The 450,949-nt window shown below is 62.0% G+C and carries 413 protein-coding genes, 6 tRNA genes, 3 rRNA genes and 13 pseudogenes (2 of these 435 running past the window's edge); 231 read left to right on the top strand and 204 right to left on the bottom strand.

The window, feature by feature from the left end; all coding sequences use genetic code 11:
• From FPB55_RS18045 to FPB55_RS18025, 5 genes are all read right to left on the bottom strand, one after another.
• On the bottom strand, positions 1 to 633 hold the 5' portion of the coding sequence (locus FPB55_RS18045) for an HlyD family secretion protein (RefSeq protein ID WP_125854863.1). Its footprint begins 513 nt before the window's first position; 633 of the gene's 1,146 nt are visible here — the first part of the coding sequence; it begins with the start codon at positions 631 to 633; its stop codon lies beyond the left edge, outside the window.
• Positions 634 to 1,127: 494 nt separating this feature from the next.
• Positions 1,128 to 2,546 (bottom strand): TolC family protein, encoded by a 1,419-nt coding sequence (locus tag FPB55_RS18040; protein WP_225786016.1) that lies wholly within the window; start codon positions 2,544 to 2,546, stop codon positions 1,128 to 1,130.
• A 103-nt stretch (positions 2,547 to 2,649) separates the two neighbouring features.
• Positions 2,650 to 3,360: a helix-turn-helix transcriptional regulator gene (locus tag FPB55_RS18035; protein WP_125855032.1), complete on the bottom strand. Its 711-nt coding sequence runs from the start codon at positions 3,358 to 3,360 to the stop codon at positions 2,650 to 2,652.
• A 171-nt stretch (positions 3,361 to 3,531) separates the two neighbouring features.
• Positions 3,532 to 3,912: a cupin domain-containing protein gene (locus FPB55_RS18030; protein WP_009684033.1), complete on the bottom strand. Its 381-nt coding sequence runs from the start codon at positions 3,910 to 3,912 to the stop codon at positions 3,532 to 3,534.
• Positions 3,913 to 3,983: 71 nt separating this feature from the next.
• The gene (locus FPB55_RS18025) at positions 3,984 to 4,805 is read right to left on the bottom strand and encodes an AraC family transcriptional regulator (protein ID WP_125855033.1); all 822 of its coding nucleotides are present in this window, start codon (positions 4,803 to 4,805) and stop codon (positions 3,984 to 3,986) included.
• Positions 4,806 to 4,959: 154 nt separating this feature from the next.
• On the opposite strand from FPB55_RS18025, the gene FPB55_RS18020 reads away from it, so the two are divergent.
• The gene (locus FPB55_RS18020) at positions 4,960 to 5,913 is read left to right on the top strand and encodes a LysR substrate-binding domain-containing protein (protein WP_054905098.1); all 954 of its coding nucleotides are present in this window, start codon (positions 4,960 to 4,962) and stop codon (positions 5,911 to 5,913) included.
• Positions 5,914 to 5,928: 15 nt separating this feature from the next.
• On the opposite strand, the gene lysA is transcribed toward FPB55_RS18020, so the two are convergent.
• Complete coding sequence (lysA, locus tag FPB55_RS18015) at positions 5,929 to 7,161, bottom strand: diaminopimelate decarboxylase (protein ID WP_009684030.1); 1,233 nt, start codon at positions 7,159 to 7,161, stop codon at positions 5,929 to 5,931.
• A 132-nt stretch (positions 7,162 to 7,293) separates the two neighbouring features.
• Between lysA and FPB55_RS18010 the strand changes: the two genes are divergently transcribed.
• Positions 7,294 to 8,199 (top strand): LysR family transcriptional regulator, encoded by a 906-nt coding sequence (locus tag FPB55_RS18010; protein ID WP_125855035.1) that lies wholly within the window; start codon positions 7,294 to 7,296, stop codon positions 8,197 to 8,199.
• A gap of 28 nt (positions 8,200 to 8,227) precedes the next feature.
• Here FPB55_RS18010 and FPB55_RS18005 read toward each other — a convergent pair whose 3' ends face one another.
• Complete coding sequence (locus FPB55_RS18005; protein WP_009684028.1) at positions 8,228 to 8,581, bottom strand: hypothetical protein; 354 nt, start codon at positions 8,579 to 8,581, stop codon at positions 8,228 to 8,230.
• A gap of 273 nt (positions 8,582 to 8,854) precedes the next feature.
• Here FPB55_RS18005 and FPB55_RS18000 point away from each other — a divergent pair, with 273 nt between their 5' ends.
• Entirely contained in the window at positions 8,855 to 13,720 is a 4,866-nt protein-coding gene (locus tag FPB55_RS18000; protein ID WP_144188950.1) for an NAD-glutamate dehydrogenase, read from the top strand.
• A 142-nt stretch (positions 13,721 to 13,862) separates the two neighbouring features.
• On the opposite strand, the gene FPB55_RS17995 is transcribed toward FPB55_RS18000, so the two are convergent.
• On the bottom strand, positions 13,863 to 14,681 hold the full coding sequence (locus FPB55_RS17995) for a pyruvate, water dikinase regulatory protein (RefSeq protein ID WP_009684026.1): 819 nt from the start codon (positions 14,679 to 14,681) through the stop codon (positions 13,863 to 13,865).
• A 191-nt stretch (positions 14,682 to 14,872) separates the two neighbouring features.
• Here FPB55_RS17995 and ppsA point away from each other — a divergent pair, with 191 nt between their 5' ends.
• From ppsA to FPB55_RS17950, 8 genes are all read left to right on the top strand, one after another.
• Positions 14,873 to 17,248 (top strand): phosphoenolpyruvate synthase, encoded by a 2,376-nt coding sequence (gene ppsA / locus FPB55_RS17990; RefSeq protein WP_029887870.1) that lies wholly within the window; start codon positions 14,873 to 14,875, stop codon positions 17,246 to 17,248.
• A 101-nt stretch (positions 17,249 to 17,349) separates the two neighbouring features.
• Entirely contained in the window at positions 17,350 to 18,342 is a 993-nt protein-coding gene (locus tag FPB55_RS17985) for an alpha/beta fold hydrolase (protein WP_238706600.1), read from the top strand.
• Between the two features lie 219 nt (positions 18,343 to 18,561).
• Positions 18,562 to 19,053 carry a ribonuclease E activity regulator RraA gene (rraA, locus tag FPB55_RS17975; protein ID WP_009684023.1) on the top strand — a complete coding sequence of 164 codons (492 nt, stop codon included), beginning with the start codon at positions 18,562 to 18,564 and terminating at the stop codon, positions 19,051 to 19,053.
• 27 nt (positions 19,054 to 19,080) lie between these two features.
• Positions 19,081 to 20,076, top strand: a complete 996-nt coding sequence (locus tag FPB55_RS17970; RefSeq protein ID WP_054905094.1) for a zinc transporter ZntB — start codon at positions 19,081 to 19,083, stop codon at positions 20,074 to 20,076.
• Between the two features lie 112 nt (positions 20,077 to 20,188).
• The gene (locus FPB55_RS17965; protein WP_009684021.1) at positions 20,189 to 20,461 is read left to right on the top strand and encodes a hypothetical protein; all 273 of its coding nucleotides are present in this window, start codon (positions 20,189 to 20,191) and stop codon (positions 20,459 to 20,461) included.
• 2 nt (positions 20,462 to 20,463) lie between these two features.
• On the top strand, positions 20,464 to 21,288 hold the full coding sequence (locus tag FPB55_RS17960; RefSeq protein ID WP_009684020.1) for a mechanosensitive ion channel domain-containing protein: 825 nt from the start codon (positions 20,464 to 20,466) through the stop codon (positions 21,286 to 21,288).
• Positions 21,289 to 21,401: 113 nt separating this feature from the next.
• A complete protein-coding gene (gene sigX / locus FPB55_RS17955) occupies positions 21,402 to 21,968 on the top strand; it encodes an RNA polymerase sigma factor SigX (RefSeq protein ID WP_003248665.1) in 567 nt (188 codons plus the stop codon).
• 111 nt (positions 21,969 to 22,079) lie between these two features.
• Complete coding sequence (locus tag FPB55_RS17950; protein WP_009684019.1) at positions 22,080 to 23,117, top strand: OmpA family protein; 1,038 nt, start codon at positions 22,080 to 22,082, stop codon at positions 23,115 to 23,117.
• An 81-nt stretch (positions 23,118 to 23,198) separates the two neighbouring features.
• On the opposite strand, the gene cobA is transcribed toward FPB55_RS17950, so the two are convergent.
• The 5 genes from cobA to FPB55_RS17925 form a co-directional block, all read right to left on the bottom strand.
• Complete coding sequence (gene cobA, locus FPB55_RS17945; RefSeq protein ID WP_029887897.1) at positions 23,199 to 23,939, bottom strand: uroporphyrinogen-III C-methyltransferase; 741 nt, start codon at positions 23,937 to 23,939, stop codon at positions 23,199 to 23,201.
• Between the two features lie 27 nt (positions 23,940 to 23,966).
• Positions 23,967 to 25,637 (bottom strand): bifunctional protein-serine/threonine kinase/phosphatase, encoded by a 1,671-nt coding sequence (locus FPB55_RS17940; RefSeq protein ID WP_144188948.1) that lies wholly within the window; start codon positions 25,635 to 25,637, stop codon positions 23,967 to 23,969.
• Between the two features lie 9 nt (positions 25,638 to 25,646).
• Positions 25,647 to 26,858: a nitrate/nitrite transporter gene (locus FPB55_RS17935; RefSeq protein ID WP_029887899.1), complete on the bottom strand. Its 1,212-nt coding sequence runs from the start codon at positions 26,856 to 26,858 to the stop codon at positions 25,647 to 25,649.
• A 190-nt stretch (positions 26,859 to 27,048) separates the two neighbouring features.
• A complete protein-coding gene (locus FPB55_RS17930) occupies positions 27,049 to 27,624 on the bottom strand; it encodes an ANTAR domain-containing protein (protein ID WP_009684013.1) in 576 nt (191 codons plus the stop codon).
• A gap of 11 nt (positions 27,625 to 27,635) precedes the next feature.
• On the bottom strand, positions 27,636 to 28,850 hold the full coding sequence (locus FPB55_RS17925) for a CmpA/NrtA family ABC transporter substrate-binding protein (RefSeq protein WP_009684012.1): 1,215 nt from the start codon (positions 28,848 to 28,850) through the stop codon (positions 27,636 to 27,638).
• 158 nt (positions 28,851 to 29,008) lie between these two features.
• On the opposite strand from FPB55_RS17925, the gene FPB55_RS17920 reads away from it, so the two are divergent.
• Positions 29,009 to 30,031 (top strand): quinone-dependent dihydroorotate dehydrogenase, encoded by a 1,023-nt coding sequence (locus tag FPB55_RS17920; protein WP_009684011.1) that lies wholly within the window; start codon positions 29,009 to 29,011, stop codon positions 30,029 to 30,031.
• Between the two features lie 106 nt (positions 30,032 to 30,137).
• On the opposite strand, the gene FPB55_RS17915 is transcribed toward FPB55_RS17920, so the two are convergent.
• Positions 30,138 to 30,353, bottom strand: coding sequence for a ribosome modulation factor (locus FPB55_RS17915; protein WP_003248687.1), 216 nt, complete (start codon positions 30,351 to 30,353; stop codon positions 30,138 to 30,140).
• Between the two features lie 558 nt (positions 30,354 to 30,911).
• Here FPB55_RS17915 and rlmKL point away from each other — a divergent pair.
• Positions 30,912 to 33,104, top strand: coding sequence for a bifunctional 23S rRNA (guanine(2069)-N(7))-methyltransferase RlmK/23S rRNA (guanine(2445)-N(2))-methyltransferase RlmL (gene rlmKL / locus FPB55_RS17910; RefSeq protein ID WP_144188946.1), 2,193 nt, complete (start codon positions 30,912 to 30,914; stop codon positions 33,102 to 33,104).
• A 94-nt stretch (positions 33,105 to 33,198) separates the two neighbouring features.
• On the top strand, positions 33,199 to 35,589 hold the full coding sequence (locus tag FPB55_RS17905) for a GGDEF domain-containing protein (protein WP_144188944.1): 2,391 nt from the start codon (positions 33,199 to 33,201) through the stop codon (positions 35,587 to 35,589).
• Positions 35,590 to 35,664: 75 nt separating this feature from the next.
• Here the strand turns inward: FPB55_RS17905 and dacB are convergent, their stop codons facing one another.
• The 5 genes and pseudogenes from dacB to FPB55_RS17880 form a co-directional block, all read right to left on the bottom strand.
• Entirely contained in the window at positions 35,665 to 37,122 is a 1,458-nt protein-coding gene (gene dacB / locus FPB55_RS17900; protein ID WP_144188942.1) for a D-alanyl-D-alanine carboxypeptidase/D-alanyl-D-alanine-endopeptidase, read from the bottom strand.
• Positions 37,123 to 37,308: 186 nt separating this feature from the next.
• Positions 37,309 to 37,653, bottom strand: coding sequence for a YggL family protein (locus FPB55_RS17895; protein ID WP_009684007.1), 345 nt, complete (start codon positions 37,651 to 37,653; stop codon positions 37,309 to 37,311).
• A gap of 41 nt (positions 37,654 to 37,694) precedes the next feature.
• Entirely contained in the window at positions 37,695 to 41,327 is a 3,633-nt protein-coding gene (locus FPB55_RS17890; RefSeq protein ID WP_125855041.1) for a transporter substrate-binding domain-containing protein, read from the bottom strand.
• An 8-nt stretch (positions 41,328 to 41,335) separates the two neighbouring features.
• Positions 41,336 to 41,953: a response regulator transcription factor gene (locus FPB55_RS17885; protein ID WP_009684005.1), complete on the bottom strand. Its 618-nt coding sequence runs from the start codon at positions 41,951 to 41,953 to the stop codon at positions 41,336 to 41,338.
• Between the two features lie 284 nt (positions 41,954 to 42,237).
• Positions 42,238 to 42,982 (bottom strand): annotated as a pseudogene (locus tag FPB55_RS17880) (deoxyguanosinetriphosphate triphosphohydrolase); the annotation flags it as partial.
• Between the two features lie 282 nt (positions 42,983 to 43,264).
• Here FPB55_RS17880 and FPB55_RS17875 point away from each other — a divergent pair.
• The 3 genes from FPB55_RS17875 to FPB55_RS17865 all read left to right on the top strand — a co-directional run bounded on the left by FPB55_RS17875 (position 43,265) and on the right by FPB55_RS17865 (position 48,597).
• Positions 43,265 to 45,805, top strand: a complete 2,541-nt coding sequence (locus FPB55_RS17875) for an EAL domain-containing protein (RefSeq protein WP_042132490.1) — start codon at positions 43,265 to 43,267, stop codon at positions 45,803 to 45,805.
• 25 nt (positions 45,806 to 45,830) lie between these two features.
• Positions 45,831 to 47,153 carry a PAS domain-containing methyl-accepting chemotaxis protein gene (locus tag FPB55_RS17870; protein WP_016714864.1) on the top strand — a complete coding sequence of 441 codons (1,323 nt, stop codon included), beginning with the start codon at positions 45,831 to 45,833 and terminating at the stop codon, positions 47,151 to 47,153.
• A 79-nt stretch (positions 47,154 to 47,232) separates the two neighbouring features.
• Positions 47,233 to 48,597, top strand: coding sequence for a deoxyguanosinetriphosphate triphosphohydrolase (locus FPB55_RS17865; RefSeq protein ID WP_028699746.1), 1,365 nt, complete (start codon positions 47,233 to 47,235; stop codon positions 48,595 to 48,597).
• A gap of 162 nt (positions 48,598 to 48,759) precedes the next feature.
• On the opposite strand, the pseudogene dgt reads toward FPB55_RS17865, so the two are convergent.
• From dgt to FPB55_RS17845, 4 genes and pseudogenes are all read right to left on the bottom strand, one after another.
• Positions 48,760 to 49,383, bottom strand: a pseudogene (gene dgt, locus FPB55_RS17860) (dGTP triphosphohydrolase); the annotation flags it as partial.
• A gap of 156 nt (positions 49,384 to 49,539) precedes the next feature.
• Entirely contained in the window at positions 49,540 to 49,869 is a 330-nt protein-coding gene (locus tag FPB55_RS17855; protein WP_009684003.1) for a hypothetical protein, read from the bottom strand.
• On the bottom strand, positions 49,866 to 50,240 hold the full coding sequence (locus FPB55_RS17850; RefSeq protein ID WP_009684002.1) for a phage holin family protein: 375 nt from the start codon (positions 50,238 to 50,240) through the stop codon (positions 49,866 to 49,868). Before FPB55_RS17850 ends, FPB55_RS17855 begins: the two co-directional genes overlap by 4 nt.
• Before the next feature lie 9 nt (positions 50,241 to 50,249).
• Positions 50,250 to 50,564, bottom strand: a complete 315-nt coding sequence (locus tag FPB55_RS17845; RefSeq protein ID WP_009684001.1) for a YqjD family protein — start codon at positions 50,562 to 50,564, stop codon at positions 50,250 to 50,252.
• Between the two features lie 324 nt (positions 50,565 to 50,888).
• On the opposite strand from FPB55_RS17845, the gene FPB55_RS17840 reads away from it, so the two are divergent.
• The 5 genes from FPB55_RS17840 (at position 50,889) to FPB55_RS17820 (ending at position 54,252) form a co-directional block, all read left to right on the top strand.
• On the top strand, positions 50,889 to 52,097 hold the full coding sequence (locus FPB55_RS17840; protein WP_009684000.1) for an ammonium transporter: 1,209 nt from the start codon (positions 50,889 to 50,891) through the stop codon (positions 52,095 to 52,097).
• A 65-nt stretch (positions 52,098 to 52,162) separates the two neighbouring features.
• On the top strand, positions 52,163 to 52,402 hold the full coding sequence (locus FPB55_RS17835; RefSeq protein ID WP_115294482.1) for a glutaredoxin family protein: 240 nt from the start codon (positions 52,163 to 52,165) through the stop codon (positions 52,400 to 52,402).
• Positions 52,403 to 52,510: 108 nt separating this feature from the next.
• Positions 52,511 to 52,942: a D-Ala-D-Ala carboxypeptidase family metallohydrolase gene (locus FPB55_RS17830; RefSeq protein ID WP_009683998.1), complete on the top strand. Its 432-nt coding sequence runs from the start codon at positions 52,511 to 52,513 to the stop codon at positions 52,940 to 52,942.
• A 65-nt stretch (positions 52,943 to 53,007) separates the two neighbouring features.
• Positions 53,008 to 53,316 carry a hypothetical protein gene (locus FPB55_RS17825; protein WP_009683997.1) on the top strand — a complete coding sequence of 103 codons (309 nt, stop codon included), beginning with the start codon at positions 53,008 to 53,010 and terminating at the stop codon, positions 53,314 to 53,316.
• A 51-nt stretch (positions 53,317 to 53,367) separates the two neighbouring features.
• Positions 53,368 to 54,252, top strand: coding sequence for a pseudouridine synthase (locus FPB55_RS17820; RefSeq protein WP_029886186.1), 885 nt, complete (start codon positions 53,368 to 53,370; stop codon positions 54,250 to 54,252).
• 67 nt (positions 54,253 to 54,319) lie between these two features.
• On the opposite strand, the gene FPB55_RS17815 is transcribed toward FPB55_RS17820, so the two are convergent.
• Both FPB55_RS17815 and acnA read right to left on the bottom strand, forming a co-directional pair.
• Positions 54,320 to 55,885 carry a PAS domain-containing methyl-accepting chemotaxis protein gene (locus tag FPB55_RS17815; protein WP_047149678.1) on the bottom strand — a complete coding sequence of 522 codons (1,566 nt, stop codon included), beginning with the start codon at positions 55,883 to 55,885 and terminating at the stop codon, positions 54,320 to 54,322.
• A 180-nt stretch (positions 55,886 to 56,065) separates the two neighbouring features.
• Complete coding sequence (acnA, locus tag FPB55_RS17810; RefSeq protein WP_009683993.1) at positions 56,066 to 58,807, bottom strand: aconitate hydratase AcnA; 2,742 nt, start codon at positions 58,805 to 58,807, stop codon at positions 56,066 to 56,068.
• A gap of 224 nt (positions 58,808 to 59,031) precedes the next feature.
• Between acnA and rlmM the strand changes: the two genes are divergently transcribed.
• The 4 genes from rlmM to pdxB all read left to right on the top strand — a co-directional run bounded on the left by rlmM (position 59,032) and on the right by pdxB (position 63,036).
• Positions 59,032 to 60,096 (top strand): 23S rRNA (cytidine(2498)-2'-O)-methyltransferase RlmM, encoded by a 1,065-nt coding sequence (gene rlmM, locus FPB55_RS17805; protein WP_125855042.1) that lies wholly within the window; start codon positions 59,032 to 59,034, stop codon positions 60,094 to 60,096.
• A gap of 516 nt (positions 60,097 to 60,612) precedes the next feature.
• A complete protein-coding gene (locus FPB55_RS26410; RefSeq protein ID WP_165944157.1) occupies positions 60,613 to 60,786 on the top strand; it encodes a hypothetical protein in 174 nt (57 codons plus the stop codon).
• A gap of 804 nt (positions 60,787 to 61,590) precedes the next feature.
• Positions 61,591 to 61,833 (top strand): sulfurtransferase TusA, encoded by a 243-nt coding sequence (gene tusA, locus FPB55_RS17795; protein ID WP_009686255.1) that lies wholly within the window; start codon positions 61,591 to 61,593, stop codon positions 61,831 to 61,833.
• Positions 61,834 to 61,893: 60 nt separating this feature from the next.
• Positions 61,894 to 63,036 carry a 4-phosphoerythronate dehydrogenase PdxB gene (gene pdxB / locus FPB55_RS17790; RefSeq protein WP_029887248.1) on the top strand — a complete coding sequence of 381 codons (1,143 nt, stop codon included), beginning with the start codon at positions 61,894 to 61,896 and terminating at the stop codon, positions 63,034 to 63,036.
• 131 nt (positions 63,037 to 63,167) lie between these two features.
• On the opposite strand, the gene FPB55_RS26405 is transcribed toward pdxB, so the two are convergent.
• Positions 63,168 to 63,341, bottom strand: a complete 174-nt coding sequence (locus FPB55_RS26405) for a PA1571 family protein (protein ID WP_009686257.1) — start codon at positions 63,339 to 63,341, stop codon at positions 63,168 to 63,170.
• Positions 63,342 to 63,550: 209 nt separating this feature from the next.
• Here FPB55_RS26405 and FPB55_RS17785 point away from each other — a divergent pair, with 209 nt between their 5' ends.
• Entirely contained in the window at positions 63,551 to 65,314 is a 1,764-nt protein-coding gene (locus FPB55_RS17785; RefSeq protein WP_144188940.1) for an ABC transporter transmembrane domain-containing protein, read from the top strand.
• 108 nt (positions 65,315 to 65,422) lie between these two features.
• On the opposite strand, the gene FPB55_RS17780 is transcribed toward FPB55_RS17785, so the two are convergent.
• Both FPB55_RS17780 and FPB55_RS17775 read right to left on the bottom strand, forming a co-directional pair.
• Positions 65,423 to 65,499, bottom strand: a tRNA-Pro gene (locus FPB55_RS17780).
• A gap of 80 nt (positions 65,500 to 65,579) precedes the next feature.
• Positions 65,580 to 65,801 (bottom strand): YgdI/YgdR family lipoprotein, encoded by a 222-nt coding sequence (locus tag FPB55_RS17775; RefSeq protein WP_009686259.1) that lies wholly within the window; start codon positions 65,799 to 65,801, stop codon positions 65,580 to 65,582.
• A gap of 186 nt (positions 65,802 to 65,987) precedes the next feature.
• Here FPB55_RS17775 and moaB point away from each other — a divergent pair, with 186 nt between their 5' ends.
• Together moaB and glp are read left to right on the top strand one after the other, a co-directional pair.
• Positions 65,988 to 66,527: a molybdenum cofactor biosynthesis protein B gene (gene moaB / locus FPB55_RS17770; protein WP_009686260.1), complete on the top strand. Its 540-nt coding sequence runs from the start codon at positions 65,988 to 65,990 to the stop codon at positions 66,525 to 66,527.
• Positions 66,511 to 67,737, top strand: coding sequence for a gephyrin-like molybdotransferase Glp (gene glp, locus FPB55_RS17765; RefSeq protein WP_115294479.1), 1,227 nt, complete (start codon positions 66,511 to 66,513; stop codon positions 67,735 to 67,737). Before moaB ends, glp begins: the two co-directional genes overlap by 17 nt.
• Here the strand turns inward: glp and FPB55_RS17760 are convergent.
• Positions 67,726 to 68,970: a glycosyltransferase family 4 protein gene (locus tag FPB55_RS17760; RefSeq protein WP_115294478.1), complete on the bottom strand. Its 1,245-nt coding sequence runs from the start codon at positions 68,968 to 68,970 to the stop codon at positions 67,726 to 67,728. The two genes, glp and FPB55_RS17760, sit on opposite strands and share 12 nt — an antisense overlap.
• Positions 68,971 to 69,334: 364 nt before the next feature.
• On the opposite strand from FPB55_RS17760, the gene yegS reads away from it, so the two are divergent.
• Positions 69,335 to 70,222, top strand: a complete 888-nt coding sequence (gene yegS, locus FPB55_RS17755; protein ID WP_009686265.1) for a lipid kinase YegS — start codon at positions 69,335 to 69,337, stop codon at positions 70,220 to 70,222.
• On the opposite strand, the gene FPB55_RS17750 is transcribed toward yegS, so the two are convergent.
• The 3 genes from FPB55_RS17750 to FPB55_RS17740 form a co-directional block, all read right to left on the bottom strand.
• Positions 70,206 to 70,865 carry a response regulator transcription factor gene (locus FPB55_RS17750; RefSeq protein WP_009686266.1) on the bottom strand — a complete coding sequence of 220 codons (660 nt, stop codon included), beginning with the start codon at positions 70,863 to 70,865 and terminating at the stop codon, positions 70,206 to 70,208. The two genes, yegS and FPB55_RS17750, sit on opposite strands and share 17 nt — an antisense overlap.
• Positions 70,855 to 71,751 carry a histidine kinase gene (locus FPB55_RS17745; RefSeq protein ID WP_115294477.1) on the bottom strand — a complete coding sequence of 299 codons (897 nt, stop codon included), beginning with the start codon at positions 71,749 to 71,751 and terminating at the stop codon, positions 70,855 to 70,857. Before FPB55_RS17745 ends, FPB55_RS17750 begins: the two co-directional genes overlap by 11 nt.
• A 365-nt stretch (positions 71,752 to 72,116) precedes the next feature.
• On the bottom strand, positions 72,117 to 72,626 hold the full coding sequence (locus FPB55_RS17740) for a hypothetical protein (RefSeq protein WP_009686268.1): 510 nt from the start codon (positions 72,624 to 72,626) through the stop codon (positions 72,117 to 72,119).
• A gap of 326 nt (positions 72,627 to 72,952) precedes the next feature.
• Between FPB55_RS17740 and FPB55_RS17735 the strand changes: the two genes are divergently transcribed.
• Together FPB55_RS17735 and FPB55_RS17730 are read left to right on the top strand one after the other, a co-directional pair.
• Entirely contained in the window at positions 72,953 to 73,888 is a 936-nt protein-coding gene (locus tag FPB55_RS17735; protein WP_110679570.1) for a chemotaxis protein CheV, read from the top strand.
• A 55-nt stretch (positions 73,889 to 73,943) separates the two neighbouring features.
• Complete coding sequence (locus tag FPB55_RS17730) at positions 73,944 to 74,747, top strand: MOSC domain-containing protein (protein WP_144188938.1); 804 nt, start codon at positions 73,944 to 73,946, stop codon at positions 74,745 to 74,747.
• A gap of 66 nt (positions 74,748 to 74,813) precedes the next feature.
• Here FPB55_RS17730 and FPB55_RS17725 read toward each other — a convergent pair whose 3' ends face one another.
• Positions 74,814 to 76,739 carry a transglycosylase SLT domain-containing protein gene (locus FPB55_RS17725; RefSeq protein WP_054904161.1) on the bottom strand — a complete coding sequence of 642 codons (1,926 nt, stop codon included), beginning with the start codon at positions 76,737 to 76,739 and terminating at the stop codon, positions 74,814 to 74,816.
• A gap of 222 nt (positions 76,740 to 76,961) precedes the next feature.
• Between FPB55_RS17725 and FPB55_RS17720 the strand changes: the two genes are divergently transcribed.
• Positions 76,962 to 78,890 (top strand): ATP-binding cassette domain-containing protein, encoded by a 1,929-nt coding sequence (locus FPB55_RS17720; protein ID WP_115294475.1) that lies wholly within the window; start codon positions 76,962 to 76,964, stop codon positions 78,888 to 78,890.
• A gap of 125 nt (positions 78,891 to 79,015) precedes the next feature.
• Here the strand turns inward: FPB55_RS17720 and FPB55_RS17715 are convergent, their stop codons facing one another.
• On the bottom strand, positions 79,016 to 79,456 hold the full coding sequence (locus tag FPB55_RS17715; protein ID WP_009686273.1) for a universal stress protein: 441 nt from the start codon (positions 79,454 to 79,456) through the stop codon (positions 79,016 to 79,018).
• A gap of 110 nt (positions 79,457 to 79,566) precedes the next feature.
• Here FPB55_RS17715 and FPB55_RS17710 point away from each other — a divergent pair, with 110 nt between their 5' ends.
• The 7 genes from FPB55_RS17710 to FPB55_RS17680 all read left to right on the top strand — a co-directional run bounded on the left by FPB55_RS17710 (position 79,567) and on the right by FPB55_RS17680 (position 87,895).
• Positions 79,567 to 80,004, top strand: coding sequence for a hypothetical protein (locus FPB55_RS17710; RefSeq protein WP_144188936.1), 438 nt, complete (start codon positions 79,567 to 79,569; stop codon positions 80,002 to 80,004).
• A 608-nt stretch (positions 80,005 to 80,612) separates the two neighbouring features.
• Positions 80,613 to 82,760: a fatty acid oxidation complex subunit alpha FadB gene (fadB, locus tag FPB55_RS17705; protein WP_029887012.1), complete on the top strand. Its 2,148-nt coding sequence runs from the start codon at positions 80,613 to 80,615 to the stop codon at positions 82,758 to 82,760.
• 31 nt (positions 82,761 to 82,791) lie between these two features.
• On the top strand, positions 82,792 to 83,967 hold the full coding sequence (fadA, locus tag FPB55_RS17700) for an acetyl-CoA C-acyltransferase FadA (RefSeq protein WP_009686276.1): 1,176 nt from the start codon (positions 82,792 to 82,794) through the stop codon (positions 83,965 to 83,967).
• 76 nt (positions 83,968 to 84,043) lie between these two features.
• Positions 84,044 to 84,295, top strand: coding sequence for a DUF1653 domain-containing protein (locus FPB55_RS17695; RefSeq protein WP_009686277.1), 252 nt, complete (start codon positions 84,044 to 84,046; stop codon positions 84,293 to 84,295).
• 101 nt (positions 84,296 to 84,396) lie between these two features.
• Positions 84,397 to 87,006, top strand: coding sequence for a type I DNA topoisomerase (topA, locus tag FPB55_RS17690; RefSeq protein ID WP_144188934.1), 2,610 nt, complete (start codon positions 84,397 to 84,399; stop codon positions 87,004 to 87,006).
• Between the two features lie 89 nt (positions 87,007 to 87,095).
• Positions 87,096 to 87,611 carry a DUF6586 family protein gene (locus tag FPB55_RS17685; protein WP_144188931.1) on the top strand — a complete coding sequence of 172 codons (516 nt, stop codon included), beginning with the start codon at positions 87,096 to 87,098 and terminating at the stop codon, positions 87,609 to 87,611.
• A 50-nt stretch (positions 87,612 to 87,661) separates the two neighbouring features.
• Positions 87,662 to 87,895 carry a hypothetical protein gene (locus FPB55_RS17680; RefSeq protein WP_009686280.1) on the top strand — a complete coding sequence of 78 codons (234 nt, stop codon included), beginning with the start codon at positions 87,662 to 87,664 and terminating at the stop codon, positions 87,893 to 87,895.
• A gap of 56 nt (positions 87,896 to 87,951) precedes the next feature.
• Here FPB55_RS17680 and sulA read toward each other — a convergent pair whose 3' ends face one another.
• Together sulA and lexA are read right to left on the bottom strand one after the other, a co-directional pair.
• Positions 87,952 to 88,428 (bottom strand): SOS-induced cell division inhibitor SulA, encoded by a 477-nt coding sequence (gene sulA / locus FPB55_RS17675; RefSeq protein WP_009686281.1) that lies wholly within the window; start codon positions 88,426 to 88,428, stop codon positions 87,952 to 87,954.
• A gap of 13 nt (positions 88,429 to 88,441) precedes the next feature.
• Positions 88,442 to 89,050: a transcriptional repressor LexA gene (gene lexA, locus FPB55_RS17670; RefSeq protein ID WP_029887015.1), complete on the bottom strand. Its 609-nt coding sequence runs from the start codon at positions 89,048 to 89,050 to the stop codon at positions 88,442 to 88,444.
• A gap of 217 nt (positions 89,051 to 89,267) precedes the next feature.
• On the opposite strand from lexA, the gene FPB55_RS17665 reads away from it, so the two are divergent.
• Both FPB55_RS17665 and nagZ read left to right on the top strand, forming a co-directional pair.
• Positions 89,268 to 89,975 (top strand): TetR/AcrR family transcriptional regulator, encoded by a 708-nt coding sequence (locus FPB55_RS17665; RefSeq protein WP_009686283.1) that lies wholly within the window; start codon positions 89,268 to 89,270, stop codon positions 89,973 to 89,975.
• Between the two features lie 83 nt (positions 89,976 to 90,058).
• Entirely contained in the window at positions 90,059 to 91,057 is a 999-nt protein-coding gene (gene nagZ, locus FPB55_RS17660) for a beta-N-acetylhexosaminidase (protein WP_178097539.1), read from the top strand.
• A 100-nt stretch (positions 91,058 to 91,157) separates the two neighbouring features.
• On the opposite strand, the gene FPB55_RS17655 is transcribed toward nagZ, so the two are convergent.
• The 3 genes from FPB55_RS17655 to mfd are packed head-to-tail and all read right to left on the bottom strand — an operon-like array spanning position 91,158 to position 98,511.
• Entirely contained in the window at positions 91,158 to 94,475 is a 3,318-nt protein-coding gene (locus FPB55_RS17655) for a DEAD/DEAH box helicase (protein ID WP_144188927.1), read from the bottom strand.
• Positions 94,476 to 94,479: 4 nt separating this feature from the next.
• Positions 94,480 to 95,052 carry a CsiV family protein gene (locus FPB55_RS17650; protein WP_144188925.1) on the bottom strand — a complete coding sequence of 191 codons (573 nt, stop codon included), beginning with the start codon at positions 95,050 to 95,052 and terminating at the stop codon, positions 94,480 to 94,482.
• Positions 95,053 to 95,061: 9 nt separating this feature from the next.
• Positions 95,062 to 98,511, bottom strand: a complete 3,450-nt coding sequence (gene mfd, locus FPB55_RS17645; protein ID WP_144188923.1) for a transcription-repair coupling factor — start codon at positions 98,509 to 98,511, stop codon at positions 95,062 to 95,064.
• A gap of 167 nt (positions 98,512 to 98,678) precedes the next feature.
• Here mfd and FPB55_RS17640 point away from each other — a divergent pair, with 167 nt between their 5' ends.
• The 3 genes and pseudogenes from FPB55_RS17640 (at position 98,679) to sthA (ending at position 102,030) form a co-directional block, all read left to right on the top strand.
• Positions 98,679 to 100,142: a glyceraldehyde-3-phosphate dehydrogenase gene (locus tag FPB55_RS17640; protein ID WP_009686289.1), complete on the top strand. Its 1,464-nt coding sequence runs from the start codon at positions 98,679 to 98,681 to the stop codon at positions 100,140 to 100,142.
• A 112-nt stretch (positions 100,143 to 100,254) separates the two neighbouring features.
• A pseudogene (locus FPB55_RS26765) lies at positions 100,255 to 100,432 on the top strand (FAD:protein FMN transferase); the annotation flags it as partial.
• A 203-nt stretch (positions 100,433 to 100,635) separates the two neighbouring features.
• Complete coding sequence (gene sthA / locus FPB55_RS17630; protein ID WP_009686290.1) at positions 100,636 to 102,030, top strand: Si-specific NAD(P)(+) transhydrogenase; 1,395 nt, start codon at positions 100,636 to 100,638, stop codon at positions 102,028 to 102,030.
• A gap of 42 nt (positions 102,031 to 102,072) precedes the next feature.
• Here sthA and FPB55_RS17625 read toward each other — a convergent pair whose 3' ends face one another.
• Both FPB55_RS17625 and FPB55_RS17620 read right to left on the bottom strand, forming a co-directional pair.
• A complete protein-coding gene (locus FPB55_RS17625) occupies positions 102,073 to 102,795 on the bottom strand; it encodes a glycerophosphodiester phosphodiesterase (protein ID WP_009686291.1) in 723 nt (240 codons plus the stop codon).
• Positions 102,796 to 102,825: 30 nt separating this feature from the next.
• A complete protein-coding gene (locus FPB55_RS17620; RefSeq protein ID WP_029887019.1) occupies positions 102,826 to 103,410 on the bottom strand; it encodes a PilZ domain-containing protein in 585 nt (194 codons plus the stop codon).
• A 93-nt stretch (positions 103,411 to 103,503) separates the two neighbouring features.
• Between FPB55_RS17620 and FPB55_RS17615 the strand changes: the two genes are divergently transcribed.
• The 3 genes from FPB55_RS17615 to FPB55_RS17605 all read left to right on the top strand — a co-directional run bounded on the left by FPB55_RS17615 (position 103,504) and on the right by FPB55_RS17605 (position 106,748).
• Positions 103,504 to 104,754 carry a lipoprotein-releasing ABC transporter permease subunit gene (locus tag FPB55_RS17615; protein WP_047149820.1) on the top strand — a complete coding sequence of 417 codons (1,251 nt, stop codon included), beginning with the start codon at positions 103,504 to 103,506 and terminating at the stop codon, positions 104,752 to 104,754.
• 7 nt (positions 104,755 to 104,761) lie between these two features.
• Positions 104,762 to 105,445, top strand: a complete 684-nt coding sequence (lolD, locus tag FPB55_RS17610; protein ID WP_172828393.1) for a lipoprotein-releasing ABC transporter ATP-binding protein LolD — start codon at positions 104,762 to 104,764, stop codon at positions 105,443 to 105,445.
• A 61-nt stretch (positions 105,446 to 105,506) separates the two neighbouring features.
• The gene (locus FPB55_RS17605; protein ID WP_009686295.1) at positions 105,507 to 106,748 is read left to right on the top strand and encodes a lipoprotein-releasing ABC transporter permease subunit; all 1,242 of its coding nucleotides are present in this window, start codon (positions 105,507 to 105,509) and stop codon (positions 106,746 to 106,748) included.
• Between the two features lie 44 nt (positions 106,749 to 106,792).
• On the opposite strand, the gene FPB55_RS17600 is transcribed toward FPB55_RS17605, so the two are convergent.
• Both FPB55_RS17600 and cinR read right to left on the bottom strand, forming a co-directional pair.
• Complete coding sequence (locus FPB55_RS17600; protein ID WP_144188921.1) at positions 106,793 to 108,145, bottom strand: heavy metal sensor histidine kinase; 1,353 nt, start codon at positions 108,143 to 108,145, stop codon at positions 106,793 to 106,795.
• Complete coding sequence (gene cinR / locus FPB55_RS17595; protein WP_009686297.1) at positions 108,142 to 108,822, bottom strand: two-component system response regulator CinR; 681 nt, start codon at positions 108,820 to 108,822, stop codon at positions 108,142 to 108,144. The genes FPB55_RS17600 and cinR overlap by 4 nt, the downstream gene beginning before the upstream one ends.
• Before the next feature lie 199 nt (positions 108,823 to 109,021).
• Here cinR and FPB55_RS17590 point away from each other — a divergent pair, with 199 nt between their 5' ends.
• Both FPB55_RS17590 and queF read left to right on the top strand, forming a co-directional pair.
• Positions 109,022 to 109,567, top strand: a complete 546-nt coding sequence (locus FPB55_RS17590; protein ID WP_009686298.1) for a cupredoxin family protein — start codon at positions 109,022 to 109,024, stop codon at positions 109,565 to 109,567.
• Between the two features lie 68 nt (positions 109,568 to 109,635).
• Complete coding sequence (gene queF / locus FPB55_RS17585) at positions 109,636 to 110,466, top strand: NADPH-dependent 7-cyano-7-deazaguanine reductase QueF (RefSeq protein WP_009686299.1); 831 nt, start codon at positions 109,636 to 109,638, stop codon at positions 110,464 to 110,466.
• A 43-nt stretch (positions 110,467 to 110,509) separates the two neighbouring features.
• Here queF and FPB55_RS17580 read toward each other — a convergent pair whose 3' ends face one another.
• Positions 110,510 to 110,773 (bottom strand): DUF4404 family protein, encoded by a 264-nt coding sequence (locus tag FPB55_RS17580; RefSeq protein WP_009686300.1) that lies wholly within the window; start codon positions 110,771 to 110,773, stop codon positions 110,510 to 110,512.
• Between the two features lie 122 nt (positions 110,774 to 110,895).
• Positions 110,896 to 111,459: a hypothetical protein gene (locus FPB55_RS17575; RefSeq protein ID WP_009686301.1), complete on the bottom strand. Its 564-nt coding sequence runs from the start codon at positions 111,457 to 111,459 to the stop codon at positions 110,896 to 110,898.
• Positions 111,460 to 111,657: 198 nt separating this feature from the next.
• Here FPB55_RS17575 and FPB55_RS17570 point away from each other — a divergent pair, with 198 nt between their 5' ends.
• Positions 111,658 to 112,365: a VacJ family lipoprotein gene (locus FPB55_RS17570; RefSeq protein WP_009686302.1), complete on the top strand. Its 708-nt coding sequence runs from the start codon at positions 111,658 to 111,660 to the stop codon at positions 112,363 to 112,365.
• 60 nt (positions 112,366 to 112,425) lie between these two features.
• Here FPB55_RS17570 and FPB55_RS17565 read toward each other — a convergent pair whose 3' ends face one another.
• Complete coding sequence (locus tag FPB55_RS17565; protein WP_009686303.1) at positions 112,426 to 112,725, bottom strand: PilZ domain-containing protein; 300 nt, start codon at positions 112,723 to 112,725, stop codon at positions 112,426 to 112,428.
• A 279-nt stretch (positions 112,726 to 113,004) separates the two neighbouring features.
• Between FPB55_RS17565 and rssB the strand changes: the two genes are divergently transcribed.
• Both rssB and rssC read left to right on the top strand, forming a co-directional pair.
• Positions 113,005 to 114,186, top strand: coding sequence for a two-component system response regulator RssB (rssB, locus tag FPB55_RS17560; protein ID WP_029885859.1), 1,182 nt, complete (start codon positions 113,005 to 113,007; stop codon positions 114,184 to 114,186).
• The gene (rssC, locus tag FPB55_RS17555) at positions 114,183 to 114,665 is read left to right on the top strand and encodes an anti-sigma factor antagonist RssC (RefSeq protein ID WP_009686305.1); all 483 of its coding nucleotides are present in this window, start codon (positions 114,183 to 114,185) and stop codon (positions 114,663 to 114,665) included. Before rssB ends, rssC begins: the two co-directional genes overlap by 4 nt.
• Positions 114,666 to 114,747: 82 nt before the next feature.
• Here the strand turns inward: rssC and FPB55_RS17550 are convergent.
• Positions 114,748 to 115,437 (bottom strand): annotated as a pseudogene (locus FPB55_RS17550) (alkaline phosphatase family protein); the annotation flags it as partial.
• A gap of 780 nt (positions 115,438 to 116,217) precedes the next feature.
• Between FPB55_RS17550 and FPB55_RS17545 the strand changes: the two are divergent.
• Positions 116,218 to 118,311, top strand: coding sequence for a TonB-dependent siderophore receptor (locus FPB55_RS17545; protein WP_144188919.1), 2,094 nt, complete (start codon positions 116,218 to 116,220; stop codon positions 118,309 to 118,311).
• Between the two features lie 364 nt (positions 118,312 to 118,675).
• Here the strand turns inward: FPB55_RS17545 and FPB55_RS26860 are convergent, their stop codons facing one another.
• The 12 genes from FPB55_RS26860 to FPB55_RS17485 all read right to left on the bottom strand — a co-directional run bounded on the left by FPB55_RS26860 (position 118,676) and on the right by FPB55_RS17485 (position 135,524).
• Positions 118,676 to 119,320 (bottom strand): hypothetical protein, encoded by a 645-nt coding sequence (locus tag FPB55_RS26860; protein WP_275113698.1) that lies wholly within the window; start codon positions 119,318 to 119,320, stop codon positions 118,676 to 118,678.
• Positions 119,321 to 119,521: 201 nt separating this feature from the next.
• Complete coding sequence (locus tag FPB55_RS17535) at positions 119,522 to 120,622, bottom strand: caspase family protein (RefSeq protein ID WP_144188917.1); 1,101 nt, start codon at positions 120,620 to 120,622, stop codon at positions 119,522 to 119,524.
• Between the two features lie 27 nt (positions 120,623 to 120,649).
• Positions 120,650 to 123,133, bottom strand: a complete 2,484-nt coding sequence (locus FPB55_RS17530; RefSeq protein ID WP_144188915.1) for an effector-associated domain EAD1-containing protein — start codon at positions 123,131 to 123,133, stop codon at positions 120,650 to 120,652.
• Between the two features lie 4 nt (positions 123,134 to 123,137).
• Positions 123,138 to 123,974 (bottom strand): hypothetical protein, encoded by an 837-nt coding sequence (locus FPB55_RS17525; RefSeq protein ID WP_144188913.1) that lies wholly within the window; start codon positions 123,972 to 123,974, stop codon positions 123,138 to 123,140.
• Positions 123,975 to 123,977: 3 nt separating this feature from the next.
• Complete coding sequence (locus FPB55_RS17520; protein WP_144188911.1) at positions 123,978 to 124,763, bottom strand: hypothetical protein; 786 nt, start codon at positions 124,761 to 124,763, stop codon at positions 123,978 to 123,980.
• 172 nt (positions 124,764 to 124,935) lie between these two features.
• The gene (locus tag FPB55_RS17515; protein WP_144188909.1) at positions 124,936 to 126,249 is read right to left on the bottom strand and encodes a GTPase-associated system all-helical protein GASH; all 1,314 of its coding nucleotides are present in this window, start codon (positions 126,247 to 126,249) and stop codon (positions 124,936 to 124,938) included.
• A gap of 430 nt (positions 126,250 to 126,679) precedes the next feature.
• On the bottom strand, positions 126,680 to 128,323 hold the full coding sequence (locus FPB55_RS17510; RefSeq protein ID WP_144188907.1) for an acetolactate synthase large subunit: 1,644 nt from the start codon (positions 128,321 to 128,323) through the stop codon (positions 126,680 to 126,682).
• A 63-nt stretch (positions 128,324 to 128,386) separates the two neighbouring features.
• A complete protein-coding gene (locus FPB55_RS17505) occupies positions 128,387 to 129,112 on the bottom strand; it encodes a transporter substrate-binding domain-containing protein (protein ID WP_144188905.1) in 726 nt (241 codons plus the stop codon).
• A gap of 13 nt (positions 129,113 to 129,125) precedes the next feature.
• Entirely contained in the window at positions 129,126 to 130,382 is a 1,257-nt protein-coding gene (locus FPB55_RS17500) for an OprD family porin (protein WP_144188903.1), read from the bottom strand.
• Positions 130,383 to 130,456: 74 nt separating this feature from the next.
• The gene (locus FPB55_RS17495) at positions 130,457 to 131,677 is read right to left on the bottom strand and encodes a lactonase family protein (RefSeq protein WP_178097525.1); all 1,221 of its coding nucleotides are present in this window, start codon (positions 131,675 to 131,677) and stop codon (positions 130,457 to 130,459) included.
• A 71-nt stretch (positions 131,678 to 131,748) separates the two neighbouring features.
• Positions 131,749 to 132,897: a 2-methylaconitate cis-trans isomerase PrpF gene (prpF, locus tag FPB55_RS17490; RefSeq protein WP_144188901.1), complete on the bottom strand. Its 1,149-nt coding sequence runs from the start codon at positions 132,895 to 132,897 to the stop codon at positions 131,749 to 131,751.
• The gene (locus FPB55_RS17485; RefSeq protein WP_144188899.1) at positions 132,897 to 135,524 is read right to left on the bottom strand and encodes an aconitate hydratase; all 2,628 of its coding nucleotides are present in this window, start codon (positions 135,522 to 135,524) and stop codon (positions 132,897 to 132,899) included. The genes prpF and FPB55_RS17485 overlap by 1 nt, the downstream gene beginning before the upstream one ends.
• A 302-nt stretch (positions 135,525 to 135,826) precedes the next feature.
• On the opposite strand from FPB55_RS17485, the gene FPB55_RS17480 reads away from it, so the two are divergent.
• The 4 genes and pseudogenes from FPB55_RS17480 to fecB all read left to right on the top strand — a co-directional run.
• On the top strand, positions 135,827 to 137,149 hold the full coding sequence (locus tag FPB55_RS17480; RefSeq protein ID WP_144188897.1) for a CitMHS family transporter: 1,323 nt from the start codon (positions 135,827 to 135,829) through the stop codon (positions 137,147 to 137,149).
• Positions 137,150 to 137,237: 88 nt separating this feature from the next.
• Positions 137,238 to 138,545 carry an MFS transporter gene (locus FPB55_RS17475; protein ID WP_144188895.1) on the top strand — a complete coding sequence of 436 codons (1,308 nt, stop codon included), beginning with the start codon at positions 137,238 to 137,240 and terminating at the stop codon, positions 138,543 to 138,545.
• A 68-nt stretch (positions 138,546 to 138,613) separates the two neighbouring features.
• Positions 138,614 to 139,540: a GntR family transcriptional regulator gene (locus tag FPB55_RS17470; protein ID WP_144188893.1), complete on the top strand. Its 927-nt coding sequence runs from the start codon at positions 138,614 to 138,616 to the stop codon at positions 139,538 to 139,540.
• Positions 139,541 to 139,678: 138 nt separating this feature from the next.
• Positions 139,679 to 139,891 (top strand): annotated as a pseudogene (gene fecB / locus FPB55_RS17465) (Fe(3+)-dicitrate ABC transporter substrate-binding protein FecB); the annotation flags it as partial.
• A 222-nt stretch (positions 139,892 to 140,113) separates the two neighbouring features.
• Here fecB and FPB55_RS17460 read toward each other — a convergent pair.
• Together FPB55_RS17460 and FPB55_RS17455 are read right to left on the bottom strand one after the other, a co-directional pair.
• Positions 140,114 to 140,956, bottom strand: a complete 843-nt coding sequence (locus FPB55_RS17460; protein WP_144188891.1) for a DUF4062 domain-containing protein — start codon at positions 140,954 to 140,956, stop codon at positions 140,114 to 140,116.
• 425 nt (positions 140,957 to 141,381) lie between these two features.
• A complete protein-coding gene (locus FPB55_RS17455) occupies positions 141,382 to 141,714 on the bottom strand; it encodes a hypothetical protein (protein WP_144188889.1) in 333 nt (110 codons plus the stop codon).
• 71 nt (positions 141,715 to 141,785) lie between these two features.
• On the opposite strand from FPB55_RS17455, the gene FPB55_RS26755 reads away from it, so the two are divergent.
• Positions 141,786 to 142,145: a transposase gene (locus FPB55_RS26755; protein WP_009685034.1), complete on the top strand. Its 360-nt coding sequence runs from the start codon at positions 141,786 to 141,788 to the stop codon at positions 142,143 to 142,145.
• Positions 142,142 to 142,987 carry an IS3 family transposase gene (locus tag FPB55_RS17450; RefSeq protein WP_033690846.1) on the top strand — a complete coding sequence of 282 codons (846 nt, stop codon included), beginning with the start codon at positions 142,142 to 142,144 and terminating at the stop codon, positions 142,985 to 142,987. The genes FPB55_RS26755 and FPB55_RS17450 overlap by 4 nt, the downstream gene beginning before the upstream one ends.
• A 135-nt stretch (positions 142,988 to 143,122) precedes the next feature.
• Here FPB55_RS17450 and FPB55_RS17445 read toward each other — a convergent pair.
• Positions 143,123 to 143,248 (bottom strand): annotated as a pseudogene (locus FPB55_RS17445) (transposase); the annotation flags it as partial.
• A 144-nt stretch (positions 143,249 to 143,392) separates the two neighbouring features.
• On the opposite strand from FPB55_RS17445, the gene FPB55_RS17440 reads away from it, so the two are divergent.
• Together FPB55_RS17440 and FPB55_RS17435 are read left to right on the top strand one after the other, a co-directional pair.
• Positions 143,393 to 144,142, top strand: a complete 750-nt coding sequence (locus FPB55_RS17440; RefSeq protein WP_178097524.1) for a DUF2321 domain-containing protein — start codon at positions 143,393 to 143,395, stop codon at positions 144,140 to 144,142.
• A gap of 100 nt (positions 144,143 to 144,242) precedes the next feature.
• A complete protein-coding gene (locus FPB55_RS17435) occupies positions 144,243 to 144,932 on the top strand; it encodes a hypothetical protein (protein ID WP_144188887.1) in 690 nt (229 codons plus the stop codon).
• Between the two features lie 162 nt (positions 144,933 to 145,094).
• On the opposite strand, the gene FPB55_RS17430 is transcribed toward FPB55_RS17435, so the two are convergent.
• The gene (locus FPB55_RS17430; protein WP_144188885.1) at positions 145,095 to 145,901 is read right to left on the bottom strand and encodes a hypothetical protein; all 807 of its coding nucleotides are present in this window, start codon (positions 145,899 to 145,901) and stop codon (positions 145,095 to 145,097) included.
• A gap of 255 nt (positions 145,902 to 146,156) precedes the next feature.
• Here FPB55_RS17430 and FPB55_RS17425 point away from each other — a divergent pair, with 255 nt between their 5' ends.
• Positions 146,157 to 146,825, top strand: coding sequence for a hypothetical protein (locus tag FPB55_RS17425; RefSeq protein WP_144188883.1), 669 nt, complete (start codon positions 146,157 to 146,159; stop codon positions 146,823 to 146,825).
• On the opposite strand, the gene FPB55_RS17420 is transcribed toward FPB55_RS17425, so the two are convergent.
• Entirely contained in the window at positions 146,736 to 147,458 is a 723-nt protein-coding gene (locus FPB55_RS17420) for an AbrB family transcriptional regulator (RefSeq protein ID WP_238706599.1), read from the bottom strand. The two genes, FPB55_RS17425 and FPB55_RS17420, sit on opposite strands and share 90 nt — an antisense overlap.
• A 324-nt stretch (positions 147,459 to 147,782) precedes the next feature.
• On the opposite strand from FPB55_RS17420, the gene FPB55_RS17415 reads away from it, so the two are divergent.
• On the top strand, positions 147,783 to 148,094 hold the full coding sequence (locus FPB55_RS17415) for a hypothetical protein (RefSeq protein WP_144188880.1): 312 nt from the start codon (positions 147,783 to 147,785) through the stop codon (positions 148,092 to 148,094).
• Here the strand turns inward: FPB55_RS17415 and FPB55_RS26750 are convergent.
• The 4 genes and pseudogenes from FPB55_RS26750 to dusA all read right to left on the bottom strand — a co-directional run bounded on the left by FPB55_RS26750 (position 148,067) and on the right by dusA (position 152,041).
• Complete coding sequence (locus FPB55_RS26750; protein ID WP_275113714.1) at positions 148,067 to 148,261, bottom strand: transposase; 195 nt, start codon at positions 148,259 to 148,261, stop codon at positions 148,067 to 148,069. The two genes, FPB55_RS17415 and FPB55_RS26750, sit on opposite strands and share 28 nt — an antisense overlap.
• A gap of 682 nt (positions 148,262 to 148,943) precedes the next feature.
• Positions 148,944 to 149,873 (bottom strand): annotated as a pseudogene (locus FPB55_RS17400) (alkaline phosphatase family protein); the annotation flags it as partial.
• A 71-nt stretch (positions 149,874 to 149,944) separates the two neighbouring features.
• Positions 149,945 to 150,871, bottom strand: a complete 927-nt coding sequence (gene tal, locus FPB55_RS17395; protein WP_029885861.1) for a transaldolase — start codon at positions 150,869 to 150,871, stop codon at positions 149,945 to 149,947.
• Positions 150,872 to 151,066: 195 nt separating this feature from the next.
• Positions 151,067 to 152,041: a tRNA dihydrouridine(20/20a) synthase DusA gene (dusA, locus tag FPB55_RS17390; protein ID WP_144188876.1), complete on the bottom strand. Its 975-nt coding sequence runs from the start codon at positions 152,039 to 152,041 to the stop codon at positions 151,067 to 151,069.
• A gap of 133 nt (positions 152,042 to 152,174) precedes the next feature.
• Between dusA and FPB55_RS17385 the strand changes: the two genes are divergently transcribed.
• The gene (locus FPB55_RS17385; protein ID WP_144188874.1) at positions 152,175 to 153,317 is read left to right on the top strand and encodes a site-specific integrase; all 1,143 of its coding nucleotides are present in this window, start codon (positions 152,175 to 152,177) and stop codon (positions 153,315 to 153,317) included.
• Here FPB55_RS17385 and FPB55_RS17380 read toward each other — a convergent pair.
• The 22 genes from FPB55_RS17380 to FPB55_RS17295 form a co-directional block, all read right to left on the bottom strand.
• Positions 153,286 to 153,567 (bottom strand): pyocin activator PrtN family protein, encoded by a 282-nt coding sequence (locus FPB55_RS17380; protein WP_144188872.1) that lies wholly within the window; start codon positions 153,565 to 153,567, stop codon positions 153,286 to 153,288. The genes FPB55_RS17385 and FPB55_RS17380 overlap by 32 nt on opposite strands.
• A 10-nt stretch (positions 153,568 to 153,577) precedes the next feature.
• Positions 153,578 to 153,754 (bottom strand): hypothetical protein, encoded by a 177-nt coding sequence (locus FPB55_RS26395; RefSeq protein WP_178097521.1) that lies wholly within the window; start codon positions 153,752 to 153,754, stop codon positions 153,578 to 153,580.
• Between the two features lie 38 nt (positions 153,755 to 153,792).
• Positions 153,793 to 154,149: a hypothetical protein gene (locus tag FPB55_RS17375; protein WP_144188870.1), complete on the bottom strand. Its 357-nt coding sequence runs from the start codon at positions 154,147 to 154,149 to the stop codon at positions 153,793 to 153,795.
• Positions 154,150 to 154,201: 52 nt separating this feature from the next.
• Positions 154,202 to 154,486, bottom strand: a complete 285-nt coding sequence (locus FPB55_RS17370; protein ID WP_144188868.1) for a hypothetical protein — start codon at positions 154,484 to 154,486, stop codon at positions 154,202 to 154,204.
• Positions 154,487 to 154,529: 43 nt separating this feature from the next.
• Positions 154,530 to 155,054: a hypothetical protein gene (locus FPB55_RS17365; RefSeq protein WP_144188866.1), complete on the bottom strand. Its 525-nt coding sequence runs from the start codon at positions 155,052 to 155,054 to the stop codon at positions 154,530 to 154,532.
• Positions 155,051 to 155,320, bottom strand: coding sequence for a hypothetical protein (locus FPB55_RS17360; RefSeq protein ID WP_144188864.1), 270 nt, complete (start codon positions 155,318 to 155,320; stop codon positions 155,051 to 155,053). The genes FPB55_RS17365 and FPB55_RS17360 overlap by 4 nt, the downstream gene beginning before the upstream one ends.
• Positions 155,317 to 155,475 carry a hypothetical protein gene (locus FPB55_RS26390; RefSeq protein ID WP_178097487.1) on the bottom strand — a complete coding sequence of 53 codons (159 nt, stop codon included), beginning with the start codon at positions 155,473 to 155,475 and terminating at the stop codon, positions 155,317 to 155,319. The genes FPB55_RS17360 and FPB55_RS26390 overlap by 4 nt, the downstream gene beginning before the upstream one ends.
• Before the next feature lie 62 nt (positions 155,476 to 155,537).
• Complete coding sequence (locus FPB55_RS26385) at positions 155,538 to 156,986, bottom strand: hypothetical protein (RefSeq protein WP_178097520.1); 1,449 nt, start codon at positions 156,984 to 156,986, stop codon at positions 155,538 to 155,540.
• 14 nt (positions 156,987 to 157,000) lie between these two features.
• Positions 157,001 to 158,935, bottom strand: a complete 1,935-nt coding sequence (locus FPB55_RS17350) for a DNA cytosine methyltransferase (RefSeq protein ID WP_144188862.1) — start codon at positions 158,933 to 158,935, stop codon at positions 157,001 to 157,003.
• 63 nt (positions 158,936 to 158,998) lie between these two features.
• On the bottom strand, positions 158,999 to 159,361 hold the full coding sequence (locus FPB55_RS17345) for a hypothetical protein (protein ID WP_342782630.1): 363 nt from the start codon (positions 159,359 to 159,361) through the stop codon (positions 158,999 to 159,001).
• Positions 159,333 to 159,698 carry a hypothetical protein gene (locus tag FPB55_RS17340; RefSeq protein ID WP_144188860.1) on the bottom strand — a complete coding sequence of 122 codons (366 nt, stop codon included), beginning with the start codon at positions 159,696 to 159,698 and terminating at the stop codon, positions 159,333 to 159,335. Before FPB55_RS17340 ends, FPB55_RS17345 begins: the two co-directional genes overlap by 29 nt.
• 81 nt (positions 159,699 to 159,779) lie before the next feature.
• On the bottom strand, positions 159,780 to 159,968 hold the full coding sequence (locus FPB55_RS17335) for a hypothetical protein (RefSeq protein WP_144188858.1): 189 nt from the start codon (positions 159,966 to 159,968) through the stop codon (positions 159,780 to 159,782).
• A gap of 9 nt (positions 159,969 to 159,977) precedes the next feature.
• The gene (locus FPB55_RS17330; RefSeq protein WP_144188856.1) at positions 159,978 to 160,472 is read right to left on the bottom strand and encodes a single-stranded DNA-binding protein; all 495 of its coding nucleotides are present in this window, start codon (positions 160,470 to 160,472) and stop codon (positions 159,978 to 159,980) included.
• Positions 160,469 to 161,329, bottom strand: coding sequence for an ATP-binding protein (locus FPB55_RS17325; RefSeq protein WP_144188854.1), 861 nt, complete (start codon positions 161,327 to 161,329; stop codon positions 160,469 to 160,471). Before FPB55_RS17325 ends, FPB55_RS17330 begins: the two co-directional genes overlap by 4 nt.
• A 10-nt stretch (positions 161,330 to 161,339) precedes the next feature.
• Entirely contained in the window at positions 161,340 to 161,486 is a 147-nt protein-coding gene (locus FPB55_RS26380) for a hypothetical protein (protein ID WP_156357124.1), read from the bottom strand.
• A gap of 118 nt (positions 161,487 to 161,604) precedes the next feature.
• Positions 161,605 to 161,799 (bottom strand): hypothetical protein, encoded by a 195-nt coding sequence (locus FPB55_RS17320; RefSeq protein ID WP_144188853.1) that lies wholly within the window; start codon positions 161,797 to 161,799, stop codon positions 161,605 to 161,607.
• Entirely contained in the window at positions 161,796 to 162,041 is a 246-nt protein-coding gene (locus FPB55_RS17315) for a hypothetical protein (RefSeq protein WP_061550579.1), read from the bottom strand. The genes FPB55_RS17320 and FPB55_RS17315 overlap by 4 nt, the downstream gene beginning before the upstream one ends.
• A complete protein-coding gene (locus FPB55_RS17310) occupies positions 162,038 to 162,292 on the bottom strand; it encodes a hypothetical protein (RefSeq protein WP_144188851.1) in 255 nt (84 codons plus the stop codon). Before FPB55_RS17310 ends, FPB55_RS17315 begins: the two co-directional genes overlap by 4 nt.
• 12 nt (positions 162,293 to 162,304) lie before the next feature.
• Complete coding sequence (locus FPB55_RS26855; RefSeq protein WP_256206997.1) at positions 162,305 to 162,430, bottom strand: hypothetical protein; 126 nt, start codon at positions 162,428 to 162,430, stop codon at positions 162,305 to 162,307.
• Positions 162,431 to 162,450: 20 nt separating this feature from the next.
• Entirely contained in the window at positions 162,451 to 162,705 is a 255-nt protein-coding gene (locus tag FPB55_RS17305) for a DUF551 domain-containing protein (RefSeq protein WP_144188849.1), read from the bottom strand.
• Positions 162,702 to 163,034, bottom strand: coding sequence for a hypothetical protein (locus FPB55_RS17300; RefSeq protein WP_144188847.1), 333 nt, complete (start codon positions 163,032 to 163,034; stop codon positions 162,702 to 162,704). The genes FPB55_RS17305 and FPB55_RS17300 overlap by 4 nt, the downstream gene beginning before the upstream one ends.
• A gap of 275 nt (positions 163,035 to 163,309) precedes the next feature.
• The gene (locus FPB55_RS17295) at positions 163,310 to 163,954 is read right to left on the bottom strand and encodes a hypothetical protein (RefSeq protein ID WP_144188845.1); all 645 of its coding nucleotides are present in this window, start codon (positions 163,952 to 163,954) and stop codon (positions 163,310 to 163,312) included.
• A gap of 102 nt (positions 163,955 to 164,056) precedes the next feature.
• Between FPB55_RS17295 and FPB55_RS17290 the strand changes: the two genes are divergently transcribed.
• Both FPB55_RS17290 and FPB55_RS17285 read left to right on the top strand, forming a co-directional pair.
• Positions 164,057 to 164,257 carry a hypothetical protein gene (locus tag FPB55_RS17290; protein WP_144188843.1) on the top strand — a complete coding sequence of 67 codons (201 nt, stop codon included), beginning with the start codon at positions 164,057 to 164,059 and terminating at the stop codon, positions 164,255 to 164,257.
• Positions 164,258 to 164,596: 339 nt separating this feature from the next.
• The gene (locus FPB55_RS17285) at positions 164,597 to 164,914 is read left to right on the top strand and encodes a DUF1654 domain-containing protein (protein ID WP_144188841.1); all 318 of its coding nucleotides are present in this window, start codon (positions 164,597 to 164,599) and stop codon (positions 164,912 to 164,914) included.
• Between the two features lie 48 nt (positions 164,915 to 164,962).
• On the opposite strand, the gene FPB55_RS17280 is transcribed toward FPB55_RS17285, so the two are convergent.
• Both FPB55_RS17280 and FPB55_RS17275 read right to left on the bottom strand, forming a co-directional pair.
• Complete coding sequence (locus FPB55_RS17280; protein ID WP_178097519.1) at positions 164,963 to 165,325, bottom strand: hypothetical protein; 363 nt, start codon at positions 165,323 to 165,325, stop codon at positions 164,963 to 164,965.
• Positions 165,326 to 165,383: 58 nt separating this feature from the next.
• Positions 165,384 to 166,265 (bottom strand): LexA family transcriptional regulator, encoded by an 882-nt coding sequence (locus FPB55_RS17275; protein ID WP_144188837.1) that lies wholly within the window; start codon positions 166,263 to 166,265, stop codon positions 165,384 to 165,386.
• Positions 166,266 to 166,370: 105 nt separating this feature from the next.
• Here FPB55_RS17275 and FPB55_RS17270 point away from each other — a divergent pair, with 105 nt between their 5' ends.
• The 21 genes and pseudogenes from FPB55_RS17270 (at position 166,371) to FPB55_RS17185 (ending at position 175,749) form a co-directional block, all read left to right on the top strand.
• Entirely contained in the window at positions 166,371 to 166,565 is a 195-nt protein-coding gene (locus tag FPB55_RS17270; RefSeq protein ID WP_164524738.1) for a Cro/CI family transcriptional regulator, read from the top strand.
• Between the two features lie 32 nt (positions 166,566 to 166,597).
• Positions 166,598 to 166,786: a hypothetical protein gene (locus FPB55_RS17265; RefSeq protein ID WP_070086158.1), complete on the top strand. Its 189-nt coding sequence runs from the start codon at positions 166,598 to 166,600 to the stop codon at positions 166,784 to 166,786.
• A gap of 18 nt (positions 166,787 to 166,804) precedes the next feature.
• Positions 166,805 to 166,984 carry a hypothetical protein gene (locus FPB55_RS17260; RefSeq protein WP_033696979.1) on the top strand — a complete coding sequence of 60 codons (180 nt, stop codon included), beginning with the start codon at positions 166,805 to 166,807 and terminating at the stop codon, positions 166,982 to 166,984.
• Positions 166,985 to 167,069: 85 nt separating this feature from the next.
• Entirely contained in the window at positions 167,070 to 167,918 is an 849-nt protein-coding gene (locus FPB55_RS17255) for a transporter (protein ID WP_144188829.1), read from the top strand.
• Positions 167,915 to 168,538 (top strand): ead/Ea22-like family protein, encoded by a 624-nt coding sequence (locus FPB55_RS26745; RefSeq protein ID WP_238706598.1) that lies wholly within the window; start codon positions 167,915 to 167,917, stop codon positions 168,536 to 168,538. Before FPB55_RS17255 ends, FPB55_RS26745 begins: the two co-directional genes overlap by 4 nt.
• A 1-nt stretch (position 168,539) precedes the next feature.
• The gene (locus tag FPB55_RS17245; protein ID WP_144188827.1) at positions 168,540 to 169,523 is read left to right on the top strand and encodes a phage replication protein; all 984 of its coding nucleotides are present in this window, start codon (positions 168,540 to 168,542) and stop codon (positions 169,521 to 169,523) included.
• Positions 169,510 to 170,316 carry a hypothetical protein gene (locus FPB55_RS17240; protein WP_144188825.1) on the top strand — a complete coding sequence of 269 codons (807 nt, stop codon included), beginning with the start codon at positions 169,510 to 169,512 and terminating at the stop codon, positions 170,314 to 170,316. Before FPB55_RS17245 ends, FPB55_RS17240 begins: the two co-directional genes overlap by 14 nt.
• Positions 170,317 to 170,318: 2 nt before the next feature.
• Positions 170,319 to 170,675, top strand: a complete 357-nt coding sequence (locus FPB55_RS17235) for a hypothetical protein (RefSeq protein WP_144188823.1) — start codon at positions 170,319 to 170,321, stop codon at positions 170,673 to 170,675.
• Complete coding sequence (locus FPB55_RS26375; RefSeq protein ID WP_178097518.1) at positions 170,675 to 171,262, top strand: hypothetical protein; 588 nt, start codon at positions 170,675 to 170,677, stop codon at positions 171,260 to 171,262. The genes FPB55_RS17235 and FPB55_RS26375 overlap by 1 nt, the downstream gene beginning before the upstream one ends.
• Positions 171,255 to 171,725 carry a hypothetical protein gene (locus tag FPB55_RS17225; protein ID WP_144188821.1) on the top strand — a complete coding sequence of 157 codons (471 nt, stop codon included), beginning with the start codon at positions 171,255 to 171,257 and terminating at the stop codon, positions 171,723 to 171,725. Before FPB55_RS26375 ends, FPB55_RS17225 begins: the two co-directional genes overlap by 8 nt.
• A gap of 91 nt (positions 171,726 to 171,816) precedes the next feature.
• On the top strand, positions 171,817 to 172,419 hold the full coding sequence (locus FPB55_RS17220) for a recombination protein NinG (RefSeq protein WP_178097517.1): 603 nt from the start codon (positions 171,817 to 171,819) through the stop codon (positions 172,417 to 172,419).
• Complete coding sequence (locus FPB55_RS26370; RefSeq protein ID WP_178097516.1) at positions 172,412 to 173,044, top strand: hypothetical protein; 633 nt, start codon at positions 172,412 to 172,414, stop codon at positions 173,042 to 173,044. The genes FPB55_RS17220 and FPB55_RS26370 overlap by 8 nt, the downstream gene beginning before the upstream one ends.
• A 7-nt stretch (positions 173,045 to 173,051) precedes the next feature.
• Positions 173,052 to 173,135, top strand: a pseudogene (locus tag FPB55_RS26740) (ninG protein); the annotation flags it as partial.
• The gene (locus FPB55_RS26850; RefSeq protein ID WP_255248817.1) at positions 173,132 to 173,254 is read left to right on the top strand and encodes a hypothetical protein; all 123 of its coding nucleotides are present in this window, start codon (positions 173,132 to 173,134) and stop codon (positions 173,252 to 173,254) included. The pseudogene FPB55_RS26740 and the gene FPB55_RS26850, both read left to right, overlap by 4 nt.
• Positions 173,251 to 173,940 carry a hypothetical protein gene (locus FPB55_RS17210; protein WP_144188817.1) on the top strand — a complete coding sequence of 230 codons (690 nt, stop codon included), beginning with the start codon at positions 173,251 to 173,253 and terminating at the stop codon, positions 173,938 to 173,940. The genes FPB55_RS26850 and FPB55_RS17210 overlap by 4 nt, the downstream gene beginning before the upstream one ends.
• Before the next feature lie 133 nt (positions 173,941 to 174,073).
• A complete protein-coding gene (locus tag FPB55_RS17205) occupies positions 174,074 to 174,331 on the top strand; it encodes a hypothetical protein (protein ID WP_144188815.1) in 258 nt (85 codons plus the stop codon).
• 37 nt (positions 174,332 to 174,368) lie between these two features.
• Positions 174,369 to 174,770, top strand: a complete 402-nt coding sequence (locus FPB55_RS17200; protein WP_144188813.1) for a putative holin — start codon at positions 174,369 to 174,371, stop codon at positions 174,768 to 174,770.
• On the top strand, positions 174,760 to 175,134 hold the full coding sequence (locus tag FPB55_RS17195) for a phage holin family protein (RefSeq protein WP_144188811.1): 375 nt from the start codon (positions 174,760 to 174,762) through the stop codon (positions 175,132 to 175,134). Before FPB55_RS17200 ends, FPB55_RS17195 begins: the two co-directional genes overlap by 11 nt.
• 56 nt (positions 175,135 to 175,190) lie before the next feature.
• Complete coding sequence (locus tag FPB55_RS26845; protein WP_275113697.1) at positions 175,191 to 175,316, top strand: hypothetical protein; 126 nt, start codon at positions 175,191 to 175,193, stop codon at positions 175,314 to 175,316.
• Entirely contained in the window at positions 175,313 to 175,501 is a 189-nt protein-coding gene (locus tag FPB55_RS17190) for a hypothetical protein (protein WP_144188809.1), read from the top strand. Before FPB55_RS26845 ends, FPB55_RS17190 begins: the two co-directional genes overlap by 4 nt.
• On the top strand, positions 175,501 to 175,749 hold the full coding sequence (locus tag FPB55_RS17185) for a hypothetical protein (RefSeq protein WP_144188807.1): 249 nt from the start codon (positions 175,501 to 175,503) through the stop codon (positions 175,747 to 175,749). Before FPB55_RS17190 ends, FPB55_RS17185 begins: the two co-directional genes overlap by 1 nt.
• A 31-nt stretch (positions 175,750 to 175,780) precedes the next feature.
• On the opposite strand, the gene FPB55_RS17180 is transcribed toward FPB55_RS17185, so the two are convergent.
• Complete coding sequence (locus FPB55_RS17180) at positions 175,781 to 175,984, bottom strand: hypothetical protein (RefSeq protein WP_144188805.1); 204 nt, start codon at positions 175,982 to 175,984, stop codon at positions 175,781 to 175,783.
• A gap of 85 nt (positions 175,985 to 176,069) precedes the next feature.
• Here FPB55_RS17180 and FPB55_RS17175 point away from each other — a divergent pair, with 85 nt between their 5' ends.
• The 20 genes from FPB55_RS17175 to FPB55_RS17080 all read left to right on the top strand — a co-directional run bounded on the left by FPB55_RS17175 (position 176,070) and on the right by FPB55_RS17080 (position 192,177).
• A complete protein-coding gene (locus FPB55_RS17175; protein ID WP_144188803.1) occupies positions 176,070 to 176,666 on the top strand; it encodes a putative metallopeptidase in 597 nt (198 codons plus the stop codon).
• Positions 176,667 to 176,695: 29 nt separating this feature from the next.
• Positions 176,696 to 177,172 (top strand): DUF2280 domain-containing protein, encoded by a 477-nt coding sequence (locus tag FPB55_RS17170; RefSeq protein WP_144188801.1) that lies wholly within the window; start codon positions 176,696 to 176,698, stop codon positions 177,170 to 177,172.
• The gene (locus FPB55_RS17165; RefSeq protein ID WP_144188799.1) at positions 177,147 to 178,466 is read left to right on the top strand and encodes a terminase; all 1,320 of its coding nucleotides are present in this window, start codon (positions 177,147 to 177,149) and stop codon (positions 178,464 to 178,466) included. The genes FPB55_RS17170 and FPB55_RS17165 overlap by 26 nt, the downstream gene beginning before the upstream one ends.
• Before the next feature lie 2 nt (positions 178,467 to 178,468).
• The gene (locus FPB55_RS17160) at positions 178,469 to 179,875 is read left to right on the top strand and encodes a DUF4055 domain-containing protein (protein WP_178097515.1); all 1,407 of its coding nucleotides are present in this window, start codon (positions 178,469 to 178,471) and stop codon (positions 179,873 to 179,875) included.
• A complete protein-coding gene (locus FPB55_RS17155) occupies positions 179,875 to 180,954 on the top strand; it encodes a hypothetical protein (protein ID WP_144188796.1) in 1,080 nt (359 codons plus the stop codon). Before FPB55_RS17160 ends, FPB55_RS17155 begins: the two co-directional genes overlap by 1 nt.
• Positions 180,955 to 180,972: 18 nt before the next feature.
• A complete protein-coding gene (locus FPB55_RS17150; protein ID WP_144188794.1) occupies positions 180,973 to 181,401 on the top strand; it encodes a hypothetical protein in 429 nt (142 codons plus the stop codon).
• 152 nt (positions 181,402 to 181,553) lie between these two features.
• Positions 181,554 to 182,300, top strand: a complete 747-nt coding sequence (locus FPB55_RS17145) for a DUF6651 domain-containing protein (RefSeq protein WP_144188792.1) — start codon at positions 181,554 to 181,556, stop codon at positions 182,298 to 182,300.
• A 9-nt stretch (positions 182,301 to 182,309) separates the two neighbouring features.
• On the top strand, positions 182,310 to 183,278 hold the full coding sequence (locus FPB55_RS17140) for a major capsid protein (protein WP_144188790.1): 969 nt from the start codon (positions 182,310 to 182,312) through the stop codon (positions 183,276 to 183,278).
• Positions 183,279 to 183,320: 42 nt separating this feature from the next.
• A complete protein-coding gene (locus tag FPB55_RS17135; protein ID WP_144188788.1) occupies positions 183,321 to 183,617 on the top strand; it encodes a hypothetical protein in 297 nt (98 codons plus the stop codon).
• Positions 183,617 to 183,985, top strand: coding sequence for a hypothetical protein (locus FPB55_RS17130; RefSeq protein WP_144188786.1), 369 nt, complete (start codon positions 183,617 to 183,619; stop codon positions 183,983 to 183,985). Before FPB55_RS17135 ends, FPB55_RS17130 begins: the two co-directional genes overlap by 1 nt.
• Before the next feature lies 1 nt (position 183,986).
• Positions 183,987 to 184,373 carry a hypothetical protein gene (locus FPB55_RS17125; RefSeq protein ID WP_144188784.1) on the top strand — a complete coding sequence of 129 codons (387 nt, stop codon included), beginning with the start codon at positions 183,987 to 183,989 and terminating at the stop codon, positions 184,371 to 184,373.
• A 20-nt stretch (positions 184,374 to 184,393) separates the two neighbouring features.
• On the top strand, positions 184,394 to 185,047 hold the full coding sequence (locus FPB55_RS17120) for a hypothetical protein (RefSeq protein ID WP_238706597.1): 654 nt from the start codon (positions 184,394 to 184,396) through the stop codon (positions 185,045 to 185,047).
• Complete coding sequence (locus FPB55_RS17115; RefSeq protein ID WP_144188780.1) at positions 185,044 to 185,472, top strand: phage tail terminator-like protein; 429 nt, start codon at positions 185,044 to 185,046, stop codon at positions 185,470 to 185,472. Before FPB55_RS17120 ends, FPB55_RS17115 begins: the two co-directional genes overlap by 4 nt.
• A 39-nt stretch (positions 185,473 to 185,511) precedes the next feature.
• On the top strand, positions 185,512 to 186,171 hold the full coding sequence (locus tag FPB55_RS17110) for a phage tail protein (RefSeq protein WP_064314673.1): 660 nt from the start codon (positions 185,512 to 185,514) through the stop codon (positions 186,169 to 186,171).
• Between the two features lie 9 nt (positions 186,172 to 186,180).
• Positions 186,181 to 186,564 (top strand): phage tail assembly chaperone, encoded by a 384-nt coding sequence (locus FPB55_RS17105; RefSeq protein WP_144188779.1) that lies wholly within the window; start codon positions 186,181 to 186,183, stop codon positions 186,562 to 186,564.
• Between the two features lie 47 nt (positions 186,565 to 186,611).
• Positions 186,612 to 186,878, top strand: a complete 267-nt coding sequence (locus FPB55_RS17100; RefSeq protein ID WP_236232123.1) for a DUF1799 domain-containing protein — start codon at positions 186,612 to 186,614, stop codon at positions 186,876 to 186,878.
• Positions 186,879 to 186,881: 3 nt separating this feature from the next.
• Positions 186,882 to 190,322, top strand: a complete 3,441-nt coding sequence (locus tag FPB55_RS17095) for a phage tail tape measure protein (protein WP_144188777.1) — start codon at positions 186,882 to 186,884, stop codon at positions 190,320 to 190,322.
• A complete protein-coding gene (locus FPB55_RS17090) occupies positions 190,322 to 190,660 on the top strand; it encodes a phage tail protein (RefSeq protein ID WP_144188775.1) in 339 nt (112 codons plus the stop codon). The genes FPB55_RS17095 and FPB55_RS17090 overlap by 1 nt, the downstream gene beginning before the upstream one ends.
• A gap of 9 nt (positions 190,661 to 190,669) precedes the next feature.
• Positions 190,670 to 191,419: a phage minor tail protein L gene (locus FPB55_RS17085; RefSeq protein WP_144188773.1), complete on the top strand. Its 750-nt coding sequence runs from the start codon at positions 190,670 to 190,672 to the stop codon at positions 191,417 to 191,419.
• A gap of 2 nt (positions 191,420 to 191,421) precedes the next feature.
• On the top strand, positions 191,422 to 192,177 hold the full coding sequence (locus tag FPB55_RS17080; RefSeq protein ID WP_144188771.1) for a C40 family peptidase: 756 nt from the start codon (positions 191,422 to 191,424) through the stop codon (positions 192,175 to 192,177).
• 117 nt (positions 192,178 to 192,294) lie between these two features.
• Here the strand turns inward: FPB55_RS17080 and FPB55_RS17075 are convergent, their stop codons facing one another.
• Entirely contained in the window at positions 192,295 to 192,525 is a 231-nt protein-coding gene (locus FPB55_RS17075; protein ID WP_144188769.1) for a hypothetical protein, read from the bottom strand.
• Between the two features lie 341 nt (positions 192,526 to 192,866).
• Between FPB55_RS17075 and FPB55_RS17070 the strand changes: the two genes are divergently transcribed.
• The 12 genes from FPB55_RS17070 (at position 192,867) to FPB55_RS17015 (ending at position 206,040) form a co-directional block, all read left to right on the top strand.
• On the top strand, positions 192,867 to 193,517 hold the full coding sequence (locus FPB55_RS17070; protein ID WP_050492223.1) for an NYN domain-containing protein: 651 nt from the start codon (positions 192,867 to 192,869) through the stop codon (positions 193,515 to 193,517).
• A gap of 208 nt (positions 193,518 to 193,725) precedes the next feature.
• Positions 193,726 to 194,067, top strand: coding sequence for a hypothetical protein (locus tag FPB55_RS17065; protein WP_144188767.1), 342 nt, complete (start codon positions 193,726 to 193,728; stop codon positions 194,065 to 194,067).
• A gap of 192 nt (positions 194,068 to 194,259) precedes the next feature.
• Positions 194,260 to 194,439: a hypothetical protein gene (locus FPB55_RS26735; RefSeq protein WP_225785667.1), complete on the top strand. Its 180-nt coding sequence runs from the start codon at positions 194,260 to 194,262 to the stop codon at positions 194,437 to 194,439.
• Between the two features lie 57 nt (positions 194,440 to 194,496).
• Positions 194,497 to 195,075, top strand: a complete 579-nt coding sequence (locus FPB55_RS17055) for a MoaD/ThiS family protein (protein ID WP_144188765.1) — start codon at positions 194,497 to 194,499, stop codon at positions 195,073 to 195,075.
• 56 nt (positions 195,076 to 195,131) lie between these two features.
• Positions 195,132 to 202,793, top strand: a complete 7,662-nt coding sequence (locus FPB55_RS17050; protein ID WP_144188763.1) for a DUF1983 domain-containing protein — start codon at positions 195,132 to 195,134, stop codon at positions 202,791 to 202,793.
• Positions 202,790 to 203,149, top strand: a complete 360-nt coding sequence (locus FPB55_RS17045; protein WP_144188761.1) for a hypothetical protein — start codon at positions 202,790 to 202,792, stop codon at positions 203,147 to 203,149. The genes FPB55_RS17050 and FPB55_RS17045 overlap by 4 nt, the downstream gene beginning before the upstream one ends.
• A 60-nt stretch (positions 203,150 to 203,209) precedes the next feature.
• Positions 203,210 to 203,434, top strand: a complete 225-nt coding sequence (locus FPB55_RS17040) for a hypothetical protein (RefSeq protein WP_144188759.1) — start codon at positions 203,210 to 203,212, stop codon at positions 203,432 to 203,434.
• Between the two features lie 55 nt (positions 203,435 to 203,489).
• A complete protein-coding gene (locus FPB55_RS17035) occupies positions 203,490 to 203,978 on the top strand; it encodes a glycoside hydrolase family 104 protein (protein WP_144188757.1) in 489 nt (162 codons plus the stop codon).
• Positions 203,975 to 204,505, top strand: a complete 531-nt coding sequence (locus FPB55_RS17030; protein WP_144188755.1) for a DUF2514 family protein — start codon at positions 203,975 to 203,977, stop codon at positions 204,503 to 204,505. The genes FPB55_RS17035 and FPB55_RS17030 overlap by 4 nt, the downstream gene beginning before the upstream one ends.
• A 13-nt stretch (positions 204,506 to 204,518) precedes the next feature.
• Positions 204,519 to 204,743, top strand: a complete 225-nt coding sequence (locus FPB55_RS17025; protein ID WP_144188753.1) for a hypothetical protein — start codon at positions 204,519 to 204,521, stop codon at positions 204,741 to 204,743.
• Positions 204,744 to 204,818: 75 nt separating this feature from the next.
• Entirely contained in the window at positions 204,819 to 205,178 is a 360-nt protein-coding gene (locus FPB55_RS17020) for a S24 family peptidase (protein ID WP_238706596.1), read from the top strand.
• A 673-nt stretch (positions 205,179 to 205,851) separates the two neighbouring features.
• Positions 205,852 to 206,040 carry a DUF1737 domain-containing protein gene (locus tag FPB55_RS17015; protein WP_009686310.1) on the top strand — a complete coding sequence of 63 codons (189 nt, stop codon included), beginning with the start codon at positions 205,852 to 205,854 and terminating at the stop codon, positions 206,038 to 206,040.
• A gap of 24 nt (positions 206,041 to 206,064) precedes the next feature.
• On the opposite strand, the gene FPB55_RS17010 is transcribed toward FPB55_RS17015, so the two are convergent.
• The 5 genes from FPB55_RS17010 to FPB55_RS16990 form a co-directional block, all read right to left on the bottom strand.
• A complete protein-coding gene (locus FPB55_RS17010) occupies positions 206,065 to 206,367 on the bottom strand; it encodes a chorismate mutase (protein ID WP_054911638.1) in 303 nt (100 codons plus the stop codon).
• Between the two features lie 188 nt (positions 206,368 to 206,555).
• A complete protein-coding gene (locus FPB55_RS17005) occupies positions 206,556 to 207,254 on the bottom strand; it encodes an anti-sigma factor (protein ID WP_115294464.1) in 699 nt (232 codons plus the stop codon).
• A complete protein-coding gene (locus FPB55_RS17000) occupies positions 207,251 to 207,799 on the bottom strand; it encodes a sigma-70 family RNA polymerase sigma factor (protein ID WP_009686313.1) in 549 nt (182 codons plus the stop codon). The genes FPB55_RS17005 and FPB55_RS17000 overlap by 4 nt, the downstream gene beginning before the upstream one ends.
• A gap of 103 nt (positions 207,800 to 207,902) precedes the next feature.
• Positions 207,903 to 208,430: a DUF3455 domain-containing protein gene (locus FPB55_RS16995; RefSeq protein ID WP_009686314.1), complete on the bottom strand. Its 528-nt coding sequence runs from the start codon at positions 208,428 to 208,430 to the stop codon at positions 207,903 to 207,905.
• Positions 208,431 to 208,668: 238 nt separating this feature from the next.
• Positions 208,669 to 210,189 carry an NCS1 family nucleobase:cation symporter-1 gene (locus FPB55_RS16990; RefSeq protein ID WP_144188751.1) on the bottom strand — a complete coding sequence of 507 codons (1,521 nt, stop codon included), beginning with the start codon at positions 210,187 to 210,189 and terminating at the stop codon, positions 208,669 to 208,671.
• A gap of 335 nt (positions 210,190 to 210,524) precedes the next feature.
• On the opposite strand from FPB55_RS16990, the gene FPB55_RS16985 reads away from it, so the two are divergent.
• Complete coding sequence (locus FPB55_RS16985; protein ID WP_238706595.1) at positions 210,525 to 211,232, top strand: murein L,D-transpeptidase catalytic domain family protein; 708 nt, start codon at positions 210,525 to 210,527, stop codon at positions 211,230 to 211,232.
• Positions 211,233 to 211,259: 27 nt separating this feature from the next.
• Here the strand turns inward: FPB55_RS16985 and FPB55_RS16980 are convergent, their stop codons facing one another.
• Positions 211,260 to 211,964, bottom strand: coding sequence for an SDR family oxidoreductase (locus FPB55_RS16980; RefSeq protein WP_009686317.1), 705 nt, complete (start codon positions 211,962 to 211,964; stop codon positions 211,260 to 211,262).
• Between the two features lie 339 nt (positions 211,965 to 212,303).
• Between FPB55_RS16980 and FPB55_RS16975 the strand changes: the two genes are divergently transcribed.
• The 10 genes from FPB55_RS16975 to FPB55_RS16930 all read left to right on the top strand — a co-directional run bounded on the left by FPB55_RS16975 (position 212,304) and on the right by FPB55_RS16930 (position 221,165).
• Positions 212,304 to 213,650 (top strand): glutamine synthetase family protein, encoded by a 1,347-nt coding sequence (locus tag FPB55_RS16975; protein ID WP_115294462.1) that lies wholly within the window; start codon positions 212,304 to 212,306, stop codon positions 213,648 to 213,650.
• A gap of 67 nt (positions 213,651 to 213,717) precedes the next feature.
• The gene (locus FPB55_RS16970) at positions 213,718 to 214,512 is read left to right on the top strand and encodes a gamma-glutamyl-gamma-aminobutyrate hydrolase family protein (RefSeq protein WP_115294461.1); all 795 of its coding nucleotides are present in this window, start codon (positions 213,718 to 213,720) and stop codon (positions 214,510 to 214,512) included.
• Between the two features lie 13 nt (positions 214,513 to 214,525).
• Complete coding sequence (locus tag FPB55_RS16965; RefSeq protein ID WP_009686320.1) at positions 214,526 to 215,884, top strand: aspartate aminotransferase family protein; 1,359 nt, start codon at positions 214,526 to 214,528, stop codon at positions 215,882 to 215,884.
• A 144-nt stretch (positions 215,885 to 216,028) separates the two neighbouring features.
• Positions 216,029 to 216,583, top strand: a complete 555-nt coding sequence (locus tag FPB55_RS16960; RefSeq protein ID WP_009686321.1) for an XRE family transcriptional regulator — start codon at positions 216,029 to 216,031, stop codon at positions 216,581 to 216,583.
• Between the two features lie 83 nt (positions 216,584 to 216,666).
• Positions 216,667 to 217,176 (top strand): ProQ/FinO family protein, encoded by a 510-nt coding sequence (locus FPB55_RS16955; protein WP_009686322.1) that lies wholly within the window; start codon positions 216,667 to 216,669, stop codon positions 217,174 to 217,176.
• A 117-nt stretch (positions 217,177 to 217,293) separates the two neighbouring features.
• Positions 217,294 to 217,725, top strand: a complete 432-nt coding sequence (locus FPB55_RS16950; protein ID WP_009686323.1) for a GNAT family N-acetyltransferase — start codon at positions 217,294 to 217,296, stop codon at positions 217,723 to 217,725.
• Between the two features lie 239 nt (positions 217,726 to 217,964).
• Positions 217,965 to 218,603: a UvrY/SirA/GacA family response regulator transcription factor gene (gene uvrY / locus FPB55_RS16945; RefSeq protein ID WP_003251380.1), complete on the top strand. Its 639-nt coding sequence runs from the start codon at positions 217,965 to 217,967 to the stop codon at positions 218,601 to 218,603.
• 5 nt (positions 218,604 to 218,608) lie between these two features.
• Positions 218,609 to 220,432, top strand: coding sequence for an excinuclease ABC subunit UvrC (gene uvrC, locus FPB55_RS16940; protein WP_009686324.1), 1,824 nt, complete (start codon positions 218,609 to 218,611; stop codon positions 220,430 to 220,432).
• Positions 220,433 to 220,464: 32 nt separating this feature from the next.
• Positions 220,465 to 221,025, top strand: a complete 561-nt coding sequence (pgsA, locus tag FPB55_RS16935; RefSeq protein WP_144188749.1) for a CDP-diacylglycerol--glycerol-3-phosphate 3-phosphatidyltransferase — start codon at positions 220,465 to 220,467, stop codon at positions 221,023 to 221,025.
• Positions 221,026 to 221,089: 64 nt separating this feature from the next.
• A tRNA-Gly gene (locus FPB55_RS16930) sits at positions 221,090 to 221,165 on the top strand.
• A gap of 102 nt (positions 221,166 to 221,267) precedes the next feature.
• Here the strand turns inward: FPB55_RS16930 and FPB55_RS16925 are convergent.
• The gene (locus FPB55_RS16925) at positions 221,268 to 221,783 is read right to left on the bottom strand and encodes an autoinducer binding domain-containing protein (RefSeq protein WP_144188747.1); all 516 of its coding nucleotides are present in this window, start codon (positions 221,781 to 221,783) and stop codon (positions 221,268 to 221,270) included.
• Between the two features lie 310 nt (positions 221,784 to 222,093).
• Here FPB55_RS16925 and FPB55_RS16920 point away from each other — a divergent pair.
• Positions 222,094 to 222,262: pseudogene (locus FPB55_RS16920) on the top strand (IS66 family transposase); the annotation flags it as partial.
• A gap of 7 nt (positions 222,263 to 222,269) precedes the next feature.
• Here FPB55_RS16920 and FPB55_RS26730 read toward each other — a convergent pair.
• The 17 genes and pseudogenes from FPB55_RS26730 to tssB all read right to left on the bottom strand — a co-directional run.
• Positions 222,270 to 222,555: pseudogene (locus FPB55_RS26730) on the bottom strand (type VI secretion system tip protein VgrG); the annotation flags it as partial.
• A gap of 25 nt (positions 222,556 to 222,580) precedes the next feature.
• Positions 222,581 to 223,068 (bottom strand): annotated as a pseudogene (locus tag FPB55_RS16910) (ParA family protein); the annotation flags it as partial.
• A 677-nt stretch (positions 223,069 to 223,745) separates the two neighbouring features.
• A complete protein-coding gene (locus FPB55_RS16900) occupies positions 223,746 to 224,135 on the bottom strand; it encodes an SMI1/KNR4 family protein (protein WP_009686332.1) in 390 nt (129 codons plus the stop codon).
• Positions 224,132 to 225,256: a filamentous hemagglutinin gene (locus FPB55_RS16895; RefSeq protein WP_144188745.1), complete on the bottom strand. Its 1,125-nt coding sequence runs from the start codon at positions 225,254 to 225,256 to the stop codon at positions 224,132 to 224,134. The genes FPB55_RS16900 and FPB55_RS16895 overlap by 4 nt, the downstream gene beginning before the upstream one ends.
• 4 nt (positions 225,257 to 225,260) lie before the next feature.
• Positions 225,261 to 225,617: a DUF4150 domain-containing protein gene (locus FPB55_RS16890; RefSeq protein ID WP_009686334.1), complete on the bottom strand. Its 357-nt coding sequence runs from the start codon at positions 225,615 to 225,617 to the stop codon at positions 225,261 to 225,263.
• 1 nt (position 225,618) lies between these two features.
• Positions 225,619 to 226,974 carry a DUF2169 domain-containing protein gene (locus tag FPB55_RS16885; protein ID WP_144188743.1) on the bottom strand — a complete coding sequence of 452 codons (1,356 nt, stop codon included), beginning with the start codon at positions 226,972 to 226,974 and terminating at the stop codon, positions 225,619 to 225,621.
• Positions 226,975 to 226,988: 14 nt separating this feature from the next.
• On the bottom strand, positions 226,989 to 229,031 hold the full coding sequence (gene tssI / locus FPB55_RS16880) for a type VI secretion system tip protein TssI/VgrG (RefSeq protein WP_144188741.1): 2,043 nt from the start codon (positions 229,029 to 229,031) through the stop codon (positions 226,989 to 226,991).
• Positions 229,032 to 229,102: 71 nt separating this feature from the next.
• Positions 229,103 to 229,624, bottom strand: coding sequence for an Hcp family type VI secretion system effector (locus tag FPB55_RS16875; protein WP_144188739.1), 522 nt, complete (start codon positions 229,622 to 229,624; stop codon positions 229,103 to 229,105).
• A gap of 132 nt (positions 229,625 to 229,756) precedes the next feature.
• On the bottom strand, positions 229,757 to 230,548 hold the full coding sequence (gene icmH, locus FPB55_RS16870; protein ID WP_232961630.1) for a type IVB secretion system protein IcmH/DotU: 792 nt from the start codon (positions 230,546 to 230,548) through the stop codon (positions 229,757 to 229,759).
• A gap of 64 nt (positions 230,549 to 230,612) precedes the next feature.
• A complete protein-coding gene (tssK, locus tag FPB55_RS16865; protein WP_144188737.1) occupies positions 230,613 to 231,950 on the bottom strand; it encodes a type VI secretion system baseplate subunit TssK in 1,338 nt (445 codons plus the stop codon).
• A 52-nt stretch (positions 231,951 to 232,002) separates the two neighbouring features.
• Positions 232,003 to 232,797 (bottom strand): type VI secretion system lipoprotein TssJ, encoded by a 795-nt coding sequence (gene tssJ / locus FPB55_RS16860; protein WP_009686341.1) that lies wholly within the window; start codon positions 232,795 to 232,797, stop codon positions 232,003 to 232,005.
• Positions 232,794 to 233,348: an FHA domain-containing protein gene (locus FPB55_RS16855; protein WP_054905713.1), complete on the bottom strand. Its 555-nt coding sequence runs from the start codon at positions 233,346 to 233,348 to the stop codon at positions 232,794 to 232,796. The genes tssJ and FPB55_RS16855 overlap by 4 nt, the downstream gene beginning before the upstream one ends.
• Positions 233,345 to 234,361 (bottom strand): type VI secretion system baseplate subunit TssG, encoded by a 1,017-nt coding sequence (tssG, locus tag FPB55_RS16850; RefSeq protein WP_029887180.1) that lies wholly within the window; start codon positions 234,359 to 234,361, stop codon positions 233,345 to 233,347. The genes FPB55_RS16855 and tssG overlap by 4 nt, the downstream gene beginning before the upstream one ends.
• Positions 234,325 to 236,091, bottom strand: a complete 1,767-nt coding sequence (gene tssF, locus FPB55_RS16845; RefSeq protein ID WP_144188735.1) for a type VI secretion system baseplate subunit TssF — start codon at positions 236,089 to 236,091, stop codon at positions 234,325 to 234,327. Before tssF ends, tssG begins: the two co-directional genes overlap by 37 nt.
• A 3-nt stretch (positions 236,092 to 236,094) precedes the next feature.
• Complete coding sequence (gene tssE / locus FPB55_RS16840; RefSeq protein ID WP_009686345.1) at positions 236,095 to 236,505, bottom strand: type VI secretion system baseplate subunit TssE; 411 nt, start codon at positions 236,503 to 236,505, stop codon at positions 236,095 to 236,097.
• Positions 236,502 to 237,992, bottom strand: a complete 1,491-nt coding sequence (gene tssC / locus FPB55_RS16835) for a type VI secretion system contractile sheath large subunit (protein ID WP_144188733.1) — start codon at positions 237,990 to 237,992, stop codon at positions 236,502 to 236,504. The genes tssE and tssC overlap by 4 nt, the downstream gene beginning before the upstream one ends.
• A gap of 16 nt (positions 237,993 to 238,008) precedes the next feature.
• Entirely contained in the window at positions 238,009 to 238,512 is a 504-nt protein-coding gene (tssB, locus tag FPB55_RS16830; RefSeq protein WP_144188731.1) for a type VI secretion system contractile sheath small subunit, read from the bottom strand.
• A 369-nt stretch (positions 238,513 to 238,881) separates the two neighbouring features.
• On the opposite strand from tssB, the gene vasI reads away from it, so the two are divergent.
• The 9 genes from vasI (at position 238,882) to FPB55_RS16785 (ending at position 249,860) form a co-directional block, all read left to right on the top strand.
• The gene (vasI, locus tag FPB55_RS16825) at positions 238,882 to 239,463 is read left to right on the top strand and encodes a type VI secretion system-associated protein VasI (protein WP_009686348.1); all 582 of its coding nucleotides are present in this window, start codon (positions 238,882 to 238,884) and stop codon (positions 239,461 to 239,463) included.
• Positions 239,451 to 240,902 carry a type VI secretion system protein TssA gene (gene tssA, locus FPB55_RS16820; RefSeq protein WP_054881750.1) on the top strand — a complete coding sequence of 484 codons (1,452 nt, stop codon included), beginning with the start codon at positions 239,451 to 239,453 and terminating at the stop codon, positions 240,900 to 240,902. The genes vasI and tssA overlap by 13 nt, the downstream gene beginning before the upstream one ends.
• Before the next feature lie 8 nt (positions 240,903 to 240,910).
• The gene (gene tssM, locus FPB55_RS16815; protein ID WP_144188729.1) at positions 240,911 to 244,498 is read left to right on the top strand and encodes a type VI secretion system membrane subunit TssM; all 3,588 of its coding nucleotides are present in this window, start codon (positions 240,911 to 240,913) and stop codon (positions 244,496 to 244,498) included.
• A gap of 227 nt (positions 244,499 to 244,725) precedes the next feature.
• Complete coding sequence (locus FPB55_RS16810; RefSeq protein WP_115294448.1) at positions 244,726 to 245,304, top strand: GNAT family N-acetyltransferase; 579 nt, start codon at positions 244,726 to 244,728, stop codon at positions 245,302 to 245,304.
• Between the two features lie 71 nt (positions 245,305 to 245,375).
• A complete protein-coding gene (locus FPB55_RS16805; protein ID WP_009686353.1) occupies positions 245,376 to 246,098 on the top strand; it encodes an iron-containing redox enzyme family protein in 723 nt (240 codons plus the stop codon).
• Between the two features lie 22 nt (positions 246,099 to 246,120).
• Positions 246,121 to 247,350 carry an MFS transporter gene (locus FPB55_RS16800; protein WP_029887442.1) on the top strand — a complete coding sequence of 410 codons (1,230 nt, stop codon included), beginning with the start codon at positions 246,121 to 246,123 and terminating at the stop codon, positions 247,348 to 247,350.
• Positions 247,351 to 247,396: 46 nt separating this feature from the next.
• Positions 247,397 to 248,647: an aminotransferase class I/II-fold pyridoxal phosphate-dependent enzyme gene (locus tag FPB55_RS16795; RefSeq protein ID WP_047149823.1), complete on the top strand. Its 1,251-nt coding sequence runs from the start codon at positions 247,397 to 247,399 to the stop codon at positions 248,645 to 248,647.
• A complete protein-coding gene (locus FPB55_RS16790) occupies positions 248,640 to 248,867 on the top strand; it encodes a hypothetical protein (RefSeq protein ID WP_029887440.1) in 228 nt (75 codons plus the stop codon). Before FPB55_RS16795 ends, FPB55_RS16790 begins: the two co-directional genes overlap by 8 nt.
• A gap of 66 nt (positions 248,868 to 248,933) precedes the next feature.
• Positions 248,934 to 249,860: a dienelactone hydrolase family protein gene (locus tag FPB55_RS16785; RefSeq protein ID WP_009686357.1), complete on the top strand. Its 927-nt coding sequence runs from the start codon at positions 248,934 to 248,936 to the stop codon at positions 249,858 to 249,860.
• Positions 249,861 to 249,862: 2 nt separating this feature from the next.
• On the opposite strand, the gene FPB55_RS16780 is transcribed toward FPB55_RS16785, so the two are convergent.
• Positions 249,863 to 250,834: a helix-turn-helix domain-containing protein gene (locus FPB55_RS16780; protein ID WP_144188727.1), complete on the bottom strand. Its 972-nt coding sequence runs from the start codon at positions 250,832 to 250,834 to the stop codon at positions 249,863 to 249,865.
• A 327-nt stretch (positions 250,835 to 251,161) separates the two neighbouring features.
• Between FPB55_RS16780 and FPB55_RS16775 the strand changes: the two genes are divergently transcribed.
• From FPB55_RS16775 to FPB55_RS16765, 3 genes and pseudogenes are all read left to right on the top strand, one after another.
• Positions 251,162 to 253,078, top strand: a complete 1,917-nt coding sequence (locus tag FPB55_RS16775; protein ID WP_144188725.1) for a methyl-accepting chemotaxis protein — start codon at positions 251,162 to 251,164, stop codon at positions 253,076 to 253,078.
• 103 nt (positions 253,079 to 253,181) lie between these two features.
• The gene (hchA, locus tag FPB55_RS16770) at positions 253,182 to 254,054 is read left to right on the top strand and encodes a glyoxalase III HchA (RefSeq protein WP_144188723.1); all 873 of its coding nucleotides are present in this window, start codon (positions 253,182 to 253,184) and stop codon (positions 254,052 to 254,054) included.
• A 56-nt stretch (positions 254,055 to 254,110) separates the two neighbouring features.
• Positions 254,111 to 254,311, top strand: a pseudogene (locus tag FPB55_RS16765) (LuxR C-terminal-related transcriptional regulator); the annotation flags it as partial.
• A 15-nt stretch (positions 254,312 to 254,326) separates the two neighbouring features.
• Here FPB55_RS16765 and FPB55_RS16760 read toward each other — a convergent pair.
• Positions 254,327 to 255,019 carry a FadR/GntR family transcriptional regulator gene (locus tag FPB55_RS16760; RefSeq protein WP_029887434.1) on the bottom strand — a complete coding sequence of 231 codons (693 nt, stop codon included), beginning with the start codon at positions 255,017 to 255,019 and terminating at the stop codon, positions 254,327 to 254,329.
• Positions 255,020 to 255,278: 259 nt separating this feature from the next.
• On the opposite strand from FPB55_RS16760, the gene FPB55_RS16755 reads away from it, so the two are divergent.
• Genes FPB55_RS16755 through FPB55_RS16740 form a run of 4 tightly spaced genes read left to right on the top strand, consistent with a single transcriptional unit; the run spans position 255,279 to position 258,119 of the window.
• Positions 255,279 to 256,064 carry a transporter substrate-binding domain-containing protein gene (locus FPB55_RS16755; RefSeq protein ID WP_009686363.1) on the top strand — a complete coding sequence of 262 codons (786 nt, stop codon included), beginning with the start codon at positions 255,279 to 255,281 and terminating at the stop codon, positions 256,062 to 256,064.
• Positions 256,065 to 256,087: 23 nt separating this feature from the next.
• Positions 256,088 to 256,753 (top strand): amino acid ABC transporter permease, encoded by a 666-nt coding sequence (locus tag FPB55_RS16750; protein WP_009686364.1) that lies wholly within the window; start codon positions 256,088 to 256,090, stop codon positions 256,751 to 256,753.
• Positions 256,754 to 257,401 (top strand): amino acid ABC transporter permease, encoded by a 648-nt coding sequence (locus FPB55_RS16745; RefSeq protein ID WP_144188721.1) that lies wholly within the window; start codon positions 256,754 to 256,756, stop codon positions 257,399 to 257,401.
• Positions 257,388 to 258,119 (top strand): amino acid ABC transporter ATP-binding protein, encoded by a 732-nt coding sequence (locus tag FPB55_RS16740; RefSeq protein ID WP_009686366.1) that lies wholly within the window; start codon positions 257,388 to 257,390, stop codon positions 258,117 to 258,119. The genes FPB55_RS16745 and FPB55_RS16740 overlap by 14 nt, the downstream gene beginning before the upstream one ends.
• 57 nt (positions 258,120 to 258,176) lie before the next feature.
• On the opposite strand, the gene FPB55_RS16735 is transcribed toward FPB55_RS16740, so the two are convergent.
• Together FPB55_RS16735 and FPB55_RS16730 are read right to left on the bottom strand one after the other, a co-directional pair.
• On the bottom strand, positions 258,177 to 258,692 hold the full coding sequence (locus tag FPB55_RS16735; RefSeq protein WP_054911781.1) for a DUF4880 domain-containing protein: 516 nt from the start codon (positions 258,690 to 258,692) through the stop codon (positions 258,177 to 258,179).
• Between the two features lie 433 nt (positions 258,693 to 259,125).
• Positions 259,126 to 259,437, bottom strand: a complete 312-nt coding sequence (locus FPB55_RS16730; RefSeq protein WP_009686368.1) for a hypothetical protein — start codon at positions 259,435 to 259,437, stop codon at positions 259,126 to 259,128.
• A gap of 88 nt (positions 259,438 to 259,525) precedes the next feature.
• On the opposite strand from FPB55_RS16730, the gene FPB55_RS16725 reads away from it, so the two are divergent.
• Complete coding sequence (locus FPB55_RS16725; protein ID WP_009686369.1) at positions 259,526 to 260,233, top strand: LexA family transcriptional regulator; 708 nt, start codon at positions 259,526 to 259,528, stop codon at positions 260,231 to 260,233.
• A gap of 1,072 nt (positions 260,234 to 261,305) precedes the next feature.
• Here FPB55_RS16725 and FPB55_RS16720 read toward each other — a convergent pair.
• Genes FPB55_RS16720 through FPB55_RS16705 form a run of 4 tightly spaced genes read right to left on the bottom strand, consistent with a single transcriptional unit; the run spans position 261,306 to position 266,860 of the window.
• On the bottom strand, positions 261,306 to 263,258 hold the full coding sequence (locus FPB55_RS16720; protein WP_047149860.1) for an acetyl/propionyl/methylcrotonyl-CoA carboxylase subunit alpha: 1,953 nt from the start codon (positions 263,256 to 263,258) through the stop codon (positions 261,306 to 261,308).
• Positions 263,255 to 264,070 carry a gamma-carboxygeranoyl-CoA hydratase gene (locus FPB55_RS16715; protein ID WP_009686371.1) on the bottom strand — a complete coding sequence of 272 codons (816 nt, stop codon included), beginning with the start codon at positions 264,068 to 264,070 and terminating at the stop codon, positions 263,255 to 263,257. The genes FPB55_RS16720 and FPB55_RS16715 overlap by 4 nt, the downstream gene beginning before the upstream one ends.
• Before the next feature lie 3 nt (positions 264,071 to 264,073).
• Positions 264,074 to 265,681: a carboxyl transferase domain-containing protein gene (locus FPB55_RS16710; RefSeq protein WP_144188719.1), complete on the bottom strand. Its 1,608-nt coding sequence runs from the start codon at positions 265,679 to 265,681 to the stop codon at positions 264,074 to 264,076.
• Between the two features lie 15 nt (positions 265,682 to 265,696).
• Positions 265,697 to 266,860 carry an isovaleryl-CoA dehydrogenase gene (locus FPB55_RS16705; RefSeq protein WP_009686373.1) on the bottom strand — a complete coding sequence of 388 codons (1,164 nt, stop codon included), beginning with the start codon at positions 266,858 to 266,860 and terminating at the stop codon, positions 265,697 to 265,699.
• Between the two features lie 322 nt (positions 266,861 to 267,182).
• Between FPB55_RS16705 and FPB55_RS16700 the strand changes: the two genes are divergently transcribed.
• Positions 267,183 to 268,865 (top strand): AMP-binding protein, encoded by a 1,683-nt coding sequence (locus tag FPB55_RS16700; RefSeq protein ID WP_144188717.1) that lies wholly within the window; start codon positions 267,183 to 267,185, stop codon positions 268,863 to 268,865.
• A gap of 87 nt (positions 268,866 to 268,952) precedes the next feature.
• Here FPB55_RS16700 and FPB55_RS26365 read toward each other — a convergent pair whose 3' ends face one another.
• Positions 268,953 to 269,114: a hypothetical protein gene (locus tag FPB55_RS26365; protein ID WP_009686375.1), complete on the bottom strand. Its 162-nt coding sequence runs from the start codon at positions 269,112 to 269,114 to the stop codon at positions 268,953 to 268,955.
• Positions 269,115 to 269,256: 142 nt separating this feature from the next.
• Between FPB55_RS26365 and FPB55_RS16695 the strand changes: the two genes are divergently transcribed.
• The 3 genes from FPB55_RS16695 to glgB all read left to right on the top strand — a co-directional run bounded on the left by FPB55_RS16695 (position 269,257) and on the right by glgB (position 276,905).
• Entirely contained in the window at positions 269,257 to 271,275 is a 2,019-nt protein-coding gene (locus tag FPB55_RS16695) for an alpha-1,4-glucan--maltose-1-phosphate maltosyltransferase (protein ID WP_033691098.1), read from the top strand.
• A gap of 102 nt (positions 271,276 to 271,377) precedes the next feature.
• The gene (gene treS, locus FPB55_RS16690; RefSeq protein WP_054881812.1) at positions 271,378 to 274,698 is read left to right on the top strand and encodes a maltose alpha-D-glucosyltransferase; all 3,321 of its coding nucleotides are present in this window, start codon (positions 271,378 to 271,380) and stop codon (positions 274,696 to 274,698) included.
• On the top strand, positions 274,695 to 276,905 hold the full coding sequence (gene glgB / locus FPB55_RS16685) for a 1,4-alpha-glucan branching protein GlgB (protein ID WP_009686378.1): 2,211 nt from the start codon (positions 274,695 to 274,697) through the stop codon (positions 276,903 to 276,905). Before treS ends, glgB begins: the two co-directional genes overlap by 4 nt.
• Positions 276,906 to 276,960: 55 nt before the next feature.
• Here glgB and FPB55_RS16680 read toward each other — a convergent pair whose 3' ends face one another.
• The 8 genes from FPB55_RS16680 to FPB55_RS16645 form a co-directional block, all read right to left on the bottom strand.
• Positions 276,961 to 277,869 carry an autotransporter outer membrane beta-barrel domain-containing protein gene (locus FPB55_RS16680; protein ID WP_144188715.1) on the bottom strand — a complete coding sequence of 303 codons (909 nt, stop codon included), beginning with the start codon at positions 277,867 to 277,869 and terminating at the stop codon, positions 276,961 to 276,963.
• A gap of 405 nt (positions 277,870 to 278,274) precedes the next feature.
• Positions 278,275 to 280,428: a glycogen debranching protein GlgX gene (gene glgX, locus FPB55_RS16675; RefSeq protein WP_054904818.1), complete on the bottom strand. Its 2,154-nt coding sequence runs from the start codon at positions 280,426 to 280,428 to the stop codon at positions 278,275 to 278,277.
• A gap of 155 nt (positions 280,429 to 280,583) precedes the next feature.
• Positions 280,584 to 280,865, bottom strand: a complete 282-nt coding sequence (locus tag FPB55_RS16670) for a DUF2934 domain-containing protein (protein WP_029886657.1) — start codon at positions 280,863 to 280,865, stop codon at positions 280,584 to 280,586.
• 17 nt (positions 280,866 to 280,882) lie between these two features.
• The gene (locus FPB55_RS16665; RefSeq protein WP_144188713.1) at positions 280,883 to 283,657 is read right to left on the bottom strand and encodes a malto-oligosyltrehalose synthase; all 2,775 of its coding nucleotides are present in this window, start codon (positions 283,655 to 283,657) and stop codon (positions 280,883 to 280,885) included.
• The gene (gene malQ, locus FPB55_RS16660) at positions 283,654 to 285,735 is read right to left on the bottom strand and encodes a 4-alpha-glucanotransferase (RefSeq protein ID WP_144188711.1); all 2,082 of its coding nucleotides are present in this window, start codon (positions 285,733 to 285,735) and stop codon (positions 283,654 to 283,656) included. The genes FPB55_RS16665 and malQ overlap by 4 nt, the downstream gene beginning before the upstream one ends.
• A complete protein-coding gene (treZ, locus tag FPB55_RS16655; protein ID WP_144188709.1) occupies positions 285,732 to 287,474 on the bottom strand; it encodes a malto-oligosyltrehalose trehalohydrolase in 1,743 nt (580 codons plus the stop codon). The genes malQ and treZ overlap by 4 nt, the downstream gene beginning before the upstream one ends.
• Positions 287,475 to 287,488: 14 nt before the next feature.
• Positions 287,489 to 289,048: a glycogen synthase GlgA gene (gene glgA / locus FPB55_RS16650; RefSeq protein ID WP_029886653.1), complete on the bottom strand. Its 1,560-nt coding sequence runs from the start codon at positions 289,046 to 289,048 to the stop codon at positions 287,489 to 287,491.
• A gap of 558 nt (positions 289,049 to 289,606) precedes the next feature.
• Positions 289,607 to 292,534, bottom strand: a complete 2,928-nt coding sequence (locus FPB55_RS16645) for an aminotransferase (protein ID WP_144188707.1) — start codon at positions 292,532 to 292,534, stop codon at positions 289,607 to 289,609.
• A gap of 315 nt (positions 292,535 to 292,849) precedes the next feature.
• Here FPB55_RS16645 and FPB55_RS16640 point away from each other — a divergent pair, with 315 nt between their 5' ends.
• Positions 292,850 to 294,631, top strand: a complete 1,782-nt coding sequence (locus tag FPB55_RS16640) for an EAL domain-containing protein (protein ID WP_144188705.1) — start codon at positions 292,850 to 292,852, stop codon at positions 294,629 to 294,631.
• Between the two features lie 37 nt (positions 294,632 to 294,668).
• On the top strand, positions 294,669 to 295,778 hold the full coding sequence (locus FPB55_RS26840) for a methyl-accepting chemotaxis protein (protein WP_144188703.1): 1,110 nt from the start codon (positions 294,669 to 294,671) through the stop codon (positions 295,776 to 295,778).
• 63 nt (positions 295,779 to 295,841) lie between these two features.
• Here FPB55_RS26840 and FPB55_RS16630 read toward each other — a convergent pair whose 3' ends face one another.
• The 7 genes from FPB55_RS16630 to gloB form a co-directional block, all read right to left on the bottom strand.
• On the bottom strand, positions 295,842 to 297,449 hold the full coding sequence (locus FPB55_RS16630) for an ABC transporter ATP-binding protein (protein ID WP_029886649.1): 1,608 nt from the start codon (positions 297,447 to 297,449) through the stop codon (positions 295,842 to 295,844).
• Between the two features lies 1 nt (position 297,450).
• The gene (locus FPB55_RS16625; protein WP_029886648.1) at positions 297,451 to 298,470 is read right to left on the bottom strand and encodes an ABC transporter permease; all 1,020 of its coding nucleotides are present in this window, start codon (positions 298,468 to 298,470) and stop codon (positions 297,451 to 297,453) included.
• Between the two features lies 1 nt (position 298,471).
• Positions 298,472 to 299,545 (bottom strand): microcin C ABC transporter permease YejB, encoded by a 1,074-nt coding sequence (locus FPB55_RS16620; protein ID WP_009686399.1) that lies wholly within the window; start codon positions 299,543 to 299,545, stop codon positions 298,472 to 298,474.
• A 1-nt stretch (position 299,546) separates the two neighbouring features.
• Positions 299,547 to 301,382, bottom strand: coding sequence for an extracellular solute-binding protein (locus tag FPB55_RS16615; protein WP_047149855.1), 1,836 nt, complete (start codon positions 301,380 to 301,382; stop codon positions 299,547 to 299,549).
• Positions 301,379 to 303,208: an extracellular solute-binding protein gene (locus FPB55_RS16610; protein WP_202981961.1), complete on the bottom strand. Its 1,830-nt coding sequence runs from the start codon at positions 303,206 to 303,208 to the stop codon at positions 301,379 to 301,381. The genes FPB55_RS16615 and FPB55_RS16610 overlap by 4 nt, the downstream gene beginning before the upstream one ends.
• Before the next feature lie 158 nt (positions 303,209 to 303,366).
• A complete protein-coding gene (locus FPB55_RS16605; protein WP_115294426.1) occupies positions 303,367 to 304,797 on the bottom strand; it encodes a lytic transglycosylase domain-containing protein in 1,431 nt (476 codons plus the stop codon).
• 100 nt (positions 304,798 to 304,897) lie between these two features.
• Positions 304,898 to 305,680 carry a hydroxyacylglutathione hydrolase gene (gloB, locus tag FPB55_RS16600; RefSeq protein WP_115294425.1) on the bottom strand — a complete coding sequence of 261 codons (783 nt, stop codon included), beginning with the start codon at positions 305,678 to 305,680 and terminating at the stop codon, positions 304,898 to 304,900.
• Between the two features lie 85 nt (positions 305,681 to 305,765).
• Between gloB and FPB55_RS16595 the strand changes: the two genes are divergently transcribed.
• The 3 genes from FPB55_RS16595 to dnaQ are packed head-to-tail and all read left to right on the top strand — an operon-like array spanning position 305,766 to position 307,810.
• Positions 305,766 to 306,539: a methyltransferase domain-containing protein gene (locus FPB55_RS16595; protein WP_144188701.1), complete on the top strand. Its 774-nt coding sequence runs from the start codon at positions 305,766 to 305,768 to the stop codon at positions 306,537 to 306,539.
• A 15-nt stretch (positions 306,540 to 306,554) separates the two neighbouring features.
• On the top strand, positions 306,555 to 307,001 hold the full coding sequence (gene rnhA, locus FPB55_RS16590) for a ribonuclease HI (RefSeq protein ID WP_029886642.1): 447 nt from the start codon (positions 306,555 to 306,557) through the stop codon (positions 306,999 to 307,001).
• Between the two features lie 50 nt (positions 307,002 to 307,051).
• A complete protein-coding gene (gene dnaQ / locus FPB55_RS16585) occupies positions 307,052 to 307,810 on the top strand; it encodes a DNA polymerase III subunit epsilon (protein ID WP_009686407.1) in 759 nt (252 codons plus the stop codon).
• 61 nt (positions 307,811 to 307,871) lie between these two features.
• Here dnaQ and FPB55_RS16580 read toward each other — a convergent pair whose 3' ends face one another.
• Entirely contained in the window at positions 307,872 to 308,090 is a 219-nt protein-coding gene (locus FPB55_RS16580) for a hypothetical protein (RefSeq protein WP_009686408.1), read from the bottom strand.
• 156 nt (positions 308,091 to 308,246) lie between these two features.
• On the opposite strand from FPB55_RS16580, the gene FPB55_RS16575 reads away from it, so the two are divergent.
• Positions 308,247 to 308,807: an NADPH-dependent FMN reductase gene (locus FPB55_RS16575; RefSeq protein ID WP_144188699.1), complete on the top strand. Its 561-nt coding sequence runs from the start codon at positions 308,247 to 308,249 to the stop codon at positions 308,805 to 308,807.
• A gap of 70 nt (positions 308,808 to 308,877) precedes the next feature.
• On the opposite strand, the gene FPB55_RS16570 is transcribed toward FPB55_RS16575, so the two are convergent.
• A complete protein-coding gene (locus tag FPB55_RS16570) occupies positions 308,878 to 310,950 on the bottom strand; it encodes a TonB-dependent receptor (RefSeq protein WP_144188697.1) in 2,073 nt (690 codons plus the stop codon).
• A gap of 219 nt (positions 310,951 to 311,169) precedes the next feature.
• On the opposite strand from FPB55_RS16570, the gene FPB55_RS16565 reads away from it, so the two are divergent.
• Genes FPB55_RS16565 through FPB55_RS16555 form a run of 3 tightly spaced genes read left to right on the top strand, consistent with a single transcriptional unit; the run spans position 311,170 to position 312,129 of the window.
• Complete coding sequence (locus FPB55_RS16565) at positions 311,170 to 311,418, top strand: helix-turn-helix transcriptional regulator (RefSeq protein WP_029886638.1); 249 nt, start codon at positions 311,170 to 311,172, stop codon at positions 311,416 to 311,418.
• Between the two features lie 11 nt (positions 311,419 to 311,429).
• On the top strand, positions 311,430 to 311,774 hold the full coding sequence (locus FPB55_RS16560; protein WP_009686413.1) for a head completion/stabilization protein: 345 nt from the start codon (positions 311,430 to 311,432) through the stop codon (positions 311,772 to 311,774).
• A complete protein-coding gene (locus FPB55_RS16555) occupies positions 311,767 to 312,129 on the top strand; it encodes a hypothetical protein (RefSeq protein ID WP_009686414.1) in 363 nt (120 codons plus the stop codon). The genes FPB55_RS16560 and FPB55_RS16555 overlap by 8 nt, the downstream gene beginning before the upstream one ends.
• Here the strand turns inward: FPB55_RS16555 and FPB55_RS16550 are convergent.
• Positions 312,126 to 312,494 (bottom strand): helix-turn-helix domain-containing protein, encoded by a 369-nt coding sequence (locus FPB55_RS16550; RefSeq protein WP_115294423.1) that lies wholly within the window; start codon positions 312,492 to 312,494, stop codon positions 312,126 to 312,128. The genes FPB55_RS16555 and FPB55_RS16550 overlap by 4 nt on opposite strands.
• Before the next feature lie 200 nt (positions 312,495 to 312,694).
• Here FPB55_RS16550 and FPB55_RS16545 point away from each other — a divergent pair, with 200 nt between their 5' ends.
• Positions 312,695 to 312,958, top strand: coding sequence for an ogr/Delta-like zinc finger family protein (locus FPB55_RS16545; protein ID WP_110676793.1), 264 nt, complete (start codon positions 312,695 to 312,697; stop codon positions 312,956 to 312,958).
• Positions 312,959 to 313,036: 78 nt separating this feature from the next.
• Here the strand turns inward: FPB55_RS16545 and nuoN are convergent, their stop codons facing one another.
• From nuoN to FPB55_RS16460, 15 genes are all read right to left on the bottom strand, one after another.
• Positions 313,037 to 314,506, bottom strand: coding sequence for an NADH-quinone oxidoreductase subunit NuoN (gene nuoN, locus FPB55_RS16540; protein WP_009686417.1), 1,470 nt, complete (start codon positions 314,504 to 314,506; stop codon positions 313,037 to 313,039).
• Between the two features lie 7 nt (positions 314,507 to 314,513).
• Positions 314,514 to 316,046, bottom strand: a complete 1,533-nt coding sequence (nuoM, locus tag FPB55_RS16535; protein ID WP_029886633.1) for an NADH-quinone oxidoreductase subunit M — start codon at positions 316,044 to 316,046, stop codon at positions 314,514 to 314,516.
• A 49-nt stretch (positions 316,047 to 316,095) separates the two neighbouring features.
• Positions 316,096 to 317,949, bottom strand: coding sequence for an NADH-quinone oxidoreductase subunit L (gene nuoL / locus FPB55_RS16530; RefSeq protein ID WP_054904800.1), 1,854 nt, complete (start codon positions 317,947 to 317,949; stop codon positions 316,096 to 316,098).
• On the bottom strand, positions 317,946 to 318,254 hold the full coding sequence (gene nuoK / locus FPB55_RS16525) for an NADH-quinone oxidoreductase subunit NuoK (protein WP_003251446.1): 309 nt from the start codon (positions 318,252 to 318,254) through the stop codon (positions 317,946 to 317,948). Before nuoK ends, nuoL begins: the two co-directional genes overlap by 4 nt.
• Positions 318,255 to 318,257: 3 nt before the next feature.
• Positions 318,258 to 318,758, bottom strand: coding sequence for an NADH-quinone oxidoreductase subunit J (nuoJ, locus tag FPB55_RS16520; RefSeq protein WP_009686420.1), 501 nt, complete (start codon positions 318,756 to 318,758; stop codon positions 318,258 to 318,260).
• A gap of 10 nt (positions 318,759 to 318,768) precedes the next feature.
• Positions 318,769 to 319,317 carry an NADH-quinone oxidoreductase subunit NuoI gene (nuoI, locus tag FPB55_RS16515; protein WP_016488223.1) on the bottom strand — a complete coding sequence of 183 codons (549 nt, stop codon included), beginning with the start codon at positions 319,315 to 319,317 and terminating at the stop codon, positions 318,769 to 318,771.
• A gap of 11 nt (positions 319,318 to 319,328) precedes the next feature.
• Positions 319,329 to 320,336, bottom strand: coding sequence for an NADH-quinone oxidoreductase subunit NuoH (gene nuoH / locus FPB55_RS16510; protein WP_029886631.1), 1,008 nt, complete (start codon positions 320,334 to 320,336; stop codon positions 319,329 to 319,331).
• Positions 320,333 to 323,047, bottom strand: a complete 2,715-nt coding sequence (nuoG, locus tag FPB55_RS16505) for an NADH-quinone oxidoreductase subunit NuoG (RefSeq protein WP_029886630.1) — start codon at positions 323,045 to 323,047, stop codon at positions 320,333 to 320,335. Before nuoG ends, nuoH begins: the two co-directional genes overlap by 4 nt.
• Positions 323,048 to 323,179: 132 nt before the next feature.
• Positions 323,180 to 324,541 (bottom strand): NADH-quinone oxidoreductase subunit NuoF, encoded by a 1,362-nt coding sequence (gene nuoF / locus FPB55_RS16500; protein WP_009686424.1) that lies wholly within the window; start codon positions 324,539 to 324,541, stop codon positions 323,180 to 323,182.
• The gene (nuoE, locus tag FPB55_RS16495; protein WP_003251433.1) at positions 324,538 to 325,035 is read right to left on the bottom strand and encodes an NADH-quinone oxidoreductase subunit NuoE; all 498 of its coding nucleotides are present in this window, start codon (positions 325,033 to 325,035) and stop codon (positions 324,538 to 324,540) included. Before nuoE ends, nuoF begins: the two co-directional genes overlap by 4 nt.
• 2 nt (positions 325,036 to 325,037) lie before the next feature.
• Positions 325,038 to 326,819, bottom strand: coding sequence for an NADH-quinone oxidoreductase subunit C/D (gene nuoC / locus FPB55_RS16490; RefSeq protein WP_009686425.1), 1,782 nt, complete (start codon positions 326,817 to 326,819; stop codon positions 325,038 to 325,040).
• A gap of 79 nt (positions 326,820 to 326,898) precedes the next feature.
• Positions 326,899 to 327,576 carry an NADH-quinone oxidoreductase subunit B gene (locus tag FPB55_RS16485; protein WP_009686426.1) on the bottom strand — a complete coding sequence of 226 codons (678 nt, stop codon included), beginning with the start codon at positions 327,574 to 327,576 and terminating at the stop codon, positions 326,899 to 326,901.
• Positions 327,577 to 327,585: 9 nt separating this feature from the next.
• Complete coding sequence (locus tag FPB55_RS16480; protein WP_003251427.1) at positions 327,586 to 327,999, bottom strand: NADH-quinone oxidoreductase subunit A; 414 nt, start codon at positions 327,997 to 327,999, stop codon at positions 327,586 to 327,588.
• Positions 328,000 to 329,407: 1,408 nt separating this feature from the next.
• Entirely contained in the window at positions 329,408 to 330,733 is a 1,326-nt protein-coding gene (gene aceA / locus FPB55_RS16465; RefSeq protein WP_009684219.1) for an isocitrate lyase, read from the bottom strand.
• A 489-nt stretch (positions 330,734 to 331,222) separates the two neighbouring features.
• Positions 331,223 to 331,987 carry a secretin N-terminal domain-containing protein gene (locus tag FPB55_RS16460; protein ID WP_172828396.1) on the bottom strand — a complete coding sequence of 255 codons (765 nt, stop codon included), beginning with the start codon at positions 331,985 to 331,987 and terminating at the stop codon, positions 331,223 to 331,225.
• A gap of 268 nt (positions 331,988 to 332,255) precedes the next feature.
• On the opposite strand from FPB55_RS16460, the gene FPB55_RS16455 reads away from it, so the two are divergent.
• Positions 332,256 to 333,698 (top strand): SulP family inorganic anion transporter, encoded by a 1,443-nt coding sequence (locus FPB55_RS16455; RefSeq protein WP_009684217.1) that lies wholly within the window; start codon positions 332,256 to 332,258, stop codon positions 333,696 to 333,698.
• A 118-nt stretch (positions 333,699 to 333,816) separates the two neighbouring features.
• On the opposite strand, the gene fusA is transcribed toward FPB55_RS16455, so the two are convergent.
• Together fusA and FPB55_RS16445 are read right to left on the bottom strand one after the other, a co-directional pair.
• On the bottom strand, positions 333,817 to 335,928 hold the full coding sequence (gene fusA, locus FPB55_RS16450; protein ID WP_144188695.1) for an elongation factor G: 2,112 nt from the start codon (positions 335,926 to 335,928) through the stop codon (positions 333,817 to 333,819).
• 73 nt (positions 335,929 to 336,001) lie between these two features.
• Positions 336,002 to 336,427, bottom strand: a complete 426-nt coding sequence (locus tag FPB55_RS16445) for a hypothetical protein (RefSeq protein ID WP_009684215.1) — start codon at positions 336,425 to 336,427, stop codon at positions 336,002 to 336,004.
• 243 nt (positions 336,428 to 336,670) lie between these two features.
• Here FPB55_RS16445 and FPB55_RS16440 point away from each other — a divergent pair, with 243 nt between their 5' ends.
• Positions 336,671 to 336,973, top strand: a complete 303-nt coding sequence (locus FPB55_RS16440) for a hypothetical protein (protein WP_029885291.1) — start codon at positions 336,671 to 336,673, stop codon at positions 336,971 to 336,973.
• Between the two features lie 3 nt (positions 336,974 to 336,976).
• Here FPB55_RS16440 and FPB55_RS16435 read toward each other — a convergent pair whose 3' ends face one another.
• Together FPB55_RS16435 and gcvA are read right to left on the bottom strand one after the other, a co-directional pair.
• The gene (locus tag FPB55_RS16435; protein WP_029885290.1) at positions 336,977 to 338,227 is read right to left on the bottom strand and encodes an aspartate aminotransferase family protein; all 1,251 of its coding nucleotides are present in this window, start codon (positions 338,225 to 338,227) and stop codon (positions 336,977 to 336,979) included.
• A gap of 125 nt (positions 338,228 to 338,352) precedes the next feature.
• Positions 338,353 to 339,249, bottom strand: a complete 897-nt coding sequence (gene gcvA, locus FPB55_RS16430; RefSeq protein ID WP_029885289.1) for a transcriptional regulator GcvA — start codon at positions 339,247 to 339,249, stop codon at positions 338,353 to 338,355.
• 256 nt (positions 339,250 to 339,505) lie between these two features.
• Here gcvA and FPB55_RS16425 point away from each other — a divergent pair, with 256 nt between their 5' ends.
• The 6 genes from FPB55_RS16425 (at position 339,506) to FPB55_RS16400 (ending at position 346,774) form a co-directional block, all read left to right on the top strand.
• A complete protein-coding gene (locus tag FPB55_RS16425) occupies positions 339,506 to 340,888 on the top strand; it encodes an amino acid permease (RefSeq protein ID WP_144188693.1) in 1,383 nt (460 codons plus the stop codon).
• A 57-nt stretch (positions 340,889 to 340,945) separates the two neighbouring features.
• Positions 340,946 to 341,443, top strand: coding sequence for a PaaI family thioesterase (locus FPB55_RS16420; protein ID WP_144188691.1), 498 nt, complete (start codon positions 340,946 to 340,948; stop codon positions 341,441 to 341,443).
• A 228-nt stretch (positions 341,444 to 341,671) separates the two neighbouring features.
• A complete protein-coding gene (locus FPB55_RS16415) occupies positions 341,672 to 342,154 on the top strand; it encodes a formate dehydrogenase subunit gamma (protein ID WP_029885286.1) in 483 nt (160 codons plus the stop codon).
• A complete protein-coding gene (locus FPB55_RS16410) occupies positions 342,148 to 343,707 on the top strand; it encodes a formate dehydrogenase beta subunit (protein ID WP_144188689.1) in 1,560 nt (519 codons plus the stop codon). Before FPB55_RS16415 ends, FPB55_RS16410 begins: the two co-directional genes overlap by 7 nt.
• Complete coding sequence (fdhF, locus tag FPB55_RS16405) at positions 343,704 to 346,574, top strand: formate dehydrogenase subunit alpha (RefSeq protein WP_144188687.1); 2,871 nt, start codon at positions 343,704 to 343,706, stop codon at positions 346,572 to 346,574. The genes FPB55_RS16410 and fdhF overlap by 4 nt, the downstream gene beginning before the upstream one ends.
• The gene (locus FPB55_RS16400) at positions 346,571 to 346,774 is read left to right on the top strand and encodes a formate dehydrogenase subunit delta (RefSeq protein ID WP_009684206.1); all 204 of its coding nucleotides are present in this window, start codon (positions 346,571 to 346,573) and stop codon (positions 346,772 to 346,774) included. The genes fdhF and FPB55_RS16400 overlap by 4 nt, the downstream gene beginning before the upstream one ends.
• 54 nt (positions 346,775 to 346,828) lie before the next feature.
• On the opposite strand, the gene FPB55_RS16395 is transcribed toward FPB55_RS16400, so the two are convergent.
• A complete protein-coding gene (locus FPB55_RS16395) occupies positions 346,829 to 347,692 on the bottom strand; it encodes a universal stress protein (protein WP_144188685.1) in 864 nt (287 codons plus the stop codon).
• 154 nt (positions 347,693 to 347,846) lie between these two features.
• On the opposite strand from FPB55_RS16395, the gene FPB55_RS16390 reads away from it, so the two are divergent.
• Positions 347,847 to 348,464 carry a tRNA-(ms[2]io[6]A)-hydroxylase gene (locus FPB55_RS16390; protein WP_144188683.1) on the top strand — a complete coding sequence of 206 codons (618 nt, stop codon included), beginning with the start codon at positions 347,847 to 347,849 and terminating at the stop codon, positions 348,462 to 348,464.
• 26 nt (positions 348,465 to 348,490) lie between these two features.
• Here the strand turns inward: FPB55_RS16390 and FPB55_RS16385 are convergent, their stop codons facing one another.
• Positions 348,491 to 348,811, bottom strand: a complete 321-nt coding sequence (locus FPB55_RS16385) for a DUF883 family protein (protein WP_047149846.1) — start codon at positions 348,809 to 348,811, stop codon at positions 348,491 to 348,493.
• Between the two features lie 122 nt (positions 348,812 to 348,933).
• Between FPB55_RS16385 and FPB55_RS16380 the strand changes: the two genes are divergently transcribed.
• Positions 348,934 to 349,197, top strand: coding sequence for a hypothetical protein (locus FPB55_RS16380; protein ID WP_009684201.1), 264 nt, complete (start codon positions 348,934 to 348,936; stop codon positions 349,195 to 349,197).
• A gap of 11 nt (positions 349,198 to 349,208) precedes the next feature.
• Here FPB55_RS16380 and FPB55_RS16375 read toward each other — a convergent pair whose 3' ends face one another.
• The gene (locus tag FPB55_RS16375; protein ID WP_009684200.1) at positions 349,209 to 349,691 is read right to left on the bottom strand and encodes an LEA type 2 family protein; all 483 of its coding nucleotides are present in this window, start codon (positions 349,689 to 349,691) and stop codon (positions 349,209 to 349,211) included.
• Positions 349,692 to 349,825: 134 nt separating this feature from the next.
• Here FPB55_RS16375 and FPB55_RS16370 point away from each other — a divergent pair, with 134 nt between their 5' ends.
• Entirely contained in the window at positions 349,826 to 350,950 is a 1,125-nt protein-coding gene (locus tag FPB55_RS16370; RefSeq protein ID WP_054904911.1) for a sigma-70 family RNA polymerase sigma factor, read from the top strand.
• Between the two features lie 124 nt (positions 350,951 to 351,074).
• Positions 351,075 to 353,501 carry a TonB-dependent receptor gene (locus FPB55_RS16365; protein WP_009684198.1) on the top strand — a complete coding sequence of 809 codons (2,427 nt, stop codon included), beginning with the start codon at positions 351,075 to 351,077 and terminating at the stop codon, positions 353,499 to 353,501.
• Positions 353,502 to 353,622: 121 nt separating this feature from the next.
• Here the strand turns inward: FPB55_RS16365 and FPB55_RS16360 are convergent, their stop codons facing one another.
• Positions 353,623 to 354,513: a LysR family transcriptional regulator gene (locus FPB55_RS16360; RefSeq protein ID WP_144188681.1), complete on the bottom strand. Its 891-nt coding sequence runs from the start codon at positions 354,511 to 354,513 to the stop codon at positions 353,623 to 353,625.
• Between the two features lie 102 nt (positions 354,514 to 354,615).
• Between FPB55_RS16360 and FPB55_RS16355 the strand changes: the two genes are divergently transcribed.
• From FPB55_RS16355 to zapE, 5 genes are all read left to right on the top strand, one after another.
• Positions 354,616 to 355,695: an extracellular solute-binding protein gene (locus tag FPB55_RS16355; RefSeq protein ID WP_144188679.1), complete on the top strand. Its 1,080-nt coding sequence runs from the start codon at positions 354,616 to 354,618 to the stop codon at positions 355,693 to 355,695.
• A gap of 24 nt (positions 355,696 to 355,719) precedes the next feature.
• Entirely contained in the window at positions 355,720 to 356,685 is a 966-nt protein-coding gene (gene speB / locus FPB55_RS16350; protein ID WP_144188677.1) for an agmatinase, read from the top strand.
• Positions 356,686 to 356,829: 144 nt separating this feature from the next.
• On the top strand, positions 356,830 to 357,147 hold the full coding sequence (locus tag FPB55_RS16345) for a hypothetical protein (RefSeq protein WP_009684192.1): 318 nt from the start codon (positions 356,830 to 356,832) through the stop codon (positions 357,145 to 357,147).
• A gap of 22 nt (positions 357,148 to 357,169) precedes the next feature.
• Positions 357,170 to 358,315, top strand: a complete 1,146-nt coding sequence (locus FPB55_RS16340) for a PQQ-dependent sugar dehydrogenase (protein ID WP_144188675.1) — start codon at positions 357,170 to 357,172, stop codon at positions 358,313 to 358,315.
• Between the two features lie 39 nt (positions 358,316 to 358,354).
• On the top strand, positions 358,355 to 359,467 hold the full coding sequence (gene zapE, locus FPB55_RS16335; protein ID WP_144188673.1) for a cell division protein ZapE: 1,113 nt from the start codon (positions 358,355 to 358,357) through the stop codon (positions 359,465 to 359,467).
• Between the two features lie 20 nt (positions 359,468 to 359,487).
• On the opposite strand, the gene FPB55_RS16330 is transcribed toward zapE, so the two are convergent.
• The 4 genes from FPB55_RS16330 to yegQ all read right to left on the bottom strand — a co-directional run bounded on the left by FPB55_RS16330 (position 359,488) and on the right by yegQ (position 362,807).
• Positions 359,488 to 360,486: an alpha/beta hydrolase gene (locus FPB55_RS16330; RefSeq protein WP_009684189.1), complete on the bottom strand. Its 999-nt coding sequence runs from the start codon at positions 360,484 to 360,486 to the stop codon at positions 359,488 to 359,490.
• Positions 360,487 to 360,561: 75 nt separating this feature from the next.
• Entirely contained in the window at positions 360,562 to 360,999 is a 438-nt protein-coding gene (locus tag FPB55_RS16325) for a YqaA family protein (protein WP_009684188.1), read from the bottom strand.
• A complete protein-coding gene (locus FPB55_RS16320) occupies positions 360,999 to 361,427 on the bottom strand; it encodes a DUF411 domain-containing protein (RefSeq protein ID WP_009684187.1) in 429 nt (142 codons plus the stop codon). The genes FPB55_RS16325 and FPB55_RS16320 overlap by 1 nt, the downstream gene beginning before the upstream one ends.
• A gap of 45 nt (positions 361,428 to 361,472) precedes the next feature.
• A complete protein-coding gene (gene yegQ / locus FPB55_RS16315; RefSeq protein ID WP_115294405.1) occupies positions 361,473 to 362,807 on the bottom strand; it encodes a tRNA 5-hydroxyuridine modification protein YegQ in 1,335 nt (444 codons plus the stop codon).
• A 135-nt stretch (positions 362,808 to 362,942) separates the two neighbouring features.
• On the opposite strand from yegQ, the gene FPB55_RS16310 reads away from it, so the two are divergent.
• The 13 genes from FPB55_RS16310 to FPB55_RS16245 all read left to right on the top strand — a co-directional run bounded on the left by FPB55_RS16310 (position 362,943) and on the right by FPB55_RS16245 (position 382,069).
• Complete coding sequence (locus tag FPB55_RS16310; RefSeq protein WP_009684185.1) at positions 362,943 to 364,007, top strand: AI-2E family transporter; 1,065 nt, start codon at positions 362,943 to 362,945, stop codon at positions 364,005 to 364,007.
• 92 nt (positions 364,008 to 364,099) lie between these two features.
• Complete coding sequence (locus FPB55_RS16305; protein ID WP_009684184.1) at positions 364,100 to 365,122, top strand: AraC family transcriptional regulator; 1,023 nt, start codon at positions 364,100 to 364,102, stop codon at positions 365,120 to 365,122.
• Between the two features lie 67 nt (positions 365,123 to 365,189).
• A complete protein-coding gene (locus tag FPB55_RS16300; protein WP_178097513.1) occupies positions 365,190 to 369,689 on the top strand; it encodes an NEL-type E3 ubiquitin ligase domain-containing protein in 4,500 nt (1,499 codons plus the stop codon).
• Positions 369,690 to 369,787: 98 nt separating this feature from the next.
• Positions 369,788 to 374,281 (top strand): NEL-type E3 ubiquitin ligase domain-containing protein, encoded by a 4,494-nt coding sequence (locus FPB55_RS16295; RefSeq protein WP_144188669.1) that lies wholly within the window; start codon positions 369,788 to 369,790, stop codon positions 374,279 to 374,281.
• 157 nt (positions 374,282 to 374,438) lie between these two features.
• Complete coding sequence (locus FPB55_RS16290) at positions 374,439 to 376,085, top strand: acyl-CoA synthetase (protein WP_144188667.1); 1,647 nt, start codon at positions 374,439 to 374,441, stop codon at positions 376,083 to 376,085.
• 14 nt (positions 376,086 to 376,099) lie between these two features.
• Positions 376,100 to 376,867: an SDR family NAD(P)-dependent oxidoreductase gene (locus tag FPB55_RS16285; RefSeq protein WP_144188665.1), complete on the top strand. Its 768-nt coding sequence runs from the start codon at positions 376,100 to 376,102 to the stop codon at positions 376,865 to 376,867.
• An 11-nt stretch (positions 376,868 to 376,878) separates the two neighbouring features.
• Positions 376,879 to 378,072, top strand: a complete 1,194-nt coding sequence (locus FPB55_RS16280) for an acetyl-CoA C-acyltransferase (RefSeq protein WP_144188663.1) — start codon at positions 376,879 to 376,881, stop codon at positions 378,070 to 378,072.
• A gap of 8 nt (positions 378,073 to 378,080) precedes the next feature.
• Positions 378,081 to 379,208 carry an acyl-CoA dehydrogenase gene (locus FPB55_RS16275; RefSeq protein ID WP_144188661.1) on the top strand — a complete coding sequence of 376 codons (1,128 nt, stop codon included), beginning with the start codon at positions 378,081 to 378,083 and terminating at the stop codon, positions 379,206 to 379,208.
• A 13-nt stretch (positions 379,209 to 379,221) separates the two neighbouring features.
• On the top strand, positions 379,222 to 379,995 hold the full coding sequence (locus FPB55_RS16270; RefSeq protein WP_009684175.1) for an enoyl-CoA hydratase: 774 nt from the start codon (positions 379,222 to 379,224) through the stop codon (positions 379,993 to 379,995).
• A gap of 281 nt (positions 379,996 to 380,276) precedes the next feature.
• A complete protein-coding gene (locus tag FPB55_RS16260) occupies positions 380,277 to 380,681 on the top strand; it encodes a TraR/DksA family transcriptional regulator (protein ID WP_003250099.1) in 405 nt (134 codons plus the stop codon).
• A 177-nt stretch (positions 380,682 to 380,858) separates the two neighbouring features.
• Entirely contained in the window at positions 380,859 to 381,053 is a 195-nt protein-coding gene (locus tag FPB55_RS16255) for a hypothetical protein (RefSeq protein WP_054904896.1), read from the top strand.
• Positions 381,054 to 381,389: 336 nt separating this feature from the next.
• Entirely contained in the window at positions 381,390 to 381,860 is a 471-nt protein-coding gene (locus FPB55_RS16250) for a hypothetical protein (RefSeq protein WP_033744322.1), read from the top strand.
• Positions 381,857 to 382,069: a hypothetical protein gene (locus FPB55_RS16245; RefSeq protein ID WP_115294398.1), complete on the top strand. Its 213-nt coding sequence runs from the start codon at positions 381,857 to 381,859 to the stop codon at positions 382,067 to 382,069. Before FPB55_RS16250 ends, FPB55_RS16245 begins: the two co-directional genes overlap by 4 nt.
• 12 nt (positions 382,070 to 382,081) lie before the next feature.
• Here the strand turns inward: FPB55_RS16245 and FPB55_RS16240 are convergent, their stop codons facing one another.
• The 7 genes from FPB55_RS16240 to FPB55_RS16210 form a co-directional block, all read right to left on the bottom strand.
• Positions 382,082 to 382,447, bottom strand: coding sequence for a Na+/H+ antiporter subunit G (locus FPB55_RS16240; protein WP_009684171.1), 366 nt, complete (start codon positions 382,445 to 382,447; stop codon positions 382,082 to 382,084).
• Positions 382,444 to 382,722, bottom strand: a complete 279-nt coding sequence (locus tag FPB55_RS16235; protein WP_009684170.1) for a K+/H+ antiporter subunit F — start codon at positions 382,720 to 382,722, stop codon at positions 382,444 to 382,446. The genes FPB55_RS16240 and FPB55_RS16235 overlap by 4 nt, the downstream gene beginning before the upstream one ends.
• Complete coding sequence (locus FPB55_RS16230) at positions 382,719 to 383,207, bottom strand: Na+/H+ antiporter subunit E (protein WP_009684169.1); 489 nt, start codon at positions 383,205 to 383,207, stop codon at positions 382,719 to 382,721. The genes FPB55_RS16235 and FPB55_RS16230 overlap by 4 nt, the downstream gene beginning before the upstream one ends.
• The gene (locus FPB55_RS16225; RefSeq protein ID WP_115294397.1) at positions 383,204 to 384,883 is read right to left on the bottom strand and encodes a monovalent cation/H+ antiporter subunit D; all 1,680 of its coding nucleotides are present in this window, start codon (positions 384,881 to 384,883) and stop codon (positions 383,204 to 383,206) included. Before FPB55_RS16225 ends, FPB55_RS16230 begins: the two co-directional genes overlap by 4 nt.
• Complete coding sequence (locus tag FPB55_RS16220; protein WP_003250128.1) at positions 384,880 to 385,224, bottom strand: Na+/H+ antiporter subunit C; 345 nt, start codon at positions 385,222 to 385,224, stop codon at positions 384,880 to 384,882. The genes FPB55_RS16225 and FPB55_RS16220 overlap by 4 nt, the downstream gene beginning before the upstream one ends.
• Positions 385,224 to 388,139 (bottom strand): monovalent cation/H+ antiporter subunit A, encoded by a 2,916-nt coding sequence (locus tag FPB55_RS16215; RefSeq protein ID WP_029885260.1) that lies wholly within the window; start codon positions 388,137 to 388,139, stop codon positions 385,224 to 385,226. The genes FPB55_RS16220 and FPB55_RS16215 overlap by 1 nt, the downstream gene beginning before the upstream one ends.
• 149 nt (positions 388,140 to 388,288) lie before the next feature.
• A complete protein-coding gene (locus FPB55_RS16210) occupies positions 388,289 to 389,239 on the bottom strand; it encodes a DMT family transporter (protein WP_115294395.1) in 951 nt (316 codons plus the stop codon).
• An 84-nt stretch (positions 389,240 to 389,323) separates the two neighbouring features.
• Between FPB55_RS16210 and FPB55_RS16205 the strand changes: the two genes are divergently transcribed.
• The gene (locus FPB55_RS16205; RefSeq protein ID WP_144188659.1) at positions 389,324 to 389,887 is read left to right on the top strand and encodes an XRE family transcriptional regulator; all 564 of its coding nucleotides are present in this window, start codon (positions 389,324 to 389,326) and stop codon (positions 389,885 to 389,887) included.
• Between the two features lie 78 nt (positions 389,888 to 389,965).
• On the opposite strand, the pseudogene FPB55_RS16200 reads toward FPB55_RS16205, so the two are convergent.
• Positions 389,966 to 390,145, bottom strand: a pseudogene (locus FPB55_RS16200) (cysteine hydrolase); the annotation flags it as partial.
• Positions 390,146 to 390,228: 83 nt separating this feature from the next.
• On the opposite strand from FPB55_RS16200, the gene FPB55_RS16195 reads away from it, so the two are divergent.
• On the top strand, positions 390,229 to 390,609 hold the full coding sequence (locus FPB55_RS16195) for an antibiotic biosynthesis monooxygenase (RefSeq protein ID WP_009684162.1): 381 nt from the start codon (positions 390,229 to 390,231) through the stop codon (positions 390,607 to 390,609).
• Here FPB55_RS16195 and FPB55_RS16190 read toward each other — a convergent pair.
• Together FPB55_RS16190 and FPB55_RS16185 are read right to left on the bottom strand one after the other, a co-directional pair.
• A complete protein-coding gene (locus FPB55_RS16190; protein WP_054906204.1) occupies positions 390,588 to 391,358 on the bottom strand; it encodes an alpha/beta hydrolase in 771 nt (256 codons plus the stop codon). The two genes, FPB55_RS16195 and FPB55_RS16190, sit on opposite strands and share 22 nt — an antisense overlap.
• On the bottom strand, positions 391,342 to 392,454 hold the full coding sequence (locus tag FPB55_RS16185) for a DUF3182 family protein (RefSeq protein ID WP_144188657.1): 1,113 nt from the start codon (positions 392,452 to 392,454) through the stop codon (positions 391,342 to 391,344). The genes FPB55_RS16190 and FPB55_RS16185 overlap by 17 nt, the downstream gene beginning before the upstream one ends.
• A gap of 186 nt (positions 392,455 to 392,640) precedes the next feature.
• Here FPB55_RS16185 and FPB55_RS16180 point away from each other — a divergent pair, with 186 nt between their 5' ends.
• A complete protein-coding gene (locus FPB55_RS16180) occupies positions 392,641 to 394,449 on the top strand; it encodes an aminopeptidase P family protein (protein WP_144188655.1) in 1,809 nt (602 codons plus the stop codon).
• 40 nt (positions 394,450 to 394,489) lie between these two features.
• On the opposite strand, the gene FPB55_RS16175 is transcribed toward FPB55_RS16180, so the two are convergent.
• Both FPB55_RS16175 and rhtA read right to left on the bottom strand, forming a co-directional pair.
• Positions 394,490 to 394,771 carry a hypothetical protein gene (locus tag FPB55_RS16175; protein ID WP_009684158.1) on the bottom strand — a complete coding sequence of 94 codons (282 nt, stop codon included), beginning with the start codon at positions 394,769 to 394,771 and terminating at the stop codon, positions 394,490 to 394,492.
• Positions 394,772 to 394,960: 189 nt separating this feature from the next.
• Positions 394,961 to 395,848, bottom strand: coding sequence for a threonine/homoserine exporter RhtA (gene rhtA, locus FPB55_RS16170; protein WP_054911752.1), 888 nt, complete (start codon positions 395,846 to 395,848; stop codon positions 394,961 to 394,963).
• A gap of 539 nt (positions 395,849 to 396,387) precedes the next feature.
• Here rhtA and FPB55_RS16160 point away from each other — a divergent pair.
• From FPB55_RS16160 to FPB55_RS16140, 5 genes are all read left to right on the top strand, one after another.
• A 16S ribosomal RNA gene (locus FPB55_RS16160) occupies positions 396,388 to 397,924 on the top strand.
• A gap of 281 nt (positions 397,925 to 398,205) precedes the next feature.
• Positions 398,206 to 401,098 (top strand): 23S ribosomal RNA (locus FPB55_RS16155).
• 134 nt (positions 401,099 to 401,232) lie between these two features.
• Positions 401,233 to 401,348: ribosomal RNA gene (rrf, locus tag FPB55_RS16150) — 5S ribosomal RNA — on the top strand.
• The 16S, 23S and 5S rRNA genes sit together here, the layout of an rRNA operon.
• Before the next feature lie 214 nt (positions 401,349 to 401,562).
• Positions 401,563 to 403,371, top strand: coding sequence for an ABC transporter ATP-binding protein/permease (locus FPB55_RS16145; protein ID WP_115294388.1), 1,809 nt, complete (start codon positions 401,563 to 401,565; stop codon positions 403,369 to 403,371).
• 65 nt (positions 403,372 to 403,436) lie between these two features.
• Positions 403,437 to 403,997 (top strand): histidine phosphatase family protein, encoded by a 561-nt coding sequence (locus FPB55_RS16140; protein WP_009682649.1) that lies wholly within the window; start codon positions 403,437 to 403,439, stop codon positions 403,995 to 403,997.
• On the opposite strand, the gene FPB55_RS16135 is transcribed toward FPB55_RS16140, so the two are convergent.
• From FPB55_RS16135 to FPB55_RS16125, 3 genes are all read right to left on the bottom strand, one after another.
• Positions 403,979 to 404,764, bottom strand: a complete 786-nt coding sequence (locus tag FPB55_RS16135) for a sulfite exporter TauE/SafE family protein (RefSeq protein ID WP_009682648.1) — start codon at positions 404,762 to 404,764, stop codon at positions 403,979 to 403,981. The genes FPB55_RS16140 and FPB55_RS16135 overlap by 19 nt on opposite strands.
• 132 nt (positions 404,765 to 404,896) lie before the next feature.
• Complete coding sequence (gene mcpA / locus FPB55_RS16130) at positions 404,897 to 406,783, bottom strand: methyl-accepting chemotaxis protein McpA (protein ID WP_144188653.1); 1,887 nt, start codon at positions 406,781 to 406,783, stop codon at positions 404,897 to 404,899.
• A gap of 142 nt (positions 406,784 to 406,925) precedes the next feature.
• On the bottom strand, positions 406,926 to 407,804 hold the full coding sequence (locus FPB55_RS16125) for a LysR family transcriptional regulator (protein ID WP_009682646.1): 879 nt from the start codon (positions 407,802 to 407,804) through the stop codon (positions 406,926 to 406,928).
• A 101-nt stretch (positions 407,805 to 407,905) separates the two neighbouring features.
• Here FPB55_RS16125 and FPB55_RS16120 point away from each other — a divergent pair, with 101 nt between their 5' ends.
• Entirely contained in the window at positions 407,906 to 408,334 is a 429-nt protein-coding gene (locus FPB55_RS16120) for a PACE efflux transporter (RefSeq protein ID WP_009682645.1), read from the top strand.
• An 86-nt stretch (positions 408,335 to 408,420) separates the two neighbouring features.
• Here the strand turns inward: FPB55_RS16120 and FPB55_RS16115 are convergent, their stop codons facing one another.
• The 4 genes from FPB55_RS16115 to folD all read right to left on the bottom strand — a co-directional run bounded on the left by FPB55_RS16115 (position 408,421) and on the right by folD (position 412,446).
• The gene (locus tag FPB55_RS16115) at positions 408,421 to 409,089 is read right to left on the bottom strand and encodes a GntR family transcriptional regulator (RefSeq protein WP_064314576.1); all 669 of its coding nucleotides are present in this window, start codon (positions 409,087 to 409,089) and stop codon (positions 408,421 to 408,423) included.
• A gap of 16 nt (positions 409,090 to 409,105) precedes the next feature.
• On the bottom strand, positions 409,106 to 409,810 hold the full coding sequence (locus FPB55_RS16110; RefSeq protein ID WP_029884962.1) for an FCD domain-containing protein: 705 nt from the start codon (positions 409,808 to 409,810) through the stop codon (positions 409,106 to 409,108).
• Positions 409,811 to 409,854: 44 nt separating this feature from the next.
• Entirely contained in the window at positions 409,855 to 411,165 is a 1,311-nt protein-coding gene (locus FPB55_RS16105) for a C4-dicarboxylate transporter DctA (RefSeq protein WP_009682642.1), read from the bottom strand.
• A gap of 426 nt (positions 411,166 to 411,591) precedes the next feature.
• Complete coding sequence (gene folD, locus FPB55_RS16100; RefSeq protein WP_009682641.1) at positions 411,592 to 412,446, bottom strand: bifunctional methylenetetrahydrofolate dehydrogenase/methenyltetrahydrofolate cyclohydrolase FolD; 855 nt, start codon at positions 412,444 to 412,446, stop codon at positions 411,592 to 411,594.
• A gap of 270 nt (positions 412,447 to 412,716) precedes the next feature.
• Between folD and FPB55_RS16095 the strand changes: the two genes are divergently transcribed.
• From FPB55_RS16095 to FPB55_RS16045, 11 genes are all read left to right on the top strand, one after another.
• Positions 412,717 to 412,793: transfer RNA gene (locus FPB55_RS16095), tRNA-Arg, on the top strand.
• Positions 412,794 to 412,834: 41 nt separating this feature from the next.
• A tRNA-His gene (locus tag FPB55_RS16090) sits at positions 412,835 to 412,910 on the top strand.
• 51 nt (positions 412,911 to 412,961) lie between these two features.
• Positions 412,962 to 413,046, top strand: a tRNA-Leu gene (locus FPB55_RS16085).
• Between the two features lie 36 nt (positions 413,047 to 413,082).
• A tRNA-His gene (locus FPB55_RS16080) sits at positions 413,083 to 413,158 on the top strand.
• 196 nt (positions 413,159 to 413,354) lie between these two features.
• Positions 413,355 to 413,654, top strand: a complete 300-nt coding sequence (locus FPB55_RS16075; protein ID WP_009683823.1) for a DUF6388 family protein — start codon at positions 413,355 to 413,357, stop codon at positions 413,652 to 413,654.
• A gap of 247 nt (positions 413,655 to 413,901) precedes the next feature.
• Positions 413,902 to 415,215, top strand: coding sequence for a trigger factor (gene tig / locus FPB55_RS16070; RefSeq protein ID WP_029884960.1), 1,314 nt, complete (start codon positions 413,902 to 413,904; stop codon positions 415,213 to 415,215).
• Positions 415,216 to 415,307: 92 nt separating this feature from the next.
• A complete protein-coding gene (gene clpP, locus FPB55_RS16065; protein WP_009683825.1) occupies positions 415,308 to 415,949 on the top strand; it encodes an ATP-dependent Clp endopeptidase proteolytic subunit ClpP in 642 nt (213 codons plus the stop codon).
• Between the two features lie 108 nt (positions 415,950 to 416,057).
• Entirely contained in the window at positions 416,058 to 417,341 is a 1,284-nt protein-coding gene (gene clpX / locus FPB55_RS16060; RefSeq protein ID WP_009683826.1) for an ATP-dependent Clp protease ATP-binding subunit ClpX, read from the top strand.
• 163 nt (positions 417,342 to 417,504) lie between these two features.
• Positions 417,505 to 419,901 carry an endopeptidase La gene (gene lon, locus FPB55_RS16055; protein ID WP_009683827.1) on the top strand — a complete coding sequence of 799 codons (2,397 nt, stop codon included), beginning with the start codon at positions 417,505 to 417,507 and terminating at the stop codon, positions 419,899 to 419,901.
• A 152-nt stretch (positions 419,902 to 420,053) separates the two neighbouring features.
• Positions 420,054 to 420,326, top strand: a complete 273-nt coding sequence (gene hupB / locus FPB55_RS16050) for a nucleoid-associated protein HU-beta (protein WP_009683828.1) — start codon at positions 420,054 to 420,056, stop codon at positions 420,324 to 420,326.
• 180 nt (positions 420,327 to 420,506) lie between these two features.
• Positions 420,507 to 422,378, top strand: a complete 1,872-nt coding sequence (locus tag FPB55_RS16045; RefSeq protein WP_009683829.1) for a SurA N-terminal domain-containing protein — start codon at positions 420,507 to 420,509, stop codon at positions 422,376 to 422,378.
• A 66-nt stretch (positions 422,379 to 422,444) separates the two neighbouring features.
• Here FPB55_RS16045 and FPB55_RS16040 read toward each other — a convergent pair whose 3' ends face one another.
• Positions 422,445 to 423,485 (bottom strand): patatin-like phospholipase family protein, encoded by a 1,041-nt coding sequence (locus tag FPB55_RS16040; protein WP_009683830.1) that lies wholly within the window; start codon positions 423,483 to 423,485, stop codon positions 422,445 to 422,447.
• Positions 423,486 to 423,663: 178 nt separating this feature from the next.
• Between FPB55_RS16040 and FPB55_RS16035 the strand changes: the two genes are divergently transcribed.
• From FPB55_RS16035 to FPB55_RS16025, 3 genes are all read left to right on the top strand, one after another.
• Positions 423,664 to 423,942 (top strand): hypothetical protein, encoded by a 279-nt coding sequence (locus FPB55_RS16035; RefSeq protein ID WP_003259403.1) that lies wholly within the window; start codon positions 423,664 to 423,666, stop codon positions 423,940 to 423,942.
• 14 nt (positions 423,943 to 423,956) lie between these two features.
• Entirely contained in the window at positions 423,957 to 424,736 is a 780-nt protein-coding gene (locus tag FPB55_RS16030) for a CHAD domain-containing protein (protein WP_029884958.1), read from the top strand.
• A 77-nt stretch (positions 424,737 to 424,813) separates the two neighbouring features.
• Positions 424,814 to 425,611 carry a thioesterase family protein gene (locus FPB55_RS16025; protein ID WP_029884957.1) on the top strand — a complete coding sequence of 266 codons (798 nt, stop codon included), beginning with the start codon at positions 424,814 to 424,816 and terminating at the stop codon, positions 425,609 to 425,611.
• Positions 425,612 to 425,634: 23 nt separating this feature from the next.
• Here the strand turns inward: FPB55_RS16025 and FPB55_RS16020 are convergent, their stop codons facing one another.
• The 3 genes from FPB55_RS16020 to FPB55_RS16010 all read right to left on the bottom strand — a co-directional run bounded on the left by FPB55_RS16020 (position 425,635) and on the right by FPB55_RS16010 (position 428,489).
• Complete coding sequence (locus FPB55_RS16020; RefSeq protein WP_009683834.1) at positions 425,635 to 426,003, bottom strand: Mpo1-like protein; 369 nt, start codon at positions 426,001 to 426,003, stop codon at positions 425,635 to 425,637.
• 74 nt (positions 426,004 to 426,077) lie between these two features.
• Positions 426,078 to 427,556 (bottom strand): methyl-accepting chemotaxis protein, encoded by a 1,479-nt coding sequence (locus FPB55_RS16015; protein WP_144188652.1) that lies wholly within the window; start codon positions 427,554 to 427,556, stop codon positions 426,078 to 426,080.
• 138 nt (positions 427,557 to 427,694) lie between these two features.
• On the bottom strand, positions 427,695 to 428,489 hold the full coding sequence (locus tag FPB55_RS16010) for a TatD family hydrolase (RefSeq protein ID WP_144188650.1): 795 nt from the start codon (positions 428,487 to 428,489) through the stop codon (positions 427,695 to 427,697).
• 153 nt (positions 428,490 to 428,642) lie between these two features.
• Here FPB55_RS16010 and FPB55_RS16005 point away from each other — a divergent pair, with 153 nt between their 5' ends.
• From FPB55_RS16005 to greB, 4 genes are all read left to right on the top strand, one after another.
• On the top strand, positions 428,643 to 430,046 hold the full coding sequence (locus FPB55_RS16005; RefSeq protein WP_029884954.1) for a transglycosylase SLT domain-containing protein: 1,404 nt from the start codon (positions 428,643 to 428,645) through the stop codon (positions 430,044 to 430,046).
• A gap of 113 nt (positions 430,047 to 430,159) precedes the next feature.
• Positions 430,160 to 430,597, top strand: coding sequence for a DoxX family protein (locus tag FPB55_RS16000; RefSeq protein WP_144188648.1), 438 nt, complete (start codon positions 430,160 to 430,162; stop codon positions 430,595 to 430,597).
• A 248-nt stretch (positions 430,598 to 430,845) separates the two neighbouring features.
• On the top strand, positions 430,846 to 431,154 hold the full coding sequence (locus FPB55_RS15995; RefSeq protein ID WP_009683839.1) for a hypothetical protein: 309 nt from the start codon (positions 430,846 to 430,848) through the stop codon (positions 431,152 to 431,154).
• Positions 431,155 to 431,164: 10 nt separating this feature from the next.
• Positions 431,165 to 431,638, top strand: a complete 474-nt coding sequence (gene greB / locus FPB55_RS15990) for a transcription elongation factor GreB (RefSeq protein WP_144188646.1) — start codon at positions 431,165 to 431,167, stop codon at positions 431,636 to 431,638.
• A 48-nt stretch (positions 431,639 to 431,686) separates the two neighbouring features.
• On the opposite strand, the gene FPB55_RS15985 is transcribed toward greB, so the two are convergent.
• Together FPB55_RS15985 and FPB55_RS15980 are read right to left on the bottom strand one after the other, a co-directional pair.
• Positions 431,687 to 434,194: an FtsX-like permease family protein gene (locus FPB55_RS15985; RefSeq protein ID WP_144188644.1), complete on the bottom strand. Its 2,508-nt coding sequence runs from the start codon at positions 434,192 to 434,194 to the stop codon at positions 431,687 to 431,689.
• On the bottom strand, positions 434,194 to 434,877 hold the full coding sequence (locus FPB55_RS15980; protein WP_009683843.1) for an ABC transporter ATP-binding protein: 684 nt from the start codon (positions 434,875 to 434,877) through the stop codon (positions 434,194 to 434,196). The genes FPB55_RS15985 and FPB55_RS15980 overlap by 1 nt, the downstream gene beginning before the upstream one ends.
• Positions 434,878 to 434,887: 10 nt before the next feature.
• Here FPB55_RS15980 and FPB55_RS15975 point away from each other — a divergent pair, with 10 nt between their 5' ends.
• The 3 genes from FPB55_RS15975 (at position 434,888) to FPB55_RS15965 (ending at position 436,933) form a co-directional block, all read left to right on the top strand.
• Positions 434,888 to 435,493, top strand: a complete 606-nt coding sequence (locus FPB55_RS15975; protein WP_009683844.1) for an arylesterase — start codon at positions 434,888 to 434,890, stop codon at positions 435,491 to 435,493.
• Between the two features lie 58 nt (positions 435,494 to 435,551).
• A complete protein-coding gene (locus tag FPB55_RS15970) occupies positions 435,552 to 435,842 on the top strand; it encodes a hypothetical protein (RefSeq protein ID WP_009683845.1) in 291 nt (96 codons plus the stop codon).
• 113 nt (positions 435,843 to 435,955) lie between these two features.
• The gene (locus tag FPB55_RS15965; protein ID WP_054912008.1) at positions 435,956 to 436,933 is read left to right on the top strand and encodes a L,D-transpeptidase family protein; all 978 of its coding nucleotides are present in this window, start codon (positions 435,956 to 435,958) and stop codon (positions 436,931 to 436,933) included.
• Positions 436,934 to 437,062: 129 nt separating this feature from the next.
• Here FPB55_RS15965 and oprI read toward each other — a convergent pair whose 3' ends face one another.
• Entirely contained in the window at positions 437,063 to 437,314 is a 252-nt protein-coding gene (oprI, locus tag FPB55_RS15960) for an outer membrane lipoprotei OprI (RefSeq protein WP_003259780.1), read from the bottom strand.
• A gap of 508 nt (positions 437,315 to 437,822) precedes the next feature.
• On the opposite strand from oprI, the gene FPB55_RS15955 reads away from it, so the two are divergent.
• Positions 437,823 to 438,104: a GNAT family N-acetyltransferase gene (locus FPB55_RS15955; protein ID WP_009683847.1), complete on the top strand. Its 282-nt coding sequence runs from the start codon at positions 437,823 to 437,825 to the stop codon at positions 438,102 to 438,104.
• Positions 438,105 to 438,153: 49 nt separating this feature from the next.
• Here the strand turns inward: FPB55_RS15955 and FPB55_RS15950 are convergent, their stop codons facing one another.
• Positions 438,154 to 439,230: a 3-deoxy-7-phosphoheptulonate synthase gene (locus FPB55_RS15950; protein ID WP_009683848.1), complete on the bottom strand. Its 1,077-nt coding sequence runs from the start codon at positions 439,228 to 439,230 to the stop codon at positions 438,154 to 438,156.
• 232 nt (positions 439,231 to 439,462) lie between these two features.
• Here FPB55_RS15950 and FPB55_RS15945 point away from each other — a divergent pair, with 232 nt between their 5' ends.
• The 3 genes from FPB55_RS15945 (at position 439,463) to cysB (ending at position 442,136) form a co-directional block, all read left to right on the top strand.
• Complete coding sequence (locus FPB55_RS15945; protein ID WP_144188642.1) at positions 439,463 to 440,410, top strand: putative 2-dehydropantoate 2-reductase; 948 nt, start codon at positions 439,463 to 439,465, stop codon at positions 440,408 to 440,410.
• Between the two features lie 126 nt (positions 440,411 to 440,536).
• Positions 440,537 to 441,034 (top strand): universal stress protein, encoded by a 498-nt coding sequence (locus tag FPB55_RS15940; protein ID WP_009683850.1) that lies wholly within the window; start codon positions 440,537 to 440,539, stop codon positions 441,032 to 441,034.
• Between the two features lie 127 nt (positions 441,035 to 441,161).
• Positions 441,162 to 442,136 (top strand): HTH-type transcriptional regulator CysB, encoded by a 975-nt coding sequence (cysB, locus tag FPB55_RS15935; protein ID WP_009683851.1) that lies wholly within the window; start codon positions 441,162 to 441,164, stop codon positions 442,134 to 442,136.
• Positions 442,137 to 442,188: 52 nt separating this feature from the next.
• Here the strand turns inward: cysB and FPB55_RS15930 are convergent, their stop codons facing one another.
• The 5 genes from FPB55_RS15930 to FPB55_RS15910 all read right to left on the bottom strand — a co-directional run bounded on the left by FPB55_RS15930 (position 442,189) and on the right by FPB55_RS15910 (position 447,570).
• A complete protein-coding gene (locus tag FPB55_RS15930) occupies positions 442,189 to 442,923 on the bottom strand; it encodes a phosphoadenylyl-sulfate reductase (RefSeq protein ID WP_009683852.1) in 735 nt (244 codons plus the stop codon).
• Between the two features lie 86 nt (positions 442,924 to 443,009).
• Positions 443,010 to 444,353 carry an aminodeoxychorismate synthase component I gene (gene pabB, locus FPB55_RS15925; protein WP_144188640.1) on the bottom strand — a complete coding sequence of 448 codons (1,344 nt, stop codon included), beginning with the start codon at positions 444,351 to 444,353 and terminating at the stop codon, positions 443,010 to 443,012.
• Between the two features lie 159 nt (positions 444,354 to 444,512).
• Positions 444,513 to 445,493 carry an alpha-L-glutamate ligase-like protein gene (locus FPB55_RS15920; protein WP_009683854.1) on the bottom strand — a complete coding sequence of 327 codons (981 nt, stop codon included), beginning with the start codon at positions 445,491 to 445,493 and terminating at the stop codon, positions 444,513 to 444,515.
• A complete protein-coding gene (locus tag FPB55_RS15915; RefSeq protein WP_029884945.1) occupies positions 445,493 to 447,028 on the bottom strand; it encodes an inactive transglutaminase family protein in 1,536 nt (511 codons plus the stop codon). Before FPB55_RS15915 ends, FPB55_RS15920 begins: the two co-directional genes overlap by 1 nt.
• A 5-nt stretch (positions 447,029 to 447,033) precedes the next feature.
• The gene (locus FPB55_RS15910) at positions 447,034 to 447,570 is read right to left on the bottom strand and encodes an ATP-dependent zinc protease (RefSeq protein WP_029884944.1); all 537 of its coding nucleotides are present in this window, start codon (positions 447,568 to 447,570) and stop codon (positions 447,034 to 447,036) included.
• Between the two features lie 307 nt (positions 447,571 to 447,877).
• Here FPB55_RS15910 and FPB55_RS15905 point away from each other — a divergent pair, with 307 nt between their 5' ends.
• From FPB55_RS15905 to acnD, 4 genes are all read left to right on the top strand, one after another.
• Positions 447,878 to 448,594: a GntR family transcriptional regulator gene (locus FPB55_RS15905; protein ID WP_009683857.1), complete on the top strand. Its 717-nt coding sequence runs from the start codon at positions 447,878 to 447,880 to the stop codon at positions 448,592 to 448,594.
• On the top strand, positions 448,591 to 449,481 hold the full coding sequence (gene prpB / locus FPB55_RS15900; RefSeq protein ID WP_029884943.1) for a methylisocitrate lyase: 891 nt from the start codon (positions 448,591 to 448,593) through the stop codon (positions 449,479 to 449,481). The genes FPB55_RS15905 and prpB overlap by 4 nt, the downstream gene beginning before the upstream one ends.
• Positions 449,482 to 449,596: 115 nt before the next feature.
• A complete protein-coding gene (gene prpC / locus FPB55_RS15895; RefSeq protein ID WP_009683859.1) occupies positions 449,597 to 450,724 on the top strand; it encodes a 2-methylcitrate synthase in 1,128 nt (375 codons plus the stop codon).
• Positions 450,725 to 450,848: 124 nt separating this feature from the next.
• Positions 450,849 to 450,949: the 5' end (the start) of a Fe/S-dependent 2-methylisocitrate dehydratase AcnD gene (gene acnD, locus FPB55_RS15890; RefSeq protein WP_054881603.1), read on the top strand. 2,488 nt of this gene lie beyond the right edge of the window; only the first 101 of its 2,589 coding nucleotides appear in the window; its start codon is at positions 450,849 to 450,851; its stop codon lies off the right edge, out of view.

The following is a 450,949-nucleotide window of genomic DNA, read 5'->3' as shown; positions in this document are numbered from 1 at the left end:
GCGGGCCTTGGCCATGGCCAGTTGAGCGCGTTGTTCGCGCAGCGCGGCCTGGGCCCCTTGCAGCGCCGCTTGTGCCTGGGCCGCCTGGGCGTTGGCGCTTTCCAGGCGCTGCGCGGTGGCCGCTTGATCGCGTACCAGGCCGCGGTAGCGCTGCACGTCCAGGGCAGTGCGTTGGCGCTCGGCGGTGGCGCTGCGCACGGTCGCTTCAGCCTGCTGGATGGCGTGCTGGCGCTGGTTGATGCGCTCGGCCGCCAGCTGTTGGCCAGCCTGTGCGGCGGCCAGTGCGGCCTGGGCTTCGGCCACGCTGGCCTGGGCCTGCTCGACACGCGCGCGGTAGTCCTGGTCTTGCAGCCGTACCAGTACATCGCCGGCCTGGACTGGCTGGTCGTCCGCCACTTCCACCTTGGCAACATAGCCGGCAACGCGCGGGCTCAGTGCCACCCAATCGGCACGGACATAAGCATCGTCGGTGGTTTGCAGGTAGCGGCCGGTGGTGAGCCAGTAGCTGGCGAAGGCCAGCACCGTGACGGCCGCCAGGCTGCCGCCGGCGATCCAGGCCTGGCGGCGGCGGGGTCTGGTGCTGGCTTGCTGTGCTGCTTCGGCGGGGGCGTTCTGTTCTACGGCGGCATTCATTTTCGGTTTCCATTTCTGATGTTGGGGCTGCTGCGCAGCCCATCGCCGGCAAGCCCACAGGGATCGCCTTAGGGCTGAGAGGTGTTTGCCACAAGTTATGGCAGCGCCTGTTAGAGCGAGCGCCGCCCGCGCGGCGCGATCGCGAGCTGCGCTCGCTCCTACGTTTGTTTCGGGCCAATTATTCCTGTGGGATTCACGCGCGAACGCCTTGGTGCATGCCTCAATATCGCGCCGTACAAACAAGGCGGCCGCGCGCGCCTGTCACAGGCGTTACTGGCCCGAAACAAACGTAGGAGCGAGCGCAGCTCGCGATTGCGCCGCGCGGGCGGCGCTCGATCTCACAGGCGCTGAAGATGCTCCGGCTACCCTTGCCAGGAACCATAGAATCTCCCACAGGGACCGCGCTGGCCTTGGCGTTTGTTACAGGGCAGCGACTCCCTGATCATTGAAAAGGCTCTCGGCCCAGCGCGGTCCCTGTGGGTTGTTGCTGCGCGCTACCACCGACCACCCAGCGCGCGGAACAGGTTGACCTGTGCCTGCGCCAGGCGCCCTTGGGCCTCGACCTGGCTGGCGCGCAGGCGGATCAGTTCGCGTTCGCTGTCGAGCAATGCCAGGCCGTCAGCCGTGCCGGCGCGGTAGTTGTTCTGGGCCAGGGCAAAGCCCCGCTGGCTATGGCCAAGCGCTGCCTCCAGTGCCTGCAGGCGCTGCCGCTCACCGGCGTAACGCGCCAGCGCCTGGCGCACGTCCTTCAGCGCATTCAATGCAACGCCCTGGTAGCGGGCGACCTGCGCCTGCTGCAATGCTCGGGCCTTGCCAACGCGCGCGCGATTGGCCTTCAGGTTGGGGAACTGCCAGTGAATCAGCGGGCCGATCCCGAACATCACCGCGCGGCTGTCGCCGAGGTCGGCCAGGTGAGCGGCGGAGGAGGTCAACGAGGCGCCGAAGCTGACCTTCGGGTACAGGTCCGCCCGGGCGATTTCGGTCTCCAGCGCAGCAGCGCGCAGTTCCCGTTCTGCCTGGCGCAGATCCGGCCTTCGCTCGAGCAGGCGCCACCCATCTCCAAGCGGTAGCGGCACCGACACCGTGGGGATGGCGCTGCAGTCGCCTACCGGTGCTGCAGCCGCCTGGCCACTGAGCATGGCCAGTTCGTAGAGCGCCATTTGCCGCCTGGCAACGAGCATCGGCAGTTGCGCCCGCACCTGCTCACGCAAGCCCAGCAGGCGCTCGCTGTCGAGCGCCGTTGCCACGCCGGCCTGTTGCTGGCGTTCACTCAATTGCACGCTGCGCTCGAGGCTTTGCAACGACTGCCTGGCCTGGGCCAGGCGTGCGCCATACACGCATTGAGCCAGGTAGGCGCGGCTGGTCTGGGTGACCACCTGCAGGCGTACCAAGTCCCGTGCTGCAGCGCTGGCATCGGCTTGAGCGCGGGCACGCTCGATGGCCGCACGTACCTGACCCCAGACATCCACCTGGTAGGCCAGCTCGATGCCGGGGCTGAATTGCCATTGTGACGGCGCATGGCTGTCAGTGGCCTCGGCCAGGGTCTGGTCATCGGCGCTCTTGCCATAGGTTGCGCCAACCTCCACTGCAGTGGCGGGCCAGCGGCGCGCGTCGAATTCACCGATACCCGCCAGCATGGCCTGGACAGTGGCGTCTGCCTGGGCCAGGTCCTGGTTATGCGCCAGGGCCAGCTGTACCCAGTGGTTGAGTTGCGGGTCCTGGAACAGCGCCCACCATCGCGCGGGTAACGGCTGCTGGCTGACTCCCGCCGGCAGGTCTGCCAACGGGTTTGCCTGCAGCACGGGTGGCGGCGCGGCGGGGGCCGGCTGCCGCGTGCACGCCGTGAGGGCACCCAGCACGGCGAGCGTGGCGCCCAGCCGGGCAGTGAAGGGAGAAAAGTGCAGTAAAGGCATCACACAGGCCACTTGAAGAGGGTGATGCGAGGTTAACCAGGGATGGGGAAGCGGCGCTGTCGCAAGCAGGACAAGCCTGCGCGCAAGCGGGACAACCTGCTGTTCAGTGACCGCGTGTGAGGTTGTGCTGCCAGTCACTCGGCGCGTAGCCGAGGATGCGCTTGAACATGGCGGTGAACGCGCTTGCACTTTGGTAACCGTGCTCCAGCGCCACGTTGAGAATCGGCTGCCCCTGCGCCAGGCATTGCTGGCTGAGCATTACCCGTGCGCGGGCGCGCCACTCGCCATACGACATGCCCAGTTCGCGTTGAAACAGCCGCGCCACGCTGCGCGCACTCAGGTTCAACTGCGCGCCACACTGCGCCAGCGTCAGGTCCTGGGCCGGGTCCTGGAGAAAGCCCTCGCACCAAGCACGCAAGCGCGGGTGCGAGGGCGTGGGCACGAAGGCATGGATGCGCCGAGCGGCGGACAACTCGTTCAGGATCAATGCCCGTGCATGCTCGCCGTCACGCCGGTCGAGCATGCGTGACGCGGCCAGGATCAGTTCCCGCAGCAAGCTGGATACCACGATGACCTGGCAGCACGCGATGCCGGCGTCGAGCAGCAACGTGCGCATGCTCACCATGCCCTGCATGCGGATGGCGTGGCTGACCCCGGCAGGCACCCACAGTGCATGCCCGCCGGGGATCACCCAGTCGCCTCCCGCGCTGCTGACGCGCATTACCCCGCTGGCGGCATAGATCAGCTGGTCTTCAGCGTGGCAATGGCTGGCGACTTGGTCGCCGTGGCCATAGTCCATTTCCAGTGTTCGCATTCAAGGCATCCTCGATATTGGATCCAATTATACGGCGGTGGATTTTCATCGGGTTGCGATGGTAGGCATGGAAAAGGGGTGACCAAGACGCAAAATGGCTGTTTGGCAGTTGAACGTGGTGAATTATTGCCAAGCGAGTGCTACGCACAACAAGTAAAGCGGCTTCTGTTGTTAGATCCAGACATCATTGACGGCGGTGCGCTCGCCGCCCTCATGCCCGGTGTTCAGAATGCCGCGGGGCTCGATCATCATCAGTTTTGCTTCGCCCTCTGCGGCTGTCCTGTGTTCGATACCGCGCGGCACGACGTACAGCTCACCGGGGTTGACGTACACACAGCCATCGGGCAGATCGATGCGCAAAACACCCTCCAGCACCAGAAATGCTTCGTCGGTTTCCGGGTGTGCGTGCCAGATGAATTCGCCTTCAATGCGCACCACCTTGAATTGGTAGTCGTTCATTTCGGCAACGACCCTGGGGCTCCACTGCTGCTCGATCAGCGAGGCTTTGTGCAGCAGGTTGGCAGGCTGGGAGGGGATACGGGCTTCAGACATGACAATTCCTCGTTGAGTGGAGTGGCCAGCCTAACGGTCTGCAACAGGCGCATCTTGTACGATCCTGCAAGTCAGCGGGTGGGGCGCAGGCGCTCCAGCCAACGCAAGGGCGGCACCCCATAGCAACGGGTGAAATGCCGGGTCATGTGGCTCTGGTCATGAAAGCCGGCAGCAAGGGCCGCATCGACCAGGCTGAAGCCGTCGACCACCATGCGCCGCAAACAGTCGAGGCGGCGCAAGGTGACGAAGCGGTAGGGGCTGGTGCCGTACAGCGTGCGAAAATCACGCGACAGGCTCCAGCGCTCGCGGCCGCTGGCCTGTTCGAGCATGTCCAGGGTAATGCTCTGGTGCAGGTGCGCCATGATGAAAGCCCGGGCCCGCTCGGCGGCTTGGTAATCCAGGCGCTTGCGCCCGCGTGGTTTGCCGCCGACCGCCAACAAGGCCATGGCCAGGTCGTACAGGGCGTCCTGCTGCTCCAGCGGCTCCAACGGGTGGTCCACGGCCTGTACCAGTGCCTCGCTGGCCTGGTACAGCCGTGGGTCGCTGGACAGCCCGCCAGCGATGAAGGGCAGCGGCTGGCCACCCAGCATGTTCTGGATCAGGGCCGGGTCTACGTAAGCCATGCGGTAGCGAAAGCCTGCGTTGGTGCCGGCCATGCCGTCATGCAGCTCGTCCGGGTGCAGCACCAGGGTGTTGCCGGGTATGCCGTGGCGCAGCGAGCCCTTGTAATGGAAGCTTTGCACGCCGGCCAGGGTTCGCCCGACCGAGTAGGTATCGTGGCGATGCGGGTCGTAACCGTGGCTGCCGAACCAGGCTTCGATACGCTCGATGCCGCCCGGCTGGTCGCTGCGGATTACCCAGTCGGACGGTGGCGGGTCAGCTTTACGGTTCATCGCGGTGGGAGCCTGGGCGGAGCACGGCTGGGGCGGCCGTGAGGGGAGGAGAAGGAAGGGTAACCGGACTGTCCGCTGTCGGGCAATCGGGTCGCCGCCAAGGGCCGCCCTGCCAGGTTATCTACCAACGTTGACTCGACCAGGGTGCTTGTCAGTGCTGAAATCGAGCAAGCACAACCACAATGGGCCGGGAGCGCCAATGAACCGCAACGAACTGCGCAAAGCCGATATCAACCTGATGGTGGTGTTCGAAGCGCTGATGCAGGAGCGCAACCTTACCCGCGCCGCAGAAAAGCTGTTCGTCGCCCAACCTACGGTCAGCGCTGCGCTGGCGAGGTTGCGGGCGATGTTCAATGACCCGTTGCTGATCCGTGTGGGCAACCGCATGGAGCCATCGGCCCGCGCCCAGGAAGTGATCAAGCACCTCACCCCGGCCCTGGATGCGATGTCTGTGGCCCTTAGCCTGACCCACGACTTCGACCCACTTTCCAGCAAGATGACCTTTCGCATCGGTTTGTCCGATGACGTCGAGTCCGGGCTGTTGCCGCCGTTGTTGCGGGCGCTGCGGGTCGAGGCGCCGAACGTGGTGGTGGTCGTGCAGCACGTGGATTACTGGCGCATTCCCGACTTGCTGGCGGCGGGTGACGTCACGGTCGGCATCAGCCAGACCCGGGGCCTGCCGGCCAATGCCAAGCGCAAGGTATTGCGCAGCATGCAGGCCAGGGTGGTGCGCGCCGACAAATCCACCAGGGCGTTGACGTTGGATGAGTTCTGCGCCCGCCCGCACGTTCAGGTCTCGCCTACGGCCAATACCCACGGTGTAGTCGATGACTGGCTCAAGGAGTTGGGGCGCGAACGCCAGGTGGTGTTGTCGGTGCCGCAATTCAGTACGCTGCCGGCGATCCTGGCCGGTACCGAACTGCTGGCCTGCTGCCCCGATTACGCGGCCCAGGGGATGGAGCGCTGGGGCAACCTGCAGGCCGAGCAACTGCCGTTCGCCGCCACGGCGCTGGAGCTGGCCATGGTCTGGCTGAGCACTACCGACAATGACCCGGCCGAGCGCTGGCTGCGCGGCCGCCTGGAGCACTACATGGGCGGTATGGCCTAGCCGGCAGAAGAGTGCTTAAAGGCCCGCTTCCAAGTCCAGCAGGTCCTGCACGGTCTGCCGCCGGCGGATCATCCGCAGTGCACCGTTCTCGATCAGGAACTCTGGCAGCAGTGGCCGGCTGTTGTAGTTGGACGACATCGATGCGCCATAGGCCCCGGCATCGTGGATCACCAGCAGGTCGCCCACCTGTGCTTGCGGCAGGTCTTGCGGGGTGAGTTCCTGGTCGTCCTGGGTGAATACGTCACCCGACTCGCACAGCGGCCCGGCCACCACGGTTGGCTGGCGTGGGCGCTCCACCGGCTGGCCGTTGGCATCGAGCAGGGTCATGCCGTGGTAGGCGCCGTACATGGCCGGGCGCATCAGGTCATTGAAGCCGGCGTCGATCATCACGAAGGTATTGCGCCCCACCTGTTTCACCGCCCGCACCTCGGCCACCAGGTAGCCGCACTCGGCCACCAGGAAGCGGCCGGGTTCGATCTCCATACGCACCGGGTGGCCGAGCATCGCTTCGATTTCCTTGCGTGCCACTGCCCAGGTCTGGGCGTAGCGCTGCAGGTCGACCGGCTTGTCGCTGCTGCGGTAGGGGGTGGAAAGCCCGCCCCCGATGGAAAACGCCTCGATGTCCACCCCCAGGCGGCCGACCAGCTCGATCATCGAGCGGGCTACCTGTTCCAGGTGCTGGTAATCCACGCCCGAGCCAATGTGCATGTGCACGCCGACCAGGTGCAGGCCGTGTGCCTTGATCACGCCCAGCGCTTCGTCCAGCTGCTCATGCCAGATGCCGTGCTTGCTGTTTTCACCGCCGGTGTTGGTCTTGCGGCTATGGCCGTGGCCAAAGCCGGGGTTGATGCGGACCCACACGCGGTGGCCAGGGGAGCGCTCGCCCAGTTGGCGCAGCATGTCGATGGAGCCGGCGTTCACTTCGATCTTTTCTGCCACCACCCGCTCCAGGGTAGGCCGGTCCAGTGCATCGCAGGTCAGCACCACGCCGGCCGGGTCGCCCTGAACGCTGGCGCCGGCAGCGAAGGCCCGCTCCATCTCGCCCAGCGACACGGCGTCCAGCACCAGGCCGTGGCCGCGCATCAGGCGCAGCACGTGCAGGTTGGGGTTGGCTTTCTGGGCGAAGCGTACGGTGTCGAACACCTTCAGCTGTTCGACACGCTCGGCGATGGTGCCGGTGTCGTAGGCCCACAACGGCGAGCCATGTTGGCGCACTGCCTCGGCCAGGAGGGTGAAGGGTGTTGTCATGTTGGCGCTACTCGCTCAGGTGATACCAGGAAGGAAAGCAGGATGCGATAAAGCAGGAATTCAGAAAAATAGCTTTTTTTCTGTCGGCCATTCATATCTGATATAGCCACTGTCATTACGCAGGGCGTTGCCGTGAAATTGTCCGTTCGCCATATCGAAGTGTTCCGCGCCATCATGGCGGCGGGCAGCGTCACCGCCGCAGCTCGCCTGCTGTTCACTTCGCAGCCCACCGTCAGCCGCGAGCTGGCCCGGCTGGAGCAGGTCAGCGGGCTGAACCTGTTCCAGCGCGAAGGTGGGCGGCTGGTGCCGACAGCCCAGGCACTGCTGTTGATCGAGGAGGTGGAGCGCGCCTATGTCGGGCTGGAACGGATCGACCGCTTTGCCCAGGCCATTCGCAATTTCGAGCAAGGCCGGTTGGCCATCACCTGCCTGCCGCTGTTCTCGCAAACCCTGCTGCCCAAGGCCTGCCAGCGCTTTCACCAGCAGCACCGGGGGGTGAGTGTGAGCATTCTGGCCCAGGAATCGCCGTTGCTGGAGGAGTCACTGGTGGCCCAGCAGCACGACCTGGGCCTGACCGAGGTCGAGCAGATACCGCGCGGGGCGTATGGGGAGCGGCTGTTCAGCGCCAACATGGTGTGCGTGCTGCCCGAACACCACCCGTTGCAGGCCAAGGCCGAGCTGGCGTTGAGCGATTTTCACGAAGTCGATTTCATCAACCTGGCCAGCCTGGACACCTACCGCCAGCAACTGGACCAGCACTTTCGCGCGGCGGGTGTGAACCGCCGCACGGTGATCGAGACGACCAGTGCGGCTTCGGTCTGCGCCATGGTGCGCCAGGGCCTGGGGGTTGCCATCATCAACCCGCTGAGCGGCCTGGAGGCCGCGCAGGGCGGGCTGCCGATCCGGCCGTTGCGGGTATCGGTGCCATACCAGGTGATGCTGATCCGCCCGGATCATCGGCCGGCTTCGGCTGCGGTGGAGCCGTTTTGTGAGGCATTGCGGGCGCAGGCTAAAGCAATGCAACAAGCGCTGGCATGAGCAGGGGCGACGCGCGGCGTATGAAGCCCTAAAGCTCGCAGACGAAGGTGCCAGTGCCGGCCAGGATGTTCTCCAGGGTTTCCTTCACCTCATCCAGGTCACTGAGGTCGCTGGTCAGGTTGATTTCCAGCACCTCATCCCCCTTCAGCGCATCGCGGTCACCGGCGGCCACTTCGATCAGCAGGCGCTTGGCACTCAAGGTCACTTTCAGCCCGTCCAGCGTCGACGGCTCGTCATCCAGGGTCAGGTCGACGGTGTCTTCGTCCGGGTAGCGGGTAAGCAGGAACATCTGGCCCTTGTCGCTGTGGCAGCACAGGGTCGCCATGTTGTCTTCCTCGTCATCGCAAGGGGTGGCGAACAGCAGGGCGGTGTTGATTTGCATGAGCAGGCTCGGATCAAAGGAAACGGAAGGGAATTCTGACAGTCTTGGCTACATGCATAAACGTAAAGTTACCGCCCCTTGACCGAAATTGTCGCAGCGCTGCAAGCCTTGATGACCGATCAGTCGTTAAGCTTCGCCAAGCCCGGGCGTGCCTGCGCACGTTCCACCTCTGGTTTTTACCGTCCGCCTTGCCACGGGTTGGCTATCGTTGATCCGTAAATGGCGCACGCAGCGACGCTTCAACTATTACAAAGCCCAAGCGGAGTACCACAGATGGCGTTCTTCACCGCAGCCAGCAAAGCCGACTTCCAGCACCAACTGCAAGCGGCCCTGGCGCAGCACATCAGCGAACAGTCCCTGCCACAAGTGGCGCTGTTCGCCGATCAGTTCTTCGGCATCATCTCTCTGGACGAACTCACCCAGCGCAGGCTTTCCGACCTGGCCGGCTGCACCCTGTCGGCCTGGCGCATCATCGAGCGTTTCGACCCCGAGTCCCCGCAAGTACGCGTGTACAACCCCGATTACGAACGCAACGGCTGGCAGTCGACCCACACCGTGGTCGAGGTGCTGCACCACGACCTGCCGTTCCTCGTCGACTCGGTACGTACCGAGCTCAACCGCCGCGGCTATAGCATCCACACCCTGCAAACCACCGTGCTCAGCGTGCGCCGGGGCGCCAACGGCGAGCTGCTGGAGCTGCTGCCCAAGGGCAGCCGGGGCGAGGGGGTGCAGCACGAGTCGCTGATGTACCTGGAGATCGACCGCTGCGCCAACGCCGCCGAACTGGCCGTGTTGACCCGCGAGATCGAACAGGTGCTGGCTGAGGTTCGGGTGGCGGTTGCCGACTTCGAGCCGATGAAAGCCAAGCTGCAGGAAGTGCTCGCCAAGGTGGAGCAAACCGCGTTCGGCCCGGCGCAAAACGAGAAGGGCGAGGTCAAGGCCTTCCTCGAGTGGCTGCTGGACAACCACTTCACCTTCCTCGGCTATGAGGAATTCACCGTTGCCAGCACCGCCGATGGCGGCCAGATGGTCTACGACGAACAGTCGTTCCTCGGCCTGCCGCGCCGCCTGCGTGTGGGCCTGACGGCCGACGAGCTGCGCATCGAAGACTACGCCGTGGCTTACCTCAACGAGCCGCTGCTGCTGTCGTTCGCCAAGGCCGCGCTGCCCAGCCGCGTGCACCGCCCGGCCTACCCGGACTACGTCTCGATCCGCCAGCTGGACGCCGACGGCAAGGTCATCAAGGAGCACCGCTTCATGGGCCTGTACACCTCGTCGGTGTACGGCGAAAGCGTGCATGCCATACCGTACATCCGCGGCAAGGTCGCGGAAGTGGAGCGCCGTTCGGGCTTCGATCCCAAGGCTCACCTGGGCAAGGAGCTGGCCCAGGTGCTGGAGGTGCTGCCGCGCGACGACCTGTTCCAGACGCCGATCGACGAGCTGTTCACCACGGTCATGGCGATCGTGCAGATCCAGGAGCGCAACAAGATCCGCGTGTTCCTGCGCAAGGACCCGTACGGCCGCTTCTGCTACTGCCTGGCCTACGTGCCGCGGGAAATCTACTCCACCGAAGTGCGGCAGAAGATCCAGCAGGTATTGATGGAGCGCCTGAAGGCCAGCGACTGCGAGTTCTGGACGTTCTTCTCCGAGTCGGTGCTGGCCCGCGTGCAGTTGATTCTGCGGGTCGACCCGAAAAACCGCATCGACATCGACCCGCAGCAGCTGGAGCGCGAAGTGGTGCAGGCCTGCCGCTCGTGGCGCGACGACTATTCTGCGCTGGTCGTGGAGAACTTCGGCGAAGCCCAGGGCACCAACATCCTGGCCGACTTCCCCACCGGCTTCCCGGCGGGCTACCGCGAGCGTTTCGCCGCCCACTCGGCGGTGGTAGACCTGCAGCACGTGCTCAACCTGTCGGAAAGCAAGCCCTTGGCGATGAGCTTCTACCAGCCGTTGACCCAGGTCGGCGAGCGCATCCTGCACTGCAAGCTGTACCACGTGGACACGCCGCTGGCGCTGTCCGATGTGTTGCCGATTCTGGAAAACCTCGGCCTGCGCGTACTCGGCGAGTTCCCGTACCGGCTGCGCCATGCCAGTGGCCGTGAGTACTGGATCCACGACTTCGCCTTCACCTACAGCGAAGGCCTTAGCCTGGATATCCAGCAGCTCAATGACACCCTGCAGGACGCGTTCATCCATATCGTGCGCGGCGATGCCGAGAACGATGCCTTCAACCGCCTGGTACTGACCGCCGGCCTGCCTTGGCGCGACGTGGCACTGCTGCGTGCCTACGCCCGTTACCTCAAGCAGATCCGCCTGGGCTTCGACCTTGGCTACATCGCCAGCACCCTGAACAACCACACTGACATCGCCCGTGAGTTGACCCGGCTGTTCAAGACCCGCTTCTACCTGGCGCGCAAGCTGACCCAGGACGACCTGGACGACAAGCAGCAGCGCCTGGAACAGGCCATTCTGACCGCGCTGGACGAGGTGCAGGTACTCAACGAAGACCGCATCCTGCGCCGCTACCTGGACCTGATCAAGGCCACCCTGCGCACCAACTTCTACCAACCGGACGCCAACGGCCAGAACAAGTCGTATTTCAGCTTCAAGTTCAACCCGCGGCTGATTCCCGAGCTGCCCAAGCCGGTGCCCAAGTTCGAGATATTCGTCTATTCGCCGCGGGTCGAGGGCGTGCACCTGCGCTTTGGCAACGTGGCCCGTGGTGGCTTGCGCTGGTCCGACCGCGAAGAAGACTTCCGCACCGAAGTGCTCGGCCTGGTCAAGGCCCAGCAGGTGAAGAACTCGGTGATCGTGCCGGTGGGTGCCAAGGGCGGCTTCCTGCCGCGGCGCCTGCCGCTGGGCGGCAGCCGTGACGAGATCGCGGCCGAAGGCGTGGCGTGCTACCGCATCTTCATTTCCGGCCTGCTCGACATCACCGATAACCTCAAGGATGGCGGCGTGGTGCCGCCGGCCAACGTGGTGCGCCACGACGATGACGACCCGTACCTGGTGGTGGCGGCCGACAAGGGTACCGCGACCTTCTCCGACATCGCCAACGGCATTGCCATCGACTACGGTTTCTGGCTGGGCGACGCCTTCGCCTCGGGCGGTTCGGCCGGCTACGACCACAAGAAAATGGGCATTACCGCCCGCGGCGCCTGGGTCGGCGTGCAGCGGCACTTCCGTGAGCGCGGCATCAACGTGCAGGAAGACCCGATCACCGTCATCGGTGTGGGGGACATGGCCGGCGACGTATTCGGCAACGGCCTGCTGATGTCCGACAAGCTGCAATTGGTGGCCGCGTTCAACCACCTGCACATCTTCATCGACCCCAACCCCGAGCCGGCTTCCAGCTTCGCCGAGCGCAAGCGCCTGTTCGACCTGCCGCGCTCGGCCTGGACCGACTACGACACCAGCATCATGTCCGAAGGCGGTGGCATCTTCCCGCGCAGCGCCAAGAGCATTGCCATCAGCCCGCAGATGAAGGAACGCTTCGCCATCGAAGCCGACCGCCTGACCCCGACCGAGTTGCTGAACGCGTTGCTCAAGGCCCCGGTCGATCTGCTGTGGAATGGCGGGATCGGCACCTACGTCAAGGCCAGCAGCGAAAGCCACGCCGACGTCGGCGACAAGGCCAACGACGCGCTGCGGGTCAACGGCAACGAGCTGCGCTGCAAGGTGGTGGGCGAGGGTGGCAACCTGGGCATGACCCAGCTTGGCCGGGTGGAGTTCGGCCTGCACGGCGGGGCGACCAACACCGACTTCATCGACAACGCCGGCGGCGTGGACTGCTCTGACCACGAGGTCAATATCAAGATCCTGCTCAATGAAGTGGTGCAGAGTGGCGACATGACCGAGAAGCAGCGTAACCAGCTGCTCGGCAGCATGACCGATGAAGTCGCCAGCCTGGTGCTGGGCAACAACTACAAGCAGACCCAGGCGTTGTCGCTGGCCGCCCGCCGCGCCCGTGAACGCATTGCCGAGTACAAGCGCCTGATGGCTGACCTGGAGGCGCGGGGCAAACTGGACCGTGCCATCGAGTTCCTGCCGTCCGAGGAGCAACTGGCCGAACGCTTGGCCGCCGGCCATGGCCTTACCCGTGCCGAGCTGTCGGTGCTGATCTCGTACAGCAAGATCGACCTCAAGGAGCAGTTGCTGAAGTCGCAGGTGCCCGACGACGACTACCTGACGCGCGACATGGAAACCGCCTTCCCGCCGTCGCTGGTCAGCAAGTTCGCCGAATCCATGCGCCGCCACCGCCTGAAGCGTGAAATCGTCAGCACCCAGATCGCCAACGACCTGGTCAACAATATGGGCATCACCTTCGTCCAGCGCCTGAAGGAGTCGACTGGCATGAGCCCAGCCAACGTGGCCGGGGCTTACGTGATCGTGCGCGACATCTTCCACCTGCCGCACTGGTTCCGCCAGATCGAGGCCCTCGACTACCAGGTGCCGGCGGAGGTCCAGCTCACGTTGATGGATGAGCTGATGCGCCTGGGCCGCCGTGCAACCCGCTGGTTCCTGCGCAGCCGCCGCAACGAGCAGGACGCCGGGCGCGACACCGCGCACTTCGGGCCGAAAATCGCGCAACTCGGGCTCAAGCTGGATGAGTTGCTCGAAGGCCCGACCCGCGAACGCTGGATGGTGCGCTACCAGGGCTTCGTCGAGGCTGGCGTGCCGGAACTGCTGGCGCGCATGGTGGCCGGTACCAGCCACCTGTACACGTTGCTGCCGATCATCGAAGCGGCTGACGTTACCGGGCATGAGCCGGCGCAGGTGGCCAAGGCGTTCTTCGCCGTGGGCAGCGCGCTGGACCTGACCTGGTACCTGCAGGAAATCAGCAACCTGCCGGTGGAAAACAACTGGCAGGCGCTGGCCCGCGAGGCCTTCCGTGACGACATCGACTTGCAGCAGCGGGCGATCACCATTTCGGTCCTGCAAATGGCCGACGGGCCGCAAGACATGGACGCCCGTGTGGCGCTGTGGGCCGAGCAGCACCGGGTGATGGTAGAGCGCTGGCGCGCGATGCTCGATGACCTGCGCAATGCCAGCGGCAACGACTATGCGATGTATGCGGTGGCCAACCGCGAGCTGGTCGACCTGGCCATGAGCGGGCAGGCAGCGGTGGTGCCTTCTTAAGCTGCAAGCTGCAAGCTACAAGCTGCAAGCGGAGCTCACTGGTTTCGCTTGCAGCTTCTGGCTTTAGCACCGTTTAGATCGCGTACACAGCCCCCGCTTTTTCTTGAAGCTTGAAGCTTGAAGCTTGAAGCTTGAAGCTTTCCTACTTGAACCGCCGCTCCACGCCTTTCTCCACCAGGATCTTCGCCGAGATCTCTTCCACCGAAAAATGCGTGGAATTGATGTTGGGAATGTTCTCCCGGCGGAACAAACTCTCCACCTCGCGCACCTCGAACTCGCACTGGGCAAAGCTTGAGTAACGACTGTTGGGCTTGCGCTCGTGGCGGATGGCCGTGAGGCGGTCAGGGTCGATGGTCAGGCCGAACAGCTTGTTGTGGTGCTTTTTCAGCACTGCCGGCAACTGCAGGCGTTCCATGTCGTCTTCGGTCAGGGGGTAGTTGGCGGCGCGGATGCCAAACTGCATGGCCATGTACAGGCAGGTTGGGGTCTTGCCGCAGCGCGACACACCCACCAGGATCAGGTCGGCCTTGTCGTAGTAGTGCGTGCGCGCGCCGTCGTCGTTGTCCAGGGCGAAGTTCACCGCCTCGATGCGTTCCATGTAGTTGGAATTGCCGCCGATCGAATGGGACTTACCCACTGAATACGACGAATGGGCGGTCAATTCCTGCTCCAGTGGGGATAAAAACGACGAAAAGATGTCGATCATGAAGCCATTCGACGTGGCCAGGATCTCACGTATGTCCTGGTTGACGATGGTGTCGAAGATGATCGGGCGCACCCCGTCACGCTCGGCCGCGGCATTGATCTGCTGGACCATGGTCCGCGCCTTCTCGGGCGAATCGATGTACGGCCGGGTGAATTTGTTGAACGGGATGCTCTCGAATTGCGCGAGCAGACTCTGGCCCAAGGTTTCGGCTGTGATACCGGTGCCATCGGAGATGAAGAACGCGGTTCGTTTCATTTGCGACCTGGGCCTTAAGCTGATGAAGATTCTTGGATATGATAAGTTCGGTTTGCCGAATGCGGCTGTCGACATTCTGCCACATTTGCAAAGCCTATTTTCCAGGTACAGGCCACAAACGCCCGGCCAAGTCATAGCGGACAGGCGGGCGCCCTTTGAGCTTTTCCAACACAGTTAGTGGAGAGATCACCTTGGTAGAGTACGTAGTTTCCCTCGATAAGCTCGGCGTCCATGATGTGGAGCATGTGGGGGGCAAGAACGCATCCCTGGGCGAGATGATCAGCAACCTTGCCGGTGCTGGTGTATCGGTGCCGGGCGGCTTTGCCACTACGGCGCAGGCGTACCGCGATTTTCTCGAGCAGAGTGGCCTCAACGACCGAATCCATGCGGCGCTCGACGCCCTCGACGTGGATGACATCAACGCCCTGACCAAGACCGGCGCGCAAATCCGCCAGTGGGTCATGGAAGCCGACTTCCCGGCGCGTCTGGATTCGGAAATCCGTACGGCGTTTGCCGAAATGGCCGCTGGCAACGACAACATGGCCGTTGCCGTGCGCTCCTCTGCCACTGCTGAAGACTTGCCGGACGCCTCGTTCGCCGGCCAGCAGGAAACGTTCCTCAACATCCGCGGCGTGGACAACGTGATCCGCGCGGCCAAGGAAGTGTTCGCTTCGCTGTTCAACGACCGTGCCATTGCCTACCGCGTGCACCAGGGCTTCGATCACAAACTGGTCGCCCTGTCTGCCGGTGTGCAGCGCATGGTTCGTTCCGAAACCGGCACCGCCGGTGTCATGTTCACCCTCGATACCGAATCGGGCTTCCGCGACGTGGTGTTCATCACCGGCGCCTATGGCCTGGGTGAAACCGTGGTACAGGGTGCGGTCAACCCTGACGAATTCTACGTGCACAAGAACACCCTGCAGGCTGGCCGCCCGGCTATCCTGCGCCGCAACCTGGGCAGCAAGGCGATCAAGATGGTCTATGGCGACGAAGCCAAGGCCGGCCGTTCGGTGAAAACCGTGGAAGTCGACCGCGCCGAACGTGCGCGCTTCTGCCTGAGCGACGCCGAGGTCAGCGAACTGGCCAAGCAGGCGATGATCATCGAGCAGCACTACCAGCGCCCGATGGACATCGAATGGGCCAAGGACGGTGACGACGGCAAGCTGTACATTGTCCAGGCCCGCCCTGAAACCGTGAAAAGCCGCTCCAGCGCCAATGTCATGGAGCGCTACCTGCTGAAGGAAAAGGGCACGGTACTGGTCGAAGGCCGTGCCATCGGCCAGCGCATCGGCGCCGGCAAGGTCCGCGTGATCCACGATGTATCGGAAATGGACAAGGTGCAGCCAGGCGACGTGCTGGTTTCCGACATGACCGACCCGGACTGGGAACCGGTAATGAAGCGCGCCAGCGCCATTGTCACCAACCGCGGTGGGCGTACCTGCCACGCGGCGATCATTGCCCGTGAGCTGGGTATTCCGGCCGTGGTCGGTTGCGGCAACGCCACCCAGGTGCTCAAAGACGGCCAGGGCGTCACGGTTTCCTGCGCCGAAGGCGACACCGGCTTCATCTTCGAGGGTGAACTGGGCTTCGACGTCAAGCAGAACTCGGTCGATGCCATGCCCGAGCTGCCGTTCAAGATCATGATGAACGTCGGCAACCCGGACCGGGCCTTCGATTTTGCCCAGTTGCCCAACGCAGGCGTGGGCCTGGCGCGCCTGGAATTCATCATCAACCGCATGATCGGCGTGCACCCCAAGGCACTGCTGAACTACGCAGGCCTGCCTGCCGACCTCAAGGACAGTGTCGACAAGCGCATTGCCGGCTACAACGACCCGGTCGGCTTCTACGTCGAGAAACTGGTCGAGGGCATCAGCACCCTGGCCGCGGCCTTCTACCCGAAAAAGGTCATCGTGCGCCTGTCGGACTTCAAGTCCAACGAGTACGCCAACCTGATCGGCGGCAAGCTGTACGAGCCGGAAGAAGAGAACCCGATGCTGGGCTTCCGCGGTGCCTCGCGCTACATCAGCGAGTCGTTCCGTGACTGCTTCGAACTCGAGTGCCGCGCGCTCAAGCGCGTGCGCAACGAGATGGGCCTCACCAACGTTGAAATCATGGTGCCCTTCGTGCGTACCCTGGGCGAGGCCAGCCAGGTCGTCGACCTGCTGGCCGAGAACGGCCTGGCCCGTGGCGACAACGGCCTGCGCGTGATCATGATGTGCGAGCTGCCGTCCAACGCCATTCTCGCCGAGGAATTCCTGGAGTACTTCGACGGCTTCTCGATCGGCTCCAACGACCTGACCCAGCTTACCCTGGGCCTGGACCGTGACTCGGGCATCATCGCCCACCTGTTCGACGAGCGTAACCCGGCCGTGAAGAAGCTGCTGGCCAACGCCATTGCCGCGTGCAACAAGGCTGGCAAGTACATCGGCATCTGCGGCCAGGGCCCTTCGGACCACCCGGACCTGGCCAAGTGGCTGATGGAGCAGGGCATCGAAAGCGTGTCGCTGAACCCCGACTCGGTACTCGAAACCTGGTTCTTCCTCGCCGAAGGCCAGGGCGCAGCCTGACGCAATAAAACGCGGGGGGCGTCTGGCGTGCCCCCGCCTGGTTTTTTCCAGGGCGAGTTCCAGCAATGGATCCCGCCCTTTTTTGTGCACCAAGCAACCTTATGCAAAGCAGTAGCCGTTTATTTCCCGTGGCCTTGCTCAGTGCCGAGCGCCGCGGCGACCTCAGTGAAGACGTGTACCGGATCAAGGCCGGCAACAGCCCTGATCCCAGTGTGGAATTGGCCGTTACCCGCCTGGGGCTGGCCGACCAGGAGCACGCCCAGGGCGTGCCGGTGATTCTGCTGCATGGCAGTTTTTCCAACCGGCGTTTCTGGTATTCGCCCAAGGGCATCGGCCTGGGGGCCTATCTGGCTCGGGCCGGTTTCGACGTATGGATCCCGGAAATGCGTGGCCACGGCCTGTCGCCACGCAATACAGCCTGGCGCCACAATAGCGTAGCCGGCTATGCCCGGGACGACCTGCCAACCATCAACGCCTTCGTGCGCGAAAAAGCCGGCCAGGCGCCGCACTGGGTGGGCCACTCACTGGGTGGAACAACCTTGGTGGCAGCCTTGGGTGGCGGTTTTCTGACCGCCGACCAGGTCGCGAGCGTGGCCCTGTTCGGCACACAGGTCAGCCGTGTGTACTGGCCGTTGAAAGTCCCGCCAGTGGCCTGGGGCGCGAAGTGGCTGCTCAAGCGCTGGGGGCAGATTTCCGGGCCGCGCTTCAAGCGTGGGCCAGAGGACGAACCCCTGGGGCTGGCCCTGGAAAGCCTGCGCTGGCATGGCTTGTTCGGGCGTTTTGGCGACAAGAAGCAGGATTGGTGGGCAGGGCTGGCTGAGGTCGATGTGCCGCTGTTGGCAGTGGCCGGCGCCGGTGACTTCCAGGACCCGGTGTGGGCCTGCCGCAAGCTGTTCGAGCAGGTGGGGGGCGAGCGCAAGCAGTTCCTGCGGCTGGGGCGTGAAGAAGGTTTTGAAGCCTTCGGGCATGTCGACATGCTGGTGAGCAAGGCTGCGCAGGTGCAGGTGTGGCCGCTGGTAGAGCGCTGGCTGCGTAACCCGCTGTTGCCGGTGCATGCGTCTACAGTGGTTGCAGAGCCTGTGCCGGTCAGCTGAGTTTGCGTCGCCTGTGCTGGCCTCTTCGCGGGCGCGCCCGCTCCTACAGGTACTGCACAAGCCTGCGAACCTGTGACAATCCTGTGGGAGCCGGCTTGCCGGCGATAGGGCCGGCACAGGCAAACCACACATGACTACCTAGTCCCGGATGACTGCAATGGGCTCTACGGTGTAGCCTTGGCCGATACCCGCTTTCGTTGTGACTGACAGGAGCTTCCCATGCAGCATTACGTAACGCCCGACCTGTGTGACGCCTACCCGGACCTGGTTCAGGTGCTGGAACCGATGTTCAGCAACTTCGGTGGCCGTGATTCGTTTGGCGGCCAGATCGTCACCATCAAGTGCTTCGAGGACAACTCGCTGGTCAAGGAGCAGGTCGAACTCGACGGCAAAGGCAAGGTGCTGGTAGTCGATGGCGGTGGCTCGCTACGTCGCGCATTGCTGGGGGATATGCTTGCCGAAAAGGCTGCCAGGAACGGCTGGGAAGGCTTGTTGATCTACGGCTGCGTACGCGACGTCGATGTATTGATCCAGACCGACGTCGGCGTGCAGGCGCTGGCCAGCCACCCAATGAAGACCGACAAGCGCGGCATCGGCGACCTCAACGTGGCAGTGACCTTCGCCGGCGTGACGTTCCGCCCGGGCGAGTATGTGTACGCCGACAACAATGGCGTGCTGGTGTCGCCAAGCCCGCTGAAAATGCCGGAGTGATGCGCCGCACGCGCTGATGGAGCTTTGATGTTCGAGGAAGACAACGCGCAGTGGGGGCTGGTGCATGCCCTGGTGCTCGATGGCAAAGGCGGCGCGCGCTCGATTGCCCGTACCGAACTGGCTGACCTGCAATTGCAGCCCCAGCAGAGCCTGTGGCTGCACTGGGACCGCAGCCATCCGCAAACCCGTACCTGGCTGCTGAATGAAAGCGGCCTCAGCGAGTTCGCCTGCGAGCTGCTGCTGGAGGAAAACACCCGCCCGCGCTTGCTGCCCATGGCCGATGAACAGCTGCTGCTGTTCTTGCGTGGGGTCAACCTGAACCCGGGTGCCGAGCCGGAAGACATGGTCTCGGTGCGCATTTTCGCCGAGGCGCAGCGGGTCATCTCGCTGCGCTTGCGGCCCCTGCGCGCCAGCGACGAGGTGCTCCAGCTACTGGAACAGGGCAGGGGGCCCACATCCGCATCCGAGCTGCTGCTGCTGATGGGGGAACTGCTGACCGAAAAGGTGCAGGGCCTGGTCAGTGACCTCGCCGAGCTGGTCGACCTGGAAGAAGAAAAGGTTGAATCCGACGAACGGTATACCCCCGAACAAGGCAGCCTGCAGCAGATCCGTCGGCGGGCCGCCGGGTTGCGCCGATTCCTGGCCCCGCAACGGGAAATCTATGCCCAGTTATCACGCAGCAAGTGGAGCTGGTTCGCCTATGCCGATGCCGATTACTGGAACGAGCTGAACAACAGCCTGATCCGCTATCTGGAGGAGCTGGAGCTGACCCGCGAGCGCGCCGCGCTGGTGCTGGAGAGCGAAGACCGTCGCCGTAGCGAGCGGATGAACCGCACCATGTACCGCTTTGGCATCATCACCTGCATCTTTCTGCCGATGAGCTTCATCACCGGGTTGCTGGGCATCAACGTCGGTGGCATTCCGGGGGCGCAAAACCCCTACGGCTTCCTGTTCGCCTGCATTGTGGTGCTGGGGCTGGCGGTGGGGCAGTGGTGGTTGTTCCGCCGGTTGCGGTGGGTATGACGCGTGGGTGGGCTGCAGGCGAACATCACACCATTCGAAACATTCGTGCCAATCGGATGTGTGACCCATCGCCGGGCCATCTCGTCTCTAGGTGACACTGCGCGAGGTGCACATGCACGATCCGTTTGAAGAATCCCTGCGCGACCTGCTCAAGGCGTCACCCTCCGGCAACGACCGGGACGACCGGGATGACGCTGCCTGCTTGGGCCGCGTGCTGAAAACCGCCAACCGCCAGGTCGGTGCGGGTGATCTGTTCAGCTTGCTTGGCCGCTGGAGCCAGGCGCTGCTGATCGCCGTGAACAATGGCTCGGCGCATGTCGCGCCGGTGCGTCGACACACTTCCCGCAACGCTGCCACTGGCAGCAAAGCAGATAAGGCCGATTGAATATGGAACTCGATCTCTGGACCCAGAGCCTGGTCACCGCGATGACCGCCCTTTGGACCAAAGTGGCGAACTTCATCCCTAACCTGTTCGGCGCACTGGTCGTGGTGCTGCTCGGTTTCGTGGTAGCCAAGCTGCTCGATACACTGCTCTCCAAACTGCTGGCCAAATTCGGCCTGGACCGCCTCATGGCCGGTACCGGCCTGACCAAAATGCTGGGCCGGGTCGGCATACAAGTGCCCATTTCCACCCTCATCGGCAAGATCGTCTACTGGTTCGTTCTGCTCATCTTCCTGGTTTCCGCCGCTGAATCGCTGGGCCTGGAGCGGGTTTCGGCGACCCTCGACATGCTTGCCCTGTACTTGCCGAAGGTGTTCGGCGGGGCCCTGGTGTTGCTGGCCGGCGTGCTGCTGGCACAGGTGGCCAATGGCCTGGTGCGCGGTGCTGCAGAAGGCATTGGCCTGGAGTATTCGGCTGGCCTGGGGCGCATCGCGCAAGGGCTGGTCATCATCATCAGCATTTCGGTGGCCATCAGCCAGCTGGAGGTGAAAACCGACCTGCTCAACCATGTGATCGTCATCGGCCTGATTACCGTTGGTCTGGCGGTTGCCCTGGCCATGGGCCTGGGCAGCCGCGAAATTGCCGGGCAGATTCTGGCCGGCATTTATGTTCGCGAGTTGTACCAGGTAGGCCAGCAGGTGCGGATTGGAGAGGTCGAAGGGCTCATCGAGGAAATCGGCACGGTGAAAACCACCCTGCTGACCGATGGGGGGGAGCTGGTGTCGTTGTCCAACCGCGAGCTGCTGGAACAGCGAGTCAATAGCCGCTAACCGCGTGAAAGCTGTTAATGTATGCCGCCGCGAAATTCGACCCACGGGGTCGCGCGGCGACATTGACCTGACTGTCGGCCAGATCCGTTTTGAATAAAGTTCCTACGCCGCCCATGCGTTATGACCCTCGCGAGCTCACCGACGAAGAGTTGGTGGCGCGTTCGCATGAGGAGCTGTACCACGTCACCCGCGCCTATGAGGAGCTCATGCGGCGCTACCAGCGGACCCTGTTCAACGTTTGTGCACGTTATTTAGGGAACGACCGTGACGCGGACGATGTCTGTCAGGAAGTGATGCTGAAGGTGCTGTACGGCCTGAAGAACTTCGAGGGTAAATCCAAGTTCAAGACCTGGCTCTACAGCATCACCTACAACGAGTGCATTACCCAGTACCGCAAGGAGCGCCGCAAACGCCGGTTGATGGATGCCCTGAGCCTGGACCCTGTTGAAGAGGCGTCCGAGGACAAGGCACCGAAGCCGGAAGAAAAAGGCGGGCTGGACAAGTGGCTGGTGCATGTGAACCCGATCGACCGCGAGATCCTGGTGCTGCGTTTTGTCGCAGAGCTGGAGTTCCAGGAGATCGCCGACATCATGCACATGGGCCTGAGCGCGACGAAGATGCGATACAAGCGTGCGCTAGACAAGCTTCGTGAGAAATTTGCGGGCCTCGATGAAACTTAGTCGTCTGCAAATATCTCTAACGAATCGGCGAGTTCTGCTAGACTTGCCGTCGAGTTGTCCCCCTTGTTTATGGTGGGACTGCTTAACTATCACCAGATGGGGATTTAACGGATGAAATTGAAAAACACCTTGGGCTTGGCCATTGGTTCGCTCGTAGCCGCCACCTCGATTGGCGCTATGGCACAAGGTCAAGGCGCCGTCGAGACTGAAATCTTCTACAAGAAAGAATTCTTCGACAGCCAGCGCGACTTCAAGAACGACGGCAACCTGTTCGGCGGTTCGATCGGTTACTTCCTGACCGACGACGTTGAACTGCGTCTGGGCTACGACGAAGTGCACAACGCTCGTGGCGATGACGGCAAGAACATCAAGGGCTCGAACACCGCCCTGGACGCCGTTTACCACTTCAACAACCCGTACGACGCTATCCGTCCGTACGTTTCCGCTGGTTTCTCGCACCAGTCGCTGGGCCAGACCGGCCGTGGCGGTCGTGACCACTCCACCTTCGCCAACGTTGGCGCCGGTGCCAAGTGGTACATCACCGACATGTTCTACGCCCGTGCTGGCGTTGAAGCCCAGTACAACATCGACCAGGGCGACACCGAGTGGGCCCCAAGCGTTGGTGTTGGTCTGAACTTCGGCGGTAGCCCGAAGCAAACCGCAGCCCCTGCTCCAGCACCTGTTGCTGAAGTTTGCTCCGACTCCGACAACGACGGCGTGTGCGACAACGTCGACAAGTGCCCAGACACCCCGGCCAACGTTACCGTTGACGCCGACGGCTGCCCGGCTGTTGCCGAAGTCGTTCGTGTTGAGCTGGACGTGAAGTTCGACTTCGACAAGTCGGTCGTCAAGCCAAACAGCTACGGCGACATCAAGAACCTGGCTGACTTCATGAAGCAGTACCCACAAACCACCACCGTGGTTGAAGGTCACACTGACTCCGTGGGTCCAGACGCTTACAACCAGAAGCTGTCCGAGCGTCGTGCCAACGCTGTCAAGCAAGTCCTGACCCAGCAGTACGGCGTAGAATCCAGCCGTGTTGACTCGGTTGGCTACGGCGAAACCCGTCCGGTTGCTGACAACGCCACCGAAGAAGGCCGTGCTATCAACCGTCGCGTTGAAGCTCAGGTAGAAGCCCAGGCCAAGTAATTGGTTTGAAGCTTCACGAAAAACCCGGCCTCGGCCGGGTTTTTCTTTGGCTGGGTTTTACCGGCCGGCGGGCCGTGGCTGTCAGCCGGTAGCGGCCACCCACTGCTGAGCCACCTGCGCCCCAACCACCTCGCCAATCACCAGGATCGCCGGGCTACGCAAGGCGAACCCACGCGCATCCTCGACCATCCCCTGCACATCGCTCCTGCACTCGCGTTGCTCGGGCAGCGAGGCATTCTCGATCATGGCCACCGGCATGCCGGGTGCCATCCCCCCGTCCAGCAACCCTTGGCGGACCTGCTCCAGCCGGGCCACGCCCATGTACACCACCAACGTGGTGCCAGCCTGGGCCAATGCTGCCCAGTTCAGTGCGCTGTCATCCTGGGTATGCGCCGTCACCAGCGTTACCCCGCGGCTGACGCCCCGCGAGGTCAGGGAAATACCGCACTGCGTGGCGCCTGCCAGGCCTGCGGTGATGCCATTGACAATTTCCACCTCGATACCATGCCCCTGCAGCCACAGGGCCTCCTCGCCGCCGCGGCCGAAAATGCACGGGTCGCCACCCTTGAGCCGCACCACACAGCGCCCTTGGCGGGCGTGGCGCAACATCAGGCGCTGGATGAACGCCTGCGGCGTCGAGCGGCAGCCGCCACGCTTGCCCACTGCAATAACCCGCGCCTGCGGGCAATGCTCCAGCACTGCCGGGTTGACCAGGTCGTCGATCATCACCACTGCCGCTTCCTGCAAGGCGCGTACAGCCTTGAGGGTGAGCAGTTCCGGGTCACCCGGGCCGGCGCCAACCAGCCACACTTTTGCATTCATTCGTGTTTCCTCATTGGCAAGGTGCATTCAGCCCTTGAGCAGGGTGAGCAGCAATATCAGGTTGATCAGTAACGACAGCACGGCCAGGGTGCGCCAGACTTTCAATGGCTCGCGCTCCAGCAATGGCCGCGGGCGGCCGGGCAATTCCTGGCGGTCGCCCCGTTCGAGCAGCAGTAACCACTGTTCGGCGGTTTCGAAGCGCTGCGCCGGGTCGGCGGCCACGGCCTGCTGCAGGTTGTGCTGCAGCCACTCCGGCAGGTCGGGCCGGTAGCGCGCCGGGTTGACCGGTTGGCCGAAGCGCGGCCGCTGAAAGGCTTCCACTTCCCCATACGGGTAGTGCCCGGTCAGCAGGTGATACAGCGTCACGCCTGCGGCGTACAGGTCCTGGCGGGGGCTGGGCGGCTGGCCGTCGAAGGCTTCCGGGGCGATGTAGGACGGGGTGCCGGGCAAGGCATGTTGCGGGTCTTCGCAGAGCCCGGGGCAGTACGCCAGGCCGAAGTCCAGCAGGCGCAACTGGCCATCGCCGCCCAGGTGCAGGTTGTCGGGCTTGATGTCGCGGTGCAGCAGGTTGCGCCGGTGCAGCACCCCTACCGCCTGTAGCAACTGCCGGGCAAGCTCCAGCCACTGGGCCAACGGCAGTGGGCCATTTTCGGCCAGCAGTGCGGCCAGGCTCTGGCCCGGGTATTCGCGCATCACGTAGTACAACTGCTGGCGCTGGCTGCAGGCGTGCAGCTCGGGAAAGTGCCGGCCGGCGACCCTGCGCATGAACCATTCTTCGAGCAGCAGGCCCTGCGCCGCACCAGGCTCCTGCCGCCGCTCGGGCGGCAAGGTCTTGAGCAGCCACGCCTGGCCTTGGCCATCGCGCACCCGGTACAACAACGATTGACGGCTGTGTGCGCGCAGTTGTTCGACCTGCCAGCCATCGATCGACTGGCCTGCCCGTAACGGCTCGGGCACGGGCCAGTGCTGCAGTTGGGCCAAGGTGTCGCCAAGGTTCGCCGTGCCCGGTTGTTCGACCTGCACCAGCATGGCGCTGGCGTTATCCTGGCTACCGTTGAGGTGGGCGCTGGCAACCAACGTGTCCACGGCCAGCTGCAGGTCGGGTTGCTCGCGCAGCACCGCCTGGATGTGCTGGTCGCCCAGGCTGGCCCACACACCGTCGCTGACCAGCAGATAACATTCACCCGGCTGCAATTCGCCTTCCAGGTAATCCACCAGCAGATGCTGGTCCAGGCCCAGCGCGCGTTTGAGTACATGCTGCATGCCGGGCTGGTCCCAGACATGGTCTTCGCTCAGGCACTGCAGCTGGCCGGCGTGCCAGCGATACACCCGGCAGTCGCCTACGTGGGCCAGGGTGAAGCGCCGCCCGCGCAGCACCAGTGCGCTGAGGGTGGTCAGCAACGGCTGGCCATTCCCTTGGGCGCGCAGCCAGCGGTTCTGTGCCAGCAGCAGGCGGTCGAGGGCCTGGGCCACGCCCCAGGTGGCCGGCGTGGCGTAGTAGTCCAGGGCCAGCGCCTGCAGGCTGGCCCGCGCGGCAAGGCCGCCGTCGGCACATTGGCTGACCCCGTCGGCCAGGGCGAACAGGTAGCCTTTGCTGGCGGCCAGTTCGGGCGCCGGGGTAACCAGGCGCAAGGCATCCTGGTTTTCCGCGCGCGGCCCAGTGGCGCTGGCCTGGGCAAAGCTCAGTTGCAGGCTCATGGGTGTGCCTCAGACCCGCGCAGCGGTCACGGCCGCCGAGCCCCAGGTGGTGCGCCAGCGTTGTTTCACGCCGTGCAGGCCGAACCAGGCCAGCAGGCCCAGGCTTGCGAACAGCCACAACCCCAGTTGGTAGTCGCCAGTGTGCTGCTTGATGGTGCCCAGCCCCGCCGCCAGCAGGAAGCCACCCATACCACCGGCCATGCCGATCAGGCCGGTCATCACGCCGATTTCCTGGCGGAAGCGTTGCGGCACCAGTTGGAACACTGCGCCATTGCCGGCACCCAGGCCGAGCATGGCGCTGACGAACAGGGCCAGGGCGGCGGCCGCGGAGGGCAGGTTGAAGCCGACGGCAGCAATGCAGACGGCCGCTACGCTGTACATGCCCAGCAGCGTGCGGATGCCGCCAAAGCGGTCGGCCAGGGCGCCACCGAGCGGGCGCATCAGGCTGCCGGCGAACACGCAGGCCGCCGTGTAGTAGCCGGCGGTGACCGGGCTCAGGCCGTACTGATCGCTGAAGTAGCCGGGCAGGGCGCTGGCCAGGCCGATGAAACCACCGAACGTGACGCTGTAGAAGAACATGAACCACCAGCTGTCGCGGTCGCCCAGTGCCTTGAGGTAGTCGGCCATGGCTTTGGGCTTGGGCCGTTGTGGGGCGTTACGTGCCAGCAAGGCGAAGACCACCAGCGCCAGCGACAGTGGCAGCAGTGCAAAGCCGAAGACATTGTTCCAGCCAAAGCCGGCTGCCAGTGCCGGGGCGAGCAGGGCCGCGAACACCGTGCCCGAGTTGCCAGCCCCGGCGATGCCCATGGCCTTGCCTTGATGCTGTGGCGGGTACCACTGCGAAGCCAGTGGCAGCGACACGGCGAACGAGGCGCCGGCAAAACCGAGGAACACGCCCAGCAGCAGTGCCTGTTCATAGCTGTGCACGCCCAGGCGCCAGGCAGCGGCCAGCGCGACGATGACCACTACTTGGCCGATCAGGCCGGCGGTCTTGGGCGACAGGCGGTCCACCAGCACGCCCATGGCAAAGCGCAGGATGGCCCCGGCCAGGATCGGCACCGCCACCATCAAGCCCCGCTGTTGTGCGCTCAATTGCAGGTCGGCGGCAATCTGCACCGCCAGCGGGCCCAGCAGGTACCAGACCATGAAGCTGAGGTCGAAGTACAGGAACGCGGCGAACAGCGTGGGCACATGCCCGGATTTCCAGAAGCTGGTACTCATCGAACACCTCACTCGGTCATGCAACGGAACGAAAAAGACGCCGCCACCCGCTCCACGGCTGTGGAGGGGTGAGCGACGTCTTTGTCGGAATTTAAGTGGGGCAACCGCCGTTGGTTACCGGTGCGTTTTGTTCAGCAAGAGATGGGCCAACTGTGCCTGGGCAGGGTGGCCAGGCAGTGCACCTGCCCCCTCAGCCGAGCATCTCGTGCATGGCGATGATCTGCTCGGCCACCTGGATCAGCTTCTGTTGGCGGCTCATGGCCTGGCGGCGCATCAGGGTGTAGGCCTGTTCTTCGTTGCAGTCTTTCATTTTCATCAGCAGGCCCTTGGCTTGCTCGATACGCTTGCGTTCAGCCAGTTGCTGGTCGCGTGCCAGCAACTGGGCGCGCAGGGCCTGGTCGCTTTCGAAGCGAGCCATGGCCACGTCCAGAATCGGCTGCAACCGCGCCGCATGGATACCTTCCACGATATAGGCACTGACCCCTGCCTGGATCGCCTGGCGCATCACCCCGGGGTCGTGTTCGTCAGTGAACAGCACGATCGGTCGGGGTTGGTCACGGCTGACCAGCACCACATGCTCCATCACATCGCGGTCCGGTGAATCGGTATCGATCAGCACCACGTCCGGGCGCACCGTTTCGACGCAGGCGGGCAGGTCGATGGTCAGGCCTGGGGCTTCGGTGACGTCGAAGCCGGCCTCGGTCAAAGCGGCCTTGAGGCGGCCTAGTTTGCTCTGGGTGTCGTCGATCAGCAGGATGCGCAGCATGGTCGTTCCCCTTACCTGCCAACCTGGGCGTCGGGCAGCTCGCCCAACGCATGCAGGCTGAAGCTACGGGCATAGCCGTAGGGGTCGCTGCCGTCCCAGCGGCCACCGTCTATCAGCAGGCTGCTGCGCATGGGGTGCGCCGGGCATGCCACGCCCAGGCTCTGGGCGGCCTCGGTGTACAGCGCCAGGTGCTGGACCTGGCCCGCGACCTGGAGGTAATCCGGGTCTTCGCGCAGCAGGCCCCAGCGGCGAAACTGGGTCATGAACCACATTCCGTCGGACAGGTATGGGAAGTTGGCTCGGCCCTGGTCGAACAGGCGCAGGGCGTGCGGGTCTTGCCAGTGGTTGCCCAGGCCGTCCTGATAGTGGCCCAGCAGGCGTGGCTCGATGCTGGCCAGCGCGGTGTCCAGGTACGCGCTGCCACTGAGCAGTTGCGCGGCGCTGCGGCGGTTGTCCGGGTTTTGCTCGATGAACCGGCTGGCAGCGAGGATTGCCTTGATCAATGCGCGCGCGCTGTTGGGGTATTGTTCGGCGAAGGCCCGGGCACAGGCCAGGACCTTTTCCGGGTGGTCGGGCCAGATCGACTGGCTGGTGGCCAGAGTGAAGCCCTGGCCTTTGGCTACCGCGTCAGCGGCCCACGGCTCGCCGACGCAGAAGCCGTCGATGCGCCCGGCCTGGATGTGTGCGGCCATCTGCGCAGGCGGTACGACTACGCTGTCGACGTCACGCAAAGGGTGGATGCCCTGGCTGGCCAGCCAGTAATACAGCCACATGGCGTGAGTGCCCGTGGGGAAGGTCTGGGCAAAGGTCAGCCGCGGGCCATGTTGGTGCACCAGCCGCGCCAGTGCCTCAGGGTTGGTCACGCCTTTGCGTTGCAGGGTCGGGGACAGGTTGATGGCCTGGGCGTTCTGGTTCAGCCCCATGAGCACGGCCATGTCGCTGCCCGGCACACCACCGATGCCCAGGTGCACGGCGTAGACCAGCCCATACAGGCAGTGCGCGGCGTCCAGTTCGCCACTGACCAGTTTGTCCCGCAGGCCGGCCCACGAGCCCTGGCGCTTGAGGTTGAGGGTCAGGCCGTGCTGCTGGGCGAAGCCCTGGGTGGCGGCGACCACGACCGAGGCGCAGTCGGTGAGGCCCATGAAACCGATATTGAGGCTGGGTTTCTCCGGCGCGTCGCTGCCGTTGACCCAGGCCAGGGGCGTTGCTCGGGGTGCAGTGTTCACAAGGTTCCTCGCCCATACTGATAAGGCTGTGGGCAGTTGGGGTGCAACCGATGTGCCATTTACGCGACCACCTCGCCCCATGGCCCCACGATGTGCTGTCATGCCGGCGCCGCGCTGGCTATAATCGCCCCCTCACTCACCCTGAGCCTTGCCCGCCCATGTATACCCTGGCCCGCCAGCTGCTGTTCAAGCTTTCCCCGGAAACTTCCCACGACCTGTCCCTGGACCTGATCGGTGCCGGTGGCCGTCTTGGCCTAAACGGCATGCTGTGCAAGCAACCGGCGGCGTTGCCGGTTTCGGTCATGGGCTTGAACTTCGCCAACCCGGTCGGCCTGGCCGCCGGCCTGGACAAGAATGGCGCGGCCATCGACGGCTTTGCCCAGTTGGGCTTCGGTTTCGTCGAAATCGGCACCGTCACGCCGCGCCCGCAGCCGGGCAACCCCAAGCCTCGGCTGTTCCGCCTGCCGCAAGCCACCGCCATCATCAACCGCATGGGCTTCAACAACCTGGGGGTCGATCACCTGCTGGGTCGTGTTCGTGCGTCGCGCTACAGCGGTGTGCTGGGTATCAACATCGGCAAGAACTTCGACACCCCGGTCGAGCGCGCGGTCGACGACTACCTGATCTGCCTGGACAAGGTGTACACCGCTGCCAGCTATATCACGGTCAACGTCAGTTCGCCGAACACCCCGGGCCTGCGCAGCCTGCAGTTCGGCGATTCGCTCAAGCAACTGCTCGATGCCTTGGCCGAGCGCCGTGAGCAGCTGGCTGCTGAACATGGCAAGCGCGTGCCGCTGGCGATCAAGATCGCCCCGGACATGAGCGACGAAGAAACCGCCCTGGTGGCGGCTGCATTGATGGAGTCGGGCATGGATGCGGTGATTGCCACCAACACCACGCTGGGCCGTGAGGGTGTCGAAGCGCTGCCGTATGGGGGCGAGGCAGGTGGCCTGTCAGGCGCGCCGGTGCTGGAGAAGAGTACCCATATCGTCAAGGTGCTGGCGGGCGAACTGGGTGGCAAGTTGCCGATCATTGCCGCCGGTGGCATCACCGAAGGGCGCCACGCTGCCGAGAAGATCGCTGCTGGGGCGAGCCTGGTGCAGATCTATTCGGGCTTCATTTACAAGGGGCCGGCACTGATTCGCGAAGCGGTGGATGCGATCGCGGCGATGCCGCGCTAGTTTGGCGCTTTGCCAGCCCATTAAAAAGGGCCCCTTGAAGGGGCCCCTGGGCCTACGCCCGCCGCCCGATTGGGGCGTGCATGTAAATCGAATTCAGTGTCCTCGATCAGCCTACGGCGTGATTTTCGTTGAGTCTATGGATGCCAGCGGTGCCAGTCATTCCGTCCCAGTTATCGCCGCGACCTTCACGCCAGCCGTTGATCCAGGCTTGGCGAACAGAAGGAAGATTGAACGGGCAAAGTTCGCGGGATTTGCCGGTGACCCCGTATTGGTAGCCACGTGAATATGCTCTTTCCAACGGATCACGCTTAAGTCTTCTCATAGGGTGTTGCCCTCACTTGTTGACTGTAATGTCCCGTCGGCCTCTCCGAGGCCGGGCAGAGTCTTTCTGCCGGTTTGCGCTCGCTGCCGGCGTCGCGAGCTGAATGTGCCGCCTCGTTGCGAAGCGGCCTGAGACCAGTTCTATCGAATGCGAGTCACGGTGTGAATGATCGATTTGTCATAACGACGTAACGTTTGTGAGGGTGTGGGGATAAGTAAAGAAATGCGACTCAACCTTGTTTAGCGTTGAGCCCGCTACGATCGGGGTTTGCCGATCATTGACGTCATTTTGCCAGCGTCACTCAAGGAACAGAGAAATAATTTGAAATGCGACGAAGGGTCACATAGGGCTCTACGTCGCCAGAATTTTTCGTACTGCCTGATGATCTAAGCTGTCTTTGCCACCCGGCAAAGTGCAGATCTGTCAGGTGGCCCGGCCCGCTGCGGCACACGTTGTGCCCAACCGGCCACCTGCACGCCTGCTGGAAAGGCGTGCGGGCAAACATCGCGGGGCGATGCGTCGCCTCGTCAGTCAATAGCCCAAGGCTCTGGAATATTCATGTCGGACCGTTTCGAACTCTACCTCACCTGCCCCAAAGGCCTTGAAGGCCTGCTTGCCGAAGAGGCCAAAAGCCTTGGCCTGGACGAAGTGCGTGAGCACACCTCGGCCATCCGCGGCGCCGCCGACATGGAAACCGCCTACCGCCTGTGCATCTGGTCGCGTCTGGCCAACCGTGTGCTGCTGGTGCTCAAGCGTTTTTCCATGAAGAACGCCGACGACCTGTACGACGGCGTGCACGCCGTCGACTGGGCGGACCACCTGGCGGCCGATGGCACCCTGGCGGTCGAGTTCAGCGGCCATGGCTCGGGCATCGACAACACCCATTTCGGTGCGTTGAAGGTCAAGGATGCTATCGTCGACAAGCTGCGCAACCGCGAAGGCCTGCGCCCGTCGGTGGAAAAAATCGATCCTGACGTTCGCGTGCACCTGCGCCTGGAGCGCGGCGAGGCGATCCTGTCCCTCGACCTGTCCGGGCACAGCCTGCACCAGCGTGGCTATCGTCTGCAGCAGGGCGCCGCGCCGCTCAAGGAAAACCTGGCGGCCGCTGTGCTGATCCGCTCCGGCTGGCCGCGTATTGCCGCGCAAGGTGGCGCGCTGGCCGACCCGATGTGCGGTGTAGGTACGTTCCTTGTGGAAGCCGCCATGATTGCTGCCGACATTGCCCCCAACCTCAAGCGTGAACGCTGGGGTTTCAGCGCCTGGCTCGGCCATGTGCCGGCGCTCTGGCGCAAGGTGCATGAAGAAGCGCAGGCACGGGCCCAGGCTGGCCTGGCCAAACCCCCGCTGTGGATCCGTGGCTACGAGGCCGACCCGCGGCTGATTCAGCCGGGCCGTAACAACGTGGAGCGCGCAGGCCTGGGTGACTGGGTGAAAATCTACCAGGGCGAGGTCAGCACCTTCGAGCCGCGCCCGGACCAGAACCAGAAAGGCCTGGTCATCAGCAACCCGCCCTACGGTGAGCGCCTGGGCGACGAAGCCAGCCTGCTGTACCTCTACCAGAACCTGGGTGAGCGTCTGCGCCAGGCGTGCATGGGTTGGGAGGCTGCGGTATTCACCGGGGCGCCGCAATTGGGCAAGCGCATGGGCATTCGCAGCCACAAGCAGTACGCGTTCTGGAACGGCGCGTTGCCGTGCAAGCTGCTGTTGTTCAAGGTGCAGCCTGACCAGTTCGTCACCGGTGAGCGCCGCGAGGCACCGGCCGACACCCGTGAGGTCGGCCAGCAGGTGCCCGTCACCAGCGAGCCGGCACGCCTGTCGGAAGGGGCACAAATGTTTGCCAACCGCCTGCAGAAAAACCTCAGGCAACTGGGCAAATGGGCCCGACGCGAGCAGGTCGACTGCTATCGCCTGTACGATGCCGACATGCCTGAGTATGCCCTGGCAGTCGATCTGTACCACGACTGGGTACACGTGCAGGAATATGCCGCACCACGCTCGGTGGACCCGGACAAGGCCCAGGCGCGCCTGCTCGATGCCCTGGCGGCCATTCCGCAGGCATTGGGCATTGCCCCGCAGCGCGTGGTGCTCAAGCGCCGCGAGCGGCAAAGCGGTACCCGCCAGTACGAGCGTCAGGCTACCGAGGGCCGTTTCCAGGAAGTCAACGAAGGCGGCGTGAAGTTGTTGGTCAACCTCACCGATTACCTCGACACCGGCCTGTTCCTCGACCATCGCCCGATGCGCATGCGTATTCAGCGCGAAGCAGCCGGCAAGCGCTTCCTCAACCTGTTCTGCTACACCGCCACGGCCACCGTGCACGCGGCCAAGGGTGGGGCGCGCAGCACCACCAGCGTCGACCTGTCGAAAACCTACCTGGACTGGGCGCGACGCAACCTGGCGCTCAATGGCCATTCCGAACGCAATCGCCTGGAGCAGAGTGATGTCATGGCCTGGCTGGAGGGTAACCGCGACAGCTACGACCTGATCTTCATCGACCCGCCAACCTTCTCCAACTCCAAGCGGATGGAAGGTGTGTTCGACGTGCAGCGTGACCACGTGCAGTTGCTGGACTTGGCCATGGCCCGCCTGGCGCCCGGTGGCGTGCTGTATTTCTCCAACAACTTCCGTAAGTTCCAGCTGGACGAACACCTGATGGCGCGCTACGCCGTGGAGGAAATAACGGCCCAGACCCTGGACCCGGATTTCGCCCGCAACAATCGCATCCACCGCGCCTGGCGCTTGCAGCTGCGCTGAGCCGACGGGGTACATTGCGCGGGTAGTGGCCAATAGCTATAACTTGGTTCATGGCTGGATAATCCGCAGGACGCTGACGTGACGAGACGTGTGTATGTCAAAGTGTGGCGTGCTTGCGCGGGTGCCTGGCCTGCGCGCAGAGGCGATGTCCGCCTGGGTGATGGCCTTGATTGCGCTGCTGGCCGGCGGCCTGCTGACGGCCGCCCTGGCCCTGGCCACGCAGTCGTTGTACAACCAGCAGCTGCGCCAGCGCTTCGAGTTGCTGGCGGGCGAGCGCTTTGGCCGCATCGCCGAGCGTTTTGCCGAACAGCAGCAGCGCCTGGATGGGCTGCGCTGGTTTTTCAGCTATTCCGATGAAATAACCCCCCGGGAATTTGCCGGTTATGCCCGGCCGCTGCTGCACCGTACCCAGGCCTATGCCTGGGCCCCGCGTGTAGAGGCTGCGCAGCGCGCCATATTCGAACGCCAGGCCAGCACCCTTGCTGGCCCGGGCTTTATGATTCGCGATCAGGACCCGCAGGGGCAGTGGCGCCGCGCCCCCGCGCGCGACCTGTATTTTCCCGTGCTGTATAGCGCGTCAGGCACCTTGCCGGGGCTGCCATCTGGTCTCGACCTGGCTGCGCAGGATGCGGCCCGGGCAGTGCTTGCGCGGGCGCTGGTGCCGGGGAGCATGGCGGTGTCGCAGCCGCTGAAGTTGAATGCCAGCGAACCGGGCGTGCGCGGCCTGATGATGGTGGCCCCGGTATTCGCCGCTGCCACGCCCCACGGCGTGGCAGCGGGTTATGTGCTGGCCCTGTTGAGCATGCCTGAGCTGATCGGCGATGGCCGGCCAGTGGCGCCTGACGATAACCTGGTAACGCGCCTGGTTGACCCGTCCGGGCGGCAGGGCCCAGAAGTTCTGTACGACTCCAACAACCCCGTGGCGCCCCTGTCGCTGGTCAGCGATCAGGTGTTGCACCTGGCGGACCGCCAGCTGCTGCTGAGTATCCGCCCCAGCCTGGCATTCCTGCAGGCCAACCGTTCTTCGGCGGTGCTGGCAGTCGGTGCACTGGGCGGTTTGCTGAGCCTGCTGCTGAGCGTGCTGTTGTTCAACCTGTTCAGCCAGCGTCAACGGGCCTTGGCCCTGGTTGCACAGCGCACCGCAGCGCTGCAGGTCAGCGAACAGTCGCTGCGTGGCACCCACAACCAGCTGCGCAGCGTGCTGGATGCCGCGACCCAGGTTGCGATCATCGCCACCAACCTCAAAGGGGTGGTCAGCACCTTCAATGTCGGTGCCGAAAGCATGCTCGGTTACCCGGCCAGTGAAGCCATTGGCCGCCTGCGCCTTGAGCAACTGGTGCTGGCCGAGGAGCTGAGCCAGCGTGCGCATGCCTTGAGTTTGCGCTTTGGCCGCACCATTGCGGGGGGCCATGCACTGTTTGCCGAAACCGTATACGAACAGGGCGCCGAGCCAGGTGAGTGGACCTTGGTACGCGCCGACGGCAGCCAACTGGTAGCCAACATGTTGGTGACCGCCATGCTGGACGACCAGGGTTTATGGGTGGGTTACCTGGCCATCTGCATCGACGTCACTGAGCGGCGTCGGGTACATGAGGCATTGGCTGCGCGTGACCGGTTGCTGGAAAAACTCAGTGCCGAAGTACCGGGCGGCATCTACCAGTACAGGCTGGATGCAAACGGCCATTCGTGTTTCCCCTATGCCAGCAAGGGGCTGTACGACATTTATGAGCTTGACCTGCAGCAGCTGCGCGAAGATGCCGCCGCAGTGTACGAGCGCATTCACCCTGATGACCTGGAGCGGGTGAGCCGTTCGGTGCGCTACTCGGCCGAGCACCTGACGCCATGGCGCGAGGAGTACCGCGTGTGCCTGCCCCGGGCGGGCTTACGCTGGGTGCGTGGCGAGGCAACGCCGGAAGTGGGCGAGCAGGGCTGTACCTTGTGGCATGGCTACCTGACCGATATTTCCGATCTCAAGGGTGTGGAACACGAGTTGCGCAGGCTGTCGGTGACCGATTCGCTGACCGGCATCCATAACCGCCGTTACTTCCAGGAACGGCTGAAAAACGAGTTGGAGCGTGCCCAGCGAGATGGCCAGGCGCTGGCGGTGATCATGCTCGACATTGATCACTTCAAACGCATCAACGACCGTTTCGGCCATGCGGTCGGTGACCGGGTGCTGCGTAGCCTGTGCCAGCGCATCGGCCAGCGCTTGCGGCGGACCGATGTGTTCTGCAGGCTGGGCGGGGAGGAGTTCATGGTGCTGTGCCCGGGCACTGATGCCGAGCAGGCGCGTGTGCTGGCGCTGGAGCTTTGGCAGGGCGTGCGCAACGACCCGGTAGACGGCGTGGGCCAAGTCACCGCGAGTTTCGGCGTGGCCGGGTGGCGGCCGGGAGAGGGCGCCGACGCGTTGCTGTTGCGCGCCGATGCCGGGGTTTATGCGGCCAAGCAGGCCGGGCGGGACCGGGTAGAGGGGGAGTCTGCCTGACCGCGCTGCCAGGTGCTGGCCACTGCATCTTCAGCGCCTGTGAGATCGAGCGCCGCGCGGGCGGCGCTCGATGCATCAATTGGCAGCGGTGCTGCCGGCCAGCTTCGGCTGGCGGTACAGGTCCAGCAGCACCTGGTCCAGCACCTGCGAAGCACCCCAAGGTTTCGGGTCGTTGAGGATCGCCGCCACCGCCCAGGTGTGGCCGTTGCTGTCGCGGCTGAAACCGGCTATTGCGCGCACCGTGTTCAGGGTGCCGGTCTTGATGTGCCCTTCGCCGGCCATGGCGGTGCGCTTGAGGCGCTTGCGCATGGTGCCATCCATGCCCACCAGCGGCATCGAACTCATGTATTCGGCAGCGTAGGGGCTCTTCCAGGCTGCCTGCAGCATCTCGGCCATTTCCCGGGTGCTGACGCGCTCGGCTCGCGACAGGCCAGAACCGTTTTCCATCACCAGGTGCGGCGCGGTAATGCCTTTTTTCGCCAGCCACTGGCGTACCACGCGCTGTGCGGCACGCGCATCGTCGCCATCGGCATCGGTGCGGAACTGTGCGCCAAGGCTGAGGAACAACTGCTGGGCCATGGTGTTGTTGCTGTACTTGTTGATGTCGCGGATCACTTCGACCAGGTCTGGGGAGAAGGCACGTGCCAGCAGGCGGGCACTCTTGGGCACGTTCTCGACACGGTCGCCGCCCTGGATGGTGCCGCCCAGCTCTTTCCAGATGGCACGTACGGCACCGGCCGCGTAAGTCGGGTGGTCAAGCAGGGCCAGGTAAGTCTGCGAGTTACAACCGTCACCCAGTTGGCCGCTGACCGTCACACTGATGCCGTTGGCCTGAGGCACTGGGTTGTAGCGCACATCGCCACTGCATTGTTTCGAGGCCACAGGCTTGACCTGGTTGTCGATGCGGATGCTGGCAATCGGTGGCTCCACCGCAATGGTGACCTTGCCGCCATCGTTGCGGGCAACAAAGCGCAGGGCCTTGAGGTTGACCAGCAGCGAGTCGGGCTTGACCAGGAACGGCTTGTTTTCGTCACCGCCGTCGTCGTTGAACTGGGGCAGGTTGGGTTGCACGAAGTGGCTACGGTCCAATACCAGGTCACCGGTGACGGTGCGCACACCATTGGCGCGCAGGTCACGCATCAGCAGCCACAGCTTTTCCATGTTCAGCTTGGGGTCACCGCCGCCTTTGAGGTACAGGTTGCCGTTGAGCACCCCGTTGCTCAGGGTGCCGTCGGTGTAGAACTCGGTCTTCCACTGAAAGGTCGGGCCAAGCAGCTCGAGGGCTGCGTAGGTGGTAACCAGTTTCATGGTCGAGGCCGGGTTTACCGACACGTCGGCATTGAACACGGTGGGAACACCGGGGCCATCCAGGGGCAGCATGACCAGCGACAGTGCGGTGTCTTGCAGTTTGTTGGCTTTGAGCGCCTGCTGCACTTTGGCAGGCAAGGTGGTGTTGACGGCTGCGGCTTGGCTGGGCAAGGCGAAGGGCAATAGCAGGCCGGCGAGTACGAGGGGACGAAGCGTTTTGATCATGGTGAGCAAATACCCTGCAGCGAGGGAAAAGGACATTGGGGCTGTAAGCGATGATGGCCCCACGAGCTAAAGAAACCGCATTATGCCCCAAGCGTAGCGACGATGCGCCACGTTCGACGGAAAACCATCGCCAATAAAAAGGCCACCTCGAGAGGTGGCCTTTCTTCGATCGAACCGGGCTGAGGGTTACTCAGCCTTGTTGATCGGCTTTTCCGGGTACCAGGCGTCCAGCAACGGGCTGACTTCGATCTTGGTCAGTTCGCTGCGGCCTTTGAGCCAGGCTTCGACGGCGGCGCGTTGTTCTTCGCTGACCGAGCCGCGTTTGACCGAGCACACCAGGCCGTAATCGTCACCGCCTACATAATCCAGGCCGTTGGCGTCCATGGCTTCAGCCAGGAACGCGTCGAGGAAAGCATCGATTGCCTGGTCATCCAGATCTTCCTTGAATTCCAGGTTCAGCTCGAAGCCCAATTCCTGAAACTCGTCGACACACAGCTTCTTGCGCAGACGACGGGAGCGGTTTGTGGCCATGAAACAATCCTCTTAGGTAATAACGCCGCGCAGTCTACCAGTTAACACACGTGGCTGCCTGCCTGAGTGTCGGCGGGTGGCGCCAACTCCCTGGCCAGGGCGCGCTCCACCCGGCGCATGTGGCGTGCCAGTGCCTGGCGCTTCAAGCGTAGCTGGGCAGGGGGGAGGGTGCCGGCTTCCAGCGCTTCGCATGCCGCCATCAGGGCGGGTGCCTTGAGCATGCGTGCGGCGCTCAGCACCTTGTGGGCCTGGTCGGCGATGGCTGTGCTGTCGTGCTGCGGGTCCAGCGCCATCAAGCTGAGCAGGTCGGCCTGCAGGCTCTGCAGTAGCGCTTGCAGAAAACGCTGGCGGTCGTCGGGTGCTGGCCCGGTCACGGCCGCCAGGCCGTCCAGTTCGTACAACCTGCCCGGGGGGCATTGCTGGCGGCGCGGGTGAATGCCGGCCAGGCACTGGCTGAGCGTACTCAGGCTGATGGGCTTGAGCAGGCAGTCGTCCATGCCGGCGCTCAGGCACTTGCGACGGACCTCTGGCTGGGCGTTGGCGGTATAACCCAGGATGGTGCAGCGCGGCCGCTGGCCATGGCGTTCTTCGGTGCGCACGGCGGTTGCCAGCTGATAGCCGTTCATGTGCGGCATGTTGCAGTCCAGCACCAGCACGTCGAAATCACCGGCGCGCCAGGCGGCCAGGCCTTCCCGGCCATCCCGGGCGCTGGCATGCTGCAGGCCCAGATAACCGAGCTGCTGCGCCATCAGTTCCAGGTTGGCCGGGTGATCGTCGATCACCAGCACGCGCAGACCGGGGTCGGGAACGTCCAGGCATTCCGGCAACTGGGCGGGTTGCGCTGCAGCATCGACCCGTTGCAACGGCATCTTCAGGCGCACCTGGGTGCCGACATCCTCCAGGCTCTTGATGGTCAGGCTGCCCCCCATCATGTCGCACAGGTTGCGGCAGATGGCCAGACCGAGCCCGGTGCCCGCGCGGGCACCCTGGCTGTGCGGGTTGGCCTGGATGAACGGGTTGAACAGGCGTTCCAGGTCGTCGGGATGGATGCCGATACCACTGTCGCGCACCTCCAGGTCCAGCATTGCAGGCCTGCCAGGGGCTTCGTCCAGCAGGCTGACGCAGATGCGTACCTGGCCATGCTCGGTGAACTTGATGGCGTTGCTCACCAGGTTGGACAGCACTTGCTTGAAACGCAGGGGGTCGAGCAACGCGTGGCAACGTGCGGCCGGTTCGATGATCACTTCCAGCGCCAGGCCTTTTTGCCGTGCCTGGCCATCGAACATGCGCCCCACCGACTCGACCAACGCTGCCAGGTCGACCACCTCGGGGGCCAGAGAGAGATGCCCGGATTCGATGCGCACGATATCGAGAATGTCACCGATCAGGCCCAGCAGGTCTTTGGCCGAATGGTGCGCCAAGGCCAGCGCGCTGCGGTCCACCCACCCTTGATCGGCGCGTTTGACCGCCAGTTCGAGCATGCCGATGACGGCATTCATGGGGGTGCGGATTTCGTGGCTGATAGTGGCCAGGAAGGTGCTTTTGGCGCGGTTGGCATTGTCGGCCTGCTGCTTGGCCTGGCGCAGTTCCGTGACCAGCTGGCGGCGGTCGCTGATGTCGATCCAGCCGCCGATGATGCCCTGCACTTCACCCAGCGAATCACGGTAGGGCAGGATCCAGTGGTAGATGGTCATCTCCCGGCCCTTGATCCGCAACGGGCGGTCCATGATCAGGGGGGAGCCGGCAGCCATCACTTTGTGGTAATCCGCCTGGATCTGCCGGGTCTGTTCGGCGTCGGCGAACAGGCTGGCGCTCAGCTGTTTGCCGATAACCTGCTCGGAGCGGGCCTGCACCGCCTCCAGGTAGCTGTAGTTGCAGCTTTGCAGGCGGCCATCGCGGTCGCGCACGTACATGGGGTGAGGGGTGCCGTTGAGCAGTGCGCGCATGAATGCCAGTTGGTCGTTCAGCGCCCTTTCGGCGCGCTGGCGCTGACGGATCTGCAAGCGCAGGCGGGCGTTCCAGAGCAACGCCAGCAGAAGCAGCACCGCCGTGGCCAGTACCACCTGCAGCGCCAGCCGGCGGTAGCTCTGGCTCTTGCTGTCTTCGTGCGGGCCAAAGCTGCGCCAGCGGTTGTTGATGACACCCAGTTCCTCGGGCGAAATGCTCTGCAGGGCCTTGTCGAGAATCGAGGCCAAAGCCGGTGAAGACGCGTTGGTGGCCATGGCGTAGTTGGCGGGCTCGCCGCCGACCGAGGTGCGGATGACCAGGTCGGGGTTGCTGGCCAGGGCGTGGTTGGCATCGATCAGGGTGGTGATCACCGCATCGACGGCGCCGCTGTTGAGCAACGCCATGGAATAGAACGCGCTGGCGCTCTCGACCCAGCCAATGTGCGGATAATGCTGCGGCAACGTGGCATGCATGGCGCTGTGGCGGGTAAAGGCGATGCGGTGGCCCTGCAACTGCTCCAGGGACCCTGGGGCCGGTTTGTCCTTGCGGCTAACCAGAACATAGGCGCTTTCCAGGTACGGCCGGCTGATCTGCAGGTCCTTGTCGACCAACCCGGCGATGGCCAGGGCGGCGATCACGTCAGCGCGGCCATCCTTCAAGCGGGCGATCATGTCGGCAATGCCACTGGCCCGCTGTACCTCGAAGCGCAAGCCGGTGCGCAGGCGAATGAGCTCCAGCAGGTCAGCAGTGATGCCGCGAAAATGCCCCGAGCCATCGAAGTAGGACAAGGGCGCAGCGGTGTCGTCAATGGCCACACGCATCACGGGGTGCTGTTGCAGCCATTGTTGCTCTGTTGCGCTCAATTGCAGGTTGCGGTCGGTCAACAGCAGGTCGCTGCCGGCGCTCCAGCGTTTGAAGATACTGGCACGCATGGCGGGGGGCTGGCTATCGAGGATGGTATCGACCAGTTCCCTCAGTACGGTGTCCTGCTGGCGCAGGGCAAAGCCGAAGCCGATGGCTTCGTGCTTGCCGAAGTTGGCCATGCGCAGGCGTGGCAGGTGGCCGCGGTTGAGCTGGTAGTGGGTGGAAATGGTGTCGCCGATGAACACGTCGGCCTGGCCGAACGCTACGGCATTCAACGCCTGGCTGGAGGACTCGAACGTCAGCAGCTCGGCATCGGGGTAGGCGTTGAGCAGTTCTGCCTCGGGCAGGTAGTGATAGAGCATGCCCAGGCGCATGCCGGCCAGGCCCGTGTCCAGTGCCCGCGTTTCGTCTTCGCGTGTGACCAGCACCGGCTGGTCAACGGCATAGGGGTGCGACAAGGCCAGGCCGTCGCTGGCCGCTTCGTAGCCATTGGCGCTGCCCAGCAGGTCGATGTCGCCTTGCCGGAGTGCTTCCAAAGCGGCCTGCCGGCTGGGAAAACGCAGCACCCGGACCGGCAACTCCAGGGCCGTGCCGATCAGGTTTGCATATTCGGCGGTAAGCCCCTGGTAGTCACGGCCGCCACTGGTGATGTCGAACGGCGGGTAGTCAGGGGCCGATGTTCCCAGCACCAGTTCCTGGCGCCCTGCAAGCCATTGCCGTTGCTCGGCGTTGAGTTCCGGTGGCGCTGGCATAGCCGACGAACGCGGGAGGAGCGTGTACGATGCAGTTTCGTGGTGGGTGGCCACTGCCGCGCTGCTGAACAGCAGCAGCGCGAGCAGCAAGCGGGCGAAAGGGCGGGCCATGACCATGCTCAGACCAGTGCGTTGCGCTTGGCCATCTCGATCAGGTCGACCAACGTACTGACCTGCAGCTTTTGCATGAGGCGCTTCTTGTAGGTACTCACGGTCTTGCTGCTGAGGAACATGCCCTTGGCAATTTCCTTGTTGCTGCGCCCTTGGGCGAAGAGTTGCAGCACCATCAGTTCGCGATCATTTACCTGGCGGAAAAGTTGCAGGTCGCTCGTGGTTACCTGGTCATGCTTTATTGCCTGGCTGGGGAAATAGTTATAACCGGCCAGCACGGCCTTGATTGCACTCAGCAGTTCACCGAGGTCCTCCTGCTTGCACACATAACCGGCAGCACCCGAGTGCATGCAGCGCACGGCAAACAACGCCGGGGCCTGGGCAGTCAGCACCAGCACTTTCATGGGCAGCGCCATGGCCTGGAAGCGCGCAAGCACCTCCAGCCCGTCTAGCTTGGGGATGCTGATGTCGAGGATGACCAGGTCGGGGTGGCTCTCGCGGATCATCTGCATCGCGTCCACGCCATTGTCCGACTCACCGACAATCTTGTAATTCTGGTTTTCCAGCAGCATGCGGACGGCAAGGCGGATGACCGGATGATCGTCAACAATAAATATGGAATGCATGTTCAACTTGCCTGCGGTCAATTGTGGGTGACAGGCGGCACCTTATCGCAGTTGGAAGTCAACGGGCATGCAAGGAAGGGCTGTTTGCCCCATATGGGAAATGGCTTACAAGATAAAGCAAAACGGGCTACGAGATAATCGTGCGCGACCCAATGTCAAAGTGCATTTGGTAACTTTTCGTTGGCAAATTAAACGTGTTGTTTAATTTGCCCTCGGTATATGTAGGAAGTTTCCTGTAACCCAGGTGCAGCACCGGCACGCTGGCCGGTCTGCACCGCCATGGCTCAGCCCGGGCCCGAGCGCCCGGTCATTTCCCTGGCCATTTCGCTGGCGTAGCTGTCGGTCATGCCGGCGATGAAGTCGATCATGCGCAGGAACGCGTTGTACAGCGAGCCGTGTGGGTCTGGTGCACTGTTGCCGAGCAGGTCCATGACGCGCCGGCTCTTGAACGAGGGTGTGCGCCCGCCGTGTTGTTCGAGCGCCGCGCCGCAGAAGGTATTGAGCAGGATTTCCAGTGTGGTGTAGGCGCCGATTTCGTGCAGGGTCTTGCGCTTGTCCTGGAAGATCTTGTTGCGCGCCATGTCTTTGGCCTGCAGCACGCAGCGCTTGGCCGGGCCGTGCATGTGTTCGACCAGGTCGCCTGGCAGTTGCCCGGCCAGCAACGCGTGCTGCTGCTCGACAAAAGCCTGGGCGGCAGCGTTGGTCAAGTGCTCGATGGCCTTGCCACGCAGGATGGCCAGCTTGCGCCGGCGGGAGTCGCCGGGGCCCAGTTGGCGATAGGTTTCCGGCAGATCGTCGCCGACCAGGTCGAGCAACAAGGCTTCGACTTCGCCGTATTGCAGCAAGTCCATCTCCAGGCCGTCTTCCAGGTCGATCAGCGCGTAGCAGATGTCATCGGCCGCTTCCATCAGGTACACCAGCGGGTGGCGCGCCCAGCGCTGGTGCTCCAGCTGTGGCAGGCCGAGCTTGCGGGCGATCTGTTCCAGCAGTGGCAGCCCGCTTTTGGTAATTGAACAACCATTTCTTATATTGATGGCGGAGTACCTTCAAATAGGTGTTTTTCGGAAAAATTGTTCTTTAGATTCAGTATTTTAGGGTTCGATGCTTAAGTGGATAAAGTGCTGCTAAGTGTATTTTTCTGTTCATATGGTCAGGATTTTATGGCCGGGATTAGATGTTCGAGAGCACCTGATGACTTTTGATATTGATGGCCTTAAGCTATTGGTGTTTCGTGGGGCGGGTGATGCGGGCTAAGCCTGCTAGAACTCCGTTGGTAAGATGCCTTTTGAGTAGCTCGTCGGTAGTATCTAAATGCCTATTACACATAATCTTTCAAAAATATTCACTCAGACACTTGAGCAAGCTGTAGATGGTGTTGTTGTTATTGATGCTGAGAATAATGTTGTTCTTTTTAATCGTGCGGCGGAAGCTCTGTGGGGCTATAGCAGAGATGAAGTGCTAGGTCGTAATGTTAAGATGCTCGTTCCTTTAGGAATGCAGTCTAAGCACGATGACTATATAAATGAAAATCGCCGGACGGGTATCAATAAAATTGTAGGTACTACGCGAGAGGTCCCGATTCATAGAAAGGATAGCTCTCAGCGGTGGGGAGCTATGTCGATCTCTCGTGTCGAGAGTGAAGGGATGGTTGTTTATACTGCATTTGTGAAGGATATTACTGATAGGCGTAAAGAGCGTCAGCGTACCAAGCTTTTATCACTGGTTGCGAATGAGACAGATAATGCAATTGTTATTACCGACCATGAGTGGAAAATTGTCTTTGTAAATAAGGGTTTTGAGCGTATTTTTGGCTATTCTTCTGAAGAGGTTGAAGGGTTAAGGCCTGCTGCTCTAATAGTGCCGCATTTGAGTGATGAAAGAATTCAGGCGGTCCACTCTAGATTAAAGGCTGGTTTGTCTTTTAAGGTTGAAGAGTTAACGCGGCTTAAAGATGGCGAGCGTATATGGTCAAATATTGCTATTAGTCCAATTTTGAGTGCGAGTGGCGATCTTGTTAATACTGTTACTGTGCTTGCTGATGTGACAGGCTCAAAGATACATGAGGTTATTCAAAGTACTATATTGGATGCCATGGTGCGGGAGAATCCTCTAGAGGAGGTAATGGATCTGGTATGTAGGGAAATTGAATTTGTTGAGCCTGATATAAAGATAGCTGTTATACAGATTGATGAAGATGGGGTCATGCATCCGCTGGCGGCCCCCAGTCTTCCGGTTGAGTATGCAAGGCTATTAGAAGGGATGCAAGTGAAACATTGTGTCGGCTCTTCAAGCAAGGCTGCTTACTATGGTGAGCCTGTTGTTGCGGAGGATATTGAGCAAGATCCAGTATGGGAGGGCCTGTCAGAAGAGTTTTTGAGGTTTGGAATTAAAAGTTATTGGTCTACGCCTATCAAGAATACAAAGGGAAGTGTTGTCGGTGTACTTGTTTTTTATTACTCGGTGCGTAGGGTTCCTTCAAGCCTTCATGAAATGATGATGGAGGTTGCTTCGCCGCTTTGTGCTCTTGCGATAGAGCGTGAAGAAGATAGAGAGAACATACGGCAGTTAGCGTTTTATGATAGCCTTACCGAGCTTCCCAATCGCAGTCTATTGCATGCTAAAGCCGACCATGCTTTGGTTGATGCGAGGAGATCAAAAAGCTCAATGTCGGTCTTGTTTATTGATTTGGATCGATTTAAGCAAGTTAATGATTCACTTGGGCATCCGGCTGGTGATGAGTTGCTTAGGGCCGTTGCTGAAAGATTACTATTTAATCGCCGGGCGTCTGATATTGTAGGGCGGCTGTCTGGAGATGAATTCGTTGTGGCTCTACCAAACTGTGGTAGTGAACATGTCACTGAGATTGTTGAGGAAATAAGAAAGTCTATATCAAGGCCGATTAATATTGGTGGGGTTATTTTGTCTCCATCCGCCAGTATAGGGGTTAGTGTGTATCCTCAAGATGGTCATGATATGGGTACTTTGATACATCGTGCTGATATGGCTATGTACCAAGCGAAAGGAAGTGGGAGAGGCAGGTTTAGTTTCTTTAGTCCTGAGCTGAATCAATTGGCTCTAGAAAGGCAGGAGTTGGAAAGTGCATTGCGTTTGGCAATAGATGGTGGCGAGCTTAGGTTGCACTATCAGCCGCAAGTTAATGTAGATGATGGGACGCTCTATGGTGTTGAAGCTTTGGCTAGGTGGCGGCACTCAAAGTTTGGAGAAGTTTCTCCTTCGAGATTTATTCCTCTTGCTGAAGAGTGTGGGCTGATAGGGGATTTAGGTGCTTGGGCTGTAAGGGAGGCCTGTCGTCAGCTTGCAAGTTGGAGGCGGAAAGGGCTGAAAATACCTGCCGTTTCTGTGAATTTGTCGCCAAGTAATTTTCATAACTTAGATCTTGGTGGGATGATATTGAGGACTCTAGGGCAGCATGATTTAAAGGTCGGCGATTTGACATTGGAGCTTACGGAGAGTGTTTTGCTTGATACAAATCCTAATACTATGAAGGTGTTGGGTGATGTCAACTCAAAAGGGATTAAGTTGGCGATGGATGATTTTGGTACGGGCTACTCTAGTTTAAGCTATCTTAGGAAGCTTCCGATTCAAGAGCTAAAGCTAGATAAGAGCTTTGTTCTTGATTTGGAGAAAGATGAGATAAGTAGGGCACTTAGTGAGGCTGTGCTTAGGATAGGTGATAGTTTACATTTAAAGGTCGTCGCTGAAGGCGTTGAAGAGGCGGGGCAATATAAGGTTCTCAAGGAGCAGGGTTATCATGTTGCTCAAGGTTACTTTCTTTCAAAGCCGCTTGCTCCTAGAGAATTAGAAGAGTGGGTTTCCAATCTCTATAAATAATTTAATTTTTCGAGTGGGTGATGGTATGTTTTTCAAGGTTAGGGATTTAAAAGAAAAGCTTGCGGAAGTTAGTGAGAAGCTTTTTTCGTTGGAGCAGGTTAGGAAAAGTCTTGACGATGAGATGTTAGTGCTTCGATTAGATTCTCAAGGTGTTATTATGGAGGGTAATGATAATTTTTTACGTGAAATGATTTATTCGGTTGAAAAATTGGTTGGGAGGCCAATTTTTGACTTGGTTCCAGCTTTTGCTCGGAGTACAGATCATTTTAATCGTATGAAGAATGCGGTTCAGTCTGGGAGTCATTGGGTTGGTGCTCTTCAAGCTTGTAGGGGGAATGGGGAGGAGGCATGGTTGCGTGTGATTATTCAGCCAATTAGAAGTTCAATGGGGGTGCTTTCTCATCTCTCAGTGTATGCCACTGACCTTACTCGAACTATTGCAGAGTCCTGTGAACATGAGAATTTGATTGGGGCTTTGCAGCGTTCAACTGCAGTTATTGAATTTGATCTTGATGGGATAGTTTTAACTGCAAATGATAGATTTTTAAGTGCAATGGGTTACAGCTTGGAGCAAATAAAAGGAAAGCACCACAGGATTTTCTGTGAGTCTGCAGAGTCTTCCTCTCAAGGGTATGAGGATTTTTGGGAGAGACTTCGAAGGGGGGAGTTTGTGGCGGATCGCTTAAAACGTATAGATAGTTATGGTCGGGTTGTGTGGCTGGAGGCCTCGTATAATCCAGTTTCGGACTCTTATAAAAGATTGTATAAAGTGGTTAAGTTTGCAACTGTCATTACTGAGCAAGTTAACCGCGAGCAGGCAGTGTCTGAGGCGGCCGATATAGCTTATGGTACTTCGAGGAATACTGATGAAAGTGCACGGCGTGGTAGTGGAGTGGTTCAGGATACAGTGAGGGTAATGCAGGAGCTGGCTGCTCAAATGGAAGCGGCTGTAGAGGGTATTCGTGCACTGGATCAGCAGTCCCAACTGGTTGGTGGGATTGTAAAAAGTATTGGGGGAATTGCTGATCAGACTAATTTGCTTGCACTCAATGCGGCGATTGAAGCGGCAAGGGCTGGTGAACAAGGGCGGGGGTTTGCTGTAGTTGCTGATGAGGTAAGACAGCTTGCATCCAGAACTACGAAGGCGACGAAGGAAGTTGTCGAAGTGGTTTCTAAAAACCAAAAAATGGCGGAGGAGGCTCTTCGAATCATAGAGCAGGGTAAAATGCATGCAGTGCAAGGTCTTGAGCTTTCCGCTGAGGCAGGAAATGTTATATGTGAAATTCAGGAGGGGGCTCAAAAAGTGGTTGAGGCGGTAGGACGTTTTGCTAATAGGTTGGGTAACTGATTGGTCTTGTGAGTTTGTGTTTTGCTGATATCAATGGCTAATGATTTTTTTGTGTGTTGTTCCTTCGCCCGGAGGTGCTATGGACAGAATGAGTTGGGATAAGTTGTTGAATACTAGTCGATTAGGTGGACGCCCCCCGAAGTCGGAACTTGGTCGTTCACCCTTCCACTCAGACCATGATAAAGTCATTTTCTCCGGTGCGTTCAGACGCCTTGCAAGAAAAACTCAGGTACATCCTCTGGCGACCAATGACCATGTACATAATCGCCTTACCCATAGTTTAGAGGTGGCTTGCGTAGGTAGGACGCTCGGGGTCCGAGTTGGGCAGGAGCTTTTGAAGGAAAAACTAATTTCTGATTTCTATTCAGCTTCGGACATTGGCGATATCGTACAGACTGCATGTCTTGCTCACGATATTGGCAACCCGCCGTTTGGACACACAGGTGAAGAGGCCATACGTCATTGGTTCACTAATGATGTAGGTGCGAAGATGATTGAGCACTTGCCTTTCAATGAAGCTACTGACTTCCGTAGATTTGAAGGGAACGCCCAAGGGTTCCGGGTGTTAACAACCTCAGAGTATCATCCGTATGATGGGGGGATGCGTCTAACTTATGCATCTTTGGGTGCTTTTATAAAGTATCCATGGATGGCACGTGATGCAGTTAATCAGTTGCGACCTATTAAAAATAAATATGGTGTTTACTGCTCGGAACTTGGTTTTTTCGATGAGGTGGCGGATGCGACGGGGTTGTTAAAGCTTGGTGATGGCTGGCGTTGCCGCCATCCATTAGCTAACTTGATGGAGATTTCAGATGACTTTTGCTACGCCATCCTTGATCTGGAGGATGGTGTGGAGATGGGTATCCTCGAATGGGATAAGGTTTTTGATATTTTGTGCCTTGTTCTGGATGAGAAGCAACGGGACCAATTGGCCAAAGAAACGCAGGGAATGAAAGTTGGGCGTAGGTTATCGATGGCTCGCGGTAAGGTTATCTCTGCATTCGTAGATGCAGGGGTGGCTGCTTTTATGGGCAATTATGATGAAATTATGGCTGGGAAGGCTCTTGGTATATTTGAACTGTGTAGCAGTAATGTGCGTGATTGCGTAAATGCTGCCAAAATTCTTGCACGCGAGGAAATTTTCCAACATCCGCGTAAAGTTGAACTTGAAATAGGTGCGTACAGCACGATATCAACGTTGTTGCAAGTTAGCTGTTCGGCTGCTCTGAGTTTTGCTAGGAATGGCGGAGTCGCTGATTCAAAGACCAAGCGGGTAGTCGATTTAATGGGGCTTGACTTGGTTGCTATAAACGCCTGCGAAAATGTTTCAAAGGACTACTCCGCGATTATGCAGGTTCTGGACTACGTGAGTGGCATGACTGATAACTACGCCATGCATTTGGCTCGACAGTTTAGTGGTATGGGCGGTGAGCGAATTTAGGTGGATTGGCTCTCGCCAATGGTGGTATGCTCAAGTTCAGCAAAGCCCTCCTTATTCTTTTTTTGATTATCAAGTTTAGTTTTCATGCCAAAATAGTTGCACTTATAACTTTTTGGCTGTTGATTTTCAAAAAATGTCATTTTTGGCTGTTTACTATAGCCACAGCTCGCTCTGATAACTGCCGAACTTGTGCTTCTTGTAGCCCAGGGCGTCGGCATGGCGGGCGCTCCAGGGGTATTTGAGGTAGGTGCCGAGGGTGGCATAGGTCAACCGGGTGCCACCGTCGAACTGGTGGTACTCCAGTTGCGTAAGCACGCGGAAGCCCTGCGCATTGCCCTCGAAATTGAGGAAGTCGGCACGCTCGTCATCACCCATGTCGTCCAGCCACCCGCGCCCGGCCGCCTGCTGGAACCAGTGACGTATGGCGTCTTCGCCAGAATGGCCGAATGGCGGGTTGCCGATGTCGTGGGCCAGGCAGGCCGACTGCACGATCATCCCCAGGTCGCTGGGCGCGCACCAGTCTGGCAAGCTTTCGCGCAGGGTTTCACCCACGCGCATGCCCAGCGAACGCCCCACGCAACTGACTTCCAGCGAATGGGTCAGGCGCGTGTGAATGTGATCGTTACTGGTGACGGGGTGCACTTGGGTCTTGCGCCCCAGGCGGCGAAAGGCGCCCGAGAAAATGATGCGGTCGTGGTCTTTGTGGAAGGGGCTGCGCCCGAGTTCTTCGGCGCTATACAGGGCTTTGCCCAGACGTTCGCGGGTGAGCAGGGTGTGCCAGTCCAAGGCGCGGTCTCCAGGGGGTCAAAGGCTATAGCTTCTGGTGTGCTGTGCCTGCGCGCAAGTGGCAGGGGCAACGCTGGCCGCTGGCATGCATTACCCGCGAATGGCCGGTGGCGGCACCGACACATTCGCGGTCGAGCCTGCGCCCATGCACCGCCTTCAGCGGCGACGGCTACCTTGCAGGTACAGGCGCACCAGCGGCAGCAGGCTGGTGCCCAGGCGCACAAGCCTGCCCAGGTTGCCGCTGCGCACGCCCTTGCCGGTCATGAAGCCCAGGGCTACCACAGCGCCAATGCCCCACAGCGGCGCGTGTTTGATGCCCAAGCCGTCGTGCAGCGAGCTGCCCATGCCGCGCATGCGCTGCAAAGGTGCCAGCAGTTGCCCGGATTCGTGGCGGATCTCCTGGCGGTGCATTTCCATGCGCAGGCGCAGCAACGCCTTGCGCAGCTCGCGTGGGTTTCGTGTGTTCGGCAGTTGTGGCAGGTTCATGGCAACAAGCGCTCCCGGTCCTTGGCGAGTTCTTCGAGGGTGGCGTTGAAGGGAGATGACTCGTCGAACACCGCTGCCTTCAACCGTACACCGCAATACAGTGCAGCCAGGCTATAGAACACGCACAGGCCGATGATGCCGGCAAGGCGATAGCTGTCCCACAGCAGCACCAGTAGCAAGCCCGACAGTGCAGTGAGCAGCAGCAGGGCGAACACCAGTGCCAGGCCGGCGAACAACAGCAACCTCAGCGTGCGGCCTTTCTGCTCCTGCAGCTCGATACCGAACAGCTCGATATGGCTGTGCAGCAGCCCCAGCGCGGCTGCGCCCAGGCGCCTGCCCGATGCGCCGGCGCCGTTGGCTTCGTTCTCCATGGGAACCCCTTAACGCCGGTTGGCCAGCAGGCCGATCAACAGGCCGACGCCGGCAGCGATGCCGATGGCCTGCCATGGGTTTTCCTGTACGTACTGCTCGGCGCTGCCCAGCGCAGCCTGGCCGCGGTCGCGTACCGACTCCTGAGTCAACTGCAGGGTTTCGCGGGCCTGAGCCAGGCGCTCGTGAATCTGCCCGCGCAACTCCTCGGCCTGGTCGCCTGCCAGGTTGGCGGTGTCGGCCAGCAGCTTTTCGGTGTCGCGCACCAAAGCCTGGAAGTCAGCCATCAATATCTCTTGTGCAGTCTTTGCCGAATTGCTGGCCATGTGTCTCTCCCTGTCGATGAATGTTGGTAGTTCGAGTGATAGCAGGCGCGGAAGGTTCAAGTGACCGTACACCCGCGTGTGCTGGTATGCGCCTTGCTATGTGTTTGCCACGTTGCGGGGCACCTCAGGCTGTTCTTGCGCCGATTCGGGGCGCCCACGCGGCGAATATCGATAAACCTTAACGCAATCCTCGACAAACCCAAGAAAAAACCACGCAGGTCGCGCCCACGCAACTGAAACAGGGTGATGGCTGGCACCGATTCGGTGCAGGGATGCAGGTTCTTGAACTGTCCTGGTGCCTTTTTCAGCAGGTCTGCCTATTTCATGGATAACATGCACAGCGCGATGGACTCCCTGGTCCACGGTTCCAACACCCTGTTCCTTCTCATGGGCGCCATTCTGGTGCTGGCCATGCATGCCGGCTTCGCGTTTCTCGAAGTGGGCACCGTACGCCACAAGAACCAGGTCAATGCCTTGTCGAAGATCCTCAGCGACTTCGCCATTTCGGCGCTGGTGTATTTCTTTATAGGCTACTGGATCGCCTATGGGGTCAACTTCTTCCAGCCTGCTGCAACGCTGGCTGCCGACCATGGCTACGCGCTGGTCAAGTGCTTCTTCCTGTTGACCTTCGCTGCAGCCATTCCGGCGATCATTTCCGGGGGCATCGCCGAGCGTGCGCGTTTCGTGCCGCAATTGTGTGCCACCGCACTGATCGTGGCATTCGTCTACCCCTTCTTCGAGGGCGTGGTATGGAACGGCAACCTGGGCCTGCAAGCCTGGTTGCAGGACCGCTTTGGCGCGCCGTTCCATGACTTTGCCGGCTCGGTGGTGGTGCATGCCATGGGCGGCTGGCTGGCGCTGGCGGCGGTGCTGCTGCTCGGCCCGCGCCGCGGTCGCTATCGCGATGGTCGGCTGGTGGCTTTTGCGCCCTCGAGCATTCCCTTTCTCGCCCTGGGCTCGTGGATCCTGATCATTGGCTGGTTCGGTTTCAACGTGATGAGCGCCCAGACCTTGGAGGGGCTCAGTGGCCTGGTGGCGATCAACTCGTTGCTCGCCATGGTTGGCGGCACGTTGTCGGCGTTGCTGGCAGGGCGCAACGACCCTGGCTTCCTGCATAACGGGCCGTTGGCCGGGTTGGTGGCGGTTTGCGCCGGCTCAGACCTGATGCACCCGATCGGTGCGCTGGCTACCGGCCTGGTGGCGGGCGGGCTGTTCGTGTGGACGTTCACCGCGGCCCAGAACCGCTGGAAAATCGACGACGTGCTGGGTGTTTGGCCGTTGCATGGCCTGTGTGGCGTGTGGGGTGGGGTTGCCTGCGGCATCTTCGGCCAGACGGCACTGGGCGGCATGGGCGGCGTGAGCCTGGTCAGCCAGCTGCTGGGGAGCCTGATGGGGGTGGTGGTGGCACTCGCCGGTGGTTTTGCCGTGTATGGTGCGCTGCGCGCCGTGCATGGCCTGCGCCTGAGCCATGAACAGGAGTTCCAGGGCGCCGACCTGTCGCTGCACCGTATCGGCGCCACCAGCCAGGATTGAAGGTGCACGATGGCCGTGGTGGTCCTAGAATAGGTTTCTCTGCATGCTACATCGGGACCCGCCCCATGCTGCCTGAATGCCAACTGTTCGGCACCCTCGGCTGCCACCTGTGTGAAGTGGCCGAGTCGGTGCTGATGCCCTTCGTCGATCATGGCCTGCTGGTGGAGCTGGTCGATGTTGCCGAAAGCCAGCCTTTGTTCGAACGCTATGGGCTGGTCATTCCGATGCTCCGGCGCTGTGACAACGGTGCCGAGTTGCACTGGCCGTTCGATGCCGAGCAGGTGGTGGCGTTCCTGGGGCAATGACACCGACAGGGGAGGTACAACCCTGCTCCATGGCAGGTGATGCGCGCTGATTATCAGGCGCCGGCGCACCAGTGCCGGTGCCCCTAGCCATCATCGGAACCGCTTGCCATGTTGATCACACCACATTTCACCCTCGCTGAACTGACCGTTTCCCAGCTCGCGGCCAGGGATGGGTTCGACAACACCCCGCCACCTGAAGCCAGGGCCAACCTGCAACTGCTGTGTTGTGCCCTGGAGCAGGTGCGCGCGCTGTTCGGCGTGCCCATCATTGTCAGCAGTGGCTACCGTAGCGAGAAAGTCAACCGCTTGATTGGCGGTGCCGCCAACAGCCAGCATGTACAAGGGCTGGCGGCTGACTTCACGGTCATCGAGGTCAGCCCGCGCGAGACCGTGCAACGGATCAGCGAAAGTACGGTGCCCTTCGATCAACTCATCCTGGAATTCGACAAGTGGGTGCACCTGTCGGTGGCGCGGGGCACCCCGCGGCGCCAGGTGTTGACCATCCGCAAGGGCGGCGGCTATCTGGCGGGGCTGCAATGAAGCGCATTGACTGCGACGCGAGGATGTTCGTATGCTGTATATAAATACAGTATCGAGGTAAAGCCATGCTCAACGTCGAGCAACTCAAGTACAGCGTCAACCGCATGCCTGTGGAGCGGGTGGCCGACGCCGTTCTGGAACTGCGCCTCGAGGGCCTGGTGACCGATGACCGCACCCCCTTCGGCAAGGTGCACTTCAATACCTGCTTTGCCGAGATCGAAGCCTTGTTCCAGCGGGCCGGCTACCACCGTGGGCTCGATGTGGTCGGGTACCAAGGGGCGCTCTACGCACTTTACGACCCTGGCCGCTGGGAGCCTGTGCAGGTGCTGCGCTGGTTGAAGGAACGCAGCGAGGCGCTGGCCCAGGCTGGTTGATGGGGCGGGGTTGGGTGATAATGCGCGGCCGTTTCTGTTCCGAGCCCTGCCATGTCCACGCCTTTCGACCCCGCCCGCCAGCAAGCCAGCACCGTGTGCCTGCCACCCGGTCACTGGGCAACGGTGCTCGATTGCCTGTGTGACCATTTCAAGGCCATCGACCGTGCCCAGTGGCTCGACCGCTTTGCCAGGGGGCGGGTGCTGGACGCCCAGGGGCAGGCAGTGGCTGCCGAACTGCCTTACAAACCGGGCATGCGCTTGCACTATTTTCGCGAAGTGCCGAACGAGCGACCGATCCCGGTGCAGGAGCACGTGCTGCACGTGGACGAGCACCTGGTGGTGGCGGACAAGCCGCATTTCCTGCCGGTGACACCGACTGGCGAGTACGTTGAGCACACCTTGCTGCGCCGCCTGATCCGCAGGCTGGATAACCCTCACCTGGTGCCGTTGCATCGCATCGATCGGCATACCGCCGGGCTCGTGCTGTTCTCTGCCAACCCGCATACGCGTAGCGCTTATCAGCGGCTGTTCCCCGAGCGACGTATCGACAAGCGCTACCAGGCCATCGCGGCCGCTTTGCCGCAACATGCGTTTCCGTTGGTGCACAAAAGCCGCCTGGTGCATGGCGAGCCCTTTTTCCGCATGCATGAGGTAGAGGGCGAGGCCAACAGTGAAACCCTGGCCGAGGTGCTGGAGAAGCGTGGAGCGCTGTGGCGGTACGGGTTGTCGCCGGTCACCGGCAAGACCCACCAGTTGCGGGTGCACATGGCTGCGTTGGGCGCGGGCATCAGCAATGACCCGTTCTATCCGCAGTTGCTCGACACCGCAGACGATTACCAGCGGCCATTGAAACTGCTGGCGCAGAGCCTGCGTTTCACCGACCCGTTGAGCGGCGAAGAGCGCTATTTCGAGAGCCGCTTGAGCCTGGACTGGTAACCCTGCCTGGGCATGCGTTGCCAGCCAGGGGCTGCTGTGCAACCCCTCGCGGCGCGCAGGTCTGCGGTCAGCGGTTGAAGCGCTCCACAAGTGAGTACTGGCTCCCGGCCGTAGTGGTCAGCTCTTCGCTCAACAGCGCCGAGTGCTGTGCCTGCTCGGCGGTCTGGTCGGCCAGTTCGGCGATGGTGCTGATGTTACGGCTGATCTCATCGGCCACGGCGGTCTGCTCTTCGGTCGCGGCGGCAATCTGGGTCGCCATGTCGGTGATGTTGGCGACCGCTTCGCTGATGCCGACCAGCGCTTCGTCAGCCTGCATCACACGATCAACGCCTTCCTGCGCCTGACGGTGGCCGGTTTCCATGGTCAGTACGGCGGTGCTGGCGGTTTGCTGCAGCTTGGCGATCAGGCTGTGGATCTGCCCGGTGGACTCGGCGGTGCGTTGAGCCAGCTGGCGCACTTCGTCGGCCACTACAGCAAAGCCACGGCCCATTTCCCCAGCCCGCGCCGCCTCGATGGCGGCATTCAATGCCAGCAGGTTGGTCTGGTCGGCAATGCCCTTGATCACATCGACGACACCGCCAATTTCGTCGCTGTCCTTGGCCAGTTGCGTGACGGTCTGGCCGGTTTCGCCCACTGCTGTCGACAGGCGTTCGATGGCCTCGCGGGTTTCCCCGGCAATCTGCCGGCCCTGGCTGGTCAGGCGGTTGGCTTCCTGGGTGGCATCGGCTGTGCGTTGCACGTGGTTGGCAACTTCCTGGGTGGTCGCAGCCATCTGGTTGACGGCGGCGGCGACCTGTTCGGTTTCGACCCGCTGGCGTTCCAGCCCCGAAGAGCTCTTGTGCGCCAGGGCGTCGGACTGCCGCGCCTGGTCGCTGAGGTGCTCGGCGCTGTCCTGCAAGCGGGTCAGGCAGGTTTTCATGCGCGCATCCTGGCTGAGCATGGCCATTTCCAGGCGGGCCTGCACGCCACGGCTGTCGGTGTACATCTGCGCGATCAGCGGGTCGGAGGTGGTCTGTTCAGCCAGCCGCAGCAAGCGCTTGAGGCCTCGTTGCTGCCAGCTCAGGCCGATCAGCCCAAGCGGTACGGAAAGCGCGGCGGCCAACGCGAAGCCCCAGGAATGGCCCAGCCAGTTGCCAATCAGGAAGCCCGCCTGGCTGATCAGGATGAACGGCAACCAGTCCTGCAGCACCGGCAGCCACTTGTCACGGCGCGGTACCGGCGGCTTGCCCTGGTTGATGCGCTGGTACAGCGCCTCGGCGCGGCGGATCTGCTCGGCGGTGGGTTTGACCCGCACAGACTCGAAGCCGACCACCTGGTTGTTGTCGAAAATCGGTGTGACGTAGGCGTTGACCCAGTAGTGATCGCCCGACTTGCAGCGGTTCTTGACGATACCCATCCACGGCTGGCCTTGCTTGAGGGTTTGCCACATATGGGCAAACACCGCAGGCGGCACGTCGGGGTGGCGCACCAGATTGTGCGGCGCACCGGTCAGTTCTTCGCGGGTGAACCCACTGATGTCGATGAAGGCATCATTGCAGTAGGTAATCACGCCCTTGGCGTTGGTGGTGGAGATCAACCGCTGCTGGGCAGGGAAAGTCCGTTCTCTCTGGGTAATCGGCTGGTTGTTACGCATGGGGTGATAGTCCGCAGGGCTTTGGATGGGTATCGGCAAGCCACCGGGATTATTGAGAGATTATTTAACATGCGTGACAAAAGGTGTTCGATTTTGGTGCAAGGGTGCCTGAGCAATCGAACGCCGTGTGGGCGGCGCTCGATTGGCAGGTGTCGCAGGTTTTCCAGTGCGGCTGCGCCCTCAACCCGCAATCAGCTGGCGCAGCACATAATGCAGAATCCCGCCTGCCTTGAAGTACTCCACCTCGTTGACGGTATCGATTCGGCACAGCACCTCGATCTGTTCCTGCTGGCCATCCTCGCGGGTGATGCGCACCTGTAGCGGCATGCCGGGGTGAATCGGTGCGCCGTCCAGCCCCAGCACGTCGATCTGCTCCTTGCCGGTCAGCCCCAGCGCCTTGCGGTCATGCCCGGCCGTGAACTGCAGCGGCAGCACGCCCATGCCCACCAAGTTGGAGCGGTGGATACGCTCGAAGCTTTCCGCCAGCACTGCCTTCACGCCCAGCAGGTTGGTGCCCTTGGCCGCCCAGTCGCGGCTGGAGCCGGTGCCGTATTCCTGCCCGGCAATCACCACCAGCGGGGTTCCTTCCTGCTGGTAGCGCATGGCCGCGTCATAGATCGACAGTTTTTCACCCGAGGGCACGTGCAAGGTGTTGCCGCCTTCCTCGCCCGCCAGCATTTCGTTGCGGATTCGGATATTGGCGAACGTACCGCGCATCATCACTTCATGGTTGCCGCGCCGCGAACCATAGGAGTTGAAGTCGCGTGGCTCCACACCTTTTTCGCGCAGGTAACGCCCCGCTGGGCTGTCGGCCTTGATGTTGCCGGCAGGGGAAATGTGGTCGGTGGTCACCGAGTCGCCCAACAGCGCCAGCACGCGGGCGCCGCGGATGTCGGTGATGGCCGGTGGCGGCCCGCCGATGTCGTCGAAGAAGGGAGGGTGCTGAATATAGGTGGAGTCTGCCTGCCACACGTAGGTAGCGGCCTGGGGTACCTCGATGGCCTGCCACTGGGCATCGCCGGCGAACACTTCGGCATATTGCTTGTGGAACATGGCCGTGTCGACCTTGGCCACGGCCGCCGCGATCTCCTGCTGGCTGGGCCAGATATCGCGCAGGTACACCGGTTGGCCGTCCTTGCCCGTACCCAGCGGGTCACGCGTCAGGTCCACGCGCACACTGCCAGCGAGCGCATAGGCCACGACCAGGGGCGGCGAAGCCAGCCAGTTGGTCTTGACCAGCGGGTGCACGCGCCCTTCGAAATTACGGTTGCCCGACAGCACCGAGGCCACGGTGAGGTCCGCGCTGGCAATGGCTTTCTCGATGGCTTCATCCAGCGGGCCGGAGTTGCCGATGCAGGTGGTGCAGCCATAGCCAACCAGATCGAAGCCCAGTTCGTCGAGGTAAGGCGTGAGCCCGGCGGCCTGGAAGTAGTCGGTGACCACCTTGGAGCCCGGTGCCAGCGAGCTTTTCACCCAGGGTTTGCGTTGCAGGCCTTTTTCCAGGGCTTTCTTGGCTACCAGCCCGGCAGCCATCATCACGCTGGGGTTGGAGGTATTGGTGCACGAGGTGATGGCGGCGATCACCACGGCGCCATCGCGCAGGGTGTGGGTCTGGCCTTGGTGGCTGTAGTCGATCTCACCGGCCTGGTCGGCATTGCCAACGGCCACGCCGCCACCCCCTTCACTTTCCAGGCGGCCGACTTCCTTGGCCAGCGGCTTGGGTTGCAGTTCGATGAAGTGGTCGAAGGCCTGGCTGACCTGGCCCAGTGCGACCCGGTCCTGCGGCCGCTTGGGCCCGGCCAGGCTGGCTTCGACGTCGTGCATGTCCAGCGCCAGGGTGTCGCTGAACAGCGGCTCGTGGCCGGGCAAGCGCCACATGCCTTGGGTTTTGCAGTACTGCTCGACCAGTTGCACGGTCGCTTCTGGCCGCCCAGACAGGCGCAGGTAGTCCAGGGTGACGTCATCGACCGGGAAAAACCCGCATGTAGCGCCGTACTCCGGGGCCATGTTGGCGAGGGTGGCGCGGTCGGCAAGCGGCAGCTCGGCCAGGCCGTCGCCATAGAACTCGACGAACTTGCCGACCACGCCTTTCTTGCGCAGCATCTGGGTCACGGTCAGCACCAGGTCGGTCGCAGTGATGCCCTCGCGCAGCTTGCCGGTCAGCTTGAAGCCGATCACTTCCGGGATCAGCATCGATACGGGCTGGCCGAGCATGGCCGCCTCGGCCTCGATACCGCCGACCCCCCAGCCGAGCACGCCCAGGCCGTTGATCATGGTGGTGTGCGAGTCGGTGCCGACCAAGGTGTCGGGGAAGGCATAGGTGCGGCCATCGGCTTCACGGGTCCATACCGTGCGGCCCAGGTATTCCAGGTTGACCTGGTGGCAGATGCCGGTGCCCGGCGGTACCACGCTGAAGTTGTCGAAGGCGTTCTGGCCCCAGCGCAGGAAGGCATAGCGCTCGCCGTTGCGCTGCATTTCGATTTCCACGTTCTCGCTGAAGGCTTGCGTTGTGCCGTAGCGGTCGACCATCACCGAGTGGTCGATCACCAGGTCGACCGGTGACAGCGGGTTGATGCGTTGTGGGTCGCCGCCGGCCTTGGCCATGGCGGCGCGCATGGCGGCCAGGTCGACCACTGCCGGTACGCCGGTGAAGTCTTGCATCAGTACGCGTGCGGGGCGGTACTGGATTTCGCGGTCGGAGCGCCGCTCGCCCAGCCATTGGGCGAGGGCGCGCAAGTCGTCGCCGGTCACGGTTTTGCCGTCTTCCCAGCGCAGCAGGTTTTCCAGCAGCACCTTCAGGGACATGGGCAGGCGTTGCAGGTCACCCAGCTGGCGGGCGGCTTCGGTGAGGCTGAAATAGTGGTAGGTCTGGTCGCCGACCTTGAGCGGCTTGAGGGTGTTCAGGCTATCGAGCGAGGGCATTGCCAACTCCTTCTGCGCCGGTGCCCGGCATTGAATTGCGGTTTGCCGGTAGCACCGTTATGTATCGGCCCGCACGGCACGGACCTGGCTGAAAGGTCAGGTTAGACCGGTTTAGGCCACCTGACCCTTTTCTGGACCGGCGGGGCGTGTCGCAGGTTCCGAACTTCCTTTATCATCGCCGCCCTGCCGGCGCCTGTGACGCGCCCGCCGTAGTGGAGTGAGAGATGAATACCCTGTTCATGCATTGCCGGCCCGGTTTCGAGGGTGAGGTGTGCGCCGAGATCAGCGAACATGCCGCCCGCCTGGGTGTCGCGGGCTATGCCAAAGGCAAGCCGCAAAGTGCCAGCGCCGAGTTTGTCTGTAGCGAGGAGGGCGGTGCCGAGCGGTTGATGGGGGAGCTGCGTTTCAATCAGCTGATCTTCCCGCGGCAATGGGCCCGGGGTGCGTTTGTCGAGCTGCCGGAAAGTGACCGTATCAGTGTGCTGCTGGCGCAGTTGGCTGGTTTTCCGGTGTTCGGCAGCCTGTGGCTGGAAGTGCTGGACAGCAACGAGGGCAAGGCGTTATCGACGTTCTGCCGCAAGTTCGAAGTGCCTTTGCGCAAGGCCCTGGAAAAGGCCGGGCGCCTGGTTGACGACGCCAGCCGCCCACGCTTGCTGCTGACCTTCATCAGTGGCCGGCGGGTATTTGCGGGTATCGCTGCGGCCAACAACAGCGCGTTGTGGCCCATGGGTATCCCGCGTCTCAAGTTCCCCCGCGAGGCGCCCAGCCGTTCGACCCTCAAGCTGGAAGAGGCCTGGCACCATTTCATCCCGCGTGAGCAGTGGGAGCAGCGCTTGGGCGATGATATGACCGGCGTCGACCTTGGGGCTTCGCCGGGAGGGTGGACTTACCAGCTGGTGCGTCGTGGCATGTTGGTGACGGCTATCGATAATGGGCCGATGGCCGAGAGCCTGATGGATACCGGCCTGGTCCAGCACCTGATGGCCGATGGTTTTACCTGGCAACCCAGGCAACCGGTGGACTGGATGGTTTGCGATATCGTCGAGAAGCCGGCGCGGACGACTTCGCTGATCGAAACCTGGTTGGGTGAGGGGCTATGCCGGGAGGCGGTGGTCAACCTGAAGTTGCCGATGAAGCAGCGTTATGCCGAGGTACGGCGGCTGCTCGAGCGCATGGAGGCGACGTTCAAGGCACGTAAGGTACGGGTTTCGATCGCGTGCAAGCAGCTGTATCACGACCGTGAGGAAGTGACATGCCATTTGCGGCGGCTTGATCTGAAACCTCGTTGAATCGGTGCTTGGTGCTTGAGGGTGGGGCCGATGGGAACGAATACCTATGCGGTTTCGACGCCCACATTTTTGCAGAGCTTGAAATCCTGGGCGCTGGTTTTGATAGCGCGAAAACTCCAGCTGCGATAGCGACGCATAGTCACCTTTTCGCCCTTACGGCGGGTTACTTTGGCCAAGACCAAAGTAACCCGCCGTAAGGGCGGAAAGGTGACTCGGCGCCGCCTACGCGAACGAATACCTATGCGGTGTAAACGCCCACGTTGTTGCAGAGCTTGAAATCCTGGGTGCTGGTTTTTGGTGGCGCGATAACTCCAGCTGCGATAGCGACGCATAGTCACCTTTTCGCCCTTACGGCGAGTCACTTTTTGTCAGACGCGACAAAAAGTAACCAAAAAACGCTGCGCTCCCGTCATCCGGCCCCTGCGCTGCGCTCCGGGGTTCCCTCGCTACGGGCATGCTCCCGGGAGTACGCGCTGCAGGCCCCATCCCTGGGGCCTCAGCGCTTGACGGGCATCCATGCCCGTCACCTCCCTCCGCATGCCCTTCGCTCGGCCTCCTGAAGTCGCGAAGATCAAGATCAAGATCAAGATCAAGATCAACAGCCAGATCAAAAGCTGTGCGGGGGGGCTTGGATGGTGCGAAACCCAAGAAAGCGCTGCTGTTGCTTCTGCTTTTTGCTTTTGCTTCTAAACGCGCGGTAGCACAGGCGCTGCAGATTGCGACTTCAGGAGGCTGAGCGAAGGGCATGCGGAGGGAGGTGACGGGCATGGATGCCCGTCAAGCGCTGAGGCCCCAGGGACGGGGCCTGCAGCGCGTACTCCCGGGAGCATGCCCGTAGCGAGGGGACCCCGGAGCGAAGCGGAGGGGCCGGATGACGGGAGCGGGCGGCTTTGGTTACTTTGGCCAAGACCAAAGTAACCCGCCGTAAGGGCGGAAAGGTGACTCGGCGCCGCCTACGCGAACGAATACCTATGCGGTGTAAACGCCCACACCTTTGCAGAGCTTGAAATCCTGGGCGCTGGTTTTTGGTGGCGTGATAACTCCAGCTGCGATAGCGACGCGTAGTCACCTTTTCGCCCTTACGGCGAGTCACTTTTTGTCAAACGCGACAAAAAGTAACCAAAAAACGCTGCGCTCCCGTCATCCGGCCCCTGCGCTGCGCTCCGGGGTTCCCTCGCTACGGGCATGCTCCCGGGAGTACGCGCTGCAGGCCCCATCCCTGGGGCCTCAGCGCTTGACGGGCATCCATGCCCGTCACCTCCCTCCGTATGCCCTCCGCTCGGCCTCCTGAAGTCGCGAAGATCAAGATCAAGATCAAGATCAACAGCCAGATCAGAAGCCTTGCGGGGGGGTTGGTAGGCGGCGCGAAGCCTCTGACCCGCCGTAGGGGCGCAAAGGGCCTTGGCAACGCCCGTCCGGACGTATGGCCTGCAAAGCCGCGCTTGGACCCCGCCGCGTGATGCGCGACAATAGCGATCATTTTCGGAGCCCCCCATGACCGATTTCACCCCCGACGCCATCCTCGATGCCACCGGCCTGAACTGCCCGGAGCCGGTGATGATGCTGCACCAGCACGTACGCAACCTGGCCGCCGGCGGCCTGCTCAAGGTCATCGCCACCGACCCGTCCACCCGCCGCGACATTCCCAAGTTCTGCAACTTCCTCGGCCACGAACTCGTGCAGCAGCAGGAAGACGCCGGCACCTTCCTTTACTGGATTCGCAAAAAAGCCGACTGAAACCCTGTGCAACCCACCCGGCGATGCGCCTACACTGCGCTCCCCAGACAGGAGAGCGCCATGCTGATAGTTGCCGACGAAAACATCCCGCTGCTCGATGCCTTCTTCCAAGGCTTCGGGGAAATTCGCCGCTACCCCGGCCGAAGCCTCGATGCCGCCAGCGTCAAGGACGCCGATATCCTGCTGGTACGCTCGGTGACCAAGGTTGACCGCACATTGCTCGAAGGCAGCCGGGTACGCTTCGTCGGTACCTGCACCATCGGTACCGATCACCTCGACCTGGACTATTTTGCCGAAGCCGGCATTCGCTGGAGCAGCGCGCCAGGCTGCAATGCCCGCGGCGTGGTCGATTACGTGCTGGGCAGCCTGCTGACCCTGGCCGAACTGGATGGCGTTGCGCTGCCCGAACGGGTGTACGGCGTGGTCGGTGCAGGTGAGGTCGGGGGGCGGCTGGTACGTGTGCTGCGCGGGCTGGGCTGGAAGGTGCTGGTGTGCGACCCGCTGCGCCAGGCCGCTGAAGGCGGTGACTACGTCAGCCTGGAAACCATTGTCCAGCAGTGTGATGTGATCAGCCTGCATACCCCGTTGCAGCGTAGCGGCGGCTACCCCACCTGGCACTTGCTGGGCCAGGCGCAATTGGCACAATTGCGCCCGGGTGCCTGGCTGGTCAACGCCAGCCGTGGGCCGGTGGTGGACAACGCCGCCCTGCGCGAGCTGCTGCTGCAGCGCGACGACATCCATGCCGTGCTGGACGTATGGGAAGGCGAGCCGCAAGTCGACCTGCAACTGGCCGACCTGTGTACCCTGGCGTCACCGCATATTGCCGGTTACAGCCTCGACGGCCGCCAGCGTGGCACCGCGCAGATCTACCAGGCCCTGTGCCGCTTCCTCGGGGTGGATGAGCAGGTGCAACTGGCCGACCTGCTGCCGCGCCCGCCGCTGGCGCAAATCGAGCTGGATGCCAGCGCCGACCCGGCCTGGGCCCTGGCCACCCTGTGCCGCGCCGTGTACGACCCGCGCCGTGACGATGCCGACTTCCGCCGCAGCCTGAGCGACGACCCGCAACAACAGCGTGCCGCGTTCGACCAGTTGCGCAAGCAGTACCCAGCGCGACGCGAAATCGAGGGGCTGGCGGTGCGCCTGCGTGGCGAGGCGCCGCAGTTGGCGCAACTGGTCAGTGCGCTGGGTGGCGTATTGGTCTGACGGCCTGCCGGCCGCTGCACGGCCACTCTCCCGGGGGAGTGTGCTCAGCCGGGCCTGGCCGCATAGGGCCAGTGCAGAACTCAGGCAAATAAAAACCCGGCGCGGGCGCCGGGTTGCAAGAAATTCGCCGCTCAACCTTTGCGTACGCGCTCGACCCGGCTCTGTTCCAGGGCCTTGCAAGCCTGCTGGATCATCTGCTCGGTGATCGGTACTTCGCGCCCCTGGGCATCAATGATCGAACCGCATACCTGGGGTTGCTGGTTCGGCCGGGGCTGCTGGTTGTCGCTGGTAGGTTGCAAGCTCATGCATGGTCTCCTCATCAGGTGAACACTCAGGGTAGTCCTGCACCGTGACTGGCCTGTGACGACAGGCTCGTCACGGCAATACCAGTCCAACAGAAACGCTGGCAAAGCTCCATACCCTGGTTAGATCGATAGGCTATAGCTACCTGCCCGCGTTCCCCAGCCCTGATGAGTGGTAGTCTGGGCCTTCGCCAGCCATAGTGATCGTCGCCATGTCCGAATCGGTTTCCCCGCAACCACGCCGGGCATTACGCCTGGCCTGGCAGTTCGTTCGCCCCTATCGCCGGCAGGTTCTGCTGGCCTTGCTGGCACTGGTGGTCACTGCGGGCATCACCTTGTCGATGGGCCAAGGCATCCGGCTGCTGGTCGACCAGGGTTTCATGACCCGTTCCGCGCACCAGCTCAACCAGACCATCGGGCTGTTCCTGCTGCTGGTACTGGCCCTGGCGGTGGGAACGTTCAGCCGTTTCTACCTGGTGTCCTGGATTGGCGAGCGCTGCGTGGCCGACATGCGGCGGGTGGTGTTCAACCACCTGATCGGCCTGCACCCCGGCTTTTTCGAGGATAACCGCAGCGCCGAGATCCAGTCGCGGCTGACAGCAGACACCACGCTGCTGCAATCGGTCATCGGTTCGTCGCTGTCGATGTTCCTGCGCAACGCATTGATGGTGCTGGGCGGTGTGGTGCTGCTGTTCATTACCAACCCCAAGCTCACCAGCATCGTGGTGGTGACCCTGCCGCTGGTGTTGGCGCCCATCCTGCTGTTTGGTCGCCGCGTACGCAGGCTGTCGCGGCAGAGTCAGGACCGGGTCGCCGATGTAGGCAGCTACGTGGCCGAGACGCTGGGGCAGATCAAGACTGTGCAGGCCTACAACCATCAGGCACATGACCGCGCACTTTTTGCCGACACGGTCGAGGCGGCATTCACCGTGGCGCGCAAGCGCATTGCCCAGCGGGCCTGGCTGATCACTCTGGTGATCGTCTTGGTGCTGGGGGCGGTTGGGGTGATGCTGTGGGTGGGCGGCATGGATGTGATCGCCGGGCGCATATCCGCCGGCGAACTGGCCGCCTTCGTGTTCTACAGCCTGATCGTCGGCAGCGCCTTCGGCACCCTCAGTGAAGTGATCGGCGAACTGCAGCGCGCCGCCGGTGCTGGCGAGCGCATCGCCGAACTGCTGGCCGCACGCAGCGCAATCCTGCCGGGCTGTGCCGCCTCGGGCCTACCGGGGCAGAGGGCCCGCGGGCATATCGAGTTGCAGGAACTGGTGTTCGCCTACCCGTCACGGCCCACCGTGGCAGCGGTAGCTGGCCTGAGCCTGGTCATCGAGCCTGGCCAGACCGTGGCCCTGGTCGGCCCATCAGGGGCCGGCAAGTCGACCTTGTTCGATCTGTTGCTGCGGTTTTACGACCCCCAGCAAGGGCGCATCCTGCTCGACGGCCAGCCGCTGACAGAATTCGACCCTGACCAGCTGCGACGGCAGTTTGCCCTGGTTGCACAGAACCCTTCGCTGTTCCGTGGCACGGTGGAAGCCAATATCCGCTATGGCCGCCCCGAGGCGAGCCAGGCCGAGGTCGAAGCCGCAGCCCGCGGCGCCCATGCCGATGAGTTTATTCGGCAGTTACCTCAGGGTTACCAGACACCGCTGGGGGAGGGTGGCATCGGGCTTTCCGGCGGCCAGCGCCAGCGCCTGGCCATTGCCCGGGCGCTACTGGTGGACGCGCCGATCCTGTTGCTGGACGAAGCCACCAGCGCCCTCGACGCGCAAAGCGAACACCTGATCCAGGAAGCACTGCCCCGCCTGATGGCCGGGCGTACCACGCTGGTCATCGCCCATCGGCTGGCCACGGTCCAGCACGCCGAGCGCATCGCGGTCATCGACCAGGGGCGCTTGGTGGCGGTGGGCACTCATCGCCAATTAATCGAGCAAAGCCCGCTGTATGCCAGGCTGGCGGCCTTGCAGTTCACCAGTGCCTGACACAGGGGTGACGGGGGCAGTGCAGGGGTGGCTATCGGCTTTCAACGCTACCGTTGGTGGCAGTTTCCAGGCACAAAAAAGCCCGCATCAGCGGGCTTCTGGAGGATCTGGTCGGAGAGACAGGATTCGAACCTGCGGCCTTCTCGTCCCGAACGAGACGCGCTACCTGGCTGCGCTACACTCCGATGAACAAAATCCTACTGCATCGTGTTTTTGCTCGCAAGCCCCTGCTGTGCAAAGGGGCTTTGCTGAAAACGCGCCGCGGTTACAGCTCTTTCACGGTGCGGATCTGGTCCTTGTTCAGGCGGGTGCGCTTGCCGTCCAGCTGCTCGAATTCGTAGAAGCCGGAGTCTTCGTCGTAGGACGGTTTATCCGTCGCCTGGATTTCTCGGCCATCGTTCAGGGTGATGACGGTTGGGGTGGAGCAGCCGGCAAGGGTGCCCAGGCCCAAAGCGAGCAGGAAGGCGGGTAGGGTCCGTTTGATCATCGTGGTTCTCCAAGTGCGATGGTGCTAGATGACATTTATGACGCAGGACTTTAGTGCAAGTTCACTGCAAGTGCATCATAGCGATAAATCTGCGCGGTTGATCCAGGGCAAGTTTGTTGGGCGCAACCCGGTAAAAGTGCGCTGTGATATAACTGCGGCCAACCTATCCTGTTGTGACGGACCCCCATGAAAGCCAAGGCAGATACTCCCTTTGTGCCGCTGAATATCGCGGTGCTCACCGTTAGCGACACCCGCACGCCCGACACCGATACCTCTGGCCAGATGTTCGTCGACCGGTTGAGCGAGGCCGGCCATCACCTGGCAGAGCGGGTATTGCTCAAGGACGACCTGTACAAGATCCGCGCACAGGTTGCCACCTGGATCGCCGACGAGCGCGTGCAGGTGGTGCTGATTACCGGCGGCACTGGCTTTACCGGCCGCGACAGCACGCCGGAGGCGGTGGCCTGTCTGCTGGACAAGCAGGTCGATGGCTTTGGCGAGTTGTTCCGGCAGATCTCCGTGCCGGATATCGGTACCTCCACGGTGCAGTCGCGGGCCTTGGCCGGCCTGGCCAATGGCACCCTGGTGTGCTGCCTGCCGGGCTCGACCAATGCCGTGCGCACCGGTTGGGACGGCATTCTTGCCGAGCAACTCGACGCCCGCCATCGGCCGTGCAACTTTGTCCCGCACCTGAAGCAGGCAATGGCCTGTGACAGCCGTGGCTGAGGTCAGTCAGCCACGGCCGCTGATGCCGGTAGAGCAAGCCCTGGAACAATTGCTGGCATTGGCTGAGGCGGCACCGATTCAGGAGACTGAAAACCTGCCCCTGGCCGAGGCGGAGGGCAGGGTACTGGCGACCGACCTGGTGGCCTCGCTCGACCTGCCGCCCTGGCCGAACAGTGCCATGGACGGCTACGCCCTGCGCCTGGCCGACTGGCAGGGCCAGCCGTTGCCCGTCAGCCAGCGCATCTTCGCCGGCCATGCGCCACAGCCTCTGCAGCCGGGCACCTGTGCCCGGATCTTTACCGGCGCCCCGGTGCCGGCAGGTGCCGATTGCGTCGAGATGCAGGAAAATACCCAGGTGCTGGAGGATGGCCAGGTACGTTTCGTCGAGGCGCTGCACGCCGGGCAGAACATTCGCCCGCAGGGCCAGGAAACCCGCAAGGGCGAGCAGGTGATGAACGCCGGCACGCGCCTGGGGCCGATCGAACTGGGTCTGGCGGCGACCCTGGGCCACGCCCGGCTCCAGGTGGTACGCAAAGTCAAAGTGGCGGTGCTGTCCACCGGCGACGAACTGGTCGAGCCCGGGCTGCCGTTGGGGCCCGGCCAAATCTACAACAGCAATCGTCGGCTACTGGTCAGTTGGTTGCAGCGCCTGGGGTGCGAGGTGGTCGATGCCGGCATCCTGCCGGATGACCTGGCGCAGACCCGCGCCTGCCTGGCCGGGCTGGGCCACGTCGACCTGATCCTGTCCACTGGCGGCGTGTCGGTGGGCGAGGCCGATTACCTGGGGGCCGCACTGCGCGAAGCGGGCGAGTTGGCGCTGTGGAAGCTGGCGATCAAGCCGGGCAAGCCGCTGACCTTCGGCCATTACCAGGGCGTGCCGGTGATCGGCCTGCCGGGTAATCCGGCCTCGACCCTGGTCACCTTTGGCCTGCTGACCCGGCCCTACCTGCTGCGGCGCCAAGGGGTGGGCAATGTCATGCCGCTGCGCTTCGACATGCCGGCGGGGTTTGACTGGCCCAAACCCGGTAGCCGCCGTGAATACTTGCGTGCGCGCATCAAGGACGGCCAGGTGCGCATCTACAAGAACCAGAGTTCGGGTGTGCTGCGCAGCGCAGCCTGGGCCGACGGGCTGGTGGAGGTGCGCGAAGGCAGCACGCCGAAAACGGGTGACAGCGTGCCATTTATTCCCTTCAGCGAACTACTTAGCTGAACGCCCCAGCCAGGCATCGGCCAGCGGCCCTGGCACCGGTGCTGCCTGGGTCAGGCGCATGTGCACGGTTTCCAGTTGTTGAGCTGCCACGCTCCAGTCGTGGCGCTGGCGGGCGAACTGGCGCCCGGCCGCGCTCAACTGGCTCATGCGCCAGGGCTGGTTGAGCAACTGGGTGATCAGCAGGGCCAGTTGATCACTGTCATCGCTGCCCAGGTAATGCTCGCCGTTGTTCACCGCCAGGCCGGAAACGCCCTTGCCGGTACTGATGACCGGCAAGCCGGCAGCCATTGCTTCAAGGATTTTCACCTTCGAGCCACCGGCATAGCGCAGCGGCGCGAAAAACAGGGCTGAGCGGCTTTGCAGTTCACGCAGATCGGGGCGATAGCCGAGCCATTCGATCCGCGGGTCATTCCAGTGCAGCTTCCAGCTGGCCGGCATCGCATGCCCGGCAATCGCCAGGCGCACGGCCGGGTTGCTCAGCCACACCTGCGGCATGATGTCTTCCAGCGCCCACTCGATGGCTTCCAGGTTGGCGCCGTATTCAAAATTGCCGACAAACAGCAGGCGCTGGCTGTGCAGCGCCGGTTGCACCTGCTGGTAGAAATCACATTCCACGCCATTGACCACCACATTCACCGGGCGCCTGCTGATCTGCCCGATCAGCTCGGCGTCGTGAGCGCTGACGGCTACCAGCTCGGTGGGCTGGCCCAGCACGCGCTGTTCCCAGCGCCGGTAGCGCCAGCGGTCGAAGGCATTGAGCGGGCGTAGCCATAACGGCAGGCGGTCATGGCAGGCGCTGCCGGTAACCGACTCCAGGTTGTGTTCGCTGAGCATGAAGGGCAGGCCGCGGGCCTGCAGGGCCTTCTCGAACGGCTGGAAGCTATAGCTGTGCTCGATCTGGATCACGTCCCAAGGTTCCTCCAGCAACTGCTCGAAGCGGTGCCGCAACGCTGCGCAAAGGCCATTGATGATTGCCCGCATGGGGTAGTCGATGATCGGCGATGCCAGCAGGTTCAGCGGGCTATGCAGCGGCCTGCGCGGCAGGACTATCAGCCGTTCGAGGTACGGTTCCAATGCCTCGCGTGCGGCGTCGCTGAGGGGTATCTTCGATTGCACCAACAAGGTGATGCGGTGGCCGCGCTGGGCCAGTGCCCGGATCAGGTGGTATTGGCGAGTCTTGCAGCCACTGGTGGTCGGCCAAGGCAGGTAAGGCAGTGTCCAGAGAATACGCATGACCGTGGTCCTCGCTGACGGCTGCAGAGGGCAAGACGCACCTGTCGGCCGGTTGCAGGAGAGGGCCGGGAGGTGCGTCCGTGGCGGGCAAGCCAGGGCATTTCACAGTCAAAATGCTGACTCGCCTGTGCTCATTCGCTTGTAGGGTCAAAAACCTGTCAAAAGTGTCTCGACTCAGCATAGCCGGGCATTGTCGGCTGTGGAAAAAATGCCATTATCTTCACTAGCAGCCGAGCCGGCGCTGCTGCAGGGAACACCGCCTGCCACGCGCGACACGCCGCTGGCTGTTTTTGAATGCGGCATGCAACGATCCACGCGTGCCCGTGGTCGAGATAGGGTTGGTCAACCTCAGGGAGATGCGCCTATGCAAGCGCGCAAGGCAATGCTGGTCCTGCACGGCAAGCAGGCGATGAACGACGAACTGCGCGATGCCGTGCACGACATGCGCGACAGTGGCTGGGTGCTGGATGTGCGGGTCACCTGGGAGGCGGGCGATGCCCAGCGCCTGGTGACCGAGGCGCTGGCGGCAGGTTACAGCCACATTGTCGCCGGTGGCGGCGACGGGACCCTGCGCGATGTGGCCGAGGCCATGGGGCAGGCCGGGACCGATGCCAGCCTGGTATTGCTGCCGTTGGGCACCGCCAACGATTTTGCCAAGGCTGCCGGCATTCCGCTGGAGCCTGCCGCTGCGCTGGCCTTGTTGAACGTGGCGGCACAGCCCATAGACCTGGGCCAGGCCGGCGACCAGCTGTTCCTCAACATGGCCACCGGCGGGTTCGGTAGCCAGGTCACGGCCAATACGTCCGAAGACCTGAAGAAGGTCCTGGGCGCCGCGGCCTATCTGTTCACCGGCCTCACACGCTTCAGCGAACTGCAGGCGGCCTCGGTCGAGCTGCAAGGGCCGGATTTCCACTGGCAAGGGGACCTGCTGGCACTGGGTATCGGCAATGGCCGCCAGGCGGGAGGCGGGCAGGAGCTGTGCCCGGATGCGGTAGTCGATGATGGCTTGCTCGATATCGCCGTGTTGCCTGCCCCACAGGAAATGCTGGGCACGTTGCGTGACCTGCTGGCCGGTGATGGCCTGTTCGTCCGTGCCAGGTTGCCCTGGGTCGAGATCAAGAGCGCCCAGGGCCTGGACCTCAACCTCGATGGCGAGCCCTTGCAGACTACCAACTTGCGTTTCGAAGCCCGGCCCGCAGCGTTGCGCCTGCACCTGCCTGCCGGGTCGCCGCTGCTCAGTCGTCCAGGCTGATGATCTTTTCGCGCACGGCAAACAGTACCAGGCCAGCCACGTCATGAATTTGCAGGCGCTTCATGATTTGCGAGCGGTGGGTTTCCACGGTCTTGATCGACAGGCCAAGGCCAGTGGCAATTTCCCGGGTCGACTTGCCGCGCACGATCAGGCGCAGGATCTCCAGCTGGCGCGCCGTGAGGTTATGCCGGTCGCTGCCGCCCTGTGCGCCCGGCCTGTTGCGCTGCAGCGCCTGGTTGATGACGGTGTGGGCGATGGCCGGGCTCAGGTAGCGCTCGCCGTGGCGTACTGCCTCCAGCGCCTGCTCCAGCTCGGTGGCACTGGTGTCCTTGAGCAGGTAACCGTGGGCACCGCTTTCCAGGGCACGCATGATCAGGTCCGGATCGGTGTGCATCGACAGGATCAGCACCTTGCAGTTGCTGCCGCAGGCCCGCAATTGGGTCAGGGCGTCCAGGCCACTGGTCGAGCGCATGGAAATGTCCAGCAGGACAATGTCCGGCGCCAGTGCGCGCACCTGCTCAAGCAACTGGCTGCCATCGTCGGCCTCACCGACCACGCTGTAGCCGGGAATGTCGCAAACCAGCGCACGTACGCCGGCGCGGATCAGCGAGTGGTCGTCGACCAGCAGCAATCTACAGGTCATGGGCAACAGTACTCCTGGCGCGTTGCTGGGTGCGCGGTGGCCACGGGAACATCGCTTCTATCCGTGTACCCTGGCCAGGCTGGCTGGTGATCTGCAGGCTGCCCTGCAAGGCCGTTACCCGCTCCTGCATGCCGGCCAGGCCGCGCTGGCCGGCCTCGGCCGGATGCCGGGCGGGAACGAAGCCGCGGCCATCGTCGTGAATCGACAACGCCAGCCCGGCAGGGGTGCGTTGCAGGCGCACAACCAGGTTGTGTGCCTGGGCATGGCGCAGCATGTTGGTGACTGCTTCCTGGGTGATGCGGAACACTGCCATGGCCACTGCATCGTCAATGCCGCCCAGGCGTTGGTTGCACGCCAGGCTCCAGTGTACGCTGCTGCTGCCCAGCGTGCGGACCAAGTGCGCGCGCAAGCTGGCTTCCAACCCAAGACTCGCCAATTGCCTGGGGTTGAGCAGGCTCGACACGTTGCGTACCGTGCCCAGGGTGTCATCCAGGGTGCTGTGCAGCGCATCGCAGTGGCCCTGCAACTCGGCCGGCATGCGCCGTTTCAGCCACTGCAGTTGCAGTTTGGCGGCAGTCAGCAATTGGCCAATGTCGTCGTGCAACTCCCGGCTCAGGTGTTGCCGCTCGTCTTCCTGCACCTTCAGCATGCGCTCGGCCAGTTCAGCCGGCCGCAGGCTGATCGACCTGGCCCCCAATCCCAACTGCAGGGTGGCGGCCAGCGTTGCGGCCAACTGCAAAAGCAGCAGGCCAGCCGGGATAGCCAGGTTGGCCAGGTACAGCATCAGGTTGGTAACCAGCGAGGCCACACACAGCCCGACCGTCAGCCAGCGCAGCAGGGCAACGCGGCAGCAGCTACGCATGTGGAATTTCAAGCGTGGGAGCATAAATAGGGAAGCCACTGAAGTATTGCTGATAGAGGCCTTGCACAATGCGGGTCAGAGGCTTTGGCGCAGTACTTCCGCTGTTTGGTCGAGCACCTGATGTGCAAACTTTTTTGTGATTGCAAGTGTTTGTGGGGGCGCATATTACCACTTCGTACGGTGTCGGTCGCGGCTGGGTGACGCTCCGAAACGCCTGTTGGCAGGGCGGTGCCGGGTGGCAAAGTGCCACCCGCGGATCCCGCTGCTCGCACCCGCGCTGCAACTAAGGCGGTAATGATTCAACTTGGCCTTCCTGAAACTTTGCGAACTTTGCAAGTTCGACCAGCGCAGGGCTTGAGTGCATGTAGTTAGTTGCACTTCTGGTCAGGTTAATGCGCGCGGTACGACCGGCTGCCATGGCTGCCGGAGCGCATGACATCATGCGGGTGATCGCACGTTTTGCCTGCTTCATCGCAAGACGCGCAAGCCGGGGCAAGGGGTTGCTGCACGACCTTGGCCAGCTCGCCCAGCAGCACCAGTTGCTCGCCGATATCCAGGTTCAACCGCCCGGTTCGGCTGTCGAGCAACTCCAGTTGCCAGGCCAGCAGGGTCAGGCACGCCTCGATCGCAGGCAATGCCTCTGGCTGCAGGCAGCCGCTGTAGCAGGCCGGGGCCAGCAACTGGTGAAGCGCGGTGGCGTAATGGGCAACTTCGCGCGCGCCCAGGCGGGTGGCCTGCCCGGCGAGGCTGGCCAAGGTGCTGTCCAGGCAGCGGCAGGCGTCTGGATCGTTGTCGATCAATTCCAGATGCTGCAGGCATTCCTGGGCCTGGGTCAGCAGTACCTGGGCATCCAGCAGGAAGCCCTGCAGTGCGTTATCGAACGCTAAGGCAGTGTCCATGATCAGGTCCCCGCGCGTGGGGTAGGCGCAGGTGACGGGCACGCCGCAACGATAGCTAGCAAAAGCCTGACTCCATTCATGCAATGAGAATGGCGTCACATTAATGGCTAAAGGATATCGCGAATATCAGGTTTCACCTGACTGCCCCTAGGGGTTTCCCTGATGCGGGCTGCCGAATTCGAGCGGGGTGCCGGCAGTAAAGCATGATGGTAAAGTGATATCAATTGCCGGGTCGGCATTTTCCCGCAAGGGTCAAGGTGTGCGGGAAGCCGCCGATACAGGGTAGATCAATTCACCTTTTTCGACTCAAGCCTGGGGGCTTTCCAATGGCTGGCATTCTCGACACGGTAGACCAACGCACGCAACTGGTAGGTGAGAACCGCCTGGAAATCCTGATGTTCCGCCTGGCGGGCCGCCAATTGTTCGCGATCAACGTGTTCAAGGTTCAGGAAGTGCTGCAACTGCCCAAGCTCACCCTGATGCCCCAGCGTCATGCGTTCGTCTGCGGTGTGGTCAACCTGCGTGGGCAGACGTTGCCGGTGATCGACCTGTCCCAGGCCATTGGCATGCGCCCGCTGCAACCCACGCCCGACAGCACCATCATCGTCACCGAATACAACCGCTCGGTGCAGGCTTTCCTGGTAGGAGGGGTCGACCGCATCGTCAACATGAACTGGGAGTCGATCATGCCGCCGCCGTCCAGCGCCGGGCGCCAGCATTACCTGACTGCCATCACCAAGGTCGATGAGCAACTGGTCGAGGTCATCGACGTGGAAAAGGTGCTGGCTGAAATCGTGCCTTACAACGCCCGGGTTTCCGGCGACAAACTGGCCGACCCCGTCCTGGCACGGGCGCGAGGCCGCGAGGTGCTGCTGGTGGACGACTCCAGTGTGGCCCTGGCGCAGTTGCGCGACACCTTGTCCCAGTTGGGCATGAAACTGCATGTGGCCAGTGATGGCCTGAAGGCACTGCGCATGCTCAAGGGTTGGGCCGATGCCGGCGAGGACGTGTGTGAAAAGCTGCTGATGGTGTTCACCGACGCCGAAATGCCGGAAATGGACGGCTACCGCCTGACCACCGAGATTCGTGGCGATGCGCGGCTGCGCCAACTCTACGTGGTGCTGCACACATCGCTGTCGGGCAGTTTCAATGAATCCATGGTCAAGAAAGTGGGTTGCGACAACTTCCTTTCCAAGTTCCAGCCCGATCGCCTGGTCGACGTGGTCAAGCAGCGCCTGCTGCTGGATACGGCCACCGCGTGATCGCCACGCCTGCCCGGTATAAGCTTGGCATTTGCCAAGACGCGAGGCGGCAGGGATGTTTCTGAGTGAGTTGTACCGATACCCGGTGAAGTCGTGCCAGGCGCAGAGCCTGCGCGCTTCGCCGGTGGGGCTGCTGGGCTTGCAGGGTGACCGGCGCTGGATGGTGGTCGAGGCAGAAAACGGACGCTTCCTGACCCAACGTGCCTGGCCACGCCTTGGCCAGATCGCGGCGCACGATGACGGCTGCGGCCAGCTGCTGTTGCAGGCGCCTGGGCGCGCCTCGCTGAGGGTGGCAGTGCCACCTGCCGATGAGGGCCTGCGTGGCGTGACGATCTGGCGCGATACCTTGCGCGTGCCAGACGCCGGCGATGGCGCGGCGGCCTGGCTGAGCGAGTGGCTGGGCAAGGCTGTGCGCCTGGTGTATTGCCCGGAGCAGCGTGCCCGTTATTTGCCCAACGGTTATGGCTTCAACAGCGATCGCGCGGCTTTTCCGGATGGTTTCCCCTTGTTGCTGATCGGTCAGGGCTCGCTGGACGAGCTTGACCGCCGTGTGGGGCGGCCCATGGAGATGCTGCGTTTTCGACCGAACCTGGTGGTGCAGGGCGCCGAGCCTTTCGCCGAGGATGGCTGGAAGCGGATCCGCATTGGCACCCTCGAATTCCGGGTGCTCAAACCGAGTGTGAGGTGCATCTTTACCACTATCGACCCCGCCACCGGCGAGCGCAGTGAAGACCGTGAACCGATGGCCACGCTCAGGACCTTCCGCGAAAAGGAAGGCGATATCCTGTTCGGGCAGAACCTGGCGGTGGATGGCAGCGGGTGGCTTGAGGTCGGGATGGGCGTGGAAATCCTGGAATAGCTGTGTGCTGGCACCGGCCTGTTCACAGGTTTGCCCGTGAACAGGCCGGCAAGGGCTCAGCGAACCTTACATGTCATCGAAATACCGCTCATGCCAATCCACCAGCGGCTGCGGTGCATTCAGTTTCTGCCCGTAGATCACCGAATACGACAGCACGTTCTGCACGTATTGGCGGGTTTCGTCGAACGGGATCGACTCCACCCACACATCGAAACTCAGGTGCTTGGCGCCCCTCAGCCACTGGCGCACGCGCCCGGGCCCGGCATTGTAGGCTGCCGAGGCCAGGACCCGGTTGCCGTTGAACTGGCTGTGCACCTGGCTCAGGTAGGCGGCGCCCAGCTGGATGTTCTTGTCCGGGTTGAGCACTTGTGCCGGTGAGGCAAGCGGAATGCTGAATTTGCGGGCCGTTTCCTTGGCGGTAGCCGGCATCAGTTGCATCAGGCCGCTGGCGCCTACCGGGGAGCGTGCGTCTTCCATGAACGCGCTTTCCTGGCGGGTAATGGCGAATACCCAGCTCGAATGCAGGCCGCGCACATTGGCTTCGCGCACCAGGGTATCGCGGTGGGCCATCGGGAAGCGGATGTCCAGGTCGTCCCAGTACTGGGCCTGGCTGATGGTGCGGATGGCCGGGAAGTACCAGCGCAATTCATAACCCAGGCGCGCCTGGGCCACCATTTCATCGCGGTTGAAGTGCCGGCTGACGTGGTACCACTCGCGGCGGCCTTCGACGATCTGGCCGCGGGCATGGAATTCCAGCGCCCGCTGGATGCCGGGTGTATTGCGTACTTTTTTCACCAGTTGCGGGCTCAGCAACAGGGGTTTGTTGTTCAGTTGGTACGGTGTCTTGGCCCGGTCGGCGGCGAGGAAACCATAGAAGTCACGCTCGCGCGCCACGGTCTTGTACAGCAGCGGGATCTGCGGGTTGTTCGGCTGTGCCAGCTCCAGGCTGCGCGCTTGCCAGTACTTCCAGCGGCTGCTGCTGGCCAGGTCCTGAGGCAGGCGCCGGGTCAGCTCGTAGGCGTCTTCCCAGCGGCCCAGGCGCAGCAGCAGGCGCAGGCGCCATTCACTGACGGTGTTATCGCGCAGCTCAGGGTCGTAGCGGGTCATCAAGTCGAGCGCACGCGGGTCGTAGCGGCGGGCCAGGGTCAGGCCGATTTCGCGGGCGATGGCCACCTTTTCGTCGCGGGAAAAATGCATGCGCTGGGCGTAGTCGTCCAGCAGCGCCATGGCCCGCTCCGGGTCCTGGCGCGCCAGGCGGCGCAGGCCCAGGCTGACCACATCGGCCATCGCCTCGTTGGCCGGGGCAAAGCGCGATGGCTGGTTGAGCAGCTCAGGCTTCTGTGCCACGTCGACCAGCAGCCGGCCTTGCGGGCCGAGGGTGGTCAGGCCATTGATCAGGCTGTTGGCCAGGCTGTAATTGCGCGCCTGGGCCGCCAGCTTGATGCGCTGCCAGCGCTTACTCTCGGTCAGTTGGCCTTCAGCGGCCCACATGCCGAACAGTGTGTCGCACGCGGCAGGTTGCGACTTGCCCACGTTCCACAGCTTTTCGGCGGTGGCGTTGCCTTCGGCACGCAGGCCATGGCTGAGCTGGTACTGGCCGTTGAGGCAATCGAGCTCGGTGAAATTGAGCTTGGGGTCGTAGTACTTGACGAAGGTGTCCCACTCGCCGCGTTCGGCCAGCCAGCGCAACCAGCGCAGTTTCATCCAGTTGGCCTGGGGCAGGTCGCCATGCTTGGCGAGGAACGCCTCGATTTCCTGGTTGCTGGCGCTTTTCAGGCGGGCGGTGAGCTCGTCGTAGGCCAGGTACGGGGTCAGCGGGTAGTCACTCAGGGCCTGGGCATAGCGAAGGTAGGGGCCTTTGTCGCCTTTGGCCAGCGCGCGCTTGGCCTCGTCGTAGTACTGGCGCTGCAGGGTGAGGTCGGTGGCCTGTGCCGCGCTGGTGGCAGCGGTCAGCAGCAGGCAGGAAGCAATTTGTAACAGGCGGCTGCGCATGATACGTCCGGGCAGTTGAACCATGGGGAAGTGACGGCGGAGCCAGCACTGTTGGAAGCTATTGCCTTAGCTTAGCCGTTTGCCGGCAGCGGGTGAAAGCACTGTGCTTGTATCGGCATATTAACGTCGACCGGATGTCGCCACGCGTGCATCGATTGGCCTGGCAGCTGCCGTCGGGGGCCCAACTCAGGTAGAATGCGCGCCCGATTTATGGAGACCAACATGACCCTGCTCAAATTCAGCGATGTGTCCCTCGCATTCGGCGCCATGCCGCTGCTGGACAAAGTGTCCTGGCAGATCGCTCGTGGCGAGCGGGTGTGCATCATCGGCCGCAACGGCACCGGCAAGTCGAGCATGCTGCGCCTGGTCAAGGGCGAGCAGAAGGGCGACGACGGGGAAATCTGGCGTGCGCCGGGCCTGAAGATCGGCGAACTGCCGCAGGAACTGCCAGTGGCCGATGAGCGCACGGTGTTCGACGTGGTCGCGGCCGGCCTCGACGGCGTGGGTGAACTGCTGGCGCAGTTCCACCACCTGAGCATGAACATCCAGGGCGACGATGACCTGGAAAAGCTCATGCACGTTCAGCACGAACTGGAAGCCCGCGACGGCTGGCGCCTGCAGCAGGTGGTGGAAAGCACCCTCAGCCGCCTGCAACTGCCTGCCGACAAGACCCTGGCCGAGCTGTCCGGTGGCTGGCGCCGCCGCGTGCTGCTGGCCCAGGCGCTAGTGTCGGAGCCCGACCTGCTGCTGCTCGACGAGCCGACCAACCACCTGGACATTGGCGCCATTGCCTGGCTCGAAGAGGCCCTGCGCGGCTTCAACGGCGCGGTGCTGTTCATTACCCACGACCGGTCGTTCCTGCAGAACCTGGCCACCCGCATCCTTGAACTGGACCGTGGCGGCCTGATCGACTGGAACGGCGACTACGCCAGCTTCCTGGTGCACAAGGAGGCCGCACTGGCCGCCGAAGAAACCGCCAACGCGCTGTTCGACAAGCGCCTGGCCCAGGAAGAAGTGTGGATTCGCCAGGGCATCAAGGCCCGCCGTACCCGCAACGAAGGTCGCGTGCGTGCCTTGAAGGCCCTGCGGGTAGAGCGTGGCGAGCGCCGCGAACGCCAGGGCAAGGCCAATATCCAGATCGAGGCGGCGGAAAAGTCCGGCAAGCAGGTCATGGTGCTGGAAAACGTGAGTTTCCATCATCCCGAAGGGCCGATGCTGGTCAAGGACTTCTCCATGGTCCTGCAGCGCGAAGACCGTATCGGCCTGCTGGGTGCCAACGGTACCGGCAAGACCACCTTGCTGAAGTTGATGCTCGGTGACCTGGAGCCCAGTTCAGGCAAGGTCGAGCGCGGTACCAAGCTGGAAGTGGCCTATTTCGACCAGATGCGCCACCAGCTCGAGCTGGAAAAGACGGTGATCGACAACCTCGCCGAAGGCCGTGACTTCATCGAGATCGATGGGCAGAACCGCCATGTGCTCAGTTACCTGGGCGACTTCCTGTTCAGCCCCCAGCGTGCGCGCACGCCGGTCAAGGCGCTGTCGGGGGGGGAGCGTGCCCGCCTGCTGCTGGCCAAGCTGTTCAGCAAGCCGGCCAACCTGCTGGTGCTCGACGAACCGACCAACGACCTGGACGTGGAAACCCTCGAACTGCTCGAAGAGGTGCTGTCCAACTACAAGGGCACCGTGCTGATCGTCAGCCACGACCGGGCCTTCCTCGACAACGTCGTCACCAGCACCCTGGTGTTCGAAGGCGAGGGCAAGGTGCGCGAGTATGTAGGGGGTTATGAGGACTGGATTCGCCAGGGCGGCTCGCCGAAGCTGCTGGGCGTGACCGAGAGCAAGGGCGGCAAGTCGGCCCTCAACAGCGCGGTGGTGGAGAAGGTCGAGGCCAAGCCTGCGCCTGTTGCTGCGCCGGTGGTGGAAGAGGCATCGAAGAAAAAGCTCAGCTACAAGCTGCAGCGTGAGCTGGAGATGCTGCCGGGGCAGATCGACGCGCTGGAGCAGCGCATGGCTGAAGCTCAGGAAGAGGTGAATGCGGCGGGCTTCTATCAGCGGCCGATTGCGGAAACTTCGGCAGTGCTGGCCAGGATCGAGAAGTTGCAGGGTGAGCTGGATGTACTGGTGGAGCGCTGGGCTGAGCTGGAAGGCTGATAGTTGTTAGCCTGGTCCGGCCCTATCGCCGGCAAGCCAGCTCCCACAGGGACACCATAAGGCTTGAAATCCATGGTGCCTCTGTGGGAGCTGGCTTGCCGGCGGTAGGGCCGGACCAGGTCGGATCAGTCTTTCTTCTGCAAGCGTACCGCCAGCACGTCACACGGCGCACCGTGCAGCACGTCATTGGCCGTGGACCCCAACAGCAACGCCAGGCCGTGGCGGCCATGGCTGCCGACCACGATCAGGTCGCAGTGTTGTTCCTTGGCAAGCTGGTGAATTTCCTGGCGAGGTTGGCCGTAGGTCAGGTGCGAGTCGCCCCGATTAATGTCCGGGTACTTGTTGAACAACCGGTCCATGCGCTCTTTGGCCTGGTCGAACTGCTGTTGTTGCAGTTGCGACAGGTCCATCGGCACATCGCCGCCAAACGCCATGGCCATTGGCTCGACGATATGCACCAGCGATACCTTGGCGTTCGATGGGGCAGCCAAGGCCATGGCGCGCTTGATTACCGGGTCGCATTCTTCGGTCAGGTCGACCGCGACCAACAAATGTTCGTAGGGCATGAGCAGTACTCCTGACAATCGCGATAAAGGAAGTATGGTCGCTTTCGGGCGGGTCTTCCGTGAAAAATGGCTAACCAGCTCATTTGCAACGCTTTATGGAATCTACTGATATGACGGTATTGCTGGTGGTGTCAATCCTTGCGCTGATTCTCAGCCCGTTTTCCTGGTTGCGCAGTTCGCGCAAGCAGAGCGAGCAGATGAAGCTGCGCCTGGAGGCCCGACGTATGGGGTTGGCCATGCAGCTGGCGCCGCAACAGTGGCCGCACTGGCTGGAGAAGGAGCCGCCAAGTCCTTGCCCGCAGTACCACCGGGCGCGCCGCCGTGGGCACCAGAACAGCTTCAGCTACTGGCAGGTCAGCCCGGGGGTGTGGTGGAACCAGTACCGCGAACCCTGCGAAGACCCGCGCTTCGTGGAGGCACTGGCGCGCTTGCCGGCGAGCGTTTACAAGGTAGAGGCCGATGCCCGGATGATCGCGTTGTACTGGACTGAGCGGGGCGATACGGATGTATTGCAGGATGTTGCCTACGTCCTCGAAACCCTCGCCTGAGTTCAGCTAAACACGATCCCTTTAGGAGCAATTGTCTTTCTCAAAATTTGAAAAGCCTGCGCGATTCACCTGTGGGAGCGGTGAATGACCAGGTCTAATCCCCTCTCAAGACACAATGCCGCTCCTACAACGACAAAGCGGCGGCTTGGCGTACCCCTGAAGGGGTGGGGTGCCAAGTCGCCGCTTTGCGTTCTGCTTTCGCAGAAAAGGCCAGGCAGGCCGGGTATTCATTCACGCAAGTGGCAGTGTAGCCATACCCGGTCGGCGCGCAAGCGAAAATGTGCAGCGCCTGTGCAATCCCGCGGGTCGATCGCTGGCATGAATGACCGGTGATCACTGTCATCATGGTTTGCTGCGCGCACGGTACAAAATGACCGCAAAGTCGCGTTTTCTTCGTGCTCGTGAGCATTTGACAACGCAGATCTTTTCGGAGAATGTGTGCACACCCAAATCAAACGGGCGTATGAATTGAGCGTTTGTATGTCACCACGCCAAGCCATACTTCCGACTAGCGCGCTGACGGGTGTGCCTGGGCGGGGCAGCTAGGCCTGCTTCCGCTGCAGCGATCGGCGTGTACAGTTCAGCTTCCATATCGTGGAGATCAGTTGATGATTTACGAAGGTAAAGCCATCACGGTTAAGGCTCTTGAAAGTGGCATCGTCGAGCTCAAGTTCGACCTCAAGGGTGAGTCCGTCAACAAGTTCAACCGCCTGACCCTGAACGAGCTGCGCGAGGCCGTAGGCGCCATCCAGGCCGACGCCTCGGTCAAGGGCGTCATCGTCAGCAGTGGCAAGGACGTGTTCATCGTCGGCGCCGACATCACCGAGTTCGTCGACAACTTCAAGCTGCCCGAGGCCGAACTGGTCGCCGGCAACCTGGAAGCCAACCGCATCTTCAACGCCTTCGAAGACCTCGAAGTGCCGACCGTCGCGGCCATCAATGGCATCGCCCTGGGTGGCGGCCTGGAAATGTGCCTTGCCGCCGATTACCGTGTCATGTCCAGCAGCGCCAAGATCGGCCTGCCGGAAGTCAAGCTGGGCATCTACCCGGGCTTTGGCGGCACCGTGCGCCTGCCGCGCCTGATCGGTTCGGACAACGCCATCGAGTGGATCGCTGCCGGCAAGGAAAACCGCGCCGAAGACGCCCTCAAAGTCGGCGCCGTCGATGCCGTGGTTGCGCCCGAGCTGCTGCAGGCTGGCGCCATCGACCTGATCAAGCGCGCCATCAGCGGCGAGCTCGACTACAAGGCCAAACGCCAACCCAAGCTGGAAAAACTCAAGCTCAACGCCATCGAACAGATGATGGCGTTCGAAACTGCCAAGGGCTTCGTTGCCGGGCAGGCCGGGCCGAACTACCCGGCCCCGGTCGAAGCCATCAAGAGCATTCAGAAGGCCGCCAACTTCGGCCGCGACAAGGCGCTGGAAGTCGAAGCGGCCGGGTTTGCCAAACTGGCCAAGACCTCGGTTGCCGAGAGCCTGATCGGCCTGTTCCTGAACGACCAGGAGCTCAAGCGCAAGGCCAAGGCGCACGACGAAATCGCCCACGACGTGAAGCAGGCTGCCGTGCTTGGCGCCGGTATCATGGGTGGCGGCATCGCCTACCAGTCCGCGGTCAAGGGCACCCCGATCCTGATGAAGGACATCCGCGAGGAAGCCATCCAGCTGGGCTTGAACGAGGCCTCCAAGCTGCTTGGCAACCGCGTCGAAAAGGGCCGCCTGACCCCGGCCAAGATGGCCGAGGCGCTCAATGCCATTCGCCCGACCCTGTCCTATGGCGACTTTGCCAATGTCGACATCGTGGTCGAGGCCGTGGTCGAGAACCCGAAAGTCAAACAGGCGGTGCTGGCGGAAGTGGAAGGGCAGGTCAAGGACGATGCGATCCTGGCCTCCAACACTTCGACGATCTCCATCAACCTGCTGGCCAAGGCGCTCAAGCGCCCGGAAAACTTCGTCGGCATGCACTTCTTCAACCCGGTGCACATGATGCCGCTGGTGGAAGTGATCCGTGGCGAGAAGTCCAGTGAAGTGGCTGTGGCCACCACCGTGGCCTATGCCAAGAAAATGGGCAAGAACCCGATCGTGGTCAACGACTGCCCGGGCTTCCTGGTCAACCGCGTGCTGTTCCCGTACTTCGGCGGCTTTGCCAAGCTGGTCAGCGCCGGTGTCGACTTCGTGCGAATCGACAAGGTCATGGAAAAGTTCGGCTGGCCAATGGGCCCGGCCTACCTGATGGACGTGGTAGGCATCGACACCGGCCACCACGGCCGTGACGTGATGGCCGAAGGTTTCCCTGACCGCATGAAGGACGAGCGCCGCTCGGCGGTGGATGCCCTGTACGAGGCCAACCGCCTGGGGCAGAAGAATGGCAAGGGTTTCTACGCCTACGAAACCGACAAGCGTGGCAAGCCGAAGAAAGTGTTCGACGCTACCGTGCTCGACGTGCTCAAGCCGATCGTGTTCGAGCAGCGTGAAGTCACCGATGAAGACATCGTCAACTGGATGATGGTGCCGCTGTGCCTGGAGACCGTGCGCTGCCTGGAAGACGGCATCGTCGAGACCGCTGCCGAAGCCGACATGGGGCTGGTCTACGGCATTGGTTTCCCTCCCTTCCGCGGTGGTGCGCTGCGCTACATCGACTCGATCGGTGTCGCCGAATTCGTTGCCCTGGCCGATCGCTATGCCGACCTGGGGCCGCTGTACCACCCGACCGCCAAGCTGCGCGAAATGGCCAAGAATGGCCAGCGCTTCTTCAACTGAGCGGTCAACGAGCTAGAGCGAGAGATTTGATATGAGCCTGAATCCAAGAGACGTGGTGATTGTCGACTTCGGTCGCACGCCGATGGGCCGCTCCAAGGGTGGCATGCACCGCAACACCCGCGCCGAAGACATGTCGGCGCACCTGATCAGCAAGCTGTTGGAGCGCAACGGCAAGGTCGACCCCAAAGAGGTCGAGGACGTGATCTGGGGCTGCGTCAACCAGACCCTGGAGCAGGGCTGGAACATCGCCCGCATGGCTTCGCTGATGACGCAGATCCCGCACACTTCCGCTGCGCAAACCGTCAGCCGCCTGTGCGGCTCGTCGATGAGCGCGCTGCACACCGCCGCCCAGGCCATCATGACCGGCAACGGCGATGTGTTCGTGGTCGGCGGCGTGGAGCATATGGGCCATGTCAGCATGATGCACGGCGTGGACCCTAACCCGCACCTGTCCTTGCATGCCGCCAAGGCTTCCGGGATGATGGGCCTCACTGCAGAAATGCTCGGCAAGATGCATGGCATCACCCGTGAGCAGCAGGACCTGTTTGGCTTGCGTTCGCACCAGTTGGCCCACAAGGCTACGGTCGAAGGCAAGTTCAAGGATGAAATCATCCCGATGCAGGGCTACGACGAGAACGGCTTCCTGAAGGTGTTCGATTACGACGAAACCATTCGCCCGGAAACCACCCTCGAAGGCCTGGCGTCGCTCAAGCCGGCATTCAACCCCAAAGGGGGCACGGTTACGGCCGGTACTTCGTCGCAGATCACCGACGGCGCGTCGTGCATGATCGTCATGTCTGGCCAGCGCGCCATGGACCTGGGTATACAGCCGTTGGCGGTAATCCGCTCGATGGCGGTGGCAGGTGTGGATCCGGCGATCATGGGCTACGGCCCGGTGCCATCGACCCAGAAAGCCCTCAAGCGTGCCGGGTTGACCATGGCAGACATCGACTTCATCGAGCTCAACGAAGCCTTCGCTGCGCAGGCCTTGCCAGTGCTGAAAGATTTGAAAGTGCTCGACAAGATGGATGAGAAGGTTAACCTGCACGGCGGCGCCATCGCTTTGGGGCACCCGTTCGGTTGCTCTGGGGCACGTATTTCCGGCACCCTGCTCAATGTCATGAAGCAAAATGGCGGTACCCTGGGGGTGGCGACCATGTGCGTCGGCCTCGGCCAAGGTATCACCACTGTCTTCGAACGCGTCTGATCGCGCCGCTGGACAGCAACCGGGGCCTTGTGCCCCGGTTTTGTTTTTTCAGGTTTTATTCAGGAGGGTGTGCAACATGCAGATACAGCCAGGCGTCTACCGGCATTACAAAGGGCCTGAGTACCGTGTCTTCAGCGTTGCGCGGCACTCCGAGAGCGAAGAGTGGATGGTTTTCTACCAGTGCCTGTATGGTGACTACAGCTTCTGGGTGAGGCCACTTTCGATGTTCCAGGAGTCCGTCGAGGTTGACGGCGAGCAGGTGCCACGCTTTGCTTTGGTCAAGGCCGAAGAGGGGCTGCCCGGGTTGCTGGGCAACTCGCACGCATGATCGTTCGAACTTGACCTCACACTTTTGCCACTATATATAGCGGTGCCGCGTGTCGGCACCTGACGCGTTTTTCATCTTCAGATTCAGGAATACTCCGATCCATGGGCAAATCGCTGGTCATTGTGGAATCCCCGGCCAAGGCCAAGACCATCAACAAGTACCTGGGCAACCAGTACGTGGTGAAGTCGAGTATCGGCCATATCCGAGACCTCCCCACCAGCGGTTCGGCCAGCGCAAGCAAAGAGCCGGCCGCCAAGCGTGGTAAGGCTGCGGGTGAGGCCCCGGCACTTTCACCCAAGGAAAAGGCCCGTCGCCAGCTGGTGTCGCGCATGGGTGTCGACCCCGACCACGGCTGGAAAGCCAAGTACGAGATCCTGCCTGGCAAGGAAAAGGTGATCGAAGAGCTGCGCCGCCTGGCCAAGGATGCCGACACCATCTATCTCGCAACCGACTTGGACCGCGAAGGGGAAGCCATTGCCTGGCACCTGCGCGAGGCCATCGGTGGTGACGAGGCCCGCTACAAGCGCGTGGTGTTCAACGAAATTACCAAGAAGGCGATTCAGGAAGCCTTCTCGCAACCGGGCGAGCTGGACATCGACCGGGTCAACGCCCAGCAGGCTCGGCGTTTCCTTGACCGTGTGGTGGGCTACATGGTGTCGCCGCTGTTGTGGGCCAAGATTGCCCGTGGCCTGTCTGCCGGTCGCGTGCAGTCGGTAGCGGTCAAGCTGGTGGTAGAGCGCGAGCGTGAAATTCGCGCGTTCATCCCCGAAGAATACTGGGAAATCCACGCTGACCTCGGCACCGCGAAAAACGCCAAGGTGCGTTTCGAAGTGGCGCGCGAAAATGGCGAGGCGTTCAAGCCGCTGAACGAAGCCCAGGCCATGGCCGCGCTGGAGAAGCTCAAGGCTTCCAGCTACAGCGTGGTCAAGCGCGAAGACCGCCCGACCAGCAGCAAGCCGTCGGCACCGTTCATTACCTCCACCCTGCAGCAGGCCGCCAGCAACCGCCTGGGCTTCGGTGTGAAGAAGACCATGATGATGGCCCAGCGCTTGTACGAAGCTGGCTACATCACGTACATGCGTACCGACTCGACCAACCTGTCGGCCGATGCCCTGGACATGGCCCGCAGCTACATCGAGCGTGAGTTCGGCAAGCAGTACCTGCCGGATGCACCGCTGGTCTACGGCAGCAAAGAAGGCGCCCAGGAAGCGCACGAAGCGATTCGCCCGTCGGACGTGAATACACACCCGACCAAGCTCAGTGGCATGGAGCGCGATGCCGAGCGCCTGTACGAGCTGATCTGGCGCCAGTTCCTGGCTTGCCAGATGCCGCCGGCGCAGTACCTGTCTACCAGTGTCACCGTGGCTGCCGGCGATTTCGAGCTGCGCGCCAAGGGCCGTATCCTGAAGTTCGACGGTTATACCCGTGTGCTGCCACAGCAGAGCAAACCGGGTGAAGACGACGTACTGCCGGAAATGGTCCAGGGCGAAGCGCTGAAGTTGCTGCAGATCGACCCGAGCCAGCACTTCACCAAGCCGCCGGCACGCTTCACCGAAGCCAGCCTGGTAAAGGAAATGGAAAAGCGCGGCATCGGTCGCCCGTCGACCTACGCGGCGATCATCTCCACCATCCAGGACCGGGGTTATGTGACCCTGCACAACCGCCGCTTCTACTCCGAGAAAATGGGCGACATCGTCACCGAGCGCCTGTCGGAAAGTTTCTCCAACCTGATGGACTACGGCTTTACCGCCGACATGGAGGAGAACCTCGACGACGTGGCCCAGGGCGAGCGTGACTGGAAGAACGTGCTCGACGAGTTCTATGGCGACTTCAGCAAGAAGCTGCAGACGGCCGAGTCGAGCGAAGACGGCATGCGCGCCAACCAGCCGACCATGACCAACATTCCGTGCAAGGAATGTGGCCGGCCAATGATGATTCGTACTGCTTCCACTGGGGTATTCCTTGGCTGCTCTGGCTACAGCCTGCCGCCGAAAGAGCGTTGCAAGGCGACCGTCAACCTGGTGCCCGGCGATGAGATCGCTGCGGACGACGAGGGCGAGTCCGAGTCGCGGGTGCTGTTGGGCAAGCACCGTTGCCCGATCTGCGCCACGGCGATGGATGCCTACTTGCTGGATGAGAAGCACAAGCTGCACATCTGCGGTAACAACCCGGACTGCCCTGGCTACGAAATCGAAGAAGGCAACTACCGCATCAAGGGTTACGAAGGGCCAAGCCTGGAATGCGACAAGTGCGGTAGCGAGATGCAACTGAAGACCGGCCGGTTCGGCAAGTTCTTCGGCTGCACCAACCCGGCTTGCAAGAACACCCGCAAACTGCTGAAAAGCGGTGAGGCAGCGCCACCGAAGATGGACAAGGTGGACATGCCTGAGCTCAAGTGCGAGAAGGTGGACGACACCTACGTGCTGCGCGATGGCGCCTCGGGGTTGTTCCTGGCGGCCAGCCAGTTCCCCAAGAACCGCGAAACCCGGGCACCACTGGTCATGGAAATCGTGCCGCACAAGCACGAGATCGACCCGAAGTACCACTTCCTGTGCGATGCGCCGCAGAAGGACCCGGACGGCCGCCCTGCAGTGATCCGCTACAGCCGCAAGACCAAGGAGCAGTACGTGCAGTCCGAGGTTGATGGCAAGCCTACCGGCTGGAAGGCGTTCTACGACGGTGGCGCGTGGAAGGTAGAAGACAAGCGCTGAGCCTTCAGTGCTGTAATTGGGGCCGCTTAGCGGCCCCAATCATTTATGATGCAGAAACTTGCCTTGCAGCCTGAAGGGAGGGCACAGAAATGGCCCAGGAAACCTACACCCGCACCAACCAGAAACTGTTCTTTGCCTGCCTCGCCCTCGAGGCCATGGCCAAGGCCGAGCAAAGCCAGGCCATGAATGCCCAGGGCCTGGTACAGGCCGAGCGCGAGTCGGCGCTGTTTCACCTGTACGGCGCGCTACTGGGCATGTGCCATGAAATTGGTGCTTTCTACCGCCTGCCGGTGGTGGCAACTGTGGAGCTGGCGCTGGCCGACGACAGCCTGAACGGTATTGCCATCCCCGAGGTGGCCGAGCTGCTGGAGCTGGCGCGCCAGCGTGAAACGTGGCTGGCGCAAATGCTCAGTGCTTATGCCGATTTGTTCCGACCACCTGTCGCCAGGAAAGCGCCAAAAACCGATGTTACTCAGCCGCTGATCCAAGCCGTGAACCTTGACGAGCCCGAGCAACCAGCGTTGTCCCGCGCCGAGCTGGAAAGCTGGCGCAATAACCTCAAAGGCCTGGTCAGGCGTTTTCGCGACGCGTTGAGTGAGTGCTGATCGCGGCAACGGCTGATACAATACTGGCCTTTCGCGGAGAACTGCCATTTATGTCTACGTCTTTTCTGGAAATTGTCGAGTTGCCTGATGGCCGCATCGAACTGCGTCGCGCCGAGGATGAAGGCTCACTGGTAACCTTGGATTTCTCGGAAGACGCCAAGGTATTTCTGCAGGGTCAGCATGTTGAAGTGGCCAAGGCCATGCTCAGCGTGGGTGTGCAGATGGCCGGTCGCCTGATGGAAGGTGAGGCTGAGCGTGATGAAGGGCCGCGGGTGCTGCACTGAACCCTGAGGGTGCAGCAGGTGGCTGGCGTTTTGAAGTAATAGGCAAAGCCTGAACATCAGCCGAGGCGGATGTTCAGGCTTTGTGCATTTCCGGTAGTGGCTGCCCGTAGCAGTTGCTGGCGGGCAGTAGCATTCACGCTACCCAGCCAGCTGACCACTGTGTGGCTAAGGCCCAGGCGCAGGGCTTCGCAGGCCAGCTGCAATGGGCTCTGATTGCTACGGGGTTGCAGCAGCAGGATCCGTTCACGGTTGAGGCCTGCGTCGCGCAGCCAGGCCTGGGTCAGGCTCGACGGCGGCGCGATCAGGGTCAGCCAGCGGGTTTCGTCTTCTTCGCTCAGCTCACGCAGTACGGGTGCCAGCAGGTTTTGGCAGTGCCCTTGGGCGCCACGCAGCGACAGTTCGCTGAAAAGCTCGGGGTCGCTGTGCTTGCGTGCCAGTTCGCTGGCCTTTAAGCCAGGAAGTACGGGTTGGGCAAGGAATGCTTCGAACAACGGCAACTGGGCTTGCTCGGGTACGTGAATGAACTGCTGCATGACGCCTCCTGGATCAGCGGCGAATGACGCCGACGCTCAAGCCCTCGATCACCAGTTCCTGTTCTTTCAGGTCGACTTCGATAGGGGCGAATTCGGGGTTTTCGGCCAGCAGCCAGACTTTGCTGCCTTCGCGCTTGAAGCGCTTGACGGTTACTTCGTCGCCGATGCGGGCCACCACGATCTGGCCGTTGCGTGCTTCACGGCAGGTGTGTACTGCCAGCAGGTCGCCGTCCAGGATACCGACGTCCTTCATGCTCATGCCGTGCACGCGCAGTAAATAGTCGGCCTGGGGGTGGAAGAACGCGGGGTTGATGTTGCACGATTGCTCGATGTGCTGCTCGGCAAGGATCGGTGCACCGGCAGCCACACGGCCGATGATGGGCAGGCCGCTTTCTTCGGCCTTGGCTTCGAAGCCCGGGATGCGGATGCCGCGGGATGCACCTGGGGTCATTTCGATGGCACCCTTGCGGGCGAGGGCCTTGAGGTGTTCTTCGGCAGCGTTGGGCGATTTGAAACCCAGTTCCTGAGCGATCTCGGCACGTGTGGGCGGGAAACCGTTGTCTTCCAGGCAACGCTTGATGAACGCGAGAATTTCGGCTTGGCGTGGCGTCAGTTTCAGCATGTTGGGCGCTCTGGCTTTTTGTACAGTGACTGTGATTATATACAGTACTGGATAAGCTTCAAGCCACACGTTGCAAGAAAAGTCGAACGCCCCCTCCCGGAGGCACGACGCGCGCTGTTTTCCAACGGCGACCGCCCGGTCACCGAGCCTTGACAGATGCAGGGCTGAAACGTATGTTTCAAACAACTGTTTGTCTGGCGGAGTAGTCGGAGTAGTCATGGCCCAATCGGAAACCGTTGAACGCATTCTCGATGCTGCCGAGCAGCTGTTCGCGGAAAGGGGGTTCGCTGAAACCTCGCTGCGGCTGATTACCAGCAAGGCCGGGGTCAACCTGGCGGCGGTCAACTATCACTTCGGTTCCAAAAAAGCGCTTATCCAGGCTGTGTTCTCGCGCTTCCTGGGCCCGTTCTGCGCCAGCCTCGAGCGTGAACTGGAACGCCGCCAGGCCAAGCCCGAGCACAAGCCAAGCCTGGAAGAGCTGCTGGAAATGCTGGTGGAGCAGGCATTGGCCGTGCAGCCGCGCAGCAACAACGACCTGTCGATCTTCATGCGGCTGCTGGGCCTTGCCTTCAGCCAGAGCCAAGGGCACTTGCGGCGCTACCTGGAAGACATGTACGGCAAGGTGTTCCGCCGCTACATGCTGTTGGTCAACGAGGCGGCTCCCCGTATTCCGCCGCTGGAGCTGTTCTGGCGCGTGCACTTCATGCTGGGGGCGGCCGCGTTCAGCATGTCCGGCATCAAGGCCCTGCGGGCCATCGCCGAAACCGACTTCGGTATCAATACGTCCATCGAACAGGTCATGCGCCTGATGGTGCCGTTCCTGGCGGCCGGCATGCGGGCCGACAGTGGCGTCACCGACCCGGCCATGGCCACTGCACAGCTGCGCCCACGCACCAAGAGCAGCGCCGCCACGGCCAAGGCCTGAAGGCTGGGCGCGGCGGGGCGCTTGGGCTAAGCTAGCGCCGCTTCTGTTCAGTCTTCAATTAAGGAATACCCATGACCGTCAGTCTGCAAGGCTCCCTGATGGTGGACATCGCCGGTAAATGGCTGACCGCCGAAGACCGTCACCTGCTGCGCCAGCCCGAAGTGGCCGGCCTGATCATCTTCGCCCGCAATATCGACAGCCCGCGCCAGGTGCGTGAGCTATGCGCATCCATCCGCGCCATACGCCCCGATCTGATTCTGGCGGTGGACCAGGAGGGCGGCCGTGTGCAACGCCTGCGCCAGGGCGTTGTGCGCCTGCCCGCCATGCGCGCGCTGGCCGACAACGACAACGCTGAATACCTGGCCGAGCAGTGTGGCTGGCTGATGGCGACCGAAGTGCTGGCAGTGGGCCTGGACCTGAGCTTCGCTCCGGTGCTTGACCTTGATCACCAGCGCAGTGCCGTGGTGGGCAGCCGCGCCTTCGAGGGCGACCCGCTGCGTGCGACGCAGTTGGCCGGGGCGTTCATCCGCGGCATGAATGCCGCCGGCATGGCGGCCTGCGGCAAGCACTTCCCGGGGCATGGCTGGGCCGAGGCCGATTCGCACGTGGCCATTCCCACCGATGAGCGCAGCCTTGCGCAACTGCGCCAAGCCGACCTTGTACCGTTCAGCCGCCTGAGCGGGCAATTGGCGGCGGTGATGCCGGCGCATGTCATCTACCCGCAGGTGGACGACCAGCCGGCCGGCTTCTCGCGCCGCTGGCTGCAGGACATTCTGCGTGGCGAGCTGGGCTTTGACGGGGTGATCTTCAGTGATGACCTGTCGATGGCCGGTGCCCATGTGGTGGGCGATGCGGCCAGCCGTATCGAGGCGGCATTGTCTGCCGGCTGCGACATGGGCCTGGTTTGCAATGACCGCGCGGCGGCAGAGCTGGCACTGAGCGCAGCGCAGCGCATGCAGGTCAGGCCCTCGCCGCGTATCGCCCGGATGCGCGGGCAGGGCTTTGCACGTACCGACTATCGCCAGCAGCCACGCTGGCTGGCGGCGTTGGGCGCGTTGAAAGAGGCGCAGCTGGTCGACTGACTTGTCGCCGCTGGAGCGGGTTGCTGGTTGCCAGTGAGATCGCCGCCCGCGCGGCGCTCGGCCTCACTGCCAGCCAACCCTCACGGCCGACCCGAGGGCATCAGCGCCCACGCTTGCCTGGCAACGGTGCAAACAGGGCATCGATCTCTTCATCCCCCAGCCGCCACTGCCCAGCCTGGCCGCCATCGAGCAGGCTCGCCGCCAGCGCGGCCTTCTCCTGCTGCAGTGCCTGTATTTTCTCTTCCACCGTGCCGCGGGTAATCAGCTTGAACACGAACACCGGTTTGTCCTGGCCTATACGGTAGGCGCGGTCGGTGGCCTGGTTTTCGCTGGCCGGGTTCCACCAGGGGTCGAAGTGGATCACCGTGTCTGCCGCCGTCAGGTTCAGGCCCACGCCACCGGCCTTCAGGCTGATCAGGAACACCTCGCTGTCACCCTGCTGGAACTGCTGCACCGGCGTACGCCGGTCGCGGGTATCGCCGGTGAGCAGGCTGTAGCGGATCTGGCGCTTTTGCAGTTCCTGCTCGATCAGTGCAAGCATCGACGTGAACTGCGAAAACAGCAGTACCCGGCGGCCTTCGCTGAGCAGCTCATCGAGCATTTGCAGCAGTGCCCCCAGCTTGCCCTTGTCGGCCTGGTTACCCTTGCTCTCCACGCCTTTTACCAGGCGCAGGTCGCAGCACACCTGGCGCAGCTTGAGCAGCGCGTCGAGGATCACGATCTGGCTGCGCGCGGCACCGTTGCGGGCAATTTCATCGCGGACTTTCTTGTCCATGGCCACGCGTACCGCTTCGTAGGTGTCGCGCTGGGCGTCGCTGAGCTCGACCCAGTGCACCATCTCGGTTTTGGCCGGCAGCTCGGTGGCCACCTGCTCCTTGGTGCGGCGCAACAGGAACGGCCGGACGCGGTTGGCCAGGTGGGCCATGCGCTCGCTGTCACCGTGGCGCTCGATCGGCGTGCGGTAGTCCTGGTTGAAGCGCTTCAGTTCACCCAGCCAGCCGGGCATCAGGAAGTGGAAGATCGACCACAGTTCGCCCAGGTTGTTTTCCATCGGCGTGCCGGTCAGGCACAGACGCTGGGTGGCCTGCAGTTCGCAGGCGGCCAGGGCCGCCTTGCTGGTACTGCTTTTGATGTTCTGTGCCTCGTCCAGCACCAGCAAGTGCCACGCGTGCGCGCGCAGGTGCTGCAGGTCGCGGGGCAGCAGCGCATAGGTGGTGAGGACCAGGTCGTAGTCGCCCAGCTTGGCAAAATGCTTGCTGCGCCCTGGCCCGTGCAGGGGCAGTACACGCAGGTCGGGGGCGAAGCGTGCGGCTTCGTCCAGCCAGTTGGGTATCAGGCTGGTCGGCATCACGACCAGGGCTGGGCTGACGAGGCGCCCGCTTTCCTTTTCCAGCAGCAGGTGAGCCAAGGCTTGCAGGGTCTTGCCCAAGCCCATGTCGTCGCCCAGAATGCCGCCGGTACCCATTTCGCGCAGGGCCTGCAGCCAGTTCAGGCCTTGCTGCTGGTAGGCGCGCAGGCTGGCCCGCAGCGCGACTGGCGGTGCGACCTGCAGGTCACGCGCGTCACGCAGGCGGCGCCCCAGGTCGCGCACATGCTCGCCACCTTGCCAATGCAGCGGCATGCCTTCGATCTGGTTCAGGCGCGCGGCGTCGGCGCGGTCCAGGCGCAGGGCCGGGCCTACGCTGGCTTCGTGCAGGTACAGCTCGCCCAGGGTGCCCATCACCGCCTTGATACGGCCATAGGGCAGGGCGACGCGCAAGGGCGAGGCATCCAGGCGGCCGCGGTTCAGGTCGATCAGCAGGTGCTCGTCGTCACTGCGCCGGGCCAGTTCGCTGGGGCGTAACAGCTCTGGGCTGCTGCGCAGCAATTGCAGCACGATCGGCAACAGGCTGTGGCGCTGGCCATCGACCACGATGCCCAGTTCCAGGTCGAACCATTCATGGCCCGGCGCTTCGTCGATGGTCGCGTACCAGTCTTCCACCTCTTGCAGGTCGAAGGCGAAATCGCGGTGGGTATCGATGGCCCAGCCGGCTTCGCGCAGGCGTGGCAGGCCTTCGCGGGCAAAGTGCAGCCAGGCTTCGTCGTCGGGCAGTTGATACATTTCCCCGGCACTGTCGGGCAATGCCTTGCTCTGCCGGGTTGCAGGCCTGAAGCCGAAGTCCCGCAGCACCTTGCGCAGGGCTTGTTCAGCCTGGGGCTGGCGGCGGATGCGCTGGCTGGTGTTGCCTGCAAGGCGGGTCAGCGGCTTGTCGTCGCTACCGCTGGCTTGCAGGCCGTCATAGTCGAATGCCAATGCGGCGCGATGTTGCATCTGCCGTTGCATGCGCCCGGTTTTCGGCACGTAGGCGGTGTACTCGAGGCTGCCGAGGGCCAGCAGGGCCTGTGGCTGTATGTCCTCGATCACTTGCTCTCGCACGGGGGCTGGGGTCGGCACCTTGTGGCTCAGGGCATTGAGCTTGTGGCTCAGGGGGACGACAAGGTGTTCCGGCACATCGGGGGCGATGGTCAGTTGCACGGCCACATGCGGGTCAAGGGTGTGTTCGACCTTGCCCACCTCTTGCGCCTGCACATCGAAGTAGTACAGCGGCAGCAGCGGGATGACGCAGCGCAGCGGTTCCTCACCGCTGTACCACAGCCCGCGGTAGTTGCCATTGCCCTGGCGTACCCAGCGGAACTCGGCTGGGCGCGTCGGGCCTTCGTGCAGCAGGGGCATGTTGACGTCGAACAGCATGCGCCCGGTTTCCAGTGCGCGCTGGAACAGTTCCCCGCCTTCCTGGCCTTTGAGTTGGTAGCCGCGGTCCTGGCCGGCCCCCTGGTTCAATGCCGCAAGCAGGCGCAGGATGCGCGTGTCCTGGTCGGTGACGAAGCGCGGCGGCTCGTAGAGAAAATCGTAAAGCGACTGCACCCGGCTGAAGCGGATGCCGTCCTCGCTGCGTGTGCCTTTGCGCACCAGCAGCGTGCAGCCGGCAGTATCGGTCAGTTGCAGCTGGTAGCAGACCATGCGCCCGCGTTTGTCATCGGCTGCGCCGGTCTGGGCCGGCGGCTGCTCCAGGCCACTGAGCCAGTGCTGCAGTTCGGCCGACAGCGTACCCGGCGGGCTTTGCACAGGCTCGGTACTGATGGTGGGGCCGCTGAGGGTGAACAGTACCGCAGCGCAATGCTTGCAGTTTTGGCGTACCGGGCAGTCGCACTCACCCTCGACGTGGCAGCGGCCGCCTGCAATGTGCAGTTCGATGGTTTGCTGGTAGACATTGTCGCCGCTGCCTTCGCACCGGGCGGTGATGGTCTGGCGATAGATAGCGTCCAGTTCTACCCGGCCTTCATCGGCATAGCGTTCTGCGCGCTGCAGGGTGGCCTTGCTGAACGACTGGGTCCAGTTCGGGTATTGATTCACCAACTCGACGGCATCTGGCTTCATGCGCTTACTGCTCCATCATCTCCGGGTCCATGGCCGGCATTTTCGGCGTGCCCGGTGGCGTGATCTTCAGCAGTACCGCCAGGTGCCCACCGTCGAGGAAGGTCAGCTGCCCACCTTTGACGTTACTGTTGCTTTGCTTGAACTGCTCGCTTTGCAGCACGCTGCCGTTGCCATCCAGCTGGTTGACCCAGAAGTTGGCCTCTACCGCGATAAAGCGCGCTTGGGCAATGCTCAGGTTGCCTTCGATAGGGAAATGGCCGAATTGCTCGGTGCCTTCGCCCAGGGCGATGCGGCTGGGTTGGTCGCCCACCTGTTGCCGCCAGGCCTTGTGCATCAGCACGGTGTAGTCTGCGGTCGCTTCCAGGCGGGTGGCTTCGTCTTCCAGCGCCGGGCGTTGCTCGGCGTCTTTGTGCAGGCGCGCAGCACCGCCGCTCCAGTCTTCCGGTGCGAACGGGCTGGTAAAGGCGGGCACGCTGTTCTGCCGCACCAGAATCATTTCTACCTGATACAGGCCTTCGGCGAAGGCGGCTGGCGCGAACAGCGCCAGCAGCAGGGTCAGGCAACGGATGGCACGCATGAATCTTCCTTAGGCAGGCTGTGGGGTCAGGCGCTCGAACAGCGCCTCCAGGGTGTTGAAGCGTTCGTCCGGGCGCTCCATCGGCACCAGGAAGCGGAACTGGGTCGCGCCTTCGAACTTGTAGCGTTTGGGCTGGCCCTGAATCAGTTTGATCAAAGTCAGCGGGTCTACCGGGGTTTCGGCCTCGAACTCGAGCTTGCCGCCATTGGGGCCGGCATCGACTTTCTTGATGCCGAGCTTTTCCGCCTGCAGCTTGAGCGACGTCAGGCGCATGAGGTTCTTGGTGGGTTCCGGTAGCAGGCCGAAGCGGTCGATCATTTCGACCTGCAGGTCCTTGAGGCCCTCTTCGTCAGCCGCCGAGGCAATGCGTTTGTACAGGATCAGCCTGGCATGCACATCGGGCAGGTAGTCTTCGGGGATCAGCGCAGGCAGGCGCAGGTTGATCTCCGGGCCGCCGCCCAGTGGCTGTTCCAGGTTGGGCTGGGTGCCTTTGCGAATGGCCTTGACTGCGCGCTCGAGCATTTCCATGTACAGGGTGAAGCCAACGGCCTGGATCTGCCCGCTCTGGCCTTCGCCCAGCAGCTCGCCGGCCCCGCGGATTTCCAGGTCGTTGGTCGCCAGCACGAAGCCGGCGCCAAGGTCCTGGGTGTTGGCGATCGCTTCCAGGCGCTTTTCGGCGTCGGCGCTGACCTTCTGCCGGGTAGGCGTGAGCAGGTAGGCGTAAGCCTGGTGGTGGCTGCGGCCAACCCGGCCGCGCAGCTGGTGCAGCTGGGCCAGGCCGAACTTGTCGGCGCGTTCGATGACGATGGTGTTGGCGCTGGGCACGTCTATACCGGTTTCGATGATGGTCGAAGCCACCAGCACATTGAAGCGCTTGTGGTAGAAGTCGCTCATCACCTGTTCCAGTTCACGCTCGCGCATTTGCCCATGGCCGATGCCGATGCGTGCCTCGGGTACCAGTTCGGCGAGGTCGGCTGCGCATTTCTCGATGGTTTTCACATCGTTGTGCAGGTAATACACCTGGCCGCCGCGCAGCAGTTCGCGCAGCAGCGCCTCTTTGACGGTGCTCTTGTTCTGCTCCATCACGAAGGTGCGCACTGACAGGCGGCGCGCCGGCGGCGTGGCGATGATGGACAGGTCGCGCATGCCCGCCACCGCCATGTTGAGCGTGCGCGGGATGGGGGTGGCGGTGAGGGTGAGGATGTCGACTTCGCTGCGCAGGGCCTTGAGCTGCTCCTTCTGGCGTACGCCAAAACGGTGCTCTTCGTCGATGATTGCCAGGCCCAGGTCCTTGAAGCGTACGTCGTCCTGTAGCAGCTTGTGGGTGCCGATCAGGATGTCGATCTTGCCCTGGGCCAGGTCTGCGGCGGCGGCGGCGACTTCCTTGGCGGACTTGAAGCGGCTCATCACTTCCACGGTCACCGGCCAGTCGGCGAAGCGGTCGCGGAAGCTGTTGTAGTGCTGTTGGGCGAGCAGGGTGGTCGGCACCAGTACCGCCACCTGGCGGCCGCTGTGCACGGCAATGAACGCCGCACGCATGGCCACTTCGGTTTTGCCGAAGCCCACGTCGCCACAGACCAGGCGGTCCATCGGCTTGGGCGCGAGCATGTCGGCGCGCACGGCTTCGATGGCGGCCTGCTGGTCGGGGGTTTCCTCGAACGGGAAGCCGGCGCTGAACGTGGCGTAGTCGGCGGACGGGTCGGCGAAGGCGTAGCCTTTGCGCGCGGCACGCCGGGCGTAGATGTCGAGCAGTTCGGCGGCCACGTCGCGGACTTGTTCGGCAGCCTTGCGCTTGGCCTTCTGCCAGGCTTCCGAACCCAGCCGGTGCAGCGGTGCCAGGGCGTCGTCGCTGCCAGTGTAGCGGGCGATCAGGTGCAGGTTGGCGACCGGCACATAGAGCTTGGCGTTTTCGGCATATTCCAGGGTCAGGAACTCTGCAGCCTGGCCGTCGATTTCCAGCGTGGCCAGGCCCAGGTAGCGGCCTACGCCATGGTCAATGTGCACCACCGGTGCGCCTTCGCGCAGTTCGGTAAGGTTCTTGATTACCGCGTCATTGGCGGTTTCGCCACGTTTGTCACGGCGCCGGCGCTGCATGACGCGCTGGCCGAACAGCGGGCTTTCGGCGACCAGGGCAATGGCCGGGTCGTCCAGCAGCAGGCCTTCGTCCAGTGGGGCGATGGTGATGGCCAGACGCTCGGCACCGGTGATGAAATCGTGCCAGCCATCAACGGTGTGCGGGCGCAGCTTCAGCCGTTCGAGCAGCTCCAGCAATACCTCGCGTCGGCCGGCCGATTCAGCGGTGAACAGCACGCGGCCGGGGAACTGGTCGAGGAAGCTGGCCAGCTCGGCCAGTGGCTGGTTGGCCTTGGCCTCGATCGCCAGGTTGGGCAGGGCGCGCGCCGGGAAGCGCTCGCGCCCTGCGCCGGGTTCCAGGTCGTCGCTGCTGACCACCACCCGCGGCCACTGCTTGAGCCGGGCGAAGCAGTCTTCGACCGGCAGGAACAGCTCGGCCGGTGGCAGCAGTGGCCGGCTGAGGTCGCCACGGCGGTCTTCATAGCGCCCGCGCACGTCGTTCCAGAAGTGTTCGGCGGCCTGTTCCACTCCCGGCAGCGAAAACACCTGGGTGTCCGCCGGCAGGTAGTCGAACAGGGTGGAGGTTTCTTCGAAGAACAGGGGCAGGTAGTACTCGATACCGGCGGGGATGATGCCGCTGGCCAGGTCCTGGAAGATCGCGCTGCGGCGGAAGTCGACGTCGAAGCGTTCGCGAAAGCGTGCCTTGAAGCGGGTCACTTCGTCCTTTTGCATGGGGAATTCGCGCGCAGGCAGCAGGCGCACGGAATCCACCTTGTCTATCGAGCGCTGGGTCTCGGGGTCGAAGGTGCGCAGGGTCTCGATCTCGTCATCGAACAGGTCGATGCGGTAGGGCAGCTTGCTGCCCATGGGGAACAGGTCGATCAGTGCACCGCGCACGGCGAACTCGCCATGCTCATAGACCGTGTCGACGCAGCGGTAGCCGGTGGCTTCCAGCCGCGTGCGCATCTGCTCCACGTCGAGGGTCTGGCCCACGTCCAGCACCAGGCTGCTGCCCAGCAGAAAACGCGTGGGTGCCAGGCGGTGCAGGGCGGTGGTCACCGGCACCACGAGGATGCCGTGGCTCAGCTCAGGCAAGCGGTAAAGGCTGGCGATGCGCTGGGAGATGATGTCCTGGTGCGGCGAGAATAGGTCGTAGGGCAGGGTTTCCCAATCGGGAAACGGCAGCACCGGCAGGTCGGGTGCGAAGAAACGCAGCTCCTGTTCCAGGCGGTCGGCGGCCTGGCTGTCGGCCGTCAACAACAGGGTGAAGCGGCCAGCGCTGCTGGCGGCCTCGGCGATGGCAAGGCTGAGGGCGGCACCGGGCAGGTTGCCCCAGGTTTGTTTGCCGGCCGTGGCCGACATTTGCGGTAGGCGCAGAACTGACACGGGAGATTGCACTCCAAGCGTTGCGGCAAAGAGACCGATTGTACCGGTGACGGTGCCGGCTGTCAGGCTCCAAAGGGCATGAATGCTGGCTTGGCTCACTGCGACAGGCGCTCATTGCCGGTTCTGTGTTGGGGCGTCATAATGTAGCCCCTTTTTTCTGTCCCTACATGTGGAAGGTTCCCGTGACTCAGAAGCCCGACCAGTGTCTTGGTGAGTGGATCGATCGTGAAGCGCTGGCTGAAGCGATGATCCCGCTTATCGGTCAGCTCTACCGCAACAACAATGTGGTGAGCTCGATTTATGGCCGCAGCCTGATCAACCGTTCGGTTATCTCGATCCTCAAGGCGCACCGCTTTGCGCGTCATCGCCAAACCGACGAAACCGAACTGTCCGTCCACGAGACATTCCCCCTGCTCAAAGCCATGAGCGAGCTGAAACTGGGCGCCGCTTCGGTCGACCTGGGCAAGCTGGCCAACAAGTTCAAGCAGGAAGGCAATGGCCGCACTGCCGAGCAGTTCGTCCGTGAAGAGCTGGCCGACGTGGTTGGCCAGCAGAACGCTTCGGCACGCAAAGGCACTGACGTGGTGCTGTACGGCTTCGGCCGCATCGGCCGCCTGCTGGCGCGCATCCTGATCGAGAAGACCGGTGGCGGCGACGGCCTGCGCCTGCGCGCCATCGTTGTGCGCAAGGGCGCCGAAAACGACCTGGTCAAGCGTGCCAGCCTGCTGCGCCGTGACTCGGTGCATGGCCCGTTCGATGGCACCATCACCATCGATGAAGCCAACAACACCATCACTGCCAACGGCAACCTGATCCAGGTTATCTACGCCAAGAACCCAAGCGAAGTCGACTATACCCAGTACGGTATCGAAAACGCGCTGATCGTCGACAACACCGGTGTATGGCGTGATGCCGACGGCCTGGGCCAGCACCTGGCCTGCCCAGGCGCTGCCCGCGTGATCCTCACCGCACCTGGCAAGGGCGCGCTGAAGAACATCGTGCATGGCATCAACCACGGCGATATCACGGCCGATGACAAGATCATCTCGGCAGCTTCCTGCACCACCAACGCCATCGTGCCGGTGCTCAAGGCCATCAACGACCAGTACGGCATCGTCAACGGCCACGTCGAAACCGTTCACTCGTTCACCAACGACCAGAACCTGATCGACAACTTCCACAAGGGCAGCCGCCGTGGCCGCGCCGCGCCGCTGAACATGGTCATCACCGAAACCGGTGCCGCCACCGCTGCTGCCAAGGCACTGCCAGTGCTCAAGGGCAAGCTGACCGGCAACGCCATCCGCGTACCTACGCCGAACGTTTCGATGGCCATCCTCAACCTGAACCTGGAAAAGGCCACTACTCGCGACGAAATCAACGAGTACCTGCGCCAGACCGCAATGCACTCGGAGCTGCACAAGCAGATCGACTACGTTGCCTCGCAGGAAGTGGTTTCGACCGACTTCGTTGGCTCGCGCCACGCCGGTGTGGTGGACGCTGAAGCGACCATCGCCAATGACAACCGTGTTGTTCTGTACGTGTGGTACGACAACGAATTCGGTTACAGCTGCCAGGTGGTTCGCGTGATGGAAGACATGGCCGGTGTGAACCCGCCTGCATTCCCACGCTGATTCGCGGGTAAGGCAATGAAGAAACGGGAACCTTCGGGTTCCCGTTTTTTTTGCCTGCTTTTCATGTTGCTGCGGCCTTTGCAGGTGCGTACGCCCGGTAAATCACTTGGGCTCGGATGACGAGCGGCACTATTTCGAGGACAATGGCCGGCGCTATTGGCACCCCCTATCGATGCCCGTGTCCGGAGACAGGTGCGCATGCCCGTGCCGCCGTTCGGGTGACTCGGGCCGGGGGTGGCTGCGTCTCCCGAGCTACGCCCGCGTTTGCGCAGGCGGTGAAAGGCGAGTGAAAGCGCAAGCAGGGATGATTGCCGCCAGGGATCGGTAAAGCATATGTAGTGCGGGCGAAATTGGCCTACGACGCGACCAAGGGTTAATGTGCGCGGCGTTCACGCTTGATTAGACTGCACCCGAATTTTCTCATGGCGCCCCGGCGGCATGATCGCGTCCCGCGAGCGACCGTGGCTTGCGGGCCAGTTCTGAAGGAGTACGCATGGCTGTCTACAACTACGACGTAGTGGTGCTGGGTTCCGGCCCGGCCGGTGAAGGCGCGGCAATGAATGCCGCCAAAGCAGGGCGCAAGGTTGCGATGGTCGATGACCGTCGCCAGGTCGGTGGTAACTGCACCCACCTGGGCACCATCCCGTCCAAGGCACTGCGTCACTCGGTGCGGCAGATCATGCAGTTCAACACCAACCCCATGTTCCGTGCCATTGGCGAGCCGCGTTGGTTTTCGTTCCCGGACGTGCTGAAAAGCGCCGAGAAGGTCATCGCCAAGCAAGTGGCTTCGCGCACGGGCTACTACGCCCGCAACCGGGTTGACGTGTTCGTCGGTACCGGCAGTTTTGCCGACGAGCAGACCGTGGAAGTGGTGTGCTCGAACGGCGTGGTGGAAAAGCTCAATGCCAAGCACATCATCATCGCGACCGGTTCACGCCCCTACCGCCCGGCCGACATCGACTTCCACCACCCGCGCGTCTACGACAGCGATACCATCCTCAGCCTCAGCCACACCCCGCGCAAGCTGATCGTTTACGGCGCCGGCGTTATCGGTTGCGAATACGCTTCGATCTTCAGTGGCCTGGGTGTGCTGGTAGAGCTGGTGGACAACCGCGGCCAGTTGCTGAGCTTCCTCGACTCGGAAATTTCCCAGGCGCTGAGCTACCACTTCAGCAACAACAACATCACCGTGCGGCACAACGAAGATTATGAGCGCGTCGAAGGCCTGGACAACGGTGTGATCCTGCACCTGAAGTCGGGCAAGAAGATCAAGGCCGACGCCTTGCTGTGGTGCAACGGCCGTACCGGCAACACCGACAAGCTGGGCCTGGAGAACATTGGCATCAAGGTCAACAGCCGGGGCCAGATCGAGGTCGACGAGGCCTACCGTACCAGCGTGCCGAACATCTACGGCGCCGGTGACGTGATCGGCTGGCCAAGCCTGGCCAGTGCCGCCCATGACCAGGGCCGCTCGGCCGCTGGCAGCATCGTGGACAACGGCAGCTGGCGCTTCGTCAATGACGTGCCGACCGGCATCTACACCATTCCGGAAATCAGCTCGATCGGCAAAAACGAACAGGAGCTGACCCAGGCCAAGGTGCCGTACGAAGTGGGCAAGGCGTTCTTCAAGAGCATGGCGCGGGCGCAGATTGCCGGCGAGCCGCAAGGCATGCTGAAGATTCTGTTCCACCGCGAAACCCTGGAAATCCTGGGTGTTCACTGCTTCGGCTACCAGGCCTCGGAGATTGTCCACATCGGCCAGGCGATCATGAACCAGCCAGGTGAGCAGAACAACCTGAAGTATTTCGTCAACACCACGTTCAACTACCCGACCATGGCCGAAGCCTACCGGGTAGCTGCCTACGACGGCCTGAACCGGCTTTTTTGAGCGGCTCCGACCGGTGGCCTGAGCCGGTCGGAGAGACCGATTTCAACCCTGCCCGAGGGTGGTCTTGGCCAAACCGGGAAAGTCTGTAATCAGGCTGTCCACGCCAAAGTCAGCCAGCCGGCGCATCAGTGCCGGCTCGTTGACCGTCCACACCGACACGTGCAAACCCTGGGCCTGTGCTTTGAGCAGGCGTTCGGGGGTGCATAGCGTCCAGTTCAGGGCCAGCAAGTCGCAGCCGTAGTTCTGGGCGACCTTCAACGGGTCGAGCCACGCGTACTCCGCCACCAGCCCACGTTTCACATCTGGCACCAGCTCCTGGGCTGCACCCAGTACTTCGCGCGAGCTGGAGGTGATGGTGACCTTGTCCAGCAAGTTGTACTGCTGGGCCAGCTCGCGGATGGCCAGAACGGTGGTGGCAGCGCGCGTGCGCGAGGCGCTTTTTACCTCCAGTTGCCAGTGCTCGAACGGGCATTTCTGGAACAGCTCTTCCAGCGTGGGAATCGGGCAGGGCTGCACGTGGCCTGGCCCGCCCTTGCGGGCATCGACCTTGACCAGGTCGGCGGCCGGGTGTTCGACCACCTTGCCGCGCCGGCCGGTGGTGCGCTTGAGGGTGGCGTCGTGGATCACCATCAGCTGGTTGTCGGCTGACAGGTGCAGGTCCAGTTCGCAGCGGGTCACGCCGTGTGCCAGACATTGCTGGAAGCTGGTCAGGGTATTTTCGGGTGCTTCGCCCTTGGCGCCGCGATGGCCGTAGATCAGGGTCACGTTCGTTCCTTCAGATCAGAGAAAACAGGTTCAGGATGCAGGGCTGTTCTGTTCCAGTTGCTGGCGCCGTTGCTGCTGTTGGCGCTGCAGGATGTAACGGGCCAGCAGTTGCCGTTGGGCGTCGGTCATGTCGATGAACTCGGTGCCGACGTCGTAACCGCCCCCGGTGCGCTGGTCGCAGTGGGTGACTTTGCCGCGCAGCAGCAAGCCGTGGGCACGAGGCATCAGCACCATTTTCACCTTGACCCGGGTGCCGGGGGCAAGCGGGTTGTGCTGGGTGAATTCGATACCGCCTTCGGAAATGACCACTGGCTGGGGTTGCCCCACTTCGCCGAGCAGGGTCTGGGCGACCACTGCACTGAGCAGGTCGAGGCGTTTGTTCTGCGCGCGCAGGAAGGCGGCCAGGGTGCGGTCCTTGTCGCTCAGCTGGCGCAGCAGGTGCTGCGCCTCGAAGTCTGACAGGTGCAGCTCGCTGAGCAGGTTGAACAGTGGGGAATCATCTTGCAATACATCTGGGTCAAGGGCTTCGGCCGCGCTGAGGGGGCTTATTTGAAGTGCGATCCGATCGTCGATGCGGTAGTATTCGCGGCGATCTTCTTCGTCTAATGTCGTCATGGCGAACCCAAGGTAGCGGCGGTGGTCCGAGTGTAAAGCCGCCGTAGGCGCCTCGCCACAAGGACGTTCCCTTTCATCCGAACAAGCCCCGACATGTTCAGACCTCTTTTCGCATTTATCGGTACGCGTTATACCCGTGCCAAACGTCGCAATCACTTCGTCTCGTTCATTTCCCTGACCTCGATGATCGGCCTCGCCCTGGGCGTGGTGGTGATGATCGTGGTGCTGTCGGTGATGAACGGTTTCGACCACGAGATGCGTACCCGCGTGCTGGGCATGATCCCGCATGCCACGCTGGAGAGCGGCCAACCCATTGCCGATTGGCAGGCCCTTGCCCAACAAGTAAAGCAGAATCCGCAGGTGGTGGCGGTTGCGCCGTTCACCCAGATGCAAGGCCTGCTGACCCATGATGGCAAGGTGCAGAAAGTGCTGCTCAATGGCATCGACCCGGCCCGCGAGCGCGAGGTGTCGATCATCGACAACTTTGTCTTGCAGGGGCGCCTGGACCAGTTGGCGCCGGGCGAGTGGGGGATCATGATCGGTGACAAGGCGGCGGCCAAGCTGGGTGTGGCCATCGGCGACAAGCTCACCTTCGTCGCCCCCGAGGTCAGCGTGACCCCGGCCGGCATGTTCCCGCGCATGAAGCGCTTCACCGTGGTCGGCACCTTCCACGTTGGCGCGGGCGAGATCGACGGCTACCTGGGCTTGACCAACATCAGCGACCTGTCGCGCCTGCACCGCTGGAAGCCCGACCAGGTGCAGGGCCTGCGCCTGAAATTCGACGACCTGTTCCAGGCGCCGCGGGTAGCCTGGAGCATCGCCCAGCAGTTGGGTGACCAGGCGTTCTACAGCCGCGACTGGACCCGTACCCACGGCAACCTGTACCAGGCGATCCGCATGGAAAAAGCCATGATCGGCCTGCTGTTGCTGCTGATCGTGGCGGTGGCCGCGTTCAACATCATTTCCACGCTGGTGATGGTGGTCAACGACAAGCGTGGCGACATCGCCATCTTGCGCACCCTCGGCGCGACGCCCGGGCAGATCATGCTCATCTTCATGGTCCAGGGCACGGTGATCGGGGTGATCGGTACCCTGATCGGCGCCGTGGTCGGCATTCTTGCCGCACTGAATGTCAGTGCGGCCATCGCCGGCATCGAGAAACTGATCGGGCACAAGTTCCTCAATGCCGACGTGTATTTCATCGATTACCTGCCGTCGCAGATCCAGGCCCAGGACGTGTACATGGTCTGTGGCGCGGCGCTTGTCCTGAGTTTCTTCGCCACCTTGTACCCGGCCTGGCGTGCGGCCCGTACCCAGCCTGCCGAGGCGCTACGTTATGAGTGAGTCGCGCATGAGTGATAAAGCCGTTCTGAGTTGCCGCAACCTGGGCAAGTCCTACGACGAGGGCCCGGAGTCGGTACAGGTGCTGTCCGGCCTCAACCTGGAGCTGCACGCCGGTGAGCGCATTGCCATTGTCGGCAGTTCGGGCTCTGGCAAGAGCACCTTGCTGAACCTGTTGGGCGGCCTTGACCGGCCCACCCAGGGCAGCGTCTGGCTGGCGGGCGAAGAGCTGTCGGCGCTGGGTGAGCGTGCCCGCGGCCTGCTGCGCAACCGTGAACTGGGCTTCGTCTACCAGTTTCACCACTTGCTGCCGGAATTCACCGCCATCGAAAACGTGTGCATGCCATTGCTGATCGGCCGCACGCCCATCCCCGAGGCCCGCGAGCGGGCCGAAGCACTGCTCAAGCGCGTAGGCCTGGGCCACCGCCTCAACCACAAGCCGGCCGAGCTGTCGGGTGGCGAGCGCCAGCGTGTGGCCATTGCCCGGGCCCTGGTCAACCGCCCTGGCCTGGTGATGCTCGACGAGCCTACCGGCAACCTCGACCACCATACTGCCCAGGGCATTCAGGAGTTGATGCAGGAGCTGTCCAGTGCTTCGCGCACAGCGTTCCTGGTGGTAACGCACGACCTCAGCCTGGCGCGCCAGATGGACCGTGTATTGAAGCTCGACGACGGCCACCTGGTGGCAATCTGAGCGACTGTACGGGGCAGCAGGCGTTGCCCCGTTTTCCTGTTTTCATTGGGTGATTTCGTACATGTTCAGACCCTTGCCCATTTTCATCGGCGCGCGCTACACCCGAGCCAAGCGCCGCAACCACTTCATCTCGTTCATCTCGATGACCTCGATGATCGGCCTGTCGCTGGGCGTGCTGGCGATGATCGTGGTGCTGTCGGTGATGAACGGCTTCCAGCGCGAAATGAGCTCGCGCATCCTGGGCCTGGTGCCGCATGCCGCCATCCTCGGGGTGCAGCCACTGGACGACTGGCACAAGGTTGCCGATGCGGCGCTGCAGAACCCGGCAGTGATGGCCGCCGCGCCCATTACCGAAATGGAAGGCATGCTCTCGTACAAGGGCGCGATGCAGCCGATCCAGGTGAGCGGTATCGACCCGGCCGAGGAGAGCAAGGTCTCCATCGTCGGCCAGCACATCGTCCAGGGCCGCTTGCAGGACCTGCAGCCCGGTGAGTTCGGCGTGGTCATCGGTGAGCTCACGGCCCGCCGTTTCCGCCTGAATACCGGCGACAAGCTGACCTTGATCGTGCCGGAAATCAGCAAGGAGCCGGGTGGTATCACCCCGCGCATGCAGCGCCTGACCGTGGTCGGCATTTTCAAGGTCGGCGCCGAACTGGATGGCTCGCAGGCCTATATCCATATGGCCGATGCTGGCCAGATGCAGCGCTGGGCGCCGGGCCAGGTGCAAGGCGTGCGCCTGAAGCTGCACGACCTGTACGCCGCGCCGCAGGTGTCCAAGGCCATCGCCGCCGGGCTGGGCGATGCCTACCGTGCCGATGACTGGTCGCACACCCAGGGTAGCCTGTTCAGTGCAATGAAGATGGAAAAGACCATGATCGGCCTGTTGCTGATGATGATCATTGCAGTGGCGGCGTTCAACATCATCGCCACCCTCGTGATGGTGGTGAACGACAAAGGCCCGGACATCGCCATTTTGCGCACCCTGGGCGCCACGCCAGCGCAGATCATGGGTACGTTCATGGTCCAGGGCAGCCTGATCGGTATTGTCGGCACCCTGATTGGCGGGGTGCTGGGCGTGATTGCCGCGCTGAACGTCAGCCAGATCGTCGGCTGGCTGGAGCGGGTGAGCGGGCAGCACATCTTCACCTCGGATGTGTACTTCGTCAGCAGTTTGCCGTCGCAGCTGGAGGGGAGCGATGTGCTGATGATCTGCACCGCCGGCCTGGTGATGAGCTTCCTGGCAACCATCTACCCGGCTTACCGGGCTTCGCAGGTGCAGCCGGCCATTGGCCTGGCGGTTTGAGCCACAGCTGAAGGCTTGCGCAGCGGGCTGCGAGGCAGCCTGTTTCACCGGCCTTCAGTGAATTCGATCACGAAGCGCGTCCACCCCTGCGCGCACTCCGCGCGAATGCAGCCGCCATGGGCCTGCACGATCGACCGGGTAATCGCCAGCCCCAGGCCGGCATGCTCGCTACTGCCTTCACGCCGTGCCGGGTCTACCCGGTAGAAGCGGTCGAACAGCCGTGGCAGGGCCGCGGGCTCGATGGCCGCGCCGGTATTGGCCACGCTGATGCTGGGCCCCGCTGCCAGGGCCACCCGTATCTGCCCGCCTGCCGGGGTAAAGCGCAGGGCGTTATCCAGCAGGTTGGACAGGGCCCGGCGCAGCATGTGCCGGTCGCCGTGCAGCATGGCCTCACCTTCGCGCAGCATCTGCACGTCGCCGTCTTCGGCCAGCGGTGCGTAGTATTCCAGCAGCGCATCCACTTCCTCATGCAGTGCCAGTGGCGCTTGCCCAGGCACCAGCAGCCCATGGTCGGCCTTGGCGAGGAACAGCATGTCATTGATCATCTGTGCCATCCATTGCAGCTCCTCCAGGTTGCCATGCAGGGCCTCGCGGTATTCTTCCAGGCTGCGCGGGCGGGTGAGGGTGACCTGGGTGTGGGTCAGCAGGTTGGACAGCGGTGTGCGAAGCTCGTGGGCGATGTCGGCGGAGAACGCCGACAGGCGCTGGAACGCATCGTCCAGGCGCTGCAGCATGGCGTTCATGGTGCTGGCCAGTTCGGCCAGTTCTACGGGCATCTGGGCCACTGGCAGGCGGGTGGTGAGCGAGCGAGCCGATACCCCAGCGGCCACCTGGCCCATTTGCCGCAACGGCCGCAGACCGCTGCGGGCCGCCCAGGCGCCCAGCAGCGCGGTGGCCAGCGCCGACAGGCCGACGGTCAGCCAGATCAGGCGCTGCATGCCTTGCAGGAAATGCTGGTGGTGCGTGATATCAAGGTACAACGCCAGTTGTGGCGATGCGTTGCTGCCCGGCGCCAAGGGCGCGGTCAGGCTGCGGTAGTCCGCCCCTTGGGCATGCTGGGTACCCAGCCCGGTCGGCAGCACTGCCGGCGGCAGGCCGCTGCGGCTGGCGAACCAGGGCGTGCCGTCGGCGCCGCTGATGCGCAAGCCCAGGTCGGCTTGATGGCTCAGCGCTTCGCGCAGGGCGGGCAGGCGCGCCTTCAGCGCTTCGGCGGTAGTGATGCCGTCCAGTTGCGTGCGCAGCAGCGACAGCCGTGAGGCGAGTAGTTGTTGATCCAGTTCGATGAAGTGCTGCTCACTGGCCCGGTTGAACAACAGGCCGGCGCCCAGCGAAACAGCGGCGGTGCACGCGGCGAACAGCAGCGCCAGGCGGCTACCGAGGGATACCCGGCGCATCACGCTGGCCGCTCTTCGAGTACATAGCCCATGCCGCGCACGGTGTGGATCAACTTGTTGGGGTGCGGGTCGTCGATTTTCAGGCGCAGGCGGCGGATTGCCACTTCGATCACATTGGTGTCGCTGTCGAAGTTCATGTCCCACACCTGTGAGGCAATCAGCGACTTGGGCAGCACCTCGCCCTGCCGGCGCAGCAACAGTTCCAGCAGGGAAAATTCCTTGGCGGTCAGGTCGATACGGCTGCCTGCGCGTTCGGCGCGGCGGCGGATCAGGTCCAGGCGCAGGTCGGCCAGGCTCAGGGTGGTGTCCTGGCTCGGGCTGGCGCCACGGCGCAGCAGGCTGCGCACCCGCGCCAGCAGTTCGGAAAAGGCGAACGGTTTGACCAGGTAATCGTCTGCGCCCAGCTCCAGGCCATGTACCCGGTCCTCGACGGCATCGCGCGCGGTCAGGAACAGCACAGGCGTATCCCGACCGGCCTGGCGCACGGCCTGCAGGATCTGCCAACCGTCGCGACCGGGCAGCATCACATCCAGGATCAGCAGGTCGTGGTCGCCGCTCAGGGCCAGGAACTGGCCGGTCTCCCCATCGCTGGCCAGTTCGGTGGCGAAGCCGGCCTCGTTCAGGCCCTGGCGCAAGTACTGGCCGGTACGGGCCTGGTCTTCGACGATCAGCAGTTTCATAGAGGCACCAAGGTTTCAGCTGGCTTGCGGTGATGGTGGAGACGGCGCGCCCCGTGCGTAAGCCGCTGGGGCGGCTGAAATGATACGTGACGGTGTGTCTGCATGCCCAACCTGACAAAGTTGTAATCTTGCTGTCAGCCAGTTGCCAGTCACCGGTGACTAATGTGGCTGCACCCTGTCGTGTATTCCCGGAGTCATCATGAAACGCCTGTTCCTCGCCGCCACCCTTGCCATGGCCAGCCTGCCGGCCCTAGCCGGCCAGGCCGGCACCTTTGCCTTCGGCGAGCCAGCCCCGGCGGCCAAGGCCACCCGCACTGTAGAGGTGGTACTCAAGGACATCGCCTTCGAGCCCAAGCGCCTGCAGGTAAAAGCTGGCGAAACCGTACGTTTCGTGCTCGTGAATGAAGGCAAGCTGCCACACGAATTCAACCTGGGCGACAAGGCCATGCACGCCGAACACCAGAAGGAAATGCTTGCCATGCAAGGCAAGCTGTTCAATGAGGGCATGAACCACCAGGGCATGGACCATGGCCAGGCGATGGACCCTGGGCAAATGATGGGCCATGAACAGATGAACGATCACGGCGGTGGGCACGCGCACGGCGGCGGCAACACGGTGCTGGTGATGCCTGGCCAGCGCGCCGAACTGACCTGGACCTTCCGCAAGTCGGCGCCTATCGAGTTCGCCTGTAATGTGCCGGGGCACTACCAGGCCGGTATGGTCGGGGCACTGACCATCGAGTGACGGGGCCTGCAAGGCGGGGTGCAAAACCGGTAGACTAGGGGCAATTCCGAACCTCCAGGTCAGTTTACATGCATCCCGCTGCCGAACACTCCCCGCTGGGCAAAGCCAGCGAATACGTCGCTACCTACTCCCCGGAGCAACTGTTCCCGATCCCGCGTACGGCCAAGTGGGCCGAGCTGGGTGTTACCGCCCAGACCTTGCCGTGGCACGGTGTGGATTACTGGAACTGCTTTGAGCTGAGCTGGCTGCTGCCTTCTGGCAAGCCCGTGGTGGCGATTGGTGAGTTCGCCATTCCGGCCGATTCGCCCAACATCATCGAGTCCAAGTCGTTCAAGCTGTACCTCAACTCGCTGAACCAGACAGTCTTCGCCACCCTCGACGAGCTGCAGGCATGCTTGGCGAAGGACCTGTCGGCAGCAGCGGGCAAGCCGGTTGGGGTGAAGGTGCGCACGTTGGCAGAGGTCGAGGCCCAGGGGGTGGTGGCGTTGCCCGGCCTGTGCATCGATGCGTTGGACGTTGCCATCAGCAACTACGCACAGCCGCAGCCAGAGCTGTTGCGCTGCAGCCCTGAGCGGGTGGTTGAAGAAACCGTACACAGCCACTTGCTGAAGTCCAACTGCCCGGTTACCGGGCAGCCGGACTGGGGCAGCGTGGTCGTCGAGTACAAGGGCAGGGCGCTGGACCACGCCAGCTTGCTGACCTACCTGATCAGCTTCCGCCAGCATGCCGACTTCCACGAGCAGTGTGTGGAGCGCATCTACCTGGACTTGAAGCACTTGCTGCAGCCGGAGCACCTGACCGTGTATGCACGGTATGTGCGCCGCGGGGGGCTGGATATCAACCCGTACCGCAGCACCGGTGCTATCAGTCCGGATAACCAGCGGCTGGTTCGCCAGTAAGGGCTGGTAACGCAGGAGGGGTGCAATGCACCCCTTCGTGGTGTCAGATCCCCATGCTGTGCAACGAGTTGGCAATGCTGCGCAGGGTGGCGGTAAGGTCGGGGTGTTCGGCCTCGAAGCGCTCGATCGCCAGGTTCACGCCGTCCACCAGGTTGTTGTCCGGGGTGGCTTCCTCCAGTTTCAGCTGTGCCTCGATCTGGCGCGCTTCTTCGTGCAGTGCGGCCAGCTCTTCTTCCGAAAGCGGTACGTTACGGTCCAGTTGCTCGCGCAAGGTGTTCAGGCGCTCTTGCAATTCGCGGGCAGGCATTGGCTTTTCTCCATCAATGGCTTGGCTAGCCATGGACCTCAGCGAAGCGGCAAAGGTTCTGGCCTGCTTTCAGCGTAATCCACCTGCCGCTGCTTTGCATGATCCGCGTCAACATGGCTGTATCAGGGTTTTTCACCTTTGGCACGGCGCCGGGCGATGTCCTGCAGGCAGGTATCCAGCGCTTCCAGGTGGTCGATCACCGAATGCACGCCCAGGCTGAACAACGCCAGGGTCGCCTTGCCGCGCGCCAAGTCCTGCTCCGCAGGGGGTAGCGCTTGCCATTGGGCGGAACCGGGTTCGCACAGTGGGCTGCAGGCAGCCAGGCCGATCGTCCACAGCCCGGCGTTGAGCCCCGCCTGCAGCAACCGCGGGTCGCCGCTGACCAGTACACAGCCTGCCAGGCGTTGGCTGCCCAGCTGCATCAGTGCTTGCCAGCAGGCATTGGGTGCTGGCAAGCCCGGGTCGGTCACCGTAAGCCCCGGGAGCCAGTCAGGCAGCACCTGGGCCATGCGCTGGCTCGGCGGGTCGGCGATCTCATCCAGCCAGATACAGGGGACGTAGCGCTGATGCAGGTTGGCGAGGATGGCCAGCGCGCCGGGGGCCGGTGCGGGTGCGCCGTTGGCACTCTGTACCAGGCAACCGCGCAGGCCGAACAGCACAGCGGTGAGGGCGGGTGTAGCGTGCATGGCGGCGTCCCCAAATACGCCGCAGGCTATTGGCTGATTGTTACCGCCCTGTGACAGCGGGGCTGGTGCAACAGTTGTTCACAAAATATTGAGCAAAGATGTGTAAAGCTGTCTAACAGCCCGTAAGCCTCTATACTGCCGCCTTAACGCCACGCGACCCGTGCGCTGGCGGTCGAGAAACCCGATGGAGAGACATCTATGCGTAGGATCGGTGCCAGTGTGATCGATCGAGTCACCCAGGCCTGTGTCTGTGCCGGCATGCTGCTGGCGCCCGTGGCCGCCACCCAGGCGGCCACCGAGGAAGATCCCTGGGAAGCGGTCAACCGCCCGATCTTCCGTTTCAACGATACGGTCGACACCTATGCCCTCAAGCCATTGGCCAAGGGCTATGAGGCCGTTACCCCGCAGTTTCTCGAAGACGGTATCCACAACATCTTCCGTAACCTGGGCGATGTGACCAACCTGGCCAACAATATCCTTCAGCTCAAGCCCCATGCAGCCGGCGTGGACACTGCGCGGCTGATCGTCAACACCACCTTTGGCCTGGGTGGATTCTTCGATGTGGGCACCAAGATGGGCCTGCAGCGCAGCGACGAAGACTTCGGCCAAACCCTGGGCTACTGGGGCGTGCCGAGTGGCCCGTACGTGGTCATCCCGCTGCTAGGCCCGAGCACCGTGCGTGATGGCGTGGCCAGGTACCCGGATACCTATACCAGGCCTTACCGTTACATAGACCACGTGCCGACCCGCAACTCGATATTCGCCCTGGACGTGATCGACACCCGCGCCAGTCTGTTGTCGGCCGAGAAGCTGATCCAAGGCGACAAGTACATCTTCATTCGTAATGCCTACTTGCAGAACCGCGAGTTCAAGGTCAAGGATGGCGAAGTCGAAGACGACTTCTGACCGTTCATGCTGTGCAGGGGCGCCCTGGCTACGCCGCCCCTGCCGGCTTCGGGCGCCGCTTCAATGCATTGCCAGTATCCTCAAGCCGAACTTCTGCTGCCCGCCTGGCTGGTCGGCGATCCACACCACCTCGGTGCTGGCGTGCAGCCCCTTCAAGGCCGGGTGGTCGGAGTCGATCCGCACTTCGAGCTGCTGACCTACCTGAAAATGCTCTGGCGCCTGCACCTGCATGCCGCCGCTGGACAGGTCCAGGCAGCGCGCGGCGATGACCTGGCCTTCGTGCAACAGGCTCACTTCGGCGTCGATGCGCATGCGGATGAAATCGCGTTTCTCGCTGTGGCTGGAGGGCGTGTGGGGCATGCTGCATCCTTCCCATCGGGTTGCGCTGGTCGACTTTCTTATAACTCCCGGCGATTTGCCCTGTAAAGAGCGATGAGGTCGACCCACGCATGCTTGAAACCCCTGGCGGATGGGAGTACCGTCTGCGCCTTACAAGGTTGCTCCACAGTTGCCGACAGTTGCCGGGCAGGTGTTCTTGTCCTACAACTCAAGTAGAGTATGACCACAAAGAATTCCCGTAGCTGGCCGTCTGCCTTGCCGACACCGCTGCACCAACCTAAATCGGCGCCGTTCGCCCACATGCAGAATACCAGTGCAACGCTGCTGATCATCGATGACGACGACGTGGTCCGTGCGAGCCTCGCCGCGTATCTTGAAGACAGTGGTTTCAGCGTGCTCCAGGCCGGTAATGGCCAGCAGGGGCTTCAGGTCTTCGAAGAGCACCAGCCCGACCTCGTGATCTGCGACCTGCGCATGCCGCAGATGGGCGGGCTCGAACTGATCCGCCAGGTCAGCGAGCGTGCGCCGCAGGTGCCGGTGATCGTGGTGTCCGGTGCCGGCGTCATGAGTGATGCGGTGGAAGCACTGCGCCTTGGGGCTGCGGATTACCTGATCAAGCCGCTGGAAGACCTGGCCGTACTGGAACACTCGGTGCGCCGCGCCCTCGACCGCTCGCGCCTGGTGCTGGAAAACCAGCGCTACCGCGACAAGCTCGAAGCCGCCAACCGCGAACTGGAGGCCAGCCTGCACCTGCTGCAGGAAGACCAGACCGCCGGCCGCCAAGTACAGATGAACATGCTGCCGGAAAGCCCATGGGCTGCCGGCGAGTTCGCCTTCGAGCACCAGATCATCCCGTCGCTGTACCTGTCGGGTGATTTCGTCGACTACTTCCGCGTCGATGACCGGCGTATCGCCTTCTACCTTGCCGATGTTTCCGGGCATGGCGCGTCGTCGGCCTTTGTCACCGTGCTGTTGAAATTCATGACCACACGCCTCATGTTCGAACTCAAGCGCAACAAGATGCGTGAGTTCAAGCCATCGGAAGTGCTCAGCCACATCAACCGCGGCCTGATCAACAGCAAGCTGGGCAAGCACGTGACCATGGTAGGTGGCGTGATAGACGAGGATTCAGGCCTGCTGACCTACGCCGTTGGCGGCCACTTGCCGCTGCCGGTGCTGTACACCCCAGGCAACGCCCGCTACCTGGAAGGCCGTGGCCTGCCGGTGGGGCTGTTTGACGAGGCCACCTACCAGGACCTGGTCGTGGAGCTGCCGCCACAATTCAGCATCAGCCTCATGTCCGATGGCATTCTGGACCTTTTGCCGGGTGATACGCTCAAAGATAAAGAAGCCGCCTTGCCGGAGATCGTCAAGGCAGCAGGTGGTAGCCTGGATGGGCTGCGTCAACGTTTTGGATTGGCTACGCTTGGGGAGATGCCGGATGATATCGCCCTATTGGTGTTAAGCAGGAACCTTCAATGAGTACCGGTAGAATCCAGTTCGCCGAGCAGAGCGGTACCTTTGTACTGAAATTTGTCGGTGAAGTGCGCCTGACCTTGTGTTCGGCGCTGGATGCAACGATCGAGAAGATTTTCACGGCGCTGAACTTCTCGGCCATTGTCATCGACCTGACCGAAACCGAGAGCATCGACAGCACCACCTTGGGCCTGCTGGCCAAGCTGTCGATCCTGTCGCGCCAGAAGGTAGGCCTGCTGCCGACGGTGGTGACCACCAATCCGGACATCTCCCGGCTGCTGCAATCGATGGGTTTCGATCAGGTGTTCAATATCGTCGATCGGCCAATTCCCTGCCCCGAGTGCCTGACCGACCTGCCGTCGCAGGACCAGAACGAAGACGTGGTGCGTTCCAAGGTGCTGGAGGCGCACAAGATCCTCATGGGCCTGAATGACTCCAACCGCGAAGCGTTCCATGACCTGGTGAATGCGCTGGAGCGCAGCTAGGCACTGTGCCTTGAGGGGCGTGCGCGGTTGTAGCGGCGCCACTTCGCAAGAGCCTGGCCCACGCGCTGGCCACGCTGCCTGGCTACGGGCCCCCGATAAACTCGGTTGCCTGCGCGCCACCCGCATCCAGCTGATACACGCGTACCGGCCGCCCCTGCCGATCAAAAAACACCTGCCCCAGCCCCGCGCCGTTCCACAGCCGTTCCCCGGCCTTGCTGTGGCTGGGCGTGCGTGGCGAAACCTCCATTTCCCGGCGTTTGGTAAACCAGTTAAGCGGCGAGCGCGGCGAGTACAGCCAGCGGTTGAGGCGGTCCAGCACGTCCAGCAGGCGCCGGGGGAACTCGTTCTTGATGCCGCTGCTGGTCACTTGCCACAAGTGCGGGCTACGTTGGCGGTGGCGAATCAGCACTTCGTAAACGAATGAATAGTGCACATCGCCCGACAGCACCACGTAGTGCCCGGGTGTGCGCGAGTGGCGGAATATGTTGAGGATGACCTGCGCCGCCCCGCGGTGGGCCATCCAGTTTTCGGCGTCGACCAGCAAGGGGTAGCCCAGCCAGCTGAAGACCTTCTGCACCGTCTCGATCAGTTTCACGCCGAAAATCGGCGCCGGTGAAACGATGACTGCCGATGGGTGATCGAGCAGCGCCTGCTGCAGTTCACTCAACGCTTCCCAGTCCAGCAGGCCGGATGGCCTGGCCAGGTTGCTTTCGCTACGCCAGCGGCGGGTACGGGTGTCCAGCACCAGCAAGGGCGGCTCGGTAGGCAGGCTGTTGATTTGGCATGCCTTATACGACTAGATCTAGGCATGGAGGGGCTCGGGACAGGCCCTGCACCCACAGTCGGTTCAGCCGGCCGAAGCGTTTCCTGCTCGGTTACTGGCGCGCGTTTCGCAGCGATGTCCTGTGCCGGCTTCGTGCCGAGCACATTCAGTTACACCAGTCCGAAGGGTAAGAGTTGTTCCTGCCGAGCAGTAAAACCGACCGCAGCAAACGCGGACGTATCGTTAAGATTCCTGCCCTCAAAAGCTTGTGCCCGGTCGCCGCTTGTGATGTGTGGTTGAAAAAAGAGTGGTCTGCGCTTTTTCGCTCGATTGATAGCTGGGAACGGCTTGGGGATATCCGCTTAACCCCAGCAGCCTTTCGCGTTTGAACCGCCACATCCTCACCCGTAGCGGCGTCGACCCCGAGGGTTACTCGGCGCATTGATTGGTTTGATGTCCGCTCGGTTGTGCTTGTGCATTGGGTTGCTGGTGGCTATGCGTTGACTATAATAAAAGATCAATTCAAGAGGAGTTATGAATCATGAATCGCCTCCTGCCTCCTGATTTTTAGATCAGGTTTCATGGTGTGAATAACTAATAAGCCATTGAATTATATGTATTTTATATTTTGAGCTGGTCTTCTATACTGTTGGTGCCTGATCCGTGTTGATTTTCTTTGATTGAATTTTGTTGAAATTAAGATCAATTCTCATTAAATTCGCGCCCCGTCGAAGGGGCATTGCTGCCTGTGTCCTTCGGTACGCACGGTAGGCAGCCCGAGAGATGAGAATGAATAGAACGGCCGTTGTTGCAGTGATCAGCTTGTGCGGTAGCTCCGTAATGGGGGGCGCGCTGGCGAACGAGCAGGGCGAGGTGATGTTGCCCTCCACGGAAATTTCCGCAGAACAAGCTAGCCAACCATATCGCTCAACCACCGCCGTGACGGCTACCAAGACGGACATCCCACTCAAGGATGTGCCCCAGACCGTCGATGTTGTGCCGGCAGAGCTGATCAAAGACCGCAATATTACGACGTTGCAGGGCGCCCTTAAGAATGTCCCTGGTGTTTCTCAGGATGCAGGTGATGGCCAGCGGGATCAGTTTGTGATTCGAGGCTTTTCGGCGCTGAATGACATGTACCTGGATGGCATGCGTGATGACGCCTACTACTTCCGGGACCTGTCCAATATCGATAGGGTCGAGGTCCTCAAGGGGCCTTCTTCTGTGCTTTACGGGCGGGGTTCGTCAGGTGGGCTGATCAACCGAGTGACGAAAAAGCCTGAGGCTAACCCAATCCAGCAGCTCAGCATAATGGGATCGACTGAAGGGCAGCGCCGTACGGAAATGGATCTGGGGGGAGCCAACGATAACGACTCCATTCGTGTCCGGCTCACGGGCGCCCTAGAAGATTCTGATGGTTTCCGTGATCGGTATTTCCTTGAGCGGCAAGCGTTCGCGCCATCAATCCAGTTCAACATTGATCCAGATACGACGCTGACATTGCAGGCTGATTATCTACATGACAAACGCCTGGCTGACACCGGCCTCCCTGCCTATGGCGATCATCCAGTGGATGCGGATATCGACACGTATTATGGATCGCGTGATGCGAAGGGCCAGAACTACGTCGAGACTACGGTGAAGGGCTCAACGATCACTCTCGATCACACGATGAGTGACTCTCTAAGCCTGCATAGTGCTCTGCGGGCATACGATTCTGACGTGACCCGGAAGTATGTAACATTCGGCACGGTGAATACGACGACGAACAAGGTCAGTATGAACCGAGCTGCGCGCTATAAGGAGGAAAGCGGGGTTTTTTGGCAGAACGAGCTCAAGCATCTGTTCGAGACCGGCCCGTTCAGTCATGAAGCGCTGTATGGAATCGAGCTTGGCTATCAGGATCGAAAGGATAAAGGCTTAACCCTGCGTAACGTCGCCACTTACGATGCGTTCAATCCGCAGCTTATCGACTTCCCAGAAATCCCGGGCAGCACCGCAGCTAACCCAGACGCTGATACGCATATCTCAATTGCAGGCTTGTATCTCCAGGATCTCATCACGATCACACCTGAGTGGAAGATGATGATTGGTGGACGATTTGATCGCCTGGCAACAAAGCGTAGTGATGACGGCACAGCTGATATGGACCTGGAACGCACTGACAACACGTTCAGCCCGCGCATCGGGCTTGTCTACGAGCCGGTGGACTGGGTATCGCTCTATGCGACTTACAGCCGCTCCTTCCAGCCGATGGCTGACAACGGGGAGCTGCGTCGAAATAGCGATGAGCTGGATCCAGAGGAAACCGTCAACAAAGAGGTTGGGGCGAAGTTCGACATAAATGATAGGCTTTCGGCGACGGTTTCGGTATTCGACATGACGCGTACGGGGATCTTGATGGATGACCCAGCAGACACGCGGTTCTCGGTAGATGCCGGTACACAGCGGACCCGTGGTATTGAGGTTTCCGTAAATGGCGATCTTGGCAATGGCTGGTCCACCTACGCGGGCTATGCGTGGTTGAAGGGCGAAATGATTGATTCGCCGGTCGAATCAATTGTAGGAAACACGAGCCCGCTGACCCCCAGGAACAGCGCGAGTGTCTGGCTGAAGAAGGAGCTGGGCGGAGGTTTTTATGTCGCAGGTGGAGGACGGTATGAAGGTGAGCGCTTTACCTCACCGAACAACAAAGTGTCGCTTGGTTCATATACGACAGCAGAGCTGGCTGGTGGGTTTCGAAGTGAGCGCTACGATGTGACACTCAACGTCGAAAACATTTTCAACCGTGAGTACTTTGTCTCTGCCAAGGCGGGCAGCGATAACTCCAACTACCCTGGCGCACCTCGTAGTGCTAGCCTGCGCGTTGATTATCGCTTCTAACGAATCAGCGTGAGCTAACCAAGTTTGATCGCAGTCGTTCCGACTGGCCGTTATCGACCAATTGCAGACATCTTTATCTAAGGCTGACTCGCGGCCCATCGCCAGCAAGCTCGGTTTCCTCATATGTGGCGCAGACCTGGAAACTGATGATGTTACTGTGCGAGCCGGCTTGCCGACGATGAGGTCTAGGCCAAGCGGCTGTATGCATGGCAAGATGCTTTAGATATGGATCTAAGCCAAAAGAACTTAAGCAGGCAGGTAATATTTGCTCTGACAAACGGAGCGGTGCAATTACTACTGAAGGGAAGGGCCCCCGACCAAAGCGAGGAGAATCGGGGGCACTGGGAAACTACAAAGTCAGTTATTAGGTGGGGTGGGCCGCGGCGGCGGTGGAGGCGGCTCTTTCCTCGGCTGATGATCCTTTACATAGCGCATCGGAGGTGGAGGTGGCGGTGGTGGCTTTTGGGTCATTAATAGTTTGCTCCTGCTGATGTATGTAGAATGGAAGGAATGATAGCACTGAGGCAAATAGCGCGACTGTCACATAATTTGTAAGCGAGCGGAGATAAATTCCACGCTTGTCGTTGTTTTCTGCATTCACCGTGGCGCCTTCTATATAATAGCTTAGTACCACAGTTTTGAAGTGAGCGTCGGCTTCCTCTTGGGTTTCCCAATATTTCTCGTAATCATTCCGTAAGCTCAAGCGGTGAGTTTCAAGGTCCATCAGTGTGGGAAGGCCTCTATCTGAGTCCCTCAATGACCATGCGGCACGGAAATATAGAGCACCGATAAGAAGCATTAGGCATGTGCTAAGATAGAAAATCCAGAAAAATACGCTCGCGAAACCGTCCGCCGTGGTCGGTGCTTTATTGAGCATGTAGGAAAGGAAGGTAACTATCGCAACTAGCATTGCTAGCGGCATGCTCAATCTGGCGTAGAGCTTTTCCTTGCGATCGAGTTCCTGATAGAAGACCTTTTCGTATAAATTAAATTTTTCTTTATCGTCCATCAATATAGGTCCTGATTTGGTGGCTTTGATGAAGGGTGAACGCCACGGAGCCAGTAATTACTAAATGCTAACACCTGTTTCTCTGTGTGGGCGAAATGGGCTAATGTTAGCTAAGGTTTGATCCAACGAACCAACCTTGCGAAATCAGCAGGTGCCGCTCTTTTAATTTCTAGCGGCACCTTTCTGAGCTTAAAGTCCTGTTTAAGGCGCCGCTAGTGTAGCCAAGCCAGGATGGTTTGAAAAATCTTCCTTCGCTGTGCTTAGTAGGCTGCCAAAGCTGATATCTCTGCCCCCGCCGCCTTGCTTAAGAGTGCGAAGTGCTGCATGCCATGCAGCCTGACCTGAGGGATGAAATTGCAGCCGTGATAGGTCTCCACCGGCGCGGCTCCATACTTCTTGATCTCTAGGTCCAAAAGGATATAGCTCGATCAAGATCCTCTCTAATGCCGGCCAGGAAGATTGCTCTTTCATCGGTGGTACGAATTCAGCATTGTTCGCCGACTTTTTCCCACCTTTGCTCAGTGCGATGGGGAAGTTATCTTCGACATTGTCAGCCTTAAAGATCGGATGCTGCTCGTCGGGGATTAGTTTTGGCACCTCTTCGGAAACATAATTAAATAGGTCAAAGATCTTTATGAGTCCGCTTGCGGTCTTGTCAGCTGAACCGCGTAGACCTGCCAGTAATGCAGTCGTGAACACGCTGTTCCTTGCGTTAACGAATACAGATGACAACTCGTCAGCGCGGCATGATGCCATTAATGCGCGCCCGCTACCTACTGCCAACTTCGAAAATGTATTCTGGCTGTAGCCAGACTTGAGTTCGTGGCCGCTGTTATCAGTCAAGTATTTTGAGATCGCAGCGCCTCCCGCATGACAAGCATCGATCAAGACTAATAATCGCTTTGCTTTTATTCGTGCAAGCGCAGCCGCTAACTCGCTTGAGCTAATGGAGGTGTTTTCAATGTCAGCGAGATCACCATCCACCGTGAGCAATACGGTGTCCTCAATTCCCGGGGCGCCTACGATCCCACCATGACCGGAGAAGAACACGCAGGCGGTATCTTCAGGCCCGGCCCGAGTGGCCAGTTCATCTAGCCCTGCCAGTACCGCTGTCCGCGTCGCCTTTGCATCTAGGAGGGTGACGACATTGGTAGGATGATAACCACAGTAGTCCGGCGATGAGAGCGTAGCGGCGACGTCATTGACATCGTTCAGAATCGCGCTAGGCAGTCTGGAAATATGCTGATAGTTTGCCACACCAATAAGTAGGGCATGGCCTTGCGAGTAGCCGTTTGTATTCATAATTCATGCCATGGGTAGGTGAGAGATTCAACGCCAACCAACAATGTCCGTATCGCCAATAAATAGGCGTAGCTTCTCGTTCATCGGGAAGTCCTGCGACATAATCTTAAGAAGATCGCGGGCTGTCGGACGGCCGCCGGAGCGGACTGAATACAATGTAGTGTGCCAACGCGTTGATCCATTTTGATACTGTCCGGGCAGTTCGGAGTTCTTACCTCCGGCGCGAGACCAGAGTTCTCCACTATCCGGACCGCTTGGATAGAGCTCACGGGCCTCATCTTCGAAAGCCTTCCACTTCTCGTCAACGCTGAGCTTTGTGATGCCGAGCTTCCAGCGCGTATAAAAGCTAAGCAAACCTGCGCACAATCTGAGCGCTGGCTTGATATCAGGCCGTTCGGAAATCCGATCTGATAGATATTTAGCTGCGCGGTCCCAATGTCGAGACGCGACGAGCGTTCCCAATCGCTCAGATGCCACATGAGATAATTGTTGAACGTCTTTCAAGATGTTGTTAAGCCAGGCAATAAATCGCTCTTCGGGAAAGGACAGGAGGCTACTAATGATCGCAAGACCTACATCAGCGGGCACCGAAGACCTTTCAAGTATTGATCGCAGATCCGCGCTCGCCATGATTGCTTGTTCTAGCGGGGCTTCAGGAGTACTCATCACGAGGCCTTTCGCCGCGATTTCCAGCCAGCCGCATGCGGTTGCTTGGAGGTAATGTCCAAGCTGAAAAGGTGGCAGATGTGACCAGAGTCGCTCCCGCTCTGGAAAGGCACAGAGGTCAGCCAAGGGTGTATTCGCCATAGCCTTAAGTAAATCGGTGTCGACAGGTAGTCCTGCGATAAGTTGAGCGAACACAGTGTCACGCGCACCAATGGCATTGTCAGGTGCGTTCCAATGGGAGGGGGTCTTGGCAATCACTTTACCCCACAATCGTTGCTCGGTAATGTCATCGCAGCGGATATGAGACAGAATCTCAGGATGGACAGCAGCCTGCTCTGAGCACAAGTCGACTACACGTGGATCCTTATGCACGAGCGCACAATTCAATATTTCAAGCGGGCTTGCATATCGAAGGACCGCCCGCAATCCAGCGCTGTGTGCCAGGTCTTTATCTATCTTAAGCTGCTGGCCAGTTGCATCAATAGGGGTTAGCGTTGCTGCTAGCACTGCGCCGTATGCGATCAGCCAGTGTTTCTTCAGCAGGGAAGAGAGCAGAATGTCTGTAGAAGTAACAACAAGCCTTCTGGGGGCTTGCTCCGCAAAATGATGTTCAATTGTTGCATCAGCTGGAAAGTTTTCTACCGTCACGGCAAACGCGCTAGGGTTATTTTTGGCCCATCTCCAAAGTGCGTGGAATATGGCTTTGTTGTCCCGATAAGCTGCAGTCGAAAGGCCATTTTTCACTGCTGCGCACCAGTGCGGCAATGCAAGTTCCTTATCATCTGCAGCTGCGATGATCTCCGTCAAATCGCTATCGTCTTCACGTGCAAATGCGAGGTTACTGACAAGCATTTCAACCGCCGACCACAACGGTTGCGTGCTGGCAAAGCCAGGGAGCGCCAAGTTCCTTAACAGCATCAACTGCTTGCAGCGAGCCCTTGGAATCATGGTTGTGAACCGACCGATCAGTCTGTCCTTGATGGTTGCACCCAATGTCGGCTGGTTTGACAGCCCATCTGCTAAGCGTATCGCGCCCAACAATTCATCGAAGTTTTCTCCGCCAGACAGTAGAGCTTGCAGCCTTTCCAGCCGACTCAGTTCCCTGAGCGACTGAACTTCAAGGCCTAGCTCTTCAGCAAGGTCGAGAATTGGCTGCACATCGCGCTGGCCGCAGAGAATACCGGCGGATTCAGAGTTAGCTGATTCGTCATCAGGCTTGACTATTCGGTGCTTTACCCAGCGAGATTGGAGCTGTTCAGGTGTGCATACAAGGGTCGGCGCCGGCTGCTCGACAAGGTCGCTCGGACCAAAGCTTAGTCGGAACGCGAAGGTGCGTCTTAGGCCCGGCCAGAGATTTTTCCATAAGGAATCAAGGAGCTGCTCAAATCCGTAAACACCCAGTCGAACCACTGGAGTGGGGCCAGAAGCTGACAGAGCGTTGGCAGCACCTATCAAGTCAGCAGCCGGCACGGAGCTTCCGGCACTCTCAAGCTCAAGCGTTAGCGGCGATGAGGGACATTCTGTAATTGAGGTTGCCAGCTGGTTAAATAGCGCGGCTAGACTTTCCACCTTGCACATGTCATCCAAACTGACGATTAGCGCATGAGTCAGCACCATGCCACCGCGCGACGCGCTCGAATCTAGGAACGTGCGAGCAATGAGGTAATAGTCGTCGACAGGAAAACCACGAACAAACGGCGACCAAGCTTGAACACCAGGAGGCACTACATCTGGCAAGTCGAGCTTTGATGCAATCGCCGCAGCTATCGGTGCATCTGTACTCGATGTTCTAAGTCCATGACCGCGTCCAGGGATCTCGCCATAAATCGCCTGCTCAACTCGCATGGTTCTATCTCGCGTCTGCCATCAACTGTTGGATCGGGAGGGTTATATCAGTGTTCCTCACACCATTAGGTAGCACTACATAACCGAATTCTTCGGGACCACGGATTGCGTAATCTGGGTCCGCATCTGTCTTGCTGAGCGCTCGCTCCAGCGCGGACAGCCCAAAAACAGTAGGTGACACCCAATTGCTGCGCACGAACGACCACAACATCGGCAGCCGATCAGCTAACAGATCACTCGGAATTTCTGTCGTATCAAGCTCATCCCAGCAGCTCAGCAAGATGGTCAGGCGCGGTTTACGAAGAGGCCGATCCAAATTAAACTGCGCCAAGTAGAGCAACATTTGAAGTAGCTCTATCGTCCTGGCTTGATCTGAGAGCTCGTGTGCTGTCGCTTCGCCCTGTGGTTCAACAGATGCGAACGACTGCAGCGGTCGCGAGAACAAGTCCTCTTCGGAGCGAAGAGAGTGCAGCCTAATTAGCACTACCCAGTCCGTGGCCTCTACCACTCTCTCGCGCCAGGCGTCCGGAATCCGGCGTTGTGTGACGAGACTGCGAATCTGCTCGCCGCCATAGTCTGGCCAAACCAGCTCGGCACACCGACCGGTTTGGTCTGTAATGGGCCAGACACTTTCGACATAGATGTTCGCCGGGGTGTGGTCGGTAGCCTTTCCCTCAGTCAGGCAGCTTAGAGCCGCAGTGAATGCCTCTAGGTTCGTTGGAGCGCGTGTGATTTCAAGTTCGCAAGACTTCACCATGAGCCGCTTCAAAAACTGAGCCCCGTAGTGAGTCTTACCGACATTTGACTCGCCGACTAACAAGATGGTGTGTTGTGCAGCCACCAGCTATCTCCTACCAAATCGAAAAAGCGGATCGTGACCACCGACTTCTGTCATGGGTAACTCAAGCCCTGCGCGCTTGGTGCAGAGAATCCATTCAAATACCTTCCGGAAGCCTTCTGCAGCGTCTACCTGGGCAGTAGCTGATACGCTTACTGTAAACTCTGGGACGCCAGGTGAGTGTGATGCGACGGCCTTTCTGATCTGCGCCTCCATAGCCTCTGCCACATCGACATCTCCTTTCGTCCAGACGAGTGCCAAGCGTCTACCGCAAGACTCGGCTACTGCGCGCTGAGCAAGAAGCTGAAAGTCGTTTCTAGCGGTCCCCATTTTCGGTCCAGAAAGAGCCTGACGGTCAGCAATCAGTAGCGTGACGTCTGCGTGTCGAGCAATCCACCGGGCTCCTTCAGCGTCTGCAGCCTGCTCGTTGATCGCCCACTTCTGGAACCACTCTCCAGGTGCATCGGCAAAGAGAAGGTCGCGTAGCGAACCGTCTTCCCGGCGGAAAGCAAGATGAAGCATGCCGGGTGCCCGAGCAGCTCCGCTAGGTGTATGGGGCGGAAAGCTTGGTGGGTGTCCCGGCTTCCAGCGCAGATATGTAGCTACCGCTTCCCATCCTGCTAGCGTGTAAGAGTTGCTAAATACATTAGTTTCATTAGTCAATGCACCTTGTCCCAGCAGCAGATAGAACGCCCCGAGAAGCGTCGTCTTACCTGCGCTTTCAGGTCCTACGATGCCGACAGTGATGGGTTTGATCCTACCGCTGACGAAGTTGAGGTCAGACTCTCCCATCGCTAGACCGCTCCATGGGAGGAGCAATTGTTCGAAATCAGCCGCAGCAGTTGCTCCACTGTCACATCCACGCATCCACTCCGGGCATTGGTCGTGCCGCATGTGGCCCAGCGTGCAGGTTGTGTTGTCATCAGCGAAACAGTGAGGGTGAGGGCATCTGTCCATAGGCGTCCTAGTTCTTCTTGGGCCGTTTGGTTTGGCTTTCACTCATGGCGCGTGCGCTCTGAAGCTCACGGAACAAGTACGTTCCCCATTCGTAGGGGCTCATTTTGGTGGAGGCGTCAATTCCGCTGAGGGTTCGCAAAGTCGCGGCATCGATTGCGCCATTTCTGAAATGTCCAATCACCGACAGCAGCGGACCTCTCCCTGCTGGTTCTGGAGTGTACTTAGCCGCCAGCATGCGGAAAGGCTGCATGAATCCGAGAGTCCTAGCGTCGTCTACAAGGCTGCCGAACTCACGCTCGCCGTTGTCATGCTCATCATTGGTGATCGGAAGACAGCGAATCGCCTCACGAAGGAATGCCGAGACGCTCGCTGGAGAATAGGTTGGTACCTGCTCGTGTAGATCAAGCGCCATCAACGCAGAGGCCTCGAAAGTTGGCAGGTCAAGGTAGCTCGCGTGAGCACTTGGGGAATACAATGCCTCTTTCCACCAAAGTAGATTGGTACGACGCTGCAGGCCGGCCGTCGCACCGCTGAAACTGGAAAGAGCCTTGTCAACGTGAATTGTGACCGCCTTCGCCAGCGCAGATAGTGGACCAGACAGATCGACCGGTACGGGCGAAAGCTCCTCGGCCATTTCATCCAACACTTTTGCGATGGCGACGCTCATACGGGGCGCAAATTCAGCAGCCCACTGCTGAGGGTAGTTTGGCCCATGCTGAATTGGGTTTTTAGGTGCCCACGGCGATGAGGCCGAATGGATTTCCTCTCCCAGCGCGACCTGATCAACAGTGGGAGCATTGTAATCCGCAGTCACAGGAGCAGGCGGCGTGTACTGCAACGGATCTATCGTGATCATCTCCGGCGTTGCCCACTCGGCCTCGGCACGGACATCGACCTTCTTCTCGATTTCACTGACAGCTTCGCGCCAAATCTCAGCTTCGTCGGAGGTTTCGGTATGAGACAACGCATTGCGGGCAGTATTCACGAAGGCAACAGCAATGGCATCATCTGCGCGAGCTGCTTGCATGATCGCGTCCAGAAGGACAGCACGTAAAACACCCACAGGGCGCGCGGAAAACGCGTTCGCAACGGTCTCCCATTGTTTGCGGAGGGACGCCATCGCCTCTTCTATGGTCGGATCGGAGCCCGCGATATTGGGGTCGGCCGCCGCCATGGTATAGCTGATAGTCTTTGAAGGCGCTTTTCGAATGCTGGCGGCCAGGTCTTTGGCAGTGGATCGAAGCTTTTCGAGTTTGGTGTCATCTCCTTTGAGGTCGATAGCGCCAATTTCAAGAAACCTCATTAAAAATTCTTGTTCCATTCCCTGGTCTCCCGACCTTCGTCAAAATGTGGGGCAAGCTGGTCTCGACTGTGACCTCCTATGATAACACTTGAATGGTGGCGATATAGCAGCAGCCCTATGCCACCCTCATTGGTCAGGTGACGTGCTGATCAGTCAGAGTGAGCTCCACCTCGGTTTCAAGTTATCGACCTAGGTATATCTGCACGAAGCTCATAACGGATGCCGCCCCAATATTAGCGGTGCCGCTCATCCTGAGTCTGCCGCTTGGAGCGGTCAGAGCCCCTTGGAGAGTGCACCGTGGTCTTTATGGAGTTGCACGATGGAAGCCGAATTCGGGTGAAATTGCGAGGTACCGCAATGTCACCCCTATCCCGGCTCCGTTTGAAGGGGGTGCGTAAAGTTAGAACACGCCCTGAGGTTGATGGCGTCATGCTCAGGGCGCTCAATGTTAAATCGCCAAAGCCCGTGCCCGCAGTTCGGTGTTTAGGATGCGGTCGTTCTCGCTGTAGTCAACCGGGCAGTCGATCACGTGCACGCCTGGGGTCTTGATGCAGTGCTCGAGCATCGGCAGCAGGCCTTCGGCGCTTTCCACGCGGTGGCCATTGGCGCCGTAGGCTTCGGCATACTTGACGAAGTCCGGGTTGCCGTAGTCCAGGCCGAAATCGGTGAAGCCCATGTTGGCCTGCTTCCAGCGGATCATGCCGTAGCCATCGTCACGCAGGATCACAACGGTGATGTGCATGCCCAGACGTACAGCCGTTTCCAGTTCCTGGCTGTTCATCATGAAACCGCCGTCACCGCACACCGAGATCACCGGGCGGTCCGGGTGCACCAGGTGCGCGGCCATGGCCGATGGCAGGCCCGCGCCCATGGTCGCCAGGGCGTTGTCCAGCAGCACGGTGTTTGGCTTGTGCGCCTTGTAGTTACGGGCGAACCAGATCTTGTAGATGCCGTTGTCCAGGGCGACGATGCCTTCGGACGGCAGTACGCGACGGATGTCGGCAACCATGCGCTGCGGGTAGACCGGGAAGCGGTTGTCGTCGGCGCCTTCAGCGATCTGCGCTTCGTTGGCTTCACGGATGGCCATGAGGCGGGCGAAGTCCCAGTGCGCGGTGTCGTTCAGCGCTTCACTGATCTGCCACACGGCGTTGGCGATGTCACCGATCACTTCGACCTGCGGGAAGTACACGGCATCGACTTCGGCGGAGCGGAAGCTGATGTGAATGACTTCGGTGCCGCCACGGACCATGAAGAACGGCGGCTTCTCGATCACGTCGTGGCCGATGTTGATGATCAGATCGGCCGCTTCTACTGCTCGGTGTACGAAGTCACCGGACGACAGCGCCGCGTTGCCGAGGAAGCGCGGGTGACGCTCGTCGACCACGCCTTTACCCATTTGGGTAGTGATGAACGGGATGCCGGTCTTGTCGATCAGCTGCTTGAGGACTTTTGCAGTCATCTTGCGGTTGGCGCCGGCACCGATCACCAGAATCGGATTGCGTGCTGCCTGCAATTTTTCAATAGCTGCTTCAATGGCCTTGTGTTCGGCCAGCGGGCGACGGTGCAGGCTGCGCGGGATCGGCAGGGCGTCGGTCTGCTCGGCGGCGATGTCTTCCGGGAGTTCCAGATGCACGGCGCCCGGCTTTTCTTCTTCAGCCAGGCGGAACGCTTCGCGCATACGGGCCGGGATGTTGTCGGCCGAAGCGAACTGGTGGGTGTACTTGGTGATGGGGTCCATCATGCCGCACACGTCAATGATCTGGAAGCGGCCCTGCTTGGACTTCTTGATCGGCTTCTGGCCGGTGATCATCATCATCGGCATGCCGCCCAGGTAGGCGTATGCACTGGCGGTCACCAGGTTGGTCGCGCCAGGGCCCAGGGTCGACAGGCTGACGCCGGTCTTGCCGGTCAGGCGGCCATAGGTTGCGGCCATGAAGCCCGCGGACTGCTCGTGGCGGGTAAGTACCAGCTTGATCTTCGATTTGCGCAGGGATTCCAGCAGGTCGAGGTTTTCCTCACCAGGAATGCCGAACACATACTCGACACCTTCGTTTTCCAGGCATTGCACAACGACATCGGCGGCCTTGGCCATCTTGCTTATTACCTCAGTTATCACGGTTTGAAGCAGGCGAGACGCACCTGCAGGCTATCGACCTCAGCGAGGTGCGCTGACGTCTGTTTGTCCGCTGGCGAGTAACGCGCCTCGGACGAAACCCTCGGCAAGTCGTCGCTCGACGAAATCCCGTATATAGGCTCCTCCCGCATCACGGCCGCGTGGCACTGCGACTGCTTGGCGGATAGCGGTGAAGGCTCCCTGCATCACCCGATAATTCGGATTCTTGGCTGCGATTTGTTCCAGCGGTTGTCTGACCCCGGCGGCAGCATCCAGGCCTTGGTCAATGAATAGGTCTACTGCACCTGCAGACGTGTCAGCTCGGTGTAGCTCTGCATGCTGCAACGTACGTGACAGGTACAGGTCGTAAGCAGCGCCGTTGCCTACCGCAAGCCGAAGTCCAGGTTGATCCAGGTCCTCGATTTTGGAATAGGGCGACTCGGCCTTTACCAGATAGGTCCCTTCGATAAGTACGTAGGGTTCACTGAAGCTGATCTGGGCGGCGCGGACAGGCTCGATAGCCAGGAAGGCCAACGTCCACGCGTTTTCTTCAAGTGCAGCGAATACCTTCCCGGCCGCGTCGTATGTGCGCAATTCGAGACCTACGCCCAGCTCTTCGGCCAGCGATTTAGCAAGTGCAACAGAAACACCATGCGGTTCTCCATCAGCGCCTGGCTGAGCCAGCACTGGGTTACCGAAGTTGATCGCCGCACGCAGAATGCCGTTGGGCGCCAGGTCCTTGAGAACCTGCTGGGCAATAGGGCTCATACCTTCTCCTGGGTTAGAAAATTGGGAATGTGTAGGACACGATCAGGCGGTTTTCATCCGCGCCACGTGCAAAGCTCGATCGATAGCTCGCGTTACGCCACCGGACCGATACGTTCTTCAGGGCACCGGATTGCACCACATACTGCAGTTCGGTGTTGCGCTCCCATTCATGGCCCTCATCGGTGATGGTCGCTGCGTCGGCCTGGTCGCCTCGCAGGTAGCGGGTCATGAAGGTCAAGCCAGGAATGCCGAGAGCCGCGAAGTTATAGTCGTAGCGCAGCTGCCAAGAACGTTCACCGGGCTCGGCGAAGTCGTTGAGCTGTACGAAGTTGACCAGGTAAGGATCGGTTCCATCGAGATAGGGCATGGAGGTGGAACCGTTCATCTTTTGCAGTCCCAGACCAAGCGCATGTCCGCCCAAGCTGTAGGTGAACATGCCAGAAATTGCTCTGCTATCGATACGTCCGCCCAAAGCTCGACCGTCATCGTCGCTATCCATGTAGCGAAGATCTGCTTTGATTTTCCCGGGGCCGACAGGGATCGAATAGTTCGCCCCCAAGAAGTGCTGGTGGTAGACCTGTTCCAGCTCTGCATACTGATAGGTCAGCAGCAGCTCTTTCGTGAGCTGGTAATCCATACCACCCATCCAGAAGGCGTCACCTTCGGCATTACCGCCTGTGAAGCGCCGGTTCTTGTTGTTCAGTGTGATCGGGACCCGGTCTGTCGAGTCTCGATCGGTTTGGCGCTCGAAGCGCGCACCGATGAAGGACAGCGAATCGAATTCTTTGCTGGTGAGCAGGCCGCCTTCGAACGTCTGAGGGAGGAGGCGGCCAGTGTTGGCCTGAACTGTCGGGAGTTTTGGGATAAGGGTGCCGTATTTAAGTTCGGTCTCGGACAGGCGCATCTTGCCAGTCAGGCCCAGGCGACTGAACTCATCAGCTGCGCGACCATCATCATGGGTCGACAAAAGGCCGGTGCCGGTTCTGTCCGGGCTTGAGTCCAGCTTCACGCCGAGCATGCCCAGAGCATCGACCCCAAAACCGACAGGTCCCGGTGTGTATCCGGATTTCGCATCAAGGATGAAACCATGCGCCCATTCCTCGCGCTTGGACTGGCCGTCACCGTCGCGGAAATCTCGGTTAATGTAGAAGTTCGTCGTTTGCAAGGTGACCTTGCTGTCGTCGATAAAGCCATCCCCATAAGCCGTAGCTGCGGCCAGGCAAGGAGTGACGGCAAGAAGCTTGCAACCAATTTTGTTTTTGTTATGCATTTGCTGCTCCATCAATTGGAACGTGGGGGTGTAGGCGTGCCTCCCGGCACGCCAGGATCAGGAAAAAAAGAGGTTCAGACGGTGCGGAAAATCATGCAGACCGGGCTGCCGGTCTCGATTTGATGTTCCAGCAATGCCAATTCGCCATTTGGGCTAATGGAGAAGGTCTTGATGTTGTCGCTGTCTTCGTTGGCGACGAACAGGAAGCGTCCACTTGGAGAGGCCGCCATGAAGCGAGGCTTCTTGCCTTGGCTCGGGACATTGCCGATCAGGTTGATCTTGCCGGTAGGCTGATCCACCGAGTAAATGCTGACGCTGTCATGCCCGCGGTTGGAGGAGAACAAATGTTCTCCATTCGGTGCCATGACCAATGCTGCGGCGCGACTGTCCCCTACAAAGTCCTGGGGCAGGGCTGGAACCATTTGGAATGGAACCAGTGAGCCGTCGTTCTGGTTGTAGCGATAGCTTGTGATCGTGCTGTCCAGTTCGTTCACAACGTATGCGAAGGAGCCGGTCGGAGAGAACACCACATGCCGGGGGCCGGCACCCTCGCGGGCCTTGATTTCATGAGCCAGTTCGGGCTTCAGTGCGGTCCCGTCTTGCTTCAAATCGAACACGAAAACCTTATCCAGCCCTTTGTCCGGCACTACCAGGAAACGCCCCGATGGATCGCGTGGGATCATGTGCGGGTGGGAGCTGGTCTGCTCGATCTTGTGCGGGCCCGGGTTGCCAGGAAGGTCGTATTTGCTGATGACAGGTTGCAGGTGGCCGGTTTTGTCGAACGGCAGAACGACAATGCTGCCGGTGGCATAGTTGGCCACTGCGAGGAATTTGTTGCTCTTGTCCACGGTAAGGTGAACGGGGTTGTTTCCTTCGCAACTAACCGAGCTCACCTTGGTGAGCTTTCCGCTGCCTGGCTCGATTTGGAATGAGCTGACAGTAGACTGGTCGCCATGCACGCAGAACAGCAGGTTCTGAGTTTGGTCGAGGCACAGGAAGGATGGGTTGGTCAGATCGCCGACGGTTTGAATCAGTTCGGAGCGACCTGTTTGCGGGTCATGTCGATAAACCGTGATGCCTGCACCGCGGGCGTTTCGCTCGCGTGTGGTTCTGGAGCCCACATAGACAATTTGGGTTTTGTTCGAGTTGGCAGGCTGCATAGCGTTCTTCTCAGGTCCTGATTTGGCATCTGCCGCTCCCGCGCCGAGGCCCAGAATGGTTGCCGCAGCGACGATGGAGGTAGAGGAGAGCAGCGTGCGTCGAGAAATGGCGGGTGAGAACGGTGATGGGCACATAGCAAAATCTCATCGTTGTTTTTGTTGTGATGAGTACCGCCGACCTTCGAAGGTCGGCGGTAGCTGAGCAATCAGTACTTCGACGGTACGAGCACCCAGCCTTCCATCAGGCGACGGGCGCTTCGGCTCATCACGGCCTTGTCCACAATCCAGTTGCCATCGACTTGGGTGGTCTGCGCGCCTACGGCAACGGTGCCAGCGGTGTGGCCCATGTTGACTTGGCGTTCACCGATATCGCCGACGATCCGGTTGACCAGCGTGCCTTCCAGAGCGGCTGCCACGGCAACGGCTACAGCGCCAGTGCCGGTGATTGCGTGGTGCAATTTGCCCATGGAAAGGATGCGAGCGATCACATCGATCTCACCGGCTTCGACTGTCTTGCCACCGGCAGCTCCGTAGGTTTGCGGTGGAGCTACGAGGCAGAGCTTCGGCGTGTGAGGGCGAAGGCGTGTTGCTTCCTCAGCGGTAGCCGCCAGACCCATGGCCACGGTGCAGTGTGCGCGGATGGTTTCCAGCGACAGCAGTAGTTCGGCGTTGCCGTTGACCTGGTCTTGAGTCTCGGTCCCGGTCAGGCCAACGCGCTGGGCGTCGACGAAGATGGTCGGGTTGCCTGCGTTGAGCAGCGTTGCCGGCAAGCCTGGGAAGCCAGGGATATCCAGTTCATCCACGACATTGCCGGTTGGCAGAATGCTGCCGCCCGAACCGCCAGGCTGAAGGAACTCTACGACGATTTCGGCGGCAGGGAAGGCGACGCCATCCAGCACGAAGTCACCTTCTTCAACGACCTCGCCATCCTTCATCGGGACGTGGGCGATGATGCGTTTTTGGATGTTGGCCTGCCAAATACGGATTGTGGCGATGCCATCACGAGGGGCGTCGACCAGCCCTTGGCGAATGGCGAAAGGACCGACAGCTGCGCTCAGGTTGCCGCAGTTTCCGGACCAGTCCACAACCGGGCTTTCGATCGCAGGAGCACCGAACAGGTAGTCGACATCGCAATCATCGCGATCCGACTTGCCGATGATGACAACCTTGCTGGAGCTGGAGGTCGCAGCGCCCATGCCGTCGATCTGCTTGCCGTAAGGATCCGGGCTACCGATCACACGGAGCATCAGTGCATCGCGCTCCGGGCCGGCCGCGGGAACATCCTGATCAAGGAAAAAGACGCCTTTGCTGGTACCGCCGCGCATGAAGACGGCTGGGATTCGAACTTGAGTCATTACACTGCTCCTACCAGTTGCTTCGCTTTAGCAGCCTTGTCCATGCTCTCCACCAGCAGCTGCGGCAGCAGGCCGCCGCGGCGGAAGTAGCGCACGTCTTCATGGGTATCCAGGCGGCTGGTGACGGTTACGTTTTCAGTGGTGCCATCTGCACGCTCAATGACGAGTTGCAGCTTGTCGCCAGGCGCGAAGGTGTCGTTGATGCCTTCCACCGAGAACTTCTCGTGACCGGTCAGGCCCAGCGTCTTGCGAGTTACACCTTCTGGGAACTGCAGCGGGAGGATGCCCAGGCCAGCCAGGTTGGTGCGGTGGATGCGCTCGAAGCTCTCGGCCACGACAACGCGTACGCCCAGCAGGCGAGGGCCTTTGGCTGCCCAGTCACGCGACGAACCACTGCCGTACTCCTTGCCTGCCACTACGATCAGAGGCTGCTTGCGATCGGCGTAGGCTTGGGCGGCTTCGAACACGGTGCTCACGCGGTTTTCCGGCAGCAGCAGCGTCCAAGGGCCTTCGCGGCCGTCAGTCATCAGCTCGTTCTTCAGGCGGGGGCTTGCGAAGGTGGCGCGCTGCGCGGCTTCGTGGTTGCCGCGACGAGTGCCGTAGGAGTTGAAGTCATCAACACCAATGCCATGGCCTTTGAGGTACGAACCTGCGTCGCTGTCCGGCAGGATGGCGCCCGACGGCGAGATGTGGTCAGTAGTAATGTTGTCCGACAGCATCACCAGAACGCGCATGTCTTTCAGGTCGCGTTGAGGGTCGGTAGCAGTCAGCTCATCGCTCCAGTACGGCGGCTTGCGGATGTAAGTGCTGCTCTGGTCCCAAGCGTACTGATCGGTAACGCCGGCGCGCAGGTCAGAGGCGATGACGCCCGCTTCGCGAGGTACCGAGCTGTAGGCCTTGTCGAACAGGTCGGCCGACAGTGCTTTCTTCTCAATCTCGTCCAGCTCTTGATCCGAAGGCCACAGCTCGCTGAGGTAAACCGGCTTGCCTTCGGCGTCGGTGCCGAGCGCATCCACTTGCGGGTCGATGCGGTAGGTGCCAGCGATCGCGTACGCCACGATCAGGGGAGGTGACATGATGAACACTTCACGAGCCAGCGGGTGTACGCGACCTTCGAAGTTACGGTTACCGGAGGTAGCGGCAACGGTCTCCAGCTTACGAGTGCGGATTTCGTCCTCGATCTCTTTGCTGAGCAGAGGGCCGGACATGCCGTTGCAGGTGGTGCAGCCGTAGCCAACAACGTTGAAGCCCATGTTGTCGAGGTCCACGTTCAGACCTGCACGGTCCAGGTAGTCGGCGACCACCTTGGAGCCGGGTGCGAAGGAAGTCTTGACCCACGGAGCACGACGCAGGCCGCGCTTGAGTGCGTTGCGGGCGACGAGGGCCGCAGCGATCACGCCACGAGGGTTCGAGGTGTTGGTGCAGCTGGTGATGGCGGCAATCACGACCGAGCCGTTATCCAGGCCGGTAGGGATGTCTTTTGCTGCTTCGCCTTTACCCAGCAGGATGCGCTGGTGAGGTTGTTTCGGGCCGGCAATCGCACGACCAACGGTGCTCAGGTCGAGGGTGACGACACGGTCGTACTCGACCGATTCCAGGCTGTCATGCCACAGGCCTTGATGCTTGGCATAAGCCTCGGTCAGCTCGGCAATCTCACCGCCGCGACCGCTCAGTCGCAGGTAGTGCAGGGTGCGATCGTCGATCGCGAACATTGCTGCGGTAGCGCCGAACTCAGGAGCCATGTTGGACAGGGTGCCACGGTCCGCCAAGGACAGGGCTGCAACGCCTGGGCCATGGAATTCCAGCACGCTGCCGATCACGCCGGCTTTGCGAAGACTTTCGGTCAGAGCGAGGGCGATATCGGTAGCGATATAGCCGGATGGCGGCACGCCTTCGAGTCGGACACCGACGATCTCTGGAACCCGCATCATCAGGGCTTTGCCCAGCATTGCAGCTTCTGCCTCGATACCACCAACACCCCAGCCCAGCACACCGATGCCGTTGATCATGGTGGTGTGGCTGTCAGTACCGACTAGCGTGTCAGGGAAGGCCCACAGATCACCTTCAACTTCACGAGTGCCGATGACGGTGGTCAGGCGCTCCAAGTTGATCTGGTGAAGGATGCCGTTACCCGAAGGCACGATCGACAGGTTGTTGAAGGCCTTGTTGCACCAGTCCAGGAATGCAAAGCGTTCGGCATTGCGCTCGCGCTCGATGGCTTCGTTATCGGCCAGTGCGCTGGCATCACCCCAACGCTCCACGTTCAGCGAGTGGTCCACGACGAGGTGAGTCGGGGTGACCGGGTTTACTTGGCGTGGATCGCCGCCTGCTTTTGCTACTGCGTCACGCAGCCCGGCTAGGTCGACCAGGGCAGGGGTGCCGAGCAAGTCCTGAAGAACTACACGAGCGGGGCGGAAAGGGATGTCGCTGCTTTTAGAGCGAGTGCAAATTACCTTCAGCGCTTCGTTCGGCTCTGCTTCGGTACGCAGGACGTTTTCAGCGAGGATCCGGAGACTCATTGGCAGGCGGGAAAAGTCGCCGCCTATCGCTTTTACAGCTTCCGATACGTTGCAGACGCGGTAGTCGCGACCGTTTACGGCCAGGGTTTGGCCAATGTGCTTGCTCATGCCGGGGACCTCACAGGCGTGTTTTTTGTGAGGTGATATTGCACTTTGTATAAACTTGAGTCAATTTATCTCCAGCAGAAATGCATTGGCCATGCGCCGAGTGGTCGCTTTTAGGCCTGAATGGAAGCCATTCGTATCTCTGTCAGCCTCAAGCCAGATACTCCCGAACAAAGATAAAAACGAGGAAAATCAAGATGAAATGCAATCAGACCCACCGTAAATCCGTCCGGCATCAGCTCGCTTCTTCCTGTTCGTACCGCTAAAGCCTGGCTTCGCGGCGCCAAAACAATAAGGAGAGCGACATGTTTCTGACCCTACTCGGTTTTTCGATGGTCACCTGTTTTATGTACCTGATCATGACCAAGCGGCTTACCGCCTTGGTTGCCCTGATCGTGGTACCGATCGTGTTTGCCCTGATTGGTGGCTTCTATGCCGGTCTGGGCGCAATGATGCTCGACGGCATCAAAACCCTGGCGCCGACTGGCGTCATGCTGACCTTCTCGATTCTTTACTTCGGCATCATGATCGACGCGGGGCTGTTCGATTCATTGGTGCGCTGCATTCTGAAGATCGTCAAAGGCGACCCCCTCAAGGTGCTGGTCGGGACCACTATCCTGACCATGTTGGTGTCGCTCGACGGCGACAGCTCCACCACCTATATGATCGTGATCGCTGCATTCCTTCCGCTGTATCAGCGTTTGGGTATGAGCGTTCTCGGGTTGACCTGCGTGGTCAACATCGCCAACGGCATCATGAACATCTCTCCCTGGGGCGGCCCGACCGCTCGCGCTGCAGCTGCGCTGCATGTCGATGCCATGGATATTTTCCTGCCCATGGTGCCGTCGATGTTGCTGGGGTGTGGGTGTTTGCTGCTCATTGCGATCGTGCTCGGGCGGCGCGAGCGTGCACGTTTGGGGGTGATTGCAGTGCATGATTTCCACAACGGTGCGATCGCCTTGGGTAATGGTTCGCATGAAGAATGCGACCGTAACCGTCGTCCGCGCATGTTCCTGCCAAACCTGCTGCTCACCGCCACGATGATGGGCCTTCTGGTGATGGGCCTAGTGCCAATCCAGGTGTTGTTCATGGTCGGCTTCGCGATTGCGGTGATGCTCAACTATCCACATCTGGAACAGCAGAAAGAGCGAATCTCTGCCCACGCTGGCAACGTTCTGGCCGTGACGTCGGTGATTTTCGCCGCGGGCATCTTCACCGGCATTCTTTCCGGTACAGGCATGGTCGATGCTATGGCAAAGGGCATGCTGGCAGTCATCCCGGATGCCTTCGGGCCTTACCTAGCGGTATTCACCGCGCTGGTCAGCATCCCGTTCACCTTCTTCATGTCCAACGATGCTTTCTACTTCGGCATCCTGCCGGTGCTTGCCCAGACTGCAGCGACCTATGGCATTACGCCTCTGGAAATCGCTCGGGCCTCGGTGGTGGGGCAACCGGTTCACTTGCTCAGCCCGCTTGTGCCTTCGCTCTACCTGCTGGTGGCGTTGGCGAAAGTCGACCTGGGCGACCACCAGCGCTTTGCATTGAAGTGGGCGCTCCTGGTCAGCATGGCCATGTTGGTAGGTGGCGTGATGTTCGGAGCATTCCCGCTCTATCACTCAGCTTCGTGAGTCGGTGGCTGGCCGTCGGCTCTGCTGGCGGTCGGCTGCCGGTGCTTGTAGCCGGCGCAACCGCGCCTAGAAAAATAAAGGTGTAACCATGCCGTACCGTAGAGCCTGGATTGCTGTATTTCTGTTCTCTCTGGCGATGATCAATTACATGGACCGAATTGCCCTGTCCATCGCTGCCAAACCCATCGCCGAGGAATTTAATCTCAGTGCAGTCGGCATGGGATACCTCTTTTCCTCATTTATCTGGAGTTATGCGCTTTTCCTGATTCCTGTAGGTGTGCTGATCGACCGCTACGGCGCCAAGCGCATCGGTGGTTTCGGTATTCTCGTGTGGTCGGCTGCTACGGCGCTGACCGGGGCAGCGATGAACTTCGCTTCGCTGCTGGCTGCGCGGCTTGTTATGGGCGCTGGTGAATCGGTCAGCAACCCGGTCGGGGCTAAGGTGATTCGTGAGTGGATCCCGAGCCAGGAACGCGGCACCATCACCGCTGTTTTCAACAGTGGCTCGTACGCTGGGCCAGCGATTTGCTCGATCGTTCTTGCGATGCTGGTCGCCAGTGTTGGGTGGCGCTGGTCCTTCGTGATTGCCGGCGGCATCGGTTTTGTTTGGCTGTTGGCTTGGTACCTTTTCTACGGCAAGCCTGAAGATGTGAAGTGGCTGAGCAATCAAGAGCGTAAAACCATCCTGGACTCGCGCTCCGGTGGTGGCCAAGCGGGTGGTGCTGCAGTCGCTCCGTATGGTCTTAAGCGCCTGCTGAAGACTCCGACCCTCTGGGGTCTTGCTCTGACCCAAGGCTGCAACGTTTACACCCAATATCTCTTCCTGACCTGGTTGCCGAGCTACCTTCAGCAAGAGCGTCATTTGACGTTGGAAAAAAGCGGTCTGGTGACTGCTATCCCTTATGCTGCGGCTGTTGTGCTCTGCATCGGCCTGGGCAAACTTAGTGACTGGTACCTGACTCGTGGCGGGGGTGTGAGCTCGGGTAAGCGCCGCAACGTAATTGCGATCTCGATGCTGATTGCGAGCTGCATCCTTTTGGTGCCATTCGCTGACTCTACTGCATCGCTGGTCTTGATTTCGTCGCTGACCTTGGCAGGTATTGCCTCGACCACTTCGCTGAATTTCTCCCTGCTCAATGATCTGCTGCCAAGTGCCGGGGATGTTGGTCGTGCGGTCGCGTTCATTGTTGTTGGCGGCAATCTCTTCGGTGTGGCGGCTCCGATCGTCACTGGCTACGTTGTCCAGGCCACAGGCTCGTACAACTGGGCCTTCATGATCGCAGGCATCCTCCTGGTGGCTGGTGCGGTTATTGCACTGACTATGACTCGTAAGCCAATGGTCCCAGCTACAGTTGAGACCGAACCCAATTTGGAAATGAGCCCGCAAAAGGCATAATGTAGGTGCTGAGGGGTTCGTCTGATTGGAAGAGCCCCCACAATCCAATGCCCCAACTCGGAAAAGATATGAATCTGACGCCTCTTCAAGCCCGTGTAGCTCGCGATATCGTTGCCTATGTTCGCCAAGAACAACTGGCTGCAGGGCATCACGTCTCGGAGCTCGGACTAGCCAAGGCTTTGAAGACGTCACGGACTCCTATCAAGATTGCCCTGAACTACCTCGCTGAGCGAGGAATGCTGAGTCAGGACCGCAATCGCGGTTTTTTCCTGGCCAAGCCCTATGACGATCTGGCTGAAATTGCCCAGGATTTGTCGGTCTCCATCGACGATCCGATCTATCAACAGATCGCGGTGATGCGACTGAACGGACAGATTCCTGAGCAGTTTGCTGAAACCGACCTGATGCGTTTATTCAACATTTCACGCTATATGCTGCGTGGTGTGCTGAGCCGCATTCAGCAGGAGGGCTGGATCGAGCAGCGTGCCGGCCAAGGCTGGCAGTTCCTGCCGATGATCGACTCGGTCGAAGCCTATGAAGAAAGCTATTCCTTCCGAGCGATCATAGAGCCGGCAGGCCTGCTTGCCCCCACGTTCATGGTCGATACGGATGCCTTGGCTCGCTGCAGGAAGCAGCAGCAATTCATTGCAGATGGCGGCTACCTGACCATGACGCCCCAGGAGCTGTTCGAATCGAATGCCCAGTTCCACGAGACGCTTGCCAGCTTTTCCGGCAACAGATTTCACGTCCAGACGGTTCGGCGCCTCGACCAGCTTCGCCGTTTGGTGGAGTACCGTCAGGCTAGCAAGCGTGCACCTCGTCGAGAACAGGCAGTTGAGCACCTCGCTATCCTCGCTTGCCTGGAAAAAGGTGATCGCCTTGCAGCTGCTGACCATATGCGTAAGCACCTGGAGCAAGCTCGCCGGCATAAAGTTGCTGCTGAGTTGTTTGAGGCGGTTGAGCTGCCTGTTGAAGCTGCTTTTGAGTCGGCCTGAGCCGACAGTCTGATCCGCTTGTTCTGTGCCGATGTATTTCCGCTTTAAATCGCGCATCGCTGACCTAATGCGTCAGCGTGCGCCCATCCGCTCCGAACCTGTCGATGCCTGGCAGAGTGACGTCACAAAGGGACCACTATGCGAACCCCCGCACCACTCAGGATTCTTTTTTCCTGCGCGTTGATTGCTTTCTCCTGCATCAGTCATGCAGCCCCTATCGAAGTGAATGATGGTCAGCACGCAGTCAAACTGGCGGATGCGCCGAAGCGCGTGGTGGTCCTTGAATTTTCGTTTTTGGATAGCTTGGCTGCCGTAGGGGTGACTCCCGGTGCCGCTGATGACGGCGATGCATTGCAGACGAAGCAAGATCTTGAACGGTTACAGACCAAGCAGGTGGAGGCATGCATTGGCTTGGTGGTATCGCTTGGTGGTGGGTGGGTACGGTCATCGAGCTGACGTTATGCACTGATCACGAGTAAAGCCTCGTCCTTAACGATTCCAAAATAGGCTTTCTTAGCACACGAGAAAGCCCATCTATCGTGCGGCAAGGCTGTAGCCTCTGCTTACAAGACGCTACAACTCAATCATATCGGCAACCTGATAGCCGAGGTTCGTGATCTCGAAAACTTCGCCTTTGTGGCCCCGGGCGGTGATGAGTGCTTCGGAAAGCAGTTGTTCAAGCGCCGCTTCCCACTTTGCGATCTCACGCCGCTCTTCGGACGGGGTCAGATTCTTCCCGTTCGTTTGTACTGAGCTGCCGCCGATATAGCGGGCATAGATGATTGTTCCATGGGAGTCTTTGCTCGCTTCCTTGAGCAGTATCCTCGCTTCAGTTGAAAGCGGCGGGAGCGTAGTGCGGGATCCCACAATCTCTTCAGTCACCACCTTAGGCACTGACTTTCTGAAAATCTCATGCTCGTTCACCTTCAGCTGAAGGTGACGATAAAACTTTTCTTTGAAGTCACTGTGGCTATCGTAGCCTTGATACAGGCCGCGGCTTTGGCACGAATCCTTGAACTGCTTGAGTCGCTTGACCTGATCCAGGTCCACCGTATCCATTGCCACCGGTTGGCTTGAGAAGTAGAGCATTGTTGGATTTCCGGTTGCGATATGCTCCTCAATCTCCTCAACTGTGCCGCTGATGTGGTGCTCGGTAGGGGTGCCGATCCGGGTCCAAAATACTCCTACCAATATGTCGCATTTCGATAGGATCTGCTTGTTGATGATGGCTTGTGCAGGCTCGCCCATTTCCGGTGAGGAGTGGGTTTCCCAGCCGATCGGGAGCAGCACGATCTTGCGAGTACTGGAGTGCACTGCATTCCACTCGTAGATCACATCGCGGATTATCGCTCTCTCGGACGCTACATCGCCCGGTGACGCGATCATGACATTGAAAGCGGTAGCTTCGTAACTCACGCGTACATCTCCTTAGCAGCAAAATGGACCGCGGCCAGCCTGCGATCACATACGTACATCTGAGGTGTTCCTGCAGCTCGAATTGTAGGATTGCCGTGTTCGGCTCACAACTGGGCTTAAAGCCTTATGTGCGGATTCAAAATCTAGGAAAACCTTGGCGCGCCGAGGTGGGACGGTATGCCGCCGGCGAACTCACCTTCCGAACTCCAGCATTAAGGGTGATCGCGTCCGCTTAAAAATACGCGGACACCATCGCCCTTTATTTGGGCGATCGGTAGGTGTGTGTTCAGCGTTCACTTCGAAGAATCCGCCTGATGAGCCAGGAATGGTGTCCACGTAAATTAGGCGGACACCATGACTTGCAGCGGGTGGGGCGGGAGATGTGTTGACCAGACGGTTACCACTCTCACGCAGGGCGTACTTATTCACCGCCTTCCAAAGGGCGTTGACGTGCTTTTACTTGCTGTTGATTGTGGAGGTTTCTGGGTTGCTGCTAGTTTCCGTTGCTCAAGTTGTTTGGCAACAACACCTACAGGGACGCCGTCTTCGAAGGATTGCAGTGCGTGAGCATGTTCCCCTGCATCTAGTTTTCTACCGAGAATCTCCTCCAATATCAGCAAATAGGACCGCTTTAGTAGCTGTTCGACCACCTCAGCGGCATCAGCTCCCGGAGGCGCAAATCCAACCAAAAATTCCTCGTACTTGGTCAGTGGTCGGGGCATTGCCTTCTGTACTTCATCCACAGTAACTACGCTCATTTTTAGCTCTTCCTAGGCAAAAACCCATTGTAAGGCAATCTAAAAGTAAGCGTCCGCCCTGAACTGGCCTAATGATTTTGGACATCTTCATCGGGCGCTATGATGGCGCCCAATTGGAGGCAAAATCAGTGCGTAAATCTTACTCAAGAGAATACAAAGTCCAAGCTGCCGAAATGGTGCTGGACGGTGGCCAGTCAGTCCCCGAAGTCTGCGCGGCCCTTGGGCTTGGGCCTACGGCGTTGCGTCGTTGGGTTGAGCAGGTGCGTGAAGAGCGAGCCGGCAAGGTTCCAGCTGGAGCCAAAGCGATCACTCCCGAGCAGCAACGAATTGAAGAACTCGAAGCGCTGGTTCGGCAAAAAGATCGGGATATCGAAATCCTAAAAAAGGCCAGTGCTCTTCTGCTTCGGGACTCCAAAGATCGTTCTCGCTGATCAACGAGCTGAGTGAGCAATACCCTGTTATCGACTGCTGCCGCGTGCTTGGGGTCAAGCGCAGCAGCTTCTACGCGTGGCGCAAACGCCAAGGGCGTGAAAACCCGGCCAGGGATGCTCTGCGTCTGCTTGCGGTTAAGCACTTCAACGCGTCACGAAGTGCCTCTGGCTCGCGAACGCTGGTGCAGGAATTGCGGCGTGAGGGCCATGAAGTCGGGCGATTCAAGGTGCGCGCGTTGATGCGAGAAGCTGGCCTGAAATGCAAGCAGCGCAGGCCGCACCGGTATCGGTCATCGGGCGCGGAAGCACTGATCGCGGAGAATCAGCTGAAGCGTAATTTCAAAGTTTCGACAATCAATGAGGTTTGGTGTGGCGATGTGACTTACATTCAGGTTGGCAGGCGCTGGTTGTACCTGGCCGCCGTGATTGATCTTTATGCCCGCCGAGTAGTGGGTTGGGCGTTCTCGATGATTGCAGATGCCAATTTGGCTTGTAACGCCTTGCGCATGGCAGCTGAGTCGCGAGGTAGGCCAGCGGGTGTAATGTTTCATTCAGACCAGGGCTGTCAGTACGCCAGCCATAAATTCAGAGCCACGCTCGATGAGTACAACTTGAACCAGAGCATGAGCCATCGAGGCCAATGCTGGGATAACGCTGCCATGGAGCGGTTCTTCGGAGCGTTGAAGTCAGAGTGGATGCCCGCAGGGGGCTACGAGACCGAAGCGCAGGCACGAGTAGATATCCAGGCTTATCTGATGCGCTACAACCTCAAGCGTCTCCACAGCTACAACGGCTATGAAACGCCGGTAGCCATGGAGGAAAAGCTCAAGATAGCGGTATGAACCTTAACCGGTGTCCAAAATTACTTGACCAGTTCACCCCAACTCACTTTGCGTGAGCTGGGGCGGAATTCTCTGACGGGATAGCAGCCCGTCCTTGGTTGCCTCTTTGTCAGCACCGGCACCCTAGCGAGACTGCTGACGCAGTGCATCGACCAGCGGCTGGAGCTGCACGCCGGTTTGTCCGACCCACTGGACCAAGGTCCAGCGAGCAATGGCCAGCCCGGCGCGACCAAAGATCTTTTCCTGCCGTTACAGCGGCAAGTCATAATGAGTTCAGCAGACGCCGCTGTACCCTCAGCAGGCCAGGTCAGAATTCCGGAGCAGTCATCACTGCCCAGAACAACACGGTAAGATCCCAACCTGGAAAATTTAAGAGCGCACTGAGCAAAGCATTGAGGTAACCAAGTGGGACAACAAGATGCCCAACAAGTCTGTCTGAACGGACACCAGATCACCGACTCCTATCATCGATCCCGCGAATTCAGGCAACGGCACTGTTCGCAATGTGGCGCCGCAACGATCCACCAATGCCAATCGTGCGGCACTGAAATTCGAGGCGACTACCACGTGGACGGTTTTTTTGCTCTTGGAGATCCCACACCCGTCCCAACGAATTGCGAGGGGTGCGGCGCACAGTTCCCTTGGGCACAGAGAAAGCAGGAGCTGGCCGCAACTGCCGGAGACTCAAGCGCTGATGGGTTCAAACTCCTTGAGCACATTTGCAGCCGGTTTCATTTGGTCGTTAAGCAGCTCCGCACGCGACACGCCGAGCGAAACTCACTCATCGTTAATGACGAGTACGACGTTCAAGACCTGCTGCACGCTCTGCTGAGGGTTCATTTCGACGACATTCGGCCCGAAGAGTGGACCCCGAGCTACGGTGGCGCCAACTCGCGAGTGGACTTCCTGCTCAAGGAAGAACAAATCATCGTCGAAGTGAAGAAAACGAGGGAAAGCCTCAAGGCGAGAAACATCGGCGAGCAGTTGATCATAGACATCGCACGGTATCGAGCGCACCCCGATTGCCGAAAATTGCTCTGCTTTGTCTACGACCCGGAGGGCTGGGTCAACAACCCCTGGAGCCTCGAAAACGATTTGAACTGTAAAGATGACGGCTTTGAAGTAAAGGTTCTCATCGTTCCCAAAGGACACTAGACGCAGCGGCCCCCTATTGCTCCTAGCGGCCAAACTCTTTGGTTGCTAGGCAATTTGGGCTTACACCGTACCGATTTCTACGCAAAGGAAGGACTTGCTCTTGTCGTTCAAGTGGGCAACCAAATGGACTCGATCTGACGCGATCGCGGGGCTCGCCCTTGCATTTTCAGCGGCAGCAGCTGCTATCGCATACCAAGCTGAAAATCGCGCAAACAAAGCAGAACGGCGGGAGGCAGAGGCCGTTGCGATCGCTGTTGGTGGCAAGGTGAGATCGTTCGCCACTCAGGCCGAACTCTCTGCTCAATTCATCCAAGGATTTCTGGACCACAAGAAAACTAGTCCTAAAGACCATCTCCAAATGGATGCGTACATCATAGGCCTTGCCACAGACCTAGATCTTCCAGAGCTAGTGCTCATACCAGAACAGATCGCCGCCTTGGCTCATACCGACAGTAACGTGGCAGCACTACTGACTGTTTGCTCTGACCGACGCCAGGGGGTTCAGGCGGATGCTAAAAAACTAACTGGAGCGCGCCCTGGCCAACTGACAAAAAAACAACTTTCTGCCGCTCAGATAATGCCCTACCACTTGCGCGAGATGGGCAGGGCCTGCAAAGCATCGCTGGAGGCGCTCGAAGTCCTTTTGCCAGACCTGCCCATAATCTTGGGCCCCATTCCTAACACTGTTGGTGAAATGATAGAGGCTGAAACGTCCGCACTTAGCGCTAGGCTTCAAGGCCACTACATGAAGTTTCTCGATAAGCAAGCCGAGGACTCCGGCCATGACTAGAACGACGGCGGTTCAGGCCCCTTTACGCTTCGCTATGAGGCCTTGAGGTATCCACGAGCCAAGGGCCGCACAACACTAGGCTCGAATCACTTGCCCCCCAACACAGCACTGGGTAGGTCCTGCTCCATGAGAGGCTTTGGCGACTTGGCCTGGAGCCGAGGATCAGTCACGGCGCTCAGGGAAAATGCCTCTGAACTGTGAACTGGAGGAGCGGCGGATGACAGGTGTGGCCGAAAGCTGTCGAGCAAAGTAGTAATTTTTTGCACGGGCGATCGCGCTTTGATTGATGGTCGCCACTTCGTCGCTGCTCAGCACGCAATCAGGCACGTCTGCAACGATCGCCAACCTGGGCGAGATCGGCACGATCATCATGTCTTCAAAACTATCCGGCACCAGGAAGTCAGCCGACGCAGAACGAGCGATGCCCCACTGCATCGACTTATTTGCCTCGATGAAAGTCCTTTCATAGCCAAAAACGTGAATGCTCGCGAGCAGCCTCCCCTTCATGACACCGTCCGCAACGTACATAGCATGCTTACTCTCGATGGCCTCTTCCTGCGCCTTAGTCAGTGACTCACCCTCAATGCCGTGAAGTCTGACGTCATCCAAGCCCTCGATTCTGAATTTTTGTCTCGTACGCCATAGGGAAAAAAACTGCTCAACAATGAGCTTTTCCCAAACCCCGATAGTAGTCACTGTGCCGCGCTCGATCGCATCAGCCAGTGCCTGGAATTTGTCCTCAATGCGCCTACTCACCGCCGCTTCCGTCTTCTGGTCCCAGGCCCTCTGCGCACAGAAAATGCGGTTGTTAGGCTTGAGCCTTATGACCTTTCGGTGCGGTATCGAGAAAACCTCCACGCATCCATCATTGCCCGCGAAGCGCGCAATACTTGCCTTCGGAAAGACGTGCTGGTTGATCGTAAATTGGTGGGGATTGCCTTGTTGTGTCGGCTCGAATTTCACATCCATGTCCTCTGTACTTAGCCGCTGAGGGACCAATGTCGTTAGTATCGGCTTCATGCAGATTGAAGCGCGTCATCGCTGCTATGGCACAGCTTAAATCATGCCGCTGCAAGGGATAACTTGCGTGGCTAGGGGGAAAAATGGAGAACGATGGAAAGGCTGTCAGCCTGCTGAAAAAAAGGCTCCAGCATCCCAGGTGCCAGTGTAGGTACTGTGGTCTCCGCACTCATTGGCGGCAGTGTGGCCGGGATGTCAGGCTCAGTGGCCGGAGTCGCCGCCGCTAAAGCTTGCGAGATGGTCGTAGAGGACATTGCTCAACGTATGCTATCGACCCGCGAGCAACACAAGGTCGGGGGCGTTGCAGCATTGGCCATCGACGGGATACGTGAGCGGCTTCTCTGGGACAGTCCTCGTAATGACGGGTTCTTCGAGAGAACAGAAGACGATCAGCCCTCACCAGGCGAAGAACTATTCGAAGGTGTGCTTCTAGCTGCGAAGCAGGAGCACGAACGGAAGAAGCTGGAGTACATCGCCCGCTTCTTCACCAACTTGGTCTTCAAGCCCGATTTCCAACCCGCAGAGGCCAATCACCTACTCGCAATCGCCGAGACGCTCACGTATCAGCAGTTCTGCATCCTGGCCGTGATCGCCAATCGCGAGAGGTTCGCTCTGCGGTCTGAAGCTTGGCCCGAACGGGGTGTGATTCCAACGGAGAAGCTCGACCTAGCCCATCAGGCCTTCTACCTCTACCAGAGGCAATTCCTGGTCAGCATAGACCCGCAGAGAGGTCAGGCGGGTTTCGTGTATGACATAGCGCATACCCTTCCCATTCAGGGCCATCTATCGCCTGCAGGTCAGAGAATCGTGGAGATCCTCGGTCTGGGAGAAATCCCATATACGGAACTGGAAGAGGTGGCGAACGGCTTGTGATGAAGCATTTACGAACCGCGAATCGACGGGATGCGAGTCCATGAATGCACGCCCCCAGGCTACGGCAAAGCCGGTCGGCAGCATGATGGCCAGCCATGACCAGTCTGCAAGGGCCGGCATGCTGCGCGTTCCGGTACCAAGCCCCCAGGTGACGGCTGCCGGGATAACCAGAACGATCAGAACGAGTCGAAGGCTGTGAGCGGCAGCTACGCGAGCGCGATCCGCCTGATATCGCTCACCCAGGATGATCATCTCCGCTGAATTGGCTGGCATCAGGGAGAAAAAACTAGTCGGTAGATCAACCCCGCTTCGGTTGATCAGCGCGATTCCGATGAGTGCTGTCAGCAGTGTGAGTAAAGCGGCAATAAGCATCATGAGGAAGTGGTTTGATACCTCACTCAAGACAGCCGCTGAGAAGTGCATACCGATCACTGAGGCGATCAACCATTGGCCAACTCTTCTACCGTTAGGTACGTCTCTCAAGTTCCAACCGGAGCAGCGAACGATGATGACCATGACCATGGATCCAACCATCCAGGGAAGTGGCCAGCTAATGCGCTCTGCGCAGAGAGCGCCGAGTGCGCCTACTGCGGGCGTGACGAGGAAGAGGGGAAGCACGAGGCGTAGCTGCATAATTTGTCTCTGGCTTTTCGGGCTCGGGCTTAGCGCGACTCGGCGATTCATCAATCCAGTATTCTCGCGCCCTGCGACTTTTCAGAGCTCGCCATTGATGTCTTGAGTGTAGATAATCAGTAGGTTAGCCATGATCCAAGCTGCTTTTTTGTCACCAGAGATTGCATTTAGTTTTAAGTAAAGTCAATGTTTTCGCCAGCCAACGGTACCTTTGCAGCTCTAGCCTCACGGGTGAGCTTCCGTCGTCTTGCTCTGAGTGCGTACCAGCTGGCCATGAGGCTGTATGCTGAGCGCAGAAGTCAGAGGAGCTTGCAGGAATCAGTTATGAAAATAACCGGAAGAGTCGAAGTCGAGACCGTAACTGATGTCGTGTGCGATGTATGTCGTTGCTCAACCCGCTTCGATACTGGCGGGCATCAGTTCGGCACGCTACAAGCACACTGGGGCTATGGCACTGCCCATGACGGGGAGCGCTATGAGGTGCACCTGTGTGAGGATTGCTTCTTCCAAACATTGGCGTACCTCAAGCAGGAGCGGCGAACTCAACATCTGTTCAGCGAGGATGGCCAAGATCTCATCGATAATTTCGGTCTGGTCGCAAAGGATGATTATTTCGGTGAAACCGGAAGCCGATAGAGTGAAGCAGCTACGGGCTGATCTCGATAGAGCGGCATCCATTTGCGGATGACGTTGGCATTGATGCCGTGGCTGATGGCGACACTGGACACCGTCGCGCCAGGTTGCAGGCACTCCTGAACGACCTGAGCTTTGAATGGTTTGGGATAAGAGCTTCGTTGGCGTATGGAAATCCTGGCGATAAGGGTGATCGCGTCCGCTTAAAAATACGCGGACACCATCGCCCTTAAAATTGGAGTTCGGAAGGTGAGTTTGCCGGACGCTTACGGCTCAAGGCGTTAAATGTATACACAATGCTCAATTCGCCCCAAAAGCGGGCTCACTCGTTCATACCCCGCTCCAGTCGTCAGTATGCTGCAAGGCATTTGATGTGCTAGTCCGATGGCGGGCTTGTACAGCCAGAGCAGGGCAAGCGTTCGAGATCCAAGCACATGCGTAGCTAGTGCTAATGCCTGCTGGCACCTTCCCACGAAACACCGGTGGACGAGGCTCCAGCAACCCAGCGGTGCAATGGGGCAAAACGCGATGATTTCAGTTTTGTTCATGTGGACCCCTCGAGGTCTTTGGGCAGAATAATTTCGGCTTCTCTTCTGCACCTGATGAAGCCAGTGAGCTGTAAAAGCGAATTTCAGTCTTGCATCGTAAATTCTGGACGACCTGCCAAATAAGTCGAAGCATGCCGCCGGCATGCGCACCGACTAGCATGCCATACGATGGAAGAAAAAGTGCTGAAGCTCATATCGCGGTAAGTGAGCGTCTTGGTTCGCTTGCGGACAACCGGATTTTCAGAGTGTTGTCCATTTCTGGGTTACGTATAGATTAAGCCGCCAGCACATCTACGTTCGGACTATCGTCGAAGATCATCAGGCAGGGCAGGTGGGCCATGGCCCTAGCCACTTGGCCGAGGTTTTCGGCAAACCCGCGGACCAGCGGCAGCTCGTGCTGGTAACGGGCCTGGTGCTGGTCGCTGAGCCCGGCTGGCATGGCCAGGTCGACCAGCTGCCACGGCACGGGTGACCACACCAGCAGGTACATGGCCATGACTTCGGCGAAGGTCACCAGGTGGTTGTCAGCGTTGCTGGAAGAGAAGATCGGTTTGCGCTTGCCACCGAAAAACCGCTCACGCAGGGTTTCGTTGAGCTTCTGTGCCGGCAACAGGTCTGCGCGGTGATAGTAACTGGCCGGGTGCTGGTACAGCGCCTGGCTGTCGGTGACCACCGCACCTTCAAGTTGCTCGTCGAACAGGCCCAAGCGCGCGATCAGGCTGTGGATGGCACGCAGCATCGGCCCGGCCACGTCGTCGGCATACACCTGGTCGCCGGTCATCAGCAGCACGGCGGGGCGGTCTTGCGGGGTTGTGCAAGCCTGCAGCAGGCGGTCTGCGCACAGCAGGCCGTCGGCCGCAGGGTGGTGCGGTTTGCGGCAGGAGCCATGCAACAGGTGGTCGAGGCGCTCGCGCAACACCAGGTTGGGGCGCTGGTTGCCGGGGTAGAGCAGGTGAGGTGCCCAATCGGCGATGCCCCTGCCATTGATCAGCAGGTCATAGTCCAGCAGCTGGTTGCAGGGCAGCGGGCCGCTGAAATGGATGTCCAGCAAGTGAATGAAGGCCTGCTTGCCTACGGCTACCACCTGGCAGTCGACCTGGGCCTCGCTGGCGGTGCAGACGAATTGCGCGTGCAGCGGTTCGGTGGCGACCAGCCAGATAGCGAGGCGCTGGGGTTCCAGGCGCCGCAGGACCGGGCCGGCCAGTACGAGGGGCAGCAGTGTAGGGGCGGTCATCAACAGCTCGGGAAGGGTATGGGGCGCAAGGTGCTTGGCACTTTACGCCCGCCTGGCGGGGCCGAAACTACTCAGGCGTTTTCAGCCATCAGTTTTTCCAGCTTTTCCTGGTCCCGGGCAAACTGGCGGATGCCCTCGGCCAGTTTCTCGGTGGCCATGGCATCTTCGTTCATTGCCCAGCGGAACTGGCTTTCGTTCAGCACCTGCTTGGCCTCGCCAGCATTGCCTGGCTTGAGCATGCGCGGCAACTCACCCTGGTCGCTGCTCAATTGGTCGAGCAGGTCAGGGCTGATGGTCAGGCGATCGCAGCCCGCCAGTTGTTCGATCTGGCCGATGTTGCGGAAGCTGGCACCCATGACGACGGTGTCGTAGCCATTGGCCTTGTAGTAGTTGTAGATGCGCGTGACCGATTGCACACCCGGGTCTTCGGCGCCCACGTAGTCCTGGCCAGTGCTTTTCTTGTACCAGTCGTAGATCCGGCCCACGAACGGCGAAATCAGGAACACCCCGGCATCCGCACAGGCCTGGGCCTGGGCGAACGAGAACAGCAGGGTAAGGTTGGTCTGGATACCTTCCTTTTCCAGCTTCTCGGCAGCGCGAATGCCTTCCCAGGTCGAGGCCAGTTTGATCAGCACGCGGTCACGGCCGACGCCGGCTTTTTCATACAGGTCGATCAACGCCCGGGCCTTGGCCAGCAGGGCCGGTTCGTCGAATGACAGGCGGGCATCCACTTCGGTGGAGATGCGCCCGGGAATGACCTTGAGGATGCCCGAGCCAACGGCCACGGCAAACTTGTCGCAGGCCAGGTCGACATTGCCCTTGGCATCTGCCTTGACCTGCTTGAGCAGGTCCGCGTAACCGCTGATGGCAGCGGCTTTGAGCAGCAGCGACGGGTTGGTGGTGGCATCGACCGGTTTCAGGCGGGTGATGGCGTCCAGGTCTCCGGTATCGGCGACCACGGTGGTGAACTGCTTGAGTTGTTCCAGCTTGGAGGTCATGGGCGTGCTCTGTCCTGTGCAATGACTCGACATTACCCGAGCCCCGACGGCCGCTCAAGGGCCGGTAGGCGCGGGCCTGCCACGAAGGGTGGTGTGAAGATGATATTCGAGTCCGGCGCCACCCCGAGGTTCCGCACACCACCAAACCACCGCGCGTGCTGGCGTCATCTGCACCCGCTGTCGCTACACAGCGCATCAGCGCCCCTGAAGCAGCTCCACTGCCTGGTCGAACACGGCCAGCGGCTGCGCCGCCTTGTGAATATCCGCCGACAGCAGCTGACGGAAGCGCCGGGCGCCCTTGAACCCCTGGGCCAGCCCCAGGATGTGCCGGGTGATATGGTGCATCGCGCCACCACTTTCCATGTGCGCCACGATGTACGGCCGTAGCTGCGCCAACGCCTCGCTGCGGCTGATCACGGCAGCTTCGCTGCCGAACAGTTGTTGATCCACCTCCGCCAGCAGGTACGGGTTGTGATAGGCCTCACGCCCCAGCATCACCCCGTCGAAGGTTTGCAGGTGCGCCTGGCACTCGCCGAGGGTTTTGATTCCGCCGTTCAGCACAATCTCGAGGTCCGGGAAGTCGGCCTTCAATTGCGCTGCCACGTCGTAGCGCAGCGGTGGGATCTCGCGGTTTTCCTTCGGCGAAAGCCCTTCCAGAATCGCGATGCGCGCATGCACGGTAAAGCTGCGGCAGCCCGCTTCGCGCACTTGGCCAACGAAGTCGCACAGCTCGGCGTAGCTGTCGCGCCCATTGATGCCGATGCGGTGCTTGACCGTCACCGGGGTGGCTACCGCATCGCGCATGGCCTTCACGCAATCAGCCACCAGCGCCGGGTGGGCCATCAGGCAGGCACCGATCATGTTGTTCTGCACCCGGTCGCTCGGGCAGCCGACATTGAGGTTGACCTCGTCGTAGCCGGCTTGCTCGGCAAGGCGGGCACAGGCCGCCAGGTCGGCAGGCACGCTGCCGCCCAGCTGCAGGGCCAGCGGATGCTCGGAAACGTCATGCCGCAGGAAACGGTCGGCGTCGTTGTGCAGCAGGGCGCCGGTGGTGACCATTTCGGTGTAGAGCAAGGTTTGCTTGGACAGCAGGCGCAGGAAGAAGCGGCAATGGCGATCTGTCCAGTCCATCATCGGAGCAACAGAAAACCGCCTTACTACCGTATCCATTGGGCGTGCCGCGTTTTCTGGTGTTTCGGGGTGCATTCGGGTTTCTCTCATTCTCTATCGTTTACCACCTTTTTTGCTTATTCTCCAAACCCCGTTGCTGAATTTCAGCAAAGGCATCGGAGGATTTAGCAAAATGGGCACCATCACTACCCGCAAAAGGAAAGACGGGTCTACCACCTATGACGCCCAGATCAGGATCATGCGCAAGGGCGTGAAAGTCTATCAGGAAAGCCAGACCTTCGATCGGAAGACTACGGCCCAGGCCTGGATCAGGAAGCGCGAAGCCGAACTGCACGAGCCGGGGGCGATCGAGAAAGCCAACCGGAGCGGGGTAACCGTCCGTCACATGGTGGAGAAGTATCTGGACCAGTACGAGAAGCTCCGGCCGCTGGGTAAGACCAAGCGCGCCACTTTGCTGGCCATCAAGGAAACCTGGCTGGGCGATGTCGTCGACAGCGAACTGACCAGCCAGAAGCTGGTTGACTACGCCATGTGGCGTATGGAGAAGGACGGCATTCAGGCGCAGACCGTTGGCAACGATCTGGCCCACCTCGGTGCCGTGCTGTCTGTTGCCAGGCCGGCCTGGGGGTATGAGGTCGACCCGCACGCCATGCCCGACGCACGGAAGGTGCTGCGCAAGATGGGAGCGGTCACTCGGAGTCGTGAGCGTAACCGGCGGCCGACGCTAGCCGAGCTCGAGAAGATCCTCAAGTACTTCGAAGAGATGCGTGACCGCCGCAAGCAGGAGATCGACATGCTGCGGGTGGTGCTGTTCGCGCTGTTCTCAACTCGTCGCCAGGAGGAGATCACTCGCATTCGCTGGGACGCGCTGAACGAGAAGGACCAGTCGGCGCTGATCACCGATATGAAGAACCCGGGCCAGAAGTACGGGAACGACGTATGGTGCCATCTGCCGGACGAGGCCTGGCGGATTCTGCAGTCTATGCCGCGCGTGGCAGACGAGGTGTTTCCGTACAACTCGAAGTCGGTGTCCGCCTCATTCACCAGGGCCTGCAATTTCCTTGAGGTGGATGACCTACACTTCCACGACCTCCGCCATGATGGCGTCAGCCGGCTTTTCGAAATGGGGTGGGATATCCCGAAGGTGGCCTCTGTTTCTGGTCACCGGGATTGGAACTCGATGAGGCGCTATACGCACCTGCGGGGGAATGGCGATCCATATAAAGGATGGGAATGGATCGAGAGGGTGATAACGGGCCCCGTGATCGAGGCCCAGAAGCGGATTACGAGACGCGTCGAAGACCGCGACCCATGAGCTTGTCGTGCTCGGTCTTGGCTTTCTGGTGCTGCTCGTCGAGGTAGGCAGCCAGGTCGTTCAGGTGCACGCCCCGGGCGGACTTCTGGCTGCTCTCCATGCAGACGAGCGGCAGGTTGATCTCGCCCCGGGCGACCTTGCCCTTCATCTTCTCCGGGGTCAGGTGGCTGAAATAGTCGAGGCACACGCGCTCGAGCGGGATGATTGCCTGGCCACCGTACTGGGCCATGAGCAGGAAATAGGTGTTCATGCGGACCTCCTTAGGCCAGAAAGTGATGCCCGACCTTCGCCGCCCTGGCGGCTTCCTCGGTGCGGAACATGAGTTCGGTTTTGCCTGGGCGTCCTTCCGATTCGTACTCTGCCGATATCCACCAGTGGCCGAACTTGCGGTACGGCTCGCCGAGGATCTTCGTGACGTAGCAGTCGATCATGTTCATGGATGGTCTCCACGCCGCCGGTGGCGGCAGGTTGGTGGTCAGGCTGCTTTCTGTGAGTGCGCGGCGTCACGGCGGCGGCAGATTTGCACCTGCAGCCGGTAGGATCGGAAGCGGCGGCCGTCACCTGATGCAAGCTCCGGAGCCAGGTTGGCCAAGTCCTCTTCCAGCATGCCGAAGTAGTAGAGGTGCTCTCCGTCGCCCATCCACTCGGGTTGGGCTGTCGCCCAGTCGCGGGCCTGAACGCACGGAAGGCAGGTCTTGAAGCTTTCCATCGAGCCCTCCCAGCACCCAGCCACCAGCTGGTACCGTTGCCCGGGATCGATGTGCCCTCGACATTCGCAGCAGGTATGGCGCTTCCGGGCCACGGGCTCGGTCGTGGTCTGAAAATCAGACATTGGTTGCTCCTCCCCCGCGCATGTCGGCGGGCTTGAGTAATTGGGGGTGTGGTTAGGCGCCCTTGAACGGAACGACGTTTTCGAGCTCGCGCTTCACGCCGCCGGCGTCGCGGAAGGCTTTCCACTCAGCATGGTGGGCCGCGCAGTAATGGACGTCAGGGGCAACTTCGGTTGAGCAGTGTCGGCACAGGCTGCGATCGCAGGTCTTGCCATCGCCAACCGGGTAATCGCACAAGTTCGCCGAGACATCGCCGCATCCAGAACAGTGCGGTCCCAGGTCGCCGCAGATATGGCCCCTTGGGTTGCGGTTTTCGTCGTACAGCGTGTAACAGCTCATCGCGGCCTCCTTGCGATCAGGTAGGCCATGTAGGCGAGGGCGATCATGGCGCCACCTGCTTGCGGTAGCCGGCGTCGTAAATTCTCGCGGCCTCTCCTCGGCTGATGCAGGTCACCTTGACCAGCTCATGAATGGCTTTAGTGCGCTCATCTGCCGCGATCTGCTCAGGCGAGCGACGAGGGCGAACACGCTTGGCCTCGTCTCGATACATGGCAATCTTCTTGCCGCACTGAACCACGCAGAATTCCTCGCGGCCTTCCGGGTCTTCACCTACGGCAACGCAAACCCCGTCGTGCCATTTTTCGAAGTCTTCGCAGGCGAATGATGCTTCAACCAGTGTGCCAACAGGCGGCAGGCCTTCGCCATTCCACTCCCCGCCGGTTACGCGGCGCTCGATAGCCGACCAGGTCGGCTCATACTCTGGCCAGTCGGCTTCTACGACTACCGCATCCACAGTTGGGATGTCGTTCAGCCTGATCACGTCGCGCACCCAGCCGAGCTTGTGCTCGCTCAGGTCTTTCACCTTGAAGACGATGTAGCGCTCTTCACGTTCAAATTTCTCGCTCACAGCTCATACCTCTCATCAATCCAGCGCCCAGGCGCCATAGCGGGTGTAGGTTCGGGTTGGGTTTCGTGCGGGGAGAGCTGGCGCTGGTTGCCGGCCTGCAGCTGGCTGTCGGGGATGCAGCTCAGGCCGCCCGAGTAGGACCAGCACGTCACTGCACGCTGTTCGTCGTGAAACACCTGGAACACGTAGGGCATGCCTCGTGTTTCGCGTGGGTCTGCGCTGGCGCCGGTGGCCAGCAGCAGGAGGCAGAGGGCGAGGCGGGTCATACCGGCTCACCATTGACCGAGTAGCCGTAGTTGCAGACATCAAAGAACGCTTGCTGGGCTTCTTGAGCGATCTCTTCAGGAGTTGAGTCATCATCCATTTCAAACTCAACGTCTTCGCCGCCCGTAGGCCATTCGATATGCACGGTAATGCGCACGTGTGCTCCTTGGCCGCCATATCGCGGCAGTGAATAGAGGGGAGAGGGGTTACAGCGGGGTGTTACGGCTTGCGCTCCAGGGCGGCGCGGGCCGCCTCCACAGCTTCTGACAAATTCCCAAGACCTTGGCTGCGCAGCACACAAACTGCCGCCACAAGTGCGTCATGGTCGTGCTCAACCGGCGCGCTTTGAATGGCACAATCGCAAGGTTTGCTCATGCAGGACTGACAGCACGCATTCTTAAGCCTTGATGAAAGGTCCTCTGCGTTCTTCCGTATGACATCCATTCGGTCAACCGGCGCGCTCGGCTCTGCGCTATCGAAAGCCTTCCCGCATACGCAGTGCTTGACCTCTAGCGGATAGCTGCCCTGTGTCCCACACCTGCATTCTTGGTAATGGAAACCGCTACCGTCGAGCGCGTCGAACTCGCGCTTGTGCCGAATGCGCATTTCGTCACGGGTTTCCTGCTTTGCCGTGGTCGGCTCTGCGCTTGGTTTGCTTGGGATGCACAGGCAGTTGCCGTCCTGTACGCAAGCACATTCGGGGCAGTCGGGAGTGCGGAAGGGCTTATGCTCTGCGCTGGCGGATAAGGCGGCGTCGATCTGTGTCATTAGCTCGCGATAGCTCACATGCCAGTTGTTCAGGCCAAGCAACTGGTAGGCGAGTCGCAGCAGCGCATCCCGATCGGCCAACTGGGCGCGCAGCGTTTCGCGTTCGTCGCGAAGTCGTTCAACGAACTCCAATGCTTTATCGAGCTCCTCGCGCAGGGTAGCTACCTTGTTTGCGCAGGTCTGTCCCCGCACGCGGCGCCGTTCAATTTCTTCACGCAGCCGCTCAACCTCCCGATACAGCTCGGTCTTCTGTTCAGCCATTTCCATGCGGCGCCTGATGTGCTGATCAGCCACCTCGTCGAGATGTTCCTCCCAGTTTTTCTCACCCTGGAAAAGATAAGAATCGTCACCCAGTTTGGGCTCTTTTTTGCCAGGGTCCATAGGGGAGCCATGCAGCGGCCCGAGCCACTCGAAATCACCGCTTAGATCAGACACCGCATAGCCGTAACCAAAGTCTGTCTCTGTGGTGCGCTGGTGCAGGTTGCAACGCAGATCGCCATCATCATCGATGACTTGAATCAATGCTTCCTGGTCGAGGCCGTTACCACGAACCCAATAAGCCCCAGGTACCTTTGGTTTCACTGGCGACCACACCACCGGCTCACCCTGCACCGGCCGGCTATACAGCGGCCCCAGCTTGGCGATTTCGTCGAGGCAGGCGTTCCAGCCTTCATTATTGGCATCGACGAACACATCGCTCAGCTCTGTAGGTTGAGATTTGCGCGCAGGCAGCGCCACCGGTTCGGCCTCGTGCTGCTCGGCTGGCTGGGCCAGGATGGCGCGCAGGTCACGGGCAATGCTGCACTTGTTGTATTCCTGCAGCAAATCCGCCGCTTGCACAACGGCTTCGCGCGGCACGCTGACCATCTCTGTGCTGCTGGATCGGTTTTCTATGGGCATGGGGATGCCTCGCTTCATGCGGCTTCAGCTTGGGATGAGGTGGTGCGCCACGGGTCGTTTGCCCTGGCTAGGGCAGCCATTGGCGGCGGGCTGACGCTGTTGCCGCACATGTGCACCTGCTCGGTCTTGGTGAACGTCTTGCCGTCTGCGCCTTTGTCGATGATGTAGCTGGCCGGGAAGCCCTGGGCGCGGTACAGCTCATGTGGCTGGAGCATGCGCAGGCAGATGTCGACGATCACGTACGGCGTACCCTTCACGAACACCGTGACCAGCCCCAGGCGGTCTTTAGTGGTGACTGTCGGCGTTGGCGCGTCTGCTGCGCTGGTATTCTCGGTGCCGTAGTAGCTGATCAGGAATGCGGCGACGCGCAGGGCGCCTTCCTCATGTTCAGGCGAAAGCTTGTACTCGACCAGGGCGTGATGTTCGGCGCCGGCGGTCATTGTCGGCACCAGGTCATCTACGGGGCGGCCCACGCAGTTGCGCCGGAGCGTGGCCAGGCTGGCCGTCACCAGGCGCTGCTGGCTGCCGGTGTTGGTGACCGTGGTCAGTGGCTCGTCCGCGCCCTTGGCTGGCGTGGTGTTGAACCCGCCATTCGCTTGCTCAATGAAGGCGGTGACCAGGGCGCGATGGTTCTGCGTCATCAGCGTGCCCATAGGTTGATCGGCTGGCGCAGGCTTGCCAGCGTACACCGGCCCACCTGCCCCGATCATCACTGGGCTGGCCATCATCAACTCCCCGCGGTTGGCGGCAGTAACCGTGGGCAGCGGTTCACCGGGGTCGTTCACCCGGACAGTGCCCTGATGGGTTGCTGGCAGAATCACCGCGCTCGACAGTGCATGCTTCACGCCGCCGGCGACGACTGTACCCAACGGCTGATCCAGGCCTGGCACACGCGGCTGTTGGCCAGCACGTTCGCCGTATCCGGTCTGAACTAGGGTAGGGCTGGCCACGGCGAATGATCCCCCGCGCGGCCAGGAGGTGACCGTGCGCAGCGGCTCGGCGGCTGACTGGGCAAGCTCACCAGACCAGTTCGCGATCGGCACGATGAAGGGCTGCGGATTGTCCAGCACGAACTTCTTCATGCCCTTGGCCACGCGCCGCAGCGTTGCGGCTGCCAGTTCCTTCTTGCGACCGAAGATGCTCTTGCTCGGCACGCTCCAGTCGATGCAGTCGGCTGCCGTGCGCCACTTCTTCTGGCCCTTGGCTGGTTGCTTGGCGTGGGTAGGCTCAGGCCACACGATGGGCTGTCCGTCGCAGCGAGCGATCATGAACAAGCGTTCGCGGCTGGTCGGCGCGCCGAAATCACAGGCCTTGATGATGCGCCATTCCACCTGGTAGCCCATACCTTCAAGCAACTGCACGAAACGACGCCAGGTGATGCCGCGGCGCTTCGGGTCTGGCACGAGGAACTGCTGCTGCACCGGAACGCGCTCGCCAATTGCAGCCACGGTCCCGTCCAGCTTCATCACCCGACCGGTGGCCTTGTCGCGCTTGGCGATCAGCGGCCCCCACTGCAGGATCTGCTTCACGTTTTCCAGGCTGATCACGCGGGGCTTCTTCTTGCCGCCCCACTTGAGGCCGATCCACGACAGGTTGCGGATCTCGCGCTTGCGCGGCTGGCCGCCGGCAGCCTGGCTGTGGTGGGTGCAGTCGGGGCTCATGTGGAACCAGCCAACCGGTCGGCCCTGGCATTCTTCGTCCGGGTCGCCCTCGAACACGTCGGTGGTGAAGTGGCGCGCCGCCGGGTGGTTGGCGGTGTGCATGCTGATGGCCGCCGGGCTGTGGTTCTTGGCCACGGTGACCGGCCGACCCAGGCCCATCTCCAGTCCGGTACCGGCTCCGCCGCCACCGCAGAAGAAGTCCACCACGATCTCATCGTCTTGCGGATCGAAGCCAAGGCCGTACTGGGTTTTGAAGTCGAGCGGGTTCTTTTTCTGAAATGCAGACATGGGCGATCCTCGCCGGGGAGGCGTTATCGTTGAATAGGGGAAGGCGCTGGTGGGCAGCGCGAGTCAGCCGTTGCCGAGCAGCAACAGGCCGGTGTCGTCTGGGTCGTCGCCCAGCATCAGATCAGGCGCCCGAAGCTCGCGACCGATGCGGAACTGGTCGAGTCGTCGCGCCACAAAATCCGAGACAACAATTTCGTGGCGCGGCGCACTCAGGAAGTGGCGGGCCGCTTCAGGCCCTAATTCATGGATGCGGTGGATGAGCAGGGTCATGGCCTCGCCGTTTTCCTCGACCTCGGCCCATTGCATGATATCGGCCAGGGCCTGGCGGGTGCCTGATCGGGTTTTCATGCGCAGCTCTTCAATGCCGGCCTTGGCTTCTTTCTCCTTGCGCTTATCGTCACGCTGCTTCGACGTCAGAGCCATCATCGCCTCCATTGCGCACAAAGCGGGTGCCCGGGGCGTACTCCAGCAGGTCGCACACCCGGTTGATGATCTTGAGCGCTGCGTCGAACACCTTGGCGTCGTCCGGCTCGCGGGCCAGGCGCTTCATGTTCGGCTGGTGCTCCAGGCAGACCTTGTCGACCAGGCGCCGGGCCGGCCTGCGAAGGTGGTCGGCGCTGTCGTGCACGCGCAGGCTCAGCGCAAAGGCCAGGGCCACATCGTCAGGCCGGTACTGCCCGCCGCTGCGGGTGTTGTACAGCTTCTTGACCGGCCGATTCATCCAGGCCGGCAGGGTTACCACTCCAGAAGGTGCTTTCTGCATTTCGGTGCTCCGATAGGCCGCTTGGCGGGAGGTGGAACTGTTCTTGCCGCCGGCGCTGGCGGATCAAGGTGCTGATTCGCTTCATGCGGCGCGCGCCGAGGCCAGTTGGTCGTCGATCTCAACTACCTGCTGAGTGAGGTTTTCGATGGTTGCGGCGCCGCGTTTGCGCTGGGCGCTGCTCCACTGGCTGCTACGGTAGAAGAGCAGAGCGAGGTGGCGCTGCAGTTCCTGGCGTCGGCTGATGAGCGCCATGGCTTTGGTGATGGTCATGGCTCCCCCTCAGAACGGAATATCATCGTCGAAGCTGTCGAAGTCTTGGGCCTGCTGCTGCGGCTGTTGGCGATGCTGCTGCGCCTGCTGGCCCTGCCGATTGCCCTGGTGCCGCTGTTGGTGCTGAGACTGGCGCTGCTGCTGGGCTTTACCCTGATTCTCTGGCCCGCCTCCCAGCAGCTGCAGGGTACCGTTGATGTCGACGTGCACCTCTGTGGCGTACCGCTTGATGCCGTCCTTTTCCCATTCGCGGGTCTTGAGCTTGCCCTCGATGTAGCACTGCGAACCTTTGCGCAGGTACTCGCCGGCGATCTCGGCAACCTTGCCGAACAGCACCACCCGGTGCCATTCGGTTTTCTCGACCTTCTGGCCGGTCTGCTTGTCTGTCCATGCCTCGCTGGTCGCCAGACTGAGGTTGGTGACCGCGTTGCCGTTGGGCAGGTAGCGGACCTCGGGGTCCTGGCCGCAGGTGCCGACCAGGATTACTTTGTTGATGCCCCTCATGCTGCTTTCTCCGCGATTTCGGCTTTGCGTTTGTCTTTGGCGGCATTCAGCTGCGCCAGGTGGTCGGGTGACTGCTCAAGGATCCGGTACGCTGCCGAGTACACGCTTTGCAGCTCCTGCATGGTCTCGGTCACCGGGATCTTCGATAGGGCATCCTGCAGCGCAGTGGCCTGCAGGTCGGCCTGCGACTTGCCGTCATTGAGCCAGGCCAGCAAACGACGCCCGGTTTCCTCGCTGATCACCTCAGGCTGGTCGAACAGCTTTGTCCGGTCCTTGCTGGCGATCGCGGCGTGGCCGTCGTGGGTGATATCGAGCACCACGGTGAACTCGTAGTCGGTGCCGTCCCGCTGCTCTGACTTCATGCCGAGCTTGATCACCTTCTTGCCTTCACCCTGGACCGTCTCGGTCTTGCTCCGCATGGTGCAGATGATGTGCAGCGGGCTGGTCAGGATCTTGTCGGTCAGCTTGCGATGTCGCGGCGTGGTTTCGTTCCAGGCCGCCCAGGTGTTGCCCTTGAACTTCTGGTGAGCAAGCTTCTCGTTCGACTCGAGGCACCCGCCGGAGCCGGTCCACTCGTGCGAGTAGCTGTCGATGATCAGTACGCTGTAGCCGGCCTGTTCGGCGGCGGTGATGGCCTCGGCGTACCGCTCAGGCGAGTAGGGCGCGTGCAGCTCCAGCACATCGAAGTCGGCGATGTCGGCGTACAGCGACGCGCTGCCGTGCTCGGTGTCGATCACCGCGATCCGGCCGCCCAGGCCCTTGGCCATGAGCAGCGCTGACATGGTCTTTCCAGACCCGGATGGCCCAGCAAGTGCCAGCCGTAGCTTGGCCTGCTTGCGTTCGGCTTTCTTGAACATGGGGGTGTCCTCAGTTCGGTTGGTTGTCCCACTGCCGCTCTATGCGAGCAGCCTCGTCTTCGTACTCTTTGCGCTCATCGCCCTGGTATTGCTCAGGCGAGAACGAGCCGACCGTCATCCAGTCGAGCTGGGCGGCCAGGCGGGGTGTTGTGTTCATGGGGTGCCTCAGGAGGTGATGCTGCCGGCTAGGGCGCTGGCCAACATCCATGCGGTGCACAGGGATAGCGTAATGAAGCTGCCGCGCCAGAATGCCCAGCGTCGCGCTTGCTGGCGGGTCACGGCCTGACCCTCACAGCGATGCGCCGGCCTTTCATGGTGGCGCTCAGCTGACGCTTAAGGCTGGCCACTGGCAAGTCACGAGGAAGGCCAATCACTTCGTTGAAGGGAAGCCCGAAGCTGATGATGGCCAGGCTACGCTCGATCTGTTCAAGCTGCTCGTCAATCAGCGATTTGACCGGTGCAGTGCTCATGAGAACCTCCGGGCTTGCTGCTCCCACTGCTGGTGATCGTGAGCGATCATGCGGTCACGGCGCTGGATGAAGTGGTTGCGCAGAGGGAGGTCGATGGCGCCGGTGAGGTGCGCCAGGTCGATGGCGATTTCAATCTCACCCTCGAGCCGGGCACGCCCACTCAGCGAATCCGAACCCTTAGCCATGGCCTCAAGGCGAGATTCGATCATGCCAATCACATCGTTGCGCGTTGAATTGTTCATGCTGTCCTCCGGGCGGCGCCTGAGCCGCATATGGCTTCCATCTTGTCGAGTGCCGCGCTCAGCACACGGCGGCTTACAGCCCGCTGGCGTTCATCACGCTCGCGGATCATGGTGTTCCAGGCCTCGTTGTTCGCCCTGGCCTGCTCAGAAGTAAGGTGATCCGCCCAGCTGGTGTCGCCGAAAAGGCGCATCTGGCGGTCGACCTCGCGCGCCTGGGCGCTGTCTGCGTAAAGCTCATGCTCGCGAGCCATGGTCGCCTCCAGTTATCCGATTTCGTGTTCAGCAGCCCACCAGCCACACTGCCAGTCGCTGGACTTGCTGTGATTCATTGGCTCGCCGTCTTGGCGGGCGTCGTAGCCTTTCTGGTATTCCTTGCTGTGCTCGGCCATGGTCGCCTCCAGGTGGTGGGTTACTCGGTGGGTGGGGAAGGGAGGGGCTGCCAGTGGGTTGGCTCATCGCCTTCGCAGAAGCCGCCGTCCCAAGACTGCCAATTGGCGCCGGAATCGATCTCGACCTCACCGACGTACTCGCCAGTGGTGTCGTGAAAGTGCGACTCGGACTTGGCCCACTTGATCCAGGCTCCAGCGGTCACGCGACTACCTTTGCGCAGGATGATTTCAGTGCCGTCGCGCGGCGCCGAAGCAATCGGCTGCCAGCCGCTCATGGCTTCACCCGGGCGGCGAGCATGGCGTCGGCCAGTTCGTAGGAGGTTTCTGCAATCTTCTGTGCGACCGGCCTACCATCGCGCGGATCAACGTAGCCAGGGTTTATGAAATTGCTGTCTGCACTGGTCGCGGTGGCCTGAGCAGCTGCGAACCTGGCGGCGAAGTAATCACGCAGGTTCATGCCCGGGTAAGCGCTGAAGGTTTGCGGCTTGATTTCTTCGCCATTGAACCCCTTGATCGGCGTGATTCCGCTGTTGTTGATCTGCGTGGGGAAGGCAGGTCCGCCTGTTTCTCTGCTCATCGTGTGAATCTCGGTAGCCAACCGCATTGGCCAGGCGCCAGGCGCGGGTGACCAAACCCACCGTGAAAGGTGGCCTGGCGCCTGCCTAATGCGGTCGTATTTGAAGGGAAGGGGATGCGGGATGCATCGGTGGCCACTCTCCGGGGCAAGCCGGGTGTCGGGACGCCTCACCATGCGACGAGACGCTACCCACGCTCACAATTCGCGGCGATCAACTCGCGTTCAGAGTGGCCACCGATGCAGCCTGCGATGGGGAGCAGGGCATCGGGCAGTTAACGTCAGGCTGACGGGGCGCTGGTTGTTCAGTCGTCTTCCTGATCGCGCTCCCAGCCTTTCACCTCGTAGGCGAAGCTGGTCCACTTTTCCTGCTCTGCCTCGGTCATGCTGTTCCAGTCAGCAGACTCATCGCGGGATACTGCTTCGCCGCCCTTGAAGATGACTGTGCCGCAGTTGCTGCCGATGTCTTCGTCGGCATAGGCCAGCTCGATGGTGGCCTCTGGGAACATCTGGCTGAGCTTGAGGAAGATCGGCTCAGGGAAGGACCAGGCAGTTTCAAAGCTTGCAGACTCGGGACCGTCGACACTCGGCTCGCAGGCATTCCACTTGGTGCCCCACGCGGAACGGGCGAAGTCCATGCTGTGCAGGAAGCCTGTCTTGCGGTGGTTGCGCAGCATCTGGACGAACTGCTCGAAGCTTTCATCGCTCAGTTTTCGCACATCGGTGCGTTCCCGGTTGGCCTGCTGAAGGCTGCCGATCATGGGATGGGAATCGAGCGGCAAGCTCAGAGTTCGCTCAGCGGCAGTTTCCGCGTCGCAGGCAATGCCATTCCAAGGAAACTCACCCTCGAACTTGATGATCTTGCCGAAATCAATTCGGCCTTCCTCGTTGAGCATCGCCTGGATCACTTCCTGCGGCGCCTTGACCTTGTTGGTTACCCAATTCGGCATTTCGTGTTCCTCCAGTGGATTCCCAAAGCACCCGGTCGCCCAGGTGCTTCAGTGAATCGCCGGTCATGCAGCGTTGCTGTAGTAATGAGCTTGCAAGCCCCAATGAACGACGTCCTGCTGCGCCAGGCGGTGCTGCACCCAGTCGGCCTCGTCGCCGCTTACCTGCGCCTTGAGCTGCCAGCGGCGGGATTCGGCCTGGGCAAGATCGCGCTGGTGGTTTGCGTTGCGGAGCGCTTCACGGTTGGTCATTTCGGTGATCTCCAGTTGATTTCCAATGCCGGCTCAGTGAACCGGCATCAGTAAATCGTTCTGTCTTCTCTCAGGCCCCGGTCGCTCACCCGGTATCGCGCTTCCTGCATCTGTCGAGGCATGCGCGCCGCTTGGATGCCGCGCTAGTGCGGCACACCTGATCGCACCAGAGCCCTGCGGGGATGGCGGCCTGCTATGCCTGCAGGCTCGGCGGTCTTGGTTGTTAAAGAGCGGTGAGGCTTGAGGGCCTCCCGAGGGGCTGTGTAGCGCCTCGATGGATGTAGTTAACCATCGGTATAGATTTGTCGTCAATACCGATGGTTAATTTATTTTTCGAAGGCGTGCGCTATGATCCGAATTACTGGATGAATATACAGTCGTTAAGGAGGTGTCATGGCCAAGCAAAACAAGACGGCGCCAACGCAGCAGCGCCAAGGAATGACCGCGCTAGAGCGGCTTGGTTTGAGGATGTCCAACATGATCAACCATCCAAAAGCGCAGGAGCAGCGCTGGGTGGCCATTCATCGACTGGACATAGATGGTGACGCCGAGTGGGGCGAGATGATGCGTATCCTGGGCGAGACTGACGGCCTGGAGATCACGCATTTGGAGGAGGGCGGGATAAAAATCGAGTGGGAAATGCAGAGCGATGAAGATCGCGAGGCACCGATTGATGAGCTTGAGGCGCTAGCGGAAGAGGCACCTTTCTGAAACAAAAGAGCCCGCTCAAGGCGGGCTCAATCTTGGTGCTCGGAAAGGCTACCTGCATCCGCTCAAAGCGAATTGCATGATCTGGGCTTGACTGGAGGTGGTATTTTTTGGCTTGAGGTAGACCTTCTGGCCTGCCGCAGAAATCGAGTAATCAAGCGCAAGAGCTCGGCCATTCGCTCCAGAAATGTAAATTGAGGCCGTGCCAGAACTCGAAAAAGGGGAATCGGTTTTCACAACAATCGAGTCAATATTTACGGATCGCTGACAGTCCGGCCCGGCATCAGCTAGGCCATCAATAATTTCGGCACCAAGCTGCCTGGCAAGTTTTTCACTTGTTTCCACCAAGCCCTTATGGGCATCCCATATGATCGCAAGATATCCGGCGACAGCCATGAGGATCAGCACGAACACTAGCTTCTTTATGAATGACACAAGATCCCTCTCAACGCTGCAGTAAATTCCCGGCCAGCTACGCCTTTTTGGCGTTCCAGATGAGCAAGACCTTGGCATGAATTGTAACGTCATCGATCCTGGCCTGCTGATCCTTGTGCTTCTCGTTATCCGAGATCAGCCAGAAATGGTCTTCATCGAAGAACTGCAGGCGCTTGATATACAGGTGTCCATGCCATGTCAGCACGTAGATACCGTCTCCCACGAATTCGTTCACGCCACGATCAACGATCAGCGGGTCTTTATCGTTGATCGTGCCTTCCATGCTCTGGCCCCACCCGAAGATCATGGCCAGGGCAGACTGGGAGGTGTAGGTGACACCTTTTTCGTGCAACACCGACTCCTTGACGATCACATTTCGCATGACCTCGGTGTAGTCGGGCGGCACCTGGCCGTGCCCCATCGATGCTCGTATGTCGTATTGCGGGATGAAGATCTCGTCCTTCTTCACCTTTAGTCCCGAGAAATCAGCCGATACGACGTTACTCGGCCGCTCGTCCACTAGGGAATCCGCCACAGCAGCTGCGATCTTCTGCTGCGCATCCTCGTCCAGCTTCTTGCCAGCGTGCTGCTTCAGCATCTCCATGACCTTTTCGGCTGCGCCTTTCTTGTGATCCTGGTCGCCACTCGGCAGCGACCTCAGTGACCGGATCTCATCAGCCAAGCGCGGGCTGAATTTCTCAACTGGAACGTCCAGTAGCCTTGCCAGCACGGCGGCGAATTTGGCATTCAGCGGGTTGAGACCCTTGAAGTAAAGATTTACCGCCGCCGGAGTCATGCCGGCCTCATCCGCGATTTTCTTCTGACTGAGCTTAAGCTCGTTCTTGCGCGCCAGGAAAAGCGCATGCGCCGCCTCGCATTCAGCCAGGCGGTCAGGGGGAAGGATTCGTTTCTTAGTCATGGCGCGAACATATACCAACGGTTAAATAAATGGCAGAAACCATCGGTATGGACAAAGAATCAACCGATGGTTAATATCTGGCTCATGAACAACCGAGGCCAGACCATGAACGCGACCCCCCTCGACAAATTCGTTGCTGAAAAAGGGCAGTCCGAAGCCGCCAGGCTTCTTCGTGTGACAGCCCCGGCAATCCACAAGGCGCTGATCGCCAAGCGCGACATCAGCGTGTTCCAGCTTCCCGATGGCGGATTCGAGGCGGTTGAGCAACGACCGTTCCCGTCTCAGAAGACTGCCGCCTAAAAATCACCACCACGCAAGGAGCAGTAGCCCGTATGTACGCCAATCCCAAGCACCTGCATGACCGCGAGATCAAGGTCCGGGTCGACGAGGACACATTCAACCTGATCCAGGCGATGGCTGTGTATCACCGCACCCAGCGTGCCGTGCTCTGCCGCGAAATGCTGGAAGCGCAGCTGGCTGCCCTGGCTTCGGAGAATACCGGCGATCAAACCGCAGCCTGAAGGCCGCGAGGAGGCCCTATGCCGACCGAACAATTCGGTCTGGACCCGGGCTCGATGGATTTACTTGAGCGAGAGGCGCGAAAGCGGGGGATCACCCCTGAAGCGCTAGCAGCCGAGCTGATTGATCGAGAGCTGGCCAGCCGAACGAAACCTCGAAACGCGAGGGGAGCGGTTCTTCCGTTCCAGCGCAAGGCCTGATCAGGCCCTGATAAGCCCGAATTCCGGGCACAAAAAAGCCGGGTGGCACCCCGGCTCTCTGCAACGCATAAAAGTGAGACCAATTATGCATCCACAGACCCCAAGTGTACAGGCCCTCATCCGGCCCGCGCCACAAAATGCGAACCATGATTTCGTGGCGCCGGTGATGACGAGCCTTGAACTCGTCGACTTCATCAATGACGACAGGAAGGCTAAGGCTTACGCAGCCGGCATGGTATTCCCTTGCGAGGGCTACCCAAGGCTGATGCACAAGAACTTCCTGGCCAAGGTGCCGGAAGTGCTCGGCGCGACATCGGCTGATTTTTCAGCCGATCTCCCTGACGGCTATGGGCGCGCTCGTCGCGGCTATTCCTTCCCGAAGCGGGAAGCGTGCCTGATGGCAATGTCGTATAGCTACGAGCTGCAGGCCAAGGTTTTCGATCGCATGACCGCGCTTGAATCCAAGCCGGCCGCGCCCGCCGACCTCAGCAAGCTGGAAATCCTCCAGATGGCCCTGGAGTCGGAGAAAGCCCGCGTCCTGCTTACCGTCCAGGTCGAGGCCCAGGCCACAAAGATCGAGCACCTCGAAAACCTTTTCAAGGAAGGCATGAGCCACGTCCAGTTCTGCAAGGGTCTGAATGGGGTCAACGTGATGCAGGTCGGTCACTTCCTCGAAGGTCGAAACTGGCTCTACAACGAGAGCAGGTCCAGCACTCGCTACCGCGTCGGCGCCTACGCCCGCGACAAGTACATGACCGAGCACCAGAAGGAAATCACGCCGCACGGTCGCGAGGCGTTCATCAGCTACACGCCGATCCTGCTGCGCAAGGGCGCAGTGCGCCTGTACGAGCTGTACCTGGCCGGCGAGTTGCCCATGAAGAAGAACTGGGACGGCCTGCACACCCACGACAAGGCCGTGCGGGGGGCAGCATGAGCATCGACAAAGAGAAACTGAAGGCGCTGGCGAAGACGAGCACACACTTCACTGAGGTTGGCAAAGGTGATCGTGTTGAGGTGTGGGACAGAAAGAAAGGCCATCGTCGCGCCACTTATACGGATATGGACTTCCTTGCCGCTGCAAACCCCAACGCAGTCCTAGAGTTGCTCGCCGAAATTGAGCGGCTTGAGGCCGACAACAACGCCATGCGTGGCAGCACCAAGCGCATGGGCGAAGACGCCTCAAAGATGCAGAAGCAGATCCGCGCATCTCAGCGCGACATCAAGAGAGCAGAGCGTCGCCTGCAGGATGCGGAGAGCCTAAAGGCCGAGAACCAAGACCTGCGCATGCTGGTGAAGGAAATGGACCTGATGTTCGGGCGAGTCCTGCTCGGCATGCGCGGGGCTGTCATCGAGTGGCTGCACGGACAGGGTGCCGACGCTGGCATGCAGTGGATCTGGAACGGCTTGCGTGGCCCTGGCGAACTGCCGCCGGATGAAGAGACCGAGGCCCAGGCCTACTTCGACCGTGAGGTGGTGAAGATCGAGGAAGGCCTGCAAGAGGTTTACGCCTACCGCGAAAAGCGCCGCAGCGAAAAAGCCAAAGGGGGTATTTGATATGCAGTTCACCCTCACCATCAACCAGGTGAAAGCTCTGGAATGGGGGCTCAACTCCCAGCAGGCGCTGCTGTTCTCGTTCGTCTACGGCTGCCCGAGCTGGGCCAAGCCTATGCAGACGCCGGACGGGATCTACTTTGCCCTGAGCAAGGCCAAGATCACCGACGAGCTGCCGCTACTGACCGGCAAGCCGGATACCGCCTACCGAATGCTGAAAGCCCTGGAGGAGGTCGGCCTGATCGAGCTTTCCAGCACCTCCAGCATCACCCTGTTCCGGCTGACGGAGAAGGCCACTGAGTGGAACCAGAAACTGGATGGGTCGGAAAAATATCCGACCCCACCGACTGGTACCAAAGGTCGGAAAAAAATCCGATCTACCTCGGAAAAAAATCCGAGCATGGTCGGAAAAAAATCCGAGCCAAGGTCGGAAAAAAATCCGACAAATCAGGATACCAATAATCAGGATACCAATCAGGGTACCAGTCAGTGTTCGCAGGAAGGTTCGGACGAGCCGAACCAGCCTGCCGGAAAAGTGGTTGCACTGATCCCTGTTGGGGGCGAAGAGCCGCGCTGCGAAATCCCGGCGGACATGCCAGGCCCGAAGGATCAGTCCTGCAAAACCTTCAAGGCCTGGGCCAACTACGCCATGGCCTACCGCAAGCGCTATCACACCTGGCCGGTATGGAATGCGAAGGCAGGCGGGCAGATGGGCCAGCTAATTGACCGCCTTGGGATTGAAGTTGCTCACCATGTCGCCGCGTTCTACCTGCGGATCAATGATGCCAAGCTGATCAACGGCTGCCACAACCTGGGCGACCTGCTGGCCAAGGCCGAGGCCTACCACACCCAGTGGGTGACCAACCGCCAGATGAACGCCACCACTGCCCGCCAGCAGGAGCAGACCCAGGCGAACATGAACGCGGCGCAGGAAGCGGCTGACGCGATCCGCAACGGCAAGGGAGGTAAGCGCAATGCTTTCCTCTGACCAACAAGCCGAATTGGCCGTGGCCATCTGCGCAACTGCCGAGGCAATGGGGCAGGCAATCAGCGCAGGAGGCGCTCAGCTCATCGCTGAGGACCTTTCGGCCTATGAGCCTGCAGTCATCATTGGCGCACTGCGTGCGTGCCGTAGGGAGCCTGCTGGGCGCCTTTCGCTCGGCATGGTCCTCAAGCACATCCATGCGGCTGACACCCGCCCCGGGAAGGATGAGGCGTGGTCGATCGCCCTGGCAGCCAGTGACGAGCATGAAACGGTCGTGCTTACCACTGAAATCCGCCAGGCCATGATCGCGTCAGAGCCGATTCTTGAGGCTGGCGACAAGATCGGCGCACGAATGGCCTTCATGAGTGCCTATGAGCGCCTGGTGAGCTTTGCCCGGGCCGAGGACCAGCCGGCCAAGTGGGAGGTTTCGCTGGGATACGACGCCGGGCGCCGGGTAACGGCAATCGAATCCGCCGTCCGCGCCCAGCTCATCACTCACGAGACCGGTGCCAAGTACCTGGCCGACCTGCGCATTGCGCCCATCACCCAAGACGGCGAGGCCATTGCCGGCCTGCTCACCGGGGAAGTGCGCCCGCAGGCCAGCGCCAAGACTCGTGAAAAGCTCGCCGAGGTGCGCTGCATCCTCAAGGCTGCCAAGGCCAAGAAAGACCGCGAGCGTGCCAAGGAAGATCAGCGCCGCCGTATCGAAACCTACCTGCGCAAGCGGGAGACACGCGCCGCAGTCGCTCAGTTGAACATCAAGCGCGCCGGGAAGCCGGCCGGGGAGGGGGTGTGAGCATGGAAGATCGTGAATTGCTGGAGCTGGCGGCCAAGGCTGTTGGGTATCAGCCGTGTGGTAGTGACTGCGAGGGTTATCCAATCTTCGTCGTGGACAGCATGCCTATCGGCTGGAATCCGCTCACCGACGACGGCGATGCTCTTCGCCTTGCGGTGAAGCTGGGAATGTCTTTGCGTCTTGCGCAGTTCGAGGAATGGACACAGGTGTTCGTCGATGACCTTTACAGCCGCGCCGCAAAGCCAGTAACGGAGCACGCCGGCAGAACTTCGAAAGGCCAGACCATCGAGCAGGCCACCCGCCGCGCCATCGTCCGCGCCGCCGCCGAGATCGGCAAAGCCATGCAGGAGAAGCACTGATGGACACCAACAAGATGCGCGAGCTGAAGGCACTGGCAGAGGCTGCCACTCAAAGCCATGGCGCTCGGCGCGTAGAAGTCGACCACAACGGCGTGCACGTAATCGGTGATGGTAGCTGGAAGATCCTGAGTGCCTGGCACACGCCCGACGGCAAGGGCGCGCAGAACGCAGAGTTCGCCGCAGCTGCCAGCCCAGATACGGTTCTGGCTCTGCTCGCGGAGATCGATCGGTTGGTGCGCAAGAACAACAACCAGGCCGAGAGCATCCGGGAGTATCAAGACCTGACCATGGGCGGCGACGTGAGCCTTGGAATGCTGAAGGCGGACCTGCGGGTGACCAGTGGGGAGCGCGACCAGCTCAAGGCCGAGAACGAGGCGCTGCGCAAGCTGAAGCTCCCACACTTCCTGAAGTTGTCTGACGAGATGCGCGCAGCTGGTGACCATGCTGAGCAGCGGGCGCTCGAGGACCAGTGCTACAGCGTTCCTGTCCTGAAAGGGGTGTTCTTCGAGGCCGCCATACAGCGCTGGCTTGATGATCAGGAAGAAGCAATCGACGCGGCAATGGCCAAGGAGGCATCCCATGGTTGAGAAAATCTCCGTCAACTCTCAGGCCAAGCTCTCCGAGGCCGTGACCATGCTCACCCGTATGTTCCGCGACAAGAAGTTCGTAGTGGTCAGTATGCGCCCGGGGAAGGACCGCACTCTTGACCAGAACGCACTGTGGTTTGCCATGTACGACCGCATCGCCAAGAGCACCGAGATGGGCGACATCGAGGATGTGCGCCGGTACTGCAAGCTGCACATCGGCGTGCAGATCCTGCTCAACGAAGACGTCGAGTTCCAGCAGGCCTGGTACCGGGTCATGCGCCACCTGCCATACGAGGAGAAGCTGGCGATGATGGGCGAGTGCAAGCTGTTCGGCCCGGACGGGTTCCCTGTGACCAGCCTGTTCAATCGCGCCCAGGGCGTGGCCTACACCGAACGCATCCTGGCCGAGTTCACGCCCAAGGGTGTTTTCTTCGGCGACCTGGTGGGCGAGGTGGCGGCATGATCTGGATCATCGCTCTGATATTGGCGCTCACGGGCGAACCCTTCGCCGCCGTGATCACCTGCATGATCGGCCTGCTGATGGGAGGGAAGTGATGCACGCCAAGGAGATCAAACCGAAGAAATGCAGGGCGCCAGGCTGCGGCCAGCGCTTCAAGCCCATGCTCTCAACGCAGAAGGTATGCAGCCCGGCCTGCGCCCTGGCTATGGCCAAAGATCCGAAGCTCCAGAAGGTCGCGGCCAAGGCCATCACCAAGCAGGCCCGGGAAGACCTCAAGGAGCGACGGGAGAAGCTGAAGAGCCGAGCCGACTACGCCAAAGAGGCTCAGGCAGCGATCAATCGCTACGTGCGCCTGCGGGACGCTCACCTGGGGTGTATCAGCTGCAGCAAGCCCGCTTCGTGGCAGGGGCAGTGGCATTGCTCGCACTTCCGTAGCGTCGGCGCCGCCCCGCACCTGCGCTTCAACCTATGGAACATGAACAAGTCTTGCAGCGCCTGCAACAACTTCCTGAGCGGAAACATCATGGCTTACAGGCCTGCGCTCATAGAGAAGATCGGTCAGGCCAAGGTTGATTGGCTGGAGTGCAACAGCGACATCGCTCGTCACGACATCCCATATCTGAAGCGGCTCAAGGTGGTGTTCAGTAAGAAGGTGCGGCGCATCGAAAAACGGTTGAAGGAGGTTTGCCATGGGTAGCGATGTAATTCTGCTCAGGACCTTTGTGGAACAACGCTCAGGGGCAAACCGGTCGATGGGTGTATTCCAGTGCTGCACATGCAGCGTCGAGTTCTCGTCGCGCATGGATCGCTTGAAGTCCATGACTGGGTGCTGTCCGCCTTGCGCCAACAAGCGCGGAGGGCGTAAGCGCTCCACGCACGGCCTCAACAACGCCAACAGTCGACTCCACGTCACCTGGGCGAACATGAAGCGCCGCTGCCTCAAGCCTCGGGGTTCGGAGGTGGAGAAGTACGCCGGCGTCACCCTCTGTGATGAGTGGATGAGCTTCGAGCCGTTCATGGAGTGGTCCCTGGCGAATGGTTACACCGATCAGTTGACCCTGGACCGAATCGAGTCGAGCAAAGGGTATTGCCCTGAGAATTGCCGGTATACCGATTACAACGTCCAGGCCGCCAATCGCCGGCTTACCGACAAGAACACAAGCGGCCATGTTGGCATCTCGTGGGACAGAGGGCGGTGGGCGGCAAAGGTGCAGTGGCAACGAAAGCAAATTCACCTCGGAAGATTCAGAGATATCGCCCAGGCCATCAAAGCCAGGAACGATTATCTCGACCTTCACGCGCTGCCGCACAGGAGGTCTTGACGCGATGAGACAAGCAACCATCGAGGACCTGCAGGCCATCAAGGCCCTGTACCGCCAGAAACTCCGCGACCTCAAGAGGGCAGCAGCATGAACTGGACACCAACCGACAGCGGGCAGTTGCTCATCCTGGCCATGGTCATCTTCGCCGGCTACGCGCTTGTGCGTGGCATGGTCATCTCGAATCGCCGCAAGAAGGAGCAAGGACGATGAAATATCAAAGCGTGTTGGCGGCAGTGGTCCGTGCACTTGCGGCAGAGACCATTAGCGGCGTGGGTGGCGGCGACTTCGAACCGAAGGTACAGGCCTCGAAGCTGAAAGGGGAGATCACCGGGAAGGATGCGGCGATGCTGGTGGACTGCTGGGTGCACGCCCGCCTGCACAGCAAGCTCATCCCTCGGCACTGGAATGCGCTGACGGCCAGATTCTCGACCCACAAGGCCAAGAAGGTGGAGGCGATCGGCAAGCTGGTGCCCCTGATCGCTACCCAGGCGCCGAACCTGTTCCGGTACAAGGCTGTCACCGCCTGGGCCATACCGCCGGTCAAAGGTGTGCAGGCGCCGTCGGGCAACGAGGTGGCCAGCAGATCGGCACGAGAGCGCGCGCAGTTCGATTCGCTGCACGCTGGCGTGGTGCAGCACCTGGCGGGTGGCGATATGCCCGAGGATGGCGGCCAGGCACGCCGTGAGCAGTACGTGAAGCGCTCAACCGACATGATCGTACTGCCGGCCGAGTTCTACGACATCAACACATGGGACAACCAGGGCCTGAACCGGACCACTTACTGGCGATGGAAGAAGGCCATCGAGAAGGTGCTGGATGAGATGGTTGTCGAGGCGCTGGCGGCATCTGCCAAGATTTTGGAGGACGAAGGCATTTTGATGGCAGAAGCGGCTTGACAACCGCGCAACCGTGCAACATTATTCCCTCATCCTGTCATTCCTGCGTGTGTTGAGGATTGACGAACAGAACCCGGTCCTCGCGCCGGGTTTTTTATTGCCCCGAGAGGCCCTCAAGAGTCCCGGAGGCTCAGTGACCCGATCAACCTGTTGGAGTCTGCTGGCCCTTGGGCTGGCGATGCTCAACTACGTCATGCACCGCGACATCAGCTGCAACGTCTTCTTCGCCACCTTCATCTTCATCCAGGCCCTCAAACGGCCCAGCGAGGAAGACCAGCTGATCGCCACCCGAATGCTCGAGTTCGCCGCCTGCTCAGGCGCTGCGCTGCTCACCTTTGCAATCATGTCGAGGCTCCTGGGAGTCGAATGGATTCCACCGGCCTCATGGTAGGGCTGGCGATCATCAACACCGCCCACCGGGAGAGCTTATGAGCGCAGATGGGATTTCAAGCGCGATCATAGTCGGTGCGGCAACAGGCGCTGGCGTCGTGTCAGCTACACAGATACCGATTGACCACGTAATCATCATGGGCGCGATCGGCGGGTGCTGTGCCTTCCTGGCCTCCACCGCCGAGTTGAAATGGGGGTCAAAGATCCTCTACGCCGTTTTCTCGTTCATCGCTGGCTACCTGGCCGGCCTGGGCATACTGATCCTCTACCCCTACAACGTGGTTGCTGCTGGCGTGGCCTTGGTCATCTCTGCACTGGCCTCTACCATGTTCGGATCACTCAAAGCGTGGTCGGAAGGAGGGAAGAAGCCTGCCTGGGTAGAATTCTTCGAGCGCTTCATCCCTTCCGGCCTACTGCGAGGTAAGCGAGATGAAGGATGACGCGAGCACCATCATAGAAACGCTAGCTATCTGGATGAATGGGGTATTGGCTTGGGTCCAGGCGATAGCACCCGAAGTGCTACTGACCACCCGTGGCGTCTGTCACCTGGTGATCTTCCTGATCATCGCGGGGTACCGGAAGAAGACCGACCGTCACCGCCGCTTCGTAGGCCTGATGGCTGGGATGCTGGCGGGTGCGAATCTGGCTGAGGCCTACCGCATCGCCGTCAACTACGCATCGTTCCTGGCCCTTGCTCAGTTCCCGCTGACCATCTGCATGGTCGGGTTCATGTTCTTCGTCGTGTACTCACGGGGCAACATGGCAAAGCTGATCCCGCCAAGGCTGGATCGGATACTGCGGTAGTCCGCGCCACAAAATAGACGTGCGCCGTTTCGTGGCGCGAGCACGAGGAAAGTCAGATGGGTCAGCTTCCTGATATGACCGGCGCGTTCATCATGCTGGGTCTTAGTTGCGCCGTTGCCGGTTGGGCGTTCATTGAGGGTCTGATTTGGATCGCCTCTCACTTTCGTGTGGTGCTGGTATGAGCAACGTCACTCGCATTCGCCACGAGCTGCCGGTAAGCATGGATATCGTCCATGCGGTGGCCGAGTTCGATTCCGCCCTAGTGAAAGCGATTGATGCTGCCAAGGATGCCGGGCTTCCGCAGGGATTGCTGGTAGGCCTGCTGCATGGTCACGCGCACGCCGAGACGCACAAGATGGTGGTCTAATGAAGGTTGTCGAGTTTCAGCGCGAGAACTGGCGCGATGCATCCAAGACCCTGCGCAAGATCGCGGATCAGCTGGATAGCGGCGATCTTCCGGTTTGCAGCATCGGCGTGATGGCCATGCGCGACCCATCCGGCCAGGTGAATCTCTTCGCCTTCGGCCCGGTTGCGGACGACCTGCAGTCCCTAGCCATGTTTCGGCTGGCGGAGCAGAAACTGATCGACGTGCTGCTGGATGGCGGGGAGGGGTAAGCGTGCCGCAGGTGAGTGCGGCACGGATGAGTCACTTAACCTTCATGGCCTCTTGAATGTTATCGGCATACTGAGAAAGATTTTTAAACTCAGCTTCAAGGTCAGCGCCAGAAGCGCTAGCTGCTTTTGCCGCTATGACTTCAATAGCAATGGCAACGGCAAAGGATCTCTTCGATTCCGGCGTAAAGGTTCTGTTGTTCATGTCCCTGACGTTTGAGTTGATTGTGGACGACATTTCGAGTTCCTGAGTGATAGTGGGTTCACATCAATAGCGGCTACACGCCACTATTTCAAGCCGCAGGTGCCCCATGAGCAGACCAATGCCGTCGGTCGAGTTGCTCGACTCTCCGTTCCTGGAGCTGCTCCCAGCGCCTGAGGTCTGGGATTGGATTCAGCGCGAGATCCTCGCCGACACAGGCAGCATCCATAATCCTGAGCATGCTCACCTGATTGACGCCAACATCGGCGTGCTGTGGGCATCCTCCGCGTTCACGAAGAAGGGCAGGTCGGTGCTTGGCCAGGCCGAGCAGCTGATGATCCGTGCCGGTGGATGGCAGAAGGCCCGCCAAGAGCAGCAGATGCGATCCTGGTTCGGCGAAGAGCCCGAGTTTCTCATCACCTTGGCCGGCGACTATTGCGCTCAGTGCAGCGAGGCCGAGTTCTGCGCCCTGGTAGAGCACGAGCTGTACCACATCGCTCAAAAGGCCGATAAGTACGGCGCCCCAGCGTTCGGCGATGACGGCATGCCCAAGCTTGAGATGCGTGGCCATGACGTCGAGGAGTTCGTCGGGGTGGTGAGGCGCTACGGTGCGAGCAACGAAGTACAGCAGCTGATCGACGCTGCAAGCCGGCCGCCTGAGGTGGCCAAGATCAACATTTCGAGGGCCTGCGGAACCTGTCTAAGTCGGGTCGCGTAGTTTTACCGGACCTTTACGGATGACAACCCATGGCTGCACTCAGAGACGAGGTGAAAGCCTTCATAGTGCAAGGCCTTGCCTGCTTTGACACGCCTACTCAGGTAGCTGATGCGGTAAAGCAGGAATTCGATGTCGTTGTCACTCGTCAGCAGGTTGCGACCTACGATCCCACGAAGTACGTCGGTCGAGGACTGTCGGCCAAGTGGCGAACCTTGTTCGAGGACACCCGGAAGCGCTTCCGCGAGGAGACGGCGGAGATTCCCATTGCCAACCGGGCGTTCCGGCTACGCGGTTTGGGGAGGATGGCTGAGAAGGCCGAGAACATGCGCAACCTGGCGCTGACCGCCCAGCTCTACGAACAGGCAGCCAAGGAGTGCGGCGACATGTACATCAACCGCAAGCTAGAACCCGACAAACCCCTGGGCTCCCAGGCGGATCAGCCGCACGCCGTTGCTGAGTACAAGCTGGAGCCAGACGAAGGTGTCCCGACTACCCCGTACCTATGACCCGCCGGTGAGGCTGACGCCGAAGCAGGCGAACATCTACGTGTGGGGCTTCCAACCGCAGGCGCGCTTCCGTGATGCAGTTTGCGGGCGTCGATTCGGCAAGACCTTCCTCGGCAAGGCAGAGATGCGCCGCGCGGCCCGATTGGCTGCGGAGTGGGGCGTGAGCGTTGAGGATGAGATCTGGTACGCGGCTCCGACCCAAAAGCAGGCCCGCCGGGTGTTCTGGCGCCGACTGAAGCAGGCCATCCCGCGAGAGTGGCGAGAGTGCAAGCCGAACGAGTCGGACATGCTGATCACGCTCAAGAGCGGCCACCTGATCCGCTGTGTTGGCCTGGAGAACTACGACGACCTGCGCGGCTCCGGCCTGTTCTTCGTGCTGGTGGACGAATGGGCGGACTGCAAGTGGGCGGCCTGGGAAGAAGTCCTGCGCCCGATGCTGTCGACGTGCGAGTACGTCGTACCTGGTATCGGTAAATGCAAGGGCGGGCACGCGCTTCGCATCGGCACGCCCAAGGGCTTCAACCACTGTTACGATACATACCGCGATGGGCAGAAAGACGGTGAGCCAGACCACAAAAGCTGGCTCTACACCTCGCTGCAGGGCGGCAACGTCCCGGCCGAGGAGCTGGATGCCGCCCGCCGCAAGATGGACCCTAGGACGTTCCGGCAAGAGTACGAGGCCAGTTTCGAGAACTATGCCGGGGTCGTCTACTACACGTTCAGTCGCACCGACTGCCGCACCAGCGAGCGGATCAAGCCGGGCGAGGCTCTGCACATCGGCATGGACTTCAACGTCATGAAGATGGCAGCGGTCGTGTATGTGGTCCGTGACGGCCTGCCGCTGGCCTTGGATGAGTTCCACTCAGTGCGCGACACGCCCGAGATGATCGAGAAGATCCAGGCGCGATTCCCTGGGCATGGCGTGGCGGTCTATCCAGACGCCAGCGGCCAGAACACCAGCAGCAAGAACGCCAGCGAGTCGGACCTGTCCCTGCTGCGCAAGGCTGGCTTCACGGTGATCGTGGATTGCCAGAACCCAAGCGTCAAAGACCGGGTTAACTCGGTCAACGCCATGTTCATGAACGCATACGGCGAGCGCCGGCTGATGGTCAACATCGACCAATGCCCGCAGCTCACCCTGTGCCTTGAGCGACAGACCTACGACAAACACGGCGAGCCCGATAAAGACCCGAAGAAGGGTCACGACCACATGGTTGACGCCGCTGGCTACTTCATCGCCAAGCGCTTCCCGATCAACGTGGCGATGACCACGACCCAATCCCTGAGAATGTGACCATGAGCGATAACCCGAGCATCACGCTGCCCGCTGTCGACGCGATGCGCGCCTACTGGGCCGTGATCTCGCCGCTCATGGGCGGGACGATGGCGATGCGCGCAGCGGGCAAGACCCTTCTGCCGCAGTACCCAGCCGAAGACGACGAGGCCTACAAAGAGCGCCTGCGCCTTTCGACCCTGCTGCCGGCGTACTCCGAGACCGTGGGCAACATGACCTCCCGAGTGTTCGCCGAGCCACTGCAGGTAGGCGACGATGTGCCAGAGGCCATTGTCGAGATGACCAAGGACATCGACTACGCCGGCAATGACCTCAACTCCTGGGCGGTCGGGTTCTTCACCGAGGGGCTGAGCCATGGCCTGTGCCATGCCTTCGTCGATCACCCGCCAGCGGGCGAACTGAAGACCCAGGCAGACGAGCAGGCCGCTGGTGTGCGCCCCTATGTGGTGATGGTGAGGCCTGAGCAGTTGCTTGGCTGGCGCTCCAAGGGTGGCGTGCTGACCATGGTCCGCTACATCGAGGTGGTCGAGGAGGAAGATGGCGAGTTCGGCGCCAAGTGCGTCGAGCAGATTCGCGTGCTGGAGCCGGGCGCCTGGCGAACCTATCGCAGGTCGGCCAAGGCCGTACGGGGCAAGCAGGCCGCAGCCGGCGGTACCTGGGAGCTGCACGAGGAAGGCACCAATAGCCTGACCGCGATTCCGTGGGTCACCTTCTACACCGGGCGCACCGGTTTCATGACGGCCAAGCCGCCGCTGATTGAGCTTGCACACCTGAACGTGAAGCACTGGCAGAGCCAGAGCGACCAAGACAACATCCTCCACGTTATCCGTGTGCCGATCCTGGTGCGCATCGGCATCCAGACCCAGTACGACAACCAGGGGAAGGTGATCCCGCCAGAGTTCAAGGTTGGCACCGGCCAGCTGACCGATCTGCCCAAGGACGGTGACCTCAAATACGTTGAGCACACCGGAAAGGCCGTCGAGTCAGGCCGAACCGCGCTGCAGGACCTGATCAACGAGATGCGCATGGCCGGGGCCAAGCTGCTGACGCCTGACAAGACGGCCACCAAGACCGCCACCCAGGCGGAGGAGGAGGCGGCGCAAGAGATGTCACCCCTGCAGCGGATGTCGAACCATTTTGGCGACTGCCTGGCGCAGCTGCTGCAGTTCATGGCCGAGTACCGCAGCCTCGGCGACGGCGGCACAGTCGAGATGCGTGGCAACTACGACGTTGACTACATGCCAGAGGTTTCTCTGCCGACGCTGGTCTCGATGGCCAATGCCGGCATGATCTCCAAGGAGACGCTGTTCACCGAGATGCAGCGCCGCGGCGTGATCAGCGACGAATACGACTGGGACGATGAGCGGGCGAAGATTGACGCCCAGGGCCCGGCCCTCGGTACGCTGTGATGAAGACGGCCAACCAGAAGCTGCTGAACGAGCTGATCGGGCATGAGGTCGATCTGTCCAGGCTGAGCAACAGCCAGGTGATGACGATCATCAAGATCCTCAACAGCAAGGATGCCGACCTGCGGGCTGCGCTGATCGAGGCGATCGACAACCTCGGCACCGACCTGTCGGCTGCGGCTGTCGATATCGCCCTGTCGGCGGTGCTGAGGATCAACCAGCAAACCTTCATTGAGATCCGCCTGGCCATGGACCAGGTGACCGATGGGCTGATCAGTTACGAGCTGGCGTTCCAGCAGAGCGCGTTGCGGGCCGTTCTCCCGGCTCTGGTGCAGGAGGCATACCCGGTCGTCTCCCCGGCGTTCAGCGCGGTGAAGGCGATCGCCCAGGCCCGACCATTTCAGGGGCGCCTGCTGAGGGAGTGGATGGCCGGCATCGAGTCCAGTCGCGCTGCCACAGTGCGCGACGCTGTGCGCTCGGGCGTTGTCGAGGGGCGCACCACTGCGGATATCGTCCGCACAGTCATGGGCACCAAGGTGCAGCATTACGCCGATGGGTCCCTCCAGAAGGCCAGGCGCGACGTCGAGGCGGTAGTGCGGTCTGCGGTATCCCATACCGCCGAAACGGCCAGCGACGCAGCGTATGAGGCCAACAGCGACATCATCAGCCACGTTGAGTGGCTTAGTACGCTGGACAACCACACCTCGTCCGACTGCCGTATTCGTGACCGGCTGCCGTACACGCTGGGTACCTACAAGCCCATCGGGCACCAGGTGCCATGGCTGGCTGGCCCCGGCCGCATCCACTTCTGCTGCCGTTCCAGCAAGGTGCCAGTGCTCAAGAGCGCCAAGGCTCTTGGCTTCAATGACGGCGCGACGCGGGCGAGCATGGACGGCCAGGTGCCGGAGTCGATGACCTACGCCGAATGGCTGAGCAAGCAGTCAGCAGCGCGCCAGGACGAGATCCTCGGCCCGGAGCGTGGCCGGCTGATGCGAGAGGGCGGGCTGAAGCTCAGCACGTTCTACAACGACAAGGGCAAGTTTCTGACGCTTGAAGAGCTCAGAGCCCGCCTAAATCAGTGACCTTTGGAGAGATTCGAAATGACCCAGCGCTACATCGGCACAAAGCTCATCTTCGCCCTGGCAATGACTCGCCTGGCCTACAACGATTATCGGGGCTGGGATCTGCCGACTGGCGAAGACGGAGCTGACGAGGGCTACCTGGTCGAGTATCAGGACGGCGGCAAGCCGAACCATCCAGGCCACGCCGGGTACATCAGCTGGTCGCCAAAAGAGCAGTTTGATGCCGCATACCTGCCGATCGGCGATGTCGAAGGCTTCCAGCCTCATCAAGTGCGCGTGGTTGCCGAAAAGGCCCAGCTCGACGACAAGATCGCCAAGCTTGATGCGTTCACAAAGACGGGAGCCTTCAAGCGATTGACCGCGCTTGATGATGAGCTGCTGACCGCGCAGCTGTCGTGCATGCGTGAGTACTCCTCGATCCTGGCTCGGCGAATCCACGGGTTCTGATCCGCGCCACAAATCACGTCATCGCCATTTCGTGGCGCGCATCTTCAAGGCCTTGCCAAGTGCGGGGCTTTTTTCTGCCTGCGGTTCGGATGGACGGGGCGCAACTGGGGCCGGATGGCTCATCAACTGGCCGGATGGCCCAGAGAGACGACATGAAACTCAAGACCGTTGAAGTGGATGGCAAGCAGTACGCCGTGATCGAAGATGGCAAGCCTGTCTACGTCGAGGACGATGGCAAAGAGGTCGCCTTCGATGCTGTGGGCACCCGCAATACCATCACCCGGCTGAATGCCGAAGCTAAGTCGCACCGCGAGCGCGCCGACGGCTTCGAGAAGACCGCCAAGGCGTTCGAAGGCATCGATGATGCCGCGGCCGCCAAGAAGGCGCTGGAAATCGTCGCCAATCTCGACGCCAAGAAGCTGGTGGATGCCGGCGAGATCGAGAAGGTGAAAGGCGAGATCAGCAAGGCATTCCAGGCCCAGCTGGATGAAGCCAACACCAAGGCGCAGGGCTTCGAGCAGCAGCTGTATTCCGAGAAGATCGGCGGAAGCTTCGCCCGCTCGCAGTTCATCGCCGAGAAGATGGCGGTACCGGCCGACATGGTCCAAGCCACCTTCGGCAGCAGCTTCAAGATCGAGGAAGGCAAGGTCGTCGCGTATGACGCCCAGGGCCAGAAGATCTTCAGCCGCAGCCGCCCGGGTGAGCTGGCCGACTTCAACGAAGCACTCGAAACCCTCGTCTCGCAGTACCCCCATCGCGACCACATCCTGAAGAGCTCCGGCGCCAATGGTGGCGGCGCTCCGAATGGCGGTGGTGGCAACAAAACCACAAAGGGCAACTTCGGTGGCACCAAGGCAGAGCGCCTGGAAGCCATGAAGGGCCTGATCGCAAGCGAATAAGGAGGCCCAATGGCCCTTTCGAACATGAAGGTGTTCAACGAGTACCTTCGCCACGCCACCATCGAAACCCTGACCCAGGACGTCGACAAGTTCAACGCGGCCTCGGCCGGTGCGATCCGTCTGACCACTCAGGGCATCGACGGTGACTTCCTGCAGGAATCGTTCTGGGCGGGCCTGCACGGCGCTCAGCGTCGCGTCGATCGCTACGCCGCCAACGGCAACCAGGCAGCGACCCCGCTGTCGCAAAAGCAGTATGACTCGGTGAAGATCGCCGGCGGCTTCGGCCCGATCCTGTGGGAGCCTGCTCAGTTGTCCTGGGTGCAGAAGAACCCTGAGGAGGCGCTGGAGGTCATCAGCCGCAACCTGTCCGAAGCGATCATGTCGGACCAGCTGAACACCGCCATCGCCGCCCTGGTTGCAGCCATCGGCAACCAGCCAGGCGCGCTCAATGACGTGTCGGCAACCGCAGGCGTCGACTACATCGCAATCAACGGCGCGCACGCCCTGTTCGGCGATGCATCGGCCCGCCTGATCGCCCAGGTCATGACCGGCGCCCAGTATCACGCCCTGATCGGCAAGAACCTGGCCAACAGCCAGCAGCTGTTCCAGGCCGGTGGTGTTCTGGTCGTCGACGTCCTGGGCAAGGCAGTAATCGTCACCGACGCCCCGGCGCTCTACGAGGCCGGAACCCCGAACAAGCAGAAGGTGCTCAGCTTGGCCGATGGCGCGGCCATGGTGATGGATGGTTCCGACCTGATCACCAACATCGAGACCTCCAACGGCAAGGAGCGCATCGAGACCACCATGCAGGCCGACTACACCTTCGGCCTGGGCCTCAAGGGCTACACCTGGGACACCGCCAACGGCGGCAAGTCGCCGACCAACTCTGAGCTGTCCACCGGCACCAACTGGGACCTGGTGGCGAACAGCATCAAGGGCTCGGCCGGCGTCATGACCATCGGCGACGCCACCAAGTAACCGGTACCGCGCCCTTCGGGGCGCCTTCCTCAGGAGATCGCCATGAGCGAGAGCATCATTTACGAGCAGCACCCGGTCTCGGCAGAGCGCAAGTCTTACCTGCGCCGCAAGGGCTACAAGATCATCGACGCCAAGTTCGCGCCGGATGGCTATGAGCATCCCGAGCCGATCAAGGAGGGTAAAGTCTCCAAGGCCAGCAAGTCCGCAGCTGAAAAGAAAGCTGCTGAAGAAGCAGAGCTGAAGGCAAAGCTGCAGGTCGCGCTGACCGAAAAAGGCGTCCAGTTCGGGCCTGAAGCCAGCCTGGAAGACCTGCAGAAGCTGCTGGACGGGGCCGCGTAATGACGACCTACATCAGCATCGAGCAGGTCGACGCACTGCTGGGCCAGACCTGGGCGCCTGATGAAAAGAAGGCGCGCGCGGTGCTGATGGCCAACACCTGGCTCACCAACCAGGGTCTTCCCGAGTTCGACACGGTTCCAGCCGATGTCGTGCAGGCAGGCGCGGAGGTGGCGGTGGAGGCGGCATCAGGCAACCTGTACCAGGCGAAGGAAACCGGCGTACTGAGCAAGTCTGTGGATGCTGACGGCGTGTCGAGCAGCAAGACCTACTCGAGTACGTCCAAGGCCATCAGTGCGGGCGAATCCTTCGCTTTGGCCCTGTTGGCGCGGTATCTGGGCACCGGCCAGGTCAAGATCGTCAGGGGGTGACATGGGGCTTCGAAGTGAGTTGCAGGCCGAGCTGGGTCTGGCCTTCGATACGGACCTGGCTGACGCGGTTGCGGTGGTCGATGGCAGCCGGTCCGTGCCCGGTGCGTACGACCCTGAGAAGGGCGGCAGCACGCCGGCGGCGACCCTGAACTATGCAGGTCGCGGCGTCTTCGGCCAGTACAAGGCCCGGGAGATCGACGGTACGCGCATCCTGTCGTCAGACGTGCGCCTCAAGGCTCTGCAGAACGAGCTGGTCATGAAGGATGGCGACGCGGTCACGGAAGAGCCTGCAATTCCCGCAGTTGGTGACCGCATCAGCGGCTACCGGGTGATGGATGTCGGGCAGGACTCGGCCAAGGCCACCTGGACCATTCAGCTGAGGAAATGACCATGCCCCGCGGCTCACACATGACCACCCGCTATGGCGGTCAGGAGGGCAGCTTTGCTGCACAGCTGGAGCAGTTCGCCGAGGCAGCCAAGGAAGCGATGGATCTGACCTTCCGCGAGGTCGTGATCATGGTTGGCCGCAGGTTGGTCACCATGTCGCCAGTTGGCAACCCTGACCTCTGGAAGGTGAACGTCGAGGCTCAGGGCAGCGCAGCGGAACAGATCGCGGCCTACAACGCGAAGGCGGCGACCATCAACGCCGGCATTACGTCCGACCAGGCCAACTACACCAAGAGCGGCAACCTGAAAGGCGGCCTGCGATTGCGAAAGCCCCTGACCAAGCGCGAGCAGCGCGAGAACTTCGGGTTCGGCGTCCGGAGGGTTGGCCAGGGCTACGTGGGCGGCCGCTTCCGCAGTAACTGGCAGCTCACCACCGGTGCTCCAGCCGCAGGCGAGATCGAGGACATCGAGAGCGCCGGCGAGACGCTGGACAGGCTTCTCGTGGCTGCCGGTGATCTCTCCGCCGGTGAGGTCGCCTACATCGTCAACAACCTGCCGTATGCCATCCCTCTGGAGTACGGCCACAGCTCACAGGCGCCTGGCGGCATGGTGCGAGTCACCGTTGCCGACTTCCAGGGCATCGTCGAAGAAGCCATCAGGACCCACCGAGCATGAGCCACGCAAGAGTACGACAGGCCATCGAGCTCAGGCTGATGGCCTGGGCCACAGCGCGCCCGATCCGGGTCGCGAACTTCGAGCAGGGTTTCGAGGCCGGGCCCGACGAAACCTACCTGCAGGCCTTCCAGCTACCGGCGGGCACCACTTGCCGCTACCTGGGCAGCGATGCCTACGAGTACACCGGCGTCTACCAGGTGAGCATCGTTTGCCCGGCGGGCCAGCCACTGGCAACAGCCGAGACTCTGGTCGGGGAGCTTTCGAACCTCTTCAAAGTGGACTCGGAACTCAGCCGCAAAGGCTTCGAGGGCTTGGTCACCGAACCTGTTGACCAGGGCCCAGCCATCACTGAGTCGGCGACCTACACGGTCCCGACCAGCTTCACCTACCGCGGCGTCGCGGACCAACCGCCCGATGGGGCATAACCAACCGCCGCCCGGCGGGCTTTCAAGAGGAAATACACCATGGCCGCACGCTTCCCGCTGCCGAACGGCTCTGTGCTGGAAATCGCCAGCGTTCTCGCCGCTGCCGTTGCCTTCACCGCCCTGACCAACGCTGCTCCTCCCGTGGCCACCGCTGCGGGCCACAACATCAAAAATGGCGACGTCCTGGTTGTCAGCTCCGGTTGGTCGCTTGTCAACGACCGCGCTGTCCGCGCAGCCAGTGTTGCCACTGACAAGTTCTCGATGGCCGGCCTGAACACCACCAACGCCGACAAGTACACCGCCGGCGCAGGTGTCGGCTCTGTTATCCCTGTGACCAATTGGGCTCAGATCTCGAAGGTGACCGCCTTCACCTCTTCCGGCGGCGAGCAGCAGTACCTCACCGTTGGTTACCTGGAGGACGATGACGATCGCCAGTTTCCCACCAACCGCAACCCCATCACTTTGTCGATCACTGTCGAAGATCAGCCAGCCGCTGCTTACGTGGGCCTGGTTGAAGCCTACGGTGATAGCAAAGAGCTGACGGTCGTCCGCCTCAAGCTGCCCAACGGCGACCAGATCCTCTATCCGGGCTACGTGAGCATCACCACCACCCCGACCATGGAGCGCAACAACCTGATGACCCGAACCATCAGCATCGCGCTGTCGGGTCGTCCGGTCCGTTACCTGGCCGGCGCGTAAGGAGCACTCATGGCGAAGATTAAGATTGCCCAGAACCCGACGTTCACCGCCGAGGTTCATGTGCCGCGTATCGGCGGCGATCCGGTGCCCGTGGCGTTCCAGTTTCGCTACATGGACCGCGTGACGCTGGCCGGCATGTTTGACCGCTGGAACAAAGCGCGCGACGCCTGGGCAGAGAAGGCCAAGGCCGACAACGCCACTTGGGAAGAGGTGACCGCCGGCGAGATCGCTCTGCAGGCTGAGCAACTGGGGGAAATCGTCACAGGATGGGACTTGGAGGACAAGTTCAGCCAGAAAGCGATCCTCGAGTTGGTCCGTACCTGCACGGGGGCGCCAAAGGCCGTCATCGACGCCTTCCAGGCTGCTTACAACCCGGCCCGATTGGGAAACTGAGGGCGGCGGCCCGGGCATGCTACGAGCGCGGGCCATCCGCTGAGCAATTGGCGGCGCTGGGGCTGACCCTGGATGACATCGAGGAGGAAGTGGTAGAGGTCTGGCCAGATGCGTGGGCAGCCTTTCGCCTGTTCGATGCCCTGGGTACACAGTGGCGGGTGGCTTCTGGAGGCCCGTCTGGCCTGGACTACACCGCCATACCCGCAACTGCCTCGATGCTCGGCATCAAGCGCCGCGACCTCACCGACATTTTCCCCGATCTCCGCGTCATGGAGGTTGAGGCCTTGGCCGTCATGGCCGAATCGATGGAGTAGATCATGACCACCATTGCCTCCCTCGGTCTTCAGATCGACTCTGGTGATGCCGTCGAGGCCAAGGACAACCTCGACCAGCTGACGGATGCTGGCAAGCGCAGCGAGGAGTCGGCCAGCAAGACCGGTCGTGCCTGGGAGACTGCTCTGGGCGGCTTGCAGGGTGACACCCGGCAGATCGTGCAGGAACTGCAGACGCTCAACGCCAAGCAGGCCGAGCTGGCACAGCAGATGGCAACTGTGGGCCGCGCTGTCACCAGTGCCTCTACGGCTTTCAGCAGCGCCGCGGCGAACATGGGGGCGTTCAGGAACGAGGCCGCGCAGGCGGGCAAGGTGCAGGAGGCGCTCACCAGCGCCACGGACGCTGGCGTCCAGGCTGGCCGGCGCGCTGCCGAGTCCGCCGACGAGCAGCAGGCCAGGATTCTGGCCGTGGCCAAGGCCTCGTTGGAGGCCAGCCAGTACGTTCAGTCGCTGAACCGGGCGACCGAGCAGAGCGCCGAGGTCACCGCCCAGGCGAACGCAGTGCTGTCGGACAGTGCCAGCCGCCAGGCCTCCATCAACAGCCGGGCCCAGGCCCTCATCGCAACGGAGGAGCGCCAGGCGGAGGCGGCGAAGAAAGCCGCAGGCGCGCATCGGGAAGAAGGCCAGGCCCTTGAGGAACTGCTGGGCAAGATCGACCCGACAGTCGCGGCAATGGGCCGTCTGGACCAGATGGAGCAGAAGCTGAAGGGCTTCCGCACTAGTGGCGCGCTCGATGCGGAGACCTTCGGCGAGTACCAGACGAAGATCGACCAGGCGCGTGCGGCCTTGGGCGGTGCCGATACCGCGCTGAACAAGACCGGCATGTCGGCCAAGGCAACCGCCGCCGCGCTGCGCGGGGTCCCAGCGCAGTTCACTGACATCGTCGTATCCCTGCAGGGCGGCCAGGCGCCGCTCACCGTCCTGCTCCAACAGGGAGGGCAGCTGAAGGATATGTTTGGTGGCGTCGGGCCGGCCATCAAGGCCCTCGGTGGATATGTGCTTGGCCTGGTGAATCCGTTCACCGTCGCGGCTGCAGCTGTGGGCGTGCTTGGATACGCCTATTACAAGGGCAGCGAGGAGGCCGTCGAATTCCAGAAGGCGCTGATCACGACCGGCAATGCCGCCGGATCTACGTCTGACCGCCTATCCGGGATGGCGCGCGAGGTTGCGGCCACTGTTGGCACCACCGGTGCCGCGGCAGAGGTGCTCACCCAACTGGCTGGTAGTGGGAAGGTCGCTTCTGACAGCTTCGTAGAGATCACAGAGGCTGCTTTGGAGTGGCGTTCGGCCACCGGCAAGGCGGTCGAGGAGACCGTGGCCGAGTTCGTTAAGATCGGTAAGGACCCGGTTGCTGCTGCCAAGGACCTCAATGAGCAGTACAACTTCCTGACCGCCTCGACGTACTCGCAGATCGTCGCACTGAAGGAGCAAGGCGACACCATCGGCGCCGCCAAGCTGCTCACCGATACCTACGTCGATACCATCAAGAACCGCAGCAAAGAGGTCACCGAGAACCTGTCGATCTGGGAGCGGGGCTGGAAAGCCCTGCGGGGCGAGGTTGCTGCCACCGTGGACTCGGTCAACAACATCGGTCGCGGTCAGGACATCGCAAGCCGCATCGTCGAGACGCAGCAGCGCCTAGCAGCGGCTCAGAGTGCGGTGAATGGTGATCCTGACGACACCGCAGCGCAGAAGAAGCTGACCGACGCCAACCTTGAGCTCAAAGCTCTCATCCAGCAGCGAGACACGCAACAAGCCATTGCGAGGGCTCAAGAGCTGGACGCCCAGCGGCAGCAGGCGGCCATTGTGGCGATCGGCAAGATCGACGCCCTGGAGAAGTCCGCTAGGACCAACGCTGAAAAGCGGGCGGATGCGCTGAAGGAGTACAACAAGTCTCTGGACGCGATTCGCAAGGTCAATCCGAACGATGAGCGCCTCAAGCCCGAGAACATCACCCGGGTGCAGGCCGACATCGCCAAGCAGTTCAAGGATCCTGCCGGGCGTACCACATCAGTCGACCTCTCCGGGTTCAACGACCAGAAGAACGCGCTGAATGCCATCCTGGCCGAGTACAAGAATCACCAGAAGGAGCTGGACGCAGCACAGAAGGCCGGTCTGATCTCGCAAGAGTCGTACGCAGCCCAGCGGGCCGCAATCCTTGAGCAGCAAAAGGCCGAGATCACGAATGCCTACGAGGCAGAGATCAAGGCGTTGGAAGAGGCCAGAGGGCGAAGCGGCACCAGTGCCCAACAGCGCATTCAGCTGGACCAGAAGATCGCCGACGCCCGCGCTTCCATGGTCAAAGCCCAGAAGGACGCCGACACCGAACTTGCGGTGCTGGCGACCAATGAGCAGGGGCGGCTGGCCAAGCAGGCCAGGGCAGTGCAGACCTACACCGATGCCCTTGACCAGCAGGTCACGGCGCTGAGACTGCAGGGGCAGCGTTCCGCCTACAGCCTCGGGCTTGGCGATCGTCAGCGTGGTCTGCAGGATCAGGAGAACGGCATTACCGACCGCATCAACCAGCAACGCCTGGACCTGGCCAACCAGTATGGCGACGGCTCCCGCGGCATGAGCCTTGATGAATACAACCAAAAGCTGGCGGTACTCAACAAGACCGAGAAAGACCTGCAGGAAACCACCATCGCCAATTACGACGCCATGACGGTGGCCCAGGGCGATTGGCGCAAGGGTGCGTCGTCAGCGTTCCAGAACTACCTGGAGCAGGCCCGGGATGTCGCCGGGCAGGCGCGATCCCTGTTCACGAACGCCTTCAGCTCGATGGAAGATGCGGTCGTGAACTTCGCCATGACGGGCAAGTTTTCGTTTGCCGACTTCACCAAGTCGATCCTCGCCGACATGGTGAGAATCGAGACGCAGCGAGCGGCTTCGGGGTTGTTCAGCAGTTTGGCGAGCTTGGGAGTCAGTGCGGCATCAGCATGGTTCGGGGGCGGAGCTTCTTCCGCTGGCTCTACCCAGGCCGGCTACAGCCCGGAGATCATCGACGCCTGGGCGGCTGCCCGCCAGGCCGACGGCGGCGCTTGGAGCAATGGCGTTCAGCTGTTCGCAAATGGCGGTGCCTTCACCAGCACAATCGTCAGCACGCCCACGGCATTCGGCATGGCCGGCGGCAAGATTGGCGTGATGGGCGAGGCCGGCGACGAGGCAATCATGCCGCTGACCAGGACATCTGGCGGTCAGCTGGGTGTGATGGCGGTCGGCGGCGGTAGCGGGGGAACGGCGATCAGCGTGTCCGCGCCGGTTAGCATGGTGGTGGAGGACAGGAGTAGCGAGGGCATGCAACTCGATCAAGCGCTGCTCCAGCAGAACATGCAAAAGCAAATGCAGATGGCTGCCGAGAAAGCGGTGGCTGACTCGTGGCGTCCAGGTGGCGTCAGCCATCGCAATACCAGCGGGAGGCGCTGATGGCCATCGAAAAATTCAGCTGGCCAACCCAGCGCGGGGAAACGCCGGAGATCAACTACCGAACCCGCGAGTCGCGCTTCGGCGGGGGGTACCGACAGGTCGTTGGCGACGGACCCAACAACAAGGAAGACAGCTACCCCATCACGGTTACCGGCACGAAGGCCCAGGTTCGCAAGATCATGGAGTTCTTTGACCGGCATGGCGGTGCCAAAGCTTTCTTGTGGTCCACCCCGCTCGGCGATTTAGGCCTGTTTACCTGCAAAGACCCCAAGCCCACCCCGGTTGGTGGCGGTCGCTTCAAAGTTGCCGCCACTTTTGAGCGGGCCTTTCATCCATAAGGAACCAGCATGTCACTGATCAAGGATATCCAGACACTGGAGCCCGGCAATGAGGTGCTGCTGTTCGAGCTCGACGGTTCGGACTTCGGCGCCGACACCCTGCGCTTCCATGGCCACGCCATTCCTCACACCCCCAAGGAGCTGGCCGCCGCCGGCGCGAACGCCGACCAGCTTCCGGCCAAGTCGATCTGGTGGCAAGGCAACGAATACGGCGCCTGGCCCATGCAGATCGACGGCATCGAGGCGAATTCGGACGGTACGGCCGTGCGCCCCATGCTGACCGTGGGCAACGTCAACGGTCGAATCACCGCTCTGTGCCTGGCCTTCGACAACCTGCTCGAGTTCAAGCTGACCATGCGTCACACCATGGCTCGCTATCTGGATGCGGTGAATTTCCCGGCAGGCAACCCCGAGGCCGATCCGACCGAGGAGGCGATTGAGGTCTGGTACATCGACCAGAAGGTCTCGGAGAACGGCACGACGGTTTCTTGGGAGCTGGCCAGCCCTGGCGACGTGGGCGGGGAGACTATCGGCCGGCAGATGACGCAGCTATGCCACTGGGCAATGACTGCCGGCTACCGCGGCCCGAACTGTGGGTACACCGGGCCCTATTACGACTTGGACGGCAACCCCACGGATGATCCGGCCAAGGACCAATGCAACGGCTGTCTCGACTCAGGCTGTACCGTTCGCTTCGGCCAGGGTAACCAGCTGCCCTTTGGTGGATTCCCGGCTGTTTCCCTCATTGCACGGACCTGACCATGCGCAAACATATCTTGGCCGCCGTGCAAGTCCACGCTGCGGCGGAATACCCGCGGGAGTGTTGCGGGCTGATCGTTACCGTTGGTCGCTCGCAGCGCTACGTACCGTGCGAGAACACTTCCGCCGATCCTGGCGAAGAGTTCCGCATTTCGCCAGAGCAGTACTCGGCAGCTGAAGACCAGGGCGAGGTGATCGGCATCGTGCATTCGCATCCAGATGCGACCAGCAGGCCGTCACCCCGTGACTTGGCCATGTGCGAGGCTACCGGGTTGCCCTGGTACATCCTGTCCTGGCCAGAGGGTGACGTGCGCACTGTCACGCCAACAGGTCACGCGCCGCTGCTCGGGCGGCCGTTCGTGCACGGAGCCTGGGACTGCTGGCAGGTCTGTGCTGACTGGTACAAGCGAGAGTGGGGTCTGGATTTTCCGGCCTACGCGCGGGAGGAGGGGTGGTGGGAGAAGCCGGACGGTCCAAGCCTGTATGAGCAGGCCTTCGAGGCTGCTGGCTTCTACCAGGTCAGCCAGCCGCAGCGCGGCGACATGATTGTCATGGCCGTGGGCCGCACGGCTCACCCGAACCACGCCGGCATTTACCTCGGCGCTGACGCTCGGCTGCCGGAGGAATCGGCCGAGGTCTTCGGGCCTGGCCCTTTCATGCTCCACCACCTGCTCGGCAGACCATCAGAAATTATCGTGTTCGGCGGCCCCTGGCTCGACCGGAAGCGCCTTGTGCTGCGTCATCGGGACGCGAAATGAAGCGGTATTTTCGAAGGAGAGCAGAAATGTACGGACAACCACTTGCTAACCACACAGACGAAGAGGCCGCGAAAAGAGCCCATGAGGACCAGGCCCTACGCGACCTCGTAGACAGCATCAAGCGTCGGGAGCGGGAATCCTAGCTAGGTCGTCAATCAAATTCCCGAGCACAGCATCGAAAATTTCCTTGTTGTCAGCGGCTGGATAATCGCCTTCGATGTGAGAGCGCAGTCTGGCTGTGTAGAGGCCAGAATGAAGGGCGCCGTTCTGTTTCAAGCTTGCTGCCAAGCACTTCAGAGCGACTGCCAGTGCACGCACTTCGCTTTCAGTTGCAGATTTGAGGGGCATTGGAACTCCTTGTTTGATGATTTCCTTTACGGCTCCCCAGTCCATGGGCTGTCCCGCAGCGGACCGGGGCGGGTCGTTGGAGGCACAACGCTACTACGGCGGGGAGCTGGCTGGTTACTGGCTTTCCGTCCAGGGTGGATAGGTGGACAGCGAGGCAAACCGCGAGGCTAGCTGACCTCCGTTAAGCTCGGTTGGTACATGTTGGGATGCTTTGGTACGTGTTGACGGGCGTACAATGTGCGCCTATAGTTCGCTCCAAGAACCGGCTGCTCTACGGGTGACATATAAGAGGGATTCGTCCCCACCCGTTTAGCGGCCTTTTTTTTGCCTGGAGGAAATGGATGCTTAGGTACGCTGTTCTGATCGATGCGGGTTTTATCAAGCCAAAGCTTTGGCCTGTCAAAAAGGCGCCGATCACCAGCGAAATGATCGAGCTAGTCACCAAGAAGCTCTCTCAATCGCCCCACCTGATCAACCATCGTCTCCACCGGGTCTATTTCTACGACGCCAAGCCATTGACCACCCAAGCAGAGCACCCCGACGGTACTACCGTCGATTTCGGGAAAACCTCTGTTGCGAAGAACAACGAGGCGCTCCACGCCGGCTTGGAGAAAAGTCCTTATGTCGCGCTACGCTTCGGGGAGCTTGTCCACCAGGGGTGGAGGATAAATGGTCGAGCACTCAAGAAGGCGAACGCTGAGACGACGTTTTCCATTTCTGACCTGGAGCCCAGCATCCAGCAGAAAGGTGTGGACATGCGGATCGGGCTCGACATTGCCAGTCTCACACTGAAAAAGCAGGTTGACATTATTGTCTTGATAACTGGTGACAGTGACTTCATCCCTGCCATGAAATTCGCCCGACGCGAGGGAGCTCAGCTTTACCTCGTAACGATGGGGCATGGCGTTCGACCGGTCGTGCATCAGCATGCAGATCTGGTGATCAGTGAGCCAGCATCACATTATCTAACAGAAGACCCGCCAGTCCTGTGACCCAAGCCCAGCCCCGCGCTGGGCTTTTTGCGTCTGACACAGTGGAAAGCCTGCGCATGGCCGAGAAGCTTCAGGCTGAAATGCCGGAGGTCGTCGCGCACGGCCTGTCGCGGTAAACATCTGATCGAAGCCGAACCCCGCCTGCGCGGGGTTTTGGTGTTGGCGCCGATGATGTTAGATTGCCCTCGCCTACATGGAGGGATAAGGAATGCGTAATTCGTTGGCGGTCGGGTCAATTCTCGCAATGTCGTTGGTGTCGACGGCGTCTTTTGCTGCGAGGCCTTCCCAGGAGACGTTAGAGTTCTGTGACGGAATATCCAAACTGGCAAACTCGGTAATGACATCGCGTCAAAATGGCGTTGCTATGTCGAAATTAATGCAAGCCAAGGTTTCTGACGAAGCCATGAATGACCTGGGAGCACTGATGATTGAGCAGGCTTACGACTCGCCCGCTTATGGATCTCCTGAGTACAAGCAGAAGGCAGCCACTGACTTTGAGAACAGTTGGTTCTCCAATTGTTTGAAAGCCCGAAGCGCCGCCAGAAGCTAGGGGCTTAGTCGCATGCTAACTAATGTGAATTCAGTGGTTACCATTGTCGCCCTGATACTGCTGGCGGGGTGTACAACTCCCGGGGACTTACTAAAGAGTACTCCGACGATCGTGTCGGAGACCTCGAAAACACCAAAGGCATACGCCCTTTGCGTCCTGCCGGAATGGCAAGAGCACCAGGCTGGCGTAACCATGAATGAGACTCTGACGGGCTATCGACTGATCTCCTCAGCTGAGTCGATAGGCCAAACCAACGAGTTGCTGGAGATTAAGCAAACTACTCACGGCAGCGAGGTAAAGCTCTATCAGCGGATGCCTGGCATCAGCATTGGCAGATCAAAAATCATGTCGTCTGTGAAAAAGTGTCTGTGAACATTTTTTGAAGTGAGGAGCCGCCACTGGGCGGCTTTTTTTCGTCTGGAGAAAAGCATGACCCAAGAAATGACACTTATCGAGTTCTCAGGAACCTTGCGTAAAGCTCTGGGGAAACAGCATCGACGGCTTCTGGATACAGGCAGCGTCCGTGAACTGCTGAAGGCGCTGACGATCACGTTGCCAGGCTTCAAAGAGGAGGTTGATCGTCTGTCTCGCCTGGGGATGAACTTCGCGATTTACCGAAACGGTAAAAACGTTGGTGAAACCGAATTCAATCGTGGCGGAGCCAAGGCGGTGAAAATTGTACCGGTCGTTGCTGGCAGTAAGCGCGGCGGGGTGCTGCAGACAGTGATCGGCGCGATATTGATCGCTGCTTCTTTCATCCCCGTTCCTGGATTCCAGGCACTTCTGCCTGCAGGTGTGGCAATGGTAGCCGGTGGCGTCATCCAGATGCTCAGCCCGCAAACTGCTGGGCTGTCGCAAAGCGCTGCCCCGGAGAACCTGCCGAGCTACGCCTTCGGGAGCGCCAAGAACACCACCGCCAGTGGCAACCCCGTCCCGATCTGCATCGGCGATCGACGCTGGGGCGGAGCGATTATCTCAGCCTCGATTGAGGCGCAAGACAAGGCCTAGGGCCAACTCAGCGAATAGACCGCCTCCGGGCGGTTTTTTATCCCCCGGAGGAAAGTATGGGGCCTGTAGATCATCTGGAAATCACCGGCGCCAAGGGCGGCGACAGCAAGCCGAAAACTCCGGTCGAGGCACCGGACAGCCTGCAGTCGACGAACATCGCCAAAATCCTGCTGGCCGTGGGTGAGGGCGAATTCGACGGTACGCCAACCGACCGTGACATCTACCTCGACAATACGCCGATCATGGACGCCAGCGGCAACGTGAATTTCCCAGGTGTGAAGTGGGAGTGGCGCCCAGGCTCGGTCGAGCAGGACTACATCCAGGGCATTCCTTCGATTGAGAACGAAACCACCGTCAACGTCGAGCTGCGCAGCGACAACCCGTTCACCCGCGCCCTGAGCAACACCCAACTCTCGGCCGTGCGCGTGCGCATGACTTGGCCGCGCCTGGCGCAGCAGGACAGCAACGGCAACACCAACGGCTACCGCATCGAGTACGCGATCGATATCGCCACCGACGGCGGCGCCTACGTCGAGGCACACCTCGGCGCCGTGGACGGCAAGACCACCAACGGCTACCAGCGCTCGGTGCGCGTGAACCTGCCCAAGGCGTCCTCCGGCTGGATGCTGCGCGTGCGCCGGATTACCCCGAACGCCAACAGCGGCACAATCGCCGACACGATGACCATCGCTGGCTACACCGAGATCATCGACCAGAAGCTGCGCTACCCGAACACCGCGCTGCTGTACATCGAGTTTGACGCCCAGCAGTTCCAGAACATCCCGGCTGTCACCGTGAAGTGCAAGGCCAAGCGTTGGCCGGTACCGACCAACTACGACCCGGTAGGCCGTACCTACACAGGCGTATGGGACGGCACCTTCAAGCAGGCCTGGACCAACAACCCAGCGTTCGTGACTTACGGCCTGTGCGTCGAGGATCGTTTCGGCCTGGGCAAGCGCATCAAGTCGTGGATGGTCGACAAGTGGGAGATGTACCGCATCGCCCAGTACTGCGACCAGCTGGTGCCGGATGGCGTGGGGGGGCAAGAGCCGCGCTATCTGTGCGACATGAACCTGCAGGGCCGCTCCGAGGCCTGGACACTGCTGCGTGACTTGGCAGCCATCTACCGGGGCATGGTGTACTGGGCCCACGGTTCGCTGTTCATGCAGGCGGATATGCCGCGAGCCCAGGACATTGACTACGTGTTCACCCGAGCCAACGTGATCGACGGTGACTTCGTCTACGGCGGCGCGGAGCGCAACACGCACTACAGCCGGGCCCTGGTCAGCTACGACAACCCGGCCAACAACTACGACACCGACGTCATTCCAGTGACCGATCTGTCGCTCCAGCGCCGGTACCGCGATCGCCCAATCGAGCTGTCGGCGATTGGCTGCACCCGGGCCTCCGAAGCGCAGCGCCGCGGCAAGTGGGCGCTGTTGAGTAACAGTCAGGATCGCACCGTCACCTTCAAGACCGGCATGGAAGGCCGGATTCCCCTGCCTGGCTACGTCATTCCCGTAGCTGACGAATTGGTGGCGGGTCGTCCGAACGGTGGACGAATCTCGGCGGCAGCTGGCCGCGTTATCACCCTGGACCGTGACACGCCGATCAAAGCTGGTGACCGGCTGATCCTGAACCTGCCGAACGGTACCGCCCAGGCGCGCACCGTGCAGTCGGTTGCTGGGCGAGCAGTGACGGTGACCACTGCATATGGCGTGCAGCCGGAGCCAGAACTGCAGTGGGCGATTGATTACGACGATCTGGCCGTCCAGCTGTTCCGGGTGCTGAAGACTACTCGCACCCAGGAAGGCGATTACGAGATCACCGCTCTCGAGTTCAATCCCAGCAAGTTCGCGGCCATCGACACCGGCGCCAAGCTGGACGAGCGCCCGATCAGCGTCATTCCGGTGACCACCGTGCAGCCACCGGCCAGCGTGACTCTGTCGTCCGCCCACATGATCGACCAAGGCATCGCGGTCAGCACCATGACCATCGCCTGGGCGGCCGTTGAAGGTGCTGTCGCCTATGACGTGGAGTGGCGCAAGGACAACGGTAACTGGGTGAGCCTGCAGCGTGTCGGCACAACCTCTGTGGATGTTGTCGGGATCTATGCCGGCGCCTACCTGGCGCGCGTGCGTGCGGTCAGCGCCTTCGACATTGCTTCGATCTGGAAAAGCTCTGTCCTCACACAGCTCAACGGCAAGGAAGGCCAGCCGCCTGCGGTCACCTTCCTCGACACCGAAAGCCTGCTGTTCGGCATCGGTATCAAGTGGGGTTTCCCGGCCGGCGCCGAGGACACCCAGCGCACCGAACTGTGGTACAGCGAGGGCACTGACCTTGGCCTGGCCACCAAGCTGGCCGACCTGTCGTACCCACAGAACGAGTATGTGATGCAGGGCTTGCGGGCCGGGCAGCGCTTCTACTTCTGGGCGCGCCTGGTCGACCGCACTGGCAACATTGGACCGTTCTTCCCTGTTGAGGGCAACTTGGTGACCGGTGCAGCCAGCGCCGATGCGGGGCCAATTCTTGAGCAGATCGCTGGCGAGATCCTCGAAAGCCACCTGGGCCAGCAACTCACCGAGAAGATCGACCTTATCGATGGCAATGGCCCTGGGTCGGTGAACGAGCGCGTAGAGTCGGCGCGTAGCGAACTGAGCGAGCAGGTCTCCGAGGTCAATAACGCGGTCGTGGCTGTAAACAACTCGCTGGCCGTTACCAAAGGCAACCTGGAGCAGCAGATCACCGCGGTAAACCAGAGCGTCTCTGATGCCAAGACCGACCTGCAGCAGCAGATCAATACCGTTTCAGCGCTGGCCGGTTCGCTGCCGTACAACAAGGACAAGGCCTACACCACCAATCAGGGGGTGCTGGGTGCTGACGGCAAGCTGTACCAGGCGCTGAAAGCGGTACCGAAGAACACCCCGCCACCGAACGCGACCTATTGGATCGACGTTGGCCAGGCGATCGTCACGGCGGCCGGCACAGCTTCGCGTGTATCCAAGGTCGAAACCGACGTATCCACGCTGGACGGCAAGACCACGGCACAGGCGACACAGATCGGCGGCTTGCAGTCGAGCCTCACCACCACCAACCAGAACGTGGCCACCGCCCAGCAGGCAGCTGATGCGGCGAACACGCTGGCTGGCGGGAAGGGCAAGGTAATCATCCAGGCGGCGGCCCCAGCCGTTGCTGACCGTTTGGCGCAAAACCTCTGGATCGACACCACGGGCAACGCCAACACGCCGAAACGCTGGAACGGGACTGCCTGGGTGGCGGTCACGGACAAGGCGGCTACCGATGCGGCAGCTGCGGCCCAGTCGGCGCTGTCTCAGGTCGCCTTGAAGGCCGATGCAACCGTGGTCAACAACGTGGCCACCCGGGTCAGTGAGGCCGAGGGCAAACTGTCGTCTCAGGCCACCCGCATGGATGGGATGCAGACCAGCATCGACGGCAAGGCCAGTTCTCAGTCGTTGCAGCAGGTTACTAACCGCGTCACGGCCACCGAGCAAAAGGACGCGGCACAAGACCAGCAGCTTACGTCGCAGAGCCAGGCACTGATCTCGCTGACCGACAGCGTGAGCAAGAAGGCTGAAGCAGCCACCGTCCAGGCCCTGAGCAATGATGTGAAGACCCAAGGCCAGAACCAGACCGCCCAAGGCCAGGCGCTGACTCGGATCGACACGAAACTGCTGGCCGGCCAAGACAACTCGCCGACGAAGGTCTACCAGAGCGTGTTTTCGGACCTCTCGGCAGACCAGTGGGTATCGACCAACAGCGGTGCCGGCGCGGTGGCAAGCTTTGGCACTTCGGCAGGCATCACTCGGGGCGCTGCATTGATCCTGAGCGGCGGCACGGGCAACGCCACCTGGTGGGGCGCCTCGACCCGCAAGATTCGGTTCGATCCATCCCGCCTGTACAAGCTGACGGCGCGGGTTCAGCAGGTATCCACCGGTGCCGGTGCCCCGCTGACGTATCTGGGCCTGGACTGCTTCGCCGAGGATGGCGCTACTCGTGTGACGACTGCCGGTGGGACAGGCATCGGCTCTGCTCATTACGTGCTGATGAACAGCCGGCAGCTCTCGGTAGGGGAGTGGGTAACCGTCGAAGCCTATGTGAAAGGTTATTCGGCTGCGGGCGAAGATGGAGGGTCTGGGGCAGGCACCGTTACCGACCCGAAGCGACTCAAGACCGGAGTGGCATGGCTCTCGCCTCTGGTCATCGCCGGCTACAACGGTATGGGCGGCAGGCTGGTGGTCGACCTGTTCGACATCGAGGACGCGACCGAGCAGGCTCAGATCGATGCAGGGGCGATGGCAACCACAGCCCTTACCGGGCGAGTGGAGAAGACCGAGCAGGGGCTGAGCTCGGTCAGCAGCCAGACCACTCAGCTAGGCAATAGCCTGACCACCACCAACCAGAATCTTGAAAAGGCCCAGCAGGCCGCGCAGGCCGCTTCGGACCTGGCGGGCACCAAAGGCAAGGTGCTGGTACAAGCGGCTGAACCAGCTGTGGCAGATCGCTTGGTGCAAAACCTCTGGATCGACACCACGAGCAACGCCAACACGCCAAAGCGTTGGACTGGCAACGCCTGGGCAGCGGTGACTGATAAGGTCGCTACCGAGGCGGCGGCAGCGGCTGCCAGCGCACTGGCCGAGGTGGCCAAGAAGGCCGATGCCAGTGCGGTGCAGTCGCTGAACAGCAAGGTGGATCAGCAAGGACGAGACCTGACTGCCACCAGCAACAACGTGGTGTCGCTGGGTAGCATCATTGGCCGAGCTGTGGACAACTCGCCGACGAAGGTCTACCAGAGCGTGTTTTCGGACCTCTCGGCAGACCAGTGGGTATCGACCAACAGCGGTGCTGGTGCGTTTGCTACCTTTGGAGCGCCCGGCGGCATCACCCGCGGGGCAGCACTGATCCTCAATGGCGGTTTGGCGAACAAGACCTGGTGGGGCGCTTCCACCCGCAAGATTCGGTTCGACCCGAGTCGCCTGTACAAGCTCACCGTCCGCGTGCAGCAAGTCCTGATGGGCACTGGGGATCCCGGCACCTATGCCGGCGTGGACTGCTTTGCCGAGGACGGTGTTACTCGCATTGCCACGCATGGCGGCAATAGCGTGGGATCCTCGCACTATGTGCTCATGACAAACCGCAAGCTGGCGGCCAAGGAATGGGTCACCGCCGAAGTCTATGTCAAAGGTTTCACCGCGAGCGGCGAAAGCGGTGGGGTCGGAGCGGGCACCATCGCTAACCCGAAGCGTCTGAAAGAGGGAACTGCGTGGTTCTCGCCCATGGTCATGGGTGGGTACAACGATGCGGGGGGTCAGCTTGTCGTAGATTACTTCGACATTGAGGATGCCACCGAGCAGGCGCAAGTGGACGCTAATGCGGCTGCGACCTCTGCGCTCACGACCAAGGTCAGCCAGAACGAGCAAGAGCTTGCCAGCGCCTCCAGGCAGTTGACTGACCTTAATAACAGTGTCGGCTCAGTTGCAGCGCAGCAATCAGCCACCTCGCAGGCGGTGGACTCGCTGAGTTCAGTTGTCTCGCAGCAGGCCGGTACTTTGTCTGGTGTAAGCGCCCGGACTACTACCCTGGAAAACAGCCTGACCGCCACCAATCAGAACGTGACCACCGCTCAGCAGGCCGCAGATGCGGCGAACACGCTGGCGGGCGGCAAGGGCAAGGTGATCATTCAGGCGGCAACCCCTGGGGCCGCTGATCGCTTGGCGCAAAACCTGTGGATTGACACCACCAGCAATGCGAACACGCCCAAGCGCTGGAGCGGTAGTGCCTGGGTCGCGGTCACGGACAAGGCGGCTACCGATGCTGCCGCCGCTGCGGCGAATGCGCTATCGGTCGCCCAGACCAAAGCCGAGGCCTCGGTGGTGCAGGGCATTAACTCCCGGGTGACTGACGCCGAGGGCAAGCTGACCTCGCAGGGTCAGGCGATCACGGCCATGGACAACAGCCTGACCGTGACCAACCAAAACGTCACGACCGCGCAGCAGGCGGCACAAGCGGCAGCCGACTCGGCAGGGGCCAAGGGCAAGGTGCTGTACCAGTCTGCCGCCCCGGCGGTGGCGGATCGCCTAGCCCAGAACCTGTGGATCGACACCACCAACAACGCCAACACGCCGAAACGTTGGAGCGGCAGCGCCTGGGTGGCGGTCACCGACAAGGCGGCGACCGATGCTGCGGCCGCGGCTCAGTCGGCGCTCACTCAGGTTGCTACCAAAGCCGAGGCATCCGCGCTGCAAACCCTTACCAACCGTGTTGCTGCGGCTGAGGGGGTGAATACCAGCCAGTCCGCGAGCCTGATCGACTTGAGCAACAATGTCGGTGCTATCCAGAGCGGCCTGGGCGCATCCGGGCTCGACCCAGCTCCCGGGGCCTACTGGCAGTTCGATGCCGGCGCCGATGGAATGGTGGGCGTCAATGCGAATACTGCAGTGTCTGGAGGCTCGCTGCGCCTGACGCCGACCAGCGCCAATCCGCAGTTGCTTACCAGTAGCGGGGCACTCACCTTGAGTATTCCCGGTGCTCAATACACCAAGGTGCGAGTAGGATTGACGCGTCGCGGTGGCGCAGCTACGTCTTGGACGGGAACGCTTTACTACTCGACGACTGCCCACGGCATTTTGTCTGCCTATCGAGCCAGTGCGGCTAACCCAAACATCGCTGTGGGCCAGTCAGCCGTTGTTGAGTGGGACATGGCCAACCTGGCTGTCGGCGGCACGGACTGGGTGGAGAGTACCATCGGCCGGTTGCGTTTCGATTTCGCCAATGCGCTCGACTCTGTGTGGGATGTTGATTGGATTGCAGTAGGCCGGGTCGGGCCATCAGCGTCGAGCCGTGCGGTCGAGTCGCTGACCTCGGCGGTCACCCAGCAGGGCGACAAGCTGACGGCCGAGGCGCAGCGTATCGACGGGTTGTACACATCGGTCGGCAGCGCCCAGGCAGCGATTCAGAACGAGATCACGGCACGGACCAACGCCGATTCGGCGCTCAGCGAGCAAATCCAGACCACGCAGTCGACCTTGGGGGAGACGACGGCGTCTGTACAACGAGTCAGCACGACGCTCAATCAGCTCAATGGCGTGGCGAACGCCTCGGAAGTTGTCAAGGTTCAGATCACTGCCAATGGCATCCGCCATATTGCCGGGTTTGGCCTGAGCATCGACAACTCCAAGGGTGCCGTTCAATCGACGTTTGCGATCCTGGCCGGCAGGTTTGCGATTCTCAACCCTTCAGGGGATGCAGTTTCCAGCCCGTTTGCGGTGGTTGGCAACCAGACGTTCATCAGTGATGCGTACATCCGTGATGCGAGTATTGGTAACGCCAAGATCGCGAATGGCGCCATCACGACGGCCAAAATTGGTGAGGCGGAGGTGGATACGCTCCGTATCCGCGGAAATGCCGTGACCATACCCGTTGGTGCCTTTGCTTCGGCGAATTCAGTTAGCGTGACGGTAACGCTTGACGGAAATTATCCGGTGTTTCTGCAGGGATCGCTAACCCAGACTTATTTTTCGGACATCACGATGACTAGAAACGGGGTGGCTTTGTGGGTAGAGCGTCCCAGGGAATCAACGCTCGCCAGTCGTGGGGTGATTGACTACCCCGGGCCTGGCACGCACACCTACACCCTTTCTTCAAACCATGCCGGCAACACCAACGGCGCCTCGATCCTTGCGGTGGTATGCAAACGATGAACAGTTCGATCGTAGAAGAGAGCGATCCGTATGAAGTCGTCTCCTATTTTGTTACCGACCAGCAGGGCGTGGTCATTCAGACGGGCACCTGCCAGCGCCTGCACCTGAATGACCACGCTCAAGGTGGCCGGCTTCACTTGGGGACGGCCCCGCAAGGCCGCTTCCAGTATGTCAATGGCGAGTTCGAGCCTTACGCACCTGATGCAAGTTACGACCTGGCGCGCCGGGAAGGATACCCGCCCATCGAGGACCAGCTGGACATGCTCTGGCACGCGATGGATCAAGGGGCGATGCCCAAGGCTGAGCCGTTCTACACGACTCTGCAGAGGGTCAAACAGCAACATCCGAAAACCTAATAGCTACACAACAACCATTGCCCGCCGCGCGCGGGCTTCTTTTTATCTGGAGAAAGCCCCATGCCATTTGTTGCCATCAACCTGAGCAATGACTACGAAGTCGCCAACAAAACCCGCTACGCCACCCAGGAGGAGGCCGACGCCCGTGCCCGCGAAATCCTGACCCAGTTCCCGGCCGCCCAGGTCTGTGTCGCGCAGGTGCTGAAGGATTACAGCGCTAAGGTGTCGATCACTGCGAAAGATCCGGCAGAGCCAGCACCGGAGCCTGAGGCGCCTGCCGCCTGACATCGCTTCCCCACCCAGCCCGCCAAGTGCGGGCTTTTTTTCGCCTGGAGAAAACATGGCCAGACTCACCGAATCCCAGGCCGGAGGCCCAAACGTGCTCCGGTTTCTAGACCTTATCGCCTTCGCCGAGGGCACCCAAGCCGTGAAGGGTAGCGACGATGGGTACAACGTCCTGTTCGGCAAAGGCCTGTTTCAGGGGTATGTCGATCACCCTCGCCAGAAGATCACCCGACTCTCCAACGGCAAGCCAATCACCAGCAGTGCTGCAGGTCGCTACCAGTTTCTTGCCGGTACGTGGGACGAACTGGTCAAGCGCTACGGATTCAAGGGGCGCTTCACGCCAGAGGCCCAGGACCTGGCAGCCATCAAGCGATTGGGCGAGCGTGGTGCGCTGCAGTTGATCAAGGATGGAAAGATCCGCGAGGCGATAGCCAAGTGCGCCAACGAATGGGCCAGTTTTCCGGGCAACAACTATGACCAGAATCCTAAAGCCTTGGGCGCGCTGCTGGCTCAGTGGCAGAAGCTCGGCGGGGCGCTGGCGTGACTGGGCTCGGCGCGGTGCCGGCCTGGTGCTGGTGGCTGATCGCTCTGGTTCTGGTTTCCGGAGGCCAGCAGTACCGGGTGGTTATAGAGCAGCGTGCGGCGTCGGATGCCCGCTCGGAGGCAGCCAGGTCCGAAAAGGCCCTTGCCGATTACCGCCTTGAGGTGTCCGAACGCGACCAACGCGTCGCCGCCAAGGCCAGAACTGAAGAACAGCGCCGCCAGACTGTGGCGGACGAGGAGGGTGAGAGTGCACGACAACAACTGGAACTGGCCCAAGGCCGCGCCGCTGCTGCTGAGTCTGCTGCTGGTGGGCTGCGGGGTGAAATCGATCGACTGCGCGCCGGCCGAGCAGCCACCTGCGGTGCCATCGCTACCCAGCAGCGCCAGGCAGGAACCTCTGCCGTCGTGGTGCTCGGGGGATTGCTTGAAGAGTCTGACCGAATGGCGGGCAGCTGCGCAGCAGCGCTTGAGCGAAGCCGAATAGCGGGCCTGGCGTGCGAGTCCATCTATAATGGCCTGACCAAATGAGCAGGTCACCGGAATGGACAAGCGCACCTTCATCGGCATGGTCGAGGCCGGCGAGCCTCTGATTCGGCAGGCCATCGACGCCATGCGCGAGTATCACCAGGCCCAAGACTATGGCGCGCCGGCGGAGGAGGTCGAGCGGCTGCGCCTGCTGGCCGAGTCCCTTTTCCAAGCTGTATCCGACTATCAGCTCAGGGCCGTGGCCAAGGCGCGAGGCAAGGAGCTGCCGCCACTGCATTAGGCCGCCGGCCGGTGCTTGCCACATGTGGCCAAGTCACCAAATACTGTATCTATATACAGTTATCGGCCAGCCACCATGCCTTCAACCATACCCTCAGAAACGGACCACCTGCAGGTCTCCATCGACGATCTGCTCCAACTGCGCGCGCCCAACGTTTACCTGGTCAAGGTGGAGGGCGACAGCATGCAGGGCGCCGGCATCTATACCGGCGACCTGCTGATAGTCGATCGCCTGGCTGAGCCAAAGTCTGGCAGCATCATAATCGCCGCGCTGAACGGGGATGCCACCTGCAAGCGGATGATGATCCGTGACCGCCAGGTAGTGTTGGTGCCGGACAACCCCAAGTTCCCGTCCAGGTACATCATGGAGGGTGACAACTTCGAGGTTTGGGGTGTGGTGACCCACAGCATTCGGGATCATGACCGCCGACTTTGAAGAACACCGGCAATGCCAGCCCGGAGTGCCACCAATTTCCCGCCTAAGAAACGACCATTCCAATGGCTATTCCGCACAACTTGCTGAATTTTTGCTTTAGCAAATCTTCAAGCGTCCTCCAAGCCCAGAGAATACTGGTCCCCTCCGTTTAATCGACCCGATCCATCATGGGGGCAACGCTGAAGCGGCGTGACGGCTCAGGGCGCGTGGTTTGTGGCTGGGAGCCTGATGTTGCAGTCATTTCGTTCAACGTGTTCTGTACCGGTTTCGGGGTTTGAGGCGTTTTTACCCAGGCGTTTGGTACAAAGTACCAACCGACATACGACATGTACCAATCGTGGAAAAGGGTCGATGGCAGCACCTGCTACCCCGTCCAGTCCCGCACTGATCGCGACAAGGCGACAGTCTACCAAGAGAGCCGGGTGTTCGCCTGCAAACACGTCGCGATGGCCTGGGCGAAGCGACGGTACGCCGAGTTGAAAGAGGCGAGGGCTATCGGGGGGGGCCGGTAACGCGCCTCGACCAGGAAGGCTGAAACGCTGGCGCGATCCACCGGTAGCCAAGCCCTGTTGGCCCGCATACAGTAGAGCACCGATGATCGACGCAACGGTTACCGACTCACCAGCAGGATCAACAGCCACAATGCGCCCCGCGTGAACCAAGGAAGAAAGCGATGAGCCAACCCCCCAATGATCTGCCCATCTACCGAGTGCTGACCGGCCCCGACAACGCCGCCTTCTGCCGGCGGGTCAGCGAGGCCTTGGAAATGGGGTACCAGTTACATGGCTCACCTGCCGTCACCTTCAATGGCAGCGATGTGATCGTGGCGCAGGCCGTGCTCTGGCCTCGAACCGGTGACTGATCATCGGCCGCCTTGCATGCCTCTTCAATCCCCCGAAGGTGCCAGCTTAGCGTGGGTGGTCAGTTCTTCATTGATGAAGGCCGCGATCATCGCCCGGTAGACCTGCTCCACCACCTCAGCCGAAGCACCGGTTTGCTCCGCCATTTCGCGAACCTTCGTTATCACCTGCTCGACCCGCGCAGGCGCCCGCACGTCATCGGTCGTCTTCTTGAAGGCGGCCGCTTGCGTCACGAGTCGGCCACGTTGGGCGAGAAGCGAAACCAGGCTGCGGTCAATTGCATCGATCCCTTGGCGGACTTCTTCCAGTGAGGTGCAACGTACTTCCATTTGCGCGACTTCCTTTTCATGAGACTGCGGTTGATTGGGGGCATCACTTGCGCTTACCCGGGCCGGCCAGCTCTGCCGGCTACGGCAATTGAGCAAGGGCCATCATTAGACTAGCTACGGCCCATGATTCCCAGGCTTTCTGTGGCGTACGCCCGTCTCTGTTTCTCCCCGGCCGGCACGCAAACGGGTCAAATCACTTTCACCGCCCGGCCTATGAACTTAACCGGCCCCGTTGGTAGGCCGGTAGGCGAGCCGCCGGCTTTCTCCAGTGTCAGCTCGAACAACTGGTCGGCTTCCAGCGGTGGCAGGCTCTGCAAGGGGACCCTGTAGGGTTCGCCGGGTTTGACCAGGCCCAGTGATACTGGCGCCCCCCACTGCGGACCCTTGGTCCAGAACTGCAAGGCCATGCCTTCAGGGAGCGCATCCTTGCCGAGCGGGAGAAGCTCGATGGTGCGGCTGTCGCTGGTCTGCACCACCCAACCCGGGGCCTGGCTGCTCGGTGCCACCAGCACCACCACGAATTGCGTCGCGGGTGGGGGCGTTGTCAGCAAGGTGAACGCCAGCACTACACTGGCCGCCAACCCGGCGGCCGTGGTTGCTTGCCACAGGCCCAGGCGTTGCCACCACTTGGCTCGCCGCTCGCTTGCCGGGGGCTCCAGCTCGTTCAGGCTGCGCTGAATACGGCCCCACAGGCGCAGGCTCGGTGCCTGCGGCGCGGCCAGCGCGGCCAGTTCCAGCAGGCGCGACTCCCAGGCATCTACTGCGGCGCGCAGGGCTGAGTCGGTACGCAAGCGCTCAGCCACTGCCGTGTGTTGCTCCGGCGGCAAGGTGCCCAATACGAATTCGCCGGCGAGGGTGTCCAGCGCTTCGTCAGTCTCCGGCTTCATTCCAGGCACTCCCGCAGTGCTTTCAGGCTGCGCTTGATCCAAGCCTTGACGGTGCCAAGGGGGGCGCCCAGCAGAGTGGCGATTTCGGCGTGGCTGCAGCCGTCCACATAAGCATGCAGGATGCAGTGCTGCGGGCCGGGCTGCAATTGTTCCAGGCAACGGTAAATCTTTGCCGAGCCTGACCACAGGGCCAGGTCATCCAGCCTGCCCGGCAAGGTGGGCACGGCAGCCATGTCGGCATCGTCCAACACAGTTTCGCGCCGGGTATCGCGTATCGAATTCAATGCCAGATGGCGTGTGATGCTGTAGATCCAGCCGCGGGCCGAGCCGCGCGCGGGGTCGTAGCTGGCAGCGCCAGTCCAGATGCGAATGAACGCATCGTGGACGATGTCTTCGGCCGTGGCGTTGTCACGCGCGATACGCCGCGCTACGCCCAGCAGGCGTGGCCCTTCGTGATCGTACAGCGCTTGCAGGGCTCGCCGGTCACCCTGTGCGCAGGCCTCCAGGCAGTGGTGGAAGTCGAATGGGGTGACAGGCGAATTCAAGGTGTACGGCTTCCTTGTGTCTGGCGAGGTACCCCGGCCATCCAGCCGGGGGCTTGCCATCGAGCTTAGATCATCCGCTGCTGGATGTTGGCGCCGGCGCGCGTTACCTGGCTGTCCAGAACACGTAGTCGGCCTGGTACTGGACGACCTGCCTGGCCCCCTTGTTCTGGGCCGTGCAGTCGCTGGTAGGGGCCACGCCGCCGCGGGTGGCCAGGCGCTGGATGTAGCTGACCCCTTGCATGGCGCCTTTACCTTCGGCCGGGTTGGCCTTGACCAGTTGATAAGGAATGGCGCCTTTGTCTGCCGGGGCCAGCGCCAACTGGTTGCCGGTGACTTTCGAGCCATCCTTCGCTTGCCAGGTGGCGGGAGGACCAAAGTAGTCGCCCACTTGTTTGCCGCTACGGTCATTGAGCACGGCCTTGGGCCCAACGAAGGTCCATTCGGTCTGGCCGGCCGCATCGGCTTTGTCGCGGCACTCATAGGTGATCTCGCCGACCCCGACGGTCTCCAGCATAACGCGATGCCCCTCGGGCACCTGGACTGCTGTGGGCACGGCGGTTTGCGCGTGGGCGGTCTGCAGCGCCAGGGCAAGGCTGCAGGCGAGCAGGCAAGCGGAGTAGGTATGGCTCATGGTAATGCTCCTGACAGGTCATTTGGCTGGGCGGTCATGGTCCACCCATCAGCAATACCCACCACGGGGTCTATTGGATGCACGGGGACAAAAAAATAGTTGCCTGCAAATGGCCGGCCGGCAGCGGGCAACCAAAGCCCGGGAGTAGGGTGGTGTCGTCTGGCGCGGTTACGTGGGTGGCCCTGCGGGCTAAGGGCCAGCATCACTGGCCCTCATCAGTCGGCTGATCGTGCCCCGGTCAGTGATGCGCGCTATCCACCGCAATGCTCTCGCCGCTCACCGCGAGGTAGCTGGCGTTGCGGTTGGCGAGGGCGTAGTGGATCAGCCCACCCAGGCCGGCGCCGAAGAACCAGGAGAACTGCGACAAGGTCTCGAAGGCTGGGACCAGCGCCAGCACGATGGCGATCAGTGCCGCCGGCACGAATGCCGCAACGGCGCGCAGGTTGACCCCGCCGCTGTAGTGGTAGGCCGCCTGCCTGCTTTCGCTGTACAGCTCCGGCAGGTTCACCCGGCTGCGGCGTACCAGGTAGTAGTCGGTGACGATGATGCCGTACAGCGGGCCGAGCAGGGCGCCCAGGCCACCGAGGAAGTACACGATCACTGAGGGGCTGTTGTAGAGGTGCCAGGGCAGGATCACGACCGCAATGGCGGCACTGAGCAAGCCTGCGCGGCGGAAGTTCAGCAGGTTGGGTGCCAGGTTGGTCAGCACGTAGGCCGGGGCGACGAAGTTGGCCATGATGTTCACTGCCACGGTCACGATCAGGAAAGCCAGGCAAGCCAATACCAGGCCGGCGGTGTTGGGGATGGCCGCAACGATTTCGGTCGGGCTCTGCACCAGCTTGCCATCAATGCTGAACTGCGCACCGGCCAGTACCACCGCTATCAGAGCAAAACCAAGCATGTTCACCGGCAGGCCCCAGAAGTTGCCTACGCTGATGGTGCGCCGGTCCGGGCAATTGCGCGTGAAGTCACAGAAGTTGAGAATCATGGTGCCGTATAGCGAGACCCACAGCGCAGCAGCGCCGAGCACTTTCAGCCACATGGCCGAACCGGTCGGGGCATTGCCGCTGGACCAGGCGATCGACAAGCCGCTGCGCCAGTACATCCAGCCGGCCAGGCTGGCGAAGGCGACCAGAATGATCGGCCCGGCCAACGACTCGAAGCGGCGCACCATTTCCATACCGTAGGCGAAGATCGCCACCTGCACGCACCAGATGCCGAGGAAGGTGACCCAGCCCAGGCTCGACAGCCCGAGGATGCTGTTCTGGTCGTAGGCCTTGAGTTCTGGGGCGATGGCGGTGAGCAGTACACGCAGCACCACCGAAGCCAGGTAGGTCTGGATGCCGAACCAGGCAATGGCGATCACTGCGCGGATCAGTGCCGGAATCTGGGCACCATGGATGCCGAAGCTGATGCGGCACATGACCGGGTAGGGCAGGCCGGTTTTCTGACCCATGTAGCCGGAAAGGTTCATCAAGCCGTAGATCACCAAGGCACCGAGGGCGAAGGCGGCCAGGATCTGCGCCCCGCTCATGCCCAGGGCGAACAGCCCGATGGCGAACGAGTAGTTGGCCATGTTGTGCACGTCGTTGGTCCACAGCGCGAACAGGCTGTAGCGACCCCAGGTGCGCTTGGCGGCACGGGTCGGGGCCAGGTCGGCACTGTACAGGCGCGGGCTCAATGTGACCTGGCCGGGGTCGGCCGTGGCGGTGGGGCGTGCATCAAGCTGGCTAACATCGGAACGCGAAATCGACGCCATCGGGACTCCATGATGGTTGTGTACTTTTGTTTTTGGATTTGTATACAAACAAGATTCGTACCAATCGGTCAGGCGCAGGTAATTACAGCGGGTTGCCGGTCTCTAGCCGATCATTGCCTAGCGGGCGCGTATTTGAGTTGGGAATTTTGTGCACATTTCAGGTGCGCATTTGTTACCCCGCGCGCCAAGCCGAGGCGCTTGCTGTGAACAACGCAGATACACTCAGGCCATTGGTCAGCAAATGATCGGCAAATGGCCTGAAAGCGAACACAGTAGCCGCATTTGGCTGCAAGCAACGGCTGCACAGGCCCGTTTTCCAACAGGGATCCGTATCGATGTTCACCTCAGTGCGCCGCGCTGTGCGGCTTGCGATGGCCATTGCCGGCCTGTTCATTCTCGGTGCCTGGCAGAGCGCTCAGGCGCAGTCGCTGCCCAGTGCTGCCGAGCTGCAGCGGTTGGCACCCGCCGCCAGTCTGGCGACCTTGGCCCTGGCGCTTACCGCCTATCACTGTGCGAGCCAGGGGGGAGGGGACAAATTGCTGACCGTTATCGATTATTCCAGGGCCTCGCGTGACAAGCGCTTGTGGGTGTTCGACCTGCGCGCCAGGCAGCTGTTGTTCGAAGAGTGGGTCACCCATGGCAAGAACAGCGGCGCCGATCTGCCGAACGCGTTTTCCAACGCGCCGAACAGTTACCAGTCCTCCGTCGGCCTTTATCAAACCGGCCAGGCCTACAATGGCAAGCATGGGCGCTCGTTGCGCCTGCAGGGGCTGGAGCCAGGGTTCAATGACAACAGCATGGCGCGGGCGATCGTCATGCACGCCGCAGCGTACGCCGACCCCAGCGTGGTGCCTAGCCTCGGCCGCCTCGGGCGCAGCCAGGGTTGCCCTGCCGTGCGCCCGGCGATTGCCGAGCAATTGATCCACACGCTGCAACGCGGCAGCTACGTGTTCGCCTACTACCCGCAGCAGGCGTGGCTGAAGCACTCGCGTTACTTGGACGCCCAACGTTGCGTGGCAAGCCCATCGATCGCCGGCAAGTGACGAGGCGCGCTTACCTCGTCAGCAGCCTCACACGCTACGCGTCAGGCCGCCGTCGACCTTGATGTTCTGCCCAGTCATGTAGGCAGCACCCTCGCTGGCAAGGAACGCGATGGTGGCGGCAATTTCTTCGGGGGTGCCGTAACGCTTGAGCGGTACGCTGTCGCGGCGTTGCTCTGTGGCCGGCAAGCTGTCTATCCAGCCGGGCAGCACGTTGTTGATGCGCACGTTATCGGCGGCGTAGGTGTCGGCGAAGATCTTGCTGAAGGCCGCCAGCCCCGAGCGGAACACCGCGGAAGTGGGGAACAGGTCGCTCGGCTCGAATGCCCAGGCGGTAGAGATGTTGATGATCACGCCACCCTTTTGCCGCTGCATATAGGGCGTCACCAGGCGTGTCGGGCGAATGACATTGAGCAGGTAAGTGTCCATGCCTTTGTGCCAGTCCTCGTCGCTGATCTCCAGGATGGGCGCACGTGGGCCGTGCCCCGCGCTGTTGACCAGCACATCGATGCGGCCCCATTTGCCGACCACAGCGTCTACCAGGCGCTGCAGGTCTTCAACCGACTGGTTGCTACCGGTAACGCCGATGCCGCCAAGCTCCGCCGCCAGGGCCTCGCCCTTGCCCGATGAAGAAAGGATGCCCACGTTAAAACCATCCGCGGCCAGGCGCCGGGCTGCGGCGGCACCCATGCCGCTGCCACCGGCCGTGATGATTGCAACTTTGTCTACTGTCATGCTGCCTCCCAGGTTGGCGTTCATTTGATTGCGTAAGTGCTTCCACCATAGCAGCGCCCTCGGGTGGCAAGTGAGACAGTCCAGCTTCTCTGAGCCAGTAGTTAAGCTACTGGCTTTTTGCGCGTGGCAGGGGCCAAGTCGCGCAGACGCAGACCGGCGGCACGCAGATGATCTTGACGCGTGAAATTTTTAATGTATTTTTTCATGAAAAATATCTACGAAAATTTCACGAGCGCCCAGGCTATTGAAGCCGTGCCAGAGGTTGAAGCCCTTGCAAATGCGGGCGGCATTCAAGGGCGAGTCTTCACTTGAGTTGGTTCACCTCACAAGGACAAGAACATGAGTGCCCCCTCTGCGGATTTGCTGCTTGAAGTGCGTGCGTTTCGGGCGCAGCACCCGGCCATACGTTATGTCGACCTGATTGCGCTGGACATTCCCGGGCATTTCTACGGCAAGCGCTACCCCATCGACATGCTGGAAAAGGTTGCAGCTGGGGCACCGCTGAAGCTGCCGCAGAACTGCGTGCTGCTGGGTACCCAGGGCGGCCTTTACCCCATAGGTGACTACTGCTTTGCCGACGGCGACCCGGATGCTGTACGGCGGCTGGTGCCAGGTACGCTGAAGCCGGTGCGCTGGGAAAAAGAACCGATCGCCCAGATGCTGATCACCTCCGACGGCACCGCCAGGCCGATCGAGTTCGAGCCACGGGAAGTGCTGGCCCGCGTGCTGCAGCGCCTGGCCAGGCGTGGGATACGCCCGGTGGTGGCGTTCGAGCTGGAGTTTTACCTGTTCGATCGCGCGCTGGACAACGGCTTGCCCTGTTACCCGCGTGACACTGCCAGCGGCGACGCAGACGACCAGCCGAACATGCACATCGAGCGCCTCTCGCGCTTTTCCTCGGTGTTGCATGAAATGGTCGATGGCGCCAATGAGCAAGGCGTGCCGGCGAACGTGATCACTGCCGAGCTGGGCCCAGGCCAGTTCGAAATCAACTTCTCGCACAGCGACGATGCCCTTGCCGCGGCTGACTGGTCGGCACTGTTCTGCCGCAGTACCCGGGGCATTGCGCTGAAGCACGGCTACCGCGCCAGTTTCATGAGCAAGCCCTACCTGGATGCGCCAGGCAGCGGCATGCACGTGCACGTCAGCCTGTACGACAACGACGGCAACAACCTGCTCGCCGCTGCCGAACAGCGCAAGCTGCGCCATGCGGTGGCGGGGTGCCTGGAACTGCTGCCGCACTGTATGCCGATTTTTGCCTCCAACCACAACGCCTACCGCCGTTACGGTGCCATGGTCAACGCCGCGAGCAAGGCCAGCTGGGGCTTCGAAGACCGTGATGCGTGCATTCGCATCCCCGAATCCGACCCGCGCAACCTGCGCATCGAGCACCGCCTGGCAGGCGCAGATGCCAACCCGTACCTGGTGCTGGCGGCCATTCTCACCGGCATGGAGTACGGCCTGGAGCGGGGCGTCGAGCCCATCGCCCCGCTGAATGACGACCGCCAGAGCGGCATCGACTTCCCCAAGGACCCGCTCAGCGGCCTGGCCGCCATGCGTCATCACCCGGTGCTGGAGCAAGGCCTGGGCAGCGAGTTCGTGATGGTCTACTGCGAAAACAAGTACCAGGAGCAACTGGACTTCATGCGCCACATCGATGCCCGCGAGTATCGCTGGTTCCTGTAGCGCCTGCGGTTCGCCCTCATCCCTTGCCAACCTAAACCACGCGCAATACCCATTGCCGGAGGACGCTATGCCACGTGTGCCCGTGATCGGCATCACCGCTTGCACCACCATGAGCGGGCAGCATGCCACCCAGACCATTGCCGAGAAGTATGCACGTGCGGCAGCCAAGGCGGCGTGCGGCCTGCCCATCGTGATACCCAGCCTGGGCGAGCTGCTCGACAGCGCCGACATCCTCGCGGTGGTGGACGGGCTGATCTTTACCGGTTCGCCGTCCAATATCGAGCCGTTTCACTACCACGGCGCGGCCAGTGCCGAGGGCACCCTGCACGACCCGCTGCGGGACGCCACCACGTTACCGCTGATGCGCGCGGCGATCGCCGCCGGCGTGCCGGTGCTGGGCATCTGCCGTGGTTTTCAGGAAATGAACGTGGCACTGGGCGGCACCCTGCACCAGAACGTGCATGAGGCTGGCGCATTCATGGACCACCGCGAAGGCGCGGGCGAGCCGATCGACAAGCAATACGGCCCGCGCCACACCATGCATGTGCAGCCAGGTGGTTTGCTCGAACGCCTGGGCTTGCCGGCAGTGTTCGAGGTCAACTCCATCCACGGCCAGGGCATCGATGCACTGGCGCCTGGGCTGAGGGTGGAGGCGCTGGCGCCTGACGGCCTGGTGGAGGCGATCTCGCTGGACAACGGCCAGGGCTTCAGCCTGGCCGTGCAATGGCACCCCGAGTACCAGGTCATGGACAACCCGCAGTACCTGACCCTGTTCCAGGCGTTTGGCGCGGCATGCCGCCAGCGCTCGCTGCTGCGCCAGAACCGCAAGCAACCCACCGCGCAGCGCGCCTGCGCGACCTGACGGAGTGAAGACAATGAGTGCACAGAATTCGCAGACCCAGGCCTGGCAAGCGCTTAGCCGCGACCACCACCTGGCGCCGTTCAGCGATGTTAAACAGTTGGCCGAGAAAGGCCCGCGCATCATCACCCAGGCCAAGGGCGTATACCTGTGGGATAGCGAGGGCAACAAGATCCTCGATGCCATGGCTGGCCTGTGGTGCGTGGCGGTCGGCTATGGCCGCGATGAGCTGGCCGAGGTCGCCAGCCGGCAGATGAAGCAGCTGCCGTACTACAACCTGTTCTTCCAGACCGCGCATCCACCGGCGCTGGAGCTGGCCAAGGCGATCGCCGACCTGGCCCCGGCCGGCATGAACCATGTGTTCTTCACCGGCTCCGGTTCCGAAGGCAATGACACCGTGCTGCGCATGGTGCGCCACTACTGGGCGCTGAAAGGCCAGCCCGACAAGAAGGTGATCATCGGCCGCATCAACGGCTACCACGGCTCTACCGTGGCAGGCGCTGCCCTGGGGGGCATGAGCGGCATGCACCAGCAGGGCGGGGTGATCCCGGATATCGTGCATATCCCGCAGCCGTACTGGTTCGGCGAAGGCGGCGACATGACCGAGGCCGACTTCGGCGTGTGGGCCGCCGAGCAACTGGAGCGCAAGATTCTGGAGGTGGGCGAAAACAACGTCGCAGCCTTCATCGCCGAGCCGATCCAGGGTGCCGGGGGCGTGATCATTGCGCCGGACACTTACTGGCCGAAGGTCAAGCAGATCCTTGCCAAGTACGACATCCTGTTCGTGGCCGATGAAGTGATCTGCGGCTTTGGCCGCACCGGGCAGTGGTTCGGTACTGACTACTATGACCTTGAGCCCGACCTGATGACCATCGCCAAGGGCCTGACTTCGGGCTACATACCGATGGGCGGTGTGATCGTGCGTGACGAGGTGGCGCGGGTCGTCAGCGAAGGTGGCGATTTCAACCACGGCTTTACCTATTCCGGCCACCCGGTGGCCGCGGCGGTGGCGCTGGAGAACCTGCGCATCCTGCGCGACGAGCAGATCATCACGCAGGTGCAGGATAAGACTGCGCCTTACCTGCAGCAGCGCCTGCGTGAGCTGGCCGACCACCCATTGGTCGGTGAGGTGCGCGGCCTGGGCATGCTGGGCGCGATCGAGCTGGTAAAAGACAAGGCCAGCCGCACCCGCTACCCAGGCAAAGGCGTGGGCATGATCTGCCGCCAGCACTGCTTCGACAACGGCCTGATCATGCGCGCGGTGGGCGACACCATGATCATCGCACCACCTTTGGTGATCAGCCTTGCCGAGATCGACGAGCTGGTGGCAAAGGCGCGCAAATGCCTCGACCTCACGTATGAGGCTGTTCGCTGAGCGGCAGGTGGCATCAGCGGGGCTGCAAAGCGGCCCCGGTTTGCCTGGCTGGCACGCAGCAAGGCCTGGAAGCATTTTGCTTTGCAGGTTGAATCCTGTACTTTTCAGGGCATTGTTTTTCCGTCCGAACGTCGCGATTCAACTATGAAAGTGCACGAAGAAATCGAAGGCCTGGCAGTACTGATTCGCGACCTGCGTAAGTTCAAGGGCCTGACCCTTGGCGAGCTGGCCCAGCGTATCGGCCGCTCGGTGGGGTTCCTGTCCCAGGTTGAGCGCGGTGTTTCGCGCCCGACCGTCGCCGACCTGACGGCCATCAGCGAAGAGCTCGGTGTGTCGACTGCCTACTTCTACAAGCTGGCCAAGCCCCGCGAGCTCGGCTGGGTTACCCGCCCGCACGAGCGCCGCACCTTGCACCTGGCCGGTGGCATCACCGACGTGCTGGCATCCCCCAGCATCAGTGGCGCCTTCTCCATGCTCGATAGCCACCTCGAACCTGGGGCGAGCAGTGGCGAGGAGTACCTGGACGACAGTTCAGAGCAGGGGTGTTTCGTGCTCGAAGGCGAATTGACCGTGTGGCTCGACGGCGGTGAGCCCGTTACCCTGCGCGCCAATGACAGTTTCCAACTGCAGCCACATGCCAGCTTTCGTTATGCCAACCTGACCGGCAAACCAACGCGGGTGTTGTGGGTATTCAGCTGATGGAAAGATGACCTGCAAACACTGGGGTGGCTGCTTGGGTTATCCTTGCACCCCGCAATCAACCACAAGCAGTGAATTGAACGATGGGTTTTGAACAACTAGCAGAGCTACGCGACCGCCTGCGGGCGGAGAAACAGCAGGTAAAGGCCGAAAGCGCGAAACAGCCAAAGCGCAAGCCGTCCCCGCAGGCGAAGCCGCGCGAACAGGATCCGGCGGTCGCTGCGATCTGGCCTTTGCAGAAGCATTTTCCCCTGGCCTTCCCGGTCAACCCGGCCCCCAAGGTGCCGCTCAAAGAAGGCATCTTCAAGGATGCCGAGCAACACCTGGAGCTGCTCGGGCTTACCCGTGAACAGCTGAAGCTGGGTATTTCCACCTGGTGCCGCGGCGCCCGGTACTGGGCCAGCATGGTGGAAAATGCACCGCGCCTGGACCTCAGTGGCCAAGCAGCGGGTACTGTGACTGCTGCACAGGCACTGCATGCCAAGCAGCAGGCTGCGCGGCACCGCAGCCAGGAACGCCGTAACCGGGCGAAGGCCAAGGCACAAGCTGCCGCCCCTGCCGCCGAGCCTGCTGGCGAGCAGCCTGAGGCCTGACCCAGCCCCTCGCCAACCTGGCGAACCTACTGATCGCCTCCGTGCATCGGTGCCCGGGGCTGCCCTGCTGGCCAGCCCCGGGCACAACGTCAACCGCGACCGTGAGCGTTGATTGACATGGGCCTGCAACTGATTCCTGCCACTACCAGCCACTGCACCTTCGCCCGCGACCTGACTCGCCGCGCCATGCTGCCTTATTACGGCCAATACGGTCTGCTTTGGGTGGAAGACGCCTTCGACCAGGCCTGGGGCTGGCGCGAGCAGTGGCTGGTGGCAGATGGCACCGCGGTGCTGGGTTACTGCAGCCTCAGCCAGGACCGCCAGGCCCTGTTCATCCGCGAGTTGCATTTGCTCCCCGAGCACCGCGGGCGCGGTGTTGGCAGTTGGGTGCTGGAGCAGTTGGCACTGTGGGCCAGGCAGCGGCAGTTGCCGCTGCTCAGGCTGATGGTGTTTCGCAGCAATCCGGCACGCCGCCTTTACCAGCGCCATGGGTTTATCGAGATGGGCGAAGACGATTGCTTCGTGCGTATGCAGCGCGCTATCGAGTGATCGTCAGGCGCTGGCGTGTCCAGCGCGAACGGCGTAGGCATCAAGGATCCATATCGACGATCAGCCGGCGCGTTGCCCACCTGCTCGCGCGCTTGACGGGTCATGTTAAACCCCGGTAAACAGTATGGATTCTCACAGCCGAGCGTCGGACGTTTCTGACGGAAGTAATGCGTTAGGCCCACTGTGAAAAATTTTGTTAAGGTGGCGGGATCCAATCGCCCTGCTGATGAGGTGTGTGCTTGATTAGGGTCTTAGTCGTCGATGATCACGATCTGGTACGAACCGGTATTACGCGCATGTTGGCCGACATTGACGGCCTGCAGGTGGTGGGTGAGGGGGACTCGGGCGAGTCGGCGCTCAAGCTGGCCCGTGAGCTGAAGCCAGACGTGGTGCTGATGGACGTGAAAATGCCCGGCATCGGCGGCCTGGAAGCCACTCGCAAACTGTTGCGCAGCCACCCGGACATCAAAGTGGTTGCAGTCACCGTGTGCGAGGAAGACCCGTTCCCCACGCGCTTGCTGCAGGCCGGCGCTGCCGGTTACCTGACCAAGGGCGCAGGGCTCGATGAAATGGTCCAGGCCATCCGCCTGGCATTTGCCGGCCAGCGCTACATCAGCCCGCAGATCGCCCAGCAGTTGGCGCTCAAGCCGTTCCAGCCACAAGGCTCGCCCTTCGACGCCTTGTCCGAGCGGGAAATCCAGATCGCCCTGATGATCGTCGGTTGCCAGAAAGTGCAGATCATCTCCGACAAGTTGTGCCTCTCGCCCAAGACCGTCAATACTTACCGTTATCGGATCTTTGAAAAACTCTCGGTCACCAGCGACGTCGAATTGACCTTGCTGGCCGTTCGCCACGGTATGGTTGACGCAAGCCTGTAAACCTCATGTCCCAAGTTTTTGATGCCAGCGCATTCCTGGCGACCTGCAGTGGTCGCCCCGGCGTTTATCGGATGTTCGACGTCGACGCCCGCCTGCTGTATGTGGGCAAGGCCAAGAACCTGAAAAAGCGCCTGGCCAGCTATTTCCGCAAGACCGGCCTGGCCCCCAAGACCGCCGCGCTGGTTGCGCGCATCGCCCAGGTCGAGACCACCATCACCGCCAATGAAACCGAGGCGTTGCTGCTGGAGCAGAACCTGATCAAGGAATGGCGGCCGCCTTACAACATCCTGCTGCGCGACGATAAGTCGTACCCCTACGTGTTCTTGTCTGACGGGGAGTTTCCCCGCCTGGGTATTCATCGGGGCGCGAAAAAGGCCAAGGGCCGTTACTTCGGCCCATACCCCAGCGCCGGCGCCATACGTGAAAGCCTCAGCCTGTTGCAGAAGGCCTTTTCCGTGCGCCAGTGCGAAGACAGCTATTACGCCAACCGCACCCGGCCCTGCCTGCAGTACCAGATCAAGCGCTGCAAAGGGCCGTGCACCGACTTGGTAAGCGCCCAGGAATATGCCGAGGACGTGCGCCATTCGGTGATGTTTCTGGAAGGGCGCAGCCAGCAGTTGGGCAATGAATTGAATGCCGAAATGGAGAAAGCCGCCATGGCCCTCGATTTCGAAAAGGCCGCCGAACTGCGCGACCAGATCAGCCTGCTGCGCCGCGTGCAGGACCAGCAGTACATCGAAGGTGGCACAGGTGATGTCGATGTCATCGCTGCCTTCGTCAACCCGGGTGGCGCCTGCGTGCACCTGATCAGCGTGCGCGGTGGGCGGGTACTGGGCAGTAAGAACTTTTTCCCGCAGGTGGGCATCGAGGAAGACCTGGCCGAGGTCATGGCCGCTTTTCTTTCCCAGTACTACCTGGGCAATGCAGAGCGCGAATTGCCAGGCGAGTTGATCGTCAACGTTGTCCACGAAGACTTCGCCGCCATTACCGAGGCCCTGCACACGTTGCGTGGGCGCGAGCTGACCATCAGCCATCGGGTAAGGGGCACCCGTGCCCGCTGGCAGCAACTGGCCGTGACCAACGCCGAGCAGGCGCTCAACGCTCGGCTGGCCAACCGTCAGCACATGGCGGCCCGCTTCGAGGCCCTGGCTGAGGTCCTGGGCCTGGACGAAGTGCCGCAGCGCCTGGAGTGCTACGACATCAGCCACTCCAGTGGCGAAGCCACCGTAGCCAGCTGCGTGGTGTTCGGCCCCGAGGGGCCGATCAAGTCCGACTACCGCCGCTTCAATATCGAAGGCATCACCGCTGGCGACGATTACGCCGCCATGCACCAGGCTCTGACCCGCCGCTATGGGCGTATCAAGGACGGCGAGGGCAAACTGCCCGACGTGCTGCTGGTGGACGGTGGCAAGGGCCAGCTGAACATGGCCCGCGATGTGATGCAGGAGCTGGGTTTCAGCGAACTGACCCTGCTGGGTGTCGCCAAGGGCGTCACGCGCAAGGCCGGTTTCGAAACCCTGTACCTGAACGACGTGCACCACGAATTCACCCTCAAGGGGGATTCTGCGGCCTTGCACCTGATCCAGCAGATCCGTGACGAAGCCCACCGCTTTGCTATCACCGGCCATCGCGCCCGGCGTGGCAAGGCGCGGCGGGTGTCCAGCCTGGAAGATGTTGCCGGGGTAGGGCCAAAGCGCCGCCGCGACCTGCTGAAACATTTCGGCGGCCTGCAGGAGCTCAACCGCGCCAGTATCGATGAAATTGCCAAAGCGCCCGGCATCAGCAAAAAGCTTGCCGAATCAATTTATGCCAGCCTGCATAGCGAGTAGAATGCCGGCTCAACTTGCGGCCAGTCGTACCGATGAATATTCCAAACTTGCTCACCGTTCTACGCGTCCTGCTCATCCCGTGCTTCATTCTACTGTTCTACATGCCGTACCAGTGGAGTTACATGGCCGCCAGCAGCGTGTTCGCGGTTGCCGCTGCCACCGACTGGCTGGACGGCTACCTGGCGCGTCGCCTGCAGCAAAGCACGCCCTTCGGTGCCTTCCTCGACCCGGTGGCCGACAAGCTGATGGTGGCGGTGGCCCTGGTGCTGCTGGTACAGACCCACGCGAATTTCTGGCTCACCCTGCCGGCGGCGGTGATCATCGGCCGTGAAATCGTGGTTTCGGCGCTGCGCGAGTGGATGGCCGAGCTGGGCGCGCGGGCGCACGTGGCCGTGTCCAACCTGGGCAAGTGGAAAACCGCAGCGCAGATGCTGGCGCTGGTGATCCTGCTGGGCAACCCGCCAGCGGTGACCTTCTGGGTGATTCTCGGCTATGCATTGCTGTTGGTGGCGGCGGGGCTCACACTGTGGTCGATGGCGCACTATCTGCTGGCGGCCTGGCCGCACCTGCGCGAAAGTTCGGAGCAGAAGTAAAAGTTTTTTTGAATCAAGGGGTTGACGTGGTTTTTGAAACCGCTAGAATGGCACCCATCACGACGCGGGAATAGCTCAGTTGGTAGAGCACGACCTTGCCAAGGTCGGGGTCGCGAGTTCGAGTCTCGTTTCCCGCTCCAAATATAGATTTACAGGTTTCAATTGAGGTCTGTAAATCATCGAAAATAGACGCTTCGGCGTCTTTTTTCGTTTCTGTCAGCCACGAAATTCCAAGTACATTTTCAATTACAGCGATTTCGTAGAGCTGGGTTAAAGGCCGGCCCATGTTGGCGTTCAGCCAGGCCTGCCTCCCGGGCGGCTGCCAGGTGCAGGCGCTCACCCAGCCACATGACCCACGCGGCTTTTTCGTAATGCTCGGTGATCGACAGCCTGACATGAGGGCGCAGCAGCGTCAGGCTGCTGCGGCCGCTACCGTCGTGCAGCGGCTGGATCCAGCCGTAACGCAGGCCCAGAGCATAGGCCGTCGCCCATGAGCCGGCGGCAGACTGGAATGCGTTTTCGCTCCACATCACGGGCATGTTCGAGTAGTGGCGAGTGTCTGGCCGCAAGTCCAGTGCTGCCTGGACCAATTGCGTGCCCTGTGGCGGAAGGTTGCCTGCGCTGAGCTGATGGTTCTGGCTGCTGTAGGTAAAGCTGTAGAAGGGGAACGCCAGTTCTGCAACGAGGGTAGGCAGCTGCTCGAGCAGCGCTGGCAGGTCTTGCAGGCGCTGCCAGTCCGCCGCTGTTCGGTTAATCATCGCACCTCCGTTCAAGGCAGCCCCGACGTGATCTGGAGGTGTCGTATCCAGGACGAAACTAACCGTAAAACGAGTATGAGCGTTAAATCCTACTCAATTGGTCAACTGTAGCGCCACCGCCGCGATCAAGCAAAGCGCCAGACTGTTGAACAGGGCACATAACGCTGAGATCGCGCAGAGGCGGTTTTTGCCTCGGAGTGTTTTGATCGGTGCCAGCGGCTTCCTCCTGCAAGCGGGTGAACTGGCTGCCTTTGTGGAAGACACGGCTCACGCGCCAATGATTCTGGGCCAATTGAAACGCTGGCTGTACAACGGTGCGGAGCGTGCGATCGAGCCATTTGTCATCGGGCGCAGGGCACGGCTGTTCATCGCTGCGCCCAAGGCCGCCAAGGTCAACGGCCAGGAGCTCTATGCGCCTACACTACGTACCTGAGCGCCTGCCTTATGCGTCGTTGGTCGCTGACTATGCCCTTCTGCCTGGAACTGGATTACGTCCTGGCCGATACCCGGGATGGCCACCGCTCCCCAATTGCCACCGGCCCAACCCTGGGATACCCGCACCCAGCTAGAGCTGAGTTTGTTGTTTGTTGCTTTCCCGGTCCTAGGGGAAGCTGACCATGACCCGGCCCCATTCATCGCAATAGATCTCCTCACCAGGCGGCCCGAGGACGGTCGCCATGTGCGGGCCGTCCACACGGGGCTTTTCGAGCGGATGGGGGGACCACTGGGTTTTGGCGGGAACAAGTTGGGCGGTTTGCTCATAGCGCGTGCCTTAATGGACGCCAGGTTCCTGAGCACTGCAGGGTGCCCCGGCTCAGTCCGCGGGCCGCGAGGATATCCGGCGTGACCGGCGACAGCACCAGGTCGGACGCCAGAATCGCCATCTCCAGCAGTACGTTGCGTGCGCCCTGTGTATCGATAACAACAGGTGGTAGTGTGGCCGGACCAGTGACCGCAGGTTACGCAGCCGCAGGCGGCCATCCGGTGCATGCAAAAGTAGGGTGTTCAACTGGCCTTGCACGTCATTCGACACCACCAGGTCCAGGCCCTCGATGGCGGCGCGGCAGATCAGTTGCGAGCGGCTGGATTCGTTGTAGGCCAGCAGTTCGTAACACCCAGCCGGTGCCCGATGGGGCAAGGTGTAGTAGCTGGACAGGGTAGGCTGCACACTCAAGTCCAACAACAGCACCCGTAACCCGGCGTCGGCGGCCAAGCCGCCCAGGTTGGCAGCGGCGGTCGTCTTACCCACCCCGCCTTGCGTAGTTGTGTGCACGCTTGAAGCCAGCCTTACGCTCCACGTCGGGGCGGCGGAGGATACGGTGTTCGGTGTCGAGCACCTGTGCTTGGATGGGCCGGGTCATCTTTGACTCTCCTGGACGTTCGTTGACGTCGATTGAGGATGTGCCCGCATTCAGCGCCTGCCGCAGCCATCACGCAGCAAAAAATGCGGAACACGCACTCACCGGATAGATGACCGCGCCGCGCTCACAAGACGTTAAGGAGAAATCCCCTACAACTTATCCCGTTGTCATCTGGCATCGATGCGCCGCTATCCAGCAACGAATGCCCTATCCAGCGCCCCCCGGGCAGATCGCGGCAAGAAGAAAGGCGTTTGGCTTTTGTTTGTGGGTATGGGTAACGTTCGCCCGTAGCGAGCAGAGTTAGTCGGATCTACCGCACATTATCTGTTTGGTCAACTTTTTTACCTAATGACAATGTAAGTGCGCGGGGAATATCAACTTGTCGTCATGCAGCGACAAGTTGAATGGGGGATTTCTTTACTCTAGCTTGTTACGCAGGCTAGTGATAATTCGATTCCAGTAGCGCACAGCCTCAAAGTGCTGCTGTCTCGTTAACCAGATTTTGTTTTCAGGGCTTATCGGATCACCACCAATGATAGCGGGTTTAATCTCGAATAGCTCCATGCCTTTAGGCCGTGAGTGCTTATTCTTGTCAATCATTTTAGTCCGCCAATTGAGCAAACAGATCGGGAAGATCACTCGCTACCGAGATGGCATACTGACGATCCATTCCTATAAATGGAATCCGAACTATCGGCAGTGCTGCATTCAATGTGTCAAATCCATATCCTTCGCCTCCGCCGTTAGAGGCGAACAAAAATATGCCTGGTGCATACGTCTCGACCTCATATTCGCGATTGAAGTCGACGACTTCTTCTGCTTTCCAGAAAATTATGTAATTGTCACCAATGAATCCCTCGCCACCATCGTGCTCTTTAAGGAATTCAATATAACTCTCGGGAAGTGTCGCTGCCAAGTTTTTTGATAGATTGTCAATGGTCGACATTTCAGCTGGACCATTGAGTTGTCCCTCTGTTAGGTCGTATTTCATGGTTTGTCTCCTAAGTCTTTCTGCAATTGATTCCACCAAGGAGTTACCTGCTGCCGATGAACATCCCGAGGTAGGATAACTTTATTGGCGGGTTCGGTTGGACTTCCACCAAATTTTACTGGATTTATTTCATGCACGTCCACAGGTTTACCTGCAAGTCCTTGTTCTCGACGGAGAGCTCTATTGGCCTTATTGGCAGCCTCTCTGGCGGAATTGTACTCCGCACCCTCCAGTAATCTGAATGGCCCTTGCGGTACGGGAACGCCCGCTGGATAGCCTGTCCAATCTGAAATTGAAAAACTTCCGTCCGGTGTATCGTTAGAAATACGAGACGTGGCATCTTCAGCAGCACGGGTAGCAGTTGCTTTTGCACCATCCTTGCTATTGGATGCCACGCCTTCTGCGCGTTTTATAGCACGCTCGGAGCCTTCCTTGGCTGTCTTCTCAGCGGCTTCCTTAGCGGCTCGGTTTGCCATCTCATTGGCGGCCTTGGCCGACGCTTCCGCGACCGCTTTCGTGCCATATCGTCCGACTTTACCTGCCGTACCCAGGTAACCCACGAACGGAATAGCTGAAAGCAATGCCAAGGCAGCGCCCGCATAATCACCCCGTGAAAGGCTGATGCCCGCGTTGGAAACATCGGCAAACTCACCTATCACTGGAATTAGGCCAACAATATCCAGCCCCAGCTGAAGGCCGTCCAGCATCTGCTCGCCCGTTATGCCTTCTTCCGGTGTCTCGATCTCCACGTCAGCATTTGAGTCGTCAGCAGCTTTACCCATCGCGGGTGTTTCCCCGTTTACGCGCCCCAGCGTGTTGCCGTTGGGCGACGTGATGGCGCCACCGTTACCTGCGTATGGGTAGAGCTCAGCGTAGGTGGGTATGTCTTGTAGGTCTGCCAGTTCTCTATGAAACGCCTCTTGACGCAACGCTTCGTATTGTTCCTCGTTGAGTTCCAGGGCTTTGCCCCACTCGTTGAGCCCATCGGCAAAGTCCACCAGCACTTTGCCGGCGCCATCAGTCTGCACAAACATCCTGTCTGGGCCGTTTGGCAGCTTACGTAGCGATACTCCCTGTACCTGGACATGCAGCGTGTCCAGTTGAATGGGCTGCTCACTCATGGCATCAACTTCCATTCATCCAGAACAGGTCCCCATGGCGAACCAAGTGACACCCTTCCGCACGCACGGAACTACTGTGCTCCAACGGGTGGCATTTGCCTTCGACGGTACCGCTCTTGACGCCTTTGGCTTGGCCAGCGGCGTCACCGATGGTCTTGGGAGTGAAACTGCGCTTGTAGACAACCACCGGATGGCCATTGGCGCGCACGCTTTTCGCCACACCGGTGCTTGTATTCAGCTCTGCCGTGACCGGATAGGGCACGGGTGGAACGCTGCTGCCCATCGGTGTTTTGCAAACGTCTGGCGCGATGCTGATGACCGTCCATTTAGTCTGCTGCCGGGCCATTACGGTATCGGCCATATCAGACGTGCTCCCTGCCGCGGTGTGGGGCGCGCCGAATGATGGGAGCGTCGGGATTGGTTTCGAAACGCGCCTCGAGCACGCGGATATCAAGCGAATTGGAGAGGCTGATGCGGTGCGTCATCGACAGAGTCATGGCATCGGTGTCGATGCGCAATGTGTCGGTGAGCATTGGCAGCGGCAGTATTCCGCCGTTGGTCATGCGCATTAGCACGAAGGGGCGGTGGCCTGGAAGCTGGACTTCACAGTGCCCATCCTGGCTCAGGGATGGATTAATCAAGTTGAACAGGGCAACGCGTGCATCTGGTGTAGGAAAAGCAACTTGCTGGTCAACCGGGGCTCCATTCCAGTAGCCGAAATCGAAGTCCTGTGGCAATCCCGGCCAGTGATTGTCTTCCCAACTTTCGTCATAAGTGCCAGCAAGTGCCAAGCGCGGTGCCCAGGCGCGACCAACGCTGCCGAAGCCGGCTGGCCTGCAGCCATAGGAGGCAGCTACCTCAGCCATAGCAGCGGCATTCAGCGGGCCAGCTGGATGCCGCGAGCGCAACAGGCGCTCGATGGGGGCGTCCAAATGTTCGATCTGAGGCGCTGACAGGCTGGCGAGCTTGTCGCCGCTCTGCTCGTAGTGCAGCTTTTCATGGCGATACTCCAGCCAGCCACAGCCCAGCGGATTACTGAAGCACACTTCGTTGAGCAGGAACTCAGGGGCATCGGGGTTATGCCCATATTTGGGATTGGCGAACTGGCTGGCGCCACCAAAAGCATGTTCCCAACGCAGAGGAACGCGTGTGACAGGCTCTGGGTCGGTGAGATGCCAGCCGAAGAAGTTGTGATGAAATTTTCGTGGACCGGTGAAGCGCAGCGTCTTGTCCAGTAACACGATTGGCGTGAGCTGTTCCCTGTTGCGACGCCGAGCTTCTAGTACTTCTGCTTGGTGTGCCTGCAGTTCATCGGCGGTCAGGTAAACATTCGGTGCGCGCTTCGGGGGTGGTGGATCAGGGATTACTTGCTTGGGACGGGTCGAAGTAACACGGACACTGGCTTCCCACGAAGTTGCAGGTTGTCCTGCCGGCGCGTGCGCATGGCCGACGACGATGACATCGCAGCGTGGCTTGAATGGCGCCAAGTCGCTCTCTTCGACTACGGAACTGCTGCCGATCTCTGCATAATAGATATCGGCCATGCAAAGCGGCGCGGGTTCGTCATCAATGACGATGGCTCGGAGTTTGCCAGGACAGCCCTCAAACGGTTCAAGTCGATAACCGACCTTCATGGCTATGACAGGATGTTCCTGACCGTCGGGCGCGAGCGCACTGAAGCACATGACGTCAAACGGCGTCAGGTTGCGAAATTCCATCCTGGGTTACCCCTTCAGTTAAGATCGACATCCTTGCCGTTGATTTGCACAGACCCTGTGGCACTGAAGTCAAAGTTGCTGCCGTTGATCAGCACGGTTCCGTCGGACTTCATGACCAACGACGCTTTCCCAACCGTGATGCTGAGTTCGTCGCCTGCTGTGATGTTGAAGCGGTTGCCAACGATCACGGACTTGTGAATGCCTACCTGCTCGCTTTGGCTAAGACCAACTGTCGTGTTCATTGCCGCACCGACACTGACCTGGTAGCCCGCGCCAATGGTCAACGCCTTGGCCAATGCGATGGTCTCGGTCTTGTTGGCACCGATGGTCACCCTACGGTTGGCGCCAATGCTGATGGTTTCGTTCTTGCCAACGTCTTCGGTGCGGTGGTCGCCGATGGAGATGGTTTCGTTATGGTCCACCCGCTCGCTGCGGTCATTGCCGACCAAGGTGGTTTCGTTGTGTCTGACGACGTTGTTCTGGTCCTTCTCCGCATGGATAAACACTTCCTGTCGACCCAGCTCGTCCTCGAACCGCAGCTCGTTGAAACCATCACCCTTGTGGGTCTGGCTCTTGATGGTCATGCGGGTTTTGTGGTCGGGCAGGTCGTAGGGCGGCAGCTGGTTACCGCAATAGGTGCGCCCGGTGATCATCGGCTGGTCCGGGTCGCCGTTGACGTACTGGATGACCACGTCCTGCCCGATGCGCGGGATGGCCATCGAGCCCCAACTGCCACCTGCCCACCCTTGGGATACACGCACCCAGCAGGAGCTGAACTCGTCGTTGTTGCTCTCCCGGTCCCAGGGGAAGCTGACCTTGACCCGGCCCCATTCGTCGCAGTAGATCTCCTCGCCCGGAGGGCCGACCACGGTTGCCATGTGCGGGCCATCGACTCGAGGCTTGTCCAGCGGAGGGGGGCGCCACTCGGTTCTGCCGGGTACCAGTTGGGCGGTTTGCTCATAGCGTGTGCTTTGATCGATGCCGGCTGCTTCTTCCTGGAGGCTGGTGAACTGGCTGCCCTTGTGAGCCACGCTGTTCACGCGCCAATGCACATTTAGGTCGTCGCGAGGGTGGCCTGTGAGTGTGAAGCTCAGGCCAGGCTGCAGCCTGACGTCATCCCCCTGCACCTGCGCGATGCGCACATCATGGCGCAGGGCGGTGATCCGGTTTTCGGTGAACGGCTTGCCCACGGCATCGCGCTTGTAGCGGCCGGGGTAGTCGAAGCGCTCGTAGTCGCTGGACTGGTGTTCCAGGAAAGCGCCTGAAGCACGGTGTTCCTGGCGATACGCCGGGTTGGTGAAGGTGTAGTCGCGCTGTACCTGTCGCGAGGTTCTGACGTGCTCGCTGTAGCAAAAGCGCCGCAGGCAAGGCCTCGCCTGATCGCCGCCACTGTCGGACTGATACAGCACGGTGTCGGGGTCGATAACGTCTTCGCCGTCGAAGAAGCTTTCGTCACCGTTGTCGGTCTTGAGCGCCCCATGGCTGATCAGCCCGAGGGATAGCAGCTGATCCGTGATGATCAGCTTATGCAGGGTTTCACTGTGCTCGAAGCGATAGACAAAGCCCTCTTCAGCCGCCAGGCGGGCGATGAAGGCAAGGTCGGTCTCGCCCGCTTGCACGCAGAACTCGCGCACGTGGTGATCCCTGATCGCGCGAAGCTCGTATTGAACGATGCCTTGACGCTCGAGCATCAGCTCAAGAATCTGCGGCACGGTTTTTTGTTGGAAGATGCGCCAGTTAGAACGCAGTCCGGCGCGAGCCAGAACAGGTTCGACTAACGCATGGTAGTAAGTGCGATGGAAGCCACTTTCCCCTTGGCTAAGACTACTGACCAACCCATGTACGTAGCGTACGGGTCGTTCACCGTCCCAGATCGTGAAGACGATCGGCTTATCCAGCAACTGGCCGAAATCGATGTCCGGTTCGAAGCTGATCAATTTCAGTTCGAGGGTGAAAGGCGTGCTGATCGCTTCCTTCAGTTCGAACGACACCACTTCAAATTCGGCATTGCCAACCAGTGGCTGAAGGCTGTAACGGAGGTTGGATTGACGAGGCATGGGAAGTCCTGTTTCGCTGACCTGGTCTTTGCAGCCCGGGCAGTATTCCTGCCCGGGCTGGTGTCGTTGAATCAGACAGCCTCTATGGGTTTACGCCAGTCATCGGAACCCGCCGTGCTGGCAGTGATGTGCTCCCATTCAATGCCGCGATAGCTCATCGAAACGTTGACGAACTGAGTGAAGTCTTTGTTCTCCGGCTTTTGGACATGGGGCATCTCCAAGTCGATGTCGACGATGACGGCATCGATCAACTTCGTGCTGAAGAAGCGTTCTTGCTTGCCCTCAATAGACGTGCGGTACCAGCTGATTTCCACATTAGGTAGCAGTTCTCCAGTGGACAGTGCGCTGTACATAAGAGGCACCGCTTTATTAAGAGAACACGTGATTATCAGGGGCCCGTGAACACGCTGCCCAGCAGGCTGACCGCTTTGGGGGTCGGTGGGCACGGTTATCTTGTGTTTGAGTGCCTGTACCAGCATTTGATCTTCGTGCCCCAGAACGAAGATGTTGCCAACTGATTCGGCGGTGAAGGCATCCTTAGTGATGTTCCCTTGAGTCTTACCTTCAATGGAGATGTAAGCGGGTGTTGGCATGGCAGTTTCTCCTGCGTCCATGTGGAAAAGCACGCGCACAAGCGGCTGCGTGGCCATCGGAATCGATGGGCTTGTTCAACGGGGCAAATGCCCCGTCAATTCGTTGAATACGTTCGTGCCGACTGCCGGCGGCTACTGCTGCAAGATGCTGTCGAGTGACTGCAGCACCTCATGGGTGATCAGGTGCAGCCGGTAGCTGTAGATGCCGTAGGCCGTGGCCATCGCAAGGGCGGAAAGCACCAGAGGGCTCCACCAAGGCCATTGCCGGTTCATGCGGAAGTTGCGCGGGGCAACGTTGCTGTAAGGGTCGCAGACCGTTGTCGGCGTAGGCCCACGTAGCTCCCGGATGATTGCGTGGAGCTGGTGAATGAGGGTGTTCAGCGTTTCGTCGCCTTTGGGGGCGAGGCCATACTTGCCTTTGAGCCCCAGGCACAGAATGAAGTACATGAACTCCAGCACGTCCTGGTACCGCTGGGGTTCTTGCATCAGGCGCGAGATCACGGTGAAGATCTTTTCGCCGCCAAAGGTTTCGCTGTGGTAGATGCTGAGCAGGGGCTCCTGGCTCCAGAGGCTTGCTTGGCCCCAGGGCCTCTCCATCACGGCTTCATCGATGAACAGGCACAGGCCATAGGAATAGGCCAGAAGTTGCGTGGCCTCGTAGCCATGCTGACGCAGCTCTTGCTGAATATTTTCGATCTGGTTGCGCACCTGCCGGTGCACCTGTTCGAGGTTGGGCAGTGTATCGAGCGTGCGGATGCGCATGACCAAGCCGAGCAAAGGGGCGGCGGCGTCCAGCATCACGTTGCTGTAGCCGCCCCGCAGTTGGAAATCCGGATCGGCTGGGTAGCCTTCACCCGCCGGATCGGGTTCTGGCGTGGGTGTCGAGCATCCTGCCCCCTTTGTGCCTGAAGTGTTTTCAAGCATCCAGCGCAGCTGCTCGACTTTCGCAGGTGCGCTGCCATCGCCCGGGTGGTCGTTCGCGTGCATTTCACTCACTCCTGATTGCCCAGAACTGCAACTCGAGCCCGGGGAATTCCCCGGCGATATGAATTCCGAAACCGTTGGCCGTGTTCATGCAGGCCCAGGCCGGGTCGCGGCGGTCGAGCCCGAAATAACTGAAGCCCGCATGGAAGGGCAGCTCGCGCGGCGCCACCGGCAGCGGTTGTAGCGCAATACCGGGCAGTTGCTTGTGCACCAGGTCATTCAAGGTTTCCAGGGACGTGACCTTGGCCTTCTGCATGAACAGTTGGCGCAAGGTCGGCGGCGGCATGTCTGCACCCACGGCGAGGATGAAGTCCGCGTTATCGATCAGGCGGCGGTCTTCGAGCGTCGTCGTCATTACCCCGTAATCCAGCGCGTCCAGCGGTAGGGAGACCGCCCGCGGCTGCAGGACCGTACCCAGGGCGCGGCGCAACGTGTCCTGCAGGGGTTTGAATGACGCACGCAATGCGCTGTGCTGGTAGGCGGGGTACTCGGCAGGCAGCCGGCTTTCGTCGGTGAAGGTCACGAACTCGCCGCACGCCTGGCTCATGTGCAGGTACAGCTGCTCAGGGTGTGTCTGCCCCTGCCTGGCCAGGTGCTGGAAGCACGGCCACCAGCGGTTCATGGCTTGCAACAGGTTGAAGTCGCGGATATCGGCGATGCCGGATTGGCCAGCAGCACCGATTCGGCTGGCCAGGTTGCGTGAGCGCTCGCGCAGGGTGTTGGTGATTTCTTCGAGGTAACGCTGCAGTGCGGGCACAGCCCGTACCGAGACGCTGGTCGGGTAGAACCCTTCGTCGAGTTGCAGGCTGCCATCGGGACGCCGCTCCAGGATACGTGCCAGTGCCAGGCGGGTGTAGGCGCTGCTGTCGTCAGCCTTGCGCTTGAGTTGCAGGTTGGGCACTGCCAGATCGACCTGGGCCAGGTCGCCATCGGCGCTGTGGGTGTCCTTGATTTCCTGGGGCTGAGCGCTGTAGCGGAAATTGGCGGCGTTGTCGGGCCAACTCACCTCTCGACCGCCCTCGGTGCGCAGCGGCAGGCACAGGTAAACCTCGCTGTCCTTTGCGCCGTCGTCGTCGATTTCCAGCGGCGGCGGCGGCGGCAGGTCTGCCGGAATGTCGAACACCGTACCGTCCGGCATGATGCCGCGGGCGCGGGTGATCGCGACCTTGCCCAGGCTCAGGTATTCCTCGTTCAGTTGCAGCTCGCTGAAGCCATAGAAGGCCGCGTTCAGGCTGGCCAGACGTTGGTGCTGGGCTGCTTCAGCGGCGCGGGTAGCCTGCTGGAAATGCTGCGGTTTGACGAACAGGCCTTCAGGCCACAGGACGGGATTACGTGAACTCATGAGCGCTCCGTGTCAGCGTGAGTGAGCGAGAAGGGCAGGGTTGCAGGCGCCATCAGTCTTGCTCCTTGAGCAAAACCTGCGTGTCGTTGAGCAACACCGACAGGATGATCTGGTGGCCCCGCGGTGGAATGCGCAGTACCTGGTTCCAGGTGGCATCGTCCTGGTTGCGGTAATCGGCGATCACGGCAACGAAGCGGGTCTCGGGCTCGATGGCGGTAAAGGGAATGAACTTGAACTGCCCAGGGTGCAGCAGATAATCGTCATCGCGAATATAGGTACTGCGCAGCGCCTTGGCGGGGTCTTTGTCCAGCAGCTCATAAAGGCTGTTGCGCAGCAATGAGTCGTCGCGCAGTTGCAGGATCTTGATAGCCATGGGCGTAGCCACCGCTTCGGTGGCCGGCGTGGTGCTGCGCGGTAAGGTCAGCACCATGTTCGCGTCTTCGTAGCGGCCGGGTGTGCTGTGCTCGAAGGGCGAGCGAAGCGGGAGATCGGCCTCCTCCTCTGGTAACTCGACAGGCGAGGCGGCCGGGTACTGCTCCTGCAGAAACTCGAACAGGGTGCCGACCTTCTCGGCCAGGGCGTAGGGGTCGCCCGCGCTCAAGGTGACTGCGTAGGGGCTGGGGGCCAGGCTGCTTTCTTGCTCGGCCAGCACGTCCACACTGCTGGGGTTGCTGTTGAGTGTCGGGCTGGCGTTGATGCTGAAAGCAATTTCGGTAGGGTGATCTTTGGGCGGCCCGACGGGTATCGAAGGGTTCAGCGCCACTTGGCCCATTTTGCCCAGGGCGGTGCAGCCCGAGAGCCCGATCAGGGTTGCCAGAAGCCCGGCCACCAGTGAATGACGCGTCATGGGTGTTCTCCTGCAACCAGGCGGTCCAGCGGGTCCTGCGCCGTGGCTTGCGTCACCGCGTCCAGTGCTGCCAAGGGATCGTTGCCCATACCTTGGGCGAATACCGAGCAAATCTCGGCGACCGGGGCCGTTGCGGGCTGGGCAGGCCAACGCTCTGCAGGTGCATCCAGGATGAATTGGTCGAGCACCCGTGAGTCGGGGTTGAATAACGCTTCCAGCGAACGGGCATCCGCTGGCGACAGCTGGACCAACAGCCGATAAGCGCCGACCCGAAGCCGGTCGCCCTCAAGCAGCCGTCTGGCTGAGCGCGTGCCCAGGCTGCCCAGGTTGTCGTTCAGGTAGGTGCGCCCGCAGCGGTCGATGACGCAGAAGCTACCTTCGAGCCAACGGATCTCGCAGTGGATCGGTGCCACGCTCTGTGCACCGTCATTGATCAGCCACGCGGCCCCTACGCTGCCGATGGTGCCGCCTGCGCGATCGAATGTGTGCCGGGCCGTGACGTTGTGCTGCAACTGGTCGAGGTTGGTGATGTTCAAGGTCAATGTGCTCATGAGCGCCCCCGAAAGCGCACCACGGGGCTGATCTGGCCATGGCGGTCATCGGTGAAGCTGGTCCAGCCCAGGTGGGCGCCCTGGCTCGGGTGCAGGCAGAAGGGCGACAGCGCGTTCTGCTGCAGCCGCAATTCCAGGTCGTAGGCCAACCCATCGCGCAGCAGGAAGTCGATCAAGGCGCGCAGGCGATTGAAGTTGATGCCGCTGGGCAGCAAGCCGCGCAGTTGGGTTTGGTCCAGCTCGCTGATCACGATGGTGAACTTGCTGCTGCGCGTTCGCGTGCGGCTGCCGACCAGGAACGAAGTGCCCAGCTCGCCGTTGCTGCAGCCAAGGCTTACCAGTTGCCGGGTTGTCGTAGGCACCGAGCGGGTCTCGAACTCCCTGATGTGCACCTGTTTCAGGTCGAAGCAGTGGGCGATGATGCCCGCGACGGTGCCCGGTGCGCGGCTGCGGCTGGCGATGACACCGGCGAAGCTGAGCAGTCGGCTCCAGGGCAACGGCGTGTCGCCGCGCAGTTGTTTGTCATTCAACCCCAGCAGGGCAAAGATGTACTGGGAGAAGCCATCGCTGGCACCTGGCTGGAAGCGAATGTAGTAGCGGTACTTGCGCCACACGCGGTGCAGCAGGCTGAGCAGGTAGTGGTTGAAGAAGTCGAAAAAGGCCGGCCGCACACCGATACCCTGCGCATGCTCGTAGGCCACCTGCTCCAGGTAGTAGGCAGGCAAGGGTGAGTCAGTGCCATGCAGGCCCATGAAGGTGGCGCACACGCGGTAGCGGTCTTCTGCCCCGGGCATGCGTTCGGCTTTGTACACGTCGGAAACCGGAAACGTCAGCCGTGGGTCACAGGCCAGCCGCACGCGCAGCCGGGTGGCCTGGTCCGGCCAGCGCGGTTCCAGGTCATCCCCATGCAAGCCGTGCAGGCGCTCCAGCAACTGGTAGAAGTTGTACTGGTGTGCCTCGGCGAGCAGCCTGTCGGCTAGATCAGCGGTTGTTTGCCGGTCTGGATGGGCCATGTGTAGTGCTCGTTGTTGGTGATGTTGATCACTTCCAGTTGATGGAAGGAATTGATGCTGGCGTACAGGGCGAAGAAGTGCGCCAGCACGCAGCCGAACAGGTACAGGTCGCCTTCGCACAGGAAGGCGGCCTGGTCCAGCTTCAGCCGTGTGCGTAGCCCGCGAATGGGCTGGCCCTTGATCAGCCAATCCAGAGGCTCGGTCTGAACATCGCGAATGCCTTCCAGGCGCTTGTGGGTCGTGCGTGTCTGCTGCAGGTCGTGCAAGGCCACGAAGTCATAGGCACGAATCACCGCCTTCAGCGGCTCGGCAGACAGCAGCGACAGGTAGTTGAGCGACATGTTGGAAACCAGCGCCCACTGCAACTGGCCATCCAGCACTGGTCGGTAGGGGCGGGTGGGTTTGCAGATGTTGGTGTAGGTGGTCAGCGCCGGCGTGGCTTCGGAAATCACATCGATGTCGTCAACGCCCAGCGCCAGGGGCAGATCGCGGTTGGTGCAGGTCAGGTCGATGGACGCCGTTTCCAGCTCACCGGTGTAAGCGCTGGCATCGGCACGCACGAAGGCGATGCGATGTGTGACGCCCTCGCCGCGCAACGACTCCTCGAGGGTGTAGCGGTAGTACAACGCCGTGCGCCCTTGAGCATGCTCGATCTCATGGGCGAACGATTCGAACGGGCGAAACGTGCGTAGGTGTTCGCTGGTGCTGCCGGCTGTTGTGGTGCGGGTGCTGACCACCTTGTCGACACTGAAAATCTCATACGCATGCCGTTCTTTCCCTCTGGGGGTCAGCTCGGCAGGGGCCTGCCGATTGGAGAGGTCGATAGGTTCGGCGCTGTAGCTGAACAGGTTGACCGCCGGCGTGCAGAACAGGCGCAAATCCGCCATGCCGATACGCAACGAGGTAGGGAGCTGGCGGGTGAAGTGAAGTTCGATGCCCACCTGCCGAGTCGCTTGATCGGGCCAGACTTTCTGCAGTGCGCTAACGCTGAAGAAGTGGAAGCGCTTCGCGAAAACGAAGTATTCCTGCAGGATCCGATAGCCATCGAAGACGTTCTGCGGATAAGGCAGCAGCCCTTCGTTCGCGCTGAAGCCCGGAAAGATGATGCTGCTGGCCGGCAACCGGTGCACTTGGCCATCGATCGTTACCGCGACATGCTTGAGGTATTGAGCAAGCCACAGGTAGAGCGTGCGGGCTGTCTTGTCATCACCGCTCAAGTGGAAATCCAGGCTGTCGCAGCCGAGGGTGTTCAAGGGGCGCTCGACCAGGGTGCGCAGTTCGATGCGTGCTACCGAACTGTCGAGCGTCTGGGTAGCGCTGACCGATTCGATCTCGAACGGGTGGATGTCCACGGCCGTGCACGTACGAAATTCACAAGGCACGCCATCCACGGGCCTGGAGAACAACGGTGAGCCCTTGGGAATGCAGTGTGATTGGCTGAGCGCTTGCTTGAGTGGCGTGAACTGGATGATCGTGGCGCTCGGCAGGGGCCGCAGGTAATTGGGCCACAGCAACTGCAGCATGGGGTGCGTCAGCTCTGGCAGGTCATCCTCCAGCTTGAGGCGCAACTTGGCGGTGAGGAAGGCAAAAGCCTCCATCAGCCGTTCGACGTCCGGGTCGCTGCCACCTTTGCCCAGCAGCCGGGCAAGTTGTGGGTTGTCGGTAGCGAAGTCGTTGCCCAGTTCATGCAGGTAACGCAACTCTTCGCTGAATCGATCCTTGAGTGACATCGGTCACCTCACTCGGGTATGGCGGCTATGGCCGTTGACCAGCAGCTCCAGTTGCAGCTGCTCGTGGTGGTTGTTGACCTGCACCTGGCAGTCCAGCCTGAAATGCAGCTCCAGCGGGGCGTGACACGCGGGCATGGCCTTGAGCGCGCGCACGTGCACGCGCGGCTCGAAGCGCTGAATGGTGCGGCGTATGTCGGCACTCACTTGCTTCAACAGGTCGCCACTGCTTGTGGCATGCCCGTTGAAGTCATGCAGGCCCAGTTCAGGGCTGCTTTGTGAGCAGCCCTGACGTGCATTGAGTAGCGTTTCCAGGTGGCGCTTGATGGCGGCAATCTTTTCGGCAGCGTTTTCTTGCCGGGAAGGCGTGCGGGTAACAGACGGGTCCGTCACCAAGCGATTGAAAAAACCACTCATTCGGTATCAAGCCGGCCAACCAGCGAGATCTCGAAATTTGCGCCCATGTATTTGAAGTGCGGGCGCACGGCGAGCGAGACCTGGTACCAGCCCGGATCCCCGGCAACGTCCGAAACCACGACCTTCGCGGCCCGCAATGGGCGACGGCTGCGCACATCGGCCGAAGGGTTTTCCTGGTCGGCGACGTACTGCCTGATCCATTTGTTCAGCTCGGACTCAAGATCGCGGCGTTCCTTCCAGCTGCCGATCTGCTCGCGTTGCAGCACCTTGATGTAATGGGCCAGGCGATTGACGATGAACAAATAGGGCAGTTGCGTGCCCAGCTTGTAGTTGGTTTGGGCCTGCAGGCCTTCCGGCGTCTTGGGGAACTGCTTCGGTTTCTGGACCGAATTGGCCGAGAAGAACGCGGCGTTGTCGCTGTCCTTGCGCATGGTCAAGGCGATGAAGCCTTCTTCGGCCAGCTCGAATTCCTTGCGGTCGGATATCAGCACCTCGGTTGGAATTTTCGCTTGCAGTTGCCCCAGCGCCTCATACAGATGCACGGGCAGGTCCTCGACGGCGCCACCGGACTGCGGGCCAATGATGTTCGGGCACCACCGGTAGCGGGCAAAGCTGTCGTTGATGCAGCTGGCCAGCAGGAAAGCGGAGTTGCCCCACAGGTAGTTGTCGTGTCGCCCGTCGATGTTTTCTTCGTAGTTGAAGGTTTTGATCGGCTGTTCCTGAGGGTGGTAGGCCGAGCGGAGCATGAAACGTGGCCCGGTCAGCGCAACGTGCCGAGCGTCTTCGCTTTCGCGGAAGGCGCGCCACTTGGCATGCCGTGGCCCTGCGAAGATGTCTTTGATCTCCTTCAGGTTGGGCAGCTCTTCAAAGCTGCTCAAATTGAAGAAATCGGGTGCGGGGGCGGCAAGGAAGGGGGCGTGCGCCATGGCACCGACAGACGCCATGTAACTCAACAGTTTGATGTCTGTGGCAGCGGGGCCGAAGTGGTAGTTGCCCAACATGGCCGCCACCGGCTCACCACCGAATTGCCCATAACCTGCGGTGTAAACGTGTTTGTACATACCGCTGCAGGTAATATCGGCCGCATTCTCAAAGTCATCGAGCAGGTCTTCTTTGCTGACATGCAATACTTCAAGCTTGATGTTCTCGCGGAAGTCTGTGCGGTCGACCAGCAGTTTGAGGCTGCGCCATGAAGATTCAAGTTCCTGGAATACCGGCTGATGGAGGATGGCATCCATCTGCCGGCTGAGCACCCGGTCCAGCTCTGCAATCATCTGGTCGACGCGGTGTTTGTTGATGAGTTGATCTGGATCATTGCTTTTGAGTATTTCGGCAATAAAGGCCGATACACCTTGGCGAGCGACTTGATAGCCCTCTTGTGCGGGCACCAGTTTGGTTTCGGCCATGATCTGGTCGAGCAACGTGGCGCTGCTCAATGTTTCGCCCGACCGTTCAGCGGCGAGGGGAGTGCTGGTTGATTTTGCCATGGGACGCTCCGTTGTCTCAGTCTTCTTTTGGCGCCTCAAGCACCAGGTTCAACTCTTCGGCGAGTTGCTTGCGGGCCTGCTCGTTGCTCAGCAGGTGCTGCAGTTGCTTGCGGAACGCGGGCACGTTGCCCAGTGGGCCTTTCAGCGCCACCAGCGCTTCGCGAAGCTCCAGCAGCTTGCTCAGCTCCGGTACCTGGCGGGCGATACCGTCTGGTGCGAAGTCATTGAGCGACCTGAACTGCAGATGAACCGCCAGCTCCGCGTCGGCAGCCGTGGTGAGCATGGAGGGCACCGACATGGCCAGACGGACGTTGGCGTCATTCAACACATTGTTGAAGGTGTGCTTATCGATGCGCATGACCGTTCGGTCTTCCAGCGCGCGGGCGTCATCCAGGCCGAAATCGCCCATCACCAGCATCTTGTGCGGCAGCTCTACTTCGGCCTGTTCATCACCTGTGGCGGGCACGTATCGGATGTTGATTCGTTCTTTGGGTGCAACCGATCCTGTGGGCTTTGCCATCGCAGAATCTCTCCTTGGTTTGTGTGGGAAGTCCCTGATAGTTGTTCGTGAGTTCTGATTTAGTTTGTAGGAAATTTCCTTCAGACTTGATTACGATATAAACAAGAGCGAGGTAGTCATTGCCTCTTGCGTAAAAACCTTGCGCCTGAAATTGTTATTCAGTCGAGGGTCAAAGTGTAAAAAAATATTTGTTTGTATTTGCGATTTTTTATGAGCTAGTCTCTTGCCGCTCGCGGGCCGGAGTGCCCGTGATTGCGTTTAAATATCAGCGGAGCTGATACAGGGCATATGTACTATCGAGAGGGAATTTAATTGCGATGCCTGGCGAAACATACCTCTGGCGCAGGTCTTTTTCTGATAATCAATTGCATGCCACTGCCAGTGCATGCCGATCAGAATTGCTCGCGCATCGTATCCAACGTTGAGCGCCTGGCCTGTTTCGATCAATCCGCCGGAACACCTGCGCACCGCGTGGCCGCGCAGTGGTCGGCACCGGAGCAGGACTCCCCCACGGTGCGTCGGGTGCTGGCCTATGAAACAGGCCGAAATCCCGACGATTTGACGTTCCGGCTCACGCGTGAAGACGAGGGGCTGACGATTTCTGCACCCGCAATCGCTTCGGCTGCACCGCACCCCTACCTGGTAATCAGCTGTTTGCAGAACATCTCGCGGTTGCAACTGATCGCCGCACACCCCGTGGATGCCAGCCGGCTGACGGTGCGCTTGCAGGGGGAGCGTGGCGCCACCGCCGCGACGCCCTGGCAGGTGACGGAGAACGGTCAGGTGCTCGATGCCGGCCGCGGCCTGCCCGGAATCGAACAGATCAGGCAGCTGATCGGGGCCCGGCGCATCCAGGTTCACAGCGAAAACCCTGCCGTTGGCGGGTTGGTCTTCGACGCTCAGGGGCTTGACCCGCTTATCGGCGAGGTGCGCAAGGCATGTCGCTGGTAGCCGAGGTCAATGCACAGGAAATCGCCCGGTTGCTCAAAGCCATCGACGCGCAAGCACCGGCCGGCCTGTTCGATGTGGAGGATGAGACCTACCAGGCCATCGACCAGGAAATGGTCAAGCTGGGTGGCCTGCAGGAGGGCACTATCGATTGGGTGTACATCGAGGAAGCGTCGCGCCAGTACCTGGGGCAACAGTGCAAGCATCTGCGCATCGTGGCACACCTGAGTGCCGCATGGCTTCGCAGTGCTTGTTGGGAACGCTGGGCGCTCACGTTGACCTTGCTGGCCGGCATGGTCGAGCGCTACTGGGAGACGGCTTATCCCAAGCCAGGGCCCAAGGGTTACCTGGGTAAGCGCAAGCTGGTTGGCTTGGTGCTCAACCGCTTGAACGAAGCCCTGCCGCGCCTGGACCGTTTCACCTATAGCCCTGCGCATGCGGCCGGGGCGCAACAGGCGCTGCTGCGGCTGCAACAGCTGCAAGCCGTGGCCCTGCTGGACGACGCCATGCTCGATGATATGGCGCGGCTGCTACGCAAGCACTCGGAACGGGCGAGTGGCGCAGGCGAGCCTGCTGCGGCCAGGGCTTCGGCGCCCGTCATCAAGCCCGCGCCACTGGCCGAAGTCATCGCCACACCCATGCCCCGCGTGTCGCTAGGCAACGAGCGTGAATCACGAAGGGCGGTGCTGAGCATGGCTGAGCTGATCAACCAGCAGGACCCCTACGACCCAGCGGGGTATCAGTTGCGTCGCTTCGGCTTGTGGGCTCACATCCAGGCCGCGCCTCAGGCGGGGCAAGGTCACCGCACCGAGCTGATGGCGGTGCCGCTGGAGATCGCCGGCGATTATGAAGAGGCCATTGCCGGCAGCGTGTTCGACGCGGCGCTGCTGCAGCGGATCGAAAAAAGCGTGTCGGCTTGCCCCTTCTGGATGCGCGGCAGCTTGCTTGCGGCCACCACCGCCACACGGTTGGCAATGCCTGAGGTGGCCGAAGCCATCCGCGCAGCGACTGCCCGGTTCGTCCAGCGTATCCCTGCCCTGCAGCAGTTGTGCTTCAGCGACGGCACGGCGTTTCTGGACGACCAGTGCATGGCCTGGCTCAAAGGCGCAGGCCAGCAACCGCAAGCTGAAACGGCGCAAGAGTTCGTGGGCCTGCGCGAAGAACTTGTCAGCCAGTTGGAAAGCGGTGGGGTAGAGCCGGTTTTGCTCAGGCTCCAGGCCATGCAGGCAGATATTCGCGCGCCGCGTGAGCGCTGCCACACCACCGTGATCGCGGCCGATCTGCTGGCCGCGCGCGGCGTCTCGTGGCTGGCTCAGGACCTGTGCGCCAGTGTTGCCCGAACCATGCAGCAAACCATGGCCAGTGCCTGGGAGCCGGAGGTGTTCAAACGCCTGCAACAGCATGCCGCGCCTGATGCGTTGGCCGATCAGAACAAGGACTAGGACCCGCCATGAATCAACGATGGACGCTATTGAAACGTTGGCTTTTGCCCCTGGCGACTCGAGTCGGCCTGGCCATGCCTGTGCTGCTTCTGCTGGGCAGCGTGCTGATGCTGGTCGCCATCTGGTGGCTAGGCCCACAGTGGGCATGGCGTGAACAGCATCCGCTTGCCAGCATCGCGCACCGCAGTCTGGCCAGCCTGGTGCTCGTGCTGGTGCCGCTGCTGTGCTGGCTGTTGGTGCTGCGCAGGCGCTACGTGCGCCTTCAGGCAGAGCGCAACGAGGCGGCGGCCGCAGAGCTGGACAGCGTATTGCCGTTGCTTCGGGCCCAGGAAAACGCCTTGGACCAAGGGCTGGCGCGATTGCTCGGCAGTGCGGGAGGGCGGCGTGCCCTGTACCGATTGCCCTGGTACCTGGTGATAGGTGACCAGCATGCGGGCAAGTCCAGTTTCATCGACCGTACGGAGCAAAGCTTTTCCCTGACCCGGATCGACAAGGTGCAGGCGCGGGGTACGCAGGCGCAGGCGCTGGCCTTCCCGATAGGCTGGTGGGTCAGCAACGAGGCGGTGATCATCGACCCGCCCGGGGCCTTTATCAGGCAGGACTCGCCGGCAGGCTCGCTCGCCGGGGCGCCAGGTGCCCCGCAGGTGCCACCGGCTGCCCCCGCCAGGCTCTGGCAGCACCTGCTGGGTTGGCTGGTGCACAATCGCAGCCAGCGGGCACTCAATGGCATGGTGCTGGTCGTGGACCTGCCTGCGTTACTGCAGGGTACGCCCGAGCAGCGTGTTGCCTTGGCCCACAGGCTGCGCACGCGGCTGTACGAAGTCAGCAGCCAGTTGGGCTCGCGCCTGCCGTTGTATGTGGTACTGAGCAAATTCGATCTGCTGGACGGCTTCGACCAGCTCTATGGGGGCCTTCCCGTCGACTTGCGGGAAAACATGCTGGGCTTCACCTTCAAGCTGGATACGGTCGGCTCCTTCGATGCCTGGCTGCAGGAGTATGGCGATCATTACCAGCAGTTGCTCAATCGGCTGTTCGAGCAGGTGGTGGATCGACTCGATACCTTGGCCAGTGCGCCGCAGCGCGCGCGGCTGTTCTCGTTGCATGCCCAGTTGATCGGCTTGCGCCCGATACTGCTGGGTTTCCTGAAAGAAACGCTGGCGAGTGACCGTTACACCACACCCGCCCTGGTGCGGGGGGTGTACTGGTCTTCGGTTATTCAGCAAGGGGACGTGCTCAACGCCTTCGTGCGCGAGTCAGCCCAGCCCTACAACACAGCGCTTCCGTTGCTGGAGGGCAAGGCGCAAGGCAAAGCGTTTGCCTACTTCATCCAGCATGCGTTCCGGCGTGTCATCTACAAGGAGGCGGGGCTTGCCGGAGACAACATCAAGGTGGCGCGCAGCAAGCGCCGGTTGTTATGGGTCGGCTCGGGTGTGGGCATGCTGGCTTTCTGTGTTGCCGTAGCCAGCTGGCAGCGCTTTTTCGACATCAATGGCGCCAAGGCCGCCAACGTGCTCGCCAAAAGCCGGGAGTACAGCCACCACCAAGTGGATCAGCGCCTGGACCCGACCGGGCGCAACCTGCTGGAGCCGCTGGACCAGATCCGCGATGCGGTTTCGGTGTTTGGCGACTACCGCGCCGCCTGGCCGGGTGTTTCCGATCTAGGCCTCTACCAGGGGCGTATCATTGGCCCGCGTGTCGATGAGGCTTACCTCAGCTTGCTCTCCAGGCGATTCCTGCCGGCCTTGGCCAGTGGCGTGATCGACGCCATGGATGCCGCTGCGCCAGGCAGTGAACGGCAAATGGCTGCCCTGCGGGTTTACCGTATGCTGGAAGACCGCCAGAACCGGCGGCCTGAGTGGGTCGAGACATGGATGGCCCGCCAGTGGCAGCAACAGTTTCCTGGCCAAGGGCAGCTGCAGCGCGACCTCATGCGCCACCTGAAGTATGCCTTGGCCTATGCCGACACCGAGTTGCCGCAGTACCGCCAGCGTATCGCCGTGGTGCAGGCGGCGTTGCGCAAGGTGCCGTTACCGGAGCGGGTATATGCCGGGCTCAAGCAGCAGGCTCAGGAACACCTGCTCACGGGCCTGGATCTGCGTCAGCAGGTCGGCCCCGCGTTCGACGTGGTGTACCAGCGCTCGGCTGGGGGCAGCGGCGAGGATGTGCGACTGGCGCCGATACACACCGCCAAGGGTTTCAAGGAGTACTTCGAGCCCCGCAGCCAAAGCTTCGCCGACATGGCGATGATCGACCAGTGGGCGCTGGGTGAGCGCAGCCAGCTGGAGTACTCGGACGCTGACCGGGCAGTGTTGAGCGAGCGTCTGCGCAACCTGTACAGCGCCGACTACATAAACAGCTGGCGACGTGCATTGAATGCCGTTTCGGTGGCGGATTTTCACGACCTCGAACACGGCGTAATGGTCCTGCAGCAGCTGACCGGGCCCGCGGCGCCGTGGCACCGGCTGCTGGCTACGGTGAAAGACAACACTTCGCTGTCATCGGCTGAGGTACTCGACACGGGCAGCGCCAGCGACACGCTCATGCCCAAGGGCAGCGAGCCCGAGCGCCAGCAGGCCTGGGCCATCCAGCGGGCTTTTGCGGGGCTGAGCGGGATGCTGCATGCAACGCAAGACAAACCAAGCTACTACGATGAAGTGCTGGCGGCCATGGTGGCCGTGCACGACTACGCCAAGGCCGTGCAGGGCAGCCCAGACCGGGGCAAGGCCGCCCTGCAAGCGGTGCAGCAGCGTTTTGCGATGACCGGCCCAGACCCGATCAGCACCCTGCAACGGGTGGCCACCGGTTTGCCTGAACCGCTCAATCACCACGCCAAGAAGGTGGCCGATGAAACCGCCCGGGTGCTGCACATCGAAGCCCTGCGCGAGCTGGAGCGGCGCTGGGACACCGAGGTCTACAGCTTCTTCCAGCAGCGCCTTGCCGGGCGTTACCCTTTCGTGGCCAGGGCGCCGGATGCATCGCTGGATGACTTCGAGGCGTTCTTCGGGCCGCAGGGGCGGTTGCAGCGCTTCAGTGAGCAATACCTGAAGGCATTCCTGCACGACAACCTCGAGGCGCTGCGCGCCGGCCCGCAAGGGCAGTCGCTGATCCGCAGCGATGTGATCGAGCAGTTGGCGCTGGCCAACCGCATTCGTGAAACCTTCTTCGACCAGCGTGGCAACTTGAGCGTGCAGTTCAGCATCGAGCCGCTGGGGCTCAGCGCTAACCAGCGCACCAGCCTGCTGGACCTTGACGGCCAGCTGATTGCCTACACCCATGGCCCGCGGCAGCTCACCGGCATCATCTGGCCGAACACGCTTGGCCGGCACGTGCGCAGTAACCTGACCCTGCTCAGGCAGAACGGCAGTAGCAGCCGCCTGGAGTACCGCGGCCCCTGGTCGATGTTCCGCTTGCTCAGCCGCGGTTCGCTCAATGGGCGAACCGCAACCAGCGTGGACCTGAGCTTCAGCACCGGTGATGGCGTGATGCGCTACCGGCTCAGCGCTGAAAAAGCGTTCAACCCCATTACCCAGGAACCGTTCAAGGGCTTCCAGTTACCCCGTGGGTTGCTGCAGCAGCCGCTTGAGGCCCGGCTGTAAGGCGGGTTCGCAGGGGCGCAGGGATCGTTTGAAAAATGCCACGGCACCGGGCGGGTGCGCGACCCTGCCCGCCGAGCAGGCGGCGCGGTGCAGCACAGCGTCTGCGCCGCGGTTCCCGGGCAGGTTGAGGGTTGTCACTATCTTTCCGTTTTCTGTCCGATTGCCTGCTTACTCCACGTTACACCTAAACGGTTAAATCCCTGCCTGAACGTACACGGGATTTCACCATGAACACCTCCCTCTCCTTGGCGCCACAAGTCTCCACCGAGGCGCAGTTGCAATGGCTACAACGGGCTGACCGTACTGTTGCACTGGACATCATGACGCTCATCAACAGCACGGTTGAGGATGGCGGGGTGCTGGGCTACGAGCAGGCGATGTCGGTCGACCAGGGTGTCGATTTCGCCGCGGCGTTGCAGGCGCGTATCGAGGGCGGGCATACCCATGCTTTGCTCGGCCGGGCACCTGCCGGCCCGGCGTGCCTGGTCATCCTGTCCCGTAGCAGCATGCCCAACTGCCGCCACATCGCTGACCTGAGCAAAGGCGTGGTACACCCAGACTACCGGGGCTCCGGGCTGGTGGCCCGGGCCTTCGCGGAAATCGTGCGGCTGTGCCAGGCGAAGGGTATCGAACTGCTGACCCTGGACGTACGCGAAGGCACCCGTGCCCACCGCCTATGGCAACGCTTCGGGTTTCAGACCTACGGCGTGCTCGACGACTACGCGCGGGTCAACGGTGTGAAGCACCGCGGCCACTACATGGCCCAGTCAGTACAAAGCCTGGCCCAGCGACTCAACCTGAGCTGAAGCGCCCTCAATCCTTCGCCTGCGGCCATCGCCGCCAAGGGCCCCTTTTCAATCATTCAAGGAACGCCACCATGGCCTTGTCGACTGCAGCCTTTCGCGATCAGCTGGAACAGAAACTGCACCACCACCTGACGCTGTCTCACCCGATCTTCGAAGCCCTGCTTTCACCTGAAGGCAACAAGCCGCTCCTGCGCAAGGTCGCGCTGCAAGGTTACCAACTCACCAAGTACTTCCTGACTTATGTCGAGCACCTGTTCTTCCATTGCCCGCTGCCTGCCCACAAGCGCGCGCTGATCACCAACTGCTTCGAGGAGGAGACCGGGCGGCTCTCGCGTACCGATAACCATGTGGTGCTCATGCAGAATTTCTTGCGTGCACTGGGCATCAGCGATGCCGAGCGTGATGCCGAGCAACCGCTGCCGGCCACCTGGGAGCTAATCGACTACCGCCTGCAGGCGGTACGTGACCCGGCGCGTTACCACGTGGGGGCTGCCGCGGTGATGATCGCCAGCGAGGGGCAAAACCTCGAGACCGTTGCCGGTGATGCACGTCACGTGCTGCTCGGCCGGGCGTACGGCCTGACCGAGCACGACTTGCTGTTCTTCTCCGTGCACCAGAAGGAAGACGTTGGCCACGTCAACGAAGGCCTGGATCTGGTTTCGCAGCTGTGCACCACGGCCCAGATGCAACAAGAGGCGTTGCAAGCGGTAGATCACACCTGCCAGCTGTTCTACGCGATGTACGAAAACATGTACCAGGTGTATTGCCGGGCTCCCCAGGCCGAAGCGGTGTAATACCCCGCGCAGAGGATTGGCCATGAAACAGAAATTCAGCTCAACCCTGATCGTCTCGGTGCTGGTAGTCGGCTTCGTGGTGATGTTCCTGTCCAGCGCCCTGAAAGGGCTGTACCAAGTGTACTTCGTCGACCTGGCCACGCACTTTGGTGGCGGGCGTGCAGCCTTGGCCACGGCAGGTTCTTTGTTCGTGCTGACCATTGGCCTGGTGTCGCCGGTGGTGGGTTGGCTGAGCGACCGGGTTGGGCCGCTGAGCACGGTTGCCCTGGGCAGCGTAAGTGCAGGGGTGGTGCTGCTGGGGGTGACCTTGGTCGGCAGCCAGCTGATGCTGTTCACCCTGTTGTATGGCCTGCTGGGTGCCTTCGCCCTTGCCGCGATGACCTACGTACCCATGGGCATTCTGGTCGATCGCCTGGTCGCAGAGCGTTTCAAGGCCTTCGCCTTCGCTTTCGTGACCAATGGTACGTCGATCGGCTTCATCGTGCTTTCGCCGCTGTGGATCATGCTGCAGCAGCGCGTGGGCTGGCAGCCGGTGTTCTCCTGGGTCGGCCTGATCTTCCTGGTGCCGTTGAGCCTGGCGCTGTACTGGGTGGCGCGCACCGTTCCGCTCAAGCCCGACCCGCAGGCGGCGCTGGTCAAGCACTCGGTCGCGTTTCTGTTGCGTGATTCGCGGTTCTTCGTATTGGCCCTCAGCTTCGCCAGCTGTGGGGCCACCATGGCGTTCATCGACGTGCACCTGGTGTCGTTCTGGCAGGGCGAGGGGCTGCCTAGCTCGGTACAGGCCAGCGGCCTGAGCTTGCTGGGTGTGCTGGAACTGGTCAGTGGCCTGATGGCTGGGTGGCTGGCTACCCGCTACAACAAAGGGCTTCTGCTGATGATGTTCTACCTGCTGCGTACGGCGGCGGTGATCGTCCTGCTGACCACACCTGGGCCGCTGGGTACCTACCTGTTTGCGGTGCTGTTCGGTGCCAGTTACCTGGGTACGGTGGTGCTCACGTCAGCATTCTGCTTTGCCCTGTATGGCGCCGAAATCAAAGGCAAGGTGTTTGGCCTGCTGTTCCTCGTACACCAACTGGGTGCGTTGCTGGCCACACAGCTCGGCGCCCTGGATTTCGACCGGCATCAAAGCTACCAGTTGACCCTGGTTGGCCTGGCGACGGCCACCGTGATGGCTGCACTGGCTTCCCTGTGGCTGGTTTCGGCACGCGTGGCCGCAGAAGCCTCGGCCCCGCCAGTGGCTGAAGCGGAATAGCCCCCGATCAACTGCGCATTGTTCAATGCAAACAAGGAGATGCACCATGCAATCGTCTGCGATTGGCCTGGACGGCTTTGACGCAACTTCGGCGCTGCACAGCAATCGGGTCAGCGATTTGTCCGATGTTTTCTGCGAGCCATTGGCCATGACGTCTGCTTATACCTTTGCGTCGGCGCAAGAGGCTGCAGAACGTTTCAGCGGGCAACAGCAGGGTAATGTGTACAGCCGCTTCACCAACCCCACGGTGCAAGCCTTCGAAGGCCGCGTGGCGGCGCTCGAACAAGCCGAAGACGCGGTGGCGTTCGCTTCCGGGATGGGCGCGTTTACCGCGCTGTGCCATGGGTTCCTGCAGCAGGGTGACAACATTGTCTGCAGCCGCGATGTGTTCGGTACCACCGCCAGTGCCTTCAGCGTTTACATGGCGCGGTTCGGGATCGAGGCGCGGTTCGTCGACCTTACCGACCTGGGCCAGTGGCAGCAGGCGATCGACGACAAGACCCGCCTGGTGGTGCTGGAATCCCCCTCCAACCCGCTGCTGAAAATTGGTGACATCCGTGCCATCAGCCTTCTGGCGCACGCCAAGGATGCGCTGGTCGTGGTGGACAACACCCTGTTGACGCCGGTGCTCCAGCGCCCGCACAGCCTGGGTGCGGACTTGGTCATCCATTCGGCGGGTAAGTACATGGACGGCCAGGGGCGTGCGCTGGCCGGTGTAGTGACCGGTTCCAAGAGCCTGATGCAGGTGTTGAGGGGCGTGTTGCGCACGTTGGGTATTTCCTGCAGCCCGTTCAATGCCTGGTTGTTGCTCAAAAGCCTGGAAACCCTCGAAATCCGCATGCTGCGGGTGCAACAGGGCGCCCTGGAGCTGGCCCAGTGGCTTGGCGAACAACCCCTGGTGAGCGCTGTGCATTACACCGGCCTGGCGCAACACCCTCAGCATGCCTTGGCGTGCAGGCAACAGGACGGCCATGGCGGCTTGCTGAGTTTCGAGATCTTCGGCGGCCAGGCAGCGGCCTGGCAATGGATCGATCAACTGCAGTGCGTGGCGCGCTGCACCAATATTGGTGATACCCGCAGCATGGTCACGCACCCGGCCAGCACCACCCATGGCCGCCTGGATGCGCAAGCACGGCGCCACGCCGGCATTTCCGACGGGTTGATCAGGCTGTGCGTCGGCCTGGAGCGGGTGAGCGATATCAAGGCCGACCTGCAACAGGCCTTCGATGCCGTGGCCTACCAACCCACGGTCCAGGCAGCGCAGGGCCGCCCCCGCAGTGTGGTCGCCAATGGCTGAACTGCTCGCTTCCGGGTTCTCCATTGGGGTGTTTGCCGTGGGCATGCAATTGCTCGCCCTGGTCGCGGTGTATGGCGCGTGCACTGCCCGGCAAGTGCGCGGTTATGCCGTGGCGTTCGGCTTGGGGTGCTGTGTGCTGATCGCAATGGTGGTACTGGACCCGTTGGCGCTTGGCCGCTGGCCCATCGAGGGTGTGGCAGCGATGGCGATGTGCGGCTGAGACGGGCGTCCGTTTTTTGTGAAACAGCAGCAATAAAAGCCCGTTGGGGCGTTCAGGAGTCGTTAAATGTATAAAAAATTGGCCATCAGCCTGTTATTGGGGTGTGCGCTGCCGTTGGCAGCGGCCCAGGCTGAGGTTGCATCCGACGCTGGCGAGACTGTGGCCAGCGTCAGCAAGCGGCTGGTTTCGTTCTACAGCCAGCCCCTGCCTTCTGCCGGCAAACTGAAACCGATCAGGGTGCCAGCGGTGCTGTCCATGCCGGCCAACCAGGCCGGGCCAGCACCGGCTGTGGTGATATTGCACGGCTCGGCGGGGATGGACTCACGCGGGCCGTTGCACGCGGCCGACCTCAATGCCCGCGGCATCGCCACGCTGGAACTGGACATGTGGGGCGCGCGCCGGCTGGCTGGCGGCGCACAGGGGCGGCCGCCCCGGGTTCACGATACCTTGCCGGACCTGGCGGGCGCCTTGTCTTACCTGGCCAATCAGCCAGGGGTCGATAGCGAGCGGGTAGGGGTGCTCGGGTTTTCATGGGGTGGCGCCCAGGCCATGCTCGCCGCGTCTGCGTCCATCGACGATGAGTTGCAACAGGCCTCTGGGGTGCGCCCCGTAGCCTTGGCAGCGTTCTATCCCGTGTGCTGGGGATACAACCGTGTGCCAGGCTATGACTTGAAGCACCTGGCGCCGGCCCGCCTGCTGGTGCTGGTCGGTGAAAAGGACCAGTACGATGATGACCCCAAGGCTTGTACCAAACTGGTTGCAAGCCTGCCTGCCGAAGACCAGGCACGGGCAAAGGTGCTGGTCTACCCCGGTGCCGAGCATGGCTTCAATGGCCTGGAAGCCGCGCAGGAATACAAGGACCCGTTCCTGCACCGTGGCCAGGGCGGCTTGGGGCGTTCGGCACCGGACCCAGCAGCCCGGGAGGCGTCGCGCAAGGCTGTGGTGGCGTTTTTCACAGACAGTTTCGCCACGCCCACCGTCAGTGGTCGCTGATACTAGGTGTTGTCCTGGGTGATCACGCTGCGAAACTGCAGCGGCGGTTGCGGCATTTCCCGCCGCCAGGCCAGGCGAAAGGCATGGCTGCTGCCGTAACCGCAACGTTCGGCGATCTGTTCCACATTCAGGCGGCTGCCGCGTAACAGGTCACGGGCCAGGTCGATGCGTTGGGCGCGCAGGTAGTCCTGCAGGGTTTGCCCCGTGTTCTCGCGAAACAGGCGTGCCAGGTGCCGGTAGCTGACATTGAACTGGCTGGCCAGTTGTTCGAAGCTGAAACTGCTGCCCAGGTGCGTGTCGATATAGTCCTGGGCCGCGTGTACCAGCGGGTGGATGTGGTTGCGTGCCAGGTCGGCCGCGCGCAGTTGCACATCTTCGCCAGCACGGCGACGGTAGATCACCAGTTCCTGGGCCACCTGGTTGGCCACGGCTTTGCCGAAGTGCAGCGACACGATATGCAAGGCCAGGTCGGTGCCGCTGGACACGCCCGCCGAGGTGAACACACCGTCGTCCTCCACGAACAGGCGATTTTCCAGCACCTTGGCTTTTGGGTAGCGTGCCTGCAGCAAGCCGACATAGCGGTGATGGGTGGTGCATTCACGGCCGTTCAGCAGCCCGGCTTCGCCCAGCAGGAACGCGCCGGTGCAGATGGAACACAGTTGCACGTCTGGGGTTTGCCCTATCACGTTCGCCAGCCACTGCGCGGTTGCGGCCAAGGTCGCAGCGTCGCTGGGGCTGGTAGACAGCTTGTTGCCGACCACGAACAGCAAATCTTCGGGCGAAAGCTGTTCGGGCAGGGGATGCAAGCCGCTCAAGGTCACACCTTGATAGCTGCTCATCTGGTGTCTGGCTGCGATGCAACGGACGCTGACCGGCGCCAACCGCAGCTCTTCCAGGCTGGCCATGATCTGCAGCGGCCCGCCGAGGTCCAGAATGTGTGTGCCCGGGAGTAACAAGAACCAAATGGTGCGCATGACGGTATTCCTATGATGTTCAAGCGCCTGACGTAAAGCGGCACCTCAGCAAAATAGCGTCAAAAGGCCATGCAGTGAAAGCCTGCCCTGATCGGATGCAGGCACTAGGGAAACGCTGTAAATAGCCGCTATTAATTCCCCATTCGCAACAATTGCTTCGATATTTGCATTTGATTGATTTATTTGGCCCTGTCACGCTCTCGAGCTGCCTCAAATATCGCCTGAGCCCAGCCCGGTCCGCTTTATCGCCTGGGCGGCGCGCCCAGCTGCCCATTCGCATTCATTTCATCGCGACCTGGCAGCGACATCGTTCAAGGATGCAATGATATGAATAACTGGCTAACCCACCTCACTGTCGCCAAGAAGCTGATGATCGGCTTCGGCCTGCTATTGCTGTTGGTGGTTTTGAGCATTGGCGCAGGCTGGAGCGCCATCAGCAGCTTGTCCTACCGGATGGACCGCATGAGTGCGGTCAACCGGCTGATGGACGACATATCCAAGATGCGCCTGGACCGTTCGGCTTACCTGCAAAGTGAAGGCGACGCCCAGGCTGCCAAGGTTTTGCAGGACAAGATCGTCGAAGTTGGGCAGCACCTGGTCGAGCTGCAAGGGTTTTTTGCCAATGCCGAGAATGCACGGCGGATTGCCTCGCTGGCGGAATACCTGGCCACCTACCAGCGGGGTATTGAATCCTTGGGCCAGGCCTATGAGCAGATCGAGCAGTCGCGGGCGGTACGCCGCAGCAGCGGCGACAGCGCACTCAAGCGCCTGGATGAGCTCGACAGACTGGCGGGTGAACAGAACGGCTTGCGTGACCAGGCACTCTACAAGGCGGTCAACGACCTGCAGATGCAATTTCTGTATGCGCGCTTTGAAACCCGTGGCTACACCTACGGTGGCAATGGCAAGCAGTACGCTGCTGCGGCCAAGGCCGTTGACGCGACACTGACCGCGTTGCAAACCCTGGGGGATGTTCTGCAGGGCTCGCGTGCAAGCCTGCTCAATGAGCTGACGCAATCCGTTACCGCCTACCGGGCCTCGCTGGACACTCACCGCGCGGCGTTGACCCGCATCGACACCCTGCTCAAGGACATCCAGAAGCAGGGTGATGCATTGCTGCAGACCAGCCAGGACCTGTACGACCAGCAGATGCAGATGCGCCAGGACGATACCCGTGATGCGGCGTGGACGCTGATCAGTTGCCTGGTGCTGGCGCTGCTGCTGGGCGGGCTGGCGGCCGTGTTGATCACGCGGCAGATCGTGCCACCCCTGCGCGAAGCGTTGGCCCGGGTGCGGCGCATTGCCGAGGGTGACCTCAGCGTCTTCCCCACGGGCTCGCGCAAAGACGAAATCGGCGAGTTGCAAGATGGCTTGCAGCACATGACCGGCAGCTTGCGACAACTGGTTGGGCATATCGGTGATGGGGCGACGCAGATCGCCAGCGCCACCGAAGAGCTGTCGGCGATTACCCGGCAGACGCAGGCAGGCGCTACCGAGCAGATGCAGGAAACCGAGCAGGTGGCTGCGGCCATGCACGAAATGACCACCTCGGTGCAGGATGTGGCCCGCAACGCGGTCGAAACCGCGCGCTCGGTCAACCAGGCGGCGCAGGATGCTGTCAGTGGCGGCGACATCGTCAAAAGCGCAATTGCGCGCATCGAAAACCTGTCTGCCGAGGTGGAGCTGACCAGCGCAGCGGTGAGCACGCTGGCTGAAGAAAGCGGGCGCATTGGCAGTATGCTCGACGTGATCAAGGCGGTGGCCGAACAAACCAACCTGCTGGCATTGAACGCGGCGATCGAGGCCGCGCGTGCAGGCGAGGCCGGCCGTGGCTTTGCCGTGGTAGCGGACGAAGTGCGTGCCCTGGCGCAGCGCACCCAGCGCTCAACCGAAGACATCGAACAACTGATCGCAGCCCTGCGCGCGGGCACGCTGCAAGCCGTGCAGCGCATGGAAACCAGCCGCGGCCTGACCGGCGAGAGCGTGCAACTGGCCCGCGATGCAGGTATTGCGCTGGAGAACATCACCCACAGCATCGGCGGCATTCAGGGCATGACCCAGCAAATCGCGGCGGCTGCCGAACAGCAGGGTGCCGTCGCCGAAGAAATCAATCGTAATGTGCTGAACGTACGCGACATTACCGAACAGGCGCAAACCGCCAGCGAACAGACCAGCACGGCCAGCCTGGAGTTGGCCGGTTTGGGCAATTCACTGCAGGGGCAGGTACGCCGGTTTCAGCTCTGACCCGGCCTGAGGTAGCGCGCCATTAAGGGAAAACCCGCATTGCTGGAACGTGGGGCGGGGCCTAGGATGGTCATCGACGTCAACCTTTATCGAGGAGTACGCGATGACCACTGCAGCCGAAGACAAACGCCCAACCCCAGACCCTGCTGAGGTGGGCGCGTTTTTCCCCTCACCGTATTCGTTGAACCAATACACTTCGCCCACCTCTGACCTGAGCGATGCCGAGTACCCTGGTGCGTACAAAGGTGGCCGCTGGAAGGTTCTGGTCATCGGTGCCGATGAGCGCTACCTGCAAACTGCCAATGGCACCCTCTTCTCGACAGGCAACCACCCGGTAGAAACCTTGTTGCCCATGTACCACATGGACAAGGCGGGCTTCGCTTTCGATATCGCCACGGTGTCGGGCAACCCGGTCAAGTTCGAATTCTGGGCCATGCCCTCGGAAGACCAGGAGGTACAAGCGTTTTACCGCAAGTACCAGGCGTCATTCAGGCAGCCGCTGAAGCTGGCAGAGGTCGTCAAGGGCTTGGGTGATGACTCCGACTACATCGGCGTGTTCATTCCCGGGGGGCACGGTGCGCTGATCGGCTTGCCGGAAAGCAGCGAGGTCAAACAGGTGCTGGAGTGGGCGGCCGACCACGATAAATTCATCATTTCGCTGTGCCATGGCCCCGCGGCACTGTTGGCCGCGGGCGTGGATAAAACGGCGGAAAACTACAGGTTCAGCGGCTACAAGATCTGTGCGTTCCCTGACGCGCTGGATGCGCAAACCCCGGATATCGGCTACATGCCGGGGCACCTGACCTGGAAGTTTGGTGAAAAGCTGCGGGCCTTGGGGGTAGAGATCATCAACCAGGACATTACTGGCAAGGTGTACCAGGACCGCAAGTTGCTCACCGGCGACAGCCCGCTTGCGGGCAACAACCTTGGCAAGCTGGCCGCGGCCGCCTTGTTGAAAGAAACGTCCGGGCGATGACCTGCGGCGTAGCCGAAGTGGCGATGCAGGTGGCCCTGGCGGCGAGTGCCACGCAACTTTCGGCGCGGGAGCGGGAAGTACTGCGCTGGACCGCTGCCGGAAGCCGGCAAGCCGATATAGCTGCAACCCTTGGCTTGTCGGAACGCACCGTCGAGAACCACCTGCGTGCGGCGCGGCGGCGGCTGGGTGTGGCAACCACGGCTCAGGCGATCAAGATCGCCCTGCACAATGGCGAGTTGGGCAGCCGCCCGGAATAGGGCAGTGGCCGGGTTTCAGGCCGCAAATACCACACCGGTACGGGCAGCCGCATTGCGGATATGCTCCTGCATGGCACGCTGTGCACCGGCCTGGTTGCCACGGGCCAGCTGGCGCAGGATCTTGCGGTGTTCTTGCCAGGTTTCCATGGCCCGCTCGGGGCGAATGAAGGGCAGTTTCTGGCTTTCCAGGAAAATGTCCTGGCTGGCGGTGATCACCTGCAGCATCGCCAGGTTGCCGCTGGCCTCCAGCAGGCGCCGGTGGAAGGCGTAGTCGAGGCGGGCGGCGGCGTCGAAACGGCCGGCACGCAGCTCCTGGCGCATCGCCTCGACATTCGCCTCCAGCGCATCGATATCCGCACCGGTCAGGTACAGGGCAGCCAGGCCTGCCGCGAACCCCTCCAAGGCATAGCGCAACTGGAAGGTGTCCACCGCCGATACCTGTTCGGCGTATGGCCATGAGAACGTGGCCGCCGGGGGGGCGGAGGGCGCCTGCACGAAAACGCCCTTGCCCGGTTGCACGCTCACCAGCCCCAGCGCACTCAACGACGACAGCGCTTCGCGCAGTGACGCACGGCTGATGCCCAACTGCTCGGCCAGGTCGCGTTGCGAGGGTAGGGCATCGCCGGGTTGATAGTCGCCTGCCTCGATCAGCTTGCGAATGGCCTGCAAGGCTATTTCCGGAACGGCGCGGGGGAGCGTGTCGAGCATCTGTTCAGACCAGTTGGGAAGCGGTCTGCGCTTTGTAAAGGCTTTACCGGGTGTCTGGCAAGCCTCGCTCCGTGCTGGCGCAAGTGCAGGGCAGGCTGCACGAAAGCGGGGCACGGCCATCGCTGGCGGGCTGACTGTTCAGACCAGTAAGACCGCGAAGAGCCGCATGCCCCGGGCTTTTCCGGGGCCAGGCGCCAATGCTGGCACGGGCTGTGCAGTTTCAGCGCTAACGACCTTCTGCATACCCCGAGGCTTTCCCATGAAAAACATCCGCTCCCTGTTGCTGGCGACGCTGCTGTGTGGTGGCGCACTGGGCGCTGCCCAGGCCCAGGCCGACGCCCTGGCCGACATCACTGCCCGTGGTGTGCTCAAAGTGGCCGTGCCTCAGGACTTTCCACCGTTCGGCTCGGTCGGCCCCGACCTCAAGCCCCGCGGCCTGGACATCGACACGGCGCAGTTGTTGGCGGACAAGCTGGGCGTCAAGCTGGCCCTCACGCCCGTCAACAGCACCAACCGCATCCCGTTCCTCACCACGGGCAAGGTCGACCTGGTGATCTCCAGCCTGGGCAAGAATGCCGAGCGCGAAGCCGTGATCGATTTCTCCCGCCCTTATGCGCCGTTCTACCTGGCCGTGTTCGGCCCGGAGCAGACGTCGATCAGCGACATCGGTGCCATTGCCGGCAAGACCATCAGTGTGACCCGCGGCTCGATCGAGGACATGGAACTGACAGCGGTTGCCCCCAAAGGCGCGGTCATCAAGCGGTTCGAGGACAATAACTCCACCATCGCAGCGTACCTGTCTGGCCAGGTTGAACTGATTGCCAGCGGCAGCGTGGTGATGGCTGTCATCGCCGAGAAGAACCCGGCCAAGGTGCCGGTGATGAAGGTCAAGCTCAAGGACTCGCCCGTGTACGTCGGGCTGGCCAAGCAGGAGCCTGCCTTGCTGGCCAAGGTCAATGCCACCCTCGATGCCGCCAAGGCAGACGGCAGCCTCAACCGCAATGCTGAAAAATGGTTGAAGCAACCTTTGCCGGCCGACCTCTGAACTGCCCCTGGATTCGCTGACTGATGGCCTATCAATTCGATTTCGCGCCCGTGTTGGCCCAAGGCGACCTGCTGCTCAAGGGGGCGTTGTTCACGCTCCAGCTGACCGCAGTGGGCACCCTGTTCGGGGTAGCTCTGGGCGTACTTGGCGCTGTGGCGCGTGCCTGGCGGCTCAAACCGTTCGATGTGCTGTTCGGCGTGTACGTGGAACTGATCCGTAACACGCCCTTCATCGTGCAGCTGTTCTTCATCTTCTTTGGCTTGCCCGCGTTGGGGGTGCGCCTGACGGAATGGCAAGCCGCGGTGCTGGCCATGGTGATCAACCTGGGGGCCTATTCCACCGAAATCATCCGCGCCGGTATCCAGGCCATTCCCAAAGGGCAACTGGAGGCGGCTGCGGCACTGGCCATGAGCCGCGCCGAGGCGTTTCGCCATGTGGTCCTGCAACCGGCGCTGGCCAAAGTCTGGCCGGCCCTGTCGAGCCAGATCGTGATCGTCATGCTGGGCTCGGCGGTTTGTTCGCAAATCGCCACCGAAGAGTTGTCGTTCGCAGCCAACTTCATTCAGTCGCGCAATTTCCGGGCGTTCGAGACTTACCTGCTGACCACGGGCCTGTACCTGATCATGGCCATTGCGGTGCGCCAGCTGCTGCTGTGGTTCGGGCAGCGCTTTCTGATGGGGAGACGATGAATGGAGTTCACCTTATGGGACATCGTCCGCAACTTGCTGGTTGGCATGCAGTGGACCCTGCTGCTGTCGCTGGTGGCGTTCATCTGCGGTGGCGTCGCCGGCCTGCTGGTGCTGCTGGGGCGCCTCTCTGACAACTTCGTGCTGCGCGGGGCCGCCAAGGGCTATATCGAGCTGTTTCAGGGCACGCCACTGCTGATGCAGTTGTTCATGGTGTTTTTCGGCATTGCCCTGTTCGGCGTCGATATTTCGGCCTGGATGGCGGCGGCCATCGCCTTGACATTGTTCACCAGTGCCTTTCTCGCTGAAACCTGGCGCGGCTGCGTCGAGGCTATTCCACGTGGCCAGTGGGAAGCCTCCGGCAGCCTGGCCATGACCCGGCTGGAGCAGATGCGTTACGTGATCCTGCCCCAGGCGCTGCGGATTGCCGTGGCACCTACCGTTGGCTTCTCGGTGCAGGTGGTCAAAGGCACGGCGGTCACTTCGATCATCGGCTTTACCGAGCTGACCAAGACCGGCGGCATGCTCGCCAACGCCACCTTCGAGCCCTTCCTGATCTACGGCTTGGTGGCCGTGGGTTATTTCATGCTCTGCTACCCGCTCTCGCTGAGCGCCCGTTACCTGGAAAGGAGGCTGCATGCCCCTGCTTAGAGTGTCCGCGTTGCACAAGTACTATGGCGACAACCACGTGCTCAAGGGCGTAGACCTGAGCATCGAAGAGGGTGAAGTGGTCGCCATCATCGGCCGTAGCGGTTCCGGCAAAAGTACCTTTCTGCGTACGCTCAACGGCCTGGAGTCGATCAGTGACGGCGTGATCGAAGTGGATGGCGAGTACCTGGATGCCGCGCGCGCCGACCTGCGCACGCTGCGGCAGAAAGTCGGCATGGTGTTCCAGCAGTTCAACCTGTTCCCGCACCTGACGGTCGGCGAGAACGTCATGCTCGCGCCGCAGGTGGTGAAGAAGACGAGCAAGGCCCAGGCCCGCCAACTGGCTGAGCAAATGCTGGCCAGGGTTGGCCTGGGCGACAAGTTCGACGCCTACCCGGACCGCCTTTCTGGCGGGCAGCAGCAACGGGTGGCTATCGCCCGCGCCCTGGCGATGTCGCCCAAGGTTTTGCTGTGCGACGAGATCACCTCGGCGCTCGACCCGGAACTGGTCAACGAAGTGCTCGGCGTTGTGCGGCAATTGGCGAAGGAAGGCATGACCTTGATCATGGTGACCCATGAAATGCGCTTTGCCCGGGAAGTGGGTGACAAGCTGGTGTTCATGCACCACGGCAAGGTTCACGAAACCGGTCACCCACGTGATGTATTCGCCGCGCCGCGTACGGCGGAGCTGGCGAATTTCATTGGCAGCGTAATGGGCTGAGGGGGCAGGCTTCAGAGGGGCTGCGGCGGCGGGCCTGAAGTGAACCGGCAGCGGGCATCAGCTGCACCATGCCCACACCAGTAACGCCGCCAGCCCAGCCCCGACCGCCACCGAGCAGCCGCCCAGCGACAGCGCCGCCCGGCCTTGCCGGTACCAACCATCCTGGCCAAGCTGGCGCGCCGGCGCCAGCAGGCTGCGCCAGCGTAATTCCGTTTGGTGAAACGCCTGCAAGTTCGCGGCATCTGCGTCCAGCCAGCGGCGAAAGTCGATGCGCTCGCATGCGGTCACCTGGGGGCTCTGCAAGCGCACGTACCATTGGCTGGCCACGCTTGCCAGCACGTCCCGGCGCGGGCGCCCGGCCATCAGGGCCTGGTCCATGTTGCGTTCGACAGTGGCCAGTGGCAGGTCAAGGCGGGTGGCAATGCTGGCGAAGTCCAGCTGGTCGAGGCGGCTCAGCAGCATCACTTGCTGCACCCGGCGTGGCAGCCGCTTCAGCGCGTGCAGCAGGGCATTGTCGGCATCAGGCTCATTGACCGCGGTGGGGTGTTCGACGGGCAGCAGCAGACGGGTCATGACCGGCTCCTTGCGCTACAAAGGGGAAGGGGTGGGGGCATCTTCCGTGATGCGTGTTCAGCGTAGGCGAAACGAGATTGATTCTCAAGTGCTGATTGCGCAAAGTTTTGTAATGAGCGTTCACGCCCTGAAACACATTTGCTACCATGCGCGCCATCACGATCTTCATTAGCCTGAAGAGCCAAAAAAAAGACCCGGCAAAAAGCCGGGTCAAAAACCGTGATTAGCCTGATGAGGAGATAATCTGAAAGCGACCTAAGCTTTCAGGTTATCCAGCAGATCTCGCGATCAGCTGAGTGCAATAATAATCGTTATCATTTGCCAGTCAAATGAATTTTCATCATTCCGGTAAAAAAGTTTTACCGGTGCGCTTCCTTGTCCCGGCAATCGGGGCCTTTGCCGTTACGCGGCCATCACGTGCTCTCCCTTCCGTTTACAAACCCCGGTCTTCACGTTGCTTGTGCTCCAGCAGCGCGCGTGCCATGTCCATCATGTGCATCAGCGCGAAGGTCAGCTCGCGCTGGCTGCCGTGCTGGTGCGTGGCGGTTTCCTGTGCGGTGGCGGCAGCGCAGCGCAGCAGGGCGATGGCGTGTTCCTGGGCCTGCTCGCTGGTCACGCCTTCGTGCAGGGTCCAGATCTTGTTGTCCAGCGTCGGGCGTGGCGGGTTGGGGTTGAGGTAGTAGTCGAGGGCGCGGCGGGCGGCTTCGCTGTCGAGATCTGTTTCGTCGTTTTTCGGTAGTTTCATCCTGATACCTGCTAATGCCAGTAAGGAAAGGGATCAGGCCGATACTAATACCTGGAGTATTTGAATTGCCACCAAGAAATAATACTGAATGTTTATTGAGCGCCAGAAGGCAGTCCGTATCGTGCCAGCGATGAATATGGATAAATGGATTGCCCTCGTCCGTGACCGGATGGAGGAGCTAGGGCTTACCCAAGAGCAGCTTGCCGAGCGCGTTGGCGTGTCTCAAGGCAGCGTGGGGCATTGGGTGAACAAAAGGCGTCAGCCGAAGATCGAGTCGATGAACCGCACGTTCGTCGAGATTGGCATGCCTCATTACCACGTCAGCTTGCAGTTGCGCGTTCAGGGCCAGGTCGGCGAGGAGCGCGGTACCTACGAGGTGGATGACGATGATGATGACCTGGACCTGATGCAATACATCGTATGTTTCCGCTATCCGGTGTTGAGTTGGGATCAGCTAGGTGGTGCCCAGATCGCGGAGCCTGCTGAGTTCGAGCAGACCGATTACCTGGCTCAGGGGAAGGCGTTCTGGCTGACGGTGGAAAATGATGCGATGAGTGCTATCAGTGGCCGCAGTGTGCCGCAGGGCATGCGAATGCTGGTGGACCCTGGGGCGCAAGCTGTACCTGGGCGTCTGGTGATTGCGCGTCAGCCAGGTAAACCGGCGATTTTTCGTGAATTGGCCGAGGAGGGTGGGCAGCGGTATCTCAAGGCATTGAACAGTAATTACCCGGCCTTGTTGTGCGAGGAAGGCTGCGAGTTCTTGGGGGTGGTTGTGCGGGTGCATGGCTCCTTCTAAGGTGTTTTGAGGTTGTTGTGAGGCTGGTGAGCGTAGGGCTTGATCAGTATGGCGCCTGTGAAATCGAGCGCCGCCCGCGCGGCGCATCGCGAGCTGCGCTCGCTCCTACGTTTGTTTCAGGCCAGTATGGCCTGTGACAGGCGCGCGCGACCGCCTTGTTCGTACGGCGCGGTATCGTGCCATGCCCCAAGGGGGCGCGCGCAAATCCCCCAGGCATAACTGGCCCGAAACAAACGTAGGAGCGAGCGCAGCTCGCGATGCGCCGCGCGGGCGGCGCTCGGTCTCGCAGGCGCTGCAAAGCATCGCCGGCAAGCCGGCTCCCACATCTGTTTCGGGCCAGGCTGCCCTGGGCCAGCGCATGCGACCGGTTGTGAATTTCTGGGGGTTGTTGTGCGGCTGGTGAGCGTAGGGCTTGATCAGTATGGCGCCTGTGAAATCGAGCGCCGCCCGCGCGGCGCATCGCGAGCTGCGCTCGCTCCTACGTTTGTTTCAGGCCAGTATGGCCTGTGACAGGCGCGCGCGACCGCCTTGTTCGTACGGCGCGGTATCGTGCCATGCCCCAAGGGGGCGCGCGCAAATCCCCCAGGCATAACTGGCCCGAAACAAACGTAGGAGCGAGCGCAGCTCGCGATGCGCCGCGCGGGCGGCGCTCGGTCTCGCAGGCGCTGCAAAGCATCGCCGGCAACCCGGCTCCCACATCTGTTTCGGGCCAGGCTGCCCTGGGCCAGCGCATGCGACCGGTTGTGAATTTCTGGGGGTGGTTGTGCGGCTGGTGAGCGTAGGGCTTGATCAGTATGGCGCCTGTGAAATCGAGCGCCGCCCGCGCGGCGCCTCGCGAGCTGCGCTCGCTCCTACGTTTGTTTCAGGCCAGTATGGCCTGTGACAGGCGCGCGCGACCGCCTTGTTCGTACGGCGCGATATCGTGCCATGCCCCAAGGGGGCGCGCGCAAATCCCCCAGGCATAACTGGCCCGAAACAAACGTAGGAGCGAGCGCAGCTCGCGATGCGCCGCGCGGGCGGCGCTCGGTCTCACAGGCGCTGCAAAGGGTGTGGCGAACATAAACCAGCCAACTCACTCCGCCAATTCGACCAGCACCGTCCCTTCGCTGACCATATCCCCTTCCTGGCAGAACAACGCGTTCACCGTGCCATCATGAGGCGCGCGAATGCTGTGCTCCATTTTCATGGCCTCCAACACCACCAGCGCGGTACCGGCTTCCACCCGCTGCCCCGGCGCCACCAGCACCCGCACGATACTGCCGTTCATGGGGGCGCCCAAGCCGCCCTGGTGACCGTGGCTGGCCTCGGCCTCGGCGATCGGGTCGAAGGCTTCGATAGCATGCATCTCGCCGCCCCACTGCAAGTACAACGTAGCCCCCCGGCGCATCGCCAGGTGCTGGCGACGCACGCCGTCGTGGTCATGCACCAACTGCTCGCCCAGTAACTGCCAGGTGGGCGCCGCACTGTGCTCCAGGCCCACAGCGTGGTCCTGGCCAGCACTGACCAAGTGCAGGCTACTGCGCGCGGGCAGGCCCAGGCGCAGGCCGCTGCGCTCGGCCCATGGCGAACCGGGGTCATCTTCGCGCTGCTGCCCGGCCAGGCCCTGCCGCCAGGCTTCGGCTGCGGCCTCCCAGAAACTGACCGGCAGCGGCTGTGGTGCCGGCAGCAACGCGGCCTGGTGCCGCGCAATGAAGCCGGTATCCACCTGCGCCGCGGCGAACGCCGGGTGCGCCAGAATGCGCCGCAGAAACGCGAGGTTGGTCTTCACCCCACCAATGGCGAATTCGTCGAGCATCGCCAGCAAGCGCAGGCGTGCCTGTTCGCGGTTGTCGCCCCAGGCAATCAGCTTGCCCAGCATCGGGTCGTAGAACGGCGACACCGCATCGCCTTCGCTCACGCCACTGTCCACCCGCCGGCCTTCGCCAGCTGCCGATTCACGGTACAGCGCCAGCGTGCCGGTCGCCGGCAGAAACTCGTTGGCCGGGTCCTCGGCGTACAGGCGAACTTCAATGGCATGGCCGATCAGCGGCACCTGGTCCTGGGTAATCGGCAGGGCCTCGCCGCACGCCACACGAATTTGCCAGGCCACCAGATCCAGGCCGGTAATGGCCTCGGTGACCGGGTGCTCCACCTGCAGGCGGGTATTCATTTCCATGAAGAAGAACGCGCCACGGGCGTCGAGCAGGAATTCCACCGTACCGGCACCGACATAGCCAATCGCTTGCGCCGCCCGTACCGCTGCCTCGCCCATGGCCCGGCGCAGTTCGGCCGACAGGCCGGGGGCGGGGGCTTCTTCGACCACCTTCTGGTGGCGGCGCTGGATCGAGCAATCGCGCTCGTTGAGGTACAGGCAATGGCCGTGCTGGTCGGCGAACACCTGGATTTCCACATGGCGCGGCTTGAGCACGTACTTCTCCACCAGCATACGTGCATCGCCGAACGACGCCTGCGCCTCACGCTGGGCCGACGCCAGGGCATCGGCCAGCTGGCTTTCCTCCTCGACCACCTTCATGCCCTTGCCCCCACCGCCAGCGCTGGCTTTGAGCAGCACCGGGTAGCCGATGCGCCTGGCCGCGTCGCGGAAGGTGTCGAGGTCCTGGGCTTCGCCGTGGTAACCGGGCACCAGGGGCACCCCGGCGGCCTCCATCAACGCCTTGGCCGCCGACTTGCTGCCCATGGCGTCGATGGCGCTGGCCGGTGGGCCGAGGAAAATCAGCCCCGCCTGCTCGATGGCGCGGGCGAAGCCTGCGTTCTCGGACAGGAAACCGTAGCCTGGGTGAATGGCCTGGGCACCGCTGGCCTTGGCTGCAGCCAGCAGCTTGTCGACCAGCAGGTAGCTGTCGGCGGCCTTGGTGCCGCCCAGGTCCACGCGGATATCTGCCTCGCGGCTATGCCGCGCGTCACGGTCGATGGCGCTATGCACGGCGACGGTGGTCAGGCCCATGGCCTTGGCGGTGCGCATCACCCGGCAGGCGATTTCGCCGCGGTTGGCGACCAGCAGGGTGGTCAAAGCGGGGCGGCTCATGGGCGCGGCTCCTTGGTCTCAGCGGTTTGCCAGGCGGGTGGGCGTTTCTCCAGGAAGGCGCGCAGGCCCTCCTGGCCTTCGGCGCTGACGCGGATACGGGCGATGGTGTTCTCGCAGTAGCGGCGCAGCGCCGGGCTGAGTTCGCCGTCGTCCACTTCACGCAGCAGCTCTTTGGTGGCACGCAGGGCCAGCGGGGCGTTCTGCAGCAAGTTGTTCACCCATAGCGCCACCTGTGCGTCCAGCTCAGTGGCGGGGTATACCTCGGCCAGCAGGCCCAGTTCGCGGGCCCGTATACCGCTGAAGCGCTCGGCAGTCAGGGCATAGCGGCGCGCGGCACGCTCGCCGATGGCCTTGACCACGAACGGGCTGATCACCGCCGGGGCCAGGCCGATGCGCACTTCCGACAGGCACAACTGGGCGTCTTCGGCGCCAATGGCCATGTCACAGCAACTGATCAGGCCCAGTGCCCCGCCAAACGCCGCACCTTGGACCACGGCCAGGGTCGGTACCTTGAGCCGGTGCAGGGCGTACATCAGTTCGCCCAGTTCATGGGCGTCATCCAGGTTGGTGTTGAAATCCAGCTGCGCCGACTGCTGCATCCAGGCCAGGTCGGCACCGGCGCTGAAGTGCCGGCCACGCCCGCGCAACAGTACGAAGCGCAAGCCGGTATCGTCGGCCAGCCGATCGATGGCGACGATCAGCTCGCGGATCATCTGCGCGTTGAACGCGTTGTTCTTGTCCTCGCGGCTAAGCCACAGGGTGGCGAAGCCGCGGGGGTCGCGAATCACTTCGAGGGTGCTGAAATCGCTCATGGGTCACATCCGGAAAATGCCGAAGCGGCTCGCTTCGATCGGCGCGTTCAGCGCAACGGACAGTGCCAGGCCCAGTATGTCGCGGGTTTGCGCCGGGTCGATGACGCCGTCGTCCCATAGCCGGGCACTGGAGTAGTAGGGGTGGCCCTGCTGTTCGTACTGGTCGAGAATCGGCTGCTTGAGCCTGGCTTCGTCTTCAGCACTGAACGGCTGGCCACTGCGCTCGCTTTGCTCGCGCTTGACCTGGGCCAGCACACCGGCGGCCTGCTCGGCGCCCATCACACCGATCCGCGCGTTCGGCCACATCCACAAAAAGCGTGGGTCGTAGGCACGGCCGCACATGCCATAGTTGCCGGCACCGAAGCTGCCGCCGATGATCACCGTGAATTTCGGCACCTGGGCGCAGGCCACGGCGGTCACCAGCTTGGCGCCATGCTTGGCGATACCGCCTTCCTCGTACTTCTTGCCCACCATGAACCCGGTGATGTTCTGCAGGAACAGCAGCGGGATACCGCGCTGGCAGGCCAGCTCGATGAAGTGCGCGCCTTTTTGCGCCGCTTCGGCGAACAGGATGCCGTTGTTGGCCAGGATCGCCACCGGGTAGCCATGCAGGTGGGCAAAGCCGCAGACCAGGGTGGTACCGAACAACGCCTTGAATTCGTCGAACAGCGAGCCGTCGACCAGCCGGGCGATCACTTCGCGCACATCGAACGGCTGCTTGGCATCGGCGGGCACCACGCCATACAGCTCGTCGGCGGCGTACAGCGGTGCCACCGGGGCCAGGCGTTGCAGCTTGCCCAGCTTGTGCCAGTTGAGGTTGGCCACGCAGCGCCGGGCAATGGCCAGGGCGTGTTCGTCGTTGTCGGCGTAATGGTCGGCCACGCCACTGGTACGGCAGTGCACATCGGCCCCGCCCAGGTCCTCGGCACTGACCACTTCGCCCGTGGCGGCTTTTACCAGTGGCGGGCCGGCGAGGAAAATGGTCGCCTGCTGGCGCACCATGATCGCTTCGTCGGCCATCGCCGGCACGTAGGCCCCACCGGCAGTGCACGAGCCCATCACCACGGCGATCTGCGGGATGCCCTGGGCGCTCATGTTGGCCTGGTTGAAGAAGATCCGACCGAAGTGCTCGCGGTCAGGGAACACCTCGTCCTGGCGGGGCAGGTTGGCACCGCCCGAGTCCACCAGGTAGATGCACGGCAAGCGGTTTTGCTGGGCGATGGTCTGCGCACGCAGGTGCTTTTTCACCGTCAGCGGGTAGTACGAGCCACCTTTGACCGTAGCGTCGTTGGCCACGACCATGCATTCCACGCCCTCTACGCGGCCGATGCCGGCGATCACCCCGGCAGCCGGCACGTCCTCGCCGTAGACCTCGTGGGCCGCCAGCTGGCCGATCTCGAGGAACGGCGAGCCCGGGTCCAGCAGGCGGTCGATGCGCTCGCGTGGCAGCAGTTTGCCGCGGGAGGTGTGCCGTTCCTGAGCCTTGGGCCCGCCGCCCTGGGCGACCTGGGCCAGCAGGCCGCGCAGGGCCTGGACCTGGGCGGCCATGGCGGCATGGCTGTGGGCATAATCCGCCGCCTTGGTGTTGAGCTGTGACTTGAGAATCATCATGACCCCTGGCGCAGATCAGCGCGTCTCGTTGAACAGTTCGCGGCCGATCAGCATCCGACGGATTTCGCTGGTGCCGGCACCGATCTCGTAGAGCTTGGCATCGCGCAGCAGGCGGCCAGCCGGGAATTCATTGATATAGCCGTTGCCGCCAAGGATCTGGATGGCTTCCAGGGCCATTTGCGTAGCACGCTCGGCGGTGTACAGGATGACCCCGGCAGCGTCCTTGCGCGTGGTCTCGCCACGGTCACAGGCCTGGGCCACGGCATACAGGTAGGCGCGGCTGGCATTGAGCTGGGTGTACATGTCGGCGATCTTGCCCTGGATCAGCTGGAACTCGCCGATACTCTGGCCGAACTGCTTGCGGTCGTGAATGTACGGCACCACCAGGTCCATACAGCTTTGCATGATGCCGGTCGGCCCGCCCGACAACACCACGCGCTCGTAGTCCAGGCCGCTCATCAACACGCGTACGCCGCCGTTCAGCTGGCCGAGCATGTTTTCTTCCGGTACTTCGACGTTGTCGAAGAACAGCTCGCAGGTGTTGGAGCCGCGCATGCCCAGCTTGTCGAACTTGTTGCTGCGGCTGAAGCCTGGCCAGTCGCGCTCGACGATGAACGCGGTGATGCCGTGGGCACCCTTGTCCAGGTCGGTCTTGGCATAGATCACGTAGGTATTGGCGTCGGGGCCGTTGGTGATCCAGGTCTTGCTGCCATTGAGTACGTAGCGGTCGCCGCGCTTTTCTGCGCGCAGCTTCATTGACACCACGTCGGAGCCGGCATTGGGCTCGCTCATGGCCAGCGCGCCGATGTGCTCGCCGCTGATCAGCTTGGGCAGGTACTTGAGTTTCTGTGCGTGGCTGCCGTTGCGGTTGATCTGGTTGACGCACAGGTTGGAGTGGGCACCGTACGACAGTGCCACCGACGCCGAGGCCCGGCTGATTTCCTCCATGGACACCACGTGGGCCAGGTAGCCGAGGCCGGCGCCGCCATATTCTTCCGACACGGTGATGCCCAACAGGCCCATGTCGCCGAACTTGCGCCACATATCGGCAGGGAACAGGTTGTCATGGTCGATTTGCGCGGCACGCGGGGCCAGCTCGGCGGCGACGAAGGTGCGCACCTGGTCACGGAGCATGTCGATGGTTTCGCCCAGGGCGAAGTTCAGGGTGGGGTAATGCATGCTGGGGCACCTTGTTGTTCTTGAAATGGGTTACACCGTAGCTCATGGAGCTGTCGCCGGACCCTGTGGGAGCGGGCGTGCCCGCGAACGCATCAGCAGGGCGGCCGTCATTTCCTGAATGATCGCATTCGCGGGCACGCCCGCTCCCACAGGGTTCGGCTTCACGCCTGAGGATCGGCGTTGTTCATCACCTTTACGTTAACGTAAACCTGGCTTAGGCCGGGTGTCAATCTGATCGTCACCTTTACGTAAACGTAAATCTGCGCCAGAGTATCTCCGCTTGCTTCAGCCGTGCCCAGAACAACCACAAGAAGGGACACCCATGAGTCAACCAAGCTATACCCGCGGCCGCCAGGACCAGCCGTTGCTGACCCAGACCATCGGCCAGGCCTTCGACGCCACCGTGGCGCGTTGCGCCGATGGCCAAGCCCTGGTTTCGCGCCACCAGGGCGTGCGCTACAGCTGGCGGCAACTAGCCGAACAGGTCGACGCGTGTGCCCGCGCCTTGATGGCGCTGGGCCTGAACTGCGGCGACCGGTTGGGCATCTGGTCACCCAACTGCGCCGAATGGTGCGTGTTGCAACTGGCCAGCGCCAAGGTCGGGGCGATTCTGGTCAACATCAACCCGGCCTACCGGGTGGGTGAGTTGGAATACGTGTTGCGCCAGGCCGGGTGCCGTTGGCTGGTCTGCGCCGATGCTTTCAAAGGCTCCGATTATCACGCCATGGTTCAGGCGCTGGTGCCAGAGCTGGCGAGCGCCCCCGCGGGCGCACTGGCCAGCCAGCGCCTACCCGAGCTGCGCGGGGTCATCAGCCTGGCAGCCAACCCGCCGGCCGGTTTCCTGGCATGGCAAGCCCTGGCCGGGCTGGCCGGGCAAACCTCGAGCGAAGCCTACCTGGCCCGCCAAAGCGGGCTGCAGTTCGACCAACCGGTGAATATCCAGTACACCTCCGGCACTACCGGTGCACCCAAGGGCGCCACCCTGAGCCACTACAACATCCTCAACAACGGCTTCATGGTCGGCGAAAGCCTGGGCCTGGGCGAGCGCGACCGCATGGTGATCCCGGTGCCCCTGTACCACTGCTTTGGCATGGTCATGGCCAACCTGGGTTGCATCACCCACGGCAGCACCATGATCTACCCCAACGATGCCTTCGATGCCGAACTCACCCTGCGTGCCGTGGCCGAGGAGCGTGCCAGCATTCTCTATGGCGTGCCTACCATGTTCATCGCCATGCTCGACCACCCGCTACGCGCCCAGGTGGACCTTTCCAGCCTGCGCAGCGGCATCATGGCAGGGGCCACCTGCCCGATCGAGGTGATGCGCCGGGTGATCGACCAGTTGCACATGGCCGAGGTGCAAATCGCCTATGGCATGACCGAAACCAGCCCGGTTTCGCTGCAAACCGGGCCAGAGGATGAGCTGGAGCTACGGGTTACCACCGTTGGCCGCACGCAGCCACAGCTGGAAAACAAGCTGGTGGACGCTGACGGCTGTATCGTTCCGCGCGGCGAGATCGGCGAACTGTGCACGCGCGGCTACAGCGTGATGCTCGGCTACTGGGACAACCCCGAGGGTACCGCGGCAGCCATCGACCCGGCCGGCTGGATGCACTCGGGTGACCTGGCGGTGATGGACGAACACGGCTACGTGCGGATCGTGGGGCGCAACAAGGACATGATCATTCGCGGTGGCGAGAACATCTACCCGCGCGAGCTGGAAGAATTCTTCTATACCCACCCGGCAGTGGCGGACGCCCAGGTGATCGGTATTCCGTGCAGCCGTTATGGCGAGCAGATCGTCGCATGGGTCAAGTTGCACCCTGGCCACACAGCCACCGCCGAAGAACTGCAATGCTGGTGCAACGCACGCATAGCCCACTACAAGGTGCCGCGGCATATCCGTTTCGTGGACGAATACCCGATGACGGTAACCGGTAAGGTGCAGAAGTTTCGCATGCGCGAGATCAGCATCGCCGAACTCGGTGCCGATGGCGCGGGTTGACGGACCAGGCTGCCCGGTTTACCCGCACCGGCAGTTGCCCGCCTGCACCGACCTTGCGGGCGGCAAGGTCGGTAACCTGGTCTACCCTTAGGCTTTCACCGGTGGTTCCTGGTTCGGCGGGTCGCCCACCGTCGGCGGTTCGGTTGGCTTGACCGGCAACTCGTCCGGGTCTTGCTCCGGCACGGGCGGCGGCAAGCTCGGGTCGTCGATGTTCGGATCGGGGGTTTCCGGTGGTGTTGGAATGTTCATGGCCTGACCTCGCGTGGGTGGTTTGAAGAGGTACTGCAGGCTTAGACTTCGGCCAGCTGCGATTCGCTCAGTTTTTTTTGAACCCTCACGCCCGCGCCCGGCTCTGAACCCTTACCGCCACCAGCCTGAGGGAGCAAGGTCGATGTCACGAAACGAGCTTTTTGAAAGCGTGCCAATGGCCAACGATCACCCTGACCAGGCCATCAGCCTGGCCCAGGCGCTGCTGGCCCCACGCATCGTGATCGAGGACACCCAGCCGGTGCTCGACGCCGGCACCTTCGCCGCCAAGGCCATCAGCGGTCAACCGGTTGCCGTCAGCACCAAGGTCTACAGCGATGGCCACGACCGCCTGGCCGTGGTGCTCAACTGGCGCCCGGCGCACAGCCAGCGCTGGCACTCGGTGCCGATGCAGTCGGCGGGCAACGACCTGTGGCTGGCCGAGTTCACCCCCACCGAGCTGGGGCCGCACCTGTTCGGCATTCAGGCCTGGATAGACCCGTTCGCCACGTACTGCCACGACCTGGAAAAAAAGTACCACGCCGGCGTCGAGGTCAGGCTGGAGCTGGAAGAGGGGCGGCTGATGCTCGGCCAGGGCATTGCCCTGTGCGATGGCGCCGTGCGCAACGAGCTTGAGGCCGTGCTGCAGCGCCTGGCGGAGGTGGGCAGTGATGACCAGGTGGCGCTGCTGCTGGACCCGCGCACCGCCCGGCTGATGGCCGAGGCCGAGCACCGCAGCTACCTGGCCCGCAGCCGCGAATTCCCGCTCGATGTGGACCGCCCGGCTGCGCAGTTCGCCAGCTGGTACGAACTGTTTCCACGCTCGATAACCGATGACCCGCAGCGCCATGGCACCTTCAACGATGTGCACCAGCGGCTGCCGATGATCCGTGACATGGGCTTCGACGTGCTGTACTTCCCGCCCATTCACCCTATTGGCCTGCAGCACCGCAAGGGGCGCAACAATGCGCTCACGGCCGAGCCGGGTGACCCGGGCAGCCCGTATGCCATCGGCAGTGCAGAGGGTGGCCACGAAGCGATTCACCCGCAGTTGGGCAGCCGTGAAGACTTCCGCCGCCTGGTGGCTGCTGCTGCCGAGCACGGCCTGGAAATTGCCCTCGACTTCGCCATCCAGTGCTCCCAGGACCACCCCTGGCTCAAGCAGCACCCGGGCTGGTTCAGTTGGCGCCCGGACGGCACCATCCGCTATGCCGAGAACCCGCCAAAAAAATACCAGGACATCGTCAACGTCGACTTCTATGCCCCCGAAGCAGTACCCAGCCTCTGGTTGGCGCTGCGCGATGTGGTGGTGGGCTGGGTCGAGGAAGGCGTGAAGACGTTCCGCGTCGATAACCCGCACACCAAGCCGCTGCCGTTCTGGCAATGGCTGATCGCCAATGTGCGCAGCCAGTACCCGGAGGTCATCTTCCTTGCAGAGGCGTTCACCAAGCCTGCCATGATGGCGCGCCTGGGCAAGGTCGGCTATGCGCAAAGCTACACCTACTTCACCTGGCGCAACACCAAGCAAGAGCTGCGCGAATTTTTCGAGCAACTCAACCAGCCGCCATGGAGCCAGTGCTACCGCCCCAATTTCTTCGTCAATACCCCCGACATCAACCCGTTCTTCCTGCACACCTCCGGCCGTGCCGGTTTCCTCATTCGTGCAGCATTGGCGACCATGGGTTCAGGGTTGTGGGGCATGTATTCCGGGTTCGAACTGTGCGAAAGCGCCGCGTTGCCAGGCAAGGAGGAATACCTGGACTCGGAGAAATACCAGCTGCGCCCACGCGACTTCAGCCAGCCTGGCAACATCATTGCCGAAATCGCCCAGCTCAATCGCATCCGCCGGCAGAACCCGGCCTTGCAAACCCACCTCGGCGTCGCGTTCTTCAACTGCTGGAACGACAACATCCTGTACTTCGCCAAGCGTACGCCCGAGCGCGACAACTACATCCTCGTGGCAATCAGCCTAGACCCGCACAACGCCCAGGAGGCGCACTTCGAGCTGCCGCTGTGGGAGCTGGGGCTCGATGACAACGCCCAAACCCAGGGTGAAGACCTGATGAATGGCCACCGCTGGTCGTGGTACGGCAAGACCCAGTTCATGCGCATCGAACCTTGGCACCAACCATTCGGCATCTGGCGTATCGAAAAGGCCGGTTAGGGCATAGGTACCGGGCCGCCTCGCGGCCCATCGCCGGCAAATAGGCTGCACGGCAGCCGCAACGCCAGCCAACACGGTCCACAGACATGCAAGGAGTCACCCATGGCCAAGCGTTCCCGCCCGGCAGCCTTCATCGACGACCCGCTGTGGTACAAGGACGCTGTCATCTACCAGTTGCACATCAAGTCGTTCTTCGACTCGAACAACGATGGCATCGGTGATTTCGCCGGCCTGATCAGCAAGCTGGACTACATCGCCGAGCTGGGCGTCAACACCCTGTGGTTGCTGCCGTTCTATCCTTCGCCGCGGCGCGACGACGGCTACGACATCGCCGAGTACAAGGCCGTGCACCCCGACTACGGCAGCATGGCCGATGCCCGGCGCTTCATCGCCGAGGCGCACAAGCGCGGCCTGCGGGTTATCACCGAACTGGTCATCAACCACACCAGCGACCAGCACCCTTGGTTCCAGCGCGCCCGCCACGCCAAGCGTGGCAGCAAGGCGCGCGACTTTTACGTATGGTCCGATGACGACCAGAAGTACGATGGCACCCGCATCATTTTCCTCGACACCGAAAAGTCCAACTGGACCTGGGACCCGGTGGCAGGCCAGTATTTCTGGCACCGCTTCTACTCGCACCAGCCAGACCTCAACTTCGACAACCCGCAGGTGCTCAAGGCGGTAATCGGGGTGATGCGCTTCTGGCTCGACCTGGGTGTGGACGGGCTGCGCCTGGACGCCATCCCTTACCTGATCGAACGCGATGGCACCAACAACGAAAACCTCGCTGAAACCCACGGGGTGCTCAGGGCCATTCGCGCCGAGATCGATGCCAACTACCCAGACCGCATGCTGCTTGCCGAAGCCAACCAGTGGCCGGAGGACACCCGCCCGTACTTCGGCGAAGGCGACGGCGACGAATGCCACATGGCCTTTCATTTCCCGCTGATGCCGCGCATGTACATGGCCTTGGCCATGGAGGACCGTTTCCCGATCACCGACATCCTGCGCCAGACCCCGGAGATCCCGGCCAACTGCCAATGGGCGATCTTTCTGCGCAACCACGACGAGCTGACCCTGGAAATGGTCACCGACCGCGAGCGCGACTACCTGTGGAACTACTACGCAGAAGACCGCCGCGCGCGCATCAACCTGGGCATCCGTCGGCGCCTGGCGCCCTTGCTGCAGCGTGACCGCCGGCGCATCGAACTGCTCACCAGCCTGCTGCTGTCGATGCCCGGCACGCCCACGCTGTACTACGGTGACGAGCTGGGCATGGGCGACAACATCTACCTGGGCGACCGCGATGGCGTGCGCACGCCCATGCAATGGTCGCCGGACCGCAATGGCGGTTTTTCCCGCGCCGACCCACAGCGCCTGGTGCTGCCCCCGGTGATGGACCCGTTGTATGGCTACCAGACGGTCAACGTCGAGGCACAAAGCCACGACCCGCACTCGCTGCTCAACTGGACCCGGCGCATGCTGGCGGTGCGCAAGCAGCAGAAGGCTTTCGGCCGTGGCACGCTGCGCACGCTGAGCCCCAGCAACCGGCGCATCCTGGCCTACATTCGCGAATACACCGATGCCGATGGCAACACCGAGGTCATCCTGTGCGTGGCCAACGTTTCCCGCGCCGCCCAGGCGGCAGAACTGGAATTGTCACAGTACGCCGACAAAGTACCGGTGGAGATGCTCGGCGGCAGTGCGTTCCCGCCAATCGGTCAGCTGCCGTTCCTGCTGACTTTGCCACCTTATGGCTTTTACTGGTTCCTGCTGGCTTCGCACGACCGTATGCCCAGCTGGCACGCCCAGCCCACCGAGGGGTTACCCGAATTGATTACGCTGGTATTGCGCAAACGCATGGAAGAACTGCTGGCGGCGCCTGCCAGCGACACCCTGCAAACCAACATCCTGCCCCAGTACCTGCCGAAACGGCGCTGGTTCGCGGGCAAGGAAGGGCCCATAGACCAGGTGCGGCTGTGTTATGGCGTGCGTTTCGGCACCGCCACTACGCCGGTATTACTCAGCGAGCTCGAAGTGCTCAGTGACGGCGTGGCCACCCGTTATCAATTGCCGTTCGGGCTGCTGCCCGAGGAGCAGATCAACAGTGCGCTGCCACAGCAACTGGCGTTGTCCCGGGTGCGCCGGGCCCATCAGGTGGGTCTGATTACCGATGCGTTCGTGCTTGAGCCGTTCATCCGCGCCGTATTGCGTGCGTGCCAGGAAAGCACGCGGCTGGCGTGCGGCGACGCTGACGGCGAGCTGCGTTTCGACAGCACCGAGCAACTGGCCGGCCTGGGGCTTAATGAAGAAAGCGAGGTGCGCTACCTCAGCGCCGAACAGTCCAACAGCTCGGTGGTCATCGGCGACCGCGTGGTGCTCAAGTTGATCCGCCGGGTCAACCCGGGCATTCACCCGGAGCTTGAAATGAGCGCCTACCTGACCGCTGCCGGCTTTGCCAATATTTCACCACTGCTGGCCTGGGTAAGCCGCGTAGATGCGCAGGCAGCCCCGCACCTGCTGATGATCGCCCAAGGCTACCTGAGCAACCAGGGCGACGCCTGGGCCTGGACCCAGAACACCCTGGAGCGCGCCATCCGTGACCAGATGGAGCCCACCCGTTCGGATACCGAGGCACATACCGACGCCCTCGCCGAACTCACAGCCTTCGCCGCCTTGTTCGGCCAGCGCCTGGGCGAGATGCACGTGTTGCTGGCAGCACCCACCGATGACCCGGCCTTCCAGCCGCGGCCCAGCGATGCCCACGACCGCGAACGCTGGGTGACCCAGATCAGTGCCGAGTTGACCCATGCCCTCGACCTGCTGGCGCAGCACCGCGACCACCTGGACCACGACAGCCAGGCGCTGGTCGACGACCTGCAGCAACAGCGTGACGGCCTGGTCGAGCATGTTCGCCAGTTGGCCGAGCAGGCCGAGGGCGGCTTGCTGATGCGCGTGCACGGTGACTTGCACCTGGGCCAGGTGCTGGTGGTGCAGGGTGATGCCTACCTGATCGATTTCGAGGGTGAGCCGGCCCGACCCCTGGAAGAACGCAGGGCCAAACACAGCCCCTACAAAGATGTCAGCGGCGTATTGCGGTCGTTGGACTATGCTGCTGCGATGATCTTGCGCAGCGCGTCTACGGTGGACCTTTCCGACGCGGCACGGCAAGCCCGGCAACGGGTGGCCCGGCAGTACCTGCACCAGTCGCGGCATGCCTTTGTCGAGGCGTACGGCCTGGCCACCGCTGCCATGCCCCACGCCTGGCAGCAGGCGGAAGGCGAGCGCGCTGCACTGGAGCTTTTCTGCCTGGAAAAGGCCGCCTACGAAATTACTTATGAAGCCGAGAATCGGCCGAGTTGGCTGGCCGTGCCTTTGCATGGCCTGCATGGACTGATCAGTACCTGGGGAGAGTCAGAATGAACGTAACAACGCGTGAAAACGGCGGCCTTCGGCAACGGGACCTCGATGCCCTGGCCCGCGCCGAACACGCCGATCCATTTGCGGTACTCGGCCCCCATGACGACGGCGCAGGCGGGCAGGTGGTCAACGCCTTCCTCCCCGGCGCCCTGAATGTGCGCATTCTTGCCCGCAAAGACGGGCGCCTCCTCACCGAAATGGCGCAGGGCAGCCTGCCAGGCTTGTTCACCGCGCACCTCGATACAGCACAGCCTTACCTGCTGCAGATCGGCTGGGCCGGTGGCGAGCAGGTGACCGAGGACCCGTATAGCTTCGGTCCGCAACTGGGCGACATGGACCTGCACCTGTTTGCCGAGGGCAACCACCGCGACCTGTCCGGGCGTTTCGGCGCGCAGCCGGTGCAGGTCGAGGGCGTCGACGGGGTGTGCTTTTCGGTGTGGGCCCCCAACGCCCGGCGGGTATCGGTGGTGGGCGACTTCAACAACTGGGATGGGCGCCGCCACCTGATGCGCCTGCGCCATGGTGCCGGGGTGTGGGAGCTGTTCATCCCACGGCTGGGCGTGGGTGAAACCTACAAGTTCGAAGTGCTCGGCAAGGATGGCATCCTGCCGTTGAAGGCCGACCCCCTGGCCCGCGCCACCGAATTGCCGCCGAGCACGGCGTCCAAGGTAGCGGGTGAGCTGGGCCATGCCTGGCAAGACCACGACTGGATGGCGCAACGGGCGCAGCGCCATGCGTACAACGCGCCATTGTCGATCTATGAGCTGCACCCCGGCTCCTGGCGCTGCGAAATGGACGAGGCCGGCGAGGTCGGGCGCTACTACAACTGGCGGGAACTGGCCGAGCGCCTGGTGCCGTATGTGCAGGCGCTGGGCTTCACCCATATTGAACTGCTGCCGATCATGGAACACCCGTTCGGCGGTTCCTGGGGCTACCAGCCACTGTCGATGTTCGCCCCCACCTCGCGCTACGGCAGTGCCGAGGACTTCGCCGCGTTCATCGATGCCTGCCACCAGGGCGGCATCGGGGTATTGCTCGACTGGGTACCGGCGCACTTCCCGACAGACGAACATGGCCTGGCGCGCTTCGACGGCACGGCCCTGTACGAGTACGACAACCCGCTGGAAGGCTACCACCAGGACTGGAACACGCTGATCTACAACCTGGGCCGCAATGAGGTGCGCGGGTTCATGATGGCCTCTGCGCTGCATTGGTTGAAGCATTTCCACATCGACGGGCTGCGCGTCGATGCGGTGGCCTCGATGCTGTACCGGGACTATTCGCGCAAGGCCGGCGAGTGGGTGCCCAACCGCCACGGCGGGCGCGAAAACCTCGAGGCCATCGACTTCATTCGCCACCTCAACGGTGTGGCGGCCCATGAGGCGCCGGGGGCGTTGATCATCGCCGAGGAGTCCACCGCCTGGCCCGGGGTCAGCCAGCCGATCGAGCAGGGCGGGCTGGGCTTTGCCTACAAGTGGAACATGGGCTGGATGCACGACACCCTGCACTATATCCAGAACGACCCGGTCCACCGTGCCCACCACCACAACGAGATGAGCTTTGGCCTGGTGTATGCCTATTCCGAGCATTTCATCCTGCCCATTTCCCACGACGAAGTGGTACACGGCAAGCACTCGCTGATCGACAAGATGCCCGGCGACCGCTGGCAGAAGTTCGCCAACCTGCGCGCTTACCTGGCCTTCATGTGGGCCCACCCCGGCAAGAAGCTGCTGTTCATGGGCTGCGAATTTGGCCAGTGGCGGGAGTGGAACCACGATAGCCAGCTGGACTGGTACCTGCTGCAGTACCCTGAGCACCAAGGCGTGCAGCGCCTGGTGAGTGACCTCAACCGGCTGTACCGCGAGGTGCCTGCGTTGCATGAGCAGGACTGCCAGCCACAGGGCTTCCAGTGGCTGATCGGTGACGATGCGCAGAACAGCGTGTTTGCCTGGCTGCGCTGGAGCAGCAGTGGCGAACCCGTGCTGGTGGTCGCCAACTTCACCCCGGTTCCGCGTGAGGGTTACCGCATTGGCGTGCCGTTCGGCGAGCGCTGGCAGGAGCTGTTGAACAGCGATGCCGAGATGTACGCCGGCTCCAATGTCGGCAACCTTGGGCTGGTGCACAGCGAAGACATCGCCAGCCACGGCCAGCCGCAGTCGCTGGCCCTGAACCTGCCCCCGCTGGGTGTGCTGGTGATGAAGCCCGCCTGATGCACCTGCTGTGCTGGCCCTGCCGCTGGTTTGCCGGCGCCAGGGCCAGCGCAGGCTACCACCGCATGCGCACCCCAAGGCTGCCAATCAGCCCATTGAGGTCATTGCCATCCACATCGCTGCTGTAGTCGGCACTGACGAACATGGCCACCGAGGGCGTTACCCGCGCCACCAGCCCCAGGCCCAGTTCCACCGTTGTCGAAAAGCGCGAACTGGAGATCTTGTCGACCTGTTCCAGCTTCACTTCGTCAGGGTTGCTGAAGTCATACCACACGTTGGTCCGCACATAAGGCTCCAGAGGCATGCCGCGCATTTCATAGCGCCCGGACAATGTGGCGCCGACGCGGCCGCTCCAGCTGGGCTGGCTGTCGAAGGCCTGCCGGGTTGCGTGCTGCCCTTGGCTGCCGGGGAAGTACTGCTGGTTCATCAATTGCGCCTGGGGTTCGATCACCCAACTGCCAGCCAGTGGGATCGGATAGCCGCCCTCCACCGAGAAGGTCATCGCGTGGCCGCTGTCGCCCGGCCGTTGGCCGGTGTCACCCCCGCCATCCACCTCGATGCGCGAACCCACGGCCACGGCATCCAGGTGCCAGCCCTGCGCGTGGGCCATGCTCCAGTACATGCCCTGGTTTTCCCCGCTCAGTTGCGCGGTATTGCGCGGCTTGTCGCCCAACAGCGGGCGCATGCCATTGAAGCTGCTTTGCAGGTTGTTGTGGCCGACCACCCTCCCGGCGCGTTGCACATCGCCTGCTGGCGTTGCACGTACGAACAACTCGGGGCCGGTCATCAGCTGCAGGTCGGGCGCTGCGAACGGTTCGGGCGCTTGCGTGCCGTTGCGGGGTAGAGGCGGATAAAGCTGGGACCACTCATACGCGAACGTTTCCACCGGGGTTGCCAGAAGCAGCGACGTGGAAACCGCGTAGAAAAGACGGTCGATGCGCACGGGGCTCGAAGTGGTTTTCATGGCGGGTCTCCTTTGCTCTTGTGAAGTACAGCTTGAGGACCTGGTCTGTTGTCACAGGCTGTACGGCAAAACAGAGGGCGACCCAAACCAGCACGCCCGCTTCGGCACACGCGCCCAAAGGCGCGCGCTAGAGGCTCGGCGCGAGATTTTTACTGCTCGGTAATCTTCAGCTAAGGAGAGGGGAGGGCTTGCGTCAAGAAAACGTGAAAGGCCCGTTCACCTTTTGTGGGGGTGACCAAGGCGCTGATTCAAAAGAAAAACCGTGCGGCTATAGCGGCGTTTGCTATTTCCCGCACGGGCGCTATGAAGAATGATTGCTAGCGCCACGCTTTGACAGTGGCGGCGTTCGATCTCACAGGCACTGAAGAGGCCGCGGCGGGCACCTGCCCACCGCGCCTGCCCGGTTCACTCGTCTTCGCGTTGCAACACCATTAACACCATCGAGCGCCCCTTCACCTCGAAGGTGCTGTCGAACTGCAGGTGCTGGCCCTTGCGCAGTTCGGGCCGGTCAGTGTCGATCAGGCAGTTCCAGTGATCGCCATCCGGTACTGTCGGCAGCTTGAACGGCACCACATCATGGTGCGAGTTGACGATCAGCAGCACGGTTGCCTCGGCACCGGGCCGGGCAATACCGCTGACCTGCGCGCGGCCATCGATCAGCATGCCCAGGCAGCGGCCGTGCGGGTCTTCCCACTGTTCCACGGTCATCTCGCCGCCATCCGGTGCCAGCCAGGTCACGTCCTTGACCCCGATCGCTTCGTTGTAATCGCCGACCAGGAACCTCGAGCGGCGCAGTACCGGGTAGGTGAGGCGCAGGCGAGTCAGGCGCTTGACGAAGGCCAGCAGCTCTTTGCCTTCCTCGTCGAGGTCCCAGTTGATCCAGCCGATCTCACTGTCCTGGCAGTAGGCGTTGTTGTTGCCGTGCTGGGTGCGGCTGAACTCGTCGCCCGCAACGATCATCGGCGTGCCCTGGGCCAGCAGCAAAGTGGCGAAGAAGTTGCGCATCTGGCGCATGCGCAGGGCGTTCACGGCCGGGTCTTCGGTCGGCCCTTCGGCGCCGCAGTTCCACGAAAGGTTGTTGTCGGTACCGTCCTGGTTGTTTTCGTCGTTGTCTTCGTTGTGCTTGTGGTTGTACGACACCAGGTCGCGCAAGGTAAAACCGTCGTGCGCGGTGATGAAGTTGACCGAGGAGTACGGCCGGCGGCCGCGGTTGTTGAACATGTCGCCCGAGGCCGTCATGCGCGCGGCAAAGTCGGCCAGCTGGCCTTCATCGCCTTTCCAGAAGGCGCGCACGGTGTCACGGAAGCGGTCGTTCCATTCGGCCCAGCCGGGGGCGAAGTTGCCCACCTGGTAGCCGCCCGGCCCGCAGTCCCACGGCTCGGCAATCAGTTTGACCTGGCTCAGCATCGGGTCCTGGCGGCAGGCCACGAGGAAGCCGTGGCGCTCGCTATAGCCGTCATGGTACCGGCCAAGGATGGTCGCCAGGTCGAAGCGGAAGCCGTCCACGTGCATTTCGCCAGCCCAGTAGCGCAGCGAATCGGTGACCAGTTGCAGCACGCAGGGGTGGCTCAGGTCGAGGGTGTTGCCGGTGCCGGAGTCGTTGATGTAGTAGCGCTTGTCATCCGGCATCAGGCGGTAGTACGAGGCGTTGTCGATACCGCGCATCGACAGGGTCGGGCCGCGTTCGTTGCCCTCGGCGGTGTGGTTGTAGACCACATCGAGAATCACCTCCAGCCCGGCGTCGTGCAGGTGCGCGACCATCTCCTTGAACTCGGCGATCTTGCCGCTGGCCAGGTAGCGCGGGTGCGGCGCGAAAAAGGCGATGCTGTTGTAGCCCCAGTAGTTGTTCAGGCCCTTGTCCAGCAGGTGCTGGTCGTTGACGAACGCGTGAATCGGCAGCAACTCGATACTGGAAACACCCAGGTCCTTGATGTGCTTGAGCAATTCGTCGTTGGCCAAGCCGGCGAAGGTACCGCGCAGCTCCTCCGGCACGGCGGGGTGGCGCATGCTGATGCCGCGGGTGTGCGCCTCGTAGAGGATGGTGCGCTCCCAAGGTACTTGAACGCGCTCGTCACGGCCCCAGGTGAAGGCCGGGTCGATCACCTTGCACTTGGGCACGAAGGGGGCGCTGTCACGTTCATCGAACGACAGGTCGTCGTCGGGGTGGCCGATGGTGTAGCCAAACAGCGCCTCTGACCACTTGAGTTCGCCGACCAGCTGCTTGGCATAAGGGTCTATCAGCAGTTTGTTGGGGTTGAAGCGGTGACCGTTTTGCGGCTCGTACGGGCCATAGACGCGGTAGCCATACACCAGGCCAGGGTGCGCATCGGGCAGGTAGCCATGGTAGATCTCGTCCGTGTATTCGGGCAGCTCGATGCGTTCGAGCTCATGCTCGCCGGTGGCGTCGAACAGGCACAGCTCGACCTTGGTGGCATTGGCCGAAAACAGGGCGAAGTTGACGCCCAGCCCATCCCAGGTGGCGCCGAGGGGAAAGGGTTGGCCTTCGCGGATGCGGGTTGGGGCAACCGAGCGGGTTTTCTTTGGGGTACGGGGGCTCATGGCAATCCTCAAATGGCCGTGGTGGAAGGTATGGAAGTGATGCAGTGCTGCCCAGGTGCCCTATCGGTGGCGCCCGGTCCCCTGAAGCAACCACGACCGCCAGCCGTGTGGCGATCATGGGGGAGCGGGCAGGCCGCGAAGTGGCCGAAACCGGTTTAACCGGCAGTTGGCTTTTTGACCGCCCTTGGTTTCTTCGCCGCCGCGGGTTTAACCCCCGGCAGTGCCGCTACCTTGGGTTCGGCCGGCGGCTTGGGCTCGGCTGCCGGCTTGGGTTTGGCAGGGGCCCGCTTGCGCGGTGCGGCTTTGGGTGCCAGGGCCTCGGCCTCGGCCAGCTTGCGAGCCATTTCCCAGTGGCGGTCTTCCTGGCCGGCGGGTTTACCTTCTGACTCCCAGATCTGGTAGGCAAATTCGCGAATACGCTTTTCATCGACACTCATCGAAACGCTCCTGATGCTCAAGATTGTTGGATCAACAGGTTGACCGGAAACTCCGCCAGCACGGCGCTCAACATCAGCTCCCTTGATGAGCTGACCGCCGCGCATGGGAAAAGTCCCGTCGAATTGGCAGGTGATACGGCAAACGGTAAAACCAGCCGGGTGTCGTCCCAGTTCTGTGCCGGGATCAACGGTGTTGGCGCGCTGCCGAGCAGGCTGCTGGCCAGGCGCGGGGCCACGACGATGGCGCGTTCGCCTTCACCCAGCCGGGCGAAGGCGACGACCTTGTCGGCATGCCGGCCCTGTACCGTCAGCGGCAGGTAGGCACCGCGGCGGAACAGCTCGGCGTGCGCCTGGCGGCAGTCCAGCACACGGGCTACCAAGGCCTGCTTGAGGCGGCCGTCGCGCCAGTGCGACAGCAGCTCGGCCAAAGGGGTGGCGCTTTCCAGGGTGGCACGCCGCAAAGCGTAGTCCACGGCGCGGCGGTTGTCCGGGTCGACCAGGCTCAGGTCCCAGTATTCGTTGCCCTGGTACAGGTCGGGCACGCCCGGGGTGGTCATGCGCAGCAGGGCCTGCACCAGGCCATTGAGGGCGCCGGGGCAGGCGAGCAGTTGTGCGGCATCGGCCACCGATTGGCGCAACTGCTGGTTTTCACTGCCCAGCAGCAAACCGTCCAGGTAGCGGGCACAGGCCGCCTCGTAGGCTTCGTTCGGTGCGTTCCAGCTGCTGCGCAGCTTGGCCTCGCGCAGGGCCTTCTGCTGCCACTGGCGCACGCGTTCGGCGTATTGGCGCAAGGCGTTGGCGTCGTGCAGGTCAAGGTCCAGCGGCCAACTGCCGAGCAGCGTCTGCAACAGCATCAGCTCGTCGCCGGGGCTGGGCGCCAGGCCGTCCTCCAGCGGCGCACGCAGCGGCGCCGCCAGCTCGCGCCAGTGCTCCACGCGGCTGGCCAGCCACGGCCCACGCTCGCTGAGCACAGCCAGGCGGGCGCGTGTGTCTTCGCCACGCTTGTGGTCATGGGTGGCGGTGGCCAGCAGGTTGTCGGGGAAGTCACGCAGGCGCCGTTGCGCTTCGTTGTGGAAGTGCGCCAGCGGGGCACTGAAGCGCTCGGCCTCGAAGCCCACATCGTTGCGCGACAGCAGCCGCGCGCTGCGGTAGAAGGCCGTGTCCTCCACCGCCTTGGCGGCACTGGGCGCGGTCAGTTGCTGGAAGCGTACGCAGGCATGGCGCAACTGCTTGCGCGCGCGCCCCGACGGCAATTGCCGCCAGCCTTGGCCACCCAGCCACTGTTCCAGCTGGTCGAGCAACGGCCAGTCGGCTTCGGCCAGGTCCTGGCGGGCATTGGTCAGGGCTTGCTGGAAAAACACTTCGTCTTCAGCCGGGCGCCCGCAAGCATTGAAGTAGGTGCGGTAGACCGGATAGTGCGCCACCAGCGCCTGCAAGGCACGGCGGATGGCGCCCAAGGTCAGGTCGCGGGTCATCAGGTCGTTGCGGGCGACCTGCAACAGCGCCTGGGCTACCGACTCGCAGTCGCCTGCCAGGCTGGCGTTGAGCACCAGGTGGCGCGCCTGGCGCACTTCTTCAGCAAAGGCCGGGCGCTCGCTGACGTTGGCCCACAACTCGGTCAGCGGTGCTTCGCCGGCCGGGTCGTGCTGCAGCAGCGATACCTGGTTCATGAACTCGTAGCCAGTGGTGCCGTCGGTGTGCCAGTCGAGGTGCAGGTGTTCGCCGCTGCCGAGAATCTTTTCCACGTAGATCGGGAAGTGTTCGACCGCGGCGTTCAGCGGCCGACTGGCCAGCAGGCCGTCGACGCGCCGGCGCAGCTTGCGGCAATAGCCGCGCGGGTCGGCCAGGCCGTCGATATGGTCAATGCGCAGGCCGTCCACCAGGCCGCGTTCGATCAGCTCGAAGAGCTTGGCGTGGGTCGCCTCGAACACCACCGCGCGCTCGACCCGCAGGCCACCCAGTTCGTTGATGTCGAAGAAGCGCCGCCAGTTGATGTCGTCGGCGGCGGTGCGCCAGCTGGCCAGCCGGTAAGTCTGGCGCTCCAGCAGCAGGTGCAGGCGCTTGAAGCCGCTTTCGGCACGGCTGTCGAACGCCACCAGGGCCGATTCGAGGTCGGCACCCTGCTGCACCAGGCGCGCCAGTTCGGCCTGCAGGGGCAGGGCGTCAGCCAATGGCGTGGCCGCTTCGCCCAGCGCCGTGAAATGCTCTGCCAGGGCCTGCAAGGCGGGGTCCGGGCTCAGGGCCAGGATCCAGCCGTAGTCGATCGGGCAAATCGGGAAACGGTGCTGGTAGTGGGCGACTTGCAGCACGCCCCGGTCCTTGTCGAACTCCAGCGGGAGTTCGCCGTTTTTCAAGCACACGCCATAGTCGTTGCCCAGGAACGGCAACAGCAATTGCCCGGCCAACAGCGGATCGCTGGAATGCCACTGGATGTCGAAGAATTCTGCGTACGGGCTACGCCGGCCCCAGGCCAGCAGGCATTGCCACCATGGGTTGTCCGCGCCGCCTACGGCCATGTGGTTGGACACGGTGTCGAGGATCAGCCCCATGCCATGCTGGCGCAAGGCCGCGACCAGGCGCTGCAACGCCGCCTCGCCGCCCAGCTCGGGGTTGACCTGGGTCGGGTCGACCACGTCGTAGCCGTGGCGTGAACCGGCACGGGCCTTGAGGATGGGTGAGGCATACAGGTGGCTGATGCCCAGTTGGGCGAAGTAGGGCACCAGCGGCACGGCGTGGTCGAGGGTGAAGTCACTGTGGAACTGCAGGCGCAAGGTGGCGCTCAAGGGCTTCATCGGTCACGCTCCCAGGCTTGTTCGCGGGCTTGGGCAAGCAGCTCCAGGCGCCGCGCGGCATCGTCGTCATTGAGCAGTTCATTCACCGGGCGGGCGAAGCGCCGGCGCCAGTTGGGGTGGCCGGTGGTGGTGCCTGGCAGGTTGGGTTGCTCGTCGCAGCCCAACAGGTCTTCCAGCGGTACCAGCACCAGTGGCGCCCGGGTATGGCCCACGTAGCGGATGGCGGCATCGATCACGGCGTCATCGTCCTTGAGCACGCCATAGTTGGCTTGCAAGGTGCGGCGCAGGCCGTCGTGTTGTTTCTGGCGGTCGTGTCGCCAGTGCAGTTCGGTGGCAGCGTCAATGAGTTGCAAGCGGTGGCTCCAGTCGATATCGCGGTTTTTCAGCCAGCCGGCCAGGGGCGCCAGGTCGTGTGTACCGGTAGTGGCCAGGGCGTTGTCGGGCCAGTCCAGTATCGGCGTGAACTGCCCAGGCTGGCGCTGCTCGAAAGGCAGCACGCGCATGCCCAGCACGGCTTTCTCGGCCAGGGCTTCGCGCAGGCCGGCGGGCACCGTGCCCAGGTCTTCGCCAAGGATGATGGCCTGGTGGCGGTGCGATTCCAGCGCCAGCAGCCGCAGCAGGTCCTCCAGCGGGTAGTTGAGGTAGGCACCTTCGCTGGGCTCGGCGCCTTGCGGTATCAGCCACAGCCGGCGCAGGCCCATGACGTGGTCGATGCGCAGGCCGCCGGTATGCGCCAGGTTGGCCCGCAACATTTCGATGAACGCGCGGTAGCCGTTGCGCTTGAGGCCTTCGGGCGAAAAGGCGCAAATGCCCCAGTTTTGTCCGGCCCGGTTGAGAATGTCGGGCGGTGCGCCCACATTCAGGCCCGACAGCAATTCGTCCTGGCGGCTCCAGGCCTGGCTGCCGGCACCGTCGGCGCCAACTGCCAGGTCGGCGATCAGGCCCACCCTCATGCCGTTGCCGCGGGCGGCCTCGTGGGCGCGTTGCAGGCCACGCTCGGTGAGCCATTGGCAGAACGCGTGGAACTCCACCTTGGCCGGGTAGGCCTCGGCGATGGCCTGGACTTGCGGGTGACAGGGGTCTTGCCAGGGCGTGGGCCAGTGCCGCCAGTCGGCGCCCAGGCCATGCTCCACGGCATGGGCCTGCAGCACTTCGAAGCGGCAATGATGCTCCAGCGCTTCCCCGGCGGCTTTGCGGAAACTGTCGAAGTCCTCGCGCAGCGGGTGGCTGCCTTGGCTGAACCCCTGGTACAGCGCCTCCAGCACACGCAGCTGGGCGCTGGCGGCACGTGGCCAGTCAACCAGTGGCCGCTGCTGCAGCTCTTCCAGCTGTTGTTCCAGGCCGCAGGCTTCGATGGCCATGCGCACTTCCCGTTCACCCAGCAGGGCGGCGGGGCTGGCGTACAAGGTATTGAGCAGCAGGCGGCTGGAGGGCGAGTAGGGGCTGTAATGTTCCTGGTCGATGGCCGACAGGGCATGAATCGGGCTGATGGCCAAGGCATCGGCGCCGCGCTCTGCGGCCGAGCGGGCCAGTTGTTCAAGGGCCAGGCAGTCGCCATAACCGCCGTCGCCAGGGCGGCGCAGGCTGTACAGCTGAACCGCCAGCCCCCAGCAGCGCGCGGGTGTTTGCTGCGCGCTGTGCTCAAGGCTGTCTTCAAGGCTATGGCAACGGGGCGGCGCTACGGCCACCGTGAAACGGCGGCTGTCGATTTCGACCTGGTGGTAGCCGACAGGCAGTTCACCGGGCAGGCGGGCCTGCCGGTCAAGTTCCAGCACACGCGTGGCGCTGTCCTCGAGGGTGCAACGGGCGACGCTGGCCGAGCTGAAATAGCGTGACAGGTCCAGCGGCTGGCCCTGGTCGGCCGTCAACAAAGGCGGTAGGTGCTCACTGTCGTCAGCGGTCTCCAGGGCCTGCAGGCTTGCGGCGATTGCCGCATCGTCGCCGGCCGGGTGGCCCAGGCTTTCGAGCAGGTTGCGCAGCACGTGGTCGCTCACGCGCTGAGGGCGGTCATTGGCGTCGATCCAGTCGCGGCTAAGCCCGACGCGGTTCGCCAAGCGGTGCAGGGCGGTTTCGCTCATGGGCGCTCCTGGGCAGGGGGAAGCAGGCTGACCACGCAGCTGTACGCCGCCAGTTGGCTGTCGGGGTGGCGAGCATCGCCGCTGTCGAACAACCGCAAGGGCGGTGGCGGCAGCTCGACCGGCTGCGGGCTGTCGGCCAGGTTCAGGTCGATGCGCAAGGTGTTGCCATTGCCCAGCTGCCAGCGTGCGGTGACTGCCTTGTCACCGTGCACCTCGGCGCCCAGTGCACAGCTGCCAGGCAGGTGCGGGATCACATGGTGGCGGCGCAGGTCGAGCAACTGCTGATACAGGCCATGCCAGCCGGCCAGCACCTGCTTGCTGTAAGGGCGCGATGCGGCATAGGTCTGTTCGGCGTTGGGGTCGGGGATGTGCTCGCGCTGCTCGGGGTCAGCGAAGGCCTTGAAATGGGCGAACTCGCCACGGCGGCCTTCGCGCACTGCATCGGCCAGTTCGTCGTGGAAGTCGGTAAAGAACAGGAGGGGCTGGCAACTGCCTTCTTCGTCACCCATGAACAGCAGGGGGATCATCGGTGCCATCAGGAGCAAGGTGGTGGCAGCGCGCAGCGCCGGCGGTGGGCACAGGCGGGTCAGGCGCTCGCCCAGTGCGCGGTTACCAACCTGATCGTGGTTCTGCAAGAACAGTACGAAGGCACTGGGTGGCAGATGCGCACTGGGTTCGCCGCGCGGCGTTCCGTGGCGGTTGGCCTGGCCCTGGAACACGAAGCCTTCGGCCAGGCAGCGTGCCAGCTGGTCGATGGGGCGGTCCTTGTAGTCGGCATAATAGCCTTCGGTCTCGCCGGTGAGCAGCACATGCAGGGCGTTGTGGCCGTCATCGTTCCACTGCGCGTCGAAACCCTGTTGCAACAGGGTGGCCTGGTTGTGCTCGTTCTCCAGCACCAGCCACACGTGGCGCCCGGGCTCCACTGCGGCACGCACGCGCTCGGCCAGTTCCACCAGAAAATCGGGTTGGTCGATGGCATGTACGGCATCCAGGCGCAGGCCGTCGCAGCGGTAGTCGCACAGCCACATCAGTGCGTTCTGGATAAAGTATTCGCGCACCTGCGGGCGGCGAAAGTCGATGGCCGCGCCCCAGGGCGTCTGCCGGTCTTCCCGGAAGAACGGGCTGGCATACTGGTGCAGGTAATTGCCGTCGGGGCCGAAGTGGTTGTACACCACGTCTACCAGCACCATCAGCTTTCCACCATGGGCCTGGTCGACCAACGCGCACAGTTGCTCAGGGCTGCCGTAGGTGTGCTGCGGGGCGTAGGGCAGTACACCGTCGTAGCCCCAGTTGCGCTCGCCGGGGAACTGCCCCAGGGGCATCAGCTCTATTGCGCTGATACCCAGCGCGGCCAGCTTCGGCAGTTGCCGGGCTACGCCCTGGTAGCCATCGAGCAGCCCTACATGCAGCTCCTGAATGACCGCCTCGTGCCAGGGGCGGCCTAGCCACGGGTGCTGCCAGGGGTAGCTGGCCACATCCACCACCTGGCTGGGGCCGTGCACGCCAGTAGGCTGGTAGCGCGACGCCGGGTCGGCCACCTGCAGTTCATCATCAATTCGAAAGTGGTAACGGTCGCCGGCCCGGCAGGGCGCCACGCCGCTGAACCAACCGTCTTCATCGGGCTGCAGGGCGATAGCCGGCTGCTGCTCCAGTTCCACGCTCACGCTGCGCGCATCGGGTGCCCAGAGGGCGAAGCGCGCCGACGTGGCGTCCAGCAAGTGTGCGCCATGCCTGTGCATCTTACTGCCCTCGCTCAGTAGTGGCTCAGTTGTGCTTGCTTGACCAGGTCTTCGTACAGCCGGGCGTAGGGTTCCACTGCCTGGCACCAGTTGAACGGTTGGGTCATCGACAGGCAGCGCATGGCGTTGAGCAGGTCCTTCTTGCCATAAACGTAGAAGGCGCGGCCAAGCGCTTCGCGGTAGCTGTCGACGGTCGACTCGTTGAACAGGAAGCCCGTGACCCCGCACTCGATGGTGTCGGCCAGGCCGCCGGTATTGCGCGCCACTGGCAGCGAGCCAAAGCGCTGGGCATACATCTGGCTGAGCCCGCAGGGCTCGTAGCGCGAGGGCATCAGCAGGAAATCACTGCCGGCGAACATGCGCCGGGCGTCGGTTTCGTTGAAGCCGATGCGTACCCCGATACGGCCTGGGTGGCGCAGCGCCAGTTCGCGCATGGCCTGTTCTTCCTCAGGCTCGCCACGGCCGATGATCGCGATCTGCCCGCCTTGTTCGACGATGTAGTCGGCCACGGCCAAGGTCAAATCCAGGCCTTTCTGGTAAACCAGGCGCGAAACCACTGCGAACAGTGGGCCTTCGGAGTCGTCCAGGCCGAACAGTTGGCGTACTTCGTGGGTATTGCGTGCCTTGCCTTCCCAGTCATTGATGCTGAAGTTGTGCTGCAGGTGCTTGTCGGTGGCCGAGTCCCAGCTTTCGTCGATACCGTTGGGGATGCCGCCAAGCAGGCCTTGCTGGGCTTTGCTGGCGAGGAAACCATCCAGGCCGCAGCCGAATTCCGGGGTGGTGATTTCCCGGGCATAGGTGGCGCTGACCGTGGTGATGTGGCTGGAATAGGCAAGGCCCGCCTTGAGGAACGACAGCTTGCCGTAGAACTCCATGCCTTCCTGCTGCATGGCGTGTTCCGGGATGGCCAGTTCGGGGCTGCACCCACGGCTGTACACACCTTGGTAGGCCAGGTTGTGGATGGTGAACAGGGTTGGCGTGTTGAGGCCGCGCCAGTGCATGTAGGCTGGCGCCAGGCCGGCCGGCCAGTCATGCGCATGCACCACTTCGGGCTTCCAGTGGATCATGCCTTCGCCGGCTGCGATTTCCGCCGCGGCCAGGCCCAGGCGAGCGAAACGGATGTGGTTGTCTGGCCAGTCGCGACCGTTGTTGGCGCCATAGGGGGTGCCGTCGCGCTGGTACAGTTCGGGGCAGATGAGCACATAGATGACCAGGCCGTCGGGCATGTCCATGCGGCCGATCTTGCATGGCGGCAGGGCTGCGTGGCCGCCCAGTTCGCCGACGATATGGATCGGGTTGTCGCTTTCGACCACCTGCGGGTAGCCCGGGATCAATACCCGAACATCGTGCAAGTGCGCCAGGGCGCGCGGCAGGGCTGCAGACACGTCACCCAGGCCGCCTGTCTTGACCAGGTCGGCGATTTCCGAGGTCACGAACAGAATCTTGCGCTTGTTGGGGTTGTGCTGGCGCTGGGCGCCGGGTGCCTTGGCTGTCGTGGCGAAATCCGGGGTGAGCGGTTCGCGCTTCTCGGTGGTGAACGTGTTTACGTGTGGCTCGACAGCGGCACTGATCATACTTCTCTCCGTCCCTATGCTTGCCGGGTGCTGGCACCCGTGGCGTTGTTTCGTACTGGTTCTCTCTGCTTGCTGAATACGTACTGCTTTCCATGCCCCAAGGTCGTGCGCGCAGGCACCGCGCTCTCGGCGTTCCGGCCGAAGGCGTTTGAGCGGGTAGGGGTGGTGGCCGAAGCTGGGAGATCCCGTTGCGTTTGGCCTACTTAGTTCCTGACCTGCCCGCGTTCCGTAAAGTTCGACTTATTTTCGTCACTCTTCCATTGAGCAAATCGCGGGCCGAAAACCGAGTGTAGGAGAGAAAAGGCAGAAAAGGTGACCCACTGGTCACATTTGAGAGCATGCGGGCTAGACGCAAACGTTGGCGTTTGTGAGTGGATGTGAACAAGCATGAAGCGGGGTGGTTAATTGCGTGCTGATGCCGCGCCTTTTTGTGGCGCGATGGAGGGCATGCGCCATGTTGGTGCGCTTGTGCTCGCCCGAAAAAGGGCCGTGGGTGGGCGCGGGGTTTATTCGCGAAGCGCCGCTCGCGCGGCGCTCGATCTGGCAGAAGGTGAGCCGCTACAGCCCTTCACCCAGCACCCGGTCGATGCTGTCGACGAAGTAATCCACGCTGGCCCGGCTGGTGCACATCGGCGGCTTGATCTTGAGAATGTTCAGGTGATCCCCTGTGGGTTGCATGAAGATGCCCAATTCCCGCAACCTGTCGCAGAGCAGCTGGGTTTCCTGCGTCGCGGGCTCCAGTGTTTCGCGGTCACGCACCAGTTCCAGGCCCAGGTAGAAGCCCGAGCCATGCGCGGCGCCGGCCAGCGGGTGCTTGTCGACCAGCGCCTGCAGGCGCGCCTTGAAATAGCGCCCGGTGTCGCGGGCGTTGTCCCACAGGCCTTCTTCCTGCATCACGTCCAGTACTGCCATGCCAATGCGGCAACTGACCGGGCTGCCACCGGCAGACGAGAAGAAATAACCCTCGGCCTCCAGTGCTTCGGCAATGTCGCGGCGGGTAATGACCACCCCCAGCGGCTGGCCGTTACCCATGCCCTTGGCCATGGTGATGATGTCGGGCACCACGCCTTGCTGCTCGAAGCCCCAGAAGTATTCACCCAGGCGGCCGTAACCGACCTGGACCTCGTCGGCGATGCACACGCCGCCCCTGGCCCGGACCTTGGCATAGGCCTCGCGCAGGTACCCCGCTGGCAGCGCGATGCCACCGGCATTGCCGTACACCGGTTCGCAGATGATGCCGGCCAGCTGTCGGCCACGGGCATCGAGGTCGGCCAGCTTGGTGTCGACATCGCGCAGGTAGTCTGCTGCGCTGTCGGCGCCACGGTAGCGGCCGCGGAAGGTATTCGGCGCCTCGACCGGGTGCACCCAGTCCGGGCGGGTGTGCAACGCCTGCGGGTTGTCGGCGATCGACGTGGAGATGGCATCGGTGGCCACCGACCAGCCGTGGTAGGCCTCCAGCACGCTGAGCAGGTCGCGCCCGCCGCTGTAGGCCCAGGCCAGCCGTATTGCCAGGTCGTTGGCTTCGGTACCGCTGTTGACCATGAATACCCGGTCGAAGCCTTCGGGTACCAGCTTCAGCAAACGCTCGGAGAACTCGGTGACGGCTGCGTAGTGAAAGCGCGAGTTGGTATTGAGCAACGACCACTGCCGCGCCGACTCGGCGACCATGCGCGGGTGGCCATGGCCCAGTACCGCAACGTTGTTGAGCATGTCGAGGTAAGCGCGGCCTTGCATGTCGAACAGGTAGTTGCGCCAGCCACGTTCGATGTGGGGTGGCTGCGCGTAGTAGTGTTTCTGCGAGCGCGCGAAGCTGGCGTCGCGACGCGCCAACAGGGCCTGTGGGTCGGGCAGTGGCTCGGCATCGCAGTCCAGGCCCAGCAGCGGCGCGGGGGAAGGGCACAGGGCCAGCCAGGCATCGGCATGGGAAGGGGTGGCGAAGAACGGTGGCTGGGTGTCGGTGCCCAGGCACACTTGCACGCGAAGCACGCCGCAACTACGGCCCAGCGCCTGGCCCTGGGCCACGGCCTGGCCATCGGCTGGTGCATCCTGCAGCCCCTGCAGCCACAGGGCCCAGTGCGCAGTACGCAGGCAACCGCCAGCATCGCCATGGCGCTGCCAGGTGCCGGCCGCCGGTGCCTGGAGCAGGCTTGCGTGTGGCACATGCAGTTCAACGCCGAGGGCGCAAGTGGCCGGTTCTGCGGCGCGGTCGATATGGGTTTGCGACAGGCGATACTGCCCGTACAGGGTGCAGGCCGGGGCAGGTTGCCGGGTGAGCAGGTGCTGGTCGAAGCCAGGTTGCTCCCAGTTGCCCGCCTCATAGTGCGCACTGAGCACGCCGAGGTCGAGCCGGTGCACCGTCTGCCCTTGCAGTTCGGGAAGCAGCGGCGCGCAGCCGCTCATGTCTGGCGTGGCGACCGGCAACCCCGCAGCCCGCAGGATCGCTGCCTGCATCAAGGCGAAGGGCACGGCGGTGGCGGTGTCGAAAATTTCCCACTCATGGGCGACATTGTCGCGGGTGTACTGGTTGCCTGGGTCCACCGCCAACTGCTGTGCGCTGCTCAGCACCAGTACTGCGGCGCGGTTCAGCACCAGTGGCCACAAGGCCCGTAGCTCTGCCTCCGTGAGTGGGTTGTGGGCCTGGTAGGCGCGGATCGCCGGGAGGATCCGCAGCGGGTCGCCTTCGGCGTGGTGCAGCAGCGCCGCACAGGTTACCGACAGGTCGGCGATGCGCCAGGTACGTAGCAGGTCGCCGAAGTCGATCAGCCCTCGCAATTGCCATTGGCGCTGGTCGTCGCGCGCCCACACGGTGTTGTCGTCGGTGATGTCCAGGTGCACGGCTTGGCTTGGCAGGCTGCCGATCAGGGGTGCCAGGTGGTGGGCAGCGACCGCGGTAGCCTGTGTGATGCGGCGGCGCTGGTCGGCATCGTGCAGCACAGGGAGCAGGTGCTCTATCAGCGTTTGCGCATGCTTGGGGTCCCATTGCAGGGTGCGCTCGAGGCCAGGGTGGTCGAAACCGGCCAAGGCCCGATCAAGCTTTGCGCAAAGCCCGCCCAGTTCGGCCATCAGTTGCGCCGGGAGGTGGGCAAGGCGCGTGAGCGGTTGCCCCTCGATGTATTCCAGCAGGCGTACCCGCAATGGCTGGTCTGCGACGTCCAGGGCCAGCAAGGCTTCGCCACTGAGTGCCGGGCGCACGCCTGGCACGGGCAGGCCATGCTCGCACAGGTAGGCGAGGGCCGCATGCTGGGCCTCCAGTTCGACCTGGGCGTAGCTGCCATGGCATGCCTTGAGCACGAAGCTGCCTTGCGGCGCGACCACACGCAGGTTCAGGTCCTGCTGGCTGCCCAAGGCCGACAACTCACCGGTGAGGCCGTAGTGGGCCTGCAGCAGGCCTTGCGCCTGGGGGGCGCTGAGCACAGGGCCTGGCAAGCTGGAACGCTGGACCAGCGCGTGGAGGGCAGGGGAGGCAGTTTGGGGGTGACTGGACATGGGCTCTACCGTTGAGGCGGGTGGACGAAGCGACTTTATGCCCTACCTGGCTGATGACTAAAGACGATCGTCATCAGATTTTCTGATGACTGGTGCAGTGGCTGTTACACACTGAAACGGTACGTGTGTGCCCGTGAAACCGGGGGTTGGTGAACTTCCTTCGTGGGCCGATCTCTTACTAGGCAGGTGATGTTGCATCACCGTCTGTCGAAATTTAATGCGAAAAGTTGTACAAAAATTTCTCTCTGTACAAGTATTGATGTAGCGTAGTGCTATTACTCTATGCTTGGGTCCGCGTGGGACAGGTGAGATGCCATGAAAGTTGCCCCCGTTCCGCCCAATGAACCCGACCGTTTGGCGAAGATCGCCGAATGGTGCGTACTGCATCAGCCGCAGAGCAGCGAACTGACTGCGCTGGTCGAGATGGCCCGCCGCTACTTTTCCATGCCGATCTGCCTGGTTTCGATCGTAGGGGAGTGCGAGCAATGGTTCATGGCCAAGGGCGGGCTGGCCGCTGATGCCACCCCCCGGGATGTTTCATTCTGTGCCCACACCATTCTCCAGGCACAGCCACTGGAAGTGCTGGACGCTGCCCTGGACCCGCGCTTTGCCGACAACCCCCTGGTCACGGGTGAGCCTGGCATTCGCTATTACTGCGGGGCCCCGCTGCTGGTAGACAGCCAGGTGGCCATCGGCAGCTTCTGCATCATCGATACTGCACCACGGCCCGCCCTGGATGAGGCGCAACGGTCGATGCTGACGTCCTTCAGCGAAATGGCCATGCACATCATCGCCGGCATGCGCCGCAACAATTTTCACGACCAGGCCACCGGCCTGTTCAACCGCCTGAAGCTCGAGTGTGATGTGGTGGCGGGCCTGGAGCGGGGTAAGTCGCTGACCCTGTTGGCGGTGGACATCATGGCCGCCGAGGCCCTCAGCGATATCATCCGCGGCCTGGGTTACAACTTTGCCCACGACCTGACGCTGCAGGCCAAGGCGCGCATCGCCAGCCAGCTGGATAACGGCTTGTCGTTGTACAAGATCAGCCCGACCCGCTTCGGTGTGCTGCTGGAAGACGCAGCCGACGTACAGCCTTTGTGCGAGCGGATTGTCGACGCCCTGCAGGCGCCTGCGCAATGCCACCACATTCCGGTGTTGCTGGACGCCGGTATCGGCATCGCCCCCATCACGCAGCAGTGCGAAGACCGTGACGGCATGGAGTGGATGCGCCGGGCAGTCGCGGCAGCGGATACCGCGCGGCGCAGGCCTGGCCGGCATGGGTGGTACGAGCCGGACGTGGACGCTGCGCAACGCCGTGCGTTCCTGTTGCTGGCCTCGTTGGCCCAGGCGCTGCAGAGCGACGATGAACTGAGCCTGCACCTGCAACCGCGGATTGAGCTGCCTTCGGGCCGATGCGGTTCTGCCGAAGCCTTGCTGCGCTGGCGCCACCCGCTACTGGGCGATGTCGCCCCGGCGGAGTTCATCCCTTTGGCTGAAAAAACGGCGCTCATGGCCAGCCTCAGCCTTTGGGTGATGCGCGCAGCCTTGCGGGTGCTGGCCTGTACCCGGGACCTGGATTTCAGTCTCAGCTTCAACGTCACCGCGCGCGACCTGGAAAGCGCAGGGTTCATGGATGCACTGCTGCACAGCTTGCAGGCCCAGGCCATCGAGCCGCAGCGGGTACAGCTCGAATTCACCGAGAGTGTCTTGATCGAACAGCCCGAAGAAGTGCTGCAGCAACTGCTGCGTGCGCACCAGGCAGGCATCGCCATTGCCATCGATGACTTCGGCACGGGCTACAGCAACTGGGTTTACCTGACGCAAATCCCCGCCAGCATCGTCAAGCTCGACAGGTCGCTGGTGCACCGTGCCGCCTCGGGCACGCGTGAAGCATTGTTGGTGCAGTCGGTGGTAGGGCTGGCCAACGAACTCGGTTATCAAGTGGCCGCCGAAGGGATCGAAACCGCCGAACAGTTGGTCCAGGCCTGCGCCTGGGGCTGTGTTGAAGCGCAGGGCTATTTCATCGCCAGACCGATGCCTGCAGCCGTTTTCAAGGAGTGGTTTCACGACACTCAACAGAAAGTGTCTGTTGTCTGACTTCCCACCATGATGCATAACATCGCAGGTCTTATTGATGTTTAATCGCCACCTCAAAACTGCACTGGCAGCGCAACAGGCCGAGCTCGTGCAACTGCGTCAGCGGCTGGCCGAACTCGAGCAGGGTGCCATGCTGCGCCTGGACGGGCAGAACCGTATCGCGGAGTGCACCGCGGGTTTTGCCCAGGCACTCGGCGCCGCGCCGGGCGATGTCGTGGGCATGCCCCTGCAACAGTGGCTGGCCGCGCCTGGGCTGGAAAGCCAGGCGTTGCTCGAAGCCTTGCTGCGTTCCACGGCGATGATCCAGTTTGGCCTGGACGGCAGGGTGCAAGCTGCCAACCCGATGTTTCTCGCCGCCATGGGCTACCGCCTGGAGCAACTGATCGGCCAGCACCATCGAATTTTCTGTGATGCCAAGGAAACCGCCAGTGCCGAGTACACGGCGTTCTGGCGCACGCTCAATGCTGGCCGGTACGTGACCGGGCGATTCCGGCGTATTGACAGCCAAGGGCGCGAGATCTGGCTGGAGGCCAGCTACAACCCGGTCCATGATGCCAGTGGCAAGCTGGTGAAAGTGGTCAAATTCGCCACGGTGGTGACCGCCCAGGTCGAGCGTGAACAGGCGGTAAGGCAGGCGGCCAACATGGCGCTGGACATTTCCCGGCGCACGGACGCCAGTGCCAGCGATGGTGTCACGGTGATGCAGGGCATGCAGCAGGCCATGCAGAACGTGGCGAGCCAATTACACTGCGCCGGCGATACCATTGCTGCCTTGGGCCAGCAGTCGACGGTCATCAGTACGATCGTGCAGACCATTGGGGCCATTGCGTCGCAGACCAACCTGTTGGCCCTGAATGCGGCGATCGAAGCTGCGCGCGCCGGCGACCAGGGGCGGGGCTTCGCCGTGGTGGCCGATGAAGTGCGCAAGCTGGCGGGGCGCACCAGCACCGCCACGGCCGAGATCGATGCGGTGGTCGCGCACAATCATCTGCTGGCTAACCAGGCGGTCAGCGAGGTGGAGCGTAGCCGCCAGGAAGCGGCCAATGCGGTGGATTTCGTTACCCAGGCGAGTACGGCCATAGGCGGTATTCAGGCCGGTGCCAGGCAAGTGGTGGCGGCCGTTGGCCGGGTGAGCGAAGACCTGTAGCCAGGCAGCGGGAAACGCGCCGCCCAGGCTCGCATCACCCTAGCAAACTGCCCGGGCGCGGCTTCACGAAGGCTCCACCTCCAGAAACGCCGCCTCCAGTAGCTGCCGGGTATACGGATGTTGCGGTGCATGGAAGATTGCCTGCGCATCCCCCTGTTCAACCACCTGCCCATGCTTGATCACCATCAACTGATGGCTCAGTGCCCTGACCACCGCCAGGTCATGGCTGATGAACAGGTAAGTGAGGTTGTATTTTTGCTGCAGATTACGCAGCAACTCGACCACCTGGCGCTGCACCGTGCGGTCCAGTGCCGAGGTCGGCTCATCCAGCAGAATCAGCGCCGGCTTGAGCACCAGCGCCCGGGCGATGGCAATGCGCTGGCGCTGCCCACCCGAAAACTCATGCGGGTAGCGGTGCCGGGTGCCCGGGTCGAGCCCTACCTCCTCCAGCGCCGCAATGATGGCTGCTTCCTGCTCCTGGGCATTGCCGATACCGTGAATGCGCAAGCCTTCCCCAACGATGTCTGCCACGCACATGCGCGGGCTGAGGCTGCCGAAGGGGTCCTGGAACACCACCTGCATCTCGCGCCGTAACGGGCGCACGGCTTTCTGGTTCATCCCCTGCAGGTCTTGCCCGTGGAAGCGGATACCCCCCTGGCTGGCAATCAGCCGCAGGATCGCCAGGCCCAATGTCGACTTGCCCGACCCGGACTCCCCGACGATGCCCAGCGTTTGCCCCTGCGGCAAACTGAAGTTGACCCCGTTCACCGCCTTGACATGGTCGACAGTACGCCGCAGCAGGCCCTTCTTGATCGGGAACCAGACCTTGAGCTCATCGACTTGCAGCAGCGGCGCGCCTACCGGGTTATGCGCCGGCAGCCCGCTGGGCTCGGCATTGATCAGCATCTGCGTGTAGGGGTGTTGCGGCGCGCTGAACAGGGCCGCGCAGTCCGCCTGCTCGACAATCTGCCCGCGCTGCATCACGCACACGCGGTGGGCAATGCGCCGCACCAGGTTCAGGTCATGGCTGATCAGCAGCAGCGCCATGCCCAGGCGTGCCTGCAGTTCCTTGAGCAGGTCGAGAATCTTCAGCTGCACGGTCACATCCAGCGCCGTGGTCGGTTCGTCGGCAATCAGCAGTTCCGGCTCGTTGGCCAGGGCCATGGCGATCATCACCCGCTGGCGTTGCCCGCCGGACAGCTCGTGGGGCAGGGCCTTGAGGCGTTTGCGCGGCTCCGGGATGCCGACCATTTCCAGCAGCTCCAGGGTGCGCGCAGTGGCTTGCTTGCCGGTCAGGCCCTTGTGCAGCAGAAGGATTTCATTGATCTGCTTTTCGATGCAGTGCAGCGGGTTCAGCGACGTCATCGGCTCCTGGAATATCATCGCAATGCGGTTGCCGCGAATGCGCTGCAGGGTTTTTTCGTTCTGCTGCAGCAAGTCCTTGCCTTCATGGCGGATGCTGCCGCGGGGGTGCTGGGCCAAGGGGTAGGGCAGCAGGCGCAGGATCGAGTGCGCAGTCACCGACTTGCCCGAGCCGCTTTCACCGACCAGCGCCAGCGTCTCGCCTTTGCGGATGTCGAAACTGATGCCATCCACCACCCGGTTGACCTGGTCGCCGGTTACAAACTCGACGACCAGGTCGCGCACTTCGATCAGGTTCTGTTCACTCATGTCACTTCCTCGGGTCGAAGGCGTCGCGGGCGGATTCGCCGATGAATACCAGCAGGCTCAGCATCAGCGCCAGTACCGCGAAGGCGCTGATGCCCAGCCAGGGTGCCTGCAGGTTGGACTTGCCCTGGGCCACCAGCTCGCCCAGCGAGGGCGAACCGGCGGGCAGGCCGAAGCCGAGGAAGTCCAGGGCCGTGAGGGTACCGATGGCGCCGGTGAGAATGAACGGCATGAAGGTCATGGTCGAGATCATGGCGTTGGGCAGGATGTGCCGGTACATGATTGCGCCGTTGCGCATGCCCAGGGCTCGGGCGGCACGCACGTACTCCAGGTTGCGGCCGCGCAGGAACTCGGCGCGCACCACGTCGACCAGGCTCATCCAGGAAAACAGCAGCATGATGCCCAGCAGCCACCAGAAGTTCGGCTGCACGAAACTGGCAAGAATGATCAGCAGGTACAGCACCGGCAGCCCCGACCAGATTTCCAGAAAGCGTTGCCCGGCCAGGTCGACCCAACCGCCATAAAACCCCTGCAAGGCCCCCGCGAGGACGCCGATGATGGAGCTGGCCACGGTCAGGGTCAGGGCGAACAGCACCGATATGCGGAAGCCGTAGATTACCCGCGCCAGCACGTCGCGGCCTTGGTCGTCGGTGCCTAGCCAGTTGTCCGCCGAGGGCGGTGCCGGGGCCGGAACACGCAGGTCGTAGTTGATGCTCTGGTAGCTGAACGGGATCGGCGCCCACAGCACGAAGCTGTCTTTCTTGGCCAGCAGCTCGCGGATGTAGGGGCTCTTGTAGTTGGCTTCCAGCGGGAACTCGCCGCCGAACGTGGTTTCCGGGTAGCGCTTGAAGGCGGGGAAGTACCACTGGCCGTCGTAGCGCACTGCAATCGGTTTGTCGTTGGCGATCAGTTCGGCACCCAGGCTGAGGCCGAACAGGATCAGGAACAACCACAGCGACCACCAGCCACGGCGGTTGGCCTTGAAGCGCTCGAAGCGCCGTCGGTTGAGGGGGGACAAGGCCATGTCAGTGCTCCCGGCTGGCAAAGTCGATGCGTGGATCGACCAGGGTGTAGGTCAGGTCGCCGATCAGTTTCACCACCAGCCCCAGCAGGGTGAAGATGAACAGGGTGCCGAAGACCACCGGGTAGTCGCGGTTGATGGCCGCCTCGAAGCTCATCAGGCCCAGGCCGTCGAGGCTGAAGATCACCTCGATCAGCAGGGAGCCGGTGAAGAAGATACCGATGAACGCCGAAGGGAAGCCGGCAATCACCAGCAGCATGGCGTTGCGGAACACATGGCCATACAGCACCCGTGGCCGGCTCAGGCCTTTGGCCTTGGCGGTCACCACGTATTGTTTGTTGATTTCGTCGAGGAAGCTGTTCTTGGTCAGCAGGGTCATGGTTGCGAAGTTGCCGATGACCAGCGCGGTGATTGGCAGCACCAGGTGCCAGAAGTAGTCCAGCACCTTGCCGGTGGTGCTCAGCTCATCGAAGTTGTTGGAGGTGAGGCCGCGCAGCGGGAACCAGTCGAAGTAGCTGCCGCCGGCGAACAGCACGATCAGCAGAATGGCGAACAGGAAGGCGGGGATCGCATAGCCGACGATGATCGCCGAACTGGTCCACACGTCGAAGTGGCTGCCATGGCGTACCGCCTTGGCGATGCCCAGCGGGATCGACACCAGGTACATGATCAGGGTGCTCCACAGCCCCAGCGAGATCGACACCGGCATCTTTTCGATGATCAGGTCGATGACCTTGGCATCGCGGAAGAAGCTGTCGCCGAAATCCAGTCGGGCGTAGTTCTTGATCATGATCCACAGGCGTTCGGGCGGCGATTTGTCGAACCCGTACATGCGCTCGATTTCGGCGATCAGCGCCGGGTCCAGGCCTTGGGCGCCACGGTAGTTGGAGCCCGCCACGGACACCTCGGCGCCGCCACCGGCAATGCGGCTGGTGGCACCCTCGAAGCCTTCGAGCTTGGCGATCATCTGTTCGACCGGGCCACCGGGGGCAGCCTGGACGATGATGAAGTTGATGATGAGGATGCCGAACAGGGTCGGGATGATCAGCAGCAGGCGGCGCAGGATGTAGGCCAGCATCTCAGTTGGCCTCGTCCGCAGGGGCTGCGCTGACGGCCGGGCTTACCCCGGGCTTGATCCACCAGGTGTCGATGCCGATGTCGTACTTGGGCGACACCTTCGGGTGCCCGATGTGGTTCCAGTAGGCGACCCGCCAGGTCTTGATGTGCCAGTTGGGGATCACGTAATAGCCCCACAGCAATACCCGGTCGAGGGCGCGGCAATGGTCGATCAGGCTTTGGCGCGAGTCGGCATTGATCAGCTGGTCGACCAGCTGGTCGATGGCCGGGTCGCGCAGGCCGATGAAGTTGCGGCTGCCGGGGTTGTCGGCGGCGGCACTGGACCAGAATTCGCGCTGCTCGTTGCCGGGCGAGTTGGACTGCGGATAGCCGCCGACGATCATGTCGAAATCGCGTGAGCGCAGGCGGGTGATGTACTGCGAAACATCGACCCGGCGGATGTTCAGCTCGATACCCAGGTCAGCCAGGTTGCGCTTGAACGGCAGCAGGATGCGTTCGAACTCGGTCTGCGCCAGCAGGAACTCGATGCTTACCGGTTTGCCCTGGGCATCGACCATCTTGTCGTCGACGATTTTCCAGCCGGCCTCCTGCAGCAGCTTGTAGGCCTGGCGCTGCTGCTCGCGGATCATGCCGCTGCCGTCGCTGACCGGGTTGTGGAAGGCCTCGGTGAACACCTGGTCGGGTACTTTGCCGCGCAGCGGCTCGAGGATCTTCAGTTCGCTGGCGCTGGGCAAGCCACGGGCGGCCATTTCCGAGTTTTCGAAGTAACTGCCGGTACGGGTGTAGGCACCGTTGAACAGTTGCTTGTTGGTCCATTCATAGTCCAGCAGCAGGCTCAAGGCGTGGCGTACGCGCACATCCTGGAATACCGGCCGGCGGATGTTGAAAATGAAGCCCTGCATGCCAGTGGGGTTGCCGTTGGGCAGCTCTTCCTTGATCAGCCTGCCTTCGCGCACGGCGGGCACGTCGTAGGCGGTGGCCCAGTTTTTCGCGCTGACTTCCAGGCCATAGTCGAACGCGCCGGCCTTGAGTGCTTGCAGGGCTACGGTGGTGTCACGGTAGGCGTCGAAGGTCATGACATCGAAGTTGTAGAACCCACGGTTGATCGGCAGGTCCTTGGCCCAGTAGTCCTTGACCCGCTCGTAGCGTACCGAGCGCCCGGCCTTGACCTCGGCCACCTTGTACGGGCCGCTGCCCAGCGGAATTTCCAGGTTGCCGCGGTTGAAGTCGCGGTTTTCGTACCAGTGCTTGGGCAACACGGGCAACTGCCCGAGGATCAGCGGCAGTTCACGGTTGTTCCGGTGCTTGAACTTGAACAGCACTTTCAACGGGTCTTCGGCGACCACCTCGGCGACGTCGGCATAGTACTGACGATACAGCGGCGCACCATCCTTGATCAGGGCGTTGAAGGTAAACACCACGTCGTCGGCACGCATGGGGTGGCCATCGTGGAAACGTGCTTCGGGGCGCAGGTAGAAGCGCACCCAGCTGTTGTCCGGGGCTTTCTCGATCTTGCCGGCGACCAGGCCATATTCGGTGAAGGGTTCGTCCTGGCTCTGGCGCATCAGGGTGTCGTAGATGATGCTGATGTTTTCGGCCGGCACGCCCTTGTTGATGAACGGGTTGAGGCTGTCGAACCCGCCGAAACTGGACTGGCGGAAGGTGCCACCCTTGGGCGCCTCGGGGTTCACGTAGTCGAAGTGCTTGAAGTCGGCAGGGTATTTGGGCGGCTCGTCGTACAGGGTGAGCGCATGTTGCGGTGCGGCCAGGGCGGGAAGGCTCAGGCAGGCGAGCAACAGGCTGCCAGCCAGCCGGCGCAAGCGGTGCGTTGGCATCATTGGGCTTTCTCCGAAGTCTTTATCCACCAGCTGTTCAGCCCAAGGGTATAGGGCGGTGTGGTGACGAAGGCGAACCGGTTGCGGTAGGCCAGGCGATGGTTGTCCAGGTACCAGTTGGGGATCATGTAGTACTGCCATGAGAGGACGCGGTCCAGGGCGCGGGCGGCAGCCACCTGGTCGTCGCGGGTGCGTGCGGCCAACAGGGTGTCGAGCAGGTGGTCGACCACCGGGTCCTTGACCCCTGCATAGTTCTTGCTGCCCTTGGTGCCGGCCTGGCTCGAATGGAAGTACAACCACTGCTCCAGGCCGGGGCTCAGGGTCTGATTGAGGGTCATCAGAATCATGTCGAAATCGAACTGGTCCAGGCGTTGTTTGTACTGGGCACGGTCCACGGTGCGCAAGCGCGCATCGATACCGATGCTGGACAGATTTTCGACATAAGGTTGCAGGATGCGTTCAAGGTTGGGGTTTACCAGCAGCAGCTCCATGCGCAACTGCTGGCCTTTGCTGTCGACCAGGCGCTGGCCGTTCAGCTTCCACCCCGCCTCGGCGAGCAGGGCCAGTGCCTGGCGCAAGGTTTCGCGGCTGACGCCACGGCCGGCGGTGTGGCTGACCTGGTACGGTTCGCTGAACAGTTTGGCGGGTAACTGGTCACGGAATGGGGCCAGCAGCAGCCATTCCTTGCCGGTGGGCACACCGCTGGCGGCGAACTCACTGTTGGGGTAGTAGCTGGTCGAGCGCCGGTAGGCGTTGCTGAACAGGGCGCGGTTGGTCCACTCGAAGTCGAGCATCAGCCCCAGTGCCTGGCGTACCCGCGGGTCGCTGAAGGTCGCCCGGCGGCTGTTCATGAACAGGCCCTGGGTTTGCGTGGGGATGCGGTGCGGGATCTGCGCCTTGATCACCTCGCCACGGCGCACGGCCGGGAAGTTGTAGCCGTTGGCCCAGTTCTTCGCCTGGTGTTCGATATAGATGTCGAATTCACCGGCCTTGAACGCTTCGAAGGCCACGGTGGCATCACGGTAGAATTCGTACTCCACGCGATCGAAGTTGTACTTGCCTCGGTTGACGGCCAGGTCCTTGCCCCAGTAACGCTTGACGCGCTCGAACACCAGCCGGCGCCCCGGCTGCACCTCGGTGATGCGGTACGGGCCACTGCCCAATGGCGGCTCGAAGGTAGTGGCCTTGAAGTCACGGTGCTGCCAGTAGTGCTTGGGCAGCACTGGCATCTCGCCCAGGCGCAGGATGAGCAGTGGGTTGCCAGCGCGCTTGAACACGAAGCGGATGCGCAGCGGGCCGAGGATATCGACCCGCTGCACCTCCTGCAGGTTGGTGCGGTAGATCGGGTGGCCGTCCTTGAGCAACGTGCGGTAGGAGAAGGCCACGTCTGCCGAGGTGATCGGCTTGCCGTCATGCCAGCGGGCTTCCGGGCGCAGGTTGAACACCACCCAGCTACGGTCCTCGCTGTACTCCACCGAGCGGGCAATCAGGCCGTAGCTGGAGGTGGGCTCGTCGCCGGACGGGTCGTATTGGCCGGTACCGACCATCAGCGGCTCGTTGAGCTCGCTGATACCGTACTGTTGGAAGTTGGGCGTGGTAACCGGGCTCGACCCCTTGAAGGTATAGGGGTTGAGGGTGTCGAAGGTGCCAAAGGCCATTGCCCGCAACGTGCCGCCTTTGGGCGCTTGCGGGTTGACCCAGTCGAAGTGGGTGAACGTGGCTGGGTACTTGAGCGTGCCGAACTGCGCGTATCCGTGGCTTTCGCTCACCATCGCGACTGCGGGAAAGCTCAAGGCCAGGCTGATTGACAGCAGGAGGGGACGTATCAAGTCGGCATCCGATCCAGAGGCGTTGGGCTTTTGTCGGCGTACAGTAACAGCTTGGGGGGGTGGGAAAAAGAGAGCGGCAAGCTTCAAGCTTCAAGCTGCAAGAAAAAGCGGCGGTGTACGCGAATTGCTTTTTTCTTGCTGCTTGCAGCTTGAGACTTTCAATGCCCGACGTAGACGGTCAGGGTCTGCCCGGGCTTGAGGGCATGACCGCTGCGCGGGTTCCAGCGCTTGAGGTGCTTCATTTCCACGTTGAAGCGCTTGGCCACCAGGTACAGCGAGTCACCCTTGCGCACCTTGTACTGGGTAGAGCGCTGCGCCGACGCCGCTACGCGATTGCCGGCGGCGCTCGGGGCGTTGCCGCCGCGCAGGGCCAGGACCTGGCCAGCGCGCAGGTTGTTGCCGGACAGGCGGTTCCAGCGCTTGATGTCCTTGATCGATACGCGGTTGGCCTTGGCGATGGCACCGAGGTTGTCACCCCGCTTGACCCGGTAGCTACGCGTGGCCACCGGTGCCTTGGCTTCGGCCACGGCGCGGGCGAATGCGGCTTTTGGCGGTTGCAGGCTGACCAGTTGCTCGGGGTTGAGGTTGGACAGGCTGGCACTGAGCAGCTGTGCTTTGGCGGTTGGCACCAGCAGCTGTTTCGGGCCATCGACGGTCATGCGTTTCTTGAACGCCGGGTTGAGCTGGATCAGCTCGTCCTCGTCGATGTTGGCGAAGGCGGCAACCCGGGTCAGGTCCAAGCGTTCGTTGATCGCCACTGCTTCGAAGTACGGTTCGTTGGCGATCGGGGTGAGATTGACGCCATAGGCTTCAGGCGTGGACACCACCTGCGACAGCGCCAGCAACTTGGGTACGTAGTCACGGGTTTCCTGCGGCAGTGGCAGGTTCCAGTAGTCGGTCGGCAGGCCAAGCTTCTCGTTGCGCTCGATGGCGCGGCTGACCGTGCCTTCGCCGGCGTTGTAGGCGGCCAGCGCCAGCAGCCAGTCGCCGTTGAACATGTCATGCAGGCGGGTCAGGTAGTCCAGCGCAGCATTGGTCGAGGCCGTAATGTCGCGGCGGCCGTCATAGAAATTGGTCTGGCGCAGGTTGAAGTGGCGACCGGTTGCCGGCATGAACTGCCACATGCCTGCGGCGCTGGCCCGCGAATACGCCATCGGGTTGTAGGCGCTTTCGATGGCTGGCAGCAGCGCCAGCTCCAGGGGCATGTCACGCTCCTCGAGGCGCTCGACGATGTAGTGCAGGTACAGGCTGCCGCGCTCGCCAGCGCTTTCGATGAAGGTGGGGTTGCTGGCGAACCACAAACGCTGTTGCTCGATGCGCGGGTTGACGTCGATGCTGTCCTGCAGGGCAAAGCCCTGGCGCATTCGCTCCCACACGTCCTGTGGCGCCTGCTCGGCCGGCTTGACCAGCAGCGGCGCGGGCTTGTGCTTGATCCGCGCCTGGTAGTTGTGCGCGCGAACGCTATCGGATTCGTCGAGCTGACGGTTGCTCTGGCAACCCACCAGAGTGGCGGCCAGAGCCAGCGCACTGATTTGGGCCAGGCGCGTCAGGGCGACTGAATGAGAGGTTCTGCGGCTACGGGAAGACATCGGCTGAGACAGGTATCCGGGCAAAAAATTTCGGCGATTCTAGAAACCGCTCCGGGCCGGGTCAACCGTTGAGCACAGATTGCGATATATCTTGCGGTTATCAGAAGGTGTCTTTCCAAGACCTCAAGGCAGCAAAAACAGCGACATGCGTAGCGTTTGAATGTCCCTTCCATTCGTCTGCTTTTTGTTTAACTAATGTTTCAGAGGTGCGCAAAAAAGGGTTGGTCAGGCGCTCCAGGCCAATTGTCGACGGCAATGTGATGCGCTGGTCGGCGCGCAACCGGGTCACCTCGTCGAAGCGCTGCTGCACATGCGGGTTGTCGGGCTCGACGGCCTTGGCGAAGCGCAGGTTGGCAAGCGTGTATTCGTGGGCGCAGTACACCTGGGTGTGCGCGGGCAGGGCCGCCAGGCGGGCCAAGGCGGGTTGCATCTGCTCGGGCGTGCCCTCGAACATGCGCCCGCAACCGGCCGCGAACAGGGTATCGCCGCTGAACAGGAGCGGGGTTTCCGACGGCTGGTCACTGAAGAAAGCGATATGGCCCAGGGTGTGGCCGGGCACCGCCAGCACCTGGAACACCACGCCCAGCACTTCGACCTCGGCGCCCTCGTCCAGCGCCAGGTCACGGCAGGGAATCTGCTCGTTGGCCGGGCCACAGACCCGCGCGCCGGTCAGTTGCTTGAGCCGTGCCACGCCGCCGACGTGGTCGGTGTGGTGGTGGGTAATGAGGATGTCGCTCAGCGCCCAGCCGGGGTTGGCGGCCAGCCAACGCTCCACCGGTCCTGCGTCGCCGGGGTCGACCACCGCACAACGGCGTTTGGCAGTATCCTGTAACAACCAGATGTAGTTGTCGGAGAAAGCGGGAAGAGCATCGATCTGTATCATGGTGCGGATCCGATTCACCTAGCGTGGCACATGAAGGCATCTTAGCCGCGATGGCGCGGCGGGAGAACCTTCGAGGGAGAGCGCAATGACCGACCAAGCCTTTGCCCAGGCCGATCCGGACTGGGTCGAGCTGATCAGCCTGGCCCGTGAGTGGTTCAATGGCCCACTCGGCCAACTGATGCTCAAGGAAGAAGACCAACTGCTGGAGGAAGAGCTGGGGCGCTTTTTTGGCGGTTACCTGGTGCATTACGGGCCCTGCGCCGAAGCACCGCCCCAGGCACCCCAGGTGCAGCGCAATGTGCGCCTTGGTGCGCCGTTGCCTGGGGTTGAAATTGTCTGCGAGGAACAGGCCTGGCCGCTGAGCGAGCATGCTGCCGACGTGGTGGTGCTGCAGCATGGCCTGGACTTCTGCCTGTCGCCGCATGGCCTGCTGCGCGAGGCAGCCAGTGCCGTGCGCCCGGGCGGGCATTTGCTGATCGTGGGCATCAACCCGTGGAGCAGTTGGGGCATGCGCCATTTCTTCAGTCATGGCGCCTTGCGCAAGGCGCGCTGCATCTCGCCGTCGCGGGTTGGCGACTGGCTCAACCTGCTGGGCTTCGCGCTGGAGAAACGCCGCTTCGGGTGCTATCGTCCGCGGCTTGCCTCACCGGCCTGGCAGCAGCGCCTGCAAGGCTGGGAGCGGCTGGCCGGCGGCTGGCAAGGTGCCGGTGGTGGGGTCTACCTGCTGGTGGCGCGCAAGATGGTGGTCGGGCTGCGGCCCCTGCGTCAGCAGCGTCGCGAGCCCATGGGCAAGCTGCTGCCGCTGCCGCTGGCCAAGGTCAACCGCACGGCAGCCAACCCTGAAACTGACAAGCACTGAATTCAAGAGTGGTACATGAGCGATAGCGTCGAAATGTTTACCGATGGTGCCTGCAAGGGCAACCCTGGCCCGGGTGGCTGGGGGGTGCTGATGATCTACAAGGGCGTCGAGAAGGAACTGTGGGGCGGCGAACGTGAAACCACCAACAACCGCATGGAACTGATGGCGGCGATCCAGGGGCTGATGTCGCTCAAGCGTGAATGCGAAGTCGTGCTGACCACCGACTCGCAATATGTGATGAAGGGCATCAACGAGTGGATGGTCAACTGGAAGAAGCGCGGCTGGAAAACCGCGGCCAAGGAGCCGGTAAAAAACGCCGACCTGTGGCAACTGCTCGATGAGCAGGTCAACCGCCACAAGGTCACCTGGAAGTGGGTACGCGGGCACATCGGCCACCCCGGCAACGAACGGGCCGACCAGTTGGCCAACCGTGGGGTCGATGAGGTGCGCGCCCAGCGTTGAGCTGGGGTACAATCGCCGCTTTGTAACTGATGCAAGTTGGAGCACCCGGCGTGGAGCAGCAGCAAGATAAACGGTACGTGATTCTCGATACCGAGACCACGGGTATGCCGGTTGGCGAAGGTCACCGGATCATCGAAATCGGCTGTGTCGAGGTGATCGGCCGGCGGCTGACCGGGCGGCATTTCCATGTCTACCTGCAGCCGGACCGCGAAAGTGACGAGGGGGCGATCAACGTCCACGGCATCACCGACGCGTTTCTGGTCGGCAAGCCGCGCTTCGCCGATGTGGCCGATGAATTCTTCGAGTTCATCCAAGGCGCCACGCTGGTCATCCACAACGCGGCGTTCGACGTAGGCTTCATCAACAACGAATTCGCCTTGCTGGGCCAGCAACATCGCGCGGACGTGTCGCAGTACTGCACCGTTCTCGACACCTTGCTGCTGGCGCGTTCGCGCCACCCGGGGCAGCGCAACAGCCTCGATGCGCTGTGCAAACGCTACGATATCGACAACTCGGGCCGCGAGCTGCACGGCGCACTGCTCGACTCGGAACTGCTGGCCGACGTCTACCTGGCGATGACCGGTGGCCAGACCAGCCTGTCGCTGGCCGGTCATGGGGCGGATGCCGAGGGTGACGGGCAGGCTGGCGGCGGCAGCGAAATCCGCCGGATCACCGGGCGAGCGCCGGGGCGCGTGATCATGGCCAATGCCCAAGAGCTGGAAGCGCATGCCGAGCGGTTGGCAGCCATAGCCAAATCGGCAGGCGGGCCTTCGATGTGGCAGCTGCTGACCGAGTCAGCTGCCGGCTGATTGTGGCTATCTGTCTTGCTGCTGCCGGTCATCCATCACCGGCCATGCGCCACGGCTTGCTTCACGGAATGCGAATGAGCTCGACACCGCTGCGGGCCAGCTCGAAGCGGTTTTCACCCAGGTAATTGACCTTGTCGCCGATGGCCAGGCGGTAGGTGGTGATGGGGGCGCCCAGTGTGCTGCCGTCAAGTTGCAGGGTCGACTCCTGGAACTCGTGCACGGGGTAGATGCGGCCTTCGGCGTCACGGGCGTGGAATTGGCCGACCATTACTGCTGCCATTTGGGTGGAAACCTCTGAAATACGTAGGAAATGTCTGTAGTCATAGACCGTGCAGGAGGGCTGGAAGTTTTCGCGTCGATGAAAAAAAACCAAAGCGGCGAGAAACGGTCATCTATAACTACAACGTCCTTTAACCCGTATAGGTAGGAAATTGCCATGAGCCAGGTGTATTCGGTTGCGGTTGTTGTCGGTAGCTTGCGCAAGGAGTCCTACAACCGTAAGGTCGCCCGCGCACTTGCGGAGCTGGCATCGTCCAGCCTTGCCCTGAAAATCGTCGAAATTGGCGATCTGCCGCTGTACAACGAGGATGTCGAGGCCGAGGGTGCTCCCGAGTCCTGGAAACGGTTTCGGGATGAAATTCGCCGCAGCGATGCCGTGCTGTTCGTCACCCCTGAATACAACCGCTCGGTCCCCGGCTGCCTGAAGAACGCCATTGACGTTGGCTCCCGGCCTTACGGGCACAGTGCCTGGAGCGGCAAGCCCACTGCGGTGGTGAGCGTTTCGCCAGGGACTATCGGCGGCTTTGGTGCCAACCATGCCGTGCGCCAGGCGCTGGTATTTCTGGACATGCCGTGCATGCAGATGCCCGAAGCCTACATTGGCGGTGCCGCCAACCTGTTCGACGAGTCGGGCAAGCTCAACGACAAGACCCGGCCATTCCTGCAGGCCTTCATCGACAAGTTTGCTTCATGGGTGAAGCTGAACCGGTCGGTCTGAACCGCCAACCCACTCGTGAGATGCCCCTTGCCGCAGTGGCCTGGCCCGCTGCTGCAAGGGGCGCCATGCGTTAGCGGAAGCTGTAGGAAACCCCGGCGTATACGCTAAAGCCTTCGCCCGGGGTGGAGCGCGCATTGTCATTACCGGCATCGTTGTAGGCGGGCGTCACCGTCGCTGCATAACGCTGGTTGGTGAGGTTGCGCAGGTCCAGCCAGGTTTGCCAGTCCTGGCGGGGTGAATCCCAACCGATACGCGCGCCGAGCAGGGCATATTCATCAGCGTGGTAGCTGTTGGCGTTGTCCACCTGAACCTTGGATGCCAGCTGGGTATTCACCCCGGCATGGAAACCGTTCGACCAGTCGTAGCGCAGCTCGGCCTGGTAATAGTGCATGGGGATGCCAGGCAGGCGATTGTCACCGAACGCCTCGTCATCGCGGTAGTGGAAATCACTGAATGTATAGGCCTGGCGCAGGCTCAACTTGCCCGTGCCTGCGCGTTCCCACAAGGTGCTGACGAGGCCGGCTTCCACACCTTGGTGCACTGTGGTGCTGGCATTGAACTCGGAGGTGAAGTTCGGCACCACTTCCACGGCGAGCAGTTCGTGTCGCACCTGTGCGTAGTACCAGGCCAGGTCCCAGCGGCCGATGGCCGAATCGCCACGTGCGCCCACTTCCAGGGTGGTTGCAGTCTGGTTCTGCATTTCGATCGGCTGGATCTGTTTGCCGCCAGTACTCGGTGCGCTCCAGATCAGCGACCAGGGGTGTGGCGGCTCCACCGAACGGCTGAGGTTGCCATACACCTGCAGGTCCGGCCGAAGGTCGTAGCGCAAGCCCACACGGGGGGCGTAATCCCAGTCATGCATGCTCACTTTGCCGCCCTCGGCAGGGTAGGTGACGTCGCTTTCACGCCGGGTGTAGATCATGGCCAGGCCGGTGGTCAGCCACAGGTTGGGCACCAGTTCCAGGTCATTGCCGGCATGCAGCACGGTATCGGAGCCCTGGTAGGTGAAGTCCCGCGTTCTTGCACCGAACACGTCGCCAGTGCGGGCGAACTGCGAGGCGCCGCTGTTTGGCAGGTGTTTGGTGGTGCGCCAGCCGAGGGTGGTCTTGCTCTCGTGGCCGTACAGGCTGTCGCGGCGCGAATAGTTGAGCGTGCCGCTGACGTCGGTATAGGCCACCTTCAGGCGCATCGGCCCTTCGCGCAGGTCCATGGGGTAGTCGTGGTAGACCAGGCCGGCTTCCACCCGCGCGTCATCGTCGAGGTAGAAGGTAGTCTTGTTGCCTACCCAGGTGCTGCCCGGTTGCGGGCGGCTATCGTCACGGGCCAGGTAGGCCGGGTTGGCCGCCCGAGGGTGGTGTTTGATCTGGTCCTTGGTCAGGCGCCCGGCCAGTTCGTTCTCGGTTTCCCGGTAGCGCAGGTAGAAGCGCGTTTCGAGGTTGGGGTTGAAGCGGTAGCCGACATTGGCAGCCACGCCCTTGGCACTGCCGCTGCTGTGAGCCTGGTAACCGTCGTATTCGGCATCGGTCAACGCGACGTAGTAGTCGAGGTTGCCCAGCACCTGGCCCGAGCTGATATGCCGATGCTGGTAGCCGCGGCTGCCCACCTCGTAGCGCACCTGCAGCGGTGCAGCGTCATAGCCGGTGTGGGTGACGTAGTTGATCGCGCCACCCAGTGCCAGCGCGCCCTGATCGAAGCCGTTGGCGCCGCGCAACACCTCGGCGCGGCTTAGCCACAAGGGTTCGAACAGCTCGTAGGGAGTACCCCCCGGGCCGGTCAAGGGCAGCCCGTCGAACATCGTGTAGATGCCAGAGCCATGTGCCCCCGGGGCACGATTGAGGCCTGAGCCGCGGATCGACAACTTGATCCCGTCGTTGCCTGCCGATTGTGCGAACACACCGGGCTGGTAGGCCAGCACGTCCTGGTTGCTGGCCACCCGGCCTTGGCCGACCCGTTGCATGTCCACCAGGTTGCTGGCGCCCGGTATTTCGCGCAGGCGCTGGGTGGCGGCCGTCAGTTCGGTCTGCTCCTCGTCGGTGATCAGAACCTGGTCGAGCTCGACCGAGGGTGCCGCCACGGCGGGCTGGGTGGCGCCCATGGCAGCCAGCAGGCCCAGGCAGGATGACAGGGGCATAACGCGACGCATTGTACGACTCCAGGCGAAAAGCGAATGGACAACGGCGTTGAGACGAGCGAAATGCCGCCGGGAGCACGAAGAAAAGCACTCATTTTCCCGCTGCTTTCGTCAGACGCTTTTGTACGAAAGTTCTTTACAAGCGGCGGCGATGGAGGCTGCCGCCCGGGCTTCGTAAGGTGAACGCAGATCGGCAAGCGTGCCGTGCTCACTCACCCGTGGAGTTCAAACATGACCGACAACGCTCGACATTCGCAGCACCCTCCGGCGGACGCCCCGGTGCGCCTGACACCACGTGAACAGCAGGTGCTGCTGTGGTGCGCCTATGGCAAGAGTTCCTGGGAAATCGGGCAGATCCTGGCGTGCAAGGAGTCGACCGTGAATTTCCACGTGTCCAACATCCTGCGCAAATTCGATGTGCCCACCCGGGTAGCTGCAGTGATCAAGGCTATTCGTTACGGCATGCTGGCCGAGCAATGAGGAGGTGACGCATGAGTACCGATCGCCTACCACGCATTGCCGATAGCCACGACCCGTTCTGGCCGCGGGTGGACTTGGGCAGGTTGCATGAACGGCTGAAGCTGCAGCAGCCAGTCAGTGATGCGGCGCTGGAGGTGGCCGCGCGCTGTGCCGTGATTGCCGCGGCAAGCGAGTTCGCCCGCTGGCGAGCGGCGCTGCGTGAGCGGGGCTACCAACGCCTCGAGGACGTGGCCGGGCATGACCATGGGCGCGCCTTGCACGTGTGTTACACCCGTTTTGTCGAAGCCGCGATCCTGCATACCTTGGGTTCCGCGCCTTGCCTGGCTGGACCGCGACGAGGGCTGAAACATGCCTGAACAATGGTTCTGCGACCACTTGGGTTCAACCCTGGCGCAGATGCTGGGGGTGGATGGCAATGTGTTGTTCGCCGCGCTGCTGGGGGCGTTGCTGGTCAGTGCCGCACGCGACCGGTTGATCACCAACACCGCCAAGCGGCTGACACTGGCCAAGAAACTCTTGCTGGTGTTTGTCACCGTAGGCGTGGGTCATTTGTTCGAGCCGCTGATTTCGGAGTCGGTGCCTTTGCTGTCACGTGGCATGGCCGGCTTTGTGGCAGCGGTAATCGTCATTCCGGTGAGCTTGAAGGTCATGGTGCTGGTCGACACCCTCGACCCGCGTGAACTGATCCAGCGCTGGCGAAAACGGGGTTAGCCCGTCAGCTCGCTCAACTGCTGTTCCAGTTGCCGGATTCGCTGCTTGTCTTCGATGAACAGCAAGATGGCTTGGCGGTCGCTGGGCGACAAGGTGCGCAGGCGCTCGAGCACATCGGCTTCCCAACCCGTCAGGCCCCGGCTTGCCGGGGCCTGCTCGCCATGGCCGAGCAGAAGCCAGTCCAGCGAGCAGGCATGTTGCCTGGCGATCTCGATGCAAAGGGAATAGGGAATGCTATCGCGCACCTTCCAGCTGCTGAGCGTCTGCGGGCTCACCGACAGTGCGCGCGAAAGATCGGCGTCGGACTGCGCGCCGGTTAGAAGCTTGAGCCGCGTGAGCACCGCAGCCAGTACGTGAGTACTCATAACAAATATCCATGACTGGTTTAATGATATTCCATGGGCTTAAACTACTCGTTATGAATACAGCCCTGCGTTTTAAGGAGCATTTCTGCAATGAGAAACATCAAACTGAAGAATAGTCCCGATTTTGTGGCCAATACTGACACACTCCGGCGAGCATTCTCACTGAAGTTGAACCTGAACAGTGCTTGCAGGTATTTGCCGTGAGTACTTACAAGCTTGTCTGCCCGCACTGCCACAGCCGGATGCGCATACGCACCAGTGAAGGTCGCCATATTTTCCTGCGCATTGCTTATTTGCAATGCACAACCGAGGCCTGTGGCTGGTCGGTACGTGCCGAATTCGAAATGACCCATGAACTGTCGCCCAGCGGCATGCCCAACCCGGAAGTCTACCTGCCTTCTGCCAATGGTGATTTGCGCAAGGCGGCCCTGCCGGGCGCAGGGCTGGGTAGCCCTGGTGAATGAGCTGGCATGCTCAGCGACCTAAAACACGCACATAAAAAAACACCCCGCATCAGCGGGGTGTTTTCATTGGCAGGGCAATCAGCCGATCAGTTGCAGGCCGGCTTGCTGGACCATTTCCAGCAGGGGTTGCGGGTACACACCCAGTACGAAAGCAAGAATGGCGATGGCCAGCAGCATGACGCCACCGGTGCGCTGCTCCCACTTCAGCGGTGCGTCGTGGCGACGCAGGTTCGGCTCGACCAGGTACAGGGTGACCATGACACGCAGGTAGTAGTACACGCCGATGGCGCTGCCGATCACCAGGGCCCCAACCAGCCACCACAGGTGCGACTCGACACCGGTGGCGATGATGTAGAACTTGCCGATGAAACCGGCGGTCAGCGGGATGCCCGCCAGCGACAGCATCATCACGGTCAGCACTGCAGTCAGGTACGGGCGGCGCCAGAACAGGCCGCGGTATTCGTACAGGGCATCGGCGTCACGGCCGCCATAGGGCGAGGACATCAGGGTGATGACCCCGAAGGCGCCCAGGCTGGTGATCACGTAGGTGACCAGGTACACGCCCATGGCTTCCAGGGCCAGGCCCTTGCTGGCGATCAGGGCGATGAGCAGGTAACCGAAGTGGGCGATGGACGAGTAACCAAGCAGGCGCTTGAGGTTGCTCTGGGTCAGCGCCAGCAGGTTACCGACCAGGATGGAGGCAACGGCGATGACCGCCAGTACGGTGCTCAGCACGCCGCTGCTGGCAGCAGGGGAGAGCATGAACAGGCGCACGACCACGGCGAACACCGCGACCTTGCTTGCGGTTGCGAGGAATGCGGCAACCGGCGCCGGGGCGCCTTCGTACACGTCCGGGGTCCACAGGTGGAAAGGTACCAGCGACAGCTTGAAGGCCAGGCCGACCAGCATCATGCCCAGGCCCAGTTGGGCCACCAGGCTTGGCATGCTGGTAGCCGCCAGGGCCTTGCCAATCTGGTCGAAGCTCAGGCTGCCGGCGTCGGCGTACAGCAAGGCCATGCCGAACAGCAGGAACGCTGAACCGGCGGCCGACAGCACCATGTACTTGATACCGGCTTCCAGCGAGCGCTTGTTGAAGAACGCATAGGCCACCAGGCCGTAGACCGGCACCGACAGCAGCTCCAGGCCGATGAACAGCCCCGCCAGGTGGTTGGCGCTGACCAGCACCAGGCCACCGAGTGCCGACATCAGCAGCAGCAGGTAGAGCTCTTCACGGTTGCCCGGGAAGCCTTTGGAGCCTTCGCCCAGGTAGGCGTGGGCCAGGGTGACGCAAGCCAGCGTGGCCACCAGGATGATCGCCATGTACAGGCAGGCGAACTTGTCGATGGTCAGCAGCGGGGTGACCGCCAACGGTGCCACCTTCAGCACCGGCAGGATCGACAGCAGCGCCAGGTTCAGGCCCACGGTGGACAGCAGGAAGGTTTGCGAGTGGTTGCGCTTCCAGGCGATCGCCAGCATCACCACCACCGTGGTGATGGTGGTGATCAGCATCGGCGCCAATGCGATGAAGTGTTGAGTGGTGAATTCCATAGCGCTCTTACCGGGCCGAAGCGAGTTGAGTGAAAGCGGAGCCGAGCCACTGCTGCACACCACTCATGGTGGCGGCAGAGGTGTCGAGGAATGGCTGCGGATACACGCCCAGCAGGATCAGCAGGACCGCCAGGCCCAGCACCATGATCAGCTCGCGACCGTCCATGCCGGCCAGTACGGTGTCGCTCTTGGCCGGGCCGAAGTAGGCGCGGTGGATCATGATCAGCGAGTACACCGAGCCAAATACCAGGCCGGTGGTGGCGATCACGGTGATCCACGGTACATGCACGAAGCTGCCGAGCAGGATCAGGAACTCGCCGACGAAGTTGCCGGTGCCGGGCAGGCCCAGCGAGGCAGCGGCGAAGAACAGGCTGATGGCGGGCAGGTAGGCGATACGGTGCCACAGGCCGCCCATCTGGCGCATGTCACGGGTGTGCAGGCGCTCGTACAGCTGGCCCGACAGGATGAACAGCGCGGCAGCCGACAGGCCGTGGGCCAGCATCTGGATTACCGCGCCTTGCAGGGCCTGCTGGCTGCCGGAGTAGATACCGATCAGCACGAAGCCCATGTGCGAGACGCTGGAGAAGGCGATCAGGCGCTTGATGTCGGTTTGCGCGAAAGCCAGGAACGCACCGTAGAAGATGCCGATCAGGCCCAGGGTCATGGCAATCGGCGCGAACTCGGCCGAGGCGTTCGGGAACAGCGGCAGGGCGAAGCGCAGCAGGCCATAGGCCGCAGTCTTCAGCAGGATACCGGCCAGGTCCACGGAACCTGCAGTGGGCGCCTGGGCGTGAGCGTCAGGCAACCAGGAGTGGAACGGCACCACCGGCAGCTTCACCGCAAAGGCGATGAAGAAGCCCAGCATCAGCAGGTATTCCACGCCCGCAGGCAACTGGGCCTTGAGCAGGTCGCTGTAGTTGAAGGTGAGCACGCCGGTGGTGTTGTAGTTGACCAGGACCAGGCCAAGGATCGCCACCAGCATGATCAGGCCGCTGGCCTGGGTGAAGATGAAGAACTTGGTCGCCGCGTAGATCCGGGTCTTCTTGCCATCTGCCGAGCTGTGACCCCAGAGCGCGATGAGGAAGTACATCGGCACCAGCATCATTTCCCAGAAGAAGAAGAACAGGAACAGGTCCAGTGCCAGGAACACACCGACCACGCCGCCCAGGATCCACATCAGGTTGAGGTGGAAGAAGCCGACGTGACGCTGGATTTCTTTCCACGAGCACAGGACCGACAGCACACCGAGCAGGCCGGTAAGCAGGATCATCAGCAGCGAGAGGCCATCGAGGGCCAGGTGGATGCTGATGCCGAAGCGCTGGATCCACTGGACTTTGTATTCCAGGGCCCAGGCCGGTTCGGCGCCAGGTGCGGGGGCGAGGGTGTAATCGCCGTGAGCCCACAGCCACAGGCCGATGCCTAGCAGCAGGGACATGGTCAGCAGCGCGATCCAGCGCGGCAGGGTGGCGCCGAAGCGCTCACCCAGCCAGCACAGGAAGCCGCCGATGAAGGGGATCAGGATCAGCCAAGGCAAAATCATGACGGGTTCGTTTCCTTTTGCAGGGTCGCAAGGTTCGCAAAGTTCATGGTCATACCGCAGCCACTACCACAGCGCCGAGTACCAGCACTGCGCCAACGGCGATCGAGGCGGTGTACCAGCGCAGTTGGCCTGTCTCGGTCTTGCTCATGGCGACGTGGCCGCCGCGAGCCAGGCGAGGGATGAGGGCAATGCCGCGGTCAACCGGATCCTTGCGCAGCATGTGGCTGATCAGCAGGTAAGGTTTGACGAACAGCTTGTCGTAGATCCAGTCGAAGCCCCAGGCAGCGAACCACCAGGCCGAAAGCACGCGGCCGATGCTGCTGTTGGCCACCGCACTGACGAAGCTGCGCTTGCCCAGGAACAGCAGGGCTGCCAGCAGGATACCGGCAATGGCGATCGACCCCGAGGTGATTTCCAGCGCGTGCTTGGCGGCGCCACCGGCATGGCCGGCGCTTTCAGGCAGCACGCCGGCCAGCGGTGGGGTGATCCAGGCACCGATGAAGGTCGACAGCACGATCAGTACGCCCAGCGGCAGCCAGTGGCTGATGCCGTGGCCGGCATGCGCTTCGGTCTTGGCTTCGCCGTGGAAGGCGATGAAGATCAGGCGGAAGGTGTACAGCGAGGTCATGAATGCGCCCACCAGGCCGGCGTACAGCAGGCCGGTGTTGCCGCTGGCGAAGGCTTCCCAGAGGATCTCGTCCTTGGAGTAGAAGCCTACCGTCACGATCGGCAGGGCGGCCAGGGCCGCGCCACCGACCACGAAGCTGGCATAGGCCAGGGGCAGTTTCTTCCACAGGCCGCCCATCTTGAAGATGTTCTGCTCGTGGTGGCAGGCCACGATCACCGCACCGGAGGCCAGGAACAGCAGTGCCTTGAAGAACGCGTGGGTCATCAGGTGGAAGATCGCCGCGTCCCAGGCACCGACGCCCAGGGCCAGGAACATGTAGCCGATCTGGCTCATGGTCGAGTAGGCGAGGATACGCTTGATGTCGGTTTGCACCAGCGCAGCGAAGCCGGCCAGTACCAGGGTCACGCCACCGACTACGCCTACCAGGTGCAGGATGTCGGGTGCCAGCAGGAACAGGCCGTTGGTACGGGCGATCAGGTACACGCCCGCAGTCACCATGGTCGCGGCGTGGATCAGTGCCGAAACCGGGGTCGGGCCGGCCATCGCGTCCGCCAGCCAGGTCTGCAGTGGCAACTGGGCCGATTTACCCACCGCACCACCCAGCAGCATCAGCGTTGCCAGCACCATCCAGGTGTCGCCCGCCTGGAATTTCTGTGGTGCCAGCACCAGCAGCTCCTGCACGTTCAAGGTACCCAGTTGGGCGAACAGGATGAACAGGCCGATGGCCATGAACACGTCGCCGATGCGGGTGACGATGAATGCCTTGAGCGCGGCATTACCGTTGTTGCGGTTGCTGTAGTAGAAACCGATCAACAGGTACGAGCACAGGCCCACGCCTTCCCAGCCGAAGTAGATGAACAGCAGGTTATCGCCAAGGATCAGGAACAGCATGCTGGCGATGAACAGGTTGGTGTACGAGAAGAAGCGCGAGTAGCCGGCTTCGCCACGCATGTACCAGGAGGCGAACAGGTGGATCAGGAAGCCGACACCGGTGACCACGCCGAGCATGGTGACCGACAGGCCGTCCAGGTACAGCGTGAAGTTCGGCGCGAAGCCGTCCACCGACATCCATTGCCACAGCAACTGGCTGTAAGCGCCGCCTTCAGGTGGGGCGACGTTGAATTGCCAGATGACGTAGGCGGCCGTGGCCGCCGACAGGCCTACCGAGCCGACGCCGATCAGCGCGGACAGGTTCTCCGAGAACCGTCCGCGCGAGAACGACAGCAGCAGGAAGCCGATGAGGGGAAAGACGAAAGTCAGGAAGAGAAGGTTCATCCGCGCATCTCACTGGCAGCATCGATGTCGAGAGTGTGGAACCGGCGGTACAGCTGCAGCAGGATGGCCAGGCCAATGCTGGCCTCGGCAGCTGCCAGGCTGATCACCAGAATGAACATCACCTGGCCGTCGGGCTGGACCCAACGGGCCCCGGCGACGACGAACGCCAGGGCAGAGGCGTTCATCATGACTTCCAGGCTCATGAGCACGAAGAGGATGTTGCGGCGGACCATCAGGCCAACCAGACCTAAGCAGAACAGGATGCCGGCGACTGCCAGGCCATGTTCGAGAGGGATAGCACCCATGATTTACTCCTTCGCCTCGTTGCGGCCCAGGTGGAAGGCGGTCACAGCTGCCGCCAGCAGCAGCATCGACGCCAGTTCGACCACCAGCAGGTAGGGGCCGAACAGGCTGACCCCCACGGCTTTCGGGCCCACGGTGGTACCGCTGATGCCGGCGCCGCTCGGGGTGACGAACAGCACGTACAGCAGCTCTGCCAGCAGCAGGGCGCCAAGGATGACCGGCCCGGCCCAGATGCCGGGCTTGAGCCAGCCGCGCTCCTGGGCCACCGAAGCCGGCCCGAGGTTGAGCATCATCACCACGAACACGAACAGCACCATGATGGCGCCGGCGTAGGCGATCACTTCCAGGGCACCGGCGAACGGTGCACCCAGGGAGAAGAAGATCATGGCCACGGAAATCAGCGAAATGATCAGGTAAAGCAAGGCGTGCACGGGGTTGGTGCCGGTCACCACCCGAAGGGTGGACACCACGGCGATCCCGGATGCGAAGTAGAAAGCGAATTCCATCTTTCTGTCCTTATGGGAGCAAGCTCTTCACGTTGATCGGCTCGGCTTCGTTCTGTGCAGCGCCTTTCGGCTTGCCAGCGATGGCCATACCCGCAACACGGTAGAAGTTGTAGTCAGGGTTCTTGCCGGGGCCGGAGATCAGCAGATCTTCTTTCTCGTACACCAGGTCCTGACGCTTGAACTCGGCCATTTCGAAATCCGGAGTCAGCTGGATCGCGGTGGTCGGGCACGCTTCTTCACACAGGCCGCAGAAGATGCAGCGCGAGAAGTTGATGCGGAAGAACTCCGGGTACCAGCGGCCGTCCTCGGTTTCGGCTTTCTGCAGCGAGATGCAGCCGACCGGGCAGGCCACCGCGCAGAGGTTGCACGCTACGCAGCGCTCCTCGCCGTCGGGGTCGCGGGTGAGCACGATGCGGCCGCGGTAGCGCGGCGGCAGGTAGACGGGCTCTTCGGGGTACTGCAGGGTGTCGCGTTTGCGAAACCCGTGGGAGAACACCATGGCCAGGCTGCGCAGCTGGGTGCCGGTGCCTTTAACGATGTCGCCGATATACTTGAACATGGGTCAAATCCTCACTGGGCCGCGACGGCTGGCGTGTTGTAGAGCACGAGCGCAGCGGTCACCAGCAAATTGATCAGGGTCAGCGGCAGGCAGAACTTCCAGCTGAAGTCCATCACCTGGTCATAGCGTGGGCGCGGGATCGAGGCGCGCAGCAGGATGAACAGCATGATGAAGAACGCGGTCTTCAATGCGAACCACAGGAACGGCAGTTGCGGCAGGATGCCGAACGGGCCGTGCCAGCCGCCGAAGAACAGGGTTACCAGCAGCGCCGAGATGAGGATGATGCCGATGTACTCACCGACGAAGAACATGCCCCACTTCATGCCGGCATACTCGATGTGGTAGCCGTCGGCCAGTTCCTGTTCCGCTTCCGGCTGGTCGAACGGGTGACGGTGAGTCACGGCCACGCCAGCGATGAAGAAGGTGCAGAAGCCGAAGAACTGCGGAATGATGAACCACAGGTTCTGCGCCTGGTACTCGACGATGTCGCGCATGTTGAACGAACCCACCTGCACCACCACGCCCATCAGCGCCAGGCCCAGGAACACTTCGTACGACACGGTCTGTGCCGAAGCCCGCAAGCTGCCCAACAGGGCGTACTTGTTGTTCGACGACCAGCCGGCAAACAGCACCGCGTAGACCGACAGGCCGGCCATGGCGAAGAAGAACAGCAGGCCGATGTTCAGGTCGGCGACGCCCCAGCCCGGGGTGATCGGGATGATCGAGAAGCCGATCAGCAGGGCGCTCATGGCCACGACTGGCGCCAGGGTGAAGATCATCTTGTCGACGAAGGGCGGGTTCCAGTCTTCCTTGAAGAACATCTTCAGCATGTCGGCTGCGATCTGGAACATGCCGAACGGGCCGACACGGTTCGGACCGTAGCGGTCCTGCCACCAGCCCAGCAAGCGGCGTTCGACGAAGCTGAGCAGCGCGCCGCAGACCACCACGGCCAACAGCACCACGATAGCCTTGACGACCTGGATGATCACATCGATCACTTCGGGGGTGAACCAGCTCATTGTGCTGCCTCCTGCAGACCTTCGACGGGTGCACCGAAGATGGCAGGCGGAATGCCGGCCAGGCCTTTCGGCAGCGCGACCAGGCCAGCGCCCAGCTCTTCATTGATACGCAGCGGCAGGCGCAGGGCCACACCGGCAACGGTCAGGCTCAGCAGCGCACCTTCGTTGACGCCCAGGCGGTCGGCCTCGGACTTGGCCAGGGCCACGTAGGCCGCCGGAATACGCTGTTGCACCGGGGCGGCGCGCGAGGAGCTTTCTTCACTGCCGAACAGGTGGAAGAACGGCACCGCCGTCCAGGTGCCACGGGCCGGGTTGAAGGCGCCCGGAATGGCGCTGAACCAGTTCAGGCGGTCGCCTTGCGACTCGATCAGGCGCACGCCCGGGTCACCAGCACGCAGGTGGCCACCGACCTCGTCCTGGAACTTGTTCCAGGCTTGCGGCGAGTTCCAGCCCGGCGACCAGGCGAACGGCACCTGCTGGCGCGGTTCGGCCGAACCCGAGTAGCCTTCCATGGAGAAGGCGAACGCGGTGTCCTTGTCTTGCGGGGTACGTGGCTCGTGCACGCTGATGTTGGCGCGCATGGCGGTACGGCCGGAGTAGCGCAGCGGCTCGCGGGCCAGCTTCATGCCCTTGATGCGGAACGCGGCGCTTGGCGCGGCATTGACGATGCCGGCCAGTTGCGGCGCGGCAGCCGCACAGGCGCTGGTGACGTGGTCCAGTTGCGTCCAGTCGACCGGCTTGTTCAGCAGGGTGGCACGCAGGGCGTGCATCCAGCGCCAGCCTTCGTGGATCTGGATGCTGCTGTCCAGGTACTGCGGGTCGAACACCTGGAAGAAGCGCTGGGCACGGCCTTCCTGGCTGACCAGGGTACCGTCGCCTTCGGCGAACGAGGCGGCCGGCAACACCAGGTGGGCGCGGTCGACCGTCGGGGTTTTCGAGTGGTCGGCGACGATCACCACTTTGGCGGCCGCCAGGGCTGCGTCGACCTTGGCAGCCGCTACGCGGGCGTACAGGTCGTTTTCCAGCACCACGATCGCATCGGCTTTGCCGCTGATGACGGCGTCCAGCGCGGCATCCACCGACTCGCCACCGAGCATGGCCAGGCCGATGCTGTTGGCCTCTGGCACCACCAGGCTCAGGGAGCCGTTTTTCTCGCGCAGCTTCAGGGCCTTGGCGATGTTGGCGGCGGCTTCGATCAGGGCCGGGTCGGCCAGCGAAGTGCCCGCTACCACCAATGGGCGCTTGGCGGCCACCAGGGCGTCGGCGATGCGCTGGGCCAGGGCTTTGGCTTCGGCGTCCAGGCCTTCGACAGCCGGGGCGCTCGGGTCGATGGCGTGAGCCACGGCGAAGCCGAGGCGGGCCAGGTCGGCGGGGGCTGCGTGTACACACTCTTCCGCCACGTCGTCCAGCTTGGTTTGCGCCAGCGAAGCGATGAACAGCGGGTACAGCGCGTGCTGGCCGATGTTCTTCACGGCAGCGTCGAGCCAAGGCTGCACCTTCATCGCTTCGGCCATGGCCTCGGCCTTGCCCTTGGTCGCCTGGCGCACAGCCAGGGCGACGCGGGCAGCGGTCTGGGTCAGGTCTTCACCCAGCACGAACACGGCGTCGTGGTCTTCGATATCGCGCAGGGTCGGCACCGGCAGCGGGCTGTTGTTCAGCACGTCCAGGGCCAGGCGCACCCGGGCCAGCTCGCCAGCTTCCATGCCCGAGTAGAAGTACTCGGCACCGACCAGCTCACGCAGGCCGTAGTTGCTTTCGAGGCTGGCACGTGGCGAACCGATGCCGACGATGGTGCGGCCGCGCAGCAGGTCGGCGGCCTTGTCCAGGGCGGCGTCCAGGCCCAGCTTGGTGCCGTCGGCCAGTTGTGGCTGGCGCGGGCGGTCCGTGCGGTTGACGTAACCGTAGCCAAAGCGGCCGCGGTCGCACAGGAAGTACTGGTTCACCGAACCGTTGAAGCGGTTTTCGATACGGCGCAGCTCGCCATAGCGCTCGCCTGGGCTGATGTTGCAGCCGCTGGAGCAGCCATGGCAGATGCTCGGGGCAAACTGCATGTCCCACTTGCGGTTGTAGCGCTCGGAGTGGGTCTTGTCGGTGAACACGCCTGTTGGGCAGACTTCGGTCAGGTTGCCGGAGAACTCGCTTTCCAGCACGCCGTCTTCGACGCGACCGAAGTACACGTTGTCGTGGGCGCCGTAGACACCCAGGTCGGTCCCGCCGGCGTAGTCCTTGTAGTAGCGCACGCAGCGATAGCAGGCGATGCAGCGGTTCATCTCATGGGCGATGAACGGGCCGAGGTCCTGGTTCTGGTGGGTACGCTTGGTGAAACGGTAGCGGCGCTCGTTGTGGCCGGTCATTACCGTCATGTCCTGCAGGTGGCAGTGACCGCCTTCCTCGCACACCGGGCAGTCGTGCGGGTGGTTGGTCATCAGCCATTCGACGACGCTGGCGCGGAACGCCTTGGACTCTTCATCGTCGATGGAGATCCAGGTGCCGTCGGAAGCAGGGGTCATGCAGGACATAACGATACGACCACGGGTGTCGTTCTCGTCGGTGTACTGCTTGACCGCGCACTGCCGGCAGGCACCCACGCTACCAAGCGCGGGGTGCCAGCAGAAATAAGGGATGTCGAGGCCGAGTGACAGACACGCCTGTAACAGGTTGTCAGCACCGTTGACTTCGAGCGCTTTGCCGTCTACGTGGATAGTGGCCATTGTTCAAAGTTCTTCGTTGGCCCGCGTGAGCGGGCGTGGCTAATGGAAATCGGTGAGCCTGCGGCACGCCACGAGTCATTCGGGCCTGCCGACGGGCTGGCGGGTGGCACGGACCACCCGCGTTCTATCTTTTTATGCGCCGACCACAATCGGCTTCGCCAGGTTCGGGCGCAGGGTGCCAGCGCTTTCAGGCGCCACACCGGCCTCGAACTCCGAGCGGAAGTATTTGATGGCACTGCCCAATGGCTCGACGGCACCCGGTGCGTGAGCACAGAAGGTACGGCCTGGGCCGAGGAAGTTGACCAGCCCCAGCAGCGTCTCGATGTCTTCGGCGCGGCCCTGGCCGTTTTCCAGTGCGCGCAGCATTTTCACGCTCCACGGCAGGCCGTCACGGCAAGGGGTGCACCAGCCACACGACTCGCGGGCGAAGAACTCTTCCATGTTGCGCAGCAGCGACACCATGTTGACGCTGTCGTCTACCGCCATGGCCAGGCCCGTACCCATGCGGGTGCCGACCTTGGCGATGCCACCGGCGTACATCTGCGCGTCGAGGTGCTCGGGCAGCAGGAAGCCGGTACCGGCGCCGCCTGGCTGCCAGCACTTGAGCTTGAAGCCGTCACGCATGCCACCGGCGTAGTCCTCGAACAGCTCGCGGGCGGTAACGCCGAACGGCAGCTCCCACAGGCCCGGGTTCTTGACCTTGCCGGAGAAGCCCATCAGCTTGGTGCCGTGGTCTTCGCTGCCTTCACGGGCCAGCGACTTGTACCAGTCGTTGCCGTTGGCGACGATGGCTGGCACGTTGCACAGGGTTTCGACGTTGTTCACGCAGGTCGGTTTGCCCCATACACCCACGGCAGCAGGGAAGGGCGGTTTGGAGCGCGGGTTGGCGCGGCGGCCTTCCAGCGAGTTGATCAGCGCGGTTTCTTCACCGCAGATGTAGCGCCCGGCACCGGTGTGCACGAACAGCTCGAAATCGAAACCGCTGCCCAGGATGTTCTTGCCCAAAAGGCCTGCGGCCTTGGCTTCATCGATGGCGCGGTTGAGGTTCTTCGCGGCGGTGGTGTATTCGCCGCGCAGGAAGATGTAGCCGCGGTAGGCCTTCAGGGCGCGGGCGCTGATCAGCATGCCCTCCACCAGCAGATGGGGCTGTTGCTCCATCAGCATGCGGTCCTTCCAGGTGTTGGGCTCCATTTCGTCCGCGTTGCACAGCAGGTAGCGGATGTTCATGGATTCGTCTTTGGGCATCAGGCCCCACTTCACCCCGGTGGGGAAGCCGGCGCCACCACGGCCCTTGAGGCCGGAGTCCTTGACGCTTTGCACGATATCGTCGGCGGACATGTCTGCCAGCGCCTTGCGCGCGGCGGCGTAGCCGTTCTTCGATTCATACTCGGCCAGCCATACCGGTTCGCCGTCGTCACGCAGGCGCCAGGTCAGCGGGTGGGTTTCGGCCGTGCGCGCGATGCGGTTGGCCGGGCCGAAGGAAGTAATGGTCATACGTAACCCTCCAGCAGTTTGGAAACGCCAGCCGGCTGCACGTCACCGAAGGTGTCGTCGTCGATCATCAGCGCCGGGGCTTTGTCGCAGTTGCCCAGGCAGCATACCGGCAGCAGGGTGAAGCGGCCGTCTGCGGTAGTCTGGCCAAGGCCGATGCCCAGTTCGCTCTGGATCTGGCTGACCACCGATTCGTGGCCGCCGATGTAGCAGACCATGCTGTCGCACACGCGGATGATGTGGCGGCCGACTGGCTGGCGGAAAATCTGGCTGTAGAAGGTGGCTACACCTTCGACGTCGCTGGCCGGAATGCCCAGCACTTCGCCGATGGCGTGAATGGCGCCGTCCGGCACCCAGCCGCGTTCCTTCTGAACGATCTTCAGGGCTTCGATGGACGCCGCGCGCGGGTCCTCGTAGTGGTGCATTTCGTGCTCGATGGCCGAGCGCTCGGTTTCGCTCAGGGCGAAACGGTCTGTCTGGATAAGCGTGCTGTTCATGCTTAGCGGTCCACGTCAGCCATAACGAAGTCGATACTGCCCAGGTACGCAATGAGGTCGGCGACCATGCTGCCTTTGATCACCGATGGGATCTGCTGCAGGTGCGGGTAGCTCGGGGTACGGATCCGGGTGCGGTAGCTCATGGTGCCGCCATCGCTCGTCAGGTAGTAACTGTTGATGCCCTTGGTTGCCTCGATCATCTGGAACGACTCGTTGGCCGGCATCACCGGGCCCCACGAGACTTGCAGGAAGTGCGTGATCAGGGTTTCGATGTGCTGCAGGGTGCGCTCTTTCGGCGGCGGCGTGGTCAGCGGGTGATCCGCCTTGTACGGGCCTTCCGGCATGTTGCGCAGGCACTGGTCGATGATGCGGATACTCTGGCGCATCTCCTCGACACGGACCATGCAGCGATCGTAGGCATCGCCGTTGTGGGCCAGCGGTACTTCGAACTCGAAGTTCTCGTAGCCGGAGTAAGGGCGGGCTTTGCGCAGGTCGAAGTCGCAACCGGTGGCGCGCAGGCCGGCACCGGTGGTGCCCCAGGCCAGTGCTTCCTTGGTGTTGTAGGCAGCGACGCCGATGGTACGGCCCTTGAGGATGCTGTTCTGCAAGGCCGCCTTGGTGTACTCGTCGAGGCGCTTGGGCAGCCATTCGACGAAGTCCTTGACCAGCTTGTCCCAGCCGCGCGGCAGGTCGTGGGCGACGCCACCGATACGGTACCAGGCCGGGTGCAGGCGGAAACCGGTGATCGCCTCGATCACGGTGTAGGCGCGCTGGCGGTCGGTGAAGGTGAAGAACACCGGGGTCATGGCACCCACGTCCTGAATATAGGTGCCCAGGAACAGCAGGTGGCTGGTGATGCGGAAGAACTCGGCGAGCATGATGCGGATCACGTCGACCTTCTGCGGCACCTGGATGCCGGCCAGCTTCTCCACCGCGAGCACGTACGGCAGGTTGTTCATCACCCCGCCGAGGTAGTCGATACGGTCGGTGTAGGGGATGAAGCTGTGCCAGGACTGGCGCTCGGCCATTTTCTCGGCGCCACGGTGGTGGTAGCCGATGTCCGGTACGCAGTCGACGATCTCTTCACCGTCCAGCTGCAGCACGATACGGAATGCACCGTGCGCCGAAGGGTGGTTGGGGCCGAGGTTGAGGAACATGTAGTCCTCGTTGGCGCCCTGACGCTTCATGCCCCAGGCTTCGGGGTTGAAGCGCGCCGATTCCTCTTCGAGCTGCTGCTTGGCCAGGGTCAGGCTGTACGGGTCGAACTCGGTGGCACGGGCCGGGTAGTCCTTGCGCAGCGGGTGGCCTTCCCAGGTGGGGGGCATCATGATGCGGCTGAGGTGCGGGTGGCCGGCAAAGTCGATGCCAAACATGTCCCAGACTTCGCGCTCGTACCAGTTGGCGTTCGGCCAGATGCTGGTCACCGATGGCAGGTTGAGGTCGCCTTCGCTGAGCGACACCTTGATCATCACGTCGCTGTTACGCTCGATCGACAGCAGGTGGTAGAACACGCTGAAGTCGGCGGCTGGCAGGCCGCGGCGCTGGGTACGCAGGCGTTCGTCGACGCCGTGCAGGTCGTACAGCATGCTGTACGGCTTGGCCACGCCACGCAGGAAGCTCAACACTTCCTTGAGTTGGGCGCGCTTGACCCACAGCACGGGCATGCCGGTGCGGGTTTCCTGGGCGACGAATGCTTCGGCGCCAAAACGGTTGTGCAGTTCGACGACCACATCCTGGTCGTCAGCCTTGTAGGGCGGAATGAAAATAGCGTTGTCCGCTGTCATGGTCTCGGTCGCTTTGGGTCAACGTTAAGAATGAAGCCAGGCCGCCGGCTCCATGGGGAGCGGGCGGCAGGTCGCTGGATCAGACTTCGTCGGGGCTGCGCAGGTTGGTTACGGCAATGCGCTGCTCGCGACGCATGTCTTTCTGGGCTGGCATCTCGGCACGGTAAATACCTTGATCACCAACAACCCAGGAAAGCGGGCGTCGTTCTTGGCCAATCGACTCCTGCAGCAGCATCAAGCCTTGCAGGAAAGCCTCAGGGCGTGGCGGGCAGCCAGGCACATAGACGTCCACGGGGAGGAACTTGTCGACCCCCTGAACGACCGAGTAGATGTCGTACATGCCACCGGAATTGGCGCACGACCCCATGGAGATCACCCACTTGGGCTCGAGCATCTGCTCGTACAGGCGCTGGATGATCGGCGCCATTTTCACGAAGCAGGTACCGGCAATGACCATGAAGTCGGCCTGACGCGGCGAGGCCCGGATGACTTCGGCGCCGAAGCGGGCGATGTCGTGAGGTGCGGTGAAGGCCGTGGTCATTTCCACGTAGCAGCAGGACAGGCCGAAGTTGTACGGCCACAGTGAGTTCTTGCGACCCCAGTTGACCGCGCCACGCAGCACATCTTCGAGCTTACCCATGAAGATGTTCTTGTGGACCTGGTCCTCCAGCAGCTGATCGGTGACGGTTTCCCGTTCACCGACCGGGTACTGCTCGTTGGGCGCATCCGGATCGATTCTGGTGAGATTGTATTGCATGCCAAAGCCTCATTGTTTCAGCTTCGCTTGCCGCTTGCGGCGACCTTCGGGAGCCCAATCAAGTGCCCCGACGCGCCATAGGTAGACAAGACCTGCCAACAGAATTGCTATGAAAACGAGTGCTTCGACGAACCCGGTCCAGCCGCTTTCGCGGACGGACACAGACCATGCAAAGAGAAAGAGGGCTTCGATATCGAAGATCACGAACAGCATCGCGACCAGATAGAATTTGGCGGACAGGCGCAGGCGGGCGCTGCCGACGGGCAGCATGCCGGATTCGAAGGGTTCGTTCTTGGCGCGGCCCCATGCCTTGCTACCGAGCAGGCTGGACAGGCCGAGCATGAAGGCGCACAGGCCGACGACACCCAGGAGGAAGATGGCAAAGCCCCAGTTGTGGGCGATGAGTCCTGCCGAATCGGACATGCTAGAAATCCTTATACAGAGACCCAGCTCTGCAGTCTGAAATAAGTGTAGAGCGGCGACCTGGTGTCGCACATGCAGTGACCAAATGTCGCAGCTGAATCAATCGCGCTGATTTTATGGGTAAACCTGGTGCAAGTAAAATTTCTGTAGCAAATTTATCCGTAGGATTTAGTGCAACAGCAGCGCGTAAATGGCTGAAAGCCTTGAAATTCGGGCATTGCGTGCGCTTTTGTTAATTATGTTTCTTGCGAGTGGTAACGAATTACAAGTTTCGTAATGATAATTAATATCATTTGGCCTGATGCCATTTAATTGGGCTGTTCTGAGCCTTGTAAAGTTCATCTGGCGAGTCCCCCTACTTGTAAATGCGAAAGGGCCGTGTTCTAGCAGCTTTGCGCGGCGGTTGCACCGCTCTGGGTCAATACTTTAGTGGTTGGGTCATGACTGGCTGATGAAGCGGCCGGCCAGTGCTGCCCTGGGTGCGGTGCTGCCACAAGCATAGACGTGATTGTGGGGTTTGTTGGGCTGGCGTGGGTCGCGTGAGGGCTGCCATTTGTATGGCGAAAGGAATGCAGCACCTGTGAGACCGAGCGCCGCCCGCGCGGCGCATCGCGGCTAAAGCCGCTCCTACGTTTGTTTCCGGCCAGTCCATCCTGTGCCAGGCGCGCGCGACCGCCTTGTTTGTACGTCGCCATATCGAGGCGTGCGCCAAAGCGTTCGCGCGCAAATCCCACAGGCATAACTGGCCCGAAACAAGCGTAGGAGCGAGCGCAGCTCGCGAAGCGCCGCGCGGGCGGCGCTCGATCTGCGCAACACCGCAAAAACCAAGGCAGGCACCTCGCCGCCCTGATGCGGTCCTTGCTGGTTTGCTGCCTCAAGATAGACCTGATTATGGGGTTTGTTGGGGCTGCCGTTGTGTCGCGTGAGGGCTGCCATTTGTATGGCGAAAGGAATGCAGCGCCTGTGAGACCGAGCGCCGCCCGCGCGGCGCATCGCCGGCAAGCCGGCTCCCACATCTGTTTCGAGCCAATGATGCCTGTGTGATTTGCGCGCGCCCCCTCTGGCGCATGGCTCGATACCGCGCCGTATGTGCTAGGCGGTCGCCTGCGCTGGCCCAGGATGGACTGGCCCGAAACAGATGTGGGAGCCGGCAAGCTGAACTGGCATGCAGCACAGAGGCACCCCTGATAGGCACGATTCGTCTGTAGGAGCGGCCTTGTGTCGCGAAAGGGCCGCAGAGCGGCCCCGGCAATTTTGCGGTGGCGCACAGATCCCGGGGGCGCTACGCACCCCTTTCGCGACACAAGGCCGCTCCTACAGGGTTCATCCGCGAAAGGGCCGGTACCGGCAAAAACAAAGGCCCGGCGCTTTTACAAGCGCCGGGCCTTCTTTCAACCGCAAGCCACTATCAGTGGAATTGCTCTTCTTCGGTCGAACCCGTCAGTGCAGTCACCGACGAAGCCCCACCCTGAATCACAGTGGTCATGTCGTCGAAGTAGCCAGTACCCACTTCCTGCTGGTGCGCCACGAAGGTGTAGCCCTTGCTGGCGTCAGCGAATTCCTGCTCCTGCAGCTTCACATAGGCGGTCATGTCGTTGCGGGCGTAGTCGTGCGCCAGGTTGAACATGCCGTGCCACATGTTGTGGATGCCGGCCAGGGTGATGAACTGGTGTTTGTAGCCCATGGCCGACAGTTCGCGCTGGAACTTGGCAATGGTGGCGTCGTCCAGGTTCTTCTTCCAGTTGAAGGAAGGCGAGCAGTTGTACGACAGGATCTGGTCCGGGTACTCCTTCTTGATCGCTTCGGCGAAGCGGCGGGCTTCGTCCAGGTCCGGTTTGGCAGTCTCGCACCAGATCAGGTCGGCATACGGCGCGTAGGCCAGGCCGCGGGCGATGGCCTGGTCGAGGCCGGCGCGTACCTTGTAGAAGCCTTCGCGGGTGCGCTCGCCAATCACGAACGGCTGGTCGTACGGGTCGCAGTCGCTGGTCAGCAAGTCGGCGGCGTTGGCGTCGGTACGGGCCAGGATAATGGTCGGCACACCCGACACGTCAGCAGCCAGGCGCGCGGCCACCAGCTTCTGCACGGCTTCCTGGGTCGGTACCAGTACCTTGCCACCCATGTGGCCGCACTTTTTCACCGAGGCCAGCTGGTCTTCGAAGTGCACGCCGGCGGCGCCTGCTTCGATCATGTTCTTCATCAGCTCGTAGGCGTTCAGTACGCCGCCGAAACCGGCTTCAGCGTCAGCCACGATCGGCGCGAAGTAGTCGATGTAGCCTTCGTCGCCCGGGTTCTTACCCGCTTTCCACTGGATCTGGTCAGCGCGGCGGAACGCATTGTTGATGCGCTTGACCACGGTCGGTACCGAGTCGACCGGGTACAGCGACTGGTCCGGGTACATGGACTCGGCCGAGTTGTTGTCGGCGGCAACCTGCCAGCCGGACAGGTAGATGGCCTGGATGCCGGCTTTTACCTGCTGGACTGCCTGGCCGCCAGTCAGGGCGCCCATGCAGTTGACGAAGTCTTTCTCAGGGCGGAAGGACGGGTGGGCACCTTCGGTGACCAGCTTCCACAGTTTCTCTGCACCCTGGCGGGCAAAGGTGTGCTCGGGTTGCACGGAGCCACGCAGGCGAACGACATCAGCGGCGGTGTAGGTACGGGTCACGCCTTTCCAGCGCGGGTTCTCGGCCCAGTCTTTCTCGAGGGCTGCAATTTGCTGTTCGCGTGTCAGTGCCATGGAAATAAACCTCGTCGCATCGATCTTGAGTTAATTGTGCTGATGCTCGGAGCAGATCAGGTGCCTGGCGGCTGTCCTGTTCGCAGGTGTGCGGCGGCGAACGCGAAGGCTCGAAGGGGAAGGAGAGTGCAGGCCAGGCAGAGGCGCCCCGGCAGGTCGGCTCGTGGATGCCTAACTGCGGTGCTACGCGATTGCCATTACTGCGGTGATGCGCTTCCGTCCCTCGGGACAACTTCTTCGTTGCAGTCGCAATCCCGTCGAACCGCCTTGTGGGCCGTATAGACACAAGGCGCCTCCGGGGGTGGGAGGAGCGCGCCTCGAAGGCCCTTGCCAGGGCCCCTGATTAGCGGGAGCGAGGCCATCATGCCCTTGGGAAAAACACCCTGTCAAATGTTTTGTAGTGGTTTTTTGTGCTTACTACATCTTTGGTCTAATACGACTTGTCAGTCAGTTTCAAGGCCTTTGGTCGAGGCCTTGAATTGCCTGGGATCAGTCGAGAAGGTCGACTTTTACACGCAAAGTCATGTTTTCACCGCGCTGGGTGCTGTAACTGCGGCTTGACGTACTGCGGTCCGCTTGGCTCTGCTGGTTGTAGCCCGCCAGGGTGATCCACTCGCCGAGCTTGCCAGTGATGGTTGTGTCGGTACTTTGCACTTTTACTACATCTGCACGTTCCTGGCTGATGCGGTCATTATTTGTGCTTATTTGCAGACGAACCGTTTCTCCGCTCAGAGTCGGGGTGACATAGAAACCTTGGGTCACGTTGCGGTATTCGGTGTTGCTCTGGAGGCGCCCGTAGCCGTCGGTGCTGGTGCTGGTAACCGGGATGCTCTGGCCAACCTGGATGAGTGCTGGCTGGCCTTCGCTGGCCTGAACTTGCTGCATGCCACCGTCGCGGTTGCTGGTGCCGTAGCGAATCACCTGGCCGTTGCCCCGGTTGTCCTGGAAGTTGCTGTCGTTGTTGTCAACGCTGATCAGCAGGCGCTTGGGCGCGGTATCCAGCTGCTGCAGCAAGGCACGCAGGTCGTCGATGCGCTCGGGGCTGGCGTTGACGATCAGCTTGTTCTCGAAGGCGCTGACCGTGCCGTCTTTGGCGATGAATGCCTGTGCGGCAGGCAGCAGTTCGGCACTGCTGCGGTGCTGCAGCGGCAATACCTCGGTGGCGGCCTGGGCGGTGAGGCTGGCGGCCAGCAGCAGGGCGGCGCATAGGGGGCGTAGCGGCATGTCCATGATCTCCGCAGGTGGGGTTGCCATGATGGCAAAGGCGTCCTGCCTGTGCTGGATGCACATCAAAAACTGCCTTTTATCCTGGCTTTATCCAGGAAACTATAAATTATAGTCAGCCAGATAATTGCAGATAATCGCCCTCCACAGGCCTTGCCAGGGAGCCTGAGAGCCCTTCGGCTACATTGCGCGGTGGCTGCTGTCAGACAAATTCCGTAACATCCCGCCTTCGATTTTTGCCCGCTCTAAAGGCCGTACAGGTGCCCCAGGCTGTTGTCCGGCTAATTACAGGATGCCCATGAAACACACCCGACTCCGCGCCGACCTGCTCGCCGGCCTGACCACTTCGTTCGCCTTGGTGCCCGAGTGCATCGCCTTTGCCCTGGTGGCCCACCTCAACCCGCTGATGGGCCTGTACGGTGCGTTCATCATTTGCACCTTGACCGCACTGTTCGGCGGTCGGCCGGGCATGATTTCCGGGGCTGCCGGCTCGATGGCGGTGGTGATCGTGGCGCTGGTGGTGCAGCACGGCGCGCAATACCTGCTGGCAACGGTGCTGCTGGGCGGGGTGGTGATGATTCTGTTCGGCCTGCTGCGCCTGGGCAAGCTGGTGCGCCTGGTGCCGTACCCGGTCATGCTGGGCTTCGTCAACGGCTTGGCCATTGTCATTGCAATGGCCCAGCTGGAGCATTTCAAAAACGGTGAGCACTGGCTCAGTGGCACGCCTTTGTACCTGATGATCGGCCTGGTGGCGCTGACCATGGCGGTGGTCTACCTCTTGCCGAAGCTCACCCGCGCCGTACCGCCGGCACTGGTGGCGATTCTTGGCGTTGGCTTGCTGGTGTACCTGCTCGGCTTGCCCACCCGCACCTTGGGTGACATGGCGCACATTGCTGGCGGCTTGCCGGGGCTGGCGCTGCCGGATGTGCCGTGGAACCTGGAAACCCTCAAGATCATCGCCCCCTACGCGGTGCTGATGGCCATGGTCGGCCTGCTGGAAACCCTACTCACGCTGAACCTGACCGACGAAATCACCGAAAGCCGCGGCTACCCGGACCGCGAGTGCGTGGCATTGGGCGCCGCGAACATGGTGTCGGGCCTGTGCGGTGGCATGGGGGGTTGCGCGATGATCGGGCAAACGGTGATCAACCTGAGCTCCAATGGCCGTGGCCGGCTGTCGGGTGTGGTAGCCGGGGTGATGATTCTGCTGTTCGTGTTGTTCCTGTCGCCTTTGATCGAGCGTATTCCCCTGGCGGCGCTGGTTGGCGTGATGTTCGTGGTGGCCCAGCAGACCTTTGCCTGGGCGTCCTTGCGGGTGTTGCACAAGGTGCCGGTCAACGATGTGCTGGCGATCATCGCGGTGACCGTGGTCACGGTGTTTACCGACCTGGCCATGGCAGTGCTATTCGGCATCGTGATCGCGGCGCTGAACTTTGCCTGGCAGCATGCCCGGGAGTTGTACGCCGACAGCCATGAAGACGCCGATGGCGGCAAACACTATCAGGTCCATGGCACGCTGTTCTTCGCCTCGACCACTTCATTTCTCGACCAGTTCGATGCCGCCAGCGACCCGGCCCAGGTCACGCTGGACTGCCAGCACCTGAGCTTTGTCGATTACTCGGCGGTTGCCGCACTGCAGACCTTGCGCGAGCGTTATGCCAAGGCGGGCAAGCACCTGCGCGTGGTGCATCTGTCGGAGCGGTGCAAGAAGCTGTTGAAGCGGGCAGGGGAGCAGCACTGAGAAAGGTTATTGTCTGTGCTGGCCTCTTCGCGGGCTCGCCCGCTCCCACAGGAATGGCGCAGGCGCTGCCCCAGTGGGAGCGGGCGTGCCCGCGAAGAGGCCGGTACAGGCGAATGAATCACTCCCCGCGGTTCTTCTTGACGATGCCATCGGCGATGCTGGCTGGGGCCTCGGCATAGCGGGTGAACTCCATCGAGAAGCTGGCCCGGCCCTGGGTCATCGAGCGCATCGAGGTGGCGTAGCCGAACATTTCGCCCAACGGCACCTCGGCGCGGATCACCTTGCCTGCCGGGGTTTCGTCGCCGTCCTGGATCATGCCCCGGCGCCGGCTCAGGTCGCCCAGGATGTCGCCCTGGTATTCCTCGGGGGTGACCACCTCCACCTTCATCACCGGCTCCAGCAGTACCGCGCCGCCTTTATGCGACAGTTGCTTGGTGGCCATCGACGCTGCGATCTTGTAGGCCATCTCGTTGGAGTCCACATCGTGGTACGAGCCGTCATACACCGCTGCCTTCAGGTTGATCAGCGGGTAGCCGGCCAGCACGCCGTTCTTCATCTGTTCTTCGATACCTTTCTGGATAGCCGGGATGTATTCGCGTGGCACCACGCCGCCGACGATCTCGTTGACGAACTCCAGGCCTTCCTTGCCTTCGTCACCGGGGGCGAAGCGGATCCAGCAATGACCGTACTGGCCGCGGCCGCCGGACTGGCGGACGAAGCGGCCCTCGATCTCGCAGGTGTTGCGGATTTTCTCGCGGTAGGCCACCTGCGGCTTGCCGATATTGGCCTCGACGTTGAATTCACGGCGCATGCGGTCGACGATGATGTCCAGGTGCAACTCGCCCATGCCGGAGATGATGGTCTGGCCGGTTTCTTCGTCGGTGCGCACGCGGAATGACGGGTCTTCCTGGGCCAGTTTGCCCAGGGCGATGCCCATTTTTTCCTGGTCGGCCTTGGTTTTCGGTTCCACGGCCACGGAAATCACCGGGTCGGGGAAGTCCATGCGTTCCAGGATGATTGGCTTGTCCATGTCGCACAGGGTGTCGCCGGTGGTCACGTCCTTCATGCCGATGAGGGCAGCGATGTCACCGGCGCATACGTCCTTGATCTCCGCGCGCTGGTTGGCGTGCATCTGCACCATGCGGCCGATGCGCTCTTTCTTGCCCTTGACCGAGTTGAGCACGGCATTGCCGGAGCTGAGCACCCCGGAGTACACCCGGGCGAAGGTCAGGGTGCCGACGAACGGGTCGGTGGCGATCTTGAAGGCCAGGGCCGAGAACGGCTCCTTGTCGTCGGCGTGGCGTTCCAGGTGCTTGTTTTCGTCGTCGGGGTCGGTGCCCTTGATTGCCGGGATTTCCGACGGGGCAGGCAGGTAATCGATCACCGCATCGAGCATCAGCGGCACGCCCTTGTTCTTGAACGAGGAGCCGAGGATGGTGGGTACGATTTCGTTGTTCAGGGTGCGTTTGCGCAGGCCGGCCTTGATTTCTTCGATGCTGAGCTCTTCGCCCTCGAGAAACTTCTCGGTCAGTTCGTCGTCGGCCTCAGCCGCGGCCTCCACCATCTTCGCGCGCCATTCATCGGCCAGCGCCTTGAGCTCGGCAGGTATCTCTTCTTCGCGATAGCTGGTGCCGTTATCGGCATCGTTCCAGTAGATAGCTTTCATCTTCACCAGGTCGATCTGGCCGATGAAATGCTCTTCACTGCCAATGGCCAGCTGGATCGGCACCGGGTGGTGGCCCAGGCGCTGGTCGATCTGTTTGACCACCCGCAGGAAGTCGGCGCCCTGGCGATCCATCTTGTTGATGTAGGCCAGGCGCGGCACATGGTACTTGTTGGCCTGGCGCCAGACCGTTTCGGACTGGGGCTCGACCCCGTCGGCGCCGCTGAAGACCACCACGGCACCATCGAGTACGCGCAGCGAGCGTTCCACTTCGATGGTGAAGTCGACGTGGCCGGGGGTGTCGATGATGTTGAACCGGTACTTGTCGGCGAACTGCTTGGTCGAGCCTTGCCAGAAGGCCGTGGTCGCCGCCGAGGTGATGGTGATGCCGCGCTCTTGCTCCTGGGCCATCCAGTCCATGGTCGCGGCGCCATCGTGCACCTCGCCCATCTTGTGGTTGACCCCGGTGTAGAACAGGATCCGCTCGGTAGTCGTGGTCTTGCCGGCGTCGACGTGGGCGACGATGCCGATGTTGCGGTACAGCTCGATGGGCGTTGTGCGGGCCATGGCGGACTACCTGCGGCTGGGCGGATTCCACCACGTTAGCAGACCCGTGGAATCCTGCCGTGCCGCCGGGCTGTCAGTCGGCCTGGGCCTGCAGCAGCCACTGGCCATCCACTTCGCGAGCCAGGCCACACGCCGGTAGCAAAGCCAGCAAGCGTGGGTGCAGGCCGGCTTCGGTGAAGGTCTTGAGCGTGGCCAGGTCCAGCGCGCCGATCAGGTTCAGGTCGGCCTTGGTATAGGACAGCCAGGCTTTCTTCAGCACCTGGGCCACATCGCTGCCGGCGGTGCTGGCGAAACGGCGGTGCCACGGGCGGCCGTCGAAGGTGAAGGTGTGCGCGTGGCTATAGGTGCTGGGGTCGGCACCTTCGACGCAGCGGTGGCAGCGGCACGGGCCCTCGCCGAAAGCGTTGCGCAGGTAGCTGTTGAAGTCCACCACCGGCTTGAGGGACAGACGTTTGTCGACATCGAACAGGTCGGCGATCAGGGGTTCTTCGGCGCTCACTCGGGATCCTCGTGTGGTGTGGCGTGCATCGGCGGGCACCCTAACAGATCGGGGCAGCCAGATCACCTGTTGCAGGGCTGGCCTGTTCGCAGGTGAACCCGCTCCTACAGGGGCTGCAGCGTATTCAAGGGTTGTATGCCTGTGGGCGCTGGCTTGCCAGCGATGAGGCCAGTAGAGACAACAGGCAACGCCTGCCGTACTCTACGCGCCCATACGCCTACCCACCCATTGAGGTAACCCCGCTTGAGCACCCAGTACCCGTACATCGCCACCGTCACCATCAGCGCCGAGGACCGTGGGGGCGATACCGAGGCATCGGAAAACCCCGGTATGCGCGTTGGCCTGGAGGCGGTGACCGAAACCCTGAAAAAGGTGCATTTCGTCGGTACGCTCGCGGCGCCTGAAAAGAATGCCACGCACATTTGCGTCACCCTGGAGAACGGCCTGACCTACTACGGCCCGATCGTCAATGGCCATGCCGAACTCGAAGGCGGCTGGATCGCGTTCGAGTCCGACATGCTCACCCCGGCAGAACTGGGTTTGTAACGCTCAGTTCAACTCCGCCAGGCACTGCTCGAGGATATCCAGCCCTTCTTCGAGCACCTCGGCCTCGATGGTCAGCGGTGCCAGCAGGCGGATGATGTGCCGCGCCTTGCCGCTGGGCATCAGCAGCAGGCCTTTGGCGCGCGCCGCGTCCAGCACCTTGGCCAGTTGCGCCGGGGCCGGGCTGCCGTCTGCATTGACGAATTCAATCCCGCGCATGGCGCCCACGCCGGTCAGGCGCCCGATGAACGGGTACAGGCCCGAGGCCGTCCAACGCTGGTGGCGGCTGACGATGGCCTGCTCCTGGCGCTCACCCCAGGTAGCCACGTTCTCGTCGGTCATCTGCGCCAGGCTGGCCAGTGCTGCGGCACAGGCAATGGGGTTGCCCGAGTAGGTGCCGCCGAGGCCGCCCTTGGGTAATGACCCCATCAGGTCCTTGCGCCCGACCACTGCACCCAAGGGCATCCCGCCGGCAATGCTCTTGGCCAGCAACAGCAGGTCGGGCTCGAGCCCCAGGCGCGGGAAGGCGAAGCGCTGGCCGGTGCGGCCAAAGCCTGACTGGATCTCGTCGATGATGATCAGGATGCCGTGCTGGTCGCAGAAGCGGCGCAGGGCCTGGGCGAAGGCCGGGTCGAGGGCCAGGAAACCACCTTCTCCCTGCACTGGCTCAAAAATGAACGCCGCCACGTCTTCCACGGCCAACTCGACGCTGAACAAGCGGTCCATGGCCTTGAGTGCCTGTTCGCAGGTGACCCCGGTGTCGGCGCTGGGGTAGGGCAGGTGGTAGACCGGCCCGGGCAGCTCGCCGACCCGTTGCTTGTACGGGGCGACCTTGCCGTTGAGGTTCAGGGTAGCCAGGGTGCGGCCGTGGAAGCCCCCGTCGAAGGCGATGATGGCCCGTTTACCGGTGGCGCCACGGGCCACTTTCAGGGCGTTTTCCGCGGCTTCCGCGCCGCTGTTGGTGAGCATGCCGGCCAGCGGGTAGCTGACCGGTACGAACTGGCTCAGTTGCTCCATCAGCGCCAGGTACGGGCCATGGGGGGCGGCGTTGAAGGCATAGTGAGTGAGGCGGGTGGCCTGGGCCTGGATGGCCTCGACCACGGCCGGGTTGCAGTGGCCCAGGTTGAGCACGCCGATACCGCCGACAAAGTCGATGTAACGTTTGCCGTCAGTGTCCCAGACTTCAGCATTGCGGCCATGGGAAAGTGTGATTGGGTGAACGATGGCAATCGATTGGCTGATACTTTCCTGGTTCATGGTGCACGCGGACCTTGTTCGAGTTTCTTATTATCCAAACGTGTTCGCAGGTTATTCCGCAAACGAATTATTCGATTGCGGTCATTCCATGGATTCGTGATCTGGCCGATACTTCGCCATTCAAATCAATCCCCCTCAGCTACGCGCTCCCGTATCCACTGCACAAAAGCCCTTATCTTGGGCACTTCGGCGGCATGTTCGGCATGCGCGATGAAGTGCCGGCCATTGCTCGGCACCGGGTGGTCCCAGGCCACCACCAGCTTGCCTTCGCTCAATTCCTCGGCCACCAGGTAGCGCGGGATCAGGGCGATGCCACAACCGGCGATGGCCGCGCGGATGCACAGGTAGAAGGTGTCGAAACGCGGCCCGTGGTAGCTGTTCTGGCTGTGCAAGCCCAGCCCCAGGAACCACTCATGCCAGGCTTCGGGCCGCGACACGCACTGCAACAGGCGGTGCTCGGTCAGCGCCTGGGCACTGTCGAAAGGGTGGCTGGCCACTAGCTGCGGGCTGCACACCGGCACGACCTCTTCACTGAACAATTCGATGCAGGTTGCCCCGGGCCAGGTGCCCTGGCCGAAGAAAAAGGCGATGTCGGCCTTGGCCTGGACCAGGTCGAACGGCTCCAGCTCGTTGCGTATGTCCAGGTGAATACGCGGGTAGCGGTCGCCGAAGCCCTTGAGCCTGGGCACCAGCCAGCGCGCGCCGAAGGTGGGCTGGGTAGCGATGCGCAGCACTTCGGTTTCGTCGCCATAGCTGAGGATGTAGCGGCTGGAAATATCGATCTGGGTGAGGATCTTGTTCACTTCGGTGAGGTACAGGGCGCCGGCCGGGGTCAGGTGCAGGCGCCGGCGAATACGCTGGAACAGCGAGTGCGAGAGCATGTCTTCAAGCTGCGCCACCTGCTTGCTGACGGCGCTCTGGGTCAGGTGCAGCTCTTGCGCCGCACGGGTGAAGCTGAGATGGCGGGCGGCCGCTTCGAAACACTGAAGGGCGGTGGTCGAGGGCATCAGGCGTTTGGACATGACGGGCGAATACCGAGCAAAAAAGTAAGGAGTTCATTCCAAAACGGAATCATGTGTTTCGAAAAGGTCGTTTGTTGACCCCGGCCTATAGATTAATACTGACCTGGATCAACAATGACAACCGGTCATGTAAAGAGGAGGTCGTTAACCCGCTTTTGGTCTTTGCAAAACAACAACAACGCGCATCAGAAATTTAAAAGAATTCTGCTCCGACCTTCAGCCGCCATGCCGCGGCCGACCCATTCGAGGGTTCTTCATGGCTTCTCACGACAACAAGAAACAGCGCTCCTTGCAGCACGGCCTGACCTCGCGCCAGGTGTCCATGATTTCCATCGCCGGCATCATCGGCGCCGGCCTGTTCATCGGCTCGTCCAATGCCATTGCCACCGCTGGCCCGGCGATCCTCATCTCCTACGCCATGACCGGCCTGCTGGTGCTGCTGGTCATGCGCATGCTGGGTGAAATGGCCATCGCCAACCCCAACAGCGGCTCGTTCTCGACCTATGCCAGCGAGGCCATCGGCCCGTGGGCCGGGTTTACCATCGGCTGGCTGTACTGGTGGTTCTGGGTACTGATCATTCCGGTCGAAGCCATCGCCGGCGCCGACATCCTGCATGCCTACTTCCCGGGCGTGCCCTCGTGGCTGTTCGCCTTCCTGATCATGCTGGTGCTGTCGGGCACCAACCTGGTCAGCGTGAAGAACTTCGGTGCGTTCGAGTACTGGTTCGCCTTGGTCAAGGTGGTGGCGATCATTGCGTTCATCGTGGTCAGCGGGTTGGCGGTGTTCGGTTTCTGGCCGCTGGCCGAGGTGTCCGGGGTCAGCCGCCTGTGGGACCACGGCGGCTTCATGCCCAACGGCTTCGGCACCGTACTGGGTGGCGTGCTGATTACCATCTTCTCGTTCTTCGGTGCCGAAATCGTCACCATCGCCGCTGACGAAACCGCCAACCCGAAAGACAAGATCCGCCGTGCCACCAACCTGGTGGTCTACCGCATCGCCATCTTCTACCTGGCCTCGATCTTCCTGGTGGTGTCGCTGGTGGCCTGGAACGACCCGGCGTTGAAGGCGGTCGGTTCATTCCAGCGGGTGCTGGAGGTGTTGAACGTGCCGGGGGCCAAGCTGCTGGTCGACCTGGTGGTGCTGGTGGCAGTGACCAGCTGCATGAACTCGGGCCTGTACACAGCCTCGCGCATGCTCTATTCGCTGGGCGCGCGTGGCCAGGCGCTGAGCATGACCAAGCGCATTTCCGGCTCCGGGGTGCCGACCGTGGCCGTGCTGTTCTCCACCTTGGCAGGCTTCGCCGGTTGCCTGGTCAACTATGTGTTCCCTGGCAAGGTGTTTGGCTTCCTGTTGTCTACCACCGGTGCCATCGCGTTGCTGGTGTACCTGGTGATCGCCGTGTCGCAACTGCGCATGCGGGCGCGCGCTGAACGCGAAGGGCGCCCGCTGGAGCTGAAAATGTGGCTGTTCCCTTACCTAACCTGGCTGGTGATCGGCACCATTGTCATGGTGCTGGGCTACATGCTGTTCAGCGATGCCTACCGCTACGAAACACTGATGACCGCCGCGGTGACCGTGTTCATCCTGCTGGTGTCGTTGACCCAGCGGCGTGGCCGCGTGGTTGCGCAGGCCGCCTGATGTTTCTGCTTTAATGGGGGCGTTGCGCGCCCCCTTTTTCATCAGCACAGGAAGCGTATGAACGACCAGCCCCTTTCCCTCCAGGCCATGGCGGCACCAGACGGTACCTGCTACGGCTGCGGTTGTTCCCACCCCAGCGGGTTGCACCTGCAAAGCCATTGGCATGCCGATGGTATCCACCTGGTCTGCAGGCATGCCCCGGACAGCACCTTCAGCGGTTGGCCAGGCCTGGTGTACGGCGGCCTGCTGGCGATGCTGGTGGATTGCCATTCCAACTGGACCGCCATGGCCTACCACTACCGGCACGAAGGCCGCGCGCCGGGCAGCTTGCCGCGCATCGACTGCGTGACCGGTACGCTCAACCTGACCTACCTGAAGCCCACCCCGATGGGCTTCGAATTGCTGCTCAAGGCCCGGGTAGAAGGCGAAGTAGGGCGCAAAAGCCGGGTGATCTGTGAAGTCTGGGCTGGCGACGTGCTGACCGTGACGGCGGACTCGGTGTTCGTCCGCGTCGATACCGAGAAACTCAAGCTCAAGGCCCACGGCCAGGGCTGACCAGCGTCGGTTTCAGGATGCGCCTGGTCGCTCGTACGCAACCCTTCGGCGGCATAAGTGCCATGCTTGCAGGATGCCGTCGGACCAGCGCACGCAGATGCGCGGCCGTCGGCGAGGAGGCCGCCGCCATCGCGCAACCGTGACGTTGCCGGCGTGCCGCAGCAGAACACGCTGGATACCTGCCATTACAACAACACAGGCAGGGTCCGTGATGCCGAGGTCCGCTGTATGCCTGATGAATTGCTCCACCTGCCCGTTATCCAGCGCATTCTGGCGCGCGACAAAGACACCCCCGGCGCCCTGTTGCCGATGCTGCATGCTATCCAGCATGACCTGGGCTACATCCCCGATGCCGCCGTTCCCGAACTGGCCCATGCCCTCAACCTCAGCCTGGCCGAGGTGCGTGGGGTAATCAGTTTCTATCATGATTTCCGCACTGCGCCGCCGGCACGCCATACCTTGCGCCTGTGCCGCGCCGAGTCGTGCCAGAGCCGTGGCGCCGAGGCACTCGCGGCGCAGCTGCGTGAACAGCTGGCACTCGACGACCATGGCACCAGTGCCGACGGCGCCATCAGCCTGCGCCCGGTATATTGCCTGGGCGCCTGCGCCTGCTCACCCGCGCTGGAACTCGACGGCCAGGTGCATGCACGGCTCACCCCCGAGCGCTTGCGCGCCTTGGTCAATGCCTGCCAGGAGGATGCAGCATGCTGAAGCTGTTCATTGCCTGTGATTCGGTCGCCCGAGCCGTGGGCGCCGACCAGGTCGCCGAGGCCTTCCAGCGCGAAGCCGAGCGGCGCCAGTTGCCGCTGGAGATCCAGCGCACCAGCTCGCGTGGGCTGTACTGGCTGGAGCCGCTGGTCGAGTGCGACAGTGCGCAAGGCCGCCGCGGCTTTGGCCCGGTTACCGCACAAGACGTGCCGGCGCTGCTCGATGCCCTGGCCAGTGAACCCGCCGAGCACCCGCTGGCGCTTGGGCCGGTCGAGGCCATCCCCTACCTCAAGACCCAGCAACGGCTGCTGTTTGCCCGCGCCGGCATTACCCGCCCGTTGTCGCTGGACGACTACCGGGCGCACGGCGGTTTCGCCGGCCTTGAAGCCGCGGTAGCGCTGGACGGCGCCGAAGTGGTCGCTGCTGTGCTGGACTCCGGCTTGCGCGGCCGCGGTGGTGCGGCCTTCCCGGCGGGTATCAAGTGGCGCACCGTGCGGGACGCTGGCGCAGGCCAGAAGTACGTGGTGTGCAATGCCGACGAGGGCGACTCCGGCACCTTTGCCGACCGTATGCTGATGGAGGGCGACCCGTTCCTGCTGATCGAGGGCATGATCATTGCCGGCCTCGCCGTGGGCGCCGACATGGGCTACATCTATGTGCGCTCGGAATACCCCGATGCCATCCGTGTGCTCGAGCAGGCGTTTGCCATCGCCCGTGCGGCCGGTTACCTGGGGGCCAACGTAGCCGGTAGCGGCCGGGCCTTCGAGCTGCAGGTACGGGTGGGGGCCGGCGCCTACATCTGTGGTGAAGAAACCGCACTGCTCGAATCGATCGAGGGCAAGCGCGGCATCGTCCGCGCCAAGCCGCCATTGCCCGCGCTGCAAGGCCTGTTCGGCTTGCCGACACTGGTGCACAACGTGCTCACCCTGGCCTCGGTGCCGATCATCCTGGCCAAGGGCGCGGCGTTCTACCGTGACTTCGGCATGGGCCGCTCACTGGGGACCATGCCGTTCCAGCTGGCCGGCAATGTGCGCCACGGCGGCCTGGTGGAGCGGGCTTTTGGCCTGACCCTGCGCGAGCTGGTAGAGGGCTACGGGGGCGGCACGGCCAGTGGCCGGCCGCTGAAAGCTGCGCAGGTCGGCGGCCCGCTTGGCGCCTGGGTGCCACCCAGCCACTTCGACACGCCGCTGGACTATGAAGCCTTCGCCGCCATGGGCGCGATGCTCGGCCATGGCGGTGTGGTGGTCGCCGACGACACCCTGAACATGGCCAGCATGGCGCGTTTTGCCCTGCAGTTCTGCGCCGAGGAATCGTGCGGCAAGTGCACCCCGTGCCGCATCGGCTCGACACGGGGCATGGAGGTGGTCGACCGCTTGATCGCCAGCAGCGAAACGGGCGAGCGCCATGACCACGCCCTGTTGCTGCGCGACCTGTGCGACACCATGCAGTACGGTTCGCTGTGCGCCATGGGTGGCATGACCGCCTACCCGGTCGCCAGCGCCCTCAAGTACTTCCCCGCCGATTTCGGGCTGACCACCACGGAGGCCGCACAGTGATCAACTTCTTCGACCCGCAAACCGACCTGGGCACCCCGGCTCGCGACAGCGATGTGCAGGTCAGCCTGAGCATCGATGGCCGAGCCATCAGCGTGCCGGCCGGCACCTCGGTGATGCGCGCCGCGGCCATGCTCGGCACCAGCATCCCCAAACTGTGTGCCACCGACAGCCTTGAAGCCTTTGGCTCGTGCCGCATGTGCATGGTGGAAATCGAAGGCATGCGCGGCTACCCGGCATCGTGCACCACGCCGGTCAGCGAAGGCATGGTGGTGCGCACCGAAACCCCGCGCCTGGCCGGCTTGCGCCGCAACGTGATGGAGCTGTACATCTCCGACCACCCGCTGGACTGCCTGACCTGTTCGGCCAACGGCAACTGCGAGCTGCAGACCGTGGCCGGCCAGGTTGGCCTGCGCGAGGTGCGCTATGGCTATGAAGGCGCCAACCACCTGGCTGAGAAAAAGGACGTTTCCAACCCGTATTTCGACTATGAACCGAGCAAGTGCATTGTCTGCAGCCGCTGCGTGCGCGCCTGCGAGGACATCCAGGGCACCTTCGCCCTGACCATCACCGGGCGTGGTTTCGAGTCGCGGGTGGCGGCGGCCGGCGGGGACAATTTCCTGGCTTCGGAGTGCGTGTCGTGCGGCGCCTGTGTGCAGGCCTGCCCAACCGCGACCCTGACGGAAAAAAGCCTGGTGCAACTGGGCCAGCCCGAGCGTTCGGTGGTCACCACCTGTGCCTACTGCGGTGTGGGTTGCTCGTTCCGCGCAGAAATGAAAGGGGACAAGCTGGTGCGCATGGTCCCGGACAAGAACGGTGGTGCCAACCATGGCCACGCCTGCGTCAAAGGGCGTTTCGCCTGGGGCTACGCGACCCACCCGGACCGCATCACCAAGCCGATGATCCGCAAGCGCCTGGAGGACCCGTGGCAAGAGGTCAGCTGGGACGAGGCGGTGAACTACGCCGCCAGCGAATTGCGCCGTATCCAGCTCAAGTATGGGCGTGACTCCATTGGCGGCATTACCTCCAGCCGCTGCACCAACGAAGAAGCGTACCTGGTGCAGAAACTGGTGCGTACGGCGTTCGGCAACAACAACGTCGACACCTGTGCCCGGGTCTGCCATTCACCGACCGGTTATGGCCTGAAGCAGACCCTCGGCGAGTCGGCAGGTACGCAAAGCTTCGACTCGGTGATGCAGGCCGACGTGATACTGGTGATCGGTGCCAACCCTACCGACGCCCACCCGGTGTTCGGCTCGCAGCTAAAGCGCCGCCTGCGCCAGGGCGCGCGGCTGATCGTGATCGACCCACGGCGTATCGACCTGGTCGACGCGCCGCACGCCCGTGCCGAGCTGCACCTGCAACTGCGCCCTGGCACCAACGTGGCCATGCTCAACGCCTTGGCCCATGTAATCGTCACCGAGGGCCTGCTGGACCAGGGCTTCATCGATGCCCGCTGCGAAACCGAAGACTTCGCCCGCTGGCGCGACTTCGTCAGCCGTGCCGAGAACGCCCCGCAAGTGCTTGGCCCGGTGTGTGGCGTAGCGCCAGAGCAGATCCGCGCCGCCGCCCGGCTGTACGCCACCGGCGGTAATGCGGCCATCTATTACGGCCTTGGGGTGACCGAGCACAGCCAGGGCAGCACCGCGGTGATGGCCATCGCCAACCTGGCCATGGCCACCGGCAACATCGGCCGTGAAGGGGTAGGGGTCAACCCACTGCGCGGCCAGAACAACGTGCAGGGTTCGTGCGACATGGGTTCGTTCCCCCATGAGTTGCCCGGTTACCGGCATATTTCCAACCAGGCGGTGCGTGAAGAGTTCGAGCAGGCCTGGGGCGTGACCTTGCAGCCCGACCCGGGCCTGCGTATTCCCAACATGTTCGAGGCAGCGCTGGACGGCAGCTTCAAGGCGCTGTACTGCCAGGGTGAAGACATTGCCCAAAGTGACCCCAACACCCAGCACGTCACCGCAGCCTTGCTCGCGATGGAGTGCGTGGTGGTACAGGACATCTTCCTGAACGAAACCGCCAAGTTCGCCCACGTGTTCCTGCCGGGCAGTTCGTTCCTGGAAAAAGACGGCACCTTCACCAACGCCGAGCGGCGAATTTCACGGGTGCGCAAGGTCATGGAACCACTCGCGGGCAAGGCTGACTGGGAAGCTGCCATCGCCCTGGCCGACGCCCTGGGCTACCCGATGCACTACCGCCACCCGTCCGAGATCATGGATGAAATCGCCCGCCTGACCCCGACCTTCCGCCGGGTCAGCTACGCCGAAATCGAACGCCATGGCAGCCTGCAATGGCCCTGCAACGAGGCCGCGCCGGATGGCACGCCAACCATGCACATCGACCAGTTCGTGCGGGGCAAGGGCCGCTTCATGCTCACCGGCTATGTGCCGACTGACGAAAAGGTCAACAGCCGTTACCCGTTGTTGCTGACCACCGGGCGCATCCTCAGCCAGTACAACGTCGGCGCGCAGACGCGGCGCACCGGCAACGTGGCCTGGCACGACGCCGACCGCCTGGAAATCCACCCCACCGATGCCGAAAGCCGGGGTATCCAGGACGGCGACTGGGTCGGCATTGGCAGCCGTGCCGGGCAGACGGTGCTGCGCGCCAAGGTCAGTGCGCGGGTGGCCGCGGGAGTGGTGTACACCACGTTCCACTTCCCCGAGTCGGGGGCCAACGTGATCACCACCGACAACTCCGACTGGGCTACCAACTGCCCTGAGTACAAGGTCACGGCGGTGGAGGTGGTCAAAGTGTTCCAGCCTTCGCAATGGCAGCAGCGCTATCAGGACTTCAGTGATGAACAGCGGCGCCTGCTGCAGGAGCGCCGCACAGCGGAGAAAGCCGAGGTACGCCAATGAGCAGCGCCAGCCTGGTCAAAATGGCCAACCAGATTGCCCATTATTTCGACAGCGAGCCTAACCGAGCGCTGGCCGTGCAAGGGGTACGCCAGCATCTGCAAAGCTTCTGGACGCCGGCCATGCGCAGGCAGCTGCTGGAGTGGATTGCAGCCAACGACGGGGAGGGGCTGGACCCGAAGGTGCGTGAAGCATTGGGCTGACGGCTACCTGCGCCCTTGTGCAGGCGCGCCCCCTTGGCGCGCCTGCAGGGGGCGTCAACCCCGGACCCGTTCGGCCAGCTTGGTGCTGGTTTCTTCAAGCTTGAGTACCAGCACGTCGCCCTTCAGCTCATCGAGTACCACCTCTGCAGTATTGCCAATCAACGCCCCGGTAATCCCTGTGCGGCACACCGTACCGATCACGGTCACCACCGCATCCAACCGCTGCTCGGTATGGGGGATAAGCACATCTGCCGGTCCTTCAGCCACGTGCAGGCGTTCCTCGCTGATGTCGTACTTGGCCTGGAACGCCTCGCACGCTTCACGGTAGCGTGCCTCGATGGTTTCGCTCAACTGGTAGACCGGGTCGGCCGCCGACAGCATGGGCGACGGGTGTGCGCTGATGACATGCAGCTCGCCCTTGGCCAGCGCGGCGATGTCATGGCCATGGTCGATGATGCTGGCGTGCAGGCGGCGGTGATCCTCGTCCTGGTTGCCAACGTCCACCGCGGCCAGAATCCTGCCGCCAGTCCACGGCCGCTCGCTCTTGACCATCAGCACGGCACACGGGCATTGGCGCAGCAGTTTCCAGTCATCGGGGGTGAGCAGGGCCTTTTTCAGTGGGTTGTCGGGGCGATGTTCCTTGATTACCAGCTCACAGCCTTCGGCCTGCTGCACGTAGATGATGGTGTCGTGCAGGTTATCGCGCCAGGCCTCTTCGTGGGAGACATTGTCATAACCGTCGTCGTGCAGTTGGCGGCTCAGCACGCTCAACAGCGCGCTGTGGTCATGCCGTTTGTCGCACATCAGCAGGTGCAGGCGCGCGCCGGTGACACCTGCAATCAGCTTGGCCCGGGTCAGTGCCCGGCTGTGGGCGTGTTCGGGGTCGAGCACCACGAGAATGCTGCGGATGGCTTGCATGGGCGTTAACTCCAGTCAAAGGGGGCGACCAATGCCTGACTATAGTCCCCGCTGCCCGCGCGGGTGCTTGATACACATCAAGCATAGCCACTGGCGCCGACCGCCACCGCCGGTATAATCGCCAGCCCTGCCTGTTCCGTGTGGTTGCATGCTCATGTCCCTGACCCCCGAAATCGATGCCTTCCTGGGCTGCCCGACGCCAGACGCCTGGATCGAAGCAGCACTGGCCGACCAGGAAACCTTGCTGATCGACCACAAGAACTGCGAATTCAAGGCCGCCAGCACTGCCCTGAGCCTGATCGCCAAGTACAACACCCACCTTGACCTGATCAACATGATGTCGCGCCTGGCGCGCGAGGAGCTGGTGCACCACGAGCAGGTGCTGCGCCTGATGAAACGCCGTGGCGTACCGCTGCGGCCGGTGTCGGCGGGGCGCTACGCATCAGGGCTGCGCCGGCTGGTGCGCGCCCATGAGCCGGTCAAGCTGGTGGATACACTGGTGGTCGGGGCGTTCATCGAAGCGCGCAGCTGCGAGCGCTTTGCCGCGCTGGTGCCGCACCTGGATGAAGAGCTGGGCCGTTTCTACCATGGCCTGCTGAAAAGCGAGGCGCGCCATTACCAGGGCTACCTGAAACTGGCACACCACTATGGGGATGCGGCGGACATTGCCCGCCGCATTGAACTGGTGCGCGCGGCGGAAGCGGAGCTTATCCAGTCACCCGACCAGGAGCTGCGCTTCCACAGCGGGATTCCGCTGGCGCAAACCGCCTGAAGCGTGCCGCCGGCGCGGCCGCTCGGTCAGTTGCGCCGGCCCAGCAGCAGGCCCACCACCAGGCCGAGGCCGGCGGATATGGCCACGGTTTGCCACGGGTGGCCACCGATGTAGTCTTGCGTGGCGTTGACCATGGGCTGCGCCTTGTCACGCATGTTTGCGGCGGCCTGGCGTGCCTGTTTCAGCTTCAGGCTGACCTGCGCGCGCAGGCTGTCGGCTTCTTCGCCAACCAGGGCAGCGCTGTCGTTGAGCAGCTTCTCCGATTCTTCGATCAGCGCCTGCAACTCACTGAAGACCTGGTCCTTGATTTGATCGCTGTCGGCCAGCGTGGCTTTTTTCCGGGCCATGAAAGTGTCCTCGTCGATGGGTGGTTTGAACAATGGATACTTGCGCGCCGGAAAAGTTGCGTCGGCGTGAGGTTGGCGCGTTGGTGTAAGATAGCCGCCATTTACGGTCTAGCAGGTGATGCATGAGTTTCAATCTGGCCAACATGAGCTTCGAGGAACGGGCGCAGATCGAGGCAGAGAAGGCCCGGCTGTTCGAAATGTGGCAGACCAACCTGGGCAAGGCCAAGGGCGAAGCCGCCCGGCTGATCGCCGAGAAGCCACGGCGCAAAGGCAAGTGGGCCGAGTGGGTACGCGCTGAGCTGGAGGGCATGTCGCCGCCCGAATACGCCAGCATGGTCCGCAGCGAAGTCAACAAGCTGATGGCAGCAGCCAGCGCCAACCGCTGAGCACCCGCTGTTTACCAGGTGGTCCCTTTGGGCAGGTCCAGCTTGCCCTCGTCGGTGAAGCGCACGGTGCCCAGTGGCCCGCTGGCCAGCTTGCCGCGCAGCTTGTAGGGCAGGCCCTGCAGGGTACCCACCTGGCCCAGCCCGTAGGCCTGGCGCAGGAAAGAGAACGCCGTGATGCTCACCGGCACCACGATCACCGCCTCGTCGTAGCGGCCAATATGCCCCTGCTGGTCACTGACCCCGGCCGCCAGTGGCTGGCCGTTCACCTCCAGGTCGAGGGCGATGCCGTTGTAGTCGATTGCCTCTTCGTTGGGGTTCTGCACCCGCATTTTCACGGCCATGCGCAGCTCCAGCTCCTGCCCCGGGAGCGGTTCGATGCCGATCACGCTGATGTTCAGCGGGTCGCGTGGCTGCAGGAGCGCGCAGGCCGCCAGGCTGCTGGTCAGGCACAGGGCGATGAGCAGGCGGGTGTAGCGGTGCAGTCGAGCAACCATGGGTACGACCTTGCCTAAGTGAACGAGCCGTCAGTGTGGCAAATGCGCGCCGGCGTTGAAAGTGTTGGGTCAGATGAAAGATACTGTTTCTCATTAACAGCCGATAACTTCTCTTACTGGTCGTTCCCAAACCCATGCTGACTTCACCTGTGTCGGGCCTGCTGGCGAGTTTCCAGGAGCACTACGACGACTTGCTGCAGTTCCTGACCCGGCGCATGAGCGACCGCCAGCGTGCCGCCGACGTCGCGCAGGAAACCTACCTCAAGCTGGTGAACATCGACGAGCAGGCGTTGCCGGTGCTGCACGCGCGCAGTTTCATCTTCCGCGTGGCGGGTAACCTGGCCATCGACGCCCTGCGCCGCGAGCAACGCATCGCGGCCAGCCACGATGATTGCGACGGGGCAGGCGAGCTAGCCTGCCCAGCGCCAGCGCCCGAGGCGGTGTTGCTGGCGCGTGAGCGCCTGCAACTGCTCGATCAGGCGCTGTTGCAGTTGCCCTGCAAGGCCCGCCAGGCCTTGTTGCTGAACCGCGTCGACGGCCTGACCCAGAAGCAGGTCGCACAACGCCTTGGCGTGTCGGAAAGCATGGTGGCCAAGTACATTGGCCAGGCCCTGCGCCATTGCCGCCGGTGGCTGCAGCAGGCGGGCGTAGCGGCCTGCGGGGTATTGCTGGTCACTGCCCTGGTCGCCTGGCAGCAGGCGCCGGTGTTGTTGGCCGATTACCACACTGGCGTGGGTGAGCGGCAGGTCGTGACGTTGGCCGATGGCACGCGGGTCACCCTGAACAGTGCCAGCGCCTTGCGTGTGGTATTCAGCGAGCATGAGCGGCGCGTGGTGCTGGCTGCAGGTGAGGCACTGTTCGAAATGGCCGATGATGCCCGGCCGTTTGTGGTGGACACGGCCGGTGCAGCGGTGCAGGGCCGTGCGGCCACCTTCAGCGTGCGCCGTGATGGGCACGTGGTACTGGCACGTGGCGAGGCCAAGGTCGGCGAGCAGCCGTTGGCAGTAGCGGCGGATGCCGGTGCCCAGTTGGCCTGGCAGCGCGGCAAGCTGATCTTCAATGGCAAGCCGTTGGGGCAGGTGCTGCAAGAGCTGGAGCGTTACCGGCACGGGCGCATCGTGCTGTCCGACAGCAAGCTGGCGGCGATGGAGGTGAGTGGGGTCTTCGACCTGGATGAGCCGCAGGCGCTGTTGCGCACCCTGGAGCAGCGGTATGGGCTGAAGGTGACCTACCTGCCTTGGTTGGCCGTGGTGCATTGAGCGGCCAGCGCAGAAAAAATTTGCAGTGGCCACTGCAAGTTCCTGCAAGCCAGATCGTCGTAGTGGGACTGATCAGCAACTCATTCTCATTTACGACTTGCCAGGAAGCGCCTACGTGTCTCTGATGCTCAAGCCTTTGCTCCGCCGCCGCGGTTCACTTCACCATGCCCTGTTGTCTTGCAGTGCCCTGGCCATGCTGACCGGCCCGCTGCAGGCGGCTGCTTCGACCACCGCCGAAAACGCCCAGCTGCAGGCCCGGCAGGTTCAGCTCGACCTGCCTGCGCAGCCGCTGGACCAAGCCCTGACCTCGTTTGCCGACCAGGCCGGCCTGCACTTGCTGTACACCACCGGCGATGTCGCCGGCCTGGCCGGCCCGGCCCTGCGCGGCAGCTACAGTGTCGAGCAGGCGCTGCAACAATTGCTGGCCGGTAGTGGCATGGGCTGGCAATTCAGCGATGCCCGCACGGTGACCCTGCGCAAGGCCGAGGCTGCGCCGCAGGCGGTCAACCTCAAGCCGATCGAAGTCAGTGTGGCTTCGCGTACCAGTACGGCAATCAGCGAAATCCCCGGGACCGTGTGGGTGGTCGACCAACAGCAACTGCGCGAACAGATCGACAGTGGCGTCAGCCTGAAGGAAGCCATCGGCAAGCTGGTGCCGGGCCTGGACCTGGCACCGGAAGGGCGCACCAACTACGGCCAGAACATGCGTGGGCGCAATGTGCTGGTGATGATCGACGGGGTCAGCCAGAACAGCTCGCGGGGGCTGTCACGCCAGTTCGACAGCATTTCGCCGTTCAATATCGAGCGCGTCGAAGTGCTGTCTGGTGCCAGCGCCATCTACGGCGGGGGCGCCACCGGCGGTATCATCAACATCGTCACCAAGAAGGGCGAACCCGGGCCGGCCCGTTTCGAGACCCAGTTGGGTGCCAGCAGCGGCTTCAACAACAGCGACGACCTGGCCACCCGCTTTGCCCAGTCGATCAGCGGCGGCAACGAGCGGGTCAATGCCCGCCTGGGTATCTCCGGCGAGCAGAACGAAGCGTTCTACGACGGGGCCGGCGAGCAGATATTCATCGACAACACCCAGACCGACCTGCAGTACAACCGCACGGTCGATGTGCTCGGCAGCTTGGGCATGCAGTTGAACGAGCAGCAAAGCCTTGACCTGCTGGCCCAGTATTACGACTCGGGCAACCACGGCAGCACCGGTATCTACTTCCCCAACCTGAACTACAACGCGCCCTCCGACCTGGAAGACGCCGAGCTGCGCAGCGGTTATTCAGCCGGCCTGGAGCCGCGCACCCGGCGCCTGCTGCTCAACGCCAACTACCACCACAGCGACGTGCTCGGCCAGGACTTCTACCTGCAAGCGTCGTACCGCAAGGAAGACGACAACTTCTACCCGTTCCCGTACTACAACCGGGCCACCCCTACAGGCTCGCGGGGGGTGTATTTTGCTGCCTCGCAGCAGAACTTCGAGGTTTCCAGCCTCAAGGGGTTGTTCGCCAAGCAATGGGACACGCTCAAGCTGACCTATGGTGTGGACCTGGACCGCGAGCGCTTCAGTGCCGAGCAGACCACCTTCAACGCACAGACCTCGTCCGAATCCGGTGGCCTGGACCTGGAGAAGGAGAGCAAGGCCGCACGTTACCCGAGCTATCGGGTGGATGGCGTTTCGCTGTATGGGCAGCTGGACTGGCGCGCCACCGACAACCTGACCTTGTCTGGCGGCGCCCGGCGCCAGCAGATGGACGTGGATGTCAGCGACTTCAAGGGCGTGCCCGGCGGCAGCAACGATTACCAGGTCAACCTGTTCAACGTCGGCGCCATTTACGACTTCAAGAATGGCCATCAGGCGTGGGCCAACTATGGCGAAGGCTTCGACCTGCCAGACCCGGCCAAGTACTACGGCAAGCCGGGCCTGAGCGTGGCAGACAACCCCCTGGCCGGGATCAAGAGCCGTCAGGTGGAGCTGGGCTGGCGCTATGCCGACCTGGACTGGGACGCCCAGGCAGCGCTGTACTACATCTGGTCCGACAAGATCATCAACGTCGACTCGCAAACGCTGACCATCAATGTCGAAGAGCAGAAGAGCCGTGACTTCGGCTTTGAAGGGGCATTGACCCGCCACTTCCAGAGTGGTTGGGAAGCGGGCGGCACGCTGCACCTGACCCGCTCCGAGGAAGAGGCGGTCGACGGCGGCTGGATCAAACGCGATGCCCGCTATGCGTCGTTGTCGAAGGCCACCGGTTTCGTTGGCTGGAAGGGTGACGGCCGCAGCGCGCGGCTGCAGGCAAACCACGCTTTCAGCCTGAAGGACGACGCCGACCATGAGATCGACGGCTACACCACCTTCGACCTGCTGGCCAGCCAGGACACCGGTTTCGGCACTTTCAGCGCGGGTATCCAGAACCTGCTGGACAAGCAATACAGTACGGTCTGGGGGCAGCGCGCGACGCTGTTCTATTCGCCGACCTACGGGCCGGCGTACCTGTACGACTACCAGGGGCGCGGGCGCACCTATACGCTGACCTGGAGCTTGGCTTACTGAGCCTGGGCGCAGGGCAGGGGTGCCTGGGGCCCTTTGGGTTGAGCATTCAGTATTGGTTGCCGGGGCCGCTTTGCGGCCCTTCGCGACGCAAGGCCGCTCCTACAGGCACCGTGCTTGGCTTTCAGGCGAAGGCCGCCAATACATCTTCGGCGAATGCCTGCTGTGCCTCGCCGGCCACCTGCGCCCGGTGCCGGGCCAGGGTAAACGGCACGACAAAATCCAGCCCCGGGTCCAGCGCCCACAGCTGCCCTTCGGCCTCCCACGCCAGGGCGCTGTGACACGGCAAATAACCAATGTGCCTGCCCGACAGAATGAACGTCAGCACGCTCTCGATCTGTTCTGCCACCGCCATGCCGTGCCTGCTCTGGAACGGCTCGTCGCCTTCGATGAAACGGTACGGGTGGCGCACCTGGTCCTGCTCCAGCAAACGCTGGCGCGGCACCTGCGGCACGCCGAACAATGGATGCCCTTTGCCGCAATACAGCCGCTGCCGTTCCTCGAACAAGGGCTGGTAGTCGAACGCTGCCTGTTTACCGGAAAAATAGCTGATGGCGTAGTCCAGCCGCTGCTCCAGCAACAACCGCTCCAGCTCCGCCGGTGGCGCACTGATCAGTTCCAGTTGCACCGACTCCACGCGGCGGCGAAATGCCGCGATCGCCGCCGCCAGCTTGAGGCTCACCTGCTTGTCCTGGTTTTCCGCCAGGCCGATGCGCACGGTGCCCAGCAGTCGCCCGGCAACACCGTTGGCCTGCTGGCGGAACTGCTCGATGTTCAGCAGCAGCGCGCGCGTGGCTTCCAACAGCATCCGGCCTTTCTCGGTCAGCCGGAACCCCCCCTTGCCCCGGCTGCACAGGCGGTAGCCCAGGCGCGTTTCCAGCTGGGCCATGCGTTGGCTGATGGTGGGCTGGCTCAAGCCCAGCAGCCCTTGTGCAGCGCTGAAGCCACCGGCCTCGACTACAGTGACGAACAGCCGCAGCAGGTGCAGATCGGGGTCATGCACTTGTCCGAGCATTGCATTGCTCCTGGTGAATGTCAGCTTTGCAAACTTGCCATTTCTTCAATGTAACCCGGCTGACATGCTCGCGGCATCCACCCATTTGCCTAGGTGTCTGTCATGCGTTCATCGTTGTGCCTGTTGTCGCTGGTACTGGCCTTGCCGCTGCAAGCCGAAGAGAAAGTCGTGAACCTTTACAGCTGGGCCGACTATGTCGCCCCGCAGACCCTGCAGCGCTTCGAGCAGGAGACCGGCTACAAGGTCCGCTACGACACCTTCGATACCACCGAAGTGCTGGAAACCAAGCTGCTTACCGGGGGCAGCGGTTACGACGTTGTCGTGCCGTCCGCCACGGTGCTGGCGCGGGCGCTGAAGGCCAATGCCCTGCAGCCGTTGCAGGCTCAGGCCATGCCCGGCTATGCCAACCTCGACCGCGACCTGCTGGCCAAGCTCGCCGAGGCCGACCCCGGCAACCGTTACGCGGTGCCTTACACCTGGGGCACGCTGGGCCTGGGGGTGAACGTACAGGCGGTGCGCCAGCGCCTGGGCGAGGTACCGCTGGACAGCCTCGACCTGCTGTTCAAGCCCGAGTACGCCAGCCGCCTTAAAGACTGCGGTATCGCCATGCCCGACTCGCCGCAGGAAGTGATCGGGGTGGCCCTGAACTACCTGGGCAAGGACCCGTACAGCCAGAGCAAGGACGACCTGGCAGCTGCACAGAAGCTGCTGGGCCAATTGCAGCCGTCGATCAGCTACGTTGCCAATGGCCGGCAGATCAGCGACCTGGCCAACGGCAGCGTGTGCCTGGCGCTGACCTACAACGGCGATGCCGCCATGGCCGCCGACCAGGCCCGGCGTGCCGGCAAGCCGTTCGAGCTGATCTACCGCATCCCCCGCGAGGGCACGTTGGTGTGGCAAGACAACCTGGCCATCCCCAAGGATGCACCTCACCCGGAGGCGGCGCGGGCGTTCATCGCCTTCATGCTCAAGCCTGAGTCGGTGGCGGCGTTGACCAACACGCTGTTTTTCGCCAACGCCAACCAGGCCGCCACGCCGCTGGTGGATGAAGCCGTGCGCACCGACCCGGATATCTACCCACCGGCCGAAGTTCGTCAGCGGCTGTTCGCCGACCGCAGCATGGCCCTGGCCGACCTGCGCCAGCGCAACCGCCTGTGGACTGCCTTTCGCAGCCGCCAATAACCCTGCAGACCGAGGAGCCCGACCGTGGAGCAAGCCTTGAACAACGACCAGGCCATTACCCGCGACAGCCTGTATGGCACTGCCGCCGAAAGTACCTATGCCGGCATCACCAGTTTTGCTCGCCGCCGCTACAGCCGCGACCTGCATGGGGTGGATGTGGTGGTCAGCGGCGTACCGTTCGATACCGCCACCAGCAACCGGCCCGGCGCACGCTTCGGCCCCAGGGCCATCCGTGCCGCCTCGGTGCAGCAGGCGTGGGCCCGCCACTGGCCGTGGGCGTTCGACCCCTTCGATCACCTGGCGGTGATCGACTATGGCGACTGCGCCTTCGACAGCGGCACGCCGCAGTCGGTACCCAATAGCATCGAAGCCCATGCCGAACACATTCTGCAAGCCGGCTGCGCGATGCTCACCCTGGGCGGCGACCATTTCATCAGCTACCCACTGTTGAAGGCCCATGCCCGCCACCATGGCCCGCTGGCGCTGGTGCATTTCGATGCGCACAGCGACACCTGGCCGGACGAGGAGGGCAAACGCATCGATCATGGCACCATGTTCTGGCATGCCGCCCGTGAAGGCCTGGTCGACCCCGCCCACTCGGTGCAGATCGGCCTGCGGACCACCAACGACGACAGCCAGGGCTTCGCCATCCTGGACGCCCGGCAGGTGCACCGGCAGGGCACCGAGGCGGTCATTGCGGCGATTCGCCAGCGCGTGGGCGAGCGCCCGGTGTACCTGACCTTCGATATCGACTGCCTGGACCCGGCCTACGCGCCTGGCACCGGCACGCCGGTGTGTGGTGGCTTGAGCACGGTGCAGGCACTGGAGATTCTCGGCGGGCTGCGCGGCATCAACCTGGTAGGCATGGACTTGGTGGAAGTGGCACCGGCTTACGACCATGCCGACATCACCGCCCTGGCCGGGGCAACCCTGGCGATGGAGATGCTGTGCCTGTATGCCGCGCGGCACAAGGTCGATACCGGCCAATGAGGGCGGGGCCGCCAGCGGCCCCCACGGCGCCTGCTGAAACATCAGGATGCAACTCCACCTGCTTTCACACATCTGGCCGCGAACCCCTGGCGCCTCAGGCTATCAAAGCCAGCAGGCGCCGCGTTTTCGTACAGGAGGTGAAGCATGAGTCCGACATTGCCCACACTGGCCCTTGGCCTGGCCTTGTGCCTGCCCGTGCACGCGGCTCCGCAGCCACCGTTGCAGCTCGCTGCCGACTACCGCAACCCGTACAACAGCCCGATTCAGCGCGCCAACCCCAACAGCCGCCAAGGTAGCCTGCCGGCCACCCCGCCGGTGCGCGGCCCGTCTACCGAGCCGCAACAGCGTGTGCCCACGCTGGACAACCGCGGCATCGGCAATGGCGACAACCTGCGTCGCCAGCAGCAAACCCCGAACCTGGAACCGTCCCGGCCAGCGCGCGACAACCCGCGTGCGCCATAAGCCCACTTGAAAGGAATTGTGCATGCTCCGAGCACCCTGGCTAGCCACCCTGACCGCCGCTGCGCTGCTGCCCCTGCTGGCCCAGGCCGCGTCCGAACAGCAGTTTCCCAGTGAAGAAGGCAGCCTGACCGTCAGCACCGTGGCCGATGGCCTGCGCAACCCATGGGCACTGGCTTTCCTGCCGGGTGGCAAGGACATGCTGCTCACCGAGCGTGCCGGCAACCTGCGCCTGGTCAACGCCGAGGGCAAGGTCGGCCCGCCCATCAATGGCGTGCCGAAAGTGTGGGCCGAGGGCCAGGGTGGCCTGCTGGATGTGGCGTTGTCGCCAGACTTTGCCAAAGACCGCACGGTCTACCTGTCCTTCGCCGAGGAGGGCAGTGACGGCAAGGCCGGCACGGCGGTCGGCCGCGGGCAATTGTCCGAAGACCGCGCCCGGCTGGAGAACTTCAACGTGATCTTCCGCCAGCAGCCCAAGCTGTCGGTGGGTAACCATTTCGGCTCGCGGCTTGTGTTCGACCGTGATGGCTACCTGTTCATCGCCCTGGGCGAGAACAACCAGCGCGCTACCGCGCAGGACCTGGACAAACTGCAGGGCAAGGTGGTGCGAATCTGGCCGGACGGCAAGGTGCCCAAGGACAACCCGTTTGTCGGCAGGGACAATGTGCGGCCGGAAATCTGGTCGTATGGCCACCGCAACCAGCAAGGTGCTGCGCTCAACCCCTGGACTGGCAAGCTGTGGACCCACGAACACGGCCCGCGCGGTGGTGATGAAATCAATATTCCCGAGGCCGGCAAGAACTACGGTTGGCCGGTCGCCACCCATGGCATCAATTATTCACTGTTGCCGATTCCCGAGGCCAAGGGCAAGCATGTCAAGGGTATGGTCGACCCGCACCATGTCTGGGAGAAGTCGCCGGGCATCAGCGGGATGGCGTTCTACGACAGCCCCACCTTCAAGGCGTGGGACCACAACCTGTTCATTGGTGCGCTGGCCACGCAGGAACTGATCCGCTTGCAATTGAAGGGTGACAAGGTGGTGCATGAAGAGCGCCTGCTCGGTGAACTGAAAGCGCGCATCCGCGATGTACGGGTGGGGCCGGATGGGTATGTGTACGTACTCACCGATGACAAGGATGGCGCGCTGCTCAAGGTCGGCCTGAGCAAGTAGCCCTGAACCTGGCGCGCCCTTGGCCGTGTAGAATGCGGCATGGCCATGACCCCGCAATTCCTTTACCAGCAAGCCCTGGCTACCCAGGGCTATGTCGCCGACCCCGCCCAGGCGCGCGCCGTTGACGCCTTGCAGGGCTGTTTTCAGGCCCTTGAACAGGGCCGCCCGGCCCAGGGTATCTACCTATGGGGGCCGGTCGGCCGTGGCAAGACCTGGCTGATGGACCAGTTCCATCGCTGCCTGACCGTGCGCAGCCGACGCCAGCATTTCCACCATTTCATGGCTTGGGTGCACCAGCGCCTGTTCCAGCTGAACGGCACTGCCGACCCATTGCAAGCGCTAGCCCGGGAGCTCGCCGGCCAGATCCGGGTGTTGTGCTTCGACGAACTGTTCGTCAATGACATTGGCGATGCGATCATTCTTGGCCGGCTGTTCCAGGTGCTGTTCGACGAGGGCGTGGTGGTTGTCGCCACGTCCAATCAGCCACCCGAGCAACTGTACCGCGACGGTTTCAACCGCGAGCGCTTCCTGCCGGCTATCGCCGCAATCCAGCGCCATATGCAGGTGCTGCCGGTGGCTGGCGGGCAGGATCACCGCCTGCACCCCGGCGCAGCGCAGCAGCGCTACTGGGTGGTAGAGGCGGGGCAGGCCAGCCGGCTGGGCGAGGTGTTCCGCCAGCTTGGCCCCGACGATGGCGGCACCGACCGGCCGTTGCCGATCGGCACCCGGCAAGTCCAGGTGGTGCGCCGCAATGACCACGCCATCTGGTGCCGTTTTGCCGACCTGTGCGAGCAACCCCTGGCAGCCGTGGATTTCATGGCTTTGTGCGACCGTTTTGCAGCCATTCTTTTATCGGCAGTGCCGGCGCTGGGCGGTGAACAGCGTGCGGGGCGCATTGCCCGTGGCACCGAGGATGCGGCGCTGCGGGTAGTGGCGGGCGATCGCCAGCTCCCCGCCTTGTCGCCCAAGGACGACGCGGTCCGCCGGTTCATTGCCCTGGTCGACGAGTGTTATGACCGCCGGGTGGCATTGTACCTGGAAGCGCACGTACCGCTGGATGCCCTCTACACCCAGAGTTACCTGGCGTTCCCTTTTCAACGCACCCTGAGCCGGCTACGGGAGATGCAACTGCAGCGGTTTGGAGGGGGCTAAGCCCGACAGCCGCTCAGCGCTCAGCGCCCCAACCATTCGATCAGCGTGCGGTTGAACCTGACCGGCTCTTCGATCTGCGGCGCGTGCCCCATGCCTTCGAAGGTGATCAGCTCACCCTTGGGGATCAGCTTGGTCACCTGCGGCCCCAGTTCGGCGTACTTGCCCAGCCTGGCCTTGACCTGCGGCGGCGCGATATCACTGCCGATCGCCGTGCTGTCCTTGTCGCCGATCAACAGCAAGGTGGGCATCTGCAGGTCCTTGAACTCGTGGTACACCGGCTGGGTGAAAATCATGTCGTAGATCAATGCCGAGTTCCACGCCACCGCTTCATGCCCGGGGCCCTGGTTGAGCCCCACCAGCATCTGCACCCAGCGCTCGTATTCCGGCTTCCAGCGGCCCGCGTAATACGTTTTGCGCTCATATTCTCGTACACCCTCGGCATTGAGCTTCAGCTCGCGGGCATACCACTGGTCCACGGTACGGTAGGGCACGCCAAGCGCCTTCCAGTCTTCCAGGCCGATCGGGTTGACCATCGCCAGCCGCTCGACCTGTTGCGGGTACATCAGCGCGTAGCGGGTGGCGAGCATGCCGCCTGTTGAGTGGCCGAGCACGCTGGCACGCTTGACCCCCAGGCGCTCCAGCAGGGCATGGGTATTGTCTGCCAGCTGCTGGAAGCTGTACTGATAGTGCGCCGGTTTGCTGGACGTGCAGAAGCCGACCTGGTCGACGGCGATCACTCGGTAGCCGGCCTTGCTCAGCGCCTCGATGGTGGTTTCCCAGGTAGCGGCGCAGAAGTTCTTGCCGTGCATCAACACCACGCTGTGGCCGTTGGCCTGGCCTTGTGCAGGCACGTCCATGTAGCCCATCTGCAGGGCCTGGCCCTGGGACTTGAAGTCGAAATGCTGGAGCGGATGCGGGTAGCGGAAACCTTCGAGCTGGGGGCCGAAGGTGGGCGATTCGGCAGCGACGGCCGAACCGCCGGCCAGGCACGCCAAGGCCAGAGCTGTTGCGCGCAGCATGGGGGAACTCCCTGTAGAACCTTGTAGGAAAAAAGCACTGTAACAGCCCATGGACCAAGGAGAGTGCGAAAGGTGTTACCGAGCGTGAAACCAGCCCAGGGTGATCATGGTGAGCACTGCATAGCGCCCTGCTTTGGCCACGCTCACCAGCAGCAGGAAGCGCCAGAACGGTTCGCGCATGATCCCGGCAATCAGCGTCAAGGGGTCGCCAATCACCGGCATCCAGCTGAGCAGCAGCGACCATTGGCCCCAGCGCTGGTAGCGCTGCTGCGCACGCGCCAACTGCGCGGTGCTGAAGGGGAACCAGCGCTTGTCGCGCAGGTGCTCGATGGCCCGGCCCAACAGCCAGTTCACCACCGAACCGAGCACGTTGCCCAAGGTGGCGACCAGCAGCAGGGTGGCCCAGGCCTCGGGCTGGCCCAGCAACAGCCCGACCAGCACGGCTTCCGATTGCAGCGGCAGCAGGGTGGCGGCGCCAAAGGCACTGAAAAACAGCGCCCACAGGCCGAGCATCAGTAGTTGGCGACCACGGTGTCCTGGCCGCCCTGGGTCACCCCGATCACCTGGTAGGCATCCTTGTGGTCGCCCATTTCCATGCCCGGTGAGCCCATCGGCATGCCCGGCACGGCCAGGCCCTTGAGGTCGTTGCGCTGGCTCAACAGGCGTACCTGTTCGGCCGGCACGTGGCCTTCGACGAACTTGCCGTCGATCACACCGGTATGGCACGAAGCCAGGCGTGGGGCCACGCCCAGGCGCTGCTTGACCGCGCTCATGTTCGGTTCGACATGGTCGTTGACGGTGAAACCGTTATCGCGCAGGTGGCTGATCCAGGCCTTGCAGCAGCCGCAGTTGGGGTCGCGGTACACGTCGATGGTGTCGCCAGCCTGGGCCAGGCCGCTCATGGCCAGCAGGCCCAGGGTCAACAGATGTTTACGCAGCATGTCGCAACACTCCTTCAGAGCAAACCGGTCCATAGTACAGGATTCTCAGCGGGTGGCTGCTTCGGGGGCAAGGTCACGCATCAGCAACGCGTGGTCGAGGGCGACCTGTTCCGGAATCGGCAGGTAGACCACGTGGCCATCACCCGGCGCGACCTCGATGGCCTGCCGCTGACCGTTGCACAGGCGCTGCAAGTCGAAATGGTAGTTGCCGCGCGGGGTCATCAGCTCGAGGTGGTCGCCCACCCTGAAGCGGTTCTTCACCTTGACCTCGGCCAGGCCGTCGACGCGCACCCCGGTCAGCTCGCCAACGAACTGCTGGCGCTCGGACACCGAGTTGCCACGCTGGTAGTTCTGGTACTCGTCGTGCACGTGGCGGCGCAGAAAACCTTCGGTGTAGCCCCGTTGTGCCAGCGACTCCAGGTTGTCCATCAGCGCGCGGTCGAAGGGGCGCCCGGCCACTGCGTCATCGATTGCCTGGCGGTACGCCTGCACGGCGCGGGCGCAGTAGAAATGCGACTTGGTGCGGCCCTCGATCTTCAGCGAATGCACGCCCATGCCGACCAGGCGTTCCACGTGCTGGATGGCGCGCAGGTCCTTGGCATTCATGATGTAGGTACCGTGCTCATCTTCGAACGCCGGCATTTCGCTACCGGGGCGGTTGCTTTCCTGAAGCAGGAACACCTGGTCGGTAGGGGCGCCCAGGCCCAGGGTGGGCTGCACTTGGCGAACGATGTCGCCCACGGCGTTCTCGGTGGCGGGCGTGGCATCGTACTTCCAGCGGCAGGCGTTGGTGCAGGTGCCCTGGTTGGCATCACGCTTGTTGAGGTAACCCGACAACAGGCAGCGGCCGGAGTAGGCCATGCACAGGGCGCCATGCACGAACACTTCCAGCTCCATGCCCGGCACCTGTTGGCGGATTTCGCCGATTTCTTCCAGTGACAACTCGCGTGACAGGATCACCCGGCCAAGGCCCATGCCTTGCCAGAACTGCACGCTGGCCCAGTTTACCGTGTTGGCCTGTACCGACAGGTGCACCGGCATGTCCGGAAAATGCTGGCGCACCAGCATGATCAAACCGGGGTCGGACATGATTAGCGCGTCCGGCGCCATGGCGATCACCGGTGCCAGGTCCTTGAGGAATGTCTTCAGCTTGGCGTTGTGCGGGGCGATGTTGACCACGACGTAGAAGCGCTTGCCCAGCGCGTGGGCCTGGGCAATGCCCAGTGCCAGGTTGGTGTGGTCGAACTCGTTGTTGCGCACCCGCAAGCTGTAGCGCGGCTGGCCGGCATAGACCGCGTCGGCGCCATAGGCAAAGGCATAGCGCATGGTCTTGAGGGTGCCGGCAGGGGCCAGGAGTTCGGGCTTGCTGATCAGGGTCATGGTGCGCACCGGGGCAAAGGGCGCGGATGCTAAGGCACGGGGCTGGTGCATGTTTTGATATATATCAACGGATGTAGCGGCACTTTTGGCCAAGCGGCGCGAACTAATATCGCATACGCCATTCGAGGACCTGCAATGAACGAAACTGCCCTACAGAACAAAGCCCTCGCGGTACTCCTGGCGCTGGTGACCATCGCTTTCGTGTGGATCCTGCTGCCGTACTACGGCGCGATATTCTGGGCGGTTGTGCTGGCTATCCTGTTTGCCCCGCTGCAGCGCAACCTGGTGATGCGTTTTGGTCGCCGGCGCAACCTGGCAGCGATCACCACGACCATGATCTGCCTGCTGGTGGCGGTGCTGCCGGTGATCATCACCAGCCTGCTGCTGGTGCAGGAAGGCGCGACCCTGTACCAGCGGATCGAAAGCGGGCAGCTGGACATTGCCGGTTACGTCGAACGGGGCAAGGACATGCTGCCGGCGTTCGCGCAAAACGGGCTGGACCACCTGGGCGTGGGCAACCTCGATGGTTTGCGCGACAAGATCACCAAGTGGGCGACCCAGGGCAGCCAGGTGCTGGCCAGCCAGGCCTTCAGCTTTGGCCAGGGTACGTTCGAGTTCCTGATCGGCTTTGGCATCATGATGTACCTGCTGTTCTTCTTCCTGCGTGAAGGCGCCGATGTGGCCCGCCGTGTGCGCCTGGCAGTGCCGCTGCCCGAGCACCAGAAACGCCGCTTGCAACTGAAGTTCAACCGCGTGGTGCGGGCCACGGTCAAGGGCAACGTGCTGGTGGCCGTGACCCAAGGTGCATTGGGGGGCTTCATTTTCTGGGTGCTGGATATTCCCAGTGCTTTGGTCTGGGGGGTGCTGATGGCGTTGCTGTCGCTGCTGCCGGCGGTGGGCGCGGGCATTGTCTGGGCACCCGTGGCCGTCTACTTCCTGCTGACCGGGGCGATATTGCCGGGCATCATCCTGACCGCGTTCGGGGTGCTGGTGATCGGCCTGGTGGATAACCTGCTCCGGCCGATTCTGGTAGGCAAGGACACGCGCATGCCGGACTACCTGATCCTGGTATCCACATTGGGTGGGTTGACGGTGTTCGGGCTCAACGGCTTCGTTATCGGGCCGTTGATCGCGGCGCTGTTCATGTCCAGCTGGGCGATCTTCGCCGAGGCCAAGCCACAGGTGCAATTGCCGCAGTGACGGCCGGCCATGGCAGTTGCGCGGTGTGCCCAAGGGCTGGTGTTTTCGCGCCAGCGGCCTAAGATGGCCGGTGACTGGGCCCGGAACAACCGATGAGCACGAAAGATACGATCTCCATGCAACTGGTGCGTGAGGCGCTGATGCAGACCTGCCCAGCGGGCGAAGCCAATGCCGCCCTGCTGGCGCGTGCCGGCATCGATGCCAGTTGCCTCGAGCTGCCCGAGGCGCGCGTTGCCGCGCAATCCTATGCGCGCCTGTGGCGCTTGCTGGCCCGGCGCTGCAATGACGAGTTCTTTGCCATGGACCCTCGCGGGCTGCGCACTGGCAGCCTGGCGTTCATGTGCCGTGCGAGCATGGCTCAGCCAACCCTGGGGCAGGGCCTGGAAACGGCCCTGGGCTTTCTGGCACTGATGCTCGAAGACCTGCAGCCGTGCCTGGTGCGCCAACCGGGCCTGGCCGAGATCGTTATCAACGAACCGCGCGCGGAGCCGCGCCGTGCCTTCACCTACTTCACCTTCTGGATGATCGTGCATGGCGTGGCCTGCTGGCTGGCCGGGCGGCGCATCCCCATCCTGGCGATCGACCTGCGCTGCGCCGAGCCACCGTTCTGTGATGATTACCGGGTGATGTTTTCCGAAAGCCTGCAGTTCGGCCGCCCGCGTACGCGCATGATCATCCCCGCCGATTGCCTTGGCCTGGCAGTGCGGCGCAGCGAGCAGGAATTGCAGCGTTTTCTTGCCGAAGCGCCCGCCAACATCCTGGTGCGTTACCGTGACCCGTCCAGCCTGGCGCGGCGCATTCGTACCGATCTGCTGCGCCAGGCACCTGCACAATGGCCAGCGCTGGAGCACCTGGCGCAAACGCTGTGCCTGTCTGCTTCTACGCTGCGCAGGCGCCTGGCCGAAGAGGGGCAGACCTACCAGGGGCTCAAGGACAGTGTGCGGCGCGAGCTTGCCACCACCTGGCTGGTCGGCGCCGAGCCAACCATGGGCGAAGTTGCCGAACGGCTGGGTTTTGCCGATGCCAGTTCGTTCTACAAGGCCTTTCGCAAGTGGTTTGGCTGCAACCCGGGGCAATATCGCGCGGTGGTCCAGGCTCGCCACGCTGGCAACTGATTCCGTCTGCTGCACACAGCGCCAATGCTTCAGCGTCGGGGGTTTCCAGCCAAAGGAGCACCCCTTCATGCCACAGGCACCCCTGCACCCCAAGCTCGAACGCGCGACGGATGATTTCATCAGCCAGATACTGCCTGATTGGTTGAGGCGGGCCAGCGCCTCACAAATCATGGCGCTGCGCGATGCCTATAGCGCCTACCTCACAAGCCAGGCTGAAATGTCGGCTGTACTCCGGCAGTTGCAGCCGATCGATGCGTTTGCCCGCCGCTTGCTGACGCAGGGCCTTCACCGGGAAGGCGGCGCGCTGCTGGATCTTGACCGCTTGGAATGGCGCGAGCAGCGGCGCAGGTTCAAGGTCGAGCCAGGAAAATTGCCCACGGATGAGTCCTACTTCGTGAGGGTGCCGGCGTTGCAGAGGTTGATGCAAAACTTTGCCAGCGGCGAATCCTTTTATCTGGAGACGGCACTGGTATACCCCGCAGACCCCGCTACCGACGTGCCGGAACGGGTGGCCCTCGATGATGCGGCACGGATTGTAGAGGCCTGCCGCAGTACCGATGTGGGCGCACGCTACCAGGAACACCTGGCCCGGTTGTTCACCCCTGCCTTTGAGCAAACACTGGCCACCAGCCTGCGCCGAACCCTGGCCTTGCAACTGGAGATAGCCGCCACCCGCGGGCTTCTGCCAGCAGAGGATGTACAGATAGTGCGCGATATAGTGGCAGGCCGCAGAACTGCCCTTTCAAACGGCCGCACCGTGCGCTGCGGCCCGTTGCAGGTGCTGGGTTGCACGGTGCACGGGGCACTGGTAGTTGAGGTTGCCAACGGCAACCAGCGGTATGCCGGCAGTGTGCAACTGGTGCTGTCGGACGATGCCCGCGCTGCCTTCCGGCACTTGGTTTCCTGGCGTGTGGTGAACTTCGAGCTGGTCGAGATGTTCAAGGATCCCGCTCGGTATGCGGCGCTGGTGGAACGCATTGCATTACATGAGCGGGCAGGGTTCGTCGCCACCCTGGCCAAGCGGCTGGCCGATGATGAACCTGACCTGGAGCCGACCTTCGCCAACTTGCCGCAGGGGCGGTTTGAAGGCCTGGCGTTACAGCAGTTGCAACGGATTCGCGAGGATGCGCGATTCCTGGCGGTGCCCACCGCTGATGCCGATTCCAGCCAGACGCTGGCACGTGAGCACGCGTTGGCGTCGGCAGGGCTGGCACTGCTCAACCTGGCGGGGTTGTTCGTGCCGACGGTTGGCGCATTGCTGCTTGCCGACATGGTCGTGCAGACCTTGTCGGAGGTTTACGAAGGGGCCAGGCACTGGAGCCTGGGCCATCAGCATGAGGCTATCGAGCATTTGCTGGGGGTGGCGGAGAACCTGGCGGTAACGGCCGCGGTTGCCGGCGGCGCCACGGTGGTGGCGCGTGGCTTCGTGCGCAGCACTTTTGTCGATGGCCTGGAGCCCGTCACCAACGATGCAGGGCAGCAACGGCTTTGGTCGAACGACCTGACGCGTTACCAGAGCGCGCGGCCGAGCGGAACGCTCCGCGAACTGGAAAATGGCCTGCTGAGCGATGGGGTTCGGCACTGGTGGTACCACGACGGTAGCTACTGGCGGGTACGGGCGCAGGGTGAGCATGGCCCTTGGCGCTTGCAGGACGTCACCGATGATACGGCCTTCGGCCCTGCCCTGGAGTGGAACGCTGAAGCCTCCTGGCAACTGGCCAGCGAACGGCCGCTGGAATGGCAAGGCGCCCAGAGGCTGTTGCAGCGCCTGTGGCCTGCATCATCATCATTGGGCTCGGCGCGGGTTGCGCAGGTGCTCAGGGTTGCCGACGTATCCGAGGAGCACTTGCGCGGTTTGCTGGTAGAGAAGCGACCGATGCCGGTCGCGTTACGTGACACGTTGGAGCGCTTTGCTGCAGGTGAAAGAATCGAGCGTTTCTTCGCCCAGGTGGGCAGTGCGGACGGTCAGCTGTGGCAATGGTGCCTGGACGCCCTCGGCCTGCAAGCCCTGCCGCGGGATGAGCAGGTGGTGCAGGTTACCCGGCATGCGGCCAGCCTGCGCCCACGGCTGCTGGACTACCTGGGCGGCCGCTATCTGGAGGCAGACGCCCAGGCCTGGCTCATACGCCGCGATTTTCCGGGCTTACCAGACGCCTACGTGTTGGAGGTTCTGCGGCATATCTCGACCGAGCAGCGGGTCATACTGCGCACCCAGGCGCGCCTGCCGTTGGCGGTGGCGCAGCAGGCCCGCGAGCTGTTGCAGGTGGCCAGGCTGACGCGCATGCGTGAAGGGCTGTTTCTGGCTGGCAGCCATCACCCCGGCCTGGACGAGTTGGTGTTCAGCCTGTTGCGCGAGCATGCCAAGTGGCCGGCAACAGCGCAGGTGGAGCTGCGTGAGGGGTCGCTTGCGGGGCGTCGGCTGGCGCAACTGCCTGGGCCGGAACAAACCGCCGCCAACGTGGTGATGGTCCGGCAGGAGGGCCACTACCGCCTGTATGACGTGGCCGGTACCGAGCTACAGGCCAGCGCGCAGCGGCCGCTTGAATTCTACGAAGCGCTGCTGGCCTGCCTGCCCACGGCAGACAGGCAACGCCTGGGTTGGCAGGGCGACCAGGCGTACAGTGCACTGCGCCTGGCCCTGCAACGCTGGCTACCGCAGGGGCGTGCTGCGCTGTTGAAATTACTGGGTGCCAGTGACGTTGGCGTGCCGCCAAACCCTGTTCGGCGCCTGCCCGATGGCCGGGTCGGCTACGTGCTCAGCGGCAGGGGCACAGCGGGAAACTTCAGCCAGCGCGTGTTGCGTACCCGCATTCGAAGCCTCTATCCAGGTTTCAATGAAGAGGAAGTGGAGACCTTTCTGGAGCTGCTGCTGGAGCGGCCAGGTTCGGCGTTCTGCAATCTGTTGCTGCAGGAACAACAGTACCGCAGGTTCAGCGACGCGTTGACACGGTGGGTGGAGGGTACTCGCAACAGTGCCAGCCAGGCGGCGCGGCTGTCTGCTGCAGGCGAACTGCGACGCAGCTGGCGCCTGATCGGCGAGCGGATCGTCGACCAGCACGGCGAGTCTCAGGGCATGCGCCTGAGCCTGACGGGCGTACCCTTGCGCAGCCTGCCGGAGCTGCCCGTAGGCACCGATTTCAACCATCTTGCTGAACTGATACTCAGCGACCTGGCCGTGGAGCATGTGCCGGCCAGCTTCCTGCGCTGTTTCACCCAACTGCGCTGGTTGAACATGAGTGGCAATCGCCTGAGCGAGGTGCCTGCCGAGCTCAGGCACCTGTCGCACCTGACCAACCTCAGCCTGGCTGGCAACCAGATCCGCATGACGGCGGCGGGTGTTGCAACCCTCGGCAGCCTGACGCGCCTGCGTGTCCTCGATCTGAATCACAACCCCCTGGGCGCCATTGCGCTGCAGTTGGATACCTTGGGGCGCCTGCGCGAGCTGCACATGCGCGGCGCCAACTTGCAGACGGTACCTGCGCAGTTGCACCGCTGCCGGTTGCTGGAGCTCGCGGATTTGCGCGACAACCATATCGGTGCACTGCCAGAGCCGCTGCTGGAAGCGCCTGAGGCGTTGCGGCTGGCGGTGCAATTATCGGGTAACCCGCTGTCGAATGCCGTCAGGCAGCGCATGCTTGCCGCAGGTGCGGTGGAGGCTGCCGTTGACGAGCCTTTGCTGGCCATCGACACCGCACGCGAGCGTTGGCTGGCATTGGTCGCGGCGCCGCAGCGGGGCTTCAGTGAGGCCCGGTGGGATGGCGTTCAGCGTGAAGAAGGTAGCGATGCGTTCTTCCGGTTGCTGACGGAGCTGACCGACACGCGCGATTATCAGGTCATTCCCGATGACCTGGGGCGGCGTGTGTGGCGCATGCTGGAGGCGATGCAGAGCGACACGGTGTTGCGCGAAGAACTGTTCAACCTGGCTGCCGACCCGCGAACCTGTGCCGACAGCGTCGCGAGCTGTTTCAGTGCCTTGGAAGTGCGCTTGTATCTGCGCCAGTCATTGCAACAGGCTGAACCCGTGGCCGCACGGCTCACCCGTTTGCGTGTGGCGAGGCAGCTGTTTCGTCTGGAACAGGTGGAGCGCCTGGCCCGAGAGGATGTAAAGGCGCGCCTGGCGCAAGGGCAGCATGTCGATGAACTCGAGGTCAGCCTGGCGTATCGCACCGGCCTGGCTGAAGAGCTGGACCTGCCAGGGCAGCCGAGAACGATGCAGTTCGAGACCATCGCCGCGGTCAGCCGGCAGCAACTGGCTGCAGCGGCTGCAACGGTGCGTGAAGCGGAGGCTACCGAGCAGTTGCCCCGCTTCATCGCGCAACGTGATTTCTGGCAGGAGTACCTGCGGCGCGAAGAACCAGCAGCGTTCAATGCCGTGGAAGCGCCTTTCTGGGGCCGCATGGAGGGGCTGAGCGCGGAGGCGGCCAATGAAGGCGCCTACCTGCGCGATTTCGACAGGCTGGCGCAAGAGCGCAAGGCGGCGATCGAAGCGTTGCTGTTGCGTTTGACCCGCGAGGCGATGGACCTGCCCATGGGGTCGGGCAGCAGGACTGAGCGCGCTTCGGGGTGACTGCCGGGCGTTGGCGGCAGGCGATCGTTTCCTGCTGCCATCGCCGCTGGCGAAGGCGGCACAGTCGGGGGTCATGATCCCCGTCAAGGAACACTGACATGCCCTCGCAACCTGTAAAACCCTGGCTCCAACACCCGGTAGAGCGCTTCATTGCCAACCGCTTGCCTGATTGGCTCAGCAAGGCCAGCCCTGTCGGCCTTGCTGCGCTGCAGTCTGCACTGGATGCGCACCTCGCCAGCCAGCGCACACTCAGCAGTGCTACCGAACACCTGCAGCCACTGATGGCGTTTGCCGAGGCGCGCCTGAACGGCGCCCTGGGCCTTGGTGTACCGCTCGATCGGCTGACCTGGCGTGAAGAGCGCCGGCGCCTGCGTGTGGACCTTGGCGGCATCCGCCAGTTCGAATCGTACTTCGTCAGGGTGCCTGCGCTGGAAAAGCTGTTACAGAACTTCAAGCCCAGGGAGTCGTTCTTCGAGCAGACCGCGCTGGTACGGCCGCCCATTGCGCCCGAGCGTGAAGAACAAGCCCTGCCTGCAACTATCGACGCGGTCGTGGCCGCCTGCCGGGAAGCCGATGTCGGCAAGGCCTACCAGGGGCATCTGGCAGCGATCATGAACGCGGCCTTCGAACGCGACCTGGCCTTGGACAAGCGCCTTGAACTGGCGCTGGCTACAGAAATTGCCACCCTCAAGGGGCAGCTCAAGATCAATGAAGTGCGCATGCTGCGCCAACTGGGTCGTGGCGAGACCCCGACGAACCCCGGCAGCCATTATGTTCGGGTGGGCGGGCTGCTGGTGCTGGGTTGCCGGGTGGACGGCGCCTTGGTCATCGAATTGCTCGACTCGTGGTCGATTGCCGTCGGTGGGACAGGGAGGTTGCTGCTGCTCAAAGGGGTGCTGTTGTACCTGCCAGATGATCAGGCTCGGCCACTGCAGTACTACCCTGACTGGCCCACTGCCAACCGCGCATTGGTCGCGGCAATGGCTGCTCCCCATTACCGCAGCGCGTTTGCACGGCGGATTGCGCTCAGCGAGCGTGCCGGCTACCAGGCGTTGCTCGCCACACGCCTGCAAGACGACGAGCCTGATCTGCAACCGCGCAGGCTCTCGACGTCGACGCCCATCTTCGAGCAGATGGCCGCCTGGCACATTCAGCGCATCAAGGCCGATGCCCGATACCTGGCGGTGCCCACCGAACAGGCCGATAGCGATGCTGCGGCTGAGCGGTTGCGTGCCCTGGAGGGCGTCGGCGAGGTGTTGCTCAACCTGGCCGGGTTGTTCGTGCCGGTGGTTGGCACGCTGTTGATGGCCGACATGGCAAGGCAACTGCTGGGGCAGGTGTTCGAAGGTTTCAGTGACTGGAGCCAGGGCCATCAGCACGAGGCCTTGCAGCACATGATGCAGGTGGCCACCTCGCTGGCGGTCAACGGCGCTGTGCTTGGCGGGGCCTATGCCTTGCACAGCGCCTTTGTCGGGCAACTGCACCCGGTGACCAACGAGGCGGGCCAGGCACGCTTGTGGCACGATGACCTGGCCCCTTACCGCCAGGCGCTGCCAGCAGCGCCATTGACCACGCTGGAGAACGGTCTGTTGACCGATGGCAGCGGCCATTGGTGGCGTTGCGATGAGGCATTGTACAGCGTGCGCGAGGATCGCAACGGTACCTGGCGGTTGTTGCACCGGGAGGGTCCCGATGTTTACGGGCCAGCCTTGCAAACCAATGGCGAGCGCGCCTGGCGCCTGGTGACCGAACGGCCATTGGAGTGGCAGGGCACTGCACGTCTGCTGGCGCGATTGTGGCCGGCCGCACAGTCACTTGCCCCAGAGCGATTGACGCAGATACTGAAAGTGGCCGATGTCGACGAGGCTTTTCTGCGCGGTTTGCTGGTTGAGGAGCGGCCACTGCCGGTTCAGTTGCGCGACACCCTCGAGCGGTTTGCGGTGGATGCCAGGATCGCGACGTTTTTCCAGCAGCTCGATACCACCGTGAACGATACCGAGCTGTTGCAGTGGTGCGTGCATGAGCTGGATATCGACGCGAATACGCTGCCAGCCCAGCTCGCGCAGATCGCGTTGCATGCGCAGAGCCTGCGCGAAGGGATGTTCGAGTACTTCTCGTGTTGCCACCTCGGTGCAGACACTTTGCAAAGCCTGCTGACGCGCGACTATCCCGGCTTGCCGCACGCCTACACGCTCGACGTGCTGAGCCACGCCAGCGATGCCATGCGGGCGCAGATGGAAAGCACCGGCCGGCTCCCCCTGGGCTTGGCGCAACAGGCCCGTGCCTCGTTGCAACTGGCCCGCCTGACAAGGGCGCGCGAGGCGTTCTACCTGCGCTGCAGCTATCACCCCGATGCGGTCGCGCTGGCGTTTGCCCTGCTGCGTCGGCAGGGGTTCGCGCAAAGCATGCTCAACCTGGAGTTGCGGGACCGCTCAGTGTTCGGCCCTTTGCAGGAACGGTTGCTGCCCCAGGCGGGCAGCCAGCAGACGCTGGTCATGGTCTGGCGCGACGGGGCCTTTACCCTGTATGACGAACAGGGCCTGCCTGCCGAACGGGAGGTGGCAGAACCCGCTGGGCTGTTCGAGGTCCTGGCGGCGTGCCTGCCGAGCGCGTCTCGCCAGCACCTGGGTACCACGGGTGGGTCTGCTGCCGACAGCTTGCGCCTGGCCCTGCAAGGCGCGATACCCGAGCGTTCCTCGGACCTGCTGAAGCTGCTTGGGTGGCGTGAAGCGCGGGCGCTGGGCGCCTCGATGCGACGCTTGCCTGACGGGCGCCTGGGTTACCTGCTCGGCGGCGGCGCCAGCAGGCTACCTTCCGCATCGTCGATCGAGCAGATGTTGCGCAACCGCCTGCGTGGGCTTTACCCGTCGTTCAGTGATGACGATGTCGAGCGTTACCTGGGGATCATGGCAGAGATCGACGGCTCGCCCTTCGACAGCCTGTTGCTGCAGGAACAGGAATTCCGGCGCCTGAACGAAGAGCTGCAGCGCTGGATGTTCCGCGTCATGGGCCCGGCCCGGCATGCGCGCCGGCGGTTGGCCTCTGCATTGCTCCGCGCCTGGCGGCTGGAAGGTGAGCGGGTGTTCGATGCGCAAAACAACCCGGTCGGCCTGCGGCTGCACGTGGCTGACATGGCGGTAGGGGAGTTGCCGACGCTGCCGCAGGGCAGCAGCTTTGGCCATGTGGCAGAACTGACACTGGCAGGTTTGCACGTTCCTGCGCTGCCCCCTGGTTTCCTGGGCTGCTTCCGGCACCTGCGCACGCTCGACCTGAGCGACAATGCCTTGCGTGAGCTACCCGAGGGCCTTGAAGGGATGCCCGAGCTGAACCAGCTGATACTGCGCAACAACCGCATCCGCCCCAGCGCCGGGCAGGTGGCTGCGTTGTTGCGCTGCGTCAATTTGCGCCGGCTGGACCTGAACGACAACCCGCTGGGCGCTCTACAGTTGGATGTGTCTGGGCTGCGCCGGCTGCAGCGGCTGCGCTTGCGGCGTACCGGGCTGACCAGCATGCCTTCAGGCCTGCAATGGTGCGCGCGCCTGGAGTATGCCGATCTGCGCGACAACCAGATTGCCGAGCTGCCCCAGGCATTGCTCGACGCCCCGGCCGCGGTGAGGCAAGTCGTGGACGTGGAAGGCAACGCGCTGCCCACTGCGTTGCGCGAGCAACTGTATGCACCTGAAATCGTGCCCGTCCCGCTCATGCTTGGCGAAGGTGCACAAGAGCAGGCCATGCACGCATGGCTGGGCACGCGCGCAGAGGCTGACCAGGCCCTAGGCCGCGAGCTGTGGCAGGCCTTGCGCAGTGAACCTGGCAGTGATGCATTCTTCGAACTGCTGGTGGGCATGACCCAGAGTGCCGAGTTCCGCCTTGCGCCTGAACAATTGGGCGCCAGGGTGTGGACCCTGGTCGAGGCGCTGTCGGTGGACCGGGACCTGCGCGAAGCCTTGTTCGCGCTGGCCGACGAACCACGTGCCTGCGCCGACAATCTCGCCAATTGCTTCAGCAACCTGGAGGTCCGGTACCAAGTACTGCACGCCACCCAGGGCGGTGAGCCTGTGGCTACCCGTGATGCGCGGCTGTTGCTGGCGCGGCGCCTGTACCGCCTTGACACCGTACTGGCACTGGCCAGGGCGGACATCAACAGCCGCTACGCGGATGGCCGTTGGCAGCGCGGCGATCATGCCGAAGAGGAAGTCGAGGTCAGCCTGGCCTACCGCACAGGGCTGGCTGAACGCTTGAACCTGATCGGCCAGCCACGGTACATGCTGTTCGGTGCGTTGGCCGTGGTCTCTGAAGCCGACCTGGAGCGTGCCTGCAACGCAGTGCTGGCAGGGGAGGCGAGTGAAGACATCACGCGCTACATCAGCCAGCGGGACTTCTGGATTGAGGTGTTGCGCGCCGAACACCCACAGGACTTCGCCCTGATCCAGCAGCAATTCGAGCAGGCCATGGAGGCGCTGGAAGAGCGTATGCAGCAGTTGGGCAGTGGTGCCTACGACGCCCAGGCCCGAACACTGATGCGCGACCGCCAGGAGGCGCTGGAAGCCTTGGCCCTGCGCTTGACCCGGGAACGCCTGAACAGGGCTTGACCCGCCGCAGGGTAGCGCGCGAGCGCATTGCACTGCCTGCGCACGGCCAAACCGGTCACCCAGATTGACAGCTTTGGCCATTGCCGCGGGTGACGCGCGGCGCGAACATCGTCGGACCGATGGTTAACTCCAAAAACAACAAACCAGGAGTCCGACGATGCGTGATTACGCTGAGGCTGTCCGCCTGTTCGAGCTTGGCAACACCGTAGCTGGGGCACTGCACGGCAACCTCGAAACCCTTAACGCGTGTGTCGAGTGCTGTGACCGCCACGTAGGCCATGGCAAGGTGGCACTGCTGCATGTCGATCGCGATGGCCAGACTGCCCGCTACAGCTTCGAGCAATTGCACATGCTGGCCGCCCGGTTCGCCAATGTGCTCAAGGCGCAAGGCGTGCAGGCGGGCGACAGGGTGGCGGGGCTGTTGCCACGCACCCCCGAGTTGCTGGTCAGCATCCTGGCCACCTGGCGTATCGGGGCGGTGTACCAGCCCTTGTTCACCGCCTTCGGGCCCAAGGCCATCGAGCACCGTCTTGAACAGTCCCGCGCCCGTGTCGTTGTCACAGACAGCGTCAACCGGGGCAAGCTGGACGATGTACACGCCTGCCCGACGGTCATCACGGTGAACGCCCGCAGTGGCGAACTGGATTTCCAGCAGTGCCTGGCCGGCGCCGCGCCTGAATGCGAGCCTGTGATGCGCTCGGGCGACGACCCGTTCCTGCTGATGTTCACGTCCGGTACCACCGGCCCGGCCAAGCCGCTGGAAGTACCGTTGCGTGCCATCGTCGCCTTCCAGGGCTACATGCGCGATGCCATCGACCTGCGCCGCGAAGACAACTTCTGGAACCTGGCCGACCCCGGTTGGGCCTATGGCTTGTACTACGCCGTCACCGGGCCGCTGTCCCTGGGGCATGCCACCACCTTCTACGATGGCCCGTTCAGTGTCGAAAGCTGTGTGCGGGTGATCGAAACGCTGGGCATCACCAACCTGGCCGGGTCGCCCACCGCTTACCGTTTGCTGATCGCGGCCGGCGATGCCTTCGCGGCACCGATCAAAGGCCGCCTGCGCGTTGTCAGCAGTGCCGGTGAGCCGCTGAACCCGGAAGTGATTCGCTGGTTTGCCGACGAATTGGGGGTGACCATCCACGACCACTACGGGCAGACCGAACTGGGCATGGTGCTGTGCAACCATCATGGCCTGCAGCACCCGGTGCACCCGGGCTCGGCCGGCTTCGCCGTTCCAGGCCATCGGATCGTGGTGCTGGACGAGCAGGGGCGCGAGCTGCCGGCCGGCGAGCCAGGCATTCTCGCGGTCGACCGCGAGCGGTCGCCGCTATGCTGGTTCGCTGGCTACCAGGGTTTGCCGACCAAGGCCTTCGTCGGCAAGTACTACCTGAGCGGCGATACCGTCGAGTTGAACCGCAACGGCAGCATCAGCTTCGTCGGGCGCAGTGACGATGTGATCACCACCTCTGGTTACCGTGTTGGCCCTTTCGACGTGGAAAGCGCGTTGATCGAACACCCGGCAGTGATCGAGGCTGCAGTGATCGGGAAGCCGGATCCGGAGCGCACCGAGTTGATCAAGGCGTTCGTGGTGTTGGCAAGCGGCTATCACGGCACCCCCGAACTTGAAGAGGCATTGCGTCAGCATGTGCGTCAGCGCCTGTACGCGCACGCCTACCCCCGCGAAATCGAATTCGTCAGCGACCTGCCCAAGACCCCGAGCGGCAAGCTGCAACGCTTCATCCTGCGCAATCAGGAAGTCGCCAAACAACAAGCGCAGCAGGCCACCCCTGCCAGCGCCTGAAAGGAAAACCGACCATGCAAATAGCGAACAAACACTTCATCGTCAGCGGCGCGGCATCCGGGCTGGGCGCTGCCACTGCGCAGGTGCTGGTGGAGGCGGGTGCCAAGGTCATGCTGGTTGACCTCAATGCTCAGGCTGTTGAGGCCAAGGCGCGTGAACTGGGCGAGCATGCCCGTTTCGCGGTGGCTGACATCAGCGACGAGCAGGCTGCCCAGGCAGCAGTCGATGCAACCGTCAATGCGTTCGGTAGCCTCCACGGGCTGATCAACTGCGCCGGTATCGTAGGCGCCGAGAAAGTGCTGGGCAAACAGGGGCCGCATGGCCTGGCCAGCTTCGCCAAGGTGATCAACGTCAACCTGGTCGGCAGCTTCAACCTGCTGCGCCTGGCTGCCGCCGCCATGGCTGAGGGCGTTGCCGGCGAGGATGGCGAGCGTGGCGTGATCATCAACACCGCCTCCATCGCGGCGTATGATGGCCAGATCGGCCAGGCGGCCTATGCTGCGTCCAAGGGCGCCATTGCCAGCCTGACCTTGCCGGTAGCCCGCGAACTGGCCCGCTTTGGTATCCGCGTGATGACGATCGCCCCGGGCATCTTCGAAACACCAATGATGGCCGGCATGAGCGAAGACGTACGCGCTTCCCTCGCCGCTGGGGTGCCGTTCCCGCCACGCCTGGGCCGCCCGCAGGAGTATGCCGCGCTGGCGCGGCACATCATCGAGAACAGCATGCTCAACGGTGAGGTGATCCGCCTCGACGGTGCGCTGCGCATGGCTGCCAAATAAGGAGGATGACCATGACCCTCAGCAATGACCCGATTGTGATCGTCAGCGCCGTGCGCACGCCCATGGGCGGCCTGCAAGGCGACCTCAAGAGCCTGACCGCGCCGCAACTGGGCAGTGCCGCCATCCGTGGCGCAGTCGAGCGCGCCGGCATCGATGCCGCCAGTGTCGAGCAGGTGCTGTTCGGCTGCGTCCTGCCGGCCGGCCAGGGCCAGGCCCCGGCGCGTCAGGCGGCGCTGGGTGCCGGGTTGGATAAGCACACCACCTGCACCACCCTGAACAAGATGTGCGGTTCGGGCATGCAGGCCGCGATCATGGCCCATGACCTGCTGCTGGCCGGCACCGCCGAGGTGGTGGTGGCCGGTGGTATGGAAAGCATGACCAACGCCCCCTACCTGCTGGACAAGGCCCGCGGTGGTTACCGCATGGGCCATGGCAAGATCATCGACCACATGTTCATGGATGGCCTGGAAGATGCCTACGACAAGGGCCGCCTGATGGGCACCTTTGCTGAAGACTGTGCCCAGGCCAACGGCTTCAGCCGCGAGGCCCAGGACCAGTTTGCCATCGCCTCGCTGACCCGCGCCCAGGACGCGATCAAGAGTGGTCGTTTTGCCGCCGAGATCATTCCGGTGGAGGTCACCGAGGGTAAGCAAACGCGCGTCATCAAGGACGACGAACAGCCGCCGAAGGCGCGGCTGGACAAGATTGCGCAGCTCAAGCCGGCCTTCCGTGAAGGCGGTACGGTGACCGCGGCCAACGCCAGCTCGATCTCCGATGGGGCTGCGGCGCTGGTGCTGATGCGCCGCTCCCAAGCCGACAAGCGAGGGCTCAAGCCTTTGGCGGTGATTCACGGGCATTCGGCCTTCGCCGATACCCCGGCCTTGTTCCCCACTGCGCCCATCGGTGCTATCGACAAGCTGCTTGTGCGCACGGGCTGGAAACTGGCCGATGTCGACCTGTTCGAGGTCAACGAAGCCTTTGCCGTGGTCACCCTGGCGGCCATGAAACACCTCGACCTGCCCCATGACAAGGTCAACATCCACGGTGGCGCCTGTGCCCTCGGCCACCCGATCGGGGCATCCGGGGCACGCATCCTGGTGACCTTGCTGTCGGCCCTGCGCCAGAACAACCTGCGCCGGGGTATAGCGGCCATCTGCATCGGTGGTGGCGAAGCCACGGCCATGGCGGTCGAATGCCTGTACTGAGGTGAACCATGCTGGTAACTGACGAGCAACAACAGATTTGCGACGCGGTCCGTGCTTTCGCCCAGGAGCGCCTCAAGCCGTTTGCAGAACAGTGGGACAAGGCGCACCGCTTCCCTAGGGAGGCGATCGAGGAAATGGCCGAGCTGGGCCTGTTCGGCATGCTGGTGCCGGAAGCCTGGGGTGGCAGCGACACCGGCTACGTGGCCTATGCCATGGCCCTGGAGGAGGTTGCTGCAGGTGATGGCGCGTGCTCGACCATCATGAGCGTGCACAACTCGGTGGGCTGCGTGCCGATCCTGCACTTTGGCAGCGAGCAGCAGAAAGCGCAGTTCCTGACGCCGCTGGCCAGCGGCGCGATGCTCGGTGCTTTTGCCCTGACCGAACCCCAGGCGGGTTCTGACGCCAGCAGCCTGAAGACCCGCGCCCGTCTGGATGGCGACCATTACGTGCTCAATGGCAGTAAGCAATTCATCACTTCCGGCCAGAACGCCGGGGTAGTGATCGTGTTTGCCGTAACCGACCCGGATGCCGGCAAGCGCGGCATCAGCGCCTTCATCGTGCCCACCGATTCACCCGGCTACCAGGTGGCACGGGTAGAGGACAAGCTCGGCCAGCACGCTTCCGACACCTGCCAGATCGTCTTCGACAATGTGCGGGTGCCGGTGGCCAACCGGCTGGGTGCCGAGGGTGAGGGCTACAAGATCGCCCTGGCCAACCTTGAAGGTGGCCGTATCGGTATTGCTTCCCAGGCGGTGGGCATGGCCCGGGCCGCGTTTGAAGTGGCGCGTGACTACGCCAACGAGCGGCAAAGCTTCGGCAAGGCGTTGGTCGAGCACCAGGCGGTGGCGTTCCGCCTGGCTGATATGGCGACCCAGATCGCGGTGGCCCGGCAGATGGTGTTGCACGCCGCTGCGCTACGCGATGCCGGGCGCCCAGCCCTGGTGGAAGCATCGATGGCCAAGCTGTTTGCCTCGGAAATGGCCGAAAAGGTCTGTTCGCACGCCTTGCAGACCCTGGGCGGTTATGGCTATCTGAGCGACTTCCCCCTGGAGCGGATTTACCGCGACGTTCGGGTTTGCCAGATTTACGAAGGCACCAGCGACATTCAGCGCATGGTCATTGCGCGCAACCTATGAAGGAGCAGATTGCATGGCATTCGAAACCATCCTGTTGGATATCCACGGCAAGGTCGGCCTGATCACCCTCAATCGGCCGCAGGCGCTGAACGCGCTGAACGCGCAGATCGTCGGCGAAATCAACCAGGCCCTCGATCAGCTGGAGCGCGATGCCAATATCGGCTGTGTGGTGCTGACCGGCTCGGCGAAAGCGTTTGCCGCGGGTGCCGACATCAAGGAAATGGCCGAGCTGCAATACCCGCAGATCTACGTCGATGACCTGTTCAGCGATGCCGACCGCATCGCCAACCGCCGCAAACCGATCATTGCTGCGGTGTCCGGCTTTGCCCTGGGTGGCGGCTGTGAGCTGGCGATGATGTGCGATTTCATCCTCGCCGCCGACAATGCCAAATTCGGCCAACCGGAAATCAACCTTGGCGTACTGCCGGGCATGGGCGGCACGCAGCGCCTGACACGGGCGGTGGGCAAGGCCAAGGCGATGGAGCTGTGCCTGACCGGTCGCCTGATGGGCGCTGAAGAGGCGGAGCGGGCCGGGCTGGTGGCGCGGATCGTGCCGCAGGCCGACCTGGTGGAGGAGGCACTGAAAGTTGCGGCGACCATCGCCAGCAAGTCGATTCCGGTGAGCATGATGGTGAAGGAAAGCGTCAACCGGGCGTTTGAAGTTACCCTCAGCGAGGGTGTGCGGTTTGAACGCCGTGTATTCCACGCGGCTTTCGCCACCGAGGACCAGAAAGAAGGCATGGCCGCTTTCATTGCCAAGCGTGAGGCACAGTTCAACGACCGTTGATTGAAGTGGGTGACCACTGTTCGCGCCTGGGCGGCTCCGACCCGCTCGGCGCGCAACCCATCTGGGCGCTGGCCCCAGCTGCCAGCCCGACACCGACCAGCGGATTCTGGTGCCGGAAAGCAAATTCGCAGCCTTTTGCAGTTGCTCCACGCGACGTGGCGCCTTAGACTGCCGCCCCCTGTAAAAGAGTGCCGATTGGCGCTTGAAGAATTCCGTTGCCGATGCCGAGGCGTCGGCGGCACCTGAATCGCCCAAATGCACATTTTTTCATAGAGAAATCGATGACCAAGGAACAGTTGCTGGCCATGTCGGCCGATGACTACATGAACGCCGACCAGCTCGCCTTCTTCACTGAGCTGCTGCAGGCGATGAAAGTCGAAACCCATGAACGCATCGAGCTCAGCCGCACCACCATCGAAGGCCTGGACACGCCGTCGGACCCAGCCGACGTGGCTTCGGTCGAAGAAGAGCGCAGCTGGCTGGTGAATGCCATCGACCGCGACCAGCGCCTGCTGCCTCAGCTGGAAATGGCCCTGGACCGTATTGCCGACGAAAGCTTCGGCTGGTGCGACGACAGCGGTGAGCCCATCGGCCTGAAGCGTCTGCTGATCAGCCCGACCACCAAATACTGCATCGAAGCCCAAGAGCGCCACGAGCAGCTCGACCGCCACCAGCGCCAGGTGTAACCCCTCGCGCAGTGCCGAGCCCCACGGAGCGATCCCTGGGGCTTTTTGCGTTTGTTGTCGCCCCGTTTTTGTTGCTGCAGGCGTAACACAGCTGTACCGGGCGGCGCTGTTTCATCCTTGGGGGCAGGCGTATCATGGCTATATCGTTAGGGTGCTACTTAAATTCCGGAGGGAATGATGCATAGCCGAGTCGATGTGGCCGTGATGATCGGTTCAAGTGTGCCCGCCACAATGCAGGCACTGGGCAGGCGTGTCTGCTGGGTGGTGCTGGTCAACGGTGAGCGGCGCGGTACCGCTTTTGCCACGCGCGAGGAAGCGTTGGAGTGTCAGGCTGCCTGGCAGCAACAACTGAAGAAAGGGCTCGCCGCCTGAAAATGTTGTTTGCCTCTCGACGGGTTTCAGTGTTTTCGGGCATATTTGTCCTACAGTAATGCGCACCAGGGTTTGCCTTCTTGCAGGCTCACGCCCTGGCCGTGTTTTCTGGCGAGTGATCTCAGGCATCACGTTTCCCGTGCCGGGAATGGGCCAAACGCCTTCGGTTGAAGGCGAATCTGGCAAACCAGAGTAAAGTTTCCTGCGCGCTGCATCGTCGGCGGGCACAGACATTTCGTATATCGCTTTATTACTCTTTTCGCCTATCGATAAGACAGGGCCGTGCCTCCCCGAGCTTGGGTGAGGGCGGGTTGTAACCGGTTGAGGATTACTTCATTGGCAGTCAGCACACTTGATACCCATGCGTTGTTCGCCCTCGGCGACTTGCGCGGTAAATTGGCCCAACTGTTCCAGGGCCGCTTCATTTATGTAACCGAACAGAATCCCGAAGGCCTGTACATGGCCGAAATCGACACAGAAAGTGCGTTGGTGGTAGACGATAAACAACGCCTGGAACTGAAAGTTGGCGACCATTTCCGCGCTGCCGTATTGCCCAGCCGCGAAGGCGGCAAGTTGGAAATGCGCTTTCGGGAAATCAAGTTGAATGTCTATGGCGTGGGTGATTACGCCTTCGTTTCCGTGCCGGAAGGCGAGGGCATCGTGTTTCGCGAAGGCCAAGGGGTCATGTTGGTATTCGCCGCGCAGCAGCAGATACAGGAAGGCCTGGGCAAGTTGCTGAAGGCGGTAACCGGCAAAGTTGCCAAATGGCGCAAGGGCGAGCTGACCACCTTCAAGGCCAGTGAATGACTGTAACTGATGATGCGCCCGCCAGCCGGGCGGAGTTTCATCGGCAGCATCATGCGGCTGCCGTAGCCGAGGCGCAGCGTATGCTGGCCCGGCGCGATGCATTGCAAGGAGCCTGGTTGAACTGGGTGGCGGCAGAGCTGTACAGGCTCGGCCCGCCACCTTACGCCGCCATGGTGCGCCGCGAGTTGCAGCGCCTGAGCCAGGTGTGAGGCGGCAGACCTTCAGTTGCCACTGTCGCAGCCGCTGCTGACCTCTTCAGGCACTGGCTCTTTCGCCACCCGCTTGCGGAACAGCGCTGCCCGTGCGAGCAGCAACGTGGTCACCGGCACAGTGATCGACAGCAGAATGGGGATCAGCCAGGCGTGCAGCACCGCCGCGTCCTTCAACCACGAAAAATAGATGATCGAGGCCAGTGCCACGCACCAGGCGCCGATGGTCGAGGCCAGTGCCGGTGGGTGCATGCGCTGGAAGTAGTCTTTCAGGCGCACCAGGCCCACTGCACCTACCAGGGCGAACAGGCTGCCGGTGATCAGCAGCACCGCCGTGATCAGTTCCAGCCAGAATGGCAGTACCAAGGTTTCAGTCATTCGATCACCTCACCGCGCAGCAGGAACTTGGCCAGGGCAAACGAGCCGACGAAGCCGAACAGCGCAATCAACAGGGCACCTTCGAAGTAGGTGTCACTGGCATAACGGATACCCAGCACCAGCATGGTCAGCATGGCCAGGATATACAGGTAGTCCAGCGCCAGGACCCGGTCCTGGGCAGACGGGCCACGGAACAGCCTGAACAGCGCCAGGGCCATGGCCAGGGCGAAAATGAACAGGCTGGCGAGGACAGCGTTGGCGAGCAGGCCTGTCATTGGAAAATCTCCATCAGTGGGCGTTCATACGTGTCCTTGAAGTGCTGGACGAAGGCCGCTTCATCGTCCAGGTCGAACACATGCAGCAGCAATACGCTGCGGTCCAGAGCCAGTTCCGACCAGACTGTGCCAGGCACCACCGTGGTAATCATCGCCAGTGCCGCCAGGCCGTGCGGGTCGCGCAGGGCCAGCGGTATATGCACGAACGCCGAACGTGGCGGCTGCTTGCCGGCCCGCAGCACGCCGCGGGCAACCAGCAGGTTGGACATGATGACATCGACGCCGACCCGGCCGATAAGCCGGGCGACGACCAGCGGCCGCTTGACGTGTGCGTGCTGCGGCCGCAAGGGGGCCATCAGCAGTGGCGCCAGCACGCCAAGGGCGGCGCCCAGCAGCAGGTTACCGGGGCTGACCGAGAGGTTGAGCAGCAGCCACAGGCCGAACAGCGAGACCGAGAGGAGCGGGGCGGGGAACATGCGGCTCATGGCAGCACCTCGGCGCTGGGCGAAGTCGGGCCAGGGATCGGCCGGGCGGCCATTACGGCATCGATATAGGCATCTGGCGCCTGCAGGCTGGCGGCCGTGTCCTGGGTGTAGCGCAGCAATGGCTCGGCCTTGAGGCTGAGGAAGATGCACAGGCCGAGCAGAATGACGATCGGCAGGCATTCGAACCGGCGCAGTACCGGTGACGGGCGCTCTTCGGGCTTCCAGAAGCGTTGGATGCCAACCCGGCCGAAGGCGATCAGCGAGGCCATGCCCGAGAGTATCAGCAACGCTACCAGCCCCCAGCCGGCGGCACTCAGGGGCTGCTCGACGGGGCCGCCCAGGCCGTTTGGGTTGAACAAGGCGCTGATCAGGTTGAGCTTGCCGACGAAGCCCGAGAGGGGCGGCATGCCGATGATCAGCAAGGCGCAGGCGATGAAACTCAGGCCCAGGAAAGCCATGGTCCAAGGGATGATCTGGCCGATCACCGCCTTCTGCTCGTCATCGAGGTTGATACCTTTGGGGGGGTGCAGCGACTCCAGCGGGGGCGGCATCACATCTTCTTCTTCGTCCAGCGGTGCTTCGTTGGCCGAGCGCGAGCGTTCGACCAGCTCGGCGAGCAGGAACAGGGCGCACAGTGCCAGGGTCGAGTTGACCAGATAGAACAGTGCCGCACCGGTCAGCGCGGGCTGGGCAAAGCCGACCGCGCCGAGCAGGGTGCCGGCCGAAACCAGGATGCTCAGCGCTGCCATGCGTTCCAGGCGCTGTGCTGCGAGAATGCACACTGCGGCCACCGCCAGGGTCACCAGGCCACCGTACACCAGCCATTGGCCGCCGAAATGGGCCGAAGCGCCGGCCTGGCCGGAGAACAGCAGCGTCCACAGGCGCAACACGGCGTACAGGCCGACCTTGGTCATGATGGCGAACAGCGCAGCCACCGGCGCACTGGCCGATGCATAGGCCGGTACCAACCAGAAGTTGAGCGGCCAGATGCCGGCCTTGACCAGGAAGGCCATGGCCAGGATGGCTGCACCGGCGTGCAGCAGGCCACGGTCAGCTTCTGGCACCAGGGGGATCTTCAGGGCCAGGTCAGCCATGTTCAGGGTGCCGGTCACGCCGTACAGCATCGCCGCGCCAATCAGGAAGAGCGACGAGGCAAACAGGTTGATGGCGATGTAGTGCAGGCCGGCACGCACGCGCGCGCGCCCCGACCCATGCAGCAACAGGCCGTAGGAAGCGGCCAGCAGCACTTCGAAGAACACGAACAGGTTGAACAGGTCGGCTGTGAGGAACGCGCCGTACAGGCCCATCAGCTGGATCTGGAACAGTGCGTGAAAGCTGGCCCCGGCACTGTCCCAGCGGGCGCGGGCAAACAACAGGGCACTGAAGCCGATGACCCCGGTCAGGGTCAGCAGCAGCGCAGACAAGTGGTCCAGCACCAGCACGATACCGAATGGCGCTGGCCAGTTACCCGGCAGGTACACGCCGATCGATTCCGCCTGGCCCTGGGTGCGTACCCACAGCAGCAGGCTGACGGCGATGGCCAGGCCGGTGAAGGTCGACAGCAGGTTCAGGCGGGCTTTGATGCGGCGGTGTTTTTCGCCCAGCAGCAGCATCATGGCCGCCGTGACCAACGGTAGCAGGATGGGCGCGACGATCAGTTGACTCATGTCGCTCATTCGTCACGCTCCCGGCCATCGACGTGGTCGGTCCCGGTCAGGCCCCGCGAGGCCAGCAGCACCACCAGGAACAGCGCGGTCATGGCAAAGCTGATCACGATGGCGGTCAACACCAGGGCTTGCGGCAGCGGGTCGGTGTAATGCAGCAAGTCCTGGGTCACGCCGTCCTTGATAATTGGCTCTTTGCCAATGAACAGGCTGCCCATGCTGAAGATGAACAGGTTGACGCCGTACGACAGCAGGCACAGGCCCATGATGACCTGGTAGGTACGCGGGCGCAGGATCAGCCATACGCCCGAGGCGGCCAGCACTCCGATGGCGACTGCAATGACTTCTTCCATCAGGCGGCTCCTGCTTGGTTGGTTTTCGCCGGGTTACCCGGGCGGTAGGCACGCACCGACTGGTGCGCCAGCGCAGTGAGGATCAACAGGGTCGAACCGACCACCACGGTGTACACGCCGACATCGAAGAACAGTGCACTGGCCACGTGCACGTCGCCCAGCAAGGGCAAGTGCAGGTGGGCGGTATGGGTGGTCAGGAACGGGTAGCCGAGCAGCATGGCGCCGCCCCCGGTGAGGGTTGCGCAAAGCAGGCCGGTGCCCATCCAGCGCAGCGGCCGCAGGCTCATCTGCGCCTCGACCCATTGGGTGCCGGCCACCATGTACTGGAGGATGAACGCCACCGACATTACCAAGCCAGCGACAAAACCGCCCCCTGGCTGGTTGTGCCCGCGCATGAACAGGTACATCGAGACCAGCAGGGCAATGGGCAGCAGCAGGCGCACCAGCACCGCTGGCACCATCATGAAGCCCAGTGCGGTATCGGTGGCATGCCGCGGGTTGATCAGGTCGGTGACCACGTCAGGCGCCAGTTGGCGCTGCTGGGCCGGCAACTGCATGCTCTCCTTGGGTGGGCGGAAGCGCCGCAGCAGGGCGAACACGGTCAGCGCCACGGCCACCAGCACGGTGATTTCACCGAGGGTGTCGAAACCGCGGAAGTCGACCAGCATGACGTTGACCACATTGGTGCCACCGCCCTGCGGCAGTGCCCGGCTGAGGTAGAACGAGGAAATGTCATTGGGTGTCGGCCGCGTCAGCATGGCATACGACAACAAGGCCATGCCGCCACCAACCAGTACCGCCAGCAGCAGGTCGCGCAAGCGGCGTATGCGCGCACGCTCCAGGCTGCCGGGCGATGGCGAGACGCCTTCGATACGCCGAGGCAACCAGCGCAAGCCGAGCAGGATAAGCACGGTGGTGACCACTTCCACCACCAGCTGGGTCAGGGCCAGGTCGGGTGCGGAGAACCAGACGAAGGTGATGCAGGTCATCAGGCCGCAGACGCTGACCATGGTCAGGGCTGCCAGGCGATGGTACTTGGCCTGGTAGGCAGCGCCGATGGCGCAGGCGATTGCGATCAGCCACAGCGCCACGAATACCCCGGACCCGGGAATTTTCGGCCGCTCCCCCCAGCTCAGGCCGCTGTAGAGCATGGGCGTGAGGCCGGCCAGGAATGCGGCGACCACCAGCATGAACAGCTGCGACTGCAAACGCCGGCTGGTGAGCAGGCGCTCGATGCGCCGGGCAAGCAACATCAACTGCACCTGGCCGTATTCGAACAGGCGCTTGCCGTTGAACCGCTCGATCACCGGCGGGGAAGGGAAGCGCCCCCGGCGCAGTTGCTTGCGCAACATGAGGTACAAGACGATACCGCCGCTCATGGCGAGCAGGCTCATGATCAGCGGCGCATTCCAGCCATGCCAGATCGCCAGGCTGTATTCCGGCAGGGTGCCGCCGACCACCGGCAATGCCGCGGCAGCCAGCAGCGGCCCGACCGACTGTGCGGGGAAAATACCCACGACCAGGCAGGTGAGTACCAGCAACTCCACCGGTGCACGCATCCAGCGCGGCGGTTCATGCGGGGTGTGCGGCAGGTCCTGGGCCGTAGGGCCGAAGAACACATCGACGGTGAAGCGCAGCGCATACGCCACGCTGAACGTGCCGGCGAGGGTGGCGACTACCGGCAGGGCGGCTTCGACCCAGGCGGTGGAGCTGATGAACACCGTTTCAGCGAAGAACATTTCCTTCGACAGGAAGCCGTTCATCAAGGGCACGCCAGCCATCGAGGCACTGGCCACCATGGCCAGGGTGGCGGTGTACGGCACCAGGCGGATCAGGCCACTGAGGCGGCGGATGTCGCGGGTGCCGCTTTCGTGGTCGATGATGCCGGCGGCCATGAACAGCGAGGCTTTGAAGGTGGCATGGTTGAGGATGTGGAACACCGCGGCGACCGCGGCCAGCGGGCTGTTCAGGCCGAGCAGCAGGGTAATCAGGCCGAGATGGCTGATGGTCGAGTAGGCCAGAAGGCCCTTCAGGTCATTCTGGAACATCGCGGCGAAGGCGCCGAGCAACAGCGTGATGGCGCCGGCGCCGCCGACGATCCAGAACCACTCCTCGCTGCCGGAGAGCACTGGCCACAGGCGGGCCAGCAGGAATACCCCGGCCTTGACCATGGTTGCGGAGTGCAGGTAGGCCGATACCGGCGTTGGCGCAGCCATGGCGTGGGGCAGCCAGAACTGGAAGGGGAACTGGGCGCTCTTGCTCAGGGCGCCGATCAGGATGAGGGGCAGCAGCACCGGATACAGCGCGTGCTGGCGGATGGTGTCGCCGGCAGCCAGGACCTTGTCCAGGTCGTAGCTGCCGACCACATGGCCGAGCAGCAGCGCCCCCACCAGCAGGCACAGGCCGCCTGCGCCCGTTACCATCAGTGCCATGTAGGCGCCGCGGCGGGCGTCTGCACGGTGGTGCCAGTAGCCGATAAGCAGGAAAGAGAACAGGCTGGTGAGCTCCCAGAAGAACACCAGCTGGATCAGGTTGCCGGAGATCACCAGGCCCAGCATGGCGCCCATGAACGCCAGGAAAAAGGCGAAGAAGCGCGGCACCGGGTCTTGGGGTGACATGTAGTAGCGCGCGTACAGCGACACCAGCGTGCCGATGCCCAGCACCAGCAGCGAGAACAGCCAGGCGAAGCCGTCCATGCGCAGCACCAGGTTCAGGCCCAGGCTGGGCAGCCACAGGAACTCTTCGCGAATCACGCCCCCGTGGGCGACCTGAGGGTAAAGCAGTGCTACCTGGACGGTACCGACCAGGGCTACGAGCCCGGCAAGGATGGACTCGGCGTTTCGTGCGTTGTGCGGCAGCACGGCTGCCAGGCAACTGCCCACGAACGGCAGAAGCAATAGCACTATCAAAGACATAGCGGCCTATTCTGGAGAAGTTTGCAAGGATCATACGTGCCGGGGGGGTGATCACCAACACGCAAGCTGTCGCAGAATCCTACAAATAGACTGTGACAAGTGATTTTTTTATAACAGTTTTTTACAAAGCATAGCTGCAGTTGGCTGCTTCATAGGCCTGCCTGCCGCTCACCCGGTACCTGTTCGCCGTCCGCTGTGGCGCATTCGCTGCGCCGCCGTACCTTGAGTTCGCTGACTACCACCGCGATCACGATCAGCAGGCCGCCCAGCAGCGCTACGCCGGGGAGCCGTTCGCCGGCGATACGCCCGACGATACCAGCCCACACCGGCTCACCAGCATAAATAAGCGTTGCCCGGGTGGGCGAGACCGACTTCTGCGCCCAGTTCATCGCCACCTGGATTACCGCACTCATCGCGCCCAGGCCGATAGCGCTGACCAGCAGCAGCCAGGAAAAGTCGGGGATGCGCTCCTGGGTCGGGACGATCATCAAAAACGCCAACACCGACGCGGTCGCCAACTGGACAACGGTGACCCGACGCACATCGACCTGGCCGGCGTAGCGGCTGATCAGGATGATCTCGCCGGCGATCGCCACAGCGCTGACCAAGGTCACCATTTCGCCTTCACTGAAATGCAGGCTGCCGCCTTCCGGGCCGGCCAGCAGCATCAGGCCGGCGAACGCCAGGCAAATGCCGATGCTGGGCATCAGGCCTGGCCGGCGGCCGAGTACCAGCCACTGCAACAGGGGCACGAACGGCACATACAGCGCAGTGATGAACGCCGACTGGCTGCTGCTGATGGTTTGCAGGCCCATGGTCTGCAAACCATAGCCGAGCATGATCGTGACACCGATCAGCATGCCGGCCTTGAGTTCGGTGAAGGTCAGCCCAGGCAGCGCCCGCGCTGACACCACGCCCACGAACAACGCCGCTGCCGCAAAGCGCAGGCCGACGAAGAACATCGGGCCGCTGACACTCATCACGTTATGGACGAGCAAAAAGGTGCCGCCCCACAACATGGTAATGAACACCAGCACGACTTCTGCCTTGCTCAGGCGAAAAGTAACGGTGGGGGTTGGCTTGCTGCTGGGCTGGATCATGGTCTTGCACACTCGGCGTCAGGCGGCGCACAATCGCCGCAAAGTGGGCAGTATACTGCGCAATACACAACGGTGAGCAATATAGTGCACAAAGAATCCGCGCACCGTGCTTCGGTGCTGCAACACGTCAGCCTCAATGTTCGCAGCCTGCGCAACGCCGCTGGTATGAGCCAGGCGGTGCTGGCTGAACGCTCGGGGGTTAGCCGGCGCATGCTGGTGGCCATCGAGGCGGGGGAAAAGAACGTCAGCCTGACCACCCTGGATTTGATCGCCGAGGCGTTGGGGGTGGCCTTCAGTACGTTGATCCAAGCGCCGGACCTGCGTGATCCAGGGCGTATCGAAGAGCTGGCCTGGGCGGGCGAGCACCCCCAGAGCCGGGCGGTTTTGCTGGGCACCAGCGCGGCGCGGCGCGAGGTGGAGCTGTGGGAGTGGACGCTGGCGCCGGGCGAGCGTTATGCAAGCGAGGCCGATGCCGAGGGTTGGAGTGAGCAGATCTATGTGTGCGCAGGGCAACTTACCCTGATCATCGAGGGGATGGAACATCGCCTGCAGGTGGGGCAGTTCCAGGTATTCCCCAGCAATTGCCAGTACGCCTACCGGAACGATGGCACTGTGCCGGTGCGGTTTGTGCGCAATGTGGTGATCTGAGGCCCCGCAGGTTCGACGCCCCGTGGTGGTTTGCAAGTGATCTGCCGGCGGGATGGGGCGCAAAGCGCCCCGAGCACCTCAAGCCTGTGCGGCCACCATTTCGCTCGTCTTCACGACTTTGGCGTAGGCGAAGGCCAACGCTGCCATGGTCGCATCCTGTACCTGGGCCGCTGGCACCTGCTTGCCGTCGAACATCAGTGCCAGGGTCGCGCAGGCATCGAGCACCAAGGTCACTTCAAAGCCCAGGTCGGCGCGTGCACAAACCGCTTGACCTTGACTTAACTTGAGGTTTTACCCTGCTCGGCATCGCGCTGCATGCGCCCGTAGCCAGGTGACTGTCGATGTCGGCAAACCCTCAAGCCCTGTGGTTCACCCAGATGATCGAATATGAAGTGCCAAGCCCGTGCCAGCAGGCGTTGGCTCAAGCGCTGGTGGTGCGCAGCGAAGTGTTGGCAGCGCGCTGCGAAGGCCTGCAAGGCGTCAGCATTCAGGCAAGCGACGATGGCAGCCGGGTGCTGCAGTACCTGCAATGGCAGTCACGCCAGGCCTGGTCGGCGGCGGCCGAGTATTTCAATGAGGAACCCTTCCTCGAGCTGTTGCGCCGGCACCAAGCACGGGGTGTCAATTTTGCGGCCTACCAGACCTTGCGCAGCTTGGTGCGCAGCGCCGATGGCGGCCTGCATTGCCAGGTAGGGGAGGGTCAGGCGTACCACGGTGCGTAGTGTGGGTAGCGGTCCAGGCGGGCACCGATGACCATTTCGCTGATCCATGCCGCCAGCATCGAGCTGTAGGCTTTCTGGCTTTCTTCACTGGATAACGCGTGGTCGGCGCCGTCGACCATGCGGTGGGTCAGGGAGTGGGCGCTGACAAATGCCGAGCGGTAGCTCATCAGGGTGCTATGCGGTACATAGTCGTCCTGTTCGGACTCCACCAGCAGCACATCACCGACGAACTCGGCGCAGGCGGCCAGGGCGCGGTTGTCGGCCGGCCCCAGGGGGCGCTGGCGGTAGGCGTTCAAGCGCTGACGATCAAGGGCTTGCTTGGGGCTGTCCCATTCTTCGTCCCAGTACATGGCCGGCACCCGCAGGGCCAGCCATTTCACCGGGCGTTCGCGGGTCAGCAAGGTGGCCAGGTAGCCGCCATAGCTGCTGCCGATGATGGCGATGGCGTTGCTGTCGACCGCCGGGTGGCTGATCAGGCGGTCGTAAGCCACCAGCAGGTCTTGCAGGTTCTGCTCACGGGTAACGGTCAGGCGCTGGCTTTGGGTTTTTTCATGGCCGCGCAGGTCGAAGGTCATGCACACGCAGCCCAGGCCGGTGATGTGTCGGGCGCGAGCCAGGTCACGTTGCTGGCTGCCACCCCAGCCGTGGACGAAGAGAATACCTGGCATCTTGCTGCCAGGGCTGACCAAGGTCCCGGCGATGCGGTCGTTCTCGACCTGCAGTTCGACGGTTTCACTCTGAATGGCCATGCTCGCGAATCCGCGCAAATTTGCTGAGTTGTCCGAGTTCACTGTCGTTTCCTTGGTAGAAAAGGGTGGCATCCGCGGGCAGGTCGGCGCTGCCGAACACTTCATGGGTGGACGCACGTACCTGCTGCAGTGGCGGGTCGTCGGCAAATGCCTGCAGGGCCAGCAGCTCGGCGCTGCTGGCACCGCCCAGGCGCCAGGATTGTTCGAGTACCCCGCTGCATGGCTGGCCGGAGGCCGTGGTGCCGCGGGCGATATCGTAGTTGCGCCGCGACGCTACAAAGCCCGGAAAATGCCGTTCGGCAGCCTGTTCGTAGGCCATGGCCTGGTTCACGGCCAGCCGCAGGTGATCTTCAAGGGGGCGTTGCAACAGGGCCTGATAGTCGCCACGGATTACGATCAGGTCAGATCCCCCGTACACCTCGCAGCCCTGATGGTCACGGGTGAGTTGCTGGGTGCCATGGTAGCTGCAGGTGAGGCCGGCCACCCTGACCTGACCAACGCTGAAGGTCTGCACTTGGCTCAGGTCTTCTTCCAGCACCAGTCCCCATACCGCCAACTGCTGGTCGTCCATACCGTTCAGCAAAGGGGTCAGCTGATCCAGTTCTGTGATCACCTGTTGCCCGCGGCCTGCGCTGGCCCGTACTGGCTTGACCCGCACAGGGCCAGCGCGCAACAGCAAGGCTGCAGCATGGCGGGCATCGGGTTTGCTGAACACCGTAAAACCGCGCAGCAAGGCGTCGCCGGCCTGGCGGGCGAAGCCGTCGGTCCAGCCCTCAGGGCCGGAGGCTCCCGCAGGCAGGGGGTGGGAAATGGCTTTGGTGGCCATGTAGGGGCAGGGTACCACGCCGCCGAATAGATCGGACTCACTGACAATGCCCAGGCTGGCAGCCTGCTCGGTGTCGGTCAGGGTTTCGGTCGGGATGCAATAGCAGTTGTCGGTGGCAACAGGCAGCCGGGTGGGCTGCACATGGGGGCAGCCCAGCAAGCGTGCCAGGCCCTCGGCGAGCTTCAGGTGCACGGCCCGCTCATGCTCGGGTGTATGTTCCCGAGTGTCGAGCAGCACGACGGCAGTTTTAGCGGGGCAGGCACTGGGCATGGTCTGCTGCCTGTGTGTGGCGAATGTACAGTGTGTGAAGCCGTGACCCTGGGGAAGTTCAGCAATACTTGATCGGCGGTCCTTGTGTAGGACGGTTCCGGTTCGCGCCTGGGCGATTGCAGGGCTTTGGCGCCTGCTCCATTATCCGCCTATTGGATCAACCGTGATGTAGCCGCAGGAGAGCGCATGAACGTGCAGACCCCCTTTGAATACAGCGTGCCACAGCGCCTGATGCGTCTGCGCCAGGCCATGGCGGCAAGGCACATCGATGCCTTGCTGGTGCCTTCAGCCGACCCGCACCTCTCCGAATACCTGCCCGGCTATTGGCAAGGGCGCCAGTGGCTGTCGGGGTTTCATGGCTCGGTGGGTACACTGGTGGTGACCTCGGCGTTTGCCGGGCTATGGGTCGATAGCCGCTACTGGGAACAGGCCGAGCATGAATTGGCCGGCAGTGGCATCGAGCTGATGAAGCTGTCGCCGGGCAAGCCTGGCGCGCTGGAGTGGCTGGGAGAGCACGCTGAGCCCAACGGCACCGTGGCAGTCGACGGTGCCGTCATGGCATTGGCCTCGGCGCGGCAATTGGCAGAGCGCCTGAAGGCGCGCGGGGCGCGGCTGGTGACCGACCAGGACCTGCTGGGCGAGGTGTGGGACGGGCGCCCGGCGCTGCCTGGCAATCCGGTCTATCAGCATTTGCAGCCGCACGCCACGACGAGCCGGGCGCAAAAGCTCGCGCAGTTGCGCCAGGCCATGCAGGCCAAGGGGGCCGACTGGCACTTCATTGCCACCCTCGATGACATCGCCTGGCTGTTCAATCTGCGCGGTAGCGACGTCTCATACAACCCGGTGTTTCTGGCCTTCGCCTTGATCAGCCAGCAGCAGGCCATGCTGTTCGTTGGCCAGGGCAAGGTGGATGCGCACCTGCGCCAGGTACTGGCGAGCGACGGTGTCGAAGTGCGCGACTACAGCGAAGCAGGGCAGGCGCTGGCTGCCGTGGCGGCAGGCAGCCGGCTGCTGCTGGACCCGGCACGCGTCACCTGCAGCCTGTTGGCCAACTTGCCGGTGGGTGTGGAGCTGGTCGAGGGGCTGAACCCCACCACCCTGAGCAAGGCCTGCAAGGGTGACGCTGATCTCCCCTACATCCGTCAGGTCATGGAGGAAGACGGGGCGGCATTGTGCGAATTCTTCGCCTGGCTGGAAGCCAACCTTGGTCGAGAGGTCGTCACCGAACTGACCGTGGACGAGCAATTGAGTGCCGCACGTGCACGGCGGGCGAATTTCGTGTCGCTGAGCTTTTCGACCATTGCAGCCTTCAATGCCAATGGTGCGATGCCGCATTACCGCGCCACCGAGCAGTCGCATGCACGCATCGAAGGCAACGGGCTGTTGCTGATCGATTCGGGTGGGCAGTACCTGGGGGGGACTACTGACATCACTCGCATGGTGCCGGTGGGTGTTCCCAGCCACGCGCAGAAGGAAGACTGCACCCGCGTGCTCAAGGGCATGATCGCCCTGTCGCGGGCCACGTTTCCCCGTGGCATCCTGTCGCCCCTGCTCGATGCCATTGCGCGCGCGCCGATCTGGGCTGACCAGGTCGACTACGGGCATGGGACCGGGCACGGGGTGGGCTATTTCCTCAATGTGCATGAGGGGCCGCAAGTGATTGCCTACCAGGCGGCACCGGCGCCCCATACGGCCATGCAGGCGGGCATGATCAGCTCGATCGAGCCGGGCACCTACAGGCCTGGGCAATGGGGGGTACGCATCGAGAATCTGGTGGTCAACCGCGAAGCAGGCACGAGCGCCTTCGGTGACTTCCTGAACTTCGAGACCTTGACGCTGTGCCCGATCGACACCCGCTGCCTCCTGCCCGAACGACTGACCCAATGCGAACTGGAGTGGCTCAATGGCTATCATGCCCACGTGCGCGAGCGTTTGGCCCCGTTGTTGAAAGGGGAGGCGCTTGGCTGGCTCGAAGCGCGCACCGCGCCGCTGTAAAGCGCGGCGAAAAAGGGCAGCCGATGCGCTGCCCTTGCTGCTATTTGCAGATGACGATCATGCTGCGGCTGGTGTAGCCCGCTGGGTTGATGCCGAACAAATAGTCACCGTCTTCTTCGTCGCTGTCACCAGACCGTGCGACCACCCGGTAACCGCGGGTGCTGCAAGCGCTTGCAGCCTTGCTGTAACACTTGTCCCACGAGGATGAAAGGCCGGAGCAATTGATATGCAGGCCCTTTTTGCCCTTCTTGACCTCGGTCTTGGCCGTGGCGGCACATCCAGCAATAGCCAAGATGGCCAGGATGAGAAAAATACGTTTCATTCCTGTCCTTATATGCAGGGCGAATCCGATGTCAGACCCTGTCGTTATCGCTTCGGTTCTTCCTGAATTTCCTCAGCGCCAATGTTCGCTTCAGTAGAGCGCGTGAAGATCGTGATGCTGTGACAGCTTAATCAGCGGGGCCGATCGCGACAATCATTAATACGGTCTCAAATGAAAATATTTCTCATATCAGTCGGCGGCGATGGGTGGGCTGGTTTCTTTTCGCATCGACAGCGTGGTGCCCACAGAGGCCGCAATGATCGCCAGGATCGCCAGCCATTGGGTGACTGTCAGAACTTCGCCAAGGAACAAAAGGCCCGACAGCGCCCCGAATGCAGGCTCGATGCTCATGAGGGTGCCGAAAGTGCGCGCCGGAATGCGCGTCAGGGCAACCATCTCCAGGCTGTAGGGCAGGGCGGTGGACAGCACTGCAACGGCGAGCGCTACGGGAATCAGCGCCGGGGTGAGCAGTGCGCTGCCGGCATGGGCGATGCCGATAGGTGCGACGAACAGGGCGGCTACCACAACCCCCAGGGCGGCACTCTGGATGCCATGCTCGGCGCCGGCGCGTTGCCCGAACAGGATATACAGTGCCCAGCAAACACCCGCCCCCAGGGCATAGGCTGCGCCCACAGGGTCAAGTGCTTGCCCGCCATGGCCGGCTGGCAGCAAGAGCAGCAAGCCAACAATGGCCAATGCGATCCAAAGGAAGTCGGTGGGTCGACGCGACGACAGCAGCGCCACGGCTAGCGGACCGGTGAACTCAAGGGCCACGGCAATGCCGATGGGCACCGTTTGCAGTGCCATATAAAAGAGGAAATTCATGCCGCCCAGGGCCATGCCATAAATGATGACGTTGCGCAGGGTTTTGGCGGTCAGGCGAACCCGCCAGGGGCGCAGTATCAGCAGCATGATGATGCTGGCGAAGATCAGCCGCAGGGTGGTGGTGCCTTGTGCGCCAACGATGGGGAACATGCTCTTGGCCAAGGAAGCGCCTGACTGGATCGAGGCCATGGCAATCAGCAGCAAGCCTATCGGAAAGAGGGTGGCGGCCAGGCTGCGGGGCTGGGTGTTCATTTAAGGGCGGCATTCCTTGGAGGGGGAGGGGTGAGCAATATAGTGCGCAATTAGCAGGATGATGGGCAAGGTGCCCTGCAGAGGTTTTCTAGCGCTGGCTAGCGTGCAGGGCAGGGTGCAGGGCGAGCACGCTGTTGCTCGGCTGCAGGGATTCTGCGGAAAACCTAAATTATTGAAATTAAAGGTTGACCTACAAAAACGCCGCCCTATAATGCGCACCATTCCAACGCGGTAGCAGGCACTGCCAGCCACTGTGTTGAGTCAAGTGTTTGAAGCTAAACGAGTTTCTCGCAAAAAACTTCAAAATAAACGCTTGACAGCAAATGAGGAAAGCGTAGAATGCGCGCCTCGGTTGAGACGAAACACTCTTAGCCAACCGCTCTTTAACAAATCGAATCAAGCAATTCGTGTGGGTGCTTGTGAGTACGGACTGATAGTCAAAAAGATTATCAGCATCACAAGTGGCCATGCGAGAAATCACATAGTCATTTGAGATTGCTGAGCCAAGTTTAGGGTTTCTTAAAAACCCAAGCAGTATTGAACTGAAGAGTTTGATCATGGCTCAGATTGAACGCTGGCGGCAGGCCTAACACATGCAAGTCGAGCGGATGACGGGAGCTTGCTCCTTGATTCAGCGGCGGACGGGTGAGTAATGCCTAGGAATCTGCCTGGTAGTGGGGGACAACGTTTCGAAAGGAACGCTAATACCGCATACGTCCTACGGGAGAAAGCAGGGGCCCTTCGGGCCTTGCGCTATCAGATGAGCCTAGGTCGGATTAGCTTGTTGGTGAGGTAATGGCTCACCAAGGCGACGATCCGTAACTGGTCTGAGAGGATGATCAGTCACACTGGAACTGAGACACGGTCCAGACTCCTACGGGAGGCAGCAGTGGGGAATATTGGACAATGGGCGAAAGCCTGATCCAGCCATGCCGCGTGTGTGAAGAAGGTCTTCGGATTGTAAAGCACTTTAAGTTGGGAGGAAGGGCAGTAAGTTAATACCTTGCTGTTTTGACGTTACCGACAGAATAAGCACCGGCTAACTCTGTGCCAGCAGCCGCGGTAATACAGAGGGTGCAAGCGTTAATCGGAATTACTGGGCGTAAAGCGCGCGTAGGTGGTTTGTTAAGTTGGATGTGAAAGCCCCGGGCTCAACCTGGGAACTGCATCCAAAACTGGCAAGCTAGAGTACGGTAGAGGGTGGTGGAATTTCCTGTGTAGCGGTGAAATGCGTAGATATAGGAAGGAACACCAGTGGCGAAGGCGACCACCTGGACTGATACTGACACTGAGGTGCGAAAGCGTGGGGAGCAAACAGGATTAGATACCCTGGTAGTCCACGCCGTAAACGATGTCAACTAGCCGTTGGAATCCTTGAGATTTTAGTGGCGCAGCTAACGCATTAAGTTGACCGCCTGGGGAGTACGGCCGCAAGGTTAAAACTCAAATGAATTGACGGGGGCCCGCACAAGCGGTGGAGCATGTGGTTTAATTCGAAGCAACGCGAAGAACCTTACCAGGCCTTGACATGCAGAGAACTTTCCAGAGATGGATTGGTGCCTTCGGGAACTCTGACACAGGTGCTGCATGGCTGTCGTCAGCTCGTGTCGTGAGATGTTGGGTTAAGTCCCGTAACGAGCGCAACCCTTGTCCTTAGTTACCAGCACGTTATGGTGGGCACTCTAAGGAGACTGCCGGTGACAAACCGGAGGAAGGTGGGGATGACGTCAAGTCATCATGGCCCTTACGGCCTGGGCTACACACGTGCTACAATGGTCGGTACAGAGGGTTGCCAAGCCGCGAGGTGGAGCTAATCTCACAAAACCGATCGTAGTCCGGATCGCAGTCTGCAACTCGACTGCGTGAAGTCGGAATCGCTAGTAATCGCGAATCAGAATGTCGCGGTGAATACGTTCCCGGGCCTTGTACACACCGCCCGTCACACCATGGGAGTGGGTTGCACCAGAAGTAGCTAGTCTAACCTTCGGGAGGACGGTTACCACGGTGTGATTCATGACTGGGGTGAAGTCGTAACAAGGTAGCCGTAGGGGAACCTGCGGCTGGATCACCTCCTTAATCGACGACATCAGCCTGCTGATGAGCTCCCACACGAATTGCTTGATTCATTTGCTGATGAGAATTCAGAAATGAACATTCGTTGATGAATGTTGATTTCTGACTTTTGTCAGACCGTTCTTTAAAAATTCGGATATGTGATAGATATAGACTGACATGCACTTTCACTGGTGCGTGATCAGGCTAAGGTAAAATTTTTGAGTTCTGCTCTTAACTGAGCGAAATGCGAATTTTCGGCGAATGTCGTCTTCACAGTATAACCAGATTGCTTGGGGTTATATGGTCAAGTGAAGAAGCGCATACGGTGGATGCCTTGGCAGTCAGAGGCGATGAAAGACGTGGTAGCCTGCGATAAGCTTTGGGGAGTCGGCAAACAGACTGTGATCCAGAGATCTCTGAATGGGGGAACCCACTCAGCATAAGCTGAGTATCTTGTACTGAATACATAGGTGCAAGAGGCGAACCAGGGGAACTGAAACATCTAAGTACCCTGAGGAAAAGAAATCAACCGAGATTCCCTTAGTAGTGGCGAGCGAACGGGGACCAGCCCTTAAGTTGGTTTGAGATTAGTGGAACGCTCTGGAAAGTGCGGCCATAGTGGGTGATAGCCCCGTACACGAAAATCTCTTATCAATGAAATCGAGTAGGACGGAGCACGAGAAACTTTGTCTGAATATGGGGGGACCATCCTCCAAGGCTAAATACTACTGACTGACCGATAGTGAACCAGTACCGTGAGGGAAAGGCGAAAAGAACCCCGGAGAGGGGAGTGAAATAGAACCTGAAACCGTATGCGTACAAGCAGTGGGAGCCTACTTTGTTAGGTGACTGCGTACCTTTTGTATAATGGGTCAGCGACTTATATTCAGTGGCGAGCTTAACCGAATAGGGGAGGCGTAGCGAAAGCGAGTCTTAATAGGGCGTTTAGTCGCTGGGTATAGACCCGAAACCGGGCGATCTATCCATGGGCAGGTTGAAGGTTAGGTAACACTGACTGGAGGACCGAACCGACTACCGTTGAAAAGTTAGCGGATGACCTGTGGATCGGAGTGAAAGGCTAATCAAGCTCGGAGATAGCTGGTTCTCCTCGAAAGCTATTTAGGTAGCGCCTCATGTATCACTGTAGGGGGTAGAGCACTGTTTCGGCTAGGGGGTCATCCCGACTTACCAAACCGATGCAAACTCCGAATACCTACAAGTGCCGAGCATGGGAGACACACGGCGGGTGCTAACGTCCGTCGTGAAAAGGGAAACAACCCAGACCGTCAGCTAAGGTCCCAAAGTCATGGTTAAGTGGGAAACGATGTGGGAAGGCTTAGACAGCTAGGAGGTTGGCTTAGAAGCAGCCACCCTTTAAAGAAAGCGTAATAGCTCACTAGTCGAGTCGGCCTGCGCGGAAGATGTAACGGGGCTCAAACCATGCACCGAAGCTACGGGTATCATCTTTTGGTGATGCGGTAGAGGAGCGTTCTGTAAGCCTGTGAAGGTGAGTTGAGAAGCTTGCTGGAGGTATCAGAAGTGCGAATGCTGACATGAGTAACGACAATGCGAGTGAAAAACTCGCACGCCGAAAGACCAAGGTTTCCTGCGCAACGTTAATCGACGCAGGGTTAGTCGGTCCCTAAGGCGAGGCTGAAAAGCGTAGTCGATGGAAAACAGGTTAATATTCCTGTACTTCCAGTTATTGCGATGGAGGGACGGAGAAGGTTAGGCCAGCCTGGCGTTGGTTGTCCAGGTTTAAGGTGGTAGGCTGGAATCTTAGGCAAATCCGGGATTTCAAGGCCGAGAGCTGATGACGAGTTGCCTTTAGGCGACGAAGTGGTTGATACCATGCTTCCAAGAAAAGCTCCTAAGCTTCAGATAACTGGGAACCGTACCCCAAACCGACACAGGTGGTTAGGTAGAGAATACCAAGGCGCTTGAGAGAACTCGGGTGAAGGAACTAGGCAAAATGGCACCGTAACTTCGGGAGAAGGTGCGCCGGCGAGGGTGAAGGACTTGCTCCGTAAGCTCATGCCGGTCGAAGATACCAGGCCGCTGCGACTGTTTATTAAAAACACAGCACTCTGCAAACACGAAAGTGGACGTATAGGGTGTGACGCCTGCCCGGTGCCGGAAGGTTAATTGATGGGGTTAGCGCAAGCGAAGCTCTTGATCGAAGCCCCGGTAAACGGCGGCCGTAACTATAACGGTCCTAAGGTAGCGAAATTCCTTGTCGGGTAAGTTCCGACCTGCACGAATGGCGTAACGATGGCGGCGCTGTCTCCACCCGAGACTCAGTGAAATTGAAATCGCTGTGAAGATGCAGTGTATCCGCGGCTAGACGGAAAGACCCCGTGAACCTTTACTATAGCTTTGCACTGGACTTTGAATTTGCTTGTGTAGGATAGGTGGGAGGCTTTGAAGTGGGGACGCCAGTTCTCATGGAGCCATCCTTGAAATACCACCCTGGCAACTTTGAGGTTCTAACTCAGGTCCGTTATCCGGATCGAGGACAGTGTATGGTGGGTAGTTTGACTGGGGCGGTCTCCTCCCAAAGAGTAACGGAGGAGTACGAAGGTGCGCTCAGACCGGTCGGAAATCGGTCGTAGAGTATAAAGGCAAAAGCGCGCTTGACTGCGAGACAAACACGTCGAGCAGGTACGAAAGTAGGTCTTAGTGATCCGGTGGTTCTGTATGGAAGGGCCATCGCTCAACGGATAAAAGGTACTCCGGGGATAACAGGCTGATACCGCCCAAGAGTTCATATCGACGGCGGTGTTTGGCACCTCGATGTCGGCTCATCACATCCTGGGGCTGAAGCCGGTCCCAAGGGTATGGCTGTTCGCCATTTAAAGTGGTACGCGAGCTGGGTTTAGAACGTCGTGAGACAGTTCGGTCCCTATCTGCCGTGGACGTTTGAGATTTGAGAGGGGCTGCTCCTAGTACGAGAGGACCGGAGTGGACGAACCTCTGGTGTTCCGGTTGTCACGCCAGTGGCATTGCCGGGTAGCTATGTTCGGAAGAGATAACCGCTGAAAGCATCTAAGCGGGAAACTTGCCTCAAGATGAGATCTCACTGGGATCTTGAATCCCCTAAAGGGCCGTCGAAGACTACGACGTTGATAGGTTGGGTGTGTAAGCGCTGTGAGGCGTTGAGCTAACCAATACTAATTGCCCGTGAGGCTTGACCATATAACACCCAAGCAATTTGCTGACGCAGATTGCGGTGGTGAAGATGACATGAACCGAAAGTTCGCAACGCATCACAAACATCACATATCCGAATTCGCTGGGCTGTCCATCTGGACATTCTGGCTACAGAATTTCTTGACGACCATAGAGCATTGGAACCACCTGATCCCATCCCGAACTCAGCAGTGAAACGATGCATCGCCGATGGTAGTGTGGGGTTTCCCCATGTGAGAGTAGGTCATCGTCAAGATTCATTTCGCAAAACCCCTATCTGCACATGCAGGTAGGGGTTTTGTCTTTATGGGCCAAAAATAATCCCCGGCACCATCACTGTGGGAGCGGGCGTGCCCGCGAACACGGGCGCAGCCCGTGCCAGCCAGCTTTCATGAAATGTACGTCATGTATGCCTGAAGCGTTATAGGGCAGTGCTACGCTCGCGGAAATACTCAGCACGGACATTCACCATGGACATGAACTGGCACCAGGCCTTGCAAGAGAGCCTGAATTGGCTGGCAATCGCCTCGTTCATCACCTTTGTCGGCTTCACTGCCGCCGCTATTCTGGCCGTACGCTACACCCGCTGGGGCAGCCAGTTCTGGCAACTTGCGGGGCCTTATTTCAGTTACAAACGCAGTTGGCGGCCACTGCTGGTGTTTGCGTTGCTGCTGGTGCTGACGTTGTTTTCCGTACGCCTCAATGTGCTGTTCTCGTTCTGGTACAACGGGTTTTACAGCGCTTTGCAGGGGCTGGACCAAGGGGCATTCTGGTACCTGCTCGGGGTCTTCGCCGTGCTGGCCAGCATCCATGTGCTGCGCTCGCTGTGCTCTTTCTATGTGAACCAGGCCTTCAGCATCACCTGGCGGGTATGGTTGACCGAGCGCCTGACCCGTGACTGGATGCACGGTGATGCTTACTACCGTGGACAATTTCTTGCTGAACCGATCGACAACCCCGACCAGCGTATCGAGCTGGACGTAAACGCCTTCGTCAGCAACTCCCTGTCCTTGGCCTTGGGGGCAGTCAGTGCGCTGGTGTCCCTGGTGGCGTTCACCGGGATCCTCTGGGGGTTGTCAGCGCCGTTGGCCGTGGCCGGTGTTGAAATTCCCAGGGCGATGGTGTTTGCCGTGTACCTGTATGTGGTCGTCGCCACCTGGATCGCCTTCCGCCTGGGCCAGCCTTTGATTCGCCTGAACTTCCTCAACGAAAAGCTCACCGCCAACTTCCGCTATGCGCTGATGCGCCTGCGTGAGAATGCCGAGAATGTCGCTTTCTACCAAGGTGCCGAGGTTGAGCGGGGCACCTTGCTGGGGCGCTTCGCGGCACTGATCGTGAATGCCTGGGCGCTGGTATTCCGAAACCTCAAGTTCAGTGGTTTCAACCTGGGGGTCAGCCAGGTGGCAGTCGTGTTCCCGTTCATTCTGCAGGCACCGCGCTTCTTCAGCGGGGCAATCAAGCTGGGTGACGTCATGCAAACGTCTCAGGCATTTGGGCAGGTGCAGGATGCACTGTCGTTCTTTCGTGAATCGTACGATGCATTCGCGCAGTACCGGGCTACGCTGGACCGTCTGACCGGTTTTCTCGATGCCAACGCGCAGGCAAGGGTATTGCCGCGGGTACTCACCGCGGAGCAGGCCCATGCGCTGCAGATTGCCGACCTGAAAGTGCTGCGCCCGGATGGACACGCCCTGATCACTGATCTGAACCTGAGCCTGCAAGCTGGCCAGGCGCTGTTGATCAAGGGGCCTTCAGGCAGCGGCAAGACTACCCTGCTACGCGCCCTGGCCGGCCTGTGGCCCTATGCCGAAGGGGAGGTGCGGCGCCCACTGGGCCATCAGGCGCTGTTCCTGTCGCAGCGTCCCTATTTGCCTTTGGGGGACCTGCGCACGGTCATTGCCTACCCGGCGGTGGGGCAGCCCGAGGATCAGGCGCGTATGCAGCAGGTACTGCACCAGGTCAATCTTGGGCACCTGGCCGAGCGCCTGGAGGTCAGCTGCGATTGGGCGCATATTCTGTCGGTGGGCGAGCAGCAGCGCCTGGCTTTTGCCCGGGTTCTGTTCAACCGGCCGCAGGTGGTGTTTCTTGATGAGTCCACCTCAGCGATGGATGAGGGGCTCGAGCATGCCCTTTATGCGCTGCTGCGCTCGGAAATGCCTGGTGCACTGTTGCTCAGTGTCGGGCACCGAAGCACCCTGGCAGGTTTTCATACTCACCGGCTGGAGGTGGATGGGCGTGGCGGTTGGTCATTGGTGGCGCAGGCGCCTGCGCTGGCATAGTGTTCAGCATGCCTGCCTCGCAGCATGCCAAACACTGTGCACCAGCCCGCCACCCGAGGCACTTGATGAAAGCTACCCGTTTGACCCTTTTTTGCCATGCCCTGACTCAGGCCCAGAAGACTGGGCGCCTGCACTGCGCTGATGACGGCATCCTGCCGCTTTCGCAACCGCCGGCGCCTCTCCTGCCAGCGGTGCAGTTGCTGACGGCGCCAGAGCGGCGCGCCTGCGAAACAGCGGCGTGGTTGTCGAGCACGGTGCATGTCGAGCCCGCCTTGGCCGATTGCGACCTCGGGCATTGGCAGGGCATGGCGCTGAAGCAGTTGCAGGCCGAGCAGCCAGAAGCGTTGGCCGATTGGTTACGGGAGCCAGCCAGTAACGTGCATGGCGGGGAGTCGTTCGCTGCGCTGTGCCAGCGGATGGCCGCCTGGCTGGCGGCTTTCGACAGGCCGGGTGAATGGCTGGCGGTCACCCATCCGCAGGTCATACGTGCTGTGCTGGTGCAGGTACTGGGCTGCCCGATGAGTGCCGGGCAGCGTATCGATGTGTTGCCGCTGTCACGTCTGGAACTGAGCCATACCGGGCAGTGGCGGCTGCGCCTGGGTGAGGTTCAGAACGCCAGCTTGTAGCCGATCAACAACAGCATGGCGGCCAGGCACGGACGCAGCACGCGGTCGGAGATCCGCCCGGTGAGGTGGCTGCCCAGGTAGATGCCCGGCAGAGAACCCAGCAGCAGGTAGCCCAGTAACGACCAGTCCATATTGCCCATGCCGGCATGGCCAAGGCCTGCCACCAGCGTTAGCGGCACGGCATGGGCGATTTCCGTACCGACCAGGCGACGGGTGACCAGAAACGGGTACAGCAGGAATAACGCCACGGTACCCAGGGCGCCGGCGCCGATGGAGGTCAGGGTCACCATCACCCCCAGCACCACGCCGGTCAGCACGGTGAGGGTATTCAGGGTACCTGCGCTGAGGTGGTAGTGATCGCCGGCATGGTGGCTGGCGAAAGCCTGCAGCCGCGATTTGAACAGAATGGCCAGCGCGGTGAGGATCAACACCACCGCCAGGCCTTGCTTGATGATGGCATTGAGCGCCGATGTGTCGGTATGCAGGGTGCTCAGGAACCACAGGGTCAATGCGGCCGCAGGCACGCTGCCGAGGCTGAGCAGGCCGGTGATCTTCCAGTCGATGTTCTTGTTACGTGCATGCACCCAGACGCCACTGGCCTTGGTGATGGCGGCATAGAGCAGATCGGTGCCGACGGCCGTCGCCGGGTTGATACCGAACCACAACAGGATCGGGGTCATCAGCGAACCGCCACCGACGCCGGTCATGCCGACGATGAAACCCACGACCAGTCCCGCAATGGTGAAACCAAAAGAACCTACATCCATACGCTACTCGACCGCCCAACATTGCCCGTTATCGGATGCAGCCAGCATATAGATTTTTTTATAGCCAAATAGACTTGTTCGTTATTAGGTTATAACCGCGTAAAGATGGGGGCGCTGGGCGCCCCCGGGTTCTCAGATCCGGAAACTCCCCACCAATTGCTTCAACCGGCCGGCCTGCTGCGCCAGTTGATCGCAGTGGCGCAGGGTTTCGTTAAGGTTCTCTACCCCTTGCTGGTTCAGCGCATTGATTTGGGTAATGTCCAGATTGAGGCTTTCGACCACGGCGGTCTGCTCTTCGGTAGCGGTGGCCACCGACTGGTTCATGCCGTCGATCTCGCCAATACGCTGGGTGACGCTAGCCAGCCGCTCACCGGCCTGGTTGGCCACTTGCACGGTTTGCTCGCTGGACACCTGGCTGGTGTTCATGGTGTGCACCGCTTCGCGGGAACCGACTTGCAGGCTGGTGATCATGCGGTGGATTTCTTCTGCCGATTCCTGGGTCCGGTGGGCCAGGTTGCGCACCTCGTCGGCCACCACGGCAAAGCCTCTACCCGCTTCGCCCGCGCGTGCCGCCTCGATCGCAGCGTTCAGTGCCAGCAAGTTGGTCTGCTGCGAGATGCCTTTTATCACGTCCAGAATCTTGCCGATTTCATCAGTGCTGGCATTGAGCGTTTCAATCTGTGCGCACGATTCGCTGATGCGCTGCGACAGCGCAGTCATGGCGTTGATCGCTTCTTCCACCACTTCCCGGCCACCGTGGGCCTGCTCGCTGGCACCACTGGCATGCTGCGAGGCATCTGCGGCGTTGCGCGCGATTTCCTGGGTCGCGGCGCCCAGCTCGTTGATGGCTGCGGCCACGCTGTTGGTGCGCATGCTCTGCTCTTCGGAGCCACTGATCGACGCATTCGACGCGCTGACCACTTTCTCCGACAGGTCATGCACCAGGCGGGTGGCCGACGACACTTCGCTGATCGAGGCGTGAATGCGTTCGACAAAGCGGTTGAACGACGTTGCCAGTTCGCCGAATTCGTCCTGGTTCTGCACCACCAGACGGCGGGTCAGGTCGCCTTCTCCCTCGGCGATATCGCGCAAGGCGCGGCCCATGGTGGTCAGCGGGCGCATCAGTAGTGGAATCAGCAGGCCCAGCAGGCCGGCAATGGCCGCCACGGCAATCAGCATGGCGATGATGGCCGATGTGCGGAACTGGCTGAGTGCGGCGTAGGCCTTGTCCTTGTCGATCGACAAGCCGATGTACCACTGGGCCGAAGGCAGCCCGGCGACCGGCGCGAACGAAATGATCCGGTCCTGACCGTTCAGGGTGACATCCTGCATGCCGGCGGCAACGCGCAGGTCGCTGCCGGGGTAGATGTCCTTCAGGTTTTTCATGACCTGGTCTTTGTTCGGGCTGACGATCACCTGGCCATTGGCATCGGCGAGGAAGGCGTGGCCGAGACCACCGAAATCCACCGAGTTGATGATCTCCACCAGGGTATCGAGGGTCAGGTCACCGCCAACCACACCGATCATTTCCCCCGTGGCCTTGCTTTTCACCGGGGTGGCGATAGTGACCATCAGGCCGCCGACCGCACCCTGGTACGGTGGCGTCAGCACCGTTTGCCCGGCATTGGCCGCCGCTGCATACCAGGGCCGTTGCCGTGGGTCGTAGCCGGCAGGCATCTGGGCGTCCGGGCGCTGGGTGAACACCCCGTTGGCCTGACCGAGGTAGGTGAACAGGAAGTTGCGGGTGTAGGAGGGTTGCTCGATCAACCCGGCCAGGGTCTCGCCGGCACCCTGCTGGCCGATATCCTGGGCCAGGTTTTCCAGCACCAGGATGCGGCCGCTCATCCAGTTTTGCACGCTGCTGGCGGTCAAGGCCCCGGCCTGCTGCACCGAGGCTTCTATGTTCTGGCGGATAGTGTTGCGTTGCAGGTAGTCGTTATAAAGCGTGAACAGGGCGAATGCCAGGACCACGACGCCGCAGGCACTGAGCAGGATCTTGTGGCGAAATTTCAGGTTCATGTTTCGAGACCTTGAGCCAATGTGGGGAGGACGCAGCGCGCTTATGACGTTCTGCGGGGCCTATCGACCGGGATATCGGCTCGGGGGGTAAAACATTGAAGTACTTACAGTAATTTCTTACAGACCTTTCGACAGACGGCACTCAGCCCTTGGCCAGTTGCTCTATCAGCAACCTCGCCGCTTGCTGCAGTGGCTGTTGTTTGCGCCACAGGATATGCACCGGCAGTTGCAACTCGTTGCGCGTATTACGAAAGGCCAGGCGCACCAAGCGCCCGGTTGCCAGCAGTGGGGCTACCCGAGACAACGGCAGGTCGCCCCAGCCCAGGCCGGCTTCGACCATCTGCAGGGCCAGGTCGAAGCTGTCGGTCGACCAGTGCGTGGCGCCGATCAGCGGGCGTGGATCGGCCAGCGGCAGGTCCCGGCTGCGCACGAGGATCTGGCGCACCCGGGTCAGGTCTTCGAGGTAGTGGATGCGTGCTTCACGCAGCGCCGGGTGGCTAGGGGCGAGGGTAGCTACCAAGGCTTCCATACCGATGTGCTGAAAGCCCCGGCGCGCATCCACCTGCAGGCCAGCGAAGGCCACGCAAAGATCGGCGCGGCCGCTGTCCAGCAAGTGCAGGGCCTCTTCCTGCGGGGCGCTGAGCAAAGCGATATCGAGCAATGGGTGGCGCACACCGAGGTCGGCGATAGCCGCCAGCAACGGGCGGTGATCGATGTCCGGCACCACCGCCAGCGTCAGGCTGCTTTCTAGCCCCTGTGAGAGCTCCAAGGCATGGACTTGCAACAGCCCGAGTTGCTCGGCAATCAGCCTGGCGTGCGGTTCCAGGGCCAAGGCCCGGGCGGTGGGCCGAACTTCGCGGGGCCCGCGTTCGAACAAGCTGTATCCCAGCTCCGCTTCCAGATTGCCAATGGCCATGCTGACCGCCGACGGTACCCGTTTGAGGGCGCGAGCGGCGGCGGAGAACGAGCCGCGGTCGAGCACGGCAAGAAACAGCTGGATGTTGTCGCTGGAAAAGTTCATGGCAGCCTCCTGTCAGCAGATCTGACAGCTGCTGACTTTTGCTGTCAAGCGAGGTGAAGCATTATCGCGCCCTTCGTTATTGGTATTGGAGGGAAATGCAGGTGCAGGGTTTGAAGCGCAAACTGGTGTACGTGACGTGCTATGAGCTGATAGGGCTGAGCATGTCGACCCTCGGGCTGGCTTATCTGTCAGAGACCCAGGCGTCGCATACCGGGCCATTGGCGGTGATGATCACAACCATTGCCATGCTCTGGAACCTGATTTTCAACACGTTGTTCGAGCGCTGGGAAAGCCGCCAGGCCAAGCGCGGCCGCAGCGTGGCGCGACGGGTGGCGCATGCGGTCGGCTTTCAGCTGACCCTGGTGGTGTATCTGATCCCGCTGATTGCCTGGTGGCTGGACATGACACTGGTAGAGGCACTGCTGGTGGACATGGCGTTCATTGTGCTGATCCCTTGCTACACCTTCGCCTACAACTGGGTGTTTGACCGGATCTTCGGCTTACCGACCTCGGCCATGGCCAAGGCTTGACTCGGGCGCTACAGGCCACCGCCTGGTACACCCGCTGCTGGACCGGTGCATGGCCGTCAGGAGCGGGCTTGGCCCTTGCGCGCGGGCTACGCCAGGTCGAGTTTGTCTTCCAGCCGGTCGAGGTGGGTGTGCATCAGCCCCAATGCCGCCTCGGCATCGCCTTGCTCCACGGCATCGATGATCGCCGCGTGTTCTTCCCACGCACAATGTTCGCAGCACGGCGACTCGTAGCGGGCAATGATCAGCGAGGTCATCGGCACCAGGCCGTTGAGAAACCGTGCCAGGGGTGCATTGGCCGCCACTTGCGCCAGTTTGAGGTGGAACTCGCCACCCAGGCGGATCGCCGCGCAACGCTCGCCACTTTCATGGTGCTGGCGCTCACGTTCAACCAACTGGCGCAGTTGACGTATCTGCGCAGGGCGGGCGCGCTGTGCGGCCAGGGTGATCAGGGTGGTCTCCGCCAGCCGCCGGGCACTGAGCACCTGCCGCGCCTGCTCGGGGTCGGGGGCTGCCAGGTGCGCGGTGTGGCTCGGGCGCTGCACCACCACTTGCTGGTCACACAGGCGCCCGAGCACGCGGCGGATCACGGTACGGCTGACCCCAAACGCCTGGCCCAACGCCTGCTCGGGCAGCAGGCTGCCGGGGGGCAGGCGCTGTTCGAGAATGGCGTCGAACAGCCGTGGGTAGATTTGCTCGGCCGACAGGCGGGTTTCGCCGGCCGCGAGCAGGGCAGGCAAGTGGGGGGCGGCGTTCATGGTCGCTCTCCTCAGGTCATGGATGCAGGTGTTCATCCGGGATGTTCAGCGGGATGCCCATGCGCGCGCCCTCGGCCAGGATGTGCTGGCGCATCTGGGCACTGGCCAGGGCACTGTTGCGTTCGCGAATGGCGCGTACTACGGCCTCGTTCTCCTTCAGCCTTGCAGCCAGATGCTCCGGTGAGTTGCGCAGCATGTCGGCGCTCTGTTTAAGGGCGTTGCCGGTCTGCTGCACGACACTCTGGAAGATCGGGTTGGTGGTCAGGGCGAAGAGGGCCTCATGGAAAGCGATATAGGCCCTGACCCCAGCTTCGCTGTCATCGGCCTCCAGCGCTTCGCGCATGTCCATCAGGGTGAGGCGCAACTGGCCAACATCCTGGCTGTTGGCCGATTGTGCCACCAGGCCGACGATGAACGGTTCAAGGGTGTAGCGCAGTTCCAGTACGTCAGCCAGGCTGGCGGCGGCGCTGGTATCCAGCCCCGGTTCCAGGGCGGCGGCTTCGGCCTCCAGCACCAGTACACCCTTGCCCGGCAGCGCGCGCACCAGGCCCAGGGTTTCCAGCACGGTTACCGCCTCGCGCAGGCTGGGCCGGCTGATGCCCAGTTGTTCAGCCAGCTCGCGCTGGCCTGGCAGCATGTCGCCGCTGCGCCACTGGCCGCGGGCCAGGGCCTGGCGGAGTTTTTCCACCACTGAATTGACGACGGTCGATGAGCTGATCACAGTTCGCTCCTTGAAGGGCCGGCATCAGTGCCGGCCACGTTCGCTCAGAATTCCTGCTGGTGGGCATTGGGCTGTTTGCGTGGCAACGGGGCAAAGCCGGGTTTGCCTGCCAGTACGTTGTTGGCACGCTCCAGGTCGATGTCTTTTTCCCAGCGGGCAATCGCCACGGTGGCTACACAGTTGCCGATCAGGTTGGTCAGTGCCCGGCCGATGCCCATGAACCAGTCCACCGCAAGTACCAGCACCAGGCCGACAACCGGAATCGCCGGTACGGCAGTCAACGTGGCCGCCAGGATCACCAGCGCCGAGCCAGGGATGCCGTGCGCGCCTTTCGAAGTTACCAGCGACACCAGCAGAATGGTCAGCAGGTCAGTCATCTCCAGCGGTGTGCCGGTGGCGTTGGCGATGAACACGATGGCCAGCGTCAGGTAGATGGAGAAACCGTCCAGGTTGAACGAGTAGCCGGTGGGAATCACCAGCCCCACCGTGGAACTGCCGATGCCCAGGTGTTCCAGCTTGCGCATGATCTGCGGCAGAACGGCGTCGGAAGAGGCGGTGCCCAGCACGATGGTCAGCTCTTCACGCAGGTACTTGATCAGTGGCAACAGTTTCAGGCCCGACAGGCGCATCACGGTACCCAGCACGATCAGCACGAAGCCTGCACAGGTCAGGTAGAACAGCGCTACCAGGCCGCCCAGGTGCTGCAGCGATTCCAGGCCGTATTTGCTGGTGGTGAAGGCGATGGCACCGAATACACCGATCGGGGCCAGGCGCACGATCATGCCCATGATGCGGAAGATCACATGGCTTAGTTCGTTGATCAGCCGCGAAATGCCGGCGGCCGAGTCGCCCACCAGGTTCAATGCGCTGCCGAACAGCACCGAAAACAGCAGCACCTGAAGGATGTTGTTGTCGGCGAAGGCGCCGATCACCGAGGTAGGGATCAGGTCCATGAAGAACGCTGCGGCGCCATGGATGTGTTGACCGCGCTCGGCCAGGCTGCTGGCATCGGCACTGGACAGTTGGTCCAGGTGAATATTGGCGCCGCTGCCGATGCCGCTGCTGAAGGCGAATACCAGGCCGATCACCAACGCCAGGGTGGTCAGCACTTCAAAGTAGATTACCGACTTCAAGCCGATGCGCCCGACCTTTTTCAGGTCGCCGGCGCCCGAGATACCACTGACCACCACGCAGAACACGATCAGGCCGATGAGCATCTTGATCAGCTTGATGAAGCCGTCGCCTAGGGGTTTGAGTTGTAGCGAAAGGTCGGGGAAGCTGAGGCCGCAGGCAATGCCGAGGGCAAGGCCAAGCACGACTTGCAGGAATATCGAACGCGAGCACCATTTGAGCATGGGAGAAGTCTCAGATCGGTGTCCTTGCTTCGGTAGCCGCACGGGGCGAAAGAGCGCAGGACTTAATTATTGTGGTCTTACCGGTTTGTTCAGCGCCAGGCCATAAAAGCGCGAAAAATCGTTCTTTGCAAGGGTTTTTGGCCTTACCGGTCTGACCAGTTATGGGGCGAGTGGGCCTGCCGCGCTCTAGTTCGGTGCGCAGCGGGAAGTTCATGATTGAGCAGGGCGCGTGAGCGAACACGCCCCCGGTGCCGGTGATACCCTTGAACCTGATTCGAGCAGGGCCCGCCCCCTACGGCCAATGCAAGCTACCTGCCAATCCCGCCTTGCGGTCGCCATTTCTTCTCTTTGCATCAAGCCCGGGCCCTCGAGCCGGGCAAAAAAAACGGCACCTGCCAGAGGTGCCGTTTTCGCTAGGTGCGAATTTTACTTGTGCAGCTCTTGCGCCGCGTACAGCGTGTTCTCCAGCAGGCACGCCCGGGTCATTGGCCCAACCCCGCCCGGTACTGGGGTGATCCAGCCGGCGCGGGGCAGGGCAGTCTCGTAGACCACATCGCCGACCAGCTTGCCATCTGCCTGGCGGTTGATGCCCACGTCGATCACGATGGCGCCTTCCTTGATCCACTCACCTTTGACCAGGCCCGGCTTGCCTGCGGCCACCACCACCAGATCGGCGCGGCCTACATGGCCGGCCAAGTCCTTGGTAAAGCGGTGGCAGACAGTCACGGTGCAGCCGGCCAGCAGCAGCTCCATGGCCATTGGGCGGCCAACGATGTTGGAAGCGCCGACGATGACGGCGTTCATGCCGTACAGATCCTGGCCGGTGCTTTCCAGCAGGGTCATGATGCCTTTTGGTGTGCAGGGGCGCAGCAGCGGAATACGCTGGGCCAGGCGGCCGATGTTGTACGGGTGGAAGCCGTCCACGTCCTTGTCAGGGCGAATGCGCTCAAGCAGCAGCGACGCCTCCAGGTGCGCCGGCAGCGGCAACTGCAGCAGAATGCCGTCGACGGCCGGGTCGTCGTTAAGACGGTCGATCAGCTCGGTCAGGGCTTCTTGCGTGGTCTCGGCGGGCAGGTCGAAAGCCTGCGAAATGAAGCCGACCTCTTCGCAGTCCTTGCGCTTGTGCGAGACATAGACTTGGGAGGCGGGGTCGGTGCCGACCAGGATCACCGCCAGGCCCGGCGTACGCAGGCCTTGCTGGCGACGCTCCACGACACGTTGAGCGATCTGCTGGCGCAGGCTGGCGGCGATTGCCTTGCCATCGATTAGGTGTGCAGTCATAGACGCGTGATTAACCATCGAGAAGGAAACAATAAAGAGCGCGCATTCTCGCACGACATGGGCGAAGGGCAAAGGCGGGTGGTCGGGCAAATCCCCTAAGCCCTTAAATAATTTAAATTTTTTTGAAAAAGGTGTTGACGACTTTCGGGGTCGCCTATAAGATTCGCCGCACTTGTCGGGCACAGCCTAGCACTGGTTGGCTAAGTCGGGCAGAATGGGTCGTTTGGCAGTTAGCTGTTAAATACTTGTTCGGTTAGGCTTGAAGCTTAAGCGCCCGTAGCTCAGCTGGATAGAGCATCCGCCTTCTAAGCGGATGGTCGCAGGTTCGAGTCCTGCCGGGTGCGCCATTAGGCAGCTTTGGCAAGCAAGTTGGCTGTAATGCAATATGGTGGGCGTAGCTCAGTTGGTAGAGCGCTGGATTGTGATTCCAGTTGTCGTGGGTTCGATTCCCATCGTCCACCCCATATTTTCGAAGGCGCCTCGATAGCATCTGGCGCCTTTGTTTTAAGCGTTACGCGGACGTGGTGAAATTGGTAGACACACTGGATTTAGGTTCCAGCGGCGCAAGCTGTAAGAGTTCGAGTCTCTTCGTCCGCACCATGTTTTTGTAAGGTTGTACTGTAACACCGCACTATGGTGGGCGTAGCTCAGTTGGTAGAGCGCTGGATTGTGATTCCAGTTGTCGTGGGTTCGATTCCCATCGTCCACCCCATATTTTAAAGAGGCGCCTTGGTCGTGAGATCAGGCGCCTTTTTTGTTTTCATTGCTCCGTCATGCGGGCACTGCACGGTTCAGCACAAAATCTTCGTGATTCCCCCCTTGCAATGCTCTGGTGGCAGCCCAATAAAAGCTGTTAGATTTCAGCCGGTTGAAGCGCCGGCCCCGTTGGCCGGCAGAGGAACAGCCCGATGATTGCAAAAGAAGCCCGTCAGGCCTTGGCGCTGCAGCGATTTGCCGACGCCAACCCGCAGCTGCTCGAGGAGATTCGCGAGCTGGATGCGCGCGAGCAGGCCCAGCAAATCGAGTGGGCGTTCGAAGATGCGGCCCAGGAGCAGGGGCTGCAGCCCTGGGAGCTGGCGCTGCAACTGATCGCCGAAAGCCCGGAACAGTTGCGGGCCATGCGCCTTGAAACGCACCGCGAGGTCGCCGAGGCGCTGGGTCTGGAGTGGGAAGAATACTGTCAGTTCAACGAAATCGACCCTGAATAAAGGCAGCGAATTCGCCACTGGCAGTTGTTTGACAAGTTATTACGGCTGCACTGCGCCATGGGCAGGGTGCCGCTCTTGATGAAGGAGGCCCGGCGGCACGCCGTGCGGGCCTTGAAAGCTAATCGACCGGCGTGGTTTCCCGTCGTCCCGTGTGGGGTGACTTCTGCCGCGCGACTCACTAGAATGCTTGCCCTTGATTCTGGAGTCGGGCTAACGCCGGCTAACGTCTGTGCAACGAGGAATATCCATGCAAGTTTCTGTTGAAAACACTTCCGCTCTCGAGCGCCGCATGACCATCGCCGTTCCGGCCGAGCGCGTCGAGAACGAAGTCAACAAGCGTCTGCAACAGACTGCCAAGCGCGCCAAGGTTGCCGGCTTCCGCCCAGGCAAGGTGCCAATGAGCGTGATCCGTCAGCGCTTCGAAGCCGATGCACGCCAGGAGGCGTTCGGTGATCTGGTCCAGGCTTCCTTCTATGAGGCCATCGTTGAGCAGAAGCTGAACCCTGCTGGTGCCCCATCCGTTGAACCCAAGTCGTTCGAAAAAGGCAAGGACCTGGAGTTCGTCGCCATCTTCGAAGTGTTCCCGGAGTTCACTGTTTCCGGCCTGGAGTCGATCAACGTCGAGCGCCTGAGCGCCGAAGTGGCCGACGCGGACCTGGACAACATGCTGGAAGTGCTGCGCAAGCAGAACACTCGCTTCGAGGCTGTCGAGCGCGCCGCGCAGAACGACGATCAGGTCAACATCGATTTCGTTGGCAAGGTCGACGGTGAAGCGTTCGCCGGTGGCTCTGCCAAAGGCACCCAGCTGGTACTGGGTTCCGGCCGCATGATCCCGGGCTTCGAAGACGGTCTGGTGGGCGCCAAGGCTGGCGAAGAGCGCGTTGTCAACGTGACCTTCCCAGAGGACTACCAGAACCTGGACCTGGCCGGCAAAGCCGCCGAGTTCACCATCACCGTCAACAGCGTTTCGGCCCCTGTGCTGCCTGAGCTGAACGAAGAGTTCTTCGCCCAGTTCGGTATCAAGGAATCGACCCTGGAAGGCTTCCGCGCCGAAGTTCGCAAGAACATGGAGCGTGAGCTGCGCCAGGCAATCAAGACCAAGGTGAAGAACCAGGTCATGGACGGTCTGCTGGCCGCCAACCCGATCGAAGCGCCGAAGGCCCTGCTGGAAAATGAAGTCAACCGTCTGCGCGTCCAGGCTGTTCAGCAGTTCGGTGGCAACATCAAGCCTGACCAGCTGCCTGCCGAGCTGTTCGAAGAACAAGCCAAGCGCCGCGTAGTGCTGGGCCTGATCGTCGCCGAAGTGGTCAAGCAGTTCGAGCTCAAGCCGGACGATGCCAAGGTTCGCGAGATGATCGAAGAAATGGCTTCGGCTTACCAGGAGCCTGAGCAGGTCATCGCTTGGTACTACAAGAACGACCAGCAAATGAACGAAGTGCGTTCGGTTGTGCTGGAAGAACAAGTTGTAGATACTGTTCTGCAGAAAGCTACTGTGACCGACAAGTCGGTCTCGTACGAAGATGCCGTAAAACCAGCCCAGGCACCTGCCGAAGCTGAGTAATACGTTTTCTCTCGTAGGAAAACCCCACAAGCCAGCCTTCGAGCTGGCTTGTGCGTTATCAAGCCATGACTATTTGGGAGTGAGCGCAGGACATGTCCCGCAATTCTTATATTCAGCAGAGCTCTGACATCCAGGCCGCAGGCGGCCTGGTCCCGATGGTTATCGAGCAGTCCGCCCGTGGCGAGCGTGCGTACGACATCTATTCGCGCCTGTTGAAGGAGCGAGTGATTTTCCTGGTTGGCCCGGTTGAAGACTACATGGCCAACCTGGTCGTAGCGCAGATGCTGTTCCTCGAAGCGGAAAACCCGGACAAGGATATCCATCTCTACATCAACTCCCCGGGCGGCTCCGTCACCGCGGGCATGTCGATCTACGACACCATGCAGTTCATCAAGCCGGACGTCTCGACCATCTGCATCGGTCAGGCCTGCAGCATGGGCGCCTTCCTGCTGGCCGCAGGTGCCAAGGGCAAGCGTCACTGCCTGCCGAACTCGCGCGTGATGATTCACCAGCCGCTGGGCGGCTTCCAGGGCCAGGCGACCGATATCGAGATCCATGCCCAGGAAATCCTCAATATCAAGGCGCGCCTGAACGAGTTGCTGGCCTACCACACCGGCCAGGATCTGGAGACCATCAAGCGTGACACCGAACGTGACAACTTCATGAGCGCCTCGCGCGCAGCCGAGTATGGCCTGATCGACTCGGTCTACGACAAGCGGCAACTGGCCTCCTGAACCGGGGGGTCAGAGCAGGTGGGTGCGCAAAGCGCCCACCTGCGGACTTGAAAAAGCCCGCAATTGCCTTCATCTTGTGTTGCAAGCCTACCGGATTGGATCGATCGAATGACTGACACCCGTAACGGCGAGGACAGCGGCAAATTGCTCTATTGCTCCTTCTGCGGCAAAAGCCAGCACGAAGTGCGCAAATTGATTGCCGGGCCCTCGGTATTTATCTGCGACGAGTGCGTCGACCTGTGCAATGACATCATCCGTGAGGAGGTGCAGGAAGCCCAGGCCGAGAGCAGCGCGCACAAATTGCCTTCGCCGAAAGAAATCAGCGGCATCCTGGACCAGTACGTCATTGGTCAGGAGCGCGCGAAAAAGGTGCTGGCTGTAGCGGTGTACAACCACTACAAGCGCCTTAACCAGCGTGACAAGAAGGGTGACGAAGTCGAACTGGGCAAGAGCAACATCCTGCTCATCGGGCCTACTGGCTCGGGCAAGACCCTGCTCGCCGAAACCCTGGCACGCCTGTTGAACGTACCGTTCACCATTGCCGACGCCACCACCCTGACCGAGGCCGGTTATGTGGGTGAAGACGTCGAGAACATCATTCAGAAGCTGTTGCAGAAGTGCGACTACGACGTGGAAAAGGCCCAGATGGGCATTGTCTACATCGACGAAATCGACAAGATCTCGCGCAAGTCGGACAACCCGTCCATCACCCGTGACGTCTCGGGCGAGGGCGTGCAGCAGGCGCTGTTGAAGCTGATCGAAGGCACCGTGGCCTCGGTACCGCCGCAAGGGGGGCGCAAGCACCCGCAACAGGAGTTCCTGCAGGTTGACACCCGCAACATCCTGTTCATCTGCGGTGGCGCGTTCTCGGGCCTTGAAAAGGTCATCCAGAACCGTTCCACCAAAGGTGGCATTGGTTTCGGCGCTGAAGTGCGTAGCAAGGAAGAGGGCAAGAAGGTTGGCGAGTCCCTGCGTGAGGTCGAGCCGGACGATCTGGTCAAGTTTGGCCTGATTCCGGAGTTCGTCGGCCGCCTGCCGGTTCTGGCTACCTTGGACGAGTTGGACGAGGCTGCATTGGTGCAGATCCTCACCGAGCCGAAGAACGCCCTCACCAAGCAGTATGCCAAGCTGTTCGAGATGGAAAGCGTCGACCTGGAGTTCCGCAGCGATGCGCTCAAGGCCGTGGCACGCAGGGCTTTGGAGCGCAAAACCGGCGCCCGTGGCCTGCGTTCTATTCTCGAAGGCGTGCTGCTCGACACCATGTACGAGATTCCTTCGCAGAAGGATGTCAGCAAGGTGGTGATCGACGAGAGCGTCATCGACGGCACTTCGCAGCCGCTGATGATCTACGAGAACACTGAGCCGCAAGCCAAGGCTGCGCCAGACGCCTGATACAGGCAAAGGCCAGTTTGTGGTTGCAAGCATGAAGGGGCCTACGGGCCCCTTCATGCTTTTCCTGTGCTAATGCTTGTAATTTCCCAAGCCTGCCCCCACATTAGGTCCAAGCATCATTTCCACCGGTTTCCGGCCACAAGGCCGCTGTAGAGGCGAAATCATGAAGACCACCCTCGACTTGCCTCTTTTGCCATTGCGCGATGTCGTTGTATACCCGCACATGGTTATCCCGCTGTTTGTGGGGCGTGAAAAGTCCATCGAAGCCCTTGAGGCTGCGATGACGGGCGAAAAGCAGATCCTCCTGCTGGCCCAGAAAAACCCAGCCGATGATGACCCTGGCGAAGACGCCTTGTACCGTGTCGGTACTGTTGCCACCGTGCTGCAACTGTTGAAGCTGCCTGATGGCACCGTCAAGGTGCTGGTCGAAGGCGAACAGCGTGGCGCCGTCGAGCGCTTCACCGAAGTGGAAGGGCACATCCGTGCCGAAGTTTCGCTGATCGACGAAACCGACTCCGCCGAGCGCGAGTCGGAAGTTTTCGTGCGCACGCTACTGTCGCAGTTCGAGCAGTATGTGCAACTGGGTAAAAAAGTCCCTGCCGAAGTGCTGTCGTCGCTGAACAGCATCGAAGAGCCAGGGCGGCTGGTCGATACCATGGCTGCGCACATGGCCCTGAAGATCGAGCAGAAGCAGGAAATCCTCGAAATTGTCGACCTCACCGCCCGCGTGGAGCACGTGCTGGCACTGCTGGATGCCGAAATCGACCTGTTGCAGGTGGAAAAGCGCATTCGCGGTCGGGTCAAGAAGCAGATGGAGCGCAGCCAGCGCGAGTACTACCTGAATGAGCAGATGAAGGCCATTCAGAAAGAGCTCGGCGATGGTGACGAAGGCCACAACGAAGTCGAAGAGCTGAAAAAGCGCATCGAAGCTGCCGGCCTGCCCAAGGATGCCTTGACCAAGGCCCAGGCTGAGCTCAACAAGCTCAAGCAGATGTCGCCCATGTCGGCCGAAGCCACCGTGGTGCGCTCGTACCTCGACTGGCTGGTGCAGGTGCCGTGGAAGGCCCAGAGCAAAGTCCGCCTGGACCTGGCCAAGGCCGAGGAAATCCTTGATGCCGACCATTATGGCCTGGAAGAGGTCAAGGAGCGCATCCTCGAGTACCTCGCCGTACAGAAGCGGGTGAAGAAAATCCGCGGTCCTGTGCTGTGCCTGGTAGGCCCACCCGGCGTCGGCAAGACCTCGCTCGCCGAATCGATCGCCACCGCCACCAACCGCAAGTTCGTGCGCATGGCACTGGGCGGGGTGCGTGACGAAGCCGAGATCCGTGGTCACCGTCGTACCTACATTGGTTCGATGCCGGGCCGCCTGATCCAGAAGATGACCAAGGTGGGTGTACGCAACCCGCTGTTCCTGCTCGATGAAATCGACAAGATGGGCAGCGACATGCGTGGCGACCCTGCCTCGGCGTTGCTCGAAGTGCTCGACCCGGAGCAGAACCACAACTTCAATGACCACTACCTGGAGGTTGACTACGACCTCTCGGACGTCATGTTCCTGTGCACCTCGAACTCGATGAACATTCCACCGGCGCTGCTGGACCGCATGGAAATCATCCGCCTGCCGGGGTACACCGAGGACGAGAAGATCAACATCGCCATCAAGTACCTGGTGCCCAAGCAGGTCAAGGCCAACGGCTTGAAGAAAGACGAGTTGGAGGTCGATGTCTCGGCGATTCGCGACATCATCCGCTTCTACACCCGTGAGGCCGGTGTGCGTGGCCTGGAGCGGCAGATCGCCAAGGTTTGCCGTAAAGTGGTCAAGGAACATACCGGGCAGAAGCAGGTCAAGGTCAAGGTGGCCAGCGAGCAGCTGGAGCACCTGCTGGGCGTGCGCAAGTTCCGCTACGGCCTGGCCGAGCAGCAAGACCAGATCGGCCAGGTTACCGGCCTGGCCTGGACCCAGGTGGGCGGCGAGTTGCTGACCATCGAAGCCGTGGTTATCCCGGGCAAGGGCCAACTGATCAAGACGGGCTCGCTGGGCGATGTCATGGTCGAATCGATCACTGCCGCGCAAACCGTGGTGCGCAGCCGCGCCCACAGCCTGGGTATAGCCGCCGGCTTCCACGAGAAGCACGACGTGCACATCCACATGCCCGAAGGGGCCACACCGAAAGACGGCCCGAGTGCCGGTATCGGCATGTGCACGGCGTTGGTCTCGGCCCTTACGCAGATCCCGGTGCGCGCTGATGTCGCCATGACGGGTGAAATCACCTTGCGTGGCCAGGTGCTGGCAATTGGCGGGTTGAAGGAAAAACTGCTGGCAGCACACCGGGGCGGTATCAAGACGGTCATCATTCCGGAGGAGAACGTTCGCGATCTGAAGGAAATTCCGGAAAATATCAAACAGGATCTGCAGATCAAACCCGTCAAATGGATTGACGAAGTCCTGCAAATTGCGCTGCAATACGCCCCGGAGCCCTTGCCAGATGTGGCTCCCGAGATCGTCGCGAAAGAAGAGAAGCGCGACAGCGATGCCAAGGAAAGAATCAGCACGCATTAGTGGTTTTTGGCTGGGAGGCTTTCCTTGACAGTTTTTTCGAGGCCTTGCTATAAAGCGGCTCGTTATTGTCAACAAGCCTCCCAACGTACGTTTCGTAAGCTTTCCATTACATACTTAGAAACAAACTCAATAGAGAAATAAGGGGACTTAGAGTGAACAAGTCGGAACTGATTGACGCTATCGCCGTATCGGCTGACATTTCCAAAGCTGCTGCAGGTAAGGCTCTGGACGCTGTGATCGACTCCGTAACCGGTGCCCTGAAAGCAGGCGACGACGTCGTTCTGGTTGGCTTCGGAACCTTCACGGTCAAAGAGCGCGCCGAGCGCACTGGCCGTAACCCACAAACCGGCAAGGCGATCAAGATTGCAGCCGCCAAGGTTCCAGGTTTCAAGGCAGGCAAAGGCCTGAAAGACGCCGTCAACTAAGTCGTCTTCAGCCGGACCCGGCCAGGCCTGGTCCGAGCACGCTGATGGCGGGGCGCAAACGTTCCCGCCTGACACGTTTGCTAAGCAAAGGCGCATCCTCGGATGCGCCTTTCTTTTATCAGGATTCTACCCACGCTCCGCGGTTGTCGACGCAGTGGTACAGCCGTTTCTGGGGGACGCATGCTGCAAAATATCAGGGACAATTCACAAGGTTGGATTGCCAAGTCCATCATCGGCCTAATCGTCGTATTGATGGCGTTGACCGGTTTCGAAGCCATTTTTCAGGCCGCCACACATAGCCAGGACGCCGCCAAGGTAAACGGCCAGACCATCAGCCAGAACGAGCTGAGCCAGGCGGCCGACATGCAGCGCCGCCAGCTGATGCAACAGTTGGGCAAGGACTTCGACCCAGCGCTGCTGGATGAAAAACTGCTGCGTGAAGAGGCCCTCAAGGGCCTGATCAGCCGCAAGCTCTTGCTGCAGGGGGCTGAGGACGCCAAGTTCGCCTTCTCCGATGCCGCGCTGGATCAGGTGATCCTGCAAACGCCGGAGTTCCAGGTAGACGGTAAATTCAGCGCCGACCGCTTCGACCAGGTCATTCGCCAGATGGGTTATGGCCGCATGCAGTTCCGCGACATGCTGGCCGAGGAAATGCTCATCGGCCAGTTGCGCACCGGCCTGGCCGGCAGCAGCTTCGTCACCGACCAGCAAGTCGATGCCTTCGCCCGCCTCGAGAAGCAGACCCGCGACTTCGCCTCCCTGACCTTCAAGGCCGACCCGGCCGCGGTCAAGGTCAGCGACGCCGAGGTCAAGGCGCACTACGACCAGCACGCCAAGGAGTTCATGTCGCCTGACCAGGTGGTGATCGACTACATCGAGCTGAAAAAGTCTGCCTACTTCGACCAGGTCAAGGTGACCGACGAAGAGCTCAAGGCCCAGTACGAGAAAGAAATCGCCAACCTCGCCGAGCAACGCCACGCGGCGCACATCCTGATCGAAGTGAACGACAAGGTCAGCGACGCACAGGCCAAGGCCCGTGCTGAAGAGATCGAGCAGCGCCTGGCCAAGGGTGAGAACTTTGCCACCCTGGCCAAGGAGTTCTCCCAGGACCCGGGTTCGGCCGGCAACGGTGGTGACCTTGGTTTCGCCGGCCCGGGTGTGTATGACCCGGCCTTCGAAGAGGCGCTGTACAAGCTGCAGGATGGCCAGGTATCGGCGCCGGTGCGTACCCAGTTCGGTTACCACCTGATCAAGCTGTTGGGCGTACAGGCGCCAGAGGTGCCGAGCTTCGCCAGCCTGAAGGACAAGCTTACCCGTGACCTGAAGACCCCGCTGGTCGAGCAGCGTTACGTGGATGCCAGCAAGCAGCTGCAGGATGCTGCCTATGAGGCTTCCGACCTGGCCCAGCCGGCCCAGGACCTGAACCTCAAGGTCCACACCTCTGCACCATTCGGTCGCGAAGGCGGCGAAGGCATTACTGCCAACCGTTCGGTGGTGCAGGCTGCGTTTTCCGAAGAAGTACTCGACGAGGGGGCCAACAGTACCGCCATCGAGCTCGACCCGGAAACCACCGTGGTACTGCGCGTCAAGGAGCACCGCAAGCCTGAGCAACTGCCGCTGGAGGCAGTGGCCCAGAATATCCGCCAGCACCTGGCCAAGGAGAAGGCCACGGCCGAACTCAAGGCCAAGGCGGACAAGCTGATCGCCGGCCTGCGCGACGGTTCCATTGCTGCTGGCAGTGTGCATGAGGGCCAGGGCTGGAAAACCCACGAAGCCGTGACCCGCGGTGAGGAAGGCATCGATCCTGAGGAGCTGCAGGCGCTGTTCCGCCTGGCGAAACCGCAAGCCAAGGACAAGCCGGTGTATGGCAGCGTCGTGCTGCGTGACGGTAGCCTGGTGGTGCTGCAGCTCAAGGGCGTCAACGAAGGCACTACCGCCACCGACGAAGAGAAGCAGCAGATTCGCCGCTACCTCGCCTCGCGTGCCGGCCAGCAAGACTTCGCGGCCTACCGCAAGCAGCTGGAAGCCAATGCCGACATCACCCGTTACTGACGTGATCGCTGCATGACGAACGGGCCGCCTAGTGCGGCCCGTTCTGTTTCTGCTGCCTGCTCCGGCCTAGCGCTTCACCCCTTCATGATTATCCAGCGTGTCCCGCGCGATCTCGCGCCCCAGGGCAATCAGCTCGGGCGCCTTGTAGAATTCGAAGAACCGGCATACCCGTTTCGGCACGTTGATCAGCACATCCGGCGGATAGCCGGCGATCTTGTACTGCGCCAATGAGGTCTGCATGACCTCGAAACTCTGGTTGATCAAGTCCAGCAGCGAGGCTGGGCCCACGTTGTCGATGATGAACGAACCGGTAGCCGACTTCGGCGCGCCTTCGCGCTCTGGCGCAGCCGCCGGCTGCTGTGTGCCCGGGCTGGCGGCTTCGCTTTGCCATGGGTTGGGCTGTGCGAGCCCTTCAGCGACGATTTCCTGTTCGATGCGGATCAATTCTTCGGCCGGTTTGCGCCGGAAGGGCAAGTGTGCGCCCAATGAACTGAGCAAGGCATCGAAGCGCGTCTTGAACGCTGCCGGGCGTTCGATCACGGGCAGCTGGTACTGCTTCTGGTTGGTGGCGTTGAGGTTGACCGCGATGATCAGGTCGCAATGGCTGGACACCACCGGCACGATCGGCAGTGGGTTCAGGATACCGCCATCAACCAGCATGCGGTTGCCCTGCATTACCGGCGTAAACAGGCTGGGGATGGCCGCCGAGGCGCGCATGGCCTGGTGCAGGCAGCCCTCCTGAAACCATATCTCCTGCTGGTTGGTCAGGTCGGCGGCAACCGCCGTGTAGGGGATGCGCAGTTGCTCGATATTGATCTCGCCGACGATCTTGCGGATCTGCCCGAATACCTTGTCACCGCGAATGGCGCCTAGGCGAAAGCTGACATCCACCAGGCGCAGCACATCCAGATAATCGAGGCTCTCGATCCAGTTGCGGTACTCGTCCAGCTTGCCGGCGGCATAGATGCCACCGATGACTGCACCCATGGAGCAGCCAGCGATGCAGGCGATATCGTAACCCCGGCGCTCGATTTCCTCGATCACGCCTATGTGCGCATACCCTCGAGCCCCGCCCGAACCCAGTACCAGTGCCACGCGTTTACTCATCAACTTTCCCCGGCCAGTGCCATCATGCCCCTACAATGCACCCATCGTTGCCTCTGCTTCAATGTAGATTGTGTGCAGCTACTGTAGTAAAACCGCTTTGGCAAAGCCGGCCGGGCAGGGCACTTTTGAACTGCCGGGGCGTCGAAATGCCACCGTTTTTTTCCTTGAGGTATCACCGATGAAAGCCTGGATCTGCCTTCCCCTGATTGCTCTGGCCCTTGCCGGCTGCGCAGGCAAGACGGCCTACCGAGAAAGTTGTGCGACCCAGCTGGATGCCGCCTGGAAGGAGCTTGACCTGGCCAAGGCCGAAGGCTTTGCCGGCGCCGTGAGTTATTCCAAGGCTTTGTCGTTACTCACTGGTGCTAAAACCCAGCAGCAGTTCGAAGGTTATGAAAGCTGCACGCGCAAAGCCGAGAAGGCGCGCTTCTACATTCGTGAGTCCCGCGCCGGGCGTTGATCGAGGAGCGTTCCATGTCTGCCATGCTTGACTCCGTCGTTGCCCAGATACTGGCCTTGCAGGTGCGCCTGCTGGCGTGTCGCGAACGCCTGGCTGCCGATACCGACAGCGAGGCCCTGCATGACCTGCGTATTGCCGTACGGCGGCTACGCAGCCTGCTGCGGCCACTGAGGGGGCTGCCAGGGGTGGAGCAGCTGGAGGCCGCTGCAAGCGCGCTGGGGGCCCTGACCACGCCCTTGCGTGACCAGGAAGTATTGGCTGCGCAACTGATCGCTAGCGGTTACACCGAAGCTGGGCAACGCCGCATGCAAGGCCGCGGTAGTGCATACGCCAGCGTTGCCCGCAGCCAGCAGTTGGCCCGGGTGCTGGCGATTGCAGATGCCTTTCCACTGTTCCTGCGCGCAGCGGGCCGCGAAGGCTTGGCCAAGGCATTGGGCAAACGCGTCGACAAGCGCTTGGTCAAGCAGTGGCACAAACTGCAGCACGCCTTGCAGGACCCCAACCACGACCGTCACCGGCTACGTTTGTTGATCAAGCGTGCGCGCTATGGCGACGAGGCCTACCCGCAATTCCAGCATGCCAGCCAGAAACTGCAGCGTCTGCTGAAAAAAGCCCAGGCCGACCTGGGCGACTGGCACGATCGCTTGCAGTGGCTGCTACAGGCGCGCGACCACGCCGACCTGGCACCTTGCCAAGCCGTTTGGCAGCAGCAGTTGCAGGAGGCCGAGCAACGAGCCGATGTGACCTTGGCCGCGCTGGCCAAGGCCATTGCACGGCGCCAGCCCGGGAAATGACCGAAATAGGGGCTGTTCGCCCCGCGTTAGCTGGCTAGGATGGGCACACCCTTTTCGCCGCAGGCAGGAGCCGGTCCATGAATTTCAATCAACTGCTCGACGCCGTGCGGGCCAACCCCGACGCAGTCAGCATTCCGCCGACCTGGGCGCAAGGCCGAGCGGCATTTGGCGGCCTCATGGCGGCCCTTGTGTACGAGGCGATGCGCCTCAAGCTGTGTGACAACCGCCCAGCGCGCTCCCTGGCCATCACCTTCGTGGCCCCTGCAGCGGCAGACGTACCTATCCGCTTCGAGGTGGAGGTGCTGCGCGAGGGCAAGGCGGTCAGCACCTTGCTTGGCCGCGCGGTACAGGCAGGCCAGGTGGTGACGCTGGTGCAAGGCAGCTTCGGGGCAGGGCGGCCTTCGGTCGTGCAGGTACCGGCGTTACCGGCTACGGAAATGAAGGCGCTCGAAGAGGCGGCTCCGGAGCTGCCCTATATCAAGGGGGTCACGCCGGAATTCATGCGCCATGTGGCCTTGCGCTGGGCCGTGGGCGGGCTGCCATTCAGTGGTAATCAGTCGAGGAAGATGGGCGGTTGGGTGCGCTTGCGCGATGTCGCCGACGAACGCGCCAACGAGGCGCACCTGCTTGCCTTGGTCGATGCGTGGCCGCCGAGCCTGATGCCGTTCCTGAAGCAACCCGCAGCTGGCAGCACGCTGACCTGGACGATCGAGTTCATTCAGCCTGTGGTCACGGTGTCTACCCAGGACTGGTGCCGCTATTGCGTTGAAACCGAATATGCCCGGGATGGCTACGGCCATGCGGCAGCAGCACTGTGGACCGCCCAAGGTGAATTGCTGGCGCTGAGCCGGCAGACTGTCACCGTGTTCGCCTGACAAGCCGGCACCGGACCATCGGCTCAGCGTCGGTGCTTGTGGCGCTCCCGCCATGCCTTCAGCCAGGCGCCACTGAAAACAAAACGCGGGAAGGTGATGAACTGCTCCGTCAACAGGCGCTGCACGGCATCCTGGCGGTTAGCGAACGGCTCAGGTTGCTGGGCTTCCAGGCGGTGCCCCTGGCGCTGCAGGCCCAAGCCGGCAATCAAGGCTATGATACCCACCGCGATCTGGCTCAGGTCGAGCCCGAATAGGCCCGACAGTACCAGCAGCGCGCCCAGGATGAACAACGGGACGGCAATCAGGTGCAGCACCAGGTTTGTCGGGTGACGGTGGTTATGGTGGTAGCCGCGCCATTGCCAGGCGGGCAAGTTGGGCAGACGTTTACTCATGGGCATCTCCTCATCCAATGCCCAAAGCTTAGTGCTGCCCGCGCAGGGGGGCCAATCGAGGCTGGCTATGGTGGCTATAGCTTGAGCTGGCCGATGGCCTTGTTGAGCGCCCCAGCCAAGGTCGCCAGCTCGCTACTGGTGGTGGCCGAGCCCACCGTCTGTTGCACGGTCTGCTCGGTGACATCACGAATGCTCACCACCGCGCGGTTCATTTCCTCGGCCACCTGGCTTTGTTGCTCGGCTGCCACGGCAATCTGCGTGTTGCTCTCGCGCATCTGCGCCACGGCACCGGTGATCTCGGCCAGGGCTTCACCGGCTTCCTGAGCCTGGCGCACGCAATCATCGGCCTTGTACGAGCTTTCCTGCATGAACTCCACTGCATCGCGGGTACCCGACTGCAGTGCCGAGACCATTGTGGTGATTTCGTCAGTGGAGGTTTGCACGCGCTTGGCCAGGTTGCGCACCTCATCGGCGACCACGGCGAACCCGCGGCCCAGGTCGCCGGCGCGTGCGGCTTCGATGGCGGCGTTGAGCGCAAGCAGGTTGGTTTGTTCGGCGATGCTGTGAATCACATTGACGACCCCGTTGATTTTCTGGCTGTCATCGGCCAACTGGCGAATCATCTCGGCGGTTTGCTGAACACCGCTGGACAGCCCGGAAATCGAATCCTGGACCCGGCTTACCACCTCTTTGCCGCTGCCGGCCAGGGTGTCGGCGGTTTGGGACAGGTCACGGGTAGCGCCGGCATGCTGGGCGATGTGGTGCACGGTTGCCGACATTTGGTTGATGGCGGTGGCCGCCTGGTCGGTCTCGCTTTGCTGGCCAAGCATGCCGTGGCGCACATCGTTCATGCTGGCGGCCAGGCGCGCAGCGCCCGAGTCCAGCTGCGCGGCAGTGTGGGCGACGGTGCTGACGACGCGGTGGTAAGTGGCCTGCATGGCATTGAAGGCACCGGCCATCTGGCCGACCTCGTCACCACAGGCCAGTGGCACACGGGCTGCCAGGTCGCCGGTTTTTTCCACGTGCAGCATCACATCCTTGAGGGTATTGAGCTGGCTGAGCAGAAAACGGATGAGCAGTTGCGAGGCAGCGAGCATGGCCAGCATCAGAATCAGGACACACACCGCGTAATTGCTGAAGCGTTCGAAGAACACCTGGCGCAGGCTGGGCGACGGAGCCACTACCGCCATGTACTGATTGCCGCTGTGCACGACCTGTGCGCCGCGCACCGGGTTGTCGCCCAGCACCCAGGCACTTGGCAGGTCCACCCAGCCCTGGCCGTCGCGCAGGGGCTCGAGCGGTTCACCGGCAAAGGTGGGCGTTTGCCCGGCTGACCAGCTGATCACATTGGCCTGGCGCGGTATTGGCTGCTGGCTTGGCCAGGCAGCCAGCAGCTCGGCTTGCTGCACCGCCTGTACCTGGGCCACCTCGGCGCGGGCGCGTTGCTCCAGGTGCACGGCATACACCACCAGCAGCAAGGTCGTGACAAAGGCCACCGCGTTGACGGCCCAGAATTTGTACTTCAAGGAAACATTGCTAAGCCAGGCACCCATGGGCAGGTCTTCTCTGAGTTGAGCGGAAACAATATTGGCAAGGTGCCATCATTGTGCCGGCTCGTGCCAGAGCCGTTGTTGATGTGTATCAAGAAAAAACAACGGTGTTGTTCTCCTGCCTCAACCGGCCCCGTCAGCTCAGATCTGGAAGAACGCCCGTGCCGTGGCCGTGGTGTGCGCTGCCGTATGTTCGACCGATTCACCCCGGTGCAAGGCCACTTCATGCAGTACTTGCGGCAAGAAGGCCGGCTCATTGCGGCCGTTCTTGGGTTTGGGGCGCAGGGTGCGGGGCAGCAGATAGGGGGCATCGCTTTCCAGCATCAGCCGGCCTTCGGCAATGTTGCCCACCAGCGCGTGCAGGTGCGTCCCCCGGCGCTCGTCGCAGATCCAGCCGGTGATACCGATGTGCAGGTCCATGTCGAGGTAGGCGAACAGCGCCTCACGCTCCCCAGTGAAACAATGCACGACCGCCGCGCTCAGGTGGTCGCGGTAATCCTTGAGAATGGCCAGCAAGCGCTCGCTGGCATCGCGCTCATGCAGGAACACCGGCAGGCGTAGCTCAACGGCCAGCGCCAACTGGGCTTCCAGGGCTTTTTCTTGCACGGGGCGAGGGGAGAAATCACGGTTGAAGTCCAGGCCGCATTCGCCCACAGCACGTACCCGTGCCTCGCTTAGCAGTTGGCGCAGCCGGCCTTCGCTACCGGCCTCCCATGCCTTGGCATCGTGGGGGTGCACGCCGGCAGTGGCAAACAGGTGCGCGCCACTGGCGTCCAGTTGCTGGCACAGCTCCAGTGCCTGTTCGCTGACTGCCAGGCTGGTGCCCGTCAGCACCATCTGGGTCACCCCCGCTTCGATGGCGCGCTCGACGACGGCCGCCTGCTGGTCGTGGAAGCTGCTGTTGGTCAGGTTGACGCCGATATCGATCAGTTGCATGGTGGTATCTCGTGCCGCGGAGCGGCCAGCATAGCAAAAACCGGGTTTTTCTGAACAAAACCAAGAACTTCATGCTGTGGCCGGGGTCTTTTGCCGTCATTTATCACTTGGCGTGCGACCCTGGGTGCCGCCCCCGAATGGATCTTTTTGCGCATGCGATTCTGGCTCACTTTCCTGTTGGCGCTCGGGCTGGTCTTGTCCGGGGCGGCCCTTGCGCAAACTCAAGGGCCGCAACATAACCCTGCGCCTGCCAAGGTTCGCGACTTGCAGCAGATCCGCAGCAGCAAGGTGCTGCGGGTGCTGGTCAACCAAAGCCGTAATAGCTCGGGCGAGGTCAAGGGCGAACCGGTCGGCATCGAGTATTACCGCCTGCGGGCCCTGGAACACTTCCTCAACGCGCGCAGCGACGACGATCAACAGATCGAGCTGCAGCTCATACCGCGGGCCAAGGAGCAATTGCTCGGCGCCCTGGCGCGTGGCGAGGGCGACCTTGCTGCACCGGGCGAGCTGCTGGACCCAGGCACTGTGCGCGGTGTCAGCAGCAGCGCACCGCTACTCGATCAGGTGCCGCTGACACTGGTCGGGCGCAAAGGCGAGCGCAGCTTCAGCAAGCTCGAGCAGTTGTCGGGGCGAACCGTGGCATTGACCAGTGCCAGCGCGGCGGGCCCATTCATCCAGCAGGCCAACCAGCAATTGGCCCTGCGCAAGCGGCCGCCGATCAAAGTGGAGTGGGTCGACTCGACATTGGCCGTGGAAGATGTGCTGGAGATGGTCCAGGCCGGCATCTACCACCTGACCGTGGTGGAGCAGCCTATTGCCCGGCGTTGGGCGCGGGTGATGCCGCGCCTGCGCCTGCACAGCGGTGTGCGGCTGGGGCCGCCGCAGGCCATGCGCTGGTATGTCGGGCGTGATGCGCCGCAGCTGCTCGCTGCAGTCGATCGCTTCCTCAAGGGTTACCGGGCGCCAGACAACCAGGATGCCGCGTTCGAGCGGATTTACCGCCGCCAGTATCGGGTGCACAACCCGTTGGCCAGCAAGGACCGCCGGCGTCTGGCAGCGCTGCGGGCCGTGTTGCAGAAGCATGGGCAGGCGCAACAGATTGACTGGCTGAACCTGGCGGCGCTGGCGTTCAAGGAGTCGACACTGAACCCGGCCGCACGCGGCAGCGGTGGCGCCCATGGGCTGATGCAGATCACCCCGGCAGCAGCCCAGCGTGTGGGGGTGAGCAACACGGCCACGGTAGACGGCAACGTGCTGGCCAGCGCGCGCTACCTGGCGCTGATCCGCCGCACGTTTTTCGCCAGCCCCAAAATCAACGAGCGCGAGCGCATGGCGTTCGTGCTTGCTGCCTACAACCTTGGCCCCGAACGTGTTCAAGCCATGCGCGCCGAAGCTCGCCGACGCGGGCTCAATGGCAACCAATGGTTCTTCCAGACCGAGCGTATCGCCATGGAGCAGGTGGGCATGGGGCCGGTGAATTTCGTCAACAGTGTCAACAAGTACTACCTGGCATTCAACCGCGAACGTGCAGCGCTTGAACGTGTAGCCAAGCGATGAAGTATCGATTTGTTAGATAGTAATGCTGGGTTTTTTGCGATTTTAATATCTTATAAACTGATTAAGATGGCGTCCATCTCAACATAACTGCATCGCCTCAAGGACGCTTCGCCATGAACAACAACACGCTCAATACCCTGTTTTCCACCCGTGCCGGCGCTGGCCTGAGCATTATCCGCATACTGGTCGGCATCATCTTCATGGCGCACGGTGCGCAAAAGCTGTTCGGCATGTTTGGCGGCTATGGCCTGGAAGGCACCGGCCAGTGGATGGAAAGCATCGGCCTGGCGCCGGGTTATCTGATGGCCCTGTTGTCCGGTAGTGCCGAGTTCTTCGGCGGGTTGGCCCTGGTGCTGGGGCTGCTGGCGCGCCCGGCGGCACTGGCACTGAGCGTGACCCTGATAGTGGCGATTTTCTCGGTGCACATTGGCAATGGCTTGTTCATGTCCAACAACGGCTACGAGTTTGCCCTGGCGCTGCTCGCCGGTACCGTTGCCGTGATGATCGAAGGTGCCGGGCGCTTCTCGCTGGACCGCCTGATCGCCCGCTGACCCGTTGCAAGCTGTGAGCGACAAGCCGCAAGCAAGGGCGGGCCTTTCCTCGGCCTGCTTCTGCTTGCGGCTTGTCGCTTGCAACTTGAAGCTCATCGCTCTAGCATACCGCCTGCGCCGATTTAAACAGCTACTTGCGGGGCGCAGGAAAGCCCCTTGTGCGGCTCGTCCGAAATACCGCTAAAGCGCTGGTTCGGTGACGCCTCCCACCGCTGCCCAGCGGGATTCGCGAGGCGGAGAGAAGCACCATGAGTTGCCCACGTACCAGTGTCTGTTTGAGCCCTCTGCCTGCACACCAGGCATCCCGCACGCCGCGCATCCTGCTCGGCGGCCAGCATCAGCCCACTCTTTTGCGTCACCTCGAAGGCCTGTCCCGGCGCAAGGGCCAGGCACGCGCATTCCTGATCCAGTTCGCCGATGACGCCTGCAATCTTGCGCAGTATGGGCAGGACCGTTTCGACCTTGCGGTCATTCAGTCGCCCGGCCCGCAGGACGCTGCCGAGGTCATCGGCCACCTCACCCGTATCGCGCGCCAGGGCCTGATCACCCGCCGCTGAGGAGCGCCTGTTGAGCACCAACATCATCACCAGCGAAGGCCACGCGGCGCTGAAGAAAGAGCTGGACCACCTGTGGCGGGTCTATCGCCCCGAGATCACCCAGAAGGTCGCCTGGGCGGCGTCGCTGGGGGACCGTAGCGAGAATGCCGACTACCAGTACAACAAGAAGCTGCTGCGCGAGATCGACCGCCGGGTGCGGTATTTGCGCAAGCGTCTTGAGGACGTGAAGGTGGTGGCCTATTCGCCCGAGCAGGAAGGCAAGGTGTTTTTCGGTGCCTGGGTCGAGATCGAGAACGACGACGGCGAGACCATGAAGTTTCGCATCGTGGGTTATGACGAAATCTACGGCCGCAATGACTACATCTCGATCGACTCACCCATGGCCCGCGCCTTGCTGAAGAAGCAGGAGGGTGACGAGGTGCTGGTACACACACCTACCGGTGACGCCACGTGGTATGTGAACAGCATCAGCTACGGCCAGTAAATTGCGGCTGCATGTGCCGGCCCGGACGCCGGGCCGGCACATGCAGCCTCAAGTGTCCCGCAGTACCGCCAAAGGGCTGGCATTGAGCGCCCGCCGCGTGCCTATCACCCCCGCGCCGCCTACCAGCAAAGCCCCTGTCAATGGCAGCAACAGCAACCAGGGGTGCGGCCCCCACTGCAGGTTGAAGGCATAGCGGTAAAGCACCAGGGTGATCAGTTCGCAACCCACGGCCGCCAACAACCCGCTGGCTGCCCCGAGCAGGCCGAACTCGATCCGCCGTGCCCTGACCAGCAGCGGCCTGGGCGCGCCCAGTGCACGCAGCAGGGCGCCTTGGCGAATGCGCTCATCCAGCGTTGCCTGCAAACCGGCGAACAGTACCGCCAGCCCTGCCGCCAGCACGAACAGCAGCACATATTCCACGGCCAGGGTCACCTGGGCGAGGATGCTGCGCAGTTGGGCGAGCAGGGCATCGACCTGCAGGATGGTCACTGCCGGGAACGCACGTGACAGGGTCACCACGTCCAGGTCGTGCCCCGGGGCCAGATAGAAGCTGGTCAGGTAGGTGGTTGGCAGACCTTGCAGGGTGCCGGGTTGGAAGATCATGTAGAAGTTGGGCTGGAAGCTGTCCCAATGCACACTGCGCAAGCTGCTGACCCTGGCTTGGCGCTGTTGGCCGCCGATATCGAACGTCAGCAGGTCGCCAGTCTGAAGCTTCAGGCTCTTGGCAAGCTCTGCCTCCACCGATACCCCGGGGGTGTCGTGTTCGCCGGGCAATGCTTGCCACCAGCTCCCGGCTGTCAATGCATTGCCTTCGGGCAGTTCGGCGGCCCAGGTCAGGCTGAGGTCGCGCTGCACGGCGCGCTCGCCTGCCGAATCCTTGCTGACGATCTGCTGCACCGGTTGTTGGTTGATCTGCACCAGCCGCCCCGGTGTCACCGGGTACAGCGGGGCCGCGACGGCGTTGACCTGCTGCAGGTGCTGAGCGAACGGCTCGCGGTCGTCTGGCAGGATATTCAGGGCGAAATAGTTGGGCGCATCCTTGGGTAGCTGGGCCTGCCAGGTGTCGAGCAATTCTGCCCGCAGCAGGGCGACCAGGGCCATGGCCAGCAGGATCAGGCCGAACGCCAACGCCTGGCCAGCGGCGGCCATGGGGTGGCGCAGCAACTGGCCCAACCCCAGGCGCCAGGTCAGCGGGGCGCCGACCAGCAAGCGGCGCAGGCTGCGCAAGCCGAGCAGCAGCAGGCCACCGAGCAACAGCGCAGCAACCAGGCCGCCAGCCAGCAGGGCGAAGGTCAGCAGCAGGTCCAGGCTTAGCCGCCACATGATCAGGCCTAGCGCGAACAGGGCTGCACCGTAAACCAGCCAACTGCTGGGCGGTATCGGCAACAGGTCGCGGCGCAGTACGCGCAATGGCGGCACCTGGCCCAGCGCCGCGATCGGTGGCAGGGCAAAGCCGGCCAGTGCTACCAGCCCTGTGGCGATGCCGGCCAGGGCCGGTAGTACGCCCCCGGCTGGGACCACGCTGGGAAGCAGGCCGTGCAGTACGCGGAACAGGCCCAGCTGGGCAAGCCAGCCCAGCAGCGCGCCGGCCAGCGCCGCTACTACGCCGAGCATGGCCAGTTGCAGGCAGTACAGGCCAAGGGCCTGCCGGCGCGACAGGCCCAGGCAACGCAGCAGGGCACTGGCGTCCAGGCGCCGTGCAGCGTAGCGGCTGGCCGACAAGGCTACGGCCACGCCGGCCAGCAACACTGCCACCAGGCTGGCCATGTTCAGGTAGCGTTCTGCCTTGCCCAGGGCGCCGCCGATCTGCTGGTTGCCATCGCGGGTATCGCGCAGGCGCTGGTTGGCGGCCAGGCTTTTCTCAATTGCCTGGCGGTACTGCGCCAGTGCTTCGCTATCGCCACGCCACAGGTCGCGGTAGGTAACCCGGCTGCCGGGCTGGATCACCCCGGTCGCCTGCAGGTCGGCCAGGTTGATCATCACCCGCGGCGTGAGGCTGTAGAAGTTGTTGGCGCGGTCCGGCTCATAGGTCAGTACCCGGCTCATGCGCAGGGTTTTCATGCCGACGTCGATGCTGTCGCCTATCGACAGCCCCAAGGCCGCCAACAGGCGCGGTTCCACCCATGCTTCACCGGGCGCCGGCCCGCCACCCGGGCGTTCAGCACCATATGGGGCCGCGGCGCTGCGCAGCTGCCCACGCAGGGGGTAGGCGCTGTCGGCCGCTTTCACGCTGGACAGCTGGATACCGCTATCGCCGCCGACCACACTGGTGAACTCGACCACCTGAGCGTGGCGCAAGCCCAGTGCCTGGCCGGCCGCGAGTTGTTGTTCGCGGGCCGGGGCGCTGCCTTGCAACACCAGGTCGGCGCCAAGGAATTCGCTGGCGCGCAGTTGCATGGCGCCGTTCAGGCGGGCACCGAAATAGCCGATGGCGGTGCTGGCTGCCACCGCTACCAGCAGGGCGAAGAACAACACCCGCACTTCGCTGGCACGAAGGTCGCGGAGCAACTGGCGTAGGGCCAGGCCGCACAGGCGGGACAGCGGCATGTGTTTCATCAGGCCTCCACCGCTGCCACCAGGCGGCCTGCGTCCAGCCGGATCTGGCGGCGGCAGCGGCGGGCCAGGCGTTCGTCATGGGTAACCAGCACCAGCGTGGTGCCACGCTCCTGGTTCAGCTCGAACAGCAGGTCGCTGATACGCTCGCCGGTGTGGCTGTCCAGGTTGCCGGTGGGTTCATCGGCGAACAACACGGCAGGGTGCGCGGCGAAGGCGCGGGCGATGGCCACCCGTTGTTGCTCGCCCCCGGACAGCTGGCGTGGCGTGTGGCTGAGGCGCGCGCCAAGGCCGACCCGTTCAAGCAAGGTGCGTGCTTGTTCGCGGGCATCGCTGCGCCCGTCAAGCTCCAGCGGCAGCATGACATTCTCCAGGGCGTTGAGGCTGTCCAGCAGTTGGAACGACTGGAACACGAAGCCGACGTGTTCGGCGCGCACCCGGGCGCGCTGGTCTTCATCCAGCGGCCCGAGGTCGTGCCCGGCAAGTATCACCTTGCCAGCGCTGGGTTGGTCCAGGCCGGCGAGCAGGCCAAGCAGCGTCGACTTGCCCGAGCCCGAAGCGCCGACGATGGCCAGGCTGTCACCCCGGGCCAGGTCGAGGGACAGGGCGTGCAGGATGGCGAGGTCACCTTCCGCACTGGGGACCACTTTGCTAAGGTTCTGCGCAACGAGAATGCTGGGGCCCATGGAGAATCCGATGCGAATAAGGTGGCTGAGTGCCGGTCTGGCCCTGTATTGCCTGGCCCAGAGCGCGGCGGCGGGAACGTTGCTGGTGGTTGGCGATAGTATCAGCGCCGGTTTTGGCCTGGATAGCCGCCAGGGGTGGGTCTCTCTGTTGCAGACCCGGCTGGAGAAGGAAGGTTTCGACGCCAAGGTGGTCAACGCGTCGATCAGTGGCGACACCAGTGCGGGTGGCCAGGCGCGCTTGCCCGCGCTGCTTGCAGCGCATAAGCCCAGCCTGGTGGTACTGGAGCTGGGCGGCAACGATGGCCTGCGCGGGCAGCCGCCTGCGCAATTGCAACAAAATCTTGCTTCGATGATCGAGCGCTCGCGGCAGGCTGGCGCCAAAGTGGTGCTGCTGGGCATGCGCCTGCCGCCCAATTACGGTGTGCGCTACACCCGTGCGTTTGCTAACGTGTATGAGCAGTTGGCGGCGGACAAAAAGGTCCCGCTGGTGCCGTTTTTCCTTGAAGGGGTAGGGGGTGTGCCAGAGTTGATGCAGGCTGATGGCATTCATCCGGCCCAGGGTGCCCAGCAGCGCTTGCTGGAAAATGCCTGGCCGGCGATAAAACCCTTGCTGTGATGCTTTAAACGGGGGCAGCTTTCGGCTAATGTTGCGCCCCCCGTTTCGAGTGCCACCGATGCCGCGCCCCGCCTGGTCCCTGTACGCCTACCAATTGATCGAGCCCGATGAGCAGCTTGACCTGTTTGCCTGCCAGGAGGTCCGCGTGCACCTGGTGGCCCGGCAGCTCGAGTTGGGTGTGCCGGTAGACCGTACCTTGTGCGGTGGGCTGCTGCCCGCGCAACCGCGCTGGTCGGGGGTGCCGCGCTCGATCTATCGCGATGGCCGCCTGTGCGAGCTGTGCCGGGCCATCCTCGATGCCCAGCGGCGGGGCATGCGCCCGGTGTGGCCTGAGCTGCACGGCAGCTGAACGACTCGCACCTTTCATCATCTGAAACGCTTGCCGCTCAGCAATGCCTCCCGCTGGCACCAGTGCAGGTGTACAATCGATCCTCTTGACCCACCTTTCGAAGGATTTACCGGATGTTGCCGCGCTTTCCTGCCGTCACCCGTAGCCTGTCCCTGGCCGCCCTGCTGGTAGCAGGCCCCGCTGCTGCGCTGGAGCTGCCACTGCCACCTCCTGGTGAAGACATCGTCGGCCAGGTGCATGTGATCAAGGCCAAGTACGAGGACACCTTCGCCGATATCGGCACCGCCAACGACCTCGGCTACCTGGAAATGATCGCTGCCAACCCGGGTGTGGACCCGTGGTTGCCGGGCGCCGGCACCGAGATCATCCTGCCCACCCGCTACATCCTGCCACCGGGCCCGCGCGAAGGCGTGGTCATCAACCTGGCCGAGTACCGGTTGTACTACTACCCGAAAGGTCAAAACGTGGTGTACACCTTCCCGCTCGGTATCGGTCGTGAAGGCTGGGGTTCGCCGATCGCCAACACCAAGATCATCGCCAAGACGCCGAACCCGACCTGGACCCCGCCCGCATCCATCCGCAAAGAGCACGCGGCAGACGGCGATATCCTGCCTGCGGTGGTGCCGGCAGGCCCGGACAACCCACTGGGGCCGTTCAAGTTCACCTTGGGCGTGCCGGGCTACCTGATCCACGGTTCGAACAAGAAGTTCGGTATCGGCATGCGCACCAGCCACGGTTGCTTCCGCATGCTCAACAACAACGTGTTGGAACTGTCCAAGCTGGTGCCGGTGGGTACGCCGGTGCGCATCATCAACGAGCCTTACAAGTTTGGTATCAGTGGCGGAAAGGTGTACCTCGAGGCACACACCCCGCTGGATGACCAAGGCAATCCGTCGGTAGTCGACAAGCATACCGCTGTCATCAATGCCTTGCTCAAGCGCGAAGACCTGGCCAACAACCTGCGCATGAACTGGGACATGGTGCGTGATGTGGTGGCTGCAGAAGATGGCATGCCGGTAGAAATTGCCGTACCGGTGGAAAACCAGGCAGGCACACCGGTGGTTTCCAGCATTCCCCCAGAACTGCAGTAAGGTAGTGGCGGTACAGGGAGGCCCGCCTTTGTGCGGGCCTTTTCGTTACAGTCGCAACGCCCGGCAAAGAGCAGGCAAAAAAAAGCCGACCCACAAGTGGGTCGGCTTCTTAACAATCCGTAAGGATTATTACTTGCGGCTGGCTTTGTCCAGCATACGCAGAGCGCGCTCGTTGGCTTCGTCAGCGGTCTGCTGAGCCTTCTGAGCGGCTGCCAGTGCGTCGTCAGCCTTACGGTAGGCTTCATCGGCACGGGCTTGAGCGCGAGCAGCTGCGTCTTCAGTCGCAGTCAGACGAGCTTCAGTTTCTTTGGAGACGCTGCTGCAACCGGTAGCCAGAACTGCGGCCAGAGCCAGAGCAGAGAATTTCAGAACGTTGTTCATCGTGTTCCCCTTCAAGGACTTTCTATTAAATAGCCATCTCTCGGAAAAGAGAAACTGGCCGGCGTACATAGTACTCATTACTTGTAGTAAGTAAACTGACTGAGCGCAAGAACTGCAAAAAAAATGTTGCTTGACGTGGCCCCGGCACGCTGTGCGAGCTGGGCGTGATCAACAACCTGCTGTGCCCGCAAGCAAGTGTAGTACAGGAACTTTTTTGTTGAACTAAGGGTGACTTGCACGGTCTTTCGGCGTCTTAAAGCCTAGAGCATCCGGCGGCTGCAGGGGCAACGGCATTAAGTGAAGAGGGTAGCGCCAAGCCCTTTTTAACTGTCGAAACCTTGAGTAAATCCGCATGCCGCGCCTACTATCTTGTGAGCGCCAGAAGACTCGAACGATTGCAAACGTCCAGTGGTCGTATGGGCAACAGGTGGCGTAGAGCATTCTGTGCCGGATTAAACCACCATCGGTTAAGGGAAGGGTCTACCTGAAAGACCTGCGAGGAGTAGTGATGAGCGAATCGTTGACCATCCACCATGACCAGGCCGGTCATCAGTTCGAGACCACCGTGGACGGTCATCGTGCCTACCTGACGTACATGGACCTGGGCAAGCAAACGCTGGATATCTATCGCACCTTCGTGCCTAACGCCCTGCGCGGCCGTGGCATCGCTGCCGCGCTGACCGAGCAGGCTCTGGCTTATGCCGAGCAGATGGGCTACACGGTGATACCGTCGTGTTCATACGTTGAGCGCTACATGGAGCGCCAGCAGCGGCACTCCACCAAAGCCTGAGCCAGGCCATGAGAGCGGGCCATGGTGAGCCCGCTCAGTAGGGCGTCAATCAGCCACGCTTGCGCTGCGGCAATACATCTTTGAGCTTGGCACGCATGCTGCGCAGCGTTTTTTCGGTTGCCGACCAGTCGATGCAGGCATCGGTAACCGACACGCCGTATTGCAGGTCTTCCAGGTTCTTCGGAATCGACTGGCAGCCCCAGTTCAGGTGGCTTTCGACCATCAGGCCGATGATCGACTGGTTGCCTTCGAGAATCTGGTTGGCGACGTTCTCCATCACCAGTGGTTGCAGGGCCGGGTCCTTGTTGGAGTTGGCGTGGCTGCAATCGACCATGATGTTTGCCTTGATCTTGGCCTTGGCAAGGTCTTGCTCGCACAGCGCAACGCTGACCGAATCGTAGTTGGGTTTGCCGTTACCGCCGCGCAGTACTACGTGGCCGTATGGGTTGCCCTTGGTGGTGACGATCGACACGCCGCCTTCCTGGTTGATACCCAGGAAGCGATGTGGCTTGGACACCGACTGCAAGGCGTTGATGGCGACGGTCAGGCCGCCATCGGTGCCGTTCTTGAAACCTACCGCCGATGACAGCCCCGAGGCCATCTCGCGGTGGGTTTGCGATTCGGTGGTACGGGCGCCGATAGCCGACCAGCTGATCAGGTCCTGCAGGTATTGCGGGGAGATAGGGTCCAGCGCCTCGGTCGCGGTCGGCAGGCCCATTTCCGCCAAATCCAGCAGCAGCTTGCGGCCGATGTGCAGGCCGTCCTGGATCTTGAACGAGTCATCCAGGTACGGGTCGTTGATCAGGCCTTTCCAACCGACCGTGGTGCGCGGCTTTTCAAAGTACACGCGCATGACCAGGTACAGGGTGTCGGACACCTCTGCGGCCAGTACTTTCAGGCGCTCGGCATATTCGTGAGCGGCCTTGATATCGTGGATGGAGCAAGGGCCGACCACGACGAACAGGCGATGGTCCTTGCCGTCGAGAATATTGCGCACCACTTCACGGCCGGCAGTCACGGTCTGCAGGGCCTTGGCGCTGAGGGGGATTTCCTTCTTGAGCTGATCAGGGGTGATCAGGGTCTCGTTGGAGGCAACGTTCAAGTCATCGATCGGTAAATCAGCCATCGTGTTACTCGTCAGGTCACGGGTGCCGGCCGCCAACAATCCCCGTGCGGCCCAGCAGCAAGAATAATCGCAACGGGGAGCCGAACCTTAGCGCGTTACAAGGGGCGGGACAATGGGCTGAGCCCAGTCATTGTGGGGTTTTTACCTGTACCAAGGGTTGAAGCGCGAATGGCCTGCCCAGCGTTGCCCAACCGGTGTAAAAAGAACGCCTACCTGTTAGCTGGAGATTGGCATGCATTCGCGCGCACTACGTATTGGCATCATTGGCAGTGGCGCCATTGGCGGCTTCTATGGGTTGATGCTGGCCAAGGCCGGTTTCGATGTGCATTTTCTGCTGCGTAGCGAGTACCCGGCGGTATGTGAGCATGGCCTGAGCCTGGACAGTGCCGAGCACGGCACGCTGCACATGAAGGTGCAAGCCTATGCCAGGGCCGCCGATATGCCGCCCTGTGACTGGTTGTTGATCGGGGCCAAGGCGACCAGCAACGACCAGTTGGCCCCGTTGATCGTGCAGGCTGCCGCACCGGGTGCCAAGGTGGTGCTGTTGCAGAACGGCCTGGGGGTCGAGGAGCAGTTGCGCCCGGCACTGCGCAGCGACATGCACCTGCTGGGCGGACTGTGCTTCATCTGTGTCAACCGGCAGGGGCCAGGGGTGATCCGGCATCAGGCCTTGGGTACCGTGAACCTGGGGTACCACAGCGGGCCTGCCAGCGATGGTGGTACGGCGCTGGTCAGTGAGGGCACAGGCTTGTTCCAGGCGGCGGGCATCGACTCGCACGCCATGCCGAACCTGGCGCTGGCGCGCTGGCAGAAACTGGTGTGGAACGTGCCTTACAACGGGCTCTCGGTATTGCTGGGTGCCAGCACCACTGCATTGATGGGCAACGCCGCCAGCCGTGAACTGGTCCTGGCGCTGATGGCAGAAGTTGTGCAGGGTGCCGCAGCATGCGGCCATGTGCTGTCGGAAGGCTACGCCCAACACCTGTTCCAGGTCACCGAGCGCATGCCTGATTACTGGCCCAGCATGTACCACGACCATGCACACAAGCGCCCATTGGAGTTGCAGGCCATTTATGCCGAGCCGCTGGCGCAGGCGCGGGCGGCTGGCTGCCGCTTGCCGCGCATGGAAATGCTCTACCAGGCGCTGTTGTTCATCGACCAGCACCAAGGCCGGGTCTGAGCGTTTCGAGGGGGTATTCCCGCCCCGATACAGCTCACCCGTGCAGCGCGCCGGACGGCGAAGCGTGCCTCTGCCGCGCTGCTAAGCTGAAGCTTGATCTGCCGCAGCGGCAGTCCAGGAGGTCGAATGATCCGCTCCATGCTGTACGCCACCGACCTCGGTGTCTATGCCCCGTTTGTCATGCAACATGCGCTGGCGCTGGCGCGGACATTCGGGGCTGAGTTGTACGTGATCCATGCGGTCGAGCCCATGGGCCAGTTCGCTGAATCTCTCCTGCAAAGCTACCTCGACGAGCAAACGCTCGACCAGTTGCACAGCCAGGGGGTGAATACGGTAATGGCCAATATAGAGCAGCGCGTGCTGGAGAACTTTCGCGATGAGCTGGGCGAGGAGGCCGACCTTGCCGTCATCAAGGCCGTACGGGTTCGCCAGGGCGATCCGGCGCAGGTCATTCTGGATCAGGCGCAACGGCTCAGTGTCGACCTGCTGATTTTTGGTAGCCACAGTGCCGGTGCCGGGGTGGATGTGCCAATCGGCCGCACGGCGGTGCGGCTGCTGCAACTGTCGCCGGTCCCGGTGTACATGGTGCCGTTGGCGCAGCATTTGGGGCGTAGGAAAACGTGAGCGCGGCTGTAGGGCATATCCTCAGCATGTAACAAAATTGTTCTAGATTTATTTCCGGAACCACTAATATAGTTATATATCGTCGCTGCTTGCTGCCGCTGACTCATCGCTGAACCGAGGGAAATCTATGAAGCTTCAACAACTGCGCTACATCTGGGAAGTGGCGCATCATGACCTCAATGTCTCCGCGACGGCGCAGAGCCTGTATACCTCCCAGCCGGGTATCAGCAAGCAGATCCGCCTGCTGGAAGACGAGTTGGGTGTTGAAGTATTCGCGCGCAGTGGCAAACACCTGACCCGCGTTACCCCGGCCGGTGAGCGCATCATCAATACCGCGGGCGAAATCCTGCGCAAGGTCGAGAGCATCAAGCAGATCGCCCAGGAGTTCTCCAACGAGAAAAAGGGCACGCTGTCCATCGCCACCACCCATACCCAGGCGCGCTACGCGTTGCCGCCGGTGATCAGCAGCTTCATCAAGCAATACCCGGAAGTGTCGCTGCACATGCACCAGGGCTCGCCGATGCAGATTGCCGAAATGGCCGCAGACGGTACGGTCGACTTTGCCATTGCCACCGAGGCACTGGAGTTGTTCGGCGACCTGGTCATGATGCCTTGCTACAAGTGGAACCGTTGCGTGGTCGTGCCGCAAGGTCACCCACTGGCCAAGCTGCCCAAGCTGACGTTGGAGGCCGTAGCCGAATACCCGATCGTGACCTATGTGTTCGGTTTCACCGGGCGCTCCAAGCTGGATGAGGCCTTCAACCACCGCGGCCTTACGCCGAAGGTAGTGTTCACTGCCGCCGACGCCGACGTGATCAAGACCTATGTGCGCCTGGGGCTGGGCGTGGGCATCGTTGCCGGCATGGCAGTGGACGCTAAGCTCGACAGCGACCTGGTGGCACTCGATGCCAGCGAGCTGTTCGAGGCCAGCATCACCAAGATCGGGTTCCGCCGTGGTACCTTCCTGCGCGGCTTCATGTGTGACTTCATCGAGAAGTTCGCGCCGCACCTGACCCGCGAAGTGATGGCCAAGGCAATCCAGTGCCACAACAAGCAGGAGCTCGAAGCCCTGTTCGAAGGGGTCGAGCTGCCCGTGCACTGAAACGAGAACAGCGGGGGCTTTGCGCCCCCGGTTCGACAGCGGCGTTAGGGTTTCAAGCCTTGCTGATCAGGTTGCCAGCGTGCAACCCGCACTCCTTCTGGGTGGACTCTTCCCACCACCAACGCCCTTCACGTTCATGCTGGTTCGGCAGCACCGGGCGCGTGCAGGGCTCGCAGCCGATGCTGATGAAGCCACGTTCATGCAGGCTGTTGTACGGCAGCTCCAGCATGCGGATATAACCCCACACTTCTGCGCTGCTCATCTGCGCCAGCGGGTTGAACTTGTACAGCGTGCGCTCGGGCGTGGAGAAGGCGCTGTCGATTTCCAGCGCTGCCACCTGGCTGCGAGTGCCAGGGCTCTGGTCACGGCGCTGGCCAGTGGCCCAGGCGCTGACGGTTGCCAGCTTGCGCCGCAATGGCTCGATCTTGCGAATGCCGCAGCACTCGCCATGGCCGTCCTTGTAGAAACTGAACAGGCCCTTTTCCTTGACGAATGGGTCAAGCTGGGCGCGGTCCGGGCTGAGGATTTCGATCGGCAGACCATACTGCTCGCGCACCTGGTCGATGAACCGGTACGTTTCCGGGTGCAGGCGGCCTGTGTCGAGGCTGAATACCTTGACCTGCTTGTTAAGCTTCCAGGCCATGTCGACCAGCACCACGTCCTCGGCGCCGCTGAAGGAAACCCACAGGTCGTCGCCGAAGTGCTCGAAGGCAAGCTTGAGGATGTCTTGCGGGGATTTGTTGGCATAGGTCGCGGCCAGGGCGGCGACGTCGAAGGGTTGGCTCATCAGGCGGTTTCCATCTTGGCTGTGGCGCTGTGCGCTCGTAGTGGGGGTGATGGTAACAAAAAAACAGGGTCTGGACGGGCTGGCGCTCACAGGCCTTGCAGTGTCTGCAGCAATACCCGCACCTTGGCAATCGACTCTTCGTACTCGGCCTGCCACTCGGAATCGGCCACCACTGCGCCGCCACCCCAGCAACTGACCTGGCCATCCTTGACCAGCAGGCTGCGAATGGCGATCGAGCTGTCCATTTCGCCACGCACGTCCACATACAGCAGGGAGCCGCAGTACAGTGCCCGCCGCGTGGGCTCCAGCTCGTCGATGATCTGCATGGCGCGGATCTTCGGCGCGCCGGTAATCGAGCCGCCAGGGAAACTGTCGGCGATCAGGTCCAGGGCGTCCTTGCCGCTGGCCAAACGGCCGGTAATGCTACTGACCAGGTGGTGCACGTTGGGGTAGCTCTCCAGGCTGAACAGTTCCGGTACCTTTACCGAGCCCACCTCGCAGGTACGCCCCAGGTCATTGCGCAGCAGGTCGACGATCATCAGGTTTTCCGAGCGGTCCTTGGGGCTGTGCAACAGCGCCTCGGCATTGCGCCGGTCTTCGCTCGGGTCGCTGGCGCGTGGGCGCGTGCCCTTGATCGGGCGGGTTTCAACCTGGCGTTGGCTGACGCGAATGAAGCGCTCGGGTGAAAAGCTGAGCAGGGCGCTGCCGTCGGCCAACTGCTGATAGCCCGAAAAGGGCGTCGGGCAGGCCTGGCGCAGTGCCTTGTAGGCCTGCCACGGGTCGCCCTTGCACGGCGCGCGAAAGCGCTGGGTGAGGTTGATCTGGTAGCAGTCACCGGCCTGGATATAGCGCTGCACCTGGTCGAAGGCGGCCTGGTACTGCGCAGGCTGCAAGTCGCCGGCCATGGGTGCGAGCAGCTGAAAGTCGCCATCGGGCGTGTGCTCGCTGCCGGCGAAGAAGCTGATCAGGCGTTCGCGCTCGTGTTGCGCCAGGCTTGGGTGAAACACCAGCTGGCTGGTGCCGCACTGGTGGTCGCTGACCAGCGCCCAGGCATACAGGCCCAGTTGCGCGTCGGGCAGCCCGAGGTCATCCACGGCGTTGCTTGGCAGGTGTTCAAGGCGGCGGCCGAAGTCATAGCTCAGGTAGCCGATCAGGCCGCCGGCGAAAGGCAGTTCTACGCCGCTGGGCAAATCGGCGCTGCCCAGGCGCGCCAGGCCCTCGCGCAGGCGGGCGAGAAAGGCGCGGCCATCCTCTGCGGGTTCGGCTTGCAGTTGTTGCAGCGGCCAGGCACTGAGCAGATCGAAACGCCCGCGCTCGGCACCAGGGCGGGCGCTGTCGAGCAGGATGGCACCGGGCGCCTGGCGCAGGCGGGCGAAATAGGCGGCTGGGTCGGGTTGGTAGGGCAGGGGGTGGAGCGTACAGGTCGGCATCAGTATGGACGGCGATGTAAAAGCGAGGAGGGCGATTGTAGACCTGTGCGGGAGCAGCGCCTAGCACTGGGCGCGACATTCAACCCTGTGTTTGGCGCCTGGGGCTGGTCGCGACGCAAGGCGGCTGCCCCAGGAGATGTGGCAGCCGCCCCGGCGATGTCAGCCTGGGTGTACGTGCCCGAACAAGCCCTGCGACACCTTCACCCGCTGCTCGACGTCCTCCGTCAGGCCGTCCTTGGCCAGCGCTTCGATGTGCGCTTCGATGGCATGGGTGCGCTGGGTCAACCCGCAGTCGTTGGCGATCTGGATGTTCAGCCCTGGGCGGGCGTTGAGCTCCAGAATCAGCGGGCCTTTGTCCTGGTCCAGGACCATGTCCACGCCGATATAGCCCAGCCCGCAAAGCTCGTAGCACCCGGCGGCCAGCTTCATGAAGCCGTCCCAGTTCGGCAGTTGCACGCCGTCCACCGCGTTGGTGGTGTCTGGGTGCTTGCTGATGATGTTGTTCAGCCAGGTGCCGCGCAGGGTCACGCCGGTAGCCAGGTCGACCCCTACGCCGATGGCGCCCTGGTGCAGGTTGGCCTTGCCGCCGGACTGCCGGGTGGGCAGGCGCAGCATGGCCATGACCGGGTAGCCCATCAGCACGATGATGCGGATGTCGGGCACGCCTTCATAGCTGATGCTCTTGAAGATCTGGTCAGGTGTGACCCGGTATTCGATCAGCGCCCGGTCACGGTGCCCGCCCAGCGAGTACAGGCCGGTGAGGATGCTCGAGACCTGGTGCTCGATTTCCTCGTGGCTCATGATCTTGCCGGAAACGGTGCGGTAGCGGTCCTCGAAGCGGTCGGCGATCACCAGGATGCCGTCACCGCCGGCCCCTTGGGCCGGCTTGATGACGAAGTCGTTGCGGCCGCCGATGATCTCGTGAAGCTTGTCGATCTGCTTCTCGGTCTCGATGACACCGTACATTTCCGGCACGTGGATACCTGCCGCGAGGGCGCGCTCCTTGGTGATGATCTTGTCGTCGACAATCGGGTACAGGCTGCGCTTGTTGTACTTCAGCACATAGTCTGCGTTACGCCGGTTGATGCCCATGATGCCCCGGGCCTCCAGGGCTTTCCACGTCTTGATCAGGCCAAACATCACACGTCTGCCTTTTTCACGAATGCCTTGAAGCGCATCAGCTCGGTCAGACGGTAGCCGCGATAACGGCCCATCGCCAGCATGAAGCCGACCAGGATCAGCAGCACGGCCGGGAAGGTGAACACGAAGTACACCAGCTCTGGCACCATCATCAGCAGGTGGGCCAGTGATGCGGCAAACAGGGTGCCGATGGCCACTTTCATGGCATGGCCGCCGCCACGCTCTTCCCAGGTGATCGACAGGCGTTCGATGGTCATGGTCAGGATCACCATCGGGAACAGGGCTACCGACAGCCCGCGCTCAAGGCCCAGCTTGTGGCTGAACAGGCTGATCGCCGCAATCAGCACCACGACGAAGGTCAGCACCACGGACAGGCGCGGCAGCATCTGCAGTTTCAGGTGCTCCAGGTACGAACGCAGTGACAGGCCCAATGCCGTGATGACCGTGAACAACACGATACCGAAGCCCAGCTGGGTTTCGCGGAAGGCCAGGGCGATCAGCACCGGGGTGAAGGTACCCAGGGTCTGGATACCGATCAGGTTGCGCAGCACCAGGATCACCAGCACACCAATCGGGATCATGACCATGATCATGAAGGTCTGCTGGGTTTGCAGGGGCAGGCCGTACAGCGAATATTCGAGGAAGTCGGCGTCGGTGTTCTCGTCAGTCAGCTTGGCCAGGCGAATGGCGTTCATTTCACTGTTGTTCATGCTGAACGTGACGTTGGCCTTCTTGCCGCCATCGACGGTAATCAGGTTGTCGTCACCGGTCCACCACAGCAGTCGGTCGCTGGGCAGGCCCTGTTCGCCCGTGTCCGGGTTGAAGTACAGCCAGTCGTTGCCGTTGTAGCTGCGCAGCCACAGCTCGGGGGTTTGCGGGGTGTCGGCCACCAGGCGGATGGTGTGCACCTTTTCCATCGGTACGTGGGCAATCGACAGCAGCAGGTCGATCACCTGGGCCTTTTTCATCGGTGAGGTATCGCCGGCCAGCAGCAGTTTGACGTTGTCATCGTTGAGGTTGTTGACCCGCTTGATGGTTTCGCTGACGAACGTCTCGACGTCGGCCGAATGCTGGCGGATAGGCGCCATCAGCGCCTCGGCGGCGATTTTTTCGGGGCCGTCGATGGCCAGGCTGTCACGGAAGGTCGGGCCTTTTACCGCGGTTTTTTCGTTGCTGTAGCGCTTGGTCAGCACCAGGCGGTAGTACAGCGTCTGGTTGCCGCTGGCGCGACGGGCCGACCAGGTGACCTTGCGGTTGCCATCGGCACGGTTGACGCTGACCCCGTAGTTGTTGGAGATGAAGCTCTCGTTGAGGCTGACGTAGTCGCGGTTCAGTGGCGGCACGAACATCTGCACCTTGACCGGGTCCTTGGTGCTGGCCACGAACTCGACCTTGGCGTCGATGTTCCACAGGTCGTCGGTTTCATCCTCGGTCACCGGTATGCCGAGGAAGAAGATCTGATAAGCCGTGACTGCCACGCCCAACAACACCAGTACGGTGATCAGGACTTTCAGATGGAGGGTAAGAGAGCGCATCGGGATTACTCTGCTTTGGGAGCGTCGGTGGCACAGGCAGGTTTGCCGGCCGCGTATTTAAGGCTTGGGTCGACCAGCGCGTCGAAGTGCTTGAGCGCCTCGGAGCCGATCAGCAGCGGGAACTGGAAGGCGCTGCGGTCGGTGAGGTTGACTTCGATGGTGCGCAGGGCCTGGCCCATGCAGATTTCGAGTTCGATGACCGGGCGGGCGGTGTAGGCCTTGCCCGATTCAGCATCATAGTCGCCCGCTCGGCGCTTGATTTTGCTGACGCGGGCCAGGGGCCGTTCGATCGGGTGCGAGTGGGCGGCATCGATGGCCAGGTAGAAGCGCACCCAGCTTTCGCCGTTGCGCTTGAAGCGCTTGATGTCGCGGGCGCTGAGCGAGGCAGTTTTGGCGCCGGTGTCGAGTTTGGCCGCCACTTCCAGGTCCAGGTCGCCCAGGCGTGCGTATTCATTGAGACCGTACACGGTCTTGCCGGCCGCCTGGCCAATGGCCGGCAGCAGGGTGAGGCAAAGCAGCAATAAAACGGGTGTGAGTCTCATAATCCTGGCGCGATGCAGTGCAAGGTTCTAGGCAAGGTTCAGGTCAAGGTGACTGGCAACTACTGCGCAAGCTTCCTCGTTCATCTGTCAACAAGCATGACTGCATGACAGACAGGCTATCCATACCCCATCGGAGGCGCGGCATTCTATCACGACGACGTATTGACGCCAGCGGTGCGCGATCTGACAGCGCTTGGCTTGCCTAAGTTCGTTCTTAGACGATTGTCGACAATATTGAATTTGTCTTTGACTTGATTGGCTTCGGTGGTTAACTTCTGGCGAAGAGATTTCCCAAGGTGTCGACAATATGCAAGACCTTTCCACCCCTGGCCCGATGCTGGCAGACGAATCGGAAACCTTGTCGGAAAACGTCTTCCGGCGTATTCAGGCGGCCATCGTCAAAGGGGAAATTGCCCCTGGCAGCAAGATCTCCGAGCCAGAGCTGGCACGCACCTATGGCATCAGCCGCGGGCCGCTGCGCGAGGCCATCCACCGCCTGGAAGGCCAGCGCCTGCTGGTGCGGGTGCCCCATGTAGGCGCACGGGTGGTATCGCTCAACCATGCCGAACTGATCGAGCTGTACGAGATTCGTGAGTCCCTGGAAGGCATGGCCTGCCGCCTGGCCGCTGAACGCATGAGCCAGGCCGATATCGACGAGCTGCGCCGGGTGCTCGATACCCATGAGCGGGATGCCGCGTTCCAGGCTGGCCTGGGTTACTACCAGCAGGAGGGCGACTACGACTTCCATTACCGCATCATCCAGGGCAGCGGTAACCAGACGTTGGTCAAGATGCTGTGTGGCGAGCTGTACCAGCTGGTGCGCATGTACCGTATCCAGTTCTCGGCCACGCCCAACCGGCCACGCCAGGCCTTTGCCGAACACCATCGCATTCTCGATGCCATCGCCGAACGTGACGGCGAACTGGCCGAACTTCTGATGCGCCGTCACATCGGTGCGTCCAAGCGCAATATCGAGCGTCACTATCTGGACGCCCACAACAATAACCCACGAGGTGAGAAATGACTGTGAACAGCACACCCGGTCAGCGTTTTCGCGATGCCGTCGCCGCTGAACACCCCCTGCAGGTGGTTGGCGCCATCAATGCCAACCATGCCTTGCTGGCCAAGCGCGCCGGTTTCAAGGCCATCTACCTGTCCGGTGGCGGCGTGGCAGCAGGCTCCCTGGGCCTGCCGGACCTGGGCATCACTGGCCTGGACGATGTGCTCACCGACGTGCGCCGTATCACCGATGTGTGCGACCTGCCGCTGCTGGTGGATGTCGATACAGGCTTCGGTGCCTCGGCTTTCAACGTGGCGCGCACCGTGCGCTCGATGAGCAAGTTCGGTGCGGCGGCGATCCATATCGAGGATCAGGTCGGGGCCAAGCGTTGCGGCCACCGGCCGAACAAGGAAATCGTCAGCCAGCAGGAAATGGTCGACCGTATCAAGGCAGCCGTCGACGCCCGCAGCGACGACAGCTTCGTGATCATGGCGCGTACCGACGCCTTGGCCGTCGAAGGCTTGAACGCTGCCCTGGACCGTGCCGCAGCGTGCATCGAGGCGGGTGCCGACATGATCTTCCCGGAAGCGATCACCGAGCTGCAGATGTACAAGACCTTCGCTGACCGGGTGAAGGCACCCATCCTGGCCAACATCACCGAGTTTGGCGCCACTCCGCTGTACACCACCGAAGAGCTGGCTGCGGTCGATGTTTCGCTGGTGCTGTACCCGCTGTCGGCGTTCCGCGCCATGAACAAGGCAGCCGAGAATGTGTACACCGCGCTGCGCCGCGACGGCACGCAGAAGAACGTGATCGACACCATGCAGACGCGCATGGAGCTTTACGATGCCATTGGCTACCACGCCTTCGAGCAGAGCCTCGACGCGTTGTTTGCCCAGAAGAAGGGCTGAGCCAGTGACAACACCAGCCCCGCATGGCAGCGGGGTTGCCCGCGAAAGGGCGGGTACAGGCAAGCCCGATTAGCCAGCCAGATTTCCATAACAAGTTCAAGAAAGGAGAAACACCATGGCCGAAGCAAAAGTACTCAGTGGCGCGGGCCTGCGTGGCCAGGTCGCCGGCCAGACTGCACTGTCCACCGTGGGCCAGGCCGGTGCCGGTCTGACCTATCGCGGTTACGATGTGCGTGACCTGGCCGCTGGTGCCGAATTCGAAGAGGTCGCCTACCTGCTGCTGTACGGCGAGCTGCCCTCCCAGGCTGAATTGGCCGACTACAAACACAAGCTCAAGGGCATGCGTGACCTGCCACCGGCACTCAAGGAAGTGCTCGAGCGCATTCCCCGCGACGCCCACCCCATGGACGTGATGCGCACCGGTTGTTCGGTGCTCGGTACCCTCGAGCCCGAGCTCACCTTTGAAGCCCAGCGCGACAAGACCGACCGGCTGTTGGCCCTGTTCCCGGCGGTGATGTGCTACTGGTACCGCTTCACCCACCATGGCGTGCGCATCGACTGCAGCAGCGACGAAGACACCCTGGGCGGCCACTTCCTCCACCTGCTGCACGGCAAGAAGCCCAGCGAGCTGCACGTCAAGGTCATGAACGTGTCGCTGATCCTCTACGCCGAGCACGAGTTCAACGCCTCGACCTTCACGGCCCGGGTGTGCGCTTCGACCCTGTCCGACCTGTATTCCTGCGTTACCGCAGCCATCGGCACGTTGCGCGGCCCGCTGCACGGGGGTGCCAACGAGGCGGCCATGGAGCTGATAGAGCGCTTCCAGAGCCCGCAGGAAGCCACTGCCGAGCTGCTGCGCATGCTCGAGCGCAAAGACAAGATCATGGGCTTCGGGCATGCCATCTACAAAGAGTCCGACCCGCGCAACGAGGTGATCAAGGGCTGGGCGAAGCAATTGGCCGATGAGGTGGGCGACAAGGTGCTGTACCCGGTTTCCGAAGCCATCGACAAGACCATGTGGGAACAGAAACGCCTGTTCCCCAATGCCGACTTCTACCATGCCTCGGCTTACCACTTCATGGGTATTCCGACCAAGCTGTTCACCCCGATCTTCGTCTGTTCGCGCCTGACTGGCTGGGCGGCGCACGTGTTCGAGCAGCGCGCCAACAACCGCATCATCCGCCCGAGCGCCGAGTATGTCGGCGTCGAGCAGCGCCAGTTCGTGCCGATCGAGCAGCGCTGAGGCATGGATCGCCAGGGCTGCTGCGCAGCCCAATCGCGGCACAAGGCCGCTCCCACAGGGACTGCGCAGCGCCCCCATTGGCGAGATCTGTATACCGAGTACCGTGACCGAGCCTGATAACGATATGAACACTGCATACCGCAAGCCCCTGCCAGGCACCGACCTGGACTACTTCGATGCGCGCGCGGCCGTCGAGGCGATCAAGCCCGGCGCCTACGACGGCCT

This window comes from Pseudomonas sp. BJP69 (assembly GCF_007633355.1).
Classification (GTDB): Bacteria; Pseudomonadota; Gammaproteobacteria; order Pseudomonadales; family Pseudomonadaceae; genus Aquipseudomonas; species Aquipseudomonas juntendi.
The sequence above is the reverse complement of the archived record's forward strand: the minus strand, read 5'-3'. Positions and strand labels throughout refer to the sequence as shown.

Excerpts from the sequence above, each read along its gene's own strand:
- FPB55_RS18040 (WP_225786016.1), bottom strand. The coding sequence starts at position 2,546 with ATGCCTTTACTGCACTTTTCTCCCTTCACTGCCCGGCTGGGCGCCACG.
- FPB55_RS18035 (WP_125855032.1), bottom strand. The coding sequence starts at position 3,360 with ATGCGAACACTGGAAATGGACTATGGCCACGGCGACCAAGTCGCCAGC.
- FPB55_RS18030 (WP_009684033.1), bottom strand. The coding sequence starts at position 3,912 with ATGTCTGAAGCCCGTATCCCCTCCCAGCCTGCCAACCTGCTGCACAAA.
- FPB55_RS18025 (WP_125855033.1), bottom strand. The coding sequence starts at position 4,805 with ATGAACCGTAAAGCTGACCCGCCACCGTCCGACTGGGTAATCCGCAGC.
- lysA (WP_009684030.1), bottom strand. The coding sequence starts at position 7,161 with ATGACAACACCCTTCACCCTCCTGGCCGAGGCAGTGCGCCAACATGGC.
- FPB55_RS18005 (WP_009684028.1), bottom strand. The coding sequence starts at position 8,581 with ATGCAAATCAACACCGCCCTGCTGTTCGCCACCCCTTGCGATGACGAG.
- FPB55_RS18000 (WP_144188950.1), top strand. The coding sequence starts at position 8,855 with ATGGCGTTCTTCACCGCAGCCAGCAAAGCCGACTTCCAGCACCAACTG.
- FPB55_RS17995 (WP_009684026.1), bottom strand. The coding sequence starts at position 14,681 with ATGAAACGAACCGCGTTCTTCATCTCCGATGGCACCGGTATCACAGCC.
- FPB55_RS17985 (WP_238706600.1), top strand. The coding sequence starts at position 17,350 with ATGCAAAGCAGTAGCCGTTTATTTCCCGTGGCCTTGCTCAGTGCCGAG.
- rraA (WP_009684023.1), top strand. The coding sequence starts at position 18,562 with ATGCAGCATTACGTAACGCCCGACCTGTGTGACGCCTACCCGGACCTG.
- FPB55_RS17970 (WP_054905094.1), top strand. The coding sequence starts at position 19,081 with ATGTTCGAGGAAGACAACGCGCAGTGGGGGCTGGTGCATGCCCTGGTG.
- FPB55_RS17965 (WP_009684021.1), top strand. The coding sequence starts at position 20,189 with ATGCACGATCCGTTTGAAGAATCCCTGCGCGACCTGCTCAAGGCGTCA.
- FPB55_RS17960 (WP_009684020.1), top strand. The coding sequence starts at position 20,464 with ATGGAACTCGATCTCTGGACCCAGAGCCTGGTCACCGCGATGACCGCC.
- sigX (WP_003248665.1), top strand. The coding sequence starts at position 21,402 with ATGCGTTATGACCCTCGCGAGCTCACCGACGAAGAGTTGGTGGCGCGT.
- FPB55_RS17950 (WP_009684019.1), top strand. The coding sequence starts at position 22,080 with ATGAAATTGAAAAACACCTTGGGCTTGGCCATTGGTTCGCTCGTAGCC.
- cobA (WP_029887897.1), bottom strand. The coding sequence starts at position 23,939 with ATGAATGCAAAAGTGTGGCTGGTTGGCGCCGGCCCGGGTGACCCGGAA.
- FPB55_RS17940 (WP_144188948.1), bottom strand. The coding sequence starts at position 25,637 with ATGAGCCTGCAACTGAGCTTTGCCCAGGCCAGCGCCACTGGGCCGCGC.
- FPB55_RS17935 (WP_029887899.1), bottom strand. The coding sequence starts at position 26,858 with ATGAGTACCAGCTTCTGGAAATCCGGGCATGTGCCCACGCTGTTCGCC.
- FPB55_RS17930 (WP_009684013.1), bottom strand. The coding sequence starts at position 27,624 with ATGCTGCGCATCCTGCTGATCGACGACACCCAGAGCAAACTAGGCCGC.
- FPB55_RS17920 (WP_009684011.1), top strand. The coding sequence starts at position 29,009 with ATGTATACCCTGGCCCGCCAGCTGCTGTTCAAGCTTTCCCCGGAAACT.
- FPB55_RS17915 (WP_003248687.1), bottom strand. The coding sequence starts at position 30,353 with ATGAGAAGACTTAAGCGTGATCCGTTGGAAAGAGCATATTCACGTGGC.
- rlmKL (WP_144188946.1), top strand. The coding sequence starts at position 30,912 with ATGTCGGACCGTTTCGAACTCTACCTCACCTGCCCCAAAGGCCTTGAA.
- FPB55_RS17905 (WP_144188944.1), top strand. The coding sequence starts at position 33,199 with ATGTCAAAGTGTGGCGTGCTTGCGCGGGTGCCTGGCCTGCGCGCAGAG.
- dacB (WP_144188942.1), bottom strand. The coding sequence starts at position 37,122 with ATGATCAAAACGCTTCGTCCCCTCGTACTCGCCGGCCTGCTATTGCCC.
- FPB55_RS17895 (WP_009684007.1), bottom strand. The coding sequence starts at position 37,653 with ATGGCCACAAACCGCTCCCGTCGTCTGCGCAAGAAGCTGTGTGTCGAC.
- FPB55_RS17890 (WP_125855041.1), bottom strand. The coding sequence starts at position 41,327 with ATGGCCCGCCCTTTCGCCCGCTTGCTGCTCGCGCTGCTGCTGTTCAGC.
- FPB55_RS17885 (WP_009684005.1), bottom strand. The coding sequence starts at position 41,953 with ATGCATTCCATATTTATTGTTGACGATCATCCGGTCATCCGCCTTGCC.
- FPB55_RS17875 (WP_042132490.1), top strand. The coding sequence starts at position 43,265 with ATGCCTATTACACATAATCTTTCAAAAATATTCACTCAGACACTTGAG.
- FPB55_RS17870 (WP_016714864.1), top strand. The coding sequence starts at position 45,831 with ATGTTTTTCAAGGTTAGGGATTTAAAAGAAAAGCTTGCGGAAGTTAGT.
- FPB55_RS17865 (WP_028699746.1), top strand. The coding sequence starts at position 47,233 with ATGGACAGAATGAGTTGGGATAAGTTGTTGAATACTAGTCGATTAGGT.
- FPB55_RS17855 (WP_009684003.1), bottom strand. The coding sequence starts at position 49,869 with ATGAACCTGCCACAACTGCCGAACACACGAAACCCACGCGAGCTGCGC.
- FPB55_RS17850 (WP_009684002.1), bottom strand. The coding sequence starts at position 50,240 with ATGGAGAACGAAGCCAACGGCGCCGGCGCATCGGGCAGGCGCCTGGGC.
- FPB55_RS17845 (WP_009684001.1), bottom strand. The coding sequence starts at position 50,564 with ATGGCCAGCAATTCGGCAAAGACTGCACAAGAGATATTGATGGCTGAC.
- FPB55_RS17840 (WP_009684000.1), top strand. The coding sequence starts at position 50,889 with ATGGATAACATGCACAGCGCGATGGACTCCCTGGTCCACGGTTCCAAC.
- FPB55_RS17835 (WP_115294482.1), top strand. The coding sequence starts at position 52,163 with ATGCTGCCTGAATGCCAACTGTTCGGCACCCTCGGCTGCCACCTGTGT.
- FPB55_RS17830 (WP_009683998.1), top strand. The coding sequence starts at position 52,511 with ATGTTGATCACACCACATTTCACCCTCGCTGAACTGACCGTTTCCCAG.
- FPB55_RS17825 (WP_009683997.1), top strand. The coding sequence starts at position 53,008 with ATGCTCAACGTCGAGCAACTCAAGTACAGCGTCAACCGCATGCCTGTG.
- FPB55_RS17820 (WP_029886186.1), top strand. The coding sequence starts at position 53,368 with ATGTCCACGCCTTTCGACCCCGCCCGCCAGCAAGCCAGCACCGTGTGC.
- FPB55_RS17815 (WP_047149678.1), bottom strand. The coding sequence starts at position 55,885 with ATGCGTAACAACCAGCCGATTACCCAGAGAGAACGGACTTTCCCTGCC.
- acnA (WP_009683993.1), bottom strand. The coding sequence starts at position 58,807 with ATGCCCTCGCTCGATAGCCTGAACACCCTCAAGCCGCTCAAGGTCGGC.
- rlmM (WP_125855042.1), top strand. The coding sequence starts at position 59,032 with ATGAATACCCTGTTCATGCATTGCCGGCCCGGTTTCGAGGGTGAGGTG.
- FPB55_RS26410 (WP_165944157.1), top strand. The coding sequence starts at position 60,613 with ATGCCCGTCACCTCCCTCCGCATGCCCTTCGCTCGGCCTCCTGAAGTC.
- tusA (WP_009686255.1), top strand. The coding sequence starts at position 61,591 with ATGACCGATTTCACCCCCGACGCCATCCTCGATGCCACCGGCCTGAAC.
- pdxB (WP_029887248.1), top strand. The coding sequence starts at position 61,894 with ATGCTGATAGTTGCCGACGAAAACATCCCGCTGCTCGATGCCTTCTTC.
- FPB55_RS26405 (WP_009686257.1), bottom strand. The coding sequence starts at position 63,341 with ATGAGCTTGCAACCTACCAGCGACAACCAGCAGCCCCGGCCGAACCAG.
- FPB55_RS17785 (WP_144188940.1), top strand. The coding sequence starts at position 63,551 with ATGTCCGAATCGGTTTCCCCGCAACCACGCCGGGCATTACGCCTGGCC.
- FPB55_RS17775 (WP_009686259.1), bottom strand. The coding sequence starts at position 65,801 with ATGATCAAACGGACCCTACCCGCCTTCCTGCTCGCTTTGGGCCTGGGC.
- moaB (WP_009686260.1), top strand. The coding sequence starts at position 65,988 with ATGAAAGCCAAGGCAGATACTCCCTTTGTGCCGCTGAATATCGCGGTG.
- FPB55_RS17760 (WP_115294478.1), bottom strand. The coding sequence starts at position 68,970 with ATGCGTATTCTCTGGACACTGCCTTACCTGCCTTGGCCGACCACCAGT.
- yegS (WP_009686265.1), top strand. The coding sequence starts at position 69,335 with ATGCAAGCGCGCAAGGCAATGCTGGTCCTGCACGGCAAGCAGGCGATG.
- FPB55_RS17750 (WP_009686266.1), bottom strand. The coding sequence starts at position 70,865 with ATGACCTGTAGATTGCTGCTGGTCGACGACCACTCGCTGATCCGCGCC.
- FPB55_RS17745 (WP_115294477.1), bottom strand. The coding sequence starts at position 71,751 with ATGCTCCCACGCTTGAAATTCCACATGCGTAGCTGCTGCCGCGTTGCC.
- FPB55_RS17740 (WP_009686268.1), bottom strand. The coding sequence starts at position 72,626 with ATGGACACTGCCTTAGCGTTCGATAACGCACTGCAGGGCTTCCTGCTG.
- FPB55_RS17735 (WP_110679570.1), top strand. The coding sequence starts at position 72,953 with ATGGCTGGCATTCTCGACACGGTAGACCAACGCACGCAACTGGTAGGT.
- FPB55_RS17730 (WP_144188938.1), top strand. The coding sequence starts at position 73,944 with ATGTTTCTGAGTGAGTTGTACCGATACCCGGTGAAGTCGTGCCAGGCG.
- FPB55_RS17725 (WP_054904161.1), bottom strand. The coding sequence starts at position 76,739 with ATGCGCAGCCGCCTGTTACAAATTGCTTCCTGCCTGCTGCTGACCGCT.
- FPB55_RS17720 (WP_115294475.1), top strand. The coding sequence starts at position 76,962 with ATGACCCTGCTCAAATTCAGCGATGTGTCCCTCGCATTCGGCGCCATG.
- FPB55_RS17715 (WP_009686273.1), bottom strand. The coding sequence starts at position 79,456 with ATGCCCTACGAACATTTGTTGGTCGCGGTCGACCTGACCGAAGAATGC.
- FPB55_RS17710 (WP_144188936.1), top strand. The coding sequence starts at position 79,567 with ATGACGGTATTGCTGGTGGTGTCAATCCTTGCGCTGATTCTCAGCCCG.
- fadB (WP_029887012.1), top strand. The coding sequence starts at position 80,613 with ATGATTTACGAAGGTAAAGCCATCACGGTTAAGGCTCTTGAAAGTGGC.
- fadA (WP_009686276.1), top strand. The coding sequence starts at position 82,792 with ATGAGCCTGAATCCAAGAGACGTGGTGATTGTCGACTTCGGTCGCACG.
- FPB55_RS17695 (WP_009686277.1), top strand. The coding sequence starts at position 84,044 with ATGCAGATACAGCCAGGCGTCTACCGGCATTACAAAGGGCCTGAGTAC.
- topA (WP_144188934.1), top strand. The coding sequence starts at position 84,397 with ATGGGCAAATCGCTGGTCATTGTGGAATCCCCGGCCAAGGCCAAGACC.
- FPB55_RS17685 (WP_144188931.1), top strand. The coding sequence starts at position 87,096 with ATGGCCCAGGAAACCTACACCCGCACCAACCAGAAACTGTTCTTTGCC.
- FPB55_RS17680 (WP_009686280.1), top strand. The coding sequence starts at position 87,662 with ATGTCTACGTCTTTTCTGGAAATTGTCGAGTTGCCTGATGGCCGCATC.
- sulA (WP_009686281.1), bottom strand. The coding sequence starts at position 88,428 with ATGCAGCAGTTCATTCACGTACCCGAGCAAGCCCAGTTGCCGTTGTTC.
- lexA (WP_029887015.1), bottom strand. The coding sequence starts at position 89,050 with ATGCTGAAACTGACGCCACGCCAAGCCGAAATTCTCGCGTTCATCAAG.
- FPB55_RS17665 (WP_009686283.1), top strand. The coding sequence starts at position 89,268 with ATGGCCCAATCGGAAACCGTTGAACGCATTCTCGATGCTGCCGAGCAG.
- FPB55_RS17655 (WP_144188927.1), bottom strand. The coding sequence starts at position 94,475 with ATGAAGCCAGATGCCGTCGAGTTGGTGAATCAATACCCGAACTGGACC.
- FPB55_RS17650 (WP_144188925.1), bottom strand. The coding sequence starts at position 95,052 with ATGCGTGCCATCCGTTGCCTGACCCTGCTGCTGGCGCTGTTCGCGCCA.
- FPB55_RS17640 (WP_009686289.1), top strand. The coding sequence starts at position 98,679 with ATGTGGAAGGTTCCCGTGACTCAGAAGCCCGACCAGTGTCTTGGTGAG.
- sthA (WP_009686290.1), top strand. The coding sequence starts at position 100,636 with ATGGCTGTCTACAACTACGACGTAGTGGTGCTGGGTTCCGGCCCGGCC.
- FPB55_RS17620 (WP_029887019.1), bottom strand. The coding sequence starts at position 103,410 with ATGACGACATTAGACGAAGAAGATCGCCGCGAATACTACCGCATCGAC.
- FPB55_RS17615 (WP_047149820.1), top strand. The coding sequence starts at position 103,504 with ATGTTCAGACCTCTTTTCGCATTTATCGGTACGCGTTATACCCGTGCC.
- lolD (WP_172828393.1), top strand. The coding sequence starts at position 104,762 with ATGAGTGATAAAGCCGTTCTGAGTTGCCGCAACCTGGGCAAGTCCTAC.
- FPB55_RS17605 (WP_009686295.1), top strand. The coding sequence starts at position 105,507 with ATGTTCAGACCCTTGCCCATTTTCATCGGCGCGCGCTACACCCGAGCC.
- cinR (WP_009686297.1), bottom strand. The coding sequence starts at position 108,822 with ATGAAACTGCTGATCGTCGAAGACCAGGCCCGTACCGGCCAGTACTTG.
- FPB55_RS17590 (WP_009686298.1), top strand. The coding sequence starts at position 109,022 with ATGAAACGCCTGTTCCTCGCCGCCACCCTTGCCATGGCCAGCCTGCCG.
- queF (WP_009686299.1), top strand. The coding sequence starts at position 109,636 with ATGCATCCCGCTGCCGAACACTCCCCGCTGGGCAAAGCCAGCGAATAC.
- FPB55_RS17580 (WP_009686300.1), bottom strand. The coding sequence starts at position 110,773 with ATGCCTGCCCGCGAATTGCAAGAGCGCCTGAACACCTTGCGCGAGCAA.
- FPB55_RS17575 (WP_009686301.1), bottom strand. The coding sequence starts at position 111,459 with ATGCACGCTACACCCGCCCTCACCGCTGTGCTGTTCGGCCTGCGCGGT.
- FPB55_RS17570 (WP_009686302.1), top strand. The coding sequence starts at position 111,658 with ATGCGTAGGATCGGTGCCAGTGTGATCGATCGAGTCACCCAGGCCTGT.
- FPB55_RS17565 (WP_009686303.1), bottom strand. The coding sequence starts at position 112,725 with ATGCCCCACACGCCCTCCAGCCACAGCGAGAAACGCGATTTCATCCGC.
- rssB (WP_029885859.1), top strand. The coding sequence starts at position 113,005 with ATGCAGAATACCAGTGCAACGCTGCTGATCATCGATGACGACGACGTG.
- rssC (WP_009686305.1), top strand. The coding sequence starts at position 114,183 with ATGAGTACCGGTAGAATCCAGTTCGCCGAGCAGAGCGGTACCTTTGTA.
- FPB55_RS17545 (WP_144188919.1), top strand. The coding sequence starts at position 116,218 with ATGAATAGAACGGCCGTTGTTGCAGTGATCAGCTTGTGCGGTAGCTCC.
- FPB55_RS26860 (WP_275113698.1), bottom strand. The coding sequence starts at position 119,320 with ATGGACGATAAAGAAAAATTTAATTTATACGAAAAGGTCTTCTATCAG.
- FPB55_RS17535 (WP_144188917.1), bottom strand. The coding sequence starts at position 120,622 with ATGAATACAAACGGCTACTCGCAAGGCCATGCCCTACTTATTGGTGTG.
- FPB55_RS17530 (WP_144188915.1), bottom strand. The coding sequence starts at position 123,133 with ATGCGAGTTGAGCAGGCGATTTATGGCGAGATCCCTGGACGCGGTCAT.
- FPB55_RS17520 (WP_144188911.1), bottom strand. The coding sequence starts at position 124,763 with ATGGGAGAGTCTGACCTCAACTTCGTCAGCGGTAGGATCAAACCCATC.
- FPB55_RS17515 (WP_144188909.1), bottom strand. The coding sequence starts at position 126,249 with ATGGAACAAGAATTTTTAATGAGGTTTCTTGAAATTGGCGCTATCGAC.
- FPB55_RS17510 (WP_144188907.1), bottom strand. The coding sequence starts at position 128,323 with ATGGCCAAGGCCGCCGATGTCGTTGTGCAATGCCTGGAAAACGAAGGT.
- FPB55_RS17505 (WP_144188905.1), bottom strand. The coding sequence starts at position 129,112 with ATGAGCCCTATTGCCCAGCAGGTTCTCAAGGACCTGGCGCCCAACGGC.
- FPB55_RS17500 (WP_144188903.1), bottom strand. The coding sequence starts at position 130,382 with ATGCATAACAAAAACAAAATTGGTTGCAAGCTTCTTGCCGTCACTCCT.
- FPB55_RS17495 (WP_178097525.1), bottom strand. The coding sequence starts at position 131,677 with ATGTGCCCATCACCGTTCTCACCCGCCATTTCTCGACGCACGCTGCTC.
- prpF (WP_144188901.1), bottom strand. The coding sequence starts at position 132,897 with ATGACTCAAGTTCGAATCCCAGCCGTCTTCATGCGCGGCGGTACCAGC.
- FPB55_RS17485 (WP_144188899.1), bottom strand. The coding sequence starts at position 135,524 with ATGAGCAAGCACATTGGCCAAACCCTGGCCGTAAACGGTCGCGACTAC.
- FPB55_RS17480 (WP_144188897.1), top strand. The coding sequence starts at position 135,827 with ATGTTTCTGACCCTACTCGGTTTTTCGATGGTCACCTGTTTTATGTAC.
- FPB55_RS17475 (WP_144188895.1), top strand. The coding sequence starts at position 137,238 with ATGCCGTACCGTAGAGCCTGGATTGCTGTATTTCTGTTCTCTCTGGCG.
- FPB55_RS17470 (WP_144188893.1), top strand. The coding sequence starts at position 138,614 with ATGAATCTGACGCCTCTTCAAGCCCGTGTAGCTCGCGATATCGTTGCC.
- FPB55_RS17455 (WP_144188889.1), bottom strand. The coding sequence starts at position 141,714 with ATGAGCGTAGTTACTGTGGATGAAGTACAGAAGGCAATGCCCCGACCA.
- FPB55_RS26755 (WP_009685034.1), top strand. The coding sequence starts at position 141,786 with ATGATTTTGGACATCTTCATCGGGCGCTATGATGGCGCCCAATTGGAG.
- FPB55_RS17430 (WP_144188885.1), bottom strand. The coding sequence starts at position 145,901 with ATGGATGTGAAATTCGAGCCGACACAACAAGGCAATCCCCACCAATTT.
- FPB55_RS17420 (WP_238706599.1), bottom strand. The coding sequence starts at position 147,458 with ATGCAGCTACGCCTCGTGCTTCCCCTCTTCCTCGTCACGCCCGCAGTA.
- FPB55_RS17415 (WP_144188880.1), top strand. The coding sequence starts at position 147,783 with ATGAAAATAACCGGAAGAGTCGAAGTCGAGACCGTAACTGATGTCGTG.
- tal (WP_029885861.1), bottom strand. The coding sequence starts at position 150,871 with ATGACCTCCAAGCTGGAACAACTCAAGCAGTTCACCACCGTGGTCGCC.
- dusA (WP_144188876.1), bottom strand. The coding sequence starts at position 152,041 with ATGGATACGGTAGTAAGGCGGTTTTCTGTTGCTCCGATGATGGACTGG.
- FPB55_RS17385 (WP_144188874.1), top strand. The coding sequence starts at position 152,175 with ATGGGCACCATCACTACCCGCAAAAGGAAAGACGGGTCTACCACCTAT.
- FPB55_RS17380 (WP_144188872.1), bottom strand. The coding sequence starts at position 153,567 with ATGAACACCTATTTCCTGCTCATGGCCCAGTACGGTGGCCAGGCAATC.
- FPB55_RS26395 (WP_178097521.1), bottom strand. The coding sequence starts at position 153,754 with ATGAACATGATCGACTGCTACGTCACGAAGATCCTCGGCGAGCCGTAC.
- FPB55_RS17375 (WP_144188870.1), bottom strand. The coding sequence starts at position 154,149 with ATGTCTGATTTTCAGACCACGACCGAGCCCGTGGCCCGGAAGCGCCAT.
- FPB55_RS17370 (WP_144188868.1), bottom strand. The coding sequence starts at position 154,486 with ATGAGCTGTTACACGCTGTACGACGAAAACCGCAACCCAAGGGGCCAT.
- FPB55_RS17360 (WP_144188864.1), bottom strand. The coding sequence starts at position 155,320 with ATGACCCGCCTCGCCCTCTGCCTCCTGCTGCTGGCCACCGGCGCCAGC.
- FPB55_RS26385 (WP_178097520.1), bottom strand. The coding sequence starts at position 156,986 with ATGCCCATAGAAAACCGATCCAGCAGCACAGAGATGGTCAGCGTGCCG.
- FPB55_RS17350 (WP_144188862.1), bottom strand. The coding sequence starts at position 158,935 with ATGTCTGCATTTCAGAAAAAGAACCCGCTCGACTTCAAAACCCAGTAC.
- FPB55_RS17345 (WP_342782630.1), bottom strand. The coding sequence starts at position 159,361 with ATGATGGCTCTGACGTCGAAGCAGCGTGACGATAAGCGCAAGGAGAAA.
- FPB55_RS17340 (WP_144188860.1), bottom strand. The coding sequence starts at position 159,698 with ATGCAGAAAGCACCTTCTGGAGTGGTAACCCTGCCGGCCTGGATGAAT.
- FPB55_RS17335 (WP_144188858.1), bottom strand. The coding sequence starts at position 159,968 with ATGACCATCACCAAAGCCATGGCGCTCATCAGCCGACGCCAGGAACTG.
- FPB55_RS17330 (WP_144188856.1), bottom strand. The coding sequence starts at position 160,472 with ATGAGGGGCATCAACAAAGTAATCCTGGTCGGCACCTGCGGCCAGGAC.
- FPB55_RS17325 (WP_144188854.1), bottom strand. The coding sequence starts at position 161,329 with ATGTTCAAGAAAGCCGAACGCAAGCAGGCCAAGCTACGGCTGGCACTT.
- FPB55_RS26380 (WP_156357124.1), bottom strand. The coding sequence starts at position 161,486 with ATGAACACAACACCCCGCCTGGCCGCCCAGCTCGACTGGATGACGGTC.
- FPB55_RS17320 (WP_144188853.1), bottom strand. The coding sequence starts at position 161,799 with ATGAGCACTGCACCGGTCAAATCGCTGATTGACGAGCAGCTTGAACAG.
- FPB55_RS17315 (WP_061550579.1), bottom strand. The coding sequence starts at position 162,041 with ATGAACAATTCAACGCGCAACGATGTGATTGGCATGATCGAATCTCGC.
- FPB55_RS17310 (WP_144188851.1), bottom strand. The coding sequence starts at position 162,292 with ATGGCTCGCGAGCATGAGCTTTACGCAGACAGCGCCCAGGCGCGCGAG.
- FPB55_RS26855 (WP_256206997.1), bottom strand. The coding sequence starts at position 162,430 with ATGGCCGAGCACAGCAAGGAATACCAGAAAGGCTACGACGCCCGCCAA.
- FPB55_RS17305 (WP_144188849.1), bottom strand. The coding sequence starts at position 162,705 with ATGAGCGGCTGGCAGCCGATTGCTTCGGCGCCGCGCGACGGCACTGAA.
- FPB55_RS17300 (WP_144188847.1), bottom strand. The coding sequence starts at position 163,034 with ATGCGGTTGGCTACCGAGATTCACACGATGAGCAGAGAAACAGGCGGA.
- FPB55_RS17295 (WP_144188845.1), bottom strand. The coding sequence starts at position 163,954 with ATGCCGAATTGGGTAACCAACAAGGTCAAGGCGCCGCAGGAAGTGATC.
- FPB55_RS17290 (WP_144188843.1), top strand. The coding sequence starts at position 164,057 with ATGAACGACGTCCTGCTGCGCCAGGCGGTGCTGCACCCAGTCGGCCTC.
- FPB55_RS17285 (WP_144188841.1), top strand. The coding sequence starts at position 164,597 with ATGGCCAAGCAAAACAAGACGGCGCCAACGCAGCAGCGCCAAGGAATG.
- FPB55_RS17275 (WP_144188837.1), bottom strand. The coding sequence starts at position 166,265 with ATGACTAAGAAACGAATCCTTCCCCCTGACCGCCTGGCTGAATGCGAG.
- FPB55_RS17270 (WP_164524738.1), top strand. The coding sequence starts at position 166,371 with ATGAACGCGACCCCCCTCGACAAATTCGTTGCTGAAAAAGGGCAGTCC.
- FPB55_RS17265 (WP_070086158.1), top strand. The coding sequence starts at position 166,598 with ATGTACGCCAATCCCAAGCACCTGCATGACCGCGAGATCAAGGTCCGG.
- FPB55_RS17260 (WP_033696979.1), top strand. The coding sequence starts at position 166,805 with ATGCCGACCGAACAATTCGGTCTGGACCCGGGCTCGATGGATTTACTT.
- FPB55_RS17255 (WP_144188829.1), top strand. The coding sequence starts at position 167,070 with ATGCATCCACAGACCCCAAGTGTACAGGCCCTCATCCGGCCCGCGCCA.
- FPB55_RS26745 (WP_238706598.1), top strand. The coding sequence starts at position 167,915 with ATGAGCATCGACAAAGAGAAACTGAAGGCGCTGGCGAAGACGAGCACA.
- FPB55_RS17245 (WP_144188827.1), top strand. The coding sequence starts at position 168,540 with ATGCAGTTCACCCTCACCATCAACCAGGTGAAAGCTCTGGAATGGGGG.
- FPB55_RS17240 (WP_144188825.1), top strand. The coding sequence starts at position 169,510 with ATGCTTTCCTCTGACCAACAAGCCGAATTGGCCGTGGCCATCTGCGCA.
- FPB55_RS17235 (WP_144188823.1), top strand. The coding sequence starts at position 170,319 with ATGGAAGATCGTGAATTGCTGGAGCTGGCGGCCAAGGCTGTTGGGTAT.
- FPB55_RS26375 (WP_178097518.1), top strand. The coding sequence starts at position 170,675 with ATGGACACCAACAAGATGCGCGAGCTGAAGGCACTGGCAGAGGCTGCC.
- FPB55_RS17225 (WP_144188821.1), top strand. The coding sequence starts at position 171,255 with ATGGTTGAGAAAATCTCCGTCAACTCTCAGGCCAAGCTCTCCGAGGCC.
- FPB55_RS17220 (WP_178097517.1), top strand. The coding sequence starts at position 171,817 with ATGCACGCCAAGGAGATCAAACCGAAGAAATGCAGGGCGCCAGGCTGC.
- FPB55_RS26370 (WP_178097516.1), top strand. The coding sequence starts at position 172,412 with ATGGGTAGCGATGTAATTCTGCTCAGGACCTTTGTGGAACAACGCTCA.
- FPB55_RS26850 (WP_255248817.1), top strand. The coding sequence starts at position 173,132 with ATGAACTGGACACCAACCGACAGCGGGCAGTTGCTCATCCTGGCCATG.
- FPB55_RS17210 (WP_144188817.1), top strand. The coding sequence starts at position 173,251 with ATGAAATATCAAAGCGTGTTGGCGGCAGTGGTCCGTGCACTTGCGGCA.
- FPB55_RS17200 (WP_144188813.1), top strand. The coding sequence starts at position 174,369 with ATGAGCGCAGATGGGATTTCAAGCGCGATCATAGTCGGTGCGGCAACA.
- FPB55_RS17195 (WP_144188811.1), top strand. The coding sequence starts at position 174,760 with ATGAAGGATGACGCGAGCACCATCATAGAAACGCTAGCTATCTGGATG.
- FPB55_RS26845 (WP_275113697.1), top strand. The coding sequence starts at position 175,191 with ATGGGTCAGCTTCCTGATATGACCGGCGCGTTCATCATGCTGGGTCTT.
- FPB55_RS17190 (WP_144188809.1), top strand. The coding sequence starts at position 175,313 with ATGAGCAACGTCACTCGCATTCGCCACGAGCTGCCGGTAAGCATGGAT.
- FPB55_RS17185 (WP_144188807.1), top strand. The coding sequence starts at position 175,501 with ATGAAGGTTGTCGAGTTTCAGCGCGAGAACTGGCGCGATGCATCCAAG.
- FPB55_RS17180 (WP_144188805.1), bottom strand. The coding sequence starts at position 175,984 with ATGTCGTCCACAATCAACTCAAACGTCAGGGACATGAACAACAGAACC.
- FPB55_RS17175 (WP_144188803.1), top strand. The coding sequence starts at position 176,070 with ATGCCGTCGGTCGAGTTGCTCGACTCTCCGTTCCTGGAGCTGCTCCCA.
- FPB55_RS17170 (WP_144188801.1), top strand. The coding sequence starts at position 176,696 with ATGGCTGCACTCAGAGACGAGGTGAAAGCCTTCATAGTGCAAGGCCTT.
- FPB55_RS17160 (WP_178097515.1), top strand. The coding sequence starts at position 178,469 with ATGAGCGATAACCCGAGCATCACGCTGCCCGCTGTCGACGCGATGCGC.
- FPB55_RS17155 (WP_144188796.1), top strand. The coding sequence starts at position 179,875 with ATGAAGACGGCCAACCAGAAGCTGCTGAACGAGCTGATCGGGCATGAG.
- FPB55_RS17150 (WP_144188794.1), top strand. The coding sequence starts at position 180,973 with ATGACCCAGCGCTACATCGGCACAAAGCTCATCTTCGCCCTGGCAATG.
- FPB55_RS17145 (WP_144188792.1), top strand. The coding sequence starts at position 181,554 with ATGAAACTCAAGACCGTTGAAGTGGATGGCAAGCAGTACGCCGTGATC.
- FPB55_RS17140 (WP_144188790.1), top strand. The coding sequence starts at position 182,310 with ATGGCCCTTTCGAACATGAAGGTGTTCAACGAGTACCTTCGCCACGCC.
- FPB55_RS17135 (WP_144188788.1), top strand. The coding sequence starts at position 183,321 with ATGAGCGAGAGCATCATTTACGAGCAGCACCCGGTCTCGGCAGAGCGC.
- FPB55_RS17130 (WP_144188786.1), top strand. The coding sequence starts at position 183,617 with ATGACGACCTACATCAGCATCGAGCAGGTCGACGCACTGCTGGGCCAG.
- FPB55_RS17125 (WP_144188784.1), top strand. The coding sequence starts at position 183,987 with ATGGGGCTTCGAAGTGAGTTGCAGGCCGAGCTGGGTCTGGCCTTCGAT.
- FPB55_RS17120 (WP_238706597.1), top strand. The coding sequence starts at position 184,394 with ATGACCACCCGCTATGGCGGTCAGGAGGGCAGCTTTGCTGCACAGCTG.
- FPB55_RS17115 (WP_144188780.1), top strand. The coding sequence starts at position 185,044 with ATGAGCCACGCAAGAGTACGACAGGCCATCGAGCTCAGGCTGATGGCC.
- FPB55_RS17110 (WP_064314673.1), top strand. The coding sequence starts at position 185,512 with ATGGCCGCACGCTTCCCGCTGCCGAACGGCTCTGTGCTGGAAATCGCC.
- FPB55_RS17105 (WP_144188779.1), top strand. The coding sequence starts at position 186,181 with ATGGCGAAGATTAAGATTGCCCAGAACCCGACGTTCACCGCCGAGGTT.
- FPB55_RS17095 (WP_144188777.1), top strand. The coding sequence starts at position 186,882 with ATGACCACCATTGCCTCCCTCGGTCTTCAGATCGACTCTGGTGATGCC.
- FPB55_RS17090 (WP_144188775.1), top strand. The coding sequence starts at position 190,322 with ATGGCCATCGAAAAATTCAGCTGGCCAACCCAGCGCGGGGAAACGCCG.
- FPB55_RS17085 (WP_144188773.1), top strand. The coding sequence starts at position 190,670 with ATGTCACTGATCAAGGATATCCAGACACTGGAGCCCGGCAATGAGGTG.
- FPB55_RS17080 (WP_144188771.1), top strand. The coding sequence starts at position 191,422 with ATGCGCAAACATATCTTGGCCGCCGTGCAAGTCCACGCTGCGGCGGAA.
- FPB55_RS17075 (WP_144188769.1), bottom strand. The coding sequence starts at position 192,525 with ATGCCCCTCAAATCTGCAACTGAAAGCGAAGTGCGTGCACTGGCAGTC.
- FPB55_RS17070 (WP_050492223.1), top strand. The coding sequence starts at position 192,867 with ATGCTTAGGTACGCTGTTCTGATCGATGCGGGTTTTATCAAGCCAAAG.
- FPB55_RS17065 (WP_144188767.1), top strand. The coding sequence starts at position 193,726 with ATGCGTAATTCGTTGGCGGTCGGGTCAATTCTCGCAATGTCGTTGGTG.
- FPB55_RS26735 (WP_225785667.1), top strand. The coding sequence starts at position 194,260 with ATGAATGAGACTCTGACGGGCTATCGACTGATCTCCTCAGCTGAGTCG.
- FPB55_RS17055 (WP_144188765.1), top strand. The coding sequence starts at position 194,497 with ATGACCCAAGAAATGACACTTATCGAGTTCTCAGGAACCTTGCGTAAA.
- FPB55_RS17050 (WP_144188763.1), top strand. The coding sequence starts at position 195,132 with ATGGGGCCTGTAGATCATCTGGAAATCACCGGCGCCAAGGGCGGCGAC.
- FPB55_RS17045 (WP_144188761.1), top strand. The coding sequence starts at position 202,790 with ATGAACAGTTCGATCGTAGAAGAGAGCGATCCGTATGAAGTCGTCTCC.
- FPB55_RS17040 (WP_144188759.1), top strand. The coding sequence starts at position 203,210 with ATGCCATTTGTTGCCATCAACCTGAGCAATGACTACGAAGTCGCCAAC.
- FPB55_RS17035 (WP_144188757.1), top strand. The coding sequence starts at position 203,490 with ATGGCCAGACTCACCGAATCCCAGGCCGGAGGCCCAAACGTGCTCCGG.
- FPB55_RS17025 (WP_144188753.1), top strand. The coding sequence starts at position 204,519 with ATGGACAAGCGCACCTTCATCGGCATGGTCGAGGCCGGCGAGCCTCTG.
- FPB55_RS17020 (WP_238706596.1), top strand. The coding sequence starts at position 204,819 with ATGCCTTCAACCATACCCTCAGAAACGGACCACCTGCAGGTCTCCATC.
- FPB55_RS17015 (WP_009686310.1), top strand. The coding sequence starts at position 205,852 with ATGAGCCAACCCCCCAATGATCTGCCCATCTACCGAGTGCTGACCGGC.
- FPB55_RS17010 (WP_054911638.1), bottom strand. The coding sequence starts at position 206,367 with ATGGAAGTACGTTGCACCTCACTGGAAGAAGTCCGCCAAGGGATCGAT.
- FPB55_RS17005 (WP_115294464.1), bottom strand. The coding sequence starts at position 207,254 with ATGAAGCCGGAGACTGACGAAGCGCTGGACACCCTCGCCGGCGAATTC.
- FPB55_RS16995 (WP_009686314.1), bottom strand. The coding sequence starts at position 208,430 with ATGAGCCATACCTACTCCGCTTGCCTGCTCGCCTGCAGCCTTGCCCTG.
- FPB55_RS16990 (WP_144188751.1), bottom strand. The coding sequence starts at position 210,189 with ATGGCGTCGATTTCGCGTTCCGATGTTAGCCAGCTTGATGCACGCCCC.
- FPB55_RS16985 (WP_238706595.1), top strand. The coding sequence starts at position 210,525 with ATGTTCACCTCAGTGCGCCGCGCTGTGCGGCTTGCGATGGCCATTGCC.
- FPB55_RS16980 (WP_009686317.1), bottom strand. The coding sequence starts at position 211,964 with ATGACAGTAGACAAAGTTGCAATCATCACGGCCGGTGGCAGCGGCATG.
- FPB55_RS16975 (WP_115294462.1), top strand. The coding sequence starts at position 212,304 with ATGAGTGCCCCCTCTGCGGATTTGCTGCTTGAAGTGCGTGCGTTTCGG.
- FPB55_RS16970 (WP_115294461.1), top strand. The coding sequence starts at position 213,718 with ATGCCACGTGTGCCCGTGATCGGCATCACCGCTTGCACCACCATGAGC.
- FPB55_RS16965 (WP_009686320.1), top strand. The coding sequence starts at position 214,526 with ATGAGTGCACAGAATTCGCAGACCCAGGCCTGGCAAGCGCTTAGCCGC.
- FPB55_RS16960 (WP_009686321.1), top strand. The coding sequence starts at position 216,029 with ATGAAAGTGCACGAAGAAATCGAAGGCCTGGCAGTACTGATTCGCGAC.
- FPB55_RS16955 (WP_009686322.1), top strand. The coding sequence starts at position 216,667 with ATGGGTTTTGAACAACTAGCAGAGCTACGCGACCGCCTGCGGGCGGAG.
- FPB55_RS16950 (WP_009686323.1), top strand. The coding sequence starts at position 217,294 with ATGGGCCTGCAACTGATTCCTGCCACTACCAGCCACTGCACCTTCGCC.
- uvrC (WP_009686324.1), top strand. The coding sequence starts at position 218,609 with ATGTCCCAAGTTTTTGATGCCAGCGCATTCCTGGCGACCTGCAGTGGT.
- pgsA (WP_144188749.1), top strand. The coding sequence starts at position 220,465 with ATGAATATTCCAAACTTGCTCACCGTTCTACGCGTCCTGCTCATCCCG.
- FPB55_RS16925 (WP_144188747.1), bottom strand. The coding sequence starts at position 221,783 with ATGATTAACCGAACAGCGGCGGACTGGCAGCGCCTGCAAGACCTGCCA.
- FPB55_RS16900 (WP_009686332.1), bottom strand. The coding sequence starts at position 224,135 with ATGAAATACGACCTAACAGAGGGACAACTCAATGGTCCAGCTGAAATG.
- FPB55_RS16895 (WP_144188745.1), bottom strand. The coding sequence starts at position 225,256 with ATGAGTGAGCAGCCCATTCAACTGGACACGCTGCATGTCCAGGTACAG.
- FPB55_RS16890 (WP_009686334.1), bottom strand. The coding sequence starts at position 225,617 with ATGGCCGATACCGTAATGGCCCGGCAGCAGACTAAATGGACGGTCATC.
- FPB55_RS16885 (WP_144188743.1), bottom strand. The coding sequence starts at position 226,974 with ATGGAATTTCGCAACCTGACGCCGTTTGACGTCATGTGCTTCAGTGCG.
- tssI (WP_144188741.1), bottom strand. The coding sequence starts at position 229,031 with ATGCCTCGTCAATCCAACCTCCGTTACAGCCTTCAGCCACTGGTTGGC.
- FPB55_RS16875 (WP_144188739.1), bottom strand. The coding sequence starts at position 229,624 with ATGCCAACACCCGCTTACATCTCCATTGAAGGTAAGACTCAAGGGAAC.
- icmH (WP_232961630.1), bottom strand. The coding sequence starts at position 230,548 with ATGCTTGAAAACACTTCAGGCACAAAGGGGGCAGGATGCTCGACACCC.
- tssK (WP_144188737.1), bottom strand. The coding sequence starts at position 231,950 with ATGAGTTCACGTAATCCCGTCCTGTGGCCTGAAGGCCTGTTCGTCAAA.
- tssJ (WP_009686341.1), bottom strand. The coding sequence starts at position 232,797 with ATGACGCGTCATTCACTGGTGGCCGGGCTTCTGGCAACCCTGATCGGG.
- FPB55_RS16855 (WP_054905713.1), bottom strand. The coding sequence starts at position 233,348 with ATGAGCACATTGACCTTGAACATCACCAACCTCGACCAGTTGCAGCAC.
- tssG (WP_029887180.1), bottom strand. The coding sequence starts at position 234,361 with ATGGCCCATCCAGACCGGCAAACAACCGCTGATCTAGCCGACAGGCTG.
- tssF (WP_144188735.1), bottom strand. The coding sequence starts at position 236,091 with ATGTCACTCAAGGATCGATTCAGCGAAGAGTTGCGTTACCTGCATGAA.
- tssE (WP_009686345.1), bottom strand. The coding sequence starts at position 236,505 with ATGAGTGGTTTTTTCAATCGCTTGGTGACGGACCCGTCTGTTACCCGC.
- tssC (WP_144188733.1), bottom strand. The coding sequence starts at position 237,992 with ATGGCAAAATCAACCAGCACTCCCCTCGCCGCTGAACGGTCGGGCGAA.
- tssB (WP_144188731.1), bottom strand. The coding sequence starts at position 238,512 with ATGGCAAAGCCCACAGGATCGGTTGCACCCAAAGAACGAATCAACATC.
- vasI (WP_009686348.1), top strand. The coding sequence starts at position 238,882 with ATGCCACTGCCAGTGCATGCCGATCAGAATTGCTCGCGCATCGTATCC.
- tssA (WP_054881750.1), top strand. The coding sequence starts at position 239,451 with ATGTCGCTGGTAGCCGAGGTCAATGCACAGGAAATCGCCCGGTTGCTC.
- tssM (WP_144188729.1), top strand. The coding sequence starts at position 240,911 with ATGAATCAACGATGGACGCTATTGAAACGTTGGCTTTTGCCCCTGGCG.
- FPB55_RS16810 (WP_115294448.1), top strand. The coding sequence starts at position 244,726 with ATGAACACCTCCCTCTCCTTGGCGCCACAAGTCTCCACCGAGGCGCAG.
- FPB55_RS16805 (WP_009686353.1), top strand. The coding sequence starts at position 245,376 with ATGGCCTTGTCGACTGCAGCCTTTCGCGATCAGCTGGAACAGAAACTG.
- FPB55_RS16800 (WP_029887442.1), top strand. The coding sequence starts at position 246,121 with ATGAAACAGAAATTCAGCTCAACCCTGATCGTCTCGGTGCTGGTAGTC.
- FPB55_RS16795 (WP_047149823.1), top strand. The coding sequence starts at position 247,397 with ATGCAATCGTCTGCGATTGGCCTGGACGGCTTTGACGCAACTTCGGCG.
- FPB55_RS16790 (WP_029887440.1), top strand. The coding sequence starts at position 248,640 with ATGGCTGAACTGCTCGCTTCCGGGTTCTCCATTGGGGTGTTTGCCGTG.
- FPB55_RS16785 (WP_009686357.1), top strand. The coding sequence starts at position 248,934 with ATGTATAAAAAATTGGCCATCAGCCTGTTATTGGGGTGTGCGCTGCCG.
- FPB55_RS16780 (WP_144188727.1), bottom strand. The coding sequence starts at position 250,834 with ATGCGCACCATTTGGTTCTTGTTACTCCCGGGCACACACATTCTGGAC.
- FPB55_RS16775 (WP_144188725.1), top strand. The coding sequence starts at position 251,162 with ATGAATAACTGGCTAACCCACCTCACTGTCGCCAAGAAGCTGATGATC.
- hchA (WP_144188723.1), top strand. The coding sequence starts at position 253,182 with ATGACCACTGCAGCCGAAGACAAACGCCCAACCCCAGACCCTGCTGAG.
- FPB55_RS16760 (WP_029887434.1), bottom strand. The coding sequence starts at position 255,019 with ATGCTCGACACGCTCCCCCGCGCCGTTCCGGAAATAGCCTTGCAGGCC.
- FPB55_RS16755 (WP_009686363.1), top strand. The coding sequence starts at position 255,279 with ATGAAAAACATCCGCTCCCTGTTGCTGGCGACGCTGCTGTGTGGTGGC.
- FPB55_RS16750 (WP_009686364.1), top strand. The coding sequence starts at position 256,088 with ATGGCCTATCAATTCGATTTCGCGCCCGTGTTGGCCCAAGGCGACCTG.
- FPB55_RS16745 (WP_144188721.1), top strand. The coding sequence starts at position 256,754 with ATGGAGTTCACCTTATGGGACATCGTCCGCAACTTGCTGGTTGGCATG.
- FPB55_RS16740 (WP_009686366.1), top strand. The coding sequence starts at position 257,388 with ATGCCCCTGCTTAGAGTGTCCGCGTTGCACAAGTACTATGGCGACAAC.
- FPB55_RS16735 (WP_054911781.1), bottom strand. The coding sequence starts at position 258,692 with ATGACCCGTCTGCTGCTGCCCGTCGAACACCCCACCGCGGTCAATGAG.
- FPB55_RS16730 (WP_009686368.1), bottom strand. The coding sequence starts at position 259,437 with ATGAAACTACCGAAAAACGACGAAACAGATCTCGACAGCGAAGCCGCC.
- FPB55_RS16725 (WP_009686369.1), top strand. The coding sequence starts at position 259,526 with ATGTTTATTGAGCGCCAGAAGGCAGTCCGTATCGTGCCAGCGATGAAT.
- FPB55_RS16720 (WP_047149860.1), bottom strand. The coding sequence starts at position 263,258 with ATGAGCCGCCCCGCTTTGACCACCCTGCTGGTCGCCAACCGCGGCGAA.
- FPB55_RS16715 (WP_009686371.1), bottom strand. The coding sequence starts at position 264,070 with ATGAGCGATTTCAGCACCCTCGAAGTGATTCGCGACCCCCGCGGCTTC.
- FPB55_RS16710 (WP_144188719.1), bottom strand. The coding sequence starts at position 265,681 with ATGATGATTCTCAAGTCACAGCTCAACACCAAGGCGGCGGATTATGCC.
- FPB55_RS16705 (WP_009686373.1), bottom strand. The coding sequence starts at position 266,860 with ATGCATTACCCCACCCTGAACTTCGCCCTGGGCGAAACCATCGACATG.
- FPB55_RS16700 (WP_144188717.1), top strand. The coding sequence starts at position 267,183 with ATGAGTCAACCAAGCTATACCCGCGGCCGCCAGGACCAGCCGTTGCTG.
- FPB55_RS26365 (WP_009686375.1), bottom strand. The coding sequence starts at position 269,114 with ATGAACATTCCAACACCACCGGAAACCCCCGATCCGAACATCGACGAC.
- FPB55_RS16695 (WP_033691098.1), top strand. The coding sequence starts at position 269,257 with ATGTCACGAAACGAGCTTTTTGAAAGCGTGCCAATGGCCAACGATCAC.
- treS (WP_054881812.1), top strand. The coding sequence starts at position 271,378 with ATGGCCAAGCGTTCCCGCCCGGCAGCCTTCATCGACGACCCGCTGTGG.
- glgB (WP_009686378.1), top strand. The coding sequence starts at position 274,695 with ATGAACGTAACAACGCGTGAAAACGGCGGCCTTCGGCAACGGGACCTC.
- FPB55_RS16680 (WP_144188715.1), bottom strand. The coding sequence starts at position 277,869 with ATGAAAACCACTTCGAGCCCCGTGCGCATCGACCGTCTTTTCTACGCG.
- glgX (WP_054904818.1), bottom strand. The coding sequence starts at position 280,428 with ATGAGCCCCCGTACCCCAAAGAAAACCCGCTCGGTTGCCCCAACCCGC.
- FPB55_RS16670 (WP_029886657.1), bottom strand. The coding sequence starts at position 280,865 with ATGAGTGTCGATGAAAAGCGTATTCGCGAATTTGCCTACCAGATCTGG.
- FPB55_RS16665 (WP_144188713.1), bottom strand. The coding sequence starts at position 283,657 with ATGAAGCCCTTGAGCGCCACCTTGCGCCTGCAGTTCCACAGTGACTTC.
- malQ (WP_144188711.1), bottom strand. The coding sequence starts at position 285,735 with ATGAGCGAAACCGCCCTGCACCGCTTGGCGAACCGCGTCGGGCTTAGC.
- treZ (WP_144188709.1), bottom strand. The coding sequence starts at position 287,474 with ATGCACAGGCATGGCGCACACTTGCTGGACGCCACGTCGGCGCGCTTC.
- glgA (WP_029886653.1), bottom strand. The coding sequence starts at position 289,048 with ATGATCAGTGCCGCTGTCGAGCCACACGTAAACACGTTCACCACCGAG.
- FPB55_RS16645 (WP_144188707.1), bottom strand. The coding sequence starts at position 292,534 with ATGTCCAGTCACCCCCAAACTGCCTCCCCTGCCCTCCACGCGCTGGTC.
- FPB55_RS16640 (WP_144188705.1), top strand. The coding sequence starts at position 292,850 with ATGAAAGTTGCCCCCGTTCCGCCCAATGAACCCGACCGTTTGGCGAAG.
- FPB55_RS26840 (WP_144188703.1), top strand. The coding sequence starts at position 294,669 with ATGTTTAATCGCCACCTCAAAACTGCACTGGCAGCGCAACAGGCCGAG.
- FPB55_RS16630 (WP_029886649.1), bottom strand. The coding sequence starts at position 297,449 with ATGAGTGAACAGAACCTGATCGAAGTGCGCGACCTGGTCGTCGAGTTT.
- FPB55_RS16625 (WP_029886648.1), bottom strand. The coding sequence starts at position 298,470 with ATGGCCTTGTCCCCCCTCAACCGACGGCGCTTCGAGCGCTTCAAGGCC.
- FPB55_RS16620 (WP_009686399.1), bottom strand. The coding sequence starts at position 299,545 with ATGCTGGCCTACATCCTGCGCCGCCTGCTGCTGATCATCCCGACCCTG.
- FPB55_RS16615 (WP_047149855.1), bottom strand. The coding sequence starts at position 301,382 with ATGATGCCAACGCACCGCTTGCGCCGGCTGGCTGGCAGCCTGTTGCTC.
- FPB55_RS16605 (WP_115294426.1), bottom strand. The coding sequence starts at position 304,797 with ATGTCTTCCCGTAGCCGCAGAACCTCTCATTCAGTCGCCCTGACGCGC.
- gloB (WP_115294425.1), bottom strand. The coding sequence starts at position 305,680 with ATGATACAGATCGATGCTCTTCCCGCTTTCTCCGACAACTACATCTGG.
- FPB55_RS16595 (WP_144188701.1), top strand. The coding sequence starts at position 305,766 with ATGACCGACCAAGCCTTTGCCCAGGCCGATCCGGACTGGGTCGAGCTG.
- rnhA (WP_029886642.1), top strand. The coding sequence starts at position 306,555 with ATGAGCGATAGCGTCGAAATGTTTACCGATGGTGCCTGCAAGGGCAAC.
- FPB55_RS16580 (WP_009686408.1), bottom strand. The coding sequence starts at position 308,090 with ATGGCAGCAGTAATGGTCGGCCAATTCCACGCCCGTGACGCCGAAGGC.
- FPB55_RS16575 (WP_144188699.1), top strand. The coding sequence starts at position 308,247 with ATGAGCCAGGTGTATTCGGTTGCGGTTGTTGTCGGTAGCTTGCGCAAG.
- FPB55_RS16570 (WP_144188697.1), bottom strand. The coding sequence starts at position 310,950 with ATGCGTCGCGTTATGCCCCTGTCATCCTGCCTGGGCCTGCTGGCTGCC.
- FPB55_RS16565 (WP_029886638.1), top strand. The coding sequence starts at position 311,170 with ATGACCGACAACGCTCGACATTCGCAGCACCCTCCGGCGGACGCCCCG.
- FPB55_RS16560 (WP_009686413.1), top strand. The coding sequence starts at position 311,430 with ATGAGTACCGATCGCCTACCACGCATTGCCGATAGCCACGACCCGTTC.
- FPB55_RS16555 (WP_009686414.1), top strand. The coding sequence starts at position 311,767 with ATGCCTGAACAATGGTTCTGCGACCACTTGGGTTCAACCCTGGCGCAG.
- FPB55_RS16550 (WP_115294423.1), bottom strand. The coding sequence starts at position 312,494 with ATGAGTACTCACGTACTGGCTGCGGTGCTCACGCGGCTCAAGCTTCTA.
- nuoN (WP_009686417.1), bottom strand. The coding sequence starts at position 314,506 with ATGGAATTCACCACTCAACACTTCATCGCATTGGCGCCGATGCTGATC.
- nuoM (WP_029886633.1), bottom strand. The coding sequence starts at position 316,046 with ATGATTTTGCCTTGGCTGATCCTGATCCCCTTCATCGGCGGCTTCCTG.
- nuoL (WP_054904800.1), bottom strand. The coding sequence starts at position 317,949 with ATGAACCTTCTCTTCCTGACTTTCGTCTTTCCCCTCATCGGCTTCCTG.
- nuoK (WP_003251446.1), bottom strand. The coding sequence starts at position 318,254 with ATGGGTGCTATCCCTCTCGAACATGGCCTGGCAGTCGCCGGCATCCTG.
- nuoJ (WP_009686420.1), bottom strand. The coding sequence starts at position 318,758 with ATGGAATTCGCTTTCTACTTCGCATCCGGGATCGCCGTGGTGTCCACC.
- nuoI (WP_016488223.1), bottom strand. The coding sequence starts at position 319,317 with ATGTTCAAGTATATCGGCGACATCGTTAAAGGCACCGGCACCCAGCTG.
- nuoH (WP_029886631.1), bottom strand. The coding sequence starts at position 320,336 with ATGAGCTGGTTCACCCCCGAAGTGATCGATGTGATCATCCAGGTCGTC.
- nuoG (WP_029886630.1), bottom strand. The coding sequence starts at position 323,047 with ATGGCCACTATCCACGTAGACGGCAAAGCGCTCGAAGTCAACGGTGCT.
- nuoF (WP_009686424.1), bottom strand. The coding sequence starts at position 324,541 with ATGACCATTACTTCCTTCGGCCCGGCCAACCGCATCGCGCGCACGGCC.
- nuoE (WP_003251433.1), bottom strand. The coding sequence starts at position 325,035 with ATGAACAGCACGCTTATCCAGACAGACCGTTTCGCCCTGAGCGAAACC.
- nuoC (WP_009686425.1), bottom strand. The coding sequence starts at position 326,819 with ATGACAGCGGACAACGCTATTTTCATTCCGCCCTACAAGGCTGACGAC.
- FPB55_RS16485 (WP_009686426.1), bottom strand. The coding sequence starts at position 327,576 with ATGCAATACAATCTCACCAGAATCGATCCGGATGCGCCCAACGAGCAG.
- FPB55_RS16480 (WP_003251427.1), bottom strand. The coding sequence starts at position 327,999 with ATGTCCGATTCGGCAGGACTCATCGCCCACAACTGGGGCTTTGCCATC.
- aceA (WP_009684219.1), bottom strand. The coding sequence starts at position 330,733 with ATGGCACTGACACGCGAACAGCAAATTGCAGCCCTCGAGAAAGACTGG.
- FPB55_RS16460 (WP_172828396.1), bottom strand. The coding sequence starts at position 331,987 with ATGGCAACCCCACCTGCGGAGATCATGGACATGCCGCTACGCCCCCTA.
- FPB55_RS16455 (WP_009684217.1), top strand. The coding sequence starts at position 332,256 with ATGAAACACACCCGACTCCGCGCCGACCTGCTCGCCGGCCTGACCACT.
- fusA (WP_144188695.1), bottom strand. The coding sequence starts at position 335,928 with ATGGCCCGCACAACGCCCATCGAGCTGTACCGCAACATCGGCATCGTC.
- FPB55_RS16435 (WP_029885290.1), bottom strand. The coding sequence starts at position 338,227 with ATGAACCAGGAAAGTATCAGCCAATCGATTGCCATCGTTCACCCAATC.
- gcvA (WP_029885289.1), bottom strand. The coding sequence starts at position 339,249 with ATGTCCAAACGCCTGATGCCCTCGACCACCGCCCTTCAGTGTTTCGAA.
- FPB55_RS16425 (WP_144188693.1), top strand. The coding sequence starts at position 339,506 with ATGGCTTCTCACGACAACAAGAAACAGCGCTCCTTGCAGCACGGCCTG.
- FPB55_RS16420 (WP_144188691.1), top strand. The coding sequence starts at position 340,946 with ATGAACGACCAGCCCCTTTCCCTCCAGGCCATGGCGGCACCAGACGGT.
- FPB55_RS16415 (WP_029885286.1), top strand. The coding sequence starts at position 341,672 with ATGCCTGATGAATTGCTCCACCTGCCCGTTATCCAGCGCATTCTGGCG.
- FPB55_RS16410 (WP_144188689.1), top strand. The coding sequence starts at position 342,148 with ATGCTGAAGCTGTTCATTGCCTGTGATTCGGTCGCCCGAGCCGTGGGC.
- FPB55_RS16400 (WP_009684206.1), top strand. The coding sequence starts at position 346,571 with ATGAGCAGCGCCAGCCTGGTCAAAATGGCCAACCAGATTGCCCATTAT.
- FPB55_RS16395 (WP_144188685.1), bottom strand. The coding sequence starts at position 347,692 with ATGCAAGCCATCCGCAGCATTCTCGTGGTGCTCGACCCCGAACACGCC.
- FPB55_RS16390 (WP_144188683.1), top strand. The coding sequence starts at position 347,847 with ATGTCCCTGACCCCCGAAATCGATGCCTTCCTGGGCTGCCCGACGCCA.
- FPB55_RS16385 (WP_047149846.1), bottom strand. The coding sequence starts at position 348,811 with ATGGCCCGGAAAAAAGCCACGCTGGCCGACAGCGATCAAATCAAGGAC.
- FPB55_RS16380 (WP_009684201.1), top strand. The coding sequence starts at position 348,934 with ATGAGTTTCAATCTGGCCAACATGAGCTTCGAGGAACGGGCGCAGATC.
- FPB55_RS16375 (WP_009684200.1), bottom strand. The coding sequence starts at position 349,691 with ATGGTTGCTCGACTGCACCGCTACACCCGCCTGCTCATCGCCCTGTGC.
- FPB55_RS16370 (WP_054904911.1), top strand. The coding sequence starts at position 349,826 with ATGCTGACTTCACCTGTGTCGGGCCTGCTGGCGAGTTTCCAGGAGCAC.
- FPB55_RS16365 (WP_009684198.1), top strand. The coding sequence starts at position 351,075 with ATGCTCAAGCCTTTGCTCCGCCGCCGCGGTTCACTTCACCATGCCCTG.
- FPB55_RS16360 (WP_144188681.1), bottom strand. The coding sequence starts at position 354,513 with ATGCTCGGACAAGTGCATGACCCCGATCTGCACCTGCTGCGGCTGTTC.
- FPB55_RS16355 (WP_144188679.1), top strand. The coding sequence starts at position 354,616 with ATGCGTTCATCGTTGTGCCTGTTGTCGCTGGTACTGGCCTTGCCGCTG.
- FPB55_RS16345 (WP_009684192.1), top strand. The coding sequence starts at position 356,830 with ATGAGTCCGACATTGCCCACACTGGCCCTTGGCCTGGCCTTGTGCCTG.
- FPB55_RS16340 (WP_144188675.1), top strand. The coding sequence starts at position 357,170 with ATGCTCCGAGCACCCTGGCTAGCCACCCTGACCGCCGCTGCGCTGCTG.
- zapE (WP_144188673.1), top strand. The coding sequence starts at position 358,355 with ATGGCCATGACCCCGCAATTCCTTTACCAGCAAGCCCTGGCTACCCAG.
- FPB55_RS16330 (WP_009684189.1), bottom strand. The coding sequence starts at position 360,486 with ATGCTGCGCGCAACAGCTCTGGCCTTGGCGTGCCTGGCCGGCGGTTCG.
- FPB55_RS16325 (WP_009684188.1), bottom strand. The coding sequence starts at position 360,999 with ATGCTCGGCCTGTGGGCGCTGTTTTTCAGTGCCTTTGGCGCCGCCACC.
- FPB55_RS16320 (WP_009684187.1), bottom strand. The coding sequence starts at position 361,427 with ATGCTGCGTAAACATCTGTTGACCCTGGGCCTGCTGGCCATGAGCGGC.
- yegQ (WP_115294405.1), bottom strand. The coding sequence starts at position 362,807 with ATGACCCTGATCAGCAAGCCCGAACTCCTGGCCCCTGCCGGCACCCTC.
- FPB55_RS16310 (WP_009684185.1), top strand. The coding sequence starts at position 362,943 with ATGAACGAAACTGCCCTACAGAACAAAGCCCTCGCGGTACTCCTGGCG.
- FPB55_RS16305 (WP_009684184.1), top strand. The coding sequence starts at position 364,100 with ATGAGCACGAAAGATACGATCTCCATGCAACTGGTGCGTGAGGCGCTG.
- FPB55_RS16300 (WP_178097513.1), top strand. The coding sequence starts at position 365,190 with ATGCCACAGGCACCCCTGCACCCCAAGCTCGAACGCGCGACGGATGAT.
- FPB55_RS16295 (WP_144188669.1), top strand. The coding sequence starts at position 369,788 with ATGCCCTCGCAACCTGTAAAACCCTGGCTCCAACACCCGGTAGAGCGC.
- FPB55_RS16290 (WP_144188667.1), top strand. The coding sequence starts at position 374,439 with ATGCGTGATTACGCTGAGGCTGTCCGCCTGTTCGAGCTTGGCAACACC.
- FPB55_RS16285 (WP_144188665.1), top strand. The coding sequence starts at position 376,100 with ATGCAAATAGCGAACAAACACTTCATCGTCAGCGGCGCGGCATCCGGG.
- FPB55_RS16280 (WP_144188663.1), top strand. The coding sequence starts at position 376,879 with ATGACCCTCAGCAATGACCCGATTGTGATCGTCAGCGCCGTGCGCACG.
- FPB55_RS16275 (WP_144188661.1), top strand. The coding sequence starts at position 378,081 with ATGCTGGTAACTGACGAGCAACAACAGATTTGCGACGCGGTCCGTGCT.
- FPB55_RS16270 (WP_009684175.1), top strand. The coding sequence starts at position 379,222 with ATGGCATTCGAAACCATCCTGTTGGATATCCACGGCAAGGTCGGCCTG.
- FPB55_RS16260 (WP_003250099.1), top strand. The coding sequence starts at position 380,277 with ATGACCAAGGAACAGTTGCTGGCCATGTCGGCCGATGACTACATGAAC.
- FPB55_RS16255 (WP_054904896.1), top strand. The coding sequence starts at position 380,859 with ATGCATAGCCGAGTCGATGTGGCCGTGATGATCGGTTCAAGTGTGCCC.
- FPB55_RS16245 (WP_115294398.1), top strand. The coding sequence starts at position 381,857 with ATGACTGTAACTGATGATGCGCCCGCCAGCCGGGCGGAGTTTCATCGG.
- FPB55_RS16240 (WP_009684171.1), bottom strand. The coding sequence starts at position 382,447 with ATGACTGAAACCTTGGTACTGCCATTCTGGCTGGAACTGATCACGGCG.
- FPB55_RS16235 (WP_009684170.1), bottom strand. The coding sequence starts at position 382,722 with ATGACAGGCCTGCTCGCCAACGCTGTCCTCGCCAGCCTGTTCATTTTC.
- FPB55_RS16230 (WP_009684169.1), bottom strand. The coding sequence starts at position 383,207 with ATGAGCCGCATGTTCCCCGCCCCGCTCCTCTCGGTCTCGCTGTTCGGC.
- FPB55_RS16225 (WP_115294397.1), bottom strand. The coding sequence starts at position 384,883 with ATGAGCGACATGAGTCAACTGATCGTCGCGCCCATCCTGCTACCGTTG.
- FPB55_RS16220 (WP_003250128.1), bottom strand. The coding sequence starts at position 385,224 with ATGGAAGAAGTCATTGCAGTCGCCATCGGAGTGCTGGCCGCCTCGGGC.
- FPB55_RS16215 (WP_029885260.1), bottom strand. The coding sequence starts at position 388,139 with ATGTCTTTGATAGTGCTATTGCTTCTGCCGTTCGTGGGCAGTTGCCTG.
- FPB55_RS16210 (WP_115294395.1), bottom strand. The coding sequence starts at position 389,239 with ATGATCCAGCCCAGCAGCAAGCCAACCCCCACCGTTACTTTTCGCCTG.
- FPB55_RS16195 (WP_009684162.1), top strand. The coding sequence starts at position 390,229 with ATGTCGGCAAACCCTCAAGCCCTGTGGTTCACCCAGATGATCGAATAT.
- FPB55_RS16190 (WP_054906204.1), bottom strand. The coding sequence starts at position 391,358 with ATGGCCATTCAGAGTGAAACCGTCGAACTGCAGGTCGAGAACGACCGC.
- FPB55_RS16185 (WP_144188657.1), bottom strand. The coding sequence starts at position 392,454 with ATGCCCAGTGCCTGCCCCGCTAAAACTGCCGTCGTGCTGCTCGACACT.
- FPB55_RS16180 (WP_144188655.1), top strand. The coding sequence starts at position 392,641 with ATGAACGTGCAGACCCCCTTTGAATACAGCGTGCCACAGCGCCTGATG.
- FPB55_RS16175 (WP_009684158.1), bottom strand. The coding sequence starts at position 394,771 with ATGAAACGTATTTTTCTCATCCTGGCCATCTTGGCTATTGCTGGATGT.
- rhtA (WP_054911752.1), bottom strand. The coding sequence starts at position 395,848 with ATGAACACCCAGCCCCGCAGCCTGGCCGCCACCCTCTTTCCGATAGGC.
- FPB55_RS16145 (WP_115294388.1), top strand. The coding sequence starts at position 401,563 with ATGGACATGAACTGGCACCAGGCCTTGCAAGAGAGCCTGAATTGGCTG.
- FPB55_RS16140 (WP_009682649.1), top strand. The coding sequence starts at position 403,437 with ATGAAAGCTACCCGTTTGACCCTTTTTTGCCATGCCCTGACTCAGGCC.
- FPB55_RS16135 (WP_009682648.1), bottom strand. The coding sequence starts at position 404,764 with ATGGATGTAGGTTCTTTTGGTTTCACCATTGCGGGACTGGTCGTGGGT.
- mcpA (WP_144188653.1), bottom strand. The coding sequence starts at position 406,783 with ATGAACCTGAAATTTCGCCACAAGATCCTGCTCAGTGCCTGCGGCGTC.
- FPB55_RS16125 (WP_009682646.1), bottom strand. The coding sequence starts at position 407,804 with ATGAACTTTTCCAGCGACAACATCCAGCTGTTTCTTGCCGTGCTCGAC.
- FPB55_RS16115 (WP_064314576.1), bottom strand. The coding sequence starts at position 409,089 with ATGAACGCCGCCCCCCACTTGCCTGCCCTGCTCGCGGCCGGCGAAACC.
- FPB55_RS16105 (WP_009682642.1), bottom strand. The coding sequence starts at position 411,165 with ATGCTCAAATGGTGCTCGCGTTCGATATTCCTGCAAGTCGTGCTTGGC.
- folD (WP_009682641.1), bottom strand. The coding sequence starts at position 412,446 with ATGACTGCACACCTAATCGATGGCAAGGCAATCGCCGCCAGCCTGCGC.
- FPB55_RS16075 (WP_009683823.1), top strand. The coding sequence starts at position 413,355 with ATGATTGCAAAAGAAGCCCGTCAGGCCTTGGCGCTGCAGCGATTTGCC.
- tig (WP_029884960.1), top strand. The coding sequence starts at position 413,902 with ATGCAAGTTTCTGTTGAAAACACTTCCGCTCTCGAGCGCCGCATGACC.
- clpP (WP_009683825.1), top strand. The coding sequence starts at position 415,308 with ATGTCCCGCAATTCTTATATTCAGCAGAGCTCTGACATCCAGGCCGCA.
- clpX (WP_009683826.1), top strand. The coding sequence starts at position 416,058 with ATGACTGACACCCGTAACGGCGAGGACAGCGGCAAATTGCTCTATTGC.
- lon (WP_009683827.1), top strand. The coding sequence starts at position 417,505 with ATGAAGACCACCCTCGACTTGCCTCTTTTGCCATTGCGCGATGTCGTT.
- FPB55_RS16045 (WP_009683829.1), top strand. The coding sequence starts at position 420,507 with ATGCTGCAAAATATCAGGGACAATTCACAAGGTTGGATTGCCAAGTCC.
- FPB55_RS16040 (WP_009683830.1), bottom strand. The coding sequence starts at position 423,485 with ATGAGTAAACGCGTGGCACTGGTACTGGGTTCGGGCGGGGCTCGAGGG.
- FPB55_RS16035 (WP_003259403.1), top strand. The coding sequence starts at position 423,664 with ATGAAAGCCTGGATCTGCCTTCCCCTGATTGCTCTGGCCCTTGCCGGC.
- FPB55_RS16030 (WP_029884958.1), top strand. The coding sequence starts at position 423,957 with ATGTCTGCCATGCTTGACTCCGTCGTTGCCCAGATACTGGCCTTGCAG.
- FPB55_RS16025 (WP_029884957.1), top strand. The coding sequence starts at position 424,814 with ATGAATTTCAATCAACTGCTCGACGCCGTGCGGGCCAACCCCGACGCA.
- FPB55_RS16020 (WP_009683834.1), bottom strand. The coding sequence starts at position 426,003 with ATGAGTAAACGTCTGCCCAACTTGCCCGCCTGGCAATGGCGCGGCTAC.
- FPB55_RS16015 (WP_144188652.1), bottom strand. The coding sequence starts at position 427,556 with ATGGGTGCCTGGCTTAGCAATGTTTCCTTGAAGTACAAATTCTGGGCC.
- FPB55_RS16010 (WP_144188650.1), bottom strand. The coding sequence starts at position 428,489 with ATGCAACTGATCGATATCGGCGTCAACCTGACCAACAGCAGCTTCCAC.
- FPB55_RS16005 (WP_029884954.1), top strand. The coding sequence starts at position 428,643 with ATGCGATTCTGGCTCACTTTCCTGTTGGCGCTCGGGCTGGTCTTGTCC.
- FPB55_RS16000 (WP_144188648.1), top strand. The coding sequence starts at position 430,160 with ATGAACAACAACACGCTCAATACCCTGTTTTCCACCCGTGCCGGCGCT.
- FPB55_RS15995 (WP_009683839.1), top strand. The coding sequence starts at position 430,846 with ATGAGTTGCCCACGTACCAGTGTCTGTTTGAGCCCTCTGCCTGCACAC.
- FPB55_RS15985 (WP_144188644.1), bottom strand. The coding sequence starts at position 434,194 with ATGAAACACATGCCGCTGTCCCGCCTGTGCGGCCTGGCCCTACGCCAG.
- FPB55_RS15980 (WP_009683843.1), bottom strand. The coding sequence starts at position 434,877 with ATGGGCCCCAGCATTCTCGTTGCGCAGAACCTTAGCAAAGTGGTCCCC.
- FPB55_RS15975 (WP_009683844.1), top strand. The coding sequence starts at position 434,888 with ATGCGAATAAGGTGGCTGAGTGCCGGTCTGGCCCTGTATTGCCTGGCC.
- FPB55_RS15970 (WP_009683845.1), top strand. The coding sequence starts at position 435,552 with ATGCCGCGCCCCGCCTGGTCCCTGTACGCCTACCAATTGATCGAGCCC.
- FPB55_RS15965 (WP_054912008.1), top strand. The coding sequence starts at position 435,956 with ATGTTGCCGCGCTTTCCTGCCGTCACCCGTAGCCTGTCCCTGGCCGCC.
- oprI (WP_003259780.1), bottom strand. The coding sequence starts at position 437,314 with ATGAACAACGTTCTGAAATTCTCTGCTCTGGCTCTGGCCGCAGTTCTG.
- FPB55_RS15955 (WP_009683847.1), top strand. The coding sequence starts at position 437,823 with ATGAGCGAATCGTTGACCATCCACCATGACCAGGCCGGTCATCAGTTC.
- FPB55_RS15950 (WP_009683848.1), bottom strand. The coding sequence starts at position 439,230 with ATGGCTGATTTACCGATCGATGACTTGAACGTTGCCTCCAACGAGACC.
- FPB55_RS15945 (WP_144188642.1), top strand. The coding sequence starts at position 439,463 with ATGCATTCGCGCGCACTACGTATTGGCATCATTGGCAGTGGCGCCATT.
- FPB55_RS15940 (WP_009683850.1), top strand. The coding sequence starts at position 440,537 with ATGATCCGCTCCATGCTGTACGCCACCGACCTCGGTGTCTATGCCCCG.
- cysB (WP_009683851.1), top strand. The coding sequence starts at position 441,162 with ATGAAGCTTCAACAACTGCGCTACATCTGGGAAGTGGCGCATCATGAC.
- FPB55_RS15930 (WP_009683852.1), bottom strand. The coding sequence starts at position 442,923 with ATGAGCCAACCCTTCGACGTCGCCGCCCTGGCCGCGACCTATGCCAAC.
- pabB (WP_144188640.1), bottom strand. The coding sequence starts at position 444,353 with ATGCCGACCTGTACGCTCCACCCCCTGCCCTACCAACCCGACCCAGCC.
- FPB55_RS15920 (WP_009683854.1), bottom strand. The coding sequence starts at position 445,493 with ATGTTTGGCCTGATCAAGACGTGGAAAGCCCTGGAGGCCCGGGGCATC.
- FPB55_RS15915 (WP_029884945.1), bottom strand. The coding sequence starts at position 447,028 with ATGCGCTCTCTTACCCTCCATCTGAAAGTCCTGATCACCGTACTGGTG.
- FPB55_RS15910 (WP_029884944.1), bottom strand. The coding sequence starts at position 447,570 with ATGAGACTCACACCCGTTTTATTGCTGCTTTGCCTCACCCTGCTGCCG.
- FPB55_RS15905 (WP_009683857.1), top strand. The coding sequence starts at position 447,878 with ATGCAAGACCTTTCCACCCCTGGCCCGATGCTGGCAGACGAATCGGAA.
- prpB (WP_029884943.1), top strand. The coding sequence starts at position 448,591 with ATGACTGTGAACAGCACACCCGGTCAGCGTTTTCGCGATGCCGTCGCC.
- prpC (WP_009683859.1), top strand. The coding sequence starts at position 449,597 with ATGGCCGAAGCAAAAGTACTCAGTGGCGCGGGCCTGCGTGGCCAGGTC.